This is a genomic window from Reichenbachiella sp. MSK19-1 (assembly GCF_003590315.1).
Taxonomy (GTDB): domain Bacteria; phylum Bacteroidota; class Bacteroidia; order Cytophagales; family Cyclobacteriaceae; genus Reichenbachiella; species Reichenbachiella agariperforans.
In genome coordinates this window covers 1-461,373 of sequence record NZ_MIER01000015.1, presented here as the reverse complement: position 1 = coordinate 461,373, position 461,373 = coordinate 1, and the positions used below count along the sequence as shown (strand labels likewise).

Here is a 461,373-nt window from a genome sequence, read left to right as displayed (position 1 = left end):
GATTACTTTGATACCTGCATCAGCAGCTTCCATGATAGCATCAGCAGCGAATGCTGGTGGTACGAAAATGATGGATACGTTTGCGCCAGCTTGGTCTACAGCATCTTTGACCGTATTGAATACGGGTCTGTCTAGGTGTGTTTGACCGCCTTTTCCAGGAGTTACTCCACCTACGACATTGCTACCGTATTCGATCATCTGAGAAGCGTGAAACGTGCCTTCAGTACCTGTGAAGCCTTGAACTATGATTTTAGAATCTTTATTTACTAATACACTCATTCGATTTCAATTTTGTGCAAAAATAGGATATTATATGTCTTAAACAAGCCGAATCGCCCTATAGATGGCAGCTAAATTTATTGGTTACAGTTTGACGTTAAATCCCTACCTACTTTTATAGAAAGCAGGTACTTCAGCTTGTACTGTTTGTCCAGTTAGTCGCTGATAGGCGACTGCCATGTGTTGATCGATAAACTCACGTACACAGCCGTCTCCGCCATTGGATTTGAGGATCACATCTACGAAGGAGAGCACCTCATCAGATGAGTCTGCTGGACAGGCTGAGATACCGACTTTTTCCATAGCAGGGATGTCGTTGAGGTCATCACCGATAAAAGCAACTTGATCGTAAGTCAGACCGAGTTGGGTCAGCCACTGGGAGAGAATGATGTCTTTTTCTTCTTGTCCTGCATAGACATATTGTATGCCGAGCATCTGTGCACGAGCCTCTATAGCTGCTGCCGTAGAGCTGTGACTGATGATAGCAACTTCTATCCCTTGGCGAATGAGCATCTTGATGCCAAGGCCGTCTTTGGCGTTGAATTTTTTGAATTGGCTGCCATCATCCATGACATTGATACTGCCGTCAGTGAGCGTGCCATCTACATCCAGGACGAGCATTTTGATTTTGGAGGTATCTATCATGGAGGCAATAATAGGTCAAATCAACATAAGATTAGATATGTCCAAGGTGAGAACCTTGCTTTTCGATGTTAAATGTTCAGGGTACGAAATCAATAAATGACCATTCATGTATATTCTTTGGCGATTGAATGGAGAAGTGCTTTAAATTACTATTCTAACTCAAAATATGAAATATGAATACGCGAATCAATCACGTCTTATGTCTTTTCGTAGGACTTACGACAGCCTTACTCTCTTGTCAGCCGCAGGAGGAAGAGACCTCTGAGACCAAGCCGGCATTAAATCTTTCTTTTATCGATGAAAATACGCCTGTAGGGGATGATTTTTTTAGACATGCCAACGGGGTATGGCTGGACTCTACGGAGATACCATCAGATAGATCGGGATGGGGTAGTTTCCACGAGCTATTCGAGTACAACGAGGAGGTGTTAGAGTTTGTACTAGCACAAGCCACCAAAGGAGAAGTCTATACAGCGAATAGTAACGAGATGAAAGCAGCAGGTTACTACGCCGCAGGGATGGATTCACTACAAATCGAGCAACTTGGCGCCAAGCCATTAGAAGGTATATTGGCTCAAATCAATGCGGTATCAGACCCCCAAAGCATGCAAGATGTATTAGCTGTACTACACAGAAGAGGGGTCAATCCTTTTTATGGAGAGTATGTCGGGATTGATGACAAAAAATCTGATCAGTACCTGCTGTCAGTAGTACAATCTGGACTGGGGTTGCCAGACAGAGATTATTACTTCAGAGAAGATGCGAATGGTCAAGATATTATCACAGCTTATAAAGCCTATATGGCTCGATTGCTCACGCTAGTAGGTGAAGATTCTGCGGTTGCAGTAGACAAAGCCGAAGCTGTTTTGGCTTTGGAAACCAAACTCGCAGCGGAATCCATGACCCGACTACAGCGTCGTGACTCGGAGTTGACTTACAACAAAATGACCATGGCAGAGTTTCAAGAGATGTGTGATTGGATCGATTGGGCGAGCTTTTACGAAGCGATGAAAGCACCGAATGCGACTGATATCAATGTGAACCAGGTAGACTATATGAAAGCCCTGCCTGGTATAGTATCTAACACGGAGTTAGAGACGGTGAAGGATTACATGAAGGTTCGGTTGATTAGCAGTAGTGCATCGTATCTGTCACATGATTTTGTGCAAGCAGGGTTTGATTTCTATAGCAAAAAGCTGTCAGGACAGGATGAAATGAGACCGAGATTGAAACGTGTGATCAACGAAACCAATGGTGATTTGGGAGATGCCCTGAGCAAGCTATATGTCAATGAGGTTTTTCCTCCAGAGGCGAAAGAGAAATGTTTAGAGATGGTCAATAATATCAAAGCAGCCTTGCATGTGCGTATCGATAGCCTGGACTGGATGGGCGAAGAAACCAAAAAGGAAGCGCATGAAAAACTAACGAAACTGAAAGTCAAAATAGGATATCCTGACACTTGGGATGACTATAGCAATGTAGAGATTAGCAAGGATAGCTACCTAGAGAATCACTGGAATGCGGCGATCTTTAGCAATGACAAAAATCTCGGTCGCCTGGGTCAGCCTATCGATCAGGATGAGTGGCTGATGGCAGCCTCAGTGGTCAATGCCTACTACTACCCTCCAGCGAATGAGATCGTATTTCCAGCGGGAATTTTACAACCCCCATTCTACAACTATAAGGCTGATGATGCAGTCAACTATGGCGGGATAGGTTCGGTAATAGGACACGAGATTACGCACGGGTTTGATGATGAAGGGAGAAAGTACAACTCAAAAGGAGAACTCAGTGACTGGTGGACGGCCGAAGATGCAGCGCGTTTCGAGGCAAGAGCCGCAGTGCTAAAGGAGCAGTTCGATAAGCTGACGGTGCAGGATACACTCAATGTGAACGGACAGTTGACGCTAGGAGAGAATATTGCAGATCTTGGTGGAGTGAATATCGCCTATGATGCGTTGCAGATGCAATATGCAAAGAATGGTAGACCTGATTCGATCGATGGATTGTCACCAGAACAAAGGTTCTTTTTGTCATACGGTACCATCTGGAGATCAAAATACAAGCCGCAGTTAGAGCAGAGATTGCTGATACAAGATACACATGCACCAGCCAAACATAGAGTCAATGGACCATTATCGAATATGGAGATTTTCTATCAGGCATTTGATATTAAGGATGGAGATGTCCTCTACAAAAATGTAGACGAAAGAGCGCATATCTGGTAGGGATAATGGATGTCTCAATTTGGAAGGGATGGCTAAAATAATATAGAATGGCGTTGATTGCTGAGCAGTCAACGCCATTTTTTTATATTAGACTATTCGCTACAGATCTGGGATTTTTTCTCTCAGATAAGGACCTAGGATGGATATATCCGTTTAAATTCGAAAGAAATAAAAAACCTGTTTGAAGCCCCATATCTATGAAAGACGATATTTTAGTTTCCCCATATTTCGAGAAAAATCCTTCGCTTTATGCATTCCTTCCCATGTTGTACATGGTGTGGGCGGATGCAGTACTGACCTCTACTGAGATAGCTAAGGTTAGAGAACTCATGGATGAGCAAGATTGGCTGCAGGCGGATGAGCGAGCATTTATTCTGTCTCATCTAGATCCTCAGAATCCTCCTTCACCGAGAGAGCTCAAGAGCTGGCTTGTAGAGATTCGCCGTATCTCGGATCAGTTGAGTCCCAAAATGCGTAACTCACTCGTAGACATAGGACTAAAGTTAGCCGAGTTGAATACGGCAGATGGAGACTCCGTTGCGCTTGATAAAACGCGGGAGTCATTGACACAAATCGAGCAAGCACTCGGCGTGATATCCAATGAAGCAGCCTATCACCTACGATCCGCACATAGAGAGACTGCAACCAGTAATCAAACAACTGAGCAGACTTTTGACGTGGAGACCTTAGCGGATTTACTGGATGGAAAGGACAAAGAAATTATTGCCGCCGTGAAGGCCGTTATATCGCAACCTGATTTTGCCTATCTGGAGACAGATAACCTATCGGAGTATCGGGAGAAAGTACTGGACTGGTGCAAGACTCTCGCTGAAAATGGTTTCGGAGGAATGGCCTATCCAGAAGCCTATGGTGGAGGTGGAGATATGCGATCTTATTTCAGTATCATGGAGACGCTGTCTTATCATGATCTTAGTTTGGTGATCAAGTTTGGCGTGCAGTTTGGATTGTTCGGGATGAGTATCCATTTTTTGGGTACGCAAAAGCATCATGTGAAATATCTGCCTGCTGTAGGTAGCCTAGCATTGCCAGGCTGTTTTGCGATGACAGAGACGCACCATGGATCCAATGTGAAAGGCATAGAAACGACTGCTACCTACGATCACAGCACACGAAGTTTTGTGATACATACACCTCATGAAGCAGCCTGCAAGGAGTACATCGGCAATGCAGCCGTTCATGGTGAAATGGCTACTGTCTTTGCCAAGTTGATGATAGATGGGGTAGACTATGGTGTCAATGCATTTTTGGTACCGCTGCGTGATCCACAGAAACAGACATTGCCGGGAGTCAAAATAGTGGATTGTGGTCGGAAAATGGGACTCAATGGCGTGGACAATGGTCGGATTTGGTTTGATCAAGTCTCGATTCCTTACGAAAACATGCTCGATCGTTTTGCTTCGGTCAGCGAGGATGGGCAGTTCGATAGTCCGATTACCAGTGACAACCGTCGTTTCTTTACCATGCTAGGCACTTTGGTCGGTGGACGAATCGGTATCCCAAGATCGGGGCTGAGCGCGATCAAGTCTGGATTGGCCATTGCTATCAAATATGGAGACCAACGCCGACAGTTTGGACCTGAGAACGAGGCGGAGGTACCGATTTTGAACTACCGGACGCATCAGCGGAGATTGATGCCACTACTGGCCAACACCTACGCTTTGCATTTTGGGTTGCAGTATCTGACGGAGCGGTTTTTGGCACGAACGGATGACGATATGCAGGAAATCGAGGCACTAGCTGCCGGACTGAAATCCTTCTCGACTTGGCACACGACTCAAGGTCTGCAAGAGTGTCGTGAAGCCTGTGGAGGAAAAGGTTATCTTTCCGAAAACCGCATAGATAGACTCAAGAACGACACGGATGTCTATACGACTTTTGAGGGTGATAATACTGTCCTGATGCAGCTGGTCGCAAAGAGTAGACTCTCGGAGTTCAAAAAGGAGTTTTCGGACATCAATCTCTTTGGGATCATCGGGTATATCGCCGATCAGGCGAAGACATCGGTCACTGAGCGTAACCCTATCACAGTGCGTAACACCAATAAAGAGCATTTGTTGGATTTTGAGTTTCACCTAAGTGCTTTTCGTTACCGTGAAAAGGAGATATTATCCTCTGCCGCACGACGTATCAAACATCATATAGATGAAGGAATGGATTCCTTTGATGCATTTAATCAGACACAAAACCACATGTTGACGGTCGGGTCAGCCTATGTCGAGCGGGTTGTGCTAGAGCAGTTTGTTGCGCAGATCGAAAGAACCAATGACCAAGGGGCAAAGGCTGTGTTGACGCAGTTGTGTCAGCTTTTTGCGCTGACGCAGATTGAGAAACACAAGGGTTGGTATCTAGAGAATGGATACATGGAAGGAATCAAAACCAAAGCCATCCGTAGAGAAATCAACGAGCTCTGTGCGGAAGTCAGAGAAAATGCCGTGCCTTTGGTGGAGGCGTTTAGGATTCCAGACAGTTGCCTCGCAGCACCTATCGTCGTAAATAAAGCCTGAAACATATCACGTTCAAAGTGCGCTAGATGGAATACTCAGATGGTCGGATGATTTCTTGAGTCTGCTCCTGATTATTCCATCTGATTCTATAATTTTGGCCTTCATGAAAATCAGGTTCATTTATCTTATCATCCTATTCTTAGTTGGGGTGCGTTTTGGGGCTCAGGCACAGGACGAACGAAAAACCTATCTAGGTGTCAAAGGCGGGTACAATACCTCTATGGTTAATGTGTACCATTCCTTCAATGGCTATGAAATAGATCAAGGACTGAAGCATGGCTATCAGGCGGGAATCGTGGTGATGAACTTTCTTCGAAACCATATCGGGATTCAGGCAGAGCTGAATTATACGCAGAAGGGATATATCCAGCGTTTTCCTGAAAATAAACCCGAGTTAGGTTCTACGTTGAATAGTAGTCAGTTACGCTTCGTTGCATATCCAGAAGGGGCTGTGACACAAGAGCCTGATTTCGAATCGACCTTTGACTATATAGAGTTACCTTTCTTATTCAATCTCCATACAGGCAAAAATCAGTTTCATGTATTCTTCAACGCAGGATGTTATTTTGAGTACTTGCTCAAAGTGGAGTCTTCTCCTTTGCCTACAGATACGGAGGGGGTTGATTTTCACCCTTATGACGAGTCTCGTGATCCGTCTTACGGCTATGGTTTTAGAGGAGGGATTGGGTCGTTCTATGAATCCCGATTGGGGACATTCATGCTCGAAGCGAGCTTTAGCTACGATCTGAGTAACTATATCGATCCTGTTACTTACAGTTCTGGAGAGCCGACCTTATCCAATCACATGATGCTTGGCGTGACTTTGGGGTATTTGGTGTCTTTTGGGGCGTTGTAATATTGATTTATTGTACTTTGTAGTCTCAACAGCTTTCATCTCATTTAGTATCAAGGATAGACTAAACCATTTCTAAAGAAGCCCACTTCCAAATCTACTGAATCGAAATAAAGATTAGCGGTTGTTGGAGATGCGGGCAAAGATTGAAGAACTTGCATTTTTTTAGAAAACATCCAATCTGGGTGGCTAATCGTTGAGCGTAAAATGGCAGATCATATAGGGGATTTTTATCCAGATCAAAGATGGACAAGTGAGGGAGAACCTGAGCTAGGAGTGGGTGTAGTAGTTGAGGTTAGTAAAAACCGGGTGCAATTGCATTTTCCTGCATCAGGGGAGACGAGACAGTATGCTTTGGACGGAGCGCCGCTGCGACGAGTCGTTTTCAAATCAGGAGATACTGTGGTAGATGCTAATCAGCGTCCTTTTGTGATCGAGCGGGTACAAGAAAATACCGACCTGTTACTGTACATAGGGAAAGAAGGCGTTTTGTCGGAGGCTGATTTGGGTGATGTGTCTGTGACACATGGTGTGGACGACCGTTTACTGATCGGTGACGTAGAAGCACCTAGTGTCTTTGCACTCAGAAGAAAAACATTGGCATACGATCACCAGCGTAGGATTTCTCCTATCAATGGGTTCGTAGGTGGACGTATAGACCTCATTCCGCACCAGTTGTATATCGCACATGAGGTCAGTTCTCGTTATGCGCCACGCGTATTGCTGTCGGATCAAGTAGGCTTGGGCAAAACGATAGAGGCGTGTTTGATTCTGCATCGTCTGCTGTTGAGTGGGCAAGTCTCCCGTGTACTGATATTGGTACCAGATTCTTTGGTTCATCAGTGGTTTGTGGAGATGCTGAGACGTTTCAATCTATGGTTCCATATTTTTGATGAAGAGCGATGTGCTTCATTGGACGAAAGTGCACCTGATGGCAATCCTTTCTTAGATGATCAATTGGTGATTTGTAGTACGTCATTTTTGGCTAACTCTCAGGTGCGTGCGCGCCAAGCGATCTCAGCAGACTGGGATATGCTGGTGGTGGACGAAGCGCATCACTTGGAGTGGTCTCAGACGCAAGCAAGTCCCGCCTATGCTATCGTAGAGATGCTGAGCAAGGTCGCCAAAGGGTTGTTGCTACTGACCGCCACGCCGGAGCAACTGGGTGTGGAGAGCCATTTTGCGAGGCTCAGGTTGCTAGATCCAGATAGGTATGCAGATTATGAGGAGTTCATCAACGAGTCACAAGATCACAAAATGATCGCCAACATCGTGGAAGATTTGTCTCTAGGAAATGCTATGAAGCAGAATGATAGAGCCTTGCTAGAAGCGATGTTTGGAAAAGAACGAGTGGCTAAGGTAGAAGAAGGACAAATTGTCGCAAAAAATCAACTGATAGAAGACTTGCTTGACCAACACGGTCCTGGGCGAGTGGTGTTTAGAAATACGCGTGCTGCCATGAGTGGTTTCCCGACACGTGAGGCGCACTTGATTCCTTTGACCGCCGTGGACAATCACGAGGAGTGGATACAGCGCATGACGAAAGAATATGCAGTGGATAAGCAAGTGGAGACGGGGGAAGGAACAAAGCAACGATTTTGGTTTTCGGAAGATCCACGGGTCACGTGGCTGGTTGCTTTACTTGTACAATTGAACCCTGCCAAAGTGGTCTTGATCTGTCGCAGCAAAGCGAAAGTATTGGCATTAGAAAAAGGGTTGGGAGAACTCAGTAGTGCCAAGGTCGGGGTGTTTCATGAAGACCTCACGATCGTACAGCGTGATAGGAATGCCGCGTGGTTTGCGGAGACAGATGGCGCGCAGATATTGCTGTGCTCGGAGATCGGTAGCGAGGGGCGCAACTTTCAGTTTGCGCATCACTTGGTGTTGTTCGATTTGCCAGTGCATCCAGAGTTGTTGGAGCAGCGGATTGGTCGTTTGGATCGTATCGGGCAGTCTGACGATATCCAGATCCATGTGCCGTATCTCAAAGGAAGCCCACAAGAAGTGCTGGTGCGGTGGTTTCATGAGGGGTTAAATGCCTTTGAAGAAAACATAGAAGGTGGCAATCAGATCGGGCAGCTGTTTAGCAATCGTTTGGTCTCTGCAACGTTGGCTGCTACGGATAGTAATACGCAACTAGAGTTGCTCATTGATGATACAGCGGCCTACCAGAAGGAGCTCAAGCAAACCTTGGCCAATGGTCGTGATCGACTGCTCGAAATGAACTCTTTCAGGCCAGCGGTGGCGGACCAGCTTGTGCAGCAAATCCATGAAGCGGATCAAGATCTATCGCTTGAACAATACATGACCGAAGTATTCGAGCACTTTGGAATCGAGATGGAAGACTTGGCACCTCGTACTTATTTATTGCATCCAGTACGAACGAATGCGGAGGTATTTCCATCCATTCCTGATGAGGGGATATCTGTCACTTTTGATCGAAAGCGTGCCTTGAGCAGAGAGGATTTGAGCTTCATCAGTTGGGACCACCCGATGGTAACTGGCGCGATAGATATGGTACTGAGTATGGGTACTGGAGGTACTGGTTTTGGCGTGCTGCGAGGGACAGAAGGGACTGGGATATTGCTAGAAGCTACCTTTGTACTAGAGACAGCGGGTAGATCAGGCGTACATGTTGATCGTTTTCTGCCGAGTACACCCTTGCGAGTAGTGGTCAATCACTCAGGAGATGAAGTCACGGGAGATTATTCGGTAGACATGTTTCGCCAGCAGTTGATCCCAGGACGGATAGATGATCTCCTTGATAATGAAACGCTGGTAGATGCCATTATCCCAGAGATGATCAAAACCGCTACAGAGGTAGCAGAACAGATGAAAAAGGAGGCAGTAGAAGCGGGGCTCCAGCGGATGAACCAAACACTGGATCATGAAATCGGTCGATTGGCCTCTCTGTACAAGCGAAACAAAGCCATCAGGCAGGATGAAGTTCGTACGGCGTTGGAAGAGAAAGAGGTCTTGACTACTCTGATCGGGGATTCACGCATTCGTATGGATTCGGTGCAGTTGATTAGAGAAGGAGGGAACTGATGACGAAGAACGCAAACGCCGTGGTGGTGGGTGTTCGTCCAGTAGCAGTGTAGTTATATAGAGCAAAAACAGTCGGATGATATGTGGGTAATATTTGGAGTGGTTTCATTGTTGGCATTGGGGGTATATGACTTACTCAAGAAAGTCTCGTTGAACAATAACGCCGTCTTACCCGTCTTGTTTTTCTCTACAGTAGCTTCTGCTTTACTCTTTGTGCCACCACTTGTGCTCTCTCATACCGTAGCGGAGTTCGAGCAGTATGATAATTTCTACATTCCTGCGGTTAGCCTCAAAGTCCATTTGTTGATTATCGCTAAGGCATTGATCGTCGTGTCATCGTGGATTCTATCCTTCATGGCACTCAAAAACCTCCCCATCAGCATCGTCTCACCGATACGCAGTACAGGTCCAGTGTGGACGTTGCTAGGGGCTATCGTGATCTATGGCGAAACGTTGACGACTCTCCAGTGGATCGGGATGATGGTCGCCTTGGTGTTCTTCTACTTTTTTTCCATCGCGGGCAACAAGGAAGGAGTCGATTTCAAAACCAACAAATGGGTTTGGTTCATCTTTCTAGCGACCCTCATCGGGACCTTCAGTACACTCTATGACAAGTACCTGATCGCGCACTACAACCGCTTGGCGGTGCAAGCCTACTTTTCCTTTTATCAAGTGCCGATCATGCTGCTGGTGCTGTGGCTTTTTTGGTATCCCAAACGAAAACAACTCACCCCCTTTCAGTGGCGGCATGCGATACCGCTGATAGGAATCGTACTGGTCTTGGGAGACTTTGCTTACTTCTATGCGTTGACTTATGAGGACTCATTGGTGTCGATCTTGTCTCTGCTACGCAGGAGCAGCGTGATCATTTCCTTTGGGGTAGGAGCAGTACTATTCAAAGAGAAAAACATCTTGTACAAATCGCTGATACTACTGGGGATCATTGCAGGTATCGTGCTCATCATGTTTGGGAGCTAAATAGAGGTCAAAGTATAAAGTTGAAAAGTCAGGAACTGGGAGGAGATTGAAAGCGGCGAATGTTATTGTTGAGATCGTTAGGCTAGTTTTGTTAAGTGACGTAACTTTGGCGTAGTTTAGGTGTGAAAATAGCGTTTGGAGCGTGATATGCTGACGATGAGAAAATAGTTTTAGCTATTTGAGACAGGGCAGAGGAGGTTAGTCAAGAGACTTCTTTTGTGACTGGCTAGATCCACTGACAAGCGTTTTTTTAATGCCTAAAAGAGCATTATTCAAGCAAAGCAAAGATGTATTTACTAGGGTACGAAATAGGCAGTACGACGATTAAAGTAGCTCTGATTCGCTCAGAGGACAACAAGGTCATCGGAGTAGGACAATATCCAGAGCATGATTCGACGATACTGTCGCGCCATAGCGGATGGGCAGAGCAGCATCCTGAGTCCTGGTGGCAGGATCTCTGCACCGCCACCCGAAATATCCTGTCACAAAATCAAATCAATCCACGAGATATCGGCGGGATAGGGATCGCCTATCAGATGCATGGTCTCGTTCTCATCGATGAAAACAAGAAAGTATTGCGCCCTTCCATTATCTGGAGCGACAGTCGCGCCGTGACGATAGGTAAGAAGGCTTTCAAAGACCTAGGAGAGAAAGAATGTCTAGAGAATTTCCTCAATTCACCTGGCAACTTCACCGCATCCAAACTGCGCTGGGTCAGAGACAATGAACCAGATATCTATGATCGCATCGATAAGATCATGTTGCCGGGAGACTACATCGCCATGAAATTCACTGGAGCAGTGCAGACGACTATTTCTGGTCTGTCAGAGGCCATTCTTTGGGATTTCAAAAAGAAGAAAATAGCTAAACAAGTACTGGACTACTATGAGATTAGTGAGGACTTGATCCCAGAGATCGTCCCTACTTTTGCGATGCAGGGGACAGTGACGGCCGAGGCAGCAGAGATGAGTGGACTGGTGTCTGGGATCCCTGTGACCTATCGGGCAGGAGATCAGCCCAACAACGCGCTATCACTGAATGTACTCAATCCCGGAGAGATCGCTGCGACCAGCGCTGAATCAGGGGTAGTCTATGGAATCGTCGATCGACCCAAATATGACGTGCGTTCGCGAGTCAACCCTTTTGCTCATGTCAACTACGAGGACAACTACGATCGCATCGGTGTACTGCTCTGCCTCAATGGTGCAGGGACGCAATACGGCTGGATGAAAAGTCAGATTGCGCTTAGTGGGCGCCACTATGACGACATGGAGCGAATGGCCTCTACCGTACCGATCGGGTCGGATGAGCTGTGTATTTTGCCTTTTGGGAATGGTGCCGAGCGGATGCTGGACGAGAAGAGTATCAACTCCCACATTATGAATCTGGAGTTTAGCCGACACTCTAGGGGACACCTCTACCGTGCGGCACTGGAGGGTGTTGCATTTTCGTTTGTCTATGGAGTCAACCTGCTCAAAGAACTGGGGCTGGAGGTGGATGTACTTCGGGTGACCAATGACAACATGTTTCAGTCCGAGGTATTCTCGATGACGATTGCTACGTTGCTGGACTGTCATATCGAGGTGGTAGATACCACGGGGGCTATCGGTGCAGCACGTGCTGCAGGAGTCGCCAATGGCGTGTACTCTTCCTTAGAGGATGCTTTGTCACACGTCACGCCTAGCATCATCCACGAGCCACGGCTCAACCAGTCTCGGTGCAACCAGGCCTATAGCTTGTGGCTGTCTCATCTCGACAAGGCCTTGTTTGATATCCCTTCCAAAGCCAATAGACCCGAGGTACTTCGCGCCAAGAACGATACACTCAAAGCGACGATAGAGGAAAAGAACAAAGAACTGGCAGCCTCTGCCATGCAGTTGCACAACAAGGATGAGTTTTTGATGGAGATCAAAAGTACACTCAAGGAAGTAGGGGAGGTAGCATCCTTAGACGATCAGAAGAAAGTCTTACAGCGGCTGATCACCAAGATCGAAAGCAAAACGGACAGCGACAAGGACTGGGAGAGCTTCGAAGATCAGTTTAACCTCCTGCACTCGGACTTCTTCAAAAAGCTCAAGAGCGACTTCCCAAAACTGTCGGTACCCGAAGCGAAGCTCTGCATGCTGCTAAAGATGAAGCTGTCCACCAAAGAGATCGCTAACCAACTCAATCTCTCCGTCCGAGGCGTAGAGACACGTCGCTACCGCCTGCGCAAAAAACTGCAAATCAACAAAGAACTGGATCTAGAAGAGTTTTTGGATAGGGTGTGATGATAGGAGAGAAATAAGTGTGACTGTTCCTCTTATTGAGTTGTTGTGGGTAGACAAGGGGGGCTGTATTTAGTAACCCAATGTGATTCTTTACTCTTTAGGGACATCTTTGAAATCTACGGTGTTTTCGATTTCCTTGTCAAAGGCCTCTATAAAGCCATTTTTGAACAGGTTTGTGATGATGTCTAGTACATCGGTATCTACGTTGCTGACGTCTCCTGATAGTGTTACTTTGGTGGCGGTTTGATCTTTCTTCTGGTTTTCGGTTAGTTCGGTGATGCCTCCAATGAAGGCTTGCCAGAGGGTGTTGAGCGTACCTTTGTCTTCGTTCATATCCAAGATTTTAACATGCTCTAAGACCGGTTTGATGTAGCCTTTGATTTTGCCATCCCGCATGGCGTACTCTCCGATAATCGCAAAATACCCTTTCTCAAAATCGAAAGACGCATAGGCTTTGGTGAAATCGTTGGTCTCGGTCAGGTCGATGGATTCTAGCTTGTAACTGAGATCCATGTCTGGCATCTTTTTGATGATGTTGAGATTGCCACTGATGCGAGCTTTGCCACTGTCAAAGATGTTGGCACTAGTGGTGAGTGATGAGGGGAGTTGTTCGGTGTTGTCGGTGGCATTGGTTAGGTTAGTGGCTATGAGATCCCAGTTGGTGATGGATAAGTTGACAGGAGGAGAACTGGTTTTGTTCTTGAAGTTCAGACTACCGTTTTTGATCTCAAACCGGTTGATTCGAACGGGGATCATATCGAGTATGGGCTGTGTCCAGTCGGTATCACCGGCCTGCTGCTCACTTTCTTTCTCCCCATCATTGAAGTTGAGCTTTGGGTCTTGTAAGAAGATCTCTCCTACGATGGCGCCATCGAATAGCGCTGACCACTCGATAGAGATATCGGTGAGGGGCAGGTTGACGAAAGGTTCTTCTACTTCGTTGGTGGTGATGAATACCTCCAAGCTGTCTATCATGAGCGAACCACGATAGAGTATGAGATCTATGTCAGAGATGTTGCACCGATACTGTGGGAGTTGATTGATGCCCTTTTCGAATTGATTTTTGATAATGAACGGGAGTGAAAGCCTCAATCCTATCACCAGAATGGCAAAGCAGATCAGGATGGTTTTCTTATGTTTTAGCATGTCTTGCGTTTTTGGTGGAATGATTTATGACGTACTTAGCCAAAAAGCATTCCATCCTATGAAAAAGATTTTTTTCGCAATCCGAACCGTCCTAGTAGATACGATCAAAGCCAGCGGTGAACACAATCTGATGAACTCCGCAGCAGCGATTGCTTTTTATGCGATCTTTTCTTTGCCGGGTCTTCTGATTGCAGTAGTGCTATCTGCGGGGGTGTTTTTCGGAGAGGAGGCCGTCCGTGGTGAACTCTCAGGACAGATCTCTGATTTCGTAGGGAAATCGGCAGCAGATACTATCGAGCAGATTCTCAAAAATATAGAACTGGATCCGAGCAAGGGGATACAATCTGTGGTAGGTATCGGGGTGCTGTTTTTCTCCGCGACGACCATTTTTATGTCCTTGCAATCCGCACTAAATACCCTCTGGGGTGTCAGAAGTGCAGGGAAACGCGCGTTGAAGGAATTTGCCTTGAACCGTACGCTTTCGTTTGGGATGATCATCGCATTGGGTTTTGTACTGATCTTTTCACTGCTGATGGATACACTGTTGACCGTGTTTTTGAAACCTATCAATCAATACTTGCAGGGGTTCGATACGGTGGTTTTGGAGTTGGCGAATGGGTTATTCTCTTTTGTAAGTGTGGTGTTTATTGTCACGATTTTGTTCAAATTTTTACCAGACGTACGATTGAAATGGAAGAACGTGGCGATGGGCGCATTGATCACTTCAGGGATGCTGGTATTGGGAAGGTTCCTCATCGGGATGTACATGAGCCAAAGCAATTTTGGGCAAACGTATGCAGCAGCCAGCTCTGTGGTGATATTGCTCGTTTGGGTATTTTATTCCACAGTCGTGTTGCTCTTTGGGGCAGAACTCACCCGTTCGATTTTGAATTTTCGAGGGTACACCATACGTCCCAGTAGTGGTGCTAAGAAGGTGGAACTGCGCGAAGTGGAGCTGGATTAGAGAGTCGTGTCAGCTCTTTTAGTGGGTATTACAGTGCTATGTGTTTGTTTTCAGTGTTTTAAGTGATAAAAACATGGCTTTTGCGTGGTTAATAAGAATTATTTCATATACCTTGTAAGTAGTTGATTATTATGTATTTAAGTGTATTTGTGAATGCGTGCCTGGATTAGGTCTTATTCTAACCATACTTGTTAATTAAAAATAATCATACAATGAAAAGGGTAGTTTTGTTGGTTTCTGTATTATGCATCATGTCGGGTTTATATGAGACCCTCGCTCAGACCAGTGTAGCGGATGGCAACTGGGCAGTCGGCGCTACGTGGACGGGGGGTACATCTCCTGGATATACTGTAGGGAGTAATATTACAATTAATTCTTATGTGATCTCAGATGAAACAGTAACCCTAACAGGGAATAATAAAACACTCTCCGTAAATGATACCTTGATTATCCATGGTGATTTGATTTTTACTGCCAATAGTGGTGCTGCGATCAATATCGGACCTAATAATGTATTGATTATTATGGGAAACCTTGATTTAGGTAAGAATAATGCTGGGGCAAATATTGAAGCAGGAGGAGTCTTGGTGGTCAAAGGGAATATTACTGCATCAGGTGTGAATGGTGAATTTACTGGAGATGGAAATGTATACACTGATGGCACTACTGACGGAGTTACCAATAATGGTTCTCAACCCGTAGCGATTATAGAGGACATGAGTGATGACAGTTATGATAGCATACAAAAGTATGTTGAAAATGATGGAAGAGATCCGTTGCCTGTGGACCTACTCTATTTCGATGTGGTTTGGGAGACTCAGTCTTATTCTGCTCGTTTAAAGTGGGTCACCTCTTCAGAGACGAACAATTCTCATTTTGTAGTAGAGCGATCAGACGATGGCGTTTTATTCGGAGAAATTGCTCAAATCGACGGTCAAGGAACTATCAACACCACACATGAATATGAATATGTAGATCAATCTCCACGAGGAGATGTAAGTTATTACAGATTGAAACAAGTCGATTTTGATGGAGCATATGAATACTTCGATGTGAAGCGCATTACTACTGGCGATGCTTTTTCTAAAGCCAATGTCGTGCTTTACCCTTCTACTGTGACGCGAGGTGTGGTTCAGCTGAAGTCTGGGAGTGGTTTAGACATCCATTCTATGAAGGTATATAGTATTAGCGGAGTAGCTCATGGAGAGCCTCGTTATGAGCAGGCCAGTGCGAAAAATGTGCGCGTGGATTTGAGTGATCTTCGTTCGGGTAGCTATATTCTCTTGGTTACTTCAGCAGATGCTACAGCATACTCTTTAAGGTTCGTCGTTCGCTAAAACGGTCACCGCTCTTCCACGATTCCAATAGGGCCTTTGTAGATGCCGCCATAGTAGCCAAGATCACGCACTTGTACGGATAGGACATTGGACTGGTCTTGCTTGAGTAGGCCTTTGGGGATTTTGTAGAGACGGATTTGATCATAGGATTGGCTCTCTCCGAAATTTTTCCCATCAGCAGTCACGCCGATACGGTGGCCATTGAGATAGGTGATGTCATAGTCGTCTATCTTGCCGAGGAGTAGGTAGTATGTTTTGTTCTCTTTGGGGATGAAGCTAAGCTCGAAGTGTCTACGGTACCATGCCACACCATCGAATGATCGGTAACCTTGATTGTCCCATAGTGACGGTACCCAGATGTCATCCCATCCTGAGTCATCGTAGTTAGGATCAGAGGCATTTTTTTTGTCCCATCGGGTAAACTTCCATTGTCCCATCAGGTCCTGTACTAGATTTTCGCTATTGAAATCTGCATACACGCCTATTTTCCCACTGACGATCCCTCCATCGAGGACTTCATCATAGACGCGTACCGCGATGGTGTTTTTGCCCCCAAAGTCTATGCTCTCATTGGGGATCAAATAGCGTCTGTTGGTAGTGTAGGCCGTTCGGAATTTTGGAGCAAAGCGTCCATTTTTTCCGATCATGCGACCGTTGAAGAAGCATTCGTCGGCATCATCTATATTGCCGAGGACGAGATAGTGCGTCTGTTTGGGATTGAGCAGTCGTCCATCGAAACTAGTCCTGTACCAGGCGATCCCGTCATAGCCATTGAACCCTTCGTTTTCCCATCTGGAGGGAACTTTGATGTTTTCCCAATTTTGGTCTTGATAAGTAGGGGTTGCCCAGAGAGCATTGTCACCGATATTGAATTTCCAGTCTCTGGCTAGATTTACTTTGAGCAACAGGTTGTCGGTATTGGCCGGGCTAAAGGGCTGGTCGTTGTTGTTGATTTCGAGTTCTTCGTAGAGCCATTCCATAAGCCACTGCAGGCCACTGTTGTCTTGTTCTTGTGCAGAGACAGGAGTAGTGTGTCCCGCGACAAGTAGGAGAAGTGTTCCAGTGATTTTGATGAGCCTGTCCAAGTTATTTTGTGTTTTTAGCAATGGTGAGTTCTGAATCTTGTTTCTGGCTTCTTTTGTTCTTTTTGACTTTGTATTCTATGCTGACTGTATTGGTCCCCATGTCTATGACAAAACCGTATTGTCGCATAAGGTTGGTCCCCAGTATAGCTGTTACGTGTTTTCCAGTTCTGGCTCGGATAGAGCTCACGATGTTGGTGATGTCATAGGCGTAAAAGTCAGACTTTAGTTGCATTTCTCCAAAATATAGTCGCGCATTAGTAACTTGATGTAGTTGGTTGTGCCGAGATCCAAACCCTGCGACTTTGATTTGTTGATTGAAATCCTGATGGGCATGAAAGTCATATCTGTCTTTGGATTTGAGATTAAAGACTGTGATGTCTGATCCTGTATCGAGTAGCACCCAGGTTTTTTTACCGTTGAGGGTCATTTCGACGATGGGTTTTTCATAATAGCGCGTTTTCATAGTTTGGTGATTTTGTCCATGACCTAGCGTGCATGCCGCCACCAAGATACCGAGTAGAAGGATGATAAATTTCATAGTGTTTTTGTTTATGTGAGTTTATACATCAAACTAAGACACTAGCATGTTACCGTGTGTCACGGCATAGTAAAGAGATGTCACAAGTTGTCACAGCAGGCTTGGGTATAGCACATAAAGCGTGATAAAGAGAAGGAGGTGGCTGTTATTGAACTTTTTTCTTTTCTGTTTCAAACCTTTCTTGGTACTTTTTGGGGGATAGCCCAAATTCTGATTTGAAGCATTTCGAAAAGTAGGATAAGCTAGAGAATCCCACTTGGTACATGATCTCGGTGATGTTGCCTTCCTTGTTTTGAAGCAGGAGGGAAGCCTTTTTGAGCCGGTACTTTTGGATGATCTCTTTGGCAGAGTGGTCGGTATTGGCTTTGAGTTTTCGGTAGAGGTGGGTTGAGCTCATGGCCATCTCGCTGCTGATCATGTCTACGGTGAGTTCCGAATTGGCAATGTTTGCTTCTATGATATCCATGACGCGCTTGACGAAGATGTTGTCCTCGTTGTTGGCGGCTTGAGACTCGCTAGGCAAAGGGATGAGATCATTTCTGAAGAACTCTGTTAGTTCTTTTTTGCGCTGGATCAACTGGTCTATGTGTGCTTCGAGGAGTTCAATCTCAAAGGGTTTGGTGATGTAAGCATCCGCTCCGGTTTTGATCCCTTCTATACGATGCGAAAGTAGGGCTTTGGCCGTCAAGAGAATTACTGATACGTGACTGGTTTTGGGGTTGTTCTTGATCTCCTTGCAGAGCGTGAGCCCGTCCATGATGGGCATCATGATGTCACTGATGATGACTTGGGGTAGGAAGTTGTTGGCTTTGAGCAACCCTTCTTGTCCGTTTTCTGCAGCGACGAAATTGTATTTATGGTTGAGGCTAGTACGGATGAAGTCTACCATGTCGTTGTTGTCCTCTATGATGAGCACGAGCGGCTTATCAGAGGCGAGATCCAGTTGGTAGAACTTCGAGCCGTTCTGTCTGCCATGTACCGAAGGGGTCGCCCGAATCTCGACTTGCGCATCAGCTGCCAAGGTATCCACGGGGAGGTGGGTTTTGCCTAGGGGGAGGTGGACGGTGAAGCTTGTTCCCATTCCAGGGCTACTTTTGACGGAGATGTTACCGTGGTGCAGTGCGACATATTCAGCAGCGAGCGTCAGTCCTATGCCACTGCCAGATTCTTTGCGTTTGCCGTCTTGGGCTTGATAGAATCGTTCGAAGATTCTGCCTTGGTCTTCCTCAGAGATGCCGACTCCTGAGTCACTGACCTCTATCTTGAATGCGCCTTCCTTGTACGCTGGGTATTGCGTATCGATCGATACAGTCATTTTAATGAACCCTTCTCTGGAGGTGAATTTGAAAGCATTGGAAAGAAGGTTGAATAGTACCGTCTCTACTTTTTCGGCATCTATCCAGACCTCTTGCTCGGGGATATTTTTTTCGAATAGAAAATGAATATGTCCTCTTTGCGCCTTGTCGCTAAACATAGAAAAGACTTCCTCGCAGTATGCTACGAGTGCTACGAGCCGGACTTTGAGCTGTAGGGTGTCGTTCTCCATTTTGTTGAAATCCAAAATCTGATTAACCAGACGGAGTAGTCTTTCCGCATTTTTTTCTGCTAGGGCAATCAGTGTTTTACTTTCTGTATCTAGCGTGCCTGTATGCTGTACTTGGTGAATCGGAGGGAGGATGAGGCTGATCGGTGTACGGAGTTCGTGGGAGATATTGGTGAAAAAGACTTCTTTGGTTCGCTCGATTTCTTCAGCGTGTTTTACTTCGAGTCGTGTAATCTGCAGTTGGTTCTTGAGATGTACTCTCGTCGAGTAGGTTTTGAGCGCATAGTAGATGAAGACCAAGAGCATGACGATGTACAAGGTGATGAAGTAGCCATTGAGGAATAGCGGTGGGTTGATGGTCATCTGTAGGCGTGTGACCGCCTCAGTTTCTAGACCGTAGTAGTTGATCGCACGCACGACGAAGGTATAGTCACCTGCTTTGACGTTGGAGTAGATGGCAAGGTTGTTCGCGCCTGACACCTGATGCCAGTTGTCTTCGAACCCTTCGAGGCGGTAGGTATAAAGGTTCTTGTTGGGTTGCCAAAAGTCCAATGAGGAAAATTGCAGTGCAAAAGACCGTTCGTCATAGTCTAGTTCGAGATGTTCGACAAAGGAGATGTCTTGTATCAGTAGTGTGCGACCATCCAGCTCTTCTCCTATGGAGATGTGTCGGTTGTTGATGTCTAGGTCGGTGATATACACGGAGGGGATGTAGGCATTGGGTGTGGCTTGATTCGGCACGAAACTGATAAATCCGTTGTCTCCACCGAAGAGGATTTGGCCATTTTTGTTTTTGACTACACAGCCGAAATAGAAGCTCTTGATCGGTAGGTTGTGATCCAGTGGGAAGATTTCGAAATGTTTCGTCGTTGCAGAGAGTTTTTGCAGCGAGGAGTTGGTGACGCTCCAAATGTTTCCTGCATCGTCTTCTATGATACTGGTGACGATCTCGTCATTGTCCGTCAAAAACGGATGCCATGTCACTTGGTGTGATGAGGGGTCGTATTGGATGAGGCCATTGAGAGTGCCAGCCCATATCTCTCCACTATCGGAGCAGTAGAGGGTATAGATCATGCGGTTGGCAGCTATTTTGTTGAAGGCAATCACTGGGGTGCTCTCCAGTGATTCAGTATGGACACGGTATAGTTGGTCATACTCGATCGTCCAGATGTATCCTGCGCCATAGATGTGTTTTTCTGATCCTGACGCTAGACTGGAGACCTCTTTGAATCGTAGATCGGAGTGAGCCTTTAGATCTCCTTCTATCTTGTATAATCCACCCTGCCATGCGCTGACCCAGAGTGTGCCATCATCCTGCTGGGTGAAATTGCCGATATAGTTGGATTGTAGTCCATTGCTAGGGGCAGCCTTGATGGCGGTCATGCTTTGGGATTGCTCGTCCCAGATGTTGATCCCACTGGCAGTACCTATCCATATCTGTCCAAACTGGTCTTCTTCTAGGGTAGATACATTATCGAGAAGGAGTCTTTGGTTCGCAGGGCTGGCTGTATTGAAGATTTTTTTCTTTCCCGTATGAGGGTCGAGTTGGATCACACCGTGTTGGGTTGCGAGCCAGTAGTCTCCCGTTCGGCTAATGAGGAAGGACTTAATCTGGTTGCCAATCGCACGACCACCTGCCTCGTAGGTGATGTCGTGAAAGGTGTAGAAGTTACCATACTTGTTGACCCGGCTCAGTCCGTTGGAGGTGACGAACCAGATGACACCACTTTTATCCTCGAAGATTTGAATCACGACATTGTTGGCGATGGAGTAGGGGAGTTGAGGATTGTGAAAATGTGTCGAGTTGGTCTTCGTGATAGGGTCGAAGATGTTGAGACCAAAATCAGTTCCTAGCCAGAGTTTTCCTTCGGTATCGGGATAGATCCACTTAATGACGGGGTTGCTAAACGAGGAATTATAAGCCGTGAACGAATAGCTTTCCAGTGTATTCGTGTTGATACGGTAGAGGCCGAGTTCCGTCCCTATCCAAATATTAGGGTCGTGGTTAATCGAGGGTTTGATGTCTAGGACTAGGTGATTTTGGTTGGTAGCAGGTGGATTGGTTAGTGTCACTTGTTCGAATTGTCTTCGCCCCTTTTTGAGGAGATTGAGACCATCATAGGTGCCTACCCATACCGTACCATTTTGGTCTTCATAGATACTACGCACCATATTGTGCGAGAGGCTGTGTTGTTCATTGTTTAGCCGTTCGAAATTGTCAGTGGTGAGGTCGTAGCGGATTAGTCCTTTGGCAGTCCCTACCCATAGTACATCCTGCTGCCCTACATGCAGTGTGCGAATGGTATTGGCTCCCTGTAAGTCGACTCGTGTGATTTCAAAGGTCTTGACGTTGACTTTGCAAAGGCCGTCCCAGCTACCAACCCAGATGTAGTCACCAATAGACACGACAGAGGTTAGTTCGTTGGATGGGAGCGTATTGTCTGCTTCACCTTTCTTAAATAAAGTAAATTTGTTGCCATCATATCGAGCCAAACCACTACCTGTACTCACCCAAATAAAATCATACTGATCTTGGGTGACCCCCGCCATGATGTTGGTGGGTAACCCATCCCGCATCGATAAGGTCGAGAAGTACAGCTCTTGGGCTGGAGCCAAAAAACTGTATAGAACCATGAGTCCAGTAAGAAATGAAATGGGTAGTTGTTTGTTCGTTTTCATGTACTACAAAATCTGCTTGCAATATAACCAATCGACCTGTATGCTTGGGATTCTAGTGATGCTCTTGCACGCATACAGCTTAGCTACAGTCACGTTGCTAATTTGTGTATAAACAGGCTTAATCGCGCTTTAAAACATGAAAATGGATTAAAGTTCATAGTTTGTGTATGATTTGTGCAAGTGACGAGAAAAGCTAATATCTAGTTTTGAGTAAGATTATTGAACTACTATCAAACTAATAAGCATGAGCGTATGAAAAAGCAACTACTAATAATTTGTTTCATCCTATTCGGGGCAGTCATAGCCTTCGCTCAACAGAGCGTGACAGGTACTGTGACAGCTGTCGACGAACCCGGAGGAATGCCAGGGGTCAGTGTCTTAGAAAAAGGTACAACCAACGGTACAGTAACTAATATAGACGGCCAGTTTTCGATGACTCTCAAATCCGAAGATGCCATTTTGGTATTTTCTTTTGTAGGGTATGAAACACAGGAATCCCTCGTGGCAGGTAGATCTGCTGTAGATGTGACTTTGAATCTCGATGTAGCGACTCTCTCCGAAATAGTCGTGATAGGCTATGGGGAAGTGGAAAAAGATGATGTCACAGGTGCAGTGGCTACTTTAGGAGACACAGATTTTAATCAAGGCGTGACTACTTCACCACAAGACCTATTAACAGGCCGTATGGCAGGGGTCTCAGTGACCAGCGCTGGGGGCGCACCGGGTAGTGCCTCTACCATCCGTATTAGAGGAGGATCTTCTTTAGGGGGAGCGACCAACGACCCACTGATCGTAATTGACGGTTTTCCAATCGACGATGGCGCAGTGAGTGGATTGTCCAACCCGCTCAATACTTTGAACCCAAATGATATCGAATCTTTCACAGTACTAAAGGACGCTTCTGCAGCAGCGATCTACGGTTCACGTGCATCCAATGGTGTCATCTTGATTACGACCAAAAAAGGGAAATCGGGAAAACTAAAAGTAAACCTCAATAGCCAAGTATCAGTCAGTACACCGACCAAATATGTAGATGTCCTTACAGGAGATGAATACAGAGAGTTGGTGACAGGTCTAAACGGCTCTGATTTTAGCGGGATTGATGATGCAGCATTGAGAAAGTTGGGTGATGAAAACACCGATTGGCAAAAGGAGATATTCGAAACGGCTATTTCTCAAAACCATAACGTAAGTGTTTCAGGAGCCGCAGGAGGTATTCCTTTCAGAGCGTCTTATGGATTTACGGATCAAAACGGTATACTCAAGACGACTTCTACGACACGTCATTCTTTGTCATTGAATTTGAGTCCTAGTCTACTTGACAACCATTTGAAAGTCAATGTCAACGCCAAAGGGACTTTGGCCAACTCTAATTTTGGAGACGAAGGAGCGGTAGGCTCTGCGGTTAATTTTGATCCGACACAGCCAGTCTACAATGGCAACAGCCGCTACAATGGCTATTTTGCCTATACCACCACGACACTACCTGACGGCAACATCGACCCAGAAGGTCCATCCAATACGTTCATCAGCAACCCAGTAGCGATGTTGGAGTTGAGAGAAAACACGGCAGATGTCAACCGATTCATTGGTAATGTACAGTTGGATTACAAACTTCATTTCCTTCCTGAATTGAAAGCAAATCTTAACCTTGGTATGGACAGAACAAGTACGGATGGGGTGGACAATGCGCTACCAGGGACGACATGGACTTACAGGGATTATACAGGAGACAACGGACGTTTGCTTGACTATACGAGCGAGTCGAACTCTGAGCTTTTAGAGTTTTATCTTAACTATAATAAGAAGTTTGGTCAGCATAGCGTCGACGTGATTGGTGGATATTCGTGGCAGCACTGGGAGAGAGCAGGGACGACATTTGATAGAAACACCGACGGTACACAAGTGGTACAGGATACGAAGGATTCGGATGAGAACTTCTTGGTGTCGTTCTACGGGCGATTGATCTATGACTATGACAGCCGCTATGTACTGACTGCTACAGTGAGACAAGACGGCTCATCACGATTCATTGGAGACAACCATTGGGGACTGTTCCCATCATTGGCACTAGCTTGGAATCTGCACAATGAGTCATTCTTGGAGGCCGTTCCTTCACTCTCCATGTTGAAATTGAGATTGGGATATGGGGTGACTGGACAGCAAGGCCTGTCACCTGATCTGGTAGATCCTTATTATCCTGCGATTGCAAAGTACCTCAGAAGTACAACAGGTGCATCAGTACAGTTTGGCAATGATTATTACAACACACTGAGACCGGCTGCTTATGACGCTAATCTCAAGTGGGAAGAAACGACTACTTATAACATCGGTCTGGATTTTGGGTTTTGGGATGACAAACTCTCGGGTAGCATCGAATACTATCAGAAGACGACGGATGATCTGCTCAACAATATTCCGATCGCAGATGGGAGTAACTTTAGCAACTACCTGATCACCAATGTGGGGTCTATGGAAATCAGTGGGTTAGAGGTGTCGCTGACGGGTAGATTGGTGTCTAAGGCTGACTTTACCTGGTCTGTAGGAGCGAACTTTACTTACAACACCAGAGAGATTACACAACTCAGTAAAACCAATGATCCTAACGACCCAGGCGTACAAGTAGGGGCTATTGCTGGTGGGACGGACAATAAGATTCAAATCTTGACTGTCGGACATGCACCATACGCTTTTTATACTTTTCAGCAGGTGTATGATGCCAATGGCAATGCACTCGAAGGAATCTATGTAGATAGAACAGAAGAAGGCGGTGAAGTGATCAGCAACCAGTTCAATAAGTACCACAATCAAAATCCAAATGCGGATGTCCTTGTCGGGATCAACTCTAGATTGAATTACAAAAACATCGATTTCTCTTTCTCAGGGAGATGGAGCATAGGCAATTATGTATATAACAATGGACTAGCGGATAATTCGCTATCGAGCTTGTATCAATCTTCGGCCAATGGCTACTTTGGAAACATCAGACAGTCAGCTGCTGAGATTGGTTTTTCTGTACCGCAGTACTGGTCGGATATGTACGTACAGGACGCATCGTTCTTCAAGATGGACAACATCAGTTTAGGCTATACGCTAGACGGATTGTTTGAGAACAAGCTAAAAGCAAGGTTGAGCTTTACGGTTCAAAATGCTTTTGTCATCACAGATTATGAGGGGATAGACCCTGAGGTTGATGGAGGGATAGACAACAATATCTACCCACGGCCTAGAACCTATTTGGTAGGTCTTAACCTTAATTTTTAATCCGAAAACAGCATAAAAATGAAAGCAAATAATATTTATATATCGATACTATCATTGTGCCTGCTGACCCTCGTGTCCTGTGTCAATGATTTGGATGTGAGTCCAACCGATCCAGATGTAGTAGGTTCTGACAAGGTCTATGAGACCGTGGCGGATTACAAAGAAGGCTTGGCAAAACTGTACGCGACTCTAGCACTTAGTGGACAGCAGGGACCAGATGGCTATCCAGATATTGAAGGGATAGACGAAGGGTTTGGTAACTACCTGAGACAATATTGGAATCACCAAGAGTTGACCACTGATGAGGCGGTTTTGTCTTGGAACGATGCGACGATCAAGGATTTTCACTGGCACACATGGACTGCCAATGACGGTTTTATCGCAGCGATGCACTCGCGCATCATGTACACCGTCGCACTGTGCAACGAGTATATCAGAGTGACCGAAGGCAAAGAGGAAGATGAAATCAAGACATTTCAAGCGGAGGCGAGATTCCTACGTGCTTTAGCTTATTCACATGGATTGGATCTTTTTGGCGCTATGCCATTCGTGACCGAAGAGAACTTGCCAGGAGCATTTTTTCCGGAGCGTATCACGCGTGAGGATTTGTTCGCGTATGTGGAGGGGGAGTTATCTGATATGATGCCGACATTAGGAGCGGCGGGATTCGAATATGGACGAGCGGATCAGGGTGCTGCGTCTATGTTGCTCGCTAAGTTATACCTCAACGCTGAGGTGTACATCGGTGAAGACAAGTATGACGACTGTTTGGCTGCACTACAGACTGTACTCGCAGGAGGATACACGATTCCTACGGATTATAGATACAGTTTTGTGGCGGACAACGATGATAGCCCTGAGATGATATTTGCGATCACTTATGATGGGATACAGACGCAGACTTGGGGCGGTATGACATACATTTTACACTCTCAAATCGGTGGATCTATGGACGCAGAGGGTATGTTCGGGACCAGCGATGCTTGGTCTGGGTTGAGGACGACCTCAGCTTTGGTCAATAAGTTTGACATGACCAATGACAGCAGAGCGTTGTTTTGGACGGATGGACAGAGCTTAGAGATTGATGATATCAGTCTGTTCTCTAATGGCTATGCTGTCACTAAGTTTAGAAATAGAAAGTTGAATGGTGATCTATCGGACTCCAATCAGAGTGTGCAGGTAGATACTGACTTTCCACTGTTTAGATTGGCGGATGCCTACCTGATGTACGCCGAAGCAGTGCTTCGTGGTGGAGAAGGGGGGACACGTGCACAGGCTTTGACCTACGTCAATGAACTACGCACACGCGCCTATGGTGACAATTCTGGGGAGGTAGCTGATGCCAATTTGGATTTGGATTTTATCTTGGATGAGAGAGCGAGAGAGCTTTTTTGGGAAGGGCACAGACGTACGGATTTGGTCAGATTTGGCAAGTTCACGACAGGGGATTACCAATGGCCATGGAAAGGAAAAGTGAAGGAAGGGGTAGCTACAGATAGTTACCGAAATGTTTTTCCGGTGCCTTCAGCACAGCTAGTTGCCAACCCAAATCTTACCCCAACTGACGGTTATTAAAACATAGAGACATGAAGAATATCATAAAAATATACACATTCATTCTGGCCTCATTGGTGTTGATTTCTTGTGAGGAGGAATTAGTAGAAAAAGCGGTTTTGGATTCAGAATCAGCGGTGAACGAATTGTCGGAGTTGCCTTCTAGTAGCTATATCTTGCTATATGACGAGGGAGCCGAGGCATTTGATGAGTTTGAATGGACAGAAGCTGATTATGGTTTTTCGGCATCTGTGACTTATACGCTCCAAGTAGCTGCTGCAGGTACCGAGTTTGCAGAGGCTAAGGGATTAGGTACGACGCAGGCGGACAGTTTGGTGATAGCTAATGCTTCGTTGAACACTACGATTCTAGGTATGGGTGCTACAGCTGAACAAGCTTATGCGGTTGATTTTAGAGTAGCATCCTCTATAGGAGAAGGAGTTGACCCTGTTTATTCTAATGTAATCAGCGCAACGGTGACTCCTTACGCGACGACATTCCCTCCGATCTATTTGATAGGGGATGCCCAAAATTGGGACTTGGCTGCTCCGATGGTTTTGGAGAGTACAGGTCCAGGTGAGTACATAGGTATCGGCCCATTTGTGGCTGACGGATTTTTCCGATTCTTCGAGACGCCAGCTTGGGCTGCTACCCAGTGGAATGCAGACTATTTCGAAGGTGGAACGATACCCGATGTGTTGATCAATTCGGGGGATGGTGACGCCAACTTCCAGTATACGAGCACCGATCAAGACTATCAGATCACAGTGAACCTCAACACCAAGACCATCACGATGGAAGATGCGCCGACGCTGTATATCATTGGTGATGACCAGGGATGGGATACCAACACAGCTTTCCAGTTGGGAGCGATTGCTCCGGGTGTGTTCGAAGGGACGACCACTTTCACGCAGGGGAGTATTTGGAGATTCTTTGAGCACGCCGATTGGGCTGCTACGCAGTACAATTATACCTACTTCGAAGGAGGTACGATTCCTGCTGATTTGACGGACGGCGGACCTGCAGACAACAACTTCACCAACGGTGCAGCCACGGGAGCTTATACGATCACAGTGAACCTCAATGAGAAGACGATCGAGATGGTCGCTGGAGAGTTAGAAGAAGAAGAGGAGGAAGAGGAAGAAACACCAACGGAAGTCACGACGCTGTTTTTGGTGGGAGATGACCAAGGGTGGTCTTTTGGGACAGCCTACGAACTGACTTACCTCGGGGATGGCAAGTTCGAAGGGACTACCGATTTTACCAACGGGTCTTCGTTTAGATTCTTTGGTGAAATGGACAACTGGAGTGACCCTGTGTTCGGGTACAGCTACTTCGCCGAAGGTTCGGTGACGGAAGTACTCGGAGACAACGAAGATGCAGACAGCAATTTTGTAGTAGTGGGAGAGACCGGTAGCTATACGATAGCCATTGACTTGACAGCCAAAACCATCGAGTTGACTCAATAAGCAATGACTAAACTATCTCGTGGCGTGTAGTTGCTCCGAGATAACCTTAGAACCAAACAGATAGCCGTGGGCTGTCGAAAACTGTCAGCTGAAGAGCGGCTTTTAAATATTGTACTTTTAACTTTTTATACCTCAAATATTGATCAGAGGCTGCCTTTGGTCAATATTTCAGGTTTAAATTAGATGTTTTGTAACATGAATCAGATATCCAAGATGAACCTCTTATTCGCCTTTTTGATGTTGTTGACCCTGTGGAACTGCAGTGAGGACGAAGGATCAACTCCTGATCCCGATCCAGAACCAGAGCCGGAAGTAGTTGATTTTCAGTTTGGCGCTGATTTGTCTTATGTCAATCAGATTTTGGACCAAGGAGGGATTTTTCAAGTAGAAGGACAGGAGACGAATCCTTACGAGATTTTTGCCGACAAGGGAAACCAAATCGTGAGGCTCAGACTGTGGCACACGCCGACATGGACACAAGAGGTCTACGGCGAGGACGGAACCCAGATGTACAATGATCTAGCCGATGTGGAGCGTGCGATCGTCGCGAGCAAGGCCGCAGGGATGCAGGTACTTTTGGATTTTCACTACAGTGATACCTGGGCAGACCCAGAGAAGCAGTATGTGCCTGAGGCATGGGCAGACATCACAGATATCGCGGTGCTAGAGGACTCGGTCTACAACTACACGCACAAGACACTGACCTATCTCAACGACAAAGGCCTGATGCCAGAGTACGTACAGTTAGGCAATGAGACCAACTGCGGCATGATGTACTCGGATGCCAAAGCGGCTTTCCCAAACTGCAACGTGTGCAACGACAGTTGGACGAATTTTAGAGCGGTGATCAACAAGGGCATCTTGGCCGTCAACGATGTAGAAGCCAATTCTACCGTGGATACTCAGGTCATCCTACATGTCGCTGATCCCAAGAACGTCGACTGGTGGTTTGACAACCTCGGACTATCGGGGTACGACATCATCGGGTTTTCATATTACCCACTGTGGCACACGACGATTGGTCTGTCGCAGTTGGAGGAGACGGTTGCGGGCTTCAAGGCCAAATACCGTAAGGACGTGATGATCCTAGAGACAGCCTATCCATGGACGACCGAGGGAGACGATGGGTACAACAACCTCTTCGGTGGAGAAGAGGCACTGTCAGGCTATCCATACACGCCGACTGGACAATCGGATTTGTTGCAATCCATCACGCAGAGCATGATCAATGCCGGCGGAATGGGTGTCATCTATTGGGAGCCCGCTTGGATTTCTTCGGAGATGAAAGATCTCTGGGGTACAGGCTCTGCTTGGGAGAACAACGCATTTTTTGATTATGACGGCAATGCCAACGCCGGATTTGACTACATGACCGCTACCTATGAGGGGCAGGAGTAAGGACTCCCTACGCGCCAAGTAAGCATAAACAAGGACATAGAAAAATACACCGGACAGCTATCGCGAGATAGGCTGAAGGGGAGTGTATTGCGAAAGATTTTTACGATGAAACATATATATCTGATGATAATCGCGGTGATGCTGGTGCATACATCGCAGGGACAAAACAGCACGGGTGGCCGTACTGATGTGACCGTGGATGCCAACGGAATCATGCACTGGCCAGACCAGACCGAGGTGCAGGGTTTTGGGGTCAACTATACCGTGCCGTTTGCGCATGCCTACCGCACGGCTATGCGCCAAGGGATAGACATCAAAGCGGAGATCGACAAAGACGTGTATCATTTTGCACGATTGGGGTTTGATGCCTACCGTGTACACGTCTGGGACACTGAGATCTGTGACTCGTTGGGCAATTTGATCGAAAACGAGCATTTGGAGCTGTTCGATTACATGCTCATGAAAATGAAGGAGCGCAACATGAAGTTCCTCATCACACCGATTGCGTTTTGGGACAACGGCTGGCCCGAACCAGCGGAGAAAACACCAGGCTTTGCCAACAAGTACGGCAAAGAGGATTGCTTGACCCACCCAGATGCCATAGAGGCGCAGGCCAACTATCTCTATCAGTTTCTCAATCACGTCAACCCCTACACAGGAGTTGCCTACAAGGACGATCCAGATATCGTGGCATTCGAGGTGAGCAATGAGCCGCACCACGACGAGTCGATAGAGAAAGTGACGGCATTCGTCAGCAAGATGGTGCAGGCGATGAAGAAAACAGGCTGCCAAAAGCCGATCTTCTACAACGTCAGCCACAGCATACACCTAGAGGATGCCTACTACGCAGCAGGGATCGATGGTGGGACCTTTCAGTGGTATCCTACTGGACTAGGGTCTGGCGAAGAAATCGGAGGCAATCTTTTGCCTAACGTGGACAACTATGACATCCCGTTCAAGGCACATGAGGGCTTCAAGAAAGGAGCGAAAGTGGTCTACGAATTTGATGCAGCAGACGTGGGCCGCTCGTACATTTACCCTGCCATGGCACGGAGTTTTCGTACAGCGGGGATCCAGTGGGCGACACATTTTGCCTATGACCCGACCTACATGGCTGCCAACAATACCGAGTACGATACCCACTACATGAATCTAGTTTACGCTCCGCAAAAGGCGCTGAGTTTGAAGATATGTTCGGAGGTGTTTCACCAAGTGCCCGTGTATGCGGACTATGGGGCCTATCCTGCCAATGCGTCTTTTGAAGCCTTTCGCGTCAGCTACGAGGAGGATCTAGCAGAGATGGTCACGGAGGACAAATTCTACTATACGAATCACACGAGTACCCTACCGTCCAATACGAAGAAACTGAAAGAGATCGCTGGCTTTGGCAACTCTGCAGTGGTACAGTACGAGGGGAGAGGGGCTTACTTCCTCGACCAACTGGAGAAAGGAGTCTGGAGACTAGAGGTGATGCCGGATGCCGTGTGGATCGACAACTTGTTTGGCACCAATAGCCCTGACAAGAAGCTCGCCGATATCGTATGGAATACCTGGCCGATGACGGTGCAGTTGCCCGATTTGGGAAAGGATTTTTCCATCCAAGGCATCAATACAGGAAATGCCGTGAGCGGAAAAGCAGAAGGGCAGACTGTCGCTGTATCGCCCGGCACGTACCTCATTTCCCGCAAGGGGAAAGCCGTAAAGTGGAGCGCAGCAGATACCTATAAAAACATCAGACTAGGGGAGTACACCGCCCCTGCGACCACTCTCGAAGGGACTGTCGTACTGCACAGCGCGACACAGGAAGTGACCGCTGGCACAGCACTAGAGATAGAGGCGGAGGTCGTCAGTGCATCCGCACCTGCATCGGTCAAAATCCTCCCCAATACATGGGGCGCAAAGACCTACGACATGCAACGAACGGCGGGTTATAGTTATGCAGTGACGGTCCCTGCGGAGGCGGTCAAAGCGGGGTATTTCAGTTATTATCTGCTCGTGGAGACTGAGGAGGGGACGAAGACCTATCCTGCTGGAGTGATGGGCGCACCGAAGGATTGGGATTTTTACCAAGAGGCGACCTATACCACGAGAGTCGTGGGCGAGGATTCGGATCTATATCTCTTCGATGCAGCGCGGGATTTTGAAGAGCTGAACTGGGTGTGGTCCTCAGACGTGGCATTGCTGCCGAGTGCTGAGCCTGCCAAGTCTACCTTGACCCTCGATATGGAGCAGTTGCCCACCAACGAAGACAAGAGCCTCATGACGGACTATTCGGTGCGGTCATATTTTGGAGATGTGATCGGGGCGAGAGCCGCAGCTTTGGCAGGCTATACGCAGCTGGTGCTCCGAGGAAGCTCGCAGCGCGACACGCCTGTGACAGTCACACTCATCGGTGAGGACGGGAGTAGTTTTGGGGCGACAGTGACGCTCGGTGCAGAAGCGAAGGATTACAGTTTGGCGCTGGCAGATCTGAAACCGACGCAGCTGGTGACGCTACCGAGACCCTACCCAGGCTTTTTGCCCTACTACTTCGAGCGCAGTGCCGTAGTGGAGCAGCTAGACATCTCTCGGGTCGAATCGATACAGATTTCTATCGGGGGACAGGAGACTTACCAATACAGCATCGAAAGCATACGCTTGACAAAGTAGCATAAGGTCAAATCAGGTCTATGGCGCAACCGTCCGTTGCGCCCATGATTATTTCTTTTCCACAACAACAGCATGAAAAGCAATGATTATGATCGCCTCTCAAGTGAGGGGCTACTAATTTAAATAGACTAGATTATGTTTACATTTTTAACCAAGAGGATGGGAATCATCCTCTGTGCACTCGTGCTATGCCTGATTTCTCCTTTGGCACACGCGCAATTCGTCAAAGGAGCCGACATCAGTTGGCAGAGTGAGATGATCGCCTCGGGCTATCAGTGGTACGATGATAGCGGATACAGTAGACCACTACATGACATCCTCAAGGATCACCACATGAGTGCCATCCGCCTCCGTGTGTGGGTCAACCCTGCTAGTGGATGGAACAACCAAAGTGATGTCGTCACCAAAGCGGTATGGGCCAAGAATGCCGGGATGGATGTGATGATTGATTTTCACTACAGCGACACTTGGGCAGATCCGGGCCATCAAACTCCACCAGCGGCATGGTCAGGCTACAACATGAGCCAGATGATGAATGCCGTATGGAACCATACGGTCAGTGTTTTGACAGCTGTCAAAAATGCAGGCGTAACCCCCAAATGGGTTCAGATCGGTAACGAGACCAATGATGGGATGATGTGGCCTCTGGGCAAAGCATCCACCAATGGTTTTCAGAACTACGCTTGGTTGGTCAATACGGGGAACAATGCCTCCAAATCGGTATTCCCGAATGCAAAGACTATCGTGCATCTCGCGAATGGCGAGAACCTGTCTGTGTTGCAATGGAACCTGGATGGCTTGGCGAGTTATGGAGCGACCTATGACATTATTGGGCTTTCGCTGTATCCGGGATCTTCTTGGCAATCTACGGTGAGCAACTACGCATACAACATCGGCTACCTATCCAACCGCTACGGCAAGAGTACCATGCTCTGCGAAGTAGGCATGGCTGCCTCACCGATCGCTACGTCCTACGATGCGCTCTACGAAATCATCAACCAATCAGCAGCCAACGGTAGTTTGGGGGTGTTCTATTGGGAGCCACAGGGCTACAACAACTGGGCAGGCTATGGCAAGCACTGCTGGCAGAGCAACGGCCAGCCGACTTGGGCACTGGATGCCTTCGTCTGGTCCAATGGAGGGTCGAGAGTGGCGGATATCAGTGAGGCACAGTCAGCGCAGCAGATAGATGTCCAAGTCTACCCCAACCCTGTGCAAAACCAACTGAAAATCGATATCGGGAGTCATGAGAGTGGTGAAGCGACCGTCTACAGCCTAGAAGGTCAAGCGCTGGCTCGCTTGCAGTTGTCATCGGGTGACAATGCCATCGATATGTCTGCTTGGCAAACAGGCATGTACTTGCTCACGGTTCGCTCGGGAGAGGAGGAGATCCAAACCAAAGTGATGAAGGAGTAGGCTGCTATAGAGTGGTGTCCTTCTCGTAGGCTTTAGGGAGTTTTACGCCCTAAAGCCTACGTTATCTCTCCAGCTAACCAAAAAAACTTTAGATTTGGATACTACATAGTAGATATAAAGTGCATGGTGTACTTTATATGTACGTTGTAGGGCATGACTGTATAACGTAAATATGAGATAATGAAAGAATTTAAATCTAAGGTTGGATACGAAATCTTGATTCCAGTATTGATTTTATGTTTTGGCATAACATTTTTACCGATTATTAACGGAGCTCCAATTAGGGCAACTTTAACTATAATTGGGATTATGGTACTGACAATTGCATTCATCTTGCATGTTTTCTTCCAAACAACTTATCGAATCAACGACAAAAATGAACTCTTAATAAAGTGTGGATTTCTCTATAATGCAGTTGTCAAAATTTCATCTATTAAATCTATTAACCGGACACGAAACCCAATATCTTCACCAGCAGCTTCATTGGATCGAATTGAACTTAAATACGGGAAATGGGACTCTGTAATTATCTCACCGAACGACAGAGCAGGATTTGTGAACGAACTACTCAAAATCAACCCAAACATCCAACAAAACTTGAAATGAACGCCCTACAACATGATGTATAAGGCATGTGCCTATGTGCTTTCTACAAACTGCATAAGAACCCGAAGAAATCCCCCCCCCCCCTGGTCGTAGCGTCCACTACGACCCAATACAGCCAAGGGCATCCGCTCGTTATTGGCGTTTTGTAGAATGTGTTTACCTTGTATTGATGGCTAGAAAATATGCAGTTCGTGATCAGTTATCGGTTCACAGTGTGACTTTTACTGTTGTGAATTGGGTAGATATATTTATACGAGACGATTCAAAGAAAGCATCATGTCAAGTCTGAAGCATTGTTATGATCATTTGATTATTGGTGTATCTGAGGGGGGCTGTCAGATGTGATTAGAGATTTTAAGCGTTTCAGATCTAGACAGATCAAGGATATCTTGGAGGATAAAGCAAATGCAGAAAGCCACAGAGAGTGGATTGCCAGACAGTATGCAGGAGAGGAAGGGAGCTTGGTGTTAAGCTACTTGTAATCGAGCGGACGCTACGACCAGGGGAGTCAGAGGGGCGGCATACAATACTGTTAAATTCGTTGAGCTCAAGGGGCACCTACGTATAATATGGATTTCAGACTTTTATAGTTACACCTCTTTTGATTTGTCTGCGCAGACTTTGTCCCAAACCTACTGAAGCTTTACCAAACACCTACTGATACTTTGCCACAAACCTGCTGTGACTTTATGCTAAACCTGTACAGGTTTGCTAGAAAACCCGTGCAGACTTTGCTATAAACCCGCGCAGACTTTGCTCCGAACCCGCGCAGACTTTAGATCAAACCTGCGCAGACTTTGTTCCGAATCTGCGCAGACTTTAGGTCAAACCCGTGCAGATTTTGAGTCGAACCTGCACGGGTTTTTGAAAAGACAAAAACAGCCCCTTTCTGCAGCCTGCAGGACAGTATTTAGCGTCACGGTTTCCTTCCCGATGACGTCAGGAACAAATCCGAAGGCTCGGAGACGTCAGGAGCATATCCCGACACACTTCACTGAATAGCCCCCCTGTATCTAGGTATATTTAGGCCGTACTTTTTGATATTAGAGACCCGCTTGCTTGTATCTATCAGGGGTAAGGAGTATTCTTGGGGATATCAATGACTAACATAGTGTTGATACCAATAGTATATATACGCAATTGCGTATAGCGAAATGTTACAGGCAATTAACCGAACCGAATGAAGATCAACTTTAAGAATGGCATCTTAGTTACAGCCATATTTGGAATAGTACTGCAATTCATACCCGAACTCAAGTCTATTGGCCTGCTGATGCTTTTTATAGTACTTCCCATATTACTAATCTACATAACTCTGAACAGCAGAAAAGAAATTCTACAAAGCGGTAAGAAATTAGCCTCTGCATTTCTCATATCAATATCAGTAACAACAGTATCAATTGTCATTTACACTTTGATGAAAATTCTGCGCTTACCTGGCAATTCTGAAATGATGATTATTACCGCAGCTTTATCAGTACTCTCTATCGTAGTTGGAACTATATACATTTGGCTCAACCCCAACATTATCGGAGCTGAACTGGCTTTGATATTTCTTCCAGTAATCATGATCGTGTGGGATATTATTCCATTGAACACTCCACCTCAATTAAAAGAACATTACACTGAGCTTATGACTGCTCACTATTGGAACCAAGCAACCGCCTTTAAGAATGTTGTCAGCGATTGTGAAGCCACTAAAGCAATCGAAAACCTTGAAGATCAACTTATAACATCTTCAGGTGGATTTGATGAAAACGGACGGTTAGTTGGTTTTTACAACACCAAACTCACAGACATTTATAGGCAACAAGCCTCAGAACTTGTGGCAACACTAGCTCCGTCATACTCGAACGAACAAATGATTGAAAAATCAACTTATGTGGGTGAATTGATTATCTGCCTTACTCAACTACGGAACGAAGTGATTATTAAAAACTGCCTGTAACAGTGCGTATAGCGAATGCCCATGCTGCGTGACCGAAGGTGTGCGGGGAACAGCACCGCCGCTCCGCTCAGAATCAATAGAATACCGAGGAATGGTCATTCGTGACTCAAGCACTCCCGATCAACAGGAACGGCTAAACGAACTTTTGTAGTTTGTCGCGATTCGGCTACTTTAGTACTTTATCAAACCGTGTGGGCACATCGCCATACGCGGACGTCAGGCATAATTCACTTATTCATCATCATAACTCTTTGCGGTTTTCAATCGGACAAAGATAAAGAACTATATAAGGCTTTTCTTGACCGACAATTCGGAAACAGGCATAAGAATCTCGGGGAATTTGATGAAAGCATTAAACGTCTGAACTTCTCGAAGATCTGGACAACAAAAGAATTGAAAAAAAACCGACATTTGGGGAGGAATAAGACCTGAACCTCTTGGCTACATTGGTGCCAACAAACAAAGGTTCTTCATCCATTTTACCAGTATTCAACAATCAGAAACTGCAAACACCTACGCAGTAAAAGGGAAATCTAAGGTGAAATCGAACATCTGTGATTTCGAAGGGCAGTTTGTTATCAATGCTTATCAAGAGTTTACCAGAGATTATCATGAAGGTGCTGATTATGTGCTTAATCCAAAAATATTTAGAACAGGGGTAATTACTGGAACATATGAACTCAAGGAAGACCCAGAACAGAAATTTGCAGGAACCTTCAAAGGCGTATTCACCTCAAGCTTTTACATAGACGAACAAGGCAACATTGATTATGGTGTGGCAAGAATATTTTCGGACAACTTTATCAATAACCAGTTCGAAGGAACTTGGACGCCATATAACTCCAATAGTTCTAAAGTCTGCAACTGGGGTGACTTCAGAATCCCTAAGTCTGATGGACTTGACATGGGAGCTGGAGGCTTTTCACCATCTGATAGTTACTTGAAATATGGATGGCAGACTTATCGAGATGCTTATTGGTCACCAAATGCAAATGGAGTAGCTAGGGAGCAAGAGAAAGCTGAATGGTGGAAAGAATAAAATATGCCTAATCGAGTAGACGGCCGTGAGCCATAAGCACACGGTGCGCCTCTCACACTGCCAGATCCTTTCTTCGTCAGGACGGGGCAAGCGGTTCTCAATCCATACCCTACAGGCCGGCTCCTCGCTAAAAACGTCTAACAGATATTTTCTTTACGCACCGCCTCCAGTTCATTAAATCATACTTTCATAGCCTCTTTTCTTAAGTCTAGGGATGGGAATGTTCGTTCTCAACGATAGGACTCTGGGCTACTGCCCATCCCGCTCGGCAGCATTTGTAATGCGACCGTATCTTAAGGGCATGTGTCATGCCTCAGCTGACCAATCAGTACTCTATTCTTTCTTGTTACCTTTCCTTGAGCGCACCAGAAGTACCTTCCCAAAAACAATGTTTGTGTCCTCAAATAGGTTTTGCGTAGTGCGGTTGGTTATTCATTATTGGGAGCTATTGGCTAAAGGCTAGGTTGGCGGTTTTGTTTACTTTTGTGTCCCAATAAAACAAGTCAACATGCTCAGACAAGCTTACCGAATCGATAAAGTCGGCTCTACCGCCAACCTCAAACTAGTAGAAGAAGAAATCGCCGCTCCACAACCCAATGAGGTGCAAGTGGAGGTCAAAACCATCGGGCTCAATTTTGCAGATGTATTTGCCATCCATGGGCTGTACAGTGCCACGCCTAAGGGGAGTTTCGTGCCTGGGCTAGAGTTTTGTGGTGTGGTGGATCAAGTCGGCGATCAGGTCACCACCTACAAGAAAGGGGACAAGGTCATGGGCGTGACGCGCTTTGGGGGCTATGCCTCGCGTCTCAATATCGACGATAGGCACATCGTGCCGTTGCCTGAGGGCTGGACAGAGGAGGAGGGCGCGGCGTTTCTCGTACAGGGACTGACCGCCTACTATGCGCTGGTCTATCTCGGTGGATTGAAAAAAGGGCAGAATGTCCTGATCCACAGTGGGGCAGGTGGTGTAGGGATACTGGCCAACCGCATAGCCAAGTGCTACGAGGCGTTCACAGTAGGTACAGTCGGCAGTGACCGAAAACTGGACGTGCTGGCACGCGAAGGGTTTGATGCTTCGATCGTGCGTAGCAAGGCATTCGAAGCGGATTTGAAAAAATCGCTGGGCGATCGTGAGCTCAATGTGATTATAGAGACGATCGGGGGAGAGATCTTTAAGGCGGGCTACAAGACCATGGCGCCTCAGGGCAGAATGGTCGTCGTGGGTGCCTCGCAGTTCGCCTCTCCGGGCTCTAAACCCAACTACTTCAAACTGCTCTGGAAGTTTCTCACCCGTCCCAAACTAGATCCACAGCAGATGATACAGGAGAACAAATCGGTGATGGGATTCAACCTGATCTGGTTGTATGAGAAGGTAGAGATCATGGATGAGCTATTGGTGGCGATGAACAAGCTGGATTTGGGCAAGCCCTTCGTAGGGAGTGTTTTTGCTTTCGATCAGCTACATGATGCCATCAAGCTGTTTCAGAGTGGTAAGTCTACAGGGAAAGTCGTGGTGAAACTCTAGTGTAATCTAGTTCTAGTGTAGCTGTTGCATGGTGGTTTTTCGGTTGAGTTTTCCGCTTTCGGTCGTGATAAAGGGCGTGATGGTATGCTGTTCCTTTGGACTGTGGTGTTTGGAGAACTGATCGGTGATCAGTGCCTGTATCTGACCGAAGAGCGCATCGGTGATGGCAGTTTCTGTGATCAATACGCACTTGCTGCCCAGCTGCGTGTCTGCTACGCTGCTGATGAAGTAGTGCGTCTGGGGTAGTAGCGATGCGATGGTTTTTTCCAACTGTTCCGGATGGATTTTGATGCCGCCAGAGTTGATTACGAAATCCGCCCTGCCTAGCCATAGAAATTTCTTGGGAGACAAAATCTGAACGACATCCGTCGTTTGGATGCGTTGATTGTCCGTGATGATGCCTGATATGTTGAGGCATTGTGCCTCGTCTTGACCTATTTTGACACCATCGATCACGTCATAGTATGCGTCTTCGCTCTTGCCTTGTACCTTCATGAGTGCGATGTGACTGACCGTCTCGGTCATGCCGTAGGTCAGGTAGATGTTGGTGTTGAGAGACGACAAAATATCAAAAGCTTCGCCAGAGAGTGGTGCGCCACCGATGAGTATGTTTTTGATTCCTTCCAGTTGACCAAAGCTGCGGTCTTCGATCATTTTGTAGATCTGGAAAGGGACGAAGGACGCAAAGTCTATAGGGTGATCCAGCAGGTGCAGCGGGTTAGCGCTGGGTTTTTCGATGTAGATGTCCATGTCGAGGATGAGCGCTCTGGCCATCATCATGGTGGAGGCGATGTAAGCAGGGCTCAGACAGAGCAATACCCGATCTTTGGGACTCAGGGATAGTGCTCTGGCACTGGCGAAGACACTGGTTTCTATTTGTCTACGTTTGATTTCTATTTTTTTTGGCTTTCCCGTAGAGCCAGACGACTGAAAATGGAAGGTCTTTTGATCTGATAGCCATCCCTCGATGAATGCAAACAGCGCGGCATAGGAAGGGACAGTGCTGGCGAGTTGGACAAACTCCTGCGGACTATATACAGTGTTTTCGAAGTGGATTTTCATGTGTCTTTGTATTCATTGCCAAAATTGGTCATTCGGGATGAGGAGAACAAACCTCTTTTGGATATTAGCTGCTCTACTGGCGTGTCGCAGTTGATTGACACTCCTATAATCTCCTGATGGTGGGAATCATTTCTTATGCCTTTTCCCACCTAGAAGGAAAGTTATCCTGCAAATGCTTTGTCCTCAATGTTAACGGCTGTTAATTTAGCGTTTGGTTTAACTCACTACTTTTAGCCTTAAGGTGCCCTTTGATGATATTTAGAAGTTTCGCTCTTTTACTTCTGACCATAATGTGTTTGGTCTGGAGTCCTGTCTTAGCAGATACGATCCCTGCACAATCTACAATAGCACCGGTACCTATCGATACGGTGATCAGTGCTCCACAAGATTCTATAATCGCTCAGTCTGTCATGGGGGAACAACTCCAACCGCTAGAAGAGGAAAATAGAGTGGTGTCGGTGTTGCGTGGTATGCTGGGTATGGCGGTGTTGATCCTGATAGCATGGTTGTTTAGCAGCAACCGTCGCGCGATACGCTGGAAGGTTGTCGGGATAGGGTTGGCCATTCAGGTAGCTTTGGCAATGGGCGTATTGCACTTGTCATTTGTACGCGCGATTTTCGAATTTGTAGGACGGATATTTACACAGGTTTTGGAGTTCACCAAGATAGGGAGTCAGTTCCTGTTCGGTAGTCTGATGGATATAGATTCTATGGGCTACATTTTTGCGCTACAGATTCTACCTACTGTGATATTCTTCTCAGCGATTACGAGTGTGCTTTTCTATTTAGGTGTGATTCAAAAGGTCGTATATGGGTTGGCATGGTTGCTCAGCAAGGCACTCAAGCTGAGTGGTGCGGAAAGCCTGAGTGTAGCGGGGAATATATTTTTGGGCCAGACAGAAGCGCCGCTGCTTATCAAAGGGTATCTGGATAACATGAATCGCTCCGAGATCCTACTGGTGATGACAGGCGGCATGGCTACTGTGGCTGGTGGGGTACTGGCAGCATACATTGGTTTTTTGGGAGGAGGCGATCCCGTGCAGCGATTGATTTTTGCAAAGCATCTGCTGGCGGCATCTATCATGGCTGCCCCAGGAGCAGTGATCATATCCAAGATCATCTATCCACAGACCGAGTCTATAGACTCAGAGGTTAAGATCACACGAATGAATGTAGGATCGAATTTTCTAGACGCGATGGCGAATGGCACGACCGAAGGGCTAAAATTAGCCTTGAATGTCGGTGCGATGCTGCTGGTGTTCTTTGCCTTTTTAGCCATGTTCAACTTCGTCCTATTCAAAGTCGGAGATGTGACCAACTGGAATGAGGCGATTGCGTCATTCTCTAATGGCAACTATGATTCGCTATCCTTGGAGTTTTTGCTAGGGTATCTTTTTGCACCGTTGATGTGGCTCATAGGCGTAGGGACGGAAGATATCACCTTAGTCGGTCGCTTGTTAGGGGAGAAGATCATCGCTAGCGAGTTTGTAGGATACGAAAGCTTAGCGAGACTCAAAGAGTTGGGTGCTTTCACTCAACAAAAATCCATCATCATGGCGACTTATATGCTATGTGGATTTGCCAATTTCGCCTCTATAGGGATACAAATCGGAGGGATTGGCGGTTTAGCACCGAGCCAGAAAGTGGTACTGTCAGAGTTGGGCTTCAAAGCCTTGATCGCAGGGACGCTGGCTTCACTCATGTCTGCCACGATTGTCGGGATGATCATGTAAAAAGGCGGCCTTTCGACCGCCTTTCCATTAGTTGTTTTTGTAGTTCAAATTCGGGACAGGTTGCCCTGACATGATTTCGTCATTGGCATATTCCTCGAATTTCTTAAAGTTCTCTCTAAACTTAGTCGCGAGCTCGTTGGCCTTGGCGTAGTAGCCATCATCGTCTTTCCAAGTCTCTCGTGGGCTTAGTAGCTCCGATGGTACATCTGGGCAAGTCATCGGGATTTGAACCCCATAGATCGAGTGTGTTCTGAATCCTACATTGTCCAAAGTCCCATTGAGTGCTGCAGAAATCATCGCTCGGGTATACTTGAGCTTCATTCTAGAACCCACACCATAGGGACCTCCAGTCCAACCTGTGTTGATGAGCCATACATCCACCTCATTTTCTTCCATCTTTTTACCGAGCATCTCAGCATATTTGGTGGGATGCAAAGGGAGGAAGGGCGCTCCAAAGCAGGCACTAAATACGGTCTGAGGTTCGGTGACACCAGCTTCTGTACCAGCGACTTTGGCAGTGTAGCCTGAGATGAAGTGGTACATCGCTTGTCCTTTGCTCATCTTAGAGATAGGAGGGATGACCCCAAAAGCATCACAAGTCAAGAAGAAGATGTTTCTCGGGATACCACCGATCGATGGATCAGCTGCATTGGCTATATGATCGATAGGGTAGGCTGCACGGGTGTTTTCTGTTACCGATACATTTTCGTAATCCACGAGGCGTGTTCCTTCGTGGTAGCGTGTGTTTTCAACGATTGCGCCATATTTGATGGCACGGAAGATGTCGGGCTCATTCTTTTCTTTGAGGTCAATGACCTTAGCGTAGCAGCCCCCTTCGAAGTTGAAAACGTTTTGGTCGGTCCAGCCGTGTTCATCATCTCCGATCAAGTCACGGTTCGGGTCAGCTGATAGGGTCGTTTTACCAGTGCCAGACAATCCAAAGAAGATGGCGGTGTCTTTCTTTTGTAGTCCCATGTTAGCAGAGCAGTGCATGGATAGTACATTTTCGTTGACTGGGAGTAGGTAGTTGAGTACGGAGAAAATCCCCTTTTTCATCTCGCCAGCGTAGGCTGTACCTCCTATGAGGATGACACGTTTCTTCATGTTGATCACAGCGAAATTTTTGCTGCGTGTTCCGTCTACCGATGGGTCAGCTTCAAATTCCGGAATGCATAGAATGGTGAAGTTGGGGTTAAACTCCTTGAGCTTGTAGCTGTCAGGTCTCAGGAACATGTTGTGACAAAATAGGTTGTGCCATGCGAGTGTGTTGATCACACGTAAGTTGAGCCGGTAGGTTTTGTCAGCTCCTGCATAGGCATCCCTTACATAGATTTTTTTACCCGCTAGATGCGCTAACATTTTCTCGTGTAGCTGCTGAAATTTCTCTTCTTCAAAGGGGAGGTTGATGTCATTCCACCAAATGTGTGAACTAGACTCAGGCTCATCCACGATGAATCGATCCTTTGGAGACCTGCCGGTAAACTTGCCTGTGTCACACATGAGTGCTCCAGTGCTAGTGAGCGTGCCTTCTTGGTTGATGAGCGCTTCTTCGATCAATGCAGAAGGTGTCAAGTTCCAATGAACCTCTGCCGCTTTTTGAATTCCAGATGCCGCACTGCCATGTGGGTCTGGAATAATTCCGAATTGTTGCATTTATGTATTTGGGTTTAATGTTGAGGTAAAGTTAAAAGGTTTGAGATATTCTCCTGATTATCAAGGATACAAAATCCCAATCTTACAATAATCCAAAAAAGTAGGATTATATACTGTCTATTTTGTAGGATTCTTATACTAGAGAATATTTCGCATGGTTATATCCATATCACTCTCTGTTCTGCGGTTTTATATAGGTTCTATTTCGTTTTTTTTCTTAAGTTTGAATATTGAACGAACTAGCTATACTGTACTCAACCAACTAATTAGAACTTAAACTTATCAATTAGTAGCATTCGAGTGGGAAGAGAATAAGTTTAGTATTCGAAAAGTCCAATTATATATTGGAATAGTTTTGTACATAGCTGTTCGCTTAGTTAAAGGATATTTTAAACTTTTACGCTCAAACGTGCTTCAATCATTTTTAGCCTTTCTTGGAGGGAAACCTGGCGAAGAGAAAACCATGCTTTTACTTTTGGGTAAAGGGTTTTTCATGGGAGTATTCTTAGCGACCTATTTAGTGGGTGCAGAGACTCTGTTTATCAGTACGGTGGGCAAGGAGTATCTTGATGACGCCTTCTTTATTACAGGGATTCTAGGAGTGATTACTACAGCACTCTATGTTTATATCCAGAAACGATCCAACTTTTCGACGCTCGTCGTGTCTAATGCTTTTCTGACTTTCTTGTTTATTGCGCTCTTGAGAGCCGCCTTTTGGTATTTTGATTACAACCAGACGGATAAGGGCTTTCATATTTTGCCTTTTATACTCTTTGTAATGAATGGTCCGATTTCGGCTATCACTTTACTCGGTTTCTGGGGGATATTTGGTAGGATTTTCGATCTCAAACAAGCCAAACGTACCATTGGAGGTATCGATACAGGACAATTGACTGCTACGATGTTAGCTTTTTTCTCAATTCCACTTTTGACGAGACTTCATATTGTAGATGAAACCTATGATTTGCTGATGATCTCTGCGGTATCGGCATTTGGCGTACTGTTGCTTACTATCTGGATAGTAAAGGACTATAACCTTGACAGTGCGACGAAGATTAGACAGGACGATACTTTCAAAGTGCGGGAGGTATCTTATAAAGATTTGTTTAGAGACAAGTATATGCGGATGCTATGCTTGTTTATGGTGTTTTCCATGAGTTCGGCGGTTTTTGCAAACTATCTCTACATCTCTGCGACGGAGATTATGTATCCAGTAGACAGGGAAACGGGAGATGATACCGAGTTGAGAAATTTTCTATCATTTGCGAATGCGGCGGTAATGGTACTTAGTTTCATTATCCAAAGTTTCATTAATGATATTATCATTGGGCGATTCGGGTTGAGGGTCTCACTGATGGTGATGCCGCTAGTACTGGGATTGTTTACAATAGGTGCAATATTTTCTGGGCATGTGTTCGGGTACGAAGAGAAGACGGACGAGTTCTTGTTTTTCTTTATATTTCTAGTGGTGGGGAAAGTGTTTACTTCATCTCTGAAAGACGCCCTCGAAAATCCCGCTTTTAAGCTTTTCTTCCTGCCTTTTGATGTCAAGATACGTTTTGATATTCAGTCACGTATCGAAGGGGTAGTTAATCAGATTGCCATTCTTGTAGCTGGTGGTTTGCAGATTGGACTAGGGTTATTGGCCTTCTTTGAGTTGATACACTATGCTTATTTTATTTTGGTGCTGGCAGTGTTTATTATCTATTATGCTGGTAAGCTGTATATCGAGTATAAGTCTCAGTTGCTCATTACGCTAGAAGATCAAAAGATCAAGCTCAAAGGAGCGGGTACTAAGAATGATCAGAATACGATCAACATCATCAAGAAGGAGTTGAGACGACGAGATCCTGATCGTATTTTGAATGCACTCAAGCTCATGGAGAAGATGGAGCCTATTTTGTTGGACTTCTCATTGCTGGATTTTATTCGGTCCGAGCACAAAGACTTAAGGCTATTTGCCTATAACAGGTTGGGCTTCCTTATGAGTTTCAATACATTAGATATTTTGGAGCGTGAGATTAAGAAGGAAGAAGACGCCGAGGTGAGAGGTGTAGCTGCCGAGACTATCGAGATACTTCATGAGCTAGAGGATTATGAGTTGACCGAGTTAGGAATCAAAAAACTCGTGCGATCCACAGAAACTACAGATCGGATCTATGCAGCACGTGTACTGACCAAATTGGATGATGATAAGTTTGTGCCTTTTTTGACCGAATTGCTAAGAGATATTAATCCGTCGGTTCGCCGTGCAGCCATCACCACTGCGGGTAAGTTGAAGCGTCCAGAGTTTTGGAATGTATTGATAGAGAACCTTCATATCCCTGCTTATAGTAATTATGCTGATTCGGCACTGATCGCGTCTGGTGAAACGGTTTTTTATGCCATAGATTCGGCCTTCTACAAGACAGGGCAGCATCTGGATACCATGGTTCGTATTGTTCAGATTATGGGGAAAGTAGGAGGACGGACAGCTATCGAGATGCTCTGGAAGAAAATAGAATTTCCAGATAAAAACATTATCTCAGAACTGCTTTTGTCTCTCAGTTATATTGGTTTTGAAGCGAAGGATTTTCAAGCAGCACGAATTAGACTCGCGATTGAAAGTACGATCAGTGATTTGGCATGGAACATCAAGGCACTACAAGACGTGCCAGAAGAAGATTTCTTTGATCGTATGATTCATACGGCCTTTGCAGAGGAGAATAAGAAAAATTTCGACCTGATCTTTATGTTGCTATCTATGATATACGATGCACAGAGTATCAAACTGGTTAGGGATAATATCGATTTGGGTACCACAGATAGTGTGTCTTTTGGTATAGAAATGTTGGATATTTTTGTGGATGAAAACCTAAAACCAAAACTATCTTCTGTTTTGGATGATCTGCCAGATGAGGAGAAGTTGAAGAAGTTGAATAATTACTTCCCGCCAGAAAACTTCGAGGATTATTCGGATTTACTCCTGCAGATCGTGAATCGAGATTATAATAATATCAATAAGTATACGAAGTGTTTGGCAATCTATAAGTTGTCAAAAATAAGAGGGCAACAAGTGACCAATGATTTGATTGCTAACCTGTTCAATCCAGACTATATGATGGTGCAAACGGCAGCAGCTGCGATATATAAACTGGATCATGAGACTTATCAATACCATACTAAGCGACTCAGACCTGCGTTGAAAAAGAAGCTTGATAAGGATATTGTGCCTCCAGTGTTTAAAACCAACGAAGAAGGCTATCATCAGAAGTTGTTGATCATTGAGCGTACGATTATGCTCAAGCAAATAGAGATTTTCAAAGGTATTCCTGGGGTTATTCTTTTGGAACTATCAAGTAGGTTTGATGAGATCAAAGTGGCCAATAATACCACTGTAGCGGAGATTGGAGACTCAGGCAGCATGCCTGTGTATATAGTACTAAAGGGACAATTGCGAGTAGATTATGAGGATGGTACATCTAGAATCATAGAGGAACGCGGGATTGTGGGACACAAAATGATTTTGTCAACTGATCGATATGCATATAACCTAACCACAGAGACGGAGTGTCTATTACTGACCATAGGAAAAGATGAATTATACGATGCTGTCTCTCGCAATGTAGAGATGGTGGACGGTATTTTGACTATAGTTAATGAAAGTGAAATTGAGGAAGAAGAGGAGTCAATATTCATTTGATAATCACCTGTAAACAAATAGTTAATGAAATTTGAACACGACATATTGCTTGCATACCATACCTTGGATGACGAACCTATTGGTGGAGGAAGTAAAGGGTGGGTCACTAACTTTTACCGGTTCTTGTCTACGCTCGTAGAGCAGGTGTCAGGCACAAAGTCTAAGATAAAAATGGTGAATGAAAAGGATAGTCATGTGGACTTATACAATGGCTGTTCTGTTTTAGTTCCGATTTTTTCCAAACATTTTTTGAGCAACCCGACCCTTATCAATGGGGTCAATCTATTCGCCAGTTCGGCCAAAGAAAATAACAACCTACAAATGGATGGGCTATCAAGGCTCCTCAAAGTGATCAAATTCCCCATTGATGTAGATGAATATTTACCAGACTATTCGGATATTCTATCCTATGATTTTTATCAGATTGACTCACTGACAGGTGAACCTCAGGAGTTTAGACGGTTTTTTGGTAATGAAGCTGAACGAAGCTACTGGATGAAGATGGTGGATATGGCCTATGATATTCATCAGATTCAAAAGAAAATGTCTGAAGTGACTTCTAAGGAGACCGTAGTGTCAGAAGTGACTAGAGAGAAAACCATTTATCTCGCAAACTCTGGGGTGGACATGATCATACAGAGAGACATTGTCAAGAGAGAGTTGATTCGTCATGGTTATCGTGTGTTGCCAGATCAGTCTCTCCCTAAAGAAATACATGCTTTGGAGTCAGCTGTGAAGCGTGATTTGGCAGCATGTTGTCTGTCTATTCACTTGATAGGAGAGGACTATGGTTACTCCCCTCGAGGGTCAGAGCTGTCTATTGTTGATATTCAGAATAAACTGGCTTCTATGCATACTTTCGAGATGCATGAGCAGAATAAGAGAGACCATACTTCTGAGAAATTCAGTCGATTGATTTGGCTGTCCCCAGATTTGAAAAATGTCACCGAGAGACAAAAAATATTTATTGAAGATCTGAAAACTGACGCAGCTGCCTTGGATGAGGCAGAAGTTCTTCAAATCCCGTTACAAGAGTTGAAATCTATCATCAGAGAGGAATTGGTCACAGGAGGTCGTTTCAAGGCCAAGGAAGTAAAGCGTGATGAGTCCTTGCCAGATGAGGGCAACATTATTTATTTGATCTGTGATCAACTCGATGTAGAAGCCTCTCAGCCTGTATTTCAGTACCTGAAAAAGAAAGGCTATAATGTTGTGACTACTCTTTTCGAAGGACAATTAATGGATTTAAGGTATTTGCATCAGGAGAATTTGAGACGTTGTGATGCCTCGTTGATTTATTTCGGTCGATCATCCGAAGATTGGATCAGAACGAAGCTCCAAGATCTCCTGAAGGCGCCAGGATTTGGTAGAACCAAGCCGATGAGAGCATCAGCAATATATGCAGAAGATAAGACTAAACTAATAAATCAGAATGTTCAATTGACCAGAACTATGGTGTTAGGAGATAGTGACTTCTCTCCCAATACTCTCGAACCATTCTTAGCTAAACTGGAAAATTAATATGAGCGAAAAAGAAATGATAACCGACGAATATGGGCAATCAGATGTTGCACAGTTCGTAGATCCTTTTCCTGGTCTTCGACCATTTGGGATAGAGGAGAGCCATTTGTTTTTTGGACGGGAAGGCCAAAGTGATGAGGTACTCATGAAGCTTTCGGAGAATAAGTTCGTGGGGATTTTAGGAGCATCGGGTAGTGGAAAGTCTTCACTGATGTACTGTGGTCTGATACCGACTCTCTATGGTGGTTTTATGACACAGGCTGGCTCTAACTGGCGCATTGTCGTGACCAGACCAGGAGGGGGGCCGATTGATAATCTGGCCGAGTCACTTTTGCTCAAAGATGAGCAGTACAATAGTATAGATGATGAGGATAAGCTCATCCGCAAGACAATTACTTCTACGGTATTGAGGAGTAGTTCTCTTGGTCTAATAGAAGCAGTCAAACAGCTCAAGTCTTCTGATCAGGAGAATGTCTTGATTTTAGTGGATCAATTTGAAGAGCTATTTAGATATAAAAAATTAGAAACCCTGTCTTCGGACTTGGATGAATCTTCCGCATTTGTCAACTTGTTGTTGGAGGCAGTTCATCAGTATGATGCTCCGATCTATGTGGCACTAACGATGCGTTCCGATTTTATCGGTGATTGTGCGCAGTTTCCTGAACTGACGCAAATGATTAACGATAGTCACTATCTCATCCCTCAGATGACACGTGACCAGAAGCGTCTAGCTATAGAAGGACCTGTGGCAGTAGGAGGAGGGAAGATAGCCCCACGACTCACACAGCAACTTCTCAATGACGTAGGAGATAACCCTGATCAACTACCAATTCTACAGCATGCGCTCATGCGTACATGGCAGTTTTGGAAGGAGCATCGTCGTGAAGAGGAACCCATGGACCTCAAGCATTATAATGCGGTAGGAACCTTGAGAGAGGCACTTTCTCAGCATGCTAATGAAGCGTTTGATTCTCTGTCTAAACGTGAGCAACAGATTTGTGAGTCCATGTTTAAGGCATTGACAGAGCGGGGGACGGAATCGTCAGGTATTAGGCGACCTACAAAAGTTTCTACGATTGCGTCTATTGCAGGTGTGACAGAGGACGAAGTAGGACGAGTAGTGGATAAATTCCGAGAACCTGGTAGGACATTGTTGATGCCACCACATGGGGTTAGGTTAGATTCAGATACTGTTATTGATATTTCTCACGAAAGTTTGATGAGGATATGGACACGCCTAAAGTCATGGTTGGACGAAGAGTCACGCTCGGCAGAGATGTATCTGAAACTGTCCGAGTCTGCTGAAAGGTTCCAACTCGGACGAGCTGGTTTGTGGAAGATGCCAGATTTACAACTGGCACTCAACTGGGAGGAGGAAAATAAGCCTACATTGGTCTGGGGGCAGCGCTATGAGCCTGCTTTTGAGCGAACCATGGTGTTCCTAGAGACCAGTAAGAAAGCCTACGAAACTGAACAAAGAAACAAAGAGCTTCTACAAAAGAGAGCCCTTCAGCGCTCACGTTTGGTTGCTGTCGTGCTCGGGGTAGCAATGTTGATTTGTATTTTCTTCGTGGTATTGGCACAGATACGAGCGGGAGAAGCGAACAAGCAGAAAGCACAAGCAGAAGCCAACTTGCAACTAGCAGCTATCGCGCAAAAGAAAGCTGAGGAACAAGAGCAGAAAGCAACCGAAAAGGCAACAGAAGCACGAAAGCAAACCCGACTGGCACAGGAAGCTGCAGAATTAGCCAAGATTGAACAACAAAAGGCTGAGGAACAAAAGCGCCTTGCCGATGTGCAAAGACAGCGGGCAGAAGCAGCCCAAGTACGCGCTAATGAAAACGCAGAGGAAGCCAAGCGAAGTGCTGAACAAGCAAAGATTGCTGAGCTTGCCGCTGCGAAAAGTGCGGAGGTCGCCAATGAACAGCGACTAGCCGCGCTAGCACTTCGTTATCAGGCGATTGCTAACTCCATGGCCATCAAGTCTCAAAAAATTGATGATGACGTAGAGCAGCAGGCAGTCATAGCGCGTCAAGCTTGGTTGTTTGACGATGAGTATTCTAATAAGGAGTACAATCCTGATATATACGCGGGGGTTTATTATGCTACAAAGGCACTCACCGGTGGAGATTCGTCAGTGTACAATCATTTCCCTGGTCACTCCGAAGCAGTGAGGTCTGTCAAGTTCTCTAAGGATGGCAAGCGCATGTTCTCTGCGGCCAGTGATGGGCGCATTCTTTCATGGAATCTAAAAGATAAAACGAACAAGGAGATACTCAATGATAAGCAGGTTAACCGTGTCGTAGATATTAGTCCTGACGAGAAATGGTTAGCTGTAGGTAGTGACAATGATAATGTCTTACTCTATAATCTCAAGAATCCTGAGGCACTACCCAAAGAGATTACTGATCATAACGGCGTGGTTTTCGATTTGATCTTTTTGGGAGATAATAAAGGGTTTGTTTATACAGCTAGTGACAAAGTGGTGCGTTTACATGATTTTAACAAGAGTGTAGAAGTCGCACGCGTCACCTCTAGAGTTAAATCATTGACGATCAGTCCTGATGGGAGGTATCTCGCAGGCGGTAGCGATGCAGGTAGCGTGTATCTTTGGGATTTGAAAAATGATTTTGAGGAAAGCTCGTTATACGTCCAACAGGGAGCTTCAGTAAGTGCTGTAGCTTTTAGCAATGACGGTAATGTACTGGCGTTTGGGGATGATGATGGTGATATTGTCCTATGGGATTTGGTAGCCAATAGAACGATTAAAAAATTAACTAGCCATAGTGCGTCGATTACCGAGCTTGATTTCAATGAAGACAATTCTTTGTTGGCATCATCTAGTCTAGATGGAACAGCAAAAATATGGGTGATGGAATATCTCAATGATTTACCTATCAATCTAGATGACCATGAAAGCTTGGATAATGCAGGAAATAAAGGTTGGGTTTGGACCGTTCAATTTGCTCCAGATGGTAAACACCTGATGACAGGAGCAGGTGACGGAATCATTCGATGGTGGCCGACAGAGCCAGATGAGATGGCTCAGGCGATTTGTGGGTATGAGGTGATAGATGAAAACCTTAGTGAGACCACATGGGCGGCTTATGTAGGTGAAGGTATCGATTACGAATATACCTGCGAAGGATTACCAAAGAGACAAGAGTTAGAATAGCATAAACTGTAGAGAGTTTGAAGAAAATATTAATTCCACTTGTATTGATCTTAGGATTATCTGTTCGAGCATATGCTCAGGGCGGATGTACACAGAAGTTAAGTGAGGCAGAGGATTTGTACGAAGCGGGTCGCTTGTATGAAGTGACCAAAAAGCTAAAGGAAGGTTCTTGCCTACTAGATGCGAAATCAGGCTTTACCAAAGAGGAGCGAATCAGAGCTTATCGTTTGCTGGCTTTGGTGTACTTGTTTATGGATAATGAGCCAGATGCTGAGGATGCTGTAGTCAACTTGCTTTTGGTGGATCCTGAACATCCCGAGAATGACCCGAATGATCCAGCCGAGCTCAAGTTGCTCTTTGCTAAATACCGATCAAAGCCTATTTTTAGATTAGGTGTGTATGCAGGTATGAGCTATGCTTCAGTTCATTCTATGCAGGAATACGGGACTTATAATTTCAATAATGAGGGCTTTGATCGTGATGATTCTGGAACAGACCTGTCAAAAGAGTACGGTTCACTTCTAGGGTTTAAAGGGGGGCTGAGTATCGAGTATATGGTTGTTAAGAACCTTGAAATATTATTACGCATAGAATACCTGAGGGCATCCTATGAAGTACAAGCTCAGCTTTTGAGTAACGGATCAAATGATGATTTTAATGCCAATTCTTTTGAAGTGTCTTTGTTAGAAAATCAGCAGTGGATGAATTTCCCACTAGGGTTGAGGTACAATTTTCCGTTAGGAAACGTGACTCCTTATATCACAGGAGGTGCATCTTATGGGTTCCTGCTCAAGTCTAGTATGACAGGGGATAGAGCAGGTTTGGCTACTAAATTTTTGACAGGTTTGGATCTGATGGAGTTAGATATGCGGAACAAAACGAATTGGTCTTATTTTGGAGGGTTGGGGCTGAAAATCAATATTAAGCGTACCAACTCATTGTTTTTTGAGGCGAGTTATAGTGTCGGTGCGGCCAATTTCGTCAATGGACAGAATAGGTATGCTTCTGATGACCTCACAATCAAAATGGCACATGTAGATGATGATTTGACACTAAATCACCTTGCGGTGACCGTCGGTTTTATCAAATCATTCTATAACCCGAAAAAGTATTCGGAAAAGAAACTCAAAAAATTGAATCAAAAAAAGTAGGTACGAAATGATAAATTATTGGAGACAATATCTGTTTGTATTTGTATCACTGGCTATGGTGGGGTGTATGGAAGAGGATCCGAATAGTGTCCCTCCTTCTCAAACCTATGTCAAGTATTTTGGAAGTACCGCAACCGAACAGATGGTAGACATGGTTCAGACGGTAGACAATGAGTTTTTGATGCTAGGCTATACCAATAACAAAGAGGCAGGTGATTTTGATTTTTACATCATCAAAACAGACTCAGCTGGTAATGGTATATGGCAACAGACCTATGGTTATAACCATGGCAATACATTTAGATCGGCGAGTCAAGATGTGCCTAAATCAGTTCGTCTCATCAATAATGATCAGAATTTACTGGCTATTGGGACCAGTGACGTGTCGGACACGCTCAGTATTTTGATGTTTAATATAGACGTAGCGTCTGGGGAGGTTGTGGATTCGCTGCGGTACCAGTACTACGACAATAGAACTGGTACCAACATAACAGACCGTGGATATGTATCGACATTGGGCGCAGATGTGTTGTATAACGAGTCGTCCAACGAGTATATCATACTGGGTAGTGTAGAGACATGGAGTAATAATATATACACCTCTGATCCTCAGAGTATACTATTGATGGCCATAGATGCTGGAGCAGATTGGCAAGACCCTAATTTGTCTCCCTCATGGATGGATATCGGCGGTCTACGTTTAGAAGATACGGGTATCAAGTTGATGGAGACTGATGGAGATTACTTTCTCCTATCTACGGTAACGATTCCTTTTGGTAGCAATCTAGGCTATGGCAATGAGGATGTGCTTCTTGCGGAGTTTAATCCATCAAGTGGTGCCTACATTAACAGTACACTGTATGGAACGACAGAGAATGACATTGCGGCCAATTTCATCTCCTATGGTAACTCACTCATGGTTGTAGGTACTACAGGGGACGACCAAAATGAAAAAGCATTTTACCTGAAAGTGCCTAAGGCACTGCCAGAGTCTGATTCAGAAGGGTTTGCGATAGATGTGGTAGGTAACGAGTCGCTTGGGCTCAATGCCAGCGGAACGCAGGGAAAGGATTTGATTCGCTTGCCCAATGGGAATATCTATATCGCAGGGCAGTTAAATGCCTATACGAGCCCTTCAGGAGAGTTTAAGGAAAATGAGATTGTGATTTTTAGAACAGATGGGTTTGGGAATCTGGATACCGACAATTTTAGGATATATGGGAGTGAGGACAATGATCAGGCCAATGCCATACTATTGCAGGAGGATGGAGCGTTAGTCATTGGAGCTACCATCGATTTTGGATCTACCTCCATGATGTCGTTGATGAAAACCAACGTAAGAGGGGAGTTTAAGTGAAAGTAAGAGATACGTGAAAAGGCTAAAATATTATTGGAATAAAAGAGTTTACTTTGCAATTCCTTTTCTCGGATATGTAAAAATCGAGTTGAGTAAAGCCTTTCCTACGATTAGCCTCCCTGTTGTTGAATTGAATAATACTGACCAGCGGTCATAACTGTCATAGTATATGAATACACTATTACCATTCTTTCGAATCTTAGTACTGACATTTTTTGGACTGTTTTCCATTGGCTTTACTGTATATGGGCAAACAGCTACACCTACGCTGACTACCCCGTCTGATAATAGTTTTGACAATGGGGATATTGCTATAGACTTTACTTTGCCAGAAGCCGCTAGTACTGGTACAGTCACAATGACTTTTACCCAGGCAGGAGGAAGTGCAGATGGTAATTCTCCTCATATAGTTACTTTCGATACTCCATATGAGAGTGCAGCTAATCATACAGGTTCACTTGTAGGAGCTGATTTGAGTAGTAGTACTAATGTGATTTCAGGATCTACTTCTAGTAATCCATTGGTTGATGGCGCAGAATACACTGTAGTGTTATCTTATCAAAATGCTGCAGCTGATCCTGCAGCTACTGCAACTAGTACGGTGTTTACTTATGATAATACTTTACCTGGTATCACAGGGTCGAGTTTGACACATACAGGAGAGTCAGAATTGAATTTAACATTTAACCCTGATGAGACAGGAGTCTTGTACTATGTAGCGACTACAGATTCAGATGTACCAAGTGCGGCACAAGTGCTAGCAGGTCAAGACGAAGGAGGAAATGGCTCAGGTACAGGGACCAATTTAGTAGGGTCAAGTAGTGCTGTGGGGGCAACAGGAAGCCAACAGTTTGATATAGGGTCATTGACACTGTCTGATGCTGTGGTCTATTATGTACACTACTTGGTTCAAGATGGAGCGGGTAACAATTCCACGATTGAGTCTGAGAATGTAACAGCAGACGTTTCGGTACCCGTTTTTACTTCTAGTAGTGTTACAGCCGTGTCTAATACAGGTATGTCTATGGTCTACAATGTGGATAAGACAGGAGATTTTTATTATTCCATACACAGTAGTGATCAGAGTGGGTCTATCACAGTGGCTAATATCAAAGATGGAACAGGTACAGATGATATAGGAGAAGAAGGGACATTTACGATATCAGGTACAGGTAGTGATCAAACGGAAGGGATTACATTTAGTGGAGCCATAGCAGAGGCGACTTATTATGTACATTTTATAGCAGAAGATGGTTTAGGCAATCAATCTGCAATTCAAACGCAGAGTTTTATAGCCGACGGGACGGTACCCGGTATCACAGGGTCGAGTTTGACACATACAGGAGAGTCAGAATTGAATTTAACATTTAATCCTGATGAGACAGGAGTCTTGTACTATGTAGCGACTACAGATTCAGATGTACCAAGTGCGGCACAAGTGCTAGCAGGTCAAGACGAAGGAGGAAATGGCTCAGGTACAGGGACCAATTTAGTAGGGTCAAGTAGTGCTGTGGGGGCAACAGGAAGCCAACAGTTTGATATAGGGTCATTGACACTGTCTGATGCTGTGGTCTACTATGTACACTACTTGGTTCAAGATGGGGCGGGTAACAATTCCACGATTGAGTCTGAGAATGTAACAGCAGACGTTTCGGTACCCGTTTTTACTTCTAGTAGTGTTACAGCCGTGTCTAATACAGGTATGTCTATGGTCTACAATGTGGATAAGACAGGAGATTTTTATTATTCCATACACAGTAGTGATCAGAGTGGGTCTATCACAGTGGCTAATATCAAAGATGGAACAGGTACAGATGATATAGGAGAAGAAGGGACATTTACAATATCAGGAACAGGTAGTGATCAAACGGAAGGGATTACATTTAGTGGAGCCATAGCAGAGGCGACTTATTATGTACATTTTATAGCAGAAGATGGTTTAGGCAATCAATCTGCAATTCAAACGCAGAGTTTTATGGCTGACGGGACGGTACCTGGTATCACAGGGTCGAGTTTGACACATACAGGAGACTCAGAATTGAATTTAACATTTAATCCTGATGAGACAGGAGTCTTGTACTATGTAGCGACTACAGATTCAGATGTACCAAGTGTGGCACAAGTGCTAGCAGGTCAAGACGAAGGAGGAAATGGCTCAGGTACAGGGACCAATTTAGTAGGGTCAAGTAGTGCTGTGGGGGCAACAGGAAGCCAACAGTTTGATATAGGGTCATTGACACTGTCTGATGCTGTGGTCTATTATGTACACTACTTGGTTCAAGATGGAGCGGGCAACAATTCCACGATTGAGTCTGAGAATGTAACAGCAGACGTTTCGGTACCCGTTTTTACTTCTAGTAGTGTTACAGCCGTGTCTAATACAGGTATGTCTATGGTCTACAATGTGGATAAGACAGGAGATTTTTATTATTCCATACACAGTAGTGATCAGAGTGGGTCCATCACAGTGGCTAATATCAAAGATGGAACAGGTACAGATGATATAGGAGAAGAAGGGACATTTACAATATCAGGAACAGGTAGTGATCAAACGGAAGGGATTACATTTAGTGGAGCCATAGCAGAGGCGACTTATTATGTACATTTTATAGCAGAAGATGGTTTAGGCAATCAATCTGCAATTCAAACGCAGAGTTTTATGGCTGACAATACCACCCCATCTGTTAGCTCGGTGACCACTGGTGATGACGATGGCGATGGACAGATTGATCGATTGATTGTCGTATTTGATGATCCTATTGATGGCAGTTCGATTGATGTAGACAATACAGGAGGATTTGATGATTTTACCAATTCGGGGGAGTCATACAGTATTGATGCTGTAACGGTAGATAATTCTACTCAGGTTACTCTAACGATCAGTGAGAGTGGTAGTGCTGATACGGACGCTACGCCAGATTTAGACATTGTAGCTTCCCAAATCACAGATGCTGCTGGCAATGTAGTCGCCGCTTCTACAGAAACTTCCGTAGATGGAGCTGCTCCTGTTTTTTCTGCACTATTACCGAGTGCTTCTTCAACTGTTTCGACCTCAGCAGTAGGCTACACGCTTTCGGAAACGATCACTGCAGGTACCGTAATTTTTGAAAGAACAGGAGGGACTGCAGATGGAAGTAGTCCTCATACAGCGAATCTCTCAGGGACTGAGCTTAACGGAGGGACTCGAACAATTGATTTACTGACCGATTTACCAACATTGGTAGATGGTACGACTTACCGAATAGACTTTGATGGAACTGACGGAACGAATGCAGCTACCACAGTGAGTATTACGGATGTCACTATTGATTTCCCAGATATAGAGATCAGTAGTGCTACATGGAATGATACGGATAACAATGGTGAAATTGATCAAGTAATTGTTGCCTTTAACGTAGAGGTATATATTAGTGATCCTAGTGGAGGAGGAGATGGACTACCTAGTCTTGTGATAGCTGACAATGGCACTCCAATCAACCAGACCAATGCGGACTGGGATGATACAAGTGGACCGGCATTTGATTCGCCCATTACCATTGATCTTGCTACAGAAATCGAAAGAACAGATATCACTAATCTAACGGTAACCTATGATCAAGCAGCGAGTGGATATATTCGGTCACGGTCTGGGAGTATTGAACTTGCTGACGATGATGTAGCACAGAGTTATATAGATAATGCAGCTCCAGTAGTGATTAGTGCGGCATATTTAGACGTCAATGAAGATGGTGCGGTTGATAGAGTGGATGCTACTTTCTCTGAAGATATTACAGGTTCGACGTATGAGTCTAATGATTGGAGTTTTGATACGAATGACGAGGGGTTATCTATCACTGGCGGATCTGTGTCAGGGACTGATGTGCAACTGACTGTGTCAGGAGCGACATCCAATAGCACATCCATTGCTACTACAACTATACGGTATAGTAATTTAAATACCACAGGTAGTGTGACAGATGGTACCAATGCTTCGATTACTGGGACAGCAGTCAATGTGGATGATGCTGCGGCTCCTATGATTATAGCTGCTGAGACAGCAGATGAAGATACTAACGGGTTGATTGATCATCTGTATTTGACATTTTCTGAAGCGGTGGATGGTTCAGAAATCGTACTTGCTGATTTTGGAAATATAGACGGAGGAGGCATATTTGGTATTTATACCAAGTCTGCTATCAAAATTCAAAATGTTAGTTTTGGTGATGCTAATGATGACAATGAATTAGTATCTATAGAACTCACAGAAAATCCAGATGCAAATTCTTCTGCTTGGAATGAATATGATACAGAAGTGTCACCTTCTGTTGTATTAAATGCTACTTCGGTACCTGATGTCACGGGTAACACACTTTCGTCATTACAGACATTTATAGGAACAATTGATGGTGCAGGACCTGGTTTGTTAGAAGCGCTCACTTATGATAGCGATGCGGATGGGAAATCTGATAAAATGGAGCTTAGGTTTTCTGAGTCTATTAGTGATCTCAGTATGATTGATGCGTTTGGAGGATTTTCTGTAACGGATATGCTTGGAACAGATGTAGTCACTGGTTTTGCATCTAGTGTAGCTAATATCGCTACGGATACTGATAACAACGATGAGTTTGTCACGTTGACATGGACGCCTGTCAATACAGGCAGCTCTGGTGTATTTGAGTTAGACTTTACTGCTGGGGGTGATGACGTACAGGATTTGTCAACACAGTCCAATGTATTGGAAGATGTTACAGATTTTGAAGCAATGGATGGTGCTCAACCTATCATCCTTTCTGCCACTTGGAAGGATACGGATGTCAATGGATCTATTGATCAGGTAGAATTGGTGTTTGGTGAATCAGTATCGCTGACTGATGGTAGCACGGATGATTATTTTGTAATCGAAGATGCTAGTAATGTACCACACATGATTGATGCAGCAGTATATACTTTTAGTGGGACTACACTCTCTTTGAATTTTTTATCCGACGAAATAGTGGGAACTGGAATCTCTGGACTGGAGGTTTATTATAATGATGGAGGAACTAGTTCCATTTTGGAAACCAGTGGCAGTTTGAATGAAATGTCAGATGCAGAAGCACCAAAGCAATACATAGATGGGGCTGCTCCGGTTTTTACTGCAGTAGATGACAATGGTGGGGATAATTTATATGGGATTGGAGAAACGGTAATCTTAAATGTGGTGGTCTCAGAAGATGTAACTGTAACTGCCGATCTGACTACTTTGAATTCAGGGTTTTCTAATATCGCTCCTCTGAGTGGTGGTTCTGGAGCGTATAATCTGTCTAGGCTCAGTAATAATATGGATGAAGTGAACAATGCTTCCATTGTGTTTACTGCGAATGATGGTGTCAATGGGGATGTAACTAATACTGATTTTAGTCTTCCACTTACTATCTCTGTGGACAAACAAGCGGCAATTACGGTTAGCACTGTTGAAGGTGATGATTATGTTAATGGTACAGAAGACGATGCGAATATTACGATTCAGGGTACAGCAGTTGGTGTCAATGATGGCGCTTCAGTTACTTTGGAGCTATCTGATGGGACGAATGATTACACACCAGCAGGTGTGGTGGTCGCAAGTGAGGCTTGGAGTCATGCTTTTGATATCACAGGAACTTCACTGACCGAATCAGAAATAACAGTTACAGCAGATGTAACAGATGCTGCTGGTAATGTAGCGACTACTGCGACTCGGAACTTTGTGTATGATGTAACGGCATCCATTGCAATCAATGCGACGCTCGAAGGAGATAACGGAATCAATACAGGGGAAATAGCGGATGTTTTGATTAGAGGGACGAGTACAGGTCTGCCTGTAGGGACAACGATTACGCTGACGGTGAGGGATAAAGACAATGCAAACCCAATTTTACCAGCACCAACAGCAACTGTAGGAATTGGAGGCATTTGGGTGTCAGAAGAAATCGACTTAAGTGCTTATCCAGAAGGAACAGTCAACATACAAGCCAGTGCGACTGACGATGCGGGTAACAGTGCTACCATTAGCTCTACTCAACTTACCATCGACAACCTAGCCAGTATTACGATCAACACTGTAGAATCAGATGATATTGTAAATGGTGCCGAGGATGAGGATGTTTTAGTCACAGGAACTACCTCAGATGTCAATACCGTCGCAGATGATATTACGGTAAAGATTTCTGATGGGTCTACCACAGTAACGGCGTATGCAGATGCTACAGCTGGTTCGGGAGCAGGATGGACTATTTCGGGAGAAGAGCTTAATATTACAACGTTGCTCGAAGGGTTAATTACTGTATCGGTATCGATCACCGATGATGCTGGTAATACCGCTACTGCGAGTAAGCAACTGACTTATGACAAGAGTGCTACTGTTAGTATTGCGACACCTATCGAAGGAGATGGTTACATCAATAATGCCGAATCTGATGATGTCATTGTGAGTGGCTTTACTACGGGAGTAGAAAATGGAAATACAGTAGAGGTATACTTCAATGATACTGGTACGGGCCAAGTTGGACCTATTAATGCGACTGTAGCTAGCAATGCTTGGAGTATAGCCGCTACGGATATTAGTACTTTGGCTGTTGGTACCATTACGATTACGGCAGATGTGAGTGACAATGCAGGAAATGCTGCAACTCAGGCTACTCAAAGTGCTGAACTAGATAAGAGTGTAGCTTTGGCTATTGTGACTTTCGAGGCGAATGTGAGTGCTGCAGAAAGCGGAGCTATTGATGTATCTGGAACAACAGACGCTGAAGTAGGTCAAATCGTAGAAGTGACATTTTCTGATGTAGGGGATGCTAATTCAATTACCAAGAATGCGACTGTCGTGGCTGGAACGCCAAATATTTGGGCTTTAACGGATGTAAATGTCAGTGGATTAAATGATGGGCAAATAGATATCGATGCATCAGTATCTGATGTGTCAGGAAATACGAATACGGCTAATGTTAATTTTGATCTTGATAAAACGGCGACCATTGCCATCACGACTAGTCCGTCTATAGAAGGGGATGCTGTAGTGAATGCTACCGAATCTACCGATGTGGTGGTATCAGGTACGACGACTGAGGTCGAAGATGGAAATACCGTGACGGTTACTTTTTCCGATGGGACTAATAGTTTTGATGAAACAGTCAATGTAAATGCTAATGCTTGGTCGGTTACTGCTAATTTTAGCACGTCAGCGTTGGTAGAAGGGACGATCAACATCACGGCCAATGTCAGTGACGATGCAGGTAATGCAGCATCTGAGGCGAGTACGGCGGTTAGTTATGACAAGACAGCGACTGTGTCGATTAGTACAACTATTTCTACGGACAATTATATTAATTCTTCTGAAGATGGTGCCTTGGTTATTTCAGGAACAACTGGAAATGTCGAGACTGGCCAGACTGTGAGTATTACCTATGATGATGCCAATGTGGGTACTGCTCAGGTGACTTCTAGTGCTGTAGTGATCAGCAATGCATGGACATCTACAGATGCTGATATCAGTGGACTGGACGAAGGAACGATTACCATCAATGTGTCAGTCTCTGATCAAGCAGGGAATAATGCCACTGATGCTCATTCAACTGCTGTTTTGGATCAATCAGGAGATCTCCAAATTTCATCTCCATCGACTGTCGCAGAAAAAACAATCAACAATAGTGAAGTAGTCAGCTTCATGATTAGTGGTACAGCAACAGATATCGAGAATGGTCGTACAGTGACGATTACATTGACTGATGGAACAAATACCATCACGGAGACACCTACTGTGTTATCCGAAGCATGGTCTGCAACAGGGATTGATTTGTCCACTTTGGACGAAGGAGGAGTGGATGTTTCGGTAAGTGTATCAGATGTAGCAGGCAATAGTTATTCGGCTACCACTGCCTTGACTATTGACAAATCTATAAGTCTTGCCATTACCACACCAATAGAAAGTGATGATATCGTTTCTCTATCAGAGTCTGAAACCATTGTAGTTTCAGGGACTACCTCAGATGTAGAATCAGGTCGAACCGTAACTGTTACTTTTGATGACGGTACTAACCCAGTAGTGACTGCATTGCCGAATATATCAGGTAGTGCTTGGAGCACAGGTGATGTTGATATATCGGGATTGGACGAAGGAACCATCACAGTAACAGCCTCTGTGAGTGATGTAGCAGGTAATTCTACCAGTGACAATGAGACAGTTACCCTCGATAAATCAGCAAATATAACAGTTGGGACACCTATAGAAATAGATGATGTTGTCAATGGAGCGGAAGATCAAGATGTGGTAGTATCAGGAACAGTTACGGGTATAGAAGATGGACGAACAGTTTCGCTCAGCTTTGATGATACTAATCCAGCAACTACAGCAGTGAGTGCGAGTGCTACGATAGCTTCTGGAGCATGGACGAGTTCTGCTGCGGATATTTCTTCATTGCAAGATGGTACGATTACGATAAGTATTACTGCATCAGATGCTGCGGGCAATAGTTTCACGACTAGTGTTGATGTGGAGTTGGATAATCAAAACCCTTCTGTTTCATTCTCAGATGCACTGTCTGATCCTGAAAATGGAGATCCATTTGATGTCGTTGCTACTTTTAATGAGGCATTGACAGCAGCGCCAGTTATTGGAGACTTTACAGTGACCAATGGAGTAGTTGCCAGTGTGACTGCAGGACCAGGTACGAATAAGTATACTCTATCCATTAATCCTACGGATGCTTTTGATGGCAATGTGTTGATTAGTTTAAATGCTGCTACTGTGACAGATGTAGCAGGCAATACCAATGATGCTTCGGCAGATTATAGTATTGATTTTGACAGTATAGAACCTACAATCCAAAGTGCAAATACAGTGAGTGGGGCAGTATCCATCACGTTAACTTTGAATGAGAATATTTCGATTGACACGAATGAGCCTAGTGAGTTTACTGTCACAGATGAGGCGGGTACGTCATATGCCGTTACAGGGGTTTCTGCTTCTAGTGAAAAACTAACATTGACCGTAGCGAGTTATCTCAACTCTATTGGGGATTTGACTGTTGCTTATGCTAAGTCGTCGAGTGTATATGAGGATGTAGCAAGTAATGCATTACAGTCAACAAGTGTAGTGATAGAAAGAGATATGACAGGTGAGGTTACTATAGTGGAGAATTCAACTGGAGTTGTTGGTGACAATGATGACGATGTTGCACTTTATAGATCAACGACTGATCCAAGTGCGTCAGTTCCCTTGACAATTAAGCCATCTATAGTTGGGAGTACAATCACCATTTATAGAGACGCGTCTTTGACTGATGATGTGTATCAAGCAACTGCAGTACCTTCTACAGGTATTTCACCTACGATTGGAGATTTTATGTCCGAAGACATTACAGACTGGACGGGTTCTGATGACAATGGGGTGTACACGTTCTATATCACAGAGACATCTGTCAATGGTGTTAGTTCTAGAGGTCCTTCTATTGTGTATTCATTGGCTTTTCTTGATGATGTCACTAACTCGGAAGGACAGTCGGTATTTGCTGGAGAGAATAATGTAGGAACAGAGTTATCCGTCGTGCATCCCTCTGGTCAAAACGTTTCTTTTAATGGAAATGGCTTAAGTGGTTTTGAAAGTACTGCAGGTACGGCATCCATAGATTTTATTCCGAGTGTTGCCTCAGGTGGCACACACACGATAGATATCAATTGGGAAAATGTGACATCTGGAGTTGATGCGACATTCGAAGAGGTTCTTGAGTTTACAGTCAACGAAACAATTAACGTTTTTGAGTTAGGTCAATCAACCAATCTTTGTAAAACAGATGCTGAAGCAGAATTGCAAGTGATCTTTAACCCATCGGGTATAGATGTAAATGGAACAGATACGGCTAACCCTGATTTTTATGGGCTAGAGGTGTATTATATTAAAGATGGTAGTATTGATACCAGTATAGGTGCTGTAGGGGGAGTCTCATCATCTACTGGTGGTAATATAGCGTCCACATTGTTGTCTTATGATGGGGCTTCTAGTTCAGGAGGGGATAATAGACCAAGTATTGTAGCAGGAACACCTTCATATTCGAATGGAGAATGGAGATTGAATCCTTCTTCTTTCACCAATTCAAGTACCGAGGTAGATACTTTACGGTTTGTATATATAGTATCTGCTGATGACGGTTCATCTCGATCTGTTGCGGCTGAAAAAGATATTTATTTGTATCCAGATCCTACATTGAGTATGGAAGGGGTAGATGCATACTATTGTGAGGATGATGAAAGTGAAATCACTGTTCAAGTAGATGTAGATGTTTATACAGGTAGTCCTGCCAATGGAGTTTCTACGGTAAATAATGGATTTTGGATCATTAAATATACCGATAGCGGTAGGTCGACAGAATCTGCTACCTATAATTATTCTAGTAGAGTAATTAATGGAACTACTGCTCATTCTAGTACGAACAACCAGACGTTCTTTAAGCCAGTGAATTTGGGAGGGGATGGTTATTATACGTTGTTTTACGAATCGGCAGGAATAACACCTGGAGGATGTACATCTAGTGCGTCGGCTGATTTTGAGGTGCTTTCTACACCAGAGTTGCCTGTTTTGTTGAATGACCTGTCAGGTATTGGAGGATTAGACAGTGATGATGCCTACTATCTACAATATAATGCTGGAGATACGATTTCTGATTTTAGAGCGAAGGTAACGGGAGACAAGGTCGCTTGGTACAACAACCCTGACAAGTCTGGAGAAATAAGTAGTGTCACAGGAACAGATGGGTATACACTCGATTCATTAACGCTATTCAATACCTCTACTCCGAATGGAGGTATTAGCAAGGTGTTTTACTTGACAGAGTATGACTACATTGATATCAACTCATCTGGATTCACAGGCTGTGAGTCTGATGTAAGAAAAATCACAACTGTTGTTCATAACACTACTCCTGCCCCAGCATTGAATTTGTCTGGAGCTGGATCTAGTGGGGCTGCATTGGGCAATAATCAATATGTGTTTGAGTATTGTCAAGATGGTTCATTGAGTATAGACAATATTGTTTTGACAAATGATATATCAGCGACGAGATCTTATTTCTTTCTCATGGATGAAGATCAAACTGATACGATTCGAATCACCACGAATACAATTACACCAGCCTATTTAGGTTTTGATGGTGATGTAGGTAGTGATACATTGGTCTATATTGTTCATGTACAAAATGATAGTACTTACCTCGATAGTGATGCGGAATTTGCTGGTAGCTATAGTGATACGACCAAGGTTGAGTTCTTTTCTTATATAGTTCCGAGCAAGCCAGATACTACAGAGTTTACCAATGGACGGACTGAGTACTATCTATGTAATGGAGATAATTTGGGTACTATAGCTGCTCCAGGCTTAGATGATACCAAATATAACTGGTACACAGATGATGGTACAGGTTCTGGCCCTAGTTCTACATTGATCACGGTAGGGTCATTTAATGACGTGACGGTCAAAGAATCGGAGTTAATTGCTGAAGGAGGTTTTAGTAATACAACAGCTGCTACAGATACTACAGTGTATACTTATTGGGTCACTCAAACTACTAATGTCAATCAAACTTCTGGTTATTCAGGATGTGAAAGTGAGCCAGTGAAAGTAACCATTACAGTATTCCCTGACCCAGCAGCGCCAGTGCTAGTAGCAACAGCCAATGATCAAGATGCGACGGACGATATGGAGTTGAGTGTTTGTGAGGGAGATCTCAATGCCCTCTCGATTTCATTTACCGGGAGCCCAAATGCTGAATTTTTATGGTATTTGTTAGATGGATCTATGAATAAACCTACCAACCCACGATATAGGACGAGTTCGAACACTGTGACGGGTTCACAGTTGGGTATATCAGATGCTACACAAGCCAGTGATGGTAGTATTTATTTCCTTGTTTCGCAACTAATAGATACAGTGAAGGTTGGTTCCGAATTTATCCATGATGGATGTGAGACTTTAGAAGCAGATATGGTCACCGTGAAGATTAATGTGTTTGATGTGCCCAGCAAGCCTGTAGAAGCTTCTTCTGCTATTACTGATTTTTACTATTGTACGGGGGCAACTGTATCTGACTTGAGGGTGACTGGAGAGGATATTTCGGGAGAATTATTTTTTTGGTACGAAAATTTATCAGACATAGGTGTAGCTAGTGCTCGTATAGATACCACAGACAATGACGCAACTACGGCTACAATATTAGATGCTGTACCAACGAGTGTATTAGGTTTAGATGGTAGTCCGAGTGCTGGGGATTATACCTTTTATGTCACACAGGCACAGGATATTAATAACCCGCACTTTACAGGGTGTGAGAGTGAGCCATTGACTATCTCAATACATATTCTGTCAAATCCTGCTGCTCCAGTCTTGAACTTGACATCTGTCGCTCTATGCGACAATGGAGCTAGTACTATTGTTCCTAATTTTCAGGTTCTTAATTCCGCGGGAGGAACATACAATTGGATTCAAGAGGATGTAAATAGTATCAATGATGATTTTGATGGAGCGGATGTGTATCGCTCTGAAAAGTCTTTAAGCAATGTCTTTACGCCTTTGTATGCTAATATGAGGGTTGCCAATGTTAATACTGATCAAAATCATTATTTAGTGTCTCAACTGACTAACGAGAATATCAATTCCTCTGGGTTTGCAGGATGCGAAAGCTCTTATACGTCGTTTGAAGTTGTGGTTAATGATATACCAACTACACCAGTAGTCGCGGGTACAGATGCTGATGGTAACTTTTCCTATTGTTCTGGAGAGACTATCACTACACTGGTTATTGAAAATACATCGGATTACAACGGTGCGACATATAGCTGGTATTCAAATACGGGGCTGACGGCTTTAATATCTAGTTCTCAAAGCACAGATGGCTCGGAGATTTTAGCTGATGATCATCCGTCATTCCCTACTATTGATGACAATACAGATGTAGACTTGAATTACTTCATTATAGCTACTGAAGATGGGTGTAAGAGTAGTGAGTATGATACAGACTTGAGGACTGAACTTACCTTAAGTGTCAATCCATTGCCTGCATTAAGTCTCAATATCCCTAACATAGAATCAGGATCAAGAAGTGAGGCAGGAGAGTATTGTGTGAGTACTGATGAGGTAGAGTTAATTGGTGTAATAGGTCTTAACCCTGCAAATTCTGGCGTCTTCTCACTGAGTACGGATAATACGGCTATCACGAATTATAATGATGGTACTGCAGGCTTTTTGCCCGGTGTAGCGCATTTTGCCACTGATGACAATGGTGTCATTGGAGTAGAGGAAGGGGGGAGTTCTACCACACACACTGTAACTTTTACTTATACGGATCCAGGGACAGGTTGTACTAATGATGTTAGTGAAATGGTTGTGGTCAATCCACTTACAGAACTGAGCCTGAGCAGTGTTCAAACGACAGGTTTTGACTCTTCGAGTGAATTTGCTATTTGTGATTCTTTTGGAGATTTTATTGTTGATGGTACCGCGGTAGATATTGGAGGTGATGATGGTAAGTTTTTCGTCAATGATATTATTATACCAAATTTATCAGGGAGTATTTCTAAGGCTACATTTGAACCTTCTAGATGGGGTAACCATGATACCGAAGGTATTAAAGTAACTTCGACTGATGTAAGTGCTGAATATGTTTTGAGGTATGAATATGCAGATCAGCGTGGATGTTCCAATTCTGTAGAAAAAGTAATAACACTTTATGATCAGCCAGAAGTTGAATTTATTGTAGACGGAGGGTGTGTCAATCCTAGTATTGACTTTTCGGCTTCTGTCTCTACTAATTCACGTTATGATGAAGGAGAGTTGTCTTATTATTGGGCTTGGGAGACTGAGGATGGAGCCGATGTACCCTTGTATGACGAGTATAATGAAACTGATGAGGGACAAAATGTATCAAAGAAGTTTGAGTTAGTAGGGGTTAGAAATGCACAGTTTGTTGCCAAACTATATGCTGACTATACCAATTTTGTGACGGCTAGTAGTATGGACTATTGTCGATCTGAGTTGAGCACAGCGCAAGTGGATGTTAAAATTAGCCCTACTGTAGCTTTTGTTTGGGAGTCTGTGACTGCTGGACAACCTACGACATTCGTTATTGATGAATTACTTTTAGACAATGCTGATATTGATCGAATAGGTTTGAGGTTTGAATCAGGAGCGGATACTGTTTGGACAGACGCAACATTTAGCAATGAAGCTAATTTTACACCTGTGGAGCATCAATATGATACCCCAGGCAATTATGAAGTGTCTGTTACATTGGCTACTGACGCTAACTGTGCTACGACCTTGACACGTGATGTAAATATCTTGCCAAAGATAAAGGTGACCCCAGATCAGCCATATATTGAGACTTTTGAATCTGGAAATTTTGATCCTGATGAGGATGGTTGGTATGCAGAGACATTGAAGGATAATGCTCTATTAATAAATGATTCGACAGGACTATTGGCATTGAGAGAAAAGAGTTGGGTTTGGAAGTCGGTAGACTTTGATGGGATAATTGGTTCTGATCCACAGAAACCAACTACTTCAGGTCCGTATATTTGGTCTACACTCTATACTCGTGATGACGCATCTGTTGGCTACTTTGGAGCAGAGGACTCATGGTTGTATAGCCCGTCTTTTGATATTTCTGAAATGGAGAAACCTATGGTGTCCTTCAATGTGCTGTATCAGTTTGAGGACTCTAAGGATGGTGTAGCGATACAATATAGTGTAGATGATGGTACTTCATGGAAAGTACTCGGATATAATGATGGAGGAGTCAATGGAATCAAATCTGGACTTGAGTGGTACAATTGGGATAATGTAGGTTCAGACCCTGGGCAACAACAGGAACCACAGAATAACAATACGCTGACTTCTACAGGGTGGTCAGGAGCCGCAGATCAGTTGACTTGGGCATCTGCTAGGCATAGTTTGGATGGTGTAGAAGGTGATTTGACCAATGTGCGGTTTAGGTTTGCAATCGCATCTACAGCAGTGACAGGCTCTTCTACAAAGCCTTTTGGATTTGCTTTTGATGACTTTTCGATTCAGGAACGTTCTAAAAATGTGCTTGTAGAGCAGTTTTACAGCATTTCAAATGATGAAGGAGCAGATGATTATAATACAGCAACTGCTAGTTTGGATAGTGAAATATCGGATGTACTTATTAGTGCGGGATTATCCGAAGATCAATTAGGTATTGCTTATCATTTGAGTTTTGATACAGATGTTAAAGATCCTTTTTATGTACTGAATACCTCAGATCCAGGAGCAAGGCGTAGTTGGTATAATGTAGATGCCGTAACATCTTTTCTAGACGGGAATGAAGGGTCTAATGTGTTTGAAAATGGAAATCCGAACCAAAAGAATCTATTGACATGGACTACTAATGATTTGATTTTGAGTTCGTTGGGTAATCCAGGTTTTACTATTGATATTGAAGGGGATGCTTCTGCTTCAGAGAACGAGGTACAAGGGGCTATTACTTTTACAGTGAATACACCAGAAGGAATAGCAGAAGATGAAGAATTGATCGCGTATGTTGCGATTATCGAGCAGAAAGTTGTGAAGTCCATTGGAGGAGTTGAGGAGCATAGGAATGTACTTCGAAAGCTGTTGCCAGATGCTTCCGGACAGTATATTAAGCTTTCTACGAATCTAGGTATGAATGAAGTGCTACCGATAGGGTCGCCGACTGATGCAGATGGAGATGTGTCCACACTGAATGTTCAATGGGATTTGTCAAATATCGCAGATGATGATCAATTAGCAGCGATCGTATTTATACAGAACAGACAGACGAAAGAAGTGTATCAATCTGAAATTGTTAAGGCAGGAAGTTCTGTAGCGGGTGCAGCTTTCGTGAGTGGAAAAGCCTCTGCTAGTAATGGGGTTCTCGGCACTGGAGAGGAAGTTTCTTACCTAGATTTCAATATGTATCCTAACCCTTCTGACCAAGAAATATCTGTTAAATTTACTTCTGAAATGAATGAAGGATTAGAATGGGTGGTTTTTGATCAGACAGGTAGAGTTTTTGAGAAAGGACAAGTTCAATTAGGTGCTGACACCTTTAGATTGAAAACCTCTGATTTTCCATCAGGAATATATTTTCTATCGATTAAGGGAGAGCTACATCAGTTTGATTATAAGAAGTTTATGGTACATCATTGATGATGTCTTAGTTGATTTTTAAAGAGCTCTGTTTGTACTGCGAATAGAGCTCTTTTTGGTTTTAGGCGAACACATGATAGCATTATGATTCCTTATGTTCAATGATAAGTTATGAAACCAAGCAGTTGTAATATAGTTTGGCTATGATAATTTGACTTATCTTTCTTTTATTCAGAAGGTTATGTTTGTGTTTAAGGCCGTTATTTGTTATCTTATACATTCACCTAAATCCTACTGTCATGGTAAAAAACTATCGTGGTGTGCAAATGCTGAAGCCAGTTGCCACCGACACGCAAAGAATATCAGTTAGAGATTACATGTCTACGAGACTCATTACTTTTCATCCAGAGCAATCGATTATGGAGGTTGTCGAGAAGTTACTTGCCAATCGTATTTCGGGGGCTCCAGTAGTCAATAGTATGGGAGAACTCGTAGGGGTTATTTCTGAAGGGGATTGTCTGAAAGAAGTAGTCAAAGGGAAGTATCATAATCTACCAATTTTAGGAGGGAAGGTAGAGGGTCACATGGCTACTAATGTTATGCAAATACACCCAGACACCAATGTGTTTGAGGCAGCTAAAATGTTTTTGGAAATGAAAATTAGAAGATTTCCTGTTCAGGATGATCATGGTCGACTGATTGGGCAGATCAGTCAAAAGGATGTGATGAGAGCGGTAAAGAATTTGAAAAGTGAGAACTGGCACTAAAAGCAGTTCTGATTTAATGTTTGTCCTCGTGTTGTTTGATGTTCCATATATCTTCGTGCTCGTTTTTGTGCGATCGAGTGGCTTGAAAGCCAAATATCGATAGGGCAATTAGTGCCCAGCCAAAAGCTAAAATCTCTAATGAATCCATTTCGGTGTTGTTTATAGCCTCTATGTAGACAAAACCATACCAGAAAATGAATTTGTATCTCTAACTAAGCATTTACTTATACCTAATGTCGTTCTAGGTTAGGTATAACAACACTAAATCGTGTACCCATACCTAATGTAGATTCCACACTGATACTCCCATGTAGCTTTTGAATAGCCTCTTTGACGATGTATAATCCGAGACCAGAGCCTTTTGAATCAGGACTTGCACGATAAAACATGTCAAATATTTTTTGCAGATAGGTGGCATCTATACCAATGCCATTGTCTTCTATCTGTACAGTCATCGCTTTCTCGTCTATCATGGCTTCTATGTTGATGAAGCTGTCCGAAAGGCTAGCGTTTTGGTATTTGATGGCGTTTGAAATCAGGTTGTTAAAGATGATTGTAAGTCTTCGTTCGTCGCAGTAGAATTTTTCTTTTGCGTCTATATTGACTAGTTTGAGGAGTGTAGAGCAGCCAGGTAGATAGTTGAGGTGTTTGAAGGATTCGTTGATGATCTCCCCGATATCTACTTCCTTCTTTTCGACATCCAGTCGAGAGTTTCGCGAGTAGTCTATGATATCACTGATGAACTTGTCCAGGTTAACAGTGCTGTCGCGCAGTAGTTTGAGATAGCCTTGAATATCGTATTGTTTGTTTTCCTTTTCTATGATATTGAGTAGACCAAGGATAGAGAGCAGAGGGGCACGTAGATCATGCGAAGTACTGTAGACAAATCGATCCATCTCCTCATTGATTTTTTTAAGCTCCTGATTGGCATCTAGCAGCTCTTCCGAGCTTACATTCATGACACGCTCTATAAGTTCCTGATCTCGCTCAAAATTCGTATAGGTTTGACTAATGTCATTCAATAAATTATTGAGTCCTGCTGGGATTGGGGTATCGCTGGCGTATTTATTGATCTGTTTTTGGAGTAAATGATGTAAGTGATTTGAATCCATTAATTTTCTCTAAAGGCTGTGAATACCAAACATTGGTTGTGAACTTCACTTTTTGAATTAGGTTGGTTGGGAGATATTTCTCCATGTGAATAAAATCCCATCATGGGTGTTTCGTAGCTGAGAATCGAATTTACAGATTCTATCTCTTCACAAACCCAATCCTTGAGAACATTTCTTCTCCCAGAGCAATTTACCAACAAAAGAAAATCAGCTTTTTGATCGTCTAAAGGCTTTAGACTATGATTTGCCGCTTCTTGTACCGATGAGAGTAGAGAAGAGATGTTGGTTTTCATCATCCGAATATTATCTCCAATAGAGAAGCCACTCGAAAAGGTAATAGACCCATCAGGATGTAACTCTATGGCTGATCTTACAATTCGTGGATCTGATGCTACTCGTTTGATCCCTAAAGGGAATTGAGAAATAGCTTGGTCTACATCATCAACTACGTGCTCTAAGTATTGTTGGTAGAAGTGGTAGGCACTCTTATGATCTATCTCGTATAATCGGTTGTTTTCTACCCTTGTGATGGTTTTTTCCGCTCCGAAACTCGTCCATCCTCGTGCGATACTATAACCTACTTGTAGGTTTTCTCCACTGAATCCTATGCCAATTAATTGTCCTTTTTTAGGAGGTCCATTTAGTCCGACAAGAGAAGTGTTGGTATCTTGATAGATACCGGGTAATCCTCCAGTTACAGGAACGTGTTTTGCTAAGTTGATGTGGATACCAGTCATCAAGTCACTACTTTGTAGATTTTTACTGTCTGAGAATACAAGTAGATGGGTAATGAAATCTTTATCCAGATCTGCAGACAAGTGTGTACCTGCATCAAAACTGTCTTTTACTTGATTGATATCTATTTGGACACACTGAATGTCTGTTTTCTCAAAGAAGAGAGCAGATACAATTATTTGTTGATCTACCAATTTTCCATTTAGAATCTCTCCATCACTACCGCAGGTGATGATGTCAGCATTAGGATATTTGGTTCTGAGTTCATCGTAGCGTGTTGGATCTTGGATGAGATCAAAATTACCAATAGCAAATACGAGGTTGGCTGTATCACTTAGGTTTTTGTCCGATATGGATTGCCATTTGTCTTTAGGAGACCATTTGATTTGCTCTACCTGCATGTATTCTTAATAGGTTTAAGTTGTTTGATTCTGTATCAGAATATAGCGCATCAATATAATGAATCTGAATGTTTTGAAGTCTAGAAGTTATGTGTTTTTATGTTTTAGCCGGTGTATAGAATCTTGTAAGATTGTCAAGTGATGCTCAATTTCATCTTCATTCAAGGAGGCAAACCCTAAACGACACTTATCTTCTTCGGAATAGGTGTCTACATCTAGGTGTAGATGCTGTTTTAAAGTTGTTTCTTTAAGTGTTTTGACCTTTAGATTATGAAATTTAACCCAGACCGCCATCCCTCCGTCTGGTGTTTCAAAGGAAACTTGATCAGATAATTTATGCTGGAGTGTTTTGCAAAACAGGTCTCTACGATCTCTATAGATTTTGACTGCTTTTTTGATGGAGCGCTGGATATCACCGTCTTCTATCAGTATAGATAGAGATTTTTCGATGATGGGGTCGCCTCGTCTGTCTATGAGTTTTCTGATTGTTATGCAGCGCGAAATGATGTCCGGATGAGCATACATATACCCCATTCGAATAGAAGGAGCGAGAATTTTGCTAAATGAACCAATATAGATAACCTGCTGTCCTTGATCTATACTAGCGATAGGAAGTATGGGCGAACCTGCGTAGTGATAGTCATAGTCATAATCATCCTCTAATATATAAAACCCGTGGTGCTGTGCCAGTGCGAGTAGTTTGAGTCGATGTTCGATGGGCATAGTGACAGTAGTAGGATAGTGGTGGTGTGGACTGATGTAGATGGCTTTGATTTTTTGTGTTACTATGATAGATTCTATTTGATCTATATCTAGTCCATGCCGTGTTACCTTAACTGGGACGAGTTGTCCGCCTAGATATCGAATGGTCTCGTTGGCGGATTCATAGTTGAGATGCCCGACAATGACCCGATCTCCAGGGGATAGGATGACCGAGCAAGCTAGAAATATTGACATTTGACTCCCGCGAGTGATGATTAGATCATTTGCAGTAGGAGTAAGTGCTCGTGTATCATTGAGGTATTTGGCGAGGTTTTGTCGTAGAGATACATGACCAGCAAAATGACTTCCAGTCAAGACTGATTTACTAAGCTTGCTTTCGGTCAAGAATCGAGCAGTCTTGTAAAGAGCCGTGACTGGAGCGATACGATAGTCGGGTGTGCCATCATTGATTTGGTGGGTTTTGACTGCTAGAGTTGTTGGGGATTTAGGACTGGATGGTCGTATGAACCCTAGGGCTTTAGGCTTTAGGATTGGGAGATTTTTTTTGACGAACGTTCCTTTATAGGGGATGATTTCAACCCAACCTTGAGAGAGTAGTTCGTCATAAGCGAGTTGTACTGTTTTGCGATTGAGTTGTAGTTGTTCTGCTAGTAGTCGGCTGCTGGGGAGTTTGGTGCCTAGTGTGACTCTACCACTGGAGATTTCAGCGGTGATGTCATCTGCGATTTGTAAGTAAACCGCCCGTCGAGTATCTGGTGTGAGTCGAATGATCGTTTTCCAAGGTAGCATATCTGGACCATCTTTTAGTTTGAATCTGGTATACAATGATAATCCACTGTTGTGTTAGTATTGTTCAAGAATTTAAAAATAATGAGATGACACAGTTTCCAAAAGAAGCAAAAAACAAAGTCGTAAGAGGTGCAAAGAGAGCTACTTATGACAAAGAAACTATATATGAAATACTCGACGCAGGCTTTCTATGTCATATTAGTTTTGTGATGAATGGTGAGCCTTTTATGATCCCAACGGCTTATGCTCGGTCAGGGGACAAAATATACATCCACGGTTCGGTCAAGAGCAGAGCAATCAAACAAACCAAGGCGGGAGCACCCATATGTTTTTGTGTGACTCATCTCGATGGGCTGGTGTTGGCACGCTCGGCATTTCATCACTCGGTTAACTACCGATCGGCTATTATTTATGGGCACGCCAATGAGCTAGTCGTTGATGCGGATAAGAACGAGGCACTGCATTTGATTACAGAAAATTTCCTAAAAGGACGGTGGAATGAGGTGCGTCAGCCGAACCAAAAGGAGCTAGATATCACTTCTGTACTAGAGATCAGTATCGAATCGGCATCTGCCAAAATCAGGACAGGCTCCCCAGTAGATGATGAGGAAGACTATGCACTAGATATATGGGCGGGAATTTTACCTGTAGAAACGCGCTATGCTGCACCCGTGGATGACACAAAGTTGCGTCCAGGGATTGCGACGAGTCCATCGGCCAAGCTTGCATGGGAGGAGTCAAAAGAATAGATTTGTTTCAAACATGAAACTATTATGGCATTGATCAGAGAATTGCTGGGGAAGACTCCAAAACAGGGAAAAGATTGTTGGTTTGCAGAGACTGCAGTAGTGATAGGAGACGTGACGATGGGGGACAACTGTAGTATCTGGTACAATGCTGTCCTACGTGGTGATGTAAACTCTATCACTATTGGTCATAACTCTAATGTTCAGGACAATGCCATGATACACTGCACTTATCTCAAAGCACCTACTGTCATCGGTAACCATGTCTCTATTGGTCACAATGCCATCGTGCATGGTTGTACACTGGAGGATAATGTACTGATAGGTATGGGAGCAATCGTGATGGATCATGTAGTGGTAGGTACTGGCTCTATTGTGGGAGCAGGTGCAGTGGTGTTAGAAAATACCATCATAGAACCTGGCTCTGTCTATGTGGGTAATCCCGCACGAAAGGTCAAGGATATAGGAGACAAAGGGAAGGCCGAGATACAACGCATCGCAGGCAACTACCTGAAATATTCGAGCTGGTATAAGTAGAGGAAATTCAAACCCAAGATTAACATTAAAAAACATGACAATAGCTAAGCCAACAAATGATGAATATGGAGCTTTCTATCAAGGTTATATCGATCATGTGATCGAAGAAGTAGACATTTTAGAAACACTGAAAAATCAACGTGATGAGTGGGTAAAATGTTATGAGTCCCTGGATGAGGAAAAATGGAACTATGCCTATGCTGAGGGTAAATGGACGATGAAACAGTTGTTACGCCACGTTATCGATACGGAGCGAGTGTTTGGCTATCGAGCGATGTGTATTAGTCGTGGCGATCAGACGCCTTTACCAGGTTTCGAGCAGGATGACTATATAATAGGGGCAGAGGATGATGTCAATACCTCTCAGGATTTACTCACTGAGTTTATCCAAGTTCGAAATGCCAATATGAGTATGATACAGAACCTAACGAAAAATCAGCTCCAAAAAACAGGTACAGCAAGTGGACAGAAAACTTCTAGCCGTGCTATCGTATATATCCTAGCAGGACACATGTCCCACCATATGAACATCATTAAAAATCGATACAATGTTTGAATTCGACCCCAACAAACGCTACGAGAAAACCACCAAGACAAGATCTGTTATTCGTTTTCAGGATTGCGACCCACTCAGACATTTGAATAATGCCAAGTACTTTGACTACTATTTCAATGGTCGAGAAGATCAAGTACCCAAGTTGTATGGACTCCAGAACTCTGAGATTTATCAGGCATTTGATGCGGTATGGGTGGTGTACAATCACCAAATATCATACCTGAGACCCGCAGGGATGGGTGAGTGGGTGCATTTACACTCAAGAGTCATGTGGTATGACGAACGTTCTGTAGTGGTGGAGTACTTCATGACGGATGATGACGAAACCCACCTCAAAAATATCCTATGGAGCAAACTTCGATTTGTGGATAATCATGGTAAGTCTACGCCACACCCACCTAAGTTGATGGAGTTTCTTTCTACAGTGTCATTTGATGACTATCTGGATGGTAAACCACTCGATTTTGATCAGCGTCTACAGGAGGTCAAGGAGGAAGTGAAAAACAAGCAGATTCGCTACTATTAGAAGACGAGTAGGTGGAATTAATATGCATTCAGTACGGTATGCTTCTTTAGCCGTATTTCATATATTTCTACCTAATTACTTTTACATTTCAGTTCACTTACTTGAACTTAGCGGTCATTTTGGATCAAACCCCATATACGGATGAAAATACTGGCAATAGGAAGAAACTATGTAGAGCATATTCAGGAATTAAATAATGAAAAGCCTGACGAACCCGTTGTGTTTTCCAAGCCTGATTCGGCTCTGCTCCGCAACAACGATGCTTTCTATTACCCAGATTTTACCAAGGATATACATCATGAGGTGGAGGTAGTTATTCGTATCTCCAAAGTGGGCAAAAACATCGAAGAGAAATTTGCACACAAGTATTACGATCAGTTCGCGATTGGTATTGATTTCACTGCGCGCGATTTGCAAACCAAACTCAAAAGCAAGGGACTGCCATGGGATATTGCCAAAGGGTTCAATGGCTCAGCGCCGATCTCTGAATTTCGCTCCGTAGAGGGGTATGATCTTAATAATTTGAATTTCGGATTGAAAATAGATGGTAAGAGTGTTCAGCAGGGCAATACCAGTCTGATGATGTTCGATGTAGACTTTATTATCGCTTATGTCTCGCAATTTTTTACTTTGAAAAAAGGAGACCTTATCTTCACGGGAACCCCAAAAGGTGTGGGTCCTATCCAGATAGGCAATCGTTTGGAGGCATATCTAGAGGACGAAAAAGTGATGGATTTTGAGATTAAGTAGTATTGTTACCCTTCTTTTATTAGCCAGTATTAATGTGTCTGCTCAGTCACCTAAGCGAGGTGATTTTATATTTCCAGTCAGGCCAAAACAAGAGAACTACCTGGCGGGCACTATGGGAGAGTTACGTTCGACGCATTTTCACTCTGGGATAGATATCAAAACCAGCGGAATCACGGGTCTACCGATCTATGCGGCGGCTGATGGCTATGTAGAACGTGTACGTGTGTCTACGAGTGGTTATGGTAATGCACTCTACATCGCACATCCTCATAATAACTCCGTCACGGTATACGCACATCTCGAACGTTTTAGCCCTGAGATCGCTGCCTATGTGAGGGACAAACAGTATGCACTTGAAAGTTTTGATGTCAATTTATTTCCTGACAAGGGACAGTTCGCGTTCAAGCAAGGCGATGAGGTCGCCAAGTCGGGCAACTCCGGGTCTTCCTCTGGGCCGCATCTGCATTTTGAGATCCGAGACAAAGCACACAAAATACTCGATCCATTAGATTTTGGTTTTGACGAGATCGTGGACAACATCGCTCCGACTGTCTCTAAAGTTGCTTTTGTGACCATGGACGATCATGCACGGGTCAACGGCTTATTTGGTCGCTTTGAGTTCAATGTACAGATGGATAAAGCTGGAAACCCAGTAATCAATGAACCCTTGTCACTGTTTGGGAATATCGGAGTGGAAGTCTATGTCTATGATCAACTCGATGGCGCACGCAACAAAAACGGGGTAAGACATCAGACGCTCACACTAGACAATGAGTTGATTTTTCAGCAAGACGTAGCGACCATGGAGTTTCATCTTCAAAGAAATATTTTGGTGCATACCAACTATAAGCGATCCAGTCAGGGTGGTCGACGTTTTAACAAGTACTATGTCGATGCGGGCAATGAACTCACTTTTTACGAGACTAATAATCTAGATGGAGTTATGCGTGTGATGGATTTGAATCCCCATCATCTGGATATACGGTTGGAGGATAGCTATGGCAACCTGAACCAATACCGATTTACCATTAATGGATCGAGTGATGATCTGAGAACGTATCAGTTGGCTCAGAGTGCTGATAAACCTGCTGTTGATCTACACCGTGGTTTTTTGGAGTTAAAGACGGATTTGACAGACCGTATTTACTGTGAGGCCAAAGTCTATGTGGACTCTACCATGTATCGTCAGCAGATGTCCTACGATGTGCTAGACCAGGCTTATTATATCTGGGACATGCGCTATGGTATGCCTGATTCGGTAGAGATCTGTGATCAGATGCAGTATTTCGATTTTGTAGCGAAACTTCCCAAGCATAGAGCTGCGGAGTACGAAGGAGAAACCTGTACTGTGCGTTTTAGCAACCAAGCGTTGTTTGATCAGTTGTTTTTGCGTTATCAATATGTTGATGAAGGAGGGGCGGAGTATTTCCAGTTTGGGAACGAAGATGTGCCATTGCGTAAATATGTGGAGATCCAGCTTAAGCCTAGTTTGCAGTATGATGTCGAAAAATCTGCCGTGTACAGTGTCAGTAGTCGTGGATCTCTGAGCTATATGGGAGGCGAATGGGAGCAGGGAACGGTGACTTTTAGGACTAGAGACTTGGTCAATTATACGGTCGCAACAGATAGTGTAGCTCCTTTGATCAAACCGCTTCGTTCGAAGTATAGTTTACGGTTTTTAGTGACAGACGATATGTCAGGGATAGGAGAGATACGTGCAGAACTGAATGGAAAATGGTTGCTGATGAACTATGATGCCAAACGTAACTTGATTTGGTCGGATGAGAAATCAGTGGTCATAGGAGAACTCAAACTGGTCGTCACGGACAACTCAGGGAATATCGCTACCTACGAGCGACGATATTGACTCTAGTCAGTCTGGACGCTTTCGAATTGCAAGAGCAGGCTTTGATATGTTCGGATTTGCAGCTAATTTCATGCCTCCGAAACTAAGAACTTAACATGAAAACGAAACTAGGATTGATTGTGGCCGCCATTTTGGTCGTTGCGAATGCATATGGGCAATCTCCCATCGCTAATATACCATTTGAACAATACGGTGATCATGCCTTTATACAGGTGAAGGTCAATGGATCAGATGATTTAGATTTTATTTTCGATACTGGAGATGGGTTAACTGTCCTGAATATCGAAAGAGCTAAGGAACTAGGGATGGCCTCTGGATCTACAGCGACGACTACCAGTGCCGAAGGGACGATTAGTGGTAAGCTCGTCAAACACAATGAGTTGACAATAGCCGGTGCACCGATACATAATGTACAAGTCTATGAGACAGATCTCACTCATCTTGAAATCAGCATAGGCAAGGACATAGATGGAATCATCGGGTACGATGTGCTCAAAAATTATGTAGTATCGATGGATTATGATGCGATGGAAATTAAACTTTATGATCCATCTTCATACAGCTATCAAGGGTTGGGAAAGAAGTTTAAAATCAATTTAACGTCATTCATTCCACATATTGAAGGAGAGGTGACGCTGCAGAATGGTGAAAAAGTCAAAGGAGAGTTTTTCGTAGACACGGGGGCTAAGGCGACTATAGATTTCAATACGCCATTTGTAGAAGATAATGATCTGGCATCTAAGGTAGGAGACAGTTACATCTATCTCGTAGCAGGTCTCGGAGAGAAAGAGTACGAGCACCATAGAGGAAAAGTGAAGGAATTTGCCTTTGCGGGGTATAGTTTTGAAGATATGCCAGTTGGACTTAGTCACGCCCAGAGTGGGATACAAAACCATAAAAAAGTGGCAGGTATCATGGGAAGTGGCCTATTGAGGAAATTCAACATCGTATATGATTACCATAGTAAGAGCATGTACTGGGAAAAAAATCAACACTTTGAGGAGTCTTTTCCTACCAACTGCTCTGGTATAGAGTTGCAACTGAGCAAGGATAAGTCTCAGGTGCTAGTTCACAAGGTGTTTGACAATAGCCCTGCATCAGCAGCTGATATTGATGCCAATTCGGTCATTACATCTGTGAACGGAGAAGATGCACTAGCATTAGGCTTGGCCGAACTGTCAGATGTGTTCTCTCAGCCAGGAGAGACGGTAACACTGGTGATCGATGGTGAAACCATAACACTAACACTCAAATCACTTCTGTAAAGGAAGTCACTAAGAAACTTCATCAATGGCCTGTAGTATAGCACTGCAGGCCATTTTTATTTCTCCTTTTTCTATCGTGAGTGGAGTAGCGATACGCATGGCATCATCACAGAATAGAAACCAGTCGGTGAGAAAACCTTTTTCGATGAGGTGATCGATGAGTGTTTTGAGGAAGTCAAAGGATTCAAATGCTACTGCTAGCATGAGTCCTTTGCCACGTACTTCTTTGATTTTGTCGTGAACGAGTAGTGACTTGAAAAGCTCACCTTTAGCATTGGCTTGCTCGATTAGGTTTGATTCCGTGAGGAAATTAACTGTTGCGAGTGCAGCGGCAGCACTCACTGGGTGTCCACCGAAGGTCGAGATGTGTCCCAGTATGGGGTCATGGGTGAGGCTGTGCATGATGTCCTTGGAGGAGATGAATGCACCGATAGGCATACCACCACCGAGTCCTTTGGCAGATAGCAGGATGTCTGGTGCTGCATCTAACTGCTCGAATGCCCAGAATGTGCCACTACGCCCTACACCGCATTGTACCTCGTCATAGATTAGAAGACATCCCATTTCATCACATCGTTTGCGTAGCGCTTTGAAGTAGTCTGGACTAGCGATTCGTACGCCTGCTTCTCCTTGTATAGGTTCGATGATGACCGCTGCGGTGCGCTCATCTATTGTCTCTAGGTAAGCTTCATCTCCAAATGCAATATGATAAACTTCAGGCGTGAGTGGCCTGAAAGGGGTTTTGAGGGACTCGTTACCTCCAGCAGCCAATGCGCCAGAAGTCGATCCGTGGTAGGCGTTGATGCAGGATACGATTTTGGGTCTCCCAGTATATCGCTTGGCGAGTTTGAGAGCTCCTTCCGTTGCCTCACTTCCGGAGTTGACCAGAAAAACATTGTTGAGGTGGTCAGGTAGCGTATCGCAGAGTGCCTTGGCTAGTTGAACTTGTGGCGCCTCGACGAATTCACCATAGACCATGAGATGTAGATATTTGTCAGTTTGCTCCCTAATGGCCGATAGGACAGCAGGGTGGCGATGACCAATACTACTCACGCCAATGCCTGAGATCAGATCCATATAGGACTTCCCATTTTTGTCGTACATGTAGAGACCTTCTGCCTTTTCTATCTCTAATCCTAATGGGAATTCAGAGGTTTGGCCTAGATGTTGCGAGAAGAGTTGTCTGTTGTTCATATGGGAAGGGTTATTGCTGAGGTGTTAATAAATGCCAAAATTAAACCAAATACTGAGTATTTTACGTTGTTAATTTTCATATTTACTATTTACGAAATCCAAAACTAGACAGGATGATATTGAAGGATCATAGAAAAAGTTTGTTGTTATTACTATTCGTATTCCAAGTGTTTGTCTCGCAGGCCATTACTGTGGGCGATACGTTGGCGGTTTTAGAGCCAGCACCTAAGCACTGGAAGGAGACCTATCTCATCAACAACTTACTTAGCAAGAATCACTACCGAAAGATGGAACTGAACGATTCGTTATCGTCGGTCATCTTCAATGATTTTCTAGAGTCGCTCGATTTTAATAAGTCTTATTTTCTGCAAGCAGACATAGATTACTTCAGTAAGTACGAGTATGAACTTGATGATTATATCAAAAAAGGAAATGTTGATGTAGCGTTTCAGATATTCAGAATCTTTAGAGAGCGAGCCAACACACGGATCGATTATGTGGGTGACCTCTTGGCGGCTGGATTTGATTATTCAATAGAAGAATCTCTCAATATCGACGATGAGGATGTAGAGTGGGCGTCTTCTAATGACGAAATCAATGAACGATGGAGAAAGATCATTAAGAGTCAAGCACTGAGTCTCAAACTCGCTGGCAAGACGGACGAGGAGATCGTAGAGTCGCTCACCAAAAGATACAAACGTTACCGCAAAGGGATCAATCAGTATAATTCTGACGATGTCTTTCAGTTCTATATGAATGCATATTCAGGTGCGTATGATCCCCATACCAATTATTTTTCACCAATCTCTTCAGAGAATTTCAACATCTCAATGAGTTTGTCGCTCGAAGGGATAGGAGCTAGGCTGACCCAGAGTATGGACTATACAGTAGTCAACGAAGTGGTCGCTGGGGGTCCTGCCTACAAGAGTAAGTTGCTGCACAAGGATGATAAAATCATCGGCGTGGCACAAGGGGATGAAAATGCTTTTGTAGATGTGATAGGTTGGAGATTGCAGGACGTAGTACATCTGATTAGAGGAAAGAAAGGAACCGTGGTACGTTTGCAAGTCTTGAAATTCGACGAAGCAGCAGGAGCGATTCCTAGGGAAATAAGACTGGTCCGTGACAAAATCAAGCTAGAGGAGCAGTCTGCTAAGTCGGAGATTATGCCGATCTATAATGGATCAAAAATGTATAACCTCGGCGTGATTACGCTACCGAGCTTTTACATCAATTTTGAAGAAGCCCGTCAGGGGATAGAAGATTATAAAAGTACGACACGTGATGTGAAACTGATTATCGAAGACCTCAAAGCACAAAACGTGGATGGGATATTGATCGATCTGCGTTACAATGGTGGAGGGTCGCTCAAAGAAGCCATTGACCTCACAGGGTTATTCATCGATCAAGGACCAGTGGTCCAAGTGAGGAACTCTGATGGTACAGTGGATGTCAAACGTGACGAAGATATACGTGTGCAATATGATGGGCCTTTGGCTGTCATGATCAACCGTTTCTCTGCTTCTGCTTCAGAGATTTTTAGCGGAGCGATCCAGGATTACAAAAGAGGGGTCATCGTAGGAGAGACTTCATTCGGTAAAGGAACGGTGCAGAATCTGATCGACTTAAACCGAATGTTTCCCAACGATACCGAGCAAATGGGGCAGCTGAAATTGACGCTGGCGAAGTTTTATAGAGTGAGCGGTAGTAGTACACAGAATATTGGGGTGACACCTGATATTGGATTCCCGTCTGGGTTCGAAGCGGCCAAGTTTGGGGAGAGTTCAAGACCTAATTCACTGCCTTGGGATCAGATCGCCTCATCATATTATCGTCCTACCAATAGCATATCGCCACAGTTGATTAGACACCTTGAGGATATCTATCAGACGGATTTGAAAACAGATGTGGATTTGCAATATCTCAAGGAGGATGTGAAAAGACTTAAGGAGCAGCAGGATGATGATGTCATGTCGCTCAACTATGATGAACGAAAAGCGGAAATCGACGAAGATGAAGCGCGTAAAACGAATAGAGAAGCACTGGCTGAGTCAGGTGGCTCGATCGGAAAAGAGCTAACGACTGCCGAAGAGGATCAGAAAAAATTGACCGAAGACCCTTATCTAAAAGAAGGACTCAAACTACTGGCAGAAGTAGTGAGTCAGGAAACGAAATAATCGTATACCGAAGAGATCGAAAGGCTGCATTATGAGTTTTAAACACTCATAATGCAGCCTTTCGTGTGTTAGAGCCTTCTCTTAGTGGTGTTGTTTTAGAGGGGGTAGAGTAGGGTAGAGTTGATTTTTAATCCATTATTTATCCGTGTTCATCGAAAAAAGTAAAATAATTGGAATTTATGCTGAGGTTGAGTGGATAAAATGAATAATTTTGAATTGTATTATTCACTGTTTGAAGATATACTAACCGACGCTTTGAGAAAATATAATTGTACTTTGAGGAGATTGATGTCCCCGATTAATAAAATAGTAGTGTGTTTGACGCTTTTGTTGGGTCTCTCTCATCTCTCCATGGGGCAAGATCCTACCATCTATGTCAGTCCCTTTGATGTAGAAGAGACACTTTCCAAAATTCATGTCAGCCTAGACGCGAACCATCACAAGTATATACATACCAGTATGTTTGAAGCGGATTCTCTTGGGGCGGGAGAATTTAAGGGTAGAGTGCATGTAGTGGATTTTATGATGAAGGATGTGGAGGCACTCATTGCGTGTGAACCCACAGTCGCTTTTGATTTGCCGCTTAAGATATTGGTTTGGTCTGAGGAATCGGATGTGTATTTGGCCTATGTTAATCCATTTATTATCAAACGACGCTACTTTATCAACGGGTGTGATGAGTATCTATCAGCCTACAACAAGGCGATGATCCGCATCGTCAATGATGCCATCAGGACGCAGTAGGCTGGACAGATGTTATGTCCTTAACTGACCATAGTCCTTGTCCTTAGTTGGACACAGTCTCTGTCCTTCGGGTCAGTCGGTATTTCTGGGGATAAAAATCAATATTCGACATTCATTATTCCAATCATTCAAATTAACCTCAAAGACTCGAAATTCGTGATTGTTTTATAAAAAAAAACAATCACGAATTTCGAACAATGAATCTTGAATAACGAAGTGATTCCTTTTCTTGCCCCTGTCCCAAGAAAATTGTGTAATTGTATTTAAAAAAAGCTCAGCATTTGCTGAGCTTTTTGTTTTGGTCGGGATGACAGGATTTGAACCTGCGACCCCTCGCCCCCCAGGCGAGTACTCTACCGGACTGAGCCACATCCCGAAATGTGTTGATGGGTTTGTAAATCTAAAACCGATGGAGTGAAATCTACAAACAAAATTGAAAAAGAAAAGCCACTCTCTTGAGTGGCTTTTCAAAGTCGGGATACCAGGATTCGAACCTGGGACCCCCTGGTCCCAAACCAGGTGCGCTACCGGACTGCGCCACATCCCGAATTGTTATTGTCTCCGGTAATTCGACAATTTTTTGTGATCCGCTCAGGACTCGAACCTGAAACCTACTGCTTAGAAGGCAGTTGCTCTATCCAGTTGAGCTAGCAGACCTTAGTTTCTTGCGGAGAGAGGGGGATTCGAACCCCCGGAACGGTTTAACCCGTTCGCATGTTTAGCAAACATGTGGTTTCAGCCACTCACCCACCTCTCCGGGATAAAAAATCATCCTCATTTCCTTGAGGCTTTATCTACCCCTCAAAAACGAGATGCAAATATAGCATAAGATTTAAGAGAACTGCAAAGTCGAAATGAAAAATAGACTAAAAATATTGTGATTATTTTCTAAGCCTTTGATTACGTTTGTTTTAGTGAATCAAATAATTTCAAGGACCTTTTCTGGAGGTCTACCGATCACAGCTTTTCCGTTTTTGATGATGATGGGACGCTCGATTAATTTGGGATTGGCGACCATGATATCAATCCATTCTGGATCACTATGGCGTTGTTTTTTGTACTGTTCTTTGTAGATGCTTTCTCCTTTTCTCAGCAGGTCTTCTGCTTTGATTCCTAGCATAGAGATGATCTCAGATAATTCGGCGTGCGTCGGAGGCGTTTTGAGGTATTCAATGATTTCTAAGTCTTCCTGTCTTTCTTCGAGTATGCTCAGTGTGTTTCTACTCTTTTGACATCTGGGGTTGTGGTATATTTTAGTCATGGTGATTTAGTCTATCGAGATACATTTGTTTGGCATTGTCTAGTTGGTGTGTGACACTTGTTTTCAGAAGCTTGAGGTTGCGCAGTTGCTCTTTTTTGGAACTACTTAACAGCACGCTCATATAGTGTCTCATCCTTTTGGCAAATTTATAATAATGCAGGGCATATATACCAAATAAAGGAAAAGCGATAAAGCAGAGTGTGGCTTGTTCCCAGTGGAGTGTGAGGTAGTGTCTCAGGATCCAAGTGAGTAGTGTATAGTAGAGCGGAAAGGTGATCATGCCTAGTACCATAGTGATAGAGGCATGGTATTCTCTCTCTTGAGAGATTTTGCGCGCCAACCAACTGGGGAGTTGAAAAGGGAGATAATTCCCGGCCAGACCCATGACAAAGAGTGGGCTTGCCAGTATGAGGTAAAGCGACTTGAGAACAGTCATGATCCAGAGTCCGACATAGCTTTTGTCAAAGTTGCTCTTGGATTTAACCTGAGTAGAAAGCTCGTCTAATGCTTCTACCTTTTGCTTTAGTTCTTGGTATTGGGTGGGTACGTGGAGATGAAAGAAGCGTATGGCGTGTGCGATTTCTTGATTGATGACAAAGTCTTCATGATCGTTTTTTGCATCTAGCTCTTCTTTTAGTTGTGGTTTGTAGAGCTTCTTGATTTTGTAGAATAGTGCTTCTTGCTCTGCATTTTCTGTATGGATCGTCAGGGTTTCCATCTTGATGCGCAGTTCGTTGGTGAGCTGTTGTACGGTGGCTATTTCGTTCTGCTGATATTCGCTGCGATAGTTTTGGAGGCTGATGGGTTCGCCTATATTGATATGGACTTTACTGCGAAACTGCGTGGGGTGGTTGTAGTAAATCCCGACAGGTAGGATTTTGACCCCCAGCCCAAAAGCTCTGCGTGCCTCTGCTCCGAATCCAATACGTACGCCACCAGTTTTTATTTTACGAAGTTTGAGTTCGTGTACGCTGGTACCTTCTGGGAATATGACGAGCGTATTGTTTTGCTCTAAATAGTCGTAGCATGCGCGAAAGCTGTCTTGGTTGTCTATCTCCTGACCTGCTTTGACGTCTTGCTGACGATAGACGGGGATGACATGGAAGTAGTCGAAGACTCGGTTGATTACCGCATGGACGAAGATGGAGGCATTCGCCAAAAAACCAACCTTTTGCTTGAAAATGATCGCGAGTAGCAGCGGGTCCATCAGTGTATTGGGATGGTTGGACATGATGATCAACGGGCCGTCAGAGATGGATACTGACGGCCTGCTGATGGCTACTTTCTTGTAAAATATGTGAATAGCTATCCTGAGAATGAATCGAAGGATGCGATAGATCAATCTTCTTTGGACTGAAGTTTAGTAAAGAACAGAATCAAAAGCCCAATACCGAAAAATAGTGTCATAAACAGAATAGAATTACGCATTGTACCCGTGAGACTCAGTATGGCTCCATAGGTCAGCGTACCGAGTACGATGGCGATTTTTTCAGTCACATCGTAGAAACTGAAATAGGAAGCCGTGTCTTTGGTGCCCTCAGGGATCAATTTAGAGTAGGTGGATCGGGAGATGGACTGGATACCTCCCATGACGAGTCCAAGTACGGCAGCTAGTCCATAAAAGGACGTTTTATCTTGAATCATATAGGCCATGATACATATCCCAATCCAGATAATAATGGCGAGCATGATCGATGTTTTGTTACCTTTTAGGATGGATATCCATGCAAATAAATAAGCACCACCGATAGCAACGAGTTGAATGATCAAGATCACGATGATCATCTCGACGGACTCCATACCGATCTCTTTTGCTGCAAAGAGCGGGGCAAGTAGCATGACAGACTGAACCCCCATGCTGTAAAAAAAGAACGAACTGAGATAACGCAGTGCACTGGCACGTTCTTTTAGACTGGTGAATACCTTTTGTAATTCACGAAATCCTGCACTGAGGACTTGCGAAGTTATTTTGTTTTTGGTAGGTCTGTCTTCGAGTCTCGCAAAGGCGATGTGCGCAAAACCGAACCACCAAAGCCCGACTAGTAGGAAAACAAATTGGGTGGCGCTACCTGCTCCATCGAACCCAAAAGTCTCAGGCATCTGCACCAGTACCAAACTCACGATGAGGAGCAGTACACTGCCAATATAACCCATAGAAAACCCTTTGGCGCTCACGGCATCCATTTTGGACTCAGAGGCGATCTCTGGCAAGAAGGCATTGTAGAATACGACCGATGAGGCATAGCCTATGCTCGCTGTAATGGCGAGTAGAATACCGATCTCGATATTGGCACCATCGAAGAAGAACAGTCCCATACAAGCGAGTGATCCTAAATAGGTGAAGAATCGCATGTAGGATTTTTTAGCACCGCGATAGTCAGCGATCCCAGAGAGGACTGGGTAAAGGATAACCGCAATCAAAAATGAAAAGGAAATAGCATAAGAATATAGGACTGAACTGTCTATTTCTATCCCGAAAAATGTTACCAAGTCACCACCGAAGGCTGCCTGCGTGGCATTGGTGTAGTAGATCGGAAATATGGCAGTGGTCACGATAAGGTTGTACACCGAGTTGGCCCAGTCATAGGAGCACCATGCGTTGATGGTTTTTTTGTCATCTAGAATCATGGCGACAAGATATTTAATTTTGGATTCAAACGGGAGTAGTGAATTTTAATTCTAAATTAAAACTAGCCGAATATGGATTTTCTTAATTTGTCGTTAATATTGAGCCTCAAAAACAGCAGCTACAATGAGCAGTCAAACTAGATCTACATTAAAACTCATCGCCATTATTTTGGTGATTTTCATGGTACTCATGCAACTCAACTTGGTCATCATTCCAGCGTTGGCGGTGTATAAGTTTTGGGTGATGGTAGGAGCCTTTATATTGTTATTGGTAGCTTCTTCCTAAAATAGATGTCCACTTGTTACGACTGGTAGTGTCGTTTGACGAATTCTACAATCCAGTTTTGCACACTGTCCTTTTGACTTTTTGAAGCACCTCTAAAGGCATGTCCCACCCCTTTGAGTTCGTGAAACTCATGACCGATTTCTAACGCTTCGAATTTTTGACGTAGTGCATCGGATTGGCCATAGGGTACGATCAGATCGCTATCTCCTTGGATGATCAATGTCGGAGGTACTTCTTGAGCGATTCGCCTTAGTGGAGAATAGGTGTTCATGAAGTCTTGTGCACGTATGCTGTCTTTCCGAGGATTAAATCCACAGACTTGCTCGGTCAGGTTGAGGGTTCTCACGATGGTATTCGGGACACTTTCCATGACGGAGTTGAGGCTATCCATCGTTTGGTATTCGTAGAGCAAACCTAGATCAGTAGGGCCATACACGTCGATCACGTAGTGGATCGCTGGGATGCTATCTCCCACCTCAAAATCTTCCATCTGACTATAGGCGGTCATCATGGCGATGTGTGCTCCAGCAGACTCTCCGAATAGACCTATGTTGTTGATGTCAAGCTGGTACTCGTCTGCATGTTGCTTCACCCAGTGTAGCGCATCATAGGCGTCTATAATGCATCGAGGAAAAGGGGATTGGTCTCCATCAGCGAGCGTGTACTCTGGCGTGATGATGGTGTATCCATTCTGGCGTAGATTGTTGATGGCGTCATTATAGCGGTTGACATTGATGGCTTCTTTTCGTCCTGTTACCCATGCCCCTCCGTGAAAGTAGAGGAGAACGGGGCTCTTAGTATAGCTATTTTGGGTAGGTCGGTAGATATCTAGATAGCGTCCTTCTTTGTAGAGGATCTGATATAGTACTTCTCCGTTAAGGATCGGAGGATCATTTGAAACGAAAAATGTCCCTAGCCCTACTGTAATTAGAAGTAGCAGCGCAGTGATGGAGAGGACGATACGTGTGGCTTTTTTCTTAACGATTGTCATAGGTTATGCTCTTGCGTATTCAATACGTTTTTAATCAATAAATTGATGTCTGATGCTCGGTCTATGATCATAGCATGTCCTGTGTTTTCTAGTGTGAGTACATCTGGGCGTTTAGGACAGGAGATCACTAGATCATCTGCCCCATGTATCATGACTATCTCAGGTCGGAGGGTTGTGTTTTTCCAATTAGCAATTTGATGTACTGCCCATTGTGCAAAAGACCTATCACTGTCTTTTAAGATTTCGAACAGCAACGGTTTGTTTTTTGGTAGGATTCCGAAAATTTTCGCGACATGTTCTGGTTTGGGATTGAAGAATGAAGTAGGTAGGAGCGGGAAAAGTCCAGTTCTACCAACTAGGCGAAAGATGGTATTGAGGTCACGACGTGTCTGTGCGGATGATATTAGAAAGACTTTTTGGGGTTTGAGGAAATCACAAATTTCTGTAGCGATCATCCCTCCGAAACTCACACCGATTAGTACAAAGGGTTCGGACTGATCTATCCGCTCCGCAAGGCGTTTAGCATAAGCACCTAACGTCTCTCTATTCTTTGGTTTTATCCATGATAGATGAATCGTTTCATAGCCTATGTCTAATTTTTGAAAAACGCGCTCATCAGCCCCCAGACCACTGATAGTGTATGCTTTCATGTGTTTTTGGGCTTAATGATTAGACAGTTGCTTCTTTGTAAAACCACATAGACGCAACATCTTTCCGAATATTAGCATCTGGCAGTAGCCCGTTTTCTGGTGCGGTATTGACCTGATTCAAATCCATGCTATATGGGTCTACTGGCATATCTAATGGTGTCTGATGCACATAGTGACTGACCTGTCTAAATAGTTCTGCGGCTAGATATTCTACTTGCGTGACGTTGGTGTTGATTTGATTTAGTAGCGCCTTTGTTTCATGTTGGATTTCGAGACCATGGTGAAAGCGTCTCAGGCACTGTAGATCAAAAGGATCGACGTAGATGTCTGAGAGATCTCCTTTGTCATGGGGTCTCCAAGCGATAAACAAATCTTGAACCTTCTGATTGAGAATGCCCATTTTCCTTCCCAAACTATCTTCACTCGCAAAGAGAGCTTTGAGGACTCTTAGGTTCGTATACCCTTTGTTGGTGAAGATGAGTGTGAAAAAGGACCAGTAGATGGCCCAGTCCCAGAAGATTTTGGTAATCATGATTTGGCTGTTGCCCATGAGCTGGTATTTGTCCAAGTAGGTAGGTATCCATTGTTCGAAAATACCAAAGTGTGTTTTTTCATAGACGTCTGCATGGATGAAAATGGATTCTCCAGCTAGGTCTTTGGTGACTAGGTCGGTTATCCAACTGTTGTTCATTGCGATGAAATCCGTACCAGGTGAGTAGAGCGGGTCTAGGAATACACCTGAGTCGCCTGTTACAGCCCAACGATCCTCCGAGTAGATTTTACCACTGTGGTGCGAGTAGTGCTTTAGGAATAGGAAATCCAGAACATCCTCTTGGCGTGAGCCTATTTTCTCAAATGCTTGTGGTTCATTTTTTCGTATCCACTCAAAGGCTTTTTCTTTTGTGTTGAAATCGGTGAAATCATGAAACCGTGGGTCAGCGACTATTCCTACACTGGTGTTGCCAGAGGATAATGGGATGAACCAAAGCCAGTACCCAGTATCCATGAGGTGTACCGTGCCTAGCCGTCTGAGACCAGGTTCGAGGTGATCCGTCCAGTCTGGATTCTTGGACCACTGGTGTACATCTATTTCTCCTTTGATTCTAAACCATGCAGCGTTGATGTTGTGTTCGACAGGTTTTTGGAAATCCATCTGGCGTTTGAGTACCGCACCACGACCAGTGCAATCGATGACCCAACGTGCCTGTGCTGTTTGTGATTCACCGTTGCACAGGTAGGTAACGGTATGTAACTCTTTACCAAATTCGACTTCTTTGACACGAGCACCTGTTTTGAGTTCTGTGCCTCCGAGTTTGCTGCGACGGATGAGTTCGTTTTCGAAACTACCTCTGTCCAACTGGTGACTAGGGATGGGGAGGCGTTTTCTTGGGCCTAGTTCGGCACGTCTTTCGATGTTGTCTTTGTGTTTGGGAGAAAAGAAAAACCTGAGACCGTGCTTGGGGAGTTGTTCAGCATCCAAGTAGTCTTTGAGGTTGAGAACCTCCCGTAGGTAGTAGGTACCGAGTTCTACGGTAGATTCACCGACTTTGTGGGCAGCAGTCGGCGCTTCACTTTTTCTCTGCTCTAGCATGAGGATCTTGATCTCTGGATTTTCTTTTTGTAATTGGAGCGAAAGGGTTAGTCCAGCCAACCCGCCCCCCATGAGTATCACATCGTATCTGTCGTCCATAAATGTATAAGTCGTAGGTGTTGCAATAGTCTAATGATGACTATTTGCCGATAAATTTAGATTAACTAAAATGATCTGAGGCGATAATTTTTATTTTGTCGATTATATTGCAAGAATTTGTTAGCTAGACACAACGTAGAGCTGAACAACAAAACAACCCAGATATCTAAGCTCAATGAAAATTCTACTTGTTATTTTCGCTACTTCGATGTTGATTAGTACACCAGTTCGTATTGATTCGAAGATCGTGTACAAAGCCCTGTCGGGAGATTCTATGGAGCTCGTGACCACTGCTCTGGCTAAGCTGGAAAAAGAATCTGAAAGTGCTGAGGTTCGAGCTTATACAGGTGCATTACTGACCAAAAAGGCATCTTTCGTAAAAGGAGTAGCGGATAAAGTGAAAGCTTTTAAAGAAGGAGCGACCATGCTCGAAGAAGAGATAGAAGCAGATGGAGCTAATATTGAATTTCGATTTTTGCGTCTCGCGGTTCAAGAGAAAAGTCCTGGTATTCTAGGTTATAAGGACAATATGGATGAAGATAAAAAAATGATATTGGAGAATTATTCTGATCTCTCAGCGTCTCTGCGCAAGCAAATCGCGAATTATGCACAAAGTTCAGAATTTATGCCGTCATCAGAACTTCCTAAATAGCAACTAACCTGCATGAAGAAAATTTTAGCAATCAACTACTCCCAGACGGGGCAGCTTGATGAGATTTTAGACAAAATGTTCGAGCCATTTGACGCTATATCCGTAGAGCGAGTCAAAATAGAGATGGTCGAGCCGTATGCTTTTCCATGGACGAGCGAGAGATTTTTTGACGTATTCCCTGAGTCTGTCATGGAGATTCCACTACGTGTAGCCCCTTTTGTGACTTCACAGGAGAATTATGATCTGGTGGTACTGGGGTACCAGCCTTGGTTTTTGTCTCCGTCTATCCCGACGACTTCTCTACTGATGGATGATCATTTTCGAGCGTTGGTCAAGGGTAAACCTGTAGTCACAGTGATCGGAGCGCGTAATATGTGGCTCAACTCGCAGGAAAGTGTAAAGGCCATGCTCAAAACTGCGGGGGCACGTCTCGTGGGTAACATTCCGCTGATAGATCGATCAGACAACCTAGCTAGTGTTGTGTCGATCCTACACTGGATGCTCAAAGGAAAGAAGACAAAGCCTTACGGTATATTTCCTAAACCAGGAGTCAACGACGAAGATATCATGTCTGCGGACGAGTTTGGAGAGATGATAAAGCGCACTTGGGACAAGGGAAACTACGAAGATTTGCAGTTAAATCTGCTGTCTCTAGGCAAGGTGAAAGTACCTACCAATATCCTGTTCATCGAACAGCGTGCGAAGAAGTTATTTAGAATTTGGGCTAATATCGTCCAGAAAAAAGGAACGACACCCGAGAAAAGAAGAAAGTGGTTGGTGGTATTTAAGTACTACCTGATCTTTGCTTTGTTTGTGGTTTCTCCAGTTGTATTGGTGATATTTAATTTAATTTTAAGACCACTGACCTTAGGGGCGATTAAAAAGAAAAAAGAGTATTATTGTGGGGTTAACTGACTAGAAGATGCCGGAAGTTTATATTACAAGAACGTCAAGTTTTTTGCCAAATGATCTAATCAGCAATGAGGAGATGGAAGATTATTTGGGATACGTCAATGGTGCTAAATCACGTTCTAAAGCCATTGTATTAAGGAATAATAAGATCAAAGGAAGACACTATGCGATCAAGAAGAATGGGGAAGCTACCCATACCAATTCGCAGATGGTATCACTAGCGATCAAGAAACTGTTTGATAAAAGCCCTGAAGAAATCAGGGAGGTTGATTTGTTGACCTGTGGTACATCCACGCCTGATCAGATGATGCCTTCGCATGCTGTAATGGTACACGGCTGGCTACCCGAAATGGAGTCTATCGAGGTGGTATCTCCTTCGGGTGTATGCTGCTCCGGGATGCATGCCTTCAAATACGCATATATGTCTATCAAAGTAGGCGACAAAAAGAAGGCTATTACGACTGGATCGGAGAGACTGTCACGAATATTAAGGTCGGAGCAGTTCGAGGACGAAGTACGTCATTTGGAAGCCCTGGAGCAGAACCCGATGGTGGCTTTTCAGAAGGACTTTTTGCGTTGGATGCTCTCTGATGGTGCAGCTACTTTTCTTCTAGAAGACCAGCCTACTCCTGATGGTATAAGCTTAAAGGTTGAGTGGATCGATGGTATATCCTATGCCAACAGAGAGGAGGCCTGTATGTACATGGCGTCTGAAAAAATGGAAGATGGCTCGCTCAAAAGTTACATGGACTATGCGCCAGATGATATCATGAAGGAGTCGATTTTGACTATCAAGCAAGATACTCGTCTGCTGGACAAAAATATCGTGAGTCTGGGTTTCAATCACCTGATCAAAATACTAAAAGAGAAAGGACAAAATGTGGAGGAGGTGGATTACTTTTTGCCACACCTGTCGAGTTTTTTCTTTGAGGACAAAATCGCAGATATTCTAGAGTCTAATGGTATGGGAATTCCCAAAGAGAAATGGTTTACCAACCTAGATAGCAAAGGCAATGTGGGGGCAGGTTCTATTTACCTAATGGTCGATGAGCTGATGAATAGTGGTAAGCTCAAGAAGGGGGAGAAAATTCTTTTGGCTGTCCCCGAAAGTTCAAGATTCTCTTATGTGTTCTGCTACTTGACTGTTTGCTAATACTACTATAAAACCCAACCTGATGAAGAAAAAAGACATCCCTCAAGACGAAAGTGCTCTCAAGAATGTACTGAGGGAAGTAGTCTATGCCAAAGACGAAGATGGGAAATATACTTCAGCCTTGAGCCAAGGATGGGATGTTAAGAAGGACGCTCTGGACAATGCCTGGGACGATGTAAATGAAAAGATAGAGGAAGCGAAACAGGCAGTGCTGAGCGGAGAGAAAAGTCCCGTTTATTACTTCAAAGAAAAGACGTTGATGGACATGCCGACGATAACTGGCTATACAGGTTTTTGGGCTATCACGATCAAGAGACATTTCAAACCCTCAGTATTCAAAAAACTAAGTGACCATAAGCTGGAGAAATATGCCAAGGCTTTTGACATCACTATCGAAGAATTAAAATCCCCTGACCTATCGTGATCAACGAATTTAACCACATACAATCCGCCCACTGTGAAAACGGTGTGACGACCAGTCTGCTCAAACACCATGGTGTAGATTTTATCAATGAGCCTCTTGCTTTTGGGATAGGGTCGGGATTGTTCTATATCCACATCCCTTTCATGCAAGTGAATGGTGGGCCAGCGATATCGTTTAGGACTATGCCAGGGGCGATTTTTCAGCGAACCGCCAAAGCATTGAATGTCAAAGTGAAACGAAAAAAATTCAGGTCAGAAGAGGCGGCGGATGATTACCTCCGTGCTTTGATTGATAGTGGCGTGCCAGTTGGCTGTCAGGTAGGCGTATTTCATCTGCCTTACTTTCCCAAGGAATATCGATTTCACTTCAATGCACATAACCTCATCATCTATGGTTATGAGAACGGTGAATATCTTGTGAGCGATCCAGTGATGGAGGGGACGAATAGACTGACAGTAGAGGAGCTCAACAAGGTTCGTTTTGCCAAAGGAGCATTGGCGCCTAGTGGGCATGTGTATTATCCAGAGGCGTTTGGAGAGATCAGCGAGGAAAGACTCAAAAAAGCCGTGATCAGCGGCATCAAAAGAAATGTGCGGGACATGCTCAAAATACCTGGGAGTATAGCTGGCGTGTCAGGTATTAAATACACCGCAGGAAAAGTGCGTAAGTGGCGCGATAAATTAGGCGTGCGAAAAGCAGGTTTATATCTCGGTCAGATCGTACGAATGCAGGAAGAAATAGGCACAGGAGGAGGAGGCTTTCGTTTCATCTACGGAGCATTCTTAGAGCAGGCGGCTGGGATATTGAACAATGATGAATTAATGCGAATCTCTGAAGATATCACAGCTGCTGGAGATATGTGGCGTAGCACCGCTGTGCAAATGGCAGGTGTGTACAAAGGGCGGATCACCGAGCAAAAGGACTTTGATCAGACAGCTGACATGATGATAGATATCTATCACAAAGAGAAAGCGACTTTTGAGTCGCTCAGCAAAATCAAATTAAAATAATGTCAGAAATCTCACATGTCGATATCTTAGATATGCACAAACGCTATCCAGGAGCGATGGAGGATAGCCTGAGTCAAATCAATATGAAGATTCCGGCAGGAAGGAAGTTTGGCTTGCTGGGACCAAATGGAGCTGGTAAGACAAGTTTGATTTCCATCATGTGTGGTTTTTTAGAACCTTCTTCAGGTTCTGTGACTTATTATACAAAAGATAAGCGTGAGTTGGAAGGGAGAGCATTGAAAAATGTCATTGGGTTTGTCCCTCAAGAATATGCTTTGTATGGCGAGCTATCCCCCCGACAAAATCTAGAATACTTTGGTGCGCTGTATAACATGCGCAAAGGGGAGATTAACAAAAGAAGTGAGGAGTTACTGGTTATTTTAGGACTATCAGAGGTCGCTGATAAACCATGTGGTAGCTTCTCTGGTGGGATGAAACGCCGCGTTAACTTGGCAATAGGGATTATTCATAGTCCGAAAATACTGTTTTTGGATGAACCTACTGTAGGGGTCGATGTACAAAGTAAACATGCTATCATTCGTTTTTTGAATCAACTTAATATAGAAGGGACGACCATTATCTATACTTCCCATCACATGAATGAAGCACAGGAATTTTGTGATGAATTGGCGCTGATAGATCATGGTAAAGTGATGGCGAAGGGAATGACGACTGATTTGTTAGCACAACATGGGACGGATGATTTGCATACGCTGTTTATCAACCTGACTGGAGAGGAGTATCGAAACTAATATGTTTAAATTCACTACGTCCATAAAAAAGGAATTGATCATCCTGTTCAGTGATAAACTAGGGCTGACGGTGATGTTCGTGATGCCGATGCTCTTGGTATTTATCATCACGATCATACAGGATAGTGCCTACAAGATCGTCAATGAAAGCAAGCTGAGTATGCTGGTCTCTAATCAGGACGAAGGGGGACAAGGAGACGTGTTATTCGAGTTGATGGATGCTTCTGGTTTTTTTATACTATCGCAGGACGATGGGTTGAATAGTGAGGCTCTGGAGCGAGCGCTTATCGATGACAATCAACTGGCAGCACTGTATATACCAGCTGATTTTAGTAGTGCATTGATTAGCAAGGCGAACCAGACCAGCGAGACTATGATGTCTGAATTAGGGGTAATGGAAGCTTCAAAAAAGCGGCCCATTAGCGTCCCTGAATTAGAACTTTACATCGATCCAGTACTGCAAGAGAATTTTTCTGAATCGATTTCGCGCATGTTGTCATCATACCTTAATGTGATCGAAAACAAACTGATGATCAGGTCGGTTTACAAGTTGATGGAGCAGGATTTGGATGAGGAGGCTATGATCGACCAGATGCTAGCCAATCAGGTGGAAATCGTGAAGCGTACTGCTTCAACTTCAGACAAAGCCATTATTCCTAATTCTACCCAACACAACGTGCCTGCTTGGACGCTTTTTGCTATGTTTTTTATGGTGGTCTCTCTAGGTTCTAATGTAGTGAAGGAGCGCATCAATGGTAGCTTTATGCGACTGAAGACCATGCCGTCGAGTTTTGTGATGGTGCTAGTAGGGAAAATGTTGGTCTATGTCGTGGTTGCTATGTTGCAGATCGCTGTGATATTCGGAATCAGTATGTTGATTTTCCCATCATTGGATTTGCCAGTATTGGTATTGCCTGACAATGTGAGCGCATTTGTACTGATGTCTTTGTTGTCTAGTTTAGCTGCAGTTAGTTTTTCGCTGATGATAGGGACAATCTCCCAGACGATGGAACAGTGTATTGGGATAGGAGCGGTTTCTGTGATTATCTTCGGTGCGATTGGTGGGATATGGGTTCCTACCTTTGTGATGCCAGGATATATGCAGACGCTGACAGCTATCTCTCCGCTTCATTGGTGTCTGGAGGGATTCTATATTTTATTTTTGAAAGGAGGAAGTTGGAAAGAACTATTTCCTATTATTGTATACATCGTTGCATTTGTGTTGGTATGTCAAGCGATCACATTGAGCAGGTTGCGCATCGAAAAGCTGCTCTAAAATTACTATTATGGATAAGGAAACACTGAAGATAGAGATTAAAGAAAAGATCATTCAATACCTCAATTTGATGGATCTTAAACCAGAGGATATCAAGGATGACGAACCGCTATTCGGTCCTGAGCTAGGCTTGGATTCTATTGACTCTATAGAGTTGGTCGTGTTGCTAGAGCGTGAGTATGGAATTAAAATCAACAATCCGAGTGATGGACGCAAAATCCTCGTGGATGTCAATGTCATGGCGGACTACATACTCGCCAATTCTTCTAAAATATGATCAAAGTAGTTGTTACGGGGAGGGGAGCGATCTCAGCTATCGGTAACAACGTAGCTGAAAATCGACAGCGTCTTATTACAGGTCAGACAGGACTGAGTAAGGCTTCCAAATACTTCACGTCTAAATTTACAGAGAGCCATCCTTTTGGAGAGATCAAAATGTCGGATGAAGAGATGCTGTCTAGTTTGGCTGTTCCAGAGATGAAAGGACTGACGCGTACGGATTTGATTGCTTTCAAAGCCTTCGAAGAGGCGATTCAGGAGGCTGGTTTGGATAGCGATACCCTTTCTCATCCTAGGACGGGTTTTATCTCAGGGAGTACAGTAGGAGGAATGGTACTGACCGATCAAGTGTTCGAAGATGGAAGCAATCGAGCGCAGCGTACAGCGTTTTTAGAATCCTATGACTACTGTTCGCATACGCTGAGAATCGTGGAGCAATACCGCATTCATGGATTCACCAATACCATTAACACAGCTTGCTCTTCGTCTGCCAATGCCATCATGATGGGCGCGCGCTTGATTCGATCTGGTCGAGCGGATAGGGTAATCGTGGGGGGAGCAGATAGTCTTGCTAAGTTCACGGTCAATGGGTTTAACTCTCTACAAATTCTGTCAGAGGATTTATGTAGGCCATTTGATGCAAATAGAAAAGGGTTGAATCTAGGTGAAGCAGCAGCTTATCTCGTATTGGAGTCTGAGGCATGCGCGAAAGGGAAAAAAATATACGGAACGGTCTCAGGCTATGGCAACAGTAACGACGCCTATCATGCCTCTGCATTATCTGAAGATGCTGTGGGCGTTATCGCTTGTATGCGGGCAGCGTTGGATCATGCAGGACTGGAGCCTGCTGGTATAGACTATATCAATGCTCACGGAACGGCTACTGAGAACAATGACCTGATCGAGATCACAGGATTGGGCAAATTGTTTGGTGAACATCTACCGCCATTTAGTTCTACTAAGAGTTTTACGGGGCATACTTTAGCAGCTGCCGGAGCGTTAGAGGCAGTCTACAGTTTGATGAGTATGGAGCACGGCGAGTTGTACGCTAGTCTCAACTGTGAGCAGCCGATTTCACCACTGGATGAACTACCTATCGCTGCATATCAAGAGCAACAAGAGATAAACGCGGTTCTGTCTAATTCTTTTGGGTTTGGAGGGAATTGTACATCACTCGTTTTTAAACAGCATCTCTAATGTATATCAAAGCAGCTACTGCCATATCGCCACAGCATACTGTAGACGGAAGTTTGTTTACCGAAGGAGTCACCGCTTGGACGGGAAACAAATGCTATGCAGCAGAACCAAGTTACATAGAGATGATCCCAAGAGCACTGCTCCGTCGGATGAATAAAGCCGTACGTATGGGAGTCGGTGCAGGTCTGATGACACTCCAAGGACAAGGAACACAGGACGGGATCGTTCTCGGGACTGCCAATGGTGGGATAGATGATAGTTTTAAGTTTCTCCGTCAGATATTGGAGTACGACGAAGGGACACTGACGCCTACCAATTTTGTGCAAAGTACACCAAATGCGGTTGCAGGTAGCCTTGCCATGATGACCAAGAATACGGGATATAATATCACGCATGTTAACTACGGTTTGGCATTTGAGGCAGCTTTGCTGGATGCGATGATGTTGTTCGAAGAAGGACAAGTAAAGTCTTTGTTGTTGGGAGGATTAGAAGAGATATCTGATCATAATTTCAACATGGATTTGCAGGCGGGCTGGTTCAAAACTGATGAAGTTAACGATACAGAATTGTTTGCATCCCAGACTGCTGGGACGGTCAAAGGAGAAGGCGCGACGATGTTCGTCATCGATGATGATCCAGAGCACGCGCTGGCGCAAGTACTGGCAGTGGATCAGATGAATTTTGCCACACAGTTGTCATTGCAAGATAGGGCAGCGCAGATATTGGATGGGCATGCTATCTCAAAAGAAGAGGTCGCACTGATGGTGGGCATGAACGGGGATGCACGTCATGATGGCTGGTATTATGATTTTCAGGATGCATTTAATTGTCAAGCTGTCTACAGCTTTAAAAATCTCGTGGGCGAGTACCCTACAGCCACGGCTTTTGCAGTTTGGTTGGCGACTGAGCTGTTTGCACGTGAAGAAGTGCCTCAGGAGATTGTTCTGAGAGGTAATCATACCCTCCCCAAATACCTACTTATCTACAACCACTATAAGGCCAAGCAACACAGTTTGATCCTTCTGCGTAACCCTAGGGTTTAATACGTTTTTTATATCAGCCGCCTCAGCCCAGGATAGGGGTACTCCCGATCGGGCGCGTTTGCAACGCGTTCGTCTATGTCGGTTGCAATGCCTATCTTTATTTTATTTCAGAGATGGCAATCACTCCAAACAATTGGAGTCCAATAATTTTCTTGATGAAAAGGTGGACTATATTAACCAAAACCCTGTTGTCTCGGAGATTGTGGATGAGCCGGAATATTACTGGTATAGTTCAGCTAGAGATTATGCTGGGAGGTGAGGCTTGCTAGAAGTTGAAATTATAGAATAAGAAACGCGTTGCAAACGCCCCCCATCGGGAGATTGTAATGTTTTGAATTATAGATTATGTCTAATAAGAAGAGAGTTAATAGTATCGACAACATATTTGAAGCAATATTCAATTCGATAACTAATGTCTAGAATCATCATATGGTTCTCGAAAGTCCAGAAGCAATGAGAATGTGGACTTACTTTACACAGCATATTCTTGACATTAATAATTTTCACATTCTATATAAGACAGAATTCATTCCAGCTGCTAACAAGACTGTTGCCCTTGTTAAGAATGATTTTATAAAGTCGAAGTATAAATCATTGATAAATGCCACTGATATTGACTTAAAAGAAAGTCTTTACGAAACTATAAGATTTGGATATGTTGGTCTTTTTCATAAAATAGAAGGATTTACAAAAGGAATAAAAAGAAACAACAACTTATTGATAGATGCCTATGAAATCGAAGGTGACTTTAAATTGGCTGACTATTTAGAAGATATTTTGTCGATTGATTTCTTGAACCCAATAAATATTCCGTCTCTTAACAAGATTCGAATTATTTCGAATGCAGTAAAGCATAATAATGGCTACCCTCAAATAGCAGACAAAGAAAAAGACGATATCAAAAAATATATGAGTTGGATTGATATGAATTCAAAAATTAATATTGAATCGAAGAGCTTTCTCATAGATATAAAATCGACTATTCAATATTTCGAATTTGTAAACACGTTGATTCACACTTTCTCTTTGTTATATGTCATGTTTGAAAGTGAAGATATTGTTGATGACAATTCTCGTGAAATGCGAGATGATATAATAAACAAGTTCAAAAAGGGTGTTGATTTATATACCAAATAATAGTGGAAGAACAAACCCAACCCCAACTCGTCCTCCTTTGTAACGAGGAGGGCATGGTTTAGCATTTGCAATGCGGAGACATTAAACAGTACAGCGTCTGAAGGCACTCCGCCCCATCGGGGTTGAAATCATCGAATAAGGAACGCGTTGCAAACGCGCCCCATCGGGTGCGACTGATATCTATGCGATAAATCGCCTCTTTTTCCCCACATCAGAAGGCTTCCATTTCTGCTCAAATCTCTCGTTTTCACACTTTGTTTTGTGTGCTTGAAAAAAGTGCGTTTAGAGGCAATGGAGGGGGGTGAGAAGGGCTTTTAAACCACCTGTGGTTGAGCGACCAACCACAGGTGGTCCGGGTCTTAACCACAGGTGATTGAAGCGCCAACCACAGGTGGTTGTTTTTGCCTCCTTTTTTAGGGACTTTTTGGAGTGCTTTTGGGACGGAAAAACCACCCTTCATTTTGGACAGAATTTTGACTTCTTTTACCGCCTGGTGATGGGGGAGTTTTGCTGTTTGAAATCTGGAACACCCGCCCCGATCGGGCGCGTTTGCAACGCGTTCGTCTATGTCGGTTGCAAGTCCACGCTACAGCTTCATGCACCAAACCAACCCGCTCAACAAAAAGCCATGGAGTTCTATCACCCTACAGCGTTCCTCTCATCTCCTGTTCTCGTTCTATCGCTTCAAAGAGCGCTTTGAAGTTCCCTTTACCAAATGATTGCGCACCTTTTCGCTGGATGATTTCAAAAAACAACGTGGGTCGTGGCTCAACTGGTTTGGTAAAAATCTGTAGGAGGTAGCCTTCATCATCTCGATCTACCAGTATGCCTAGTTTCTGTAGCGGAGCAATGTCTTCGTCTATTTTTCCGACGCGGTTTAGTACGGTTTCGTAGTAGCTGGCGGGTACCTGCAGGAACTCTACTCCACGGGCTTGCATCGACTGGACGGTTTCTATGATGTTGTCAGTCGCTACAGCGATGTGTTGTATGCCAGGTGATCCATAGAAATCGAGGTATTCTTCGATTTGGGATTTCTTTTTCCCCTCAGCAGGTTCATTGATCGGGAACTTGATTCGACCATTGCCATTACTCATAACCTTGCTCATTAAGGCGGTGTAGTCGGTCGAGATATCTTTATCATCGAAGGAGATCAATTGAGCAAATCCCATCACATCTGCATAGAAATCGACCCACTGGTTCATCTCGCCCCAGCCAACATTGCCGACCATGTGGTCAACATATTTCAGTCCTATTGGGCTGGGGTTATAGTTTGGGTTCCATGGTTGGTAGCCTGGCATAAAGACGCCGTTATAATTTTTTCGCTCTACGAAGTAGTGAACGGTTTCCCCATAGGTGTGGATGCCAGAGATGATTATTTCGCCATTTGAGTCTTTGTGTGTTTCGGGTGCGAGGAATGATTTTGCACCCCGACGAACGGTCTCCTGATGAGAATAGGTCGCGTCATCCACCCACAGTGCGACAGCTCTGACTCCATCACCGTGTGCATCGATGTGTTTGCCGATTTTAGTACCCGCTACTAGTGGTGAGGTCAGGATTAGTTTGATCTTGTCCTGTATGAGTACGTAGGAGTCGGTTTCTGTATTGCCAGTTTCTAGACCACTGTGCGCGAGAGGTTGAAAACCAAATGCCGTCATGTAATAATGGGCTGCTTGCTTGGCATTGCCTACATACAGTTCGATGAAGTCTGTGCCATTGAGGGGTAAGAAATCGTCTGCTTCGGCGAATATTTTTTGTATGGGTTGTGTTTTCATGGTGTTGTTATTTCTAAGGGTTGAGGGGATAATTGGGTCAATGAATTTTCGAATGCTGTCTGTGTCAATCCTGTTTTGGATGGATTTACTTGGTGGATTTTGATCAGTGCATTTTTGATAGTACGGGATGTGTCCTCGAAGATGGCCAAATCAGAGAGGTCTGCTTTTCCTTGCATGAAATAAGCAAAGGCTCGTGCCATGCCACAGTTGGCGATAAAGTCGGGGATCACAGCGACTTGGTGATCCACGTATTCGCTGATCGGGCCATAAAAAATCTCTCTGTCGGCAAATGGTACATTAGCACCAGAAGCGATCAACTCCAGCCCACTAGCGATCATGCGGTCCACGTGATAGCGATCGACCAACCGAGACGCTGCGGCAGGTACAAAAATATCAGTTTTGAGATGCCAGATTCTATTGTCTACCTCTTCGTAGCTGAGGAGTTCAGGATGCGTGAGGGTGTTCTTCTTTTTGGATACAAAGAGGGAAACGATTTCATCGTGAGAGAAACCATTTTCACGGATCAATCCTCCACTTTTGTCAATAATTCCGATGATTTTAGCTCCCTTTGCAGATAGATAAAAGGCCGCTGCTGCACCGACATTGCCCCAGCCTTGTATGGTGACACGCTTGCCTACTAGTTCGTCATTCCATAGCTCATAGTAGTGAGAGATGCTTTCTGCTACACCAAATCCTGTGATCATGTCTGCTATGGTATATTTTCGTTTTGGGTCGGGGGAGTATGTGGTGTCCTCGATGACCTTGATAACACCAAGGCGGAGCTGTCCGATGCGGTTGATTTTGTCTGCTTCGTTGGGTTGGAAGTGACCGTTAAAAACCCCTTCTTGTGGGTGCCATAGTCCGTTGGATTCTGTGATCGGGATGACCTCATGTATCTCGTCGACGTTTAGATCACCCCCTGTGCCATAGTACGATTTTAGTAGTGGGGTGACTGCTGCGTACCATCGCGCTAGGACTTCTTTTTTTCGTGGGTCTGAGGGGTCAAAATTGATTCCTGATTTGGCACCACCGATAGGAGGGCCTGATACGGTAAATTTGATCTCCATGGTCTTGGCGAGAGATTCTACCTCATTTCGGTTTAGGTCAAGACGCATTCTAGTACCGCCACCCGCAGCTCCACCACGTAGTGAATTGATTACCACCCAGCCTTCTGCACCTGTTTCGTCATCGTACCACTCGAATACCACTTCGGGTCTTTTTTGTTCAAATTTTCTTAATAACTCTTTCACTCAATACATAATTTAAAAAAGAATAAAAGTATTAATATGTTATATTTGATGTGTGTATATGCTGATAAAATATATGTAATAAGAATTAAGTGATGTTTATTTTGATTTTTGTTATTGATAGTTCTTTAAAATTATATGCGTGAGATTGTGGGATAATTAAATTCTAAAAATGGCATTATTAGACGAGGTAGATGTTAAGATTTTGAGCCTGTTGCAAGCCGAAGGGCGAATTACGAACAAGGCATTGGCAGAAAAGATGGGGCTGTCGACGACTCCTGTTTTTGATCGAGTCAAGAGGTTAGAAAAGGAAGGAGTTATTAAGCAATATGTTGCACTTTTGGATCAGCGAAAGATTGATAAGAAGCTGACGGTTTTTGTTTTTATCTCTCTCAAGAATCATACGCGATCATATTTGGATAAATTTATTGGTGAGATGAATGAGTATCCAGAGGTGCAGGAGTGTTATCACATAGCGGGTGATTTTGATTATATGCTTAAGATCGTAACGAGAGATATAGAGTCTTTTCAGTCATTTATACTGGCTAAGCTATCTGTCAACTCCAATATTGCACATGTCAAGAGTCAATTCGTCCTGTCAAAGAATAAACATACAACAGCCTTTAAAATAGATTGAAAGATGAAAACGAAAGATGTCAATGGATTCAGACATGTGAAATATGATACACAGAGCTATGCAGAAGATGAAATGCGAGAACGAAGCAAGGCATATTATGAGTGGCTAGATAAGCGTCGCAGTGTACGAGAGATTTCTGACCGTTCTTTCCCCAAAGAAGTATTAGATAATATAATACGTGCAGCGTCTACTGCGCCCTCAGGGGCACACAAACAGCCGTGGACTTTTTGTGTAGTGACAGACTCTGGCATTAAATCCAAAATCCGTGAAGCAGCTGAAAAGGAAGAATATGAGAGCTATCAGTCACGTATGAGTGAGCGTTGGCTTGATGATTTGAAACCTATTGGTACGGATTGGAAGAAACCGTTTTTAGAGACAGCTCCTTATCTGGTCGTATTGTTTAAACGAGTCTTTGAGCGTGATGCGTCAGGTGTTAAGTCTAACAACTACTATGTCAATGAGTCGGTGGGGATTGCCGCGGGGATGTTTATCTCGGCAGTGCATCATGCGGGATTGGTGACGCTGACCCATACACCTAGTCCGATGAATTTTCTCTCTGATATTCTAGAAAGACCAGATAATGAACGTGCTTTTTTGGTACTGCCTGTGGGCTACCCCGAAGATGAGGTTTATGTACCTGATTTTGATCGGAAATTGCTCAGTGAAGTGGCGGTGTATTATTGATTTGTAGCTGTTTTAGCTTCATGTCTTGATTTTAAGACTGAACTTTTTCATAACTAGGAGTATTATCAAAATCAGTATGAATTTTGAATTGAATGTAAATAGGCCTATTTTTTAGTTGTAGACCTACCTAGATTATGGAGAAAGAATTATTAGACCAGATAAATCATTCAGAAGATCGCTTATGGTCTTATGATCGTGATTTGATATGCACGGTGGTGAACCGTAACATGTCGGAGGATTTTAAAACTGCTTTTGGCTATGCACTCAAGCCAGGAGATTATATCCTCGAGAATGTCCCGGAACCTTTAAACTCAATGTGGGTTGAACGCTACGAGTTAGCACTACAGGGAGAGAAGGTAGAGTTTGAGGATCAATTTGATATCCGTGGTGTATCGTCTTATGTGAAGGTTGTACTGGTGCCCATCATAGAAGATGAGCGGGTTGTAGGCGCAGCATGTACTTCCCGAGATATAACTGAGAGAAGGTTAGCGGAACTAAAGGTGATTCAGAATGAAGCGTACCTGATCGCTCAAATAGAGAATACGAGTGATGCGATCTGGTCAGTGGATAGGAATTACAACCTGTTGACAATTAACACGGCCATGACCGTAGGTTATGAGCAAGCTATCGGTGTGAGGCTATCAGTGGGTGATAATATCGTCGAATCTACTCCCGAAGGACAGGGAGTGAAAAAGATGTGGAAAGGTTGGTATGATAGGGCACTAAGGGGTGAGCATTTTAAAGAGTTACAAACTTTTGATTATGGGGGAGAAACCGCGTACGTCGAACTTTCTTTTAATCCGATCAGAATAGCCAGTGAGGTGGCAGGTGTAGCTTGTTTTGGGAAGAGTATCACAGAACTGAAATCGTCAGAGCTAGCTTTGAAAAAGAGTTTGGAAAGTAAGGATAGGTTCTTTTCTATTGTTGCTCATGACCTAAGGGGCCCAATAGGGAACATAAGAGAGCTCATTAAAATTTTATCCGCTAAGGGAATGAAACTTTCAGCGTCTCAAGAGCAGGAACTCATCAAACACCTGCGCTCTGCTTCTGAAAATGTGTACGAACTATTGGACAACCTGCTGAGTTGGGCTATGTCGCAGCAAAAGATGGTGGCCGTTGATCAAAAAGAAATGGTAGTATTGGAGGTAGCGGAGGATAGTATCAAAAACTACAGACCAAGTGCAGAATCTAAGATGATAGCGACGCAGATAGATATTGCTCCTGATCTGATGGTTACAGCTGATCAGCGTTCGTTACAGAGTACGATTAGTAACCTCTACAACAACGCCATCAAGTTTACCGATGAGTTGGGGACGATCAAAATCACAGCCGTAAGACAGGAAGGCGAAATATTGTTTCAAATCAAGGATACGGGAGTGGGGATGAGCCCAGAAACGATGGAGGGACTATTCGACGAGTCTACTATATCAAGCCTTCCGGGTACGAAAAAGGAATTGGGTACGGGGTTAGGGTTGTTGCTCTGTCAAGAATTCGTCAAATTGAACAAGGGTAGAATATGGGTTAAAAGTATCGAAGGAAAAGGGAGTAGTTTCTTTTTTACAATCCCTGATTAGTTAGAATCTGTCTATATAGAAAGAGGCTGATTCAGAATTTTGCTATCAAGGCATGCGAGGTAGAATAAGCGGAATTTCCTTTCGGAAATGAGTATTTTATTGATGAGCATAACGCAGAGAGTGGAGGTTATGGGCAAGCTCTAGTTAATCAAAATCTTCATCGGTCAAGTCTTCGATAGCCTTTTTTTCGATTGGTTTGGCAGGGCGGTAGATTTCAAATTCTACGCGGCGATTGAGGTTTTGATCCTCTTTGGTGTGCTCCTCTACGATTGGGTTGTTACTACCAAAACCTTCAGCAATCACACGGTCTCCAGCGACTCCCCCAAAAACCACGATATAATCTCTGATGGTGTTGGCTCTTTCTACCGATAGTGTCAAATTGAAATCCTCTGTACCGTATTTGTCTGTATGACCCGAAATTTTCAAGAAGAAGTCAGGATTGTCATACATGAAGTTGACGATTTTATTGAGGTCACCGTACATCTCACTTTTGAGATGGGCGAGACCTGGGTCGAACTCTATGGATTCGAATTTGACACGGCTGGCTATATGGTCGGTGACTTCATCGAACCTTTCTGGCCCATCGAGGTAGAACATTTCTTCTATTCGAAAGAACTCATCTCCTTGGATAACCAGTAGGTAGTTGCGGTTGTTGATCAGATCGAACTCAAACGAGCCATCAGGCTTGAGGTATTTAGGAGATACCTCGACTCCTTCGTCTAGGTCGATGACGGATACGATTCCTGTGAAAGGTTTTCCAGTCAAGGAATCTGTGAGACTCCCCGCTATCTGGGTGAGAGCCTGTGGCTGTGCCTCCATCGGTAAGGGGAAAGAGTATAGATCCAGCATGTTTAGATCGTCAGTAGCAGACCGTGCGTAGTAGAGATCTTTGGATTTGGAATCTATGGTGAAATAAAACTCACTGCCACGTCCATTGACCAGTGGGCCTATGTTGATGGGTTCGCTCCAGATACCACTTTTGTGGTAGGATTTGTAGATATCAAACTCCCCAAATTTGTATAACTGTCCATTGGAACTGAAAAACAACACTTCGAATTCGGGATGATAGAATGGACTTACTTCGTTTTTTCGCGTGTTGATCACTGGGCCAAGATTTTGTGCAGGCATCCAAGCACCATTTTCGTTTTTGTAGGAGAAGTAAATGTCAGACAGACCGAATCCTCCCATACGATCCGAGGCAAAATAGAGTGTGTCCCCTGTATGAGACAGAGAGGGGTGAGAGTCCCAGGTCAGGCTATTTACATTGGTTCCGAGATTTTGTATGTCGGTCCAGACACTATCTTGGTCGAGGGTTGCTACGAAAATGTCACAGTCACCTAGTCCCATCGGAGAACCGCAGCGAGAGAAATAGAGTGTCCGACCATCTTTACTGAGACATGCAGACCCTTCATTGTAATGTGTATTGATTTGAGTCAGGTCAGTACTGAGTTCCCAGTACCCGTCTTCTTTGATGCTAATGAACAGGTCTTCATTTTTGACATAGTCCAGCCCGATTCTTCGTTCATTTCTTTGTGAGGTAAAAATCAAAACCTGATTGTTCATACCTATGGAGGGACCATAGTCAGCATGTCTCGAATTGATTTTTCGTCCCATGTTGAGCAGTACGCCACGCGGTGGACGGATGGTGTCGATGGCTTTGCGGTGTTCGACGAGCTTATAGTAGTAGTCTAGTGGTACGAAATTTTCAGTCTCTTGGGTATTGAGGGAATCGTAGTATAGTTCGAGTTCACGGATATCTATGTTTTTGTGGTGGTGACGCAGGACGAGTTTGTAGAGTGAGGTAGCTTCTTCTTCTGTGCCATAGATCTCTGTCAATTTGGCGAGTCTCCATATCCAATAGGTGTCAACGTAGAAATTTCTGATTCCAAATTTTTTGACATATTCCTGTAGTACTGGGTAGAGGTTTGACCAGTCTTTGTTGGCCTCTAGTTTTTGTATTTTTTGGAGTTCGGATTTATTGTAGTATTCGGTGATACGGTTGACGTTGGTGAAGTTGTAGATGTTGAATTCCCACTCCGAGCTCAGTGTGTCTATATCTGTAATCGCTTGACTGTCTTGCTTTTTCTTTAAGAATTGCGCCTGTGTAGCGTCAGGATAGCTGATACCGAGTAGTACTACTAAGGCGAATAGGAGTTGTATATGATTTTTGATAGTTAAGAAACTATTCACTCGTTTTTGGTTAAGACGATGCTCGATTAATAAAATGTGAAAATAGCTGATTTTTAAAACTAATACAGTAGATGCACTAAACGAATTTATAGGCTTATTAAATATAAGTACTTTGGCATACCGATTGCAACTTATGTGTATCTTTAAAATATGGCTGAAATTCTAAGTTTTATGCCATAGTGACAGGCAAGTGAAGTTATTTATGACGCAAAATAATATGTTATCAACAAGCTTTTTATCGGATTTATCAGAAGATGACAATGGAGACTTGATTCCATTGGATTTGACAGGAGATGATTCCGAAATACATCAGGATGATCTTCCTGACGAGTTACCCATACTACCACTTAAGAATGCGGTACTCTTTCCAGGAGTAGTGATCCCGATTACGGTGGGCAGACAAAAGTCCATACGTCTTGTCAAAAAAGCATATAGAACCAATAAGATCATTGGGGTGATTGCTCAGAAAAATCCATTGGCAGAGGATCCCAAAGAAAAGGAAATATACAGAACCGGTACGGTTGCTAAGATATTGAAAATGTTGGTTTTGCCTGATGGGAATACGACCATCATTATCCAAGGTAAAAAGCGGATGAATATCGAACAGATCGTTCAGGAAAATCCGTATTTGACAGCCCGTGTCAAATTGCTAGAGGAGGATTTCGAATCGGGAGAGGAGAGTTTGCGTACGGCAATCATTCATTCGCTTAAAGATGCGGCTAAAAAAATCCTAAAACTGAATCCAGATATTCCGAAGGAAGCACAAGTGGCACTGGAGAGCATAGATAGTTTTAGCTTTCTTACTCATTTTTTGTGTTCCAACATCAATACAGATGTAAAGGACAAGCAGAAGCTCCTAGATATCAATGATGGTACGAAGCGTGCTGAGTTGCTGTTGAAGTATATGCTGAAGGATATACAGGTTTTGGAACTCAAACATGAAATCCAGAACAAAGTCAATACGGATATAGATCAACAGCAGCGTGACTACTATCTCCGACAGCAGATGAAAGTCCTACAGGAGGAACTAGGTCAGGGGAGTCCAGAGCAGGAGCTGGATGACTTGAGGGAACGAGGAACTAAGAAAAATTGGCCAGTAGAGATTGCCCAACATTTTCATAAGGAGATGGATAAAATCTTGCGCATGAACCCTATGGCAGCTGAATATCCAGTTGCGATGAACTATGCGGAACTACTGGTAGAATTACCATGGAACGAGATGTCAGAAGATAATTTTGATCTCAAACGTGCCAAAAAAATCTTAGACCAAGAGCACTTCGGGTTAGAGAAAGTCAAAGATCGTATCATCGAGTATTTAGCGGTTAGAAAACTTAAGAATGATCTCAAAGGACCGATCTTATGTTTGTTTGGCCCTCCCGGTGTGGGTAAAACATCCCTCGGAAAATCAATTGCTAAAGCACTGAACCGTGAGTATGTCAGAATGTCTCTCGGTGGGGTGCACGATGAGGCAGAGATCAGAGGTCACCGCAAGACCTACATAGGTGCTATGCCTGGCAAGGTGATTCAGAATATCAATAAGTCGAAATTTTCTAACCCTGTATTTGTACTGGATGAGATCGATAAGATCGCGACCAATTTTAGAGGTGATCCTTCTTCAGCACTTCTAGAGGTACTCGATCCAGAACAGAACAACGGATTCAAGGATAATTTCTTGGAGGTAGAATATGACTTGTCCAAGGTGCTTTTCATCGCTACTGCGAACTCACTGGATACAATTCAGCCTGCACTGAGGGACAGAATGGAGATCATCGAAATCAATGGCTATACCATGGAGGAAAAGATCGAGATTGCGAAGAAACATTTGTTCCCTAAGCAACTGGAAGAGCACGGTTTGAAATCTTCTGACTTATCTATCGATAAAAAGTCACTCTCGAAAGTTATCGATGATTATACTCGAGAATCTGGTGTGAGAAACTTAGAGAGAAAATTAGGTTCACTGGTGAGAGATGCAGCCAAGTCTATTGCGATGGAGGAGGAATATGTGAAGAAGGTCGATTCAGAGCAGGTGCGTCGCATACTAGGAGCAGAAATTTTTGATAAGGAGTTGTACCAAAATAACAAAATGGCAGGTGTCGTGACGGGGCTTGCTTGGACTTCTGTCGGGGGAGAAATCCTTTTTATTGAGTCTAGTTTGAGTAGAGGTAAGGGGAAATTGACACTTTCAGGTCAGCTGGGTGACGTGATGAAAGAATCTGCCATCACGGCGCTATCCTACCTCAGATCTAATGCTGAGGAGTTAGGGATCAACTACAAGGCTTTCGATCTATACGACTTGCATGTTCACGTACCAGCGGGTGCTGTTCCTAAAGATGGGCCGTCTGCAGGTATCACAATGCTGACTTCATTGGCATCTATTTTTACGCAACGAAAGGTTAAAAATAAGCTGGCCATGACAGGCGAGATCACATTGAGAGGAAAGGTGCTGCCAGTCGGAGGGATCAAAGAAAAGATTCTTGCTGCGCGAAGAGCAGGGATCAATGAGATTATCTTGTGCAAGAAGAACCGAAGGGATATTGATGAAATCGATGAGCGATATATCAAAGGATTGATCTTCCATTTTGTGGATACAGTCGATGAGGTTTTGGAGATTGCATTGCTTCCTCAAAAGGTTCAGAATGCCATGAAATTTGAATTCCCTGAAAAGTAATAGAAGTATTTCATCACCTCTCAAGGGGAGATTCGTCTGAGAGGTGGTATTTTTTTAAGCTAGAGTTGAATAAAAACGAAATATAGAATGTTGTCAACAGATCAATATTTAACCCCAAAGGAAATAGTTGCTGAGCTGGATAAATACATCATTGGCCAAGATAGTGCCAAGAGAAATGTAGCGATCGCACTGCGAAACCGATGGAGACGGATGAATGTCAAAACTGAGATTCAAGGTGAAATAGTGCCGAATAACATTCTAATGATAGGGGCAACGGGTGTTGGTAAAACCGAAATTGCAAGGCGACTAGCTAAGATTGCTGATGCGCCTTTCGTCAAGGTGGAAGCCTCGAAGTTTACAGAAGTAGGCTATGTCGGGCGTGATGTGGAGAGCATGGTTCGTGACTTGGTTGAGCAGGCTGTTGCACTTGTCAAAACCCACAAAAAAGAGGCAGTCAAAGAAAGGGCGGAAGAAGCCGTGGAAAACATCATCCTTGACGCGCTGATCCCACCAGTAAAGAAATCTACATCTGCTATGTCGACTGTGGAGAGCAACGGAGACGCAGTGACTGATGATGAAGATTTGAACGAACGTACGCGTGAGCGTTTTAGAGAGAAAATAAAAAACCGTGAACTGGAGGATCGCAAGATTGACATCAGCGTGAGTCAAAATTCGTCACCTGGTGTAGGGATGATCGGTGGAGGGCAGATGGATGAGTCATCCATGATGAATATCCAAGAGATGATCGGCAACATGATGCCTAAGAAGAGTAAAAAGCGTAAGGTGACGATCGCTGATGCTCGAAAACTACTCATGGAAGAGGAGTCTTCTCGTTTGATAGACATGGATGAGGTCAAAGACGAAGCGATTGCCAAAGCGGAGAATACAGGGATTATTTTTATCGATGAGATAGATAAGATTGCAGTAGGGTCATCTAAAAAGGGCGGGCCAGATGTCAGCAGAGAAGGAGTCCAACGTGATCTCCTTCCTATCGTAGAGGGTAGTGCTGTCAATACCAAATATGGCGTCATCAATACGGATCATGTGCTTTTTGTAGCTGCAGGGGCTTTTCATTTTGCCAAGCCCTCGGATTTGATTCCAGAGCTGCAGGGTAGGTTCCCGATTAGAGTAGAGTTGGAGAGCTTGACCAAAGCTGATTTTGTGCGTATTCTCAGCGAACCCAAAAATGCTTTAACCAAGCAGTATATTGCTTTGATCGGTGCGGAAGATGTGAATGTCAGCTTTAGCGATGAGGCTGTCGAAGAGATAGCATCGATAGCGTTTGATATCAATGCTGAGATAGAAAATATAGGAGCGAGAAGGTTACATACGGTTATGAGTCGACTGCTCAATGATATACTTTTTGATATTCCAGATGTCATCGGAGCGAATGCTCAAATAGTGGTAGATAAGACGATGGTGCAAGAGAAACTTAGCGGAATGGTAGAAAATAGAGACCTCAGTCAGTACATTCTTTAAGTAGTCAGGTATGCTCGTTAGATATAGAATTCCTCTCAAATACTTTATTCGATTTGCCTACGTAGATGCGATCGTGGTACTGTTAGTGTCCATTGGGGTTTTCTTTACGATACGAAAAATTGATTTCCCAATCATTCCCATTAACATACCTGCCTTTATGGGTACGGCGATATCACTGTTGCTGGGTTTTAAACTGAGCCAGTCGTATGATAGATGGTGGGAAGCGCGAAAGATATGGGGTGCAATCGTCAATGACTCTAGGACATTGACGATGCAACTGCTCAACTATCATACTGATGGGAAATGTGAAATCACAGAGCGAATGGCAATGCGTCAGGCGGGGTGGTCACACAGTTTGGGACAGTCGCTGAGAGGATTGTCTCCGTTGGGTAAACTGGATGAGTTTATCAGTGCTGAGGAGCTTGCACGCATTAGTGAGCATAGTAATATTCCCCTAGCACTGCTCAACGAGCAATCAGCAGACCTGAAGCGAATATTTAGAGATGGAAAGGTTAATGAATATCAGCAGATACAAATTGATAAGACCCTAGTTAGGCTGTGTGAGAGTATGGGACGTGCCGAAAGGATCAAAAACACGGTGTTTCCTACCACTTATAGGTTGTTTCTACATTTGTTTATATACTTATTTATTACGTTGCTTGCAGTAGCGCTAGCAGAAGTGGATCGACTGTGGGAGATACCTCTCTTGGTACTGATATCTCTACCTTTTTTCTTACTTGAGAAAACAGCTCTTTACCTCCAAGACCCCTTCGAAAACCGACCTACAGATGTGTCTGTATCGGCCATTGCTAATACGATAGAACTCAATATCAAACAACTCTTAAGTAGAGATGACCTTCCCGCAAAGAAACCTGTATTAGACGACTTCTTTGTGATGTAAAGGTTCTTCTATGTGTCAAGGTTTTTAATTTCTCATCAAAAAGATCAGCTTCTACTATTCTCTTTCTAAATCAGGATTCTTATCTTGGATACTGTCATGGCTAGCAATTGTAGCTAATTGACAAGTTGATTTTTTAAAACACTATTTATGTCCGAAAGAAAGGTAATACTATATGTGAGTATGAGTGTTGATGGGTATTTGGCTACAGAGGATGATGATTTGTCTTGGTTGGATACAGTAGAGCGTGAGGGGGAGGATTATGGTTATGCTGCTGTGATGGAAAACGTGGATACCTATCTGGTGGGTAGGAAAACCTATGATAAGATAGTCGATATAGTAGGGTATCTGCCTCAGGCTGAGAAGATGGAGTGTTATGTGATCACGAGACAAGAACTGTTACCTCAGAAGAATATCATATTTTATAATGATGATATAGAGCATCTGATTGATGAATTGAGAAAAGAGAGTGGTCAGAATATCGTCTGTGATGGAGGAGCTGATTTGGTCAAATTGATGATGAAGCATCAGTTGATTGATGAGTTTATTATTTCGATTATACCAGTCTTTTTGGGAGAAGGTAAACGGCTGTTCAAAGGCGGGTTACTTCCTCAGGATATTGCACTCATCAATTCGACGAGTTACGAATCTGGTCTTGTACAACTGCACTATGTAAAGATCGCTGGCGATTAGATACTACTGCTTTTCAACGTAAACGACCTTTTTCGTTTCGAAAAAGTCTTCCTTAAAATAGTCTGTGAGATTGTATAACTTGTATCTAAGCTTGGATTCTAGCATTTCATCGCCGAGATCTCCTCCTTTTAGATAAAGTATTCCGTTTTTGAGCGGGTGTTTAGATTCCTTTTTGATCTTTCCTTTGGTCCATTGATAGAATGGTTTCATGCGAGTCACAGCTCGACTGACGATAAAGTCAAAAGAATCCTTGATTTCCTCTGCTCTGCCGTGGATACCAGTTACATTGGTAAGGCCAAGGCCTTTTGATACTTCGTTTACGACTTTTATTTTTTTTCCAATGCTGTCTACTAGTACAAAATCAGTTTCAGGATATAAAATCGCTAACGGGATGCCTGGAAATCCACCACCAGTACCAATATCAAGAACAGAGGTTTCTGGTAGGAACTCCATTACTTTAGCGATTCCTAGCGAATGCAGTACATGACGCAGGTATAGTTCGTCGATATCCTTGCGAGAGACGACATTGATTTGCGCATTCCACTCTTTGTAGAGGGGTTCGAGCTGCGCAAATTGATCCTTTTGTTTTTCCGTTAGATTCGGAAAATATTTAGTAATAAGTCGGTGCATCGGTGTAGCTAGATGTGCTGCTTTTTGTCTTTGACCAGATCGTACATGAGTTCGCGAGCACGGTGTAGCTGTGCTTTGACAGTACCTAAGGGTGCATCTAAGGTTTTGGCGATTTCGTCATATGACAATTCGTCAAAGTATCTGAGTCGAACCAAACGCTGGTATTTTGGTGGTAGTTTGGTGACGAACATTTGTACCAATTCTATTTTTTGGGTCTTGATCGTTTCGTCTTGTGGATTGAGGTTTTTGTCTTCCACATCTATCGTGACAGATTCACCTCCATCATCGGTGAAAGAGGTGTTTAGACTGAAAGTCTTCAATTTCTTTTTTCGGATGAAATCAATGGTGTTGTTGGTGGCTATTCTGAATAGCCACGTACTAAAAGTGTAGTCTTTTTTGAACTTATGGAGATTTTTGAAAGCCTTGGCAAATGCCTCGATCGTTAGGTCTTCTGCATCGTCCGTATTGCGTATCATCTTGAGGATCATGTGGTATACGGGACGCTTGTAGCGATCCATGAGCTCTGCAAATGCCTGCTCGTCTCCTTCATTGATCGCATGATCTATGAGTTTAAAATCTTTTAGTGCCTTTTCGGAAAACTGCTTCTTTACTTCCATTTAACCTTCTTAGTGAATATCGCGATCGTTCCAGTGATGGTTACGAATAGTACGTAAAACAAATCTAGAACGGGAACTAGCCAACTGTTCATACGATCTCCAATCTTTTTAGATGTGAAAAAGTTCAGATTCATCAGTATGATCCATCTAAACCCAAGCACAGCCAGTGGGATTTCGTATTGGTTGGTTTGTAAGGCTAAAATAATCAAAGACAACCAATAAAGCAGGTTAGATAGACTTTGTAATCCGAGTAGTGCCTTATCTTTCGTAGAATAGTACTTGCTCACCGAAAAGTGTCTGAGCTTTTGTTTGAAATAGGTGTTCCATCCAGTTTTGGGTATGGAGTGGGTGAGAGCGTCTGCCCCGAGTACTACCTGCGTATTTTTCTTGTTGGCGAACTGATTGATCAAAAGATCATCGTCTCCTCCTGTGATATGCTGAAACTTATTAAAACCTTTGTGTTCTAAGAAACTTGACTTTCGATAGGCGAGGTTTCGACCTACGGCCATATATGGGTTTCCAGCTAGTGCCCAGCTGCTATAGTTGATGGCAGTGAGGAGTGTTTCGTAGCGTATGTATCGGTTGAGAAAACCCTTAGTTTTGGTGTATTGGGACACGCCAATGCAAAAATCCGTTTGATCGGTAAAGCCGTTGGTCATTTCCTGTATCCACTGGTCCGAGTAAGGCATGCAGTCTGCATCGGTGAATAGGAGTACATCATGTTTGGCAGCTCGTATACCAAGAGTGATGGCGTATTTCTTTGTGTTGATGTGGTCGTGTACTTGATCTACAGTTACGTTTTTGATACGATCAGATTTGGTTTCGAGCATGAAATCATAGGTGCCGTCATCCGATCTGTCATTGACGATGATGATTTCAAAATCTGGATGGTCTTGCTGTAGTAGCTTTGGGATGAGTAGTTTAAGGTTGTGGAGTTCGTTGTGTGCACAGACGATGATAGACACAGGTTGTGCTGTGTTTTGGGCTGCTTTTCGGTAGAGTCCTATTTTGGCCCATCCCAAAATCCAATAAATGAAAAGAATACCAGTACTGCTTAGTAAAATGTATAAGTAAATATCCGTCATAGCTGTTGATCCCGAATTGCCTGCAAATATGCACCAGCACATAAACTTAATCTGAGAAATCCACATATTTTTGCATCCTCTATGGATTTTAAATTAGAAGTAACTGACGTTAAGTCAAAAGCAAGAGCAGGGGTGATAACGACAGATCACGGGCAAATCGAAACACCGATATTTATGCCTGTAGGTACTGCTGGTACAGTCAAAACTGTGCATCAACGTGAGCTCAACGAGGATGTAAAAGCTCAAATTATTTTGGGTAATACCTATCATCTCTACCTCCGTCCTGGACTGGATGTGATCGAAGCGGCAGGGGGTCTGCATAAGTTTAATGGTTTTGAAAAGCCTATGCTGACTGATAGCGGAGGGTATCAGGTGTACTCATTGAAGCATCGTCGTAAGATTACCGAAGAAGGAGTCAAGTTTCAGTCGCATATCGATGGTTCTCGGCACAACTTCACACCTGAGGCGGTAATGGATATTCAGCGAACGATAGGCGCGGATATCATCATGGCGTTTGATGAGTGTACGCCATACCCGTGTGATCGAAAGTACGCACGGGAATCTATGGAAATGACCCATCGCTGGCTCAAACGTTGTTGTGACCGTTTTGATCAGACCGAACCTAAGTATGGTTATAGCCAAACGTTGTTTCCTATCGTGCAGGGTAGCACCTATCATGACCTTCGTGAAAAATCTGCGGAGACTATCGCTTCATTTGGTCGGGAAGGAAATGCTATCGGAGGATTGTCAGTCGGTGAGCCAGCCGAGATGATGTATGAAAGTACAGATCTCGTATGTAGTATCCTTCCTGCGGATAAGCCTCGTTATCTGATGGGTGTTGGGACTCCTGAAAATATCCTTGAGTGCATTGCTTTAGGAGTGGATATGTTCGATTGCGTGATGCCTACTAGGAATGCCCGACATGGATTGATCTATACTTCTGAGGGAATTATCAATATAAAGAATAAGAAATGGGAGAAGGATTTTTCTCCACTGGATTCTAATCTCGGAGGTTATGTGGATACGGCATATTCTAAGGCCTACGTGAGACATCTGGTGCATAGCAGCGAAGCTTTGGGAGCGCAGATTGCGAGTATCCATAATTTGGCGTTTTATTTGTGGCTGGTGGGTGAGGCTAGAGCACACATCAAAGCGGGAGATTTCTCCACTTGGAAAAATCTTATATTACCCAAAATTTCATCAAGACTTTAGATAAGGCGTGAAGATCAAACTGTTAGATAAGTATATTTTTAAAAAATTCATGACCACTTTCATCTTCGTGGTGGCCATGCTGGTGGTGGTGATTGTGGTGATTGACTTTACGGAGAAAAACGAGAAGTTCATCAAGAATGAGGTACCTACTGATTTGATCTTCTATTATTACATGAGCTTCATGCCGTGGATTGCTAATCTGATTGCACCGATTACCGTTTTTATCGCAACAGTATTAGTGACGGCAGGAATGGCAGGAAAGACCGAGATAGTAGCGATTCTGGCAGGAGGGATCAGTTTTAGAAGGATGCTTGCGCCTTTTGCTGTGGGATCGATATTGATAGCACTCACGACGTTTTATGTTAATGGGTGGATGATCCCTAATTCCAATAAATACCGGATTGCATTTGAGGTGGAGTACCTCAAAAAACCCTTTTATTTCAATGAAAGAGATATCCATTTTAAAATAGGGCCAGATCAATACCTGTATCTACAGCGTTATAATAATCGGTCAGAAGTCGGTTATAAAGTGACACTGGAAGAAATCGTAGGGACAGAACTGAAACAAAAACTAACGGCTAGGAAGATGACGTGGGATGACTCTCTCAAAGTCTGGGAATTCAAAAACTGGGAGCTGCGCGAGATTGGTGAGTTTGGAGAGACCTACTCGAAAGGGGATGAAATAGATACGCTGCTGAGTATCACGCCAGAGGATTTTGATAACAAATACCAGCTCAATGAGACGATGAATCTTAATGAACTGAATGACCATATCGCGATGCTCAAGGATCGTGGAGCTGATGATGTAGCAGTCTACGAAATTGAAAAGTATATACGCTACATGTTACCCTTTACGGCGATCATCTTGACGATGATGGGCGTCTCCGTGTCTGCAGAGAAGTCTAGTAGGGGAGGTTCTGGATTTAAGATTGCTTTGGGCTTCTTGATCGCTTTTGTATTCATTATCATGTTTATTTTGGTCAAGGCGATAGCGGAGGCAGGCTCTATGAATCCACTTTTTGCAATCTGGATACCTAATATAATAGGTACGGTTATTACGCTCGTGCTATATCGATTTGTGCCGAAATGATGAATGAAGAGTCGCAGATCAAAGCTTATCTACAGCTGCATTTCATTGTGCTGATATGGGGAGCTACAGCCATTTTAGGAAAGCTGATTAGTCTATCTCCGTTAGGAGTGGTTTTTTATCGTACACTGATTTCAGCGATTGCTTTATATGCGATAGTACGGTTTAGAGGTGTGGTGTTCTTACTACCGCGCAAGGAAATTGCAAAAATAGCGGGTACGGGTATCCTGATTGGTTTGCATTGGACTACATTTTTCTTAGCTGCACGGTTATCTAATATTTCGATTTGTTTGGCAGGGATTGCTACCACTTCTTTTTGGACTAGCTTTATTGACCCGTTAGTGAATAGGAGACCGATTAAGTTTTATGAACCTTTGTTAGGTGTGTTATCAGTGGTTGGAATTGTACTTGTGTTCAATTCTTCTTTTGATGAATATCTGGGGCTTTCAGTAGCTATTTTGTCAGCGATTCTAGCAGCGACCTTTACTGTGATCAATGGTCGGTTGATTACCCACCAGAGTCATTATACAATCACGATGTATGAGATGATGGGGGCATGTATGACTACTCTTGTGATCATTCCCATTAGCATGTATTGGGTGGGTGAATCTGCATCGGATCATTTTGTGATGGAGGGGCTGGATGGTCTGTATGTAGCACTATTGAGTCTGCTGTGTACAGTATTTGCTTTTTCGTTAGGCGTCAAACTGATGAAACAGCTCTCAGCATTTTCTATCAATCTGACGATCAATTTGGAGCCAGTTTATGGGATTGTTATGGCAGTGTTGATTTTTAAAGATGATGAGCATATGGGGAATGGTTTTTACTTTGGGACTGCTCTGATCATCCTGTCAGTGTTGCTTTATCCATTGGCTAGAAAGCTGGCTAAGGATAAAAATTTGGATTCCGAAGTATTACAATGAAATATGATTAATCAGATGATAGGTTTCATTATTTGGAGAGGATAATGTCACTTATCTAAGAAATGACTCAGTTCATCGAAGAATGTGTTTGATTCTAGCCAAAAAAACGCTACTTTATAGTACAAATTCCAAAAACCAAACTGACCTAAATACTTTGGTTAAAGCCATCTCTTTTGAGATGGCTTTTTTTTTAAGAGGAAGGAAACCCCTCGTAGCAGAAGCTAAGAGGGGTTATAAGTCAGGATGGTTTGTTTATAAGATCTTGTCAAAAGTTTTGTAGTCTGTATTTTCATCCTATGGATTGACAAAAATGAATTAGAGAATATCTAAAGAAGGTATTTCGGTCATTTGTCATTTTGCAATACGCCGATCTTGATATAAGAGGGGTTAGCCCCTGATCGACCTAGATAGTGTTTGGCCTGTACAAAATCGTCTTCTTCCGCTTCGAAGATATTGTCTACATAAGTCTGCGGATTGATATCCATAAGCGGAAACCAAGAGCTTTGCACTTGTACCATGATCCGGTGTCCTTTTTTGAAGGTGTGTAGAACGTCTTGTAGTTTCAACTTCACCGTTTCGTCTTTTTTTGGTGTGAAAGGCTCTGGGTTTTCTAGGCTGTTTCTGAATCTCCCACGGATTGCTTCGCTACGGATCATTTGGTGATAGCCACCCATTATCTTGTCAGGTTGATGTGAGAAGGCTGCATGGTCATTCGGATATACGTCAATGAGTTTTACTACCCAGTCCGCAGCGGTTTGATCCGTCCGTACAACTAAATTAGCTGTGATAGGACCAGCTACAGTAAGGTTTTCTTCGAGAGGAGCTGACACATAGTACAGCACATCATCACGCGTGATGACAAAACTCTGATCCTCGACCATATACTCTTTCGGTATTCTCAGATTCGGATATTGGGTGAATGGTACTGGGGTGGCAGGGTTACTTTTGAATATATCTACACCGAATTCATTGGCCTTAGGAGGGGTAAATGATAACTCATTTTTCTTTTTGAAGTAGAGCGTATTGTAGCTCAGATTTTCGGGAGGCCACTGGTCAAACTTTCTCCATTGGTTCGTTCCTGTCTCGAACATGATCGCTTCTGCCAGTGCTGCATCAGTGTCTTCTTTGAGATGCTTGGAGAAAAAGGGAGTTAAGACTTCATTATTGAAGAATGTAGATGTTTTTTCTCCAAAATAGACATCTCCTAAAAAGTCCCCTTCGGTTCTACGCCATCCACCATGACTCCATGGTCCTATGATGAGCGTGTTGCTGATCTTGGGGTTATTTTTCTCCACCGTCTGATAAATATTGAGCGGCCCATATAGATCTTCTGCATCGTACCATCCCCCGACGGTGAGGACAGCGCAATTTACATTTTTGAGGTGAGGGAGTATACTTCTGTCTTGCCAGAACTGATCATAGTTCGGGTGACTGATGACCTCATTCCAAAACGGTATGCTGTCGTGTAGATAGTTTTTATTGGCCTTGGACAGTGGTGTCATATTCTGATAGAAACTGTATCCGTCCTCCGTACCGAAATCAAATCTTGGAGCCCAGTCTTGGGTAGGTCCCTCACGTGGGACGCCAAAGAAGGAAAAGAACCAAAAGGTGTGGGATGGAAAAAAAGCGCCGTTGTGGTGGAAGTCATCAAAAAACCAATCTGCTATAGGCGCTTGAGGGGATACTGCTTTGAGCGCTGGGTGAGAATCAATCATGCCTGCAGCAGTATAGAATCCAGGGTATGAGATACCCCACTGACCGACATTGCCGTTGTTTTTGGTGTTGGCAATGAGCCATTCGATGGTATCGAAGGTGTCTGTGCTTTCGTTGACACGGCGACCATTGACGATACCGTTGTGTGGTGTCATGTTGACGAAATCTCCTTCGGACATGAATTTTCCTCTGACATCCTGGTAGACAAAGATGTATTTATCTCTAGTGAGTGCCATGTTAGGCCCTAGATCCATGCGGTAGTCTGATTTTTCTATTCCATAAGGTGCGATAGAGTATGGTGTACGAAACAAAATGATTGGATACTCACCGCCATCATTGGGAGTGTAGACAGCAGTGAATAGCTTGGTTCCATCACGCATGGGTATTTCGACTTCTAATTTGTCATAGTTGTTGACGATAAACAGAGAGTCGGTCTCATTGCGTATAGGGTTATAGGTTTCTTTTTCGGTTTCACATGAAGAGAAAAAGATCACAGAGCTTATTAGCCAAAATAAAATGTTTTGAATTGGAGTTGTTTTCATGAGGTCAATCGTTATGCAATGAGTAGTCTGCCAATATACCATCCAGCGAATGCAGTTAATAGTCCAAAGACCAGACTGATCGCCATATATAGCAGTGCGGTATTGATGTTGTTATTAATAAGGTAATTTAAATTTTCTATCCCGAATGTAGAGAAAGTGGTGAAACCACCGCAGAAGCCTGTGGTCAGCAGTAGAAAGTATTCCTTGTCTAGTTTGGTAGCACTATGCACGAGAACCCCAAGGATAAAACATCCGATAAGGTTAACCGCCAAGGTGCCTACTGAAGAAAAGCCTGGAAACCATTTGACAAATACCTGCGCTAATAAAAAACGACCTATACTACCTAAGAATCCTCCAATACCAACAAAAAGAGCGAGTTTGATCATGCTTCTAATTTTTTCAGTTTCTTCTTCATATACCTCAGTACTTTGTCAAAGTCGGTGTTTTCCTGCTTACTTAGCCCAAATTCTTTTCCTGACTTGAGTCTCCATGTGACTTCTTCGTATTGTCCTCCATAAGTTTTGATAGAGCTATGACTCCATTTTTCGATATCCTTTGCGTCGAAACGAAGGCGACTAAACCTAAAAGGCATTTTGAGATCGAATTTTTCTTTGCCGATGCGCATGTATTTTAGACCTGTTAACACTTTGAGGAGTACGACGATACCAATTGGCCCAGAGGTATAAATGAGGATATACCAACCCGTTTTGCTATCCGATTCGGTGATATTCAATAGGCCATAGATCAATGCCCCGAACGCTAGGACAAGAAATATACTAATAGAAAATAGGGTTGTAACTTTTGGTTTAGATATGATCATTCCACTTCTAATTGAGTGGTAAAATTATGGATATGATCAATAATTTCTTTGAAAAACACATCAAATTCTTTTTCGAGTAATGTATAATCCTTCTTAAGGTTGATTGTGGCACGCTCCATACCTGATTCGAAGGGGGTACGTTGGGACATGCCCGTTAATGCAGATTGGAGCCCTTCGATATATTGATAGTTATATAACCAGTTTCCTCTTTTCATGTGATGGAGGAGGTAATTGGCCTTCTCAGGGATTAACACTTTGTTCTTTTCAAATAAGGTGTAATGTCGTGCAGCGTAGTTTTGTAAGGTCTCATTCGAATAGCGACTCCAGTTTTTGGCTAAGATATGATCGTAGTACATGTCCATAATCACTCCAGAGTAATGGCGGTATTCAGATAGCCGCCTCTTGCCCTGTCTGACCAATAGGTGTTGGTCAGTAAATGAATCTATCTCTCTGTGAATCAGTATGCCTTTTTGGATTTCAGGACTATAGTCTAGGACTTTTTTTCCTTTGACAAAATCAGCAATGACATTGCCAATAGTGATGGATTCGTCACCAAAAGAGAGGAAGATATGCGCGAGGTAATTCATTGTGGGGTTAATATAAAGCTTTTCACTTGATTGGTTATATTTGTCAGGTAGCATAAAAATCTAATCATGTCAGACATTCACCTTAATATCCTCATTCAGCTCGCTAAGATTGATGGAATCGTAGTGCAAGAAGAAATCGATCTGATCAATGAAGTGGGTAAGGCTAATGGGTTGACAGAAGAGGAGATTATGGCTTTTTATGATCAAGAGATGAAGCTAGAAAACCTGTCGGAGCTCAAAGATGATGAAAAGTATGAATTGATTTACTCAGTAGTGCAGTTGATGAAAATCGACGGCAAACTCTACAACGAAGAGATTAAATACTGTGCTAAGATGGCTGCTCGTCTTGGTTATGATGAGAACGTTTTGTTCGAACTCATGCTTAAGATATATGCAGACCCAGATCTTTGTGCTGACAAAGAATCACTGAAAAAGGAGATCCAAAAATTTCTTATTTCTTAAGCATGTAAGACTCGTCCAGCATAGAACGATAGGCAATATTGAGTTGCTTTGCTTCTTTTTCTAGTTTACGAATCAGTCCTCTACGATTCGAGTTGGATAGTATCACTTCTTTAAATTCGAAATATTTATCAACTGTTTCTAGACTGCTCAAAGCATTTTTTTCGAGAACCAAGTAGTCTGTTTCTAACTTAAAGCGAATCTTTTGGGACTGGAATTTTTCCGTTAGGAATATGAACTTCTCGTCATTTATAATTTGTGCATAAATACCCGAATCTATCATGTTCTGAGGTTGAGAGATTAAAGTATAATCTGTCAGTTCAGGTAAGCCTTTGTGCAGACGGTTGGGGTTAATCTGATAGGCAAGTAGTTCATGGTCACTGACCGAGTCTAGTGCATAGAGTTTAGTTTTAAGCCCGTCTATGTGATCAATGGTTCGGTTTTTTCGCGTATGATAGAGGAGTGTCTCTTGGGTGTGGTGTTGTTGATAGATACGCCAACTGCCTTCGCAGGCAATCAATAGTATGCAAGACATAATGAGCCATGCAAAGCGCATTTTTTTTAATTCAAAAAATGCTATTGCAAAGAGTATAGCTAGATACGTGAGTATTGTCTGAGTACTTGATAGAAATAGCCAGTTTTTTAGACTTCCAGGTAGCAGGTAGATGAAGTCAACGACCCAATTGAGCCACATGATAGTATGTGATAGTATGAAACCAGGCCAAACTGTTAGGTAAATACTATTTGCTAAAAACATAAATAAGCCCTCGGCCATGATGGCAAAAGCGGCAGGTATAACGACGAGGTTCGAGCCTAAGAAATAGTTAGGGAATTGGTTGAAATAGTAGATGCTAATCGGTGCTGTGGCTACCTGTGCAGCAATAGAAACAGCGGTCAATGACCAGACTTTATCTAAAATCCATAGTCGGGGGCTCCAGAGTTGATAGATTTTGTCATATAGGTAAATAATCCCGATGACGGCTAGATAAGACAACTGAAAACCGACCGAAAATATCTGATTGGGATTGAAAAACAGGAGTATGAAGGCAGAGACAGATATCGAGTTATAGATATTAACTGTGCGATCCATGGACTGTCCTAAGATGATAAGACTAAACATCGTAACTGCACGCAATATAGATGGAGAAAACCCAGTGAGTAAGGCGTAGGCCCATAGGACTGTGATGCTAATCACCGGGAGAACGTATTTTTTGAAAGTGGTTGATCGAATCGGTCGAAAAAAGAATAGTAGAATGAAGTGGATGACTCCTACATGAAGGCCTGACACGGCCAAGACGTGCATCGCACCTACTGCTGCATAGGCGGATTTAATGTCTGTGTCGAGCTGATCTTTGATGCCTAAGAGTAGGGCTAGCGCTATGCCTTGTTCTTTAGGGGTAGGGACTGCGGATAGGATGAGGTTTTCGAAATGTTTCCTTAGTCTATATACTGCACCCAGTAGTGGATTGGCCTGATGCTCTTTGAGCAAAATGATGTCTTCGGTTGCAATAAATTGTTGAAAGTATATCTTTCCTATTGCCATATACTCAGCATAATTGAACTCATGGGGATTGTTCGGAGGTGAAATCCGAAATGGAGAATCTTGCAGTGTGATGAGGTCTCCATATTGAAATACACTGGGGTTTAGCGTGTCCTTTTTGACGTAAAGTTGAATGTTCTCTTGCCAAGCGATGATGCTTGAGTCGGTTTTGATGTGTTGTGTTTCGACTTGGTAGATATCATATTTTGCTTTGGATATAGGGTAAGAAGTGATAACACCCGTACTTGCTTGGCATTGGCGAAAAATATCATCACTCTGCTGGACGTGGGATTGGTTATAGTTTAGGTAGCGGTAACTACCGAGTGTAGCGACCAACCCGAGTAGTATACAGCCTATTGTGAGAGTGGTCAGGTATTTTTTTTCGAACAGGAAAAAAATACTAGTAACCATAAAGGCTATAGTAATCAATAAGACGTGATACGAGAAACCCCAACTCTGAGGCAATTGAGTTGAGAGCAGTATTCCCAAAATGAATACTACAGTAATTCTAACAAATGGAAGGTGCGACCATGCAAACATTTCTATCCGAATAAAATGCTGCTGCTACCTCCAATTTAGTAAAAAAATGGAAACGGTTATTCATTTTCTGAGGCTTTATCATACGCATCTATAATGTTTTTGACAAGTTCATGTCGCATGACATCTTTTCCATCCAAGGTAACAAAACCAATTCCTTTGACATCTTTTAGAATTCTGATAGATTCTCTCAGTCCTGATTTTTGTTTGATGGGAAGGTCGATTTGAGACATGTCTCCCGTAATGATGACTTTAGAATTAGGCCCCATGCGTGTCATGAACATTTTGATCTGCATCGGCGTGGTGTTTTGCGCCTCATCGAGTAGAATAAATGCATTGTTGAGCGTACGCCCTCTCATGTAAGCTAGAGGTGCGATTTCTATCACGCCAGTTTCCATGTAGAAACGAAGCTTTTCTGAGGGGACCATGTCGTTGAGCGCGTCATAAATTGGACGTAAATAGGGGTCGATTTTTTCTTTGAGGTCACCTGGTAAAAAACCTAAATTTTCTCCCGCTTCTACTGCAGGACGGGTAATGATGATTTTTTTGACCGATCGATCTTTAAGTGCTTTGACTGCCATAGCCACTGAAATGTAGGTTTTGCCCGTTCCCGCAGGTCCTATCGCAAATACCAAGTCATTCTTTCGAGAACTCAATACGAGCTTTTGCTGGTTCTGAGATTTAGGAGCTATTTTAGAGCCTCTTGTCCCGAATACGAGTACGTCAGACTCTTCTTCTCCAAACACATCACTATCGCTATTGATGAACGAGGAGACGTGGTTTTTGCTGATTTTACCATATTTGTGATAGTGATCAACGAGACCGTTTAGAATTTCATTGATCTTTTTGATCTCAGCCGAAGCGCCTTGGATTCTGATCTCATTGCCACGCGAAATAATCTTCGACTTTGGAAATGCGGTCGCCAATACTTCGATGTTTTCATTCTCGATACCGAGGAATTCGGCCAAAGGAATGTTCTCTAGGGTTATAGTTTTTTCTACCAAATGAAATACCTAATTTGCAGTCAATTTTTACTTTTGTGTACCCAAAATAAACAATTTTTTCTCATTCACTCTCTATGGCCATCGTAACTTTTCTTTCTGATTTCGGGTTGTCGGATCATTACGTGGCTGCTGTCAAAGCAAGTGTGCTGAGAGGGCTGCCAACGGCTGTGATCGTAGATATCTCCCATCAGGTCGAGGTAGGAGATATGGGGCATGCAGCATACTTGCTCTCATCAGTATTTAGAGACTTTCCTGTGGGGACTGTTCATATCATTGGTGTGTCGAATAGCAACGAACGCAGGCCAAGGTCAGTGGTTGTGGAGGTAGAAGGCCACTATTTCATAGGAGAAGATTCAGGGGTGTTTTCGCTGCTGTCAGAACAGCCAGCTACGCGTATGATTGCTTTGAGTGGAAGTGCGGGAACGTTCGCGGCACAGGAGGTGTTTGGCCCTGTCGCGGCACGTTTGGCGAGTGGTGAGGCGTTAGAAGAGGTCGGTATTGAAATCTCAGCTATCAATAAGTACATGCCTACTAGAGCGAAAGCAACCAAGCAGCAGATTGCTGGTAATATTGTTCGAGTTGATCACTATGGTAATTTGATTACCAATATAATGAAGCATGATTTTGAAGCGATCATGCAGATCAATAAATATTGTCCTTATGAAATTAATTTCAGGAGGGAAAAAATCGGAATTATTCATGATCATTTTTTTGATGTTGGGCCAGGAGAGTGTTTCGTGGTTTTTGATTCCTCAGGACGTCTACAAATTGGAATATTGCAAGGGAATGGTTCTGAGCTATTAGGACTAATGGTCAACGATCAAGTGTTTTTAGATTTTAAGATATGATAGTAAGGTTGGTGAAACTAACGATCGCAATAGATCGAGTGGAGGATTTCAGAGCATTGTTTGCGGCATACCATGATGATATAGCGGGTTTTCCCGGCTGTCGTTCGGTGGAGTTGTTACAGGATCTACATGAACCGAATGTGTTTGTGACGCATAGTCACTGGGATTCGGAGGAGGAACTTAACGCGTATCGTCAGTCTGTTATTTTTGGTAGAATCTGGCCTGCTACCAAACTGCTATTTGCTGCCCCAGCAGAGGCTCGTTCATTTGAGGTGAAAATAAAATAGCTGGATTTTCATTTGGCTATTGTGTTAATAAAAAACTTTAAATATGTTTGCGTCCCGTTTGAAAGAGAGCGGGCCATTCCGCAAGAAAATGAAGTAGTCATTTTGAAGAATATGCCCAGGTGGCGGAATTGGTAGACGCGTTGGTCTCAAACACCAATGGCTTAGGTCGTGCCGGTTCGATTCCGGCCCTGGGTACATGTAAGCAATTAAAGCCTTGTAAATCAATGATTTGCAAGGCTTTTTTGTTTAGGTCACGTTATAGGTCATGTTGTTGAAGAAAAACTAATTAGTTATATTAAAATAATATAGATATGACACTTACTTCAAGTGTTCTTTTCTCAATTAAAAACTCAATAAATAGACAGATTTTGGGACATCAATTTCGCAATAAGCCTTTGAATGCATACAGAAAAAGTACCCTAAAATCATGAGAAGAGTAGCTATTTGGGATGAGCAGAACCAACAAACCCTTTGATCACCCGCCTAATTTACCCACCAGTTCATACAGGGGGATTTGTTCTAGTAATATCAGGGAAGGCTACAAAACTAAAGAATATTTAGTCAATAAAAAGTATGATGGTTCTGGGATTGATTAAGTGTAAGCTAGCTGTTAATCAGTTGGTTGTAAGTTTTTTGTTTTAAGTAATTTATGATAATCAAAAAAGCTCAATTCACATGTGTTTCACTGTGGAGAATCCTCATGGCCAGAGAGAAAGTGTCCTTGGTGAGGGTTTGAAAAGAGGCTAGGTTCTTATGTTCTACTAGTAGCATTCGTTTGATGCGACACTTATTGATAAGGTATTCATCGCATGCCAGAATCATTTGTGTTATGGTATTGTTGGGGTCGTCGCTATAGATACTGTCTAAAAAAGCCTGTTTGTATTGTCGGTAGTAGTATCTGTTTGTGGATAGATGGTTAATTGATTGAAAGTATTTCGTAAGTGATTTTTTATCTCCTGCATGCGTTATCAAGTCTTTTGGGTCCAGAGTTATGGGATTGATGTTGGCGTATAATGACCACAGCTTTAGGATAGAAGTATTGTTAGGAGTGGGGCTATGGTAGAAGAAGTCAGATCTGAATTTGGTAGATATAATGGTGACGTTGCCCGAGGTGAGTGCGCGCATTAGAGATTTGAAATCCGACAGGTATTGCCGATTTAGAAAGAGGCTGCTAGCACTCTGTCTCACTATAGTCATCAGTTGTATCATAGTCATGCAATGAAGCGAGAGGTTGCGTTGGCAACCTCTCGTCATGTTTTCCTATTGGAATCAATCCAAATCAAAGCGGTCTAGGTTCATAACCTTGCTCCATACTGCGACAAAGTCCTTGACGAACTTGTCTTTTGAATCCTCACAACCATAAACTTCAGCCATGGCTCGGAGTTCTGAGTTTGATCCGAAAACTAGATCTACACGGGTTCCAGTCCATTTGATACTACCAGTGGTAATGTCTCTGCCTTCGAAAATTCCTTCTTTACTACTTTCCTTCCATACAGTACGCATATTCAGTAAGTTGACGAAAAAATCATTGGTGAGTACTCCTGGTCGGTCGGTCAAGACGCCATGTTTAGACTGGTCATAGTTGGTGTCTAGTACCCGCATGCCTCCAATCAGGACGGTTAGCTCTGGAGCAGTAAGAGTCAGTAGTTGTGCTTTGTCGATTAGCAGTTCTTCGGCAGAGACAGCGTATTGTTTTTTCTGGTAGTTGCGAAAGCCGTCTGCTAAAGGTTCTAAGAATGCAAAAGACTCGACTTCTGTCTGCTCCTGTGTTGCATCCATTCTTCCTGGAGAGAACGGAACTGTCAGCGTATGTCCAGCATCTTTAGCTGCTTTTTCAACTGCAGCACATCCGCCTAGGACGATTACATCGGCTAGTGAGACTTTTTTACCAGAGTTATTAAACTCCTGCTGTACACTTTCTAGTTTGTTCAGTACTATAGATAATTCTGCTGGATTATTAGCCTCCCAGTATTTTTGTGGTGCAAGCCTGATCCGCGATCCGTTCGCACCACCACGCATGTCAGAGCCACGGTATGTGGAGGCAGAAGCCCACGCCGTGGTAACTAGTTGTGAGATCGATAGTCCTGAATCTAGAATTTTGTTTTTGAGCGTAATTATATCCTGATCACTGATCAACGGATGATCAACGGCTGGGATCGGGTCCTGCCAGATAAGTTCTTCGGCGGGTACTTCTGGCCCTAAAAAGCGAACTCTAGGCCCCATATCTCTGTGTGTCAGTTTGAACCAAGCTCTCGCAAATGCATCTGCAAATTCGTCAGGATTTTCATAGAACCGTCGAGATATTTTCTCATAGGCTGGATCATATCGAAGCGATAAATCTGTCGTGAGCATAGTGGGAGCTTGTTTCTTGGATGAGTCAAAAGCATTAGGTATGATGTCGTCAGCATTTTTGGCAATCCATTGGCTGGCTCCAGCGGGGCTTTTGGTGAGTTCCCACTCATAGCCGAATAGGTTTTCGAAGAAGTTGTTGCTCCATTGAGTAGGAGTGGTGGTCCATGTTACTTCTGGCCCTCCAGTGATTGCGTCAGCGCCTATGCCTGAACCGTGGGTACTCCTCCAGCCTAGACCTTGCTCTTCGATACCCGCTCCTTCGGGTTCTGCACCTACGAGTCCTGCATCTCCTGCACCGTGTGTCTTACCAAAACTGTGTCCACCTGCGATGAGTGCGACGGTTTCTTCATCATTCATGGCCATTCTGCCAAAAGTTTCTCGGATATCCTTAGCAGCAGCGATCGGGTCTGGATTACCGTTTGGACCTTCAGGGTTGACATAGATAAGTCCCATTTGTACTGCGGCTAGAGGATTTTCTAGGTTACGTTCTCCTGTATAGCGTTTGTCATCAAGCCACGTGGTTTCTGCACCCCAGTATATATCGTTTTCGGGTTCCCAAACATCTTCACGCCCTCCTGCAAAACCGAAAGTTTGGAATCCCATAGATTCTAGTGCGACATTACCTGTCAAAATCATGAGGTCTGCCCATGATATTTTGCGTCCATACTTTTGTTTGATAGGCCAGAGAAGCCTGCGGGCTTTGTCTAGGTTGGCATTGTCTGGCCAGCTGTTAAGCGGCGCAAAGCGCTGAGATCCACTGCCTCCTCCTCCACGACCATCTCCAGCGCGGTAGGTGCCTGCACTGTGCCATGCCATTCGGATAAATAGCGGGCCATAGTGGCCAAAATCTGCTGGCCACCAATCTTGCGAATCAGTCATCAAGTCCGTAAGGTCTTTTTTGATGGCTGTTAGATCGAGACTCTCGAATGCTTGTTTGTAATCAAACCCTGAATCCATTGGGTCGGACAGTGAGGAGTGTTGTCGGAGGAGATTTATTTTTAGTTGATTGGGCCACCAGTCTTGGTTTTTATGACCACTACCAGCTCCATGAGCTAGTGTCCCATGCATAAACGGACATTTGCCTTCCCCATCCGAGTTTGAATGATTGTTTTCCATTGTGAGGTGTTTTAATGGTTGTAGTTTAGATGTAAATAAGAACCCATAGTTTGCAATCGTGTCAGATTCAAATCTATGAGAACTCTCTTTCTGTTAATTTACAGAATATTCATTGTTTTAGAAAGGTATATGAAGGTGCTGGCACGAATTAATTTTTCATAAAGAGACCAATACTAATTATTGTGGGAGGCAATATGAAAATTGACTAATTGAAAAGTTAATGTGGTAGTGTAGTATTAATTGGTATGATTTGGCCCCTATTTACGACTGTGCATATCAATCCTGATTCCAAATTGAACGTTGGAGTAGTATTAATGTATTTTGGCTAGATGATAGGCTAGCCATCATCTAATTAAGTGTATTGTTGCGGAGTTATGATGTCAGGGTCTGTAGCGACGAGGGGGCTTTTCTCGTTTTTGAATCTTTTTGGAGCGTTTGCCTTTTTTCTTGTCTAATGAACGGGCGTGTGGGAGGTCCATCCATGCACTTTGTGGTTTGTGTGCGACGCATGCGCTTAAGGAAGAGAGCATATAAATAGCGATTATCCCAATCCATAGACGGATATTTGATTTAAAAATTCTCATAGCTGCTGTTTTAAAATATTACTTATCCAATAATATTTTGTAATATTATTATAGTATTTATGATTTACCTTTCTTAATCTGGTATTATCTCATGTTTAAGTCGGTGTTACGACGAAATAAAATCAAAATCTCCAGCCTTATCTTGATTTAGACTGTCTGAGTCATCAGTACTATTTCTTGCGTTTTAGTTCATCAAATTTCTTTTAAAATTTATAAGTGTAAAATAGACACTTTATTAAAAGTTGCTATATTTGTCTAGTAAGTGTGAATCGTACACGAATTAAAAAGCAGAGAATGAAAGGACAACAATATACCATAGGACTAGACTTTGGTTCTGACAGTGTCAGGGCGTTGGTCGTCAATGTGGAGACTGGCGAAGAAGTAGCGACTGCCGTGTGCAACTACCCAAGATGGGCAGAGGGGCAATATTGCATTCCGCATGACAACCAGTTTAGACAGCACCCGCTCGACTACATAGAAGCCATGACAGATGTAATCACTCGGTCTATGCTAGAAGCAGGATCAGCAGTGAGTCAAAATGTAATTGGTATCGGGGTAGATACTACGGGTTCTACACCCGTGCCAGTTGACGCAGCAGGGACACCTCTCGCGCTTAAGTCCGAGTTTGCAGAGAACCCTAACGCGATGTTTCACCTCTGGAAAGACCATACGGCACTACAAGAGGCTACCGAAATCAACGCTATCAATGCGCAATCCAACGAAGACTATCTTAAGTATGTCGGAGGTATCTACTCTTCTGAGTGGTACTGGGCCAAAATAGCACATACCAACCGTGTCGATCCTGTCGTCAAATCGGCTGCTTATACTTGGGTCGAGCACTGTGATTGGATACCTTTTCTTCTTACAGGAGGAAACAAGGCCGAGGATTTGAAACGTAGCGTATGCGCTGCAGGACACAAGGCTCTCTGGCACAAAGACTACAACGGCATACCGCCAAAGAGCTACTTGACACAGATCGATTCGAGCTTTGCGGAGTTCCGTACGGAGCTTCTGGAAAAAACGTATAGTTCAGACGAAACCGTTGGACAATTGACAGGCGAATGGGCGGATAAACTCGGTCTTTCTACGGATGTGGTCGTTGCAGTGGGGGCATTCGATTGTCACATGGGAGCTGTTGGTGGTGAGATCGAGCCAGGCTACCTCAGCAAAATCGTCGGGACTTCTACTTGCGATATCATGGTAGCTCCTTTGGAGGCCAAAGAGCACCTTGTCAAAGGAATATGCGGGCAAGTCAACGGGTCAGTGATCCCTAACATGCTCGGTCTGGAAGCGGGACAATCTGCTTTTGGAGATGTCTATGCGTGGTTCAAGCGACTGTTGCTCTGGCCCGTAGAGCACATGAGTACGGAGTTGAAGGAGCAATATGCTACAGAACTGGATGATAAAATCATCCCCGCCCTCGCAGAAGCTGCAGCACAATTAGAAACAACTGCCAATGACCCGGTAGCACTCGATTGGATGAATGGACGCAGAACTCCGGACGCCAATCAAGCACTCAAAGGTGTACTCTCTGGTATCAATCTCGGCACAGACGCGCCACGATTATTCAAGAGTCTGGTCGAAGCGACATGCTTTGGTGCGAAACGCATCTCGGATCGCTTTGCAGACGAGGGAGTCGAAATCAAAGGCGTCATCGCGCTCGGTGGGATCGCCAAGAAGTCCAAACTCGTGATGCAGACGCTCTCTGATGTCATGCAGATGCCCATCAAAGTGGCTAGCTCAGAGCAGACTTGTGCTCTAGGAGCGGCGATGTTTGCGGCAGTTGCAGCCGGCAAATATGAGAAAGTAGAACAGGCTATGAAGGCTATGGGGGGTGGTTTTGAGAAGACCTATCAGCCCAATGCGGACAAAGCAGAAGTCTATGCACAGCTGTACGTAAAGTACTGCCAGCTAGGAGAATCAATCGAAAAAATAACCATGCAATGAGCCCATATCAGAAAATAAAACAAGAAGCCTACGACGCTAACATGCAGTTGCCTCAACTGGGATTGGTGCTGTTCACTTTTGGCAATGCCAGTGCTGTTGACAGAGACAAAAAGGTCTTTGCGATCAAGCCTAGTGGGGTGCCTTACGAAGACTTGAAAGTCGAGGACATGGTGATTGTTGATTTTGAGAACAACATCATAGAAGGCAGCATGAGACCGTCGTCCGATACGAAAACACACGCTGTATTATATAAAAACTGGGAAAACATCGGCGGGATCGTGCATACGCACTCGACACATGCTACGGCTTGGGCGCAGACCCAACTGGACATTCCGATCTATGGGACGACCCATGCGGATCACTTGGCATTTGATATTCCTTGTGCTCCTGTGATGACTGACGAGATGATCGAAGGAGATTATGAGTATGAGACGGGGTTTCAGATCATGGATTGCTTCAAAGATAAAAATATCACACCAGAAGAAGTGCCGATGGTAATCGTTGCGAATCATGCGCCATTTACTTGGGGCAAGGATGTGAAAAAAGCCGTGTACCACTCTGCTGTATTGGAAGAAGTTGCCAAGATGGCATGGATCACCAAGACGATTAATCCCGAAGCACCACGTCTCAAGGAGTCACTCAAAAAGAAACACTACGAGCGCAAACACGGCAAAGGAGCTTATTACGGTCAGTCATAATTTGGGTGTGTTTTGAGACCTTGGTCTGTATACCACAGCCCTAGCAATAGTTATAAAAGAAACGATTAACACGATGATATCAATAGAACAAAATAAAGTATGGTTCGTCACAGGGTCTCAGCACCTCTATGGACCAGAGACGCTCAAGCAAGTAGCGACGCATTCAGAAGAGATTTCTAAGTCTCTGAATGCCCACGGTAAGATTCCTGTACAAATTGAATACAAAGGAGTAGTAACAACTCCAGAAGAGATCAAAAAAATATGTTTAGCATCTAACAATGCAGACGATTGTGTGGGTTTGATCTTTTGGATGCACACTTTCTCTCCTGCGAAAATGTGGATCGGAGGATTGAAAGTACTCAACAAGCCCTTCTTGCACCTTCATACACAGTTCAACGCAGAGATTCCATGGTCAACTATAGACATGGATTTTATGAATCTAAACCAATCCGCTCATGGTGACCGTGAATTTGGATTTATTTGTTCTCGCTTGGGTATCCAACGCAAAGTAGTCGTAGGACACTGGCAAGACGAGCGTGTCGTAGAGCAAATCAACGTATGGACGCGTGTGGCGAGCGCACATCAGGATGCTCAGTCAGGCAAAGTAGCTCGTATCGGTGACAACATGCGTCAGGTAGCTGTGACCGAAGGAGACAAAGTAGAAGCACAAATTAAGTTTGGCTATGAAGTACATGGCTATGGCGTGGGGGATGTCGTAGAACACATCGAGTCAGCTACTGATGATCAAGTGAAGGCTTTGATTCAGGAATATGAAGAGACTTACATCATGCAAGATGTATTGAAATTAGGTGGAGCACAGAGACAGTCATTAGAAGATGCAGCAAAGATCGAGATAGGTCTGAGAAGTTTCTTTAAGGAAGGAGGATTCACAGCCTTTACCGATACATTCGAAAACCTACATGGCATAAAACAACTTCCAGGTATCGCTGCACAGCGACTGATGGCTGATGGCTTTGGGTTCGCTGGTGAGGGAGACTGGAAAACAGCTGCTCTCACACGTACGATGAAGGTCATGGCTGCCGGTATGGGAGGAGGCAACTCATTCATGGAGGATTATACCTACCACTTCACTCCTGAGAAGGATTTGGTACTCGGTTCGCACATGTTGGAGATCTGTCCATCTATCAGCGCTGAGAAAGTTAAATGTGAAGTACACCCGCTCGGAATTGGCGGAAAAGAAGATCCGGTTCGTTTGGTATTCAATGCAGCTGGTGGCAAAGCCCTCAATGCATCTGTAGTAGACATGGGAGGCCGTATGCGTATGATTGTCAACAACGTGGAAGGCATCGAGCCTACACAAGACCTGCCACACTTGCCTACGGCTCGTGTACTTTGGGATGCCAAACCAAACCTTGAGATCGCTGCACAAGCATGGATTTTGGCAGGTGGCGCACACCACACCGTCTATAGTCAAAACCTAGGCAATGAATACCTAGAAGACTATGCCGACATGGTAGATCTGGAAATCGTGACCATCGATGAAAACACGAACATTCGTGATTTCAAAAGCACGCTCCAGCACAACAACGTCTACCGACAAGTAAAATAGAGTTTTAGTAATTAGTAATTCATAGTTTAAAGAGGTGCTTGTAGAGGTGCCTCTTTTTTTGATTAGGGCTATGGTTTTCAATTGTTTCAGTTTCGATGGACTCGATCTGTTTTTCTTTCAAGATGAAGTCTTTGGTGTATTGATTGACATCTTTGTTGTTCTTTGTTGGTAAAGTGGTTTTTACTTCCATGAAAACAAATAAAGCAGAGAATAATATGTGTTCAATTGCAGGAATCGGATAGTCGTCTATTTTTGTGAAAAACTAAAAACAAGACTATGATTATCATCGGAATAGGCAAAAACTATGTGAATACGCTGGAGGAAATGCCATCGCCCAAATGGGCTCCTATTATTTTTACCAAACCTGAAACTACGCTGTTGACTGACAATGCTGCTTTTGAAATTCCAGCAGTCTCTCAGAATGTAGCCTACGAGGTTGAGCTCGCTTTTAAAATCTCTAAGCAAGGTAAAAATATAACGGAAGCAGAAGCATTGTCGCACGTAGACGAAGTGGCTGTTTCGATTGATTTTACGGCAAAGGACGTGTTGTCACAGAGTCGCGAAGGAAAGGGACCATGGGCATTGGCCAAGGGGTTTGATGGTGCTACGCCGATTTCAGGCTTTTTGCCACTGTCGCAGTTTGCTGACATTGATAACATCAATTTTGCGTTAGATCTCAATGGGGAGCGTGTACAGACAGGTCATTCTTCACTTATGGTTTACAAACTGCCAGAAATTATCGCGCATGTGTCGCAGTATATGACGCTCAACCCGGGAGATATCATCTTGTCAGGAACACCCGCACATGGCGTAGGAGCGGTGAAAGCAGGTGACAAGCTCGTCGCTACTTTGGAGGGAGAGAGTCTACTAGCGTTTGACGTGAAAGGATAAAGCATCAATGACGCTAGAGGTTACGTCGAAAGTACTCTAGCGTCAGTTTTTTGTCATACCGATCTACAACACATCAGCGACGACTTGTAGGCAATATCTGTGAGGGGGGCGTTTCCAGGTTTTGTTACCGTTGATGCGGTAATAGCTGTGTCTGTTAGCCAGTGGTTTTACTTCATAGGATAGTGAGCCTACATCTGAAGATTTTCTCTCTGTTTCTAAGGCAACTACGAAATCTTCATTTATCTGCAAATCATATTTGGACAGATCTAGTGTTAGCCAACCTTCTTTGATCGATTGAGATTGCATGATCGGCTTATGGATTTGGATCAATGTAGGGCGCCCATTCTCTACTTTATAAAAGCTGATCTTGAAATCCATATTGTCCATAGCACTGTCAAAGGCATAGAGTTTTACTGATTTGACCTGGATGGATTCTTTTTTCAATTTGATCACTTGACCGATCTCGATCTGGTCAGACCCATCACGAAACATGCCGTCTGCAAAGTGAATGAGCTTGCCATGCTTTTTGGTGCCGTAAGTCTTCGCTTGCTTTTGTTCATCCTTACTGGTAGTGTCTGTTTTGGCTGCTAAGGGAGTCGTCGCGATGAGCAATAAGAGACTGAGTGGGATTGTTAGTAGTGTTTTCATGATTGATAATGAGTTAGTTGTGTGTTGTGAATCCATAATGTGAGCAAGAGGGAAAAGGTTGCTTTGTAGACATAGGGCTATGTTGACTCATTCGTTGATCTAACCATCATTCGCTGAAGCGACGAAGGGCTATCAGGGAATGATCCATTGTAAGCACCGCAGCTCCTTACAGTCTGCCCGATGTGAGGGATACCTCGATCTCATGTCGGGGTGATGAGGGTAGTTCAGTCCGGTGATTAGTCTTGCCGCTTAACCGCGTGAAAGTACATCAGCGAAACGGGAAGAATCAATAGCCCCATCAAGGCAAAGAAGAGAAAGGACACTTGCAACCCAAACGCCTCGGATATAAAACCTATCAAGGGAGGACCAAATAACATACCAACCACACTGTAGCTCGATATGATAGAGATAGCCATACCTGCAGAGTATTTTTTGGAATCCCCAGCCATCAGAAAAGTAGTCGGGATCACGACTGCAGTACCCATGCCGACTACTGAAAAACCAATCATAGCTGGTATGAGGTTTGGGAGGAGTACAGCGAGGAGTATGCCTCCGACGATGAGTAATGAACTCCCTATGTAGATTTTTTTGTTGTCTATGCGAGCGACTAGTTTGTCTAAGAGTAGTCTGGCTATCGTCATACAGATCATGAAAGTGAAATAGCCTGCGGTATAGACTTCTACGTTGACGATGTCTTTGAAATACACACCGCTCCAGTCAAACATCCCTCCCTCACAGAACGAAGCGAGTAATATCAGTACACCCAGTAGAAACAGTGGTTTGTCTGGCTTGCCCATTTTGATTTTAGAGCCTTCGGTAGCACGATCTCCTGAGGGTAACCACGGATAGCATACGATCGCAAAAATACCGATGCATACAGAGGTCCAGATGAGGTGAGTATGCATAGGGACGTCTAAGGCGATCATCAGAGACGTGAGCCCTACAGCGAGTATCCCACCAAAACTCCACATGGCGTGAAAAGAGCCATTGATCGGTTTGGCGTAGGATTTTTGTAGAATCACAGCTTGTGTATTCATGGCTATGCCTCCTACACGAAATGCCAGCGCCATGAAAAACAACGAGCTGCCTAATGCGATGAGGCTGCTACTGATGCCGATACATGCCAGCGCGATAGATTGGGCGATCATGGCGACTATCAGCGGTACTTTGTTGTCGAAGCTCCGCAGTATCCAGCTACTCGCAGCGAGCCCTAGTAGAGAACTGATGGGCATGACGAGTAGTAGTGTACCCATCTGCGCATCATTGATGTCCATGGCAGCCTTGATGTCTGGGATACGTGAGGCCCACGAGGCAAGGTTGATGCCATGGATCAAAAAGAAGATACTAACCGCAGCGCGAGAGCTGTGGGGAGATTGAGTAGATATATTATTCATTCTGTTATCGCTTTTCAAATTGGCGAGAGGACCATTTGAGTACTTTTCGCAAGAGGTCAAAGTAGAGCATCAGGTAGGTGATAAAGGTCATGATCCATATCACTGCCAAGTTGAAGTAGAAGGTGTCTATCTCCCAGTTGCCCAGTACCTTGACATGGGCGTAGAATGGAGCATCGCCCCATTTCGAATCAGGCGTGATGAAGAGCGGATCTTTTTTGCGAATCAGCTCATCTTCACCTTCATATATTTTTTGTATTTGGTCTCGGTTGAGGACGAGCGAGTGCAGCGCATCGTTGTGATGGGTTCGTTTGAGTTCTAGCAATCCATCTTGTCCGATCTCTTTGATGAGCTGACGGTAGATTGAGTCACGTTCGTTGACTGCCTGCTGCTTGATGTTTTTGTACTTCTTTCTCAGCCCTCTTAGGTAGGCTAGGGACTGTTCGTACAGTGCCGAGTCTAGGTTCTCAAAGTACAGCTGATCCATCGCTGCAAACCGTGGATTGCCTTCCTCGTTTTGGAGTTTCTCGATTTCGTGGCGGCACATCTTGAGGTTATAGATGGCTTTTTGGCTATGGTTGTCTTCTAGCACTTCCATATAGGCTTCTCGGAGTTTACCAGATAGGTCAGGAATCAAATACGCAAAAGTGTAGCTGGCGTCACTCATGCGTTTGTCATAGGCCATGAAGTGACTTCTGTAGGCATTGTTAGATGCTTGCTCTACTGCGAGAGCCTCATAAGCCCATCTGGATACCATCATGTCTCCGATAAAGGGCACATTCTTCTTGTCCCCAACGCCATGGTTGAGATCGTCGAAGCGGATCATCGCACCGCCTAGCAGCAGCTGTGGCACGAGGATCAATGGGATCAGGATGTAGATCGTGACGATAGAGTTGAACCCCGATGAGATGTTGAGCCCGACCATGTTGGCAAAACAAGCGGTAGAGAACAGTATCAGCCAGTATTGGAAAGTCAGCCCTTTGATCTCAAGCAGGTAGTTACCAAACAGGGTGAAAATCAATACTTGCACAGCGGATAACCCAAACAGATAGATAATCTTCGAGTTGAGATAACTAAACCGACTGAGGTTTAGGAAGGACTCCCGTTCTAGGATTTTCTTGTCCTTGAAAATCTCCTCTGCACTGACTGTCAGTCCTGTAAACAGCGATACGACGATGGTCATAAAGAGGTAGATCGGGATGTTTCGGTTTTCGCTAAAGTCATACACACTACTCTCCGAATACTTGGCTAGGAAACCCAATATGAGTGCCAGTAGTGGTGGTTCTAGGATGTTGAGTAGGATGTATTGCGTGTTGCTACGCTTGGAAAGCAGTACACGTTTGAGATAGATGGCAGACTGCTGTATGAGGTTAGGGATCGAAAAGTTGGACGGAGGGAGTGCCGTTTCGAATTTTATTTTTTCAGTCTTAGACTCTATGTTCTCTTTGTATTTTTCGTACCACTCTTCGGGTGATGTTTTTCGGTGTTTGGTGGAGCCACCTTTTTCGTCGATCTCTTTGGTCTCGATGATGTGGAGGATCTGCTCTGGGATGACATTGCCACAGGTACGGCATTCGCTTTCCGCAGCGTTGACCTCCGTATTCATGGTTTTGAAATAGACGATTGCATCGATGGGGTTGCCGGTGTATACGGGGTAGCCTCCTTTGTCTAGTATCCATACTTTGTCGAAGAGCTTGTAGATGGCCGACGAGGGCTGATGGATGATGATGATGACGAGTTTGCCATTTCGGGTTTGTTCCTTGAGTAGGTTGACGACCTTTTCTGAGTCCATAGAGGATAGACCGGAGGTAGGTTCGTCGATGTAAAGTACCGATGGCTCACGCAGTAGCTCCAGCGCGATGTTGAGGCGTTTTCTTTGCCCACCACTGATGGACTTGTTGAGCGGATCACCGACTTTGAGGTCTTTGATCTCCTCTATGTCTAAGTCTTCGAGCACTTTGTTGACCTCTCGACGAATGCGGTTTTCGGGCAGGTCTCCAAAGCATAGCTTGGCATTGAAGTAGAGGTTTTCGTACACGGTGAGTTCGTCGAACAGGAGGTCGTCCTGCGGGACATAGCCGATGACCCCTTCTTGTACACTGCGGGGTATGCTGTAGCCATTGATTTTGATCTCGCCAGACTTAGGCTCTAGTTTGCCATTGAGCAGGTTCATGAGGGTGGACTTACCAGTGCCACTGCCTCCCATGACGCCTATGAGCTGCCCCGACTCTTCGCTAAAGCTGAACGGCTTGATGCCATTGTCACTGTTCTTGAAGTTGTAGGTCATCTCTTCGGCCTGTAGGACGAGCTTTGTTTTTTTGACATCCAGTAGAAACCGTTTGCTGATGTCTGACTCATATATGGGTTTGATCGTACTGCCCTTGATGATGGCGCCAGAGTTGAGGATGTATATTTTTCCGTTTTGGATTTTCTTTCCCTCGACGAACAGACTCAGTGGGCCATTGTATCTAAAGATGAAAGTATTGACACTTTCTACATGGAGTATGACGATGGTGCCGAATAGGTTTTCGACCTGGATGTGTCGAAAATCCGTGATGCCGGGTTCGGTCTTTCGTTTCATCATCCAAGCGATCTCTTTTGGCCATTCGGTGACTTTGTTGTCGATGACCATGCCATTGCCCTTGTGGACATTTTTGATGTCCTGATCGAGGATGAACGAACAGATGTCGTCGGTTTCTTGTTTGGGTAGGTTAAAGTTGAGCGCGACCAATTGCATGAAATCGTTCTCGCGGGTGGAGACTTTCTTGTCCGTATTGATGAGCTCTACCAGTTCGACGAATACGAGTACACGCTCATGCTGTAGCAGTTCTTTGTTGAGTTGCTGACAGATTTTGGTGACCTGAATGATGTTTTTGGTTTCGTTTTCAATCTCAGGCGTATTGGACGAAGCTTCTTTTCTGTAGAAGTCCACATAGTCCTGAAATAGCCCCAGGTACTGGTCTGACAGCTCTTGGTTGAGCTGTCGCTGTAGGTAGGGCTTGACGATCATGTGACCCGAATCCACCACTTCATCTTTTACACTTTCAATGATGGCAAATAGCCGCATCAGGGCATTAATAATAGATTCACTCATTCGTTCGGGATCATGTTATTGTCGGGCGCAAATTAAAAAAGGCATATTGAATAATCAATATGCCTTTCCAATAAGAAATTGATATTTGGATCAATCCACGATTTCGTTTCTAGTAGACTCGACGTTGGAGGTGATGTCATCCAACTGTCCTTTGGTGATCCCCACCGCAGGATCGACTCCTTCGTAGGTCAACTTCATGAAGTTGAGCAGGGGAGCGACCGCCTGAATATCTTCATCGTCTTTGTATTTTTCGGCAGTATCTACGAGGATGCTGGCTGGTCCTTTCTGCTGTGCTACGATCGCCATGATGCGTTCGTCGTAGTTACTAGATACGGCGAGTTGTGTCGTGATATACAATCCCTCGATCCAGCTGGCTGAGATCACGAGGAAAGAAAGTTTGTCCTGACCTAGTTTGTTTAGTTGCTCGTAGGTGTTGTAAAACGACTCAGTCACGATCAGGATCAGCGAATCTCTGTTGTCCATGTTCTCTTGCACACGTGCCAACATGTCTTCGTTGAAGATACCTGGGACATCCAGTCCATCGATGAGCCTCTTCGATGCGTCTAAGAATTCCAAAGTCTGCTCGTTCATGTTGTAAGTACTGGCGTAGCTAAGGTCAGCTCCATAGATACCGAGGTTGAGCGCTTTGTCTCGTTGTGTTTCGTATTTGTCTACGTTTTCTACTGGGTTGGTTATGTCGAGTACGAACGCCGCATCTGCGTCTTGTAGAAGTGTGGTCACTTCGAACGACGTAGGGATAGGGTAGTTAAACTCTTTCTCCACGACTTGCTTGACATTGGCGGTCGTTACTTTTTCAGTATCAGTTCCTTTTTTGGTGCTACAGCTAATAATCGCAACAGATAGGAGTAGGACAATGAATAAGTTGTATGTATTTTTCATAATCTGATTTTGGTGACGATTGAATATTGATCTGGGCAATTTAATGAATGATGTACTAATAAGGAATGTCCCTACAGAATTAATCATTCGTCCCAGAGATTCTTTGCCGTATAGGGAGATCCCTCCAATGTGATATAGCTGCCTCTCTCATAGCGGTAGCCGCTATCCAAGCGCGCGAGCATGTCCATATCCTCGGTCGATAGCGATAGGTCGGCTGCTTGGTAGTTTTGTAGCAGTCGGTCGGGGTTGGTGGACTTAGGGATGACAGCCGTGCCCCGCTGGATGCCCCAGGCGAGTAGTACCTGCGCTACCGTAGCATCGTACTGATCGGCAATGCGCTGGATGATGGGACTGTCTGAGAGAAAAGGCTGGGTATGGTTGGGCATCAGGCTGGCACGCTCATAGGCACCCAAAGGAGCGTAGGCCGTCAGGGCGATGTGCTGCTGCTGGCAAAATGCCAGTAACTCCTTTTGCTGAAAATACGGGTGGGCTTCTACTTGGTTGACCGCTATTTTGATTTTAGCGGAGGCCTGAATGCCCTTGATCTTTTTCGTACTGAAATTGGACACACCGACGTGACGCGTGAGTCCAGCGAGGACGCATTCTTCCATGCCTTGCCATGTCTCTTCGAGCGGTAGCTGTTGGAGACTGATCAGGTCTTCTTTTGTCTTAGGGATTTTGACTGTTTTGAGATGGGCGGCAGGCCAGTGGATCAGGTAGAGGTCGAGATAGCCTAACTGTAGATCCGCTAGTGTCCGCTTGAGTGCCACGATCACATCCTCGGCACGGTGATGGGTGTTCCATACCTTGGAGGTGATCCACAGCTCCTTTCGTGTGACATCTCCAGCCAGCAGCGCATCGTGCAGCGCAGTGCCTATTTCTTTTTCATTGCCATAGATGGGCGCGCAATCAAAATGCCTGTACCCGATTGCTATGGCTTGTCTAATCGCCGTATAGACTTCTCCTTTTTGAGATTTCCATGTGCCTAGCCCTAGTGCAGGCATCAGTTGGTCGTTGTACAGCGAGAGTTGTTTCATACTAGGCAATATACGGATCATGTCCTGTTTCTGGTGCAGGGCAAACATATTTAAACCAGAATGATGCAATTCAGGAGATAATCAAAATGATGTCGTCTACTAATGCGACGATACGTTCCAAGGGGTGACAACAGACCCTCTTTGAGAGGGAAAGCCTAAAGGAGGTCTGTTAGAGGCTCCCTAACCTTATAGGTCTATCGGCTGTACTGAACATTAGAGCTATAAGGTTTGATAGAACGAATTAATAGTACTTGGTCTGTGTGCCACAGACCTTGGGACGGCTTTTATGTCACCCTGCGATTAGTAGGGGATTACCCGATCTGTGTCCTCGTGCCTCGTCCTTGTAGGGTAATGACGGTTATTTGACCGTCAGCTGTTTACTCGATTAGGTTTTCGTGCATTTTTCTCCGTCTAGTTTCTGCGTTCGTGTTAGTTCCTTCGTCCAGTGCTGTGGGAGCTGCCATACTCTTTGGCAGGTTTTGGTTTGAGGGTTGGTGTGTGCGACCTGACAATGTGTATGGATGCAGGGGCTGTCATTCCAGTTCAATGTTCAGTTCTTTTAAGAGTTCGAGTTGCTTTTCCGAAAGCTCATTATTCTTGAATACTCTTTTTGTTCGAGCAAGGGACTGGTAAAGATTGCTTTGCTCTTTGTCTTTTCCAGCTCTAGGATAATGTCCGTTCTTATTTATGAAGTCAGCTATTTCATGAAGTTTATTAGACCATTTTGTGAATCCATCTCGAACTGAATTATTCTCTGATTTTCCAAGTTCAATTTTCACGTTTTGAAATTGCTGGATTCTATCACTCGATAATTCACCTTTATCGAACGCAATATTTTGATTGATCCACCAAGTATAAAGAGGATTTGCTTTTCCATCAATTCGTGAAGGTAGCATTAATTTTCCATTTGGTTTAATGTGTGAACAGAAGTCTTGGAAGCGTTCTTCCCATGATTCTTCACCACCAGCACCTTCACCAACCCATTTGAAGTTGATGGAATTTAAAAGGTCAAGACGTTTTTGAGATAATGATTTTCTGTTTCTTGCATTGCCAGCATTTACTGCTCTTTGTGCAGCAACCCATAAATACAATTGTTTTTCACTTTCAGTTCTGTAGCTTGGTTCTCTATTGTTCTGGTTTACAAAATCTTTGTATTCCATGAATTGAGCTAACCATTTCTCTTCAAATCTTTCCTTTCCTCTACCTTCTAAATCAAACCCCAAGGCTCTGAGACTTGTAATTTGATCTTCTGTCAGGGTTCCTTTTTTATATCTAGAACGTTGAGAGTAAAGCCAACTATTAAATTCGCTATGAGCATGCTTTGTTGGTATCTTTCCGTTTTCCTCAACCCACTTGCTAATCTTTTCAAATCTTTCTTCCCAACCTTCAAAGAAGCGGTCAAGATTAAGAGTCTGAATTTTTTTTGTTTGATATTCGGAAAGTGTTCCTTCATCCAAATTTTTCTTGTGACGGAGAATCCATGAATACGCATTGTTTCCTATTTGGTCAGCAGAAATAGAATCTTTGTCGGAAATTAGGTCTTTGACTTCCTCGAAGTAGTTTGTCCAGTTGTCTGTTTTTCCTCCAAAATTGAAATCGATTTCGGCCATTTTTTCAAACCAATAGTCGCTTAAATCATTTTCTCGATATCTCTTTCGAATGGTTTGACAAAAAACATACAATCCATTCTCTCGACTGTCTTTATCTTCTCTGTTATACAAAGGCCAACGATCAGGATTTTCTTTTCGAAAATTCACTAGATCATTATAAGTGGGTATCCATTTTTTCCTACTTGCTGGACCTGCGAACTTTCCATCTATTGAGAGAAACTTGTTCTTTTGATAATCTGATATGATTTTACCTTCTCTTATACATGTTTGCTGATACTTGTGCCACTTGACCAGTTCATCATTATCTATGCCCTTACAGGGAGGAAACTCATTAGACTTGGCGTATTCTTCGAATATTTCAAACTGCTTATTCCATTTCCACTCGACAATACTCCAAGCAAAGCTTATAGAGTTGAGTTTTCTGATTTCTTCATTTTTGAGAGTCCCGTTTTTCTTTCGGTTTCTCTGTTGGGCAACCCATTGGTAGAGTTTACGATCAGTTTTTTGACTTGGGTATTCTGGATTCTTATCAAGAAATTCCTTGAGCTTGAGAAACCATAAATCCCAGTTATTTGAAGTTTTGTCAACTATCTGATCAAAAAGCGAAGTTTTTAATATCTCTTCAAATCCTTCTAGCAGGATGGTGTCTTGTTCCTCAATGAAGCTTCCAGAGACAATATCAATTCTTGAAGACCTTCTCCCTTTTCCGTAAGCTAAAGAGTTGATCTCATCTTGTAATCGTTCATCTTGATCACAAAGGGAACGAATAACTTGGAGTAAGTTTTTGAATGATCCTGAACTTATGGAAACTTCAACTTCCGTCTGCTTTGAATGGTAGATAGGAACCACCACTAGACCAATTTTTTTACCTTCCTTTTTTCTCAAAGCCCGACCAACGGCCTGAACAATATCAACTTTGGAATTCTTTGGATCACAGAAATACACTAAGTCAATTGTTGGTACGTCAACTCCTTCAGTCAAACAGCGTGCATTAGAAACAATTGCCTTATCTGCATTTTTAAAGTCGTTTAAGGTAATATTCCTTTGACTAGTTGGCTGTTCACCACTTACAGCGAATGTAGAAGTATCAGGAAACAGTTTGGAATGTCTGTCCGCAAATTCAGCCGCCAGTTTAACTCTTGAATGAAAAGTTAACCCGTGATTGGCTGAGTATTTCTTCATTATGTGATCGAGCGCATAATTATTGGCCAACTCATCAATTGAAATCTTGGCGTCAATAAATCGTCTATTTTCAATATATTCTTTAAGTTCTTCACTGTTAACTCCGACCGTAACGATTTTGTAATCAACCAAAATGTCTTGCTCAATAGCATCTTTGAATGTCATTCGATAGAATTCATGCCCGAATGTTTCGGGATCATTCATATCATAGGCGTACTTCAAATCATCACCAAGCTTCTTTTTCAAGGATTCTTTTACAATCCTTGGAGTTGCAGTGGCATAAAGTCGTCTTTTTGATGGGATTTTTTTGTTGTCATGGACAAGGCTGAATTTGTTCATACCAACTCCAGCAGTCTTGTGAGCTTCATCACAAAATATAAAATCAAATTCAAAGTCAATATTGGCGATTGCCTCGGCAATTGCTTCTAATGAATGGTATGTGCTGAAAATGACCTTTTCTGTATAATCCGAATCAAGAAAGCTTTTAATTTTCAATGGATCAGTTGTTACCCTTGTGTCGATTTCATAAGTATGAGCAACCACTGAATCAGTAACATCCTTGTCAATGTCTGATTCTGAGCAAACACACAAGTATTGATATATTGTTTTCCTTTGGTTGGCCCATTCATTTTTTATCTGTCGCAGCAAAGCCAATGAGGGTACTAGAACCAATGAGTTTTTGGAATCTAGCCCCTCCTTAATCCAAAGAGCTGTGTATGTTTTACCAGCCCCACAAGGTAAAATGAGTTGTCCACGTTGTTCGATTCCAAAGAAATCAATACAATCCTTAATAGCTTCCTCTTGATGAGGTTTTGGATTGTAGAAGGTTCTTTCTGCAATTTCCGCACCTATTAGACTCTCGTGGAATGCCTTGAAAACATCTGTTTGTATTTCTTGGAGATTTGTTACGGAATAGAAGGTGAAATTGTCATGCCTTGACTTGGATACCTTATCTAAATCAGCAGCGTTGGAAAATACAATGAAGTGATCAGCAGTAGGACAGAAGGCAAACAGGTTGGCGATTTTGTCGGAAGTCCAATTCAGACGTGAAGATTCATCATTTTTAAATTTGCATTGAACAACATAGAGTTTGCCTTCAATGTCTTCAAGGATCAAATCAGCACCGAAATCTTGATTCCCAAGATTGAGCTTTGTTCGTATTTCGGATGGTACTTCTTCAAATAACCATACATTTTTAAAGTTATCTTTTTCAGTCGGTGCAAATCGAAAGTATAGTTGGGTTAATACTTCGAAAATCTTTCCGGCTCTGGTGTCTTTTTCGCCTTCGTCAGTATTGTGAACGTTGTATTTGGACAGTTCAAATTTTACATCTCCCCAAGTTCGTCCAGCTTCTAATATGTTCTTGAGTATTTGTCGATATTCAGTCATTGTGCGGTGGCAAAAATTCAGGCTCTTTTGGTTTTTAAGTTAGGGTTGAGTGCAGGCAAAACCAAATGTGCCTGAATGTGCGGCTGGGTTTTTTCTACGTCACGGCATGAAACCTAACATTCGTGTAAAGTACACAGTGCACTATATGCGCACTGTATCAAACGTTTATAAAAAAATTTCTCTTCTCGAATGATGCTGCAGGAAACCGACTGCTGATCGGCTTGGTGAGGCCAAACTAGCATTTCCTATCGATATTTCCCAAGGCTACAGGCAAATCTCTTGGTATATCACAAAACGCTATGAGGTGGGTGCTATATTTTGGGTTGGGAGGGGGGTGAGACCTGACCAGTCCAACCTAAGCTTAGTTCGGCTCCCATGTTGCCTTACCTCAGGGTCGAGGTAAGCTTAGTTTCACCCTGTAGTAAGCTTAGGTTGGGGCTCTGGTAAGCTTACCTTCAGGCTCAGGTAAGCTAAGCTTTTGTTCAAAGCGCATAAAGCCTGCTCAAATGCTTTTTTAGCAATGAAAAGGTTGTGGTTTTTTAACGTTTTTTGGCAGAATAAGCCTTCCTTTTGGCATCATACTTGTCTTTAACATGACAAATCCCACACAGAGCGCTCCGTCAGGATTCTTATCACAGTTTTATTTTTTAACCCTTTAAATTTTATCAATTATGTCAGTACAGTATAAAGTCACGGAGCGTATCAACCCAAATGATGTTACCCTCCCCAAGAAGTATTATGCACGAATCATCAATGGTGATGATGTCAGTTTTGAGGAACTGGTCGGTATCATCAGCAAAGTATCCAGTTTGAACTACGGCACGGTGCTGGGTGCGATCGGAACCTTGCTGGAGGTGATCGAGATGCAGCTTTCATTTGGTAGACAAGTGAGGCTGAGCAACCTGGGCACCTTGTTTTTGACCCTGAATAGCGAAGGGGTAGAGCGCCCAGAGGAGTACCGCAGCGACAGGATCAAACAGGCTCGTATCAGGTTCAGACCCGGCGCAAGGCTGAAGCGTTTGGCCAAAACGCTAAAGTATGAGAAAGTAAGCACGGTCAGCGATGTAGCGCCAGCCTCATAAGTTCACTTAAATCAACAGTCATGTTTAGTATCAGACCATGAAACGGTCTCGCAGCAGTGAGACCGTTTTTCGTTATAGGGCTTTTAGCCTGGGTGTCTGCTTTGTGCCATCGGTCGCCCTGCTGTATGTCGATTTTGTATCCTTCTCGCAGACGACTATCAGTGGGATTTATAGCCTCGCTTTTGTCAAGGCTGGAAAACGATAAGTAGCAGTCTTTGCTTTTTGGTAGTCGCGTTACAAACGTACTCGATCGGGTAAGATAATTCGATAAGAAAATGTAGGCGGGCGGGTTTTAATGGTCTTGTTGGCTGCTGCCATTTTTCTCTGTCCAATCTATTAGAGCCCAATTTTACCGTCTGCCCAAAAGGGTTTGGTATAAATGTTTTTGCTTGACACGCCTTTCTCTTTTAATGCTCGTCTAAAAGCTTGTATTGACTTAGCATTGCCCATTAGATAGAAATATCCGTTTTGCCAGAGATCCCAAATCTTATCATCCAATTCATTTAAACTCTCAATTGCGAATTCAGCATGGTTTATTGATTTTGGGACTGTGTCCAACATCAGACCTAGGTTGTAGAGTTCGTCAATCGATACCTCGTCTACTTCCAGAACCCCCAAATAATTATTATTGTCACTATTTATTTTGTCTTTCAGGCTTTTAAAAACACTAATACACGTTTCATCACCAAAAAAGAACTGATATTGAGCTTCTTGTTTGTAAATATTAAATCCTCTTGGTAGACCCACCGTGATTTGGTCATCGGCTTTTAGATGATTAATAAAATGACTTCCTGGTCCATTGCCGTGCATATGAAAGACAACTTCGAATATCCCTAATTCACTGTCCCATTTACTGGGTGTGTAGTTTCGGTAGTTTTTATCGTTGACTCGAATGAGTATTGCTTGTCCTATTTTGAATTTAACCTTTGGGAATGACCCTTTAAATGTGATTGTTTTAATATTAGGGCTTGTTATTTCAGTTGAAACGACGCTTGCTTTACAAAATTTGTTACTAAGACGTAACTCCATAAAGTCGCCTATGAATTTTGGTGCTGTTGGCATAATTGTTTTCTATTAATTCAATGGCAAAACTGGAGCGAAAACAAAAAAATAGAAATGGATAGCTTGGAGTAATGATAGGACTATTTACGGAATTTTTTTCTAAAGGCTAATGGGGTTTCGTGGGTTAATTTTTTAAACATTCTTGAGAAATAGGAATGGTCTTTGAACCCAAGACTAAAAGCAATTTCTTTCACATCATTTTCGGTATAATACAAAAGTCTTTGCGCTTCTATTATCATAGCATTTTGAAGCCAATAAGTTGTCGGTTTTCCTGTACTGGCATTTACACAGTCTGTCAAATGTGAAGCACTAATGTTTAGTTTTTTTGCAAAAAAAGAAGGGCTTTCTAAAAAATTACTTTTGGAGATGAGTTTTTTAAAGTTTGTGGAAATGACTGTTGATTGGTTTCTTGGTTTGGGAATCGTTCTTTCTGACGATTGAAACAAATTCGCAATTTCGTAAATCAAAGCATTGAAAAGCCCATTGATGATTTGTGGTTTGCTTTGTTTCTGTTTTTCAAAAGAGTTGTGCAGTAATGAAACAAGATTCAGGAAATCATCTTGAAAAAGCGGGTCTATTTTTTTTCCTTGTTCGGAGATTTGTAAAGGTTGAAATATTTCTAAACAGGCGTCAGGGACAAGGAAAGGGGCAATGCTAATAAAGTAGCCAGTTGTATTATTAGAGATGTGCTTAGCCGCATGTACCTGAAAAGGTTTGATAAAACCAATTCCGATTTCGTTTAATTCAACCGCTATGTTGTCACATAGCACGACTACATTCCCCTTTGTCAGAACAAAAAAAACATAAAACTCGTCCCTATGCGCTCCCATTTTTTCAGGTGGGTAGTCCATGCCTTGGAGTGATGATTTCACAAATTGTATACCGCCAATTGCTTCGCTACTTTGGTTATAAATCGGGATGTCTGATTTAGCTTTCAATGTTCTGTTGTAGTTAGGGCTGTTGGATCTAACGTTCAAATAAAATGAGTACGCTTTATATCTACTATACCTTTTTTATACTGTACTGTGTTTTTCTACGCAGTTTGGACGGAGGTTGATCTTACCTGTGTTGGTCGATCAGGATATGGTTGCCGTCAGGGTCGGTCAAGGTGATGTGTGCTGGGCCAGAGGATGTTTCATCAGCTTCGGCAGTCAGTTCTATACCACGTTTTTTGAGGTGGTTTTGTATCGCGCGTACATCGTCATACTCTTCTAGTTCTTGTGCACTGCCGTCCCATCCAGGGTTGAAGGTGATGATATTGTCCTCAAACATCCCCTGAAAAAGGCCAATGACGGCATTTTCATTTTTGAGAACCACCCAGTTTTGGTCGATGTTTCCACCCTTATATACAAAGCCTAGGTTCTCATAGAATGCTTTTGATTTGTGGATGTCTTTGACAGCCAGACTGATAGAAAATGCGCCTAATTTCATGGTATTTCTGTTTTGTTCTAACCTGAGTTCGATCAATAAAGGAAATAAATTATCTTCTTAATTCAATGTTTTTGAAAATTATACTGTCTGAGCGATAGCGAGTTTATAATTTTCTAGTCTTTTTGCTTCCTTTTTTGGCAATGAAAAGGGAAGCGTTTACCTGCCGGAAGCATGGCCTGTCTGGCTTGAAGACAAAGCACAATTGATGTATTTCAGAAACGGTTTTAATGAAAGTTAAAATCGGACGCAGGTTTCTAGGTATTGCATCCCTAGAGGATGACCTAATAAATATAGGTACTGGGTTGTATTGATACACTTTTTTGGAATATTATGAGCGATTTGGATCTAAGGATCAGCATTCTCTCCACAGGTAGCATACTCACGGGGCAAGAGTTCCTGAAGCAGGAGCGTTGATTCGGGAGAGGCTACTCAGATGCATAGCAGTTTGGGATTGCCTGTAGTACAACGAACATACCGTTGCTTGATATATACCTAGATTAGGGTATTGCTTGATCTAAACGGCCTTCCTAACTTTATCATATGATGATATGGAATGAGACAAGATTCATTCTATGGCAAACAAACTCACCACACCATGAAATTATTCTATCTGCACAGGTTTCAAATAGTTTATATCCTGTTTTTCTCTGTTATATTCTCTTGTCAGGAGCCAGTCGATGCACGGTTGACGACCCGAGCGACTTCAGACATTCTGAGCGAAATAGCTAATATTCAGTCGAGTCTCAGGCCATCATCAGCTCTTTTGAAGAATCAGGAGCAAGGGCTGGTTTACCTACCATTTGCTAATCCAGAAGAAATTTCCTCCATAGATGGCAAACTTGATACTGAGATGGTAATCAAGTTTGCGACCAATCGCCTCTACAATACTATAGAAAAGAAAAATATTGAACTTTATCATCGATCATACAATGGTCGATTGGTGGGGCCTACGCTCCGAGTGAAACCTGGAGATTCGCTTCTGGTGAATTTGATTAACAAACTACCCGTCTATGAAAACCCTGGACCATGCAACCCTTACCAGCCACTACATGATGATCAGGATCCTAATATCATTGATTCGCTCCGATTTAACAACACCAACTTACATACACATGGCCTGCATGTTTCGCCTATGGCACATGGGGACAACGTCTTTGTCAACTTGGCTCCTGGCTGTGATTTTCAAAATAGAATAGCTGTTCCGTTGGATCATGCATCAGGCACTTTCTGGTACCATGCCCATGTACACGGGTCTACGGCGATTCAGGTGTCCTCAGGGATGGGAGGGACCATCCTCATCGAGGGAGGTTTGGATGACCAACCACAAATCAAAGAGATGGATGAGAAGGTTTTCGTGATGCAGCAGATACCCTATGTGCCAGATACAGGTGCAGGAGGTGATCCGAATAGGTATGCTTTAAAGTTCATTGAGGATAAAACCTTTGGCCCAGGTACTTGGGGGGATGGAATTAAGGATTCTACAGGTTGGAGAACGACCATCAATGGCATGGTACTGCCTGTGATCGAAATAGAATCAGAAGAAGCGCAAAGGTGGCGGTTTGTACATGCAGGCGTACGCGAGACACTCAACCTCAAACTGATCAAATCAAAGGAGGGCAAGGTGATTCATGAAAAATTATACGCTATTGCCGAAGACGGCATAGCCTATGGCTACCGCAGTGATATAGACAGTATGCTACTACAGCCAGGGTATAGGGCAGACCTATTGGTACAAGCCAAACTGACCGATGGACTCAGTCAAGACACCCTCTATCTGATAGATGCTAGTTCTCCCGTTTTGGACGAAACGAACACTGACGAGTATGAGTCCGAAAGAGTACTCGCTCTGGTGGTGTTGAAGGCTAAGACGACTAAGCCGGTGGCTAGGCAGCTCCCCACTTCAGCAGCATTGCGCCAATATGCACCTTATCCTTCATTGGTCAATGTGCCAGTTACAGACACGATGCAGTATGTTAATTTTGAGATTAAACCTGGTGATACGACATTGTTTCAAATCAACAATGTTTCATTCGATCATAGCAATCCACCACGCACACTTGGTCTCAATAATATACAAGAATGGACACTGACCTCATCTCTAGGAGGCCACCCATTTCATATTCATATCAATCATTTTCAGATCCAGGAGCGCTACACCAAAGGGAATAACAAGTGGATAAAGCAACAAGTGAAACCTATATGGAAAGACACTTATTTCGTACCAAGTTCAGACTCTATTGTTCTCAAAACTGTCTACAAAGACTTTGTTGGAGATTTTGTACTACACTGTCATATTTTGGATCATGAAGATCAGGGGATGATGCAGTGTGTACGTATAGATAGTGCCAATACCATTGGTAACTATCTCTTGGATCAGGGGATCGAGTTTTGTGGACCACAGTATACCAATAGCCTCACCAGTAACTAAACTTTTAAAACCATAGCGAATCATGACACGAACCAAAACAATGAATGTACATGTCTACAGACTGCTTTTAGTAGGTCTGCTCTGGGTATTGTCAGCATCACTGAGCCATGCACAGGTGATCAGAAAGAATATTGACTCCCTGAGTACCGAGGAACTAGCTGCATATCAACATGCTATACAGCTGCTAAGAGATCGTAGTGCGGACAACCCTTATCTAATGGATGGCTATGCATGGCAGGCCTGGGTGCACAACAAGAACCGTGTTTCAGTCCCTAAGGAGAATACACTAAGTCAAGGAGATCAAGACCCTACGGCATTTTATGAAATGGCTGCTACGCAAACCTATGCTGATGGATCCTATGGGTACCCCGGTATGTGCGAGCACGGCAAGGATATCTTCTTTGTCTGGCATAGAGCGCAGTTTTATTATTTCGAAAAAGTGCTTCAAAACACAGACCCTGAGGGTACGATTGTAGACAGCAGGGGGAATAAATGTCCTACTGCTACGGTAGGCGTCCCGTTCTGGAATTTTACCAACGAGCCCAGTGGTACTAAATTCCCAGCGATATTTGAAGACAGCTCCTCGGTACTATATCACGCAGGTCGAAACTTACAAGTCAATCCTGATTATAGGCGTTTTACCTCTCCGTATTTGCTAGCCAAACTAATGCAAGAAAGCAATTGGTCTACATTTGGGGGATATCCAAATGCTACCCATGGAGGTTATGGTACTTTTGAAAGCCAAATGCACAATCCGATGCATACCCCCTATATAGGGGGAGATATGACTTATCCTTCGAGAGCTGCATATGACCCGATTTTCTATTCTTTTCATGCCTACATCGATTATATCTTTGAGGCATGGATACAAAAGCATGGCTCAGGAGATATCACATCATTAGATTACTTTTTGAGGGCGGAGCAACCCAAGGACTTTAACTTGCCTGGCTATGATCCCGGGTTAGGTGATAGACCAAATATGGGGAGAGCCGAATTGTATCTTGATATCTCTGAATTGGGCTATCAGTATTTAGCCAGAGGCAAGGATGATTTTTATACTGAGCAGGAATTAGAGGGGCTTCTCAAGGATAAAAAGGGTCGTCCACTTGTCTTGGGAAAAAGCAAAGAAAGTCCCTACTATAGACTCTTTACCAGTAGAGTGTCATGGAGACCAGAGACTAAGGGGCAGTTGACATCTGAAACGATAACGATTAGAGCCGCTGACGTAGCTAATCCATACAGCTATAGCTATACCGAAAAAGACCCTTCTTCCTCCTACCAAATAGACCTCTATATGCATCCAGTAAAAGTGAAGCCTAATGTTTCTTTGAAAAAATTTAGAAAGAGATATTTTGTAGGAGCTGCCACCGCATGGCTAGATAGTAGTCATGCTCACCACATGATGGGGGAGCACAAGTTGAATGTGAACCTAACGGAAGCTATGAATGCCTTGAATCAGAATCATGCTGGAGAGGCATACCAAATAACTGTAAACTATACTAAACGATAATACCATGAGTGTCTACTTCGATCCCGATATCAAAACCATCTTTGCACCCTATGTACAGCCTATGCTCGCAGTCTCTATCGCTACCGATGAAGGTACCTTTAGTTTGGATTTGAGCAACTATGAGTCTGTATGTCGACTGAGTCAACGAATCAAAATCGCCATAGAAGGTTACAGACCTGAAACACCTACTGCACATCGTATGCCTCCAGGTGGGCCATTGCCAGATGAGTCCATTGCGATGTACAATGAATGGCTCGAAGCTGGTATGCCCGAGAAAAAAGACGCTCTGGCTTCTGATGATCTGATTGTCTAAACGGATTATACCTGAGATCTCAATGATGATTGCTATGATTAGCAGAATGTATGACTCATCATAGCAATCATCAGGGTGTAGTGGTATCTGCTCTACCTTAGTTTGTACTAAAAAATATGTTCTAAATAGTTTAGGCCTATGTTTAAATGATTAAGAGTCAAGAGGCTGTGTATGCTTTGTACTGAAGGTTCAGTTCAGATTGGGTTGGAATGTGCTCCATTCTGACTTTAGCTTCGGCAGTCAGTTCTATACCACGTTTTTTGAGGTGGTTTTGTATCGCGCGTACATCGTCATATTCTTCTAGGGATTTGGATTTATGGATCAGCATTCTCTCCACAGGTAGCATACTCACGGGTCAAGAGTTCCTGAAGCAGGAGCGTTGATTCGGGAGAGGCTGCAGCGATTCTCATGGGGTTCGGATATGCAGACGTACTTATAGGCTCGCCTGGCCTTGTCTTGGCAGTTGTATCCTGTAGCTCCTCCGGTATCTGTCTCACGGCAAAACCAGCCTCCTGTTTCCTTCATTTTGGACAGTTCGCTGTTGAACCTATCGACAGTCACTTCTACCTCATCAAGGTAATATTTGGTGACAGTATCTTGCTCCATCGCCAGGGCACTGCTGGATGTAGCACTCAGCACCATGATGAAAACCCAAAAAGCTTTAATTGCTTCAATCATCCTTATTGAAAAAGTGGTAGGTAAAATATGCTGTATCCCTGATATAGAATTCTTTTTAGGTCTGACGACAAAATAGCTTCGACCTGTGAGACCAAACTAGTACAAGCTCCTCAGATATCCCAGACCATTTTCTCATTTAGACCCAATCAGTTTAGACTTATCTTGATTTGCTTCTTGCGGTCTGCAGTTACTCCGTTTTAGAGTGTACAAACCTGTGCGATTTATGCCTTGTGCCGTGTCAATAATTGTCTACCTTTTAGGATAAGAAAAAAAGACGGGAAAAAGCGAAAAAATTCGTCTCAATATTCATTCGAAAAAAACGAATCTCCGTATGCATGCTGCCATGTATATGGTGTTAGCATAAACAGATGAAAACGGAAAAAAAACCAGACCCCAACTTCTTACAAAAAGCCATCTCATCAGAGTCCAAAAAGCTCAGTGAAATGGTCAAGGATACCTCCTTGTCGCTGCTGGATCGGATCGAGTCCTTTGAGGACATTATCAACTTAGAAGTGGGAGATACCTCTCTGTCTCGTGCCCGAAACATCGAGCGGGAGACGGGTTTTCGGCAGTTGTTTCTCAAGTTTGAGGGCGGCAATCCGACCGGCACCCAAAAGGACCGCATAGCCTTTGCGCAGTGTTTAGATGCGCTGCGCCGAGGCTATGACACGATCACCGTCGCTACTTGTGGCAACTATGGTGCTTCTGTAGCATTGGCGGCTTATTTGGCAGGTCTGCGCTGTGTGATTCACATCCCCGAAAACTACCATACCGACCGCATCAGTGAGATGGAGATGGCAGGCGGAGAAGTGCATCGTGTCGTGGGGACCTATGAAGATACCGTACAGGCATCCAGTGAAGCTGCAGCTGATGAAGGCTGGTATGATGCCAACCCGGGAGGAGCGAACACGGCACTACAGATCATGGCTTATGCCGAGATGGCCAACGAGATCTACGACCAGCTGAGAGACGCACCCAAGATCATCGCAGTGCCTGTGTCCAACGGTACGCTGCTGGCAGGGATATACCGTGGTTTTGTGAGTCTCTACAAGCGAGGCAAAACCTCGCGGGTGCCACTCATGGTGGCTGCTTCGTCTACGCACAAAAACCCCATCGTGTATTCCTTCAAAAAGGGGATGGAAAACTGTGTAGACCTGCGACCCGAAAAGATCAAGGAGACTGTGGTAAACGAGCCATTGATCAACTGGCACAGTTTCGATGGAGAGGAGGCACTGTACGCCATTCGTCAGTCCAACGGCAGTGCGCACAACATCAGCGATGAAAAAATGCTGAAAGTGTCCAAACTGCTCAAGGAAAAAGAGGGTTTGCATGTACTACCCGCCTCGGTCGCTGGCTTGGTGGCTTTGTTAGAGATAGATGATCAAAAAGAATTAGAACCTGACCGCTATGTGGCGGTCCTTACGAGTAGAAGATGACAAAAATTATAGATGGAAATGCTCTGGTCTATTGTGAAGGAGCTTTCAATACACCCAATGGTAAAACGGCACACGGCTTGGTTCGCTTTACGGAGCGCTACAAAGTCCTCGGTGTGATAGACTCACGGTACGCTGGCCAGGATGCGGGTGAAGTACTGGATGGCAAAAAGAACGGAATCCCTGTTTTTGCGAGTTTTTTAGAGGCACTGGACCAAACGGATGGTGCGAAGTATTTCGTCATGGGACTCGCACCTGATGGGGGGAGGCTGCCTGATGCAGCACGTGCAGATGTGCATGCTGCGGTGAAGAAGCGACTCAATGTAGATTCGGGCTTGCATGACTTCATGTACAAGGATGCGGAACTCGTCGCGCTGGCTAAGACCAATGGTGTCAAGCTCAGAGACATTCGCCGTACGCCTGAGCGTGAAGGGCTGCATTTTTTCTCAGGGAAGATAGAAGAGGTTAGCTGCTTGAAGCTGGCAGTGCTAGGGACGGACTCTGCGGTTGGTAAACGTACCACGGCATGGATCATCGTGCATGGCCTACGTCAGGCGGGCAAGAAAGCCGAAATGATAGGGACAGGACAGACGGGCTGGATGCAGGGGGCGAAGTACTCGATGGTGATGGATTCGTTGATCAACGATTTCGTATCGGGAGAGATCGAGCATGCTGTACATAGTGCTTGGAAAAACGAGCAGCCTGATGCGATTGTGATCGAGGGGCAGGGGAGCTTGATGAATCCAGCCTACCCTGGTGGGTTTGAGATACTCGCAGCAGGTAGACCAGACTTTGTGATCCTACAGCATGCACCACGACGACTGGAGTATGATGGCTTTCCTGGTTATCCGATTCAGCCGATTCGCGAGCAGATCGCGGCGATAGAGATGATCTCTGGCAAGAAGGTCTTGGCGATCACACTCAACCATGAGGACATGGACAAGGCCGACATAGCAAGCGAATGTGCGAAGATCACTGCCGAGACAGGACTACTGTGTACCGATGTATTACAGGATGGTCCTGAAGCGCTCGTGTCTCTAATCATGCAACAACTGTGAAAATCACAGGACTAGAATGCTGGCAGGAGAAAATGAAACTGGCAGAGCCGTATACGATTGCATACGAAACCATAGACACTACCACCAACGTGTTTATGCGCATAGATACAGATAGGTCGCCGAGCGGTTTTGGCTGTGCGGCACCTGATCTGGAGGTGACTGGCGAGACGGGGGAGACGGTGATGACTGCTTTTAGAGACATCATCGAGCCGTACCTGTTGGGCAAGGCGCCGTTTACTTACGCTTTGATTTTGGATGAACTAAAGACCCTACTTCATGGTCAGCCTGCTGCGCTGACCATGGTAGACATGGCGCTTTTTGATCTCATCGGGAAGAAAACGCAGGAACCTGTCTATCGACTGCTCGGAGGATACCGAGATGCGATCCCGACTAGCGTCACGGTCGGGATATTGCCAGTGCAAGAAACACTGGAGAGAGCCAAGGCTTTTATGCAGCAGGGTTTTTTTATCCTGAAGGTAAAAGGAGGGACGGATGTGGATGAGGATGTCGAGCGGATCATGAAACTCCGCGAGATGGTAGGGCCTGACATGGAGATTCGTTTTGATGCCAACCAAGGCTACAGTGTCAAAGAGGCGGTGTGTTTTATGCACCAAATCCGCTCTGCTAAGATCGAACTGCTAGAACAGCCTACCAAGCGCGAGGAGGATCACTTGCTAAAGCAGGTGAGTCGCCAAGTGAGTGTCCCCGTCATGGCAGATGAGAGCCTGATGGGGTTGGCGGATGTGTTTCATCTCACCGCCAACAATAGTACGGATATGATCAATATCAAGCTCATGAAAGCAGGCGGTATCATGGAGGGGATTCGGATCAATGCGGTAGCGATAGCAGCCAACGTAGAGACGATGGTGGGCTGCATGGATGAGTCAGCGATGGGGATATCAGCGGGACTGCACTTTGCACTTGCTCGCCCTAATATTCTTTATGCAGATTTGGATGGTCACTTTGACCTGATCGATGATCCTTTTGCTGCCATGGTGCGCTGCGAGAAAGGGGTGCTATATCCTAGCGATCGACCGGGATTTGGTTGGGAAGGAAAATGAGGGTTTTGTTAGACAATAGACGATAGCTGATCCAGTTGATCATCACTAAAATCTAAATGCGTCACGAGTCGGATATGGCCTTTGCCAAAGGGAACTGCCAGCAGTCCCTTGGCTTTCCAATCTTCCAGCAATGCTTTTTCATTTGTCTCCTTGTTCAGTTGTAGGATCACAATGTTGGTGCCTGCATACAAAACCCTGTCTACATAACTTTTAGATTCAAATAGTGCAGCTAATGTTGCAGCACGGTGATGGTCTTCTTTGATTCGGTCGACATGATGATCTAATGCATAGCGTCCAGCTGCTGCGAGATATCCAGCCTGCCGCATCGCACCACCGAGCATTTTTCTAACTCTTTTGGCCTGTTTTATCAGCTTTTCGCTTCCTAGCAAAACAGAACCGACGGGAGCTCCCAGTCCTTTGGAGAGACAGATCGAGAGCGTGTCAAAGAGCTGTCCTATCTCAGTAGGAGATTCGTCTGTCACAGCGAGTGCATTGAAGAGTCGTGCTCCGTCTAGATGCATATTGATTTGATGGTCAGCAGCTACTTGAGCGATGGCTTTGATTTCGTGGAGGTTCCAGATACTGCCACCGCCTTTGTTGGAGGTGTTTTCGATAGAGATGAGTGTAGATTTCGGGAAGTGAATGTCATCTGCATTGATGTTGTCACGGACTTGCTCCGCGTTGAATCTACCTTGATCCCCCTCTAGCATTCGCAGTGATACACCTGCATTGAAGGCAGCGCCACCTCCCTCGTAGTGATAGATGTGTGAGGTGCTGTCGCAGATGACCTGGTCACCAGGTTGGGTTTGGATTTTTACAGCGATTTGATTGGCCATCGTACCCGAAGCGCAGAAGATCCCAGCCTCCTTGCCGAACATGCCAGCGAGACGTTGTTCTAGTGCGCTGACAGTAGGGTCTTCTCCGAATACATCATCGCCTACTTCAGCGATCATCATGGCTTCTAGCATGGCAGGAGTAGGGCGGGTGACTGTATCGCTTCTTAGATCAATCATGTTTTACTTGACCGGGTGAGGTGTGAGATTGTTGAGTGTGTTGAGTTCGGTTTGGATGAGGTTATAGACTTCATTTTGAAAGTCTTTGAGGTTGTCCAAAGTGTATTTTCGTGGGTCGATCGGTTCGTGAATGACCACTCTGCATTTTCTCCGTCTAAAAAAGTACTTTCCATCCGTAGGGAACATGTGCCAGTTGTCAGCGAGGGTGACAGGTACGACCATGGCACCTGTCTCTACGGCCATGCGAAACGCTCCTTCTTTGAATGTATGCATCTGGGGAGGTTGACTGCTTTTGATTCCTCCTTCGGGGAAGACGGCCAGCGAAAAACCCTTGGCGAGTGCATCGATACTTTGTTGGTAGGTTGCATAGCGCTGTCTCATTTTGGACCTGTCCACAGTGATGTGAAAGGCCTTGAACATATAGCCGAAGAAAGGAACTTTAGCAATAGAAATCTTCCCAACGAACTTGAACGGGATCGGTACAAAGGGCAGAATCGCAACATCCAAGAACGAAAAATGGTTAGGGCAGAGGATGTAACTAGTCGATTTGTCAAAGTCAGTTTTTTGAGTGATCTCCATTCTGACGCCAATGAGGAAAAAGAAGATATGAGCCCAGTAATGATTGAGTATCAGTCCAAACTTTGGGCGATTAAATTTGTCAGCAAATACGAATAATGGAAACAACAAAGTGAAAGTCGCTACAAATAAAAGGATGCAATACGCTCCATAGATTCTTAAGATCAATTTCCAAAACCAAGTATTTTTAAAATGCTTCATATATTCCTAGACTTTGCTTGATTATCCTTTGTATCCGAACCTTTTCAGACTTCTGTCTTTCTTTCTCCAATCCGCTTCTACTTTGACAAAAGTCTCTATAAAAACTTTTTTGCCAAAGAACTTCTCCAATTGCAAACGAGACTCAATTCCTACCTTTTTGATGGCTTCTCCACCTTTGCCAATGATAATCCCTTTTTGTGATTTTCGTTCGACGATGATTTCTGCTCTGAGTCTTATGATATCCTCTTCTTCTTCGAACGAAGTGATCTCTACCTCCGAACTATAGGGGACCTCTTGTTTGTAGATTTTGAAAATTTGTTCTCTAACGATTTCAGATGCGAAAAAGCGCTCCGGTTTGTCTGTCAGTGTGTCTTGTGGAAAATAAGGAGGGTGTAAAGGTAGTAATTCCAGTATTCGAGCAAAGAGAACATCTACGTTAGTTTTAGTCAACGCAGATAGTGTAAGTATTTCGATATCTGGATGGATTAACTCCCAGTAGTCGATTTTGTCTTTGAGGCGCGAGCCTTTGTTGAGGTCAGTTTTATTGATGACGAATATGACTGGTGTACCGCTATTGATGACACGTTCGAGTACTTCTTCGTCTTCATCTTGTTTCTCCATCAGATCTACGACATAGAGCACTAAGTCTGCATCTTCGAGAGATGAAGAGACGAAGCTCATCATAGACTTTTGCAGTGAGTACTGTGGCTTGAGTAGACCCGGTGTGTCAGAGTACACAATCTGAAAATTGTCACCAGTCAGCACACCCATAATTCTGTGTCTGGTAGTCTGTGCCTTTGAAGTAATAATGGATAAATTATCACCTACTAGTGCGTTCATTAATGTTGATTTTCCAGCGTTTGGTTTGCCTATTATGCTTACAAAGCCAGATTTAAAATTTGTTTCCTCCATGTCAATAAAATATTAACAAAGGTACTTGCTTTTTGCGAAAGTGCTTCTTACTTTTGCAACGCGATTCACAAAAAAGGTGGTCGAAAACGGCGCGGGATGGAGCAGTTGGTAGCTCGTCGGGCTCATAACCCGAAGGTCGCTAGTTCGAGTCTAGCTCCCGCTACTAAGCAAAAAAGGTCAACAATAGTTGACCTTTTTTTATGCCCAAAATTCATAGATCACTTCGTGATTCAAGATTCATTGTTCGAAATTCATTATTGTTTTTCGTGAATAACCATCTCTTATACCTCCTTGAGGTTAGTTTGAATGATTGGAATAAAAAATATTGAACCTGACTACCTAGTTTATCCTCCCAACTTTACAGACTGGTCTGAAATCAGAAGTCTAGTTCTAAAGTTGCCTAAGCAAAAAACTCTTCCTCTTTCCAAATAGCTAAACTTTGGATTTCTTTCGGAATCTCAAACTATTAAGATAGCTCTTTAAACTTTCTCTAAATCATAATATCAATATTATAAACGCAATACTATTGCTTTTGCAATAGTGTTTCATTAAATATGCAACACTATTACAAAAGTAGAGGGCAAGCCGAAAACCTCAAAATAGAGTAGGTGTCATTCTAAATTTTATCAGTTATGAAAACCAACAAAGAAGCTTTGATTGCACAAATTTTGGTAAGCAAAGCAGCAAACCCTGTTGGAGGTACGCACTGTAGTGGCGGTGGCCACTGTACTTCTACTTTGTAATCACAATATACAGTAGTGTGAGAATCATACTACTGCTACTTAAATATTCTAATATGGGAGGTTTAGAAAAAATACGGTTAGACAGACTTCTTGATTATAAGGACGAAAATGTGATTTCTAGATTCACTGATACGTTTGATGTGAGTAATGAAGAGGCAGAGGATATTTTAAAGGAAACGCTTAAGTTTCTTTATATCTGTCATATTCCAGGTGTTTTTATTTCCGATGACATACTGATGTTGGATGAAATGTGGCACAATATGATCTTGTTTACACCAGAGTATCACAGGTTTTCACAAGAGTATTTCTCTAAATACCTTCATCACTTACCCGCAAAAAAGTCGGAAAAGGAAGAGAGAAAGTGGGTGCTTCAGCAGAAACCTGAAAATGCTAAGCAAGAGTATCTTGACAAATTGCAAGTACTTATTTCCATTACCTATGATCATTTAGGTGAAGAAACTGTAAAGAAATGGTTTCAGGAGTACCCCCAAAAATACAGTAAAGAGAAAATTAAAGCGTTAAGAAAATGAGCATTTTCCCCAAACGGACTATACAGGGTGAAACAGTGACTATTCACTGGAACTTCAATACATCTAACCTTAATGATTTTCATGTGTTACCTTGGGTAAGGATTGGCATCAAAAATCCTTTAGGAAAAGTTACAATGCTTTTTGAAGAACATGTACTAGGACTACCTGATGAACCAAAAGAACTGAAGACTGAAGAACCAAAATTAAAATATCTTAACAAAAGTGTACCCTTACTTTTATTGGCCGATTACCTCAGCGGAAAGCACAAAAAGGAAAAGCTGGTTGAGATACTTGAAAACATCCAATCTGGTCGCCATTATTATTTCACCTATAAAGTGCCCAAAAATGCTCCTTTAGGCAAATATCATCTGATCTCAGAAATTCACATCAATGGAGAGTTAAGGCTTTCCAAAACAGCGGCAGATGACTTCTTTTTTGTTGAAAAAATGTCTTCCAAAAAGATTGAAAAATTCAATGATCACCATCAAGCATTAATATTTAATCATTCTCCGGAAAAAACGCCGGTCAAAATAGTCGGTTGCATACCTACCCTAGAAGGGAAAATGCAGACCACTGTGAATGTCTTTGAAATGGGCGGTTATGAAGAGAAAAAAGTCCCATTAACTACCTCCTTGAGTTTTTTACTTTACAATGAAGAACGGCAGGTTATTCCTTTACAAGAGAGTTTTACTAATTTTTTGTTGAGAAATCAACAGATTTCCCCATTAAATAAATCCGGAGGAGATATCTATCTATTCAAAAAAGAAAATACTGAAGCTTATCACCTCAATGAAAGTCAAAGAATTTTATGGCAAAAAGCCAATGGTTTATTAAAGACAGAATCTTTGACCAAAAATGAAAGAATGCTTTTGGAAGAAATGGTAGCAGAAGACTTGATTCACTACTTATCTCTTTAGAGGGGAAACCTCTCCATTTTGCCACTTACCCATCGTTTTAATCGAATCATAAAATTTACTTTTATTTCTCAAACGCAATATGATTGCATTTGAAACGAATCGCTATATTTGCAACAATATTGCATTTTGTAAGAGTATGATCTATCGCCTTTATATATTAATTCCCCTCACCCTTCTTCAAAGCCTTTGTTTTGGACAAGATGCTATGATTTCAGGTATAGTGATAGACGCCCATGGGGAGAAACTTCCTGGTGTAACGGTTCAAATCAATGAATTAAATCGTGGCTCTGTTACTGACCATGTAGGGCACTATACTTTCCCAAATCTTAAATCAGGTAATTACACAATCACGGCCTCATTTATCGGCTTTCAGAAGTATAATCAGCGTTTTACCATAAAGGATAGAAAACCCATAAGCATCAATATCACATTGAAAGAAGCGGTAACACAATTGAATGAAGTTACTGTCATGGCAAAATCAGAAAGTCAAGAGCTGCATGAAAGTGTGGCAAGTGTCGCTGTACTTGAAACAAAAAAACTGTATGCCCAAAGCAACAACACCAGCGATGTGATCAAGCAGATTTCGGGGGTGAATGTGAGACAAACGGGAGGGTTTGGTAGTAGTGCTGATGTATACATCAACGGCATGTCCGGCAAGCAGGTAAAGTTCTTTCTCGATGGAATTCCACTTTCTTACTATGGTTCAGGACTGGGGCTTAATGTTTTACCCGTCAACCTGATGGAACAAATCGAAGTGTACAAAGGCGTAGTACCAGTTGATCTGGGAGCTGATGCATTAGGGGGAGCAATTAACATCAAATCGAGAAAGGAATATATCAATTACCTGGATGCATCCTATTCCCTTGGTTCTTTCAATACACATAAGGTCAACTTCAATGGCCAATACGTAAACACAGAAAATCATTTAATCGCAGGAGTCAATTCGTTCTACAATCATTCAGATAATAATTATAAAGTTGACATAGAGATTCCTGATCAGTATGGTAACCCTGTGCCAGCTACCGTCAGACGGTTTCATGATCAGTTTACCAACTACTTAGTCAACGCATATGCTGGAGTTTATGATAAAAAATATGCTGATAGGCTAGTTTTTAGTGTCAGATACTCAGGACTTTATGATGATATTCAGCACAATGCTGTGATGGCACAACCCTACGGTCAGGTTGCTTATGACGAATCTACATTGGGCTTTTCTGCTAATTATGAAAAGGAAGAAATCTTGCCTCGTATAGCGCTCAAGTGGTACGGGGGAGTAAATATGACTAGCGGGAACTTTGTGGACACCACATTGAATGCCTATACATGGGATGGCGAGATATATGATAGGCGAACGGATGGAGGGGAGATTACCACATCGCGCAACCTCTTGAGTCTCCATTCTAGGAATGCTGTAAGCAGGCTCAATCTTCACCACAATCCTTGGGAAAAGGGACAGTTCACGCTTAATGTTTTTTCCTCGCGGTTCAATAGATATGGGAAAGATCCGATAGCCGCCGAATTTTATGGAGAGGACTTTTATGCCAACCCCACAACTTTGATTAAAAATGCCACAGGTCTGGCATACGAACATGCTTTCTCCACTGCATTGGTAAGTTACACGGGCGTCAAGCATTTCTATATGATGGCAGATGGGTATGCCATTCAAAACATGGAATTTCAGCCCAATAAGCAAACAGTCTCCAATTTTGGGGTTTCCCAATCGTTGCGTTATCGATTTTTTAGAGATTTTCTAGCCAAAGCCTCCTACGAATATGCCACTCGCCTGCCTGACGAGACAGAGTTGTTTGGTGATTTTACCCTCGTGCGTCCCAACCCGTTTTTGAACCCTGAGCAAAGCCACAATGCCAATTTAGGCTTTCAATTCAACACCCAAAAGTTAAAAGTGGAATTGAATACATTCTACAGATTGACTGACAACATCATCTGGTTACGGACTTCTCAGTTTTTCGCACAATATCAAAACCTATTAAAGGCACTTGTCAAAGGGTTGGATGTTGAGGTTCAATACCAACCATTTGATTTTATCAGACTAAAGGCAAACGCTACCTATCAGGACATCCGAAACAGATCATCGAGAAGTGTGACTGGTTCGGTAGATAATCGCTACTATGACGCCCGACTACCAAACATTCCCTATCTGTTTGGCAATGGAGAAGTCCGATATCAAAAGTTCGATTTTCTTGGGACAAATAGCCGATTCTCTGCGTGGTGGTCTGCTAGCTATGTACATGAGTTCTATCTCTATTGGGCAGTAGATGGAAATAAAGATTTAAAAAACACCATACCGAGTCAATTCATTCAAAACATTGGGGTCTCATACGCTCTTCCAGCTGACCGCTTCTCCGTCAGCCTCGAATCCACAAATCTTTTTGACCAGAAAGCATTTGACAACTTCAGTGTGCAGCGTCCAGGCAGGGCTTTGTATGTCACTCTTAGAACTTATTTACACTAAAATTAGAATTAATGAAAAAGCAATTACTCAATCAAAAAGGTATATTGGTTATAGCCTTATTATCTGTATGGTCATTCATTGGATGTGAAAATGATGATCCCGAACCAAATACCAAACCAAGCGTGGAAGTTGATTTTGCCATTTCCACGGTAAGTGGGGCATGGCCTGATCAAACCACTTATATACAGGGCGTTGAATCTTTGGATTTTACCAGTTTGGGAAATGAAAATGCCATAGAACTGACAGGAAGTGCTCGTACAGTTTCTTACGAAGGCAGTGTGTATGCGATCCCATCAGGTGCACCTGCTAACCTGATAAAATACAGCATAAATACCAATGGCGTTCCTGAAGAAGAAGAACGAATTGTAGTACCCGGGGCGAATACCTTTTCCACACTCTATTTCGAAAGTGAAACCGTAGCATATGGCACGGTAGCTGGGGGTATTTCAAAACTTATCATATTCGATCCCTCTACGATGCGGATTACGGATGAAGTTTCCCTAACGGCTATAACTCAAAAGTTTCCAGAAGCTACACGTACTTATTACATGGATATGATAGGGAGAGACGGCAAGCTTTTTATGGGAATCCACTACGAAAATAATTTTGCGCCAGTCAACGACAATGCCTACGTAGCGGTCATTGATTTAAGCACCAATACAGTAGAAAAAGTAATATCAGACACCCGAACTGGTATGTTTTTCAACGGGCCAGCACTCAATTCGGGAATGATATTGGACGCTAATGGGAATATATATGTTCAAACCCTAGGGACCACAAATGCTGGAGGAGCAGCTCCCAGCGGGGTATTACGCATCAAAAGTGGTGAAACCGATTTTGATCCAGATTATTTCTTTGATCTCGAAGAGGCAGTAGGCAATATCTGCTATGGCATCTATCATACTTCAAGCGGACGTACTTTCACCGCCAATGTTCAGGACGAAACAGATTTTTGGGAATATGCCACGGGCGAGCCCCAATTTAAGTATGTAGAAATTGACCTTGAAGCTACAGAAAGCCTTGGCAATGTTCCAGGGTTACCTACTACCTATGGTTCAAGAACAATGATCGTTCATGAATTGGAAGATCAGAAACTGCTATTCACTATTGCCACAAATGATGAAAATGCGGTGTACGAATTTGACACGAATACCAATACCAGTAGCAAGCTTTTTGTATCCACAGGTGGTTATATCTCAGGTCTGGAAAAACTAAATTAATTATGCTACAAGCCACAGAACTCACGAAAAAGTACGGAAAATTCACAGCGCTGAATGCCCTCAATCTTTCGGTAAAAAAGGGCGATATATTTTGCCTGCTTGGGGCTAATGGGGCAGGGAAATCTACCACGATTAACCTGTTTCTTAACTTCATTGAGCCTACGGGGGGTAAAGCCACCATCAACGCACTGGACGTGACGCAGCACGGGAAAGCAACCAAAAAGCTGCTGTCCTACATCCCCGAAAATCTGATGCTATATCCTAACCTAACGGGGCTGGAAAATTTGGATTTTTTCTGTGGCTTGGGAGGCAAGAGTTATAGCAAGGATCATTTGGAAGAACTGCTCAAGCAATCAGGTTTGCAGACCAACTTCCTGCACAAGCGTGTGAGCAATTACTCCAAAGGCATGCGCCAAAAAGTGGGAATTGCTTTGGCACGAGCTCGTGAAGCCAGTGTACTACTACTGGATGAGCCAACATCAGGACTTGATCCAAAAGCCAGCAACGAGTTTTCCGAACTTTTACTAGATATGAAGGACAAAGGAGTGGCCACATTGATGGCCACTCATGACCTTTTCCGTGCCAAAGATACGGGCACGCATATCGGGATTATGAAAGAAGGGATACTGATCGAACAGTTTGCTTCGGATGATGTCAGCTTTCAGGATTTGGAAAAACTCTACCTCAAGCACATGCACAATTAAGTAGTTTATGAATCAGCTAATTTTTATAGCCAAAAAGGAAATCAAGATAGCCATTCGTGAAAGGCTCGTTATTTCTCTAGGAGCAATTATTATTTTGTTGTTGGGAGTAGCCTTGTATGGTGGATATATTTCATATCGTCAGCAGCAGCAAATCATCACCCAAACCCAGACTGAAAAGCGACAAGAGTGGTTGAATCAAGGTGACAAACATCCGCATATTGCTGCACACTACGGCACCTTTGTATTTAAACCCAAAACCATTCTGAGTCTGTTCGATTTTGGTTTAGATGCTTATACTGGCACCTCGGTCTATTTGGAAGCGCATCATCAGCATGAATTTATGTTTCGTCCAGCCCAAGATCATAGCAGTATGATCCGTTTTGGCGAACTAAGTGCTGCGTTAGTGTTGCAGGTACTCGTTCCTTTGCTCATTATTTTCTTGGCTTTTGCTTCTTTCACTCGTGAGCGGGAAAGCGGAACACTCAAACTGCTCATGAGTCAGGGGACATCTTTCAATACATTGACCTGGGGGAAAATACTGGCTTATGCTGTGATGCTGGTAGTGATCCTGCTACCATTTTTGCTCGGTTTGGTACTCCTTTCGGTAAGTCACATGAGCTATGATGTCATTCCAGATATAATAGTCAGAGTAGCCATGCTGGTGCTGATCTATGGTCTGTATTTATGTTTCTTTATCGCTTTTTCTGTGTGGGTGTCCCTACGGTCTGGCTCAGGGAGAAATGCGCTACTTACATTACTTACCTGTTGGATATTTTTTGCCATTCTCTTGCCCAAAACAGTAGCTAACCTCAGTGAGAGTTTTTATACGCTACCTTCCATGCGGGAGTTTAAAGCACAGATCGATGAAACCAAGCGAAACGGACTGGATGGGAAAACGCCCCGATCTGTTCGTATGGCCAATTTGAAAAAAGAGTATCTGGAAAAATACGGGGTAGATTCGGTGCAACAGCTGCCATTCAATTTTGAAGGCGTGAGCATGCAGGCAGGGGAAGAATTTGGTGACCAAGTCTATGATTATCATCTAAATAACCTTCGTGAGATTTTTCATAAGCAAAACCAGTTGGGCAGCATCGCTAGTCTCTTCAATCCCTATCTGGCTGTACAGCACCTTTCCATGGCTCTATCAGGGACAGATACACACACCTTTATCCACTTTGAAGAAGAGGTAGAGAGATATAGAAGAGAGCTGGTACGAAAAATGAATCAGGACATGGCCGAAAACTCTAAGTATGGAGAATTCTATGGCTACAAGGCAGGAAGCGACTTGTGGGGAGAAATCGAAGACTTTTCTTACCAAGCACCTACCACCTGGCAGCTCCTCAGCTACTACAAATTGGAACTAATCTCCCTGATGCTGTGGATGGCGCTTACAATGGTACTCTTACATGTTGCAAACCGAAAAATGAAACCAATCCATGAATAGACAGATTCAAACATTGATCCGCTACGAGTGGAAAACTTTTGTTCGCAATAAGTTTCAGCTGCTCCTGCTCGTCATTACCTTTCTTTTTGGTCTGTACGCGATATACTACGGACAGTCAGAAATCAATGCACAGCGGGAAACGATCAACGCAGTAACTGCTCTGGAGACAGAAGAGTTTTCTCAATACAAAGGCAGTTTTACTACAGAAATGGAAAACCAGACGCAGGAGCAAACACATGATATAGCTTCCCGTCCAGAGTATGCTTGGTATCGCCATGGTTATCATGCTATTTTACCTCCACACGATTATGCCCCACTGGCGATCGGCCAGCGTGATTTGTTTCGGTACTACTATCGCCTTACGGGCACGAGCTTGCATTATCAGCTGTTTGAAAATGAACTGGCCAATCCTGTGAACCTCCTAGCAGGCAATTTTGATCTCTCTTTCCTGCTGGTTTATTTGTTTCCGCTGCTGATCATCGCTTTTTGCTATGGTTTGTTTTCTTCTGAAAAGGAAAGTGGTACGCTTGCACTCTTACAGATACAGGCCGTTAGCATCCGAAAAATCATGCTGGTTCGCCTGGCATTTTATTTCGTACTGATCACGGGACTAGCTATATTCATTTCGCTCTTAGGTCTATGTTTATCAGGCAATCCTTTCACAGAGGAAAACTTCTTACCATCCATCGCATGGGTGATAGGGACCACTTTGTATTGTGCCTTTTGGTTTGGGCTGCTGTTTTTAATCATAAGCTTTAAGAAAGGTTCGGCTTTCAATGCCATTTCCGCTGCTGGTTGCTGGTTGTTATTGCTCATTGTAGTTCCAGCAGTGCTCAATGTGATTGTTACCGTCAAGTACCCTTTGAGCAGTGCAACATTGGCTGGCCTCACCCGCAGAACTGGGCTCGAAAATGAGGATGACGAAGAGGAGTCCAAAGAAGTAATTATGGAATTCCTTGCTCACAAGCCAGAGCTGGCTGGGAGTGATAGCTTAATGAAAAACAACATGCTCCCAAAAGCTTATGCGGCTTTTACCACACTAAAAGACATCAACAGCCAACAGGAAGTGGATCACTATAATGACAAGGTGGCGAAAAGGAATCAATGGACATCACAGTTTCTATGGCTCAGCCCAGCAGTAAACATGCAGGAGATTTTGGCTGAGATAACGCAAACAGACCTCAATACTTTTCTTGATTTTCAGAATGCGTTAGCGGATTTTCATGGTAAAATCACAGACTTCTACTTCACGCGCCTGTTCTGGGACCGACCAATTTTATTAGAAGATTACGAGCAATTGCCTGTTTTTGAGATGTCCGAAGATCTAAATCGCGGGAACATCATTTGGTTTGGCTTGGGCAAAATTTTGATAGCGGCAGGGCTGGTGTTTTTAGTAGGCTTTTTCAGAATGCGTAAAGGGGTCAAGCAATGAAAAAGGCATTAGTATTGCTTACTTTTATAATCCATGCCTATTACCTGATAGCACAAGAAGTTGAAAACTTTCCACCTCCTACAAAACCTCCTGAAATACGTGTCATTCGCACCAGCGAAGACATAAAAGTGGATGGGGAACTAATGGAGGATTCCTGGCAAAAAGCACCAGTAACCCATGATTTTTATCGAATAGAACCCCGTCAGGGAGTAGCCTATCAGTATCAAACCCAGGTTAGGCTACTTTATGATGAAAAAAACCTGTATGTGGGCGTTTTTTGTACCGACTCTCTTGGCAAAAAGGGTGTTCGGGTGCAAGACTTGCGAAGGGATTTTTCTTGGGGAGAAAATGATGCTTTTGGTATTCAGTTGGATCCGCAAAACCTAAAGCAATATTGTGTGTCGTTCCAAACTACTCCCTATGGCAATCAGCGGGACATGCAAAACTTCAATGACAACAATACGGATGACAATTGGAATGCGCTCTGGACGGTGCGGACACATCAGACTGACTCGGGTTACTTTGCAGAGTTTGCCATTCCTTTCAAGTCTATTCGATACGAGCGACCTGAAATAGCGGACTCTGTGACCTGGGGTATTACCTTTACACGTCTGGCTCGAAGGGAGTATGAACAAACCGTATTTCCTGCCATACCTCAGTCTTTTTCCCCCTATCGGATGACGTATGCCGCTCAACTCAAAGGGCTCACCGTTCCCGAACCGAGTGCCAATGTGAGGATAGAACCCTATTTTCTTTATCAGTATGAGGATACTGAAATTAATGGTGAAACTATTTCGGATGATAATGTGAAATTAGGTGGAGATATCAAATGGGCGATCAATCCACGCTCGGTTTTAGATCTTACTTTCAATACTGATTTTGCACAAGCTGATGTGGATCAGGCTGTCAATAATCTGGAAAGATTCAACGTCTATTTCCCTGAAAAGAGGCAATTTTTCTTAGAGAACTCAGGTATCTGGGCTGGGGCGGCTGACCGTTCGGTTATCCCTTTTTTTAGCAGAACCATTGGCTTACAGGGCAATTTTAATGCAGAACCCGCTCGGATCGATGGAGGTGCAAGATATACCATGCGAAACGATGACCGATCCACGGCAGGGCTGTACATGCACCAAGCTCAAACCGCCAACTCTCCAGCTGCAAGTTTTGCCGTAGGTCGTTATATTCAAAATTATGGAAAGGAAAACAATGTAGGTATCATGTTCACTCATCGGCTAGATGAGGCTTCCGAAGAACTGGGAGTGACACAAAGCAACAATACAACCTTGACTGTGGATGGGTTGATCCGTCCCAAAAGCGAACTGACCTTCTCCTACTTATTATCAGGATCACGTGATAATTCCAATGACACCTTAGGTCTAGCAGGAAAGCTATTTGCGGGCTATAACACCAATAAGTTTTACCTGGGCTGGCTAACTAATTTCGTCACAGAAGATTACAATCCAGATATGGGGTTTGTCTTTCAGAAAAATGTAATCTGGCATAACCCAGGTGGTTATTTCATCTGGCGGCCAAAAAGTATACCTTGGATCAGGCGTTTTGATCCTGGAGCCTTTTTCAACTATTATCAGGACGCAAGCGATCCGACTAATTTTCAGCAGGCCAGTATTTACTTATTTCCTATTTACGTGTACTTCACGGATGGCAGCTTTTTTGAATATGCCATTTACCCAACCTGGCAAAACATCAATTTCGATTTTGCCCCTTTAGGAATATTCATCGCTCAAGACGAATATTATTATACTCGTCATCAGATCAACTACAATTCGGATCAATCAAGGAAATTATCAGTATCAGGAAAACTCGGTTGGGGTGGTTTTTATAATGGCAAGCGTTTAACAGCGAATGGAGGGTTGCGTTATGCGCCTATTCCACATGTAGCATTTACAGCTGATTATGAATACAACAACTTGGATAACTTAGGTGTATTGTTGGAAGATTTGGATACACACTTAGCCACTTTTGGGGCAAGATTTGCACTTAATCCACGTTTGCAACTTTCTGCTTTTTACCAATACAATTCATTTGATGAGCAAGGCCGGTGGAACGTTCGTGGAAGTTGGGAATACCGCCCTTTGTCTTTTATCTATTTGGTGTTTAATGACACTCAAATCAATGGGCTGGAGCAATCCTTTGAGCAACAGCAGTTGATTGGGAAGGTTACTTTTTTTGAAGCAGTTTTAGGATGTTAAGAGAGCCTGATTTGCTGAAGGATAGCCCCTGGAAACTAATGCATAGGCTTTCATTGCCAGGTATTTTGGGTATGATGGTGTTGTCTATCAATTCCTTGGTGGATTCTGTGTACTTAAGTCATTTGGTAAGTGCAGACGCTTTTGCTGGAGTATCTCTACTGTTTCCACTGACACTAGTGGTTACCAGTGTAACCGGATTTATTGCAGCAGGTTCATCATCTGTGTTGAGCAGGGCGATTGGCGCTGGTAACCAACAGGTTCAACGAATGGTTATACCTAATATGATCGCCCTTGCATTGTTTTCTTCGGTAATACTTATGTTGGCAGGGTTGTTTTTTGGAGAAGAAGCTGTCTTGTTGATGGGAGTCGAAGGAGCGGTGTATCAGGCAGGTGTGGATTATCTGCAGGTTTATGTGTTGGAGATATTTTTCAGTATTTACGGGCTTTCGGCCAATGGATTGATCCGTTCAGAAGGTAAAATCAGACAGGCCATGACTTATACTGTTATTGCTGTGGTTCTTAATATTATTCTAACCCCGGTATTTATAGAATCAGTTGGTTTGGGAGTAAGGGGGGCAGCGTCGAGCAGTATTGTCAGTATGATGGTATATAGCGTACTCACTTCCTTCTATTTCACCCAGGGGAAAGCTAACTTCGATACTGGGAAGTTCCGCATTAGGATTGAAAAAGACATTATCGCAGATGTGATCAATGTAGGCTCATCGACACTGGTCATGCAATTGTCCAATGTGGTTCGTCAGTTTATTGTTTTTAGATCCGTCACATGGTACGGCAATGCCCATGATTTGGCTGTGTTTAGTGCCGTTTTTCGACTATTCTCTTTCGTTTCCATTCCAGGAATGGGCTTATTGCAATCTCTACAGCCTGTAATAGGGGTGAATTTTGGAGCTGCCAACTGGCAAAGGTGCATTCATACTATCAATACGTTCAGATGGGGCGGCATTCTTCTGATGTGTCTACTTTTACTACCAGTAGTGACATTCCCAAGAGAGTTTCTGGGGTTTATGGTTCCTAATGAATCAATTAGCAATAATGAACTGAATTACCTAAGGCTGGTTTTACTCGCTCTGCCATTTTTACCCATATCCACGAGTACAATCATTTTTTTTCAGGCAATAGGAAAAGGTAAAAAGGCCACATTGCTCCCACTTGTACGGCAGGTACTTTTATTCGTTCCTTTGATTTTTATTTTGCCTAATTTTATCTCCCTAGACGGAATTTATTATGCATTAGCCATCGAAAATGTCATTTATGCAATAATGCTCTGGATTATACTAAAAGATGAGATTCGGACATTTCAAAGCTACATCACAACATGAAAGTGTGCCTATGAAATCAAATAGTATTGTTGGCCGGTGGTCTTTATCAGACTTTACATTCCTTACAGATACCACTGAGGGTATAATTAACTCGATTAACTGAGAACTCGCTAGAGATCTTTATCTCTGGAACTTCTACATCTTCCAGACAATAGGTATGATGACATTCATCACAAACAAAGTGGGCATGCTGATCAGCATGGGTCTCATCAGGACAATCATGACCACAAAGAGCATATTTTGCCCCTTGTCCATCTTCAGAAGCTTTGTGTAAGATACCATGTTCTTCGAAAGAAGCCAGCGCTCGATATACCGTTACTCGGTCATGTCTTGCTTTCATTTTAGCTACAATATCACTTGCCGAAAGCGCAAAGTCATGGTTCATAAAAAGGTCAAGCATTTCCATACGGATGGGCGTTTTTTTAAGCCCATGAGCATGTAGCAGGTCACCTATTATTTTTTCATTATCCATGTTCGATTATACTGATTTTTTTCGCTCCTATCAATTTTAACCAAAAGAAAAAGGACGTTAAGCATATGCTTCTGTATTATTAACCTCTGCCTCATTCTAAATATAATTGCATTGATAAATATCACTTTCATTAACCTTTAATGGTTACTAGCTGGCTATCCTGAATCTTTGGGATTCCAGACCTCTATCCCCACAAATAAACAAGCTGTGTATGCGTTTCGGGATAGGATATAACATCCTTCTCTTGGTTATTCATTGTCATGAGAGGACGTTTATCAACGTAAAACCGTAACCTTGGCAGAGGCCAATAAAGTTATGCATTTTTGTTCCTCTGGTTAGGGATCTAACAATATTGATTTTTTTCTTTAGGAGATAAAACGATCGTCTCTAAAACTCTTTGTCTCCAAATTCACTTTCGGCAAATTTCGCTTTGTTTTTCAGTTTGTTGAATTTGAAACTGATATTGACCATGATCATGTCTACTTCATAGACATAGTTGGTGGTGGTGTAGAAGGTCTTTTGGATACTATCAGCCGGGTCGATATAGTTACCGGATGTGGTGATGCGCTGCTCGTTGGTGTCGAGTAGCCCCATGTCCATGTTGATCCACTGTAGGGTAGTGGTCAGTCTGTCGTCTAGGAAGGTTTTGCGCAGTGTCAGGTTAGGTGAATAGTAGCGCGAGTCCTTGCCTTGGGCTGTCACCCGTTCCGACAGATAGTTGAGCGACCACTGCAGATCCAGTGTGGAGGTGAGCTGAAATGTTGTGTTCACATTCAGGTTGTACTGCCAGGCGCTCGTATTGATATTTGCGTTGTTGAAAGTACCGTCAATATGGTAGTTGTAGATATTACCTCCTGCGTAGAGTTTCCACCACTTGTTTAGCTGTAGGTCACTGCCTATTTCGAGCCCAATGGCTTGTCCTGTACCTATGTTGGTGTAGATACGGTTGAGCACTGTGTCGCTATCTACGGTGTTTACTCGGTTGATTACATTTTGCGTATGGCGAAAATAAGCCGTAGCAAAAACAGAGTGGTCATTGAATTCTTTGATCACTCCTAACTCTACCAAATCGATAAACTCGGGCAAGAGATTGGCGTCTCCTTGCTCCAACGTTTCGGAGTGTTCCTTCTCTTTGAAAGGGTTCATTTTGAAGGTCGTCGTGCGCTCCACTCGTTTGCTGTAGGCAGCTTTTAGTTTTAAATCCTCACTCATAGCATATTGTAGACTGGCCGAAGGGAAGAGGCGGAAATAGTCGTAGTTCAGCACTTCCTTTTGTGCGCCTGCTTCACGGCCTTGGTAATCGAGCTGTCTGTCCATTAGCTCCGACCTTACGCCAATGCCATAATTCCATTTCCCTTTTTCGCCACTCAGGTTGACATAGCCGGAGTGAATGCTACGTTTTAGGTTCAGGTTGCTGGAGTATTCAGGTATCATCTCCCATTGGTCGCTATCAAAGTTGTAAGCTTCATAGTAGAAGTCACCCTGATGATCGAGATTTCTAAACTGGTAGCCAATAGTCCATTGTCCCCATTTCGAAGGTGCAAATTCATAGTCCAGATTGAAACGGGTACCGTAGAGTGGGTTGTCGTTGGTGTTGTATTCATCATCGTAGATCGTCTGGTTTTCTGGCCAGTTGCTGTCCAGGTTGCGGTTGGTTGTGGGCCCACCTAGCAGTGTATATTCATACAATGCCGAAACACTGATTTGGGAGGAGTTGGCGAAGCGGTGGCTATAGTCAAAGCTTCCCAAGGCAAAGTCACTGGTTCGAATTCTCAAATTTTCGTTGTAGTAGTCGAATGCACCTGTTTGGGTGCCATCTGGCAGGTGATAGGTCTTGTTGTCGTAGTAGATGTCGGCAGTACGGTCTTTGGATCGTTTTCCTCCATAAAAACTAACGTTGAAGTCGTTGTTTTCATCGGGACGAAAGCCAATGGCTAGACGTCCAGAGTAGTTTTCTTCATCGAAGCTCCTTTCGCCATCAGAGGGGAATTCCGTGCGTTTGTCACCGATTTCTGTCCAGACATCTCCTTCTCTGCGACCTGATTTGTCGTTTCGCAGATAGGCGGCTCCTAGCGCAAAGTCCCATTTGTTCTTGCGATAGTTGAGCGTAAAGTCTGCTCCATAGCGTTGAGCGGCTTCTTTGTTGTCGTAGGATTCGATGCTGGGGAGACCTATTTTGGTATTGACTTGCGCAAAGAGACCGTCTGTCGCATTTTGAGTGGTCACGATATTGATGATCCCAGATTTTCCTTCCGAATCGTACTTGGCAGAGGGGGCTGTGATTACTTCCACGTTTTGGATGGAGTTGGCTGGCAGCTGGCTCAACAGCATTTTGGGATTGGACTGTACGGGTTGTCCATTGAGCAGTACGACGAAGCCCGTGCTGCCACGTACAGAAATATCTCCTTCGGTATTGAGGCTGACGGAGGGCATATTGCGCAGTACATCGGTGGCAGTGCCGCCTTGGCTGCTCTGGAATTGGTCAGCTTCATAGACTTGTCGATCTATCTTATGCATAGTGGTCACTTTTTGTCCTGAAACCACCAGTTCCTGCAGTAATTGGTCGTCGGGAGTCAATTCGATGACACCCAATTCCATATCTTCTTTTCTGGAAAGTGAAAGATCGGAGACGAACCTACCCTGAAAACCCATGAACTGTATGTTGAGATAGTATTGGCCTGTTTTGATTTTGGAGAGGGTAAAGGAACCATCTGTGTTCGATACTGTTCCGGTGACTAGACTGCTGTCACTCTGCTGATATAGCGCTACACTCGCAAATTCTATGGAGGATTTTTCGGCACTGTCTACCAGTTTGCCGCTAATGGTGGATTGAGCTAGAGTAACACTTGTCAGTGCGCATAACAAGGACAGAATGGAGAGCCTTTTCATTGGTATACTTTTAATTGTTGTTGTTGATTATGATTTCGCTTCAAAAGTAGGTGGGTGGAATGACCGAGCTATGGTCTATTTGAAAATACTATGGTATCATGCTTTTTTTCTTCTTCTGTATTCCTGTGGGGTCAGCTGGCATTGTCGTTTAAAGTATTTAGAGAAGTGAGAGGGGTCTTTGAAACCTAACTCATACGCAACCTGCGCTGCAGACATGGAAGTGTAGTCTAGCAGGCGTTTGGCTTCTCCTATGATATAACTGGAGATGAGTTCGGAGGCGGATTGTTCTGCGGCCTTTCTACAGGTTTGATTGAGATTTTGAGGACTGGTATGGAGCAGGTCTGCATAGTGAGCAACCTGATTGACGAGGGGGCGCGCTGTCTCGAGTAGGTTGATAAAGGACTGGAACAGGTCAGAGTTATGCGTTGTATGGGAATCGGTACGGTCTGAGATATCAATGGCTTTAGCCAGCAAGGCTTTGAGCAGGTGGATGAGTATGGCCTTTTGGGAATTTTCTGTTCTTTCGAATTCTAGATGAAGCAACCGAAAGTGTAGTTCAATAGACTCGTCATCCACTGGCAAGCAACTGACCTGTGATAGTGCCAAGAGCTGCTTGCGAAGCGCTAGATCTTCGGATTCTTCTACAAAATCATTTTTGATGATGAGCACATAGCCTTCGGGTTCTGATTGGATGTCCCAGTGGTGAATTTGATCCCTACGCATGAAAAACAAAGTAGGCTCCAGTATAGGATAGCTGTGGTGATCTATGCTGTGACTGCCAGACCCTTGGGAGAGGAAGATGATCTCGAAATAGTTTTTGTGTCTGTGCACATCGGTCTTACGGATGTGTTTGCGAAACGGCGCGATCTTCAAGAATTGTCCCTGCTCCGTTTTGTCTTTGGTCTGTATGCTTGTCTTTGTCATTGATATAGCAATGATAAAGACAAATGTCAATCTGCATTTGCAGTATTATGTGCTATTATCTTTCTACCATCTAATTAGTGGGTAAACCACCCCTTTGGTCTGCATTATGTCAGGTGACAGGGCTAGAGAGGTGCTGTATTGCAGGGGTATTTTGTTATTTCATGTAGCCAATGGTTTCCCCCTTTATTCCCTGTCAATATAACCCCTGACCGTAGAGGTCGATTGCTATAGATTTGGTTTAGTACGAATAGAAAAACTAAATGATAATTAGAACAGCAATAAGGGGGCTCTTGGCAATAAGCTTCGCATGGCTAGTAAATCTGCCCATGACAATAGCTCAGGAGTCGAGCCTAATAGAATGGTCGTCCAGTGATTTTGAAAGTGATGGTTTTTACACAGATCAATACACTGGAGTCGAATTGCTTGCCATCCGCCCGGATGAAAAAAATGGCAAGCCTGTCAGTGCGACTGCCAGTCGTGTGTTTGATCAGTCGGAGGGATACTACGATATTAGATTTCATGGGGTAGGAGAAAATGACGGTCGCAGTAGTTTTTTTCTATTCATCAACGATCAGCCCATAGGAGGTGAAGTACAGCTCCCACTGAGTAATGAGTCCTGGGAGGTAGGTGAATCCTACAATGCTGTTTTCCGATCTGTGCGATTGAAAGAGGCTGATGTGGTATCTGTGAAGGGGATGACACATTCGGTAGATGGCAAAGAATGGAGTCGTGCCAGATGGTTGAAGTTAACCTTTTCGCCTTCTCAGCAGCTGCCAAAGCTGTTTGTCGAACGTGGAGGCGTTCTACTGATAGAAGCGGAAGAAGCGGAGTTGGTGGGGGACTGGACTGTAGAACAGTCATTTGATGAACTTGCAGCGGGTACTGGGCATCTGGAGTTTGCTGGTGAAAACAGCTATGCCAAAGCGCTGAACAAAAATACATTGTGCTATACGATTCAAATTAATACGCCAGGGCTCTATCAAGTTAAATGGAAATCAAGAAATGGTAAAGGAGCAGTCAGATTCGATGAAATGAATGACAGCTGGATGCGTGTGAATGCAAATGTTTTCATCGGTACTAAAAATGGCTTGCAAACAGATTTGACAGGAGATTTTACCAAGATATGGATTCAGGATACTAAGTCATGGTCATGGGCCAGTTTTGGTGAACACCATGGTGTCAATGGTATGCAGCTATATGCGCAGTTTGATAAAGCGGGAACTTATACTGTGGAAGTATGCGGTAGGTCACGCTTTCACCCGATAGATCAGATACTACTCTTTAAAGTGAAATAAATGAATATTATGAAAAAAACGATTGTATTGTGTTGTTTGATGGTACTAGTGGGTATTTGTCACGCAGTTCCCCCTTTGCCTCCATTGGGGTTTAGGTGGGTGTTGCAGCCTGAGTTCTCAGATGAATTTAATGGTGATGAATTAAACAGCGATAAATGGTTCGACTACTATCCTGGTTGGCAGGGACGAACGCCAGCACGGTTCGATCCACGAGCCTTGAGACTTTCGGATGGTTACCTTCAGATAGAAAGTGGTGTGTATAAAAAGCCAGTGAAAGATTATACGATGTATGGCGGGGCTGTGGTATCAAAATCGTCAGAGGCACATTTTGGCTACTACGAATGTCGGTTCAAGGCATCAAAGATCGGGATGTCCACGACCTTTTGGCTGTCCAATGATAAGGTGCCTTTCGAGGACACGGATTGTCCACGTGATAGTTATAGTCAGGAGTTGGATATTCAAGAATGCGTGGGAGGCAACCCGGCTTTTCCTAAAATGGGAAAAGGGATGAATTCTAATACGCACTATCGCTATGTGAAGTGCGAAGGAGGACGTGAAAATTTTATTTCCAAAGGAGCAGGAACAACCTTAGACTCTGAAGTATCGGAGGAGTTTCATACATATGCAGCCTGGTGGAGAGATGCTGAGGAGGTCTATTTCTATGCGGATAATGCATTTTTTCAGTCTATCAAAATCAGGAAAGATATCTCTGAGCAGCCATTCGACCGGCCTATGCATGTCAACATGGTCACGGAGACCTATGATTGGCAACCCGCACCGTCTGTCAAGGAGCTAAAGGACAAATCCATCAACACTTCTTACTATGATTGGATAAGGGCTTACAAGTTGGTGCCAGTCGATCAAAAGGATGCAGCTTCTGAAGCAATTGATTTGGGTCTATTCGAGAATAAAATTTATCTCAACGAGATGCCGAAGACTGTTTTTGAGTCGAAGAACATTTCGCTAGAGTATGTTTTTGCTAGTGATGAAAATACAAAAGTAGTGTGTAAGGTCGTAGAGCGAGTAAACAAAAAAGCCCAAACCATACAAAGCATGGAGTGGCAGGCGTACGCAGGCTATGGACATGGGCAGGCAGATTTGGAGCTTGATTTTACCCCTACACCATCCAAAACATACCAGTTGGAACTGGAACTGGTATCCTTAGTGTCTGGTGATGTATTGAAGAAGGTAAGCTACGATCTGTCGAAATAATTAAACCCACGAATGATATGAAAAGACTAATGTTGCTAATGGTTGTGTTGCAGTCCTATGCTCTAGCTGCACAACCACCAGAGCCAGCCAATGGCTATCGATGGGTACTCCAAGAGCAGTTTTCTGACGAATTTGATGGCGATGAGCTGAATCTGGATAAATGGTACAACTATCATCCCTATTGGAAAGGCCGTCCTCCTGCCATGTTTCATACTGATATGGTCAGTGTAGCAGAGGGCATGTTGCAAATAAAAAATCAGAAGTTGGAAAAGGATTCTGTGGTATACAATTCGTGGAATGATACTTATACCACTTTTAGTATCGCTGGTGGAGCAGTCGTATCTCGCACACTGGAGGCACACTATGGTTACTATGAGTGCAGGATGAAAGCTAATAAGACGCTGATGTCTTCTACTTTTTGGATGTCGAATAGAGGGAGTGAAGGTCCAAAGGGGTGTGGTGATAGTTATTCTGAAGAACTGGATATTCAAGAATGTGTAGGTAGAGCTAGTAGTGCCACGAATAGTTTTCATAAAGGAATGCATTCGAACACGCATTATTGGTATACCGACTGTGAAGGAGAGAAAGAGACTTATAGTCTAGGGTCAGAAGAGGACGTAGAGACGGACGTAACGGAGGATTTTCATGTCTACGCAGCACACTGGCATGATGCCAAAGAAGTGACTTTCTATTTTGATGATCAGCCAGGACGGAATGTCAAATTTAGGAATGACGTGACCGATAATCCTTTTGATCGACCTATGCAGATCAATATGGTGACCGAAACTTATGATTGGGTAGGAGTGCCCACAGATGAGGAATTGGCTGACAACAGCAAGAATGTCACGTACTACGACTGGATACGATCCTACGAGTTGGTAGCTAATACTCAAGGGACTAATGTGGAAATGATGACTCCTGTCTATGAAGAAGATTTATCACTGATGGCACTGGATTATGATTTTGACGAAGGAGATGATATATCTGTTCGACTCAATTATAAACTCAATAGCAACGGAAATATGCAGGTAGACTTGTTGGGGGCAGATGATGCGGTATTATCTAGTGTTAAACAGGATTTGTATTTTGGCTTTGGACAGGATCGTTTCGATTTGGCTTTGATTGGAGCATCTGAGCAAAATAGTCATGCTAAGCGGTTGCGTTTTAGGCTATACGATATTGAGAATAGTCTTGTCGATGAGCAGATAGTTGACTTGGATGAGGTGACCCTAGCAGTAGAAGGTCCCAAGCTAAATATGGAAATATACCCAAATCCAGGACAAGATCAGATGTGGGTCAAATCGCCTGAATTACTGGAGGTGAAATTAGTGTCTATGCAGGGTAGCATTGTCAGAGAAGGAGTCGTCTCTATCAATGATCCAATGGATATTTCGTTTTTACCTCGCGGGGTATATGTACTCTATATTTCTGGCTATAAAGCTACGCGATTCGTGAAATCTTAAGAGTATACAGTTATTGGTTTTTTGAGTTCATAAAGTTATAGCCTTGGCCTTATAGCTATCTAATTGCCTGTCTTAATCTACTTTATGTCAAACGGTATAATGAGTAACAATTAAAACAAACATGATGATGAAAAAACTAATTGCGATGGTAATGATCTGTGGAATAACAACTGTTTTGCCAAATGTCGCTCAGACACAGGAAGATCCTCAAGTAGTATCGATGATCAAGGAAGATTTGAAGGTCAGGCTAAATACACAGGTTATACATCAAATCGAGTATCAAGATTGGGGGGTGTACTGGGTTAAGGCTAATTCGATTTATGAATTTGATGAACCTGTGTATCATATTTCTGCCTATACTAAGGAGGGAGTTTGGATGGAAGATAAATTCGATATTAGTCATCGAATACCTGTATCGATTCAAGCTGCCATAGATAAGAGGGAAGGTGCGGTTTTGGCATTTGGACAGCTCATATACACTTCAGAGAATGCCCCATACTATAAAATGGTGCTTAAAAGTGGCGAAACTATGTTGATGGATACAGGATTTGAAAAGATGGAAGTAGGGCCACTCAGAGGCGGGTTAGTATTGACCTCTGAGGTCAAGAAGGATATAGAGGAGAGACTCGAAAATGCCTATATTATTGGAGGTTATCAGGATTTTAATCAGCAGTATACGGTCATTTTTAAAACGGACTATGTCGAGTTTCAAAATGGTCAAATACTATATTCTAAACAGGGAGAATGGGTAGAAACTAAAGCTTTTTTGCATGATTACTTCAAACTGCCTCTTGAATTGATGATGTATGTCAATGACCATGGCGGACTAGATAATTTTGGTCCGGTCAATCAGGTTTGGAACGCTACAGAATCTTACTACTTTATTAAATTTAAGGATGGGTCATCCGTCAAACTAGATTTGGAGCTTAATGAATTGTAAAAGAAAAGCTTCCAGTATCAACTGGGAGCTTTTTCTTCATTGCCTTCTTCGGTATGTTGTTTTTGATATTCGCTAGGAGTCATTTGGTACTCTTTTTTGAAGCAATCTCTAAAATATTTGGCATCATTGAACCCTACCTCATACATGATCTCGCTTATAGAGTACATGTTCCTTTTTAGCAATTGTGCAGCCCTTTGTATTCTGATGTTCCTGATGAAGGAATTAGCTGTGTCACCTACTAGAGCCTTTAATTTTTTGTTGAGATGGAGTTGTGATAATCCACATTCTCTAGCGAGCATTTCCACTGTAAACTCAGAGGACGAAAGATTCTCTTCGATATAGACCATGACTCTATTGAGGAATTTCTCATCAATACTCGTCATGCCAACTTCTGATGGAGAAATGCTTTTGTTGGATTTGAATTTCCCGATGACGGCTTGTCTAGAATCTAAAATAGCATGTATTCTTGTTTCCAATTCCTTGAGATTGAATGGTTTAGCGATATATGCGTCTGCACCTACCTCATAGCCTTTGATTTTGTCTTCAGAATCTCCCTTAGCGGTGAGTAGAATTACTGGAATATGGTTGACTCGTTCGTCTTGTTTGAGTTTTATACAAAAATCTAAACCATTGAGGCCATCCATCATGATGTCACTGATCACCAGATCAATATTATTATTTATACATAGGTCATATGCTTTTTCCCCTTCTTCAGCCATCAATATGTTAAACTCATGCTTGAAATTTTCTTCTAGGAAGTAAAGAATGTCTTTGTTGTCCTCTATCAGAAGCAGTGTCTTGTCTTTGGGTTCGCTAGTTGCAGGTATTTGACGTGGATTACTGGTAGGGATGAGCCAATCGGTCTCAGTGTGTATTTCCATACTTGTATTTCCTCCGTCTACAAGTTCATCTTTGGTATATACTTCCTTGTCCATAGGTAGAGATACACAAAACAAAGTACCTGTATCCCTCTGTCTATCGAAAGTGATTTCGCCATGATGTAGATGGATTAGGCTTTGCACAAAGGAAAGACCTATGCCTGAGCCAGTTTTTCGTTTGGACATGTTGGGCGCAAAACGCTCGAATACCTGATCGTGCATAGACTCGGGTATTCCTTCGCCATTGTCTTCGACGATGATGTCTACGTATTCACCATTTAACACTAGATGAACATCTATTTTCCCTCCGGCTGGAGTATACTTGAAGGCGTTGGATAGTAGATTGAATATGACACGCTCTAAGATTTCATGATCGAACCATGTTTCAATGACATGGTCGTAGTTTACATTGAAAGTGATGTTTTTTTGGTTGGCCAGTTCGTAAAAGTTCTCACCAAGGAGCTGGACATAGTTGGTCAGGTCGTTATAGGAAGCTTTTAGTTTCATTTTACCCTGTTCGAGCTTTCTAAACCCGAGCAGTTGGTTGATGAGATTGAGCAAGACCTTTGAGTTTCTACCTACATTCTGATAGTATTTTTGCCTTTCTTCCTCGCTGAGGCTACCAGAGTGATTTTTGAGCCGTTCAATGAAACCAATGATTAATGTCAACGGGGTTCTGAATTCATGAGAAATATTAGTGAAGAACTTTAGTTTCATTTGGTTGACTTCTTCATGTTTTTCACGTTCCATGTGTTCTAGTACTAACTCATTTTTGCTAGTGATACTAATCAGGGTGAATTTTCTAAAGAACCATAGACCTGCCAAAACTAGCAGTACATAGGTTGCGATGGCCCATGGTGTTTTCCAAAATGGTCGTAGGATAGTTAAGGGTAGTTTGATAGGTTCGCTACTCCAAAAGCCGTCATTGTTGCTACCCTTGACCAGTAGGGTATAGTCTCCTGCAGATAAGTTGGTGTACTTAGCTACTCTGTTAGAGGCAGTCGTTTTTATCCAATTGTCGTCAAAGCCTTCCAGCTTGTATGCATAGGCATTTTGATCTGGTGCAGCATAGTGTAATGCCGCAAAACTGACCGAAAAGCTATTTTCGTTATGTTTAAGGTATAGTTTTTCTAGATCGTTAATGTTCTTTTTTAACAACACTCGTTGGTTTACACTGTCGCCAATAGCTACTTCCTTGTTGAGGATTTGTAGGTTGTCTAATCTTACGGTTATTTGGGTGCTGTCTCGCGTGATGTTCTGAGGATAAAAGGCATTGAAACCATTGACTCCACCGAATATCATTTCTCCATCTTTTCGTTTGTAGGCGGCCAGTTCACTAAACTCTAAATCTTGAAGCCCGTCATTGATGCTATAGTTCTTGAACTCTAGTTTATCAGGAGAGAAGTGAGTGATTCCTTTGTTAGAAGAAAGCCAGATAGAACCATCATCTCCTTCTAGTAGGGCTTTTATGACGTTGTTAGGTAGTCCGTCTTTAGTGGTGTATGATAGGAATTGGTCATTGTCTGGCTTGTCTCCTTGTATTACCTTGTTTAGTCCACCACCTAGTGTACCTACCCAAACTTGATTGTCTTCCGTGACCATGATCGGGAGTACATAGTTGAAACTAAGTGAGTAGGGGTCATTTTGATCATGTTTATAGACGATGAACTGAGCAGACTTAGACTGGACTTGATCATAGGTTAGTTTATTTAGTCCCTTGTCAGTACCGATCCAAAGGTTTCCTTTTAAGTCTTGATTGATACTTCTTACTATGTTAGAGGATAAACTGCCTTTAACATGTGGATCATGTTTGAAAACAGTGTCTTCAATCAAGTTTCCTCGTTCGTTTAGTAAAAAACGATACAGTCCGCCATTGTATGAAGCTACCCAAACCTGTTGATCTTTATCAGTGAATATATAGAAACCTGAACCAATAATACCAGAGACATTGTCGACTGAAACAGGGAGGCTTTTTCCATTGACTATAAATGAATTTAAATTCTTAGGAAATCCGCCTCCAGCCAAGATAAAGTCTTGATTTGAATTCGATATACCACCGATGGCATAGATAGAGGTAGGGACGTCATTCATGTTGTTGTTTTTGTAGTTCACAAATCCGTCAGCGTATTGCTTAGATGTGGTTGAGTTTAGGAAGTTGATACCACCTCCTTCAGTCCCTATCCAGAGGTTGTCGTTATTGTCTTCGTAGATCGATCGTATTTTGTTGTGGGACAGGCTACCCAGATTTTCGTTGGTAGAAAAGTGTTTGAAATTTTTTCTTTTGGGATTGTATTTATTCAATCCAGATCCATTAGTACCTATCCAGATGATACCTGTATTGTCTTTCATGATTTCGGTGGTGTAATCGCTACTAATGGACTTGTTGTTGGCCCAGTAGTGTCTGAATTGTTTCATGGGAGTAAGCACAGAATCTCCATCGAATTGATACACCTTCATTCCTTGTTTTAGCAAAGCCCATATATTACCCTGATTATCGGATTCTACGCGTGACATGTAGTCATTGGAGATTCGCTTAAACTCTGGGGCGCCATTGTAAAAGCTCTCATAACTCATAAAGTACAACTGCCCTGCACATACTAAGAGGCCTTTTTCTGTTTCTTGAACATCGGTAATCCCGTGATCACTGAGGTGTTTAAAAAATAAATCCTGTCCCTGTTTGTTAGAGACATACCTATTCAGTCCTTGCTTAGTTCCTATCCATATGTTACCTAGTCGGTCTTCAAATAGACTAGTGATAAAATTCTGTGAAATGGATTCTGGTTGTGCTTCTTCATGATAGAAATTAGAAACGAGGTAAGTATCCTGATCATAGTCATAAGTTATTTTATTGAGTCCTTCGTCAGATCCCGCCCAGATTGTACCATTTTGATCAATGAGTATTTTGCCAATCCTGTTGCTAGAAAGACGTTTTCCGCGAATGTTATCATCATTATTTATTATGTGAAATAGACCTTTTTCTCTATTGTACATAGAGATTCCATTGTCATCTGTTCCGAGCCAAATATTGCCTCTGCTATCTTCCGTAATATCACTGATGAGGTTACTAGAGATAGAATTTCCCCCGTAGATGTCGGTGTTAAAGGTTTTGAAATCATACCCATCGAATCTATTGAGCCCATCGTGCGTGCCAATCCATATGTATCCATAGCTATCCTGATAGATAGACCGAACGTCGTTTTGACTAAGACCATTCCTCGTACTATAGTGTATGAAATCGTTGTATAAAGATTGGGATAGAGATGAGCTAACCCCAATAAAAATGAACAATACTGTAATAGTGGATTGAATAGTAAATCTCTTCTTCATAATTTTTCGCCTTGCCTTATCAATTTACTGCCGCTAAATATAACCAGTCCATTAGATTATTGAATCTACAGAATTAATGCGCGTTATATTTTTGTGTTATGCAATAATAAGGATTTAGCAGGGAAGGAGTTTTATTGGGTTAGGGGGCAAATTCATTCAAATTGGATGGGGTATTCTGTATGGAGGGTAAAAAAGAGAAAATACCTATCATGAGTATATAGGGTCTCTTTTAGATTGGTGATGGTTAAAAAAGTGAATCATTATTTAAACTTATTTGTATGTTGAATAATGTTCGAAAGAAGTGGATCTCACTGGGCTGTTGGTGCCTGGCTGCAGGTCTGTTTGTCTTTTCTTCATCTTGTGATGAGGAAGAAGATGGTGTAGGCGAAGAAAGTGGTGTCATTACCATTAAGGCCTCACACAAAGGAATTATGAGTGGAGGGACGGTTATGTATACAGACTCTTCTACCAAGGTTTCTCAACGAGAGTGGCTATTTGCTGGAGGAATACCGGAAACGTCTTCTGAGCCAGAGGTGACCGTACAATACGACTCAGCGGGCTTGTTTAAAGCTGCGCTTAGAGTGACTTACACGAACGGTGAGACTGAACTGGAAGAAGTAACCATAAGGGTTGTAGATGGTTTAACGGCTGGCTTTTCAGCAGACCAGAGTTCGGTCATAGAGTATAGCTACATTCAGTTTAGTGATACCACCATAGGTAAGGCCGATGAGTGGCTGTGGGAGTTCGAAGGTGGCGAACCAGCGACCTCTACGGATAGGCTACCTAACGTGCGCTACAAAAATGTAGGTATGTACGATGTGAAATTAATCGTGAAACAAAGTGGAGAGATAGCAAATGCCGACACTACTTTGGTCAGTGATTATGTGCAGGTAGTTTCTGCCCCATCCCTTGACCCTGAATATGAGGTCGACAATGAAAACCCCGTTGAGTATGAATCTGTCCAGTTTACTGACCTTACAGAAGGTGGCGCAGAGACGTATTTTTGGGAGTTTGAAGGTGGCGAACCGGCTACTTCTACAGAGGCTAACCCAACGGTGCTGTATCAGACCTCAGGAACGTTTGAGGTGAAGCTTAGAACGACAAGGACAGAACCCGAAAGGGACGAAACGTTAGTGAGTGATATTACTGTAGGGTTAGCACCAGATATTACTGCTGATTTTGTAGCCAATGCTACGTCTGTCCCTTATGGAGGTGAAATTACCTTTACCGAAGAATCTTCGGACAATGCACAAGAATGGTTCTGGGAATTTGAGGGAGGTACCCCATCTACGTCGACTGAACGTAATCCTACTGTGACATACAGTACTGTGGGAGTATATGATGTGAAATTGACTGTGGCTAGATCTGAACCTTCTAGAGAAACTGTAGTGATGAAGTCGGATCATGTAACGATCACTGATCCACAACCGCCTGTGGCTAATTTTACGTCAGATTATAACAATACGTTGGTTTTTGACGCAGGAGGTACTGTGACATTTACAGATGCTACGACCAATGATCCTACGAGTTATTTTTGGGAATTTGAAGGTGGAACACCAGCGACTTCCACTGAAATGAATCCAACAGTTACCTACAGTTCAGGAGGGACATTTGATGTAAAGCTGACTGCTACAAATTCACAAGGTAGCAATTCTAAAATGCTAGTCAATTATGTGGTGGTAGCTTCTGATGGTACTGTTTGTGATGACTCACCAGCCAATTTGATCGCGTGTGGAAACTATGCAGGTGAATCAGATGACTTGTCAGGCTGGAGAGCGGCTACTGGAAGCTCGTTTGCTACAGATGCGATTTCTTTTACGCAGATGGATCATTTAGGTGTTTCATCCGCTGTAGTGAGTAGTGGAGCAGGTAGCATTTCGTATGAGATGATCGAAGGAAATGGTCTGGTTATCTTTACAGGAAGTGAATTTACAGTAGACACAGAGGCAGATTATACATTTACCTCAGATATATATGCGGAGACACTTGGTACTACCTCAGGAAACATGGTGGTGGAAATTGCTATCATACCCAAAGGAACCAACGATTCCAACTTGTACCGTGGCTGGCAAGCTCCAGCTGATATGAAGGATCAGTGGGCGACCAAGTCTGTTACTAAGACATTGCCTGCGGGTACATATGTGGTGGGGTATCGATTGTATGGAGGTCATTCCAAATGGCATTTTGATAATCTGAATGTGGTGAAAAACTAATGATGACGGAATAATAGATTCTTATGAAAAAGAAATCAATAAATCAATATATAGGAGTAGCAACCTTAGCTACTAGTGTTTTTCTCTTTGGTTGCGAAGAAGAAACTGCAAATAATGCACCTCCCGAGAAGGGGGAGGCAAGTGCCTCAGTTAGCCAAGCTTTGCTCGTAAATGGAGAGAGTACTCAGTTTGTAGATGAATCCAAATCCGTAACAAAGCGAGTTTGGAATTTTGAAGGAGGGATACCTGAGTTATCTTCTGATCCAGACATAGAGGTGATGTATGAGACAGCTGGTGAGTTCAAGGCCAGTTTGTCTATTCAGTATGAGTCTGGACTGTCAGAGCTTGTTGAGTTCCCGATCAAAGTTTTGGACGATCTTCAGCCTGTAGTAGGAGTAGATCTTTTAGAATCAGATTCAGGATTTCATATCTCTACTGGAGATGAGGTTCAGTTCGTAGACGAGAGTATCGGAGAACCTGATCAATGGGAATGGACTTTTGAGGGAGCAACTCCTTCTACTTCTAATGAGCAAAATCCAGTGGCAATGTATTCGGTATTAGGTGATTATGATGTCACACTGAAAACGACAAGGAATAACCCTGACGGATCCGTTGAGACTGTGGTTATGAGTGAGTTGATTCATGTCAACCCAATTATTCCAGTAATTGCGGATTTTGAAGTGGATAAAGAGCTGATTTTGCCAGGTGAATCCATTTCATTTACGAGTAAGTCACTCGGGTCTCCTGATACGTACGAGTGGACATTTGAAGGAGGGGTACCCGCTACTTCTACTGAGAAGAATCCAACGATACGCTACAATGGTTCAGGTCGATTCAGTGCGGTATTGAAAACCTATAAAGCGTCTAGACCAGAGAATTTTGGCCAGCTAGACACTGTGTTGGTATATGTACGAGCAGAGGATGAATTATGTACAGCGTCTCCTAATCTATTGGCCTGTGGTAATTTTGACTTGGAAAGTAATGATATCTCAGAATGGGTGGCTGGTTCTAATGGAGCCTCTTATAATCACATGTCAAGACTCAGTTATTCACCAGATTTGGGTGAAGGTGGGTCTGGAGCTATTATATACTACCACGATGGTGGTGGAGGAACGGTTCAGTTCTTCTCTCAACAGTTTGAAGTCACGGCCGAGGGAGACCACACGTTCTCTGTTGATTTGTACGCAGAGACCATACCAGAAACTGCGGGGAATATGGTAGTGGAAGTAAACTTGGTAGCTAATCATGACGGTAATACAGAAGTCTATAAATCATGGCAGGCACCAGCTAACATGAAAGACCAATGGTATAGAGCCAATGTGACTAAGACCCTTGCTCCTGGTAAATATAACATTGCCTTCAAGGTATATGGTGGAGCTTCCAAATGGAGGTTTGATAACGTAGGAGTAGTCAAAAATTAAGTTCTTATCATGAAAATACAAAAAAGGCCTTCGAGAGATCGAAGGCCTTTTTTGTTGCTTATAGATAGGTTGGGAGAATCTTACCCCCCTTAATTCCGTATATTCCCCCCTTGAAATCTAAAATCACCCCCTTTTCCCATACCATGCCTTCGTTCATTGCGCTAGGCTCCTGCTTAAATTTGTTAAAGTTGATAGTTTCGTTTTCTGTTCGTTTGAAGATATAATCAACGATTCTCTTTTTTAACCAAAAAGCGAACGGAGTAACTGCTCATCAACCATGAATGAAAGTTAAATTTTAAACATAACTAAATGCGTGAAAAGACTATACTACTTCTCGGCTTCCCAGGACGGGTAGCTTGTTGTATGATATTGTTGCTGTTCTTTTCGGCCTTTGTTCAGGATGCCTTTGCACAAGGCGGCCAAAAGGTATCGGGAAAGGTAACAGATGAAAACGGAGAGCCATTACCGGGCGTCAACGTTGTAATAAAGGAGTCATCCACAGGTACGATTACTGATCTGGATGGAAATTTTGCAGTCAATGCGCCGAGCGGTGCTATTCTTTCTTTTTCTTTTATTGGATATGAACCTCAGGAGGTAACGGTTTCTTCTAGATCTACTATAGATGTGGGGATGAAGCTGGATATAGAATCACTTGATGAGGTGGTCGTGGTGGGCTTTGCCGAACAAAAGAAAGAAAGTGTAGTAGGCTCAATCGTAACCACTACAGGAGAAGATGTAGTGAAATCTGGTGGTGTGACGACTGTGAGTGAGGCATTGGCTGGGTTGATGCCTGGTGTGACTACCCAGCAAAATGCGGGTATACCTGGAGCATCACAGGCTGAGATTCTCATTAGAGGTAAGTCTTCATGGAACAATAACTCTCCATTAGTATTGGTAGATGGGGTAGAGCGTGATATGAACAATATCGATCCTAATGAAATCGCATCTATTACAGTCTTGAAAGATGCCTCCGCTACGGCGGTGTTTGGTGCTCGTGCAGGTAATGGTGCAATTATCGTGACTACCAAAACGGGTACTTCTGGTAAAGTCAATGTGAATTTCAGTGCAAACTTTGGTATGAAGCAGCCTACAATCGATACAGATTTCATGGCAGATATGCCTACCAATTTGAGGCATTTGAATATTGCAGCTATGAATGATAGGCAATATAGCTCTCTGATACCTGAGGAGACAATTGCCGCATGGGAAGACCCCAATAGAAACCCAGACTTATATTCATATACTGACTGGGTGAGCGAGTTGCTTCAGACAGGGTACAATCAGAGTTACAACCTCAATATTTCGGGAGGGAATGAATTTGTCAAGTACTTTACTTCGTTTGGACACAACAATGATGGGGATATTTTCGATCTAGAAAAACAATCGGATTACGACCCTCGCACTTGGCAAAAGCGATATAACTACAGAGCCAATGTCGATATCAATCTCACCAAAAGCACAACGGTCAAAATGAAATTAGCTGGTGAAATCACCAATTGGAACGGTAATTTTGTGACAGCTGCAGGTGGAGGAACAGGTTTTTCTCAAGGAGATGGTTCTGGTCGAAACCTTTATCTTCAGCAGTTCTATAACTGGCCGATGGTAAGTGCTCCGCCAGTGTTTTCTACAGGAGAGTTTGGTATAGAGCAAGGTGTTGCCGAAAATCCCAACTACCTAGTCAGGATGCAACACAATGGCTCTGTACAGCGAAAATCTAATAAGCTTTGGACTGATTTTGGGCTTGAGCAGGATTTGAGTTCTTTGGTAGAGGGGTTGAAACTACGAGGCAAAGTGGCATATAATTCTTACTTTCAGTATCGACAGGAAACCAAGCATGAGATCATTCAATATTATGCAGAGGAAGTGCCTGTACAGGGGTCAGATCAGACTGAGATAGAACTTATACAGTATGGAAGTAATACCCAAAATGTACAAAAACCACCAGTTTTGGGTGACGAAACTTTGGACAATTATAACAGGAGCCTTTATTATGAAGGTGGAATAGACTATGCCAATACCTTCGGAGCTCATTCCGTTTCAGCATTAGGACTTTTTTATCGTCAAGAAAGTCAGAATAAAGTCGAATTCAAAAGTGTACTCGAAAGCTGGATTGGGCGTGTGACTTATAACTATGACGAACGCTATTTCTTTGAGATGAATGGTGCCTATAATGGTTCTGAAAAATTTGCTCCAGGCAATCGTTTTGGTTTTTTCCCTTCTGGCGCTATTGGTTGGATGGTGTCTAACGAGAGCTTTATGCGAGGAGCTAAGCGCTGGTTAGATCACTTGAAGATTAGATATTCTTATGGGGTAGTGGGGTCAGAAAAATCTGCCGCCAGATTTGCTTATGTTTCGACATATTCTATTAACAATACCGCTGATCAAGTTCCCTACTTTGGACAAAATAAAGAATCGATAGCGACCTATAAGGAAGGGAAAGTTGCCAATCCTGGTGCTACGTGGGAAGAGAGTACTAAACAGAACCTTGGTTTTGAATTCGGGTTTTTGGATAGTCGTTTGACCTTGGATGTAGAGTTATATGATGAAAAAAGAGAGAATATCTTCCTTAACAGAAAGTCTGTAAGTGTGTTTACTGGGTTTCCAGGAGCAGTACAAGCGAACATAGGAAGCACAGAGTCTCACGGTATAGAGTTTGACCTCCAATGGAAAGAGGCAGTTTCTGCTGATTTCTCATATTTCGTCAAAGCGAACCTAAGTTTGGCTGAAAACAGAGTCATATTCAAAGATGATCAACGTTTTGCTCCAGAGTATCAAAAAGAGGCTGGAAAGCCAATTGGATCATGGAGAGGACTGATGGTTGATAGTTATCTGGATAGCTGGGACGAGGTGTACAATACGACGGAGTCTTCATGGGGTACAGAAAGTCTGATTCCAGGTGATTTTCAGTATGTGGATTATAATGCTGATGGAATCATCAATGTTCTAGACCAGGTGGTGATTAAGCAGCCTAGTTATGCCGCCAATGCGTATGCTTTTTCTGGAGGTGTTTCTTACAAAGGCTTGAGTCTTATGGCCAGGTTTACTGGGGTGTTTAATATGGCTAAGTATATGTCACCTAGTTACCTATGGGAATATGAAACTAGGAGTATTCTTGGTTTTCAGCTGAACAATAATGAGCAACGCGACTATTGGACTGAAGATAATCTGGATGCGTCTCACCCGGCTCTGCATCTGTCCAGTACGCATAATAGACAGACCAGTACGCATACGATCAGAAAGGCTGACTATCTGAAACTGCAAATGGCAGAAGTGTCCTACAAACTGCCGATGCAAAACGTGAACATGATCAATAATTTCGAAATCTATGTGAATGGAAACAACCTTTGGACGTGGAGTAGCCTACCGAGTGAATTCGATCCAGAAGCACAAAGCCTAGAGGTATATCCTATTTCGAGAAGGTACAATGTAGGGTTTAGGATGACATTCTAAAAAGCGAGAATTATGAAACTAAAAAATATCTATATATACGTGGCGATTTTGGTGACAATATTCACCATATCTGCCTGTGAAGATTATTTGGATGTGAGTCCAGATTTGGGACTTGATGATGATGAGGTTTATACGAACTACGAGTCATTCCAAGGAGTCATCGCGCATGCCTATTGGACGTTGCATAACTATGCATACGATCCACAGGATTGGGATTCAGAAATCGGAACCTTAAGTGATGAAGCACAACACCTTAACGTGAATAACAAACCAATAGCCAATGTGTTTAATCAGGGACTATGGTTAGATGAAGGGTTTCACGAGTTTGGTTTTGATTACAACTGGAGCGAAGGTAATCCAGAGCGTAGATCTAGAAAACAACCTGCAGGAGAAGCTATCGTCGGTATTAGAATGGTCAACTTGGCTTTGGAAAACTTGGATAAACTAGAGAATTTTCCAGAACTAGCTGATTTTACTCCAGAGGAGATGAAGAGGCATCTTGAAGGAGAGGCTCGTTTGATTCGCGCATGGAACTACTTTCAGGTTATTCAGCGCTATGGAGGGATATTCTATTTGAACAAGTCATTTACGAGTTCAGACATAGTTGATTCTACTCGTAGATCATATCAGGATTGTACGGATTGGTTAGTGTCTGATTTGGACAAGGCGGCAGATCTTTTGCCGAAAAAGTGGCCTGTTAACTATGAAGGGCGTGCTACTGTAGCTACAGCCAAGGCGATCAAAAGCATGGCATTGCTGTATGCAGCTAGTCCAAATATGAGCATGATCGATGGAGGAGCAAATGCCTACGTGCAATCTCGTGCTCAGGAAGCAGCTGAGGCAGCCTTAGAAGCACTGGCCGCTGCTGAAAATTCTAACTATTATAGAATGCTAACACTAGCCGAGTATAAGGAAAACTGGAATGGAATAGCTTCAGGAGTTTCCTATGAGGCACTGTGGGCACCCCCACAGTCCAATGCCAACTCTCCTGGTTTTAATGCAGGTCTTGGATGGTATATGCCACACTGGGACGGTGGATGGACTGTATGGAGTGGTCCTACCCAAAACGCTGTAGATAGATTTGAAACTGCTAATGGTTTGGATATCAAAGATGATCCTGCTTTTGATGCACAAGATCCTTTTGTGAGTAGAGATCCTCGTTTGGACATGTTCGTCTACAAAAATGGAGACAACATGTACATCTCTGCACCATCGAGTAAACCAGCAACTTTGGAAGCTTGGAATGGAGGTTATCATGAACTACAGGCCAAATCTGTAGGGTTGTGGACTGGGTATTTGCACAGAAAGCATCGCTGGGATGGTGCAAATAACATTGATGTCGTAGCGGGTGTGAAAAGGATCTTTCCTTTGATTCGATATGCGCAGGTTTACCTTGATTTTGCAGAAGCTGCTAACGAGGCAGTCGGTCCTACCACAGCAGTATCTGCTGGAGGAAAAACCATGACTGCAGTAGAAGCACTCAATGTAGTGCGAAATAGAGTTGGAATGCCTGATGTAGATCCTATGTATACTGGATCGAAAGCAGCATTGAGAGAGAGAATTCGAAACGAACGTTTTGTAGAGCTCTATCAGGAGATGCACAGATGGCATGATCTGAGAAGATGGAGAATTGCTCACGAAGAGTTAGATGAAATCTACGGAGCTGAAATTCTCAAATCAGGTAGCACACTTATCTATGATAAAAAAGAAATAGAAGGTGCACGTGTGTTTGAAGAAAAGCACTATTGGTATCCTTTTCCTTCTGGCGAAATGAGATTGGTAGAAAACTTTACTCAAAACCCAGGATGGTAATTTCTAAACCACAAAAAGAATCGAAATGAAATATATACAATATATCATAGCTCTTGCGACTGTTTTGTTTGGCTTTGCTCAGGTGCAGGCTCAGCAAGTCGAAGAAGTAGTGCTACAGGACACTCTGGGAGCTAATAAAAAACAAAAGGTGCATTTGCCCTTTGGAGATATGGACAAAAATCGTGTAGTGGGAGCCACGAGTCTCATTACTCAGGATCAGATAACGACAGCGGATTTGGACGTAGAATCTGCCATGATAGGCAAAGCTATGGGACTAAATGTGTTTAAAAACTCAGCAGGTCCTGGTAGTGACAATTCATGGTTGAATGTCAGAGGCTTACATACTATCGGTGACGATGGCCCATTGGTGGTGGTTGATGGAGTTAGTAATCGTTCCCTAGAGTCACTCAATTTCTATGAAATTGAGTCAATCACAGTACTCAAGGATATTACAGCTAAGTCTCTCTATGGTCCTCAGGCTGCCAACGGTGTGATTTTGGTAACAACCAAAAGAGGTGAAGTGGGCGTAAAAAAGGCTAGTATCAATGCAGAGTACGGTTTTAGAAAACCTACTCATTTGCCTGACTTTCTTAATTCGGCAGATTATGCTAGACTTTACAACGAAGCACAAGAGAATGATGGCTTAACTCCTCAGTATTCCGATGCTGATATCGCAGCTTATGAATCAGCAGGAATCAACGACGAGTTGCCTAACGTGGACTACTATGATCGTTACTTGAAATCGTTTACCAATTACCAGAGAATCTATGGTACCTATAGCAATGCTGATGAAAAAACGGCATTCTATTTTACTGCTGGATACGCTGGTGAGGGAGGTTTGGAGGCCATTGGCGAGCAAACCAAGTACAACAGCATGAATGTTCGTGGTAACCTGGACTATAAGATCAATGATATCTTTAGTGTACAAGTGGATGTAGCAGCTAGGTTGGAGACTACTTCGACCAATCAGATGACATATTCTAACTATGACGGTACCCCGAACAACTTGGGCGACAACAATACTGTTCAAGGTTTCTTTAGTACACTTAGTTCTCATAGACCCAATGAGTACCCGATATATCACAACGCACCGACGGCCGAATCTCCAGGAGAGTTAGGTTGGGGAGCTGCTAAGAGTACAAATATAGAAGGAGAATTGCTACGAGCTGGTTATAGAGATGAACTACTCAGACAGTCTCAGTCCAACATAGGTTTGGATATGGATTTTACCCAATGGGGGATTGAAGGTTTGTCCTGGAAAAACTACGTTTCATTTGATACTTACAACTTTCTAATTACTAGAAAGAAGGATGAGTATGCAAGATACCAGGCAGACGGGACTCAAGTCGGTGATGATGTACAAGCTTCTGGTATCAGCAAGTTTGATGATTCTGCGTATCGCAATATTGGTATGATCTCTACGATGACATATGACCGTACATTTGGCGACCATGCTTTTACTTCTCATCTCAATGCGATTGCTCAAAACCGTGAGTATCAAGGAACTGCTCAGCCATACAAGAATGTGACTTATGGATATCGTTTGAACTATGCTTTTGCCAATAAGTACATCGCAGAAGTGGATCTGACTTATATGGGATCTAATAAGTTGGAAGAAGGTAGCCGCTATGAGTTTTTTCCTTCTGTAGGACTAGGCTGGGTACTGAGTGAAGAGGGATTCTTGCAGTCGGTAGATGCCCTAGACTATTTGAAGATAAAGGCGAGTTATGGACAGATGGGCTATGACCGTTCTTTGCAGCATTTTTGGTACAGAGATGCATACGGCCCTAATGGTTGGGTGCAATTCGGCTCACAAAACAGCAATGGTTCGAGCGCTTACAATTTGATACGGGCAGGGAACCCCGCCATTGGTTTTGAAATAGCGACTGAATACAACATTGGTTTGGAAGCATTGATTATGAAAAACTTGTCTGTTGAGGCCAATTATTTCAATGAATATCGATCAGATATTCCTATGCAGGTTTCAAGTTTATATCCTGACTATTTTGGCGATTATATTCCATATATCAATTATGGGGAGGTTAGCAATCAGGGTGTAGAGTTGGGCTTGAACTACAGTGGTCAAGCAGGGGATATCAGCTACGGTGTAGGTGGATATGTAACATATTCCGAAGCGATTTACGAAAAGACCGGTGACCTTACTGCTTTTTCTCATTTGAACAGAGACGGTCAGCCGCTCGATGCGATGTGGGGATATAACTCAGAAGGGTTCTATACTGATGCATCAGAAGTAAATGTACAGAGTACATTGGGTGGTGATGTCATCGCAGGAGATCTGAAATATACAGACATCACTGAAGATGGACTGATCACTGTGGAAGATCAAAAAGTAATTGCTAATACTACACCTAGATATCAGTATTCTTTGAATTTCAATTTTGGATACAAAGGATTGGGCTTATCGGTACTAGGGCAAGGAGCTGCAGGTCATGATAGAATGATGAGTTGGAACACTGCATACAATGGAGTGGCTCAGGGTAAGTATGCCGCTAACGCCATGAATAGATGGACACCGGATAATCTAGATGCTAGCCATCCACGGTTGACTACTGTGGGAGGAGCGCACAGTTACCAAGGTTCTTCCTTCTGGTTGCAAGACGCTTCCTATTTCACGATTAGAAATATAGAGTTGAGCTATGCCTTTCCTGAGAAAATCAGGAATTCTATTCGTGCATCTGAGTTACGCGTATTTGCTAGAGGTACTGACTTGTTCAGTTTTTCAGGCAACTCCGACTTCAACTCTGATAACGCTGCTTCTGGATTGTCTAATGGCTTTTTGATGAAGACAGTGTCTCTAGGTTTTAATCTTTCTTACTAATATTTAAATAAGAAAAGAATGAAAAAAATAATATATACACTGGCCATATTGGTAGGCCTAAGTGCCTGTGATGAGAATTTCATGGAGCCAAAGTATGCCAATGAGTTAGGCCTAGAGGAGGCAGTGAGTGACCCACAAGTCGTTCAGGGATTTCTTCTCAAAGCCTATGATGCGTTGCCCAAAGGACAGGATAACTATGGAGGTTTTCTGGATTGTGCGACACAGAATGCAGTGATTAACCTGCCAAATAATCAGCTAAATAAAACAATTGCGGAAGAATGGCAGGCATTAGGGAGTCCAATTGACAATTGGTCAAGTCGTTATGCAGCGATCCAGTCAATCAATCGTTTTATCGAGTATGGGTTGAGAGGTGATGTGACTTTCTGGAAGGGAAATGAGCAAACGAATAAAGAATTGACCGAGCGTTTGGAGGGAGAGGCTTATTTTCTCAGAGCTTATTTCTATTTCGATCTACTCAAGCGTTTTGCTGGTGTGGATGGGTCTGGGGAATTAATGGGTGTGCCATTGATCACCAAGCAGCTGGATGCCGCTAGTGTTCCAGAGCTACCAAGAGCGACCTTTAGAGAGGTATTAGAGCAGATCATAGATGATTTGGACTATGCGGTCAATTTTCTTCCAGAGAATTATAGTGGTTCAAGCGAGATAACGGGACAAAACCAGTTAGGGCGTGCGTCATCAGTGGCTTGCCTTGCCTTGAAATCTAGAGTACTGCTATATGCTGGTAGTGAACTCTATGGCCTCAGTGATGCTCAGGATATGAATGTCGAGTCAGCTAGAGCAGCAGGAGAAGCTTTTGGTTTGATCGGTACCACACTACCGGATGTTTATCTCGATGCAGGTGGTAGCACTGGCTATGACAACTATTTTAACAATGGCGATTCTGATGAACTCATCATGAGAAGGCTTGGCAATAACGAAAACGTGATTGAAGGAGCTAATTTTCCTCCGAGCTACTTTGGTAATGGGCGTACTAATCCAACTCAAAACCTAGTAGATGCTTTTCCTACCGCGGATGGATATCCTATAGATCACCCGAGTAGTACGTATGACCAAGATTTTCCTTATGCTAATCGTGATCCACGTTTTTATATGACTGTGCTGTATGATGGAGCTTTCTTTAAAGGTCAGACGGTACAGACTTATGTAGGTGGTAAGGATTATTCAGGTGGAGTAGGTGGAGCGGCTAATACAGAAAACTCAACACGTACTGGTTACTATCTCAGAAAGTGGTTGAGTACTTTTGTGGATAAAAATCCAGCTAATAATACCAATGCATATCACTACTTTTCATTGTTCAGAAAGGGGGAGGTTTTTCTTAATTTTGCTGAGGCAGCCAATGAAGCTTTCGGTCCAAATGCAGATCCATATGGAGTAGGTATGACAGCTGTAGATGCGATTCGTGAGGTACGCAGAAGAGCAGGGATCGCACAGCCTGATGTCTATCTTGATATGGTTAGTGCCGATCAGGATGATTTGAGAGAGTTGATCCGCAATGAGCGAAGAATCGAGCTTTGTTTTGAGGGGCATTACTTTTATGACTTGCGTCGATGGAATGAGGATTTGAATGATGAAGTGAAGTCGGTTAAGATAGAGAAAAACCAATTTGGGGTCGCTACCTATTCAATTGAATCACTATTCACGCCGACCTATAAGGATTACATGTACTTTGGGCCAATGCCTTATTTTGAGGCGATTAAGACCCCTAGTATTACGCAAAACACTGGTTGGTAATTAAAAATTGGAGAAGATGAAAAAAGCAATATATATGATGTTGATAGCAGTGGTGGTTTTAGCCACTGCTTGCTACGAAGATTACGAAAAACCTTTTGATTACACGGCGGTATACTTTCCTCATCAGCAGCCTATGCGTACGGTTACGCTGGAGGATTCGGTGATAGAGGTAGGTATCGTATTGGGCGGAAAGCGTGACAATACAGTGAATGAGTACGCTTATTTTAGTAAAGATGACGCTTTGTTGACAGATAGTAGATTTGCAGTGTTGCCTAGTACTCACTATAAGTTGAGAGTAGATGAGGATTCCTTGATAAAAATTCCGTCAGGTTCGTTTCAAGGAGAGTTTGAATTGGTGATGACAGATGAGTTTTATAATGATGCATTGTCTTATCAGGATCACTATATTCTTCCACTTAAACTGGTTCAGTTTACGACTGATTCTGTTTTGTATGGCAAGCACTATACTTTGCTAATGGTCAAGTATATCAATGATTACCACGGTACTTACTACCGTATGGGCGCTGACTCTGTAGATGTGGATAATGTTATTAGATACAGTACGGATACTTTGGTATACAATGAGACGGTAGATCTGAGTACGCTGGGACAAAACAAACTGTTGTTGCCAGCTATTGGAAAAGCAACCGACTTTGTAGACGTATTAGAATTGACGATAGATATGGAAACAATGGAAGTAAGTGGTGATCTGTCAAAACCTAATGCTCAACTAGCCATCAATGATTTTTCAGGAGTGGTTAAGGACAATACGATCTCTTACAGTTATACCTATGAGTTTGATGAGGATAGCGACCCTAGTACAGCGAGTGATGTACATTACGTATCTGATTCTTTGGTATTCAGAGACAATGGTATACGGTTCGAAAAATGGGAATAATGATCTAGTTTTATTTTAAAGAAGGCAGCCATTGGCTGCCTTCTTTGTTTATAGGCATGGCATCATATGAACTGGTTTCGGTTGGTTATATGTTTACTGAGCTATTGATGTGATTCTCCCCCTCTTTTAGAGATGGATTTGCCCCCTGACTTTCTTTAAATCCCCCTGCTTTAGCTTTCAATTCTTTTACAACATGCCGTCTTGTAGCCTCTATCTTTGAGTAGTGAGTTTGAAGTTTTTTGAATCCAAATAGAAGGTTATATGAAGCAAACTACGGTGATAGTATATGGATCGAATGTGCTGGAAAATAAAGATAAGCATTGGTTATCTCCTCAATTTGAAGTTGTGGGGACAGGCAAAGCGTTATTTGCCATCGATGTGGTTTTGGTTCCATATTTTCTTTGGGATGAATTTAACAAAGAGTATCCTCGGTGGTTTGTTTTAGAAGAAACATCAGTTTTTGTTTTGAGTGATGATTTGGATACTGAGATACAGGTGGAACTATTGCAACAAGGGGTAATAGATATAGTATCATCACATGTAGCTCCTATTTTACTGTATACTAAGCATCAATCAGCAATGAGACTTAGGCAGCTTAGTTTTATGGGGACGGAAGAACTCTCAGGCTCATCGGTATTCATGGTTACCACATGGCTGGAACGTGTTACTGCCATCATAGAAGAGAATATTGCAGATACTGAATTTAATGTCCAGTGCCTAGTCCAAACCAGTGGAATGAGTAGAAGCGTACTCTATTGCAAACTCAAGGAATTGACGGGGTTTTCGACAAGCGAATTCATTAGAACTATTCGGCTAAAACATGCAGTGGCATTACTCAGGTCGGGTGCATGTTCGATAAAGGAGGTTCGATATAAATCAGGCTTTAATTCTGCTTCTTATTTCACCCGTTGCTTTAAGAAGCAGTATGGGTATCTACCTAGTGAATACCTGAAAAGCATGAATACCTCGATAGTAAGAACCTTAGGTACAGGTTATAGGGATGAGCCGATACCTCTTAAAAGACAATACATAAATGCATAAAATAAAATCAATGAAAAAGAAATTAGGGTTATTGACCAGGTTGAAAGTATGTTTCGTGGCTTTGGGAATAGTAGCTTGTACAACTCAGAGCAAAGAGTTGGCTGAGAAGGATTCCTCTTCGAAAGTGTTCGAGCCGAATTGGGAGTCAATCAAATCGAATTATTCAGATCCTGAATGGTTTAACGATCAGAAATTTGGAATATTCATTCACTGGGGGGCTTATAGCGTGCCAGCATTCGGGTCAGAGTGGTATCCACGTCAGATGTATATGGACACGGCTACTTTTAGTGCTCAGTTGAACCCTGGAGAAACTGGGCCAAATAAAGTCTTTTTGCATCATAAAAAGCAATGGGGGGATCAAAAGGAATTCGGGTACAAAGACTTTATCCCTATGTTCAAGGGCGAAAATTTTGATGCCAACGAGTGGATAGATGTTTTTAAAGCGGCGGGAGCACGCTATGTCATCCCGGTTGCAGATCATCACGATGGGTTCGCTATGTATAAATCCAATACCACCCGATGGAATGCCTATGATATGGGGCCTAAGAGAGATGTGCTAGGGGAGTTGTTTAAAGCGGGACGTGCCAAAGGGATGATCATGGGAACTTCTTCGCATTTTGCCTTCAACTGGTCTTTTTACAATAAAAAGGATCATTTTGATACGGTAGATCCTGAATATGCAGATTTGTATAGCTCTAAAGGTAAAGACCTAACAGAGCCTGTTTCTGATAAATTCAAACAGAGATGGTGGGAACGTACCAAAGATGTTCTGGACAACTATCAACCAGATATCTTTTGGCTTGACTTTTATGTAGACATTCCTGATTTTGAAGAGATGCGTCCAAAGCTAGCAGCTTACTATTATAACAAAGGATTAGAGTGGGGCAAAGAAGTAGTGCTGCAGGACAAAAATTTTAGCCATGAGGCATTTCCCGAAGGAACGGTGATTTATGATTTGGAGCGTGGCAAACTGCCAGGTATCCGTAAGCTGCCATGGCAGACGGATACTTCGATTGGCAAAAACTCTTGGAGTTACGTGACCAACTGGAAGTCCAAGACGACCAACGAGCTGGTAGACGATCTGGTTGATATCGTTAGCAAAAACGGAAACCTGCTGCTCAATGTAGGACCTAAATCAGATGGTACGATACCAGAAGATCAAAAGGCAATTTTGCTCGAAATAGGAGAGTGGCTTAACACCAATGGTGAAGCGATCTATGAGACCGAATATTGGAAAACCTTCGGTGAAGGGCCTACGGAGGTTGCCAAAGGCCATCACTCAGAAGGCAACAACAAGGGCATGTCAGCAGAGGATATTCGGTTTACGACTAAGGAAGGAAAACTGTATGCCATAGCCATGGATTGGCCAGAAAGCGGTGAGATCAGGATTAAAACTTTAGCAAAAGGCGCAGAGTACGCTCCTGAAAAAATTGGAGATGTTCAGTTGTTAGGAAGTGAAGAGGATTTGGTCTGGGAGCAAACAGAAGAAGGACTGATCGTAATGTTGCCAAAGGAAAAAGTAGGTGATTTTGCACACACACTGGCGATTTCAATCTAAAACGAGAATTTGAATATGTTTTGATTTAATACCGGACAGGTGATTAAGCTTGTCCGGTTGGTTTTATAGGATTATGAAGAGATATAATTTAGGAGGTTACTATTGTTTTTGGTTTTTGTCTTTCTTGATATTGTCTGCCTGTGGTCAGGAACATAAGGAGACGACAAAGCCCAATATCATTTTTATCATGTCTGATGACCATACCACACAGAGTATAGGGGTGTATGGTAGTCGACTCGCAGAGCTCAACCCCACACCGACTATCGACAAATTGGCAAGTGAAGGAGTCGTGTTTGACAATTGCTATGTGACCAATTCTATCTGTACACCCAGTCGAGCTGCAATCCTAACGGGGCAACACAGTCAGGCCAATGGTGTACTAGATTTGGAAGGAGATTTGGAAATTGCAGAGCAATACCTGCCACAGGAGATGAAAAATTTGGGCTACCAAACAGCGATTGTGGGCAAATGGCACCTTAAAAATGAACCTGCTTCATTTGATTTCTATCAGGTGCTCAAATCACAAGGCACATACTTCGATCCACTGTTTAGAGTACAGGGTGATAAGCCTTGGCCTAACAATACCATCCAAACCACAGGACACTCGTCGGACGTGATCACAGACGCTACTTTGGATTGGCTTAAGTCCAAAAGAGACAAGGACAAGCCTTTCTTCTTGATGCATCATTATAAAGCACCACACGATGATTTCGAAAATGCACCAAGATATGAGGAGTACCTAGCGGACACTTTCATCCCAGAGCCAAAGAGCCTTTATGAGATGGGTAATCATGGTTCAGAAGCAGTAAGAGGCAAGAATGATTCTCTGACGCGAATCATAGGTTCGTCGGTCTCGGAACGCAACCTAATCCGAACTCAGGCGAACAATATTTATCCAGATTCATCGATTAGCCGTGCCTATGGCAATGCAGAGGATATTGTTGCAGAAGACCTAGAAGCATGGCAGTATGATGCCGAATCTAAGGCCAATGCCAGCAAGGTCTATCAGGATTATCTCAAGAAATATCTTCGATGTGTGAAGGGAGTGGACGATAACCTGGCCAGACTTTTTGCCTATTTGGAAGAGGAAGGCTTGATGGAGAACACCATCATTGTATATACAGGTGATCAGGGTTTTATGCTCGGAGAGCACGATTATATCGACAAGCGATGGATGTATGATGAGTCTATGCGCATGCCTTTCATTGTGAAATACCCTAAGTCCATCGAGGCAGGTACGCGTTCTGATGCCATGATCAACAATACGGATTTTGCACCTACGCTCATTGAAATGGCTGGAGGTAAAACTCCTGATTACATGCAGGGACGTAGTTTCAAAACAATCCTAGAGACTGGAGATGAACCTGCTGACTGGCCACAGTCTACTTACTACCGATATTGGATGCATCTGGCACATCGTCATCAAAATCCAGCTCACTTTGGGATTCGTACCAAAACACAGAAGCTCATATTCTACTATGGTCGCTATTGGGTAGATACAGATGATCCCAATGCCGAGTGGAACAAAGCCAGCTGGGGCAATGACTTTACTAGACATACACCTGTCGCTTGGGAGTTTTATGATCTGAAGGATGATCCTAAAGAGATGAATAACCGCTACAGCGATCCTGCATATGCAGAGGAGATTGCAGACTTGAAATCACAATTGCTAACACTAAGAGGAGAGCTAAACGAAGGGGATGAAAATTACCCGCATATCCAAAAGGTAATCGATGAGCACTGGAATGATTAGAAGGTCAATATTACTGGTTTTTTTGTTTAATGCCATTTTGGTAGTAGCTGCTACAAAACCAGCGAAAATGAAAGACAGACCCAATATCTTGATCATCGTGAGCGACGATCAGGGTTGGGGGGATGTAGGTTTCAACGGTGGTACGGACATACCTACGCCTCATCTCGATGGATTGGCGGCTCAGGGAGTGAGCTTTGAGGCGGGCTATGCCTCACATCCTTACTGTAGTCCCAGTAGAGCGGGTTTGCTATCGGGTCGCTATCAGCAGCATTTTGGGCATGAGTGCAATATCCCCTACAAAACGGCTGGTTCAGAGGATGGTTTGCCCCTTGATGAGCTGTTGCTCTCTGAGCTGTTGCAGAAAAAGGGCTATCAAACTTGTGCAGTGGGTAAGTGGCACCTGGGAGATGATCAAAAATTTTGGCCACCTAACCGTGGGTTCGACGATTGGTATGGGTTCTATGGCGGAGGTTTCAACTATTGGGGGGATTTGGGCAACAAGAAAGAAATACAAGGAGTGCTCAGAGATGGGATACCTGTAGGGCAAGATTCACTCACTTATCTGACAGATGATTTTAGTAGAGAGGCCGTTCGCTACATCGACAACTATGCCCAATCAGAGGATCCCTTTTTTATGTATCTAGCCTACAACGCACCCCATGCGCCGATTCAGGCTACTGAAGAGTACATTGATCAGGTGGCTCATATCGAGGATGGAGAGCGAGCAGCCTATGCTGCGATGGTGGTAGGGATGGATCAGGGTATTGGGCGTGTGATTCAAAAACTCAAAGACACAGGAGAATATGAAAACACCTTGATTATTTTTTACAGTGACAATGGTGCTCATATACATGGCGCGAGTAGTGCTCCTTTTCGTGGACACAAGGGCATGCTCTTTGAAGGGGGGATTCGTGTTCCTTTCTTGATTTCATGGCCCAAAGTGCTACAAGGAGGAAAGCGTTTTGCTCAGCCTATTTCTGCTTTAGATGTTTTTCCTACCGTATTGGCTGCTGCAGATATTCGAACACCAAAATCCAAATCACTAGATGGCGTGGACTTGCTGCCATACCTCGGTGGACAAGAAAAAGAAGCACCTCACGATGCACTATTCTGGCGCTATTCGGGTGGGGCTGGCTATGCCCTGCGTCAGGGAGATTATAAGTTGGTCATGTCTGCTTATAAAAATGAGACCTTGTTGTTTGATCTGTCGGCGGATCCCTATGAACAAAAGGACCTCTCTACAAGGCAACCTGACAAAGTGAAAGAACTTATGGCGCTGTATGAGACTTGGGATCAACAAAATGTAGCACCCAAATGGGACGACCCCCATGCAGCGAATGTGAGCAAAGAAGAGGCGCAACGCCAGAGAATTTTAGATCGGGCGAGTGCCGGAGAAAAAAGATAAAACAACTATGAAATATTTATTAGCGATAGGTTTGCTTGTAGCAGGTTTTGTGTTGCAGGCTAGGGATTTTCATGTCTCCAAATCAGGAGATGACAGTCAGGCTGGAACCGAAGCAGAACCTTTTCTTACCATAGGGAAAGCGATTCAGGTGATGGGTGCCGGTGATCAATGTATCATTCATGCCGGAATTTATACTGAGACGATCGAGCCTACTAAAGACAACTTGAGTTTCACTGCCGCGGCGGACGAGGAGGTGATTATATCTGGATTCGATGCAGTAGATAGCTGGGAGCTGTATCAGGGAGATATTTATGTAGCTGATTTGCCAACCACCCTCGAAGATCAAAACCTGATCTACTATGATGGTCAAGGTATGATCCTAGCCCGCTGGCCCAATAAGACAGATTTTGATCATTTCAACCTGGAAGCTCCATGGACTACAGGTAATAACACGAGTGTGTCCTTCGATAATATCCCAGATCAAAACTGGGATCAGGGTGGACATATCTGGTTTTTGGGCAAAAACCGATGGACTTCTTGGAGAAGGGATATTACTGATTATTCCTCCTCTTTCGTGGCTTACGAGACTTTACCGACCTCATGGAGTTTTGGAGGTAGTCACAGTCCAGCGCAAGGAGGTGAGTTCATACTGATGAATACCCTAGCCGCTCTGGATGCTCCTGGTGAGTGGTACGTAGACAATGACAGCAAGAAGGCCTACTTCATGGCGCCAGACAAAGCCAGTCTAGTAGATGATACTGTCTATGTCAGACAGAGAGTTACAGCTATTGATCTTGACAACAGGCAAAATATAACCATCGATGGGATCAAAATATTAGGAGCAAATGTGACGCTCAATGGTGCCCAAAATTGTATCCTGAAAAATGGCGAAATCTTGTGGGGCAACTATAGTACAGGTGCCGTGGGCAGCGAGGGACAGCGCTCCTTCCGGGTCAATAAAGCCTCAGTAGAGTTTAGCAATCAATCGACGGGCAACCTGATCGAACACATGAATATCCAGTGGGGTGCGTGCTCTGGAATCATGCTTCGTGGTATAGACAATACTGTGACCAACTGTTATGTCGGCAACTTTGATTTCATTGCTAGCTATGACGCCCCGATTCGTCTGGAGGGAAAGAATACTGTCACTTACAACGAATTTTTCAATACGGGGCGTGACCTAATGAATGGAGGAGGTAATGGGGCTGAAGTAGCCTACAATGATTTTCATCATTCCAACTTACTCAACGACGACTGTGGGGCTATTTATCTCTGTTGTAATGGATACAATAATACACGCATTCATCATAACTGGATTCATGATTCTGAAAGCCGCAATGAAAATTATGAAAGCTACAAAGCCACTGGTATATATCTTGATAACACGACCAAAGATGTCATCGTAGATCACAATGTGTTTTGGGATCTCGAATGGTCTAATATCCAGATCAACTGGGCTGGAACCAATCTGCTGTTGTACAACAATACTATCTGGGCGGGTACTGGAGAAAACAGTAGTGCCATGGCGCGATGGGTCAATGGCTATGGTCTAGATAATGTGCAGCTGTTCAATAATTTGGCTAACGATGCAGAGTTAACCAAAGACACCCTTTACAATACTTCCAAAGGCACTAATCTCACTTTGCAACGCAATGCTAACCCTTTCGAGGATTTTTCGAATCAGAATTTTACACCTATAGTGGCTTCTGGAGCCATCAATACAGGTACTGTATTGGACGAGTACACGGATGGTTATACTGGAGGGAAGCCTGATATCGGAGCTTACGAAGTAGGCGCTGAATATTGGGTTCCTGGTCCTGATTGGGAGATTGATGCTTCTGTGGAGGCGATTGATTGTAATGGGGATGCAGGAGGTGAGGCTTATTACGACAGATGTGGCACCTGTGCAGGAGGAAATACGGGAGTGGAACCAGAAACTGGCTTATGTCCTGGCGAAGTGTTGGAGGTGAATGACAAGAGCAAGGGAATAATCGTCTATCCTAATCCCTCCGAAGGCCAATTTTTCTTCAATCAGGATTGCCGAGGGATGACTTGTCGACTCTTTTCGCTGACCGGGCAGCCTGTGTACAAGGGGAGTATTGCCAATAGCAATGGACTCGATGTTTCCTTCCTGTCCGATGGTTTGTACCTGATGGAAGTGAAAGATCGGGGCAAGACCATAATGACCACTCGAATCATGATTAACAAGGCGATATGAAAATATGGAGCATACTCATTGTTTTTCTCCACTTGGGCATAGCACTGCAAGCCAAGGATTATCATGTGGAAGACTATGGGGCAGTAGCAGATGGTAGCACTAGAGATACTCCTGCCGTACAGGCTGCCATAGATGCCTGCACAGCAGCGGGAGGTGGACGAGTGGTGATTCCAGGAGGCAAAACCGTAGTAATCGGCACCATCTATCTCAAAGATCATGTGACGCTCTATCTGGAAAATGGGTCGATACTGAAAGGCAGTCCTGATATAGCCGATTATGCGACTGATACACATAAGAATATGTACAAGAACGAGCCGCACATGGATCGTTGCTTGATTTTCGCTAAAAATGCGTATTCGTTTGCGATAGAAGGACATGGTACGATCGATGGCAATGGGCACACCCGGTTTTTCAATGGAAAAACAGGCAGACCAATGATGATGCGTTTCATCAACTGCCGCAACATTCATTTGAAGGATGTCAATTTGATTAATCCAGCGGCTTGGACTTCTGCATGGTTGTATTGCGACGATATAGTAGTCGAGGGTATTCGCATTTATAGCCGATCCAATCACAATGGTGATGGCTTGGACTTTGATGGCTGCACGGACGTGCGGGTGTCCAATAGTAGTTTTGATACGAGCGATGATTCGATTTGTCTACAGGCTTCTCGGCCCGACAAGCCTTGCAAAAATGTAGTAGTAACCAATTGTACCTTCACCTCCAAGTGGGCAGGTCTGCGCATTGGTTTGCTGTCACGGGGCAATTTTGAGTCAGTCACAGTCAGCAATTGCACCTTCCGAGATATTCAGGATTCGGGATTGAAAATCCAAATGAACGAAGGCGGCGAGATGAAAAATATGGTCTTTTCTAATCTCGTGATGAAAAATGTACCAAGACCTGTCTTTATGACTTTTGCTCAGCAGCGTGCCTGTGTAGATGCCCCAAAGGAGATGTATCCGATGAAGGCCATGCATAGTTTTATCTTCGATAAGATCATCGCTGACAATCGTGAGCTAGACAAAAATTCCGCCTTTTTTATTACTGGTATGCCAGAGCACCCTATTGAAAATATTTCGATTAGCAATGTGTTGTTTACTGTCTCTGGAGGAGGGACGAAGGAGGAAGCCGACCAACAAGATCTACCTGAGTACACGCTCGATGTGCTCGATGGCTGGTGGCCGGAGTTTCGTTTGGTAGGTACGCTACCTGCCTATGGTTTGTACCTGCGTCATGTCGATGGGGTGAAGATTGACAACTTCGAAGTGATCACGGTGGACACAGACCAGCGTCCACCGGTAGTACTCGAAGATGTAGAGAATGCCTTCTTGGGTACTGTTTTAGCCAATTATTCACTGATCAAACCAAAGAAAATCGTTAAACGATGAGACACAGATTTAGATTACTGACCTACTGTATTGTATTCCTTTCGATGTGGGGCTGTGCTGCACCGAGTAGCTTTCGTGTTACGGATTTTGGAGCGGTGGGTGATGGCAAGAGCATCAATACAACGGCTATTCAGTCGGCCATCGATGCTTGTCACCAAGCAGGAGGAGGACAGGTTTTGATAGCAGAGGGCACTTTTGTGACGGGCACGATTCTGCTCCAGAGCAATGTGGAACTTCATATTCAAGAAGGCGCTACCTTGCTGGGGAGTACCGATCCTAGAGACTATCAGAGCATTGATGCATTTACCGATGCTACAGGCCAGGTGAGGGGCAAATGCCTGATAGGTGCCCTTGATGTGAAGAACGTTAAAATTTCAGGAAAGGGAACGATAGATGGCCAGGGAGCTGCCTTTCATCAGGGACCACTGAAGAAAGTACTAGCAGACCAGGGATTAACCAAAGAGGAAATCAATGAGTTGATGGGCAATCGTCCTTTCCTCTTACGATTTGTTCGTTCCAGTGGTATAGAGCTACGAGATATTCACCTTAGGCAACCTGCCGCATGGACTTGCCACTTTTTCCAATCGACCGACATTCTGGTCGATGGTATTGACATCTATAGTCATGCCCATCGCAACAATGACGGTATAGATTTGGACTCTAGCCACGACGCTATCATTCGTAACTGCAATATTGATACAGGTGATGATGCAATCTGCTTCAAGACGACTAGCCCTGAGCCGACGCACAGCGCCACTGTACGCAACTGTCGGCTGAAAAGTGACTGGGGGGCGATCAAGTTTGGAACTGAATCGATGGGAGATATGCACCACATTGACATTAGCCAATGTCAAATCCACGATACGAAAGGTGGGGGCATCAAGATACTGAGTGTAGATGGTGCTAATATTCACCACATTCGAATCGATAGCATAGAGATGACAGATACGGAGATGCCCATTTTTGTCCGTTTGGGCGAAAGAAGACGAACCTATCGGGATGCACCACAGCAGCCTGTAGGAAGTATAGATTCAGTCACGATTAGCAATCTGAAGGCCAGCACTCGTAGCTTGGATTCGTCACGTGTTAATCCACCGAGTGGCATTTTGATCACCGGTACGCCAGATTATAAGATCGGCTCAGTACAACTGGACAATATTGAGATACTAGTGTCAGGAGGTGGTATGGATGAGCATAGACAGTTGATACCAGAGGAGATGCCCGCGCGTTATCCAGAGTTTAGTTTTTTTGGTGTACTGCCTGCTTATGGGATGTATGCGCGCAATGTTACGGATTTGAAATTGATCGATTATGATTTCAAACTAAAGGCAGATGACCAACGCTCAGCCATTAGAGTCCAAGATGTAGAGCAACGGCAGTTTCAACCCAAAACAAAGAATTAGATGAGGAGAAGAACGACGTTTTTATTTATCGCAGTATTATGGGCGGTGAGCCATTTGGTGATGGCAAAGGGGATGAAAAATCATATGAAGGGCAAAAAGCCCAACGTATTGGTGATCTATACCGACGACCACCGCTACTCTGGTGTACATGCACTGGGTGGTATGGCTGTACAGACACCACACATGGATCAGTTGGCGCATGAGGGAGTGATTTTCGACAAAGCCTACCTGATGGGCGCATTTAGCGGAGCGACTTGCATACCGAGTAGAGCGATGCTTTTGACGGGACGACAATTATTCACCCTCCAAGGGCAGGGACACCAAATACCTGAGTCGCATACCACCATGGGGCAGACATTTGGAGCGGCTGGATACGAAACTTATATGGTAGGTAAGTGGCATCAGGACAATGCTTCGCTGGCGCGCTCCTTCGATGGTGGAGCCACTGTGATGGGACGTGGCGTCTATCTGACCGATCACTTTCGTATGCCGCTTTGGGATTGGCAGGCTGATGGTGACTACACTCGGGACAATGCCTACCTATTGACCTATGACGAGGATGACAATGAAATCCGCCGACCCCTCAATAAGGACGATAAAAAAGGTCCAACAGGTACGGAAATCGACGGCCCACATACTTCGGAGATATTTGCTCGTGAAGCAGCACAGTACATAGAAGACTACCAGTCACGCAAGCCATGGATGATGTACTTGGCTTTTCATGCGCCGCACGATCCACGCCAAGCGACACAAGAGTACCGCGACATGTATCCGCCAGAGACGGTCGCTCTGACACCTTCGTACATGCCGCAGCATCCATTCGACAATGGGCATATTTTTTTGAGAGATGAGGCGCTGGCATCCTGGCCGAGGACGGAGCAGATCGCCCGTCAGCAGTTGGCTGACTATTATGCCATCATCAGTCATCTCGATACGCAGATTGGTAAAGTGATCCAAGCACTCAAGGAGAGCGGGCAGTATGAAAATACGCTGATTGTATTGGCAGGGGATAGTGGGCTAGGTGTGGGCAACCATGGCCTGCTGGGCAAGCAAAATATCTATGACGAAGATGGGGTACATATTCCTTTGATATTCTCGGGAGGAGCCTTACAGCAAAAAGCGCAACGCAGCGATGCACTGTGCTATACGCATGATATTTTTCCGACGATCTGTGAGTTGGCAGGAGTCACTCCACCAGAATCTGCCAATGGACAAAGTATGGCGGCTGTGATTGCAGGAGCAAATCAGCAAATCAGAGACTATACCTATCACGCCTATCGGCAGCATCAGCGTGCCTATAGAGAAGGGGACTACAAACTGATCGAATATGTGCGTGCACCAGATTGGACGAAAAAAGAGGGAGAGTTCGAAGCGGGCTCCCGGGTGACACAGTTGTTCAACGTGAGTGCAGACCCTTGGGAGACGCAGGATCTATCGCCCTTTCCCGAGCACAGGGAGCGCGTGTCCCAGATGCGTGAAAAACTGAAGCAAAAAGCGATCGAACTCGGAGACAACAAAGAGAGCGTGAATATCAAATATGATTATTGGGACTACTTCGATTAAGAAGTCCTTCTGGAAAAGACAATAGAATGAAGAAAAGCATGATACACAGCAGCAAGAACTACTTTTTATGGCTCATGGTATTAACCATGACTTTTGGGGTGAGTGCTCAGGATTTGCCTTTTGGCTTTCCCGAGACAGAAAGAACGAAAGTTAATATCAACCAAGACTGGAAGTTTCATCTCGGCGATCCTGATGCCGATTTTTACGCCAAGGATCTCGATGATAGTGATTGGGAGTCTGTCAACGTGCCCCATACGCTCAAATTGACTTCTTTGACCCTGGATGGTTTGAAGGACGAAAAGACACAGCTGGTTTTTCATCGAGAGGTCGGTTGGTATCGTCGCGAGATTGAGGTACCTGTTGGAGATCAAAAAGTGTTCCTGGAATTTGAAGGCGTGCATCAAGTGGCCGATTTGTGGGTTAACGGGCAGCATGTCGGTGAGCATGCCGTAGGAGGCTATACGCCTTTTCACTTTGATATTACAGATTATGTAGACAAAGGCCAAGTCAACCAAGTCACCGTGTTGGCTGACAATCGTCGCAACGAGCTGGTGCCCCCAGACCCTGGTCCGTTTGATTACGTGAAATTTAGCGGCTTGTATCGTGATGTATATTTGGTGCAAACAGACCCAGTGCATGTCACTTTTAATTGGGAGTCGCTCAGGTCAGGTGTCTATATCACTACGCCAACTATCGACCCAGTCAACAAGAATGCAACTATAGATATAAAAACGGCTGTGCGTAATGAGTCGTCCGATGCACAAAGTGTCCAACTCATCACGCGGGTGATCGACGAAGAGGGACTAGTTGTCATGAAACTCCAAGAAACCAAGGAACTCGCGTCAGGTGTCGAATATCAATTTGATCAGATTGGAAGCCTAGAGGACAATGTAACGCTATGGGATATCGACAACCCTTATCTCTATCGTGTCAATAGCGTGATTTTAGTTGATGGTAAAACGGTGGATTATGTGGAGAATAAAATCGGCTTGCGCAAATTCGAACTTGATCCAGTCAGGGGCTTTGTGCTCAACGGTGAGCCTATCGAACTGCTAGGGTTCAATCGCCACCAACAGTACCCTTACATCGGAGATGCTGTGCCCAATGCACTGCATTACAAGGATATGCTCCAGTTCAAAGAATATGGATTTAATATCATGCGTACGGCACACTATCCGCAGGACGATGAAATATTGAAAGCCTGTGATGAGCTGGGAATATTGGTATATGAGGAAGCACCATCATGGATATCGATTAGTACCGAAGAAGGCTGGTGGCAAAATTTTGATCAGGCGGCCAGAGATATGGTACGCAATCACCGAAACCACCCATCGGTCGTGATGTGGGGTGGTGGCATCAACCACCGTGGCTATGTGCCTCGCGTGCACAACACGATCAAGCAGGAAGATCCAGAGAGGCTTACCGCTTCGCAAGGCGCACGTTGGACAGGTTGGCAGGCCTCTGGTCTGACCGATATCAATGCCAATATGCTTTACGGACCATTCATCTGGGATCGCTCTGAGCCGATTTTTGCCATGGAGGGTCGACGAGGACCAGCAGCTGTAGCTCCTTACAAAAAGGATCTGGGTATGACTGGATTGATTGCCTGGACTGCTCACGCCTACTATACTTTTCATCCGGCGCATGATAAGGCCGATGATCCTAAAGACCGTACCCGCAGTGGTGCCATGACGATTTTTCGCTATGCGCGCCCTGAGACAGAGTGGTACAAAGCGGAGTTGAAGGACGAGCCTTTCCTTTATATCCATGAAGACTGGGTAGAAGGCACCGATGAGGTGACAGTGTATAGCAATGCCGATGAGGTAGAGCTACTACTCAATGGCCAAAGTATAGGCAGGAGCCAAGCCAGTACCGATACAATCTATGATGGCTTAGATGATGCACCGTTTCACTTTCGTGAGATTGACTATAAGTCAGGAGAACTGACAGCCAAAGCGTATTTTGCTGATGGATCGGAAATGAAAACAGTCAAAAAAACACCAGAATTCCCAAAGGCCATTCGTTTGCGAGTGGATACGGTAGGACGTGAGTTTACTGCGGATGGATCGGATATCTTGATGGTGTATGCTGCTGTGGTGGACAAAAATGGCACTGTAGTCGAGGGTACAGATGATTTGATCACATTCTCGGTCAAAGGAGACGCGACAGTGATCGGCGATGATGCCGCGATCAATGCCAACCCGATGTTTACCGAATACGGTGTGGCGCCTGGGCTGATCAAAACGGGTACGACCACTGGCAAGATCACCATTTATGCGAAAGCGAAAGGACTCAAATCTGCCAAGGCTACAGTCATACTGGTGCCCAACCAGACAGATGAAATAGCCAAAAATGCGGAGGCGATTTATGACTATGACAGTGAGCGGGTCGATATGGGAGCGCCTGATCAGTTGGTACAGTTTGGTTGGAACTATTGGTATGGCGAGGACAATACATCTTCGACGTATGCTTTCAAGACTTTTGGTGAAGCGACAGTCGAAGTGGCTACTGCTTCTAACGATGGCGTGATCCGATGGCTTGGTGAGATGAATGTGGTAGGTAAGTATGGGTATGCGTACGGAGATGGTGTGATGGGTATCGACGATCAGGGTATTAATCTAACCTTTGACGGATTGCCAGCAGGTGTCTATCGCCTCAAAACTTGGCATCATGCCCCACGTAGCAATAGTGATTCGATGGACCCGAACAAGGAGAAATTGAAATCGCTGACGATCCACAAGTTGCCTTATGAGAAAGAGATCGTAGTGGACTCAGATGCATTGATCGGGTCAGAGTTAAAGGCCACCGTGACCGAAGGCAAGTCGATGCAGTTCGATGAGCCTGGTACAGCAGTAGTTGTGTTCGAGTCGGATGGAGCGTCGAAGATCACGATCAATTACAATGGTAAAGGAAACAAAGGCGTATGGCTCAATGCCCTCGAACTGAGCGAATGGAAAAAGTAAGTCTAAACGCTGAACCTGATGCCATTTTGGGATCAGATTCAGTGTTATACGATTTCTAATGATTGTCCAGCTGAAATGACTAATCTATGACCAAATCAACTTATCCTATGAAAATCACATTTGCATTTTGCTGTCTCGTCTTGATTGGGGCACAATTATCCTGTAGCTCTAGCAGCGAGTCAGGCGATAGTATTTCTTATGAAGAAAATACTTCGACCTATGAGCAGTCTTGGGAATCACTGGCTAAGCATAGCGCGGCACCAGAGTGGTTTCAGGATGCTAAACTAGGCATCTATTTTCACTGGGGCGTTTATACTGTGCCTGCCTTCGGGAGCGAGTGGTATCCTAGTAATATGTACATCGAAGGACGCAGGGAGTACAAGTACCATTTAGAAAACTACGGATCACTTTCTGAATTCGGCTATCACCATTTCGTGCCAGCGTTTACTGGCGAGTATTTCGATGCAAACGAATGGGCTGATTTGTTTCAACAGGCAGGTGCCCGTTTTGCTGGGCCAGTAGCGCAGCATCATGATGGTTTTGCGATGTGGGACAGCGAGATCAATCCCTGGAATGCCGCAGACAAAGGACCTAAGAAAGACATCACCGGGGAGCTGGCCAAGGCGCTCAGGCAGCGTGACATGAAACTGATCACGACCTTTCACCATGCCAGAAACTTACAGCGATACAAAGGAGAAGAAAAGGGCTTTGGCAGTCACTTTACCTACGATACAGCCTATCACACCTCATCGGACGACCCAGAGTTACGTTTGCTCTATGGTAATATCGAAGAAGAGCAGTTCAGCCAGTATTGGTACGACCAGATTGTAGAGGTGCTCGATCTTTACCACCCTGATATTATCTGGTTTGATTCGTGGTTCAACTACATGCCAGAGGACAAGGTGAAAGAAATGGTAGCCTACTATTTCAATCAGGAAAAAAAGAACAATCAGGAAGTGGTGATTGCCTACAAGCAGAACGATCTACCTACGACGGTAGGCGTACACGATATCGAGCAGGGGGGGCGCCGTGACGTGTCGGAGCTACCTTGGATGACCGATATCACGATCAGCGATCGCTCATGGAGCTATGTCGAAGGGCAACAGTACAAGTCGACGGCCATCGTGCTACGCAATCTGATCGATGTGGTCAGCAAAAATGGTGTTGTGCTACTCAACCTCTCACCCAAAGCAGATGGTAGTATCCCAGAGGCGCAACGCCAAGTACTCACAGAGATGGGGAATTGGTTTGAGGCCAATGGTGAAGCCATTTTTGAGACAAGACCTTGGGTCATGTATGGGTTTGGAGATGCGAAAGCGGATCAGGGAGAGTTTGGTGGTCAGTCCGCTACTGTAGCGTACACTGCATCCGATGTCCGTTTTACACAGTCTAAGGATGGCAAGACGCTGTACATGATTTTGCTCGGAGAGCCAAAGGCGGGTCAAACGATCAACTATGGTATTCTGGCCAAACACCGCTACAGCCCGAAAGGTGAGATTGATCAAATATCAGTTTTGGGCTCTGGTACACCCGTGGATTTTGTTCACGATGACGATTATTTAACACTGACCATGCCTGATTCGGGCATGGATAGCTTGGCTACTGTATTCAAAATTGAATTAAAATAATAGCGCTATGAAACGCAACAATTGGATCTATTCACTAATCATATTTGGACTGTGTGCTTGCACGGCCAATCCAGAAAAAAAGGGAAGTCAAGTGATGGAAGAAAAGCCATACACAGCTGATTGGTCATCCCTCCAACAACATCAGACGCCGGAGTGGTTTTTGGATGCCAAATTTGGAATTTACTTTCACTGGGGGCCATACTCTGTACCTGCATATCAGACGGAGTGGTATTCTCACTGGATGTATGTAGAGGATCATCCGGTACGAAAGCATCATGAAGAGACCTACGGATCGTTAGATGAGTTTGGATACAAAGACTTTATCCCGATGTTCACTGCTTCACAGTTTGATGCGGACGAATGGGCAGAGCTGTTCAAAAAGTCCGGAGCGCAGTTTGCTGGACCTGTCGCAGAGCATGCTGATGGTTTTGCGATGTGGGATAGCCAGCTTACCGAGTGGGATGCTGTGGATATGGGACCAAAGCGAGACATCGTAGGAGAGATGGAAAAAGCCATACGCAAGCAGGGGATGAAATTTGTAGCGACCTATCACCGCCACTGGATGTATGCTTGGTATCCGACTTGGGATACTAGCGTAGAGGCTGGTGATACTCAATTCGAAGGCTTGTATGGTCCCAAAGTGCCAGAGGGCACTTTTGTGATGGCTGATAAGCCAACCAATCCCTTGCCAGACGATGCTTTCAATCAGGAATGGCTCGACCGTCTCGACGAGCTGATGGACAAGTACCAGCCGGATATGATTTGGTTTGACAACAAGATGGACATTATCGGAGAGGAGTATCGCCAACAGTTTCTAGCCAACTACTACAACAAGGCAGAGGAGTGGGGACAGGAGGTAGTTTGTACCTATAAATTTACAGACATGGCGAAGGGTTCGGCTGTACTGGATCTGGAGCGGGCACGTATGAGTGAGAAGAAGGATTTCCCTTGGCTCACTGATGACTCCATAGACTGGAAGGCCTGGTCACATATAGCCAACCCTAAGTACAAATCCACCAATCGTTTGATCGATTTTCTGGTCGATGTGGTGAGTAAAAACGGAGCTGTTTTACTTAATATTCCACCAACTGCGGATGGTGTAATCGAGCAAGAGGTGCGTGATCGTCTCCTCGAGATGGGAGAGTGGCTATCTGTCAACGGTGAAGCCATCTATGGCACGCGTCCGTGGAAAATATATGGAGAAGGACCGCAGGAAATAGTGGAAGGACACCTGAGCGAAAACAAAAACCCTGATGCAGTGGCGCAAGACATCCGTTTTACTACCAAAGGAGATACGCTCTACGCCATCGCACTGGATTGGCCGGAGAGCGGAAAACTGATGATTCGTAGTTTGGGAACGGATCAGGAGCTGCTAGACGAAACCATTAGTCAAGTGGAGCTGCTCGGCTATAAGGGTAAAATCAAATGGGTCCATTCTGCCGAAGGCTTGGAAATCACCTTGCCAGAGGAGCCGGTGGGGCAGCATGCTTTTGCATTGAAGATAGCGCAGTGATCGTTTGTTCCGATCATTGCACTGTGAGACATGTGTCAATACATCGTGTTCGGGGTTGCAGATGATTTTGGTATCCGCTGCCCGCATAAAAGGCAATTCCTTTCAACCTGAGTTCGATTTCAACTTTCATTAAACCCTTGTTGGAAATGCATCAATCACACTTTGTCTTCAAGCCAGATAGACCATATCTACGGTAGATAAATATCCCCTCTTCTTTCATTGACAATGAAAGAAGCTAAAAGGCTAGAAACCTATAAACGCGCTACCACTCAAACAGTATAATTTTCAACCCCCTTGAATAAAGTATATAGAGCATGATTCATCGAACTCAGGTTTTCAGGTTCATGTGTTTGAGCTCTTTATTGAAGACTATTGATGTGAAAACAAGGTGTTGGTTTTAGGTATCCCTCATCTCATTGAATCGAGCAAACATCTTTCGTGCTCGCTTGTTTTCTGTCTCCAGTAGATTGTTCTTTTCTCGTACGTCATTTTTGAGGTTGTATAGTGCTTTAGGTTTACGCGTCTTGTCTGTTTTGTCTTTTGGATCAAACTGTACGACGAGCTTCCAGTTTTCTTCGTAGTAGGCCATTTCTCGGCTTGTACCTCCTTGGATGATCATTTGCTTTCGTATAGGCTTGGTTTTGCCTTCTAGTAGCGGGAGCATGCTACGTGAGTCGCGAGCCTGACTGCTACCGATCTGCTGATCGAGTAGATCTGCGAGTGTGGCATGGATGTCGAGGGCTTGTACGGCAGCATCTGACCTCATATTCGTATCGATATGACCCGGCCATGAGGCAATCAGGGGGACACGATGACCACCTTCTTGTATGCTGTTTTTGTGACCACTAAAGATACCGCTCGGACGGTGCCCTGTGGCCAGCGTTTGTCGGAAGCCCAGCCCACCATTGTCGCTGGTAATGATGATCAGCGTGTTGTCATACAATCCCTTTTCTTTGAGTGTGGTGACCATTTGGCCGACCTGTTCGTCCAGCTCTTTGATCATGTCCATGTGCGGTACAGGGTAGCTACCGGCGATGGTTGTTCCATTGAGGGTAGTTGGAGGCGTATGAGGCAAGTGTACGGCCTCTGAGCAATAGTACATGAAGAATGGCTCGGCTGTCTGGCTCTGTGCAGTGATGAAACCTACTGCTTTGTTGGCCAGTAGTGGCCCCATATCATGTGGATCCCATGCAGAGTCACCCAGGCCTTCATCCTTGTCTAGTTTTACCTTCAGTTTATCCATTTTCTTCTGCGTGATCAGGGTCAGCTCTGAGCTGTCGGTGAGTGGGTACCATTCATTGTTTTCAAAAACCGCATAAGGCACGTCTTGTATGCCAGAGGGGAAGGTGAAGGCATAGTCAAAGCCATTTTGCATAGGGCCTCCCGCTAGACGTTCACTTAGGTCTATGTCCATTTCTGGCTCTACTCTGGGTGATCTATAGATTTCGTCAGGATTGCTTTTGCGTTTCCAATCACCACCCATGTGCCACTTGCCAAAAAAACCTGTATGGTAGCCAGCCTGTTGCATGAGCTCGCCTAGCGTTAGATCTTCTTCTTCTATGGGAGAGCGCTGATAGGCTCCCCATACCCCCCAGGGTTGGTAGCTGCGGTAGGTGCTATTGCCTGTGAATATCGAATACCGAGAGGGGGCACACAGTGCTGCAGGCGAATGTGCATCAGTAAAAAACATACCTTCACGCGCCAGCTTGTCGATGTGTGGGGTTTCTACGACCACATTCTGTCCATAGTGTCGCTGGTAGTGAGAGATGTCGCCTGTACCGATATCGTCGGCCAGTATCACGATGACGTTGGGGGGCTGAGCATGGCTTGATGCAAAGCCCAAATAGAAAATAACAAGTACTATCGCTATCCTAAAACTAAAGGTCATATCCACTGTGTTTGGTGTACATCTACAATGATATAAAGGTCAGAGCAGAGAGTGCTGGGGCAAATGTTGCCTAAAAGAAGGGGACATTTGATAGGTGTATGGATGGGGAATCAAACTAGAAGAGAAAAGTCACTTCTAGGTCGGTGCTTATTAGATATATGTTACATTTTTTTTGATGTAGGAGGGGAATATTATTCGATCTTGCAGGGGCATATTTGTTAGCTATTTCAGAATGTGTTTGTATTGCACAAATTTGGAATTGGAAGAGAATCGTCTTTCCTCATCAAAAAAATACTCAGCATGTTTCAGACCACTTTAAGATTACTATTTGTTGCGTTTTCTGTTTTGTTGACGGCTTGTCAACAAGACCAACCTAGGCAAGCAGCCTATCCTCGCCCTGAGATCGATCCGGATCCGGTGGTGGATTTCCTCTCTCCTGAGGAGAGCATGGAGACCTTTCATTTGCCAGAAGGCTACAAAGTAGAGTTGGTGGCCAGCGAACCGATGATCAACGAACCCGTAGCGATCACATGGGATGCCAATGGACGTTTGTATGTCGCACAGATGGATACCTATATGCAGGACATAGATGGAAATGATCAGGGTATGCCATGGAGTAAGATCATGAGACTGGAGGATGAAGACGGTGATGGAAAGATGGACAAAAGCACCGTGTTTATTGATAGTTTGGTACTGCCACGTGTCATACAAGCCGTCGGTGACGGATTGATCGTACAAGAAACCTACTATCGTCATTTTTGGCTGTATAGAGATATGGATGGTGATGGAGTCGCAGAGGATAAAAAATTGCTACTGGAGGATAACGGGATGGATAGAAGTAACCTGGAGCATCAGCCTGGTAGCATGCTTTGGAATATCGACAACTGGCTGTACCTCTCCAAAGGCAACCTACGTTACCGCTACACCTCGGGTACGTTAGAGGTGGACACCATGCGCAGCCCACCCAATGGCCAGTGGGGTCTGACACAAGACGAAACGGGTCGGATGTACTATTCATCGGCAGGTGGTGAGGTGCCCGCTTTGGGGTATCAGATCCATCCTATATATGGAGATTTAGAGATGAATGGCAAATGGGAACCGGGGTTTGAAAAGGTCTGGCCAGTCATTGGTACACCTGACGTGCAAGGTGGACCAAGGAGACTTAGAGAGGATGGTACACTCAACCACTTTACAGCGTCGTGTGGACAGACTTTGTTTTTGGGAGATCGATTGGATGCCTATGGAGATCTGTTTATCCCTGAGCCTGTGGGGCGATTGGTCAGACGAGCCAAAGTGGAGAATAGAGAGGGGAAGATCGTGCTGAGCAATGCGTATGAGAATACAGAGTTTTTGGCTGCAACAGATGCTAATTTTCGTCCAGTAGATACCAAGGTCGGACCTGATGGATGTCTCTATGTCGTGGATATGTATCGTGGGATCATTCAAGAAGGCAATTGGGTGCGCAAAGGGAGTTATCTACGTCCTGTTGTAGAACGTAAAGAACTAGACAAAAACATAGGTAAGGGGCGTATCTATCGGATTGTGCATGAAGACGCTGCTCCTACAGCCAAAGACAAGTTGTTGGATCAATCTACCACAGCACTTTTGCGTTACCTGTCACACCCGAATGGTTGGTACCGCATGCAGGCGCAAAAGTTGATTATACATAGGCAGGACAAGTCGATACTGCCCCAACTCAAAGAAATGGCTACTGAGACTAAGCCTTGGTTTGGAGGTGGAGATCAAGATTTTGGGCTGCAACGTTTGCATGTATTATGGACGCTGGAGGGACTAGGCGAGCTAGATCGGGACTTGTTGGTAGAGATGCTAGGGGATGATGATCCTAGAGTGCGTGCTGCTGCTATTCGAAATACGGAACCTTATCTGTCTCAAGGCGATCAACAAATCCTCGATGTTTTGTCGGAGAGGGTAGATGACCCTAGCAAGGATGTACAGATACAGCTGTCGCTCTCGATGCGGTCGAGCAAAGACCCTGTCGCGAAAGAGGTGATTCATCAGTTGATGAAAAATGACCGACACAACATGGTGCTGGCTTCTGTCGGAGAAGTAGGGTTGACAGAAGAACCACCGATCGTCGAACAACTCATGAATAAACATAAGCTGTTGCCAGGTGGTCGCAAGCGATCGCTGGTGAGTGGATATTATATTTACCAAGGGTTGTGTGCAGACTGCCATGGGAAAGACGGAAACGGCTTGGGCGATATCGCTCCACCTCTCGTGGGGTCTCCTAGAGTCAAAGGACATTGGATGATCCCAACCAAAATCCTGCTCAACGGGCTACAGGGGCCTATTGATGACAAGTCCTATACCGGAGCGATGATTGCCATGAAGGAGCAAGACAACAAATGGATCGCAGATGTACTGACCTATATTCGTACCGAACTAAACGGCCAATCACCAGTATCTCTGTGGCAGGTGAACAATGCCCGTAAACAATCTGAGGAGAGGGAATATCCATGGACACTAGAAGAATTGTATCCCAAAAAGTAGCGTACGGACACACGCGGCTTTTTTAGCAAACCCTCCATGGGGTTTAAACCCTTGGAGGGTTGATAGGATAGGTCACAATTTAGGTGTGTTCAGGATACTTTTATTGATTTAGAACGCCTCCCTTTGCAGTCCCGTTTGGGGTCATGTATGTGATTGGGAACAGAACTGCTGTAGCTGTGGATGATGATTGTTTGACTCGTTTATATTTCTCCCTTTAGTCGAAATGACATGGAATGTGAGGGCTGCTACAGAAGTGAGAAAATACAACAGAAGCTTGTTGTTTCGACCATAGAAGAGACCTACAATACGAAACACAGATTTCAAAGTGTCTATTCGGTGAACTGTGTCAAGAAAAGAAGCAGACGGTTACACGCTTACAAGAGTCTATTTGACTTTTCGGCGAATGGAGATGTCGGATAGATCGACTATTTTGACCTTATCAAGCTGGTTTTTTTGCCTTCTCGTTCGTGCCCTATAAAGCCAAGCCTGCAGTTAACCTCCCGAACAGAATAGGCTCCAAGCAATTTGCAACCTCCTTACAAGTCCAAACGAAAAAAGCCATCAAAAGCAGCTTGGTGAAGTGCTCTTGATGGCGATGTTGTTGCAGAGTTTTGTGTTACTCGTTGGTGGTTACGCTAATGGTCGCGCTTTTCAATCCTTTTCCGGTGGCTTTGAGTTTGATCTTGCCGGTTTGTGGGTCAGATCGGAGTATGGCCAGTGCCATTCCACTGAATGTCTTGCGATAATCGGCCTGGAAAGGCTCTGTCGTGGCGGCATTGCCATTGCCTACTGCGATTAGCTCTCCCGTCCCAGATACGCTGAAGTTGACGAGGTTGTCTGCATTGGGGCAGAGGTTGCCGTCTTTGTCTTCGATGCGTACGGTGACATAGGCCAGATCACGGCCATCTGCTGTGATCGTAGATCGATCCACCGACAAGCTGATTTTGGCAGGGGCACCTGCGGTGCGAATCTCTTTTTCCTCTACAGCTTTGCCGTCTTTGTAGCCTACTACTTTAATGCTACCCGCTTCATATGGTACCTCCCAACTGAGGCGGTAGGGGGAGTCAAATGTTTTTGGTTCATAGCGAAGAAAATCTACTAGCAGCGTGGTTTTGTCCTTGCCTTTTACTTTTCGTCCCATAGACTTGCCATTCACGAATAGTTCTGCTTCGTCGCAGTTGGTGTAGCTGTAGACTGGGATGTTTTCGCCTTCCATACCTTGCCAGTTCCAGTGGGGGAGGAGGTGGATCATCGGCTCTTCTGTCCACTGACTCTGGTAGAGGTAGAAGCGGTCTTTAGGGAATCCACTCAAATCTACTGCACCAAAATAAGAGCTACGAGAGGGCCAGTGACCATTCCAGCGGCCATTGGTCGAGTTGTCCTTTCCTCCATAGGGCGTGGGTTCGCCCAGATAGTCGAAACCAGTCCAGATAAACTCGCCCATACTGAAAGGGTTTTGCTCCTGAAAGTAAAATTCAACATCTGGAGGGTAAGCCCATGGTGGTCCGATCAGGTCGTAGCTGGTTACTTGCAGCGACTCATGCGTTTGGTACTTTTCGATCGGTAGGTGATAGACGCCACGGCTGCTGGTGCAGCTTGATGTTTCCGAACCGTAGATCGGCAGTTGTGGGTAGTTGCCACGCACTTCGCTGTATTTGGTAGGCTTATAGTTCATCCCTGCGATATCGACCTGCTGCGCCATGTTGTTGTCATAGGGAGCCGGGTACCAGTTGAATCCTGCGGAAGTAGGACGGGTAGGGTCGGTCGCTTTGCATACGTCGTTTAGCTTTTTGGCCACTGTCCAGCCTTTTTGTTTGTCGCTTTGCTCGATGATCTCATTGCCAATGCTCCACATGACGATGGAGGGATGGTTACGGTCACGCAGGATCATGTCACGCAGATCGATTTCTCCCCATTGATCAAAGAATTTATTGTAGCCGTTTTCTACTTTGGCCAATTTCCAGACGTCAAAAGCTTCGTCCTGTACGAGTAAGCCCAGCTCGTCGCAAAGCTCCAGCAGCTCACGAGAGGGAGGGTTGTGACTGGTGCGAATGGCGTTCACTCCCATGTCTTTCATGATCTGTAGCTTGCGCTCGTCGGCTCGTCGATAGACCGCTGCACCCAAGGGGCCATTGTCGTGGTGCAGGCAGACGCCGTTGAAGCGAACCTTCCGACCGTTGAGATAGAAGCCGTCCGTGTTGTAGCTGATGCTACGGATGCCAAAGCGGGTTTGATAGCTATCCAGCACCTTGTCATCATCCAATACCGTGGTAGTGGCGGAGTAGAGGTTTGGTGTGTCCAGATCCCATCTTTGTGGTTTTCCTACATTGACGTAGGAGGATGCTGTAGCTGTGGCTTGTGCAGCTATTTCGATTTTCTCCTCTATGCGCGCTACTTCATTTCCTTGTGGATCAAAATATTGTTGTCTGATACTAACCGTTTTACTTTGGTCACTTTTGTTAACCACCTTTGTTTCATTCTGTACGACTGCTTTGGTATCTGTGACTGTCGGGGTGGTGATATAGGTGCCCCACTGTGCTATATGTACGGGCTCATCGATTTTGAGCCAGACGGAGCGATAGATGCCAGCACCAGGATACCAGCGAGAGGAAAGGTCTTCGGGCGTGAGACGAACAGCGACTACATTGTCCGATCCGTCATAGTTCAGGTATGGACTGATATCAAACTCGAACCCGATGTAGCCATAGGGCCTATTGCCAACCAGCTGTCCATTGACCCAGACGTGGGCGTTGTACATAGCACCTTCAAATTCGATGCGTACGACTTTACCTTCTGTATTTTCAGGTATGGTGAAATGCTTGCGATACCAGCCCGTACCGTGAAAGGGCAGGCCGCCTGCACGTGCATTGTATTTGCTATCGAATGGCCCTTCGATAGCCCAGTCGTGAGGCAGGTCCAGCTTTCGCCATTCACTGTCATCAAAATCCGAGGATTCGGCTCCAGCTACCTGGTCGTTGTAAAAAAGCCAGGATGCGTTAAAATTTTGATCTTGAGCCTGGAGGTTGGGGCCACAGGTCAGGATTATTATCAAACAAAATAATAGATGATGTTTCTTCACTTGCTTCAATTTTTAATTGTTCTATTCTTTCAGTTTCCAAGTACGGATCCATTCGTACTGGGTGGTTCTTTGCTCCCAGTTGCCACGCTTGACCATGCCTCCGTCTTCTGGTACTGGATTCCAGCTATAGGTCTCGATGGCCATATGGAGGAAGGCTGGCATATCCCAAGCTACTTCGGGGTGGATGGAATACACATATTTTCCATCGAGGAAAAACTGGATTTCTTCTGGTGATTTCCACCATGCGGCATAGACGAAGTAGCGTTCGTGGTTTTTGACATCCGTTTTTATTGATTTTTGAAGTTGGAGTCTTTCTACACACTCTGTCGGGCGGTGGATGGCATTGGAGTGATAGATTTGATCCCACTCGCGCGCCCATTCGTCCGATAGTTCTGTGGTGTGTCCGACACACTCCTGTATGTCGAGCTCCAGCTTTTTCTCACAATCATAGCGAGACATGAGCCAAAAGGTCGAGGACATCTCCGTAGCATTGGCTTTCATTTTACATTCGTAGTACCAGCCGACCTGTGCGGGCGCAATGGATCGTACGATACCTCCTTGATAGATAAACTCTTTGTCGTTGAGGGTGACGGTGGAATCTAGTACCCCGACTGTTACAGCGAGCTTACCGTTTTGTATTTGCACATTTTCGGCACGAAATAGTCCCGGAGGTCTACCGATCCATCCCCAACCATTGGCCTTGGGCTCGATTTGCCACTTTTTGGTGTTGACTTTCTTTCCTTCAAACTCATCCGATAGGGTTTTTACTTTCACCCATTTGCTGTCTGCTGGTTTGGGGTCTTCGCCTGGTAGAAAAGTCGGCTGGGCATTAGACACGATTGCTAAGGATAGCGAGTAAATAATCGTGAAAAATGAAAGGATATGATGATTCATAGTATGCGTTAATTATAAACTCCAAAACTAAAAAGAGAGCGTCAAGAGCTAAGAGAGAGAAGGTGCCAGAAAAGGGGGGCATATCCTTATTTTTGAGTTGTGTGAAGATTTGCCCTCCTAAAAAAAACTCTGGCTAGATGCTTATATTCAACCCGGTCAATCTCCAGCTTACCATTTTGTCCTTTCTGACTTTAGATTGTAGTTGCTTGAGGTCTATCTCGAAGGTATAGTGGTGAGGTGCAGACCGCAGTAGCATGATCGAGTTGAGGATTAGCAGTGCTTCGGTGGGGTCTTGGCTTTGGTATAGACAGTCCACGAGTTGTTTTGCTGGATCAAGTGCTTTGCTTAGACCTAAAAATTCTGCCGCCTTTACCTGATTGATAAGCAGACTGTCTTTGTGCATTACCTGTGTTACTTCTTCAGTCAGTACCATGGCTTGCTGGCCAAAACTGCTACAAGTCATCAATGCCCAGTACCTTTCCCAAGGATCGGAAGAAGACAATGCTGTGATTAGTTTCGCCTTTGCATCATCAAAAGACTGTAGGGACAGGTCTGCTATTTGTGCATATTTCTTGATGTCTGATTGGTGTGTTTGACCGAATGCCACGGGATTGTCAATGGCTTGGTCGAGTAGGAAATATTCCGGATAAAAGGATAAATCGGGCATGTGGGTTACCCATGTGTTGAGCTTCTTTCTAAGCGCAACTAAGGTCGGTGCAAAGCTGGGGTCATCAGCCAGGTTGTTGGTCTCATAAGGGTCGGCTTCCACATCGAAAAGCATCTCTGGGGGACGAGATTCGAAAAATGCCGACTGTACTTCGTTGAGCTGGTGTCTATGGTGTTTGTCTTGCCAGTCCTGATAGGCCAGCTGCTTGTAGCGGTAGTTGTTGAGCAGTCCGTCGAAATTGTAGGGTTGGTAGTTTCGGATGTACTTGTAGGGACCCACGCGTATGGAACGAACCTGGTCGTATTTCTCATCGAAGCGATCTGCATAGCCGTAGGTAGTATTTCGTTGCTCTAGTTTGTTTTTGGTCAATCCCTGTCCCAGGAAAGGCTTTCCATCCATGGGCGATAGTGTAGGCAGCCCTGCAAGACGCAGTACGGTAGGTGCCAGATCGATGAAACTCACGAATGTCTCAGTGGCACTACCGGGTGCCCATGCACTCAGATGCTTGTAGGCTGGCGGAATGTAGGCCACCATAGGCACATGCAGTCCAGTTTCGTAGATGTAGCCTTTGCTGCCAGGGAGTACGCCTCCATGATCGCCATAGTAGAAAATGATCGTGCTATCGAGTAAATCGTCTTGTTTCAACTGAGCAATTACCTCGCCCACTTGCTCGTCCATTTGTTGGATTTTGTCACGGTAGTAGGCGTTGGTATAGCGAAACACACTATCGTCAGGGTGATTGGGCTGTACTTGATAGTCTTCAAGTTTAGTTTGTGTAGCATTGTTTTGCATTTCCTCTGCCGTGAAGTGCAAGCGAGACTCATGTGTCGTGCCTATGTTGTGGACATAGAAGAAGGGCTGGCCGCTTTGTCGATTTCTCCAGCTGGCCTTATTGGACGATTCGTCCCAGACACTGTCACCTTTGATGAAGTTGTAGTCTTCCTTGGCGTTGTTGGCTGTGTAGTAGCCTGCTTCTCTCAGATAGTGAGGAAACATACGCAATGAATCCGGCATGGGTGCGGCCTGTATATTGCGGTGGTAGTTGGTGAGTGTACGTGGACCGTAGCAGCCCGAAATGATCGCCGATCGTGCCACACTGCAGACAGCTCCATTCGAAAAAGCACGGTCGAAGCGTACGCCCTGACTTGCTAATTTTTCGATGTGTGGTGTTTCTATTCCGTTTTCGTCAAATAGCCGCATGTAGTGCTTGGAGTTGTCTTCGGAGACGATCCAGACGATGTTGGGGCTGGGCAGATTGCTTTGCTCTGGCTGACAGGAGCTACCAATCCCTGCAATGAGCAGGAATTGGCAAATGATCGTGAGGTTATTGAAGTTGATTTTCATTGTTTGATGACTTTAATCGAAAGAGGTTCTGACTTTGTAGTGATTTTCAAAATATAGGTGCCCTTGGGCCATTTTTGTCCAATGGTCTTAGAAGGATACTCTTGGATGGAAATATCCTCGATGTGTTGACCAGAGAGGTTCCATACTTCAATATGCTCATACTCGCTAGGGAGTGAAGATATGTCCAGCTGTTCGTGGAATGGATTAGGGTAGACATAGCTCAATTCATCTTTTTTTTTAATATCGAGTGTCACATCCTCTTCTTCATCTTTACGAATTTCTGGCTGAGTGTACACCACGCAGATGTCAGATTGTCCGTCAGGTAGCGTGGCAGTGATACCTGCGTATCCCTTGCTGAGCAATGTCACTTGACCATTTTGATCTACAGTGGCCACTTGAGGATCGCTGCTGGACCAGCTGACTGAGCCCGAACTGCCTTCAATCGTGTAGTCCAATACTTTTTGATCTTCTACGGTCATTTGGATTCGGGTAGGTACAATGTCAATTTGGGTGATATCTGGGATGATGTCGTCAGGAATGTCCAGCTTTTTGTCATCCGACCCGAGAGCAAAATCTGATCGATCATACGTGTTGATCTGCGACCAATCACATTCGATACGGCCGTCACCCAGTACGATACGGCCTAGTTTGGTACGGAACCAATCGCTGAGTGCGGCATAAGCTTCTTGATTGGCCAGGTTGTTTTGCTCGTCTGGGTCTATTCTTAGATCATATAGTGCTAGATCTACTTCACTGGCTTCTGCCTCCAGTGCCCATTGGATATCTTGGTTGGGCACTACATTTCCTCCTGGTTTGGCATTGCTAGGTCTGGTTCGCATGGAAAACGCAAAATTCTTGTTGCGCAGATAAGCGCGTGGGCCTACTACATGATTCATTTCGCCGATGATGTATTCTTTCTCCTCTTTTTCTTCTGACAAAAGTTCAGCCCAGTCGTACCCGTCTAGGTGCTGGTATTTGGGCTGAGTTAGGTCTGCTCCAGCGGCAGCCAGCATGGTAGGTACAAAATCTACGTATTCTGCAAGACCGTCGTACACAGTGCCTACGGGGTACTTGTCTGCACGGGAAGAGGCGACTATAGCCGTGCCCTGCGTCGATAGTCGCCAGGGGGTGAATTTGGCTTCTATTCCTTGCTCGCCTAAGTGCCATCCGTGGTCTCCCGATACATAAAGTATCAGGTATTCTTGTCCATTTTTTTTGCTGTAGTTTTTGAATGCATTGACAGCTTCGCCCACCAGATAGTCACCATAGGCACAAAAGGCATAGTAGTCACGGATGGCTTGCTGCTTTTCCTCTGGCCTCAGTCCGTCTATTTTCAGTTTTTCGTAGAGGGCTTTCATCTGAGGAGGAAGCTTATCTACTTCTGATTGGTCAAAGTCTGGCACCTCATAGTTTTGGTCTTTGAATTGATCTCTAAACTCCTTGGGAGGAAGTACTGGAGTGTGTGGGAAATGGAAAGACAAATTGATGAACTGTGGCGATGATGGATTAGCACCAAACATGGTCTTGTCAGCGAGTGTCTGGTACTGCTGACCTTGGTGGCTGAGATAGTTTTTAAATTCCTCTAAGATTCTTCCATCTACTGTTTTGTCTTTGGGCATGGGGCTTTGTCCCCCGATAATCAGGTCGGGATTGCTACGTGTATAGGAGTAGAGCAGGTCTAATTCTTCTTCTGCTTGCGCTTTGTTTTCCAGGTCTTCGGTTGTCAGACCACCTTTTCTATCAGTAAAATAAAATAGCTCTCTACCATCAGGGAAGTAAAACTCAGTTCGGGTACCTATATTTTCGCCTCCTTCCCAATAGGCTCGACTGTACCAGTCTGTAAAGCCAAGCGCACGAAGGTCGTTTTTGTAGTCCATTTCATAGTCGTAGAAGTTCAGACTGCTCCAGGTTACGCCAGGACCCCATTGGTAGATACGGTAGCCACCTTTGCCTAGGAGAGAGGTTTGATACCCCAGCTCTTTCATCATTTGAGGGAGGTTTTGGTTTACAAAATCTGGTTGGTCATGGGTTTGTTCAAAGCCATATATACCAGCATGGTGTGGATACTTGCCTGTGATCATACTGCCTCTTGAGGGCGCGCAAGCTGGAGAGTTGCAGTAGGTGTTGGGGAAGAATACGCCTTCGGCCGCCAACCCATCGATATTTGGAGAGGATACATGACCGAGCGGGCTGTCTTCTGTACCTGTAGTGCTCAGGTTGTAGATGCTGTTAGAGTCCATGCGCTGGTCATCGGTCATGATCCAGAGGATGTTGGGTTGCTGAGCTGGTGTCGTGCCAGAGAAGAGGATGCAAAACATCAGTGTGAGTAAAATTTGAAATAGTCTTTCTTTTTTCATGTCGTAAATAGTCGTGTATGGACGACAAGGATAGGAGGAGTTTTGAGAAAACAAGATAAAAGTATCTCTACAAAATATCTACATTGCAGTGTTGAGCGAGTCTCTAGTTTGTGTCAGTTGCCGGGTAGATGTAGATTGATAAAATGTTCTTTTTGATGCGTATGGAAGTGTTTTTTATGAAATATGTAAGCGTAGTAGGGTTGGTTATCCCCCTGCTATTAGTAGGGAAATCCCCTCTACAAGCACAACTCGAAGTAGATCGGGTCATGCAGGAAGGTGATGAAACAAATCACCAGGCCGATATCCGAAAATTTGAACAAATATATGATAGGGCATTGCGTGATGAGGATACGCTACAGATGATAGAAGGTCTATTAGGGATGGGAGAAACACACTCCCGTCTTTTACAGTTTAGTGAGGCCATCGATGAAATAAGTGAAGCAGATTATTTGGCGCAGCAGGTCGCTGATACCATACAGTGGGTGGAAGCAAAGGTACAAATGAGCCGTATCATGCGATCGTTTAGAAAGGACTCAGTAGCCTATGATTTGGTTAATCAAGCGCATGATTTAGTGGTGAGACGGGGTGGCGTATATGCTAGACACAAACTCCCGGGGATCTATTTTGAGTTGGCCGTACTCAACCGAACGATGGGGCGGGTAGAAGAAACGCAAAAATACTTGGATCGCTTTGAGGCAATAGAGAATGGTGATCCTGAGTCTTATTATTTTCGGTTGGAAAAGGCTCGACTTCTTTTGCTTCAGGGCGATGAGTATGGTGCACAAGCGTTACTGTTGGATCTGGAAATGGAGCTGACTGAGGCGCAAACCAGTGGTACTGTGTCTATGCCACAGGCGTCATCAATTATTTTTGTATACAGTCACCTTGGTCATTTGTATGATGATCAAGGTGATATGTCAAAGGCAATAAGCTATTACACCATGGCGATCCATGAGATCGATAGACTTCAGCATCATATCGGTCATCAGCAATATCTCTATAATTACCGTGGACGGTTGTATTATCAACTGGGTCAGCACCAAAAGGCCTATGATGATCTGGTAAGGTCACGTGAGATTTCAGAGACGTTTTTTGGAGCAAAGAGTGGGCTGAATCGCGGTTTTTTTGATCTGAGAAATAGGTATCAAGAGCGCTTGGAGGCACAGGAACAAGTGATGGCACAGCAGCAATTGTTATTGGCCAAACGAGAGACAACCATCTTGTGGTTTAGGGCGATAGTAGCCGTTTTAGTTTTGTTTTTTGTGGTTTTGGCTTTATGGATGCGAAATAGGAAGCAAAAAGCTAAACATAGGAAGGAAAAGGAATTACTCCTCCAAAAACGGGAAGAAGAAACTAAAAGAATAGCTCAGGTACTGGAGTACAAAAATAAGGAACTCACTACCTATACACTTAAGTTGGTAGAGAAGGAAGAGCTGATCGCTGAGGCAGTAGCTTTTGCGCAAAAGTATCGTGATAGTGAGGGTGCTCGGTATTTGATCAGAAAACTAAAGCAATCGGCGGATGATAGTTGGGAAGAGTTTCACAAAAGATTTCAGGATGTCTATAGTGGGTTCTATGATCGATTAATTGAGAAATACGGAGACTTGAGTCCGAACGAGCTCAAGCTATGTTCTCTCATTCGCCTTAATTTTTCTGTCAAAGAAACGGCACAATTGCTCGGTATCTCACCGACGAGTGTTAACATGGCACGGTACCGATTGCGAACCAAGCTCGCTCTCGATCGAGAGGTCAATCTTCATAGTTTTATGACACAAGTCTAATAGAACCGAAAGGGGGAGGTAGTCACTGTCACCATTGGATCAGCTCGTAGAAGTCTGCACCAGGAGGGAGCCAACTGAGCGATAGCGTGTCATTTTTGCCTGTTAGTTGGTGGGTGACAGCTATAGGTTGTGATCCTTTTTGTAGATCGATGACAGCTTCACGGTTTTTTGGGTCGAGAGGTAAGAGGATTTTATCTCCAATTTTGATTTGGCCTTTCCCGGTTTTGATCAATCGAATAAAGTACTTACCCGTTTTAGGGATTGGCAGTTGTCCTGTGAATTGAATGGTTGTTTTTCGATCATGGGAGGGGAAGGACTCAGAGCCTAGTAGATGAATCGAATGCGCACTACCTGTTTGTATCGGTCTGCCCTCATGTAGACTCTGCCAAGAGAGAATGGTACTGTCTACCTCAGCAAGCTGGTGCATAGAAGTAGATTGAGCGTAGCGATCCCAAAAAGTATCACGCCTATCCTCTAGAGAAAGGATCCAATCAACGAGTAAGCTGAGTTCCTTATCCTTAATTAATGGATGTCTAGACATGACTCCACCATACCACAGTCCGCCACCACCTTCTTTGATTTTGGTCATCAGCTTGGGTTTGATGCCGTACTCGCTATGGTAGCGGCGTGAGATGTCCAAATAAGGAGGGCCGACTAGTCGATCTGAGATGCTGTGGCAGTGCAGGCAGTCCATTGTCAGCAAAGTCTCCGTGGCAGACTTTTGGGGAACTTTGACTGACTGATGTCCTGGCTTGCTATTGCAGCCGAGTAGACCAATTAGTATCCATATGGACAAGGAAAGAATGATAGGTTTCATGCGCTTAGCTCCCAGAGATCAAATTAATGTTTTGATGTGTTTCTCTAAGTGAAGCTAGACTTTCTTTATCAATATTGGTTTGCCAAATGTATACAGTACTCAACTGAGGCCAGGCCGCTACGTGCTCTATCGTGAGTGTGGTGACTTGAGTCGCGTAGAGGTTTAAACTTTTCAATTGGGGTAGATGCTGTAGGGATTGAATTCCTGAATCACTAATCGTGTTTTGACTCAAGTCAAGGTGCTGCAAAACGGGCATGTCTGAGAGTATTTCTAGATCTATATCCTTTAGATCACAGTTGCGCATTTTTAAACTGAGTATGTTGTTTTTGAGGAGACCGAGCGCCTCGTGATGGTGCAACCGGTTCTCTTTCATGATTTTTGTTCCATTGAGGGTTACTTCGTAGGCATGACTCCCTGCTGCAAGTTCGCGTACTTCATAGCCCAGCGCTGTGAGTCTTTCAATTTTGTCTAATGACACAGTATCCAAGTCAAGTTGGGCTTGGCCAGCTTCAGCTCCCAGCTGTAGTTGAAGCAGCGCAATGTTTGAAATCTCCTCATCGGGATCAAGTGCTACGAGTAAAGTGTCAAAATCAGCATTGCCTGTCTCCAGCCAAAACTTTAGAATCGCAATTTCCTCTTTTGTAAGAGGGGTTTTTCCATCAGGAGGCATTATCTCTTCATGATCGCTAGGCAGCGTCACACGGTGAAACAGTTCGCTAGAGGATGGATCACCTGCTACGATGAGACTGCCATGTTTTCCACCTTTCAGATAGTCTTCGATACTAGATAGAGAAAGCCCGCCTTTTTTCTTGTCTTGGTTGTGACAGCTTTTACATTTGTTGGTGATGATGGGGTGCACTAGGTCACCAAATAACTGTGCTTGCTGGATATCTGTTACTTTGGGACGAGCCAGTGGATCGGTGGTTTTGGGCTTGAAGGGCATGTAGTAGGTCAGGTAATCTGACCCATGTGTCATGTTGCCTCCTAGGTGACCTGTAGCACTCAAAGATGTCATCACGAGAGCTAGCAGACCTAGGTAAAGTTGGGTTTGTCGTTTTGTGAAATTCTCCCAACCGACTTTGAGCACTAGTGCTACTGCGGAGACTACTGTAGTGACGATACCTGCCCACATGTGTGCATCGAGCATGTCTGGAGAATAATCGCCACTCGTACCGAGCATAAAGCCCAGTACACTGGCTGCTACGGCACTGACCACTCCCAGTAGGAGTGCAAAGACGATGGCATTTCGGACATTGGCTAGCCAACCGACTCGTTCGGCTACCTCCATCAGTACAGCGATCATCAAAAAACCAATAGGCAAGTGCACCAGAAGTGGGTGAAAACGACCAAAAAACAATATCAAGTTTGATTCTTCCATTTGTGTTATTTCGTTCTAAAACCAGATAAGTGTTGAAATATCTGCCTGATCTAAAGGTCAGGTTTCAAATACGCTCTAGCTTAAAAGGAGCCGTTCTTAAGGCATTCCATTGGCAGATATATAGGTTTTTGTCTTCATCTATACAGACGTCATGTCCGTGGAAAATGGGACGGTCAGCCAGTTGGTAAGTAGGCTGTAGGATGCCTTTTTTGTAGACAGGTGCTTCGGCTCCTGGACATGAAACTACCTGATCTCCTTCTAGTACTGTTACAAACCCTGTAGGTTGCTTCCAATCAAAAATGCCTTCACGATCTTTGCTCCAGCACACGCCTGCATAGAGGTTTTGTTCGTCTATCACCGCACGACAGACCCACATGTTGGGTAGGTGGAGGGTTTTGATGTATTTTCCCTCCAGCGAAAAGAATTTGTAGGAGTTGTCCCCTCGTGAGGAAATGATCAACATGGGGTTTTGAGGGTCGCGGGTATCTAGTGTCACGCCATGGGCATTATTTAGGTTGTAATTAGCATCTGTATTATTGTGTCCTCCCCAGTGTCGTATGTAGCGTCCGTTTTGGTCGTATTGTAGGATGATATCTTTGCCATAGCCGTCTGCTACATATATGTCCCCATTGGGTGCAACAGCTGTTTCTGTAGGACTAAAAGTTTCACCTGGCTCATATACACCGATGGTAGCGGGATGGCCAATATCAAATAGGATTTTTCCGTCAACAGTCGTCTTGGTTACTCGTCCATTGTGATGCCTGTACGAACCATCATTGTTCATCTGCCAACCACTGTCGGCGATGAACAGGAAGTCTTCTTCTCCTTCTTTAGATAGTGTGAGCCCATGTCCGCCTGGAAAAGAGCACCCCCATGAATCAATCACTTTGCCGGATTTGTCAAAGACGATCACGTTGTTGGCCTTGTGATCGCCCAGCATGATGAGTCGTCCCTTGCTGTCCATGACCATCTCATGGCAGTTGAGTATGGGTAGGTTAGAGTTCCACATTTGTGCCCAGTCTTCGATGAGGCGGTATTGATAGTCACCGTGTCCTAGTATTCGTTCTTTGGCTACCTTTTTAGAATCGATAATATTGGCTCCAAAAGCTTGGGTTGTACCCAGAGCTCCTGCAGCTAGTGTACCTTTTTTGATGAAATTTCTTCTTGCGTTCATTGGTTTGAGGTATAAAGACCTGACAGGTTTTTTTTGAAACCTGTCAGGTCTGCTGTTTTTTTGTTTGTTTTCTAGCAAGGTCTATTTCTGAAGACCTTGAGGCGATATATGATTTATTATAAATCCTCCAAGGGGTCAAAACCCTTGGAGGATTGGTGTTAGTACGGATCAACTCAAAATATCTTTTACCACATGACCATGGACATCAGTCAGTCTGAACCTACGTCCTTGCGCTTTGTAAGTGAGCTTTTCATGATCTACACCCATTAGATGGAGTAGAGTCGCATGAAAATCGTGTACATGAACGGGGTCTTTGGTAATATTGTAGCTAAAGTCATCTGTTTCTCCGTGAGTAAATCCTGGTTTGACTCCTGCGCCGGCCATCCACATCGTAAAGCACCTCGGGTGATGGTCTCTGCCATAATTATCTTGTGTGAGTTTACCTTGAGAATAGACAGTTCGACCAAATTCTCCGCCCCAGATGACAAGGGTGTCTTCCAATAGTCCGCGTTGTTTGAGGTCTTTGACCAAGGCTGCCGTGGCTTGATCCGTGTTTTTACATTGGTTTTTGATGCCTCCTGGTAGATGGGTGTGCTGATCCCATCCTCTGTGGTAGAGCTGTACGAATTTCACATCTTTCTCCAACAGCCTTCTTGCTAATAGGCAGTTGGCCGCATAGGTGCCAGGATCTCGACTATCTGGCCCGTACATATCGAATGTCTCGTCAGACTCAGAAGAGAGATCAGTGACTTCAGGTACCGAGGTTTGCATTTTGAAGGCCATTTCATATTGGGCAATGCGTGCGTTGATTTCAGGATCACCGTAGGTGCTATGTTGTACTTCATTCATCTCTTTGAGATAGTGCAACATGCGCTGACGGTCTTTTCCTTCATAGTTTTCTGGATTATTGAGGTACAAGACAGGGTCTTTGCCTGAGCGAAACTGTACGCCTTGATGTTCGGTAGGTAGGAAGCCATTGCCCCATAGACGAGAGTAGAGCGGTTGTCCACCTGCATTTTTGGAGACTAGGGTGATGAAGGTGGGTAGGTCTTGGTTGTCAGTGCCTAGACCGTAGCTCGCCCATGCACCAATCGATGGCCTACCAGGTAGTTGATGTCCTGTTTGAAAGAAAGTAATGGCAGGGTCATGATTGATTTGTTCGGTGTACATCGATTTGATGAAACAAAGGTCATCTACTACTTCGGCAGTATGTGGCATCAATTCACTCACCCATGCACGACTTTCGCCATATTGATCAAAGGTGTATTTGGAAGGAGCAATGGGAAGTGAACTTTGCTGAGCACTCATGCCAGTGAGCCGTTGTCCTCCTCGTATAGATTCGGGTAGCTCTTGCCCAAACATATCGGTGAGTTTCGGCTTGTAATCAAAAGTTTCGAACTGTGACGGCCCTCCGCTTTGGAACAGGTAGACGACACGTTTGGCTTTGGGTAGATGATGTGGGAGTCCAGGGATGCCTTTGATTCCGCTAATGGGGTTGTCGCCTCCTGTGCCAGCCAGTAGTCGGTCTGCACCGAAGAGTGACCCTAGTGCTATGGCGCCAAGCCCCATTGAGGTTTTGGTCAGAAACTGTCTTCTGTCCATTTGTTTTTCTATTTTCTTGAGATCCTCACTGTTGGATCTTAGGATGTCATGATGATGGCACATAGCAGTTTTATCTTTTGGTAAGTGTTGCGTCTGAATTGATGATGACACTGGCAGTCACAGCATTGGCGGCTATCAGTGCAGGATCCAAAGCCGGATCGATTTTGTATTCCCCTGTTTCTAACCAGCCTTTGGTTTTTTCTTTGTCGGACTGCATGATTTGATATTCTTCTTTTCTTAGCGCTGTGAGTAGGGTCAGTTCTTCTGCTTTTGGCGCTCGGCCGGTAAGGCTCCTATAGGCCCAGATGAGTCCTGTTTCCAGGTCGTCGAAAGCCGCTATTTTTACAGCCATGATACGTGCCGCTTCTATATAGGTCGGGTCATTGAGTAGTACCAGCGCTTGCAATGGCGTATTGGTCTTTTGTCTTCGCACAGTACATTCGTTTCGATCTGGCTGATCAAAGGTCGATAGTGTGGGGTGTGGGACGGTTCGTTTCCATATGGTGTAGAGCGATCTTCGATACAGTTTGTCGCCTGTGTCTTGTGGGTATGTGGCACTGTTCATCGACCACAGGCCCTCTGGCTGATAGGGGTATACGCTTTCTCCTCCTATTTTTTCATTGAGTATGTCACAGGCTTTGAGTGCATTGTCTCTCATCATTTCACTAGATAGTCTAGTCTTTGGCCCTCGGGCTAGGAGGATGTTGGTCGGATCCTGCTCTAACAGCTCTGGTGAGGCAATAGACTGCTGACGATAGGTAGCTGACATCACGATGGTTTTTTGCAATGCTTTGACATCCCATCCGCTTTCTACAAATGTGACGGCTAACCAGTCGAGCAGTTGTGGATGGCTGGGTTGACTGCCTTGGTTGCCAAAATCCTCGGTTGTTCGGACGATACCCTGACCGAAGTAGTTTTGCCAATAGCGATTGACTGCCACTCGTGCGGTCAAGGGATGTTTTGGGTGAGTGAGCCACTGCGCTAGTCCTAGTCTGTTTTTTGGCAAACTATCAGCCATGGGTAGGATACTCTCTGGGGTGTTAGGATATACCATTTCGCCGTGGGCGTCATATTGTCCGCGTTCGAGCAGGTAGGTTTGTCTAGGTTCATTCATCTCTTTCATCACCATGACCTCTTGTACTTGCTCCATACTGTCTGCTTGTGAGGTGTAGTAGTATTTTAGTTGTTTTCGATGTTCTTGATAGATTTTGGAGTGATGCTGTAGGTAGTATTCGCTGAGCAGCTGGTATTCTGTATCCGTTAGTTCTAGAGCTTTTTTTGCGAGGAGTATTTTAGCACTATCCTTGTCTGCTAATTGTAAAACCTCTAATGCTGTGATGTCATCGTTGTAGATAACTATATCGTCGACCAAAGCATTTTTGATACCTTGTCCTCGCCATCTTGCACCTATTTTAAGCCCAGGTTCGGCAGGGTTCTTGGAGATTTCGGCTTTACTGTCACTGTATAGGATGTCTTTGTAGAGATTGTCTTTGACTATATCTGTATTTTGTAATTTCCCATCCATATATAATTTGAGTCCATCGGCTTGGCTGGAGCCATCGTAGGTCATCATTACATGAAACCATTTGTCTCTGGGGATGTCCTTGTTGGTCGTGCGAATGATGGCGTTGTCTGGCCAAGTTCGGGCTAGCATCAGTTGGAGTTGATCATCTTTTAGGTAGAGTTGATAGCCTTTGAAGCCGTGAAGGCGGCTGCCGAGGTTTTTGTGAAAGATGACGCCTTCTTTGAGGTCTGTGGGGAGCTGCAGCCACATACCGATACTAAATCGGTCGCTCCGACTGTATATACCGATAGGCTTGAGATCTAGCCATGCATCTCCATCCAGTTGTAGACCCTGTCCTTGTTTGCCTTTGATGAAATTCGCTTTTTCACCTTTGCTGAATTTCCTATCCATCTTACCTATTTCTTTGCCTACTTGGTTATGTAGGTTATGATCCAGTGTGAAATGAGCTGCTAGGGAACTGACGGGGGTGGGGTTGAGAGTGTGAAATTGTCCAGATTGAACCCATTTTGCTATGTGGTCTTCCTCTGCTTTCTTGATTTTATTGAGTTGATCTTTTTGAGTACTTAGTTTTTGATCTATGAAAGCAAGGATGTCTTCTTGTTCATCTGTGGTAAGCATGAGTGTAGGAACAGGCATGTCTTCAGGGTCCCATGAGATCTGGCCTGTTTCGTTTATGTTGTTGAAAAAACTGGATAACTCAAAGAAGTTCTTTTGTGAGATGGGGTCGTATTTGTGATCATGGCATCTAGCACAGGCGAGAGTCATTGCCATCAAGCCTTGACCTAATACAGAAGTACGATCTGAAACGTACTCTACTCTAAACTCTTCATCGACGATACCACCCTCCATGTTTTGAGGATGTAGCCTGTTGAAACCAGTCGCTAGGATTTGTTCTCTGCTTGGATTAGGGAGCAGGTCACCCGCCAGCTGCCATGTAAGGAATTGATCATAGGACATGTTGCTGTTAAATGCCTCAATTACCCAATCGCGCCATGGGCTCATATCACGGTATCGATCGACCGTATACCCGTGCGTATCTGCATATCGTGCTAGATCCATCCAATCGGTAGCCATTTTTTCTCCATAGTGGGGAGAGTCCAATAGACGATCTACCTGTTTCTCGTAGGCATCACTGCTGTTGTCTGCCAAAAATCTATCCGTATCCTCTACACTTGGAGGGAGACCTGTTAGATCTAGAAATAGTCTACGTAGGAGTGTTTCTTTGTCCGCTTCTGGTAGAGGTTGTAGTCCTTCGAGACTTAGGCGATCTTGGACAAACCTATCAATTGGGTTTTGGGACGGATGTTCATTTTCTGTATCAGAAAGAGAAGGGAGAACAGGGGGAATGAAAGCCCAATGGTCTTTGTACTCGGCTCCTTGATCGATCCATTTGATCAATATAGCTTTTTCCCGTGAATTCAGTGAGAGATTGGATTTGGGAGTAGGCATGACGTAGTGAGGATCATCGGTGACAATGCGGTGAAATACCTCTGATTGATTGAGTTGTCCTGGGACTATAGCGTATTTGCCTGGAGTTTCTGGTAGTTCGGCATATGCTCCCTCTGCTAGGTCTAGACGGAGACTGGCTTTTTGTGTGGCTTTGTCAGGACCATGGCACGCAAAACACTTGTCAGAAAGGATAGGTTTGACATGGGTGTTGAAATCCAGCTGCGCAGGCAGTTGATCTAGTTTTGCCTGTATGTCTTTGGGTAGATCTGGGCTACAAGAGAAGCATACAGTGATTGAAATAAGCGCAATCCAGCGGTTTATCATATCTACTTAGTCTTTCATGGTTTTTGTAAAATCAAAAGTAGATTTTAGTTTTAATCTACTTTAGGATGAATCCGAGTAAAAGATGTACATTTCAGATTTTTTTGTTTTTATTAGTTTGTTTTATAGCTGTATAATTGTGTTTTATTTATTCATTTATGTACAAAACCTTACAGACACTTCGCTTTTCATTGCTCAATGCAGGTCATGTCAAACTCGATACACGTTGGAATTATGATAAGGTGATAAGCCCATTTAGTCGGTTGTACTATACCGAAAGTGGAGAAGGACGGGTCTATCACCATGACAGAGAGTGGGTGCTGAAGCCAGGTTATATGTACCTTATTCCCAGCTTTAGTTACAGTCGCTACAGCTGTGCAGATACGATGAGTCAATACTACATTAGTTTTTTGGAGGAAGTAGGTGAGGGGCAGTCCATTTACCAAATCAAGAAATTTGACTATGAAGTGAAAGCAACTGATCAAGACCTGCAATTGATGAAGAGGTATCTGGAGCTTAACCCTAACCGTTCGTACCTCGATGATGATCCGAGCGTGTATGATAACCAACCTGTCTTGATGAGTTTTCTGCAGAAAAACGAAAAACTGACAGCTTCTGCCATTCTGGAGTCCAGAGGGATTTTACTCACTTTATTCTCTAGGTTCGTAAGGGAAGAAAACCATGAGCCAACCAAGGGGAATCAGACCTACGAACTAGTTGCCCAGACGGCACGGTATATTGATCAGCATCTCACAGAGACACTGACGGTCGAGTCGTTGGCAGATCAGGCACATCTCAATGTCGATTACTACTCCAAGGTGTACACCGAGATATATGGTATGCGCCCTGTACAGTATATCCAGCAGCAGCGCATTCATCGTGCGCAATTGCTGCTTACCACCACGAATTATTCTTTGATCGAAATTTCACATCGCGTGGGACTTCCGAATATGTCCTACTTTTCGCGTTTGTTCAAAAAAATCAGTGGAAGTTCTCCCGGACAATACCGAAAGGATATTTGGCAGCACTAGTGAGGGGTAAATTGTTTCCCCCTGTGATAGGTGTTTTTTTACCTCCCATGAGATCAATTGGATAGAGATACATTTGTTAGGTATCAAATCCCTTCATACTCATGCAAAAAAGCCTTGTTGTTTTCTTGATTGCTTTTACGTCAGTCGTTTCGTCCTTTGCCCAACCCAATATTCTGTTTATCGAATCGGATGATCAGAGCAATCAAGCCGTGGGGGCTTTCGGACATCCCGAGATGAAAACGCCGAATATAGACCGAATCGCGGATGCAGGCGTGTCGTTTACTTCAGCTTACAACATGGGCTGTTGGTCACCTGCTGTATGTGTCCCTAGCAGGACGATGCTTTTCTACGGTAAATATCTCTGGGACTCCCAAAAAATCACCAAAGATAATGCCCCGAAAGCGATGCCTGAGCTACTCAAAGAAGCGGGCTATTCCACCTATATGACTGGCAAGTGGCACGCCTGGGGCAAGCCCGTTGCTCAGTTGTTTGACAGTCTGGGGAGTATTCAGCCTGGACAGCTCAAAACCTACAACAGTCCCGAGGGACATATCACAGATGTGACAGGCCGAGAAGCGGTTTCGTTTATTGAGAATTATCAGGATGACGCACCATATTTTCTGTATGTGGCTTTTAATGCACCGCATGTGCCTCGCCAAACGGAGCAAAAATACTACGATATGTATCCCACCGATGAGATTGGTTTGCCTCCTAGTGTGGTCGAGGGTCCCCTCAATCCCAACATCGAGTACAACTATACCAACGCTCCTCTGAGCAAGAAAACCATGCGCAACCGTGTACAGCAAAACAGTGCGATGGTCACGCATATGGACGATCGCATTGGCGACATCTTAGATGCGCTCAAGGCCAGTGGGGAGTATGAGAACACCATCATTGTCTTCATGAGTGATCACGGGATTAGCTTCGGCGAGAATGGTGTGGCAGGCAAGGTATGTCTCTACGAACCCAGTGTCACTGCACCTTTGATCATCAAGGCTCCCGGTATGACGCCTGGTAAGCAGCATGCGGAGCGAGTTTATCTACAGGATATCTATCCTACACTGCTGAGTATTCTAGGTATAGATCAGCCTGATGCTGTGGCTTTCCAAAGCTTGATACCTTTGGTTGAGCATAAACAAAAACCACGAAAATCTATCTATTTGGCGATGTTTGATAGTCAAAGAGGGATTATATCTGAAGATAGAAAAATGATTATATACCCTGAATCTGGGGATTGTGAACTCTACGATTTAGAGAATGATCCTTGGGAAACAACGAATCTTATTGGGTCGGACAAGTACCGAAAGACAGAAATGAAATTACTTAAAGAGCTGAGGAAGTGGCAAAATGAGGTTGGAGATACGCTCTCCATTCGAGACTTCAGGTAGCCTTTTTTCAATGTGATGAAATAGAAAGATTGATATGGCTAGAAGGAAAAGAGTGTTTATTAAGAGATATGTCGTCCAGATAGGAAGTGTCGGAGTGCTAGTATGTGCGATATTACAAGTGTTTTCAGTGGTAGGCCAAGACATAGGTCGTCAGCGACCCGAAGGCTGGGAGCAACTCGTAGAAGGGGGACGTTTTATGGATTTGTTTCGGCCTATCCCGTTACAAGGACCTTTGACGGTTCATACGTGGGGAGCTGACGCAGTTCGTCCTAGATCCGTGTACAATGGGCTGGAGGATGATGAATACTCCTACTGGGGCGGTAATATGATGATGGACGAGGCAGGGCGTTACCATCTCTATGTGTGCCGATGGCCAGAGGGTGACCCCAAGGGACACATGGCTTGGCCCAAAGCAGAGGTAGTACATGCGCTATCGGATCACAGCTTGGGACCATTTGAAGTTAAAGATCGTATTGGTAAGGGATATAATCCAGAGATTCAACAGTTGGCAGATGGTAGATATATGCTCTATGTTCATGCTGGCTACTACCTCTCTGATGATTTGGATGGTCCTTGGGATTACCATGATTTTGAGTACGATCAGCGCCAGCGCCCAGTAATGGATCACATGTCTAACTTGACTTTTGCACGTCGAGAGGATGGTTCTTTTTTGATGGTATGTAGAGGTGGAGGTGTGTGGTTTAGTCAATCTGGATTGCCTCCTTATCAGCAGGTCAGTATAGCGAGTATTTATCCTCCATATGATGGAAACTACGAAGATCCGGTTATATGGAGGGATCATGTCCAGTATCACCTCATCGTCAACGATTGGCTAGGAAGGGTGGCTTACTATATGCGTTCTAAAGATGGCATTTGTTGGAAAATGGACGGGGGAGAAGCTTACCAGCCGGGTATTGCGCGCTACGAAGACGGGACGTTAGTGGACTGGTACAAGTTTGAGCGGATTAAAGTGTTGCAAGATAAGTTTGGTAGGGCCATTCAGGCTAATTTTGCTGTCGGAGATACGCTCAAACATCATGATCTTGGATATGATAAATACAGCGCAAAGAATATTGGGATTCCCCTCACAGTTGGCCGTTTGATGACTATTTTGGACACAATCAAAATAGAGAAAGCAACGCGTCAAATCAGTATCTTGATCAGAGCGGAAGAAGGGTTCGATCCACACGAAGATTTGGATGTGAACAGTCTACGATTTGGTGCTGCTGAAGTGGTGAACAGAGGAGGAGGTTGTCGAGTGGTGCGCAGTAAGCGAAGTGGACAGGATTTGATTCTGACTTTCAAAGCAAATGCACATGGTTTGACGGATGATCATTTTGCAGCCAAGTTGCTGGGAAGAGACAAGGAGGGGGAGTTACTATTTGCTTATGCCCGTTTGCCATGGGTGGATTACTACGAGCCAGTACTCTCAGCCCAATACCCAGAACTGTCACTGGACGGTAACAAACTCAAAGTAGCTGTGGAAGTGCAAAATTTTGGGCAAGTTTCATCAGGTCAGGCTAGTTTAGAAGTCCTTTATAAAGTTGAAGACAAATGGAAGTCTTTGAGCAAAGCGATAGTTCCTGTACTGATGCCTTTCGAAAAACGTACAGTTACCACATTTGCTAGAAAATTCGAAGAACGAGATGTGAAGGTACAGCTCAAGGTAGCCATTCATCAGTTGGATCAAGAATATGAAGTACTGGAAGGTTCAGTGGTGATTCGTTAATAATATCTCAAACCCACATTGCCACTCTTGCTCTGTGTAGCAGTTTAGCTATGGGAACAATCCCAATAGTCAGATAGGAGGCGATTCAAAAAAGGCATGACTGTACTTGACTGGTTCTAGGGTACCAAATCAAGCGTCTATTTCTACTGAGGCGTGTACTCTCTTTGCGTGTTTAGGTGTGAAGAAAAGATCACATGGAGCGAAAGAAGTAAGGACTGATCTTAGTTGAATCCCAATGAGGTAAGATCTTAGGATAGGTCTGGAGGGTAGATTTTGATTGGCAATATGGGAGGGCAATAATATCCCCCTGTTGTGACATGTCATATACCTACCCTCCCTTGTGTGTTATTGACCTACCATTGTTTTCTCTTTCGAGAAATCTGGTCAATAGACCATCTAAGTAATTTACAAAGTCACCATGAAGCAAAGTGTTATAATATTGGCGTTGACCCTAGGCATAACGGGTTCAATAGTCGCTCAAAAGAAAAAATACAAACCGACCACCGAGTCACTGTCTACTTATCAGATACCTGAGTGGTTTTTGGATGCCAAATTTGGGATTTATGCCCACTGGGGTCCCGTATCTTCGGCTTTCGAAGGGATCGATCCCGACAAGTGGTACGGGGGATGGCATGGCAAACAGATGTATGAGGATGGGCAAAAAGTACCGACAAAAAGCGGTCAGCCTACCAACAACCATGTGCATCACAAAGAGAAATATGGTGACCCAGCTGAGTATGGTTATAAATACCTCATCGAGCAGTTCGATCCGTCGGGGTTTGATGCTGAGGTATGGGCAGATTTGTTTCAGAAGTCAGGAGCTAAATTCGCAGGACCAGTAGCCATGCATCACGACAACTTCGCGATGTGGGACAGCAAGGCTACCCGATGGAACGCTATGAACTATGGAGGGATTGACCCCTCGGCAGACCTCAAGAAAGAGATAGAAGCACGGGGGATGAAATTTATGGCCTCTTTTCATCATGCTTTTACATGGAAGTATTTTGCGCCAGCACATGCCTATGGTGGAGTAGCTCCAGAAGATTACGATCTCTATACCAACCCTCACTCGCTGGAGTCGGATACTCCAGATGCAGACTTCTACAAAAACTGGTGGGCGGTGCTCAAAGAGTATATCGATACTTATCAGCCAGACTTGCTATGGTTTGATTGGTGGTTGGAAAACATGAGCGAAGAGACTCGCTATGAGTTTTTGTCATACTACTACAACCAAGCAGAGAAGTGGGGCAAAGAAGTAGGTGTGGCTTACAAAGAGAGTACTTTTAGTGAGGACATGGCCATCAAAGACTATGAGCGTGGTAGACCCAACCAGCCTAAGAACCCGGCTTGGCTTACAGATACATCCCCAGGAGCATGGTTTTACAGACCCAATGCTAAATTTAAGACACCCAACGACTTAGTCGATATCCTAGTCGATATTGTGTCAAAAAATGGATTGATGCTTCTCAATGTTCCCCCAAATCCTGATGGGACTATTCCTCAAGTGATGGAGAATTTACTCGTCGAGATGGGAGAGTGGTTGGAGACCAATGGTGAAGCGATCTACGGTACACGGCCGTGGCTGGTCTTCGGGGAGGGACCTACTCGCTTGCCAGAAGGCGGACACAAAGTCGAAAAACTGGAAATCATCTATACAGATCGAGACATACGCTATACCAAAAAATCAGACAAGGAGTTTTATGCCATCGTGATGGACAAAACAGAAAATGATATCGTGATGAAAACGCTGAGTACGGATATTGGTGTGCTTAATTCACAAATCCTAGAAGTGTCACTACTGGGTAGTGATGAGAAGTTGAGTTGGAAACGAAACCACAAAGGACTGGTCATCACAGCACCAAAGCAATGGCCAGGGAATTATGCCTACGCGTTTAAAATCAAGCTTGAAGGATATGTTGAAAATAATATTGGGGGGGACGTAGCAGCACATGTGGATTGATATGAAATTGAGGATAAGAGGCTTCTTTGCTCTACTAATTGTTTTTTCGAGTTTGGTGGGGTGTCAAGATACTACCATACAGCGAGAACAGCGGTTGTTCAATGAGGACTGGCAGTTTCATCTCGGAGAGGTGGACGATCCTAGTGCTTCGGATGTATCATGGGCAGAGGTGGTATTGCCGCATGATTGGAGTATTCGACAGTCCTATCAACCAGAAAATACTGCGGCGAGTACGGGTTTTGTACCTGGTGGCATAGGCTGGTATCGCAAATCCTTCAAAGTGCCAGAGGACGGTCGTCAAACGACAGTTGTATTCGATGGTGTATACTGCAATGCAGAAGTATGGATCAATGGCGAGTATCTCGGGAAACGACCCAATGGCTACAGCTCTTTTGCACATGAATTGACGCCATACTTACGATATGATGTGCCCAATACCTTGCAGGTCAAAGTGGATCACTCGGCGTATGCCGATACGCGCTGGTATACAGGGTCAGGTATCTATCGGGATGTCAGTCTAGTACGTACTCATCCTGTGCATGTGGCACAATGGGGACTACAGATCACGACTCCACAGGTGTCAGAGAGCGAGGCAGAGGTGCGCGTCAATGCGCAAATAGTAGGAGTAAGCCCCGAAACAGAAGTTGTATTGGATATACTCGGTCCTGATGGTGCTCTAATAGGGACAACAAACATGACCGAAAGCAGCGTAGGCTATAGTGCCGTTTTGAAAGTAGTCAACCCACAGCGCTGGGGGCTAGAGACGCCAGCGCTCTATCAAGCTGTGGCACATGTCAAACATCAAGGACAAGAAGTAGATCAGCAAACCCAGAACTTTGGGATTCGAAGTATTCGTTTTGATGCGGATCAAGGGTTTTTTCTCAATGAAGAAAGCGTTAAAATAAAAGGAGTGAATATTCACCATGACGCAGGTGCTTTTGGCGCTGCTGTACCTAAGTCCATCTGGGAATACCGGGTAGCACAACTCAAGTCAATAGGCGTCAACGCCATTCGTATGTCACATAACCCACATTCTCCGCTACTTATGGAGGTCTGCGATGAGTTGGGCATGCTGGTGATGGATGAATTCTTCGACGAGTGGCACCAGCCCAAAGGGAAGAGCCTAGTTTACCTAGGTGACAACCAAGCGAAGGGAGACATTGCCCAAGGATATAGTGATGTTTTTATGGAATGGGCCGAGCGCGATTTGAAAGATTTGATCCGTAGAGATTTCAATCATCCATCAGTTATTATGTGGAGTATAGGCAATGAGATTGAGTGGACTTTTCCAGATTATTCCAAAGCTTTTTCTGTCATCAATCCTAATCATGCAGGCTATGGGCAAACCCCAGAGTTTGATCCTGAAAAAGTAAAAGCAACATTTGATGAGGTGACGGGAGGAGTAGATTCTCTCGCTCTGATCGCAGGGATGCTTTCTGAGTGGGTCAAGGAGATGGACACCACACGGTATGTTACCTGTGGAAGTGTGCGTCCGTCTATCGCTGCAGCGAGTGGGTATGCAGATGCTGTAGACGTACTGGGGTTTAACTATCGGGCGGAGTGCTATGATGCGGCGCACGAAACTTACCCTGAGATGAAGATTATAGGGTCGGAAAATTGGGGGGCTTATTCCGAATGGGAAAATGTCGCGAGCAGGCCATTTGTGGCTGGGATGTTTGCCTGGACAGGTTTCGCCTACATGGGTGAAGCGGGTCCTTGGCCAAGAAAAGGACTGGAGATTTCCTTCTTTGATTATGCAGGATTTAAAACGCCAAGAGGCCACTTTTTCGAATGTCTATGGGTCGAAAAACCCAAAGTGTATGCCGTCACAACTCGGGCTGAAGAGTCAGAATTTTCATATGACCCTGAGTTAGGCTGGCGATTCGATATGCAGATGACTGCACCGCCAGTATGGAGCCAGCTTCGTCGATGGGAATGGTATCAGAATATACATCCCTACTGGAACTATGAAGAAGGCGAATTAATCGTCGTGCAGGCTTATAGCAACTGTGAAGAAGTCGAATTGCTAATCAACGAAAAGAGTCTTGGAAGAAAATTGCGAAGTGATTTTGCAGAGGATAACATCGTCAAGTGGAAACTGCCCTATGAGTCTGGTCAACTGACGGTAAAGGGCTACAATGAAGGACAGTTAGTGACCGAAGATCAACTAATATCAGCTGGAAAGGCTAGTACTGTGATGGCTACTGTGGCATACGGTGCAGCCGAAGGTGATGATATCATACCTGTGGCGCTACAGCTACATGATGCTGAAGGGAATCCGGTGCGTCACGAGGAGAGTCAGATTAAAATAGCGCTGGCTGGTGCGGAGCTGGTCGCTGTAGACAATGGTTGGGAGAAAAATGTAGCAAACCATTATTTGCCGATGATTACCACCCATGAGGGACGTGCTATGCTTTTCGTGAGAGCACTTGGAGAGCAGGAGATTACTTTGAATCTAGAGACGGGTTCCTTTACAGAAAAGCTAACGTTGACTGATTAAATTAACAGAATGCAGTATTTAACGCTCCGATTTTTAGTTTGTCTTGGTTTGATCTGTCTATCTCATTTGTCGGTGAGTCAGATCGTGCTCATGGGGGAGAATCCTCCATTTTCCAATGTCAATGATGGCGATTTTAATGCAGTTAGAGGCTATTGGCGCCAAGCCAAACAATCACCATTTTGGACGACTAGAGTCATAGAGGGTGAGCAGCTTATGGGTATTCATTATGGTACACTTTTTAGCAGCAACTCTGTGGGGGTAGCCGAATCAGGCCAATTGAATAATAATCCCAAGTATCAAAAAATGAGGGTGGGAGATATCTGGCAATGGCAATTTGGAGCAGATTTGGAGTACGTGAGTGAAGGTACGATGACGGTGAGCCTTGTTTTTGGCGAACATGAGAGAATACTCTCTGATAAAGTAGAACTCGTAGGGTCAGACAAAAATGTAGAGCACTTTAGTGGTATTTATACATTAACAGATGAAGATGTCGCTGCGGGTTTTCCTTTTGTACGTGTCACATTTTATTCTGGTCAGGATATTAAAGTATATCTGCACTATGTCAATATATGTGTGACCGCACCCACATATGCCGGACCTGAATCGTTGATGACTGCTACTGCTCTCGAAGGGATTTCGTTGAGATGGAGTGATGCTTTAGCAGCAACTGAATCTAGGTTTTATGTATATAGAAATAGTGGACGAAAGAGCAAATATCAGAGAATAGCTACAGTGAAAGGGAGACAATATTTAGATCATGATATCGTCTCTGGACGAACCTACGATTATCTTGTGACCCGACAGATGGGGGAGCAAGAGTCAGGGGCTTCTCCATTGGCACAGAGCCGTAAAATAGATGATGTTTCTCCAAACCCACCACTTGGACTGACTGCAGAGGCTTTTGATACAGAGGTGAAGTTGCGATGGGATCGAAGTAGCGAGGCTGATGTTGATTTTTACACTATAGAGAGAAGAGCACAAAGTGAGAACGACTGGGAGTGTATTACAGATCATGTGTTGCAAAATCAATACGAAGACCTAAGACCGCCAAAAGGACAAAAGCTTAGCTATGTAGTCTATGCTCATGACTATAGCGGGAATAAAAGTCGTGGGTCTGAACCCGTACTTACCCAAGTCAAAGCGGTGGAGGGTGCTTCTTTTATTGATTTGATTCGACCCATGTCGATTCATACTGAGCTGCGCGAAGATCTCTGGGGAGGAGATGAGGTACTGCCTCGTGATCCCGACAATGGTATAGAGCACCCAGATTGGTCATACTGGGGAGGGCATCCAATTAAAGACCAAGATGGAAAGTATCACATGTTAGTGGTACGCTGGCCGGAAGATGGGTTGAAAGGGCATTGGGAATGGCCTAATTCTACGGTGGTACATAGTGTGTCTCATGAACCCGAGGGACCATATGTACCGACGAAGGGTGTAGCGTATGCGTACAAAGAAGGTTTGGGGCACAATGCCGATGTTATTCGCCTCAATGATGGAAGCTATTTGCTCTATGCCTTGATTGACTGGGAACCCACTTTGTTTACTTCTGAGTCTATGTCAGGCCCTTGGAAACGTGAGGGCGTGATGCAAATCGACTATGATACAGCGTACTGGGACGATGATAGAGGATATCAGGTCGAGCGAAATTTATCAGGAGTACAGCTTGAGGATGGTAGTATGCTTTTTGTGACCAAATTTGGTAGAATGATAAAGAGTACTGAAGGACTATTGGGGCCATACAAAGTACTGACTGATGTAATACAAAAGAATGAAAGTATTCCAGAGCGCTATCGTCATTCTAACTATGAAGATCCCGTCATGTGGCGTGACGAGGTGCAATTTCATCTATTAATCAATGCTTTCCTTGACAAGCGTGCAATTTACCTTCGGTCGCCAGACGGTATTCGATGGACTTTTGATCCAGGACTAGCCTATGACCCTGAAGTGACGAGGTATGTAGACGGTACAGATACCCATTGGTACAAACTGGAGCGCCCCCATGTGATTCAGGATTCATATGGTCGAGCGACTCACTTATCACTAGCGGCTCTTGATGTACCAAAGGCAGATGATCTTAGTAATGATCTCCACAATTCCAAGAACCTGATCATCCCCTTACGTACGCATTGTCGATTAGATTTGATCAGTCCAAATGTCCTTGACGCAAAAAAGATAAAAGTATTGATAAGGGATGAGTCAAGTTTTGAAGCCATGGAGTACGTCGATATTGCTTCCTTGCGGTTTGGTGCTTCATCAGAAGTTAACTACGGTCGAGGGGCAAAGGCCTTGAAATACGAGAAGGTGAAAGAAGGTTTACTTGTGACTTTTGATGGGATGAGACACGGATTAACTGTAGAGGACTTTACGGCCAAGCTTATCGGTAAGTCGAACTCTGGTGAGTTAATTTTGGGGTTTATAAGACTGCCCAGTAGTCGATAGGGTTGGCTTTCTGTTCCCAATAGAGGGGGGGAATTGTTTACCCCCAATATGCGTGATCCCTACCTTGTTATTTGCTGTCATCTGTATCTATGTTTATCCTAGAGCAGACTTCTGCTCGTGTGATTAAAAAAAAGAAAGGTTAAGAATCGATTATGAAACTGAAATTTCACTTATTTCTATTTATCCTGATGTTGGGGTATAATATAGTACAAGGTCAAGATACTGTAGATGTGAATCTTCACATCCAACATGTTGTCAATGGTGTGTCGGATTTTGATCGTGCCAAGTTTATCACGATTCACGATGACTTGACTGGCAATGAATGGGAAAGTGATGAACAAAAGCGATCCTTGTTAGAGGATTATGATGTGTATTTTGGTCGAAACAATGGAGGTATTGTCTGGGAATGGAACAATACCAAAGAAAACCCCAACAAGGCGGGCTGGCCAGATGTGGACTATATGAAGATAAGAGGACAGAATGAGAAGAGTAACTATTCGTCGCAGACTTTTGTTCATCAGTTTGAGAATCGTTATGCGAACATGGTCGTGGGGGGACAAGAGCATATGTTTCCTCATGGGCAGGCTACCAAGGATGGATTGATCTATGAAGGGTTTGATGCTACAGCTGAATTTTACGGGCAGTATTTCAAGGAGTATTTTGGTGAAGGTGGTACCACGGGTCGTCCAAAACCAGGACTTGTAGAAGTGATCAACGAACCGTTTGTAAAGACGGGGCAGTTGGGAACTACCAACCTAGAAATGAGTAAATACCACAGTGTAGTGGCTAAGCGTATCAAAGCCCTCAATCCTAACCTTTGGGTTGGAGGCTACTCAGCAGCTCATCCCGCTTTTGAATCCAATAATTTTGGTCACTGGAATGGAACTTGGAAGACATTCATAGACGAAGCGGGAGCAGATATGGATTTTTTCTCTTTTCATCTCTACGATTTTATCCAAACCACAGGTGATATGTCTCAGGAGCTGCACCGCTCTGGTAGTAATATAGAAGCGATCATGGATATGATAAGTCACTATAGTTACCTTAGATTGGGTGAGGTCAAGCCCTTTTCGGTTTCCGAATACGGTTGGCTATGCAAAACATGTGATGGAGGCTATGACCCCAAAGAAGACTGGTACAATCTTCGTTCGTTCAACACCATGATGGTTCAGCTCATGGAGCGTCCCGACCAGTTGATCAACTCCATACCATTTATGTTACTCAAGGCCAGCTGGGCCAAGCCTGTAGGTGCAGAGTACAATACTTATGGACCTAGACTACTGCGTGAAATTGGTGAAGTGGAAGGAGAAAAAGCGCATGACGGATGGGTGTATACGGATCTGCTTATGTACTACCAAATGTGGGCAGAACTTAACGGAAAGCGGGTAGATAGCTGGTCCAATGACATGGATATGATCGCTGATGCTTATGTAGATGGAAAAACGGCTTATGTGATCCTCAGTAATTTGAATGAAGAAGCAAAAACAGTGAATTTGAAAATCAAGGGTACATCAGACAATCCATTAGTTAAAATTACAGCACAGCATCTGTATGAGATAGGAGACATTCCACAATTGGACACGCTGGTGTATGATGCTGCCATTGATGCTTTCGACCTGGGGCAACAGGCAACAGTGATCATGAAGTATGAGTTTAAAAATGAAATATCACTGAGTGAAAGTCTCAACGAAAAAAAATATTATGCCACCAATTATCTCGTCCCTATCAGACCTCAGCAAAGTTTAGCTTTTTCTATACCTGGAGTTGATGTAGGTGAACATGGGGAAGCAGTCCTAAGAGTAGGTATAGGTCGTGATCATGGGATGAGCTTGAGACCTGCATTGAAGGTCAATAATCAGATAGTACCTGTACCTGTTGATTGGAGAGGCTATGATCAGTCTACTAGAGACATTTTTTTTGGTGTGTTGGAGATACCTGTCCCGCATGAGTTGTTAAAGGAGAATAATACCGTCGAGTTAGTCTTTCCAGATGAGGGAGGACATGTTAGCTCTATTGTATTGCAGGTATTTAATAGCAGTATCGATATAGCAAGGTCAGGCGTAGAGGTAGAAGAAGTCACCTTGACGGTAGACGATTTAGATTTAGGAATGGAAGTGTACCCAAACCCAACGACAGGTAGTCTCACTGTCAAGGGATTAAACATGAATAGTCCATATTCTGTTTTCGATTTGTCGGGAAAAGTCCTAACAACAGGTGCATTGTCTGCTGGAGAAGTGAATCTGTCAGGGTTGCAAGATGGAGTATATGTCTTGCAAGTAGCTGAGATGGAGCAGGTGTTTCAGGTAAGAATTATTAAAGAATAGTAATAGTAAATCTAGTTTTATTGATTGTGTTGGTTGCAATCGGGTTGTACAGTCATGGTTAATGATGTACAACCCGATATTTTGTTGAAATCAACCAAGATCATATTGGATCGAAGAGAATAGTAAGAGATAGAAATAAAAAAGATAGAACATGAATAGGGATTTTTCAATCATCTTGTTGATGATTTTTTCGATGATTATGTGGGGTTGTCAGGATAATGTAGCGCCAACTAAAGAGGAGGCAGTGGCCACACAAAAGGGTTTTCCTTTTTGGCTTCCAAAAGAAAAACCAAAGCGAACACTGAGTGCTGCGATGGAGCGAAACTATGACAATTATATGGCTCCAAGGCCAGAGGACAATGAATTGTATTCTCAATTTAAATACACGGAACTAAAGGGATTTGATTACCATGGTGGTGACGGGACTATCTCACGTCGAGACCCTTCGAAAGTAATCTATGAAAACGGTAAGTACTACGTCTGGTATACATATCGTCATACATCTACTTCACCAAAGGGTGCTGAAAAGAGCAACGATACCATCCCGTCTACAGATTGGGACTTGGCAGAGATATGGTATGCAACCAGTACGGATGGTTTTACTTGGGAGGAGCAAGGAGTAGCTGTGCCGCGTCCTCCGAAACCACGGGTAGGTTGGCGGTCGGTCACTACCACTGATATATTGAAATGGAAGGGGAAATATTACCTCTACTATCAGGGCTTCATGGAAGCCAGTGGCAAGCGAGGGGATGATTGTCCAGTAGCTGTATCCTATGCTGACTCACCGGATGGCCCATGGACACCACACAATGAAGTCGTCATTGCTAACGGGGCAGAAGGAGAGTGGGACCAATATTCGATACATGATCCGTATCCTATCGTTCGTGATGGGAAGATATGGATATACTACAAGTCTGACGCAGATGGAGATCCTCGATTGGTACGAATGCAAGGGCTGGCGATAGCAGATGACCCTTTGGGACCTTTCGAAAAACATCCACTAAACCCTGTGATAACCTCAGGTCATGAGACGACTTTGTTTCCATTCGAACAAGGAGTTGCAGCACTTGTAATCAAGGATGGTAACGAACATTTTACCATACAGTATGCTCCTGATGGAGTCAATTTCGAGATTGCAGCTATCACGTCACTCATGCCCACAGCTGCTGGGCCCTATGTGCCAGATGCATTTACCAATACGCAAAATGGACGAGGTATCACCTGGGGGGTGTCACACATCACTAACGCAACTACTTGGGCGCAAAACCATGCTGTCCTATTGCGTTTTGATTGTGATCTGAGTTTAGATGTAAATGACCCTGCCATGAAACAGCATAACAATTACTACAAACCAGAATTTTATTACAGACATGGCTTGAATAGAGAGCAAAGAGAACGGATATTAGCAGCCAATCAGGACATGAAACAAAAGACTAAATGATGAAGAAAAATTATTGGCGGGCTTATGCAGTGATTGCTATTCTACAAATTTTCGGAACGAGCCTGTTCGCGCAAAACGAAGGTGAGCTCAAAGTATTGATTTTTAGTAAAACGAATGGTTGGCGACATCCATCCATCGAAAAAGGTCAAAGCGCGTTAGGCGAATGGGCCGATGAGCAAAATTGGAATTTGACACTTTCAGAGGACTCATTAGATATCTCTGTTGACAACCTGAAAGAGGTAGATGTATTACTCTTTCTCAATACCACAGGAGATGTACTCGGAGAGCAAGAGCAGGAGGCTCTGGTGTGGTATATAAGCCAAGGGGGAGGTTTTGTCGGTGTACATTCGGCCGTAGACACGGAGATGCAGTGGCCTTGGTTTAGACAAATGATAGGTGCCCGATTTAAGAACCACCCAAAAGTACAGGAGGCTCGTAGTACAGTTAGTCATAGCCATCCAGCGGTAGAGCAGTGGGGAGACAGCCTCAGTTTTACCGACGAGTGGTACAACTATAAAGAACCAGTGGTAGCGCATGCCAATGTTATCTTGAATTTGGATGAAGAAAGCTATAATGGCGGTAATATGGGAGAGAATCATCCGCTAGCTTGGTATCATTACTTCGAAGGAGGTAGAGTCTTTTATACAGGTTTGGGTCATCGCAAAGGGACTTATGATGATTCAGGTTTTAGAACTCATCTTTCACAAGCCATCAATTGGGCAGGAGGGCGCTATGATCTAGCGTTGGATGAAGGGTGGACCGACCTGTTAGATCAGGAATTATCCCAGTGGGATAAATATTTGGGAGTCCCACATAGCTCTGTGTCAGGGTTAGGGGATGCGCCAAAGAGTAATGATGTTCGGAAGGGAACTCCGCTAGGCTTGCACAATGATCCCAAAAATGTGTTTAGTATCCAGATAGAAAATGAAGAGCCTGTATTGGCTATCAGCGGAGAGATATATGGAGGATTGACCAGTAAGCAGGAATATGGAAATTACCACTTCAAAACGGATTTTAAGTGGGGAGAGAAGAAATGGGAGCCACGATTGGATCAAAAAAGAGACAACGGTATACTCTATCACTGCAAGGGGCCTCATGGCGCTTTTTGGAATGTATGGATGAGCAGTTTGGAGTGTCAGGTCCAAGAGAGTGATATGGGAGATTTTATTGCTTTGACAGATGTATATGGCGATGTATCTGCCGACCGATTAGAGAAAGAAAACGGCAACTCATATTTTGTTTACAACCCTAAAGGTGACTTGACTCCTCTAAAGTGGGAGAAAGGATATGAAAGTGGTCAGGCTTCCAAAAATGGCTTGTATGAAAGGCCTAATGGAGAATGGAATACACTGGAGATTATTTGTGTAGGCACGACCAGTCTTCATATAGTCAATGGTCATGTAGTGAATGTGGTAAAAAATGCTCGATATGATCTGAATGGAGAGACTTTTCCAGTCAGTTCGGGTAAAATACAAATACAGTCGGAGGCAGCAGAGGCTTATTATCGCCGTATGCAAATTCGACCTGTTGAAGATTTTCCTAAGAAGTACAAGAAACAAGCTAAGTTGAAATAAGCATGAAAAGACGAACGAAGGATATATTACTTTTTTTATTGTTTGGCTTGATGGTCGGACAAGTGTATGGAGGAGAGATTGTAGGAGAGTTGAAACAGTGGCATACGCTGACCTTGACCTTTGAGGGCCCCACTACCAGTGAGTATGATACACTCAATCCCTTTTTGAGCTATCGCTTACAGGCTACTTTTAGCCATGGAGATACAAAAATCACTGTGCCGGGGTATTTTGCGGCAGATGGTCAAGCTGCCGAGACGAGTGCCCGATCGGGTAATCAATGGCACGTAAAATTTGTCCCCAATCTGCCAGGGAATTGGGAGTATAAAGTTTCGTTTCGCCAAGGGAAAAATATTGCTATTGATGATAGAGTAGATGCAGGACAACCTATCTCTTTTGATGGTGATTCAGGGAGTTTTGTAGTGGCTACTTCAGATAAAAGTGGTCGTGATTTTCGTGCCAAGGGAAGGTTGACGAAAGGTCAAGGACATTATCCCGTTTTTGAAGGAACGAGAGAAGTATTCGTCAAGGGAGGAGCCAATAGCCCTGAGGATTTGTTGGCTTATTATGAATTTGATGGCACGCCCAAGAAGCACCGTTATGATAATCATGCCGATGATTACCGTGAAGGTGACGTGACATGGCAAAATGGCAAAGGGAAAAACCTGATAGGGTCTCTTAACTATTTGTATTCCAAAGGAATAAATGCGGTGTATTTCTTGACCATGAATGTCATGGGGGATGGTAAAAACGTATGGCCATGGACGGAGGAGCATGAACGCTACCGGTTTGATGTGAGTAAACTAGCGCAGTGGGAGTTGGTATTTAGTCACATGGATCAGATCGGTCTAGCACAGCACGTGATTACCCAAGAGACCGAAAACGAAAACTTGCTTGATATAGGAAAAGTAGGGATTCAGAGAAAACTATATTACCGCGAGTTAATTGCCCGATTTGGTCATCATTTAGGACTTGTTTGGAATATGGGGGAGGAAAATGGTATCACGAACTGGAGTCCTGTAGGACAAACTGAACAAATGCGCGAGGAGATGATCAATTATTTCCGCTCGGTCGAACCTTATGGTAACTTGTTAGTGATTCATACTTTACCAAACCTCAAAGATCATGAGCGTACGATGACACCATTGTTGGGCAATAAATCACTCGATGGGGTTTCTTTTCAAATTCATCATCCGCATGATGCCTATAAGGTCACTACAGAGTGGAGACAAAAATCAGCTGATGCAGGGCAACCTTGGGTGATATGGATCGATGAAATCGGCCCAGCAAAGATAGGTGCATGGTCTGATGATAGACCAGAACAGCAAGACACGGTACGTAAGGAAGTCATCTACCCTAACCTCATCGGAGGTGGAGCAGGTATAGAACATTACTTCGGTTACAAACAAAAGCACAGTGACTTGAGCAGCGAAGATTGGAAAGTAAGGGACAGACTCTGGGAGATGACTGAGCATGCTATTAGTTATTTTGGTCAACTCCCGCTGCAGGATATGCAGCCACTGGAGTTGGTCACTAATGGCTATTGTCTAGCCAAAGAGAATGAGTTGTACGTTTGTTACCTGACAGATACTAGAGATGAGGTAGTGTTGGATTTGAGTCAGGCCAAGGGAAAATTATCAGTGTATTGGTTTGATCCAATCACGGGAAAATCGGACTTAAAAGGGAGTGTTCGTAAGGTTAAAGGCGGAGCTAAGGTAGTGCTAGGTACACCTCCGTCAGGCTATCCAGATCAGGATTGGTTGGTGAAAATAGAATGATTGATAGGCCAAAGGTATATGACAAATAAAAGTGGTGTGGTTTTTTAAAATTCCGCACCATTTTTGTTTGATCACAGTTGTGGTCTTGAATCTGATTATCAATCCATTAAGTATACAAATCAGATCATATGTGATATGAGGTGATTGATGCATTAGGTATTTTTATTTATTCAACAATTACTTGGTTAAACCTCTGTATAGGTACTAGCATGATATGATTTTCAGAAAGCGAAAAAAAGAGTTTTCTTGGGTCCGGTTTGAGGATTTTTATGATCAGTACGTAGAGACGTTGCTTCGGTATTGTTATGGATATTTAAAATCATGGACCGAAGCAGAAGAAGCCGTGCATGATATTATGCTCAAGTTTTGGAAAAATGTGAATCGCATCGAATCTCATCAAGCTGCAAAGAGTTATCTGTTCAAGTTGTGTAAGCATCATTTGTTGAACCTCCTAAGAGACAAGGCTCGGTATTCCACACTCCCCTTACTTGATGAGACGAATGAACCCATCGCTACCCAATCTGTCGAACATCAATATGTCTATATGGAGGCATTGGGTAGGGCAAATAATACGATAGCGCAACTCCCCCCAAAGAGAAAAATGGTCTATGAACTCAAAGTGAAATCAGGTCTCACTAATAATCAAATAGCATCTAAAATGGCTATTTCCACGACCATGGTAGAAAAACATTGGCAAAAGGCTGTCAACCAAATTCGTCAGGCTGTCAACGGATCAAAATAATTTCCATCTAGAAGGTTGGGTTTTGATTCTGTTTCGTGTCTTTATTATATGAGACCTGTGCGAAACACACATTTGTATACGAATGAAAAAAGCATTTTCGAATTACTTTAATAACCGAGCAGACCGAAGAGAGTTGCAGGAGTTGAGGGAGGCATTGCTAGATACACAAATAGATGATGAAGAACTCGTGTCTTCTATGTGTTCTATAGAGGATAACCATCCTCTAGTGGAGTTTCCAGAGCATATCAGTAAAGCGCGCATGAAAAAAGCCATTGCGTCGCAAATAGATCGGGATTATGCGACGAACAACTTGTCAAATATAGATTCTAGGTCCAGTTCAGTGGTGTATCTGGCAGCAGCGGTTGTAGCATTATTGATGGTTGGTTCAATAGCAGTGTACTATTCTCTGCAGCCCTCGAATGTATCTACCGGCTCAATAGCGGAAAACTGGAAGACAATAAAAACCGAAAGAGGTCAGCTAAGAACCGTAGGGCTTCCCGATGGCAGTAGAGTGAAACTAAGTGTCGAGTCTTCTCTCAAATATGCTACAGATTTTATGTCAACGAAAAAGAGAGAAGTATATCTGACTGGTGAGGCATTTTTCGAAGTAGAACGAATGCCTAAACGTCCGTTTGTGGTTCATGCCAAAGGGGTTCAGACTCAGGTTTTAGGCACATCATTTAATGTAAAGGCACTAGGAGGAGGATCACGTCTCGAAGTGGCCGTCAAAACAGGAAAGGTCAAAGTGAGCAGTGAAAGAGACAAGGATCAGTTTTACCTAGAACCCAATCAGATGGTGACATGGTCGGATGTGCGAAAAGAGAAAATGCCAGTTGACGCACTCGTTACTTTTGGCTGGATAGATGGGACTTTGTTATTCGAAAGAGAGCCTTTGTCTAAGGTCTTGGATAGGTTATCGACGTGGTATGATGTGGATTTTTTAATAAAAGGGGATTTCGGAGATGAACCCTATTCGGGTGTACATCGCAAGGAGTCATTAGAAACCTTGCTTACCGGTCTTTGCTTTGCTGGTAATCTGACCTATCAAAAACAGGGAAGACAGATTGTATTAAGAAGAAAATGAATAATAACTAAATAAACTCTAAACTAAGAAGGAGTTACATGGGACAGATTTTTCAGGCCCGTCCCATAATAACCCCTTCAGTTTAAGTTGCTTGTATAACTTAAAATGCAAATTTATGAAGCTTAAATTACTTACTGAAATAGTAAGGACAATTATTACTATGACTAAATATATGTCCTTTGGATTGCTGGTCAACTGCTTTTTGTTGACGTTTTTGTCTGCTAAGGATACTTCTGGTCAGCCGATGGCTTTGGAAGAAGTCCTGCTAGACCTAGAGCTCCGAGATGCTGATCTTGTTGATTTCTTTGAAGAAGCCAACAAGCAGTCACCCTTTACTTTTTCCTATTTCGAAAAAGAGATAGAATCTAAGAAGATCGGGAATGTCTCCTTTAAGGAAACAAGTATGGAAGAAGCACTCAGAGAAGTGTCTCGACGTGCCAATGTGCAGTTTAGGAGAGTAAATGATGCGATATACGTGTCTCGAAAAAAGTCCAGTATGTCTGCAGTGATTGATGAACAAAATAGCTCAGAGTTGCAGGACGTAACAGTCTCTGGACAAGTGTTGGACGAAATGGGGGAAGGACTACCAGGCGCATCTGTTTTGATCAAAGGCACCTCTAAGGGCACTACGACCGATATCAATGGTCAGTTTAGTTTAGTGACACCTGAAGATGCCGTTCTCATTGTTTCGTTTTTAGGATACCTGACTCAGGAGATAACCTTAGCGGGTAGATCTGAGCTCAATGTGCAGATGGAGCTCAATGCGGAGCAACTCGACGAACTCGTAGTAGTGGGGTACGGAACACAAAAGAAAGAAGATATGACGGGGTCTGTAGGGCTAGTCGAGGGTGATGATATAGCCAAATTCCCTACCGTCAACGCACAGCAAGCTATACAAGGTCGTATGGCTGGTGTACGTGTTGAAACCCAAGGAGGCTCTCCTGGAGCCAATGCCATAGTGACGATTCGAGGGTCTGGCACACTTTCAGACAATGGACCATTATATGTCATTGACGGTATGTTGACGGGGAGCATGAGTAGTTTGAATCCTAGTGATATTAAGTCAGTAACCGTTCTTAAGGATGCATCTGCCAGTGCAATATATGGTTCTCGTGCGGCGAATGGAGTCATCATTGTGACGACCAAGAAGGGTCGGTCTGGAGAGGTGGGAATCGAAATAGACGCTAGTTATGGAATTCAAAAAGCCGTGAAGACATTAGACTGGGCTAATGCAAGGCAATATGCGGATATTAGAAATACTGCCATAGACAATGACAATGCGCGTAGTGCAGACGTTCCTGGATTTGTCCCAACGCCATATTCATCAGCCAATGATAGCATGTTTGATCCATCTATCGATAGCGACATACAAGGTGAAAGCCTGAGAACAGCACCTATGTCAAACCTCAACATGAGAATTTTTGGAGGCTCTGATAATGCCACATACAGTATCTCTGGTAACCATATGAAGCAAGATGGTATCGTAAAGGAGTCATCTTATGAGCGCTTTAACATTCGTGCCAATTCTACCTTTACGAGGGGTAAATTTAAATTTGAAGAGACCATCGGTATTACCCGTACCATCAACAATCCGAACAATTATTTCAACAAGGAAAGAGACCTAATCCCTACAGTACCTATGTACGATGCGGATGGCAATTTTACAGCCGAGCGAACGGATGGAGCAGATATTGGGATCGGGAATATTACGAATTCTCTAGGACTAGCGTCATTAGAAGATCGAACAGTCACTAGAAACACGCTCATCGGAAACGTAGCAGGTAGTTATGAGTTTATAGAGGGGCTGACCTACAGATTGAATGTCGGGATAGAAGCCTATGCTGATAATAACTACACTTTTACACCTACTTTTAGGTTCAATGATACGGAGCTGGGGTTTAAGCAATTTGCAGAGCTAAAAGAGCAAAATACCAATTATCTCTCATCACTCATCGAAAATACGCTTACCTACAAAAAGAATATTGGAAAAAGTGAGTTTGAAGTTTTGGCGGGGTATAGCAACCAAAATGGAAATCAACGCATGTTAGGAGTGGTAGCAAGGGACTTTCCAAATAATGAAATCCGAGTAGCGTCGGCAGCAGCGGATAGAGCTGAGATGCCTTCTTATGACAATACGTGGGGACTGATTTCCTACTTTGGTAGATTGAACTATGTCTATGATAGTAGATATATGGTCACTGCTTCTATTCGTCGTGACGCTTCATCATTTTTCAAGAATCACCCTTGGGGTACATTTCCCTCATTTGCGGTTGGTTGGAATCTTAGCAATGAGAGATTCATGGAATCGGTCAACTTCGTATCGAATGTAAAGTTAAGAGCCAGCTACGGTGAGATAGGTTCGAACAATGCAGTGCCTTATGTTGCTGATCCAGTTTACAATGTACACAGCTCATATATCACCGGGTCAGATCAATCTCGACAGCCTGGCTATGCCAACACACAGGCTACTAACGAGTTGCTCACGTGGGAGACTTCTGTCATAACGGATGTTGGATTGGAGTTTTCTGTACTTAGAGATAAATTATCTATTACCATGGACTACTTCAATAAAGAGTCGAGAGATGTCATTGCAGATTATGAGCCATCGCCATGGACTGGAAAGTCCGGTACAGTCAAAAGAAATATGGCGACCATAGTGAATCAAGGGTTTGAATTCATGGCGAATTATGCTGAGCAAGTAGGGGATTTTAACTTTAATGTAAATGCTAATTTCACCTACTTAGACAATGAAGTTACAGCGCTAGGGTTGTCTGGGCCTATCCCGGGTGGTGGATATACGTCTAACGGGGGATCTGCAAGTCTTACGGATGTGGGACAGCCGATAGGCGCTTTCTACGGATTGAAAGTAGTGGGTATTTATCAGACTGATGAAGCGGCCGTAGCTGACAACCGACCCAATGCTGGTGCTGGGGATTTTATATTCGAAGATGTGGACGGAGTACCAGGGATCACTGATGAGGATAGACAATACTTAGGGAGTCCGATTCCGAATTTTGAATATGGAATAAATCTGTCAGCTGATTATAAAGGCTTTGATTTGACGTTGTTTTTCAATGGAGTGTCAGGGAACAAAATCCTAGATGGTACTCGATATAGAGGGTTTTTTGATACTGAAGGCAACTATCTCGCAGAGGCTACTGATGGATGGTCTCCGACCAATACTGATAGCGATCTGCCGAGAAATTCTCTTATTGATCCGGCTAACAATAGACAGATGTCCGATTTCTACTTGAGTAGTGGTGCTTATTTCAGACTTAGAAATGCACAGATTGGTTATGCATTGCCAACTGCGTGGGTAAACAAACTAGGTGTTAGCAAAGTCAGGATTTATGGTACAGCTCAAAACCTGTTTACGCTCACCAAATATACAGGCTACTACCCTGAGGTAGGACGTGGAGGTAGAGACCGAAACTCTTCGAGTCAGAAGATTTTCAACGCAGGCGTGGATGAAAGTGCCTATCCCACACCACGTACTTTTATGATGGGAGTTCAAGTCTCGTTTTAATCAACTAAGAAAAAGATAACGTTATGAAAATAAATAAGATTTTTCCGATTGCAGGGATGTTAACGATGCTATTGCTAGGGCATACTGCGTGTGACGAAAGTAAAATTTTAGAACAGACTAACCCGAATGCACCCGCAGCATCTACTTTTTGGCAGACAGCTGATGATGCTAAAAAAGGGATTATGGGAGCCTATGCTCCATTTACAGATATATGGTATTATACACGATTCGAAGTATTTGTGTCAGATTATCGTGATGATTTGGTCAATGGGTACGGCACCTCAGAACGAACCGCTGCAGGGCAGTTTGCAGGAGTCCCAGAAAGCAACGCTGCTTTTTGGGTATGGGCCGCTATGTTTAAAGGGGTTTCACGTGCCAACGACGTGTTGGCGAATGTCCCAGATATAGATATGGATCAGTCTGCAAAGGACAATATATTAGGAGAGGCATATTTTATTCGTGCTTTCAATTATTTTAACCTGGTCAATACATGGCTCAATGTACCGCTGATCATTGTTCCTGCTGGTGAGATTCTGAATACCCGTGAAGTACCTCAGGCAGATCCTGCAGTGGTGTGGGAGCAGATAGAGAAAGACTTATTAGAGGCGCAGAAGTTACTACCCAGTGATTGGTCTGAGACTGATAAGGGAAGAGTTACGAATATGGGAGCTACTGCTATGTTAGGAAAGGCTTATTTGTATCAGAAAAAATATGACGAAGCAAAAGTAGAGTTTGAAAAGATACTGGATCCTGCTTCTGGATATGGCTTGGAAGCTGACTACAGAGACAATTTCAGAGAGGCCAGTGAAAACAATAAGGAAAGTTTATTTGAAATTCAGCTTTTAGCAGATGGTAATCAGGGGTGGTGTGCAGACTGTGCTTCACATGGTACTGGTGCAGCTTTTCATCAGGATTTAGCACCGCAGAGTTATACAGGACAGGATGGGATGCGCATCAACCAATGGGCGTTAGACTTGTTTTTGGATGAAACAACGATCAACGGTGAAATAGATCCTAGGGCATTTACTACACTGTTTTGGAACACGACCGAAACGACTACCTATCAGGGAGACGTGTTGCAATCGGCTACTTATGAGGGGACTTCCTTTCAGGATGCTTATGGAGCGACAGATCAACGGATATTTGCTAGTAAGCATTTGGATTTTGAGCAAGGCTATTCGGCAGCATCTATTGGGTGGCATTTCTCTGGTAACAACCTTAGATTGATTCGATATGCTGATATTCTGTTGATGTATGCTGAAGCGGAGTTCGAGCTCAACGGCTCTACCCAAGTAGCTCTTGATGCGATCAATGAAGTTCGAGCAAGGGTGGATATGCCAGCATTTACTACACTGACGATGCAAGATATCCGTGATGAGCGAGTGAAAGAGCTAAGCTTAGAGCGATCGAGGTATTACGACTTGTTGAGATGGGGATTGGTTAAGTCTAGAATTGCTGACAACTCGTCTATCAAGAGCGAAAGTGGTGGTACAGGAGCATACCAGCCTGGTAGAGAGTATATGGCTATTCCTTCTATTGAGCTGGATAATAGTGATGTGTTTACACAAAACCCAGGTTACAATAATTAATAACTGAAAAGTGTTTGGAGATCGCCTAAGAGACTTATGTTCTTTTAGGCGATCTTATTTATTGAAACAACTATGAGAAAACTTGTCTTGATTATACTTCCCTTGGTTGGGTTATTGATGGGGTGCGAATCACCAGATAACGCGCCCTCCGAAATGATTTTTCAAAAATTGGATGCTAGTCAAACAGGGGTTCATTTTAATAATCTAATTCAAGAAAATGATACGCTCAACTATTACACTTACCCCTACCTATACATGGGTGGTGGCGTAGCTACAGGTGATCTCAACAATGACGGACTCATCGACTTGTTTTTTACAGGCAATATGACCCAAAATAAACTTTACCTCAACCGAGGCGATTTTCGATTTGAAGACATCACTACCGATGCAGGTCTATCGGGAGACGACAGGTGGTATACTGGCGTTACACTGGCGGACATCAATGCAGATGGATGGTTGGATATATACTTATGTGTGTCAGGGATATATGGTGAAACGGCTAATGAGCTTTGGATCAATAATCAAGACAATACTTTCACTGAAAGAGCAGCAGAGTATGGGGTAGATGATGAATCCACATCTATACAGTCTAGCTTTTTTGATTATGACAGAGATGGGGATTTAGATCTCTATGTAGCCAATTACCCTCAACTCGAAGTGAGTAAAGGAAATGAGTTTTACTACCGATTGATGCAGAAAAATCATCATGAATACTCTGGGCACTTATACGAAAACAAGGGAGGGGGAAGCTTCGTCGATGTGACAGATCAAAGTGGGGTGAGGAATTTTGGGTTATCGTTGGGAGTGGTCACGGTGGATTTTAACCAGGATGGTTGGCAGGATATTTATGTCTCCAATGACTTTAATGTACCAGACTATTTTTACATTAATCAACGCAATGGACAGTTCAAGGAAGTCCTCAAAGAGTCGATGGGACACACTGCCATGTTTGGAATGGGAGTGGATGCATCAGATATCAACAATGACGGCTTTATCGATTTGGGACAAGTAGATATGACACCCTCTGACCACAAAAGATCTAAAACCAACATGGCAAGTATGCAGCCTGACAAGTTTTTCGAAGGAGTTAAAATGGGGTTTCATTATCAATACATGCACAATGCTTTGCAGCTGAATCAGGGCGTGTCAGCCGATGGGATACCTCAATTTAGTGAAGTGTCACAGTTTGCCGGAATGGCGAAAACCGATTGGAGCTGGTCTATTTTATTTGCAGATTTTGACAATGACAGCAATCAAGATATCTTCATCAGTAATGGGATACTAAGAGATGTGAATAACAACGATGCGAACCTGAAATTTAAAGAAGCGGAATTTTTCGGAGCTAAGAAGGATTACAGGCAGCTGCCCAGTACACCCCTGCAGAATTATCTGTATCAAAATACAGGGAATGTGACCTTTTCCGATGTCTCCAAAGCATGGGGGATGGACGAAAAAGGGTTTTCCAATGGAGCCGCCTATGCAGACCTAAACAATGATGGTAAAGTTGATATGCTTGTTCATAATATCAATGCGCCTGCTTCGATATATCAAAATGTAGGAGAGGGTGCTAATCATTATTTGCAAGTCAGACTGAGAGGCTCGAAAGGTAACCCATCTGCTTTGGGGGCGGAGATTTCCTTGTATGCAGCTGGTACTCGTCAGACGAGGCAGTTGACGAATACCAGGGGTTTTCAATCGGCAATGGATGGTAGGTCGTATTTTGGATTGGGTCAGGTAGCTGTGGTAGATAGCTTGATCGTAAGGTGGCCGGATGGTAAGCTGAGTCAGTATGAAGATATCGCTGGAGATCAATTGCTGAGTCTTGATTATCAAGAAGCGAATTTATATACCGAACCTGAACACAAAACTAAGGGTGCATCTAGTCCGAATACCGTGAATTTTATTCACCGAGAGGATAATTATAATGATTTCTTTGTAGAACCTCTTTTGCCCCACCGTTATTCAAACTTAGGACCTACGATTGCAACAGGTATGGTTGGTGATCAACCCCGTGTGTTTATTGGCAATGGTGTTGATGCTTCTTCGTCTATGTATGAGTTGACGGCTGATGAAGTATGGAAGAAAATCTCAGGGCCTTGGGAGAAAGATAGTTTGAACGAAGACGTAGGCAGTATACTGGAGGATATAGATGGGGATGGAGACCTAGACCTATTGGTTGTGAGTGGAGGAAATGACCCGACAAAGGAGGATTCATTTTATCAAGATAGATTGTATATCAATGTGAACGGGGAGTTTCAAAAAAGTAATCTCCCTAGCTATCGGAGTAGTGGTCAAAGCGTGTTGTTATTCGATTTTGATGGAGATCAAGATCAAGACGTGCTCATAGCAGGTAGGGTGTCTCCAGGACAGTATCCACACCCTCCACCAACTGTGGTGCTAGAAAACCTAGGAGGGAAGGATCATGAATTGCAGTTTGCTTTGCTGTCGACTCAGCGCATGGGCGATTTGGCAGAACCAGGTATGGTTACCGATGCTGCTTTTGTAGATTGGGATCAAGATGGTGCCAAAGAATTGTTGTTGACGGGAGAGTGGTTAGGAGTAGGTGTTTTTAGTTATGTCGATGATCATTTTGAACATAGGTCTATGATGTTGAAAGAAGTTCCTACAGGATGGTATGGAGCTATGTCCGTCGTGGATATCGATAGAGATGGAGATATGGATATGGTGTTAGGCAACTTGGGGTTGAACTATAAGTACAAAGCGAGTAGTCAAAATCCTTTTTTAGTATTTGCGAACGATTTTGATGAAAATGGGCATTCTGATATCGTATTGGGCTACCGAAAGAAAGGAATGCTACTGCCATTAAGGGGCAGGGAATGCTCATCACAGCAGGTGCCAGCCATTAAGGGTAGGTTCAAAACGTATGAAGCTTTTGCTGATGCATCTTTGGAAGATATTTATGGAGAGTACATGCTTGAAAATTCCTTGCAGTATGCTGCCGAGAGCTTTGCTCATATATGGGTAGAGAATGATTCGGGTGTGAACCGGATTCATTTGTTGCCTGACGAAGCACAGTGGTTTTCTATACAAGATATTGAAGTAATCGATTACAATCACGATGGCTATGTCGATCTGATGATGGGAGGAAACCAGCTAGGGTCTGAAGTGGAGACTTCAAGGAATGACGCAGGGATGGGGCTGATCATAGTGGGAAGTCAATCGGGCGATCTGCTACCAGTATCTCCCAGAGAGAGTGGGTTGATGATCTCAGGTCAGACCAATGCCATTGGAATTATCAATACCGATAAGCGATCCTATGCTTTGTTTGGAGTCAATGACTCCCCTCTACAAACCTATATTTACAACGAGTAAATCATGGCGGAAAATGATCGTGGATTGAAGTTCTGCCAGACCAAGGAATTGTAGAAGGGAATCTTTTGTCAGAGCTTATTAGCCCCCCCTGAAGAGGCGTCACTTATTGTACTGGTGAAATGCTCTACTCTATTAAGAGCCAATTTAGATTGACGATCTTAGTGGAACCCCACTCTGCTTTGAAAACCACGTAGAGATCGTGTACACCGTCTATTTTTTGCTTCACTGGAGCTTCTAGAGTTGTCCAGCTGTTCCATCCCCCAGTGTGTTGAGCAGAGAAGGTCGCGACTGTAGGCCCATTGGGGCTATCCACGTGTACTTCAAATGAGCCGATTCGTTGCCCGCAGGCTACTCTGGCTTGTATGCTTTTAGCTGTGCCTGCTCCGAAGTTTACTTGATCAAATCGAACATGTGACATCATTCGAGTTTCGCAGACCATCCAGCCATTTGGCTCATTGCCACCTACGAAAGCAGTCTGAGCGCCTTTGATTTCATTGTATCTGTCGATTTGAATTGTATCACCTAAGGTTGGTTGGTTGATGCCACGTAGTGTAGGTTTTACTTTTCGGATCGTACCATCTGGTTTGAATTCCATATAGTCAGCACGCATCGAGCGAAGCTTGTTTTGTCCACTGATGTCCCACCAGTGGTAGAAGAGGATCCATCTGTCATTGTAGTTTACTACGGAGTGATGATTGGTGCCATTGTCTATGTTGTCCATGATCTTGCCTTGATAAGTGTAGGGCCCCATGGGGTTTTGACTGGTGGCATAGCCTATGGTGTATCCCTCGTCCGCAAATACATGGGCAAAAGTCAGGTAGTATGTACTATCTTTTTTGAACGGAAAGGAACCTTCCTTGTACCCAGCGGGTAGTCCTTCGATCAGGAGAGGCTTCTGGGTGATTTTTTTCATATTGTTTTCCAGTGGAGCGACGTATAGTTCGTGCCCTCCACCAAAGAAGAGGTAGCTCTGCCCGTCCTCGTCTATAAGTAAGCCTGGGTCTATTCCGCTTACCCCATCTATATAGTTTTTCTCCCATTTGAATGGCCCAGTTGGATTATCAGATACGCCAACCCCAATCCGTCTAAAAGCACTTCCGTCTTTGGGTTTGGCAGGATAGTAGTAGTAATATTTGTTGCCTTTTTTGATGCAATCGGGTGCCCACATGCCGTAAGAGTTTTTTGCTCCCCATGGTACTTCGTTTTGATCTAGTGCCACGCCGTGATCTTTCCAAGTATTGCCATTTTCCAACGAAAAGATATGGTAGTCTGGCATACAAAATCTTGGCGGGTTTTCTAAATCAGCTGGAGGTACTATGTCGTGGGAGGGGTAGATGTACAGCTGTCCATCAAATACGCGTGCCGTAGGGTCTGCAGTGTAAATATGTGTGACGAGTGGGTTTTGACTGAGTGCTCCCTGAGCGAATAGTAAAATAGTCAATAGCGTAGAGATCTGTTTCATGTTGCTTTTCCTAAACTTAATAATGATGACACGATATTAGCTTCACAGAGACTGTCTCAACTGGGGTAAATACTGACATTTCAAATTACCCCTTGTATTGTTCAGTATTTGCCTATGTTCTTTGCTGTAGGGTCTAGTTACTTTAGCACTCATATTATTTGTTTGATTTAGCGAATTAAGATGAAGAGACTGTTAAGGATATTGTTAGGAGTGTTGGTAGTAGGGAGTGTTTGGTCCTGTGAAAAGACTGGAGTCAATCCACCTAATATTGTGTTGGTTGTATCCGATGATCAGGGGTATGGAGATGTGGGAGTACATGGCAATACTGCGATCCACACACCTAATATGGATGCGCTGCATTTGCAGAGTACACGATTGACCGACTTTCATGTTAGTCCTACTTGCGCACCTACGCGTGCTGCGCTTATGACAGGTCGATATGCTAATAGAACAGGTGTGTGGCATACGATAGCAGGGCGATCACTACTCAATGACGATGAGGTGACTCTCGCAGAGGTGCTCAAGCAAAACGGCTATGCTACTGGAATGTTTGGTAAGTGGCATTTGGGAGATAATTATCCATTCAGACCAGAGGATAATGGGTTTGAAGAAGTCGTATCACACCTTGGTGGTGGAGTCGGTCAGCAACATGACTATTGGAACAATGACTACTTCGATGATGTCTATTATCATAATGGAAAACCCCAACAGTATAAAGGGTATTGCACCGATGTATGGTTTGATTTAGCGATTGAATTCATCGATGGTAAAAAGAAAAAAAACGAACCCTTTTTTACTTACATCTCGACCAATGCACCACATGGGCCTTTCTATGTGGAAGATGAATATATGGAAAGGTATAAAGGCAATCCTGACGTAGCGAATCCTGCCTTCTATGGTATGATTACGAATTTGGACGAAAACTTAGGGCGCTTGATGACTTATTTGGATGAAAATGAGTTGAGAGAAAACACCATTTTTATTTTTATGACGGACAATGGTAGCGCCGCAGGTTTTAAGTATGGCAAAGGGGGATTGGCTGCTAGTGGTTACAATGCAGGCATGCGCGGAGGCAAGGGAACGGAGTATGAGGGAGGTCATCGCGTACCATTTTTTATCCGATGGCCTAAGGGGGGTGTCAAAGCAGGAGTTGATATTCAGGACTTGACAGCTCATGTAGATATCATGCCTACACTGCTGGAAATGGCGGGTGTTGAAAGTGTCTCAGAACTGAGTTGGGATGGAGTAAGCCTGATGAAACGATTACTCAATAAGCAGGTGGGTCTAGCAGATCGAGTGATTGTTACAGATTCCCAGCGAAAGGAATTTCCAGAAAAATGGAGGAAAAGTGCCACAATGCAAGATAAGTGGCGATTGGTTAATGGGAACGCACTCTACAAAATAGATGATGACCCCGGCCAGCAAAAGGATGTGAAGAATGATTACCCTGATAAATTTAAAGAACTGACCATGGCCTACGATGCTTGGTGGAACAGTATTCAGGAAGATATCCAGCGCGTACCAAGATTCCCTCTTTGCCCAATCGAAGAACCTGTTACATTGCTACGGGCGCATGACTTACACTTGTATGAAGAACGAGGGTTCAATTCCGTTCCTTGGAATTCAAAATTGATGCGTCAGGGCTTTAAGACGGATGGTTATTATACAGTAAGTATACCCGAGCCTGGGGACTATCGCTTCGAGTTATTTCGCTGGCCACCAGAAGCGCAAGCAGCAATCGGTGCTGAGGTGCCACCAAGACCTGCGGTGACAGGTACTACGGTAGACACCTTGCCAGCAGGAGTAGCGCTCCCTGTGGAGACGGCATCTATCGAGATTGCTGGCCAGCATTTAGATAAAAAAGTAGACCCTGCGGCACAAACTGTATCTTTCGAATTGTCACTAGAGCAAGGGGATACCGAATTGAGAACTTTGTTTGCAGAAGCTGAGGGGGATCCGTATGCTGCATTTTATGTTAGAGTCACTAAAATTTAGAATACAATGAGATATCTAATAGGCATGTGTTTGGTACTCATGAATATCGTGTTATGTGCTCAAGATAGACCCAATTTTGTCTTCATATTGACTGATGATCAGCCCTATGGTATGATGGGCTGTACTGGAAACGAAATTGTGCAGACACCGAATCTAGACCAGTTGGCTGATGAGGGTGTATTGTTTACCAATGCGCACGTGACCAGTGCGATCTGTACTCCGAGTAGGGTGTCCATATTACTTAGTCAGTATGAAAGAAAGCATGGAGTTAATTTTAACTCTGGTACCAGTGTGTCTGATGAAGCGTGGAGTAAAAGTTACCCCATGGTGATGCGAAAAAATGGTTACTACACAGGCTGGGTTGGTAAAAATCATACACCTATCGGACAGGGAGGGTATGAAAGCGGAGTGATGGAAGAAAGCTTCGATTATTGGTATGCAGGACATGGACATTTGGGATTCTACCCAAAAGATCGACACAAGATATTTGAGGATGCCCAGTCCGATACGCAGATAGAAATCGTGGGAGAAGGAATTGAGGATTTTCTCGATCCGAATGCCAAAAAGATGGAGGGAGCTATCACGTTTTTGGAGCAAAGACCAAAGGATAAGCCTTTTGTGTTGTCCGTTTGTCTTAATCTCCCTCACGGTGCAGGTACACGATCCATGCAAATGAGGGATAATGATGATGAGATATACAAGAGTCTGTACCGTGATCGAGAGATTCCTTTGCCTCCGCATTATGTAGCCAAAGAGGATATTGGCGTTCCCAAGTTGCCACAGCACTTGCTGATGGCGGATAACCGGCAGACTGGCTATGATTATGTGGACTCACCAGCGGAAGTGAGAGAAATGTATCTTCGACAGATGCAGGCAATGACAGGTATAGATCGGTTAATGAGAGGCTTACGCGCAACATTGAAGGAAATGAATCTGGAGGAAAATACAATTATCATCTTCACCTCCGATCATGGGCTTTTTATGGGGGAGTTTGGCTTAGGAGGTAAGGCACTGTGTTATGAAAAAACAACGAAAGTGCCTTTGATTGTTTATAACCCAAAGGCCAAAAGAAAAAATAAAGGATTGCGATTAGATCATCTAGTACAAAGTATTGATATCGCTCCGACGATGCTATCGATGGCACATATAGAAGCGCCTGGGTCTTTTCAAGGAAAGGATTTGACAAGTACGCTTAGCGGATCGAATGATGAGGTCAGAGACTATGTGTACACAGAAAACCTATGGTCTACGCAGTTTGGAAACCCAAGGTGTGAGGCAGTACAGAGCAAGGAATGGAAGTATATACGTTATTATGCCAATCACAATTTGCCTGCTTTGAGAAAAATACAAACAGCAAAAGAGCTAGGCATGAGTGTCAATGAAATGCTGTATGCAGTACATGATCCTGACATAGCGATGTACAGGCAGTATGTAGAAGCACCTTTGGAAGGCGAAGAAGTGGTTTACGAAGAACTCTACCATTTGAGCATAGATCCGATGGAAACAACGAATCTCGTACAGGATCAGCAATACGCAGATCAACTGAACGAACTAAGAGGAGTCTGGAACTCTGAAATCAGAAAGGCAAGAGAGGAAGGGAGAGCAGCAGTCTACCGCTATACAGCTGATAGTCAACTTCAATCAGGCCAGTCAATCGAAACGAAATAAAATCAACAATGAAACGACGAATAACAGTATTTGTAACCATTACCTTATTAGGTTTTTTAGCTGCATGCAACAGTTCACAGTCCGGGGAATCCAATGTAGATAATAGCACCCCACCCAATATCGTAGTAATCTATCTCGATGATTTGGGGTACGGGGATGTGAGTGCTTATGGAGCCACTCAAATCATTACCCCCAATATCGATAAGTTGGCTAATGGAGGGGTTAGGTTTACACAGGGCTATGCCACCTCAGCTACTTGTACACCTAGTCGCTATGCTTTGCTCACTGGACAATATCCATGGCGAAAAAAAGGTGCTGAGATTCTTCCTGGTACTGCACCATTGTTGATTGATACTGCACAGGAGACTATCCCTAAGATGCTTCGAAAGCAAGGATACCATACAGGAATCGTCGGGAAATGGCACTTAGGATTAGGTAGTGGGAATGTGGATTGGAACCAAAATATTAGTCCTGGTCCAAATCAAGTGGGTTTTGACTATGCCTATATCATGGCAGCCACACAGGATAGAGTACCTACGGTATATATTGAAAATGGAAAAGTGGAAAACCTTGATCCTACTGATCCCATTCAGATCAATTATAAGGAAAACTTCGAAGGAGAGCCAACGGGCAAGGATAACCCCGAACTCTTGAAGCTGACTTGGCACCACGGTCACAACAATAGTATAGTCAACGGTATCCCACGAATCGGGTACATGACGGGTGGGGAGAGTGCAAAATGGAAAGATGAAGATATGGCGGATAATTTTTTGGCGCATGCACAGACCTATGTCAAGGGACACAAAGACGAACCCTTCTTTCTCTACTACGCGATGCAGCAACCGCATGTACCACGTACCCCACACGCGCGGTTCGTGGGTAAGTCAGGTATGGGGCCTAGAGGCGATGTAATCTTAGAGGCTGACTGGATGATCGGTGAGTTCGTCAAGACGCTCGAAGATGAGGGGATATTGGAAAACACCTTGATTATACTGACTAGCGACAATGGCCCGGTACTTAATGATGGTTACAACGACCAGTCTGTAGAGCTACTCGGTGAACATGACCCTAGAGGGGGCTTAAGAGGAGGGAAATATAGTTTGTTTGAAGCAGGTACTCGTGTGCCATTTATCTCCTACTGGAAAGGTAATATACTACCAGTAGTATCCGATGCAATAGTGAGCCAGTTGGATCTTTATTCTTCACTGGCAGAGCTGACTGGAGGTGAACCTAGTAGTTCGGATAGCCAAAATTTCTTGCCTGCGCTGTTGGGACAGTCCAAAGATGGACGTGATAACTTAGTGTTAGAGGCGACTTCTCGTACGGCATTCCGACAAGGAGACTGGGTGATGATCCCTCCGTATGAAGGTAATTCTGTCAATACTCAGGTCAACATAGAGCTAGGAAACGCGAAGGAGTTCCAACTATACAATCTGACTGAAGATCAAGCTCAACAAGTGAATCTAGCAGATCAGAACTCCGAAAAGCTGCAGCAAATGTTGACGGATTTTGAGGCCATCCGTGGCAAGGGGTATGGTAGTACAACCCCTTTAGAATTAAAATAATTTTTTAGAAGTTATGATGAAACAAGGAATGTATCTCGTGTTGCTCTCGCTGCTGGTGGTTAGTGGATGTCAACCGCCAGAAAAGATAAGTGAGAAGCCAAATATCGTTTTCATATTCACAGATGACCAGACTTACGATGCGGTCCATGCGCTAGGCAATGAGGAGATTGTTACTCCTAATATGGACAGATTGGTCAAGGAAGGAACCACCTTTACACACGCATACAATATGGGGGCTTGGAATGGAGCTGTATGTGCCGCTTCACGCGCACAGATGGTGTCTGGACGCTCAGTATGGCGAGTCAATCAGTTTAGAGAGCAATGGAAAAATGGAGATTCTCTAGATATGACATGGGGGCGTCTTATGAAACAGGCGGGGTATGATACTTACATGACTGGCAAATGGCATGTAGATGCACCAGCATCCAAAGTGTTTGATGTCTCTGTAGACGTTCGTCCAGGAATGCCAAAAGATCATTGGGATCACGCTAAGATGGTTGAGCAATTTGCGGAACTGGTGGATAAAGGACTCAAAACCTCAGAAGAGGTCATGCCGTTAGGCTACAACAGACCGCAGAATGCTGAAGATACCGCATGGCGTCCTGATGACCCTGCTATGGGAGGCTACTGGGCTGGAGGTCGTCATTGGAGTGAAGTACTGAAAGAGGATGCTTTAGGTTTTATCGATCAAGCGACCCAAAAGGATAATCCTTTTTTTATGTATTTGGCCTTCAATGCACCCCACGATCCTAGACAAGCCCCAACAGCTTATCAAGAGATGTATGAGGTAGAGGATATTACGCTTCCAGAGAGCTGGGTGCCAGTATATCCATACCAAGATTTGATAGGCAATGGCCCATCTTTGCGCGACGAAGCATTGGCTCCTTTTCCACGAACGGAGTTTGCTACCAAGACCCATATTAAAGAATACTATGCATTGATTAGTCATCTAGATGATCAAATTGGACAAATTTTGGATGCCCTCGAGGCAAGTGGAAAGATGGAGAATACCTATATCTTTTTTACCGCAGATCATGGTTTGGCCATGGGTAGGCATGGGTTGATCGGCAAGCAAAGTCTCTATGACCATAGTGTGCGGCCTCCTTTTATGGTAGTGGGGCCAGATGTCCCTCAAGGACGACAGATAGATACAGATATCTATTTGCAGGATGTGATGGCTTCCGCTCTTGATTTGGCAGGAATAGAAAAACCGAGTTATGTAGAGTTTAATAGTGTCATGCCACTGATCAGTGGGAAGCAGGTGCAGTCAAACTATGAGTCCATCTACGGGGCGTATGTCGACAAGCAACGAAGCGTTAGGAAGGATGGGTATAAGCTAGTGGCTTACCCTAAAGCAGCGAAGCTTCTGCTTTTTGATCTCAACAATGATCCAGAAGAAATGACCAACCTAGCAGACACGCCTGAGTATGAGGGGAAAGTAGCCAGTTTGTTTGATGAGCTATTGGTTTTGCAGGCTCACTACGATGATCCTTTGGATATTAGAGGAATGAGACCATAAAGTAGCGAGTAGTTGTAAAGAGCCACTGCATATAAATGTAGTGGCTCTTTTGCTTTACACAGGTGTTGAATATTGCTATAGAGAGTTGTATTAGCAGTTTTTTAGCCAATCCCCCCCCTAATTTTGAAGTAAAATACCACTCCCTTCTCAGTAGCCTAACAACTAAATTGCATGCGTACTTTGATGTACATTATACCACCTGACCTAAGGTTGTTTTAATATAATTTCAATAGCATATGAAAGAAAAATTACGGTTGTGTATTGTGGGTGTATTGTTGTGTTTGGTAGGGGTTGTAGCATCACATGTTTGCTATGGTCAGACGAAAGTTGTCGTAGATGTAAACACACTTTGGTACCTAGGAGATGAAAATGAACTGCATAGAGAAAAATACTTTGCTTATCATAACACGGGAAATGACGTAGAAGCGCAAGAGTTTAAGTCTACCTATGATGTAGTAGAGGGACGGAGGTTTTGGGGGCCATTCTCCCATGCCAAGGGGCAAACTCAGGAGGTGGGAGAATACCCTAATCCAAAATCCAATACGGACAATACTGTCAGAGCTGTCACACGTTACATATCCACGGAGCACCCATACAATGCCTATGTAGATGGCTTGGATCCTGTGTCAGCAGGTGAATGGGCTGCAGAGTACTACAAAAACTGGGTAGGTGATAGTGATCGCCCTATGTATTTTGAACCGATGAATGAGCCCTTTGTTCATGCATCCGAGTTTTATGATGGTGGATGGAATACTGCAGAAAATGTTCGAATCAAGAAAGGAATGTCTCAAATGTATGGAGAAATAGGTAAGAGTATCCATGAGACCCCTGAATTAGCCAATATGAAGGTGATCGGATATTCGGCAGCTTGGCCATCAATGGAACTAGATGGTTTTGGACATTGGGGAGAGAATATGAAATCCTTTATGGATATAGCTGGGGAACACATGGATGCACTTTCTACACATCTGTATGATGGTATCAATGTGGAAGGCCAAAATACCCGAAGGTCAGGAAGTAATTCAGAAGCAATATTGGACTTGATCGAGTCTTATAGCTTTGCTAAATGGGGGGAAGTGAAACCTCATGCTATTTCTGAGTATGGCGGTATTGAAGATGGCTATGGAGATGATTATAGTGATATAGCGTCTGTTCAAACCGTAAAATCTATTAATCAAATACTCTTTAATCTACTCAATCGTGATGACCGTATCGAGGTGTCCATTCCATTTATTACAGGAAAGGCCACATGGCATATCACAGAAGAAAACAACTATCAACCCTATGGAGCGGTACTCTGGAAACCTACCAATATAGGAGAGCCTACCGTAGAGGGGTGGGAGTATACTCCTAGGGTGACTTTTTATGAAATATGGAAAGACGTATCTGGCAAGCGTGTGGATGTTACTTCAGATAATTTTGATATTCAGACGGTGGCTTTCTTGGATGAAAATGTTCTTTATGTTGGACTGAATAATCTATCTGACGGTACCGAAGAGGTGAATTTAAATTTTTTAGCAGGCCTACCTACAACCGCAGAGGTTAGGCATCGCTCGATCAAAATATATGCTGACAAAGCACATGAATATAAGGATGAAGTATTAGCTGAATTACCTGAAAATATTTCAATGATAGGAGGGCAAACTTCTATGTTGGTCATCAAGTTAGGAGAAGCCGTAGATCAATTTGAGCATACAATAACGACACGTAGGTACTATAACAATCGAGTTGTCGAAGGGATTGCCGCCAATACGCCTATTTTTTATCAGTTCAAAGATGTGAAACTGGGAGAGGGTCGTGCGCAGCTCAATTTTGGGATTGGACGTAAGCATGATCGTTCGAAAAAGCCCGAAATTCTGATCAATGGTATCAAGGTAGATGTCCCCGACAATTGGAAAGGTTATGACCAAGCAGATAGAGAAGACTTTTTTGGATTGATAGAGGTGCCTTTTTCACGTGATCTACTTGTTGCAGGACAGAATATTGTCTCTCTCTCATTTCCTGATGGGGGCGGACAAGTGAGTTCGGTTGTGTTACAAACTACATTGGATAATGCATCGTTGGCGAGTGATGAAATTAGCTTGAGTCCTGAAGTCATGAATCTGGGGGTTGGTGATGAGGTAGAACTGAAATTAAACCTCGGTAGCAGTTCTTCAGAGGAAGTGGCCTGGAGCAGTTCAAATGAAGCAGTGGCGTCAGTCAATGGTGATGGCATGGTCACTACTCTGGGAGAAGGCAGAAGCATTATTTCTGCTAGGACTGCTAGTGGACTTATTGCTTATAGTTCGGTGTATGTCACGGCAGAAGTATTGTCGTCTCAGTCAAGTCTGGATGATGCGGATTGGGTTCTTTACCCAAACCCTACAGAGGGCGGAGATGTTACGGTAAGGTTCACTCAGGAAGTGAGAATTGATCTGGTAGAAGTACTAGATATGACGGGGCAATTGCTCTATGTACAAGAGGTAGACAGGGTTTTAAAAACAATAAACGTACCTCTGTCCCAATTATCTGGTTCTAGTACATTGCTTTTTGTACGAGTCAGAACGGACAATGGAGTGTTACGAACCAAGGTTTTTAGTAAATAGTGATTTAGTAAGTAGTTAATTTTAGTAGTAAAAGCTGGGGGAACTCAGCTTTTACTGTGTAGATGATTTAATAATAAAAGGCACAGGTAGAGAAGTGATATTTCTAAACCGGTGCCTTTTTTAGGTATTAAAGTGTATTTCCTTCTAGGACTTTAATCAGGCATCTAGATGCTTTAACTCATACACATCTATTTTCTTATCCGTATCGTTTTGGCTTGCGTGTTAGTTCCGACTCGGAGAAATGAAATTCCACTGGGAATTGAAGTGTTTGCAATGATAATTTTAGCATCCTCTTGATGGTACTTTATTGGTAGTTGTTTTCCATCCAATGCAAAGAGAGTGATTTGACTGCCTTGGTGTGACTTTGGCAGTTGCACTGTTAGATCCCCATGTTGTTGCAAGGGTACAGGATATACTTGTACTTGTGCAATGTCTTCAGACAATGTTGTCTCGACTTCACTGATCATTCGAGCAGATGGAGAAGCCCATGCAGACCAGAAGTTGAGATTCATACCTCCAGAAACTACTTCTATCCTTACGACGTGGACACCTGCTGAAATATTGACATTCGAAGTAGTGAGAGTGGTATAACTCTGCCACCCACCGGTGTTAGGGACTGATTTGGTACCCGATACATCATTTCCGTCTACTAGGATTTTGAATTTCCCATTGCCGTTGATGGAGCTGACGCGTGTGTAGAAGTGGTAGTCCATGCTGGAGTTGAATTGGGTAGTGAACTCTAACCATTCTCCAGTATTCATCCATCCGATATTGTAAGTGCCACTGCTGTCGCCGGTGTTCTCTATGTCTACCCCATCGGTTCTGTACTGGCCGCCATTGTTGCTAGCATCTGTGTCATGGTATGCGACTCCCTCTCCACCATTGTCATAGTTCTGAGCTTCTACTTTGCCAGGGATAGCCCAAGCAGTGCCTCCATAGGCTGATTGGCTGCTTCCGCCGCTAGTCACAGTTACATTGTTGATCTGGCAAAAATCGGTGTTTTGCTGCCAGTTGGTACCTACGGGACGGATACTTGTTTTGAAAATATAGTTGCTGCCTGCGGGAGGTGCACTACTCAGGTTGATGCTGATAGTGGCAGTACCACTTCCTGCACCGACAGTGGTGCTACCATTACCTAACCAGCTGCTGCTCCAGAACTCAACCACTACATCTCTTGACTGGCTGGCAGTATAGGGTACAGAGACGGTTATAGTAGAGGATGAGGCTAAGCTCGTAGGTAGTTGACTACAGTTGATGTCGTCTGCGCCACCAGTAGTAGGGGTATTGATGACATAGCGATTCCAAAATTTGCTAATGTTATCTGCGTCACTACCGATATCAAAAATCCACCAGTTTTCGGAGCAATCCGAAAAATCCACACCACCGCCAGCGATATTTGGATTTTCCCATGAAGCATTCCAGTTGTCACAGATTTGATCTGCCAGTGTCCAGTAGTTTTTAGATGCAGTGTTTGGGTTTCCAGAAGCTTTGGCTTGGTTCATCCAAGTAGTATTGGATGTGTTGTAACCAGGCGTGCCATTGTTCGAACTATTGCCATCGTCGATCTTGTTGTAGTCCGTATTGTTTTTGACCCACGTGAGTTTCCATTGTGTTGCTTGGTCTTCGTTCCATTGGCTGTGTTGTACGACGATGATCTTGGATAAAACGGTGGATGCAGTGACACCATCATTTAAAAGTGCCTGACACAAATCGTAGGTAAAGTCCGATTGACCTGCCTCTTGAACAAAGACTTTTCCTCCAGCATTGAGTATGGATTTGACCTTGTCTCTCACACGCGTCACCGAGGCGCTCCAGTTGGTGTGTGCATCCGTCCATTTTTGGTTTTGAGTTCCAAAAAGGCTGTTGTAAAACCCAGGGACTGCTGAGGTGATATAGGTCCCTCCTTGTATACCGTATGCTCCTGCGACTACATAGTACTCGATACCCGATAGATCAGGGTGCTGTAGCATACTGGCTAGAGCAGCTGCCGAATGGATGTCGTCTTCATCTGGTTTTAGATCAAAATTGGCTAACAATAGATCTTTGCTTTTGTCAAAATACTGACGGGCATGGATTTCGGTACTCCAGGTGACTACTAGGAGTACTAAGATGGATAATAGTTTAATTTTCATAACTAAATTGGTTTATGTGAAAAGTATAATTTTCGAAAAGGAAATCAACCGGCTGATTGATTCGAGCCGGTTGATAATTGTTTATTCTAGAATCAATTTTTTTGAGATCAGTCCATTCCTACTTTGGAATTGAAGCAGATAGATGCCTGACTGTGGCAATAACTGACGTTGGATACGTAGCGTCTTACCTTCCATTTTTTGATAGTAAGCTAGTCGACCATTCATATCATAGATCGATACCGTACCCTCCATGGTCTCGTTTTCTATTTTGATGTTCAAAACATCTTGATCGAGAGGGTTAGGATAAACCGAAAGCGTGTTGTCTAGATCTGATTTGTTTAACTCTTGGGCTATTCTGGCACCATTTTGTGCTTGCCATGCTGCCCAGTTGTTGAAGTTGAGGCCACCACTGATGACTTCAAAGCGAACGATATGTGTTCCGCTGGTTACATGGATATCTCTGAGGTGATGTGTCGAATAACTCTGCCAACCGCCAGTGGCGGTTAGGTTTTTGGTCCCAGTTACATCCACGCCATCTACTAGAAAACGGTATTGTGCTCCGCCATTGAGGGATGCCAAACGAGGGAAGAAGTCATAGTTTTGAGTCACAGTGAAGTTAACTGAGTATTCCAACCACTCTCCAGCATTCATCCAACCGATGTTGTATCCTCCACCAGTATCACCGCAAGCCTCTATGTCCACACCGTCACTTCTGTACTGCGAGCCATTGTTAGTAGCGTCTGTGTCGTGATATGCTACACCTTCTCCTCCATCATCATAGTTTTCGGCTTCTACTTTGCCGGGGACTGTAGGAGCGGGGCTTCCGTAGGGGGTCTGCAGCGATGGAGCTGTGACGGTAATGTTGTTGGCCTGATCTGTATCTAGAGCAGTAGTCCAGTTGCCGTTGGTAGGTCTGATACTGGTCTTGATGACATAGCCAGTGCCAGGTGTGGGAGCGGTATTTAGATTGATGGAGACACTTGATGAACCACTGCCTGCATTTACCACTGTTTTGCCTTGTCCTAGCCACCCTGTAGATGACCAGAACTCTACAATGAGGTCTCTAGTCGTGCTGGCGGAATAGTTGACCGTAAAGTTGAGCGTAGTGTTGGATTCTATTGCGCTGGGAGGAGAGGCTAGCCCAATGCCGTCTGTGACGCTCACCGCTTGGTCGTACTTGCTCACCTCTAGAATCATAGAACTCACATGCCCGTCACTGTCTGGGAACTCAACGGTAATGGTATTGTTGTTTTGCAGTAGATTCATAGGGACAGGGATGTCAATCGTCCCAAAGAAGTCATCTCTATTGGCCTGATCATAGCCCTTCCAGTTAGAGGGGACACTCACCGTCGTACCGTTGACTTTGACTTCAGGAGCTTTGGATTTGTTGTGCTTGCGCCCTATGCCCATGTGCAGCACTGCGGTACCTGTACCAGTCGTCACGTTGTTGAACGTAAAACTGATAGCGGTATTCGCAAGGATGCTTTGTAGATGCTTGCTCGTATAGTACTTTTTACTTCTTATGGTATTGTCAAAACTGATATTGCTAGCATAGCTGTACTCCAGGACGACCGTTTCTCCAGCTATCAGTGTGATGGACGAAGGGGCTGTGCTTTGCGTTGTAATGCTCATGTTAGGCATGCTTTGGTCATAGATTTTCAAACTTTTGACCTTTACATTTTGCAACCCAGATACTTGCTGGGCAAAGCTTAAGTTGACTGTTTCATTGCCTTCGTCTAGGTTGTTGATAGCCACATAGAGCTTGCTACCATCTACAAAGCCTTGCACCTGTACATCAGGGTTGTTGCTTGAGACATAAACACGCTTGCCTTTGACGTCTTTCCACAGCTCGTAGAAGTGAATACGTGGTGTATATTCCCAGCCGGCAGGGTTGGGTTGTCCGATATTGGTAGGTTTGAAGAGGACTGCCTGATAGGGCTGGTAATTGTTGGCGGCAGTGATGTGCCATTCGGCCTTGCCGGTGATGAATGGAATTGAGATGGCCATTTTGTTTTCTCTCTCCAGTAGATTAAATAGCATGTGGTTGATGGAGCGTACAGTCTGGATACTTGCTATGTCGCTGTAGTTGTCTCCATACCCTTGCTCTATCGCACCATACTCAGAGATGGCATGCGGTTTGACCGTTCCCCACTTAGTGTAGCTGTAGGTCTCGATCAGGTCGAGGATGGCTTCCGAATTGCTGCCCGATCGTTTGTTGTCCTGCCCTGAGACATTGACTCCATCATATAGATGAGTCGCAAATGCATCCATGTTGGCACCTGCTACATCCATGAACATCTTCATGTTCTCGTCCCAATGACCAAAATTGTTAAGTTCTAAGGAAGGCCATGCAGAAGAATAACCTAGGATTTTCATATTGGCTAGTTCTGGTGTTGCATGGAACTTGGCACCCACGGCACTGAACAACTCAGCCATCTGTAGTTTAATGCGATCGTTCTCGCTGCTGCTCCATGGTCCCGTGTAGAAGTCCTTGGCATGGACGAAGGGCTCATTCATCGGCTCAAAGAACTCTGGTCTACCCGATGCATCTACAAAGTCTAGGTAATACTCCGCAGCCCAGTTGGCAGCATTCTGGACATTGAGACCGTCTTTGAATGGGGCGGCAGGGTGCTCGGTACCAATGTAGCGGCTAACGCTTCGGACGCCTGTTCCTCCGGATTGAGGAGCAGGGTAGCTACCGACTGGGTTGCCTTTGCTGTTGGAGTAGGAAAAAGGACCCCAGAATCCACGTCCTTTGCCTACGTTATAGTCATTGTAGAAAGAGGTGAAGTCACTATCGTTGTTTGTTGCATGGATATTAAAGTATTTGGTTCTATCCAGCTGGGATACACTGCCTACATAGCGCTGTACCTTGGGTGAGATACTGACACTCGTCTGTGCGAATGTCAGTAGAGAGATGAGTAAAAGTGCCAGGGTTGCTAGCATTCGTTTGGACAGGAGATTTCCATCCATCTGTTTTTTGATGTAATTCTGTTTCATAATCATAGTTATTTGTTAATTACCTGATCATCAGGTCTATGTTATGAATTTAGGGTCTCTTGCTGGAGTGGATAGGGGAATAAAAGTACTTGATTTGGGGGATGGAATTTTTGAATAAGTTTATCTTTTGTACAAATGGTTTTCTGTATTGCTCAAATCGTTGTGTGGGAATATATGGATGAGTTTTTCTTGTCAATTCCTTAATATTGACTTTATGAAAAGAAAAGAAATTATTATACAAGGAATAGCCTTGGTGTGTTTGTATTTGTCTGCTTCTGTAGCATGGTCACAGGAGTGGCAGACGATAGCGTGTGAAGGTCATGCTACGAAACGTCATGAGTCAGGACTTACGATCCATGATGGGAGTCTCTACCTGATAGGGGGCAGAGGGGTCAAGCCTGTAGAAGCGTTAGATTTGGAAAAGAGCAGTTGGCAGCATCACGAGCCTACTCCATTGGAGATGCATCACATTACCCCAGTATCGATTGGAGATAGGATTTATGTCGTCGGCGGATTGACTGGGGGCTACCCTACCGAGCAGCCTTTGACGCATGTCTATAGCTATGATCCGAATACCGATCAATGGGAAACCGTACTGGAGATACCCGTAGAAAGAAGAAGGGGGGCAGGAGGTGTGGTTGTACAGGGAGATGATATCTATTTGGTCAACGGAATCACGAATGGTCATACTAGTGGAACCAATGCAATGATGGATGTATATCATACCAAGACCAATACTTGGGAGGTGCTACCAGATGTGCCACATATCCGTGATCACAGTGCAGCAGTGATAATAGGTGAGCAGCTATATGCGCTAGGGGGTAGAAACACAAGCTATCACGAAGCGGATAATTTTATGGCTTTTTTTACGGCTGTTGTGACAGAGATTGATGTGTATGATATGAATGCCAAGGAATGGATGACCCTAGATGTGAAACTGCCCATTCCGTCAGCAGGCCCAGGTGTGGTGGTCTGGGAGGAGCAATTGATCTATCTGGGAGGCGAAACAGGTGATCTGCCAGCTAGAGATGAAGTCTACTCTTTTGATACCAAATCGGAAGTTTGGAAAGCACTACCCGAATTGAATCAAGGACGTCATGGAACCAATGCAGCGCTTTGGAAAGGGAAATTGTATATCGGAGCGGGGAGTGGCAACCGTGGAGGAGGTCCGGAACTCAATAGCGTGGAAGTGCTGGAGTTGGAATAATCATTATAAAAGAGGTGGGAGTTTTAAGGATATGAAACTCCCACCTCTTTCATTGTAGTTGTGGTTTTTACTCTTGGTTCAATCCGTTATATATATCTTGAGAACGACCATTACCATCCCTAGACTTAAGAAAAGAGGCTATGAAAGTATGATGGATTACTACGCCAAAGTGAAAGTCTGATTGGATGAACTGGGGCGGAGCGTAAAGAAAATGTCTGTTAGACATTTTTAGCGAGGAGCCGGCCTGTAGGGTAGGGATTGAGAACCGCTTGGTCTGTCCTGACGAAGAAAGTACCTGGTGGTGTGAGAGGCGCACTGGCGGTCATTTGACCGTCAGCCGTCTACTCGATTAGGCACTATTTTTCAATTCGTCGATTAACCAATCCAGTCGTGATTTAGCTACACTTAAAATATCTAAATAAGTTCTGAACCTTACGTCATCACGTTCGTTGATTGAACTTATGTTCCTATCAACCTTTCCGCCAACAAGTATGATTTCAATTTTTTCATTGTGAAAGTATTGATTTAATTCATCCCTGTACTCTAAGGCTTGCCGTTCTGTATCCCTGTTAATCGTAAAATCAGGGCGTTTAAATTCAATAAGCGTTAAGGTTCTGTCAAGCTTTCGTCCTAGCAAAAGGTCTGGTCGTTTTAAAGCCTTGTCACCCTTATATTCTTTATCTAAAATCGCCTTTATAGCCGTCTTCAGATTGATGTCTGAAAGAAGGACGGAATAGTCATCCCCTAATATCCATGTGCTACCTTCTATTGCTTTATGAATAGTGCTTTCAAGAGTTTTCTTGTTTTGAATTAGAAGATGAAGTTCGTCTAAGTATTTAAGCCTGTTAACGGCTTGGCTTGTTACGATACTCATTTCTAGGATACCAAATTCAGCTAAGGCATCAGCAAATTGTTCAACATCACTATTGTGAGCTGATTCTATGTTTTTGATGATGTCCCAGTAATGATCTTGTTGCATTGCAGAGACCATAACTGAAATGATAGTGTTTATTTTCTCTTCTGATTCGCCAAAGAATTTTTCGAGTGTTTTGTATAGTGCTTTTTCGGCAAATGGTTGTTTGAACTCAGGGAGCTTTTCTAACTCTTTGTTGATTTTTCTCTGATACCTAGCTCTAGCTAGTTTCATGTCCGTTTTAAAAGTAGTGTCAATTGATGTTTTGACTTCCTTAGTAGTTTCCTCAGCAATTACTTTGTAGAGTTTACTGTTTTCGACTATTGCTCCATGGTCAGCAGTGACATCATTTTTTAAGTCATCACAGATGATTTCACCATAGATTCTATTTTGAAGTTTTTTTGGAACTAGTTCGTCATTAGCCAAAAAGTTAGTTGGTCGACCAATTATTTTGTTGTTCACTCGGGTAACAATACCAGCTTGTTTTACTGGCTTGGGAGTTATTGTGTATTTCAATACAGCACTGACTCCTTCATGTTCGATCTTTTTAGTAAAGGTTTCACCTTTCAAATCTTCAACACCAATTGTGTCATTATTAATCGTAATTGAAAAGTCATTTTCTCGTCCATAATCCCAAAGTAGTATTTGGCTTAATCTATCAGGGTTCGGGTAGTCAAAGTTTTGGTTTAATCCCTCTAGGATAATTGTTGTGCCATGTTCCTTTTCTTGATTGTTTTCTACAATTATGTCAAGAGGGATTTTTTCAATGTCATAGTTTCCTTTCGCTAATTCTGTTCGGTCAATTACCAAAGTCGTACAGATACTCTCAAAATATGTCTTAATAGTCATTCTCTCGGCTACCATAAGTCCTGAGAACTTTCCAATTCCTTTACGTCCTTTAACTTTTCGCCTTTTTGTGATTGATAATGCCCCTTTTCTATTTGTTCGGCTATTCGCAACGTTCAAGTATTCGATTCGGACTTCGTTTTCTTTCATTCCAGAGCCGTCATCATCAATAACTATGCGTGGATTTGTTTCTAAGTCTTTAGGCAGGGTTATTTCGATGTTTTCTGCATCTGCATCGTAGGCATTGTCTATTAATTCTTTGAGAGCTTCTTCTGTCGACCTGTACGTTTCTCCTAAAAGTTCAGCTAGTTTGGTATCGACTTTAAAAAATGCTTGTTTCATTTCAATGATATTAGTTTTGCGGGGTATAGTTCTTAAATTCAGGTGTTATTTCCCCTTGCTCATTTAGTATAAATCGCTCAAGCCACTTAAATTTATTACAGAAAGACTCTCCTTCGTGTTTATCAATTTTACCTCTGACAATTTTCAGAATTTTTTCCAATGTTTGTTTTTTGTCTCGCTCGCTTTCCTCTGTAAAGGTTTCATTTAGCATTCCTTCAATTTCAGGAATCATTCCAGATGTCATTATATAATCTGCCTGTGCACTATCGACTGTTTTGTAATTGAAATGATTCAAGAAACAAATTTCCTCTGGGTCAAATACTAACATTTTCTGAAGTACATTGTATTTGTCTTCTGATTTTGATAGCATCTCGACAATTTTTTGGTCAACTACTATTCTGGGGTGCTTGGCGATTTTAGATTCAATACCATAAGCATCCACTAAACCTCCAGAGAATATCATATTCTCATCAGAATAATATGACCCTGTTGTTATGCCACCTCTTGAGAAATAGCCTTTTTCCATTAAAATAAGTTGATAAGTAATCAAGTATTTATAGAAAAATTCAAACTGTTCGAGAAAGGTGTACCCTTTGTATTCTAAAGGTGCTGACATACATAGACAGTCTGAAAACAACTTGATTTCTACACATTCTTTCCAATGAAAAAGAATAGGATTCTTTTTATCTGTTTCTCTGGGTGTAATTAACCATACTGCCGAATTAACAGCCTCCTTTAAGTCCTCAACGATTGTAGAATCTCCATTTTGATCATACTCCTTGATCAGATTTGCAAAACCAAGTATATCTACAAAAGCAACAATTCTATTTTCAATCTTCATATTCCGTTGTGCCTACAACATTTCGCTATACGCAATTGCGTATATATATTATTGGTATCAAGCTAATCTAGTGGGTTTTGAATGTTTTTCATAGCGTTATGAGCAACATGTGTATAAAGCTCCCTAGTACCTACCGTGTCGGGACACTGCTTTTCGTTTCAGTGGTTTTCAGTCACTCTGCGGAAGGCCTAAAACAACAGACAGCCAAGCGGCACACTATTCATTTTACACGCTTAAAAACCACGGCTACCGACACTCGTCAATCATTGATTTCCTCAAGAATACCCTTTTCCCAGCGTAGCGACAAACAAGCGGGTCTTTAAGATCAAAGTACAGCCTATATATACCCAAATCTAGGTAGCGGGTCAAAGGCTTTCATCTTTCAGATCGCTTTGAGGAGAGTAATACAGGTTCGGGTTTGTGCTTGCGCAAGCAGAAGGCCCACCTTGGGCAAGCAGACCGTTGCGCTTGCCCAAGCACAGGCTCCCCCTTGCGCAAGGGGAAGGCCGACCTTGCGCAAGGCCAGATCGCTGCTTGGAGTGTTCCCAGTCTTAGGGTTCCCACTATTTAACTTATATGCCTTCATCGCACAGTGTCTTCAAGCCAGACAGGCCATGCTTACGGCAGGTAAACGCTTCTTTTTCATGGCCAAAAAAGGAAGCAAAAAGGCTAGAAACCAATAAACTCGCTATCGCTCAGACAGTATGATTTTCGATAACCTTGAATTAAGAAGGGGATTTTTTGTAGAAAAGCCCTCTACAGAATTGCAGAGGGCTAGTTAAGCAAAATAGGGGTTCTTATAGCGTTTGAATTGAGCTTTCTGCGGTGGTTAACTCATCTGCCTTCGCTTCAATTTTTATTTCTCCTTTCTCTCCTTTTTGAGACTGCACGATCAACATCAGTTGACCACTAAAGGCCTCCATTTTGTCTCCCTTGAAGCTTCGAAGCGAACGAGGGTTTCCATTGCCTACTGCAGCGATTGTGCCTGCTCCACTTACCTCAAACTGGATGAGGTGATCAGCATTGGGGACCAAATTACCCTCTTCATCTCTGATGCTCACCGTGACGAATGATAGGTCTTGGCCATCTGCATTGATTTGCGTTCGGTCTATGTCTAGTTGGATCTGAGTAGCTTCGCCTGCAGTAGACACTGATTTGCTAGCAACTTTTTGTCCATCGGTATAGGCGACCACCTTTAGGTCTCCTGGAGAGTAGGGCACTTCCCATGAGAGTCTGTATGGACTCATATAGGTACCCTTGTCAAAGAAATGGAACTCGGCAGGGATCGGTGTTTTGTCCACTCCCTTCACTTTCTTTCCCATAGATTTTCCATTGACGAATAGCTCTGCCTCTTCCGCATTGGTATAGGCATACACTGGGATTTTTTCTCCCTCTTTTCCTTCCCAGTTCCAGTGGGGTAGGAGATGAATCATAGGCTCTTTTGTCCATTGACTTTGGTAGAGGTAGTAGCGATCCTTTGGTAGTCCGACTAAATCTATAGGGGCGAAGTAGGATGAATGAGAAGGCCAGTCACCGTTCCAGTGGCCATTGGTAGAGTTGTCACGTCCGCCATAGGGTGTGGGCTCTCCTAGATAATCAAATCCAGTCCACATAAATTCACCCAGTGAGTGCGTATTGCGTTCTTGCTGTTCAAACTCTACATCTGGTGGGTATGCCCACGGAGGTCCCACGGTTCCGTCATAGCTGGAAACTTGACCTGTTTCTTTGACTACATCAGCTTGGATAGGTAGGTGGTAGATTCCTCGGCTACTCGTTTGGGAGGAGGTTTCTGAGCCATATAGGATCATATCAGGGTACTGTTCTCTTAACTCTTTGAGCTGTAGAGGCCAGTAGTTGAGCCCTACTACGTCGACCTGAAACGCCAACTGGTTCTTGTAGGGTGCAGGATAGTAGTTGAACCCTATGGTGGTTTTACGACTAGGGTCTTCGTCGTGGCAAATAGCTGAGAGGTGCTTGGTTAGTTTCCAACCGTCTTTTTGCGACTGCTCTAGGATTTCATTGCCAATGCTCCACATGACGACAGAGGGGTGGTTGCGGTCACGTTTGATCATATCTCTTAGATCACGTTCGTGCCATTCGTCAAAGAATAGGTTGTAGCCATTTTCTACTTTTCCTATCTTCCATTCATCAAAGGCTTCTACGATGACAAGAACGCCTTTTTTGTCACAAATCTCTAGCAATTCAGGTGAGGGAGGATTGTGACTTGTACGAATCGCATTGACCCCCATGCTTTGTAGGATTTCAACTTGACGTTCGGTAGCTCTATAGTTGACTGCTGAGCCGAGGGGACCCAAATCGTGGTGCATACATACACCATTGAGCTGTACGCGTTCACCATTGACGAGTAGCCCTTCGTTGGTGGTGATTTCTATGTTTCGAATACCGAATGGTGTTTCATATCGATCAATGATTTGGTCTTGGTCTAGGATCTCCGACACTATTGTATAGAGGTAAGGTGAGTCGGGTTGCCAGAGCGATGGGGTATTGACCTGTAGTTCTGTCTCTAGTGTTATTTGCTCTGATTTAGATTGAATGCGCTGTGTTTTTGCCTGGACCGTATTACCTTCTTGATCCAATAAGGTGGTTTTTAGTGTGACTTGTTTCGATGCTTGTGTATTTAGCTTGGTTTGAATTAGAACCACGGCTAGTGTACTTGTGATTTTGGGTGTAGTGATATAGGTTCCCCATTGTGCGATGTGAGTAGGGTCATTGTACTTGATCCTTACGTTTCGGTATAGACCGGCGCCTGGGTACCACCTTGAACTAAGATCCTTTGGGTTGAGCCGAACGGCAATGACGTTTTTTTGTCCAAAGTTGACTTGATTGGTGATGTCAAACTCGAAACCAATGTAGCCAAATGGGCGATTGCCGACTAGTTCTCCGTTGACCCAAACGTAGGCATCATTCATAGCCCCATCAAACTCGATGGAAATATTTTTTCCTTCCATACTGGGGTCGATCTCAAAGGTTTTTCTATACCAGCCCATTCCAGTCACAGGGAGTCCTCCTGTACGTGCGTTGTGTTTTCTATCGAATGGCCCAGCAATGGCCCAATCGTGCGGTAGGTTAACGACCTCCCAGTCAGTATCGTTGTAGTCGGTAGCTTGTGCTTCGAGTTCTCCTTTATGAAAGCGCCATCCGTCATTGAACGATTGGTCAGGTATGTGTGCGTTGCGCTCTTCTTTTTTACCGCAGGCCAAAAGCAAACAGACCATGCCTAAGTAGAGTAATTTTCCAGTCTTTAAATGCATATGCGTTTTATGAAATTGTTCTGTTCAAAAGTAAAACCTTCATGGATTGTAGACGGGTTAGAAACGCAAGCAATCCCAAAGGGTAGGGGAAGGGATTGTGTTGAATATAAGGGGCAAATTGTCATAAGTGTCTTCTGTCTCCATATATAGGGAACTCAATCGCTATATTTTGAGGTGATTTGAAAATGAGCATGAGCGTGAAAATTACTATTAGCATCGTATTTGGCTTGAGCCTGTGTCTGCTGTGTGATCAGTTGTGTGCACAGCGTTTTGAGAAAAGACAGTTGACTAGTCTAGAAAAGGTAGGTGGACAAAATGGAATAGCAGTGGCAGATTTTGATCAAGACGGTGATCTAGATGTGGTCATGGTCGAGCGTAGCGAACAGGCTCACCCTAGACGGGGAGGACGCACGGTTTTGCTGGCAAATCAGAACAATGGAAGTTTTTTGGATGTGACCGTGGAGAGCGGGATTAGTACGTATTACAACTATGGTAAAGAGGCAGAGTCAGACATGGGGACCAACAAAGGTGCGGCTTGGGCAGATTTTAACAATGATGGGTACCCCGACTTGTTTTTAACCATGAAGAACCGTTGTTTTTTGTACAAGAATCTGGGAGGATACTTCATTGATATGACCGAACAAGCGGGCTTGCCTAGAATCGACACTTGTAATAATGCAGGATCGGCATGGTTGGATTATGATAATGATGGATTGCTGGATGTTTTTGTGAGTAAATATGGAGGCTGTAGCAGCAACCGTCTCTTTCACAACAATGGCGATGAGACCTTTACAGAAGTGTCTGAGGCGGCTGGCGTAGGTGGTGAGCAACTGCATACTTGGATGGCACTACCAGTAGATCACAATGAGGATGGTTGGATGGATCTGTTGGTGATCAATGAGTTTTCTACACCGAATGAGTTGTTTATCAATCAACAGGATGGGAGCTTTATGGATGAAGCCACTGATGCCAATATCCTTGATATCGAAGATAGCATGGGGAGCGATTTAGGAGATGTGGATGGAGACGGAGATTTGGATGTATATGTTACCAGCAATGGCCTAAGTTCACTGTTTATAAAAGAAGGCAATGCCTACATCGATCGATCAGGAAGTTTGGGGACTGGAAACGCAGGTTGGGGGTGGGCAACTCGGTTTTTTGACTTTGACCTAGATACAGATTTAGATATTTTGGCTGTCAATGGCTACATAGATACCTATGTGGAAACCAGCCGTCTGTTTGAGAATCAGTTGGCACAGGGAGAGTTGCGATTTCAAGATGTAGCGCTCAATAACGAGATGACAAGGAAGGGAGTTTCTTTCGGGAGCGAGGTATTCGATTATGACAATGATGGAGACTTAGATCTGATAGAGGGCAATGCCTATGGTAGTCCCCAGTTTTTTGAAAACAGAACAATTGAGCAAGCTGATTTAGCCAAGCATTGGCTTCAGATCGAATTGGTAGGAGTTGTCGCTAACCGGGATGCATATGGAGCGGTGGTTTCGGTGACTCATGCATCGAATACGTGGACAGGTAGCAATCATGGCGTTGGTTTTCTGTCTCAGAGTAAAAGACCTATTCATTTTGGGTTCGGAGAATATTCTGGCGTAGTAGATGTAGTGGTTCGCTGGCCTGGGGGGGCTGAACAAAGCTTTCGATCTGTTGGTTTGGACCAATTTGTTAGGATCACAGAGGGAGACGATGACGTGGAGGTTTTGACGAGAGAGCCTAGTACCAAGCCTATGGGGTGTACAGACCCACATGCGTGCAACTACGATGACAAGGCTGTACAAAATGATGGCAGTTGCGAGTATTTGCCGCAGCCCGAAATTATTGGAGAAACTCAGTCCCGTCCTTTGTCTAGGAGCGTTTATGGCGTGCAGAATGCTGTAGGAGATTTTGATTGGCAGTGGGGGTGTACGCAGGGTAAAATAGTGAATGGTCAAGGCACACCGCAGATAGAAGTAGAGTGGGGAGTGGCTGAGCAAGCAGAGATTATGCTTACCCAAATTGGAGAATGTCATAGTGAGTCAGCAAGACTCGGTGTCTCGCTAGATGTGCAGTCTAGTATAGAAGGGAATCACTCGGTCGCCCGATTATGGAATGAACTGTTATTGGGAGCGATTAGGAAAGACTATGCTCGACCTACAGTGCATGCCCGAAATCTGTTTCATACGTCTGTCGTGATGTACGATGTATGGGCAGCTGTCACAGGGCAGGGGCAACCTTACTTTTTGGGTAATCAATGGGGGAATTATCAATTGCCTTTCGAAGGGTTTGTCACAGCGGATCAAACTCTAGATGCTCACAAGGCAATCAGCTACGCCATGTATAGGTTGCTGACACATCGTTTCAAGGATTCGCCGGGTGCCGAGCAATCTTTGGCGAGTTTTGATGAACTTATGGCTGCACTGGGTTATGATCCGGGTTTTCTGTCTACGGATTATCATTTGGGTGATGCTGGTGCCTTGGGCAACTATGTAGCGCAAGGTATGATCGCATTTGGACTTCAGGATGGATCGAATGAATTGAACAACTATGCCAATCGGTATTATCGACCAGTCAATGATCCGATGAATCCTTTTGAGTCTGAGAGTATTTTAGGAATAAACCCGAACCGTTGGCAACCCTTAGCCATTAACGGGTTCATAGACCAGAGTGGAAACAATCAAGAAGGAGGGGCAGCTAAATTTTTGAGTCCAGAGTGGGGACGTGTCCAGCCATTTGCACTCAACGAATCAGATCTTAGTGTTAAGAGTGGATCAACGAACGACTATTGGGTGTATCATGATCCCGGCAGTCCACCACTACTGACGTCTACAGAGAAACAAGAGTATCAATGGGGGTTTTCGATGGTGTCGGTATGGGGTGGTCATCTAGACCCGAGTGATGGAGTCATGTGGGATATATCACCAGGAGGAATTGGTAATGTAGCACTAGAGTCTATTCCAAGTAGTTTTGAAGAATACGATCAATTCTATGCCTATCAAGACGGAGGGGATACTGGGCTGGGGCGAGAGACTAATCCTGTCACAGGAGCAGCCTATGAAGCCAATCGGGTGCCTAGGGGAGATTATACTAGAGTGTTGGCAGAGTTTTGGGCTGATGGGCCAGACTCTGAAACTCCGCCGGGACATTGGTTTACTCTTCTCAATTATGTCCATGATCATGAGCAGTTTGAGGCGAAAATGGAAGGGGTAGGGGAAGCATTAGCCCCTTTAGAGTGGGATGTGAAAGCCTATTTTGCACTTGGAGGAGCCATGCACGATGCAGCGATTGCTGCCTGGGGGATCAAGGGATGGTACGATTATGTGAGACCTGTCACGGCCATTAGGTATATGGCCGAAAGAGGGCAGAGCAGTGATGTAGCTAAGGCCAATTATCACGAAAGGGGGATGCCGTTGGTAGCAGGGAGGATAGAACTGATAGAAGAGGGTGACCCCTTGGCTGGAGACCAAGGGGAGAATTTGGGTCAGATTAAACTTTACTCTTGGAGAGGTCATAACCGGGTATCTGACCCAGCCACAGATGTCGCTGGAGTAGGATGGATTCTAGCGAAGGAGTGGTGGCCTTATCAGAGGCCTTCTTTTGTGACACCTCCATTTGCAGGGTACATATCGGGGCATTCTACTTATTCGCGCGCAGCTGCGGAAGTACTGACACGGTTGACAGGTAGTTCTTATTTTCCAGGAGGAATGGGTGTTTTCATAGCCAAAAAAGATGAGTTCTTGGTGTTTGAGAAAGGGCCAAGTGTGGATGTCGCGTTGCAGTGGGCGACATATCAAGATGCGTCTGATCAGTGTAGTTTATCTCGGATATGGGGAGGGATTCATCCACCAGCGGATGATATACCCGGTAGAAAAATAGGCGCACTGATAGGAAATCGAAGTTTCGAGAAGGCCAAGACCTATTTTAATTCTACTTTGCTGGCATCTGAGCAGCAAGAGAAGGCTAAGTATTTTAGTCCGTTTCCTAACCCTGTTCACTCAGGAGACCAGATCACCCTGCCTAGATATGGTGGAGAATTCTTGACAGTCTATGATATGATGGGACGAAAAGTATATGACGGATATACCGAAGGTTCGAAAGAGGGACACTCGTCAGTGGATTTGACTGGAGTGGAAAAAGGACTGTATATCTTTGCAGTCGGGAAAGAAAAATATAAAATCCTGATTGAATAATCATGCACAAAGGCCGTATCAATATTAAGGACATAGCTAAGGCATTAGGAGTTGCTCCTTCTACCGTGTCGCGGGCATTGAGTAATCAAGGCAGGGTTAGCCCAAAAACCAAAGCGTCTATCATGGAACTTGCAGAAAAATGGGGGTATCGACCCAATCCATTTGCCCGAAATCTGCAAAAAAACAAATCAGGTTTGATAGGGCTCATTCTACCAGAGTTTACCCATCATTATTTTGCCAAAGTCCTTTCTGGGGTCAATAAAATCATCAATAAAAGTGACTATCGCTTGATTATCAATGTGCATGAAGGGAGTGTGGAAAAGGAAAAAGAGATCGTGAAGATGCTAAGCGAAATGCATGTAGATGGCGTGCTGGCTTCTTATGCTCGTGAAACTGACGATTTCGAACATTATTTATCATTGATAGAAGAGGAAGTGCCTTTGGTGTTTGTAGATAGAATGTGTGAAGACTTAGACGCGTCCTATGTGATCAGCGATGATTTTGATGGCAGTCGTTTGGCGATTGATCACTTGGTTCAGTCTGGTGCTCGTAGGATCGCTTATATTTCAGGGCCAGATCGTTTGTCTACGACCTTTACGCGCCTCACGGGGTATAAGGAAGTCATGAACAAACATAGACTGCCACACCCTGATCATTGGGTACTGCCTACCAATGGTTCGGACTGGACGGAACAGCTTGAGCATCTGGTGATGAATGAAAACATCGATGCACTGTTGGCTTACAGCGATTATCTGGCTTTTGATGCAGTACAAGTACTGAGAAGACTAGGGAAACGGGTGCCTGAAGATGTGGCAGTGGTAGGATTTGCTGACGAACCTATAGCCAGTTACATGACTCCTCAGCTCACTTCTGTGCACCAACCCGCATTCGAAATGGGGCAAAAGGCCGCAGGGATTTTGTTGGACGAGTTGTCCAATCCCTCACAGGCCATTTCGTCACTTGTACTACCCAATCAATTGATTGCCAGGGACTCTACCAAATCTGATCACTCTCGTCTCCACAAGACGGGTTGATAGATGCACTTTTTTAGGCTCGTTTTAGTTAACAGACTTTTTTTCTTCGCCCCAAAAGTCCAGCGTGAGCAGGTCTGCCATTAGTGGTTTGTTTTTGTCCACAACCTCCATATGGGCTGGATGTGGTAGGTATGCATCTCTAGCAGCTTCATCCTCGAATGTTAATATGTAGCAATGAGTGAAGCCTTTGCTAAAACCTTCCACACTTATGTCATCACCACCCTCAAACTTGATTAACCCTGGGATTTTGTTTTCGAGTGCTTTAAAATACTGTATGGCTTGTGTTTGATCTTGAATGGAAACACCTTCTTTGAAGGTAAATGCTACTACATGTCTGAGCACCTTTTGTGTTTCGCCCTTGTCTGAATGACAAGAGTAAAGAATTGTAGCGCTAATAAGGAGGCTGAAAATAATTGAATGTGATAAAATTGAGCTTTTCATTTGGAAGATGTTCTATGTGATTGTTTTTTAATTTATTGTTTGTCTAGGCGATACGAAACCATTGTTTTTCCATCTACGGATCCTGCAAAGAGAAAGAGTTGGCCTTCAATTTTGTAACCTGTCAAACCGTAGTATATTGGGAAACCTGTCTCTATTTTCCCTGCATCACTCAATCTACCATTTTGATTAATCATGCATAGTTGAATGCTTTGGTCGTCTCGTGTAGCTGCAGCAATCAGGTCAAAATTTTGGTTGTAGGGCAGTCGATGCAAGCGAGTTTGCCCCTGGATTAAAGTCTCATTGTTATCAATGAAAGCAGATCGTGGTACAAGTTGGCCTTGATTGTTGACCCAAAAAACGGTGATGGCATCACCATGATAGTAGTAGGAGTGGCGGTCTTTTACCCATGGTGTAGGTTGATAGTAACTGTGGTGTCGGTGTCCGACTATTACGTAGTTCCAGCCTTTTATGGTTGTAGAAATAACAGGATAGGTTCCGTTGAGAAATAGATTATTGTCGTCTGGAATATTGCTAATGTTTTCAAATTGCCCATTTTCAAAAATTCTCCAACTACTCAATCCATTGTCTTGGAAACCTCCGGTAAGTAAGTAGGTTTTGCCATCAATTACGTGCAAGGACATACCTATGATTCCATCAGTAAAGATGGAATCAGTGTCAGCCATGGATTGGATATGCTCTAAATCCCCTTCAGGAGTAATCTTAAATGAACTTAGGCCAGGTGTTTTTTCTAATCCACCGACAAAAAGATAGGCGTTGTCTTTCATGTGGACCACTTGTAGTGTGATGACTATACCGAGGTAGGTCGTGTCAGTATCTTTTGTGACGGAGAGAGACTGAAGTCGACCATTGGCTTTGATTTCGAACACTTCGACTGCATCTCCACCTTTTAGACCAGCAAAGAGCAAGTCTTTCCCATGTACTGTGTCGCTTATTAAGCCCCGGACTGTTTTTTTGCCACCAGAAACTTCATAGCTTTCTATTGCTTTCATTTCGCCCCTCTCGTTGATGGCGAATAGATCTATCTGATTGCCATCACCAGCGCTGTAAAGGAAGTGTCCTTGTTTGGTTTGGTGTATCGTGTTTGTAACTGTGTTGAATGATGTTTCAACTTTATTTACAGTTTGTATGTCGAATTTTGGCTGGCTTAAAGTCATGGAGCATATCGCCATGCTCAGAACAAATAGGATTGCAAATTTCATGTGTTATAAGATTGATTATGCGGCCCTGTGAGGGGTAGTATTGTTTTCTAGCGTTTCCGTTGATTCGCCTGAGCTTGATCAGCTGGAGATTCAAATAACAGATTGGTGAAAAGTAGGATGTGGAATAATGCTTTCATTGTCACGAGCTGTTTTTCTCCAATTCTATTTCTGCAAAACTGACTGATACCGAAAACAATTTTCTTGAACTAGTTTAAGAAATAAGCTCAGGTCTTTTCCAGTTGCCTTCTTTTTCGGATAACACTTACGAACTCCTGAGTAATGCCCAAATAGCTCGCGATGTGTTTGTTCGTCAATTGCCCACTTAGGGTTGGGTAGGTGTCGATAAAATGCAGATAGCGCTCTTCGGCAGTCATGGTGTGATTGCGGATCAGACGTCTTTGCCAGGCCGCGATAGCTTTTTGGGACATGATTCGAAATAGTCGCTCTACCTTTGGCATTTGTTCATAGAGCCTTTCTTTATCAGTCCATGATATGGTGAGTAAAGTACTGTTTTTAAGGGCTCGAATGCTTAGTTCTGATGCAGTTTGATGCAGGAAACTGTCAATTTCCATCACCCACCAATCTTTCCCGGCAAAGTATAAAATTTTCTCTTCTCCTTTCGAATTGGTTGTATAGACTTTTAAGCATCCCTCGACCACATAACCTTCGAATCTACAGATCTGTCCTGACCTTAGGAGGTATTCTCCCTTGGGTATTGTTTTTACATGGAAATACGAATTTATCGTTTCCAGTTCTTCGGGAGAAAAAGTGACAAGATGGTTAATGTATCGTGTTAATGCCTTTTTGTCCATTCCAATGTCGTAGTGATTGAATTTCACATATTCGGGCCTGTTGATTGCTATTTGGCTTCCAGTGTCCAAGTTCTGACCCAGTCGATGCGCATAGTATTGATGTTGTCGTTTTCTAGATCTGCTTTTTGGGGTAGGCCTCCTAGCCAGTCAGCCTCGTTGCTCCAGAGGTCGAAAATGATTTCTAGGTCTTTGGTAAATTCCCTATTGGGGTAGAATTGACCTGAGCGATCGTCTCCGACTTTTACATGCCCTGCAGGTTCTCCGTCCAGATAGAATTGGATGTTCTGCGCGTCTTTCCACCACAGGCCGTAGGTATGATAGGCTTCATTCCAGCCGCTGTTCTTGAGTGGGTTGGCATCCGATAGTCCTGATCTGTTGAAGTTGGCATGCTCGCGCACTTCCTGTGGAGTCAAGTCTGGATCTACATGGAAATATTGGGCATTCATCCGCTCGGGCATGTCTGGCTGACAGTCGCATGAGGGGTTAGAGTTGTTTTCTATGATGTCTATTTCATCTCTTTCATCGATGTTGCCATTGTTGAGCCAGTAGGTGTTGTAGGCAGAGATATGAGAGGTTTTGATGCTCGCTTCCGTGTACATGGGGTAGCTTATCTTTGTTCTCGAGTGGATTCTGGCGGTTTGAAACCATCGGTCTTCGGGATTGCTCTCGTTCAGCGTGGCTTTGATCCACAGATTCCCTTCACTTACGCCAGAGTTGTCCGCGTCGGTTGTCATGTAGACAGGCACTTCGTAGTTCCATGTGGATTTGAACCATTTGTCCGCGTCCCATGCTTCAAATTCGTCTGATAGGGTTTCTACTTTTATCCACTCCATGTTTGCGGGAGTAGAGTCCTGAATAGATACAAAAGAGGGGAAGTCAGGGTCTATGTTTTCGAAATTTTCTGTTGTCAATTCCGTGCTTTCGTTTTCCTCCTCTTCTTTATTTTCTTCTTTCTCCTCTACTTCTTCTTTTTCCTCTTCTTCCAGTACGCTGTCTTGACCACAGCCTGCAAGCGACAGGAAAAAAACGAGAGTAAATAGGTACAAATAGGTGTAGATTTTCTTTGAAACGATGTTGATAAACATTTGTGATTTGTTATATACTGAAACGAAAAGTAATTACTCTGCAAAGATGATACTGGATCAATAAAGTCCGTGGAACAAAAACTAACCATTGTCGGGGGCTTTTGGGTAGGGCAATTTTACTGGAAATACCGTCCGAAACCTGCATAGTTTTACAAGCCAGACAGCCTTGTCTAGCTTTTGTCGAGTTCAATTCTTCGTAGGAAGGTTTCCTTGGAGACAATGACTAGATATGTAGTGTTTTTTATGAGTTTAAAATGTGGTCTGGTTTTCTTATTATTGGGTCCAGACGCGCATATATTTAATATGGAACTCTTTGTCAGTGCGTTCGTCTGGCAATGCACCAAACCACTTGTTCGATTCATTATTGATGTTGATTTCAAGAGGCTGGTGCCAGTGCGTGTTTTCTGCTTCTCTGAACAGGATGCCGTCTATGTAGAACCGGATCACGTCTTCATTCCATTCGAGTCCCCATACATGGTAGTCTGCTTGTAGTTCAAAAGGAATGAAGTAGGTCTTTGATCGCATGAAATGCTTCTGGACATCTCCATGCTCTGGTGGTGATCTGAAGACATGTATGTTGGAGTGCAAGTCGTGTCTGTTTTCTGCCACACCGGGATCATTTTCGCAGATGTCGATTTCCGTCCACCAGTCCTTGCTCACATTGGTGACCCAAAAACCCGAAACCCAAGGTGCATCCATGAGCTTCATCTCTGCTTCCAGATAGCCATATTTTAGCTTTTGCTTCGATTTGATGAATCCTGCCGTGTGTGTATAGCCTTCTGGGATTTCTTCATCGCCATGCTGATTGATCTTCAGTACCAATTCTCCTTTTTTTAGGCTTACGTTCGAGCCGTGAAAGTAGGTAGGTTGTCGACCTTTCCATCCTGGATTGTTGGGATGCCACCTGTCGATGTTTAGCTTTTTACCCTTAAATTCATCTGAGAGTTCTTTGTTGATTTTCCAACCCCCTTCATTGTTTTGGTCAGAGAGAGGAAATTTTTGGTTGAGTCTACGCGGCGCAGCAGCTATGTCGACGGTGTCTGTATAGTAGCCCGCTGGTTTGGTTGGTGGGTTGTCTGTATCGTTTTCGTTCTGAGCAGAGACTTGGAGCAATGGAAGCCCCCATAGCAAAAGGGTGAATAGTTTTAATCGATAGTTCATGCTTATTAATGTTTTAAAAGCACAAAGGTGACTTAAGTTGGTTGTTATGAAGTATTCTATTTTTTCCAAAACTTTCTCTATTCTGTAGAGAGATTGGTTGTGGGCTATGCTACCACTTTTGCGCAACCGTTTGCTCATGATTACCTGAAGCCAAAGAACAATGTTTGTATTCAAATCGATAGAGAAAAGGATACAAATATGAAATACATCGTGTGCGAAGAACCGGGCAAATTTGAGCTCAGGGAGAAAGAAGCACCAGTGAGAAAAGCTGGAGAGGCATTACTTAAAATCAACAAAGTCGGGATATGTGGTACGGATTTGCATGCCTATGCAGGCAATCAGGCCTTCTTTACATACCCAAGGATATTAGGACACGAACTAGCATCTACTGTGTTAGAGATTGACGAAAATCCACAAGGGATCAAAGCAGGAGATGGCGTGATTGTGATGCCCTATGTGAGTTGTGGTGAGTGTGTGGCATGTAGAGCTGACAAGACCAATTGCTGTTCTAATATCACCGTACTGGGTGTACATGGAGACGGAGGTATGCAGGAGCAAATTGCTGTGCCGACCAATATTCTACTCCCTGCGGGTGATTTGTCTGATGATGAGATGGCTATCGTCGAGCCGTTAGCGATCGGTGCACATGCGATCAGAAGAGCTGCTGTGCAGCCCGGCGAAACTGTCGTGGTTATCGGGTGCGGCCCTATAGGTATAGGGATGATGAAACTGGCGCAGATAGCGGGTGCGAAAGTAATTGCCTTGGATATGAATGATGATCGGCTGAAGTATGCGAAAGAAGAGATAGGTGTAGACTACATCGTCAATGTGAAAGATAAGCCTGTGGATAAAGTGGCTGAGATCACAGGTGGTGATCTGGCTACTGCAGTATTTGATGCCTCTGGACACAAAGGAGCGTTAGAGTCAGGGCCTGATTATATGGCGCATGGTGGGAGATATGTATTGGTGGGATTATCCAAAGGAGAGTTGACGTTTGTTCATCCTAAAATACATGCCAAAGAAACCACCATCATGTGTAGTAGAAATGCTACCCTAGAAGATTTCGAACATGTTGTAGAGGTACTGAGCAGTGGTGAATTTCCCACATCTTCATTCATCACACACAATGTGGATTTTAGTACGATGATCCAACACTTTGATAGCTGGCTCAAACCAGAAACAGGAGTGATCAAAGCGACTGTCAATTTCTAAACAAGCAAAGATGTCGAATAGATATGTGCAAATCGATCCACGTGACAATCTGATTGTTGCAATTCAGGATTTGAAAAGGAACGAAGAAATATCCGTAGCAGATACGATTCTGGTACTCAAAGAGGATGTGCAGGCCAAACACAAGTTTGCGTTGCAAGATTTGGCTGAGGGAGACTTAGTATACATGTATGGTGTGCTCGTGGGTAAAGCGACCACTGCTATTGAACAAGGACGGTCGATCACGGTTCAAAACATGAAACATGCTTCTGCAGAGTACTCTGGTAAGAGAGAAAAAAAACATTGGGTAGGACCAGATGTGAGCAAGTGGCAGGGGCGAACATTCAATGGTTATCACCGTGCAGACGGGAAGGTAGGCACAGGTAACTATTGGATTGTGTTTGCATTGACCTTCTGCGAAAATAGAAACTTGGATGTACTCAAAGCTGCCTTGACAGAATCTCTTGGTTACCAGACCGAAAAGGACTATGTCGTGAATACAGAGGAGCTGGTACGTGTTATGCAGCGTGGAGGAGGACAAGAGGATATTCTCAATACCGAAATTATCAAGTCGCAAGAGGAGGTTATCAAAAACCGTGTGTTTCCAAATGTGGACGGAATCAAAATACTAAGACATGAAGGGGGGTGTGGAGGTACTCGTGCAGACTCGGAGGTACTGTGTAACCTACTCGCAGGATACTTGACCAATCCCAACGTAGCTGGCGCTACTGTCCTTAGTCTAGGTTGTCAAAATGCCCAAATTGAAGTGTTAGAAGAGGCGATTAAGAAAAAGGACTCAAACTTTTCTAAACCGCTTCATATCTTAGAACAGCAGCAGAGCAAAAGTGAACGCTCTTTTATAGAAGGTGCCGTGAAGATGACTTTCATAGGGCTACAAGAGGCCAATAAACTAGAAAGAAAACCTGCACCACTCAGCAAACTTGTGTTAGGACTGGAGTGCGGTGGATCGGATGGTTTTTCTGGTATCTCTGCCAATCCAGCATTGGGCTATACCTCAGATATATTGGCAGCATTGGGCGGTTCGCCGGTGCTAAGTGAGTTCCCAGAACTCAATGGAGTAGAGCAGGAACTGATCGATAGATGCGTAGAAGATCATGACGCAGAGAAATTTGCTTCATTGATGAAAGCCTATGGAGACAAGGCAATAGCAGTCGGTTCGGGTTTTGAAAGTAATCCATCCCCAGGTAATATCAAGGATGGTCTGATCACTGATGCTATGAAGTCTGCAGGTGCGGCTAAGAAAGGTGGTACTTCACCTATCACTGAGGTTTTGGATTATACAGAATCCGTCACTAAACCAGGTCTAAATTTGCTTTGCACGCCAGGTAATGATGTAGAAAGTACTACTGGGCTCGCTGGCTCAGGTTGCAACCTGATTGTATTCACCACAGGACTGGGTACACCTACAGGCAATCCAGTGGTGCCAGTAGTGAAGCTATCCAGCAACAACAAACTGTCAGAAAAAATGAAGGATGTAATCGACGTAAATGCTGGTACAGTTATCAGCGGAGAAGATACCATAGAGTCGAAAGGAGAGGAGCTGTTTGAGTATCTAATACAGGTAGCCAGTGGCGATAAGGTACCGCATGCGGTACGCCTTGGTCACGATGATTTTATTCCATGGAAGAGAGATATCTCACTTTAATCAACGAATGAAAACAATGAAACAATTAAATAGATCAACACATCAAACGAAGAGCTATAAAGAAAGAATTGTGCAGTTTGGAGAGGGGAATTTTCTCCGAGCATTTGCCGACTGGATGATTCATCAGATGAATCAAAAGGCTGGATTTGATGGAGGTGTAGTTGCTGTACAACCTATTGACAAGGGGCTGGTACCATTGTTAAACGAGCAAGAAGGTCTTTACACTGTATACCTCAACGGGATCAAAGACGGAGAGGCTGTCAGCGAACACGAGATAGTAGACTGTATTCAGCGTGGGTTGGATCCCTATAGGCAGTTCGAGGAGTATATGGCACTAGCAGACAATCCTGACCTTAGGTTTGTCCTGTCTAATACTACCGAAGCAGGAATTGCTTATCACGAGAATAATTCGATCCATGATACACCACCGAGTAGTTTTCCAGCCAAGGTGACTTTGTTGTTGCACAAACGTTACGAGGCTTTTGAGGGAGCAGCAGACAAAGGATTGATCTTCATCCCTTGCGAACTGATCGATAGAAATGGTGACAACCTGAAGCGTATCATCCTGCAGTATGTAGAGGAGTGGCAACTGTCTGGTGCATTTAAGGACTGGATAGAAAAACACAATGTTTTTACCAACACACTAGTAGATCGTATCGTGCCAGGATATCCCAAAGACAAAATGGACGAGATTACTCAGCAATTGGGGTACAAGGACCAGTTGGTCGTAGAAGGGGAACAGTTTCACCTTTGGGTGATAGAAGGGGCAGAGCAGTTCCGTGAGGAATTCCCAGCAGAAGCTTGTGGTTTGAATGTCGTCTTTACAGACAATATGGAGCCCTATCGTACACGAAAGGTACGTATTCTCAATGGAGCCCATACGACTATGGTACCTGTAGCTTATCTCTATGGGATCAAGTATGTGAGAGAGTCAGTGGAGGATGAGGTGTTTGGAGAGTGGATTCGTCAGGCCATCTTTGAAGAGATATGCCCTACTCTGGATCTTCCAGACGAAGAGTTGAGATCATTTGCCAACGACGTACTAGATCGTTTTAGAAATCCATATCTCAAGCACGCGCTGATGAGTATTTCGCTTAACTCAGTGTCCAAATTTAAAACAAGGGTCTTGCCATCATTGTTGGGGTATGTGGAGAGAAAAGGTTCTCTGCCTGTGAAATTGAGTATATCACTGGCAGCACTCATTGCATTTTATCGTGGAGAAGTAGCTGGTAAGTCTATTGAGCGAAACGATGACCAGGCAGTGATCAATTTTGCAGATAAAGTTTGGTCGGCATACAATGATGAAGCATCACTGACGAAGGTGTCGAGCGATTTTCTGGGCAATCAAGAGTTTTGGGGGCAGGACTTGAATAAGATCGCTAACCTGACTAATACCGTTGCGAGATATTTGAGTGAAATATTAGACGGAAACATACAAAAACTACTCAAATCATGAGAATAGATTCACACCAACATTTTTGGCAATATAATACCAAAAAACATGCTTGGATCAATGCTGAAATGGCAGTGATTCAAAAGGATTTTTTCCCTTCTGATCTTAGAGATGTTTTGATTCACAGCGGTCTCGAAGGATCAGTTGCTGTACAGGCTGATCAGACGGAGACAGAGACAGAGTTTCTGTTAGATATGGCTGTCAAATACGATTTTATCAAGGCAGTAGTGGGGTGGGTCGATTTGCGATCGCCAGACGTAGCAAGCAGACTAGCACATTATTCGAAAAATGAAAAGTTCGTAGGCGTGCGTCATGTAGTACAGGATGAGCCAGACCCTGAGTTTATGCTTCGAGAGGATTTTCAAAGGGGATTGGCGCAATTGAAGGATTATGGGCTGACCTATGATGTTTTAATCTTTCCTACTCAGATGAAGGCTGCATTGGAGACAATTGAGCGACATCCCGAGCAACCTTTCGTGATTGATCACATCGCCAAGCCTTATATCAAAGCGGGTAAGATTGATGAATGGAAGGATTATATGCAGCAGATAGCAAGTCATCACAATGTGATGTGTAAGCTATCTGGTATGGTTACCGAAGCAGATTGGACTCGCTGGACGTATGATGATTTTGTACCGTATCTAGATGTAGTGGTAGATGCCTTTGGGGTGGATAGGCTTATGTATGGTTCGGATTGGCCGGTGTGCCTGTTGGGAGGTACTTATGAGGTGATTAAGTCAGTCGTGGATCAGTATTTTGCATCCTACAGCCTTACTGATCAGAGTAAGATTTATGGGGAGAATGCCGTGAGGTTTTATGGTATCAAATGAAAGAAATAATGGATTTGAAATTGAAAGATAAAGTAGTCATGATCACTGGAGGTGCTGGTATGAAAGGTAGTATCGGGGAGACGATTGTGAGAAAATTAGCAGAAGAGGGAGCTATTCCAATCATCGTGGATCGTAACACGAGGGGAAAAGGCTATGTGGAGGAGTTAAACCAAAAAGGGGGAGATGCTATGTTCATAGCGACAGACCTAACCCAGCCAGAGCAGATAGCGTCTGCCATAGAAGCAGTGGGCGAAAAGTACGGTAGAATTGATGTGTTGATCAATAACGTCGGAGTGAATGATGGGGCAGGTTTGGAGGAATCACTTGAGGCTTTCATGGATTCACTCAAACTCAATATGGTTAGTTATTTTCTGATGACCAAATATTGTTTGCCATGGTTGAAGCAGTCGAAAGGTAATATATTGAATATTGGTTCTAAAGTAGGCTATACAGGTCAGGGAGGAACCTCAGGGTATGCCGCATCAAAGGGAGGCGTACTGGCGCTAACCCGTGAATGGGCAGTGGATCTGATCCAATATGATATACGAGTCAACTGCCTGATTATATCCGAAAGTTATACACCAGCTTATGAAGATTGGATCAAGACACTGGAGGATGGTGAGCAGAAGTTGAATTCAATCAAGGATAAGATCCCTTTTGGCAACCGAATGACTGAGCCAGTAGAGATAGCCAATCAGACTTTGTTTACGATTTCTGAACTATCCTCTCATACCACAGGACAGCACATATTTGTGGATGGAGGCTATGTGCATCTCGATAGAGCGTTGCTACCTGCTCACTAAATCAAACACTTACAGAAAGACTAAATATTATGAAAAAGATACCCGTAGTATCAAAGCAGTACCTTTTCCCTTTTATCATTATTACCTCTCTTTTTGCACTTTGGGGGATTGCCAATGATTTGACCAATCCCATGGTGTCGGCATTTAAGAAAGTGATGCCCGAACTGTCCAATACCCAGGCGTCATTGGTTCAGTTTGCCTTTTATTTTGGCTACTTTTTTATGGCTATGCCAGCGGCGTTGTTTATTCGTCGATTTAGTTACAAGGCTGGGATCATACTAGGTCTCTCTTTTTATGCAGTAGGTGCTTTTTTGTTTTACCCTGCTGCCCAATTGGAGAGTTTTGAGTTTTACTTGATTTCTCTTTGGGTAATTACTTGTGGATTGGCCTTTTTAGAAACAACCTCTAATCCTCTGGTACTGGCGTTGGGAGATCAAGAAACAGCTACACGCAGGCTCAATCTTGCCCAAGCCTTTAACCCTATAGGCTCTCTGACAGGGATGTTGATGGCGCAGGTTTTGGTGATAGGGACGCTGCGTTCGTCGGGATACTCTCCAGAAAGCTACGATCTGCTATCTGCTGCCGATAAAGCTGCCATACGAGTCAATGATCTCGGAGTGATTAGTTTGCCGTACATCGGCTTAGGAGTAGTGGTGCTTGCCATTTTAGTGGTAGTGATCGTGACCAAAATTCCAACTACTGGTGAACATCAAAAGATGAAGCTAGGAGACTCTTTTGGTCTGTTGTTTCAGAACAAGAGGTATGTACTGGGTGTAGTAGCACAGATGTTTTATGTAGGGGCTCAGATTATGTGCTGGACTTATATCTATCAGTATGTAGATCACCTGAATGCTAGTTTGCCTTCAGATGAACAGGTGACTGCTACGTGGTACAACATGGCGGCCATGATCATGTTCTTAGCAGGTAGATGGATAGGTACTGCCTTGATGAAGAGGGTTGTGCCAGCTCAGTTGCTCCATGTTTTTGGTATTGGAGGAGTGGTTTGTTTGCTCGTGACCATATTGGCAGGAGGTATGCCTGGACTTTTTGCACTCGTGATGACATCCATGTTCATGTCAATAATGTTTCCAACTATTTATGGAATAGCGCTCAAGGATATGGGAGACGAAGCGAAAATAGGATCTGCTGGCTTGGTGATGGCCATCGTAGGTGGGTCATTTGGCCCGCTGCTATTCGGTACGATTCTGGACATGGGAGGGTCTGGACTCACAGATGTCGATGTTTTGGGCTGGATACCAGAGGTGAACTTTGCGTTTATCGTGCCTTTGGTATGTTTGGCTGTAGTGGCGATGTATGGTGAAATCTCAAAAGAAAAGAATGAATCAAAATAAACAATACTGTTTGGCTCTTGATCTCAAGGATGATCAAGAGCTCATCTCAAAATATAAAGCGTATCATGCGTCAGGGAATGCTTGGCCAGAGATCACAGATAGCATCAAGTCTGCTGGGATTTTGGATATGCAGATATATTGTACGGGCAACCGTCTCTTTATGATTATGGAAGTAGATCAAACGTTTGATCCAGATCTAAAAGCTGAAATGGATGCGGGTAACCCCAAGGTGCAAGAATGGGAGTCTCTAATGGATCAGTTTCAGGTACCCTTGCCCTGGGCCGATGAGGGGCAAAAGTGGGTGCCCATGGATAAAATTTTTCAGTTGGTATAGTTCCCAGTAAAATTAACCCCCTGATGTCAAATACAATTATTGATGTCAGGGGACTAATGCAACAATTAACGTCTAGACGACTCAGTCAGTGTTGAAAAACTGACTATTCAATCCCCGCAATCATCTCCTCCAAATTATCACTTCTGTCGAGGTTCATTTTTTTTCTAAGGCGGTATCTAGTCGTATGTACACTCTCTACTGATATTCCTAGAAGCTTTGCCATGTCCTTACTACTGAAATTTAGTTTGATGAGGGCACAGATTTTCTTATCGCTTTGGGAGAGGTTAGGGTATTGGTTTTGCAGGTTTTTATAAAATCTTTTGTTGACAGATATAAAGCGTGCTTCGAATTCCTTCCAGTCATTGCTAGTAGTGGTATTGATGCTTTTTGCGAGTTTGTTGAGTTTGTTTTTGTCTGGATTTTCTTTTTGCTCATTAAGTTGTTTTTTGAGTTCTTCGAGGGTTTCTTCTCGTTGGATAACTTGTAAAGCGGAAGCTGTGAGTTCTTTGTTTTTGACCTCTAGAACTTCTCTTGATTTTTGTCTTTCAAGGGTCCTTTTTTCGTCGAGAAGTCTCTTTTTGGCTTTATACTTAGAACGGAAAAATCGGTATATCAGGAAAATGAGAATGACCATGAAACCAATCGTGCCATAGAGAATATAGGATTTTAGTCGCCATATTTTATCCTCTTGTTCAAACTGTTTTATTTTTTGTTCCTGAAGTTGTTGCAGTTGTTTCTCTTTTGCTATTCGAAACTCATCTTTGATTTCAAGAAGGAATTTGTTGTTTTCACTACGACTACCAAATTGACGCTCTGTTTGTTCTTTCGCTTTTTTAAGCATTTCGTAGGCCTTGCTGGGGTCTCCCGTTTCGAATAAGAAATCGGAGTAGGTCTCATACACATCTGGAAGTAGATCAGCATGACTCTTGTGTTTGATACCAGCTGAAATGGCACTGAGGTAGTATTCATCAGCTAACCCATATTGATGTAAGGACTGATAGCATTGCGCTAAGAAATAATGATACATGACCAAATAGTAATGGTGATACTGGGTAAGGTGTGCATTGATGGGGAGGAGTATTTTTAAGGCTTCATTTGGTTTCCCTTCTAGAAAACGAATATAGCCGAGTTCTGCAGTGATAAATGCAGATCCAAATGGCTGTGTCGGGTCATTTACTTTGATGAAGCTACAGCTGTCTAGGTAGGTTTTGGCTAGGTTATACTGCCCTCTTTTTCGATATAACGAGGCTAATGGATAGTATCCCGAGATGAGCCCTTCTTGGCTATCTCCTGTTTTTTCGATGTGTTCCTTTCGTATCTGTAGGGATTTATTGAAGTTGAGAATTGCCAATTCGTCTCTTTGGTATAGTATGTAAAGCCACCCTAGGCCAGACTCGATGGAGGCTTTGGCCATTTGATTGTCTAATGCATCGGCTAGGGTGAGTGCTTCCCAGTACCCATCGTAGGATGCACTGAAATTACCATTGTGAGCATATAGATCTGAGAGTTCTACGATACACTTGATGAGCATTACAGTATCCTTGGCTTGGATGAATTTGTTTTGACTCATCTTGAAGAGTAGAGTAGAGCTATCGGGGTTCTGAAATTTTAGTTCAAGCGCTTTGTCTAGTAGCTGGTGAGCTAGTGAATCGGTACTGTTTTTTTGAAAATCTTGACAATAGACTGTACAAAGTGTCCCCATGACAAGACAAAGTGTAAGTAATAGTTGTCTAGTTTGTTTTGGTGCTATTATGTGTATTTTGTTATTGTTAATTAGTTGTATATCAGTTACTAATGTTTTTTCTTTCATGGTATTGTCTAGTTTTTTTCTTCAAAAAAATACCCCTTGTTCAGTTTGTGTATAGTGCCAAAGTAAGGATAAAGTTATGATATATTCCATATTTGATTTGTCGATAAGGTCAAATATATCTGTCGAATACTGTTCAGAGTGTTTCGGTTTTGTCGGATTACTATTTATTATTAACTAAAGCATAATTGAATGAAAAGACTATTTACATTAATGAAATGTTGCCTCTTTTTAGTGATGTGTATGGGCATGAGCAATCTAGTCCACGCGCAATCCAAAATAGTAGGTAAAGTGACAGATGATGGGGATGGCTCGGAGATTCCGGGGGTCAACGTGATGGTAAAAGGTACGACTGTCGGTACTGTTACAGATTTGGATGGTAACTATAGTTTGGAGTTGCCAGCTGATGCGGAAGCTCTTGTGTTTAGCTATATAGGCTATTTGAAACAAGATGTACTGATAGGAGGACGATCAAGTATTGACGTAGGTCTTGTCACTGATGTGGAGCAACTGGACGAAGTGGTAGTAGTAGGCTATGGGGTTCAGAAAAAGAAAGAAGTAACTGGAGCAGTTGCCTCGATCAAATCTGAAGAGCTGTTGAAAAATGCTACTCCGGATATTGGGGATGCGATGCAGGGACAAATTGCGGGTGTAAACGTGCAAGCAGCCAGTGGCCGTCCAGGTGCAAAATCAAATGTTCAGATTAGAGGTATTGGTTCGGTTAGCGCAGGTGCATTGGGTCCACTCTATGTCGTAGATGGCGTCCCTTACCAGCGTGATCCTAACGTTGCTCCAGAGCAAATCGAATCTATCGAAGTATTGAAAGATGGAGCTGCGGCGGCTATCTATGGTGTAAGGGCTTCTAATGGAGTAGTCTTGATCACGACCAAGAGAGGACAAGCAGGTCGTATGCAAGTTGATTTTTCTGCATACGGAGGGGTTCAAAACATTACCTCAGGGACTCCTTTGATGAATACAAAGGAGCAAATGTACGTGGAGGAAGTAAGACTGGAAGCAATAGGGCAGGAACCACAGATTTTCCAGTTTACTCCAGACGCTCTGGATTATGATACGGACTTTGTAGGGGATGTACAGAATGACAATGCCAAAATGCAGAGTTATAACCTCAACGTGAGCGGAGGACAAGAAAACCTCACCTTCAGTTTAAATGCCAACTATTTTGAGCAAGATGGGGTGTTGATCAATTCTGGTTATGATCGTTTTACTACGCGCTTGAGTGGTGAATACAAACTGAATAAGTTTCGTGCTTTTGCTACTCTGGCTATGACCCAAGAGAACACAGAGCAGGAGCCTTGGGCGTTGTATGAGCTGGCCATTGTTCAAAAACCATGGCAAAGAGGGATTAATGACATAGAAAACATTGGAACCAATGAAGTTTTAGTCCCTTCTGACAATCCTATTCAGTTTGGTTATTTGGCTAGACAGCTGCAAAACGAAGACGATAGAATTGTCAATAGCAATAATATGGCAATCAACCTTGAGTATGAGTTCATCCCAGGATTGAGCTTTCAGGTGAATCTAGGACGTAATAGTTGGAATTACAGAAGAAAATTCTTCCGACCTCAGTATCTGGCTTATAGTATTGATGGAGGACTGCAGCCTGCAGGTTCTACCCTAAATGCATTGCTTAATGAAGAGTATATATTTTCTACCAAAAACACGCTTGAAAACATTTTGAAATTCAACCGTCAGTTTGGTAAACACAACGTGGGAGCCACTTTGGTATTGTCTTACGAAAACTTCGAAAATAAAAATACGGGTGTGGGTGTAGTAGGCCTATTGAGTAATGATACCAAAGTACTCGGTGCAGGAACTACAGGCACTAAACCAACAGGTACAGAATCCACTCAGAACATCGTAGGTAAAATGGCTCGTGTCCAGTATGGATACAACGAAAAGTACTTGATGTCTGCCAGCATTCGATACGATGGTTCTTCTATTTTCGGAGAGCAAAATAGATACAATACATTTTATGGAGTATCAGCAGGTTGGAATATCAGCGAAGAAAATTTCTTCAAAAACGCAGGGCTCAACTTTATCAACAATTTGAAAGTGAGAGGAAGTTATGCTGAGTTAGGAAACCAGAGCGTTGCTCCATATCAGTATGCTGCGACTATCGAAAGTGGTATCGACTACCCATTTGGCCCAGAAGGCGCAGAGACTCTCGGTATTGGTGCTATTCAAAGACGATACGCTAATCCGTTGATTCAGTGGGAAACCACTATTTCTAGAAATATCGGTTTGGATATGAACATGTTCGAAGGCAAATTGAATTTTAATGCAGATGTCTACTTGAACGATAAGCAGGATATGTTACTGTCAGAAAGGCTAGCGCCATCGTCAGGTACCTGGCAGACACGTGCGATTGGTGCGTACGATGTACGTACTATCAATGCGGGAAATATGCAAAACAAAGGTATTGAACTAGCACTGGGATACAGAGACGAAACAGAATTTGGTTTGACATGGAGTGTCAACGGTACCTTCACTAAAAATGTGAATGAAGTAACAGATTTGAATGGAGTGGAAGGGATTGCATACGGTGGTGGACGTCCAGTTACTTCACGTGGCGAAAGAACTGATTTTACTACTTTCCTTTCTGAAGGATATGAAGGTGGAGCATTCTTCCTACTGGAGCATGAAGGAGTAATCAAAAACCAAGAGCAATTGGATGAATACAAGCTATTGGATCCAGGCGCAATGATGGGAGACATGATGTACAAGGATCAGCTGACAGTGGATACAGACGGTGATGGAGTACCTGATGCTGGTAATGGCACCATAGACGATGCGGATAGAGTATATGCAGGGTCTGGTATGCCAGAGTTTGAGGCGGGGCTAATGCTTAATGCCGGGTTCAAAGGTTTTGATTTTTATGTGCAGGCTTATTACTCGTATGGTGCAGAAGTGTACAACGGAGCAAAGCTTTATGCATATGGCACAACTCGTCACAAGGACTTATACTACATGTGGTCTCCGCAAAATGCTGATTCTGATATACCTATGGCTAGAAGTAATCAGGAACACAACAACACGCGTGCTAGATCTGATTTCTTTTTAGAGGATGGTACTTACTTGAGAATCAGAAATATTACAGTGGGTTACACGATTCCAAAACGTGTGTTTAATGATAAGATCAACAAGTTGAGATTTTATCTCACTGCTCAAAACCCATTCACTTTTACCAACTATGGGGGGTATGACCCTGAGGTCGGTGGTGATGGTTTGTTCACTAGAGGTGTTGATCAAGGGAACTACCCGATTACAAGAAAATTCTTGGCGGGTCTACAACTACAGTTTTAATCCTAAATGTGTAGAAAGATGAATAAGAAACTTATATATATATTAATGATACCTGTCTTCCTGCTCAATATGAGTTGTAATGAGGACGAATTTTTGACAGAGGTGAATCCAAATGCCATCACTACAGAGGTGTTTTGGGAAACGAGCGATGATTTTGAGAAAGCGCTGAATACCGTTTATGGTGCGCTTCAATTTCCATCTGTAAGTGGTGGTAATTTGAGTTATGAGATGGTACAAGGCGACTTGGCAGGTACAGAAAATTGGTATCCTCAGAGCCCATTTGGTGAGCTTAATTTTACTGATGCGACTGAACATGTACAGAATAAATGGAACGAGCTGTATATCGGTATCTTTAGAGCCAATCAAGTGCTTCATTATATAGCAGATGCTGATATTGAAGATGAAGAGAAAGCCCTAGTCATCGGACAGGCGAGGTTTTTGAGAGCATTCTTTTACTTTCAACTTGCTCATACCTACGGAGGCGCAGTGATCCATACTGCCCTGCCAGTGACCGATGAGGATTTTGAGAAGCCATTCGAATCTATCGATGAAGTGACGACTCAGGTGATAGTACCAGACTTGGAATTCGCAAAGGCAAACCTTGAAGGAATATCTTGGACGGGAGATGATTTGGGTAGAGTCTCGTGGGGTGCCGCTACTTCGCTATTGGGTAAGGTGTACCTATACGATGAGAGTTGGTCCGAAGCTGCGGTACAGTTCAAAGAAGTCATCGATTCACAAATCTATAGTTTGACAGCTAGCTATATGGACAACTTTACACATGAAAATGAATTCAATAGTGAATCAATTTTCGAAGTGAGTTATTCTGACGTACTAAAACCAGGAGTGAATGGAAATACAATAGACGATACTCCAAGTGAGACGGGATCGGAAGCTACGGCATTGAACATTTCTATGGCTCAGCTCAATTTTGGAGGCTACAACACGGTACTTTCTTCCTATTATCTCCATGAATTGATGGTGTATGATGAAATCGATCCTTCTAAAACTGTAAACAATGGTTTTACTTTCTCTCAGCGTATGTATGCGAGCATTGTACCAATCAACGGTGATGGTGAATATTATGGCTTGCCGATTGGAGACAAACCAGGATGGGCTTTTGGGCAGAGTGCTTATGTGAAGAAATTTTCCAACTGGTATCACTTGGATATCGAGGATGGAAACCAGCGTTCAGGTATCAACTTTAGACATATCAGATATGCGGACGTACTACTGATGTATGCTGAAGCTATCTTGAATGATCAGGGAAGCGCAGCGGTGGCTGAAGCCATAAGTTATATCGATATGATAAGAAGTAGAGCTGGCGTGTTGACTATTCAGCAATACCTAGATGATAATGCCAATACCTTCCCTGCTATGCATAGAAGTGTTCAGGTGCACGGAGCCTTTGATATGGTAGCTCCGACAGCTGATAACCTACTTACGCACATCATGCTAGTCGAGCGACCTATTGAACTGTGCTTTGAAGGCCACAGATGGAAGGACTTAGTGAGATGGGATATTGTAAGCAATCAGCTCACTACGCTTCGTGCAGATGAAGTTTGGAGAGAAAATAACCTTGCTGCCATTCAGGGTCAACCTCCATTGATGATTACTGAGAGGATTCGTCCTGATTATGCGGTATCGGCAGGTAGCTATACAGCTAGTGATAACTACTTTCCAATACCGACTGGAGAGAAGCAGATCAATGCAGGCCTAGGATTGTAAGTCAAACTAAAGAGAATTTAGCAATGAAAAATTTATTGAAATATATCGCTGCAGCTTCATTCCTTTTACTAGGAATGACTGCCTGCGACAAGGAATATGAAGCTCCTAATGCTGGAGCGAAGAATAGCGTAGTTTACAGTTCTGAAACTACATTTGCTAATCAGGTACAGGTACATGGGGAGATCTCATTTGGGGATGTTTCTTCAGGTGTAGTGTCCAGAGAATGGGTGGTTCCAGAAGGTATAGGCTATATCGTGTCTGATGATAGTGTGGCCGCTTCTGATCAGTCTAACATCAAAGTGGTGTTTAGCGAGCCAGGTATGCATGAGGTGAAATTGCACCAAGAGTTTGATGGTGATTTTTTCGTAGGAGAGGATGTATTGAACTCTTCGTACGACACGACCATTATGGTAACAGTACTGGACTCAGTATCTATGGGCTTTACTGCTCACCATATCAATGATGACGGGACAGTTGGTGCAGAGTTGGTTTTGTCTGATGGAGCTAAAAACCAGGTGACGGCCAGTAAAATTGTAAGGTTTACTTACCTAGCTGAAGGTGCACCACAAGAGTTATATTGGACATTTGGTGGAGGGTCTCCCTCTGTCGTCGAATACGATGGCAATCAAATGGCTGATGGTACTGCTGATGAAACAAATGTGCAATACAAAAAGATAGGCACTTTTGATATACAGTTTATCGGGTATAGGGATAGACCTTATGGAAGTGATACAATTGCGTTTACTGATTTTATAGAGGTGATTCCATCAACTGACCCTGTGACTTTAGATGCTGTTCAGGATCGTGGAAATATGGTTGAGTTATCATTTAGTAGGGAGATAGATCCTAACTCTGTCAATGCCACAGATTTTGAAGTGAGTATCGCAAATGGCGGAGTTGTATTTTCTCCGACAGTTTCTGGCGTTTCTGTTGATCCTAATGATGGTACATTGGTTTTGTTGACATTAGAAGGGGAGCGATTTTATCGAGATGATGTAGTTACAGTCTCTTATACACCTGGAGTGATGCAAACCACAGACTTAGTGACTGCAGATGCTTTTGCTGATGTGGTGATGACTTTTAAGCCAGGTACTAATGTGTTGGCAGGCGAAAGTTCTGGTGTGCAGTATGACTTTGAGGCATCAGCTGATGGTAATACCAATTGGCCATACCAGTGGTGGGGAGCTCCTTGGGATCAGTATACACTGGCAGTAGGTTCTGTGAGAGCACACTCTGGTAACAAGAGCGCTAAAGTTACTATGCAACCAGCCGGCGGTATGATAATCTCTAACGCTGATGCTGATGGAAATAAATTCACATTTGATGTGAAGAGTGGTAAAACTTACGAAATAGGTGTTTGGATTTATGTAGAGTCCTTGGGCAATATCGATGATATGGCTGGAGAGGTGCCAAACTTAATATTCTTCTATGAACCAGCGACAAACTGGGGTGCTGGAAGGTTCAATTTCTTGTCAACTACTGCTACTGGCGAATGGATTTATGCACGAACCACCTTCGAGAGTTTTGGTGCTGATGCTACGATTAGCCCAGTTATCAGAGGAAGTAATGCAGGCAATGCTGAATCAATCACTTTCTATATGGATGATTGGACAGTTACCGAAGTAGAACTAAGACCATAAATCATATAATAGTTTATTTAAAACTGGGGCGGTTGTATGGCTTCCGCCCCGGTTTATTTTTTCAAATGGGGGCAAATCTATTTGAATAGGATAGGGATATGTGTTGTCTAGTTATTGTACAGTTTTTTGGTGTACATGCAGAAGCGCTATGTCCTAATTTCATCACACAATAAATTGAATAAATCATGGGATTGAAATATTTACATATTGCCTGTGGAATGCTATGCCTCGCGATAGGTGCCAAGGCACAGGTACGCGTAGATATCAACCTCGACCTCAAACACCAAGTCGGCCAAATTGACCAGTTTGACCGAAACAAATTCGTTGCGATTCACGCCAATACAACGGAGCGAGAATGGGACGGAGACAATTTTACAACAGACCTAAGAAACGACTTTTTGAACGGGTACGATGTGTACCTAGGGCGTGATACAGGAGGCATCTCCTGGGCGCTCAATAGCAATACCGACGAAGACCCTGCTCGTCCTGGATTCGCAGATCCTGCGGGTATCGAGAGCTACGGTACGACAGTCAAAAATAATTATGCTGCACAGACCAGTTGGCATCCATATGAGGATAGAAATGACCAAATCCTGGCGGCACAGCTACACCCCTTTTGGCCTGATGGTCAAGAGACCAACCGAGGATGGGCGTTTTCAGAAGTAGATACTGAGGAAGAGCCTTTTGGGACAGCTACTGGGGAGTACATGGGGCGCTATATTCGAGATAGCTACGGTACGGGAGGTACGACAGGCGCCAAAAAGCCACTTTATGTAGAGGTAATCAACGAACCACTTTGGCATCTTGTTGATTTTGGGACAGATGAACCAGAGAAGATCTTCAGGTTTCACAATGCAGTCGCCGACCAAATCCGAAAATACAATGACGATGTCTTGATCGGTGGTTTTTGTACTGCATTTCCTGACCATGAAAATCGAGGGTTCGCGCAATGGAATGAAAGGTGGAAGCTTTTCATGGATATGTCTGGCGATAAAATGGATTATTGGACGATCCATCTCTATGATTTTCCCTCGATCAACAATGGTAAGCAACGCTACCGAAAGGGCAGTAACATGGAGGCAACCTTCGATTTGATGGAGCAATACAGTTATATGCAATTTGGAGAAGTGAAGCCATTCATGATCTCCGAATATGGGGCTCAGATGCACGATTATTTCGGTGCTTGGTCTCCCTACAGAGATTGGTTGCATCTCAAATCCGTCAACTCCATGATGATGCAGTTCATGGAGCGTGCAAACATCATCAACAAGACCCTCAATTTTTTGCCTGTAAAGGCAGAATGGGGCACCAATGGGGTGGACGATACTTACAACCACCGGTTGATGCGAAAGGCAGACGAACCACAGGCCTATACAGGAGAGTGGGTCTATTCGGACATGGTCAAGACCTATCAGCTATGGTCTGAAGTCAAGGGGACACGTGTGGACAGCTATGCCACCTCACTAGACCTATTGGTGGATGCCTATGTTGATGGCAAGACAGCTTACGTGATTCTCAACAACCTCAAGTTCGAAGCAGTCCAAATCGAGCTGAACGCGCTAGGGCTGTCGACTGCTGTAGTGGAAGAGACAGATCTCAAGCACCTCTACCTAGAGGGACAGGTGCCTGTACTTGAGCAATCCAATCAACAAGGGCTACCTGAGGCTGTGAGCTTGGAGAGTGAAGCGACGATGATACTCAAACTGACGCTGAACGAGGCACCGAGTATTGACCAAACTTCCGTAGAGACGAAATACTATGCGACGGATTACCTCCAAGAGATCCATGCCAATGAGCCACTTACATTTACGATTTCGGGAGTGCAGCTGGCGGATTATGGTGAGGCTATGCTGCGTCTAGGCTTGGGTAGAGCACATGGAAAGTCTCTCGTGCCGACCGTTCTAGTCAACGGGTTCGCACTAGATGTGCTGGTAGATTTTCGGGGAGATGATCAGGCGGACAGAGACAGTTTTTTTGGGGTGATAGAAATCCCTGTACCCTACCAACAGCTGCAAAATAGCAACGAAGTGAAAGTGACTTTCGCAGATGAAGGTGGACATCTGAGCAGTGTCGCCATGCAGGTGTATGGGTTTAGTCGTGAGGTCGATCGCTCGAATCCTGTGCTGGGACTTGAGGACAAAATAGCCTCAACCAGCCTACAAATGAAAGTATATCCCAACCCAAGTTTTGATAGTGTCCGCTTCGAAGTGGCTCCTGATTTTGTCGGTGGACAGTGGCAAATCATGACACTATCGGGACAAGTAGCACAAGAAGCAAGGATTGATCAGGAGGTGATGCTCGTGGATGCTTCTGTACTCCCTAGCGGTGTGTACCTGATTCGGGTGAGCAACTACGGGGAAGTTTTAACAAGGAAATTAGTATTGAAATAAGGATGAAAAGGACAATAAATAGGGTACTCGGATTGGCGCTTGGTTTGGCTATATCTTGGGGAGCAAAAGCGACTGAAGCCGTTGATTTTAATTTTGATTGGCAGTTTAGACTGACACAAGACTCTGTCATGGGCGGGGATTACACGCACAATCTCCAAACGGATGATGGATGGACAGAGGTCAGACTACCGCACGATTGGGTCATTGGTGGGACTTACGATCAGGCCAATGCACAGTTTGCGCCAGCGACAGGCTACATCTATGGAGGTGGATACGGTTGGTACCAGAAAACCTTTGACCTCCATGTCAGCGAGGACAGCTTGCACCATATTTTGTTTGACGGGGTGTACAATCACTCCGAAGTATGGATCAACGGTCATTCTCTCGGAGAGCATCCCTACGGTTATTCGCCCTTCTACTATGACTTGACTCCCTATCTCAATGCAGATGGAAAAGACAACCTATTGGTCGTCAAGATCGATCATACGCGCTATGCGGATAGCAGATGGTACACGGGGGCGGGAATCTACCGCAACGTCAAGTTGGTGTCCAGTCACAAACTGCGTGTACCGATATGGGGCACCTTCGTCCAAACACCCGAAGTGACGACCGAGCAAGCGCTCGTCAGCATGGAGTTTACCTTGGACAATGGACTAGACAAGAATACCAAAGCATCCTACACCGTGGAGATTGTAGATCCTATGGGAGTTGTCGTGGCGACTCAAACCGAAAAGATCAAGCTGGCACAGTCTAGTCAGCAAAAGGTCAACGTGAATCTGACCGTGGATCACCCTCAACTATGGGGAATAGATGATCCGAAGCTTTACCAGGCAGTCACGACCGTTTATGTCAAGGATACCCCAGTGGATCAGCAGAAAACTCGTTTTGGCATTCGTACGATCCGCTTCGATGCGAACGAGGGTTTTTTCCTCAATGGAGAAAACATGAAAATCAAAGGGGTCTGCTTGCATCATGATGGTGGACTTGTGGGTACTGCAGTACCTCGTGGCGTGTGGGCGCGTAGGTTTAAGGTATTGAAAGAGGCGGGGTGCAACGCGATTCGCATTTCACACAATCCAGGTTCTGAGGAGTTTTTGCAATTGTGCGACGAGATGGGGTTTTTGGTACAGGATGAGTTTTTTGACGAGTGGGACAACCCCAAAGACAAACGCTGGAACACCAAGGAGAAAGAAGTTCACTACGAGACTCAAGGGGCGTCACAGTATTTTCAGGAGTGGGCTGAGAGTGACCTGAAGTCAGTCATGTTGGCACATAGAAACCATCCGAGTATCATCCAATGGAGCATCGGTAACGAGATCGAATGGACTTATCCACGGACTGCAGAAGCCACAGGGTTTTTCAACAACATGGATTGGAATGGCAACTATTTTTGGTCAGAGCCACCTTACAATACGGAGCAGATTGCTCAGAGATTGGACACTCTTCCTAGAGGCAAGTACGATATCGGAGAGACGGCACAGAAGCTCGCAGCATGGACCAGAGAGATGGATACGTCTCGACCTGTAGTGGCCAATTGTATCCTGCCTTCGGCCAGCCATCTGACTGGGTATGGACAGACCTTGGACATAGTTGGGTACAGCTACCGTCGTATTCTTTATGATTATGGACATGAAAACTACCCTGACAAAGTCATCATGGGGACAGAGAATCTGGCGCAATACCATGAATGGAAGGCCATCATGGAGCGACCGTTTATTTCAGGTACTTACTTGTGGACAGGGATTGATTACTTGGGAGAGATCAGGGGACCATGGCCCAAAAAGGGCACGGGAAGTGGGATAGTGGATTTTGCGGGGTTCGCCAAGCCGTCTTACTACATGATGAAGTCCCTCTGGAACGAGGAACCAAGCATCTACATCGCTACGCAGACACTCGATCGATCCATCAACGCGATAGACGAAGCTACTGGTCTCATGGTGGCCAAAGATCCAGAGGCTTGGCAGCATGCACTTTGGGAGTGGCATGATGTCAACAACTACTGGGAGTACGAAGAGGGAGAAATGATCAGTGTCGAACTGTACTCCAACTGTGATGAGATTGAGTTGTTTTTGAATGACAGCAGCTTGGGCAAACGTGGTTTGTCGGAGTTTGAAGATCATATCTACAAGTGGGCCGTGCCTTTTGCTCAAGGAGAACTCAAAGCGGTCGGTATGCTAGATGGTACTCAGATAGAGGAGGTGCTTTACAGTACCACGGCTCCATATGCAGTAGAGCTCAAGGTAGATCAGCAGCAGATCGATGCAGATGGGTACGATGTAGTACATGTCGTAGCACAGCTAGTGGATAGAAGCGGTCGCCCTGTCAAAGACCAAAACAGAAAAATCACATTCGATATCGCTGGAGAAGCGAGACTGCTGGGTGTAGACACAGGGTCGGTGTACAATGTGCAACAGCACAGTACCAATGCGCTGGTCACTGATCAGGGCAGGGCTTTGATGATTTTTCAATCCATCAAAGGCAAAACAGGAGAAGTCAAAGTGACCGTCTCGGCAGACGGATTGGAAGCTGGCGTAGCGAAGGTCACAATCAAATAAGTGGGTTTTACAACAATGAATAACAAGAGACAAAACGATGAAGGCAGCATTTTATAAAGAAAAAGGGAAGTTCGAAATTGGTGAAGGTCAACAGATCAAACCTGGAGCGGGCGAAGTAAGGTTAGATGTGGCGTACTGCGGCGTATGCGGGACAGATGTACACATCTATCACGGGGTGATGGATGCGAGAGTGAAGCCACCGATGACCGTAGGACACGAAGCATCTGCTACGGTAGCTGAATTGGGCGAAGGCGTATCTAACGTCAAAGTAGGAGACAAAGTAGCAGTTCGTCCGTTGCACTTTGGTGCACCGCACGCTTTTGACAAAGGCTTTGCGCATGTAGGCAAAAACTTGAAGTTTATCGGAATCGATAGCCAAGGAGCTTTTCAAAATAGCTGGACGGTGCCTGCCTATACTTTGCACAAGTTGCCCGAGAGCTTGTCGCTCAAGCATGGTGCATTTATCGAACCATTGGCAGTGGCGTGTCACGATGTGAAAATCGGACGTGTAGTCGCTGGTGAGCATACGCTGGTGATTGGAGGTGGCCCTATTGGGACTTTGATCGCGTATGTATTGCAAGAAAAGGGAGCGCATGTCATCATCTCAGAAGTCAACGAAAACAGACTGAAGATGCTCAATGACCTAGGGTTCACAACGATCAATCCTGCCAAAGAAAGTTTGACAGAGCGCATCAGTGAGCTCACCAACGAAAAAATGATTGACTGTGCATTTGAAGTGTCGGGTTCAGCACCTGGAGTAGAGGCGATGACGCAGGTAGTCAATGTGAGAGGTCGCATCGTGATGGTGGCCATCCATGGTGGCGAGAAGAAACCCGTCGATTTGTTCAAATTCTTCTGGTCAGAGATCGAGCTATTGGGCGCGAGATTGTACGAGGAGGAGGATTATGAGGAGGCCATCCGTATCGCAGATTCAGGGCAAGTGCCTTTCGAAAAACTCATCACACAAGTGGATACTTTGGATAATATCCAGTCGATTTTCGAAACGATCGATAACAATCCTGCAGGCATGAAATACTTGATTGACTGTCAACAGTAAACAGAACTACCAATAGAAATTCACACAACATAAGATACAATGAGCATATTAGATACATTCAAATTAGAAGGAAAAGTAGCCCTAGTGACGGGGTGCAAGAGAGGAATCGGCAAAGCCATGGCCGTAGGTTTGGCAGAAGCAGGGGCAGACATCATCGGGGTGAGTGCTTCTCTGGAAAAAAATGGATCAGAAATCGAAAAGGCTGTGACTGCTTTGGGCAGAAAGTTCAAGGCTTACACATGTGATTTTTCGGATAGAAACGCTTTGTATGAGTTCATCAAAGAAGTGAAAGGAGACTTTCCAGTGATCGATATTTTGGTCAACAATGCGGGAACCATCCTCCGAACTCCTGCAGCCGAGCATCCAGATGAAATGTGGGACAAGGTCATCGAAGTGAATCAAAATGCGCAATTCATTTTGACAAGAGAGATTGGGAAAGAAATGGTTGCTAGAGGCAGTGGCAAAGTGATTTTTACGGCTTCTCTATTGACTTTCCAAGGCGGCATCACCGTACCTGGTTATGCTGCGAGCAAGGGAGCAATCGGTCAGATGACGATGGCTTTTGCCAACGAATGGGCAGGCAAAGGGGTCAATGTCAATGCAATTGCACCTGGCTACATCAGCACTGATAATACCGAGGCATTGAGAAACGATGCGGACAGATCTGCGTCGATTCTCTCTAGAATTCCCGCAGGACGGTGGGGCGAAGCGACGGATTTTGCAGGACCTACAGTGTTCCTTGCATCTGCGGCATCCAGCTACATGCACGGCAGCATCATGCTAGTCGACGGAGGCTGGATGGGACGTTAATGAGTGCTCAGTACTTGGTGCCATAGACTAAGTACTGAATCTCTTTTACTTATAAAATATTAAGAGTCTTTGTGCTCTCTACTTAGTACTAAATACTTGAAAAAATGAAGGATTACAAATTGTTTATCAACGGAGAGTGGGTAGAATCCACGACTGGAGACAGAGATACCGTATATAGCCCGATCGACGAGAGCAGTGTAGCTACTACGGCGATGGGAGTAGAAGCAGATGCTGTTCTCGCCCTCCAAGCGGCAGAAGCAGCGCAGAAGGAATGGAAAAAATGGCCAGCCAAAAAGAGAGCAGACTTATTGAGGAAGTTTGCAGCGGAGATTCGTGCCAACCGAGATAGACTCGGTGAGTTGCTCACCAGAGAGCAAGGCAAATTGCTGTCGTTGGCCAAGTTCGAAGTAGATGTGACGGCCAGTTTCATCGAGTATGCCTGTGATGGTGCCAGAGCCATAGAAGGAGATATCGTCCAGTCGGACAACCCTGATGAGCACATTTGGATTCACAAAATCCCGAGAGGAGTGGTCGTAGCGATCACGGCATGGAACTTCCCACTGGCACTGGCTGGTCGCAAGATCGGACCAGCATTGGTGGCGGGCAATGCCATCGTGGTGAAGCCTACGCAGGAGACACCACTGGCGACTTTGGAGTTAGGTGACATTGCCAACAAAGTTGGCTTGCCAAAGGGACTATTGAATATCGTCACTGGTTCGGGTCGTGTATTGGGCGAAGCATTGGTAGCCAATCCAATCACCAAGATGGTGACCATGACGGGTAGTACGCCCGCAGGTCAGTCGATCTTCAAGACTGCTGCGCAGAATTTGACACATGTACAGTTGGAGTTGGGAGGCAAAGCACCATCAATAGTTTTCGCGGATGCGGACATAGATCAGGCGGTAGAGGCGACTTTTCACTCACGATGGGACAACTGCGGACAGGTATGCACCTGCAACGAACGCATGTATGTGCACGAGGATATCTACGACGTATTTATGGAGAAATTTCTCGTCAAGACGCGCGCAATCAAAGTGGGCAATCCGATGGACGAGGGCATAGATATGGGACCAAAAGTCAACGCCAACGAACTCAAAAACATGGAGCATCTAGTAGCGAAAAGTATCGAAGAAGGCGCGACGATCGCATTTGGAGGCAAGAAACCTACCGGCAAGGGATTTGACAAAGGGCACTGGTTCGAACCGACCGTGATCACGGATGTGACCCAAGACATGACGATCGTACACGAGGAGGCTTTTGGACCGATTTTGCCTGTTATCAAGTTCAAGGATTTTGATCAAGTGATCGCTTGGGCCAACGACTGTGCGTACGGATTGGCTGCTATGGTGTTCACGACAGACATGAAGAAAATCCTCAGACTCAACGACGAGTTGGAGTTTGGGGAGATCTATGTCAACAGAGGACATGGCGAACAGCACCAAGGATTCCACAACGGCTACAAACTCAGCGGTAGTGGAGGAGAAGACGGTAAATATGGTTTCGAACAGTACATGGAGAAGAAAACGTTTTACGTGAAATATTAAAGTAGTCGGGAGTCCATGATATATGGGCTCCTGACTATTGCCTATAGACTTTTCAAAATGAGCAAAATAAAAAATATCAAAGTACGGCTTTTTAATGTCCCACTATCTGAGGTGCTGTCAGATGCCAAGCATGGTGATCATACGCACTTCGAGTTGGTGACTACTACGATCACACTAGAGGATGGTAGTGAAGGTACGGGCTATACCTATACAGGTGGCAAAGGAGGGCACAGCATCAAGGCGATGCTAGAGCATGACATAGCACCTGCTCTGCTAGGCAAGGATGGTACTGCCATTGACGAGATTTATGATTTCATGGAGTGGCACATTCACTACGTGGGTAGAGGTGGGATTGCTTCGTTTGCGATCTCTACGGTGGACATAGCGCTATGGGACATCAAGGGCAAAAAGACAGGCCAGCCCCTCTGGAAAATGGCTGGTGGTGCGGGGCATACGTGCGAGGCATATTGCGGCGGGATCGATTTGATGTTTCCCCTCGAAAAGCTATTGAACAACATGAAGGGCTACCTCGCAGCAGGTTTCAATGCCGTCAAAATCAAGATAGGAAGAGAAAATCTCGACGAAGATATCGCGCGCATCAAGGCAGTACGCGAATACATCGGTCCAGACGTGACCTTCATGGTGGATGCCAACTACTCGATGAGTGTAGACAAGGCCATCGAGTGCTCCAAGAGGATGGAGGAGTGTGATATCACGTGGTTCGAAGAACCGACGATTCCGGATGACTATTTGGGCTTTGCCAAAATTGCAGAGGCAACCAATGTGCCTTTGGCGATGGGAGAAAACCTACATACCATCCATGAGTTCGAATATGCATTTGAGCAAGCCAAACTAGGTTTCATTCAGCCAGATGCATCCAACTGTGGAGGCATCACAGGGTGGCTCAAAGCGGCCGAACTGTCCAGAAAATACAACACACCTGTTTGTTCGCATGGGATGCAGGAACTACACGTGAGCTTGGTGTCTGCGCAGCCCAACAGTGGGTGGCTGGAAGTGCACAGCTTCCCAATAGATGAGTACACCACTCGTCCATTGATAGTAGAAAACCACAGAGCTGTAGCTTCAGATGAGCCAGGGATAGGAGTCACTTTTGAGTGGAACAAGTTGGAACCATACGAAGTGAAGAGTGCACTGGTGCCTTATTCGGGGCATGTGTAGACATTGAAACAAAGTATGATATGAAAGTAGAGAAAAGAGTATTTGGGAAATATGAAGGTGAGGACATCGAGCAATATGTCTTGTCCAACGACCAAGGAATGAAGGTAAAGATCATTACCTACGGTGCAACGATCAGTTCGATCGAGCTGCCTACAGCGGATGGTCATGTCGATGTGGTGTGTGGGTTCAATTCGATGGAAGGATACCAGTCTGAAGCCTATTTGGCGAATGCCCCTTATTTTGGGTGTACGGTGGGTCGATTTGCTTCGCGCATCAAGGATGGTAGATTCTCTGTGGATGGAATAGAGTATAGCGTCGCGACCAATGATGGCTCCAATCACTTGCATGGAGGTGTCAAGGCTTTCAACAAACGAATATGGAAAGGGGAAGTCATCGATGGAGGTGTAGCGATGAGCCTTTTTAGCCCTCACATGGAAGAGGGATTTCCTGGCAATGTGCAAGTCACCGTGCAGTTCGTGCTCAATGAGGCCAACGAGCTGTCCATTAGTTACCATGCTACGACGGACCAAAAGACACCACTTTCTCTCACCAATCATTCGTATTTCAACCTGTCGGGGTTTCAAAAAACGATTGAAGATACCCAAGCAACCATTTTGGCAGATTGCTACCTGAAACCAGACACAACCAATGTACCCAACGGGGAACTGGCGTCTGTGGTAGGGGATCCGTCGGATTTGCGTGAAGGAAAAAGGTTCAGCGAGGCACTTGCTCAGATGGAGACTGGATTCGAGCATTATTATGTGTTTGATGAAAATACGGAGCTACGTAAGGTGGCGATTTTTGACGAACCAGCCACTGACCGCAAGTTGGAGATATTGACGACCGAGCCAGGCATGTTATTTTATTCTGGTTATTTCACCTCCGATGCGCTGCATCGTGAATCGGGAGAGCAGTACGGTAGATACCGTGGCTTTTGCTGCGAGACCCACCGCTATCCCAACGGCCCGAATATAGCAGGAGCTCCAGAAGTATTTGCGACAGCAGGAGCACCATACAAGAGCCAGACGGTGTACAGATTTGATTTTTAATAAATGAGAACCATGAGCCATGACTCATAGAAGCAAGAGAGAATCTTGACTCTTGATTTTTGACTCTAAAATCTAAAGAACATGATAGAAGGAATACTATGGGCCGTATTGGCCGGACTGATGCTAGGGCTGTATGCCTTGCCAGAGAAATTTACCAAGGATTTCGAATTTGAAAACACTTGGAGTTTGTTTTTTGCCATCAACACTTTCGTGGTACCCAATGTAGCGGCATTTCTACTGATCGATGGGTTCAGTGAAGTGCTGGCAGCCATCCCTACGGGCATACTGATCGGCATGGTCGTAGCGAGTTTGCTATGGGGTATTGGCGTGATGATGTGGGGCAAGGCCATCAACCATATCGGTTTGTCACTCGGTTTCTCTCTTTTCATAGGGACGATCATATTGGTGGGGTCATTGATACCATTCGTGATCAATGGACTGCCAGAGAGGCCAGTCTTTGCGACGATCATGGGAGGGATATTCGTGGTACTCGTAGGGGTAGTGGCCAATGGCAAAGCGGGTATTATGCGCCAAGCCGATGAACAAGGAACCCAGGAGAAAAAGGGCTCGATGGCTACAGGTATTTTGATTGCTGTGGTGGGCGGGTTGCTCGCTACAGGATTCAGCTATGCCAATACCGTCGGAGGAGCTGTCATTCATGAGGCGGTCATCACGCAGGGCAATCCCGAATGGATGAGTGCTGTAGCGGTGATGTATGTGATCTACATGGCTGGAGGAGTAGCCATCGCAGTTTATTTCATCCAGCAGTTGACTGCCAAGAAGCTGTGGTCAAAATTCAACTCACCGAGTTTTGGTAGAAACGCAGGGTTGGCGACCGTGATGGGGATACTCAACTTCGCGGCATCTGCCGGATTTGCGTATGCAGCTTTCAAACTCGGTAGTACAGGGGGGACAGTAGGATACGCTATATTTAATACCGTATCGGTAGCCGTGGCGATAGTCAGTGGCTTGATCACCAAAGAGTGGATCAATGCCTCTTCCAAATCAAAAAATGCCCTGTATTTGGGATTGACCTGCATGATCTTGGGTATTGTGATCGTAGCGATTGGCAATGGTCTGTAGGCATAAGAGATGTAATTAGGGAAGATAAATTAGAACATAATGAGCAAAAAAATGGGATTACAAAAGATAGCAGTAGCGCTGATGGTAGCAGCAGGGTTGAATGCCTGTCAGCCACCGGTGGCCGAAAAAGATTGTGACAAGATTGTTATCACTCCAGAAAAGGTAGACTTCTTGGGGATCACAGACACGACACACCTGAGTGCAGCATCCAAGCGTGCACTGAGGTGGCCCGATGAGTTGACCAACGAGTGGTTTGGTGAGTTTGAGCAGTTCTATCTCCAAGGAGACTTGGCTTATGAAGAAGGAGTGGTTCGTAGAGACCCAAGTGCCTTGATTAAGGTCGATGGCAAATATTTCGTATGGTATAGCAAGAGTGTCGGTCCGACAGACGGTTTTGCCGGAGATATCGAAACCGAAAAGGTGTTTCCATGGGATAGATGTGATATCTGGTATGCAACGTCCGAAGACGGCATCACCTGGAAAGAAGAAGGAATGGCCGTCGCTCGTGGCGAAAAAGGAGCCTATGACGATCGTTCAGTATTCACCGTCGAGATCATGGAGTGGGAGGGGATGTACTACCTCAGCTACCAGACCGTCAAATCCCCCTACAACGTACGGGTAAAAAATCAAGTCGGTCTGGCATGGTCTGATTCTCCTCATGGCCCCTGGACGAAAAGCAAAGAACCAATCCTCAGCCCTGCTGACAATGGCGTCTGGGCAGGTACCGAAGACAACCGATTCAAAGTGGAGAAAAAAGGGGATTTTGATAGTCACAAAGTTCATGATCCATGTATTTTGCCATACAAGGGCAAGTTCTATCTCTACTACAAAGGAGAGCAAATGGGAGAACAAATTACTTTTGGCGGACGCCAAATCAGACATGGTGTCGCCATCGCGGACAACCCAAAAGGACCCTATGTCAAGTCGCCGTACAATCCGATCTCCAACAGTGGACACGAAATCTGCGTATGGCCGCACAAGGGAGGGATTGCTTCGCTGATCACCACTGACGGCCCAGAAAAGAACACCGTACAGTGGTCTCCTGATGGGATCAATTTTGACATCATCGCCTCCATCCCTGCTCCACCACATGCAATAGGACTGGATAGAACCAAAGATACCGAAGAGCCATTTGCAATTTTCGGTTTTGGTCTCACACACGAGTATGTGTCCTATGACTACCAGTGCATCAAAGGGTTCAGAGGCAAAAGAAAAACGACCCATGTAGGCAAAGGAGAGGCTGGCTCTACGAAAGGGAGTGACGAGAAATAAGTAGTTTGATTTAGTAATTGTTGCTGCCTCACTCGAGGTAGCAACATTTTTCCAATCCGTATAAAAGCACTCAAGTGTATTTTCATAAAACCATTTCAATACCCAAACTATTTTTGGTAGCAGCCATGCTGTGGTCATCGTGCGCTGATCAACGTATGACAAATAGTGACCGTACCAGTTTGTTGTTTGACGCACAGGGCAGCCTAGATACCTCACGCCTGCAAGTGTCGGGACTAGACTATCAGTTGATCAATACAGACGGTGGAGAAGGTTTACGCATCCGTACCAACGAAGAAGTAAAAGGGCAATTTTTGACGCTACGCAGTGCGGCAAACCAACCATGGGAGTTGGGGGATACATGGCAAGTCCAGGCCTTGGTTTCCAACATCGGCAGTGAGCCCATGCAGGCAGAGATGTTTGTAGGCAATGATCCCGATGGTCTTGTACGCTGGTACTGTTCGGACTATATCGACTTGGTGCCAGGCCAAACGGACACGATCACGGTCAACCTAGCGTGGACGCCATGGATCAACGAACCCACAGTTCCTCTTGTCGGGATGCGTGGAGCTCCAGGCATGACCAAAACCGATTTGGCTAAAATTCAATCGATACAGTTCAGGCCTAGGTATGCGACTCGTGAGACCGTATTTGTGCTGCACGATGTGTGGGCTGTAGGGTCACTACAGTCGCATTCCTCCGAATCATTTTTACCTTTCATTGATTCATTTGGTCAATACAAGCATCAAGATTGGCCAAGCAAAACGCACAGCACACAAGAGTTGAAAGACAACTACACCCAAGAGATCGAGACAATGAGTGCCTCGAAATCAGGATGGATATTTGATCCATACGGGGGCTATGCTCAAGGGCCACTACGCAAAGCTACTGGCTTTTTTAGAGTGGAAAAGTATGAAGGGAAATGGTGGATGGTAGACCCAGAGGGACGTTTGTTTTGGAGCAATGGACTCAACTGTGTCAATGCCAACATGACATTGACAGGTATAGATGGGAGAGAGGACTATTTTGAAGGGTTACCCACCGAACTTGAGCCTTTGGGGCAGTTTTACAGAGCTGGTACTTGGGCCTCCCATGGTTTTTACAAGGACAAAATACCTTTCCAAGCTTACAGTTTTTTGGAGGCCAACCTCTACCGAACATTCGGTGATACATGGAAAGAAGAGTTCCTTGATTTGACACACAGACGTATGCGATACTGGGGGATGAATACGCTCGGCAATGTGTCCGATGCACAACTCAAAGCACAACAACGAACACCCTATGTCGGTACTGTCTGGATTCGCAATACCCCCAAAATCGAAGGGTCTGAGGGGTTTTGGGGCAAGTTTCACGATGTGTTTGATCCTGCGTTTAGGCTCGCAGTGCGTGACAACATGGCTTCACAGCGACAGGGTGCAGGTGATCCATGGTGTATGGGCTTTTTCGTGGACAATGAAATGTCCTGGGGATTGAAAGGTTCTTTGGCTATCGCTGCGCTCCATAGCCCAGCTACTCAAGCTTCCAAAATTGAGTTTGTCAAGGATCTTCAAGAAAAATACATCGACATCAAAGCATTGAATGGCGCATGGAAGACGGATTATGCCTCATGGCAGGATTTGCTAATTCGCCAAGAGCATGAGGGATTGGAAAATGCACAATCCGATTTGAATGCGTTTTATGGGAAGATCGCTGAAACTTATTTTCGAATAGTGAGCGAAGAGCTTCATCGTATCGCTCCCAATCAGATGTACCTAGGCTGTCGTTTTGCCTGGGCCAACAATGACCTAACGGTGGCTGCTGCTGCGGAGTACTGCGACATAGTGAGTTTCAACAAGTACGAGTACAGCATCGCCAATTTGAGCCTGCCGACTGAGATAGATCGCCCCATCATGATCGGAGAGTATCACTTCGGAGCGACCGATCGCGGACATACGCATCCTGGCGTGAAGGTGGCCAAAAACCAAGCCGATAGAGGACACAAGTATGCCGAGTACATCCGTGGTGCGCTAGCCAATCCACAGATTGTCGGGGCACATTGGTTTCAGTACACGGATCAAGCGGTGACTGGACGTGAGGACGGAGAAAACTACAATGTAGGGTTTGTAACCATCACGAATACGCCCTACCAAGAGTTGGTGGATTCGGTGCGGATGGTCAATCATCAGATGTACCAGAGACGATTGGGTTCAACTGAGTAGGTGTCATATCAAGCAGTAGAAGAGAAATAGAATGTCAAGAAATAGCCAGATAGTAATTGTAGTTTTTTGTTTTTTAACGGCGTGTGCCGCACCGAATTCCAACCCAATCCACCTAGAGCAGGTCCTCCCTGTGGAGGGCCTGACTCTACCTGCTATGCAAGTAGAAGTAGCTGGACACTACCGTGTCGTGTGCGAAGTAGAGGCGTTGGAGCGAGAGGCAAGGTTGAGTATGTTGGAGGGAGAGACGGTGCTTTTGGATCGGGTCAGTATTCCAGGCCTAGGGCTACACCAGGTGGATGTGGTCTTGGCACGTAGACTTACAGCAGGAGAGCATAGGTATACCCTTCGGGCAAATGGTGGAACCCTTCGAATCAAGAGCCTAGCCTTGCAGCGATATGAAGGTCCGGCATTGCCTCGTTTTGTAGATATCTCTACAGCTGCGGAGTTTGATACGGAGCTGACCTGGAAATATGGGGGACCCAGTGTAGCAGATATCGATGGGGATGGAGACTATGATTTTGTCCTCAACAACCATGACAAAGTACCCGCTCAGGTGTTTTGGAACCAAGGCAATGGCACTGTCATAGAAAATGAAAAGCCGCTCATTCGTTGGGATGTACACGGTACTGCAGCGGGAGATTATGATCGAGATGGAGATTTGGATATCATCGTGGCACAGGGAGGTGGCAATGGCACAGCTCCAGCACCACCCCATTTGTTTCGAAACGATGAAGGGGAGTTTGTCGAAGTGACCCAGGAGGTAGGTATCACGCAAGGGGCACGTGGACGCTCGGTGCGATGGATTGATATGGATTTAGATGGAGATTTGGATCTCTTGATGATCAATGCAGGCCAAATCATCCACGAAACTGGACCAAGGAATTTTGTGTATGAAAACAAAGGAGATGGAAGTTTTACCTATTTCAGTAGCCCAGAGATAGAGCATGCCGATGCTGAGCGTGTCTTGGTGACTGATCTCAACGGCGATAGTTATGACGATTTAGTGTTGTTTTCACCACTGTCTCTGTGGTTGGGAGATGGAGACTTGACTTTCACGGAAGTATCAGAAAAAATGCTACCGAAAGGCTACCAAGGAATGAAGCTGATTACTGCCGCGGCACCTGTGGATTATGATCGAGACGGAGATTTGGATATTTATTTGACGCGAGGCAAGGTTTACTATGAATTAGCCAATCAATCCTTGGATTTTGATGCTATAGCGGGGACAGTGGATCTCAGGGACGATGGAAGTGAAGGTCGACGTGGATTGACTTTTGAGACGGAGGGCGATCTGATATTGGAGGAGTTCTTTCATTGGTACAGAGGATATGATGGAGCGTACCCGATCTATCTAGGGAGAGAGAAGCTGACGATGGACACACCGACGGAGGCAATTGTACTACAGCCTGAGCGAGCAACAGGCTGGCCTGATGATCGTCGTGCCAATGGATGGTATGTGGGCTACTTGGGTGAGGGGAAGTGGCAGATGGAATGGGTCAAAGACGCGAATATATTCTGGGGGATGCGGATGTCTCTGGGTGGTGTGAAGACGGTCCATACCGATTGGGCTCCACAGAATAGCAATGTACAGGATGTACTGTTGCGCAACGATGGGGAGCAGTTTGTCGAGGTAGCTACAGAGACGAATATCCCGAAGGGTGGCAATCACCAAGGCGTGACAGTGGCGGATTTTAACAACGACGGGTATGACGACCTCTTTGTCTATCGATTCGGGATGCTGCGTCAGCGGGTAGAAGATCTCCTACTGATCAATGATCAAAATGGACACTTTGTACAAGTCATGAGCCATGGGGCACAAGATTGGGAAGACCCTGGACACGGAGACATGGGCCAGGCGTTTGATTTTGACTTGGATGGTAAAATTGACATGCTCAATGGGAGTGATAACCCTGGTCGCTGGTACCTCTATGGCAATCAAACAACCAAGCTGGGTGGTTTTGCACTGATTCATGTAGGCTATAGTCCTGTCGGACAAGTAGACCCTCTCTCTGCTGTAGTGGAGATCGAGACGGCTAGCGGTACTCAAAAAAGAAGAGTGGCTTCTGCGGGAGCTATTCACTCACAGAGTTTGCTCAACATAGTTCACTTTGGTTTGGCAGAAAACCAATCAATCGATAAGCTGACTGTGACATGGCGCAATGGCGAACAAATAGTACGGACCAATCAGGTAGTCAATCAAGTCATCAAATTGGGATTGTAATAGAGAGAAATAATGAAAGGGAGTAAGGGAATATGGGCAATTGCTGTGGGACTCATGTTGTGGTCTAGTGTGCTGTATGCAGCAGATTTGAATGTGACCAGTGGTATGGATATTGAAATTTCTACGAACGAAACCTATGACAATATCACCATCAGTGGAGGGAGTTTGACTATAAAGGCTGGAGCAGCGGTCTCTGTCAATGCAGAGGTCAATGTGCAAGGAGGAGGAGGTCTTACTGTCGAAAATGGAGCATCACTGGAGTGGTTGTCATTTGGAGCGATGAACTTGTATCAAAATGTCCATCTCTATGGTACAATTGTTCTCAATGGAAACCTGCACCTCAGTGCCACTGGGCATCTGGTGGTGTACGATGGAGGGAGCCTGGTACAGACAGCTGGGACCTCAGTCAATTATGGTGGAGTGACTGTGCTCAGTAGTGGTGTCGCTAGTTTTTCTGGGAATTTCGACAACAAAGGTACAGGCAATCTAGCCTTAGATGGTGCTGCGTCTTTTGATAGTGACTTGATCAATATGGGGACGGTAGATGGCTCAGGTAGTGCACAAGTAGATGGTACGACTAGCAATTCAGGTGTTTTCTTTGGGTCGACTGACCCAAACCCAGACTGTAGTACAGCTTGTTCACAATCCTCTCTGCCAGTGGGGTTCGATTCCATGGAGCTTCGCTTTGCAGGTGGAGTGCATACACTCCTCTGGTCTGTGTATTCTGAGACCGACAATGCATTCTTTACCGTCGAAGTTTCTGAAGAAGGCACGATATACGACCGATTAGTGGTCGTTGAGGGTAGAGGAACAAGCAATGTACCCAAGACGTATCGACATGTATTGGTGTCAGGAGTGAGGGGACAATATATTCGTTTGAGTCAAACGGATTTTGACGGTACGACAACTGTCCTTCGAGTACTACAAACAGATGCGGGGCGGCAAGAACAAGAGAACGTAGCGTTGTATCCGACATGGGTGAGGAATCGAAAACCTATTCATGTCAAGGGGGCAGAAGAGACCGATAGTTGGAAACTCGTCGGTAGAGAGGGACAGGTGCTAGAGCATGGATACTTGGATCAAGATCGCGTTTGGTTAGAGACACAATGCAGTGGGGTGTACTTTTTGATTATCGGAAAGCATCTACCACAGAAAATTAAGATTGGATATTAAATTGAGAAGGATGCAATACAGATACATCAAAACATTTATTCTACTCGCCGTGGTTGGGGGCTTGGTTTCCTGTCAAGAGCAAGTGCAAAAAAGAACGATAGTGGAAAAACCCAACATCGTCATCTTCTATGTAGATGACTTGGGCTATGGAGATGTTGGCTGCTATGGAGCCAAGGGGGTGCAAACACCCGTAGTGGATCGACTGGCTGCACAGGGCTTGCGCATGACAGATGCCCATAGTGGGGCGTCTACTTGTACGCCATCGCGTTATTCGCTGTTGACGGGGCGATATGCTTTTCGCAATCAAGCTGCCGTGTTGCCCGGTGATGCGCCATTGTTGATAGATACAGTACAGATGACCTTGCCCAAGTTGCTCGGGCGTGCGGGCTATCGCAGCGCAGTAGTTGGCAAGTGGCACTTGGGCTTGGGCAATGGCAACATCGACTGGAATGGATCGGTATCGCCTGGTCCGTTGGAGATAGGTTTTGATTACAGCTATTTGTTGCCTGCCACGGGTGATCGAGTACCCACGGTGTACCTCGAAAATCATGAAGTGGTGAATTTGGATCCAAATGACCCGATCAGTGTGTCCTATGGAGCGCCCATTGGCGACCGACCGCTAGGATACGAGCATCCTGAATTACTGCGCTATGGAGCGGATCGTCAGCATGGCGAAACCATCGTCAACGGCATCAGCCGCATAGGCTACATGGCTGGTGGCGAAGAGGCACTTTGGGTAGACGAAGAGTTTCCAGAGGTGCTCAATCAAAAGGCGATCAATTTCATCCAGGAGAGCAAGGATGATCCTTTCTTTTTGTTCTATTCATTTCATGACATCCACGTGCCCCGTTTACCCAATGAGCAGTTTCAAGGTGCCTCTACCATGGGTGTGAGAGGGGATGCGATCGCGCAAATGGATTGGACAGTAGGTCAGATACTGAATGAAATCGAGCGTTTGGGATTGGCTGAGAATACCTTGGTGATTTTCACCAGCGACAATGGCCCAGTGCTCAACGATGGTTATGACGATCAGGCCGTCGAATTGCTCGGTGATCATCTACCTGGCGGCATATACAGAGGAGGCAAGTATTCTGCTTTCGAAGCGGGCACGCGTGTACCGACGATTGTTTACTGGCCGGGACAGGTGCAGCCTGCCGTGTCAGAGGCACTTTTCACGCAAGTGGATCTCATGGCTTCTTTGAGTGCGCTGGCTGGTGTACAGGCTACAGGCAGCGAACTGAGCGACAGTCAAAACCAACTGGAGGCCATGCTTGGGCGCTCGGCGCAAGGGCGAAAGTACATGCTCGAAGAGGCGTATACCATGGCAATTCGCAGCAAGGATTGGAAATACATCGCTCCGGTGCCTGCTGACAAAGCCTATCCCGCGTGGCTAAAGGATAAGGACGTGGAAGGGGGAATGGATACCATCCCACAGCTCTACCATGTAGCCAATGACCCTAGCGAACAGGTAAACGTCGCGGCACAAAACCCTGAAGTAGTAGCCGAGTTGACCAATGAATTGAATGAGATATTGAAAGACAACCTATGAAATCGCTAAGGCGAATAATGGGAGCCTATGGCCTGCTCGGGTTTTTATGTTTCACTTACCCGACGGTATATGCACAGCCCAATGTGCTGCTGATATTTTCAGACGATGCAGGCTATGCGGATTTTGGATTTCAGGGTAGCGAAGAGATCAAGACGCCAAATCTGGATCAGTTGGCCACCGAAGGTATGCGTTTTGAACAGGCATACGTGTCTGCTGCCGTTTGTGGGCCGTCTAGGGCTGGGCTGCTGACAGGGAGATACCAGCAGCGATTTGGCTATGAGGAAAATAACGTGCCGGGATATATGAGTACGTCTTGTTTGCCTGATGACATGATGGGGCTGCCCTTAGACCAAGTGACTGTTGCCAATTATCTGAAGGAACAGGGTTATCGTACTGGACTGTTTGGCAAATGGCATTTGGGCAATGACGATCAGTTTCACCCCACCAAACGTGGTTTTGATGAGTTTTATGGTTTTCGTGGAGGTGCGAGGAGCTACTTTGAATACAATGAGGAGCATCCCAATCACCGTCAAGAAGATTATTTGGAGCGTGGTTTTGGCAATTTTGAGGAGTCTGAAAAGTACTTGACGGACGCCTTGGCTGATGAGACCATCGCTTTTATGGAACGCAATCAGGATCAGCCATTCTTTGCCATGTTGTCATTCAATGCGGTGCACACACCGATGGAAGCCGACCCCAAGGACTTGAAGGAGTTCCCAGAACTTACGGGCAAACGACAGCAACTGGCAGCCATGACTTTGTCGATGGATCGTGCTTGTGGTCGCGTGCTCAAAGCGCTCAAAAAACTCGGGTTGGAAGACAATACCCTCGTGGTTTTTACCAATGACAATGGCGGCCCCTCAGACGCTAATGCTTCCAATAATGCTCCGTTGAGTGGCACGAAAGCCAACCACTTGGAGGGAGGTATTCGTGTCCCGATGCTGATGCGTTGGCCAGGTGTGATTTCAGCTCATACGACTTATCCTTTTCCGGTGAGTACCCTCGACTTATTGCCGACATTTGTATCGTTGGCAGGCGGTTCGGTGGATGAATTGAAGCAGTTGAATGGGGTTGATTTAAAGCCTTATGTCAGTGGAGAAAATCAAGAGCGCCCCCACGAGGTACTGTATTGGAAGAAGGAAAATAGAGGAGCCATACGCGTAGGCGATTGGAAAATGTTGCGCTACCCTGATCGTCCCGCCGAGCTCTATGACCTTTCTAAAGATGATAGTGAAATGAACGATTTGGCCAATCAATACCCTGACAAAGTACGCGACATGTACAAGCAGTTGTTTGCTTGGGAATGCACGCTAGATAGACCTAAATGGCAACTGAAACGCAAATATGAAAAGGATGCGATGGAAAGGATGGATGCCTATCATCAAGATCAAAAGTGATTATATGACAGTGAAACAAAGGGCTGCTCTTGTTATTGTCGCTTTTTTGAGTTTTGAGGGATGCGGTTCTATATCATACAAAGCGGAGGTGGTGCATACCAAACCCAAGGCTGTACAACTCATGCTACGAAATGACTGTTTCGCCTGTCACAGTGTAGTGGATCGTGTAGCTGGGCCTCCTTATTTGGATGTGTCGCGTCGCTATCTCAGTCCAGATGCAGCGCTGAAAAAACGTCTCGCCAATAAGATCGCCGAGGGAGGAGGAGGATTGTGGTATGGTGGATACATGTCACCACACCCACTGCTCAAACTTGAGCAAATTGACGCGATGGTGGATTGGGTTTTAGCAATCCACAGCATGGAACAGACATGGTTTCAGCAGTGTACTCCTCAGCAAGTCTCCGATTGGGATCTAATGGAGAGTGGGAGATTTCGAATGGAAGTATCGACGAATGGAAACTCCGAAGTGCTTCGCTCTGGTCATGGCGATCAAGTCTGCTTTTGGGGTGCGAGGGCTTTTGCATCCTTGGAGGGAAAGATGGTTCAGGTCAGTGGACAGGTAGAAATCAAGGTGCCTGGCAAGTACCTCTTTCGCTTGCACAAAACAGGTGTTGGATCTCTCAAAATCAACGACCAAGTCGTCATTCGAGAAGATGTCACAGATCATGAGTACATCAAGGAATTGTCAGAGGGAAGTTATTCCTTGGTGCTCAACTATCAACCAGTCAGTGCTAGCGATACTCTGATTTTGAGTTGGATGACCCCAAGTGCTGAGTACTTTACAGTGATCGGACAGTAGCAGATGGACGGTTGGTCTTTGGTCCAAACGTCACCTTTTGACAAAGGTCTCCGTGGTGCTCTGACCATCAGCAGTCCAAATTCGCAAGAGGTAGGTTCCCTGTTGTAGTCCGGACAAGGGAATGTCGGTTTTTTGGGAGTTTGGAGTGATTTGTAGTTGTACTCTACCACTTAGGTCATAGATTGTCGCCTTACGGATGACTTGACCATCAGCAGATAGGTAGAGGTTGCTGTCGGCAGGGTTTGGGTAGACTTGGTAGCCCAGTCCTTCGTCCTTGTTGGACAATACAAAATCAGGGTCTTCTATGGGTTTGTAGACTCTGATCCAATCTACTTTCATCGTGTTTTTGTCTGGATCACTGAGGTCATCATCATTCGGTGTTCGTCCAGCTTCTACGTGCCAATCTTGAGATTCGACATTGATGATGATGTCCAGTTCTTTGGTGAATCCCTGTCCATTTTGATAGTCGTAGGGGTCGATGACGCTGGTGTTGGAGAGCGCACTTGCTTCACTCAGTGTAGCAAAAGAATAGCTGCTTCCCGTGGCATATTCAGTTACTTTTTGATAGCCGTTTTCAAAATCCAATTGACCGTCCGTCATGCTAGGGTAGGTATAGTGCCAAGTACCATTGATGTTGCTAGCAAAGGCTTTGTCATACAGCACACGGACCAATACTCCGTCGATGTAGTACTCGAAATGTTTGGGTCCTATCCAGTTGACTCCTACGCGCACATAGGTACGATCCCCTTCATTCCAGCAGTATTCTCCCCAGCTGGTGACTCCATCGGTTCCCCACCAGCTGTTGCGGTCTCGGGGTTGGTAGTCTTGAAAGGGGTTGCGTATGAAAGAATGGTGACTCAGGTGAATGTATTGCGCAAAGAAGTCGTTGTTGCTCTGGGCACCTCCATAGCACTCGATGATATCGATCTCTTGCGTGTCATCTGGGCTCAATAGCCAAACATCCGAAGCGAGCGTGATGTTGGCCACACTGATACTTGATTCGACAAAGACGGGGTATTTGACGCGGTGATTGGATGTGATGCAACCTGCATTGACACCTGGCACACCCATTTTGGAGGTGCTGGGATTGCGAGACGATCGAATGACCAAATCATGTCCGTCGACTGAGACGTGGTTGTATTGCCAGTAGGTAGTGCCTGGTCCATCCCAATGGTTGTGGTAGAAGTTGTACCACTTGTCATCTCCAAAATTCGTTTGCTGGTTTGCCTCATCAAAGGTGTAATTGAAATCATCCGAAGCGTTGGACTGTAAAACCCACTTGTTGCCTAGACCCGCCTCGGCAGGAACAGGGATACTTGCCCAGTCTTGGGTTTGAGATATGAAACTCCCAAGGATAAATAGTATTGTGAAAAGTGTAGTTTTTATCATAACAATAATTTAGTCTAGTATTCAATTCAAAAAAATGCTGTGTAGGCTTGGGTGGGTTTTTCAAATTTATCCTGATCATCTTGCAATACCTACTTGACACAACTAGACAAAAACTATACGAACAGTTAGTTTTACCTATTTTGAGTAGGAATTTTTGAACAGGAGAGAATTTTTCAGGAAGGGTATTTGGGATTTTTCGTCCATGTTGATCATAGGCTATGTGGTCAAGAAGATGATTATATTTGACTCAATATCGCAGATCCTGAGTCACCTGAATAGAAGAGTCTCGGACGTTGAGATGACCGTCGAAGGTGATGGTCTGGGGGGGATTGAATCCATGGTCGATCTGGCGCAGTAGGAGTTCTGCTGCACTGGTCCCCATCTCTATGGCGGGTTGAGTGATACTGGTTAGTGGGGGGTAGACTAGAGCGGCCATGGGGGTTTCGGTGCAGCCGACGATGGCTACATCCTGCGGTATTTGTAGGCCGTGCATGCGCAGTGCTTTCATTGCGCCGAGTGCTACGGGATCATTGATGCAAAAGATCGCCTCCGGCAGGTCATCGGATTTGACGAGTTGGTTGATGGCCATCTCTCCTGCTTCGGGTGTGAGTCCAGTATGGATGACACGGTATTGGTCGGTCGTGTAGTGATGTTTGTCCATGGCTTTCAGAAAGCCCGCCATGCGCTTTTTGCTCACCGAAAAATCAGGTGCACCGGACAAGTGGTGTATTTTTCGGTAGCCCTGTCGGATCAAATGCTCTGTGGCAAACAGACTCCATTTATAATCGTCGAAGATCACTTTGGTGCCCATGAAGCCTGCGCTGATCCTACCTAGAAATACCAGAGGGATGTTTTTACTGAGAAGTTCTTTGAATAGCGAGCTGTTGTCATGTTCGTTGATAGGACATATGATAATACCGTCCACGAAATTATCGATTAGTGTTTGGATGTTGTTACGCTCTAGTTCGGAGTTTTCGTCGGATTGCATTACGAGTACCTGGTAGCCTTTGGCGATCAGTACCTGCTGCACGCCGATGATCACTCGTGCATAAAAGTCGTTGATAAACTCCGGAACGATCATGCCGATATTGAGCGATTGACGTTGACTGAGCTTTTGGGCAATGGGATTAGGACGGTAGCCCAAGTCTTTGGCAACCTGAAGAATACGTGCTTTGGTTTCGGATTTGATGTCATACTTGTCGTTAAATGCTCTTGAGACAGAGGATATGGATACGCCCAGTTGACGAGCTACATCTTTGATAGTCACGTGTTTCATGCCCCAAAAGTAGAATGGTATTATGGGTTTTCGGAAACGTTTCCGGAAATATATAGCTGTTTCGGAAACGTTTCCAGAAATAAAATGGTCGACGGAATGTCATTTTTTGTGTACACATCACATCTTGCTACACGATTAACATATGAAAAGACTATGGGTGTACTGGATTTAGGGGTTATATTGGTATTTACCATTCTGGTATTTGCTTGTGGAATGAGTTTTTTCCGTTCGGGAAAAAGTGTACAGTCTTTTTTCGCCGCAGGAGGTGCGTTGCCTTGGTGGATGAGTGGCTTGTCTCTGTTTATGAGCTTTTTCTCGGCGGGTACTTTTGTCGTTTGGGGTTCTATCGCCTATAGTAGTGGCTGGGTAGCAGTGATGATCCAGTGGACGATGTGTCTGGCTGGGGTGTTGGTCGCATTGTTTGTAGCACCTCGCTGGCAGCGTACCCGAGCATTGACAGCTGCAGCCTATATCACAGGTCGCTTTGGACAAGAGGTGCAAAAGGTCTATACCTACTTGTTTTTGCTTATTAGCATGTTCACGACTGGGGCGTTTCTGTACCCAGTGGCCAAGATCGTAGAGGTGTCTACCGGACTACCTATTTATACCAGTATCATTTTTTTGGGCGTATTGATTTTGATTTATACCGCTGTAGGCGGCTTATGGGCAGTGATCGTGACGGATGTACTACAGTTTGTGGTATTGTCGGCAGCTGTGATCATCATGGTGCCGCTATCACTGGATCGAGTAGGTGGATTGAGTGGTTTTGTGGAGCTCGCACCTGCTGATTTTTTTGCCTTGACCAGTGGTGAATATACTTGGGGCTTTTTGTTGGCTTTTGGTTTGTACAATCTTTTTTTTATCGCGGGTAACTGGGCTTATGTACAACGTTATGTAAGTGTATCTAGCCCTCGTGAAGCTAAAAAAGTTGGGTGGTTGTTTTCGGGGCTCTATCTGATCAGTCCCATCATTTGGATGCTGCCGCCTATGATTTTCAGGGTAATCAACCCAAGCCTCGACGGCTTGGCTGATGAAGGTGCCTATATGCTCATCAGTAAAGCGGTGATGCCCGCAGGTATGCTAGGCTTGATGCTGGGCGGGATGGTCTTCGCCACGTCCAGCTCGGTCAATACTACACTCAATGTATCTGCCAGCGTGATTGTCAATGACTTGTACCGCTACCTGTTTCCCCAAGCTGATAATAGCCAATTGGTAAAGGTCGGTAGAATATCTACTGTACTGCTGGGTATCATTACTATCATTGTCGCGCTGCTAGTACCTTATATGGGAGGGATTGTTCAGGTGGTGATGGGGCTGGCCGCTGTGACGGGTGGTGCCATGTTTTTGCCACCCCTTTGGTCGCTCTTTTCTAAGAGGATCATGGGCAGTAATGCCCTGCTGGTTACGGTAATCTCATTACTGATCAATGCTTTTTTGAAATTTATCATGCCGCTAATCACGGAGTTGTCGCTTAGTCTTACTCAGGAAATGGTCGTTGGTGTGGGGCTACCAGTGGTGTTGCTTTTGATCAATGAAGTCTGGAGTCGACGGGAGGCTATGCCTGCTGTAGTATTCAATGAAAATACGACTGAGGCCGGTGAGATAAACATAATTGATGAGGAAGACGAGGAAAAGACCGACGATAATAATCGCTACGGTCAACGGGTAATAGGTACAGGCGTGGCGGCCATAGGCTTGTTGATCGTTTTGTTGAGTGTGCAAACGAGTACAGCGGTGTTGCTGGTCGGAGGTACGGGACTGACGGTGATGGTATTGGGGTCAGTTGTTTTTTTAAAAAATTTGGATTGAAATGATAGTAAAGAAATTTGAGAAGAAGGAGCGATCATTACATCATGAGCTGGTGGCAAGTGATTTAGTGATCATAGGAGGTGGAATAGCAGGTGTATGTGCCGCGATCACAGCAGCCCGCAAAGGGATCAAAGTAGCGTTGGTACAGGATCGACCTGTACTTGGAGGCAATGCTTCGTCGGAGGTGAGACTGTGGATACTGGGGGCTACCTCACATATGGGTAACAACAACCGTTGGTCGCGAGAGGGAGGAGTGATGGATGAAATTTTAGTCGAAAACATGTACCGAAACAAAGAAGGCAATGCCGTCATCTTCGATACCATCTTGCTAGACAAAGTGATGATGGAAGACAATATTCAGCTGTTTCTCAATACAGCCGTGTACGAAGTTACCAAAAAGGACGAACGCAGCATTCAGTCGGTCAAAGGATTCAATGCACAAAACTCCACCTCCTATATCTTCTCAGCACCCCTGTTTTGCGATGCGTCGGGCGATGGGCTGGTGGCTTTTCAGGCGGGAGCGGCTTTTCGCATGGGGGCAGAGACTAAAGAAGAATTTGGGGAGTTGTTTGCTCCCGACGAGACTTACGGTGAACTGCTGGGACACTCGATGTATTTTTATAGTAAGAGTGCTGGTCAGCACGTGAAATACCGCCCACCGGCATACGCCCTCAAGGACATCAAAGAAATACCGCGCTACAAGCTGATCAGCAAGACTGATATGGGCTGCCGTTTTTGGTGGTTTGAGTACGGAGGACGTACAGACACCATTCACAAAACAGAAGAAATTAAATATGAGTTGTGGAAGGTAATCTATGGTGTATGGGATTACATCAAAAACTCTGGAGAATTTGATGATGTGGACGATCTGACATTAGAATGGGTCGCTACTGTGCCTGGCAAACGGGAGAGCCGTCGCTTCGAAGGGCACTACATGCTGCGGCAACAAGACGTGATCGAGCAGCGCAGCTTCCCTGATGCTGTCGCGCATGGTGGTTGGGCTCTGGATCTTCATCCTGCCGATGGCATTTACAGCGACCAGTCAGGCTGTACGCAGTGGCATGCCAAGGGAGTGTACGAAATCCCGTATCGCAGTTATGTGAGCAAGGACATTGAAAATTTGTTTTTGGCAGGGCGTATCATTAGTGCTACGCATGTGGCCTTCGGGTCCAGCCGGGTGATGGCTACATGCGGTAATGGCGGACAGGTAGTAGGTATGGCAGCTGCGCTTTGCAAAAGAGATGGTGCAAAGCCCGTACAGCTGTTGGATTCGTCGCGTATGGTTGAGTTGCAAGATGAACTCAACCTGATCGGCCAGGCGATTCCTCATGTGCCTTTGCGGAAAAATATTAATAAGTTGAACACCTCTACGGTGACTGCTTCATCGTCACTGACACTGGATCATCTGCCAGGTACTGATAGTTGGGTGACGCTATCCATTGCCGTGGCACAATTGCTGCCGTTGGTGGCTAATCAGCTTTACCAATTTGCCATCAAGGCAAGGGCCAAAGAGGCTACAAATCTGACAGTACAGTTGCGTACATCGTCCAAAATGGCCAATTATACACCTGATGTTGTAATAGAGGAGTTGGTTTTGTCACTACAGCCAGGTGAACAGCGATTGTCATTCGCTTTTGACGCTACGCTGGATACAGCGCAGTACGCATTCATTACCTTCCTGTCCAATGACCTAGTGGCTTTGCAGGAAAGCGATCACCTATATACAGGTATGATGAGGGTTTGCAATGGAGAAAACAAAGCAGTGTCCAATACAGGCAAGCAGACCCCTCCCGACGGTATAGGGATCGATGCCTTTGAGTTTTGGATACCCAAAAGAAGGCCAGATGGGAAAAATCTGGCTTTATCGGTGAGTCCGGGGATTGATTTTAGTACGCAGTATTTGGGCAATGGGCTTACGCGTCCCTGGCTTCAGGCTAATGCTTGGGTAGCAGATTTGCAAGATGTCCAACCCACGCTGCGGATCGAATGGGACTGTGTACAAATTGTCTCTGAGTTGCGCTTGTTTTGGGACACAGACTATGACCATGCGATGGAGTCCACGCTGATGGGACACCCCGATGACGTCATGCCGTTTTGCGTGCGTCAGTACAAGGTATATACTTTGGAAGGACAACTACTGACTGAGGTGACAGACAACTATCAAACGCTTAATGTGGTACAGTTGGATGCGGTTGTGCAGACCAAGGGGTTGCTTCTCGAGGTAGCACATCCCTCTCCGTATGTACCTGCAGCATTGTTTGAAATAATTGTAAAATGAATATGAAAACACATAATATCTATTGGTTTTTTCCCATTGTGATGGTACTGAGCGCATGTAGCTCTCAGACGAATGTCGATCAATCACTGTCCCTCGACGGTACCTGGCGGTTTGTTGCCGATAGTTCACTGACTGAGCAGCAGGTTTTGATCGGTGAGATCACTTGGGACACCCTCGTCGTACCAGGCAACTGGGATACTCGCTCACGCTATGCTACTTACCAAGGCAAAGCTTACTATCAGAATACGATTGATTTACCCGCAGACTGGCAGGGTAAATCCATTCGCCTGCGTTTTGGAGCTGTGTATCAAACGGCTCAGGTGTGGCTTAACGGTATGTTGCTGGGAGAACATGTGGGAGGCTATACGCCGTTTGAGTTCAATATGACCGATCATATTGATTGGGGTCAGACCAATACAATCACCGTGATGGCAGACAACAGCTACCAACGTGGTGCTTGGTGGGCCTGGGGAGGTATTAGTCGTTCGGTGGTGTTGCATGCAGATGCACCGCGCCGTATCGTACGGCAGCAGATCACGGCCTTGCCTGATTTTGAGCAGGAGAAAATTTTCTTTTCCATCCAATATACCCTCGAAAATAACAGCAACCAGGAAACCACCGTGCAGATACAACCACACATTTCTACGGTTAAATCACAGCCCACAGCAGTCAGTCTGACTGTCCCGGCTCAACAAAGAGGGCAAATCGACACACAGTGGGAGGCCAATCTAGACGACTATCAATTGTGGGAATTGGAGTCACCGACTCGCTATCAACTGACCAGCGAACTGATGGTAGATGGTCAGCTGGAGGATGTAGTGGTCGATCGTTTTGGCATCCGTCGAATAGAAGCCAAGGGTGAGCAGCTATTGTTCAACAATCGCCCCTTGCGTGCCAATGGCCTCAATCGTGTGCACGACCATCCGGTTTACGGTAATACCGAACCTGATCATTTGATTGCTGCTGATATGCGGGATATCATGATTTTGGGTGGACGATTTTCTAGGCTGATGCATGCGCCACTGGCCGAAAATTTGCTGGATCTGTGTGATAGCCTGGGTTTTTTGCTCATCGAAGAGATCCCTGTGTGGGGTGCTGACGACCAGCAGACCTTTGCTGACAATCCGCTGACCAGACAGTGGCTCAAAGAACTCGTAGACCGAGACTACAACCACCCCTCTGTGGTGGGATGGAGTGTGGGTAACGAACTGCGTGATTCGATCCCAGACTGGGGACACAAGACTCTCACACCGGGTCAATTGGCGTATGTCAATTCGATGCTCGCTTACCTCGCCACGCTCGATAGTACGCGCCTCAAGACCTATGTGTCGCTGACGGCCTATGGTAGCCAAACAAACCGAGACAACGAACCTTATGAACTACTCGATCTAATTTGCATTAATAGCTATGGCGATGCGCAAAATGCTGTACAGCAGACGCATGAGCATTTTCCGGGCAAACCGATATTTTTCTCCGAGATAGGACGCACACAGATTGGCCCAGTTCCCGATGGGGCTTTGAGTGAGGCACTCGTGACGGATTTGGAGGCATTGCGAACACTGCCTTATTTGGTAGGCGTGTCGCTGTGGAGCTACAACGACTACCGGAGCAATTATCCCGGCACGCCCGATTCAGGCTTTCGCGAATGGGGAGTAGTGGATGAAAACAGAAAGAAAAAACAAGCCTACGGGCAATTGAAAGAGATTTACGCCAAGTGGAATGACAAAAAATAACAGAATACTACAATTAATAGTCGCAGCAGGAGTGTTGGCGATTACACTTTGGGCTTGTGGGCTAAAGCAGGAAGCACCCGAAGAAGTAGGCGGATTCCCTTGGGATATCCCTCAGACGCGTCCAGATCGCCCACTGAGTGAAGCTATGGAGCGACTCTATCGTGAGTACCGCACGCCACGTCCCGAGGACAATGAACTCTACACTAGCTTTGCCTATACAAAGCTAGAGGGCTTTGACTACAACGGGGGAGATGGTACGATATCCAGAAGAGACCCCTCCAAAGTGATCAAAGAAAATGGCAAGTACTATGTGTGGTACACCAAAAGACATACGGTGGCTCCACCAGTAGGCTATGCCAATGCCGATCAGTCGACTGACGAAATTCCCTCTGCAGATTGGGACTTGGCGGAAATATGGTATGCCACCAGCGTAGATGGGGTTACCTGGCAGGAGCAGGGAGTCGCGGTGCCCAGACCACCCAAGCCGGAGGTAGGATGGAGGTCGGTTTCTACGCCAGATATCTTGAGATTCAAAGGAAAGTATTACCTCTACTATCAAGGGTTTATGGAGGCCAGTGGCAAAAAAGGAGATCATTGCCCTGTAACGGCTTCATATGCCGATTCCCCCGATGGTCCTTGGACGCCCGTGAATAAAATTGTGGTAAATAACGGTGCCACTGGTACTTGGGATCAATATTCCATTCACGATCCGTATCCATTGATTTACAAAGGGAAAATCTACCTCTACTACAAGGCGGCTTTTGGCGACAGACCCGATTACCTATGTGTGAATGGACTGGCCATAGCGGAAGATCCTCTGGGGCCTTTTGAAAAGCACCCGCTCAATCCCGTGCTCAATTCCGGTCATGAGACGGCTTACTTCCCCTTCGAGAAAGGGGTTGCAACACTGGTTATCAGAAATGGTAATGAAAGCAATACCATCCAGTATGCTCCTGATGGGGTTAATTTTAAGATCGCCTCAGTATCAGCGCTGCTGCCCATCGCAGCTGGCCCTTACATACCCGATGCTTTCGATAGCCGAGGCAATGGACGGGGCATCACTTGGGGTTTAGCACACTTTACCAATTATGGAAACGACTGGACCAAAGATTACTCACGACTGGGGCGCTTTGATTGTGATTTAAGTCTCGATATAGATGACAAAGGATTGAAAAAGACTATGACTGATTTCAGACCCGAGGTTTACTTTTCTAAAGGACTGACTGCGCAGCAAAAGGACAGAATATTCGGCAACAATAAAGACTAAGATTATTATGGTGGACTTTGGACGCGGGATGAAGTAAAGTTTTATGTAGATGGTGAGCTCGTGAGAACCATGCCACACACTGACAATCACGGTAAATCAAACATCCTGTTTAGCCTGGCAATTTTGAATTTAAATATCGGTGGCCTAGTGACTGATGCTATATATTTATCAAATCGACTATTTGGATTATCAATCTGCGGGTAAGTTGATAGTGAAATAACAGAATTCTCTCAGGTTTTAATAGATGATGTGATCTTAGGATCAACTATCTGAGACTAAGGTTACCAACATATGAAAATACATTGTGAAATGAATTTAAAGGGGCTGATTAGGGTTCATGGTTTCGATATTGGCAACATTTATACTACAGTCCATCCACAAACTCCTTCAGATTATCACCCTTTTTTAGTCTCAGTCGCTTGCGCAGGCGATAGCGGGAGGTATTGGCACTTTCTGCTGAGATTCCGAGGAGTTGTGCCATTTCCTTGCCAGAAAAATCCAGTTTGATCAAGGCACAAATTTTATGGTCGTAGGGTTTGAGTTCAGGAAACTGCGCTCGCAGCTTGTCAAAGAAGTCGTTGTTGACAGCTGCAAATTGCTTCTCGAAGGCAAGCCAACTTTGGTCTTTGTTGAGTTGGATGGTTTGGATGAGTTTACGTATTTCTGGTGAATGCCCTTCTTTTTGGAGAGTGGTGAGTTGGGTTTTGACCTCCGAAAGTAGTTCGTCTTTGGCGATGATTTGCAGGGTAGTATTGGTGAGTTCTTTGTTTTTGACTTCCAAAATGGCCTGGTTCTTTTCTTGTTCCTGCTGTTGTCGCAGGTGCAGAGCGGCGCGCTCCAGTTTGTGCTTTCTTCTGATTTTTCGGGTCCAAACGATCGCCGCAAAACCCACGAGTACGAGGGTCACTACGAGCACGACGGTTTTCAATATCCAGATATACTCTTCTTGTTCCAATTGTCGGAGGCGTTGTGCTTGTATGATTTGTGCTTGGCGCTCTTGTTCTTCGCGGTATTTGTCTTTGATTTCCAATAGGAAGTGATTGTTGGGACTTTTGGCACTGTAGAGCCATTGGTCGAGTGCATACGCTGTCTGCATGTAGGTGTTGGCTGCTGTGGGGTTTTGCAGGACGGTCATGACCTTGGACAATTTGAAATAGGTGTCGGGGACAAAATTAAGGTGTGCCAAATGGGTTTTGGCGGAGTTGAGTGCCAGCTGGTAGTGCGTCTGTGCTTTGGCGAAAGCCTCCCACGCAACGTACAAGTCGCCAAGTAGTGAGTGATAGATCACCAGATAGGAAGGAAGGAAGTCTGTGAGCTCTGCTTGGAGAGTAAGCAACAGTGCTTCTGCTTCTGGATAGTGGTGCGATTGGATCAGGAGGTAGGCCCGTTCGGCTTTGACTAGGGTATTGGCATAAGGACTTTTTAGAGGGATACTTTCACAACTGTCAAGGTAGGCATTGGCAAGAGACACTTCGTTTTGATATCTAAAATGGATCGCTAAAGCGAAATAGTTGTCTCGCAATTTGAGAGAGTCAATTTCACCCGCAGCGAGTAATCGCTTGTTGATGGTGAGGGATTGGAGGTAGCTGTCCAGAGCGGCGTCTCTTCGTTCGTAGAGACTGTAGAGGATTCCCAGTCCGTTGTAGGAGTCTGCTTGGGTACGTTTGTCACCGACCTGTTCTGCCAGCAGGAGCGCTTGCCAGTAGCAGTCATAGGCCTGACTGTAGTCTACACGGTTGCTATAGCGCATGGCGAGCTTATTGAGAGCAGGTATGGCTTGCAGGGTGTCCCCTTTTTTTAGCCATTCACGTATCTGGTTTTCTTGTTGGGTAGTGGTGCTGTCTCCCATTTGACTTTGAATGAATATGGGTGTGATCAGAAAGGGCAGATCCGAAGCAGTTGTACTGCTGCTGGACTGTGCAGACTTACATCCTATTGCTAACAAAAAAATCAAGCAGAGTCTATGTGTTATTTGTCTTGTCATTTGGTCTTTTCGAGTGAAAACCTTTTCAAAACTGCATGAAATGCATTTTTGAAGCAATATAGATAGATTAAAATTTGCTTCTGTCTATATGGAGTCTATATCGAATATTAGGCTTGGTAGGCTGATGATGTCATCTTTGGGATAGTCAAATTGTAAAAGTGAAAAGTGAATTTTCAAAGCATGAAGAGGACAAATACATTACAAAACCTATGGTGTACGATGTGTGGGTATATCTTGGTGATCATCGGGTTGTCAGCTTGTCAGCCAGACTTGCCCGAAGAAGTCGCCGTAGCTTATCAAAGCCTGCCCCAAGAGTTGGATTTTAACGTTCATGTCAAGCCTATTTTGTCGGACAAGTGTTTTGCTTGTCACGGACCAGACAAGGGAAAGATAGTAGCAGGGCTACAATTGCATGAAGCAACGACAGCCTATGCGGAACTCCCAGAGTCACCAGGCAAGTATGCCATCGTGCCAGGGAGTTTGGCCAAGAGTGAGGTGGCTCATCGTATTTTGAGTTCAGATCCAGAAGTGATCATGCCCAACCCCGAATCTAACCTGAAACTGACGGCTAATGAAAAGGCAATTTTGGTCAAATGGATAGAAGAGGGCGCAGTGTACAAACCACATTGGGCATTTGAGGCACCGAAGGAAGTAGCGTTACCCGCCACGGGACAACAGTGGGCGACAAATGCCATCGATCGTTTCATAAGTGCTAGATTGGAGCAGGAAGGCTTGACCCCTTCTCCACAAGCGGACAAGGAGTTGCTCTTGCGCAGAGTATCGCTTGATTTGACAGGTTTACCACCTACACCACAAGAGATAAAGGCATTTTTGAGCGATGAGCGACCCGATGCTTATGAAAAACAAGTCGATAGGTTGTTGGCCTCTCCGCACTATGGAGAGAAGATGGCGGTGGACTGGCTTGATTTGGCTCGCTATGCAGATACGCATGGCTACCAGATCGACCGATACCGTGACATGAGTCCGTGGCGTGATTGGGTGATTCAGTCATTCAATGCCAACATGCCTTACGATCAGTTCTTGACTTGGCAGTTGGCTGGGGACTTGCTCCCTGATGCATCGCGCGAACAGATCATCGCGACGGGTTTCAACCGTCTGCATCCTCAAAATGCCGAAGGAGGTATCGTGGATGAGGAGTTTCGAGTGGAGTATGTGGCGGATCGTACTGCCGTATTGAGTACTGGCGTGATGGGACTCACCGTGGCTTGTGCCAGGTGCCATGATCACAAGTACGATCCGATTTCCCAAAAGAACCATTACGAATTGTTTGCCTTCTTCAACAATATCAATGAAACGGGACAAATCTCGTGGGACGCTGATGATATTCCTGTACCCAACATACTTGTACCTACCAAAGAACAAGAAGAGATCATTAGTTACGTAGAGTCATTGATTGACCAATCCGAAGAGGGTTTGGCAGAGGCCAAAGAAAAGGAACTTGGAGAGGCCAATGCTTGGATAGCGGAAGGGAAATACACTCAGCTGAGCAAGAAGGAGTTGCTAAAAGGGGCTGTGGCCAAGTTTGATTTGGATCACAACCTGATGGATCAAATCAGTGGACAGTCGGGTAAGATGGGATTGATGTATCAGCAGGCAGGGCCAGCGACATTCGCAGCGGGCAAGCGAGGCAAGGCCATCGATCTGGATGGGGATGCTTGGTTGGATCTGAAACCCGTAGGCATTTACGACCGCAGCGAACCTTTTAGCATTGGGTTGTGGGTATATGTACCAGACTCTGTGGAGGAGGGCGTGATTTTTCACAAAAACATCGCCGTGATGCTGCACAGCAAGAAGGGCTATCATTTGTATCTCAAAGACAACAAACTTGAAATGGTGATGGCACATACATGGCCAGACAATGCCATCGAGGAAGTAAGTCAAATGGAGCTGCCCAAGGAGGAGTGGGTACAATTGACCATGACTTACGATGGATCGAGTCAGGCAGAGGGATTGCGTCTCTACATGAATGGGAGGGAGTTGGTCACCCAAGTGAACATTGATAATCTCTACAAGGACATCCTGTTTCATGACTATGAAGACCAAATCTATGCTGAGCCGATGGAGCCAGGTTTGATGATCGGTGCACGTTGGCGGGGGATTGGGTTGAGAAAGGGTCGTGCAGATGAAGTGACTGTATTTGACCGTACGCTTTCTGCTTTGGAAGTAGCGGCACTGGCGGAGAGCGATCAGTTGGGTCAAATACTGAGCAAGGCTCCTGCAGACTTGTTGGCGGAGGAAAAGGCCATCCTACAAGAATATTACCTTTATAGAAAATCAAAGGCATATCGAGCCAAACAGACGGAATTGATGGCTCAGCGTAGCAGACTCAACGAGGAGGTAGAACCCGTCAAGCAGGTCATGGTGATGAAGGAAATGGAAACACCTCGTCAAGCCTATGTTCTGGAGCGGGGACAGTACAGCGCGTATGGTGAGGAGGTATTTCCCAATACACCCGAGAGCATCTTGCCATTCCCAGATAGTCTGCCGCGCAACCGTCTGGGCTTAGCCAAGTGGCTTTTCTTGCCCGAGCATCCACTGACGGCACGCGTAGCTGTCAATCGTTATTGGCAGAACTACTTTGGGCGAGGAATTGTCCGTACGACGGAGGATTTTGGCAATCAAGGTGAGATGCCGAGTCACATGGAACTGCTGGATTGGTTGGCTTTGGATTTTATGCACAGTGGATGGGATGTCAAGGCGTTGCAAAAGAAAATCGTGATGTCGTCCACTTACCGCCAGAGTTCCTACTGTGATGCCCAGCTACGTGAGCGAGACCCGTCCAATGTCCTCTTGGCTCGTGGGCCTAATGCGAGGCTGACCAGCGAAATGATGCGGGACAATGCCCTACTGGCGAGTACTCTACTCAACGATACGATAGGTGGTCCGAGTGTCAAACCCTATCAGCCAGAGGGCCTCTGGCAAATGAATGCCAATACCTATGTGCCTGACAGTGGTAGTGACATGTACAGGCGAAGTTTGTACACCTTCTGGAAGCGTAGTGTGCCGCTTCCGACGCAGGGGACTTTTGATCAGCCCGATCGAAACGAATGCACGGTGAGACGACAAAAAACCAATACACCACTGCAAGCTTTGGTGCTGCTCAACGATCCGGCTTATGTAGAAATGTCTAAAAAAATAGGTGCAGAGATCTCACAAGCAGACAGTGCAGAGCAGGGGATACGATCCGCTTTTGTCTCGTTGACGGGACGAGAAATCAAGGAAGAAGAACTCGCCATTTTGCTCCGTCTCCGGGAGCACGAATTGGAGAAGTTTTCTCAGAATCCAGACAAGATGAAAGGTTGGTTGGAAGCAGGGCAATATGTCGTGCAGACCGATTTGGATCAGCCTACAGTGGTTGCCAATGCGGTGGTAGCCAGTGCGATTATTAATTCAGATGCAGCGATAACAAAAAGATAAAACCATGTGTGATCATAAACCAATACGATCCAATAACAAGGATTTACAAAAAGTAGAAAGAAAAATGGACCGTCGCAATTTCCTGACCAAGACCTCCATGGGGTTGGGAGCAGCGGCACTCGGGTCACTGTTGGGAGCTGAAAGGCTTTTTGCCAATGCTACATCTCCTACTTTTGATGGGGGATTGGGCGATTTGCCACATTTCTTTCCCAAAGCCAAGCGAGTGGTTTACCTCTTTCAGAGTGGAGGTCCCTCGCAGTTTGAGACTTTCGATTACAAGCCCAAATTGGTCGATATGTTTGGCAAAGAACTCCCTGCATCCGTACGCCAGGGCCAGCGATTGACAGCCATGAGTGCGCAACAGTCGTCTTTGCCTATTGCTCCGTCAGCCTACAAGTTTGATCAATATGGGGAGTCTCGTGCTTGGGTCAGTGAGTTGATGCCACATACCGCAGAAGTGGTCGATGATCTTTGTTTCATCAAATCGATGTACACCGAGCAGATCAATCATGATCCTGCGATTACGTTTTTTCAAACGGGCCATCAATTGCCTGGGCGACCATCGATTGGTTCGTGGATGAGTTATGGATTGGGTTCGGACAACAAGAACCTGCCTTCGTTCATCGTATTGGTGTCCAAAAATAGTGGAGGGCAGCCGCTCTACTCTCGCCTTTGGGGCAATGGGTTCCTCCCTACAGAGCATCAAGGGGTGCAGTTTCGCTCAGGCAAAGACCCTGTGCTCTACTTGACCAACCCTGAAAACTATGACCAACAGGATCGCGGGGAGATGCTCAAGTACCTCAAAGAACTCAACGAAGTGCAACATTCGGCGTATGCCGATCCAGAAATTAGCGCACGTATCGCACAGTACGAGATGGCTTTCCGCATGCAGACTTCTGTGCCCGAAGTGACGGACATGTCGGACGAACCAGATCATATCTTTGAGATGTATGGCAAAGACAGTCGTGATCCTGGAACCTATGCCGCCAATTGCCTGATGGCGCGTCGCTTGCTAGAGAAGGACGTCAAATTTGTACAACTCTATCACAGAGGGTGGGACCAGCACCTCAATCTGCCCGGTGGAATCAAACATCAGTGTCAGACCACAGATCAAGCGACAGCAGCCCTGATCAAAGACCTCAAGCAACGAGGAATGCTAGAGGATACCTTAGTGGTATGGGGAGGCGAGTTTGGTCGTACGGTTTATTCTCAGGGACAGCTGACTCCCAACAATTATGGACGTGACCACCACCCAAAGTGCTTTACCATGTGGATGGCTGGAGCAGGAGTCAAAGCAGGATATACGCATGGAGAGACGGACGATTTTAGCTACAACGTAGTGAAAGACCCAGTACATGTACACGATTTTCATGCGACGATGATGCATCTGATGGGAGTGGATCACGAGCGATTGACCTACAAGCATCAGGGTCGCCGCTTCCGCTTGACGGATGTGCACGGCCATGTGGTCAAAGATATTTTGAGTTAGATAACTAATCCTCCAAGGGTTTTGAACCCTTGGAGGGATGTTGATACATATACATGAAAACAAGACGAAACTTCATCAAGAAGACTTCACTGGTGGCTGGATTGGCAGCAGCTCTGCCGTCGATGAGCTTCAACGTGATCACCAAGCGCGCCGAACCGGAGCTGATCTTGGGGCACGGAGATTACCAATACAAACTCGTACGCGATTGGGCGCAGCTCAGTGCCGTGCGCAATCCTCTGCTCAACTGCCATGAGATGGTGATGGACAGCAAGGGCCGATTGATCATGATGGGCGATCATCCTAAGAACAACATCCTGATCTTTGACAAGTCGGGCAAACTGCTGGATTATTGGGGCACGGCCTATCCAGGAGGGCATGGACTCACTTTGTCACAGGAGGGTGAGGAGGATTTTCTCTACCTGACGGACTCAGGCTGGTTTCTCAACAAGGAGGGGCAGTGGACGCCACACAATGGTCGGGTAGCCAAGACCACTGTCGATGGCAAAGTCATCTTCGATATCGGGCATCCGCTGACGATCGGGGTTTACAAGGAAGGCGATCCATTCCGTCCCACGGAGGTGGCCGTCGCACCCAATGGCGACATCTATGTAGCGGACGGCTATGGCATGGACTACATCATCCAGTACAACAGCCGTGGCGAGTACATCCGTCACTGGGGCGGGCATGACAACAAAGACCCGAATTACAACCTGAAAAATGCCCACGGGGTGACCCTCGACCTACGCGACCCGAAGCAGCCCATGGTGGTGTGCTCATCACGCAACGAAAGCACCTACAAGTGGTACAGCCTTGACGGAAAATTCGTGAAGAAGGTCTATCTCAACAATATGTTTATGTGCCGAGCCGTGATCGATGACGACAACCTGTACGCTGGCGTTTGCTGGTCGTCACCAGAGGCCAATGGCTATTACAATTGGCTCCTACACACGGGATTTGTGACGGTACTGGAGGGCGACAAGGTAGTGTCCAATCCGGGCGGTACCGCACCGGAGTACAAAAGGGGAGAACTACAGCCTAGTTACCAGTTGCCCGAAAAGCCAATATTGCATGGCCATGACGTGTGCATCGACGAGGACAAAAACCTCTACATCTGCCAATGGAATGCAAATAAATCTGCACCGCTAAAACTAGAGCGGGTGTAGTTGGATGAAGTAAGCATAGCATAAAGAACAATGGAAGAATCAAACTTAATACTCTTTTTCGGGCGGTTTCACCCGCTGATCGTACACCTGCCGATTGGTTTTTTGATGATCGGAGCACTGATGGAGGTCGCCGAGCGACTCGGCTGGCTGACCAACGTTCGCCCCGCCATTATATTCTCATTGCTGCTCGGGGTAGCCAGTGCGGTAGCGGCCAGTGTGCTGGGCTACATGCTCGGCACGAGCGGCGACTATGCACCCGATATGCTCGACGCACACATGTGGGCGGGGATCATCACTACGGTGGTTGCTGCAGCGGCACTGTTGCTCAAGACGCGTTGGGTGGATTTTACCAAAGTGCAGACTCAGCTCTACCTCGGCCTGCTGGCGGTGATGATGATCGCCATGAGTGCCACCGGGCATCTGGGCGGAAACATGACCCACGGGTCGGACTATCTGACCAAATATGCGCCTTTCATCCCTAAGTCGGTCGATCCACTGGCCAGACCGAAGGTGACCGACATCCAACAAGCACAAATTTTTGGCGATGTAATACATCCAATCATACGGGATCGTTGCATGAGTTGCCACAGCAGCGAAAAGCAGAAGGGCAAACTTTCTTTTTCCTCCATAGAGGAATACCTGAAAGGCGGAGAAAGCGGTGACTTGATCGTAGCAGGAGATGCCTCAGCCAGCGAGCTGTTCAAGCGGATCAGCCTGCCTGCGGGGCATGACGACATCATGCCGCCAGAGGGCAAAGAGCCCTTGACCGAGGAGCAACAGCTATTGATTAAATTTTGGATCGATGGGGCAGGGGCCAACTTCGATACCCTGCTCTCGCAGGTCAAAGTACCCGAGGAAGTGATGACGGCTGCCAGTCACTACCTGGGCTTATCGGGTGATGGGGAACAAATGTTGGCGTTGGATTCCATTGCTCCCAAGGATTTAGAGCAGCTGCGCCTGATGGGGTTTGAGGTGCGCGTACTGGCGGCTGGTAGCTATGCGCTAGATGTGACTTTGCCGTCTGGCAAAGCCAACCCTTCTGATATCATGCGCTATCTCGATGCACTCGATAAGGTCAGGGAGCATGTCATTTGGCTGGCTATGGACGACAGTGGACTCAGCGATGAATATTTGGTGCACTTTGCGGGGTACCCGAATTTGCGAAGTTTAAAATTGAGTAACAATGCAATCACCGATGCAGGAATAAAACAACTCTCAGGACTCCCTGTTTTGGAGAAACTCAATCTGTATGGTACGGGAGTCACGGTGAGTAGTATGGATCACTTGCGCAGACTACCTGCACTTCAGGTCGTGTACGTATGGCAGACGGGTATAGACGAAGAGGCAATTCACGAGTGGCATTCGAAACATGAAAAACCGAGATTGGTCTCAGGATCATAAATACAGACGCGAGCAACTCACCCCAATTAGACAACTAGCCCAGTTTTAGTTTTATATATTGTTGTTTATCACCTACTGGATTTCTTGATTCTATGAATTGTTAAATCTATAGACGGAATATTTATATTTAGTAGAATGTTTCTTGTTGTCTAGTTGCCTGTCTGTCAGTGTGGTATGAATGTGCTTGCTGCAAATTGTCTTTTTTTAGCGTATAGCCATGATTTTGATCTGATTCGGAAAAGTCCAAGTAGCAAATCTGTCGTGTCATATTCTTGTTGTCTAGTTGTAGCTATTCAGTTTTTGTCTAGTGTGTTTGTTAGGAAATGGGGCAGAGATAGATCAATTTGACTTTGATTATTTTGAGAAAGACTAACATGACTGTATCCTTCATACCGTATGCCCTATGGTGTCCTTTGGACACGGGCTATCAGGAGACTTTGAATCATGCGTCTCTCTTTTCATTAATCTGTAAAAAACATAAGGTCCACCAAGTAATGACCGGAAAATCAAAATCATTGGTAGACCTATGTCTAGAAATTAACTGTAACTTCTAAACCGCGAATATCTATGATTCTATAATTACTCACGCACACTTTCTGCTTTAATCTCTTGAAGTAGTCAAAGACCATCTGTCCCCTCAAGTCCAAATAAAATGTGGGTTGGTTTGCACACATAGGAACATCCTGTTCCTAGCTATCACTGGTATGCCCTTTTGGGTAGCCTGTTGCATGAAAAATGATTATAAAAACTAAATGACTAAACATGAAATATTCATACTGGAAGAAGTGTGCGCTTCTTCTACTTATAATACCTATACTGGATCAGTTGTCTGCTCAAAACGTTGAAGTAGATGTCAACGTCAACATCAAACATGAAGTAGGTGGTGTCTCTGATTTTGGGCGAGACCGCCATATTACCTTGCACGCAGCATTGTCAGAGAGTGACTGGGCTGGAGAAGAAGAAAAAATGGAATACCTTCTCAATGACTTGGATGTCTACCTCGGTAGGGACAACGGTTCCTCTACGTGGAAGTTTCAGTATTCTGCCGAAGACCCTGACAACAGGAGTCATCATGACCCGGATAGTTTGTCGAGTTTTGCAGGTTGGTGGCTAGAAGAGTACGAAAACATCATAGAGACCAACGGTACCAAGCAGTACGAAAACCGATCTACAGGAAAGATCTGTGGAACCAACCCGCACCCGACCTATCCGACCTTGTCGTACTGGCACATGTGTGGATCTGAGTGGGGTAGAGCCAATGGATACGCTTGGCTGCCTCAGGATATCGAGACGTCTGCCGACTGGGTGACTCAGTATTTGGATGAGTTTTTTGTAGATGATTTGGCCTCAGAGGGTGAGTTGATGCCAGAGTATTGGGAAGTAATCAATGAGCCTGATATGCTCATGAACACAGGTGCTTTCATGGTGACGAGCTGGGAGGATATCTGGGAGTATCACAATCTCGTCGCAGAGGGAGTACGAAACCGACTTGGCAATCGGGCTCCTAAAATTGGGGGGATGACTTGGGGACTCCATGACTTCTTCGCCGATGATCTACACCGGTCACGTACGGTAGGGTATTCGGATGCCTACTACGGCAATACTCCGGGTGATGAAATCGCCAAGGCCTATGCTCGTGAGCAAACAGAGTCTGCTTACCTCAATCAAACGGGTCCTTGGACACAATGGGATGTCCTTTGGAAAGGCTTCATGGACAATGCGGGAGACAACATGGATTTTTACTCTGTTCATATGTACGATTGGCCGACCTATGGATCAAGCGGTGGAGCGACACGTTCTGGAGGTCATGTAGAAGCTATGCTCGAGATGATTGAGTGGTATGATGTTGCAAAAAATGGAGTGAACAACCGCAAGCCTTTGGTCATCTCCGAATATGGAGCGGTACAGGGTGCATGGACTTACCTCCCTCATGATGCGAGATATGACTGGGAGAGCTTGAAGCCCTTCAACGCCATGATGATGCAGTTTCTGGAGCGACCAGATTACATCGAAAAGACGATGCCTTTTACTCCTATCAAAGCCCAATGGGGAGATGTAGATCAAAACGGTGACGGTACGCCAGAGTATGTCTACCAGTACAAGATGATGCGAGATGATGACCATGACGGCAACTGGGAGTGGAGTGACTACATCAAGTGGTTTGAGCTATGGGCAGAAGTCAAAGGAACAAGAGTGGACACCAAGTCAAGTGATCCTGATATTCAGGTGGATTCTTATATCGATGGCAGAGACATGTACCTCATCCTCAACAACCTAGAAGGTGTAGCGAAGAGCATCAACTTGAATATGTTTGGCAACAGACCGACTCTTCAAAATGTCAACACCAAGCACTTGTATCTGCAAGGAACTAGCACGGTGAAGCTGGATGATACCAATGCCAGTTCGGCTCCTTCTGCTGTACAATTGGCGGCTGATGGTACCATGATATTGAAATACACGTATGCCAACAACGTCACAATCAACCAACAGTCTGTGGAGAAGAAGTTCTACGGAGAAGCAGTCAGCAGCAACGAGCGAGTAGATATCCAGTCGGGTATGAATACGTTCTATGTCAACGATGTAGCAGTACCTCAGGATGCCAGCAAGGCAGAAGCCATGCTACGCATCACGGTCAATTTGTTTGACGCAGAGGATGACCAAGTGGGCTTCTTATCGATCGATGAACTTAGAGTCAACGGGGTGGCAGTAGAAGCGCCACTTGATTGGAGAGGAGGGAGCCAAAACAGAAGCCGATGGTTTGGTACCTTGGAAATTCCCGTTCCAGTCAATTTGCTTCAAGCCAACAACCAAATCGATGTGGATTTTCATCATTCGGGAGAAGTGTGCGTCGTGAACCTCTCTACGTGGGAATTCACAACTGCCCCTGGTCGTACGATCGGTACAGACCCAGGTCCGTCTGTCGCTGTGACGGGAGTCAGTGTATCTCCGACTCAGGCTACCCTGACGAGTGTGGGAGCTACGCAGGCACTTAATGCCACGGTCGCACCGGCCAACGCCACCAACAAATCGGTAAATTGGTCATCTAGCAACAGCAACGTCGCTACTGTCAATACCAACGGTGTGGTCACTGCAGTAGCCAACGGGACGGCCACCATCACGGCGACTACCGTCGATGGTGCCAAGACCGCAACAAGTCAAGTGACGGTAAATACTTCTAGTCAGACGATTGCAGTCACGGGAGTATCTGTTTCGCCTACCTCACTTTCTCTCAATGTAGGGCAGAGTACGGACTTGTCCGAGACGGTGAGTCCTGCCAATGCGAGCAACAAGGCTGTTTCTTGGGCATCAAGCAATTCCAATGTCGCTACTGTCAATGCCAACGGGTTGGTGTCAGCTGTGGGAGCAGGGAATGCGACCGTTACAGTGACTACTGCGGATGGCAACAAAACAGCCGCTACTGCTGTGACGGTATCTGCGGGTACGCCATCGGGTACTACGATCGTGATCGAAGCAGAGTCGTTTGCCAGCACTGGAGGCACGTACAACGACGGTCATGTGCCCAATGGTGTGAATGTAGCACCAGGGCTGGGCATCAACTATGTGAATGCAGGCGATTGGGCAGAGTATAGCATCAATGTAGGGGAGGCCGGAGTGTACAGTATCGTGTACCAAATCTCTACTCCTATGACCAATGCGCAGATTCAGATAGCCATAGATGGCAACAATGTCTCGACTGACAATGTCGCCAACAACGAGCAGTGGGATAGCTATCAGGGACTCACTGCGTCCAACAATGCTACACTGACAGCAGGTGTACATACCGTGCGAATCACAGCCTCGGGAACCAATGCTTGGCAGTGGAACCTGGATAAAATTACTTTGACGAAAGTCGGAGAGTTGCCAGGTACTGGAGGAGGAAACCCTGTTTCCTTGACTATCCAAGCCGAGGATTTTGCAACGACAGGAGGGACATACTCTGGCTTCTTGACCTATACTGTCGGGAGCGTGATGGCCATCAACTACAACCAGACGGGTGATTGGGCAGATTACAATGTCAATATCCTCGAGACTGGAGATTACAATGTCGAGTATTTCATGGGGACGACTGTCAACGGCGCAGCGGTAGAGTTGTCAGTGGATGGGGTAGCTCAGCGTACCGATGCTGTGCCTAGCAATGGCAATTGGGATGCATTTGCCTCTGTCGTAGCAGGGGGGACGATTCATCTGAGTGCAGGATCACATACGATTCGCCTCAAAGGAGCAGGTACCCATGGCTGGGAATGGAACATGGACCGCTTCATCTTGTCTAAAGGCGGAGCAAGTGCTAGAACAGCTTCATCTTCTGACAATCTGGAAATCCCCGTGACCATGTATCCTGTACCGGCAGACAACCTGTTGCACTTTAGAGGACTTGTGAAAGATTCGTATCAGTTTGTACTCTTCGATATCCGAGGCAAGCAGGTTATGAATGCGCAACTGAATAGACAAGACGGCTATCAATTGTCTGTATCAGAGCTTCAGTCTGGCTTGTATCTGATTCGCATTCAGTCAGGAGCTGAAAGCAAAAGCCTTAAGGTCGTGATTACTCACTAAAACTAATATCCTCAGGCGGGTCGCATTTGCGGCTCGTCTTTCTTAAATTCTAAAACATGAAAATTATGAAAAGACTCATTACTTTGACGATGGCCATCGCATTGGCCATCCAACTTCGCGCCCAAGAGTGGGCAGGTATTGCCGTACCGGCTCAAGCGGGCTCGGGAAAAGAGTGGCAATTGCAATCCAATATTTCGGATGATTTTAACTACACCATGTCCGAAGGGAACCGGCCTGCTAGATTTAACGACAAGTGGTACCCAACCTATCACAACAATTGGTCTGGTCCAGGCAAAACCCAATGGAACAGTGCACAAGCCTGGGCCAATGGAGATCAGTTGGCGATTCAGGCCGTACGTGTGCCAGGGACTGATCAGGTCTACTGTGGTATCATTACTAACAAGACTCGAATCAAGTACCCGGTTTACTTCGAAATTAGTGCCAAGATCATGAATCAAAAATTGGCCAATGCATTTTGGCTCTTGAGTCCTGACGATACCCAGGAAATCGATGCGATGGAAGGGTATGGCGGTGGAGCTGGTCAAGAGTGGTTTGCCCACAGGATGCATGTTAGCCATCACGTATTTATTCGCAATCCTTTTCAAGATTATCAGCCCAAGGATGAAGGGTCTTGGGTGTACAACAGTCAGCCTTGGCGGGCAGAATATCATCGCTATGGCTGCTATTGGAGAGATCCTTGGCACCTCGAGTATTATATAGATGGACAGTTGGTCAGAACAGTATCCGGCCAAAATATCATTGACCCCAACGGCTATACCAATGGTACAGGACTCAACAAGGAGATGGATATTATTATCGATTGTGAAAATCAAACAGACTGGCGACCGGATCCTACAGACGCAGAGTTGGCCAGTGAGAACATCTTTTGGGTAGACTGGATGCGCGTGTACAAACCTGTAAATAGCTCTGGAGGCTCTAGTGGTGCTACTTTGACAATAGAAGCGGAAAATTTCAACAACACTGGTGGTAGTTATAATGACGCATCGGCTGGTGGCTCTGGTTTTGGAGTCAATGTCTCAGGATCGATCATCAACTATGTGAATGGAGGAGACTACGTAGAGTATCCCATTTCTATCCCAGAGGAAGGGGCTTATACTCTGACCTATAGATATGCCACGCCTATCAACAATACCAGTGTGGATTTTTCAGTAGCGGGGATTCTTTTTTTTACTACCACACTAGCTAATACTGGTGGATGGGGCAACTATCAGGATCAGACCGCAAGTCAAACGGCCTATTTTACTGCAGGGAATCATACGATTCGTCTCACAGCAGGTAGTGCAGATTGGCAATGGAATATGGATCGATTTACCTTGTCTAAACCGGGGAGTGCAAGACAGGGCCATGACCTCTTCAATGATAAGGAAGAAGTCGCACCACTATCAGTTTACCCATTACCCGCTAGTCAATCGGTGAATGTCAAGGGCTTGACTCAGGACCAATACCATGTGGATATTTATGATGTCAGAGGAAGTTTGGAAATGAGCTCAGAGATTTCTCGATCGGATGCATATACCCTGCCTGTGAATCATCTCCAGCAAGGAATGTATATCCTACGGGTACATACTGGAGGTGAATCGTATAGCTTAAAATTGCTGGTTAGATAGATTTGATTCCCGTTTGGCGGTCAGCCATTCGTATTGATGATCTTTCAATCCACTTAACTAGAAAAGGACTCATTTTTTGAGTCCTTTTTTTATGAATGGGAATAGGGTCCGATAAAAGCTCAAACATGCATGTTTGAGCTTTCCCGAAGTTAGCGAATGTTACCGCACGCATGTTTGGGCTTTTTCCAAATTGGAGAATGTTGCCATGTGAGGCGTCTTAAAGTCTAATTTTTTATCAGGTCAGCGGGCTTCAATGGTACATCAGTGTCGATCAATTTTCCCTTATCTACCTGCTTGTCTTCCTTGATAAACTTCGTACCGATCACATACGCTTTGGCGTTATTGACTGCATCGACGGCCAGTAGTTGATCACCACGAAAGTACCAAGCGGAGAACTTGCGTTCACCTTCTTCTTCACGGATCAAAAGCTCGTCGTACCCTTCGGACAATCCTACCATTTGTAGTTTGACATCAAACTGATCCGACCAAAACCACGGGAGACTGTTGTAACTGGCCTGCTTGCCAGCGATCACTGCAGCGGCTACTTTGGCCTGATCCACAGCATTTTGTACCGACTCCAGACGCACCCAACGCTTGTAAAGCGGATTGTGGTGAAAGCTACAATCTCCTATTGCGTAAATGGCAGTATCACTGGTCTGAGTCTGCGCATTGACTTTGATGCCGTTTTCAATCTCCAACCCCGCATCCTTGGCCAGTTCCAGATTGACACGAATGCCTACCCCTACCACGATCAGGTCTGCTGGGTATTGACTACCATCTGAGCAATGTACGATGTTGTCTGCTCCCTCCGTGGCGATGGTTACTACATTTTTATTCGTCAGTACATCCACACCCTGCTCTGTATGCAACTGCTGAAAGAAAGCAGACATCTCAGGAGCCGTCACACGTGCCAGTACGCGCGCTTCGCGCTCGAGTACGGTGACCTCAGCGCCCAGTTTCTTCATCGATGCAGCGATCTCCAGACCGATGTATCCACCGCCGATGATCACCGCACGTTTGCCCTTACCGTCGCCCAGTGCTGCTTTGATTTGCTGCACATCATGAGCCGTTCTTAACGGATACAACTGATGTGCTGTGTCCATGCCTGGGATCGGTGGGATGAGTGGTCGTGCTCCTGTCGCCAAAACCAGCTGATCGTACACCTGGGTTTCACCAGTATCCAGTGTGATGGTTTTGGTGTCACGGTTGATGGAGCTGATGCCTACACCCAGGCATAGTTCGATATGCTCTTTTTCGTAGCTTTCCGGTGACTTGAGCGAATGCTTTTCGATGGGATCGTCGCTGGTCAGGTAGGCCTTGGAGAGCGGTGGGCGGTGATAGGGCAGTACTGGGTCTTTGTCGAAGAGCACGATGCGGCCTTCCCAGCCTTCTTTGCGCAGCGCAAAGGCAAAGTTGACGCCCGCATGGCTCGCGCCGATCACGAGACAGGTTTTATCTTTTGTAGACATAGTTTGAGAGACGAACCCTCTAGGGTTTAAAACCCTTGGAGGGTTGTTATGTTAATATAAATTTTAATTCACTACATGGAGCGTCACTCCGTCGATCGCATCACTGATGTCGATCTGACAGCAGAGGCGACTGTGCTCGTTGTAGTTGTCTTCGAGTTCCAGCATGTCTGCCTCGATCTCTCCGGGAGCTCCCACTTTGTCAAAATCTCCTGCCGCCACATGTACATGACAGGTCGCACAGGAGCAAACGCCCCCACAGTCCCCGTCTATGCCGTTGACGTTGTATTCCTTGGCCAGTTCCATCACAGAGCCGCTGCTTGCTTCTGTTACGATCGTTTCGTTATCGCTGGTTATAAATGTAATTTTTGCCATTGTTGTATTTTTTAATGTTGATTGAATTTCCTCCCCCCTATCCCCCTCCTGAGGAGGATAGGATTATACCTTTGGCTAAGGAAGGTTAGTCCTTTCCATGAAATTTCACCTGAATACTGTCGTACCCTACTTTTCGTTGGAATTCGCCCCAGTCCTCGATATTGTCCTTTTGCTCCAGGATGTCGATGGATTTCACTTTTTGCGCAAGCACACCGAGTAAAACTCTCAGCACCTGACGGGCGTGGGTAGCACCTAGGCATTTGTGTATCCCAAAACCAAAGCCTACATGAGGATTCATTTTGCGATCGATGACTATTTCGTTAGGGTTTTCAAACGTCGAGGCATCTCTGTTGGCGGAAGCCCAGCAAAGCGACACTCTGGTATCTGCTTTGGCGGCATGTTCGCAGACCTGGGTGTCTTCGGTCACCACTCGACCCATATGGGTAAGTGGAGAGAAGTAGCGCACGAGTTCCTCCACGGCATGAGCAGTGATCTCAGGCTCATTGTCCAGTCGGGTGAGTGATTCGGGATGCTCTGCGAAGTAGGCAATGGAGTTGGTCACCGCATTGATGACGGTGTCTCTGCCACCCGCAAAGGTCAGGATCATCACACCTTTGACTTCCTCTTTGGTCAGCTTGCGGCCTTCAATTTCGGAATTAAGCAGCACTGAGTAGAGGTCATCTCCCGGGTGTTCGATGGCCTTGTCGATTTGCGCATCGATGTAGTCGTAGAGAATGGCCGCCTTGTCAACGTCTAGCGCGGATTCTTCACTTCTGAATACGTGCATCCCCCAACCAATCCAGGTTTCGGATTCTTCGTAGGGGATGTTGAGTAGCAGTGTGAGTGCACGTGACTGTAGCTTAAGGGCAAATTGTTCCATCACCTCGAGCCTGTCCATTTGCAGCGCTTCGTCTACCAATTCAGTGATGATCTCTTCCAAACTCTCGCGATAATCTGGCTGCTCGGGTCGCTTGAACCAGTCTTCCAACAAAGCCCGGTACTCACCGTGCATCGGTGGATCTACCTCAAAGGGAATCTGTCGGGTATCGCGTATGCTTACCTCCGACGGCACCACGATACGCCCCGGAGCAGCACCAGACTGAAATGTCTTCGTGTCCTTGGCTGTCTTGCGGACGTCTTTGAGACGGAGTAGCATGGTGACGGGATCGTTTTGATCCTCTACTGTGCCATAGCCTTTGGCTTCTCGGGCTTGTGCGAATGGATCGGGCAGTGCGCTTTTTTTCATGTCAGCTTTTGTTTACTCAGTTGTGTAGATCAGTGCCTTCTAGACACCTTCTATCTTACTAGCAAATTACGCGAGCAGCACCTGATTAATCTTCCTTTATTTTGATGTATTTATATGTTATTATGTTAGTGTGTATGATTTATTGCGTGTTTTATTGATGCAATAAGTTATTTGTATAGGTCTTTTAATAGGGGTTGTTCTAGACCAAGATATTTGATGATATGTTTATCAAGCATGTCTACATTGAGTGAATTAATTAGCAATAAATCTGATAGAAAGGTTTTAGACCTGATGATAAAATGATCCGCAATGTTATTTGTAAAGAGAGAATCATCTAAGAGAATTTTCCATTCCTTATTATTTTTCGGCGGATGCAACAAATCGTTTTCTTTTAGGTAGCTAATTAGTGACTTTTTTATCCAGTAATCAGAGTGTTCTAATTCTTGTTTTGTTTCGTAATTACCTTCATCAACAATCCAGTCATCAACCCTATTGCGTTTGTACTCAAACTTACCTCCGTGAGCGAGTATATTTCTGTATTGAAAAAGCGCGTTAATTGCTTTGTAGGTGTTGAAAGTCTTGATATTAATATGAAGGGTATCTTTAAAGAGCTGCAATTTTGATTCAAAACCTACTGACTCTATCTTCTTGATTTTTTGATCGAAAGTTCTTCTTAAATCAAAATCGTTTGTGCGAGCAGTATTTTTATATCGAGGGTCCTTTTTTAGTGTCTGAGTATAGGTTGATGCCAGTACTCCTTCTATAGTTGCAGCTAAATTTAGGGTTATAGATGCATTTATTGTACAAATGTCTCCTGGCGTTGACTTGCTTTCTCGGAGATCTTTTAGAAGAAAAATGGACTTGGCCATTAGGTACCAAGTCTTAGTATTTACAGAAAACTCGTAGATCATATGGTCTTTTTAGTATTGTTTAATAGTCAAATCCTCCGATACATCTTTCTAAACTCTAGAGGCGTGTAGCCCTTGAATTTTTTGAACTGCTTGTAGAAGAAGGGCAGGCTTTCATAGCCGCATTGGTAGGCGATCTCGGCCATCTGGAGGTCGGTCTCTAGGATGAGTCGGCTAGAGATATTCACCCGGTATTCGTTGAGGAAGACGAAGAAGGGTTTGTTCATCGTCTTGCTGAAAAAGCGCGAAAAAGACTGCTCACTCATGCTGAGCTTATCGGCAATATCGGCCAACTTGATTTTCTCCTTGAAGTGTGTTTTGACGTAGGATTGCACCACTTCGAGGCGGTTGGTGGTGGCGCTGGTACCGTCGTACGAATAGGAGGCGCCAGCGATATAGTCGTAGTGCGCATGGCGTGCGATGTAGTCCAGAAGCTCCACAAAACCAAGATATTGCTCAACCCCCGTACAGTCTGTCAAGGCATGCATACGACTAGCGATCTCAGACCGATCTTTGGGGTGAATGAACAAGCCTCTCTGCGCACGATGCATCAGTTCATGGATTTGGTCGAAAATCGGCAGATGGCTGATGATCTCCTGGCGCCACTGGATCACCAGCGATTCGCTAGGGCCGGTTTTATCATCGATGTTTTTCCAACAATGCGGCAGGTTACTGCCCAGCAACACCAAATCACCTTCGTTGAAATCTGAAATATTGTTGCCCACGTAGCGGATGCCAGCACTTCGGAGGATGAGGGTCAATTCATACTCAGGATGAAAATGCCAAGGCGCATCAAAAACCTTTTTGGAATAGCGAAAGGCACGAATACTGTCCTGTTCGGCAATGGCTACTTGCTCTAGTACGGCTTTCATTTATATTCTATTTCCTTATGTATTGAATTCATTTGAATATTTTGATTACAAAATAGCATATTTTTCAATCAAAATAAGCAACTAGAGCGGCGCTGTTTCTCGTCATATTTGTATTCTGTACTATTTAAGTCAATAAGGAAGTAAGAGATATGGCCATTCAATCCAAAGCGGCAATAGCCAAGGGAGACGGGAGTTTCGTCATCGATACGGTAACGGTCGCTGCTCCCCGAGCCGATGAAATTCTAATAAAAGTGAAAGCAGCGGGACTCTGTCACACCGATCATGATTCGCTCAACTGGGGCAAACCCATTGTCATGGGTCACGAAGGTGCAGGAATCATCGAGAAATTGGGAAGTGAAGTAGCCAATTTCCAAGTCGGAGACCAAGTCATCCTCAACTGGGCGACACCTTGTATGCGATGCTTTCAGTGCGAGGAGGGCAACCAGCACATTTGTGAAAACAACTCGCCTGTGACTGCCGGAGGCAATGGCTATACGCCTGGTCACGCCCACCTCGACGGCACGAAGTGGAATGACAAAGCCATCGAACGCTCCTTCAATATCGGGACGCTCTCAGAGTACACGTTGGTCAAAGCCTCAGCCTGTGTGAAACTGTCCAGCGACATGCCCATGCCCTCGGCGAGTATCATCAGCTGCGGCGTGATGACGGGCTACGGCTCGGTCGTCAACTCCGCCAAACTCTCGGCTGGCAGTTCGGCTGTGGTGCTCGGTACTGGTGGGGTAGGTCTCAACGTCATCCAAGGGGCTCGCATCTCGGGTGCAGCCATGATCATCGCGATCGATATCAATCCCGAGCGACTGGAAATGGCCAAAGCCTTTGGGGCAACCCATACGATACTGGCTGATAAGGAAGACAAAGGGCTGATGAAAGCCGCCGAACAAGTCAAAGCCATGACCAAGGGACGCGGGGCGGACTATGCTTTTGAGTGTACAGCCATCCCTGCTTTGGGCGCAGCTCCGCTGGCGATGATTCGCAATGCCGGTACTGCCGTGCAGGTCAGTGGGATCGAAGAAGAAATAACGATTGATATGCGGCTCTTCGAATGGGACAAGATTTACATCAATCCCCTTTACGGAAAATGCCGTCCGCAGATAGATTTTCCTAAATTGGTGAGTCTGTATGACAAGGGCGATTTGATGCTCGACCAAATGATCACCTGCACCTATCCGCTCGATGACCTGCAGCAGGCCTTCGACGACATGCTGGGCGGTCGCAATGCCAAAGGCGTAATTGTATTCGACTGATGAGTAAATTCAATACAACCGAGCTATCCGATCCGCAGTTTGAGATTGGAGGCCTACGATTCATCACCGTGAAGACACCGAACCTAAAGGGGCGCGGTGATATCTGCGTTTTTATCCCTGAGGGCGAAGACCTCCATGACCTACCCATCGTCACGCTGATGCACGGCGTGTACGGCAGTGCTTGGATCTGGGCGATGAAGGGCGGTGCAGTACGGACCGCCGAGCGACTGATCCGCGAGAACCAAATCCGCCCAATGGTACTGGCCATGCCCTCCGATGGACTGTGGGGCGACGGCTCGGCCTATATGGCGCACGATGGCTGTGATTTTGAAAAATGGATCGCGGAGGATGTGCCAGCTGCAGTGCGAGAACTGATCCCCCAGACTTCTGACCAATCACCGCTGTTCATCTCGGGGTTGTCGATGGGTGGATTTGGCGCTTTGCGAGTAGGTGCCAAGCATGCGAAGCAATACGCGGGTATCTCGGCACATAGCTCCATCACAGAGATCGGACAGATGAAACTGTTTGTCGAGGAGCCTCTGGATCACTACCAGCAGACGGCGCGCCTCGACGAGGATGCCTTTACCGCTATGGCGGAAAATCGAAATGACCTGCCCCCACTTCGCTTTGACTGTGGCAGCAGCGACTTGCTGATCGAGTACAACCGTCAGTTGCATGCTGACCTGGACAAGGCAGGCATTGCCCATACCTATGAAGAATTTGAAGGTGGTCACCAGTGGGAATATTGGCAGGAGCATTTGGTGGACACGTTGCTGTTTTTTGATCGACAGATTTAGGATAAGATTAACAAATTGTTTGGCCTTGAAGAAAAGGCGTCAAGAAACTGGATTCCTTGGAGGAAAAGAAAATTATACTGTTTGAGAAGTGAAGTACGAGCTTCGAGTTTATAATTTCCCCGACAAGGGAGTAAGTTTTAGTTATTTTCTTCACAGCCTTGATTTCTTTGCTTACTTTCTTCCTTAATGAAGAAAGTAAGGCTCTGCCGGCGAGGCAAAAACAACTTGACAAGCGGAAACAGAATATCATGACCAAAAAACAAAGCATCTCCATCATCGGCCCCAAAAACCTCAGCGACCTCCGGCTGACAGCTCCACAGCAATACGCCGCAGGCATCCCCGCCGTGAAAGTGGCCCTCGATCACGCCATGAAGGAAATGGGACTCACTCGCTCCTTTGCCACGTTATCCAAGCTAAATCAGGAGGAAGGCATTGACTGCCCGGGCTGCGCCTGGCCTGATCCCAAGAAGCGCTCTTCGCTCGGGGAGTATTGTGAAAATGGCGTCAAGGCCATTGCCGAAGAGGCTACTACCCATCGGGTGACGCCTGACTTTTTTGCACAGCATACGGTAGCCGAGATGTCATACTGGACGGACTACAAGATTGGCAAAAGCGGCCGACTCACACACCCAATGGTGCTGCGAGAAGGCAGCGAACATTATGAAAAGATCTCTTGGGAAGAGGCATTCACCCTGATTGGCAGCCAATTGCGGACGCTCGACCATCCGAACGAAGCGATCTTTTATACCTCGGGTCGGTCGAGCAACGAAGCGGCCTTTCTCTATGGACTCTTCATCCGCGCCTTTGGTACCAACAACATGCCTGACTGCTCCAACATGTGCCATGAGTCGAGTGGAATCGCTCTAGGCGAAACGCTGGGGATTGGCAAAGGATCTGTCACATTGGAGGATTTTGGGGATGCAGAAGTGGTCATGGTCATCGGTCAAAACCCGGGTACCAATCACCCGCGCATGCTCTCTGCGCTGGAGAAGTGCAAAAGCAATGGCGGCAAAGTCATTGCGATCAATCCGCTCGAAGAAGCGGGATTGATCCGTTTCAAAAATCCGCAGGAGATCAAAGGCATCATGGGCGGTACTGAGCTCACCGACATTCATCTACAAGTCAAAATCAACCAGGACGTGGCATTGCTCAAGCTCATCATGAAGCGACTCGCCGAGCGAGAAAAGCGTGAAAGTGGTGTTTTTGATTGGGAATTCATCAACCAAAAAACAAACGGAGTAGAAGCGCTATTGGCCGATTTGAAGCAACAAGACGAAGCACAGCTTTTGGCGCAATGCGGCATCTCTGAGGTGAAAATCAACGAAACCGTGGAGCTGCTCGCTCAGCGCAAACGAATCATCATCTGCTGGGCGATGGGACTCACCCAACACAAAAACGGGGTAGAAAATATCAAAGAATGCGTCAATCTACTCCTGCTCAAAGGCAGCCTCGGCATCAAAGGAGGCGGCACCTGTCCCGTCCGTGGACACAGCAACGTACAGGGAGACCGCACCGTGGGCATCATGCACCATGTATCACCCAAACTCAATGCCTCCTTGGAACGAGTATTTGGCTTTACCCCGCCTGATCAGGAAGGGTTGGATACAGTACATGCCATCCAGGCCATGCACGAGGGACGTGCCAAGGTCTTCATCGCCTTGGGGGGCAACTTCCTATCGGCGGCATCTGATACTGCCTATACAGGTGAGGCCTTGCAGCGATGCGACTTGACGGTATCCATCAGTACCAAGCTCAACCGTACCCATTTGATCACTGGCAAGACGGCGTTGATATTGCCGACTTTGGGACGTACCGAGAAGGACCACAAAGCAGGGAAAGACCGATTCGTAACGGTAGAAAACAGCATGGGAAGAGTCCATCAATCACATGGGAGATTGGCGCCAGCCTCGGATCAGCTCATGAGTGAGCCCGGGATTGTGGCGCGCATGGCGCAAGCCTATTTTGGAGTGGATGCCAAGATTCCATGGCAGCAGCTAGGTACGGATTACGACCTGGTGCGTCAAAAAATATCAGAGGTCTTTGACGGTTTAGACAACTACACCAAACGATCTCAGCAAGCAGGTTTTGATCTGCCCAATCACACACGTGTGTGGGACGAATCCAAATTGCCAGGAGGCAAGGCACAGTTCACCGTGTGTGGACTGCCACAGCACGACTTGGCCGCAGATGAGTTTCTATTGATGACGATCCGATCACATGATCAGTTCAATACCACGATCTATGGCATGGACGATCGCTACCGCGGCATCTACAACGAGCGCCGAGTGGTTCTGATCAACGCCAAGGATGCTGAAATGATGGGATTAGAAAAGTTTGACAAAGTAGACTTAGTCAGCCGCTACGATGGCATTGAGCGCAAGGCAGAAAACTTCCTCATCATCCCCTACAACATCCCTAGGGGCAATCTGGCCGCTTACTTTCCAGAAACCAATGTGCTTATCCCTCACGATCAATATGCAGACAAAAGCCACACGCCGATCAGCAAGTCGGTTCGGGTAAAGTTGATAAGGCGTTGACCTATATTAAGTTGTTGTTTTTAGAGAGATGAATATTATTATAGTTTATTGACATCCGTCTTAATTCAATTTAGGAGGTTAAGAATTGAAAGGCTTGATTCTAGTATAATTTTGTGTTTTTCTCAAACTACTCTCCCCTCTGTCTTAGCCAAAAATCTGCAGTTATACTATTATTTAGATCACGATCTGAAACAGGAGGTCTATTCACTTTTATGATACTAACCAGATCAATTAGGTAAGATCACTAGGAGAAGAAAAGAGTACAGTCTTTTGCATAGAGAAAAGCATATAGAAACATCAACCAAAATCGATATTCCAATCATTTAAATATTACCTCAAAGACCAAAAATGGGTGGTTCTTTTAAAGAAAAACAAAAACGAATTTCGAACAATGAATCTTGAATAACGAAGTGGTTTTTGATTTCTTCCCAGAATTTCGGATTGATCCTTTTTCTTGAGAATTAATGAATAATATCAGGAGGTAGGGTAATAAAAAACCCTTCCATAAAATGAAAGGGTTTTGTGCAGAGAAGGAGGGATTCGAACCCCCGGTACCTCGCGGTACGCTGGTTTTCAAGACCAGTGCATTCGACCACTCTGCCACTTCTCTAGGTCGTTTGTATTGCCATTCCGTTGAATGGGAGTGCAAATCTAGAAGAATATTTTATCTAGTCAAATGTTGAGTGAGAAAAATTTAATTTTTATTCAAACACCGAAGTAGTGACCTCTATTTTGTCCGAATGGACGGCTCTATCCACACTAGCATTGTACTCAAATCCTACAAGTAGAATGATCGAAAGGAGGTATAGCCAGATCATCAGTGCGATCAACATTCCGAGCGAACCGTAAAACTTGTTGTAGGTCGAGAAGTTGTTGATGTAGAACGAAAATGCATAAGATGCAGCTACACAAGATACTGCCGAAAAGATCGTTCCCGCAGAGAAGAATGTCCAGCGATCTTTGATGGCTGGAGCGAAGTAGTAGATCAGTGATATAGCAATGAAAAACGAAGTGCCTATGATACCGTATTTGAGAATCACGATGAGGTGGTAGACATAGTCCGCATTGAAAAAATCAATCTCCGAGAGATGGGACAGGAAGGCTTTGCCCACTACCAGCAAGAAGATGGAGAGGAAAAGCACGAATGCCATCATCAGTGTCAGGGCCGTAGCGATCAGTCGCGTCTTGATGAAACTGCGACGGTCTACTGTTTTGTAGATGCTATTGAATGCACTCATGAGACTGTGCATACCATTGGTCGCGAGTATCAGCGCAAAGAGTACCCCAAAGGAGAGGAGACCTTCGCGTTTGTTGCTGACGATATCGTGTATGGTGCCAGTTGCAGCTTTGAACATGTTGTCAGGCATCACATTGGCCATGAAGCTCATGATGCTATCGGCATCTATATGCGGAGACACGGTATGGATATAGGGGATCAGCGTGAAGATGAATATGATCGACGGGAATATCGCAAGTGTAAAACTAAATGCCACACCACTAGCCATCGTGAGTAGTCGACTGTCGAGTATACTATCGAGGAAGATGACGATAGCGTTGTAAAGCGTCGTTCTCCGTTTGTTGAGCCGGGTGGTTTTGAGTTTTTTGATGAGGCGCTCATACCTTTGGAGTCTCAGTAGTTTGTGATGCAAATAGTCTCTAGTCATGGAAGTAGGGGGCTAGTAGTTTTTCCATTACCTCCGGCATTTTGCAAGGTTTTTTGGTTTTCATATCCACAAATACCAGAGTGGTCTCACCGATGTTGATCAATCGATCTTGTTCGTTGTAGATTTCGTATTCAAAACGGATGCGTATGTTAGGTAGTTCAGGCATTTTGACTTTGATCGTCAGTAGCTCGTCATACTTGCCTGGGGCAATGTATTTGGAGCGATTCTCTAAGACAGGCATCATGACACCCATCTCTTCGAGTTCCTTGTAGGATAAGCCCAGGGAACGAAGGGACTCAACTCGGCCTACTTCATAGTACATGGCGTAGTTGCCATAGTACACATAGCCCATTTGGTCTGTTTCGGCATACCTTACACGGACTTGCGTCTCTGATACGAACATATAGTTAAATTGGTAGTCTGAATTTATTGCAATCTATACATTAATTAGTACTATTTTATAATGGGTTAAAGATTGATTTAGAATCAAATCATTCGAATAAAACCAATAGAGCCAGTTTTTGACCCTATCGAAGGACTAAATGTACGGCTTTATGGGACTTTACGCAATTGGGAGATAGCGGGGGGCAATGACTACTAAGTGAGTGAAATATCAAACAGATACGAGTATTTAGATTTTAGTATCTAGATCAAAAACTTGATGCCTTTTCTGTCTATAACTACCCTGATCGATGGGTCAGTCTAGAGGCTAATAATCTAATGTCTTGACTTGCCTGCCGTAGGCAGGTTTAAAGATGTAACGGATTTCATTCTCCCCTAAACCTATGGTACTTTCAGTCCAGAGTCGTATATTTTTGTTTCAAACAACACAATACCATGGATATAAATTTCAATAAAAATGAGGACGCTAATAAGCAGCTGCTCTATCGACTGGAGGAGAACGCCAAGCGACTGAAGCTGGGTGGAGGGGAGAAACGGATTGCAGCACAGCATGCCAAAGGCAAACTAAGTGTACGGGAACGGATCGATTACTTGATCGATGACCCAAAGGACTTTCTGGAAATTGGTTTGTTCGTCGCGGAGGGTATGTATACCGAACAAGGAGGCTGCCCTTCGGGTGGAGTCGTGACTGGGATCGCCAAGGTTCAAGGGAGACAGTGTGTGGTGGTCGCCAATGATGCTACTGTAAAGGCAGGGGCATGGTTTCCCATCACTGCTAAGAAAAACCTGCGTGCGCAGGAGGTGGCTATGGAAAACCGACTCCCCATTATCTATCTCGTTGATAGTGCTGGAGTCTACCTGCCGATGCAGGATGAGATTTTTCCTGACAAGGAACACTTCGGGCGACAGTTTCGAAACAATGCCAAGATGTCTGCCATGGGGATCGTACAGATCGCTGCGATTATGGGAAGCTGTGTCGCCGGTGGCGCATACCTACCCATCATGTCAGATGAGGCCATGATTGTGGACAAAACGGGTTCTATCTTCCTAGCAGGTAGTTATTTGGTTAAAGCAGCCATAGGAGAGAGCATAGACAATGAGACACTGGGAGGCGCTACGACACACTGTGAGATATCAGGAGTGACGGATAATAAATATGATACAGACGAAGACTGCCTCGATGCGATCAAGCGAATCTTTGATAAGATTGGTAAGCCCGAAGAGACTGGATTTGACAGAGTAGCAGCGCAGTTACCCAAGCGTACACAAGAGGACGTTTATGGTTTGTTCCCATCCGATCGGGTCAAACCCTATGACATGAAAGAAATTATCTCCTGTCTGGTGGATGATTCTGACTTTGATGAGTATAAGCCTGACTATGGTCAAACCTTGCTTTGTGGATATGCTCGTGTTGATGGTTGGGCAGTGGGGATAGTGGCCAACCAGCGTGAGATGGTCAAAACCAAAAAGGGCGAAATGCAGATGGGGGGTGTGATTTATTCGGACTCAGCAGACAAAGCAGCGCGGTTCATCATGAACTGCAATCAGCGTAAGATTCCATTGGTGTTTTTGCATGATGTGAGTGGTTTTATGGTGGGGAGCAAGGCCGAGCATGGCGGGATTATCAAAGACGGAGCAAAGATGGTCAATGCCATGGCCAACAGTGTCGTGCCCAAGTTTACTTTTATTCTTGGCAACTCCTATGGTGCGGGCAACTATGCCATGTGTGGCAAGGCCTATGATCCACGCTTGATCTATGCATGGCCTACGGCGCAGATGGCGGTGATGAGCGGAGCAGCAGCGTCTAATACCCTCCTGCAGATCAAAGTGGCTTCTCTCAAAGCAAAAGGGGAAGAAGTAGCGGAGGAAGAACAGCAACGGTTTCTCAAGGAGATTACCGATCGATACAACGAGCAATTGAGTCCGTACTACGCAGCGGCACGACTTTGGGTGGATGGAATCATCGATCCATTGGATACGAGACGTATTATCTCTACTGGGATAGAAGCTGCTAATCATGCGCCGCTTGATAAGTTCAACGTGGGCGTGATCCAGACTTGATCGTGTCAGAGGGGAAGATGTTGGTCATTTTGACACCTGTATGGTTTGATTAACTGTAATTCTAGCGGGGCTCATATTTTTGGTTGAGATAACTTTGGGGGATTTTAGGTTGCGTTTGTCGAGTGTTGGTTAGAAGCGAATATTCCAGAATATTGGTTCAATTACGTCATTTGGCTTAATTATTCCTATCTTAAACGACTACAGTAAGTGCTGATTGAATAAATTCACGGTTCGAAAAAATTGGATGGGATGACTGACGATACTTTAGATATCAATGAGAAAGAATTGACTGCACTGATTTCACTATTGGATGATGAGGATAGGGAGGTCACGGGTCATGTGGAGGAGAAACTCTTATCTTTGGGTACATCTGTTATTCCATTTTTGGAGAAGGAGTGGATGAAAAACAGTCTGATTCCCTACGTGCGTGTCAAGATCGAAGACATCATCCACGAACTGCAGTACGAGCTCCTCAAGGAGCGCTTCGTGGAGTGGAAAGAAGATGGAGCAGAAGACCTACTAGAAGGGATGATGCTAGTCGCCAATTATCAATATCCCGATCTCAATATGGGCTACCTAACCCGAAAGCTAGAGCAGTTCTACTATGAAGCATGGAAGGAGTTCAATGGGGAATATACACCGATACAGGAGGTTAAAATCCTAAACGATATCATGTACAATCGTTTGAAATTTAGACCTAATGCTAAGAATTTTCACTCCCCAGCCAATGGCATGATCAACCAGGTCATGGATAGTAAAAAGGGAAACCCTTTGAGTCTATGTGTGATCTATCTGATGTTGGCTAAAAAACTGAAGCTTCCTATCTATGGTGTGAATTTACCGAACCTATTCATCGTGACTTACAAGACAGAGTCTACTCAGTTTTACATCAATGTATTCAATAACGGGATCATTTTTACGACTGATGACATAGATAACTATATCGAACAACTACACCTGAGTAAGTTGGATATTTACTATCAGCCTTGTACGAATATAGATATCGTATCGCGTGCGCTGCGCAATTTGGTCGCGTCGTTTGACAAACTAGGAGAGTATAAGAAATCCGATGATATCAAGATTCTTCTTCAGGTATTGGAGGATTGACAGTGTTATCTGATCCTGCATCCAGCTGCTCGGTTAAATTCGTGTGGTGAGGGGCGTCCTTTGATGAGATTGTTGAGCACATCTTGTACATAGTGCGTGTGCACATCACTACTAGACTGAGGACTGTCGTCGATAGCACCGTGGTAGACTAGGCTGTGTTTGCCGTTCTGATACCAAATGATGGCGACCTCTGGACTTTTTTCAATCTGAAACAGTTTCATCGCCTCTTGGTTCAAATCCAAAAAGTAAGGCATATTATACTTAGCAGCCTGTGTTTTGGTTTGAGTCGCATTGTCTTTGTTTTGATGAGGGGTATGGGCATTGATGAGGATAAAGTCGGCTTGATCTCCGTATTGCTGTTTTAATGCGGTGATTCGTGATTTATATCGTTTGTCATAAGGACAGTCCGTCCCAGTGAATATAAGGACAGTGATGGTTTGATCGATAGGGATCGGGACGATGTTTTCCTTTTGGACATCCCAGAGCTGGATGTAGGAGAAATCTATATCTTGTCCACTGACGGTCCATGAACAAAGTAGAATGGATAACATATGCCATAGCTTTTTCATAACCCTAAATTTAATGAATCTCTATGTGAACTAGAGGTTGTAGGTGAGGATGTAGTCGTCCTCTTTTTGCATATTGAGTACAAACTCCTTGACTAACCCTTCTTTGTTGATCCGGCAGTGGATTTGCTGATCTTTGATTCGGTTGATTTCAATGTTCTGTGCGAAACTCAGGTTTTTACGCCCATGCATCTTGTAGATGGACTCTTTGGTACACCAGTAGATACAGAGTTTGTGCAGATCATCTCCGCAGGCTTTTAGTTCACTGGGATTAAGGAACTTGTGTTTGGTACGCTGGAGTTGCTCTCTGGGGCGTTCGAGATCTATACCGCAGGGTTCGTCCAGGTTGATGAGTGCCGTTATTTTCGGATAGCTGTGCGAGATGGAGATGTGATGCGTAGAGTCGATCAGGTGGGGCTTGCCATGGCTGTCTTTGCATATCCCATGAAAAGGAATATCCATGTCTCGGCACATCGACTCGATCAGTTGACGTGAGGCGATGTGTTCGGCTTTTTTGATCGGGTGATAGTGCGCAATAGCCTCCATTTCTTTCGCATCAAAACCAGCGACTAGGGTTTCAGTACTTTCGTTAATTTCCCAGATGCCGAGCATGATGTGATCGGAGATTTTGTATTGCTTTTTGATCATTCTCCTTACTTCTATTCGTTGTGGTCAGCTCGGTAGTTGGAGATGTCCAGTGCCGCATAGATGGCTGTACGCATCGAGCTTTCGTCTGCGATATCTTTGTTGGCCAGGCTGTATGCTGTGCCATGATCGGGTGATGTGCGTACGAAAGGTAGTCCAGCGGTGAAGTTGACCCCATTGGCAAAAGTCAAACTCTTGAAAGGGATCAAGCCTTGGTCGTGGTACATGGCCAGTACTGCGTCAAATTTATGCTGCTCGCCATTGCCAAAGAAGCCATCTGCAGGAAACGGCCCTAATATAATTTGTCCTTTTTCTTTGAGGCTTTCTATCGCAGGGATGATGATGTCTTGCTCTTCTGTACCGAGGAGTCCTTCTTCACCTGCATGGGGGTTTAGTCCTAGTACAGCGATTTTCGGTTTGAGGATACCAAAGTCGTTTTTTAGTGATTGTGCCATTATTTTGAGTTTCTTTTCGATCTTCTCTTTGGTGAGGCTGGCTGCTACATCTTTGAGCGGGATATGTCCCGTCACGACCCCTACGCGAATAGTATCTGATACCATAAACATCAAGCTGTCTTTGGCCTCTGCTTTCTCCGCGAGGTATTCGGTATGTCCAGGGAACTTAAAGTCGTCTCGCTGTATGTTTAGTTTGTTGATCGGAGCAGTGACGAGTGCTTGTATGCGACCTGCTTTGAGGTCTTCTGTTGCTTTTTCTAATGCGAGAAAAGCGTACTTACCACCTGTTTCGTTGCTAACACCGGGAGTGATCTCCACATCTTCTTCCCAGCAGTTGAGGACATTGGTTTTTTTGTGGGAGGCATCTTTGAGATCACTGATGGGGGTAAAATTGAAATTGTTCTGATTGAGTGACTTTCTATAAAATGAAAGTACTTTTGCCGAACCATAGATGACAGGGGTAAAGTATTTGGTCATTTTGTTATTCGCCAAAGCTTTGATGATAACTTCGGGACCTATACCATTAAAGTCACCTATAGAGATACCGATAACGGATTTTCTATTTTGGTTCTTAGTTTCATTCTCCATATTCATGTGGTTACATCACGGTAAAGCTGAGCAAAGATGTCAATATTGATAGGTGTCGGTCTCAGCCAAGTGCCTGCAATTTAAAATAAAAATCAGTAATACTATGGCGTACGTAAAACCGAAAAAAAGATTGGGTCAGCACTTTCTCACAGATCTATCGATCGCGGAGAATATCGTATCGGCATTGACTGGTGCCGAACACAACGCTAACGTTTTGGAGATCGGCCCGGGTACAGGTGTTCTTTCTGATTTTTTGATTGAAAAAGCATCTATCCAAAAGCTTGTGCTATTGGATTTGGACAAAGAATCGATCGATTTTCTGGAGAAAAAATATGAAGGAAAGGATGCGGAAATTCGTTTTGCAGATTTCCTCAGGGAGGACTTGAATACGATGTTTGACGGACAGTCTTTCAGCGTGATTGGCAACTTCCCTTACAACATATCTTCTCAGATTTTTTTTAAGGTACTGGACTACAAAGATCAAGTGGATGAAGTGGTCTGTATGCTACAAAAGGAGGTCGCCGTTCGTATTGCCTCTAGGGAGGGAAATAAGGATTACGGAATCCTGAGTGTGCTGCTACAGGCTTACTATGATATTGATTACTTGTTCACTGTACCTCCAACGGTTTTCAACCCTCCCCCTAAGGTTAACTCTGGAGTGATCAAGCTCAAACGCAATCAAGTTACAGATCTAGGGTGTGACGAAAAAATGTTCAAAAGAGTGGTCAAAGCAGGGTTCCAAATGCGCCGAAAAACCTTGCGTAATGCGATGAAACCTCTAGCTTTGCCAGAGGAAATCACCGCCCAGGAGGTGTTCAACAAACGAGCCGAGCAGCTCTCTGTCGATGACTTTATTGCACTAACCAAACTCGTCCAAGACCATGTCTGAAGCAACTGAAATAATGGATTTTGAACTCTCCAAAGAGTTTCTTGAGCGATTTATCCAAGCCGTGGAGGAACAAGAGGTGGATTTTATCCAGCAGTCGCTTGATGGGGTCAATCCAGCCGATATCACGGAGTTGCTGGAGGAGTTCGATGCGGAGGATTCGAAATACGTACTGGAACTGCTTGACCCACAGGTCGGTGCTCGTGTCATCATCGAACTAGAAGATGATTTGCAGAGCCGTTTTATGGGGAATTTTACCTCCGAAGAAACGGCCGTCTATATAGATAACCTAGACTCAGATGATGGAGTAGGCGTGCTTAACCTCCTGCCGATCTCGAAACGAGAGGAAGTCATAGCCCTCGTCGAAAACGAAGAAAAAGCGGGGCACTTACTCGATCTCTTGCGCTATGAAGATGATGTAGCTGGAGGTCTGATGGGAAAAGAGCTGATCAAAGCCAATCATAACTGGACGATACAGCGCTGTATCGAAGAGATCAGGAAACAAGCGGAGAATGTTCAAAAAATCTATTCGGTCTATGTCGTAGATGACAATACCAAGTTGATTGGTAAAGTCTCCCTTAAGAAAATTATCCTATCAGAAGACAATGCGCGCATTGCGGATATCTACGATGACGAAGTGATATCTGTAGAGACCTATGTGCAAGAAGAGGAGGTCGCACAGATTATGCGAAAGTATGATCTAGAAGCACTGCCAGTCGTCAACGTTCGTGGCAAATTGGTGGGACGTATCACCATTGATGATGTGCTGGATGTAATCACAGAGCAGGCAGAAGAAGATATCCAGATGATGTCAGGGATATCTTCTGATGTAGAGGAAGATGATAGTGTATGGATTATCTCTAAGGCTCGTTTGCCATGGTTGGTGATTGGTCTGGTGGGCGGTTTGCTCGGCGCAAAGTTTATCAGCCTTTTTGAAGCCCAGATAGCCATTATTCCTGCGATGGCATTCTTTATCCCATTGATCACGGCGACTGGAGGCAATGTGGGAATTCAATCCTCGACCATTATCGTACAGGGTTTAGCCAATTCTAGTGCCTTTAGTGACTCGGTGTTTCGCCGGCTGATCAAGATGCTCATGGTGGCACTAGTTAACGGGACGATACTGGCAATTATCGTTTTTGGGATCGTGATCTTTACTACTTCGGATCAGACGATCGCTATCACGGTGAGTTCTGCGCTATTTAGTGTGGTACTGTTGGCTTCATTCATGGGGACGATTACCCCATTGATTTTGCATCGATTTGGTGTCAATCCTGCGATAGCCTCGGGTCCTTTTATCACCACAGCTAACGATTTGCTAGGCCTTGCCGTATACTTTTTTGTGGCGAACCAACTCTATGGACTCTAGTCCTTTTTTACCTTTATGAAAAGAATATTGATTATCGATGAGATGCACTCCAGCATCTCGGATAGACTGACAGCAATCGGATACGCTTCCGATTATTTACCTCAAATCACGAGACAAGAGATCATCGAGGCAGAGGATCACTATGTAGGTATGATCGTCAGGAGCAAAACGGCTATTGATGCCGAACTGCTGTCGTCAAAGCCTAACCTGAAGTTCATTGCCAGAGCTGGTGCAGGAATTGATCAGGTGGATGTGGCGTACTTGGATGCAAATCAGATACAGCTCGTCAATGCACCTGAGGGGAATCGTGACGCCCTCGGTGAACATGTGATAGGGATGCTACTTAGTCTCTCCAATAATCTCCGTAAGTCAGACCGTGAAGTACGTTCCTATGTCTGGGATCGCGAAGGAAACCGTGGCTTTGAACTCAGTGGCAAGACCATCGGGTTACTAGGCTATGGCTATATGGCAAGTGCCGTGGCAGAGAAGCTGTCAGGTTTTGGCTGTCGTGTGATTGCTCATGACAAGTACAAAACCAACTTTGGAGACCTCTATGTGGAGGAAGTGACGATGGATGATATCTATAGTCAAGCAGATGTATTCAGTATCCATGTGCCTTTGACGGCTGATACACGTATGCTGGTGGATGCGGCTTATTTGGCTCGTTTCGACAAGAATATCGTATTTGTCAATGCGGCCCGTGGTGAGATCGTCAATACTACGGATCTATTGGCCGCCCTGAAGTCGGGCAAAGTGACGCATGCCGCGTTAGATGTGCTCGAAAATGAAAAATTTGCAAAGCTTTCTTCTGAGCAAAAAGCCACTTACGATGAGTTATTCCAATTAGACAATGTTTTATTTAGTCCTCATGTAGGAGGGTGGACTTTCGAGTCTTATGAAAACATTAACCGCGTCTTAGTCCAAAAGATCACGGCACTGGATGTGTAAACGCTCTTTGGTTTTGGTTCAATCTGAATTATGCAATTACAAGAGTTGAGCGTTAAAAGGTAAATCATCAATGTGATAAACAGCATGTTGACTAAACATAAGATTTTAACCTATATGCTAGTGCATCATTCGGGTTCAAATCCGTTATTTTTGGGACTTGACTAGTGCACTTGATATACTGAAAAAATACTGGGGCTATGACGAATTTCGCCCTATGCAACAGGAGATCATTGATTCGGTGATCGCTGGCGAGGATACGCTTGCATTGCTACCTACGGGGGGAGGTAAATCCATCTGTTTTCAAGTCCCAGGGATGATGATGGAGGGGATGTGTCTAGTGATCTCACCACTCGTTGCTCTGATGAATGATCAAGTCTACCAGCTTAAAAAACGCGGGATACCTGCAGCAGCACTGTATTCGGGACTACAACATCGGCAGATCGATGTGCTACTGGACAACTGCGTACATGGGCAGGTGAAGTTTCTCTATGTAGCACCTGAGCGACTGAGTTCTGAGTTGTTTATCGCCCGGGTTAAACAGATGAAAGTTAGTATGGTGGCGATAGATGAGGCGCATTGTATTTCACAGTGGGGCTATGATTTTCGCCCTGCCTATCAGGAGATTGCTCAGGTTTACCCATTACTGCCTGAGGTGAAACGAATCGCACTTACGGCCACAGCTACCAAGGTGGTCAAAGAAGACATTTGCGAGAAGTTAGCATTTGACAAACCTGTTGTATTCCAAAAGAGTTTTGCACGAAAGAATCTGTCTTATTCGGTATTCGAACTAGAAAACAAAGGCCCGAAGTTGTTGGAGATTTTGACGAATGTCAAAGGCAGTGCAATCGTCTATGTACGGAGTAGAAAGGAGACAGAGAATGTCGCCAAGTTCCTCTATCAGAACGGCATATCTTCGGAGTTCTATCATGCAGGTTTGGCGCAGGATGTCAGAGAACGTAAACAAGAGGAGTGGATCAAAAACCAACGTAGGGTTATGGTCTGTACCAATGCCTTTGGGATGGGGATAGACAAACCTGATGTGCGTGTCGTGGTACATCTTGACTTGCCAGACTCACTAGAGTCTTATTATCAAGAGGCTGGGAGAGCAGGGCGTGACGAGCGAAATGCCTTTGCGGTGCTGCTCTATAGTCCTACCGATATCTATAATCTGCAGCGTAGTGAGGAGATGCGTAACCCAACACTGGCCTATGTCGAGCGCATCTATCAGGCACTGGCCAACTATTACAAACTGGCGACAGGAAGTAGCGAATGGCAGAGTTTTGATTTTGATCTCAAGGAGTTTTCCTATCGATACAAACTGAGCCCCTTAGAGGCCCACCATGCGGTGAAAAAACTGCAAGAGATGGGATTGTTACTGCTTACTGAAAATGTCAGTCGTGGCAGTAGCCTCAAGATCAATGTCAGCAGTAGTGAGATCTATAAGTTTAGCATTGCACATGGAAAGTACGAACCTCTGATCAAGGCGATGCTACGCCTATATGGGGGAGGGTTGTATTCGGATTTCTTTAATGTATCGGAGTTCGAACTAGCCAAACTGAGTCATGATGCGAAGAACGAAGTGTTTAAAAAACTAGACTACTTGGCCAAAAACGGAATAGTACTCTATGATCCTTTGAAGAATAAACCTCAGCTCACCTATGTCATGCCTAGACAAGAGCAGTCGACGCTGAAACGCTATCACAAACAGACCGAGCCTCGTCAGGCAGTGGTGAAAGAAAAAGTAGGACAAATGGTCTCCTATGCAAAGAACCGTACGCTGTGTCGGACGCGTATCTTTCAAGAGTATTTTGATGAAGTGGCTTATCTCAACTGCGGTGTATGCGATGTGTGCATCAAAGCCAAGAAGGAGGATGGGTTTGGTGCCGAGATGGGAAAAATCCAACGGGCTATCTTGAAGCAGGTCGAATCGGGAGATCAGCGTCTACAGGCAGTGAAACAATCCTCTAATACCACCAATGATTTCCTGTTTACGGAGGCTGTGAGGCAGCTTATGGATGACGGGGTGATTTTCTTGACGGAGGATCAGAAGATCGCTATGGTGCCAAGGATTTAGTGTTTTAACCTGAATCTGGACTGGTGTTTTATTTGGAGCGCTCGATAGTGAACTGTACGAGCTGTTCGAGAGACTGACGTGCAGCGGACTCAGGGAAAGTATGTAGAATCTCTACGGCTTCTTGGTGAAAGCGATTCATCACACCTTCTGCATATTCCAATCCACCTTTTTGAATCACGAATTGGATCACCTCATTTACTTTTTTGGTGTTCTCGTTGTGCTTTTTGATGATGTTGATGATGCGACGTTTTTCTGACCAGCTTGATTGGGTGAGGGCATAGATCAGAGGTAGGGTCATTTTCTTTTCGCGAATGTCTATACCGAGCGGCTTGCCGATTTCCTGTGTGCCATAGTCGAATAGATCATCTTTGATCTGAAATGCCATCCCGACTTTCTCGCCGAATTCCCCCATGGCTTTGACTGTGTCGGCATCCGCTCCAGTAGAGGCAGCACCGACCTTGCAGCATGAGGTGATGAGGCTGGCAGTCTTCTGGCGGATTACTTCGTAGTAGATCTCCTCGGTGATGTCCAGCTTTTTGGCTTTCTCCATCTGGAGGATTTCTCCTTCGCTCATCTCACGGATTGCTTCAGAGACGATTTTGAGCAGATCAAAGTCGCCATTGTCGATAGAGAGTAGCATACCTCTGGATAGGAGGAAATCTCCAACTAGGACAGCTATCTTGTTTTTCCACAGGGCATTGACAGAGAAGAATCCTCGTCTGTAGGTGGACTCATCGACTACATCGTCATGTACGAGTGTAGCAGTGTGTAAGAGTTCGATGAGGGAAGCACCTCGGTATGTAGAGTCTTGGATTTGCCCTACAGTAGAAGCAGTCAGGAAGACAAACATCGGACGCATTTGCTTGCCTTTTCGTTTGACGATGTACGACATGATTTTGTCGAGTAGCATCACATTACTTTTCATGGAATGTCTGAATCGCTTTTCGAATTCAGCCATCTCATTTGCGACGGGTGTTTGTATGTCCTTTATCTTCAGAGCCATGATTTGGGCACAATATTAACACAATGTATTTAATGATCTTACCAGACGAATAATTATTTAGTTCTTAGATTGAAATGGGCAAGTTTAATTAGTTTGGCAGTCTAATGAATCTATACCCATGACCCAAGAGGAACCCATTCTGCTTCAGTGTTTTCTGTCCAAAGAAGGTGATCATCGCAACCGATTTATCTTTTATTCGAGTAGAATGCAGATCATGCACAAAGGCAAATCGACAGTTATTGATTTTGACAAAATCAAGCTGATGCAGGTGCAGACCAAGAAGCTCATCGTGGCATTGTTGGCGGGAGGCATAGGTACTTCGCTCTCCATGATGGCGCTACCGCTCGGTTGGTATAGTTATAACCTGAACCTGTTTAGTATCTTTTTCTTTTTTGGGATGATGTATTGGGGATTTATCGGACAAAAGGCATTGGTGATCGAGGAGAAGAATCACGCACATGTGTTCTTGCTCAATTTGGTCAATCCAGCCATACTAGAACTAATCCAGTACTACTACCAACTCCGTGCTACGCAGCAAAGACGTCCTGCGCAGGTGATTTTCCATTTGGTCGAAAAGGAGGCTTGGGATGCCCAGACTTTCGCAACTCATTATACGCATCCGTCTTTGGAGCAAGAAGGGTTTATTCATTGTTCGGTACTGGAAGAACTGATGAAGTCCTATCAGCGGTATTTTGACATGAACAAGGATGTAGTACTACTGGCGATAGTCCCTGATCGACTAGATCGTCGAGTGGATTGGGCATTTGTAGAGACGCGACAGGCACATTTCCCTCATGTGATGGGGCCGATTAGTAAGTCCGCCATTTGGTCGGCCTATGTTTTTAGGGGAGAAGAAAATTTGCAGGGATTGTTAGTGTAAAGCCGGTTTTTGGGATCAGGTTGCCCGATCATCAAATGAACTATTTTAAATAATTTGAAAAAAACTGTATAGTCCTGTCCAAATCGTAACGATTGGTTCGATACAGTGATATAAAACAAATGATTTATCAATCTTAAAAACTAAAATTATGAACGAGTATTTGTTGATTATCAGAGGTGGGGATGACGAAATGGAAAAACTATCTCCAGAAGAAATGGGACAGCACATGCAAAAATGGCAAGAATGGATGGGAGCGATGGCGCAAAAAGATCAGTTGATCGGTGGTCAGCCCCTTAAGGCTGAGGCTATATCTGTGGTCGATGGAGGGAAAAAGCTCATTGATCGTCCGTTAGCTGAAGGCAAGGAGATGATGGGAGGATATATTATGCTCAAAGCAGAGACACTCAAAGAGGCCGCTGAGCTAGCTAAAGGCTGCCCAGGGTTTCAGTATGGGTGTACGATCGAAGTGAGAGAGATTAGTCAAATGTAATATCGTTTGGATAAGCACCAGGCGATCGATGCAGCTTTAGACCATCTTTTCAGAGTAGAATCTGGGAAGATGGTTTCGGTATTGGTGAAAATCTTCGGAACGGAAAACTTTTCACTGGCAGAAGATGTCGTGCAAGAAGCCTTGTTGGCAGGACTGGAGGCTTGGAAATACAAAGGTATGCCAGAGAATCCGAGTGCATGGCTATACCGGGTCGCTAAGAACAAAGCCATCGATGTGTTACGGAGAAAACGCTTTGATCAAAGTTTTGACTTTTCTGATCCAGAACGTCAGCTGCTGATCTCCGAATACACCATGGGGGTTACCATGGATAATTATTTTGAAGACGATAGTATTAAGGATGACTTTTTGGGGATGATGTATGCTTGTTGCCATCCTGCTTTGTCAGAGGAGAACCAAGTGACGTTTATCCTCAAATCCCTGTGTGGGTTTAGTACCCGAGAAGTGGCCAGTGCTTTTTTGACCACCGAAGATACGATTTCCAAACGGCTGTACCGGACGAAGGAGTTTTTTAGACAAGAGAAACTAAGACCAGCCATTCCAAATAATCATGAGTTGCCTAGCAAAACTGCAGCAGTTCTAAAAGCGATTTATCTGCTGTTTAATGAAGGCTACCGTGCGACGCATATGGATGAACATATACGTCAGGATTTGATATCACAAGCCTTGCATCTGTGCAAGGCGCTCCTCAATCACCCAGAGACCCAGCTGCCATCGGTCTATGCACTGATGGCATTGATGTGTTTTCATACAGCGCGATCGGATAGTCGCATAGATGCAGAAGGCAACTTGGTACTGTTGCAAGCGCAGGATAGGAAACTGTGGAGTCAAGAGTTGATCGCAATGGGTAACTATTATATGAATCAGTCGGCTTTTGGAGACAATCTTACGACCTATCATCTGGAAGCTGCGTTGGCGTACGAACACTGCGCCTCTCCGTCCTATGAGGAGACAGACTGGGCTAGGATCGTGGCGCACTATGATGCGCTATTGGCATTGAGCTCGGATCATGTGGTGTCGCTTAATCGATGTGCAGCATTGTTGGAACTCGAGGGAGCTATTGCTGCGCAGCACGCGCTGGAATTGCTCCAGTCAGATCGACAGTTGCAGCATTACTGCCTCTACCATGCGACGTTAGGAGAGGTGCAGTTGCGACTGGGGAATCAAGCGCATGCCATACAAAGTTTTGAGAAAGCGCTTTCGCTCACGTCCTCTCGTCAGGAGAAGGCATTTTTGTCGCAGAAGATATCAGTATGTAGATCGTGAATTAGGGGAGGGTGAATGTGAAAAGAGCCACAATAGATTTTGTCTATTGTGGCTCTTTTGTATGCAACACTGAGATATCTGGCTGATTGATTAGCCTTTTTTGACGCGGACGGCATTCATTCCTTTCATGCCTCGCTCTAGTTCGAAGGATACTCTGTCTCCTTCTTGAATCTTGTCAATCAGACCATTCACATGGACAAAGAATTTTTCTTGTGTCCCGATTTCTTTGATGAAACCAAACCCTTTTGAATCGTTGAAAAACTCTACAGTACCTTTACGAATAGCATCTACTACTTCCTCTTCGCGTTTTGGTACGCCTATTTCGATACTTTTTGCATTGATTTTCTTTTTCTTAGTAGGATCTGGAGGCGTGTCTGTGAAGTTTCCATCTTCATCGATGTAGGTCAGCATCGTTTCGAGATCACCACCTTGAGAGTTCTTTTTGCGCTCTTCTCTTTTGTGCTGTTTGTCTTCTCGTTTCTTGAGTCGTTTTTTTTCTTTTTCTTTCTTGTTGTACGTTTCTTGCGGTTTCGCCATTCGTGTTTTTTGTTAATTTGTTAGCCGAGATATGCGCGTGATGCGTGCTCAGTGGGTGCATTTAGGCCGTAAAGATAAGTAATCTACCGTCTACTATTTATAGATGCTTTGGAAAATACTTTAGATCAGTTTAGAAATGAGCAAATTAGTCGATGATGGACTTTCAGAATTTACCCCTTGGTTTAGGTGTAGATATAAGCCCATCCGATGAGTACGAGCTGGAGCGGTAGCCTGAGCCACAGTAGCCACATCGGGATGCGCATGCCCGCACCATGCTGCTGTAGGTGATAGACATTGGCAGGGAAAACGGCAATGAGCAGCAGGATAATGCCCCACGCGGCATAAGACTGGTAGGGAGTCAAGAGTCCGATGGCGAGCAGAATCTCCGCAGCACCGCTTAGTTGATTGACGAGCGCTTTGTTTTTGAAAATAGGAGGGATGATCCTGAGATAAAACTTGGGCCTGACGAAATGATTGATACCAGCTAGGGTATAAAGCAGTGCCATGATGTAGAGATCTATACTGGATGTCATATCTCTAATCTACAGAAAACAAGTGAAAGATGGGTGGGTGCCACATCTGAATCATAGTCTATGTACGTATCTATCCTAATGACGAATACGATGAACAACTGGAGTATGAAAATATGGATTTTGGGATGGTTTATATTGGTAAGTGTGGCTTGCCAAGAAGAAAGCGGCGTACAGCCTGCGGGGGATACTGTAGCGCAAAATGATAAGGATGATCAATCAGACGAAACGGATGATGTGACTGATGAGGAGGAGCAAGTGGATGTTCCGCCAGCCACATCAGAGCTTAGCTATTTGGCGCTAGGGGACTCCTATACCATCGGGCAGAGTGTGGCAGAGGAAGACCGCTGGCCAGTACAGTTAGTCGCTGAGCTGAAGTCGGAAGGTCTGGAAATGAGTGCGCCTAAGATTATCGCTAGGACGGGTTGGACTACCACGAATTTGATCTATGCCATGGATCAGGAAAAGGAGCTGAGCGCGCGCTATGATCTGGTGTCCTTACTGATAGGGGTCAACAATCAGTACCAGAGGCAACCAATAGAGCGATTTACGACAGAGTATCCGATACTGCTAGACCGTGCCATCGCGTTGGCAGGAGGGGAGCCAAAGCGCGTCGTGGTGCTGTCTATTCCTGATTATGGGGTTACGCCCTTTGGGCAAAGCGCTGATCCCGAACGTATCGCGGAGGAAATAGATGAATACAACAGGCTGAAGAAGCAAATGACTGAAAATAAAGGTGTTATATTCTTTGATATTACCGAGATATCGAGAGAGGCCAAATCCAATCCCAGTCTAATCGCTGTTGATGGCCTTCATCCATCAGGGCAGATGTACGCCCGATGGGTAGAGACGGTACTACCGTGGATTACCGAAGAACTAAAACCGTGATTTGGTTGCTATTTTGGTGCGTATAGCCTGAGTGGAGGTACTTGGTTTTGCTAGCGCGCGCTTGCAAAGCATGCTTATAAACAGCATTTCATTAAGCGCAATATAATTGAGGTTCAGTTCCAAAGAAAGTCTAAACCTATTACGGAGATCGAGGCATGACGGGAGGGAGAATACTGGTGAAGTTTCTCGCACATTTGCTCTTAGACTTAGTACACAGATCTCTCTCGATAGGGTAAATATTAATATGTTTAGATCAGATGTGATTATTTTTTAAACTTGCTGATTTTCAATAGGATATAGTTCTTAATTGAACAATATTTTTTTAGATTAGAAATGCAGCATTTTTTAGAGCGAATAACCAACACCTAACTTGATTAGAACATGCCTGCTATGTATTCAACCCAGTGGTCTGCTGTCTTTTTAGTTCCATTAAAAAGATTGTAAGCCATGAAAATCGAAAATCATTTATTGGTAGCTTCCTCTGGCTCACCTGTGAGCCAGCAGTTGACCAACAAGACCAGCGGCCTATTCCAGCCCGCTTTGCCAGATACGGTGGTGATCCACTATACAGCTGGTAGGGATGCCAAGTCCTCGGTGAGAACCTTGACCGATCCCAAAATAAAAGCCAGTGCACATCTCGTCATCGGTCGGGACGACAGTATTACCCAGCTGGTGCCTTTTGATACCGTTGCTTGGCATGCGGGCAAGAGTCGCTGGAATGACCGCACCGGACTCAACACCTACAGCATCGGTATCGAGATAGACAATGCCGGCCGACTCGACCGACAAGCGGACGAATACCTCTCATGGTTCAAGAAATCCTACCCCGCCACAGAAGTGTTCAGAGGCACACACCGAAACGAAAGCGAACCTACCTACTGGCACAGATATACAGCGCAGCAGATAGAGATTGTCGAACGGGTCGTTCGTCTGCTAGTAGAGACCTATGGGATCAAACTCATCCTCGGTCATGAGGAGGTTTCTCCAGGTAGGAAGATCGATCCAGGGCCAGCCTTTCCGCTGGACAAACTCCGCAACGATATCCTGTACGCCGATAGAGAAGCCGAAGAACCAGAGACCTTCGCAGCACCAAAACAAGACAAGCCACACGCCACCGTCACCGCCTATCAGCTCAACGTCCGCAGCGAACCCTCAGCCAGTAGTGATCTCGTCATGGAGCCACTCACCAAGGGAGAGCAGGTCGAGATACTAGAAAGACAAGGCCAATGGTGCCGGGTGAAAATAGAAAAAGAAGGCTGGGTGAGTGGAAAATATTTGACTATTAAAAATGAAATAACATGACTGGAAGTGTTGCACTAGATGTAGTAATAGGCTTGGTATTTATTTACCTGCTGTATAGTTTGTTGGGGTCTCTCATTCAAGAGATCATCGCTACGAGCCTTTCTTTTAGAGGTAAGATATTAGAAAAAGCAATCGCTAGAATGCTAGATGATGCCAAGGATCGTCAGCCCTTTATGGATCGGTTAAAGACATGGGGTCGATTGATTATCCCTTTTAACTTGACCACACTGCTCAAGAAAAAGGGGCTGTCTCAGGCATTCTACGATCACCCTGAGATCAAGTACAAGTCAGAGGACGCTTGGCACAAAAGACCCTCTTCTTTTTCAGCGGATAATTTCGCCAAAGTATTGGTCGATTTACTGAGAGGATCAGATGTAAAACCAGGGGATGATATCCGATCAAAAATTGATGAGTCTATAGAGAAAGGAGCGTTTCATCCTGTCAATGTAGACGATGCGGACTCCCCTGTGAGTCGAATAGACCCGGAGACGCTCTTCTATCTCAAATCGCTATGGGTAGATGCCCAAGGGGATGTAGAGGAATTCAAAAGGCTATTGGAAAGATGGTATGATCAGATGATGGAACGAACCATCGGCTGGTACAAGAAATATTGTCAGGTGGTTCTCCTTTTTATTGGATTGGGAATCGCCATTGTATTCAATGTAGACACGGTTTTGATTGTCAAGAAGCTTTCTTCAGACCCCGAATTGCGAACAGCGATGATCAAGCAGACAGAGGTCTTTTTAGAAGCGCATCCTAATCTAGAACAAGAAATGACAGCCAGGTTGGAGTCCATCGATCAGCTGCTAGCATCAGACACGACAGGCTCTGATTCTCTCAGATCCCTCAAAAAGAGTACGCTAGCGAGGTATGATTCATTGGTGGCGCATAGAGATACGCTGATCTCCGAGACCAAACAGCTGATCGAGACGGATATCCAAAATGTCAATGACCTCATGGGGCTAGGCTGGTCATCGGGAGAGTGTCACGCAGATCATACCAGCAAGTGCTCCTGTTGGTGCATGCCGGTTAGGAATGGAGGCAATTCTATTTTCGGCAGTTTAATGGGCTGGCTGCTCACCGCACTAGCCATCTCCCTAGGTGCCCCTTTTTGGTTTGATCTCTTAAACAAACTCATGAAACTAAGGTCCTCTATACAGACCACCACCACATCACAAAAGGATAAAAGCACGTCAGGGAGCAACAATATAAAAAGAGTCGGCTAATGAAAGTAACTGTAACCAAATATCTAAATGTAAGAGTAGGCAAGCCCAGTGTCAATGCCCCCTGCTACCAATACCTCGCTCCAGGCAGTGAGATCGAAGTAGGTGAAAAACTATACTTAGGGGATTCTTATGATGGGATGGATACTTGGTACCGAGATGAGGCTGATAACTACTACTGGAGTGGGGGATTCTTACTACCAAATGCCACCATTCCAACACCTATTTATGATCATTTACACGGAAAATCACAACACCAATTAGTATCGGATTGGATTATAAATCAATCTGACGAATTTGAAAACCAATATTCGCTAACAGGAGTTACTGCGGGGCTTAAAAGTACAGCTGGTCAATTAACTAATCTATACTCGATAGTCTTTGAAGTCGCCAAAAAACGAAGCTCTTCAAATAATGTATTGCCCCAAAGTATATTCTATAAAGGATACAAAATCCCTGTTGATGTCGAAGAATCTCCTGAAACTACAAATTTGAGTACCCCGCTTTCTCTTGCATCAAGCATCTCCAGAAAAGGAATTCAAGGGTTTGGTACTTTAGGGATTAAAGTTTTACTGGAAAACCAAGAGTATGTAATGGGGTGTTATCATGTCTTGTTTCCTGAAGAACTCCGATCCAATCAAAAAAATACAGACTCTCATAACATCAGGAATAGTAGTTCAATTCTATACCCTAAAAAAGGCAATGAAATAGGGGAAGTGATAAAAGGTCAACTGGATGATTGGTTGGATATAGGTTTTATGAAGTTGAACGCTAATGTCAGTCTACTTGACGAATGGGAGACTAAAATAGGACCGTATGGTTCTAGATACCTCGACTATGATGATGAAAAAAATCAAACCTATGTTCAATACTGGGGGGCAGGATCAAATAATGTAATAGTTAGAAAAGTAAAAAACATCTTTTCGAAACAGCCAATTAATTATTTCAAAGGGAAAGTAAAACAAACAATCAAAGGGCTTGTTGTCTTAGATGGCTCAGCTAAGGGAGGTGATAGCGGAGCACCAGTTTTTGACCCAAACGGAAAATTCATAGGAGTGTTAATTGCTTCTAATAGTAAACATTCCTACTTGATTTCTTTAAAAACAATCCACTACAATTATTCTAAAACCATAAAGATAAAATAATGAAGCGATTTATACTATTAACCATCATATCCATGTTCGGGTGCTGTGATTTTGTCCTTAGCCAAGAAATTTTAATATCAAGAGATCGGTTGGAATTGAATGATACAATAACCAGAGCAAAAGATTCACAACAGCAATTTATTATCCTTGCAGATAAAACGTATTCGCTATTTCGATTTAATGGGGAGACTTATGATACTCTAACTTCCATTGCGGGAGATGATTCTAAGTATGATATTTCTAAATATGCAACACCACAATTCGAATCATACAAAATAGCCATAATAGGAAACGATACAACCGAAAAAGAATTTCAGGTGTCATTTACTCAACAGCCAGCTGATACAGAGGAGGGTGTTTCTTCAAACGACCCAACACAAACTCCTATTCCCAGTTTTAGAAATTCAAAGGGGTTTCCTCGAATAGGTGATTCGTATAAGAAAAATAGATATATAATCATTGATGCTGCACCTAATCCATGGATAAAAAGTAATACGCAGTTGCTTAAACATAAGGTGGAGGGTGGACAAGACGATGGCAAAGCTGAAACCCAGAGTGAACAAGAAGGTGGCAAAGCTGGAAACCAGAATGAAGAGTCTATTTCGTTTTCGAGAGCAAATGGGATTCCACAAAATGGAAGCGTTGCAGTGTTTATTAGAGGGTATAATTTTCATAACCTTGAAACAGTCACCGTTTCAATAAATGAATCTGACTATAGCTATGACAAAGGATTAGCAGACATATATTTTGAAGAAGGTGATAATGAAGACTCTACTCAAGCAAATAGTGGTTCTGATGACAAAGGCATTGGAGAATTAAGTAATTACCTAGACATGGCGATAGCATCACTATCAACAATTGAGTATTTGAACATCAATGATGTATATGCCTTAGAAAGTTATAAGAATAAACTAAAAGAACGAATAGATACAACTGGAATGACTCCCGAAGATGTGGTGAGATTAGGTAAAATTTTAGGTTGGTACCCTAATTATGTTTCTCTAACCCCTATTGCATTGAGCTCTGAAGATGCCGATGAACTAGAAGTCAGTTTAAGTATCAAAACTACGCAGGGGGGTACACCAAAAGAGTATGACTTAGGATCTTACCTCGTTTCAGGCGGGGTTGATTTTGACATTAATAGCACATTGTTTATGACAGATCTAGCGAATAACAAGGTCTATACCGATAGCGTGACAAATGATAGTGGTACAAAAGAATTGAGAGCCAAGCAGGGAGATACTAACGATATGACTGTAGGCATAGGTCTCAATAGCGAAATCTCATTTCGAACGGGAAGCATCATCAGACCATTAATTAGTCTTGGATTCTTCGTCCCATTTGATGAGGATATCACTCCAAATATTGCCTTTGGCGGTGGTCTTAGCTTAAACAGTAAAAAAGTGAAACTAAGTATATCGGGAGGCCCTGCGATTGGGATGGTCAATGCGATTGATGAAAAATATAAAGACAGAAATCTAGCCGACTTCAGCAACCTAACCAATGAAGAGATCAGTACTAAAGTCTGGAAGAGGGGATGGCAACTTGGGATAGGTCTTAGTTACAAACTAAGTAAATAAGCCTTTATGTCAAGTCATACATGCTAGCAACAATAGCTAAAAAATTCTATACCGATAAAATCAGAATACATGAAAACTACAATATTAATAGTACTAGCATCTATAACCTTCGCTAGTCAAAAAGGTGTTTCACCTCATTCAAACTCAGGTTCTCCTACCACCACGGTCGCTAGTTCTGCCACATCAGGGGATCTTCTGCAGGGCTGGTCATCCGAACCTAGTGCTAGCTCATCAAAAATTAAAGTGCTAACAAACCAACCAAAGGCAATGTTAGACAATGTAGTTGCAGTGGGGCTATCTGAAAAGGGGGGTGAGGTAATTGAGAATACGGGTTCCTATCTAGAAACAGATTCCTTCATCGCTGAAACGGAATCCATAAAAGTCAAAGCGTGGGTTGATGGGCAAAGTATCATCCTCACATCACAAGTGGAGCAGTTTGATGAGTCAGGTTTTGGGTTACCCGTTTCAAAAGGCTTCTCTACTTGTACAAAAGGCAGTTCTACGTATGGAAGGGAATGCTGGAGAACCATTTTAATAATAGCGAATCGTATCGGAGGAGAAAAAAGCTATCAATAAAATGTACTCTAAAATGACAATTACCACTACAAAACAACAACTACCATCGAAAAGTGGCAGCTACCGTCCCCATCGTGGTAGCTACCACTAAAAAACGGCAGCTACCATCAAAAAATGACAGCTACCATGAATAAAGTCACAGCTACGGCTCAAAAACGACAGCTACCAAGTAGCTATCCATAAAATCACGTAACAAAACCAACATCTATATGAACAATACAACGATTGATTCTAAAATCCTGTTTGCACAAGTGGCGATCACCAATGCCCTGGGCAACCCCAGTCTGTTAGAGACCTTATCAGAATACGGCTATACCGCAGAGGTACTGGCAGTAGGCAAGGCACTCTATGAGGATGCCAAGGTCAAGCAGGAAAAACAGAAAAAAGAATATGGAGAGCAGTATCAAGCCACCGATGCGCTAGATGCTGCGAAGTATGCCGCCAATAAAGCCTACATCAAACAGGTGAAACTGGCTCGGATAGTGCTCAAAGATAATCGTGGTGCGCTAGAGGCACTAGATATATCAGGACGTAGAAAACAAACCTACTCCGGATGGCTCAGTCAGGCATCGGTATTTTATACCAACGCCCTAGCTGATGCGACTGTCTTGGCGGAGCTGTCCAAACTCAGCATCACCGAGGCAGTGCTGACTGCTAGCAAAGAAGCCGTAGCAGATGTAGCTGACAAGCTGGCTGTCCAACTCAAAGAGAAAGGCGATGCACAGGCAGCCACAGAGGTGAGAGATCGTGCCGTCGAGGAGCTCGAAGACTGGATGGGAGATTTCATCGGGATCGCGCGTGTCGCACTACAAGACGAACCGCAGATGCTAGAGATGTTAGGAATTGTAGAACCCTCATAAACGGAACGCATCAAACCCCAACTTGTAATCAGTTGGGGTTTTTACACATTCAAGCCGAGTCCCTGACGGAGTTGTCATACTTCGTGCCCCACCAACCGTCATTCGCTGAAGCGACGAAGGAGCGATCAGGGAATCCCCTGCGATAAGTGGAGAAATCATCAGTCTACCAGCCAGATACTCTATGGCCGTCTAGTGATCAAGTCGCGTTATGACCGCTGGTGACGAAGTATTATAAATGTTGTTGCCCTGATGGGGCTTTAAAATTTTAAAACTATGGAACAAGAAAAAAAATCAAACTCGTTTTTTAGAATCCTCATATCAGCAGGGCTACTCAGTTTTATTTTGGGGGTGTTTAGCCTGTGGGTAAATACCAATGAAAAGCGGAAGCTGGATCAAAAACAGTTTCAGAATGGATTGATTGAGCAGGCCATGACATTGCAAGGACGGGAACGCTCTACATACATAAATACTCTGTTTAAATGTGGGGTCATTGATTCCGCATATAAGGATTCTCTGGTGAAATATACTGGATATTGGAAGGGGTACCAGGCTGCTCGTGCTGAAAATGGGTTCTTGGGCAGCATTGAAGAATTTTTCAAGCAAAAAGGTCGAATCCCCTATACAATTCAAGAACTAGATGGAACCATAACTATACAAAGCACGATCAAATTATTTGATAACAATATTTACTATTACCCATATGATAGCAATAAGCAGTTTCAACTCAGATTTCCTGGGGCGGATGAAATACTAATGACCTCAGATGATGGACATTATCGATTCAATAGAGGCGAAACATCTGTGTGGAACAAAGTGGATTTAAAATGGGAGAGATGGAAAAAACCAAAAGGGGAAAGTATGAAATAATGATCCAAAACCTAGATATGCCTAGTAACCTGAGTTCGATTTATAGAACCCTCCAAAAGTTCTGTTGTAGCGTATTTGGTCAGCATGATACAAATACTGTATCGTCAGAGGGTAACTTTTGGAGGGGTTAGGGTCTAGATTAAGGGACATTGCTGGATATTCATATTAGTACCTAAGAAATCTGGCAGTAGGATTATTTAATGCACTGTTGCCCTACAGGCAGCAGTGACCAGTACAAGATTACAATCAAAACTTAGAACCAAAACATCAAAAGAATGAGAATAATATTGACAATGATTTTACTAATGACGTTTTCAGTCGTTGGATTTTCGCAGGAGCTAAAAGCACAAGAGCAAACAGAACAGCAAAGAAAAAAGCCTAAAACGGAGTATAGAGTAGGGTCGGCTGTCATTACAGTTTGGGTCAACACACGAAAGGATGGAAAGACTTGGAAAAATTTTCAAGTGAAAAAAATCTACAAAAAGGATGACAAATGGTTGTCTTCCAATAGTTTTAGTGAGACCGAACTACTGGAGCTAAAAGCCGTGATCGACAAAGCCATTAATGAAGAAATAATAACGACCAAGGAATGATGGGTCAGAAATAGCTAAACTAATACTATGGAAAACATACAAGAATGGCTCGGCGTATTGCTCGGTATAGTGATCGTGCTAGCCCCACTCATCATCTTCGTCATTACGATATGGGTGATCAAAAAATACCTCAGCGATCAGGATGTACACTATACAGATCTACTGGCTGAGACCGAGGTAGAGATCAAAAAGCTAATCATCGCGCAAGAGGCTAAAAAGCAAGAGGCCAAAAAGAATGAGGATACGAACCAAGAGACCAAAGAATCTGAACCTGACAAGCCTGTGACGACCAAGCGTAGTGCCAGTCGATTAGTTTTGTTCCTGTCAGGGATCACTAGTCTTATCCTGGGTGTCTGCATTACCTCCTTTTACTTCTATATGAACATCTACCGTTCGATTAGGCTAGACCTCTCTGATTTTACTTATGTACTCCTTGCCTTAGGGATCGGGGTAGTTCCATACTCAGTCAACCAAATCAAGAAAATACGGCTATGAAATAGGACCGCGCCCACGTAGGGTAGATGCTAAAGGAGATAGATATTCAGCCCTACAATGATGGGGGTATAGGGGGATAATTACTGGTACAGTTATGATGATAATAAAACATAGAAAAACGGGAGAGGAAAATAAAGTGTATCGTGAAACCTGGGAGAAAGAGCCTGGCGAGTATAGCCCATCTAGAAATGAGTGGGACATAATTGATGAAGGAGAACCAGTTATTTTGATAGAGCTTTTGCCAGAGAATAAGCGTCGAGAGATAAGAATTATGGATAAAGATCTAGCTTTAAAAATAGCGAGAAAGAATCTAAAAAAATACACAACTATTGATCTTGATGAGGGTGAAACAAAACCTATTGTCCCTTTAAAAGGTATGGGGAGGATTGATACTTCAGAAGTTGAAAGGGACGTAAACGAACCAAATAGTGAGATAGACAGTAATCAAATTCCTAATGACAAAGGACTTAGTCCAGTAGCAAGCTTAAGCGATGAGATTCTCTTGTTTTTATTGAAATGGAGAAAAGAAAGAGACTCTAATTTAAAGTTTTGGTTGAGACAACAAGATAGTTCTAGATCGAAAGAAAAGAGACTAAGTGAAGGCCAATGGTTCCAAGGTTCGGGATACATTTTTGTTGGATTTACAAAAATTGGAGATGTTAACATGACCCAAGCCATAGGTTTTGTGGTGAACTTTAAGGAAGGTCAAATATCTTCTAAGTATTTAGAGCTGGCATACAGAAAAAAAGGTCATAGTGAAAAGCTCGTGAAATGCTTTGATGCTATTGCGCAAAACTTTGTCAAAATCTTAAATGATAAGAAACAATACATTATACTATATGATCAGGACTCATGGCAAAGGGCACTCACATATTTTCTCACAGTAGATAAGCCAAAAATTTATAAGGTAATTGAATCCAATGATTTAAGTAATGAATTCGAAATCCCTGACGATAAGTTCAGTCAAATGCTTTCAAATACTTTGAAGGTAAGAGAAAAGCTGGGTTATAAGCCTATTGAATGGACAGGTCAAACAACTGACAAGACGGCCTCCTTCTGGTCAGATGCAGCTGCAGCTGCAGATGAAGACGAGTTGGGCAGGAAGAGATTGGTAAAGAGTGTGACCCAAAGCGTCAATGAATTGTTTGTAGATCATAAGGAACCCTATACCATCTTACTCAATGGTGAATGGGGGTCGGGTAAGTCGTCCATGCTCAATTTCTTTGAAGAACACTTGAAAGAGAGTGGATGGGAGGTGATCCAGTACAATGCCTGGGAGAACCAGAGATTCAAAGATCCTTGGTGGATTTTGATCAATCAAATCAGCAAATACGCCTCTGACAAGTCACTATCAGGTGAGTTTTCATCCCACCGATATTGGAAGTTCAAGCTTCAGTACCGACACAAGCTTTGGGCATTTTTGCTCATTGCTGTTTTTGTTGTGAGTGCGTACTTTTTTTCAACTTCTTTCTCTGACCCTTCTAGTGATTCCAGCTATGATATAGGATTTTACACTAGCCTGATTGGTTTGGTAGGGACGTTTGTCGGTGTGATCACCGGGTTGGTGAATAATTTTTTCTTTAGGTCCGTATCACGGGAAGAACTCAAGAAGCAATTCACCGAACACCCCTTCGAGCCCATTCGCAAAAGGTTCAATCAGATCGCAGAAGACAACGACCTGGCAATCTTTATCGATGACCTAGACCGATGCGATGTGGAGGCGACTGTCTCGCTACTAGAGGGTATCCAAAATCTGTTCAAAGACAGACCTGTCCTCTATATCATCGCTGCAGACGGTCGCTGGGTGAGCAACTGCTTCAGTCAAAAGTATCGTGACTTTAAGTGTATCACAAATGATGGCTGTACGGTAGGAGACAAGTTCCTACAGAAGACCTTTCAGCTGACCCTTAACGTACCTAAACCTGACCCTGACACCTTAAAATCGTATTGGGATAATCTAATAGGTCATGTTAAGGTCAAGGAGTTAGACGAAGGTGCAGAACCACAGGAGAGGCCAACCGAAGAGGTGAAGAAAAAAGATGAAGGTAGTGGTAAGAATCAAAAAATGGACGAAAAAATGGACGCAATTCATGAAGATATTAGGGAGAATATTGAGAAGTATTTGCAAAAATTTTTAGAGTATGTAGTGCCTGATAATCCACGGCAGATGAAACGATTCATCAATCAGTATGAAGTAGCACGTAAGACACTGATAGTAGAGGGGAAAGAAGAGAAGTATGCTAAAGATGAGCAGAGTGATAAGTTAGTGAAATACTTGATTTTTAGTATTTCTTACCCATCGATTGCAGATCGGCTGAAAAAAGGCGAGATCACCAAAGAGGATATTCTTGATGCCAAGAAAGAGTCCAAGGTTGGCGCTAAGCCTGTTGTGAACCTTACACCAGCGGATCGCTCGACCATCAAAGGATTGTTGGAGGGAATTGACACAGACATGATCAAGGACGATTTCTATTCTCTGTAGAGAGTTAAAGGATTAGTCGGTATTGCTGGGGATAAAAATCAATATTCGACTTTCATTATTCCAATCATTTAAAATATTATCTCAAAGACTCATTCTTTCAAACGCAAAGGATATACTGAGATTCCCTCCCGAAACAAGAGCCGATAGTTTGTCTTCATCCTTCCAGTACTTGATCGTATTGAGAAACTCCTGATCGGATGTTTCGATGGTATTGTGACCAGCTATAGTTTGCATTGCCTCCATCAGGTCGATTTTGAAATCCATCTTGTTTAGATGCTCCAACATCACCGTTATTTCCTTCTCTCTTTTCCTTGGGAGGATTGCTCAACTGGTTATTAGTCAACCTCATATCCATGCACTGTCTATAGCATTCAGGGGAAAAAAGAGACAAATCTATGCGTATACAATTCGCTAGTACTAGCGATTGAAACTCGTGATACTTCTTTCTAATATTGCATTATTTAGAATCAATCTAATTAAGAATAGATAAAGTTGTTGATTTCTCCATGGTGCAATCTGTATCCATAGGAGGACGGGTAGAGGTTGGTTCGAAGAAATAGAAGTGCCGTGGGAGACTCATGTAGCACTTGAAAACAAGGTTTAAGAACAATAAAAATTAAGAATCACCATGTCAATATTTTTAGAAAATGAGGTCGGGCTTTTTTATGGTTCAGATAGTGGAAATACCGAAGAGGTAGTCAAAATGTTTGTTGACTCATGGAATATCTCTGAGCTGGAGGTCATCGAAGGATCTGATATGACGGTCGAGGATTACGCACGTTTTGATTTTATCATTATCGGCTTGTCCACCTGGTATGATGGCGAGTTGCAAAGTGATTTTGAGGACTTTTTCGAACAGTTTCAAACCATCGATTTTTCTGGGAAAGTAGTCGCGATGTTCGGTTTGGGAGACCAGTACGACTATGCAGAGTACTTCGTCGATGGCTTAGGCATCTTAGGTGAAGTGATTTTGGCTAACGGTGGGCATATCATAGGCATGTGGCCCAATGTCGATTATGACTTTGACGAGTCCAAAGGGTTGTTTGAGGATGGCTTGTTCTATGGATTGCCGCTGGACTCGGACAACCAGAGAGATATGAATGAGCCGAGACTGGCTGCATGGATGCAGAAGCTGGAAACCGAAATACAGCAAATGGTAGAAGCATAAAAACCACAATTGGGCAAACCATCATATCCTCAAAGTATTGGAATCAATACCTATTCAAAAATAACCTTCAAGTAAAATCCCCCATGACGAAATCAAATATTATCCTTCTGGTAGTTCTATGTCTCCTGTTTTTGCCTATTAGTGTGTTTGCTCAGACCTCTATAGTGTCAGGTGTAGTGTCAGACGAAAAGGGCGTACCAATCCCAGGAGCAACGGTGAGATTGGTAGACGCTTTCCTCGGAGACGTGACCGATGAGAAAGGAGCCTACACTATCTCTGGACTAAAACAGGGACTGACGAAAGTAAGGATTACCTGTTTGGGTTACAAACCTCATGAAATGGAAATGAACTTGAGAGCAAATGCTCAAGCGACTCATCACTTCGTATTGCAGGAGGATATTATGAGCCTAGAAGCTGTGACTGTGACGGGGAAAAGCGTAATTCAGGAGATAGAAGAAAAGGCGTTTAACGTGGCAGTGGTCGATGCTAAAGCCCTGCACGGTACATCACTGGATTTGGCGCACGCCTTGGACCGAACCTCGGGAGTGAGAGTGAGAGAAGCGGGAGGAGTAGGTTCTCAAATGAGCTTTTCGATCAATGGATTCAGAGGCAATCAGGTACGCATGTTTATCGATGGTATCCCGATGGATAACCTCGGTTCGGCTTTTCAGCTCAACAACATACCCGTGGGGATGGCAGAGCGTATCGAAGTGTACAAAGGAGTCGTGCCGATTAGTCTGGGAGCTGATGCCTTGGGCGGAGCAGTCAATATCGTGACCAACACCTACGAAAAGAGTCATTTGGATGTCTCATATTCCTACGGTTCATTCAATACCCACCGTACGATTGTCAATGCCATCTACGTAGCGCCAGAGTCTGGATTTACGGTTCAGCTCAATGCCTTTCAGAACTACTCCGACAACAACTACAAGATGATGGGAGTCGATGTGGCCGATATCAATACAGGAGCTTACAATCGCGACCAGACCGTGGAGCGTTTTCATGACACCTATCACAACGAAACGATTATAGTAAAGGCAGGGCTAGTCAATAAGCCTTTTGCTGACCAACTGCTGATCGGTGCTACGCTAGGCCAAAAATATCAGGAAATCCAGACTGGAGCTCGTGTGGAGACGGTTTTTGGCAAGTGGCACAGAAAGGGGACGATCATCATGCCGAGTTTGAAGTATGTGAAAAATGACCTGTTTACCAAAGGTCTTAATGTAAGACTCAACGCCAACTACAACGCAGGGATGGAGCAAAACATAGACACGGTAAACCGTAGGTACAATTGGTTTGGACAATACAAGGAGTATGCTGTGCCAGGCGGTGAGCGATCGTACTCACTGTACAAGTTTCGAGACAATGTGGGCATTACCATGGCCAATGTGGAGTACCGTGTCGCACATCATTCGGTGGCTCTGAGCAATACTTTCAACACTTTTAACCGGAAGGGAGAAGATGAGCTCAACCCAGAAAACGACGAGTTCGATGAACCTAGAAAGAACCAAAAGAATATACTAGGTCTGGGGTATACCTATGAGCGGGAGTCTTGGAATGCTTCGGTTTTTATGAAGGAATATTTCCAGCGAAACGAGTTCACCAAGGTCACAGAGCAGGAAGGCTATAACCAATATGAGTACAACAATACCACCAGTACCTTCAATAGTATGGGCTATGGTGCTGCCTTGAGTTGGTTCGTATATGACAACCTACAGCTGAAAGCCTCCTACGAAAAGAGTTATCGTTTGCCTGAGTCCAATGAGTTGTTTGGGGATATGATCAATCTAGATGCGAATATCGATCTGAAACCTGAACACAGTCACAATTACAATCTGGGAGCCAGCCTATGGGTTACGGTCAATCCAGACAATCGCCTCAATTTCAATGCAGGCGGTTTTTATCGATACGCCAAGGATTTTATCCGCGCAAGGTTTAGTAGCAATCAGGTGAAGATCATCATGGACAATCTGGGTAGCGTGACCAATCTAGGGGTAGATGGTGAGATGAGGTACGAATACAAAGATGTACTCAATATCGGAGCGAACATTACCTATCAAAACTTACGAAACAATACGCAGTATGAACCAGGATACATCACAGAAAGCCCAGTTTACCGAGACCGCATCCCCAATGAACCATACCTGTTTGGCAATGGCAATGCGACCTACACTTTTCATGATTTGTGGGACAAGGGACACCGTCTAAACCTCGGGTATAACCTACTCTATGTGCATGGATTTTATCTGTATTGGCCGAGTCAGGGCAGTGACAAGTTGGACATCCCAGCACAGGTTTCTCATGATCTGACACTGACCTACATCCTCAATGACAAACTGCAATTGACGGCAGAGTGTCGAAACCTGACCAACAAGAAACTGTACGACAACTTCAGTCTACAAAAGCCCGGAAGAAGTTTCACGGGCAAGATTACCTATAACATTTTCTAATTTTTTTATCATAAGACAAACATGAAAAACACTTATTTATTATTTGCATTAGGATTCGCAGCACTGCTGTTCGGGGGATGTGAAGAGGACAATGGTAGTTCTCCATCGCCTGATCCAGATGGAGGTGCCAGTTCAAAATATATTGTGACCGCAACACCTATTGCCTCGGAGGGAGTGGCTGATTACATCCTGACTGCTGATGACCTGACGACTGGTACGATTTCTACGACGGCCAATGGTATCGAGCAAGATGGAACGTACCGCTACTACGTCACGAGCAACAACAAATTCTTCAGTATGCTATACGGTCAGGGAAACGCAGGAGCTGTCACGACCTACGAGTTGAGTTCATCTGGAGAGTTGGAGGTTTTGTCTGATTTTCAGGCCGAGACTGTGAGAGCCTTTGCGCCAGTAGCTGAGGACTTACTTACGATCAAAATGACCGCCAGTGCTGATGATCCATACTTGTATTGGTACCGAATCAGTACTAATTCCCTGACTATAGTGAACGAGGGACAAATCAACTGTCAGGAAGTGGCCAACAAAGAAAATGGTGAATTGGCCTATTTCTCGTGGATCACAGCCAAGGGAGATGATTTGGTGTACCTGCCTTATTTCACCATCAAAGGAACTACTGAAGGGGGATGGAGCACGGACTATCCAGATGAGGCCAACGTAGCAGTTTATTCGTATCCAGAGATGCAATACGTGAAGACGATATCTGACGACAGGACGAGCTTTATTGGTAGATACTTTACCTCTGGACTCACCTTTGACGAACAGGGAGATGGCTATGCCTTTTCTTCGGCTGTACCTATGAATGCCAATTGGGAAGTGATAGAAACTCTGCCATCTGCCGTGACTAGAATCGCTAATGCAACGGACGACTTTGACGATTACTATTTCAATCTGGAAGAAGCCTCTGGTGGATATGTGATCGATTCTCACATCTACGCAGGGGATGGTAAGTTCATCGGTATCATGCAAAACAAAGCGGAAATGACTACCGCTTGGGGTGGAGGTAAAGCGTATGCCATCATCGATGTGTACAACAAGACTTTTGACTGGGTGACTGGCATGCCAGACCCTGCTACGATTACTCAAATCACAACGGGTGGCAACAACTTGGTATCAGAAGATGGTGGTACTGTGCATGTAGGTGTGACAACTGAGACAGGTAGCTTTGTATACAATATTGATGTAGCGACCTCTAAAGCTACACAAGGATTGGCGGTAGAAGGAGGCTTGATCACTGCCATTAATATTCTGAACTCTGCTAGCGAGGAAGAATAGGTTCAATGACTCTTAGTAGCTCATACTGGTTATGGGGAATGTAAAAAAGACGAGACTGATCTCTTTGCAGAGATCAGTCTCGTCTTTTTTTTGGTACTGATGTGATATGGATACCATCTTCTTCAGTATGTGTAGAGGATAGTGGAGTAGGTCTTAACCTAAGCTGTGTAGAGCCCTTTGGCTAAAGACTCATTCTTTCAAACGCAAAGGATATACTGAGATCTCCTCCCGAAACAAGAGCCGATAGTTTGTCTTCATCCTTCCAGTACTTGATCGTGTTGGGAAAGTCGTTTTTGGAGTTGGTACAGGTGAATTCAGTAGCACTGTGGTCCGTACCTTTGAATACCGTAGGTTCGGATTCTCCCGGGGATTGTACCATCAGATCCCAATTCTTGTCAACTTTGACGAGGCGCATATTTTCTTGCCAGATGGTGTCAGCCTCCTGCATCGTGAAGCCTAGGCCTGCATACTCCGTATCGCTGACTTTGTCCCAGTGCTCGTAGGTTTCTTTGCCTTCCTCTTCGTTTAGCCGGCTCCACTGACCGAGTAGCCAGTCGAAGTGTTCGGTGCTTTCTACCACTGCAGTTGAGTCTGCTGTTGTGTTTTGAACTTCTTTTTTGTTAGGACTACAGGATACGACGAAGATCCCTAGGAGGAGTATGGCTATTTGTTTCATGTTTTGGCGATGTAAAAAGGAAGCGTTTATTTTCCTGAGGTATGGACTGTCTGGCTTGAAGACAAGGTACGATTGATGCATTTCAGACATGGTTTTAATGAAAGTTAAAATCGAACGCAGGTTATTGTATTGATGTCCCAAGTTTGTGTTTTTTGCTGAGATTGTCAAGGGGAGGGGTACGGGAGTTAGTTTGCTGATGTATCCAACCCTTTTTGCCCCAAAGGGGTCATAGAGATATGAAAAACTGGATGATACTTATATTCTTGTCATTTTCCCTGATCGCTTGTCGGGAGGATGATAGTAGCGGATGCAACGAGACGGATGATATAGATATATCATGTGTCTGCCCATACGTGTACAGCCCTGTATGTGGCTGCAATGACAAAACCTATAGCAATGCTTGTGTGGCTAGTTGTATGGGGATTACGGATTATACAGCCGGTGCCTGTGGGGAGTAAAGACTCATAAAAGGGGGGGTAAACAAGAACGAATTTGGAAGTGATCTACTATCTCTCCCCCAGCAATACGGAGTGATCCGAGTTTATAGAAGGGGTTGGTGGTGAGGTTTCGATGTTTGAGATTCCTGGGATACTGCGCTATTATGTGCGGAAGTTTACATTGAATCTACTGTCCAAAAAATCCACGTACAAAACTTTAAAATCATTGAGTAAGACCATGAGCTGATCTTCATACTTCTAGTCTACTTTATGCGAGAGAAAGAGAATGCCGAAAGACAGAATGTCAACCATCGAAAAGGTATACTCTTGACGGATCCAATTGGACTCCTTAGTTATATGTATGATTATTTAGGGTTTTATTAGGCAGCGTACAGTATCTAATTGAATAAGTCAATAAGTAACAATTCTGTGTATATTATATTTTGTTTTTATCCAAATAGGAGAAGAAATATATAATTTTACCTTGATGAAGCTGGTGCTAAAAGAGTCTGATACACTCAACGAAAGATTAAATATTACTAAGAAGGAGGTACCTTGTTTGGATTCTTCATGGCATTATCATGCTCAGTTTGAGCTCATTTATATCTCTCGTAGTTCGGGTATTCGATTCGTAGGAGATAGTGTCTCGCAGTTTACTCCTGGTGATCTGGTGTTGGTAGGTTCTTATTTGCCACACCTCTGGAGGAACGATATCTCTTATTATGGAGAGGAGGATACAGAGAAAAAAGTCAAGACCATCGTCATTAAGTTTACCCAAGATTTTTTGGGCAAAGAGACTTTTGATCTTCCTGAATTTGCACCTGTTTCTGAATTGCTGTCCATGTCCAAGTTTGGGGTCTGTTTTGGTAAACGGATAAGTCACAAGTTGCAAAGTAGTATCATAGGGATCACCGAACTTAACCCAGCCGAACAATCCGTGCGCTTATTGGATCTGTTGTGCAAGCTGTCCTCGACTCCTGACAAGACATTGTTGTCTTCGTCGGATATGCGCCAGTATACCAGTGACAACTCGGATAGATTAGATGATGTATTGAAGTTCATCTCGGACAACTACAGCGGGAGCATCACTTTGCAGGACGTATCAGATGTGGCCTGTATGACGACCAATTCTTTCTGCCGTTTTTTCAAGCGGATGACCAACAAATCTTTTACCCAATTTCTCAATGAAGTGCGGGTTCGCAATGCTTCCCGTCTGCTCATTCAGCAGGAATTGCCCATATCGGAAATCTGCTACAAAGTTGGATATAGCTCTATCACCAACTTCAACAAGCAGTTCAAACAGGTGTTAAAACAAACACCGCAGCAGTACAGAAAGTCATTGTGATTTGTGTTCAAACTGGTCATTTATTAGCTCTTTATTCGTACTCAACCAACTTCTAGTAGTAGTTAGGGGTAATATAGGTTAGGTACGGGGTAATTTCCGTCAACAGATTTTTGTTCATTGTATGTTGTTTTGCAACAAACATGAATGACTATGGATATTACTTTGTTGCCTTTGCTGTTGGTACTGCTAGCTAGTTTTTTTCAAGGATCTTTTGGGATAGGTATGAAATACATGGCTCCTCTTAAATGGGAGGCATGGTGGCTAGTACATGCCTTCGTAGCGATGGTATTCATGCCGATAGGCTGGGCTCTGCTTGTCGTTCCCGATTTGCTTGAGGTTATCTTCACCGTTGATTCTACTGTTTTATGGATGGCTATGTTTTTTGGCTTTCTGTGGGGAATAGGAGGAATCATGTTTGGGGTCAGTGTATCCTATACTGGAGTGTCGATTACCTATGGTATCGTCATGGGGTTGGCTGCTTCGATGGGTAGTGTGATACCATTGTTTCAAATGGAGAATGCTACTGAGCAATCAGGGTTTGGTTTGATCCTAGTAGGAGTGATGATCTTGTTGGTAGGTGTAGCTATCACCGCGGTAGCGGGTGTGCAGCGAGACCGCCTTCAAAAAAGTGTCAATACAGGAGGGAAGTCGATTGCTGTGGGGCTAATGATTGCCATCGCTAGTGGTGTGTTGTCGGCGTTTTTGAATGTAGGGTTTTCGAATGCTACCCCTATCATACATGCTGCGGTGGACAACTATGGTGTCAGTACTCAAAACGCAAGTTTAGCAGCGTGGGTTGTGGTTCTGACAGGGGCCTTCGTGATGAATGGTGGGTATGCACTTTTTCAATTGATAAAAAATAAAACATGGTCTTCTTTTCGAGCAGAGCACAGTGCCAAGGCTTATCGTTGGGCGATAGTTGCTGGGGTGTTTTGGTTTGCGGCACTGGGTGTGTACGGCCAAGGAGCGGCATTGATGGGGAGTTTAGGGCCTGTGATCGGTTGGCCTATTTTGCTTGGCTTGGCATTGATCATCAGCAATATATGGGCGTACCGTGCTGGGGAGTGGAAGAATGCAAAAAAACCTTTTACCGTATTACTGATCGGTCTCGCAGTTTTGATTGTAGCGATCTGCATTTTGGGATACGCCAACTACTAAAGAAAGAAACATGAAGATAGAAAAGATAGAACCCTTTGTGGTCACTAACAAGTTGGAAGTGCCCTTCTATTTTTCACAATGGAAGTATGATACTCGAAAAATATGTATCGTCAAGGTGACTCTAGAAGATGGTACTTATGGCTGGGGTGAAGGGTACGGTCCAGCTCAGGTGGTGAAGGCGGGAGTCGAATTTTTTTCACCATTCATCATTGGGATGAAGGCCTTAGAACACGAAGTAGTATGGCAGCAGATGTATTTGCGCTCGATGGATTTCGCTCGTAGCGGTACTTTTCAGGCAGCACTGAGTGCGATTGATGTTGCGCTGTGGGATATCAAAGGTAAACTGCTGCAGGCTCCTGTATCGGTATTGTTAGGTGGGGTCAAGAATCCCTACATTGCTCCCTATGCGACGGGGTTGTATTTTGAGGAGGCCGACGATTTGCAACAAAAACTTGTAGACGAAGCGATAATGTACAAAAGACAAGGATTCCGAGCGACGAAAATGAAGGTGGGTCTGGGAATAGAACAAGATCTACAGTACATAACTGCCATTAGAGAAGGGATTGGTTCTGAAATGAAGCTGATGATTGATTCAAACCATGCTTATTCCTATCATGAGGCGGCCGAATTGGCTCGAAGAGCAGAACAATTTGATATTGCGTGGTTCGAAGAGCCTGTCTCCCCAGAAGATTATGAAGGGTACAAAAGATTGCGAAATGCAACTACAATTCCAATTGCTGGAGGGGAATGTGAATATCTTAGATTTGGCTTCAAAAGATTGTTTGAACACAATAGCGTGGATATTGCACAACCGGATATTTGTGCGGCAGGTGGGCTTACTGAAGTAAAGCGTATCGCTACTTTGGCTTCTGCCTATAACAAGGATTTGGTGCCACATACATGGGGCACGGGCATTGCAATCAGTGCTGCGACACACCTAGTAGCCAATCTCGACAAGAACCCTGGCAGGATGTTCGATGATTTGCCGACGATGGAGCTAGATAGAACTGAAAATGCACTGAGAGATGAGTTGACTGCTCATCAGGTAGTCGTCAATCAGGGGATCATCGCAGTTCCAGAGGTTCCAGGTTTGGGCGTAGAAGTGAATGAAGATAAATTAGAAGAGTTTTTGGACAAAGAATCTATAGAAAATGAGTCAATCGTTGAAATTCGGTCATAAGAAATTATACATAGATGGACAGCTGTGTGAGTCCAGTCATCAAGGGGTTTTTGAAGTAGTGTGCCCAGGGACAGAAGAATCAATAGCTAGCTTGGCATGGGCTAGTCGAGAAGATACTGAAAGAGCCTTGACAAGTGCGCAAAAGGGTTTTGAGTATTGGTCTAAATTGCCGCTTTCGGAGCGCTTGGAGTGGATTGATAAGCTACGTCACAAACTGGTTGAAAAGCAAGACTTGTTACGAGAGGCCATCATGCACGAGATGGGCAAGACTTGGGAAGGAACCGAAGAGGATGTGACAAGTATTGTCAAGTCCTTGGCATTTTATTCGGATGAAATCCAAAAACGAGACATCATTCCTATCGCCGATCAAGAAGGTACGCACACACACCATATGCTTCAACAGCCTTTAGGGGTAGTAGTAGCTTTTTTGGCATACAATTTCCCGTTGCTCAATTTGGGATTCAAGCTTGGGCCAGCTTTGGCTGCTGGATGTAGTATTGTTTTGAAGCCTTCGGAGTTTTCTCCTCTTTCAGCTTATTTGATTGGTGAGATATGTGAAGAAATAGACTTTCCTAAAGGAGTAATTACAATTCTTAGCGGAGAGCTGATGGATGTTGGAATTCCGTTGTGTGAAAGTACCATCCCGAAACTGATCACGATGATCGGATCGACAGAAACCGCTCAGAAACTCATTGGACAAAGTAGTAAGACGTCTATCAAGCGCTACAGCATGGAGTGTGGGGGCAATGCACCTTTCATCGTGCTCGAAGATGCTGATCTGGAACTTGCAGTCAATATTGGGTCGGCACTCAAATTGGGCAACAGTGGTCAGATCTGTGTGGCTCCCAATCGATTTTTCGTGCATGAGTCTGTTATGGATGCATTTGTCCATGGGATGAAAGATAAACTCTCGAAGGCCAAGGTGGGGTTTGGGAGAGAAAATCAGCCAGACATGGGACCACTGGCCAATCGGAGAGCCGTCTTTAAGGTAGACGAGTTGGTCAAAGAAGCACAAGCACAAGGCGGGAAAGTGGTTACTGGTGGACAACCTTTGTACGATGTGGGGTATTATTATGCTCCGACGGTCATTGTTTTGGATAATCCTACTGCACCTGTTTTGCAGAAGGAGGTATTTGGACCTGTGGTGCTTGTCGTACCTTTCTCAAGAGATGAAGATGCCTTAAAATATGCCAATGATACCGATGCGGGGTTGGCGTCATATGTATTCACCAGAGATTTGAAAAAGCAGGAATATTTTGAAGAGAATCTAGCATTTGGAGAGGTACAGATCAATGGAGTGAAGTATGATATCTACCTGCCACATGGTGGAGTGAAGAATAGTGGAATTGGTGTGGATTGCTCAACTTATGCTTTGGACGATTATTTGATTCGAAAACGTGTGACCAAAGCCTTGAATGTTTGATGGGGGTGCCTGATTATTTTCTTAGTTGTGATTGGGGTACTTCCAATTTTAGGTTGCGTTTGATTGATTACAATTCATTGCAGATACTCGAAGAAGTTCGAAGTGATCAAGGGGTGAAGGTGATGAGTGATAAATTTGAACGTCGAAAGGAGGGGTGTCGTAGTGAATATTTTGTTAGGTATTTAGAAAGTCAACTCCAGAAACTACCTGAGTCAAATCGGAATCATACGATTGTGACCGCAGGAATGGCATCCTCCAATATTGGCATCAAGGAGCTACCTTATGCGGAGCTGCCGATAGATTTGGATGGGGGGAACCTGGTGTGGGAACATTTGTCTCTTTCTAAGTCGATGAACATGCTACTCATCTCAGGAGCCAAGAGCAAGTTGAGTATGATGAGAGGAGAAGAAATTCAGGCAATAGGATTAGAGCGTTATATGCCAAAGAGTGATGATGCGGTCTTGTTATTGCCTGGTACTCACAGTAAACACATTCATTATAAAAAGGGGCAATACGTTAGTCTAAATACGTACATGACAGGGGAGTTGTTTGCTATGCTATGTAACAACAGCTTGCTAGCCAAGTCTGTAAAAGCATCCAAATGGTGCTCAACGTATAAGGCGGCTTATGAAGAAGGGGTGTATCGCGGGTTGGACGGAAAGATGAGCTCAGGGTTGTTTTCGACCAGAGCACGAGATATTCTAGAGCAAAATAGTCATGAGGAGAATTTTTTTTACCTAAGTGGGTTGTTGATCGGAGATGAGCTGTCCTCACTCAAATGGTGTAAGCACAAAGTGATATTAGCTGCACCTAGGTCTCTCTATATGCTTTATAGCTTGGCACTTGGATTTACTCTGCCGGCAGAGCAGTATGTTTTACTTGATGACTCTGCACAGCAACAAGCGCTCTTACTGGGGCAGCGCAAAATATTTAACCATTATCATTATGCTGATAAATAAATTTAGTTGGAGCGATTTTGAGCAAGCACCTATTGTAGGAATTGTACGAGGTATGAGTTTGGATCAGGTACGTATGATTGCTCGTGCCTACGAAAAGGCTGGCTTATATGCTTTGGAGGTGACAATGAATACTGATAGAGCTACAGGGATCATCGCTACGATAGCGGAGGAGTTTCCGACGCTGTGTATCGGGGCTGGTACGGTCTGTAGTAGCGATGACTTACAAAAGGCTCTAGACGCTGGAGCACAATTTGTTGTCACACCGGTCGTCAACGAGGAGGTGATCACAGCTTCTGTAGCAGTACAGGTACCGATTTTCTCGGGTGCCTATACTCCGAGTGAAATCTACCATGCCTGGTCATTGGGAGCTTCGGTCGTTAAGGTTTTTCCAGCCACACAGCTGGGTACTCAGTATATCAAAGACGTGCTAGCTCCTTTGAATCAGATCAAGTTATTACCAACAGGTGGAGTTACATTAGACAACATCAGAAGCTTTTTTGAGGCTGGTGCAGTAGGCGTGGGCATGGGGAGCTCACTGCTGGACAAGACACATATTCAAGCGCAAGACGAAGAAGCTTTAATCAATCATTTTAGTCAGATAAGAGGATCGGTAAATCTTACGCTATAAAGGTAAATTGAAATCTACAGGCATTATAATGTTCATTGGTGTTTACTGTAGATGGATTTGTTCTAATTCTATATGATAAAGTGTTGAATGATGTTTTGGAAATACTTGTTAAACATTGTCCTATTGTTAGGTTGTAACTTGACCAATGCTCAGATCTCCAATGGCCCAGGAGGAGTAAGTACAATACATTTAAATATGTGGTTTGATGCGGGAAGAGATGCATACAGCGATGAAGGTCTGACAATGGCCGAGGGAGGCGATTTTATAACCCGATGGGGGGACTTGTCTTCCTCATCTACTACCAGCTATGCCAGCCAGGCCAACGCAGCGATGAAGCCCCTCTATTCAGAGGCTGTTTTTAATGGACAGCCTGCGGTATCCTTTGATGGAACGAATGACTTGTTGCTATTCGATGTGGCTACCTATGGATCAGGCAGTTATTTTGTAGTGTTCTTTTCATCATACTTAGGTGGTGCATTCGAAGATCAAGTACTCAATATAAGTGGAGGGGGGCAGGCTTTTGTTTTAGAGATGGATGGGAACCTTAGCTTTTCTGCTCGCTATTTTGATGGGACTAATAATCATTTGCTTAATACTAATGTACAACCTCGCGGCGGCATAATCACTGTGGACTATCTGGGTAGTAGCCCGTCCGTACTCTACGAAGGTGGCAGAGCAGAGGATACACAAACCCTAGGGGCAGCTTCTTCATGGACAGATGGCGTAGGTGCTATAGGCGGACATTCTATTTCTGAAGGATATTTTAGAGGCGATATCTCAGAGATTCTCCATTTTTCATCTCCAGTCAATGAGGTTGAAAAACTTTTGGTGGAAAATTACCTCTCTGCTAAATATGACCTACCACTCTATGAGAATAATTTGTACACCAGGGATAATTTAGGGTATGATTTTGATGTGGCTGGTATAGGGAGGATAGGTTCGGACCAGCTACTGGACGCTATGGGTACTGGCATGGTGAGAATGTTCAATCCGTCGGATTTGAATGATGGAGAATTTTTAATCTGGGGGCACAATGGTCTGAAGGCTGAGGCAGTTAATGCGACAGATGTGCCGAGTGGTGTAGCAGCTAGGTTTGAGCGCATTTGGAGTGTGAGTGAAAAGAACACTTCCAGTACGCAAATTGATGTGGGTAGTGTAGATCTACAGTGGGATCTGTCAGGTTTAGGGCCTGTGGATCCTGACGATCTTAGGTTAATAGTGGATAGTGACAAGGATGGTCAGTTTGCAGATGAGACACCCATAGCTGGAGCAGTTTTTGATGCGATTTCTGGATATTATACCTTTTTCTCTGTTACTGCTTTGGTCAACAATTCTGAGTTTACAATTGGTACCGCTAATGCTGGAGAGACTCCCTTGCCTGTGGAGTTGTATGGGTTTGATGTGATCAAGGAAAGCAATGATGTACGGATTGTATGGCAGACTTTTTCGGAGTTAAATAATGATTATTTTGAGGTGTATAGATCCAAAGATGGTGATCGTTGGAGCAGAGTCACCCGAGTCGATGGAATGGGAACCACCAATGTGCCTCAGCAATATCAAGTATCGGACATCTCCACGGTGTCAGGTACACATTATTATAAACTAAAACAGGTTGATTTTGACGGACAAGTAAAATGGTCTGAAGTGCTAAGAGTACAATTTCGTCAGCGTATTGCTGATTTGATTGCATGGCCAAACCCTGTCACCGATCTGTTGAACCTCAAGCCTGTGATCCTATCAAGCTCTTTCTTTCTATATGACTTGACAGGTACTTTGGTTAGAGAGTGGTCTATCGATGACTATCCATCGACTATGCCAGTGGTAGATGTATCGAGTGTTCCCTCTGGTGTTTACTTGCTAAAGCACGCAGGTGAGACTCTTAAGGTTGTCAAACAATAATCACCTTACAGGGTAAGATAGTGTATGGTAGAGGTAAATGTTACCTTATGGTTTTTGTTGTATCTGTCTAATATTGAGTTAGATAAATGATTGTGCTCTGGGTTGGTTAGTACGAGGTGTACCGCTAAATTATTTCTTACCAACTTTTTAAATGATCTATTGAGAAAGGATCGAATGGTGGGATGACTCTTATTCCGAACAGGTCAGAGCCAAGACTAAATTACTATAACATGATGAAACATTACTTAAGTACACTACTTATGCTGGTGGTTGTATGGTCACAGACCTATGCCCAGCTACCAGCCAAAACCGAAAACCCCTCCGATACCTGGGAAATCAGGTGGAGCGCTTCGGATGAATTTAACGGTGGATCGCCCGATTGGGCCAAGTGGATTCGAACCGGAAACTTACCCAATACCTCGTCATGGCTTTGGGACAATACCAACAATGTAAAGGTGGAAGATGGTATCGCTGAGCTGACTATGAGTCACAATGCGGGAAACGTGCCAGCGCAGGGGACTTATTTTAAGTCTGGTATTCTCAAGTCTTACAACACTTTTACCTATGGGTATTTTGAGGCGAAAATCAAAGGTTCGCCATTGTCTGGGTCTGGTGTTTGTCCTTCTTTTTGGCTGTTTAGCAATTTTGATGACAGTGCACCAGAGGGAGAGACTATTTATTCCGAAATTGACGTAGTAGAACTGCAGCAATTCGACTGGTACGAAGGGCATCAAGATGATGTCCGAGATATGGATCTCAACCTGCACGCTGTGGTCAAAAGGAATGGCGCTCGTGAATGGCGTAGACCGAAGCAATATCCAGAAGAGCAGCTCAATAAATGGAGAGCTCCTTGGGATCCTCGCAATGACTTTCATATTTACGGTTGTGAGGTCAACGAAAACGAGATTATCTGGTATGTAGATGGTGTAGAGGTGGGCAGAAAACCCAATACCTATTGGAATCGCCCGATGAATGTGACATTGTCTTTAGGGTTGAGAAAACCATTTGTTCAGTTTTACGACAATAGAAATAACGCTATCAACCCGCTCACGGATCCAGAGGCAAATGCACTGTTGGCTGAAATGCCTACGTCGATGTATGTGGATTATGTCCGAGTTTGGGAGAAAACGGGTACGAGTAGCAACCCACAACTTCCTAAGGGAGAGCTCGGTAACCCAGGGTTTGAAACAGGAGGGCTAGATTATTGGGGAGCTGGGTCAGGAACCAATGGGGTGGTGAGTACCGGCACCCAAAATGGAGATTATAGTGCTACGGTATCCAATGCCAGTGTGGCTCAGATTGTAACACTAGAAGCCAATACAACCTACACCGTAACAGCATATGGTAAGGTAGCTGCTGCAAGTACGAGTGCTTTTATGGGTGTTTCCAAAGCCATCACTAATGAGCTTGTTGAGAACGCCGAGTTTACCAGTACTTCGTATCAGCAACGTAGTATTACATTTACGACTGGAGCAACCGAGGAATCTTACAGGTTTTGGTTTTGGAGTGCTCACGATGCGTCTTGCGACAATTTTACTTTGTCTACTGGAGGGACAACTACGCCTCCTACAGATGTGCCTGTCACAGGAATAGCTGTGAATGCTGAAACCTTGTCTTTGACTGCTGGAGAGACCGCCAATATCAGTGCGAATGTTATGCCTAGTAATGCAACGAACAAACAGGTGACATGGGCATCAAACAATAGTGGCATTGCTAGCGTCAATGCAAATGGTCAAGTGACGGCACAGTCTGATGGTAATGCTACGATTACTGTGACAACTGAAGAAGGTGGATATACGGCGAGTGTTATGATTAGCGTGACGAGTGCTAACGTAGGCTGTGGTGTAGCAGAATGGGAAGCCAAAGCCTATAGTAAAGGAGAGCAAGTCATGTATAATGATACTTTGTATGAAGTAAAGTGGACAAGTGGCATCAAGAATGGTGGATGTGTGCCTGGTGTCTGTGCAGGATGGACAAGTTTAGGAGGCTGTAGCGGTGCACGAATCACAGACCGTAATGAGCCAGTCATTGTTAATTCAGTACAAGTTTATCCTAATCCAGCAGAGGGGTATACAACTGTAAATTTTGGTGAGCATGACGGAGATAAGCAGGTGAGCTTGATGAATATACAAGGGGTAATCTTAAAACAATGGACGGTCAGTACAGCAAAATTGGAATTTTCGACTCAGGCACTACATGGGGTTTATTTGCTTCAAATCAACTATAAGCAACAATCTACTGTACAAAAATTGGTAGTGAAGTAAACAAGTATTGGCTACTTGAAATGAATGAAGGAAGGAGTGTTTGCCAAGCAAGTACTCCTTTTTTGTTACAGGATGAGTTTTGTGTGGATAGAACAAGAGATAGCTAATGCAGGGGTAAAATAGTGCAGGTTTCAGGTAAGTGGAAGGAGTCTGTGTGGATACTATTTTATTAGAATTGCGTATTTATCGTTCGGTATGGATACAGAACCATATCGACACAACTTAGTAGATTAGAATGAAAGACATGATGAAGAGCGTAGGACTATTGGTGTTTGCCCTTTTATGGACTGGGAGTTGCCTTCAGGCACAATCCAACCAACCCAATATTTTGTTAATATTTATTGACGATGGCGGTAATGCCGACTTTGGGTTTCAGGGGAGTGATCTGATGCCTACACCCGCGCTAGATAAACTGGCCAAGAGTGGTGTAATGTTTACACAAGGCTATGTATCTGCCTCGGTATGCGGTCCGTCGCGTGCAGGTCTGATCACTGGCCGGTATCAGCAGCGATTTGGTTATGAAGAAAACAACGTGCCCGGCTACATGAGCGAAAACTCTAAACTGCTCGGCGATGAGATGGGGCTACCCGTGGACGAAAAAACCATAGGGAACTATCTAAAAGGCTTGGGTTATAAGACAGGCTATTATGGCAAGTGGCACCTGGGTGATGCCGACAAGTACCACCCGACCAAGCGCGGTTTCGATGAGTTTTACGGATTTCGTGGAGGCGATAGGAGTTATTTTGCCTATGAGCAGATTCCACATGATGACAAAAAAATGGAGCGTGGCTTTGGCCAGTTCGAAGAGCCAGAAGGATACGTGACCGATGTACTGGCTGACGAGACGATCGCTTTTATTGAGAACAACAAAAACGAACCGTGGTTTGCCTTTTTGGCTTTCAATGCCGTGCATACACCGATGGAGGCCACAGAAGAAGACCTGGCGCAATTTCCGCAGCTCAGCGGTCTGCGCAAGGAAGTAGCCGCCATGACCCTGGCACTTGATCGCGCTTGCGGCAGGGTGCTCGACAAACTCGACGAGCTGGGGCTGGACAAAAACACCCTCGTGGTATTCACCAACGACAATGGCGGTCCTACCGATAAAAACGGCTCGGTCAACCTGCCCCTGAGCGGCACCAAGTCCAATCACCTCGAAGGTGGCATCCGCGTGCCTTATCTGATCAGCTGGCCTGCTCAACTTAAAAAGAAGCAAACCTACAATTACCCGGTTAGCACCCTCGATCTGTTGCCTACTTTTTATGCAGCAGCGGGTGGCGATATGAGCGACCTGCCGTCGGTGGATGGCGTAGACCTCATGCCCTACCTGCAAGGCAAGAACGAAGATAGGCCCCATGAGACGCTCTTCTGGAAAAAAGGCCCCCGAGCTGCAGTACGTCAAGGCGACTGGAAGTTGATTCGCTACTCAGATAGACCTGCGGAGTTGTACTATTTGCCAGAGGATATCTCAGAGCACAATAACCTAGCGAGTCAAAACTTAGAGAAAGTACAGGAACTTTTCACGCTGCTCTATGAATGGGAATTGACCTTAGAACCACCACTCTGGCATCTCAAGCGCAAGTTTGAAAAATACGACATTGATAGAATGGACCGATATAGATAACCGTGAAATGAAAGGGATGAGGAGATTGGTTTTTAGTCTAATAGTAGTAATAGTCGGAGGTCTGAGTGTACATGCTCAGTCTCCTGCTTCTCACACAGGCATGCTGTGGAATGTCAAGCCTGAGCACTCTGACGAGTTCGATAGTTTTGATGCCAACAAGTGGAATAGTGACCTTAATGATTGGGGTACTTGGTCTTGGGAACCTGATTTGGCCTATGTCAAAGAGGGTATGCTCAATATCAAAATGATCCAAGAAACGCATCAGCGAGGTGGAAAGGAATTCTATTACAAATCAGGCATAGTGCGTCAAGAGCAAACCATAACCTACGGTTATTTTGAGACGCGAATCAAGGGCTGTGATCGTTTTCCAGGTGCCTCACCAGCTTTTTGGTTGTATAGTGTGGGACAACCTACACCTACAGAGGAAGGCGGTGTGCAATATTCGGAGATCGATGTAGTGGAGCTGACTCAGCGCGAGTGGGATTTCGAGACCAACGACTGGGAGGGGCCTGAAGTCATCGACATGAATCTCCATACAAGGATCATCAAAGATGGCCAACTCACCTGGATACGTCCTGGTGGATACCCCGACATCACCCGCAACAAGTGGCACGCCGATTTCGATCCGCGCGATGACTACCACACCTATGGGGTGCTTAGCCGCAAAGACTCCATCTTTTGGTATGTCGATGGGATCGAGCGTGGACGAAAAGAGAACCTCTATTGGCACCTGCCCATGTACGTGACCGTATCGATGGGACTACGGTCCCCGTTTGAGAAATATGTAAGCGGAGACCGTATAACAGCACCAGAGGAGACGACTAATGAAGGCTTCCCCACCGAGATGCACTGCGACTATGTGCGCGTATGGGAGGCGCCCCCGCAGATCGTGACAGATGCATCTGTTTATCAAAATACCACCTACGGACTCAATCAAAACCTGGAGTTTGATGCCTACTACGATGCAGGCAGCGGATTCACCGTACAGTCCGAGGGCTGGAAGGGCATCACCGTGATCCTGGCTCAGAAGGACGCCAATGGTCAGACCATCCAAGAAGCTAAAACCAACGATGTATCTATCGTAGGGCAGGCCGCAGGTCGAGTGAAGGTGCAGGTGCCATTGGAGGGCTTGACTATTAGTGATGACTTACCTGACGGTCATTATTACGAACTCAATGCTTTTCTCAAATCCTCGAAAAACGGTGGAGAGGAGGTAAGCCTACAGCAGCCGATTATGGGCATTACCCTCGTCGATCAGGTTCTGTCTGCCGACGAGCCCCAGCCTGCTTCGCTGCAGCTTTACCCCAACCCGGCCCATACGATGATCACCCTCGCGGGACTCGATGGACAGGAAGATGTGCAAGTGTACAATATTCAGGGTATGGGCTACCGATTGCCGGTCATAGCTGTGCAAACAGGTAGCTTGCAGCTTGATGTGAGCAGCCTGCCTGCTGGGATATACTTGGTCAGTGTGGCGAACAAGGAAAATAAGGAAATACTCAAATTCACTAAAAAACAATAAAATAGCATGAACTACCAATTTAGCCATATCGGCATACCCACTACCGCAGACAAGGAATGGGACGGCTTTTACGAGCCAGGCAAAATTCACTTTACTGAATTTGACAAAGACGAATACAAAGTAGAATGGGTCAAGTTCGATGCAGACAGCCCCATGCCGGAGTTGGTACGCACTGTACCACATGTTGCCTACCAGGTGCCAGATATGCAGGAAGCGCTCAAGGGAAAAAAAGTGATCGTGGAGACCTTTTCACCTGGAGAGGGCGTCTACGTGGCTTTCATCGAGCACAAGGGTTCGCCGGTAGAGTTTATGCAAATCGACGAGCAATGAGAAGATTACTTATCGCAATAGCGCTGCTCATAGCCCTATCTCAGGCACAGGCTCAGATAGTAGAGACGAGAGACAACTACCGCGACTGGGGCTGGGACGATGTAATGGTCGCCGAGAATGAATTTATCAGCCTGGCTGTCGTACCGCAGGCTGCCGGTCGTATCCTGGAGTACAACCTCGGAGATGTGCCCTCGCTTTGGATCAATCCCGATCTTTTCGGGAAATCCTATTCCAACCACGACAGGGTCAAGGTCGACGAATGGAGAAACTTCGGAGGCTACCGACTGGTACCTCTGCCGATCACCGACTGCTCTATCAATCGCCAAGGGGACAAGGCGCAGCGCTGGCCTCCCCCGGTAGTTATCGGTGACGCCCCCTACTGGGCGGCTATTGAAGAAAACCCCGAAGGCCAAAAGGAGATCGTTGTGCGATCGGGCATCCAAAACCTACCAGTGCCACAGTACGACTACCAAAACAAAGCATATCTGCTCCCAGAGAGCATCGACGAACAGCTACAGTACGAGCGCTCGCTCTATATCGAGCCGGCCAGTAGCCGGGTTTTGATGACGCACAGGCTCACCAACCGAGGGATCGCGCCCGTAGAGCGCGGATTGATGTTCTCCAGTCAGCACGTATCGGAGAGCGGACCCGACCAAAAAGACGGTGAAAACTACGTGGCCTACGTACCCTTCGACGATGAGCATCTGCTGCCCGACGGCCAGCCCTACGAGATCATGGGCGATGCTGAGTCGCGGTGGCGCTATGTGCATCGCAACAGGCGACCGCTAGATAAGGAAACCCCTGCCGACGTAGAAGCATACTACAACGACGGCAACAACTGGAATGGCGAAGTAGCCCCGGGCGTATTCGAGGTGGAGTATGAGTACGATCTCATGTCGGGTTTTCATATCGTCTCCTCTCAGTCGTGGCTTTGTTATGTCAACAAGACCAACAATACGGCTTTCGTCAAATGGTTTGAACCCTACGACGATGCACTCACCTACGAGTACGGCATCAATGCCTCGATCTTTTGCAGTGGGATGGAAACCGGCTATCTGGAGACCGAAGTGCTCACGCCGATTTATACCTTGCAGCCAGGTGAATTTTTCGAATACAAAGAAAACCACGGAGCAGCCAAGATCGCCGCTACGCCCGTGCTGGAGGTCAATCCCACAGGGGTGATCACCGATCGTCTGACCTACGAGGGACAGCAGATCAGCGGTGCCTACGGTGTGTTTGTGCAGGGGATGGCCGAGCTGAGGGCATTGGATGCCAAAGGGAAAGTCAAGCAGACCATCGCCCTGGGCGCGGTGGATCCGTTGCACGCCTTCGTACTGGCGCAAGGCACAGAGATCAGCAGCAAGGCACGCACACTGCAGCTGTGGGTCGTGCAGGCCGACGGTAGCGAGTGGCTGTTGGATGATTTGACATTATGATGAAAAGAAAGGTGATGAAATACGCAGCAATACTGCTGGCGCTGTGCCTGGGCACAGGCCAGCTATCCGCCCAAAACGACTGGGAAAACGAATTGGTTTTTGAAAAAAACAAATTGCCCGCAAGGGTGGCGAGCTACTCCTACACCAGCGAGGCAGATGCCCTGGCCTCTGACAGGAGCAAAGCCCGTATGCAGTCACTCAATGGCACATGGCAGTTTCAGTTTACCCCACGATCCGAAGACCGACCGATGGACTTCATGGTGGCCGATTTTGCCGGAGCGGGTTGGGACAGCATCGAGGTACCGTCCAACTGGGAACTGCAGGGCTATGGGCAGCCCATCTATACCAACATCACCTATCCTTTCACACCCAACATTCTGGATACGACGCTGACCTACGACTGGAAAGGGCCTCAGCCTCCGATACCGCCGTACATTTATCGCGACAATCCTGTCGGGAGCTATTTTCGGGACTTTGAGGTGCCGGCGGACTGGACAGACCAGTCAGTGATTTTGCATTTTGGCGGGGTGTCTTCCGCTTTTTATGTCTGGGTCAATGGCCAGCAGGTGGGCTACAGTCAGGGGAGTAGACTGGCAGCCGAGTTTGATATCACGGATTTTCTCCGAAAGGGCAAAAACCGGGTCGCAGTGCAGGTATTTCGCTGGAGCGATGGTAGCTACCTCGAAGACCAGGATATGTGGCGACTCAGTGGTATCCACCGCGAGGTGATGCTGCTGGCACAGCCCAAAGTATCGCTCAATGACTACTATGTACGTGCCACCTTGGATGACGAATACCAGGACGGCCAGCTGGAGATCAGACCCCGAGTGTGGGTCAAGTCAGACCCTACAACGCTGGACGGCTGGCAGGTAGAAGCCACGCTCTACGATGCAGACCAGGAGGCCGTTTCTGAACCTATGTCGGCCAGTGTCAAGGCCATCTACGAAGAGCGCTGGCCGCCGCGTGACATGCCGCCTTTTGCCTTCCTCCAATCGCCCATCGCCCAGCCGCGTCAGTGGTCGGCAGAGGAGCCCTATCTCTACACGTTGGTGCTGCGCGTGACTGACCCGAGCGGTCAGTTGATGGAGGCCAGGAGCCAGAAGATCGGCTTCCGAACCGTAGCATTTGGGGTGGACAAAGCCTTGCTCATCAATGGCCAGCCTGTCAAGATCATGGGCGTTAACCGCCACGATCATCACCCCGTACGGGGAAAGGCGCTGACCCGAGACGACATGCGCAAGGAGGTGGTCCAGATGAAGCGATTCAATATCAATGCCGTGCGCACCTCGCACTATCCCAACGATCCGTACTTCTATGAGCTCTGCAATGAATATGGCCTCTATCTCATGGGAGAAGCCAATATCGAATGTCATCATCTTGGGAGCTATATACCTAACAGCCCCAGCTGGACGGGTGCCATGCTCAGTCGGGTCTATCGCATGGTCGAGCGCGACAAAAATCATCCCTGCATCATCTCCTGGTCGCTGGGCAATGAGTCGGGCACTGGCCCCACCTTCGCCGCAGCGGCCAACTGGGTGCGCGAGTACGACCCCTCGCGCTTCGTGCACTACGAGGGCGCACAGGGCGACCCCACAGACCCCGACTATGTATCGGCTGCCAATGTGGGCTATACCTCTCAAAACTGGCCGACCATGGCCAACCCCAACGATCCGGCCTATGTGGATGTGATCAGCCGCATGTATCCCGACCAGCGTCAGTTGGTCAATATGTCCGAAAACCCTAAACTGGATCGCCCCATCATCATGTGTGAATACATGCACGCCATGGGCAACTCTGTGGGAGGACTCGGGGAGTTTTGGGATGAGATCAGACAGCGCCCCAATCTGATTGGTGGTTTCATCTGGGATTTTAGAGACCAGGGATTGCGCAAGCTGGATGCTAATGGTAAGGCCTTCTACGCCTATGGGGGCGACTTTGGTGATAAGCCCAATGATAGCAATTTCTGCATCAACGGCCTGTTCGCATCGGACTTGCAACCGCACCCTCATGCTCTGGAGGCGCGCTATGTTTTTCAGCCGATAGCCATCACCGCTGAGGATTTGTCCGCTGGTAAGGTGCGCGTGAGCAACCGTCTGTCGTTTACCAACCTAGATCGATATGAGATGCGATGGACTCTTTCGGAAAACGGCAAAGAGATACAAAAAGGCAAAATCAAAGCTGTAGATGTGGCTCCTGGCCAAAGTCAGCAGCTCACGGTGCCTTTCAAAACCAATAAATGGAAAAAGGAAAATGACTACTGGCTCAAGGTGACCCTCCACGAGACAGCAGACCGACTCTGGTGTGAGGCGGGCTATGAGCTGGCCCACGAGCAAATGCTGGTACAGGCCGCACAGCCAGCTACGGCCCCTAAACCAACCGCCAAAATGAGCTGGCAAGAGACCAAAGACGCAGTGGTGATCAGCGGTGACGACTTGCAGTTGACCATAGATGCCGCGACGGGCTGGCTCAGCTCGTATCAGGTCGCTGGAGTCGAGCGATTGGCAGCCCCCTTGCGCCCTAATTTTTGGCGGCCCGCCATCGACAATGATCGACGAGGAGCTAGTGCCAAGGCCTGGCGTGCCTCACGAGAAGTCTGGCAAAACCTGCACGAGACCTTGCTAGTAGAGGACATCGCTGTGAGCGAAGGGGAGGCCGGCGCGTACGAGGTGCGTGTACAGCAATCGCACGATAGCGGCATAGCACTCACGACGCGCTATACCATAGATGCGACGGGAGTGACCGTGCGCCTAGAGCTGGTAGCGCCCGAGGACGCACACAATTTGGTACGCTTTGGGATGACGATGGGCGTGCCGGCAGCATTGCGATCGACGACCTACTACGGCAAGGGACCGTTCGAAAACTACCCCGATAGGCAGCGGGCAGCATGGGTCGACGAGTTTAGCGGCCCTACCGACGAGCTGTTTTACAGCTATGCTTTCCCTCAGGAAAATGGCAACCACACCGATACCCGATGGCTCGTGATGCAGGGAGACCAAGGCCGTCGCTGGCAGGTGCAGGCGATCGAGCAGCCTTTTGCCTTCAGCGTGTGGCCTTATGATGCCGACAATATTGAAGCCGCGGAGCACCTCTACGATCTGCAGCCGCAAGGCTACTACACGCTCAACATCGACCATGTGCAGGCAGGCCTGGGTGGTACGCTATCGCTTACCCTACCACAGTATCAGCTCAAGCCAGGCCGATATACATTGGATTTTAGAATATCAACGAGAAAAAAATGAAAAAAAATATCACTATACTGGCCATCCTGTGGGGAGTGACAGGGGCAGTGGTCGCACAGGAGTATCCCTACACCGATCCAGACAATGCAGGTGGCTGGCAGCTGCTGGAGACGGTGAGTGACGAGTTTGACGGTACGGACGTAGATCGCGACAAGTGGTACGTGCAGGGTGAAAGCGGGCATTTCGAAAACAACTTCGTCGGCCGGGCACCCTCGCAGTTTGCGCCGGGCAATGTGGAGGTCAAAGACGGTTTTTTGACGATCTATTCGCGCTGGGAGCCAGACTATGATTACAGCGACAAGATCATGAATGGCTATGCGTATGAAAACATCACCACGGCGGCCATCATCACCAAAAGCCAGTTTCACTACGGCTATATGGAGATTCGCTGCAAGGCGGCCGACGGCCCTATGTCGAGTGCTTTTTGGACGACCGGACAAGGGGGCGAATTAGATGTATTCGAACACTATGGCAACAACCCCAACAATCCCTACAGTGCCAAGCGCTATCATACTTCATTTCACGACTGGCGCGATCCGCAGTCTCCCACCTGGGGCAAGCGTATCTGGACCAATGAGCATATACTCAATTTCAGGGTGGCCGATGACTTTCATATCTATGGGCTGGAGTGGGATGCCGATTATATCAAAATATACGTGGATGGCCAGCTGATCAAGTGCAGTACGCGCGAGGAGATCGACGATGCCTGGGTGGTCAACAATCCCCAAAAGGTATGGCTGGACAGTGAGGCTTTTCCCTGGGAGGTCAATCCTGATCAGCTGTCGGCAGAGGATTTTCCCGGAGAGGGCAGACAATACTTCGTGGATTATGTGCGCATCTGGCAAAAAGAAAATGTGATATCTGGCTGTGAGGATCGGGACAATCTCATCGCCAATGGTAGCCTCGAAAGCGGGCTGACCGGATGGGATACCCAAGGGGCCGTGACCGTGGCTATGGATCAGGCGCATGAGGGCGCGCAAGCCATGCGCCTGAGTGGGCTGGGAGCCGCAGAGCAGACGATCACCGTGAAGCCGCACACCACCTACCTGCTCTCAGCGTGGGTACGTATGCCTAGCACCAACATGAGCAATGTCTGGCACAATGCCTATCTGGGAGCCAAAGACTATGGCGATGGCCAAAATGATGTGCGCTACTTTCGTCCAGACTACACCTATCAGAGTTTGCAGTTTACCACGGGTAGCACGACACAGGCCACTATCTACTTCGAAAACCGCAATGCCTCCCATCAGGCCTATGCCGATGATTTTGAGTTGGTAGAGCTAGAGGACCTGAGTGGAAATACACCTGTGCTCGCTACGCCTAAAGTAATGGATACGCTGGTGTACCCCAATCCGGTGAGGGATCAGCTGACTGTGTTTACGGAAAGGAAGTCTGTGGTTTCGGTACACAACTCGGCAGGGATAGAGATCTTCAGCACCCAGTGGGATGAGGGTGAAAGGGTATTGAATACAAGCGATTGGTCACCAGGGATATACTATTTGCGATTGAGTCCACTCGATGGAAGTCATCAGCAGGTTTACCGTATGGTGAAAAATGACAAATAAAATGGGCGGAAAAACGATGAAAAAGAAACGGATGAAAGAAGCGATAGCTGTTCTGGCCATTACACTGGTATGTATTCACCCATTGTTGAGTCAATCACAGAGGAAACCAAATGTACTCTTTATAGCTATTGACGATCTGCGGCCAGAGCTGGGAGCCTATGGGTCGGAGGTTGCAGTTACACCTCACTTGGATGTGCTTGCAAGTCAGGGGTTGTTGTTCGATAGAGCCTACTGTCAGCAGGCTATTTGCAGTCCGTCAAGGGCTAGTGTCATGACGGGCGCAAGACCAGAGAGCATCGGGGTGATAGAGAATTATACATACTTTAGGGATCTCAATCCTGATTTAGTCACGCTTCCTCAGCACTTTATTCAACATGGTTATCAGACGGTCAATGTGGGTAAGATTTATCACGGGGCGTTCAATGATGCGGAGCTCTCTTGGAGTCGTTTGCCAGCGACGGATCGTTGTGCAGTAGAGCAGCCTCATTTCCCAGGAGGCTATGTCCTGGCCGAAAATCAGGAGATATTCAGAAAAAACAAGGCAGAGATGATCGCCAAATATGGTGATGCAGCCAAGCGAGGGCTTGGTCAAGGTCCAGCGTATGAGTGCGCCGACGTGCCGGACACGTATTATGTAGATGGCTACAATACTCAACTGGCCATCGCTACGATACGGGACATGCTGGAGCAAGCACCGAATCAGCCTTTTTTCATGGGGTTGGGCTACTACAAACCCCACTTGGACTGGTTGGCACCCAAGAAGTATTGGGACTTGTATGACGAAGAAAAGCTGACTTTGGCATCTCATCAGCAGGGGCCAATCGATGGAGCAGCTATGGGGCTACATCCTTCGTTTGAGTTGAGGGTACGTGCAGGGATACCCAAAGCAGGTGACATTGGAGATAGTTTGGCGTATACGCTCAAGCATGCATATCTCGCTTGTGTGAGTTATGTCGATGCACAAATCGGTATGGTGTTGGAGGCACTAGACGAAGCTGGGGTGAGAGACAACACCATCATAGTGGTGTGGAGCGACCATGGTTGGCATTTGGGAGATATGGGGGTTTGGGGCAAAGCCACCAACTATGAGGTAGCCACACGGGTGCCGCTGATGATATGGACTCCAGCGATGAGAGATGAAAATAGAGGAGTCGTGACGGAAGCCTTGGTGGAGTTGGTAGACTTGTATCCTACCTTATGCGAGCTCGTGGATATAGCATTGCCGAGCCATTTGGAGGGCCGGAGTTTAGTTCCACTCCTTGAGGATCCGCATCAAAGTTGGAAAGAAGCGGCTTTTAGCCAATTTCCTACGCCGGCACTGCGCGAATGGGCGGCAAATCCCCTGTCGACAGGGATGAGAGAGACTTACTTTGGGCCGTTGATCGTAGCGGTGGAGGATCGGATCAGGGCACAACAAGGAGCCAATTGGGATAGGGAGTTGTTCGAAAACAACCTAATGGGCTATGCCATGCGGACCGATCGTTACCGTTTGATCTTATGGAAGGACCGCAGAGATATGGAGGCCAAGCCGCTCTTTGTGGAACTGTATGACCATGAAGTGGATTCGGACGAAACCATCAATGTAGCAGAAGAGCAACCTGAGGTGACACAGCGATTGATGGCGCTATTTGATCGTCAGTGGTCCACTCAGCATAAACGAAAATAGACACATGACTATGAGAAAAACATTACTTGTCTGGATAGGAGCACTTAGTATGGTGGGCTTTTTTGCTTGCCAACAAAATGTGAAAAGGGAAACAGCATCCAGACCCAATATCGTGATGATCCTCTGTGATGATTTGGGGTATGGCGATGTAGGATTCAATGGAGCAACGGATATTCGTACGCCTGTCTTGGATCAATTGGCTGCAGGAGGGGTGAGATTCTCATCAGCGTACGTGCCCCATCCCTTTTGTGGGCCCAGTAGAGCAGGTATGATGACGGGGCGCTATCCTCATACGATAGGCGCACAGTTCAACCTGCCTCCCAACACTGCTAGGCTGGACGAGGGTATCACTCGGGACGAGGTGTTCATCAGCAAGGTACTGCAAGTGTCGGGTTATCATACGGGTATCGTCGGCAAATGGCACCTCGGAGCTGCTGCGCCCTATCATCCCAATCAGCGTGGGTTTGATGAGTTTTACGGTTTTTTAGGTGGAGGTCACAAGTATTTTCCCGAAGAGTACCTATCCAAATATGACGAGCAACATGGTAGCGGCGATGGAGCGGTGTGGGATTATCTGAGACCGCTGGAATACAACGGGCATGAAGTCCGCGACACAGCATATCTCACGGATGCGCTTTCTCATCAGGCTGTTGATTTCATCAGTAGAGCAGCACAGCTGGACAATCCTTTTTTTCTGTATCTCGCTTACAACGCACCTCATGTCCCCTTGGAAGCCAAGGCAGAGGACTTGGCTTTGTTTGCCGAGATAGAAAATCCGGATCGCCGAACCTATGCCGCGATGGTGTATGCTGTGGATCGCGGGGTAGACGAGGTAGTCAATGCGTTGAAGGCAGCAGGAGAATACGACAACACCTTGATTGTTTTTTTGAGTGATAATGGAGGCAATACCGATCATGGAGCCAACAACGGTGCCTTGCGAGAGGGCAAAGGCAGTACCTACGAAGGAGGCTATCGTGTGCCTATGTTTTGGCATTGGCCAAATCAAATACAGGCCCATGAGGCTTGTGAATATACCGTCTCGGCACTAGATTTTTACCCCACTTTTGCTGCACTGGCTGAGGCCGAAATCCCTTCTGGAAAATTGCTGGATGGTCAGAATGTTTGGCCTGCTGTTGTGGGTCAAGAGGATTTTAGGGCCGAGGCACCCCTCTACGTCATGCGTCACCGTGATGGGTATAGCGATGTGGGCGTTCGGCAAGGCCAATGGAAAGCCGTGAAAGCTCACCAACAAAGTTGGCAGCTTTTTGATGTCAATCAAGACATAGGAGAGCGCAAGGATCTCAGGCAACAGTACCCCGCTCAACTCAGCGCTATGGTTGACAGTGCCGAAAAGTGGAGCGAAACCCATGTACAGCCTCTTTGGTTTCACAACCAAGAAACGGCCGATCGATGGCACGCGGATGGGATGCCGCGGCTTGAGGAGACTTTCCAGTCTAGTATTGGCCAGTGATTTCATAGAGTTGCTTACAATGAGCATTCGATTTAATGAATAACAGGATTGCAGAACTATGAATAGAATACTACTATTGGCTGTACTCTTTGCAGGCATATCGATTCCCAGCAAAGGACAGGGTTTGAAGGAAACAGCCATGGACAAAATGATGCTGCTGCAAACTAAAATCGACGAAGCAGAGCAAAAGGGTACCAATGTACTCAAAGAGAAAACTGCACTGCGTACGGCAGAGATATTTCTAGAATTTGCGGATTGGGATGAAAGGAATGTAGCTAAAAATACACGCTATTTTGAACTAGGATGGCACTACCGTGACAGTGCCGAAGAAACGGCCGAGTATTTGCCACGTTTTGAGCGTCTGGATGTGATTGAGATGTTGGATGCTTCTATTGCTACTTTGGTGCAGTTGACGGACTGTGAGATCAGTAGGTCAACTACTCCAAATATAGATTGGGCACAGGTCAAGCAAGACGGAGATCACATGAGTTTTGAGGGCAAACCAGTATTCTTGGCAGATTGGACTTGGAAACCCAATACCCCGAAATTGGAAGAATTCCACGGACAGTTGGACGGGGTGTTCATTACACCCAGTTATGTACTGAACGAAGCGGGTGACATCAACTCAGGTCAAATGAGCGCTTTGACTGCTAAAGGAGGAGGTACGGCAGGTTTTGTGTTTATCAATCACAGGGATGTACCCCAATGGGCCAAGGATAAATACGGCGTTGATTTTGAGTGTAAGGATGCAGGTGGAGTACGATATACCGAGTACGATATAGATCATCCAGGAGCAGAAGAAATGATAGGTGCGCTCATCCATGGGATGGTGCCCCAGATGTCTGGAAAGCGATTTACAGAGCTGGGTTATATGCTGTGCAACGAACCACATTTTATTCATTCCAAAAAGGCTGACGGCACGATCAATTGGGCGAGTAGTGGCGTATCTGAGTATACGATGGATTCGTTAGCGGTTTGGTTGAAAGAAAAGCACGAAACCATCGCAACACTCAATGCTGTTTGGCATACTGCTTACGGTTCATTTGATGAAGTGCAGTTGGAGGTTCCAATATCAGAATCTCTACAGGGATCGCCGCAGTGGTATGATTGGTCGCGGTTCAATATGGATCGCGTCACACGGTGGTATCAGTTTGTGGCGGATACGGTCAAAGGCTGTGATCCGCTTGCCAAAGTTCATCTCAAGTTGATCCCGGGTATGTGGACCAATAACGCACGCGATCATGGATTGGATTTTGAAGCGCTCACTAAACTGAGCGATATCATTGGTAATGACACAGGAGCCGAGCACCGTAGCTACCCTTGGAAAACAGATCCGTGGGAAGCTAAGTATAAATTTGATTGGCGGGAGATGGCCATGGCGCATGATTTTTTCAAGTCGGTATCTCCGGACAAATTGATGTTCAATACCGAGTCTCATTATTTGTCGACCAAAGCATCTCTCGATTTGGAACTGGACCCAATGCATGCTCGGGCGACTTATTGGCTAGCACATACCCAAGGGATGTCGGCCAGCCAAACTTGGTATTGGGCTCGTACAGAGGATGGAGATAAACGATCAGGAGATGATGCAGGCTATGGCGGTTCCAACAATCACCAACCCCGTGTAGTCAACGAATTACATGCTACACTGGCTGATCTCAATGCACATTCTGAGCGTATCATGCATTTTCAGCGTCAGCGAAAACCCGTTAGGATATTCTATTCCGAAGCATCGGCTATCAATACATCTACCTACATGGATGATGTATTCGACCTCTACGAATCCATGTATTTCGATGGAGTACCGTTGGGGTTTGTTACCAAGGATATACTGGAGCAACAGGATCACAGCAACTGGGATGTTGTACTCGTGTACAAAACGCAACATGTGACACAGCAGGGGTTGGAGGCGCTGCAGGCCTATGTTGACGCAGGAGGTAGCGTCATCATGGATGCAGAGAGCCTAACAAAGGATGAATATGGAAGGAGTCTGACAGGAATCACAGGTGCAAACCTGATGGATAATGTTGAGGATATGCGAGCATCCGCTTTGCAGATTGTCAAGAGTACAGGAGGAGCACCTAGGGTTACCTTGACCGAAAGTAGCGCTGCTGACTTTCCGATTTGTACATGGAAATCCTTTGAGAATGAGGAGGGTAATCAAGTTATATCTGTCGTCAATGTAGGTAGGGTCAATGCTGAGGTTTCACTAAAGCTCAATGACGCGAGTGAGGGTACCACCTGCCACGATATTCTGAGAGGAGTGGATGTGCCGAATACGTTGACTTTGAAACCATATGATGTAATGTTCTTAGAGCTAAGGAATGAAAAGAGTAAGGTTTTGGAGTAAAAACTAAGTCAGCATTAATCTAGCCAAGCAGAGTATTGTACAAGAGTTGTTCTTTTTGGTAAGAAGAGGTGTATTATTTCTTGAGATATGTCGTCTTGTATGAGGAAATAAAACTGTTCCTCAGAGATAGTTTCAAGTTGTTTTCAGGCGCTCTTATATAGTTGGGTTGGTTTCTTTCGAACTCAGTAATGATTGTATTCTGATAAGGAAATCACGAACAGTTTGAAACCGATGGTTCGAGAGAGAGAAGTGCACTATATATCGTGTAAACTCATCAATCAAAAAGGAAAGCGAAGATACAAGGGTAAAATAGTGCTAGAATTAGGTAATACTTGTGGGTGAGATTGGAGATGATTTTGCGTCTTTTGTTCTCCCACATGTGTGGGGATTTGATTGTGTAGAGCAGCCGAAATGATGGCGTTGCTGTTTTTGGAAACATAGAAAACTGGATAGATGAATAAGCATGTAATGAAAAACTGGCTGGCACTGGGGTCAGTGTTGGTAGGATTGGCTGCCTGTGGAGGAGCAGAGCAGACGAGTAAAAAAGAAAAGACACAACCGGTAGCACATCGTCATAGCCTCGATACCAACAAGGGCATCATCGACAATACCAACAGCCCCAACGTACAACTCAAAAGCATCGACATAGGCGATTGCCGATGGACGCAAGGCTTCTGGGCTGACAAGTTTAAACAGGCTGAGGAAGTGATGGTACCCTACATGGGCACCGTGCTCAAAGGAGACGTAGGACACGCCTACAACAACTTCAAGATCGCTGCAGGTCTCCAGGAGGGACAGCACAAAGGCTTCTGGTGGCACGATGGCGACTTCTACAAGTGGATGGAAGCCTCGATGTACATCTATGGGGTCAATCAAGACGAAAAGATCCTCCAAGAAATGGACGAGATCATCGAGGTGATCGGTCAAGCGCAGCAGCCCGATGGCTACCTTTCTACGCCAGCCATTATCAATGATAAAATTAAACCCTTTACCAACAGGAAGTACCACGAACTGTACAACAGTGGGCACCTGATGACCAGTGCCTGCATCCACTATCGGGTCACAGGGCAGACCAACTTCTTAGACATTGCTGTCAAGCATGCGGACTATCTGTATGATCTATTTAGTCCAAAGACAGATTCGGTCAAGCGTTTTGGTTTCAACCAGACACAGATCATGGGCTTGGTAGAAATGTACCGTACTACTCAAGATAAGCGCTACCTTGAGCTAGCAGAGCAGTTCATCAACATGCGGGGGCAGTCCAAAGTCATAGAAGACCCCACTACCAAGGGCTACCCGATCGGTGACATGGTACAGGAGCGCGTGCCACTTAGGGAAGAAAACGAAGCAGTAGGTCATGCTGTGCTGGCACTGTACTACTACGCAGGAGCGGCTGATGTATATGCCGAGACGGGTGAGCAGGCCCTGATCGATGCACTCGATCGGCTTTGGGACAATGTGGTCAATCAGAAAATGTACGTGACCGGAGCAGTAGGGCAGACGCACTACGGGGCATCTACCCGCAGAGACAAAATCGAAGAGGGATTCATTGATGCCTACATGATGCCCAATCTCACAGCCTACAACGAGACCTGCGCCAACATCTGCAACTCGATGTTTAGTCACCGTATGCTAGGGGTGAAGGGCGAGTCGAAGTACGCCGATATCATGGAGCTTGTACTGCACAATAGTGCGTTGTCCGGTATTAGTCTAGCAGGCACAGAGTACTACTATGGTAACCCCCTACGAAAAATAGACGGTGCACTCGACTATGAGAAAATGAATACAGAATTGCCACAGCGTGCGCCATACTTGGATTGCTTTTGCTGTCCACCTAACTTGGTGCGTACCATTGCCAAGTCTCCGGGATGGGCCTATAGCAAGTCTGCTAATGGGATTTCAGTCAACCTATATGGAGGCAATGAGCTGAATACTACTTTGCTCGACGGGTCGGTACTCAAGTTGACGCAGACTTCTGACTATCCTTGGGATGGAGCAGTCAAGATCGAAATCAAAGAATGTAAGGCTGAGCCCTTCGACATAATCCTGCGCGTGCCTAACTGGGCCAAGGGCACCAGCATCAAAGTCAATGGTCAGTCGGTAGAGGCCGTGCCTGGGCAGTTTGCTAAGATCACGCGCACCTGGCAGAGTGGAGACGTGATCGAGATGGACATGCCAATGGAGATCACCATGCTCGAAGGACACCCACGCATCGAAGAAGTGCGCAATCAGGTGGCCATCAAGCGAGGACCTGTTGTGTACTGCGTAGAGACACCAGACTTGCCCAAAGGCACGAGCATCCTCGATGTGTATGTGTCTGGCGACAGTCCGATGAAAGCCGAGTACGAAGAAGATTTGCTCGGAGGTGTCACAGCCATTAAGGCGGAGTTTATGCTCAGACAGCCCCAAAGTGGAGATGATATGTACCGTGCCGTGAGCAAACCAGTTTTTGAAAAATACCAAGGTCAATTGATCCCTTATTTTGCCTGGAGCAATCGAGGAGAGGCAGAGCTTAATGTGTTCTTGCCTGTGATTTGGGAGTAGTCTATTGGGATCGACAGTACTGCCCTCTGTCGGTTAAATTTAGTAATTAGTTGATTTAGTGTTTAGAGCACCTGGTTCTCAAGAATCAGGTGCTTTTTTATCTAAGTCTATTTTATCCTAGGTTTTTGGTGCTAAACGGACTAGTGTAAATTGATAGGGTAATTAAGTGCAAGTCTTGGGTAAATAGAGTTGATTGAAAGACTGTAAGGCTAATTATGTTTGTGTAGGTAAAAGTGGCAACCTCAAAAGATGCTGTAGAAAAGAAGATCTTGTAGAAGTTGCCCTTTCTTGAAAATTTAAAATTAAGCATATGAAACTAAAATTACTTGTGAAACACAGGTTTAAGTTTATGACGTTTGTCACCGCCGTGATGATGTCTACCCTGTGTCATTCGGTTAATGGTCAAAATTTGACTATTAAAGGCCAGGTTACTGATGGATTAGACCCTTTGCCAGGTGCGACTATCAGGATTGAGAATAGTACTGTTGGCGTAGTGGCCGATGTGGAGGGACACTACTCTATCAAGGCCAATTCAGGAGATGTTCTGGTGATCAGTTATATTGGTTATTTGACCCAAAGCATCACTATTGGCAATGCTACTACAATAGATGTGACATTGGAATCGGATGCAAAGTCTTTGGAAGAAGTGGTCATTGTAGGTTATGGATCTCAGAAAAAGAAAGAGGTCACTGGAGCAGTGAATAACGTAAGTGCCAGTCAAATCAGCAAAGTACCTACTTCGGATTTGGGAACGGCTCTGCAGGGACAGGTTGCAGGGGTCAACGTACAAGCCGCTAACGGTAGTCCTGGTGAGACGGCAAATATCCAAATAAGAGGAGTAGGTTCATTGGGGGTTGGAGATACTGCGCCGCTGTATGTGGTAGACGGTATTCCTTATCAAAACAATCCAAATATTCCACCTAGTCAAATCAAATCAATTGATATTTTGAAGGATGGTGCTTCTGCAGCAGTATATGGTGTACGAGCATCCAATGGGGTGATTTTGATTACTACCAAAACAGGTGATCGTGACAAACTGAGAGTAGATATTACTTCTTGGGCAGGTGTTCAAAACATTACCTCTGGTACCGAACTGATGAATACCAATGATCAGTTTTATTTCGATCAAATTAGAACAGCTGGCTTAGGTATCGAATCTACGGTATTGGCTGTCAATCCTCGAGCGTTGGAAAACGATACTGATTTTGTGTCTGCTATCCAGAATGACAATGCTGTCATTCAAAATTATGAAGTCAATGTGTCCGGAGGAAGAGGTGATGTGACGGTCAACGCCAATGTGAATTACTTCGATCAAGATGGCGTTTTGATCAATTCTGGTTTCGATAGATTGACTACTCGATTGACTGGACAGGTCAATAAGGAAAAGTTTAAAATGTATGCCAGTATAGGTGTGACCAATGAGGGTCGCCAAAGAGAACCGTGGGCTTTGTATGAAAATGCAATTCGTCAGATGCCTTGGAGTACACCGATTCAAGACCTCCCTACCAATGGAGATATAATCCAGATTCCTGATCAAAATGAAATCACATATAGTTATCTCTCAGGTATTCTTGAGAATACAGATGATCAACAAACCACTAGGTACAACGTGGCATTCAATGCTTCATATGAGTTCTTCAAAGGGCTAAAGTATCAAGTCAGGTTAGGGAATTCTTCGCTCAATTCTAAGAGAATACAGTTTCAACCTAAATATTTGATCTATGATGCCAAAGGGAACTATAACCCTACTGCTTCTCGTCCACAAGCTAGGCTTAATGAAGATTATAGAAACATGAGCAACAATGTGCTGGAAAATGTACTGAGCTATGACAAAGAGTTTGGAAAGCATAATCTTGGAGTTACAGGGGTGCTGTCTTACGAAGAATACAAGGACGCCGTAGTAGGTATCGGAGTAACACATGCTGAAAACGGGAACAATGACATACAAACTCTCGGAGCAGCAGTTTCTACTAGCAACCCTACCAGTTATAATTTTAATACCACGATGGTGGGGATGATGTTACGTGCACAATACTCATATGACAGTAGATACATGATATCTGCAAGTATTAGACGTGATGGTACATCAAGGTTTAATGAGCAAAATCGCTGGGATTACTTTCCAGGAGTTTCTGTTGGGTGGAATGTGAGCGAAGAGAGTTTTTGGAGTGTAAAAGCGATCAATGGATTAAAATTGAGAGCAAGTTATGCAGGAGTAGGCAACAACCGTACGTCAAACACCTACGTGGCTAACCCTACGGTCAACGGTGGGGTCAATTACTTATATGGATCATCGAAAACATTGACACCAGGCTTGATCCAACGTAGCTTGACTAATCCTGACATTCACTGGGAGACCCAGTTGTCATCCAACATTGGGCTTGATTTAGCCATGTTTGAAAACAAAGTCCAATTCACCGCTGATGTATATCAAAATGAGAAAAAGGACATGATTTTGGCTAGACAACTTCCCCCTTCGTCTGGAACCAACGTCACAGGTGCAGCTGATGCATACAATAGTGTGACGGTGAATGCAGGCAGTATGGTCAACCGAGGGATCGAGTTAGCGCTCTCTTATAGAGATGTTACCAATTTTGGGTTGAGATATAATTTCACAGGTACATTCACTAAAAACGTGAATGAGGTGACAAATTTGGATGGAATTCAGAGAGGTTATGGAAGTGGGCGTCCTGTATTGACCAACAATTGGGCGGATGACATTACTTTCCTCGCAGAAGGGTACCAAGCTGGTGGGTTTTGGTTGGTGAAAACCGATGGAATCATTAAAACAGCTGAACAATTGGAAGCATACCAAAAAATTGATGCCAATGCTCGGATGGGAGATGTGATTTACAGAGATCAACTCACAATAGATAGCAACGGAGATGGTATCATGGATTTGGGTGATAGTGTGATCAACGATTCGGATAGAGTATTTATGGGCTCAGGGCAGCCAAAGTTCGAAATGGGTTTGAGCCTTAATTTGGAGTACAAAGGATTTGACTTTTTTATCCAAGGGTATTATTCCAATGGAGCTAAAATCTACAATGGATCTAGGTTGTATGCCTATTCGGAGGGACGACATGTAGAGCAAATGGGAATGTGGAGTCCACAGAATCCTGAAGCAGAAATTCCTACTTATAGAACTCGACAACATCAAAATGTGAGAGCATATTCAGACTTGTTTTTGGAGGATGGAACGTACTTCCGTATTCGTACACTTACGCTTGGTTACAATTTCCAGATGCTTGAGAAATATGGGATAGGGAAAGCTAGAGTTTATATGTCGTCTGTCAACCCGTTTACTTTTACCAAATACAAAGGATACGATCCAGAGGTAGGCGGAGATGGACTCTTCTTTAGAGGGGTAGATAGAGGTAACTATCCAGTTGCTCGCCAGTTCTTGGTTGGAGTTCAACTAAGTTTCTAATTATAAAGACTGAAGAATTATGAAAATATTAAAATATATCATACCAACCTCATTGAGCCTGAGTATACTGTTACTATCGGGTTGTGACAATGATGAGTTTTTGACAGAGGTTAACCCAAATGCGATCACTAGTGATATCTTTTGGGAAACGGAATCTGATGCAGAAGCAGCACTGACGGCCGTATATGCAGCGCTACAGTTTCAAAGCATTAGTGGAGGAGATATGCAATACGAAATAGCCAAAAGCGACTTAGGAGGGACCAATGATTGGACGAGGCATTTTTCCTATACTGAGTTTAATGTCGCGGATAATGCGGACCCTGTTCTACAAAAATGGTCTGAATTATACATTGGAGTCTATCGTGCGAACCAGGTGATTAATAATCTCCCTGATATGAACAATCTAGATGAAGATTTAAAAAATAGAATGATAGCGGAGGCTAGGTTTTTGAGAGCGTTTTTTTACTTTGAACTTGTACATACTTTCGGAAAAGCGATTCTTACGACTTCATCTTCTGGCAAAGCTGAAGATATTAACGTGGGGCTGTCTACGATACAGCAGGTGACGGACTCTGTCATTGTACCAGATTTGACTTTCGCTCGATTGCATTTGCCCAAGAGATCAGAGATAGCTGATTCAGAACTAGGCCGAGTGGCTCTCGGAGCAGCTACGACACTTCTTGGTAAAGTACATTTGTATGGGAAGGATTGGGCAAAAGCTTCCGATTTATTTTTGGAGGTCATTAATTCGGGTGAATACCAGCTAGTGTCTGATCCAATGGATAATTTTTCCCATGATGTGGTCTACAATAGTGAGGCGATCATGGAAGTTCCTTTTGATGGTTCGATCAACCCAGGGACTGCCAATTCTCATTATGTAGATGACAATACTTATAATTCGGGAGGCGAATCTACTTCTTCTGCAAGATGGTTTGCCCCATATTCTTTAGGAGGATGGCAGGTAGTCATGCCGACATACTGGCTACATGAGCTGATGACAGCCGACTCGGTAGGAGGGTCTACGAATCATTCAAGCCGATACACATTGAGTATAGCTGGCCGTGATGCAGAAGGCTTGTACTATGGAGAGACAGCAGCAACGCGAAAATCTCTGGTGCCACGCTTGTGGACATTTGGCGAAAGTGCTTATGTCAATAAATATACGAATTGGTATCATTTGGACGTAGAAAGCAACGAATGGAGGTCTTCAATTAATTTTAAACACATGAGATTGGCAGATGTGTACCTTATGTACGCAGAAGCCGTGTTGGAGAGAGATGGAGAGGCTGGGGTTCCTACAGCGATCGAGTACATAGACTATGTGAGAGCTCGTGCCGGTGTGGTGACACTGCAACAATATATAGATGCAAATGGTACAATTCCTCAGCTGCATGTTAGTCAGGATTTGTATGGTGCTAGACCTGAGGTGAGCCCTGTAGCAGACAATGTTATGACACATATTAGAATGGTGGAAAGACCAACTGAATTGTGCTATGAAAACTTGAGATGGAAGGACCTTGTGAGATGGGGGATAGTCAAAGAGGTGTTTACTTCTCATCATGACGATGAAGAGGTCAGAAACGCTCTAAAATCAGCTGAAAATACTAATGACCCATCTACTTTGTTGGTGAATCGTCCCCCATTGTATATTGAGCAAAGAGTGAGACCAGATTTTGTAAATAACTATGCGTTTTACGACTCAGAAAGACATGATTATTATCCAGTTCCTTCTGTCGAAATACAGAACAATGAAGCACTTAAATAATTTGTGATGAAAAGAATATTAGATAAGAAATATACCATGATCAAATGGTCAGCAATGCTTGCTATGATGATCTTGGCAGCATGTGGCGAAGAACTGAACTCTCCGGAAGTAGTCATCCCTAGTCATAGGGTGATTAAAGTCTCCCAGAGTGCTAATGGAAATATTATCAATGCAGGAGGAGCAATCGATTTTGCTGATGTATCGCAAGGGGTGGTTGCCAGAGAGTGGACTTTTTCCAATGAAGATCATATTGTGATTGAAGGTGATGTGACCGAAGAACAGCTAAAAGTTACTTTCAATCAAGTAGGTGATTATGAAGTCAATCTGCATCAAGAATTCAAATCAGATGCCTATTCAGGAAAAGGTACCACACCAATTGGGCAATCTTTGGATACGGCTTTTTCGGTCACGGTCATGCCTAAGGTCGAAGTGATAGAGATGAAAGCCAATTTGTTAGATGCAACAGGAACTGTAGGGAGGGAGATAGATCTCAATCCAGATGTACCTACAGATATTCCTTTTGGGAGCGTGATTAGATACACTTATGTTGCAGAAGGGAGTCCGACCCAAATCTCAGGAGATTTAAATGGGGCTGAGTTGGTGGATGAAGACCCTGCGAATAGTACGTTTGATGTCAAGTATATCGAATTGGAGAAAGTATACAGTATGTCACCAATATTTACTCGACCTATGCCCCAGAGTTCGGACACTTTGGTTTTTACTGATTTTGTAAAGTGCGTTCGTTCTTCTGATCCTGTGACTCTGACTGAGCTTGCTTCTCAAGAAAACTTTGTCTCGATCGAATTTTCTAGAGGGTTGGACCCTACTTCAATCAAGTCTGAGGAGTTTAGCATTGCAGTGACTACAGCAGGTGGAGGCACGTTGATGCCAGTATTTGATGCAGCGATAAGCCCGAGCAATGCCAGTGTGGTCTTGTTGACTATGACAAGTGAGCAGTTTTACAGTGATGACCAAGTCACTGTGACATACAGTGGTACTTCACTTGAGACAGCAGACAAAGCCAAGGTTTCAAGTTTTGCGGATGAAGAATCGATGGTTATAGAAGTAAATATTTTAGAAGAGTCGGGGTACGATTATAGTTTTGAATCCAGTGGTATTACTTGGGTAGCTGGTACTACAGCCTGGTTAGGTGGCGATTTCACCAATACGCTAGAGAAAACTACCCTGAGAGCGACAGAGGGAGCGACGAGTCTTAAAGTGTCAGTAGATCCGTATAGTGGAACAGCCCCTTGGGGTAATGGCACAATTGTAGAGCCTTCCGAGAATGGAAGTCTTCAAACATTCCCATATTCATCTGAGGGAGACAACAAGGTGAAAATTGCCTTTGATTTGTTTTTGGAAGACAATGGAGGAGGAATAGAGCCAAGTGTGCCGAACCAGTTTGCTACCAATATGAGGATGTATATCAATTGGGGGTGTGGTGGAGCAGAAAAAGCGCACTCTTTGGGAGGGGCTGTGACGGGATCATGGCAAGAACTGACCGATGTTGTGACAATATCCGATCCACAAAATGCTCCGTTTAGTATGGCTATGAAAATTGCACAAACGGGTGAAGAGGTGTTCACAGTATATGTGGATAATATTAGGATAACGAAGTGGAATCCAAGACCTTAATTCACCATTTTACTCTAATACTGACAGGCTGCTTTCCAAGGCAGCCTGTTTTTTTTGCCCAATTGGTTTATTAATGAAACTTGTTCAGGATTCGGTCATTTATAGGGTTGGGTACTGATGTATCCAACCCTTTTTGCCCCAAAGGGGTCATAGAGGTATGAAAAACTGGATGATACTTATATTTTTGTCATTTTCCCTGATCGCTTGTCGGGAGGATGATAGTAGCGAATGCAACGAGACGGATGATATAGATATATCATGTGTCTGCCCATACGTGTATAGCCCTGTATGTGGCTGCAATGACAAAACTTATAGCAATGCTTGTGTGGCTAGTTGTATGGGGATTACGGATTATACAGCCGGTGCCTGTGGGGAGTAATTTTTTATCGTAGATTTATTTTATTAAAATCACGCACCTACCTTTTGTTTTTGAATGAATAATTTGGAGTGTCTACAAACAAAAAATGCCCTTTATTATACATAAAGGGCATTTATAAATTCTTTGATGGTATTGAAGTGGAGCCGGAGGGAATCGAACCCTCGTCCAGATAAGGTCATATTGGACCCTCTACATGCTTAGTTGTCACTTAGGATCTCGTAGGAAGGCTGGCGGACAACAACCCACTTTTCCTACCAGTTACTTTAGCTTCGCTATCGGTTAGCAACTTCGCCTCAAGCTAGTCTTACGAGATGACACCCCTGAGTCCGGCTTGTAAGACAAAAGCCTGGAGGGATGTGTCTGCCTCGAATCTTATCCGAGGTTAATAATTCTAGCTATCAGCTAAAATTAAGCAGCCATGGCGTAATTAGATTCGCCAAATATGATTTGAGTAAAGTGATTACGTGTGCTTACTCACCACCCGACATGCAAGTACAATATTCACACTTACTGTCAATACCGGTCGGCCCCATTTTTCAAAGATCTTCTTTCCCTCCGAAGAGGGCTGCAAAACTAGTCATTCTCATACTAGTATTCCGACTATATACGCAATTGATTTCTCTAGGTTAGAAGAGCTGTCGTGAGATACACATATTTAACCCAAAAGCACTACACATCTAGTGGTATAGATTCTTGGCTCTTGATTCTTAAAATCTTGACGCTAAAAATAGACAGGACATAAGCCGTCTTTCCTGCTTGTCTTGAGTTTGATTCTATAGTTGAGGAATATCTCATGTGACCCTGCCGTGTAACCATTCAGATCACTGGTGGGGATGTCATAGGCATAACCGATGCGAAAGTTTTCGTTGAGAACCAACTGGGTCATGATAGAAAATGAATCTTGATAGCGGTAGGATAGACCTGCATATACAATCTCATTGATGATGAGGTTTACATTCGCATCAAAAGAAAAAGGGACATCATCTTGCAACCTGAACAACACTGAAGGATTGATTTTAAGTGATCGGTTCAAATCCTTGACGAATCCCGCATTGATGTAGTAGTATCTAGAAGAAACGCCTGTGGTAGGGATGTCATTTTGTTCATACTTAATCTTAGGGGTCAAAATGTAAGGAATAGATGCGCCGATGAAATAATCACGGTTGGCGAAGTAAAGCCCCACACCAAAGTTAGGATTGAAGTCATTCGCATAGACTGCCAATGGATCTTCTTGGCTGAACCAATCCAGCTCGTTGAAGTTGGAAGCGCGCTGATCGAAACCTCCTTGGAGTCCCATGGACAAGATCCCTTTTTGCATCCTGATTTTGTAAGCGAAACTCCCATACACACTGTATTGTTCATGGACACCTACTTGATCGCGAACGACATTGAGTCCTGTACCGATCTGGTTGTCTTTGAAAGTGGTATGTGCTGTCAAGGACTGATATACAGGAGCCCCATCAATATTGACCCACTGGTTTCTATTGGTGAAGATCGCTGAAAATAGATTTAAACTCCCTGCATAAGCAGGGTTCAACGCTAGCCCATTGTAGGGGTAAGTCGAAAAGACAGGCCGCTGCTGTGCAGCGGCTGTCAAGCTTATCATCGTAATTAGTATTACTAAAAGTCCTTTATAGCTTTTCATCTAAATCTTATCTTAACAATTCGAGATACCCTTGTTGAACATCACCTTCAGCACCTGTTCCTTTATCAAAAATATAGAAATAAGTACCAGCTGGCAAACCTTGACCTCCACCGCCAAGTCCGACGTTGCTCTTTCCTTTGAATACACGTCCGTTGATGTTGTCTTCATAACTATCCGCTTTGTAGACCAATGTACCTGATCTATTGAAGATTTTTACATTGTTGTCAGGGAATTTGTCTGCACATGATATTCTGAAGTAGTCATTCAGATCGTCATTGTTGTCTGTGACCGCATTAAAGATCTGGATTTCAGTATCTATGGTGAAGACTTCTTCGTGTGTACATTGATCTTCATCAACTACCATGACTCTATAGTTGTCTGGTGAGATACCACTCAACCTTTCGTCTCGGCTCAAGATACTTGATACATCAGTTGTGTCTATTGGAGAACCATTGTCCTTAGTCCAGTAGATCTCTTCTGTGATCGTTGATTGATTGAATACCAAATCTGCAGTACCATTTCCAACATATTCGTTGGTACCGAAGACTACTTCATTACACTGAGAGTCGGTTCCTTCTACTACGAAGTATGGTGCTTCTCTTTCATCCAAAATCTCTGTAGAACTGGCCTCAGAGACGCAACCTGTATTGTTGTCAGTTGCTTTGACTGAGTAGCTACCGAGATCCAACCCGCCTGCGACACTAGATTCGCTGATCGTGTTCGCGCTGTTGTCTGTCCATACGAAGCTGTAGCCATCGATTTCATTGTTGATCGACGCGCTTACTGCACCGTTTGGCACTACACAGTTTGTTCTATTGTTGACGAGCGCGATAGATGGGAGAGGTACTTGTTCAGCCTCATTGTCTATCGTGATTTGATCTTCAATTTTACATCCTGTATAGCGATCTACCATCTGTACAGTGTAGGTCTCTGCTTCCATGCGGTAGAGCGTAAAGGCTGAGTCCAACAATGGATCAGAAACGCTCGATCCATCGTGCCAGTAGAACTGGTATCTAGACGGCTCGTCTGGTATAGATGTAACAGTCGCTTGTCCATCTGCTCTGGTCAAGTCACACTTGGTCAAAGCCTGGTCTTGTATGATCATCATCTCCATGTTCATGGTATTGGTAGCATCCTCTATCGTGATCATGTTAGGATCAGAAGAACACCCACCATCTATATCCAATACCATGATGGTATAATCACCATGCTCGAGGTTTCCGACAGTATTGCTATTCAAGTTGTTTGCAGCATCGGTGATGATGGTCTCATCACTAACTGTTCCTGCTACTAGGTAGTATTCGAATACTGCCGTAGCGTTGGTTGAGTTGAGTACTGAGATTACCATTTCTCCATTTGGATCGATACAGTTTTCATTGCTTTCCATCGTGATATCTAGTAGGAGAGGATCAGCAGCTTCTGAAGCCATATCATAGGTTTCTGTAGTGATACATCCTGTACTAAGGTTTTCTACTTCTACAGTGTACTGACCTACACCAAGTCCTGCATACGTAGGATCATTGGCTGGGCCACCTGTCCAAGTGAAGCGATAGTCCGTGACACTACTAGACCCATCTGCTGTGACTGTCAAGTAACCATTCGGGTTGGTTGCATCACAATTCGTTTGCAACTGGAAGTCAGCGAGTGTAACAACTGGCGGTACACTAGCATCTTCTACTTCGATTTCAAACACATCCGAAGTACATCCTGAGATGGTACTGGTGGCTTCCACAAAGTAAGTTCCTGCCATCAAGTCTTCGAACAGCGGGCTGTTGCCCATGTTGGTTCCACCACCTGCTGTATAAGTACCTGTGTGTAGCGTATAAGTATAGTCAGCCAATGCATCTGGATTGATCGAAGTAAGTTCGATACTACCATTACCTGGCGCACATGTAGTCATAGGCGTCACGATTACATCAGCGAGTAAATCTAGCTGAATATCTATCGGTACGAATGGTACATTGTATGAATCGGTTACACTACATCCTGATACGCCATCTGTGATCGTGACACTGTACACTGCATCATCCAAATCAGTAATCGTAGCTGTCGTAGCACCTGTTGTCGTAGCTGCACCTGTAAAGGTCGCAGTACTACTCCACGTAATTGTTGGGTTGGCAGCTGTAGTTGTTACCGTCAAACTACCGTTTCCACCTGTACACCACTGATTGGCTTGATCCAAAGTGAAGGCTACCGTAGGTGCTACTTCATTGTTTTCAATCGTGACGTCCATTTCATTGCTCGTACACTGTTCTGCATTAGTTATCGTGATCTGATAGACACCTGGATCCAAATCAGAGACATGACCGTTGGCTACATCTGTACCACCATGAGCAGAGCCATTGGCTTTCAGGATAGTGATCGTGTATCCCGTTAACCCAACACTCACGCTATTTTCTAAAATGCTAGTCACTTCGATCTCTCCGTTGTATGGGGATGAGCAATGTGTGTTTTCTGTAAGTGTGACATTCTCAACACTGAAATCGTTGATGATCTCAGTAAGTGTGACAGAAGCATCTACAAAACAGCTCGATCCTGGCGTAGATTCATCCGTGATTCTGATCGTATAGTCTCCACTAGCCAGTCCTGAGATCGATCCGCTAGCCAAGGCTGCAGCTGTACCAGAAGTACCTGTGATCGTGCCATTGTCTACTAGGGCTGTACCTCCAGCAACAGAACCTCCAGCATATACTTGGTAGCTGTAGTTACCACCATCGTCATTGGTGATGGCCCAGTCTAGGATACCATTTCCTTCGTTGGCATCAGGATCACAACTCGCGTCCCCAGCGTTAACAGTCAAGGTCGCCGTAGGGGCTGTAGAGTTATCTAAAATTTCCACTTCAACTTGGCCAGTATTACATCCTGTAGCAGTGTTGGTCGCACGTACATAGTATATACCAGCTGCTCGTCCTGAGAGTGTATTGCTGGTTTCGCCAGCAATGGCTGATGTACGGTCTATAGTGAACCACTCAAAAGAGTAGTCTGCGACATTGCCTGGAGTCAAATCTGTATCATTGATCGTGATAGAGCCTGTCGTGCCACCACAGTCAGTTACATGTGTGATATTACCTGCTACTGCTGCACTATCTAGTGTGTTAGTGACTGGCGTATTCACGATAGTAAAGGACTTGGTCGAGCTACAACCGTCATTGACTTCATCGTTGTTGCTGTCAGTGACTACTACAGTGTATTGACCTGGCGCCAAAGCTGTCAGGGAAGTACCATCGGCACTTACAATGGCTGATCCTTTGTTAGCGCCAGTTGCTAGATTGTTGTCTGCTAGAGCTACATCCGTACCTCTGTACCATTCGAAGCTGTAATCCGCTACTGCTGCTGTTCCTTGGAGCCCAATCGTGAGTGAACCATTACCTTCATTGACAACTGAGGTACAGTTGGTGTCTGGTGTCTTGGCACTAAAGACTGCGATAGGAGCAACCGTGACATCTTCTACTTCGAAGTAGTAGGTAGCACTGGTACAGGTAGAAGAAGTATTGGTAATGACGACCTCATATTCACCTGCGGCTAGTCCTGTGAGTGTACCACCCGTTTGTGTCCCTCCATGATCACCGGCTGTTCCATCTTTGGTCGCGAATGCGAAGGTGTAACCTGCTATTCCATCAGATACGCCATCGGCAAGAATGTCAGTGATCGTGATACTACCATTGTTGTCGTCACAGTTGGTATCATTGGTCACTGTGTATTCAGACTCAGTAATCGTGATTGCTGCATTGTCTTCATCTATAGTATAAGAGGTTTCAGATGTACAAGTATTACTTGGGTTAGTATTATCTACAACCTTCACTGTATAAGTACCAGAAGCCAGTCCTGAAATCGTTTCATTGGCTGTACCTGAAATACCTTCAGTTCCGACAACTGTTGCAGACGTGATTTGGTTAGCTGCAATCGAAGTGTCAGTACCTCTGTACCATTCTATGGTAAAGCCAGCTACTGTTGTAGATGCAGCACCATTCTCAATTCCTACTGTCAATGAGCCAGTACCTGTATTGGACGTGTCATCACAGCTCGTATCTAAAGAGGAAGCGGTCAGTACAATGTTAGGAAGTTCGAACACATCATCAATAGAGAAGAAGAATACTGAGCTAGAACAGTCACTCGTCGTGTTAGTGATGGTGACTTGGTAGTCTCCTTCACTGAGTCCTTCTAGTCTGTTGTTATCTGTACCCGCGATCGTTCCACCATGTGCTCCACCACCTCTTACTTCGAATAGGTAAGTGTAGTCAGCGGTAGTTCCTGTGGTTGCTCCATCTTCTAGTACACTGTTGATTTCAAATGATCCTGTACCGTCACAGTTTTCATTGTCTACCAGCGTAAACTCAGAAGAAGTAATAGTGATCGTAGTAGGATCTTCAACGAGTGTGTATGAAGCTTCCGAGAAACATGTGTTGTTCGGGCTGCTGTTATCAATGACTTTAACTGTATATGTACCGGCAGCTAGACCAGATATTGCGTTCTTCGTTGCATTAATGACCTCAGAGCCTAGTAGGGAAGAAGCCGTTATTTCATTTGCAGCAATCGAAGTGTCAGTACCTCTGTACCACTCGAAAGTATATCCAGTGGTGGTGGTAGTTCCTATACCATTTTCTATAGCGACACTCAAAGCACCGTCACCAGTGTTAGCAGTCGCATCACAGTATGAGTCATCTGATTTAGCAGTGAGTACAATGTTAGGAAGTTCGAACACATCATCAATAGAGAAGAAGAACACCGAACTAGAACAGTCACTCGTCGTGTTGGTGATGGTGACTTGGTAGTCTCCTTCACTGAGTCCTTCTAGTCTGTTGTTATCTGTACCCGCGATCGTACCGCCATGTGCTCCACCACCTCTTACTTCGAATAGGTAAGTGTAGTCAGCAGTAGTTCCTGTGGTCACACCGTCTTCTAGTACGCTGTTGATTTCAAATGAACCTGTACCGTCACAGTTTTCATTGTCTACCAGCGTAAACTCAGAAGAAGTAATAGTGATCGTAGTAGGATCTTCAACGAGTGTGTATGAAGATTCCGAGAAACATGTGTTGTTCGGGCTGCTGTTATCAATGACTTTAACTGTATAAGTACCAGCAGCTAGACCAGATATAGCGTTCTTCGTTGCATTAATGGCCTCAGAGCCTAGTAGGGTAGAAGCAGTGATTTCATTGGCAGCAATCGAAGTGTCAGTACCTCTGTACCACTCGAAAGTATATCCAGTGGTGGTGGTAGTTCCTATACCGTCTTCTATAGCGACACTCAAAGCACCGTCACCAGTGTTAGCAGTCGCATCACAGTATGAGTCATCTGATTTAGCAGTGAGTACAATGTTAGGAAGTTCGAACACATCATCAATAGAGAAGAAGAATACTGAGCTAGAACAGTCACTCGTCGTGTTGGTGATGGTGACTTGGTAGTCTCCTTCACTTAGTCCTTCTAGTCTGTTGTTATCTGTACCCGCGATCGTTCCACCATGTGCTCCACCACCTCTTACTTCGAATAGGTAAGTGTAGTCAGCAGTAGTACCTGTGGTCACACCGTCTTCTAGTACGCTGTTGATTTCAAATGATCCTGTACCATCACAGTTTTCATTGTCTACCAGCGTAAACTCAGAAGAAGTAATAGTGATCGTAGTAGGATCTTCAACGAGTGTGTATGAAGATTCCGAGAAACATGTGTTGTTCGGGCTGCTGTTATCAATGACTTTAACTGTATACGTACCGGCAGCTAGACCAGATATAGCGTTCTTCGTTGCATTAATGGCCTCAGAGCCTAGTAGGGTAGAAGCAGTGATTTCATTGGCAGCAATCGAAGTGTC

305 protein-coding genes, 7 tRNA genes, 1 other RNA gene and 1 pseudogene (1 of these 314 only partly in view) are annotated in these 461,373 nt (G+C 44.7%); 214 read left to right on the top strand and 100 right to left on the bottom strand.

Features of this window, described 5'->3' with window-relative positions:
* Window positions 1–279: the 5' end (the start) of a succinate--CoA ligase subunit alpha gene (sucD, locus tag BGP76_RS10095; protein WP_073124527.1), read on the bottom strand. It extends 594 nt beyond the left edge of the window; only the first 279 of its 873 coding nucleotides appear in the window; its start codon is at window positions 277–279; the stop codon falls past the left edge of the window.
* A gap of 105 nt (window positions 280–384) precedes the next feature.
* Window positions 385–924: an HAD family hydrolase gene (locus tag BGP76_RS10090; protein ID WP_119844573.1), complete on the bottom strand. Its 540-nt coding sequence runs from the start codon at window positions 922–924 to the stop codon at window positions 385–387.
* A gap of 173 nt (window positions 925–1,097) precedes the next feature.
* Between BGP76_RS10090 and BGP76_RS10085 the strand changes: the two genes are divergently transcribed.
* From BGP76_RS10085 to BGP76_RS10060, 6 genes are all read left to right on the top strand, one after another.
* Window positions 1,098–3,152: a M13 family metallopeptidase gene (locus BGP76_RS10085; protein WP_119844572.1), complete on the top strand. Its 2,055-nt coding sequence runs from the start codon at window positions 1,098–1,100 to the stop codon at window positions 3,150–3,152.
* 197 nt (window positions 3,153–3,349) lie between these two features.
* Complete coding sequence (locus BGP76_RS10080) at window positions 3,350–5,677, top strand: acyl-CoA dehydrogenase (protein WP_119844571.1); 2,328 nt, start codon at window positions 3,350–3,352, stop codon at window positions 5,675–5,677.
* 103 nt (window positions 5,678–5,780) lie between these two features.
* Complete coding sequence (locus tag BGP76_RS10075; RefSeq protein ID WP_119844570.1) at window positions 5,781–6,533, top strand: porin family protein; 753 nt, start codon at window positions 5,781–5,783, stop codon at window positions 6,531–6,533.
* A gap of 204 nt (window positions 6,534–6,737) precedes the next feature.
* Window positions 6,738–9,578, top strand: coding sequence for an RNA polymerase-associated protein RapA (gene rapA, locus BGP76_RS10070; RefSeq protein WP_255416109.1), 2,841 nt, complete (start codon window positions 6,738–6,740; stop codon window positions 9,576–9,578).
* Window positions 9,579–9,659: 81 nt separating this feature from the next.
* Window positions 9,660–10,556: a DMT family transporter gene (locus BGP76_RS10065; protein ID WP_119844569.1), complete on the top strand. Its 897-nt coding sequence runs from the start codon at window positions 9,660–9,662 to the stop codon at window positions 10,554–10,556.
* A gap of 287 nt (window positions 10,557–10,843) precedes the next feature.
* Complete coding sequence (locus BGP76_RS10060; RefSeq protein WP_119844568.1) at window positions 10,844–12,826, top strand: FGGY family carbohydrate kinase; 1,983 nt, start codon at window positions 10,844–10,846, stop codon at window positions 12,824–12,826.
* A gap of 90 nt (window positions 12,827–12,916) precedes the next feature.
* On the opposite strand, the gene BGP76_RS10055 is transcribed toward BGP76_RS10060, so the two are convergent.
* Window positions 12,917–13,972, bottom strand: a complete 1,056-nt coding sequence (locus BGP76_RS10055) for a DUF748 domain-containing protein (RefSeq protein WP_119844567.1) — start codon at window positions 13,970–13,972, stop codon at window positions 12,917–12,919.
* 58 nt (window positions 13,973–14,030) lie between these two features.
* On the opposite strand from BGP76_RS10055, the gene BGP76_RS10050 reads away from it, so the two are divergent.
* On the top strand, window positions 14,031–14,936 hold the full coding sequence (locus tag BGP76_RS10050) for a YihY/virulence factor BrkB family protein (RefSeq protein WP_158584217.1): 906 nt from the start codon (window positions 14,031–14,033) through the stop codon (window positions 14,934–14,936).
* A 212-nt stretch (window positions 14,937–15,148) separates the two neighbouring features.
* Window positions 15,149–16,273: a T9SS type A sorting domain-containing protein gene (locus tag BGP76_RS10045; protein ID WP_119844566.1), complete on the top strand. Its 1,125-nt coding sequence runs from the start codon at window positions 15,149–15,151 to the stop codon at window positions 16,271–16,273.
* Between the two features lie 5 nt (window positions 16,274–16,278).
* On the opposite strand, the gene BGP76_RS10040 is transcribed toward BGP76_RS10045, so the two are convergent.
* From BGP76_RS10040 to BGP76_RS10030, 3 genes are all read right to left on the bottom strand, one after another.
* Window positions 16,279–17,358 carry a beta galactosidase jelly roll domain-containing protein gene (locus BGP76_RS10040; RefSeq protein ID WP_119844565.1) on the bottom strand — a complete coding sequence of 360 codons (1,080 nt, stop codon included), beginning with the start codon at window positions 17,356–17,358 and terminating at the stop codon, window positions 16,279–16,281.
* A gap of 1 nt (window position 17,359) precedes the next feature.
* On the bottom strand, window positions 17,360–17,896 hold the full coding sequence (locus BGP76_RS10035) for an aspartyl protease family protein (protein ID WP_073125440.1): 537 nt from the start codon (window positions 17,894–17,896) through the stop codon (window positions 17,360–17,362).
* A 145-nt stretch (window positions 17,897–18,041) separates the two neighbouring features.
* Window positions 18,042–22,118, bottom strand: coding sequence for a two-component regulator propeller domain-containing protein (locus tag BGP76_RS10030; protein WP_119844564.1), 4,077 nt, complete (start codon window positions 22,116–22,118; stop codon window positions 18,042–18,044).
* A gap of 252 nt (window positions 22,119–22,370) precedes the next feature.
* Here BGP76_RS10030 and BGP76_RS10025 point away from each other — a divergent pair, with 252 nt between their 5' ends.
* The 10 genes from BGP76_RS10025 (at window position 22,371) to BGP76_RS09980 (ending at window position 38,986) form a co-directional block, all read left to right on the top strand.
* Window positions 22,371–25,382 (top strand): TonB-dependent receptor, encoded by a 3,012-nt coding sequence (locus BGP76_RS10025; RefSeq protein WP_119844563.1) that lies wholly within the window; start codon window positions 22,371–22,373, stop codon window positions 25,380–25,382.
* A gap of 18 nt (window positions 25,383–25,400) precedes the next feature.
* Window positions 25,401–26,957: a RagB/SusD family nutrient uptake outer membrane protein gene (locus BGP76_RS10020; protein WP_119844562.1), complete on the top strand. Its 1,557-nt coding sequence runs from the start codon at window positions 25,401–25,403 to the stop codon at window positions 26,955–26,957.
* Window positions 26,958–26,968: 11 nt separating this feature from the next.
* A complete protein-coding gene (locus BGP76_RS10015) occupies window positions 26,969–28,405 on the top strand; it encodes a SusE domain-containing protein (RefSeq protein WP_119844561.1) in 1,437 nt (478 codons plus the stop codon).
* A 195-nt stretch (window positions 28,406–28,600) separates the two neighbouring features.
* Window positions 28,601–29,803: a glycosyl hydrolase 53 family protein gene (locus BGP76_RS10010; RefSeq protein ID WP_119844560.1), complete on the top strand. Its 1,203-nt coding sequence runs from the start codon at window positions 28,601–28,603 to the stop codon at window positions 29,801–29,803.
* A gap of 105 nt (window positions 29,804–29,908) precedes the next feature.
* Window positions 29,909–32,452 carry a hypothetical protein gene (locus BGP76_RS10005; protein ID WP_147407448.1) on the top strand — a complete coding sequence of 848 codons (2,544 nt, stop codon included), beginning with the start codon at window positions 29,909–29,911 and terminating at the stop codon, window positions 32,450–32,452.
* Window positions 32,453–32,587: 135 nt separating this feature from the next.
* On the top strand, window positions 32,588–33,868 hold the full coding sequence (locus BGP76_RS10000) for a glycosyl hydrolase 53 family protein (protein ID WP_147407447.1): 1,281 nt from the start codon (window positions 32,588–32,590) through the stop codon (window positions 33,866–33,868).
* A 180-nt stretch (window positions 33,869–34,048) separates the two neighbouring features.
* Window positions 34,049–34,474 carry a PH domain-containing protein gene (locus tag BGP76_RS09995; RefSeq protein ID WP_119844557.1) on the top strand — a complete coding sequence of 142 codons (426 nt, stop codon included), beginning with the start codon at window positions 34,049–34,051 and terminating at the stop codon, window positions 34,472–34,474.
* Between the two features lie 1,180 nt (window positions 34,475–35,654).
* On the top strand, window positions 35,655–36,422 hold the full coding sequence (locus BGP76_RS09990) for a hypothetical protein (protein ID WP_073125471.1): 768 nt from the start codon (window positions 35,655–35,657) through the stop codon (window positions 36,420–36,422).
* A 538-nt stretch (window positions 36,423–36,960) separates the two neighbouring features.
* The gene (locus BGP76_RS09985) at window positions 36,961–37,461 is read left to right on the top strand and encodes a hypothetical protein (protein WP_119844556.1); all 501 of its coding nucleotides are present in this window, start codon (window positions 36,961–36,963) and stop codon (window positions 37,459–37,461) included.
* Window positions 37,462–37,969: 508 nt separating this feature from the next.
* A complete protein-coding gene (locus tag BGP76_RS09980) occupies window positions 37,970–38,986 on the top strand; it encodes a zinc-binding dehydrogenase (RefSeq protein ID WP_119844555.1) in 1,017 nt (338 codons plus the stop codon).
* Between the two features lie 12 nt (window positions 38,987–38,998).
* On the opposite strand, the gene BGP76_RS09975 is transcribed toward BGP76_RS09980, so the two are convergent.
* Window positions 38,999–40,048, bottom strand: coding sequence for an AMP-binding protein (locus BGP76_RS09975; protein WP_073125477.1), 1,050 nt, complete (start codon window positions 40,046–40,048; stop codon window positions 38,999–39,001).
* A gap of 251 nt (window positions 40,049–40,299) precedes the next feature.
* On the opposite strand from BGP76_RS09975, the gene BGP76_RS09970 reads away from it, so the two are divergent.
* Window positions 40,300–41,781: a NupC/NupG family nucleoside CNT transporter gene (locus BGP76_RS09970; protein ID WP_119844554.1), complete on the top strand. Its 1,482-nt coding sequence runs from the start codon at window positions 40,300–40,302 to the stop codon at window positions 41,779–41,781.
* Window positions 41,782–41,808: 27 nt separating this feature from the next.
* Here BGP76_RS09970 and pckA read toward each other — a convergent pair whose 3' ends face one another.
* Complete coding sequence (pckA, locus tag BGP76_RS09965; RefSeq protein ID WP_073125482.1) at window positions 41,809–43,434, bottom strand: phosphoenolpyruvate carboxykinase (ATP); 1,626 nt, start codon at window positions 43,432–43,434, stop codon at window positions 41,809–41,811.
* 409 nt (window positions 43,435–43,843) lie between these two features.
* On the opposite strand from pckA, the gene BGP76_RS09960 reads away from it, so the two are divergent.
* From BGP76_RS09960 to BGP76_RS09930, 7 genes are all read left to right on the top strand, one after another.
* Window positions 43,844–47,116 (top strand): HEAT repeat domain-containing protein, encoded by a 3,273-nt coding sequence (locus tag BGP76_RS09960; protein ID WP_119844553.1) that lies wholly within the window; start codon window positions 43,844–43,846, stop codon window positions 47,114–47,116.
* A gap of 24 nt (window positions 47,117–47,140) precedes the next feature.
* Entirely contained in the window at window positions 47,141–48,637 is a 1,497-nt protein-coding gene (locus BGP76_RS09955; RefSeq protein ID WP_073125488.1) for a hypothetical protein, read from the top strand.
* A 1-nt stretch (window position 48,638) separates the two neighbouring features.
* The gene (locus BGP76_RS09950; RefSeq protein WP_073125491.1) at window positions 48,639–51,812 is read left to right on the top strand and encodes a hypothetical protein; all 3,174 of its coding nucleotides are present in this window, start codon (window positions 48,639–48,641) and stop codon (window positions 51,810–51,812) included.
* Between the two features lie 17 nt (window positions 51,813–51,829).
* Window positions 51,830–52,963: an outer membrane beta-barrel protein gene (locus tag BGP76_RS09945; protein ID WP_147407446.1), complete on the top strand. Its 1,134-nt coding sequence runs from the start codon at window positions 51,830–51,832 to the stop codon at window positions 52,961–52,963.
* A 7-nt stretch (window positions 52,964–52,970) separates the two neighbouring features.
* Window positions 52,971–54,320, top strand: a complete 1,350-nt coding sequence (locus BGP76_RS09940; protein ID WP_147407445.1) for a hypothetical protein — start codon at window positions 52,971–52,973, stop codon at window positions 54,318–54,320.
* A gap of 169 nt (window positions 54,321–54,489) precedes the next feature.
* A complete protein-coding gene (locus tag BGP76_RS09935; RefSeq protein WP_119844551.1) occupies window positions 54,490–70,491 on the top strand; it encodes a T9SS type A sorting domain-containing protein in 16,002 nt (5,333 codons plus the stop codon).
* A gap of 239 nt (window positions 70,492–70,730) precedes the next feature.
* Window positions 70,731–71,198: a CBS domain-containing protein gene (locus tag BGP76_RS09930; RefSeq protein WP_119844550.1), complete on the top strand. Its 468-nt coding sequence runs from the start codon at window positions 70,731–70,733 to the stop codon at window positions 71,196–71,198.
* Between the two features lie 13 nt (window positions 71,199–71,211).
* Here BGP76_RS09930 and BGP76_RS20525 read toward each other — a convergent pair whose 3' ends face one another.
* From BGP76_RS20525 to BGP76_RS09915, 4 genes are all read right to left on the bottom strand, one after another.
* Window positions 71,212–71,346 (bottom strand): hypothetical protein, encoded by a 135-nt coding sequence (locus tag BGP76_RS20525; protein ID WP_255416106.1) that lies wholly within the window; start codon window positions 71,344–71,346, stop codon window positions 71,212–71,214.
* Window positions 71,347–71,428: 82 nt separating this feature from the next.
* On the bottom strand, window positions 71,429–72,310 hold the full coding sequence (locus BGP76_RS09925) for an ATP-binding protein (protein WP_073125573.1): 882 nt from the start codon (window positions 72,308–72,310) through the stop codon (window positions 71,429–71,431).
* Window positions 72,310–73,446 carry an FIST signal transduction protein gene (locus BGP76_RS09920; RefSeq protein WP_119844549.1) on the bottom strand — a complete coding sequence of 379 codons (1,137 nt, stop codon included), beginning with the start codon at window positions 73,444–73,446 and terminating at the stop codon, window positions 72,310–72,312. Before BGP76_RS09920 ends, BGP76_RS09925 begins: the two co-directional genes overlap by 1 nt.
* Before the next feature lie 87 nt (window positions 73,447–73,533).
* A complete protein-coding gene (locus tag BGP76_RS09915) occupies window positions 73,534–74,958 on the bottom strand; it encodes a PLP-dependent aminotransferase family protein (RefSeq protein WP_147407444.1) in 1,425 nt (474 codons plus the stop codon).
* An 86-nt stretch (window positions 74,959–75,044) separates the two neighbouring features.
* Here BGP76_RS09915 and BGP76_RS09910 point away from each other — a divergent pair, with 86 nt between their 5' ends.
* From BGP76_RS09910 to BGP76_RS09880, 7 genes are all read left to right on the top strand, one after another.
* Entirely contained in the window at window positions 75,045–75,707 is a 663-nt protein-coding gene (locus BGP76_RS09910) for a pyridoxamine 5'-phosphate oxidase family protein (protein ID WP_119844547.1), read from the top strand.
* Between the two features lie 24 nt (window positions 75,708–75,731).
* Complete coding sequence (locus BGP76_RS09905) at window positions 75,732–76,241, top strand: gamma carbonic anhydrase family protein (RefSeq protein WP_119844546.1); 510 nt, start codon at window positions 75,732–75,734, stop codon at window positions 76,239–76,241.
* Between the two features lie 34 nt (window positions 76,242–76,275).
* A complete protein-coding gene (locus BGP76_RS09900) occupies window positions 76,276–76,797 on the top strand; it encodes a DinB family protein (RefSeq protein ID WP_073125561.1) in 522 nt (173 codons plus the stop codon).
* On the top strand, window positions 76,790–77,323 hold the full coding sequence (locus BGP76_RS09895) for a thioesterase family protein (protein ID WP_073125559.1): 534 nt from the start codon (window positions 76,790–76,792) through the stop codon (window positions 77,321–77,323). The genes BGP76_RS09900 and BGP76_RS09895 overlap by 8 nt, the downstream gene beginning before the upstream one ends.
* A 141-nt stretch (window positions 77,324–77,464) precedes the next feature.
* Window positions 77,465–78,073: a fumarylacetoacetate hydrolase family protein gene (locus BGP76_RS09890; protein WP_119844545.1), complete on the top strand. Its 609-nt coding sequence runs from the start codon at window positions 77,465–77,467 to the stop codon at window positions 78,071–78,073.
* A complete protein-coding gene (locus BGP76_RS09885; protein WP_147407443.1) occupies window positions 78,060–79,940 on the top strand; it encodes a M23 family metallopeptidase in 1,881 nt (626 codons plus the stop codon). The genes BGP76_RS09890 and BGP76_RS09885 overlap by 14 nt, the downstream gene beginning before the upstream one ends.
* A gap of 95 nt (window positions 79,941–80,035) precedes the next feature.
* Window positions 80,036–81,205, top strand: coding sequence for an aspartyl protease family protein (locus tag BGP76_RS09880; protein WP_119844543.1), 1,170 nt, complete (start codon window positions 80,036–80,038; stop codon window positions 81,203–81,205).
* A gap of 9 nt (window positions 81,206–81,214) precedes the next feature.
* On the opposite strand, the gene BGP76_RS09875 is transcribed toward BGP76_RS09880, so the two are convergent.
* Window positions 81,215–82,399, bottom strand: a complete 1,185-nt coding sequence (locus BGP76_RS09875; RefSeq protein ID WP_119844542.1) for an aspartate aminotransferase family protein — start codon at window positions 82,397–82,399, stop codon at window positions 81,215–81,217.
* 113 nt (window positions 82,400–82,512) lie between these two features.
* Here BGP76_RS09875 and BGP76_RS09870 point away from each other — a divergent pair, with 113 nt between their 5' ends.
* Window positions 82,513–84,576, top strand: a complete 2,064-nt coding sequence (locus tag BGP76_RS09870; RefSeq protein WP_119844541.1) for a carboxy terminal-processing peptidase — start codon at window positions 82,513–82,515, stop codon at window positions 84,574–84,576.
* A gap of 318 nt (window positions 84,577–84,894) precedes the next feature.
* Complete coding sequence (locus BGP76_RS09865; RefSeq protein WP_158584215.1) at window positions 84,895–85,320, top strand: DUF302 domain-containing protein; 426 nt, start codon at window positions 84,895–84,897, stop codon at window positions 85,318–85,320.
* Between the two features lie 299 nt (window positions 85,321–85,619).
* On the opposite strand, the gene BGP76_RS09860 is transcribed toward BGP76_RS09865, so the two are convergent.
* The 7 genes from BGP76_RS09860 to BGP76_RS09830 all read right to left on the bottom strand — a co-directional run bounded on the left by BGP76_RS09860 (window position 85,620) and on the right by BGP76_RS09830 (window position 89,209).
* Window positions 85,620–85,696, bottom strand: a tRNA-Pro gene (locus BGP76_RS09860).
* Between the two features lie 97 nt (window positions 85,697–85,793).
* Window positions 85,794–85,867: transfer RNA gene (locus BGP76_RS09855), tRNA-Pro, on the bottom strand.
* Window positions 85,868–85,903: 36 nt separating this feature from the next.
* Window positions 85,904–85,977: transfer RNA gene (locus BGP76_RS09850), tRNA-Arg, on the bottom strand.
* An 11-nt stretch (window positions 85,978–85,988) separates the two neighbouring features.
* Window positions 85,989–86,077, bottom strand: a tRNA-Ser gene (locus BGP76_RS09845).
* Between the two features lie 162 nt (window positions 86,078–86,239).
* The gene (arsC, locus tag BGP76_RS09840) at window positions 86,240–86,581 is read right to left on the bottom strand and encodes an arsenate reductase (glutaredoxin) (protein WP_073125546.1); all 342 of its coding nucleotides are present in this window, start codon (window positions 86,579–86,581) and stop codon (window positions 86,240–86,242) included.
* On the bottom strand, window positions 86,574–87,923 hold the full coding sequence (locus tag BGP76_RS09835; RefSeq protein ID WP_119844539.1) for a 1-acyl-sn-glycerol-3-phosphate acyltransferase: 1,350 nt from the start codon (window positions 87,921–87,923) through the stop codon (window positions 86,574–86,576). Before BGP76_RS09835 ends, arsC begins: the two co-directional genes overlap by 8 nt.
* A complete protein-coding gene (locus tag BGP76_RS09830) occupies window positions 87,920–89,209 on the bottom strand; it encodes an MFS transporter (protein ID WP_119844538.1) in 1,290 nt (429 codons plus the stop codon). Before BGP76_RS09830 ends, BGP76_RS09835 begins: the two co-directional genes overlap by 4 nt.
* A 124-nt stretch (window positions 89,210–89,333) precedes the next feature.
* Between BGP76_RS09830 and BGP76_RS20320 the strand changes: the two genes are divergently transcribed.
* Window positions 89,334–89,495, top strand: coding sequence for a hypothetical protein (locus BGP76_RS20320; protein WP_158584213.1), 162 nt, complete (start codon window positions 89,334–89,336; stop codon window positions 89,493–89,495).
* Window positions 89,496–89,511: 16 nt separating this feature from the next.
* On the opposite strand, the gene BGP76_RS09825 is transcribed toward BGP76_RS20320, so the two are convergent.
* From BGP76_RS09825 to BGP76_RS09815, 3 genes are read right to left on the bottom strand one after another with little or no spacing between them, the layout of a single operon-like run.
* The gene (locus BGP76_RS09825) at window positions 89,512–90,486 is read right to left on the bottom strand and encodes an alpha/beta hydrolase (protein ID WP_119844537.1); all 975 of its coding nucleotides are present in this window, start codon (window positions 90,484–90,486) and stop codon (window positions 89,512–89,514) included.
* The gene (locus tag BGP76_RS09820) at window positions 90,483–91,136 is read right to left on the bottom strand and encodes an alpha/beta hydrolase (protein WP_119844536.1); all 654 of its coding nucleotides are present in this window, start codon (window positions 91,134–91,136) and stop codon (window positions 90,483–90,485) included. Before BGP76_RS09820 ends, BGP76_RS09825 begins: the two co-directional genes overlap by 4 nt.
* A 19-nt stretch (window positions 91,137–91,155) precedes the next feature.
* A complete protein-coding gene (locus BGP76_RS09815) occupies window positions 91,156–92,826 on the bottom strand; it encodes an NAD(P)/FAD-dependent oxidoreductase (protein ID WP_119844535.1) in 1,671 nt (556 codons plus the stop codon).
* A 175-nt stretch (window positions 92,827–93,001) separates the two neighbouring features.
* Between BGP76_RS09815 and BGP76_RS09810 the strand changes: the two genes are divergently transcribed.
* The 11 genes from BGP76_RS09810 to BGP76_RS09760 all read left to right on the top strand — a co-directional run bounded on the left by BGP76_RS09810 (window position 93,002) and on the right by BGP76_RS09760 (window position 102,661).
* Window positions 93,002–93,478 (top strand): hypothetical protein, encoded by a 477-nt coding sequence (locus tag BGP76_RS09810; protein WP_147407442.1) that lies wholly within the window; start codon window positions 93,002–93,004, stop codon window positions 93,476–93,478.
* A 12-nt stretch (window positions 93,479–93,490) separates the two neighbouring features.
* Entirely contained in the window at window positions 93,491–94,393 is a 903-nt protein-coding gene (locus tag BGP76_RS09805; RefSeq protein WP_119844533.1) for a hypothetical protein, read from the top strand.
* 7 nt (window positions 94,394–94,400) lie between these two features.
* Entirely contained in the window at window positions 94,401–95,543 is a 1,143-nt protein-coding gene (locus BGP76_RS09800) for a beta-ketoacyl-ACP synthase III (protein WP_073125525.1), read from the top strand.
* Window positions 95,544–95,565: 22 nt separating this feature from the next.
* Window positions 95,566–95,967, top strand: coding sequence for a hypothetical protein (locus tag BGP76_RS09795; RefSeq protein ID WP_073125522.1), 402 nt, complete (start codon window positions 95,566–95,568; stop codon window positions 95,965–95,967).
* Window positions 95,964–96,977, top strand: a complete 1,014-nt coding sequence (locus BGP76_RS09790; protein WP_185146844.1) for a BtrH N-terminal domain-containing protein — start codon at window positions 95,964–95,966, stop codon at window positions 96,975–96,977. Before BGP76_RS09795 ends, BGP76_RS09790 begins: the two co-directional genes overlap by 4 nt.
* A complete protein-coding gene (locus BGP76_RS09785; RefSeq protein WP_073125518.1) occupies window positions 96,977–97,729 on the top strand; it encodes an ABC transporter ATP-binding protein in 753 nt (250 codons plus the stop codon). Before BGP76_RS09790 ends, BGP76_RS09785 begins: the two co-directional genes overlap by 1 nt.
* Window position 97,730: 1 nt before the next feature.
* Complete coding sequence (locus BGP76_RS09780) at window positions 97,731–99,005, top strand: ABC transporter permease (protein ID WP_119844532.1); 1,275 nt, start codon at window positions 97,731–97,733, stop codon at window positions 99,003–99,005.
* Window positions 99,006–99,015: 10 nt separating this feature from the next.
* Window positions 99,016–99,282: a phosphopantetheine-binding protein gene (locus tag BGP76_RS09775; RefSeq protein ID WP_073125512.1), complete on the top strand. Its 267-nt coding sequence runs from the start codon at window positions 99,016–99,018 to the stop codon at window positions 99,280–99,282.
* The gene (locus BGP76_RS09770; RefSeq protein WP_119844531.1) at window positions 99,279–100,481 is read left to right on the top strand and encodes a beta-ketoacyl-[acyl-carrier-protein] synthase family protein; all 1,203 of its coding nucleotides are present in this window, start codon (window positions 99,279–99,281) and stop codon (window positions 100,479–100,481) included. The genes BGP76_RS09775 and BGP76_RS09770 overlap by 4 nt, the downstream gene beginning before the upstream one ends.
* Window positions 100,481–101,524 (top strand): beta-ketoacyl synthase chain length factor, encoded by a 1,044-nt coding sequence (locus BGP76_RS09765; RefSeq protein ID WP_119844530.1) that lies wholly within the window; start codon window positions 100,481–100,483, stop codon window positions 101,522–101,524. Before BGP76_RS09770 ends, BGP76_RS09765 begins: the two co-directional genes overlap by 1 nt.
* A 429-nt stretch (window positions 101,525–101,953) precedes the next feature.
* On the top strand, window positions 101,954–102,661 hold the full coding sequence (locus tag BGP76_RS09760; RefSeq protein ID WP_119844529.1) for a hypothetical protein: 708 nt from the start codon (window positions 101,954–101,956) through the stop codon (window positions 102,659–102,661).
* A 644-nt stretch (window positions 102,662–103,305) separates the two neighbouring features.
* Here BGP76_RS09760 and hppD read toward each other — a convergent pair.
* Together hppD and BGP76_RS09750 are read right to left on the bottom strand one after the other, a co-directional pair.
* Window positions 103,306–104,433, bottom strand: coding sequence for a 4-hydroxyphenylpyruvate dioxygenase (gene hppD / locus BGP76_RS09755; protein WP_119844528.1), 1,128 nt, complete (start codon window positions 104,431–104,433; stop codon window positions 103,306–103,308).
* Window positions 104,430–105,683, bottom strand: coding sequence for a Glu/Leu/Phe/Val dehydrogenase dimerization domain-containing protein (locus tag BGP76_RS09750; protein ID WP_119844527.1), 1,254 nt, complete (start codon window positions 105,681–105,683; stop codon window positions 104,430–104,432). Before BGP76_RS09750 ends, hppD begins: the two co-directional genes overlap by 4 nt.
* Before the next feature lie 169 nt (window positions 105,684–105,852).
* Here BGP76_RS09750 and BGP76_RS09745 point away from each other — a divergent pair, with 169 nt between their 5' ends.
* From BGP76_RS09745 to BGP76_RS09735, 3 genes are all read left to right on the top strand, one after another.
* On the top strand, window positions 105,853–106,317 hold the full coding sequence (locus BGP76_RS09745) for an Lrp/AsnC family transcriptional regulator (RefSeq protein WP_119844526.1): 465 nt from the start codon (window positions 105,853–105,855) through the stop codon (window positions 106,315–106,317).
* Between the two features lie 3 nt (window positions 106,318–106,320).
* Window positions 106,321–107,001, top strand: coding sequence for a nitroreductase family protein (locus BGP76_RS09740; protein ID WP_119844525.1), 681 nt, complete (start codon window positions 106,321–106,323; stop codon window positions 106,999–107,001).
* Between the two features lie 134 nt (window positions 107,002–107,135).
* Window positions 107,136–108,575 (top strand): PAS domain-containing sensor histidine kinase, encoded by a 1,440-nt coding sequence (locus BGP76_RS09735; RefSeq protein ID WP_119844524.1) that lies wholly within the window; start codon window positions 107,136–107,138, stop codon window positions 108,573–108,575.
* Window positions 108,576–108,719: 144 nt separating this feature from the next.
* On the opposite strand, the gene BGP76_RS09730 is transcribed toward BGP76_RS09735, so the two are convergent.
* Window positions 108,720–110,765, bottom strand: a complete 2,046-nt coding sequence (locus tag BGP76_RS09730; protein ID WP_255416103.1) for an OmpA family protein — start codon at window positions 110,763–110,765, stop codon at window positions 108,720–108,722.
* A gap of 217 nt (window positions 110,766–110,982) precedes the next feature.
* Here BGP76_RS09730 and lon point away from each other — a divergent pair, with 217 nt between their 5' ends.
* The 4 genes from lon to BGP76_RS09710 all read left to right on the top strand — a co-directional run bounded on the left by lon (window position 110,983) and on the right by BGP76_RS09710 (window position 116,503).
* Complete coding sequence (gene lon, locus BGP76_RS09725; protein WP_119844965.1) at window positions 110,983–113,433, top strand: endopeptidase La; 2,451 nt, start codon at window positions 110,983–110,985, stop codon at window positions 113,431–113,433.
* Window positions 113,434–113,520: 87 nt separating this feature from the next.
* The gene (gene hslU, locus BGP76_RS09720) at window positions 113,521–114,912 is read left to right on the top strand and encodes an ATP-dependent protease ATPase subunit HslU (protein ID WP_119844523.1); all 1,392 of its coding nucleotides are present in this window, start codon (window positions 113,521–113,523) and stop codon (window positions 114,910–114,912) included.
* A gap of 10 nt (window positions 114,913–114,922) precedes the next feature.
* Window positions 114,923–115,813 (top strand): bestrophin family protein, encoded by an 891-nt coding sequence (locus BGP76_RS09715; protein ID WP_119844522.1) that lies wholly within the window; start codon window positions 114,923–114,925, stop codon window positions 115,811–115,813.
* A 147-nt stretch (window positions 115,814–115,960) separates the two neighbouring features.
* Window positions 115,961–116,503 (top strand): dihydrofolate reductase family protein, encoded by a 543-nt coding sequence (locus BGP76_RS09710; RefSeq protein WP_073124108.1) that lies wholly within the window; start codon window positions 115,961–115,963, stop codon window positions 116,501–116,503.
* 3 nt (window positions 116,504–116,506) lie between these two features.
* Here the strand turns inward: BGP76_RS09710 and rsmG are convergent, their stop codons facing one another.
* From rsmG to BGP76_RS09695, 3 genes are read right to left on the bottom strand one after another with little or no spacing between them, the layout of a single operon-like run.
* Window positions 116,507–117,133, bottom strand: a complete 627-nt coding sequence (rsmG, locus tag BGP76_RS09705) for a 16S rRNA (guanine(527)-N(7))-methyltransferase RsmG (protein WP_119844521.1) — start codon at window positions 117,131–117,133, stop codon at window positions 116,507–116,509.
* Window positions 117,134–117,141: 8 nt separating this feature from the next.
* Window positions 117,142–117,750: an RNA polymerase sigma factor gene (locus BGP76_RS09700; RefSeq protein ID WP_073124112.1), complete on the bottom strand. Its 609-nt coding sequence runs from the start codon at window positions 117,748–117,750 to the stop codon at window positions 117,142–117,144.
* Window positions 117,741–118,877: a glycosyltransferase gene (locus BGP76_RS09695; protein ID WP_255416101.1), complete on the bottom strand. Its 1,137-nt coding sequence runs from the start codon at window positions 118,875–118,877 to the stop codon at window positions 117,741–117,743. The genes BGP76_RS09700 and BGP76_RS09695 overlap by 10 nt, the downstream gene beginning before the upstream one ends.
* A gap of 39 nt (window positions 118,878–118,916) precedes the next feature.
* On the opposite strand from BGP76_RS09695, the gene tgt reads away from it, so the two are divergent.
* Genes tgt through BGP76_RS09680 form a run of 3 tightly spaced genes read left to right on the top strand, consistent with a single transcriptional unit; the run spans window position 118,917 to window position 122,057 of the window.
* Window positions 118,917–120,047 carry a tRNA guanosine(34) transglycosylase Tgt gene (gene tgt, locus BGP76_RS09690; protein WP_119844520.1) on the top strand — a complete coding sequence of 377 codons (1,131 nt, stop codon included), beginning with the start codon at window positions 118,917–118,919 and terminating at the stop codon, window positions 120,045–120,047.
* A 7-nt stretch (window positions 120,048–120,054) separates the two neighbouring features.
* The gene (locus BGP76_RS09685) at window positions 120,055–121,137 is read left to right on the top strand and encodes an LptF/LptG family permease (RefSeq protein ID WP_317041718.1); all 1,083 of its coding nucleotides are present in this window, start codon (window positions 120,055–120,057) and stop codon (window positions 121,135–121,137) included.
* Window positions 121,134–122,057 (top strand): DMT family transporter, encoded by a 924-nt coding sequence (locus tag BGP76_RS09680; RefSeq protein ID WP_370453791.1) that lies wholly within the window; start codon window positions 121,134–121,136, stop codon window positions 122,055–122,057. Before BGP76_RS09685 ends, BGP76_RS09680 begins: the two co-directional genes overlap by 4 nt.
* A gap of 344 nt (window positions 122,058–122,401) precedes the next feature.
* On the opposite strand, the gene BGP76_RS09670 is transcribed toward BGP76_RS09680, so the two are convergent.
* From BGP76_RS09670 to BGP76_RS09655, 4 genes are read right to left on the bottom strand one after another with little or no spacing between them, the layout of a single operon-like run.
* Window positions 122,402–124,312 carry a CocE/NonD family hydrolase gene (locus BGP76_RS09670; RefSeq protein WP_158584210.1) on the bottom strand — a complete coding sequence of 637 codons (1,911 nt, stop codon included), beginning with the start codon at window positions 124,310–124,312 and terminating at the stop codon, window positions 122,402–122,404.
* 11 nt (window positions 124,313–124,323) lie between these two features.
* Window positions 124,324–124,698 carry a fluoride efflux transporter CrcB gene (gene crcB, locus BGP76_RS09665; protein WP_119844517.1) on the bottom strand — a complete coding sequence of 125 codons (375 nt, stop codon included), beginning with the start codon at window positions 124,696–124,698 and terminating at the stop codon, window positions 124,324–124,326.
* A complete protein-coding gene (locus tag BGP76_RS09660) occupies window positions 124,695–125,132 on the bottom strand; it encodes a hypothetical protein (protein ID WP_119844516.1) in 438 nt (145 codons plus the stop codon). Before BGP76_RS09660 ends, crcB begins: the two co-directional genes overlap by 4 nt.
* Complete coding sequence (locus BGP76_RS09655; RefSeq protein ID WP_119844515.1) at window positions 125,129–125,719, bottom strand: ACP phosphodiesterase; 591 nt, start codon at window positions 125,717–125,719, stop codon at window positions 125,129–125,131. Before BGP76_RS09655 ends, BGP76_RS09660 begins: the two co-directional genes overlap by 4 nt.
* A 66-nt stretch (window positions 125,720–125,785) precedes the next feature.
* Here BGP76_RS09655 and BGP76_RS09650 point away from each other — a divergent pair, with 66 nt between their 5' ends.
* Window positions 125,786–126,181, top strand: a complete 396-nt coding sequence (locus BGP76_RS09650) for a TerB family tellurite resistance protein (protein WP_119844514.1) — start codon at window positions 125,786–125,788, stop codon at window positions 126,179–126,181.
* Here BGP76_RS09650 and BGP76_RS09645 read toward each other — a convergent pair.
* Window positions 126,171–128,258: a ComEC/Rec2 family competence protein gene (locus BGP76_RS09645; RefSeq protein ID WP_119844513.1), complete on the bottom strand. Its 2,088-nt coding sequence runs from the start codon at window positions 128,256–128,258 to the stop codon at window positions 126,171–126,173. The two genes, BGP76_RS09650 and BGP76_RS09645, sit on opposite strands and share 11 nt — an antisense overlap.
* A 56-nt stretch (window positions 128,259–128,314) precedes the next feature.
* Window positions 128,315–129,259, bottom strand: coding sequence for a PhoH family protein (locus tag BGP76_RS09640; RefSeq protein ID WP_119844512.1), 945 nt, complete (start codon window positions 129,257–129,259; stop codon window positions 128,315–128,317).
* 74 nt (window positions 129,260–129,333) lie between these two features.
* On the opposite strand from BGP76_RS09640, the gene BGP76_RS09635 reads away from it, so the two are divergent.
* From BGP76_RS09635 to BGP76_RS09625, 3 genes are all read left to right on the top strand, one after another.
* Window positions 129,334–130,107: an S-adenosyl-l-methionine hydroxide adenosyltransferase family protein gene (locus BGP76_RS09635; RefSeq protein ID WP_119844511.1), complete on the top strand. Its 774-nt coding sequence runs from the start codon at window positions 129,334–129,336 to the stop codon at window positions 130,105–130,107.
* Complete coding sequence (locus BGP76_RS09630; protein WP_073124138.1) at window positions 130,104–130,394, top strand: putative quinol monooxygenase; 291 nt, start codon at window positions 130,104–130,106, stop codon at window positions 130,392–130,394. Before BGP76_RS09635 ends, BGP76_RS09630 begins: the two co-directional genes overlap by 4 nt.
* 113 nt (window positions 130,395–130,507) lie before the next feature.
* Window positions 130,508–130,589: transfer RNA gene (locus BGP76_RS09625), tRNA-Leu, on the top strand.
* Window positions 130,590–131,060: 471 nt separating this feature from the next.
* Here the strand turns inward: BGP76_RS09625 and BGP76_RS09620 are convergent.
* Both BGP76_RS09620 and katG read right to left on the bottom strand, forming a co-directional pair.
* On the bottom strand, window positions 131,061–131,519 hold the full coding sequence (locus BGP76_RS09620) for a hypothetical protein (protein WP_139281056.1): 459 nt from the start codon (window positions 131,517–131,519) through the stop codon (window positions 131,061–131,063).
* 144 nt (window positions 131,520–131,663) lie between these two features.
* Complete coding sequence (katG, locus tag BGP76_RS09615) at window positions 131,664–133,862, bottom strand: catalase/peroxidase HPI (protein ID WP_119844510.1); 2,199 nt, start codon at window positions 133,860–133,862, stop codon at window positions 131,664–131,666.
* An 878-nt stretch (window positions 133,863–134,740) separates the two neighbouring features.
* Between katG and BGP76_RS09610 the strand changes: the two genes are divergently transcribed.
* The 3 genes from BGP76_RS09610 to araA all read left to right on the top strand — a co-directional run bounded on the left by BGP76_RS09610 (window position 134,741) and on the right by araA (window position 138,661).
* Window positions 134,741–136,393, top strand: a complete 1,653-nt coding sequence (locus tag BGP76_RS09610) for a ribulokinase (protein WP_119844509.1) — start codon at window positions 134,741–134,743, stop codon at window positions 136,391–136,393.
* On the top strand, window positions 136,390–137,091 hold the full coding sequence (locus BGP76_RS09605; protein WP_119844508.1) for an L-ribulose-5-phosphate 4-epimerase: 702 nt from the start codon (window positions 136,390–136,392) through the stop codon (window positions 137,089–137,091). Before BGP76_RS09610 ends, BGP76_RS09605 begins: the two co-directional genes overlap by 4 nt.
* Window positions 137,092–137,164: 73 nt before the next feature.
* A complete protein-coding gene (gene araA, locus BGP76_RS09600) occupies window positions 137,165–138,661 on the top strand; it encodes an L-arabinose isomerase (RefSeq protein WP_119844507.1) in 1,497 nt (498 codons plus the stop codon).
* A 19-nt stretch (window positions 138,662–138,680) separates the two neighbouring features.
* On the opposite strand, the gene BGP76_RS20315 is transcribed toward araA, so the two are convergent.
* Entirely contained in the window at window positions 138,681–138,851 is a 171-nt protein-coding gene (locus BGP76_RS20315) for a hypothetical protein (RefSeq protein WP_158584206.1), read from the bottom strand.
* A gap of 86 nt (window positions 138,852–138,937) precedes the next feature.
* Between BGP76_RS20315 and BGP76_RS09595 the strand changes: the two genes are divergently transcribed.
* Entirely contained in the window at window positions 138,938–139,552 is a 615-nt protein-coding gene (locus BGP76_RS09595; RefSeq protein ID WP_073124151.1) for a fumarylacetoacetate hydrolase family protein, read from the top strand.
* A gap of 63 nt (window positions 139,553–139,615) precedes the next feature.
* Here BGP76_RS09595 and BGP76_RS09590 read toward each other — a convergent pair whose 3' ends face one another.
* The 6 genes from BGP76_RS09590 to BGP76_RS09565 all read right to left on the bottom strand — a co-directional run bounded on the left by BGP76_RS09590 (window position 139,616) and on the right by BGP76_RS09565 (window position 150,803).
* Complete coding sequence (locus BGP76_RS09590) at window positions 139,616–140,200, bottom strand: hypothetical protein (protein ID WP_119844506.1); 585 nt, start codon at window positions 140,198–140,200, stop codon at window positions 139,616–139,618.
* Between the two features lie 236 nt (window positions 140,201–140,436).
* Entirely contained in the window at window positions 140,437–141,594 is a 1,158-nt protein-coding gene (locus tag BGP76_RS09585; RefSeq protein ID WP_119844505.1) for an MFS transporter, read from the bottom strand.
* 4 nt (window positions 141,595–141,598) lie between these two features.
* On the bottom strand, window positions 141,599–144,685 hold the full coding sequence (locus BGP76_RS09580) for an ATP-binding cassette domain-containing protein (RefSeq protein ID WP_119844504.1): 3,087 nt from the start codon (window positions 144,683–144,685) through the stop codon (window positions 141,599–141,601).
* A 90-nt stretch (window positions 144,686–144,775) separates the two neighbouring features.
* Window positions 144,776–145,585 (bottom strand): hypothetical protein, encoded by an 810-nt coding sequence (locus tag BGP76_RS09575; RefSeq protein WP_119844503.1) that lies wholly within the window; start codon window positions 145,583–145,585, stop codon window positions 144,776–144,778.
* Between the two features lie 83 nt (window positions 145,586–145,668).
* Entirely contained in the window at window positions 145,669–146,643 is a 975-nt protein-coding gene (locus BGP76_RS09570; RefSeq protein WP_255416099.1) for an aldo/keto reductase, read from the bottom strand.
* 512 nt (window positions 146,644–147,155) lie between these two features.
* Window positions 147,156–150,803, bottom strand: a complete 3,648-nt coding sequence (locus tag BGP76_RS09565; RefSeq protein ID WP_119844502.1) for a DEAD/DEAH box helicase — start codon at window positions 150,801–150,803, stop codon at window positions 147,156–147,158.
* A gap of 671 nt (window positions 150,804–151,474) precedes the next feature.
* On the opposite strand from BGP76_RS09565, the gene BGP76_RS09560 reads away from it, so the two are divergent.
* Complete coding sequence (locus BGP76_RS09560) at window positions 151,475–151,885, top strand: HU family DNA-binding protein (protein WP_119844501.1); 411 nt, start codon at window positions 151,475–151,477, stop codon at window positions 151,883–151,885.
* A 336-nt stretch (window positions 151,886–152,221) separates the two neighbouring features.
* Here BGP76_RS09560 and BGP76_RS09555 read toward each other — a convergent pair whose 3' ends face one another.
* The 3 genes from BGP76_RS09555 to BGP76_RS09545 all read right to left on the bottom strand — a co-directional run bounded on the left by BGP76_RS09555 (window position 152,222) and on the right by BGP76_RS09545 (window position 154,378).
* Window positions 152,222–152,947: a siderophore-interacting protein gene (locus BGP76_RS09555; RefSeq protein WP_119844500.1), complete on the bottom strand. Its 726-nt coding sequence runs from the start codon at window positions 152,945–152,947 to the stop codon at window positions 152,222–152,224.
* Between the two features lie 80 nt (window positions 152,948–153,027).
* A complete protein-coding gene (locus BGP76_RS09550) occupies window positions 153,028–153,885 on the bottom strand; it encodes an AraC family transcriptional regulator (RefSeq protein ID WP_147407441.1) in 858 nt (285 codons plus the stop codon).
* Window positions 153,886–154,006: 121 nt separating this feature from the next.
* Window positions 154,007–154,378 (bottom strand): VOC family protein, encoded by a 372-nt coding sequence (locus BGP76_RS09545; protein ID WP_073124173.1) that lies wholly within the window; start codon window positions 154,376–154,378, stop codon window positions 154,007–154,009.
* 595 nt (window positions 154,379–154,973) lie between these two features.
* On the opposite strand from BGP76_RS09545, the gene BGP76_RS09540 reads away from it, so the two are divergent.
* The 3 genes from BGP76_RS09540 to BGP76_RS09530 are packed head-to-tail and all read left to right on the top strand — an operon-like array spanning window position 154,974 to window position 158,629.
* Window positions 154,974–156,806 (top strand): multicopper oxidase family protein, encoded by a 1,833-nt coding sequence (locus BGP76_RS09540; RefSeq protein ID WP_158584204.1) that lies wholly within the window; start codon window positions 154,974–154,976, stop codon window positions 156,804–156,806.
* A gap of 22 nt (window positions 156,807–156,828) precedes the next feature.
* Window positions 156,829–158,316, top strand: coding sequence for a tyrosinase family protein (locus BGP76_RS09535; RefSeq protein ID WP_119844497.1), 1,488 nt, complete (start codon window positions 156,829–156,831; stop codon window positions 158,314–158,316).
* Window positions 158,317–158,320: 4 nt separating this feature from the next.
* A complete protein-coding gene (locus tag BGP76_RS09530) occupies window positions 158,321–158,629 on the top strand; it encodes a hypothetical protein (RefSeq protein ID WP_119844496.1) in 309 nt (102 codons plus the stop codon).
* 157 nt (window positions 158,630–158,786) lie between these two features.
* Here BGP76_RS09530 and BGP76_RS20310 read toward each other — a convergent pair whose 3' ends face one another.
* Both BGP76_RS20310 and BGP76_RS09520 read right to left on the bottom strand, forming a co-directional pair.
* The gene (locus BGP76_RS20310) at window positions 158,787–158,957 is read right to left on the bottom strand and encodes a hypothetical protein (RefSeq protein ID WP_158584202.1); all 171 of its coding nucleotides are present in this window, start codon (window positions 158,955–158,957) and stop codon (window positions 158,787–158,789) included.
* Window positions 158,958–158,977: 20 nt separating this feature from the next.
* On the bottom strand, window positions 158,978–159,307 hold the full coding sequence (locus tag BGP76_RS09520; RefSeq protein WP_119844495.1) for a hypothetical protein: 330 nt from the start codon (window positions 159,305–159,307) through the stop codon (window positions 158,978–158,980).
* A gap of 368 nt (window positions 159,308–159,675) precedes the next feature.
* Between BGP76_RS09520 and BGP76_RS09515 the strand changes: the two genes are divergently transcribed.
* The 3 genes from BGP76_RS09515 to BGP76_RS09505 are packed head-to-tail and all read left to right on the top strand — an operon-like array spanning window position 159,676 to window position 162,859.
* Entirely contained in the window at window positions 159,676–160,743 is a 1,068-nt protein-coding gene (locus BGP76_RS09515; protein WP_119844494.1) for a pyridoxal-phosphate dependent enzyme, read from the top strand.
* Window positions 160,740–161,798: a DUF1611 domain-containing protein gene (locus tag BGP76_RS09510; protein ID WP_119844493.1), complete on the top strand. Its 1,059-nt coding sequence runs from the start codon at window positions 160,740–160,742 to the stop codon at window positions 161,796–161,798. Before BGP76_RS09515 ends, BGP76_RS09510 begins: the two co-directional genes overlap by 4 nt.
* The gene (locus BGP76_RS09505; protein ID WP_185146843.1) at window positions 161,795–162,859 is read left to right on the top strand and encodes a mandelate racemase/muconate lactonizing enzyme family protein; all 1,065 of its coding nucleotides are present in this window, start codon (window positions 161,795–161,797) and stop codon (window positions 162,857–162,859) included. Before BGP76_RS09510 ends, BGP76_RS09505 begins: the two co-directional genes overlap by 4 nt.
* Before the next feature lie 8 nt (window positions 162,860–162,867).
* On the opposite strand, the gene BGP76_RS09500 is transcribed toward BGP76_RS09505, so the two are convergent.
* The 3 genes from BGP76_RS09500 to era are packed head-to-tail and all read right to left on the bottom strand — an operon-like array spanning window position 162,868 to window position 165,561.
* On the bottom strand, window positions 162,868–163,872 hold the full coding sequence (locus tag BGP76_RS09500) for a low specificity L-threonine aldolase (RefSeq protein ID WP_119844492.1): 1,005 nt from the start codon (window positions 163,870–163,872) through the stop codon (window positions 162,868–162,870).
* A gap of 3 nt (window positions 163,873–163,875) precedes the next feature.
* Entirely contained in the window at window positions 163,876–164,649 is a 774-nt protein-coding gene (locus tag BGP76_RS09495) for a 1-acyl-sn-glycerol-3-phosphate acyltransferase (RefSeq protein ID WP_073124193.1), read from the bottom strand.
* Window positions 164,650–164,670: 21 nt separating this feature from the next.
* Window positions 164,671–165,561 (bottom strand): GTPase Era, encoded by an 891-nt coding sequence (gene era / locus BGP76_RS09490; RefSeq protein ID WP_073124195.1) that lies wholly within the window; start codon window positions 165,559–165,561, stop codon window positions 164,671–164,673.
* A gap of 90 nt (window positions 165,562–165,651) precedes the next feature.
* On the opposite strand from era, the gene BGP76_RS09485 reads away from it, so the two are divergent.
* The 10 genes from BGP76_RS09485 to BGP76_RS09440 all read left to right on the top strand — a co-directional run bounded on the left by BGP76_RS09485 (window position 165,652) and on the right by BGP76_RS09440 (window position 178,574).
* Window positions 165,652–165,724 (top strand) — tRNA-Met (locus BGP76_RS09485).
* 633 nt (window positions 165,725–166,357) lie between these two features.
* A complete protein-coding gene (locus BGP76_RS09480) occupies window positions 166,358–166,834 on the top strand; it encodes a hypothetical protein (protein ID WP_147407440.1) in 477 nt (158 codons plus the stop codon).
* On the top strand, window positions 166,831–167,751 hold the full coding sequence (locus BGP76_RS09475) for a hypothetical protein (RefSeq protein WP_119844490.1): 921 nt from the start codon (window positions 166,831–166,833) through the stop codon (window positions 167,749–167,751). Before BGP76_RS09480 ends, BGP76_RS09475 begins: the two co-directional genes overlap by 4 nt.
* A gap of 205 nt (window positions 167,752–167,956) precedes the next feature.
* A complete protein-coding gene (locus BGP76_RS09470) occupies window positions 167,957–170,224 on the top strand; it encodes a TonB-dependent receptor (protein ID WP_255416098.1) in 2,268 nt (755 codons plus the stop codon).
* An 11-nt stretch (window positions 170,225–170,235) separates the two neighbouring features.
* Window positions 170,236–171,444: a DUF4374 domain-containing protein gene (locus tag BGP76_RS09465; protein ID WP_119844488.1), complete on the top strand. Its 1,209-nt coding sequence runs from the start codon at window positions 170,236–170,238 to the stop codon at window positions 171,442–171,444.
* A gap of 2 nt (window positions 171,445–171,446) precedes the next feature.
* Window positions 171,447–172,148, top strand: coding sequence for an ABC transporter ATP-binding protein (locus BGP76_RS09460; RefSeq protein ID WP_073124204.1), 702 nt, complete (start codon window positions 171,447–171,449; stop codon window positions 172,146–172,148).
* A gap of 7 nt (window positions 172,149–172,155) precedes the next feature.
* The gene (locus BGP76_RS09455) at window positions 172,156–173,592 is read left to right on the top strand and encodes a DUF3526 domain-containing protein (protein ID WP_119844487.1); all 1,437 of its coding nucleotides are present in this window, start codon (window positions 172,156–172,158) and stop codon (window positions 173,590–173,592) included.
* The gene (locus BGP76_RS09450; RefSeq protein WP_119844486.1) at window positions 173,585–175,024 is read left to right on the top strand and encodes a DUF3526 domain-containing protein; all 1,440 of its coding nucleotides are present in this window, start codon (window positions 173,585–173,587) and stop codon (window positions 175,022–175,024) included. Before BGP76_RS09455 ends, BGP76_RS09450 begins: the two co-directional genes overlap by 8 nt.
* The gene (locus tag BGP76_RS09445) at window positions 175,021–177,234 is read left to right on the top strand and encodes a DUF5916 domain-containing protein (RefSeq protein WP_119844485.1); all 2,214 of its coding nucleotides are present in this window, start codon (window positions 175,021–175,023) and stop codon (window positions 177,232–177,234) included. Before BGP76_RS09450 ends, BGP76_RS09445 begins: the two co-directional genes overlap by 4 nt.
* Window positions 177,228–178,574 carry an MATE family efflux transporter gene (locus BGP76_RS09440; protein WP_119844484.1) on the top strand — a complete coding sequence of 449 codons (1,347 nt, stop codon included), beginning with the start codon at window positions 177,228–177,230 and terminating at the stop codon, window positions 178,572–178,574. The genes BGP76_RS09445 and BGP76_RS09440 overlap by 7 nt, the downstream gene beginning before the upstream one ends.
* 46 nt (window positions 178,575–178,620) lie before the next feature.
* Here the strand turns inward: BGP76_RS09440 and BGP76_RS09435 are convergent, their stop codons facing one another.
* The 3 genes from BGP76_RS09435 to BGP76_RS09425 form a co-directional block, all read right to left on the bottom strand.
* The gene (locus tag BGP76_RS09435) at window positions 178,621–179,046 is read right to left on the bottom strand and encodes a Fur family transcriptional regulator (protein WP_073124215.1); all 426 of its coding nucleotides are present in this window, start codon (window positions 179,044–179,046) and stop codon (window positions 178,621–178,623) included.
* A gap of 387 nt (window positions 179,047–179,433) precedes the next feature.
* Window positions 179,434–181,935 (bottom strand): TonB-dependent receptor domain-containing protein, encoded by a 2,502-nt coding sequence (locus BGP76_RS09430; RefSeq protein WP_119844483.1) that lies wholly within the window; start codon window positions 181,933–181,935, stop codon window positions 179,434–179,436.
* Window positions 181,936–182,031: 96 nt separating this feature from the next.
* Window positions 182,032–182,859, bottom strand: a complete 828-nt coding sequence (locus BGP76_RS09425; protein ID WP_119844482.1) for an AraC family transcriptional regulator — start codon at window positions 182,857–182,859, stop codon at window positions 182,032–182,034.
* 326 nt (window positions 182,860–183,185) lie between these two features.
* On the opposite strand from BGP76_RS09425, the gene BGP76_RS09420 reads away from it, so the two are divergent.
* The 4 genes from BGP76_RS09420 (at window position 183,186) to BGP76_RS09405 (ending at window position 187,769) form a co-directional block, all read left to right on the top strand.
* Window positions 183,186–184,154 (top strand): hypothetical protein, encoded by a 969-nt coding sequence (locus BGP76_RS09420; protein WP_119844481.1) that lies wholly within the window; start codon window positions 183,186–183,188, stop codon window positions 184,152–184,154.
* Window positions 184,155–184,163: 9 nt separating this feature from the next.
* A complete protein-coding gene (locus BGP76_RS09415; protein ID WP_158584200.1) occupies window positions 184,164–185,366 on the top strand; it encodes a family 16 glycosylhydrolase in 1,203 nt (400 codons plus the stop codon).
* Between the two features lie 17 nt (window positions 185,367–185,383).
* Window positions 185,384–186,829, top strand: a complete 1,446-nt coding sequence (locus BGP76_RS09410) for a family 16 glycosylhydrolase (RefSeq protein WP_119844479.1) — start codon at window positions 185,384–185,386, stop codon at window positions 186,827–186,829.
* A 127-nt stretch (window positions 186,830–186,956) separates the two neighbouring features.
* The gene (locus tag BGP76_RS09405; RefSeq protein WP_147407439.1) at window positions 186,957–187,769 is read left to right on the top strand and encodes a hypothetical protein; all 813 of its coding nucleotides are present in this window, start codon (window positions 186,957–186,959) and stop codon (window positions 187,767–187,769) included.
* Window positions 187,770–187,786: 17 nt separating this feature from the next.
* Here the strand turns inward: BGP76_RS09405 and BGP76_RS09400 are convergent, their stop codons facing one another.
* Entirely contained in the window at window positions 187,787–191,974 is a 4,188-nt protein-coding gene (locus BGP76_RS09400; RefSeq protein ID WP_119844477.1) for a hybrid sensor histidine kinase/response regulator transcription factor, read from the bottom strand.
* 278 nt (window positions 191,975–192,252) lie between these two features.
* Here BGP76_RS09400 and BGP76_RS09395 point away from each other — a divergent pair, with 278 nt between their 5' ends.
* The 18 genes from BGP76_RS09395 (at window position 192,253) to BGP76_RS09310 (ending at window position 224,792) form a co-directional block, all read left to right on the top strand.
* Complete coding sequence (locus tag BGP76_RS09395) at window positions 192,253–194,187, top strand: PKD domain-containing protein (RefSeq protein ID WP_119844476.1); 1,935 nt, start codon at window positions 192,253–192,255, stop codon at window positions 194,185–194,187.
* Between the two features lie 23 nt (window positions 194,188–194,210).
* Window positions 194,211–195,608, top strand: coding sequence for a PKD domain-containing protein (locus tag BGP76_RS09390; protein ID WP_119844475.1), 1,398 nt, complete (start codon window positions 194,211–194,213; stop codon window positions 195,606–195,608).
* A gap of 309 nt (window positions 195,609–195,917) precedes the next feature.
* Window positions 195,918–199,058, top strand: a complete 3,141-nt coding sequence (locus tag BGP76_RS09385) for a TonB-dependent receptor (protein ID WP_119844474.1) — start codon at window positions 195,918–195,920, stop codon at window positions 199,056–199,058.
* 12 nt (window positions 199,059–199,070) lie between these two features.
* Window positions 199,071–200,870 (top strand): RagB/SusD family nutrient uptake outer membrane protein, encoded by a 1,800-nt coding sequence (locus tag BGP76_RS09380; protein ID WP_119844473.1) that lies wholly within the window; start codon window positions 199,071–199,073, stop codon window positions 200,868–200,870.
* Window positions 200,871–200,895: 25 nt separating this feature from the next.
* Entirely contained in the window at window positions 200,896–203,709 is a 2,814-nt protein-coding gene (locus BGP76_RS09375; RefSeq protein WP_119844472.1) for a SusC/RagA family TonB-linked outer membrane protein, read from the top strand.
* 18 nt (window positions 203,710–203,727) lie between these two features.
* Window positions 203,728–205,461 carry a RagB/SusD family nutrient uptake outer membrane protein gene (locus BGP76_RS09370; protein WP_119844471.1) on the top strand — a complete coding sequence of 578 codons (1,734 nt, stop codon included), beginning with the start codon at window positions 203,728–203,730 and terminating at the stop codon, window positions 205,459–205,461.
* Between the two features lie 16 nt (window positions 205,462–205,477).
* Entirely contained in the window at window positions 205,478–206,359 is an 882-nt protein-coding gene (locus tag BGP76_RS09365; RefSeq protein ID WP_073124242.1) for a DUF1735 domain-containing protein, read from the top strand.
* A 261-nt stretch (window positions 206,360–206,620) separates the two neighbouring features.
* Window positions 206,621–207,400, top strand: a complete 780-nt coding sequence (locus tag BGP76_RS09360; protein WP_073124244.1) for an AraC family transcriptional regulator — start codon at window positions 206,621–206,623, stop codon at window positions 207,398–207,400.
* A gap of 10 nt (window positions 207,401–207,410) precedes the next feature.
* Window positions 207,411–208,958 (top strand): alpha-L-fucosidase, encoded by a 1,548-nt coding sequence (locus BGP76_RS09355; protein ID WP_119844470.1) that lies wholly within the window; start codon window positions 207,411–207,413, stop codon window positions 208,956–208,958.
* A gap of 73 nt (window positions 208,959–209,031) precedes the next feature.
* Window positions 209,032–210,711 (top strand): sulfatase, encoded by a 1,680-nt coding sequence (locus BGP76_RS09350; RefSeq protein ID WP_119844469.1) that lies wholly within the window; start codon window positions 209,032–209,034, stop codon window positions 210,709–210,711.
* A 67-nt stretch (window positions 210,712–210,778) separates the two neighbouring features.
* Window positions 210,779–212,116 (top strand): sulfatase, encoded by a 1,338-nt coding sequence (locus tag BGP76_RS09345; protein WP_252737005.1) that lies wholly within the window; start codon window positions 210,779–210,781, stop codon window positions 212,114–212,116.
* 7 nt (window positions 212,117–212,123) lie between these two features.
* A complete protein-coding gene (locus tag BGP76_RS09340) occupies window positions 212,124–214,334 on the top strand; it encodes a T9SS type A sorting domain-containing protein (RefSeq protein ID WP_147407438.1) in 2,211 nt (736 codons plus the stop codon).
* Window positions 214,331–215,722 (top strand): glycoside hydrolase family 28 protein, encoded by a 1,392-nt coding sequence (locus BGP76_RS09335; protein ID WP_119844466.1) that lies wholly within the window; start codon window positions 214,331–214,333, stop codon window positions 215,720–215,722. Before BGP76_RS09340 ends, BGP76_RS09335 begins: the two co-directional genes overlap by 4 nt.
* On the top strand, window positions 215,719–217,125 hold the full coding sequence (locus tag BGP76_RS09330; protein WP_255416097.1) for a glycoside hydrolase family 28 protein: 1,407 nt from the start codon (window positions 215,719–215,721) through the stop codon (window positions 217,123–217,125). The genes BGP76_RS09335 and BGP76_RS09330 overlap by 4 nt, the downstream gene beginning before the upstream one ends.
* On the top strand, window positions 217,126–218,688 hold the full coding sequence (locus tag BGP76_RS09325) for a sulfatase-like hydrolase/transferase (protein WP_255416096.1): 1,563 nt from the start codon (window positions 217,126–217,128) through the stop codon (window positions 218,686–218,688).
* A 26-nt stretch (window positions 218,689–218,714) separates the two neighbouring features.
* Window positions 218,715–221,651, top strand: coding sequence for a glycoside hydrolase family 2 TIM barrel-domain containing protein (locus tag BGP76_RS09320; protein WP_255416095.1), 2,937 nt, complete (start codon window positions 218,715–218,717; stop codon window positions 221,649–221,651).
* 107 nt (window positions 221,652–221,758) lie between these two features.
* Window positions 221,759–223,279: an alpha-L-fucosidase gene (locus BGP76_RS09315; RefSeq protein WP_119844960.1), complete on the top strand. Its 1,521-nt coding sequence runs from the start codon at window positions 221,759–221,761 to the stop codon at window positions 223,277–223,279.
* Window positions 223,280–223,286: 7 nt separating this feature from the next.
* Window positions 223,287–224,792 carry an alpha-L-fucosidase gene (locus BGP76_RS09310; protein ID WP_119844463.1) on the top strand — a complete coding sequence of 502 codons (1,506 nt, stop codon included), beginning with the start codon at window positions 223,287–223,289 and terminating at the stop codon, window positions 224,790–224,792.
* 397 nt (window positions 224,793–225,189) lie between these two features.
* Here BGP76_RS09310 and BGP76_RS09305 read toward each other — a convergent pair whose 3' ends face one another.
* Window positions 225,190–226,680, bottom strand: coding sequence for an arylsulfatase (locus tag BGP76_RS09305; RefSeq protein ID WP_119844462.1), 1,491 nt, complete (start codon window positions 226,678–226,680; stop codon window positions 225,190–225,192).
* Window positions 226,681–226,980: 300 nt separating this feature from the next.
* On the opposite strand from BGP76_RS09305, the gene BGP76_RS09300 reads away from it, so the two are divergent.
* The gene (locus tag BGP76_RS09300) at window positions 226,981–229,191 is read left to right on the top strand and encodes a HEAT repeat domain-containing protein (protein WP_073124470.1); all 2,211 of its coding nucleotides are present in this window, start codon (window positions 226,981–226,983) and stop codon (window positions 229,189–229,191) included.
* Window positions 229,192–229,807: 616 nt separating this feature from the next.
* Here BGP76_RS09300 and galB (BGP76_RS09295) read toward each other — a convergent pair.
* From galB (BGP76_RS09295) to BGP76_RS09280, 4 genes are all read right to left on the bottom strand, one after another.
* Window positions 229,808–232,270 carry a beta-galactosidase GalB gene (galB, locus tag BGP76_RS09295; RefSeq protein ID WP_255416094.1) on the bottom strand — a complete coding sequence of 821 codons (2,463 nt, stop codon included), beginning with the start codon at window positions 232,268–232,270 and terminating at the stop codon, window positions 229,808–229,810.
* Between the two features lie 21 nt (window positions 232,271–232,291).
* Entirely contained in the window at window positions 232,292–233,164 is an 873-nt protein-coding gene (locus tag BGP76_RS09290) for a glycosyl hydrolase (RefSeq protein WP_119844459.1), read from the bottom strand.
* 133 nt (window positions 233,165–233,297) lie between these two features.
* Window positions 233,298–235,175 (bottom strand): sulfatase, encoded by a 1,878-nt coding sequence (locus BGP76_RS09285; RefSeq protein WP_119844458.1) that lies wholly within the window; start codon window positions 235,173–235,175, stop codon window positions 233,298–233,300.
* Entirely contained in the window at window positions 235,172–237,532 is a 2,361-nt protein-coding gene (locus tag BGP76_RS09280) for a sulfatase-like hydrolase/transferase (protein WP_119844457.1), read from the bottom strand. The genes BGP76_RS09285 and BGP76_RS09280 overlap by 4 nt, the downstream gene beginning before the upstream one ends.
* Window positions 237,533–237,708: 176 nt before the next feature.
* Between BGP76_RS09280 and BGP76_RS09275 the strand changes: the two genes are divergently transcribed.
* Window positions 237,709–239,313: a tetratricopeptide repeat protein gene (locus tag BGP76_RS09275; protein WP_158584197.1), complete on the top strand. Its 1,605-nt coding sequence runs from the start codon at window positions 237,709–237,711 to the stop codon at window positions 239,311–239,313.
* Window positions 239,314–239,341: 28 nt separating this feature from the next.
* On the opposite strand, the gene BGP76_RS09270 is transcribed toward BGP76_RS09275, so the two are convergent.
* From BGP76_RS09270 to BGP76_RS09250, 5 genes are all read right to left on the bottom strand, one after another.
* A complete protein-coding gene (locus BGP76_RS09270; RefSeq protein WP_119844455.1) occupies window positions 239,342–240,130 on the bottom strand; it encodes a c-type cytochrome in 789 nt (262 codons plus the stop codon).
* Window positions 240,131–240,134: 4 nt separating this feature from the next.
* Window positions 240,135–241,508, bottom strand: coding sequence for a c-type cytochrome domain-containing protein (locus tag BGP76_RS09265; protein ID WP_119844454.1), 1,374 nt, complete (start codon window positions 241,506–241,508; stop codon window positions 240,135–240,137).
* Window positions 241,509–241,572: 64 nt separating this feature from the next.
* Entirely contained in the window at window positions 241,573–242,682 is a 1,110-nt protein-coding gene (locus tag BGP76_RS09260; RefSeq protein ID WP_119844959.1) for a 6-bladed beta-propeller, read from the bottom strand.
* Between the two features lie 168 nt (window positions 242,683–242,850).
* On the bottom strand, window positions 242,851–244,347 hold the full coding sequence (locus tag BGP76_RS09255) for a DUF1501 domain-containing protein (RefSeq protein WP_073124277.1): 1,497 nt from the start codon (window positions 244,345–244,347) through the stop codon (window positions 242,851–242,853).
* 7 nt (window positions 244,348–244,354) lie between these two features.
* On the bottom strand, window positions 244,355–247,582 hold the full coding sequence (locus BGP76_RS09250; RefSeq protein ID WP_221409870.1) for a DUF1553 domain-containing protein: 3,228 nt from the start codon (window positions 247,580–247,582) through the stop codon (window positions 244,355–244,357).
* Between the two features lie 155 nt (window positions 247,583–247,737).
* Here BGP76_RS09250 and BGP76_RS09245 point away from each other — a divergent pair, with 155 nt between their 5' ends.
* The 15 genes from BGP76_RS09245 to BGP76_RS09175 all read left to right on the top strand — a co-directional run bounded on the left by BGP76_RS09245 (window position 247,738) and on the right by BGP76_RS09175 (window position 276,017).
* A complete protein-coding gene (locus BGP76_RS09245) occupies window positions 247,738–248,610 on the top strand; it encodes a helix-turn-helix transcriptional regulator (RefSeq protein WP_119844453.1) in 873 nt (290 codons plus the stop codon).
* A 101-nt stretch (window positions 248,611–248,711) separates the two neighbouring features.
* A complete protein-coding gene (locus BGP76_RS09240) occupies window positions 248,712–249,998 on the top strand; it encodes a sulfatase-like hydrolase/transferase (protein WP_119844452.1) in 1,287 nt (428 codons plus the stop codon).
* A gap of 34 nt (window positions 249,999–250,032) precedes the next feature.
* A complete protein-coding gene (locus tag BGP76_RS09235; protein ID WP_119844451.1) occupies window positions 250,033–251,727 on the top strand; it encodes a glycoside hydrolase family protein in 1,695 nt (564 codons plus the stop codon).
* A 418-nt stretch (window positions 251,728–252,145) separates the two neighbouring features.
* The gene (locus tag BGP76_RS09230) at window positions 252,146–253,687 is read left to right on the top strand and encodes an alpha-L-fucosidase (RefSeq protein ID WP_119844450.1); all 1,542 of its coding nucleotides are present in this window, start codon (window positions 252,146–252,148) and stop codon (window positions 253,685–253,687) included.
* 1 nt (window position 253,688) lies between these two features.
* Window positions 253,689–256,187, top strand: a complete 2,499-nt coding sequence (locus BGP76_RS09225; RefSeq protein WP_158584195.1) for a glycoside hydrolase family 2 TIM barrel-domain containing protein — start codon at window positions 253,689–253,691, stop codon at window positions 256,185–256,187.
* 9 nt (window positions 256,188–256,196) lie between these two features.
* Window positions 256,197–258,629: a hypothetical protein gene (locus tag BGP76_RS09220; RefSeq protein ID WP_147407437.1), complete on the top strand. Its 2,433-nt coding sequence runs from the start codon at window positions 256,197–256,199 to the stop codon at window positions 258,627–258,629.
* A gap of 152 nt (window positions 258,630–258,781) precedes the next feature.
* Complete coding sequence (locus BGP76_RS09215; protein ID WP_119844447.1) at window positions 258,782–260,953, top strand: T9SS type A sorting domain-containing protein; 2,172 nt, start codon at window positions 258,782–258,784, stop codon at window positions 260,951–260,953.
* Window positions 260,954–261,104: 151 nt separating this feature from the next.
* Window positions 261,105–262,394 (top strand): glycoside hydrolase, encoded by a 1,290-nt coding sequence (locus BGP76_RS09210; protein ID WP_119844446.1) that lies wholly within the window; start codon window positions 261,105–261,107, stop codon window positions 262,392–262,394.
* Entirely contained in the window at window positions 262,391–263,968 is a 1,578-nt protein-coding gene (locus BGP76_RS20440) for a ThuA domain-containing protein (protein WP_221409869.1), read from the top strand. The genes BGP76_RS09210 and BGP76_RS20440 overlap by 4 nt, the downstream gene beginning before the upstream one ends.
* A 2-nt stretch (window positions 263,969–263,970) precedes the next feature.
* A complete protein-coding gene (locus tag BGP76_RS09200) occupies window positions 263,971–265,743 on the top strand; it encodes a DUF5060 domain-containing protein (protein ID WP_119844445.1) in 1,773 nt (590 codons plus the stop codon).
* Window positions 265,744–265,957: 214 nt separating this feature from the next.
* Window positions 265,958–266,485 carry an RNA polymerase sigma factor gene (locus tag BGP76_RS09195; protein WP_119844444.1) on the top strand — a complete coding sequence of 176 codons (528 nt, stop codon included), beginning with the start codon at window positions 265,958–265,960 and terminating at the stop codon, window positions 266,483–266,485.
* An 82-nt stretch (window positions 266,486–266,567) separates the two neighbouring features.
* Window positions 266,568–267,569: a FecR family protein gene (locus BGP76_RS09190; protein ID WP_119844443.1), complete on the top strand. Its 1,002-nt coding sequence runs from the start codon at window positions 266,568–266,570 to the stop codon at window positions 267,567–267,569.
* A 115-nt stretch (window positions 267,570–267,684) separates the two neighbouring features.
* Entirely contained in the window at window positions 267,685–271,095 is a 3,411-nt protein-coding gene (locus BGP76_RS09185) for a TonB-dependent receptor (protein ID WP_245816864.1), read from the top strand.
* A 23-nt stretch (window positions 271,096–271,118) separates the two neighbouring features.
* Window positions 271,119–272,684, top strand: a complete 1,566-nt coding sequence (locus tag BGP76_RS09180; RefSeq protein WP_255416093.1) for a RagB/SusD family nutrient uptake outer membrane protein — start codon at window positions 271,119–271,121, stop codon at window positions 272,682–272,684.
* 72 nt (window positions 272,685–272,756) lie between these two features.
* Window positions 272,757–276,017 carry a CRTAC1 family protein gene (locus BGP76_RS09175; RefSeq protein ID WP_119844442.1) on the top strand — a complete coding sequence of 1,087 codons (3,261 nt, stop codon included), beginning with the start codon at window positions 272,757–272,759 and terminating at the stop codon, window positions 276,015–276,017.
* A 124-nt stretch (window positions 276,018–276,141) separates the two neighbouring features.
* Here the strand turns inward: BGP76_RS09175 and BGP76_RS09170 are convergent, their stop codons facing one another.
* Complete coding sequence (locus tag BGP76_RS09170) at window positions 276,142–277,479, bottom strand: family 43 glycosylhydrolase (protein ID WP_119844441.1); 1,338 nt, start codon at window positions 277,477–277,479, stop codon at window positions 276,142–276,144.
* A 180-nt stretch (window positions 277,480–277,659) separates the two neighbouring features.
* Between BGP76_RS09170 and BGP76_RS09165 the strand changes: the two genes are divergently transcribed.
* The 5 genes from BGP76_RS09165 to BGP76_RS09145 all read left to right on the top strand — a co-directional run bounded on the left by BGP76_RS09165 (window position 277,660) and on the right by BGP76_RS09145 (window position 286,811).
* Window positions 277,660–279,474 (top strand): arylsulfatase, encoded by a 1,815-nt coding sequence (locus BGP76_RS09165; protein ID WP_119844440.1) that lies wholly within the window; start codon window positions 277,660–277,662, stop codon window positions 279,472–279,474.
* 6 nt (window positions 279,475–279,480) lie between these two features.
* A complete protein-coding gene (locus tag BGP76_RS09160; protein WP_119844439.1) occupies window positions 279,481–281,142 on the top strand; it encodes a sulfatase-like hydrolase/transferase in 1,662 nt (553 codons plus the stop codon).
* A gap of 8 nt (window positions 281,143–281,150) precedes the next feature.
* Entirely contained in the window at window positions 281,151–282,707 is a 1,557-nt protein-coding gene (locus BGP76_RS09155) for an arylsulfatase (protein WP_119844438.1), read from the top strand.
* Window positions 282,708–282,720: 13 nt separating this feature from the next.
* Window positions 282,721–284,226, top strand: a complete 1,506-nt coding sequence (locus tag BGP76_RS09150; protein ID WP_221409868.1) for a sulfatase-like hydrolase/transferase — start codon at window positions 282,721–282,723, stop codon at window positions 284,224–284,226.
* Between the two features lie 236 nt (window positions 284,227–284,462).
* The gene (locus BGP76_RS09145; RefSeq protein WP_119844437.1) at window positions 284,463–286,811 is read left to right on the top strand and encodes a T9SS type A sorting domain-containing protein; all 2,349 of its coding nucleotides are present in this window, start codon (window positions 284,463–284,465) and stop codon (window positions 286,809–286,811) included.
* Between the two features lie 188 nt (window positions 286,812–286,999).
* On the opposite strand, the gene BGP76_RS09140 is transcribed toward BGP76_RS09145, so the two are convergent.
* A complete protein-coding gene (locus BGP76_RS09140; protein ID WP_119844436.1) occupies window positions 287,000–288,943 on the bottom strand; it encodes a carbohydrate-binding protein in 1,944 nt (647 codons plus the stop codon).
* Window positions 288,944–289,024: 81 nt separating this feature from the next.
* Window positions 289,025–291,943 (bottom strand): carbohydrate-binding domain-containing protein, encoded by a 2,919-nt coding sequence (locus BGP76_RS09135; protein WP_119844435.1) that lies wholly within the window; start codon window positions 291,941–291,943, stop codon window positions 289,025–289,027.
* Between the two features lie 214 nt (window positions 291,944–292,157).
* Here BGP76_RS09135 and BGP76_RS09130 point away from each other — a divergent pair, with 214 nt between their 5' ends.
* The gene (locus BGP76_RS09130; RefSeq protein ID WP_158584193.1) at window positions 292,158–293,150 is read left to right on the top strand and encodes a kelch repeat-containing protein; all 993 of its coding nucleotides are present in this window, start codon (window positions 292,158–292,160) and stop codon (window positions 293,148–293,150) included.
* A gap of 349 nt (window positions 293,151–293,499) precedes the next feature.
* Here BGP76_RS09130 and BGP76_RS09120 read toward each other — a convergent pair whose 3' ends face one another.
* From BGP76_RS09120 to galB (BGP76_RS09105), 3 genes are all read right to left on the bottom strand, one after another.
* On the bottom strand, window positions 293,500–295,251 hold the full coding sequence (locus tag BGP76_RS09120; protein ID WP_119844433.1) for an ATP-binding protein: 1,752 nt from the start codon (window positions 295,249–295,251) through the stop codon (window positions 293,500–293,502).
* Window positions 295,252–295,261: 10 nt separating this feature from the next.
* Window positions 295,262–296,092: a hypothetical protein gene (locus tag BGP76_RS09115; protein WP_119844432.1), complete on the bottom strand. Its 831-nt coding sequence runs from the start codon at window positions 296,090–296,092 to the stop codon at window positions 295,262–295,264.
* A 797-nt stretch (window positions 296,093–296,889) separates the two neighbouring features.
* Window positions 296,890–299,364, bottom strand: a complete 2,475-nt coding sequence (gene galB / locus BGP76_RS09105) for a beta-galactosidase GalB (protein WP_119844430.1) — start codon at window positions 299,362–299,364, stop codon at window positions 296,890–296,892.
* A gap of 197 nt (window positions 299,365–299,561) precedes the next feature.
* Between galB (BGP76_RS09105) and BGP76_RS09100 the strand changes: the two genes are divergently transcribed.
* Together BGP76_RS09100 and BGP76_RS09095 are read left to right on the top strand one after the other, a co-directional pair.
* Window positions 299,562–303,545: an FG-GAP-like repeat-containing protein gene (locus BGP76_RS09100; RefSeq protein ID WP_158584191.1), complete on the top strand. Its 3,984-nt coding sequence runs from the start codon at window positions 299,562–299,564 to the stop codon at window positions 303,543–303,545.
* 2 nt (window positions 303,546–303,547) lie between these two features.
* The gene (locus BGP76_RS09095; protein ID WP_119844428.1) at window positions 303,548–304,579 is read left to right on the top strand and encodes a LacI family DNA-binding transcriptional regulator; all 1,032 of its coding nucleotides are present in this window, start codon (window positions 303,548–303,550) and stop codon (window positions 304,577–304,579) included.
* 24 nt (window positions 304,580–304,603) lie between these two features.
* Here BGP76_RS09095 and BGP76_RS09090 read toward each other — a convergent pair whose 3' ends face one another.
* The 5 genes from BGP76_RS09090 to BGP76_RS09070 all read right to left on the bottom strand — a co-directional run bounded on the left by BGP76_RS09090 (window position 304,604) and on the right by BGP76_RS09070 (window position 309,298).
* Complete coding sequence (locus BGP76_RS09090; RefSeq protein ID WP_158584189.1) at window positions 304,604–304,921, bottom strand: Dabb family protein; 318 nt, start codon at window positions 304,919–304,921, stop codon at window positions 304,604–304,606.
* A gap of 131 nt (window positions 304,922–305,052) precedes the next feature.
* Entirely contained in the window at window positions 305,053–306,240 is a 1,188-nt protein-coding gene (locus tag BGP76_RS09085; RefSeq protein ID WP_147407435.1) for a stress protein, read from the bottom strand.
* 224 nt (window positions 306,241–306,464) lie between these two features.
* A complete protein-coding gene (locus tag BGP76_RS09080) occupies window positions 306,465–307,079 on the bottom strand; it encodes a Crp/Fnr family transcriptional regulator (protein ID WP_255416092.1) in 615 nt (204 codons plus the stop codon).
* 20 nt (window positions 307,080–307,099) lie between these two features.
* A complete protein-coding gene (locus BGP76_RS09075) occupies window positions 307,100–308,137 on the bottom strand; it encodes a family 16 glycosylhydrolase (RefSeq protein WP_119844424.1) in 1,038 nt (345 codons plus the stop codon).
* 273 nt (window positions 308,138–308,410) lie between these two features.
* A complete protein-coding gene (locus tag BGP76_RS09070; protein WP_119844423.1) occupies window positions 308,411–309,298 on the bottom strand; it encodes a family 16 glycosylhydrolase in 888 nt (295 codons plus the stop codon).
* 198 nt (window positions 309,299–309,496) lie between these two features.
* On the opposite strand from BGP76_RS09070, the gene BGP76_RS09065 reads away from it, so the two are divergent.
* From BGP76_RS09065 to BGP76_RS09035, 7 genes are read left to right on the top strand one after another with little or no spacing between them, the layout of a single operon-like run.
* Window positions 309,497–310,510 carry a zinc-binding alcohol dehydrogenase family protein gene (locus BGP76_RS09065; RefSeq protein WP_119844955.1) on the top strand — a complete coding sequence of 338 codons (1,014 nt, stop codon included), beginning with the start codon at window positions 309,497–309,499 and terminating at the stop codon, window positions 310,508–310,510.
* Window positions 310,511–310,520: 10 nt separating this feature from the next.
* Window positions 310,521–312,173, top strand: a complete 1,653-nt coding sequence (locus BGP76_RS09060) for a UxaA family hydrolase (RefSeq protein WP_119844422.1) — start codon at window positions 310,521–310,523, stop codon at window positions 312,171–312,173.
* Window positions 312,174–312,189: 16 nt separating this feature from the next.
* Window positions 312,190–313,629 (top strand): tagaturonate reductase, encoded by a 1,440-nt coding sequence (locus BGP76_RS09055; RefSeq protein WP_185146842.1) that lies wholly within the window; start codon window positions 312,190–312,192, stop codon window positions 313,627–313,629.
* Window positions 313,626–314,456 carry an amidohydrolase gene (locus BGP76_RS09050; RefSeq protein WP_119844420.1) on the top strand — a complete coding sequence of 277 codons (831 nt, stop codon included), beginning with the start codon at window positions 313,626–313,628 and terminating at the stop codon, window positions 314,454–314,456. The genes BGP76_RS09055 and BGP76_RS09050 overlap by 4 nt, the downstream gene beginning before the upstream one ends.
* 8 nt (window positions 314,457–314,464) lie before the next feature.
* The gene (locus BGP76_RS09045) at window positions 314,465–315,259 is read left to right on the top strand and encodes an SDR family oxidoreductase (RefSeq protein ID WP_119844954.1); all 795 of its coding nucleotides are present in this window, start codon (window positions 314,465–314,467) and stop codon (window positions 315,257–315,259) included.
* Window positions 315,260–315,288: 29 nt separating this feature from the next.
* The gene (fucP, locus tag BGP76_RS09040) at window positions 315,289–316,611 is read left to right on the top strand and encodes an L-fucose:H+ symporter permease (protein WP_119844419.1); all 1,323 of its coding nucleotides are present in this window, start codon (window positions 315,289–315,291) and stop codon (window positions 316,609–316,611) included.
* Window positions 316,598–316,945: an L-rhamnose mutarotase gene (locus BGP76_RS09035; RefSeq protein WP_073124333.1), complete on the top strand. Its 348-nt coding sequence runs from the start codon at window positions 316,598–316,600 to the stop codon at window positions 316,943–316,945. Before fucP ends, BGP76_RS09035 begins: the two co-directional genes overlap by 14 nt.
* A 103-nt stretch (window positions 316,946–317,048) precedes the next feature.
* Here BGP76_RS09035 and BGP76_RS09030 read toward each other — a convergent pair whose 3' ends face one another.
* Window positions 317,049–318,515: a hypothetical protein gene (locus BGP76_RS09030; protein ID WP_158584187.1), complete on the bottom strand. Its 1,467-nt coding sequence runs from the start codon at window positions 318,513–318,515 to the stop codon at window positions 317,049–317,051.
* 486 nt (window positions 318,516–319,001) lie between these two features.
* Here BGP76_RS09030 and BGP76_RS09025 point away from each other — a divergent pair, with 486 nt between their 5' ends.
* The 18 genes from BGP76_RS09025 to BGP76_RS08940 all read left to right on the top strand — a co-directional run bounded on the left by BGP76_RS09025 (window position 319,002) and on the right by BGP76_RS08940 (window position 347,717).
* Window positions 319,002–322,076 (top strand): TonB-dependent receptor, encoded by a 3,075-nt coding sequence (locus BGP76_RS09025; RefSeq protein ID WP_255416091.1) that lies wholly within the window; start codon window positions 319,002–319,004, stop codon window positions 322,074–322,076.
* A gap of 18 nt (window positions 322,077–322,094) precedes the next feature.
* Window positions 322,095–323,804, top strand: a complete 1,710-nt coding sequence (locus tag BGP76_RS09020; protein WP_221409867.1) for a RagB/SusD family nutrient uptake outer membrane protein — start codon at window positions 322,095–322,097, stop codon at window positions 323,802–323,804.
* A 23-nt stretch (window positions 323,805–323,827) separates the two neighbouring features.
* Window positions 323,828–325,444: a hypothetical protein gene (locus tag BGP76_RS09015; RefSeq protein ID WP_119844415.1), complete on the top strand. Its 1,617-nt coding sequence runs from the start codon at window positions 323,828–323,830 to the stop codon at window positions 325,442–325,444.
* Between the two features lie 185 nt (window positions 325,445–325,629).
* Window positions 325,630–327,834 carry a T9SS type A sorting domain-containing protein gene (locus tag BGP76_RS09010; RefSeq protein WP_119844414.1) on the top strand — a complete coding sequence of 735 codons (2,205 nt, stop codon included), beginning with the start codon at window positions 325,630–325,632 and terminating at the stop codon, window positions 327,832–327,834.
* A gap of 2 nt (window positions 327,835–327,836) precedes the next feature.
* The gene (locus BGP76_RS09005; RefSeq protein ID WP_119844413.1) at window positions 327,837–330,389 is read left to right on the top strand and encodes a glycoside hydrolase family 2 TIM barrel-domain containing protein; all 2,553 of its coding nucleotides are present in this window, start codon (window positions 327,837–327,839) and stop codon (window positions 330,387–330,389) included.
* Window positions 330,390–330,426: 37 nt separating this feature from the next.
* Window positions 330,427–331,446 (top strand): zinc-binding dehydrogenase, encoded by a 1,020-nt coding sequence (locus BGP76_RS09000; RefSeq protein WP_073124347.1) that lies wholly within the window; start codon window positions 330,427–330,429, stop codon window positions 331,444–331,446.
* 45 nt (window positions 331,447–331,491) lie between these two features.
* On the top strand, window positions 331,492–332,256 hold the full coding sequence (locus BGP76_RS08995) for an SDR family NAD(P)-dependent oxidoreductase (protein ID WP_185146847.1): 765 nt from the start codon (window positions 331,492–331,494) through the stop codon (window positions 332,254–332,256).
* 104 nt (window positions 332,257–332,360) lie between these two features.
* Window positions 332,361–333,800 carry an aldehyde dehydrogenase gene (gene aldA / locus BGP76_RS08990; RefSeq protein WP_119844411.1) on the top strand — a complete coding sequence of 480 codons (1,440 nt, stop codon included), beginning with the start codon at window positions 332,361–332,363 and terminating at the stop codon, window positions 333,798–333,800.
* Window positions 333,801–333,857: 57 nt separating this feature from the next.
* Complete coding sequence (locus tag BGP76_RS08985; protein WP_119844953.1) at window positions 333,858–334,979, top strand: mandelate racemase/muconate lactonizing enzyme family protein; 1,122 nt, start codon at window positions 333,858–333,860, stop codon at window positions 334,977–334,979.
* Window positions 334,980–334,999: 20 nt separating this feature from the next.
* Window positions 335,000–336,028, top strand: coding sequence for an aldose epimerase family protein (locus BGP76_RS08980; protein WP_119844410.1), 1,029 nt, complete (start codon window positions 335,000–335,002; stop codon window positions 336,026–336,028).
* Window positions 336,029–336,109: 81 nt separating this feature from the next.
* On the top strand, window positions 336,110–337,111 hold the full coding sequence (locus BGP76_RS08975; protein ID WP_119844409.1) for an L-rhamnose/proton symporter RhaT: 1,002 nt from the start codon (window positions 336,110–336,112) through the stop codon (window positions 337,109–337,111).
* A 39-nt stretch (window positions 337,112–337,150) separates the two neighbouring features.
* The gene (locus tag BGP76_RS08970; RefSeq protein WP_252737015.1) at window positions 337,151–338,383 is read left to right on the top strand and encodes a glycosyl hydrolase; all 1,233 of its coding nucleotides are present in this window, start codon (window positions 337,151–337,153) and stop codon (window positions 338,381–338,383) included.
* Window positions 338,384–338,538: 155 nt separating this feature from the next.
* Window positions 338,539–340,578: a beta-galactosidase gene (locus tag BGP76_RS08965; protein WP_221409866.1), complete on the top strand. Its 2,040-nt coding sequence runs from the start codon at window positions 338,539–338,541 to the stop codon at window positions 340,576–340,578.
* Between the two features lie 154 nt (window positions 340,579–340,732).
* Window positions 340,733–342,799, top strand: a complete 2,067-nt coding sequence (locus BGP76_RS08960; protein ID WP_158584185.1) for a CRTAC1 family protein — start codon at window positions 340,733–340,735, stop codon at window positions 342,797–342,799.
* A gap of 12 nt (window positions 342,800–342,811) precedes the next feature.
* On the top strand, window positions 342,812–343,972 hold the full coding sequence (locus BGP76_RS08955) for a hypothetical protein (RefSeq protein ID WP_099598945.1): 1,161 nt from the start codon (window positions 342,812–342,814) through the stop codon (window positions 343,970–343,972).
* A gap of 10 nt (window positions 343,973–343,982) precedes the next feature.
* A complete protein-coding gene (locus BGP76_RS08950; protein ID WP_119844407.1) occupies window positions 343,983–345,521 on the top strand; it encodes an arylsulfatase in 1,539 nt (512 codons plus the stop codon).
* The gene (locus BGP76_RS08945) at window positions 345,518–346,918 is read left to right on the top strand and encodes a sulfatase (RefSeq protein ID WP_119844406.1); all 1,401 of its coding nucleotides are present in this window, start codon (window positions 345,518–345,520) and stop codon (window positions 346,916–346,918) included. The genes BGP76_RS08950 and BGP76_RS08945 overlap by 4 nt, the downstream gene beginning before the upstream one ends.
* Window positions 346,866–347,717, top strand: a complete 852-nt coding sequence (locus BGP76_RS08940) for a c-type cytochrome (protein ID WP_147407434.1) — start codon at window positions 346,866–346,868, stop codon at window positions 347,715–347,717. The genes BGP76_RS08945 and BGP76_RS08940 overlap by 53 nt, the downstream gene beginning before the upstream one ends.
* Window positions 347,718–347,747: 30 nt before the next feature.
* Here the strand turns inward: BGP76_RS08940 and BGP76_RS08935 are convergent, their stop codons facing one another.
* Window positions 347,748–349,106 carry a T9SS type A sorting domain-containing protein gene (locus BGP76_RS08935; protein ID WP_158584181.1) on the bottom strand — a complete coding sequence of 453 codons (1,359 nt, stop codon included), beginning with the start codon at window positions 349,104–349,106 and terminating at the stop codon, window positions 347,748–347,750.
* 247 nt (window positions 349,107–349,353) lie between these two features.
* On the bottom strand, window positions 349,354–350,382 hold the full coding sequence (locus BGP76_RS08930) for a LacI family DNA-binding transcriptional regulator (RefSeq protein ID WP_119844404.1): 1,029 nt from the start codon (window positions 350,380–350,382) through the stop codon (window positions 349,354–349,356).
* A 153-nt stretch (window positions 350,383–350,535) separates the two neighbouring features.
* On the opposite strand from BGP76_RS08930, the gene BGP76_RS08925 reads away from it, so the two are divergent.
* The 5 genes and pseudogenes from BGP76_RS08925 to BGP76_RS20620 form a co-directional block, all read left to right on the top strand.
* On the top strand, window positions 350,536–352,191 hold the full coding sequence (locus BGP76_RS08925) for a sodium:solute symporter family protein (RefSeq protein ID WP_119844403.1): 1,656 nt from the start codon (window positions 350,536–350,538) through the stop codon (window positions 352,189–352,191).
* 1 nt (window position 352,192) lies between these two features.
* Window positions 352,193–354,469 carry an FAD-dependent oxidoreductase gene (locus BGP76_RS08920; protein ID WP_119844402.1) on the top strand — a complete coding sequence of 759 codons (2,277 nt, stop codon included), beginning with the start codon at window positions 352,193–352,195 and terminating at the stop codon, window positions 354,467–354,469.
* A gap of 2 nt (window positions 354,470–354,471) precedes the next feature.
* Window positions 354,472–356,202: a glycoside hydrolase family 2 protein gene (locus tag BGP76_RS08915; RefSeq protein ID WP_221409865.1), complete on the top strand. Its 1,731-nt coding sequence runs from the start codon at window positions 354,472–354,474 to the stop codon at window positions 356,200–356,202.
* Window positions 356,189–357,469: a family 43 glycosylhydrolase gene (locus BGP76_RS08910; RefSeq protein WP_119844400.1), complete on the top strand. Its 1,281-nt coding sequence runs from the start codon at window positions 356,189–356,191 to the stop codon at window positions 357,467–357,469. Before BGP76_RS08915 ends, BGP76_RS08910 begins: the two co-directional genes overlap by 14 nt.
* A gap of 18 nt (window positions 357,470–357,487) precedes the next feature.
* A pseudogene (locus tag BGP76_RS20620) lies at window positions 357,488–357,673 on the top strand (hypothetical protein); the annotation flags it as partial.
* Between the two features lie 160 nt (window positions 357,674–357,833).
* Here BGP76_RS20620 and BGP76_RS08900 read toward each other — a convergent pair.
* A complete protein-coding gene (locus BGP76_RS08900; RefSeq protein ID WP_119844398.1) occupies window positions 357,834–359,453 on the bottom strand; it encodes a tetratricopeptide repeat protein in 1,620 nt (539 codons plus the stop codon).
* A gap of 180 nt (window positions 359,454–359,633) precedes the next feature.
* Here BGP76_RS08900 and BGP76_RS08895 point away from each other — a divergent pair, with 180 nt between their 5' ends.
* The 6 genes from BGP76_RS08895 to BGP76_RS08870 all read left to right on the top strand — a co-directional run bounded on the left by BGP76_RS08895 (window position 359,634) and on the right by BGP76_RS08870 (window position 373,126).
* Entirely contained in the window at window positions 359,634–362,891 is a 3,258-nt protein-coding gene (locus BGP76_RS08895; protein WP_255416090.1) for a DUF1553 domain-containing protein, read from the top strand.
* Window positions 362,892–362,895: 4 nt separating this feature from the next.
* The gene (locus BGP76_RS08890; RefSeq protein ID WP_073124369.1) at window positions 362,896–364,380 is read left to right on the top strand and encodes a DUF1501 domain-containing protein; all 1,485 of its coding nucleotides are present in this window, start codon (window positions 362,896–362,898) and stop codon (window positions 364,378–364,380) included.
* Between the two features lie 224 nt (window positions 364,381–364,604).
* The gene (locus BGP76_RS08885; protein WP_370453787.1) at window positions 364,605–365,543 is read left to right on the top strand and encodes a 6-bladed beta-propeller; all 939 of its coding nucleotides are present in this window, start codon (window positions 364,605–364,607) and stop codon (window positions 365,541–365,543) included.
* Between the two features lie 30 nt (window positions 365,544–365,573).
* On the top strand, window positions 365,574–366,944 hold the full coding sequence (locus BGP76_RS08880) for a c-type cytochrome domain-containing protein (RefSeq protein WP_119844396.1): 1,371 nt from the start codon (window positions 365,574–365,576) through the stop codon (window positions 366,942–366,944).
* A 762-nt stretch (window positions 366,945–367,706) separates the two neighbouring features.
* Entirely contained in the window at window positions 367,707–371,498 is a 3,792-nt protein-coding gene (locus BGP76_RS08875; RefSeq protein ID WP_119844395.1) for an Ig-like domain-containing protein, read from the top strand.
* Between the two features lie 65 nt (window positions 371,499–371,563).
* Window positions 371,564–373,126, top strand: a complete 1,563-nt coding sequence (locus BGP76_RS08870) for a carbohydrate-binding protein (protein WP_147407433.1) — start codon at window positions 371,564–371,566, stop codon at window positions 373,124–373,126.
* A 224-nt stretch (window positions 373,127–373,350) separates the two neighbouring features.
* Here the strand turns inward: BGP76_RS08870 and BGP76_RS08860 are convergent, their stop codons facing one another.
* From BGP76_RS08860 to BGP76_RS08840, 5 genes are all read right to left on the bottom strand, one after another.
* The gene (locus BGP76_RS08860; RefSeq protein ID WP_119844393.1) at window positions 373,351–374,595 is read right to left on the bottom strand and encodes an NAD(P)/FAD-dependent oxidoreductase; all 1,245 of its coding nucleotides are present in this window, start codon (window positions 374,593–374,595) and stop codon (window positions 373,351–373,353) included.
* Between the two features lie 63 nt (window positions 374,596–374,658).
* Window positions 374,659–374,967 (bottom strand): 2Fe-2S iron-sulfur cluster-binding protein, encoded by a 309-nt coding sequence (locus tag BGP76_RS08855; RefSeq protein ID WP_119844392.1) that lies wholly within the window; start codon window positions 374,965–374,967, stop codon window positions 374,659–374,661.
* 85 nt (window positions 374,968–375,052) lie between these two features.
* On the bottom strand, window positions 375,053–376,213 hold the full coding sequence (locus BGP76_RS08850; protein WP_119844391.1) for a cytochrome P450: 1,161 nt from the start codon (window positions 376,211–376,213) through the stop codon (window positions 375,053–375,055).
* A 167-nt stretch (window positions 376,214–376,380) separates the two neighbouring features.
* Window positions 376,381–377,082: a hypothetical protein gene (locus tag BGP76_RS08845; protein ID WP_147407432.1), complete on the bottom strand. Its 702-nt coding sequence runs from the start codon at window positions 377,080–377,082 to the stop codon at window positions 376,381–376,383.
* A gap of 68 nt (window positions 377,083–377,150) precedes the next feature.
* A complete protein-coding gene (locus BGP76_RS08840; protein ID WP_099598934.1) occupies window positions 377,151–377,993 on the bottom strand; it encodes an AraC family transcriptional regulator in 843 nt (280 codons plus the stop codon).
* 149 nt (window positions 377,994–378,142) lie between these two features.
* Here BGP76_RS08840 and BGP76_RS08835 point away from each other — a divergent pair, with 149 nt between their 5' ends.
* From BGP76_RS08835 to BGP76_RS08825, 3 genes are all read left to right on the top strand, one after another.
* The gene (locus BGP76_RS08835; protein WP_119844389.1) at window positions 378,143–379,258 is read left to right on the top strand and encodes a Zn-dependent alcohol dehydrogenase; all 1,116 of its coding nucleotides are present in this window, start codon (window positions 378,143–378,145) and stop codon (window positions 379,256–379,258) included.
* Entirely contained in the window at window positions 379,258–380,055 is a 798-nt protein-coding gene (locus BGP76_RS08830) for an alpha/beta hydrolase family protein (protein WP_119844388.1), read from the top strand. Before BGP76_RS08835 ends, BGP76_RS08830 begins: the two co-directional genes overlap by 1 nt.
* 248 nt (window positions 380,056–380,303) lie before the next feature.
* Complete coding sequence (locus BGP76_RS08825) at window positions 380,304–382,592, top strand: FdhF/YdeP family oxidoreductase (RefSeq protein ID WP_119844387.1); 2,289 nt, start codon at window positions 380,304–380,306, stop codon at window positions 382,590–382,592.
* 525 nt (window positions 382,593–383,117) lie between these two features.
* On the opposite strand, the gene BGP76_RS08820 is transcribed toward BGP76_RS08825, so the two are convergent.
* The 3 genes from BGP76_RS08820 to BGP76_RS08810 form a co-directional block, all read right to left on the bottom strand.
* Window positions 383,118–383,202, bottom strand: a tRNA-Ser gene (locus BGP76_RS08820).
* 91 nt (window positions 383,203–383,293) lie between these two features.
* Window positions 383,294–384,256 carry a YihY/virulence factor BrkB family protein gene (locus BGP76_RS08815; RefSeq protein WP_073124393.1) on the bottom strand — a complete coding sequence of 321 codons (963 nt, stop codon included), beginning with the start codon at window positions 384,254–384,256 and terminating at the stop codon, window positions 383,294–383,296.
* Window positions 384,249–384,659, bottom strand: a complete 411-nt coding sequence (locus BGP76_RS08810; RefSeq protein ID WP_073124395.1) for a thioesterase family protein — start codon at window positions 384,657–384,659, stop codon at window positions 384,249–384,251. Before BGP76_RS08810 ends, BGP76_RS08815 begins: the two co-directional genes overlap by 8 nt.
* 434 nt (window positions 384,660–385,093) lie before the next feature.
* Between BGP76_RS08810 and BGP76_RS08805 the strand changes: the two genes are divergently transcribed.
* The gene (locus BGP76_RS08805) at window positions 385,094–386,719 is read left to right on the top strand and encodes an acyl-CoA carboxylase subunit beta (protein WP_119844386.1); all 1,626 of its coding nucleotides are present in this window, start codon (window positions 385,094–385,096) and stop codon (window positions 386,717–386,719) included.
* A 249-nt stretch (window positions 386,720–386,968) separates the two neighbouring features.
* The gene (locus BGP76_RS08800) at window positions 386,969–387,826 is read left to right on the top strand and encodes a transglutaminase-like domain-containing protein (RefSeq protein ID WP_252737026.1); all 858 of its coding nucleotides are present in this window, start codon (window positions 386,969–386,971) and stop codon (window positions 387,824–387,826) included.
* 5 nt (window positions 387,827–387,831) lie between these two features.
* On the opposite strand, the gene BGP76_RS08795 is transcribed toward BGP76_RS08800, so the two are convergent.
* Genes BGP76_RS08795 through pdxA form a run of 3 tightly spaced genes read right to left on the bottom strand, consistent with a single transcriptional unit; the run spans window position 387,832 to window position 390,080 of the window.
* Complete coding sequence (locus BGP76_RS08795) at window positions 387,832–388,395, bottom strand: thioredoxin-like domain-containing protein (protein WP_073124399.1); 564 nt, start codon at window positions 388,393–388,395, stop codon at window positions 387,832–387,834.
* 30 nt (window positions 388,396–388,425) lie between these two features.
* A complete protein-coding gene (locus tag BGP76_RS08790) occupies window positions 388,426–389,040 on the bottom strand; it encodes a 4'-phosphopantetheinyl transferase superfamily protein (protein ID WP_073124401.1) in 615 nt (204 codons plus the stop codon).
* 11 nt (window positions 389,041–389,051) lie between these two features.
* Window positions 389,052–390,080 (bottom strand): 4-hydroxythreonine-4-phosphate dehydrogenase PdxA, encoded by a 1,029-nt coding sequence (gene pdxA, locus BGP76_RS08785; RefSeq protein ID WP_119844948.1) that lies wholly within the window; start codon window positions 390,078–390,080, stop codon window positions 389,052–389,054.
* 103 nt (window positions 390,081–390,183) lie between these two features.
* On the opposite strand from pdxA, the gene rsmA reads away from it, so the two are divergent.
* The 4 genes from rsmA (at window position 390,184) to BGP76_RS08765 (ending at window position 395,357) form a co-directional block, all read left to right on the top strand.
* On the top strand, window positions 390,184–390,969 hold the full coding sequence (gene rsmA / locus BGP76_RS08780) for a 16S rRNA (adenine(1518)-N(6)/adenine(1519)-N(6))-dimethyltransferase RsmA (protein WP_073124403.1): 786 nt from the start codon (window positions 390,184–390,186) through the stop codon (window positions 390,967–390,969).
* A complete protein-coding gene (gene mgtE / locus BGP76_RS08775; RefSeq protein ID WP_119844385.1) occupies window positions 390,962–392,335 on the top strand; it encodes a magnesium transporter in 1,374 nt (457 codons plus the stop codon). Before rsmA ends, mgtE begins: the two co-directional genes overlap by 8 nt.
* 15 nt (window positions 392,336–392,350) lie before the next feature.
* A complete protein-coding gene (locus tag BGP76_RS08770; RefSeq protein ID WP_073124405.1) occupies window positions 392,351–393,283 on the top strand; it encodes an NAD(P)-dependent oxidoreductase in 933 nt (310 codons plus the stop codon).
* Window positions 393,284–393,440: 157 nt separating this feature from the next.
* Complete coding sequence (locus BGP76_RS08765; protein ID WP_119844384.1) at window positions 393,441–395,357, top strand: ATP-dependent DNA helicase RecQ; 1,917 nt, start codon at window positions 393,441–393,443, stop codon at window positions 395,355–395,357.
* Window positions 395,358–395,385: 28 nt separating this feature from the next.
* Here BGP76_RS08765 and BGP76_RS08760 read toward each other — a convergent pair whose 3' ends face one another.
* Window positions 395,386–396,360, bottom strand: coding sequence for a polyprenyl synthetase family protein (locus BGP76_RS08760; RefSeq protein WP_073124409.1), 975 nt, complete (start codon window positions 396,358–396,360; stop codon window positions 395,386–395,388).
* Between the two features lie 118 nt (window positions 396,361–396,478).
* On the opposite strand from BGP76_RS08760, the gene BGP76_RS08755 reads away from it, so the two are divergent.
* From BGP76_RS08755 to BGP76_RS08745, 3 genes are all read left to right on the top strand, one after another.
* The gene (locus BGP76_RS08755; RefSeq protein WP_119844383.1) at window positions 396,479–397,240 is read left to right on the top strand and encodes a DUF952 domain-containing protein; all 762 of its coding nucleotides are present in this window, start codon (window positions 396,479–396,481) and stop codon (window positions 397,238–397,240) included.
* Between the two features lie 148 nt (window positions 397,241–397,388).
* On the top strand, window positions 397,389–397,730 hold the full coding sequence (locus BGP76_RS08750; protein WP_119844382.1) for a YciI family protein: 342 nt from the start codon (window positions 397,389–397,391) through the stop codon (window positions 397,728–397,730).
* A 6-nt stretch (window positions 397,731–397,736) separates the two neighbouring features.
* Window positions 397,737–399,014 carry an RNA polymerase sigma factor gene (locus BGP76_RS08745; RefSeq protein WP_119844381.1) on the top strand — a complete coding sequence of 426 codons (1,278 nt, stop codon included), beginning with the start codon at window positions 397,737–397,739 and terminating at the stop codon, window positions 399,012–399,014.
* 90 nt (window positions 399,015–399,104) lie between these two features.
* On the opposite strand, the gene BGP76_RS08740 is transcribed toward BGP76_RS08745, so the two are convergent.
* Entirely contained in the window at window positions 399,105–399,551 is a 447-nt protein-coding gene (locus tag BGP76_RS08740; protein ID WP_073124412.1) for a cold-shock protein, read from the bottom strand.
* 182 nt (window positions 399,552–399,733) lie between these two features.
* Window positions 399,734–400,084, bottom strand: coding sequence for a DoxX family protein (locus BGP76_RS08735; protein WP_119844380.1), 351 nt, complete (start codon window positions 400,082–400,084; stop codon window positions 399,734–399,736).
* Between the two features lie 60 nt (window positions 400,085–400,144).
* Between BGP76_RS08735 and BGP76_RS08730 the strand changes: the two genes are divergently transcribed.
* The 11 genes from BGP76_RS08730 (at window position 400,145) to BGP76_RS08680 (ending at window position 412,092) form a co-directional block, all read left to right on the top strand.
* Entirely contained in the window at window positions 400,145–400,969 is an 825-nt protein-coding gene (locus tag BGP76_RS08730) for an SGNH/GDSL hydrolase family protein (protein WP_255416089.1), read from the top strand.
* 447 nt (window positions 400,970–401,416) lie between these two features.
* The gene (locus BGP76_RS08725) at window positions 401,417–402,271 is read left to right on the top strand and encodes an N-acetylmuramoyl-L-alanine amidase (RefSeq protein WP_119844379.1); all 855 of its coding nucleotides are present in this window, start codon (window positions 401,417–401,419) and stop codon (window positions 402,269–402,271) included.
* On the top strand, window positions 402,268–403,497 hold the full coding sequence (locus BGP76_RS08720; RefSeq protein ID WP_119844378.1) for a hypothetical protein: 1,230 nt from the start codon (window positions 402,268–402,270) through the stop codon (window positions 403,495–403,497). The genes BGP76_RS08725 and BGP76_RS08720 overlap by 4 nt, the downstream gene beginning before the upstream one ends.
* Window positions 403,497–404,639 (top strand): trypsin-like peptidase domain-containing protein, encoded by a 1,143-nt coding sequence (locus BGP76_RS08715; protein ID WP_119844377.1) that lies wholly within the window; start codon window positions 403,497–403,499, stop codon window positions 404,637–404,639. Before BGP76_RS08720 ends, BGP76_RS08715 begins: the two co-directional genes overlap by 1 nt.
* Complete coding sequence (locus tag BGP76_RS08710; protein WP_119844376.1) at window positions 404,639–406,219, top strand: hypothetical protein; 1,581 nt, start codon at window positions 404,639–404,641, stop codon at window positions 406,217–406,219. Before BGP76_RS08715 ends, BGP76_RS08710 begins: the two co-directional genes overlap by 1 nt.
* Before the next feature lie 69 nt (window positions 406,220–406,288).
* Entirely contained in the window at window positions 406,289–406,795 is a 507-nt protein-coding gene (locus BGP76_RS20170) for a hypothetical protein (RefSeq protein WP_147407431.1), read from the top strand.
* A gap of 209 nt (window positions 406,796–407,004) precedes the next feature.
* Window positions 407,005–407,655 carry a hypothetical protein gene (locus tag BGP76_RS08700; protein WP_084190613.1) on the top strand — a complete coding sequence of 217 codons (651 nt, stop codon included), beginning with the start codon at window positions 407,005–407,007 and terminating at the stop codon, window positions 407,653–407,655.
* Window positions 407,656–407,928: 273 nt separating this feature from the next.
* Entirely contained in the window at window positions 407,929–408,522 is a 594-nt protein-coding gene (locus BGP76_RS08695) for a hypothetical protein (protein ID WP_073124435.1), read from the top strand.
* A gap of 275 nt (window positions 408,523–408,797) precedes the next feature.
* Window positions 408,798–409,115: a hypothetical protein gene (locus tag BGP76_RS08690; RefSeq protein ID WP_147407430.1), complete on the top strand. Its 318-nt coding sequence runs from the start codon at window positions 408,798–408,800 to the stop codon at window positions 409,113–409,115.
* Between the two features lie 27 nt (window positions 409,116–409,142).
* Window positions 409,143–409,610: a hypothetical protein gene (locus tag BGP76_RS08685; RefSeq protein WP_119844373.1), complete on the top strand. Its 468-nt coding sequence runs from the start codon at window positions 409,143–409,145 to the stop codon at window positions 409,608–409,610.
* 94 nt (window positions 409,611–409,704) lie between these two features.
* Entirely contained in the window at window positions 409,705–412,092 is a 2,388-nt protein-coding gene (locus BGP76_RS08680) for a P-loop NTPase fold protein (protein WP_119844372.1), read from the top strand.
* An 81-nt stretch (window positions 412,093–412,173) separates the two neighbouring features.
* Here BGP76_RS08680 and BGP76_RS20165 read toward each other — a convergent pair whose 3' ends face one another.
* Window positions 412,174–412,356, bottom strand: a complete 183-nt coding sequence (locus BGP76_RS20165; RefSeq protein WP_147407429.1) for a hypothetical protein — start codon at window positions 412,354–412,356, stop codon at window positions 412,174–412,176.
* A gap of 364 nt (window positions 412,357–412,720) precedes the next feature.
* Here BGP76_RS20165 and BGP76_RS08670 point away from each other — a divergent pair, with 364 nt between their 5' ends.
* The 3 genes from BGP76_RS08670 (at window position 412,721) to BGP76_RS08660 (ending at window position 417,003) form a co-directional block, all read left to right on the top strand.
* Window positions 412,721–413,260, top strand: a complete 540-nt coding sequence (locus BGP76_RS08670) for a flavodoxin (protein WP_073124443.1) — start codon at window positions 412,721–412,723, stop codon at window positions 413,258–413,260.
* An 83-nt stretch (window positions 413,261–413,343) separates the two neighbouring features.
* Window positions 413,344–415,710 carry a TonB-dependent receptor gene (locus BGP76_RS08665; protein ID WP_119844370.1) on the top strand — a complete coding sequence of 789 codons (2,367 nt, stop codon included), beginning with the start codon at window positions 413,344–413,346 and terminating at the stop codon, window positions 415,708–415,710.
* Window positions 415,711–415,731: 21 nt separating this feature from the next.
* A complete protein-coding gene (locus tag BGP76_RS08660; RefSeq protein WP_119844369.1) occupies window positions 415,732–417,003 on the top strand; it encodes a DUF4374 domain-containing protein in 1,272 nt (423 codons plus the stop codon).
* Window positions 417,004–417,184: 181 nt separating this feature from the next.
* On the opposite strand, the gene BGP76_RS08655 is transcribed toward BGP76_RS08660, so the two are convergent.
* A complete protein-coding gene (locus tag BGP76_RS08655; protein ID WP_216010096.1) occupies window positions 417,185–417,679 on the bottom strand; it encodes a DUF6265 family protein in 495 nt (164 codons plus the stop codon).
* Between the two features lie 248 nt (window positions 417,680–417,927).
* On the opposite strand from BGP76_RS08655, the gene BGP76_RS08650 reads away from it, so the two are divergent.
* From BGP76_RS08650 to BGP76_RS20160, 23 genes are all read left to right on the top strand, one after another.
* Window positions 417,928–418,137, top strand: coding sequence for a hypothetical protein (locus BGP76_RS08650; RefSeq protein WP_119844945.1), 210 nt, complete (start codon window positions 417,928–417,930; stop codon window positions 418,135–418,137).
* 466 nt (window positions 418,138–418,603) lie between these two features.
* Window positions 418,604–419,461, top strand: coding sequence for an AraC family transcriptional regulator (locus BGP76_RS08645; protein WP_119844368.1), 858 nt, complete (start codon window positions 418,604–418,606; stop codon window positions 419,459–419,461).
* 150 nt (window positions 419,462–419,611) lie between these two features.
* Window positions 419,612–420,619: an L-rhamnose/proton symporter RhaT gene (locus BGP76_RS08640; RefSeq protein WP_119844367.1), complete on the top strand. Its 1,008-nt coding sequence runs from the start codon at window positions 419,612–419,614 to the stop codon at window positions 420,617–420,619.
* Between the two features lie 10 nt (window positions 420,620–420,629).
* Window positions 420,630–421,799, top strand: coding sequence for a mandelate racemase/muconate lactonizing enzyme family protein (locus BGP76_RS08635; protein WP_119844366.1), 1,170 nt, complete (start codon window positions 420,630–420,632; stop codon window positions 421,797–421,799).
* On the top strand, window positions 421,771–423,222 hold the full coding sequence (locus BGP76_RS08630; protein WP_119844365.1) for an aldehyde dehydrogenase family protein: 1,452 nt from the start codon (window positions 421,771–421,773) through the stop codon (window positions 423,220–423,222). The genes BGP76_RS08635 and BGP76_RS08630 overlap by 29 nt, the downstream gene beginning before the upstream one ends.
* The gene (locus BGP76_RS08625) at window positions 423,222–424,181 is read left to right on the top strand and encodes a 2-dehydro-3-deoxygalactonokinase (protein ID WP_119844364.1); all 960 of its coding nucleotides are present in this window, start codon (window positions 423,222–423,224) and stop codon (window positions 424,179–424,181) included. The genes BGP76_RS08630 and BGP76_RS08625 overlap by 1 nt, the downstream gene beginning before the upstream one ends.
* Window positions 424,168–424,809 carry a bifunctional 4-hydroxy-2-oxoglutarate aldolase/2-dehydro-3-deoxy-phosphogluconate aldolase gene (locus BGP76_RS08620; RefSeq protein WP_119844363.1) on the top strand — a complete coding sequence of 214 codons (642 nt, stop codon included), beginning with the start codon at window positions 424,168–424,170 and terminating at the stop codon, window positions 424,807–424,809. Before BGP76_RS08625 ends, BGP76_RS08620 begins: the two co-directional genes overlap by 14 nt.
* Window positions 424,810–424,932: 123 nt before the next feature.
* The gene (locus BGP76_RS08615) at window positions 424,933–426,708 is read left to right on the top strand and encodes a T9SS type A sorting domain-containing protein (protein WP_147407427.1); all 1,776 of its coding nucleotides are present in this window, start codon (window positions 424,933–424,935) and stop codon (window positions 426,706–426,708) included.
* A gap of 230 nt (window positions 426,709–426,938) precedes the next feature.
* The gene (locus BGP76_RS08610; protein WP_158584175.1) at window positions 426,939–428,972 is read left to right on the top strand and encodes an Ig-like domain-containing protein; all 2,034 of its coding nucleotides are present in this window, start codon (window positions 426,939–426,941) and stop codon (window positions 428,970–428,972) included.
* Window positions 428,973–429,216: 244 nt separating this feature from the next.
* The gene (locus BGP76_RS08605; RefSeq protein ID WP_255416087.1) at window positions 429,217–430,593 is read left to right on the top strand and encodes a sulfatase; all 1,377 of its coding nucleotides are present in this window, start codon (window positions 429,217–429,219) and stop codon (window positions 430,591–430,593) included.
* Window positions 430,568–432,115, top strand: coding sequence for a kappa-carrageenase (locus BGP76_RS08600; protein WP_147407426.1), 1,548 nt, complete (start codon window positions 430,568–430,570; stop codon window positions 432,113–432,115). The genes BGP76_RS08605 and BGP76_RS08600 overlap by 26 nt, the downstream gene beginning before the upstream one ends.
* 6 nt (window positions 432,116–432,121) lie before the next feature.
* Complete coding sequence (locus tag BGP76_RS08595) at window positions 432,122–432,445, top strand: hypothetical protein (RefSeq protein WP_119844359.1); 324 nt, start codon at window positions 432,122–432,124, stop codon at window positions 432,443–432,445.
* On the top strand, window positions 432,442–433,881 hold the full coding sequence (locus BGP76_RS08590; protein ID WP_119844358.1) for a hypothetical protein: 1,440 nt from the start codon (window positions 432,442–432,444) through the stop codon (window positions 433,879–433,881). The genes BGP76_RS08595 and BGP76_RS08590 overlap by 4 nt, the downstream gene beginning before the upstream one ends.
* Window positions 433,878–437,120, top strand: a complete 3,243-nt coding sequence (locus tag BGP76_RS08585) for a glycoside hydrolase family 2 TIM barrel-domain containing protein (protein ID WP_216010098.1) — start codon at window positions 433,878–433,880, stop codon at window positions 437,118–437,120. Before BGP76_RS08590 ends, BGP76_RS08585 begins: the two co-directional genes overlap by 4 nt.
* Window positions 437,117–438,685 carry a family 16 glycosylhydrolase gene (locus BGP76_RS08580; protein ID WP_119844357.1) on the top strand — a complete coding sequence of 523 codons (1,569 nt, stop codon included), beginning with the start codon at window positions 437,117–437,119 and terminating at the stop codon, window positions 438,683–438,685. The genes BGP76_RS08585 and BGP76_RS08580 overlap by 4 nt, the downstream gene beginning before the upstream one ends.
* The gene (locus BGP76_RS08575; RefSeq protein WP_255416086.1) at window positions 438,675–440,351 is read left to right on the top strand and encodes a sulfatase; all 1,677 of its coding nucleotides are present in this window, start codon (window positions 438,675–438,677) and stop codon (window positions 440,349–440,351) included. Before BGP76_RS08580 ends, BGP76_RS08575 begins: the two co-directional genes overlap by 11 nt.
* A 10-nt stretch (window positions 440,352–440,361) precedes the next feature.
* Entirely contained in the window at window positions 440,362–441,822 is a 1,461-nt protein-coding gene (locus BGP76_RS08570) for a sulfatase (RefSeq protein WP_158584173.1), read from the top strand.
* 58 nt (window positions 441,823–441,880) lie between these two features.
* The gene (locus BGP76_RS08565) at window positions 441,881–444,172 is read left to right on the top strand and encodes an alpha-amylase family protein (protein ID WP_119844355.1); all 2,292 of its coding nucleotides are present in this window, start codon (window positions 441,881–441,883) and stop codon (window positions 444,170–444,172) included.
* Between the two features lie 453 nt (window positions 444,173–444,625).
* The gene (locus BGP76_RS08560; protein WP_255416085.1) at window positions 444,626–446,716 is read left to right on the top strand and encodes a glycoside hydrolase family 127 protein; all 2,091 of its coding nucleotides are present in this window, start codon (window positions 444,626–444,628) and stop codon (window positions 446,714–446,716) included.
* A 310-nt stretch (window positions 446,717–447,026) separates the two neighbouring features.
* The gene (locus BGP76_RS08555) at window positions 447,027–450,146 is read left to right on the top strand and encodes a TonB-dependent receptor (protein WP_119844354.1); all 3,120 of its coding nucleotides are present in this window, start codon (window positions 447,027–447,029) and stop codon (window positions 450,144–450,146) included.
* Window positions 450,147–450,165: 19 nt separating this feature from the next.
* Window positions 450,166–451,911: a RagB/SusD family nutrient uptake outer membrane protein gene (locus tag BGP76_RS08550; protein WP_119844353.1), complete on the top strand. Its 1,746-nt coding sequence runs from the start codon at window positions 450,166–450,168 to the stop codon at window positions 451,909–451,911.
* Window positions 451,912–451,917: 6 nt separating this feature from the next.
* Complete coding sequence (locus BGP76_RS08545) at window positions 451,918–453,546, top strand: hypothetical protein (protein WP_147407425.1); 1,629 nt, start codon at window positions 451,918–451,920, stop codon at window positions 453,544–453,546.
* A 169-nt stretch (window positions 453,547–453,715) separates the two neighbouring features.
* Window positions 453,716–453,925, top strand: a complete 210-nt coding sequence (locus tag BGP76_RS20160; RefSeq protein ID WP_147407424.1) for a solute carrier organic anion transporter — start codon at window positions 453,716–453,718, stop codon at window positions 453,923–453,925.
* A gap of 135 nt (window positions 453,926–454,060) precedes the next feature.
* On the opposite strand, the gene ssrA is transcribed toward BGP76_RS20160, so the two are convergent.
* The 3 genes from ssrA to BGP76_RS08530 all read right to left on the bottom strand — a co-directional run.
* Window positions 454,061–454,456, bottom strand: a transfer-messenger RNA (tmRNA) gene (gene ssrA, locus BGP76_RS08540).
* A 190-nt stretch (window positions 454,457–454,646) separates the two neighbouring features.
* Window positions 454,647–455,570: a type IX secretion system membrane protein PorP/SprF gene (locus tag BGP76_RS08535; protein WP_073124455.1), complete on the bottom strand. Its 924-nt coding sequence runs from the start codon at window positions 455,568–455,570 to the stop codon at window positions 454,647–454,649.
* 7 nt (window positions 455,571–455,577) lie between these two features.
* Window positions 455,578–461,373 (bottom strand): gliding motility-associated C-terminal domain-containing protein (locus BGP76_RS08530; protein ID WP_147407423.1); only part of this gene is annotated, 5,796 nt, incomplete at its 5' end.

Coding starts and splice junctions, on each gene's coding strand:
- arsC (WP_073125546.1), bottom strand. CDS start 86,581: ATGACTAAAATATACCACAACCCCAGATGTCAAAAGAGTAGAAACACA.
- BGP76_RS09450 (WP_119844486.1), top strand. CDS start 173,585: ATGAATAGACAGATTCAAACATTGATCCGCTACGAGTGGAAAACTTTT.
- BGP76_RS08650 (WP_119844945.1), top strand. CDS start 417,928: ATGATACTTATATTCTTGTCATTTTCCCTGATCGCTTGTCGGGAGGAT.
- katG (WP_119844510.1), bottom strand. CDS start 133,862: ATGGAAAACAATCATTCAAACTCGGATGGGGAAGGCAAATGTCCGTTT.
- BGP76_RS09635 (WP_119844511.1), top strand. CDS start 129,334: ATGGCCATCGTAACTTTTCTTTCTGATTTCGGGTTGTCGGATCATTAC.
- BGP76_RS08810 (WP_073124395.1), bottom strand. CDS start 384,659: ATGTTCGTATCAGAGACGCAAGTCCGTGTAAGGTATGCCGAAACAGAC.
- BGP76_RS09255 (WP_073124277.1), bottom strand. CDS start 244,347: ATGTGCCATCATCATGACATCCTAAGATCCAACAGTGAGGATCTCAAG.
- BGP76_RS09175 (WP_119844442.1), top strand. CDS start 272,757: ATGAGAAAACTTGTCTTGATTATACTTCCCTTGGTTGGGTTATTGATG.
- BGP76_RS10035 (WP_073125440.1), bottom strand. CDS start 17,896: ATGAAATTTATCATCCTTCTACTCGGTATCTTGGTGGCGGCATGCACG.
- BGP76_RS08965 (WP_221409866.1), top strand. CDS start 338,539: ATGACAAATAGTGACCGTACCAGTTTGTTGTTTGACGCACAGGGCAGC.
- BGP76_RS08805 (WP_119844386.1), top strand. CDS start 385,094: ATGGATATAAATTTCAATAAAAATGAGGACGCTAATAAGCAGCTGCTC.
- BGP76_RS09480 (WP_147407440.1), top strand. CDS start 166,358: ATGGGAGGTTTAGAAAAAATACGGTTAGACAGACTTCTTGATTATAAG.
- BGP76_RS09325 (WP_255416096.1), top strand. CDS start 217,126: ATGAGGAGAAGAACGACGTTTTTATTTATCGCAGTATTATGGGCGGTG.
- BGP76_RS20440 (WP_221409869.1), top strand. CDS start 262,391: ATGATGAAGAAAAATTATTGGCGGGCTTATGCAGTGATTGCTATTCTA.
- BGP76_RS09900 (WP_073125561.1), top strand. CDS start 76,276: ATGACAATAGCTAAGCCAACAAATGATGAATATGGAGCTTTCTATCAA.
- BGP76_RS08835 (WP_119844389.1), top strand. CDS start 378,143: ATGGCCATTCAATCCAAAGCGGCAATAGCCAAGGGAGACGGGAGTTTC.
- BGP76_RS09825 (WP_119844537.1), bottom strand. CDS start 90,486: ATGACAATCGTTAAGAAAAAAGCCACACGTATCGTCCTCTCCATCACT.
- BGP76_RS09130 (WP_158584193.1), top strand. CDS start 292,158: ATGAAAAGAAAAGAAATTATTATACAAGGAATAGCCTTGGTGTGTTTG.
- BGP76_RS09005 (WP_119844413.1), top strand. CDS start 327,837: ATGAAAAGGACAATAAATAGGGTACTCGGATTGGCGCTTGGTTTGGCT.
- BGP76_RS20310 (WP_158584202.1), bottom strand. CDS start 158,957: ATGCTGATCCATAAATCCAAATCCCTAGAAGAATATGACGATGTACGC.
- BGP76_RS09240 (WP_119844452.1), top strand. CDS start 248,712: ATGCAAAAAAGCCTTGTTGTTTTCTTGATTGCTTTTACGTCAGTCGTT.
- BGP76_RS08935 (WP_158584181.1), bottom strand. CDS start 349,106: ATGATAAAAACTACACTTTTCACAATACTATTTATCCTTGGGAGTTTC.
- BGP76_RS09980 (WP_119844555.1), top strand. CDS start 37,970: ATGCTCAGACAAGCTTACCGAATCGATAAAGTCGGCTCTACCGCCAAC.
- BGP76_RS09465 (WP_119844488.1), top strand. CDS start 170,236: ATGAAAAAGCAATTACTCAATCAAAAAGGTATATTGGTTATAGCCTTA.
- BGP76_RS10045 (WP_119844566.1), top strand. CDS start 15,149: ATGAAAAGGGTAGTTTTGTTGGTTTCTGTATTATGCATCATGTCGGGT.
- BGP76_RS08760 (WP_073124409.1), bottom strand. CDS start 396,360: ATGGCTCTGAAGATAAAGGACATACAAACACCCGTCGCAAATGAGATG.
- BGP76_RS09890 (WP_119844545.1), top strand. CDS start 77,465: ATGAAAATACTGGCAATAGGAAGAAACTATGTAGAGCATATTCAGGAA.
- BGP76_RS09735 (WP_119844524.1), top strand. CDS start 107,136: ATGGAGAAAGAATTATTAGACCAGATAAATCATTCAGAAGATCGCTTA.
- BGP76_RS08550 (WP_119844353.1), top strand. CDS start 450,166: ATGAAAATATTAAAATATATCATACCAACCTCATTGAGCCTGAGTATA.
- BGP76_RS08840 (WP_099598934.1), bottom strand. CDS start 377,993: ATGAAAGCCGTACTAGAGCAAGTAGCCATTGCCGAACAGGACAGTATT.
- BGP76_RS08980 (WP_119844410.1), top strand. CDS start 335,000: ATGAAAGTAGAGAAAAGAGTATTTGGGAAATATGAAGGTGAGGACATC.
- BGP76_RS09410 (WP_119844479.1), top strand. CDS start 185,384: ATGAAAAGACTAATGTTGCTAATGGTTGTGTTGCAGTCCTATGCTCTA.
- BGP76_RS08655 (WP_216010096.1), bottom strand. CDS start 417,679: ATGAAACAAATAGCCATACTCCTCCTAGGGATCTTCGTCGTATCCTGT.
- BGP76_RS09780 (WP_119844532.1), top strand. CDS start 97,731: ATGTTTAAATTCACTACGTCCATAAAAAAGGAATTGATCATCCTGTTC.
- BGP76_RS09800 (WP_073125525.1), top strand. CDS start 94,401: ATGCCGGAAGTTTATATTACAAGAACGTCAAGTTTTTTGCCAAATGAT.
- BGP76_RS08565 (WP_119844355.1), top strand. CDS start 441,881: ATGAATAGAATACTACTATTGGCTGTACTCTTTGCAGGCATATCGATT.
- BGP76_RS08610 (WP_158584175.1), top strand. CDS start 426,939: ATGATGAAACATTACTTAAGTACACTACTTATGCTGGTGGTTGTATGG.
- BGP76_RS08940 (WP_147407434.1), top strand. CDS start 346,866: ATGAAAAGGATGCGATGGAAAGGATGGATGCCTATCATCAAGATCAAA.
- BGP76_RS09340 (WP_147407438.1), top strand. CDS start 212,124: ATGAAATATTTATTAGCGATAGGTTTGCTTGTAGCAGGTTTTGTGTTG.
- BGP76_RS09955 (WP_073125488.1), top strand. CDS start 47,141: ATGAAATTTGAACACGACATATTGCTTGCATACCATACCTTGGATGAC.
- BGP76_RS09275 (WP_158584197.1), top strand. CDS start 237,709: ATGAAATATGTAAGCGTAGTAGGGTTGGTTATCCCCCTGCTATTAGTA.
- BGP76_RS09365 (WP_073124242.1), top strand. CDS start 205,478: ATGAAAAAAGCAATATATATGATGTTGATAGCAGTGGTGGTTTTAGCC.
- BGP76_RS09435 (WP_073124215.1), bottom strand. CDS start 179,046: ATGGATAATGAAAAAATAATAGGTGACCTGCTACATGCTCATGGGCTT.
- BGP76_RS09910 (WP_119844547.1), top strand. CDS start 75,045: ATGACACAGTTTCCAAAAGAAGCAAAAAACAAAGTCGTAAGAGGTGCA.
- BGP76_RS09200 (WP_119844445.1), top strand. CDS start 263,971: ATGAAAAGACGAACGAAGGATATATTACTTTTTTTATTGTTTGGCTTG.
- BGP76_RS09050 (WP_119844420.1), top strand. CDS start 313,626: ATGAGAATAGATTCACACCAACATTTTTGGCAATATAATACCAAAAAA.
- BGP76_RS09990 (WP_073125471.1), top strand. CDS start 35,655: ATGAAGATCAACTTTAAGAATGGCATCTTAGTTACAGCCATATTTGGA.
- hslU (WP_119844523.1), top strand. CDS start 113,521: ATGTTGTCAACAGATCAATATTTAACCCCAAAGGAAATAGTTGCTGAG.
- BGP76_RS09395 (WP_119844476.1), top strand. CDS start 192,253: ATGTTGAATAATGTTCGAAAGAAGTGGATCTCACTGGGCTGTTGGTGC.
- BGP76_RS09350 (WP_119844469.1), top strand. CDS start 209,032: ATGAAGAGATATAATTTAGGAGGTTACTATTGTTTTTGGTTTTTGTCT.
- BGP76_RS09230 (WP_119844450.1), top strand. CDS start 252,146: ATGAAGCAAAGTGTTATAATATTGGCGTTGACCCTAGGCATAACGGGT.
- BGP76_RS09235 (WP_119844451.1), top strand. CDS start 250,033: ATGGCTAGAAGGAAAAGAGTGTTTATTAAGAGATATGTCGTCCAGATA.
- BGP76_RS08640 (WP_119844367.1), top strand. CDS start 419,612: ATGGATATTACTTTGTTGCCTTTGCTGTTGGTACTGCTAGCTAGTTTT.
- BGP76_RS09975 (WP_073125477.1), bottom strand. CDS start 40,048: ATGAAAATCCACTTCGAAAACACTGTATATAGTCCGCAGGAGTTTGTC.
- BGP76_RS09805 (WP_119844533.1), top strand. CDS start 93,491: ATGAAGAAAATTTTAGCAATCAACTACTCCCAGACGGGGCAGCTTGAT.
- BGP76_RS09745 (WP_119844526.1), top strand. CDS start 105,853: ATGGCATTATTAGACGAGGTAGATGTTAAGATTTTGAGCCTGTTGCAA.
- BGP76_RS08800 (WP_252737026.1), top strand. CDS start 386,969: ATGACTGACGATACTTTAGATATCAATGAGAAAGAATTGACTGCACTG.
- BGP76_RS09380 (WP_119844473.1), top strand. CDS start 199,071: ATGAAACTAAAAAATATCTATATATACGTGGCGATTTTGGTGACAATA.
- BGP76_RS08825 (WP_119844387.1), top strand. CDS start 380,304: ATGACCAAAAAACAAAGCATCTCCATCATCGGCCCCAAAAACCTCAGC.
- BGP76_RS09715 (WP_119844522.1), top strand. CDS start 114,923: ATGCTCGTTAGATATAGAATTCCTCTCAAATACTTTATTCGATTTGCC.
- BGP76_RS09075 (WP_119844424.1), bottom strand. CDS start 308,137: ATGTTTATCAACATCGTTTCAAAGAAAATCTACACCTATTTGTACCTA.
- BGP76_RS09775 (WP_073125512.1), top strand. CDS start 99,016: ATGGATAAGGAAACACTGAAGATAGAGATTAAAGAAAAGATCATTCAA.
- tgt (WP_119844520.1), top strand. CDS start 118,917: ATGGATTTTAAATTAGAAGTAACTGACGTTAAGTCAAAAGCAAGAGCA.
- BGP76_RS10010 (WP_119844560.1), top strand. CDS start 28,601: ATGAATCAGATATCCAAGATGAACCTCTTATTCGCCTTTTTGATGTTG.
- BGP76_RS08730 (WP_255416089.1), top strand. CDS start 400,145: ATGTACGTATCTATCCTAATGACGAATACGATGAACAACTGGAGTATG.
- BGP76_RS09355 (WP_119844470.1), top strand. CDS start 207,411: ATGAAAAAGAAATTAGGGTTATTGACCAGGTTGAAAGTATGTTTCGTG.
- BGP76_RS09055 (WP_185146842.1), top strand. CDS start 312,190: ATGAAACAATTAAATAGATCAACACATCAAACGAAGAGCTATAAAGAA.
- BGP76_RS20320 (WP_158584213.1), top strand. CDS start 89,334: ATGAGCAGTCAAACTAGATCTACATTAAAACTCATCGCCATTATTTTG.
- BGP76_RS09320 (WP_255416095.1), top strand. CDS start 218,715: ATGAAGAAAAGCATGATACACAGCAGCAAGAACTACTTTTTATGGCTC.
- BGP76_RS09680 (WP_370453791.1), top strand. CDS start 121,134: ATGATGAATGAAGAGTCGCAGATCAAAGCTTATCTACAGCTGCATTTC.
- BGP76_RS09530 (WP_119844496.1), top strand. CDS start 158,321: ATGAGTGTCTACTTCGATCCCGATATCAAAACCATCTTTGCACCCTAT.
- BGP76_RS09660 (WP_119844516.1), bottom strand. CDS start 125,132: ATGATCATATCTAAACCAAAAGTTACAACCCTATTTTCTATTAGTATA.
- BGP76_RS09270 (WP_119844455.1), bottom strand. CDS start 240,130: ATGAAACCTATCATTCTTTCCTTGTCCATATGGATACTAATTGGTCTA.
- BGP76_RS08945 (WP_119844406.1), top strand. CDS start 345,518: ATGAAATCGCTAAGGCGAATAATGGGAGCCTATGGCCTGCTCGGGTTT.
- BGP76_RS08690 (WP_147407430.1), top strand. CDS start 408,798: ATGAGAATAATATTGACAATGATTTTACTAATGACGTTTTCAGTCGTT.
- hppD (WP_119844528.1), bottom strand. CDS start 104,433: ATGAAAACACAACCCATACAAAAAATATTCGCCGAAGCAGACGATTTC.
- BGP76_RS09095 (WP_119844428.1), top strand. CDS start 303,548: ATGCACAAAGGCCGTATCAATATTAAGGACATAGCTAAGGCATTAGGA.
- BGP76_RS09390 (WP_119844475.1), top strand. CDS start 194,211: ATGAAAAAGAAATCAATAAATCAATATATAGGAGTAGCAACCTTAGCT.
- BGP76_RS09140 (WP_119844436.1), bottom strand. CDS start 288,943: ATGAAAATTAAACTATTATCCATCTTAGTACTCCTAGTAGTCACCTGG.
- BGP76_RS09425 (WP_119844482.1), bottom strand. CDS start 182,859: ATGACAAAGACAAGCATACAGACCAAAGACAAAACGGAGCAGGGACAA.
- BGP76_RS09060 (WP_119844422.1), top strand. CDS start 310,521: ATGTCGAATAGATATGTGCAAATCGATCCACGTGACAATCTGATTGTT.
- BGP76_RS08740 (WP_073124412.1), bottom strand. CDS start 399,551: ATGGCGAAACCGCAAGAAACGTACAACAAGAAAGAAAAAGAAAAAAAA.
- BGP76_RS09555 (WP_119844500.1), bottom strand. CDS start 152,947: ATGCCAACAGCACCAAAATTCATAGGCGACTTTATGGAGTTACGTCTT.
- BGP76_RS09740 (WP_119844525.1), top strand. CDS start 106,321: ATGAAAACGAAAGATGTCAATGGATTCAGACATGTGAAATATGATACA.
- BGP76_RS08790 (WP_073124401.1), bottom strand. CDS start 389,040: ATGATCAAAAAGCAATACAAAATCTCCGATCACATCATGCTCGGCATC.
- BGP76_RS09940 (WP_147407445.1), top strand. CDS start 52,971: ATGATAAATTATTGGAGACAATATCTGTTTGTATTTGTATCACTGGCT.
- BGP76_RS09950 (WP_073125491.1), top strand. CDS start 48,639: ATGAGCGAAAAAGAAATGATAACCGACGAATATGGGCAATCAGATGTT.
- BGP76_RS09280 (WP_119844457.1), bottom strand. CDS start 237,532: ATGAAAAAAGAAAGACTATTTCAAATTTTACTCACACTGATGTTTTGC.
- BGP76_RS09415 (WP_158584200.1), top strand. CDS start 184,164: ATGAAAAAAACGATTGTATTGTGTTGTTTGATGGTACTAGTGGGTATT.
- BGP76_RS08635 (WP_119844366.1), top strand. CDS start 420,630: ATGAAGATAGAAAAGATAGAACCCTTTGTGGTCACTAACAAGTTGGAA.
- BGP76_RS08580 (WP_119844357.1), top strand. CDS start 437,117: ATGAAAAAAAATATCACTATACTGGCCATCCTGTGGGGAGTGACAGGG.
- BGP76_RS09700 (WP_073124112.1), bottom strand. CDS start 117,750: ATGGAAGTAAAGAAGCAGTTTTCCGAAAAGGCACTAAAAGATTTTAAA.
- BGP76_RS08890 (WP_073124369.1), top strand. CDS start 362,896: ATGTGTGATCATAAACCAATACGATCCAATAACAAGGATTTACAAAAA.
- era (WP_073124195.1), bottom strand. CDS start 165,561: ATGGAGGAAACAAATTTTAAATCTGGCTTTGTAAGCATAATAGGCAAA.
- BGP76_RS09030 (WP_158584187.1), bottom strand. CDS start 318,515: ATGAGTCAAAACAAATTCATCCAAGCCAAGGATACTGTAATGCTCATC.
- BGP76_RS20160 (WP_147407424.1), top strand. CDS start 453,716: ATGATACTTATATTTTTGTCATTTTCCCTGATCGCTTGTCGGGAGGAT.
- BGP76_RS08660 (WP_119844369.1), top strand. CDS start 415,732: ATGAAAAACACTTATTTATTATTTGCATTAGGATTCGCAGCACTGCTG.
- BGP76_RS08630 (WP_119844365.1), top strand. CDS start 421,771: ATGAGTCAATCGTTGAAATTCGGTCATAAGAAATTATACATAGATGGA.
- BGP76_RS09405 (WP_147407439.1), top strand. CDS start 186,957: ATGAAAAAACTAATTGCGATGGTAATGATCTGTGGAATAACAACTGTT.
- BGP76_RS09150 (WP_221409868.1), top strand. CDS start 282,721: ATGATGAAACAAGGAATGTATCTCGTGTTGCTCTCGCTGCTGGTGGTT.
- crcB (WP_119844517.1), bottom strand. CDS start 124,698: ATGATCAAACTCGCTCTTTTTGTTGGTATTGGAGGATTCTTAGGTAGT.
- BGP76_RS10055 (WP_119844567.1), bottom strand. CDS start 13,972: ATGCTAAAACATAAGAAAACCATCCTGATCTGCTTTGCCATTCTGGTG.
- BGP76_RS09905 (WP_119844546.1), top strand. CDS start 75,732: ATGGCATTGATCAGAGAATTGCTGGGGAAGACTCCAAAACAGGGAAAA.
- BGP76_RS09135 (WP_119844435.1), bottom strand. CDS start 291,943: ATGAAACAGAATTACATCAAAAAACAGATGGATGGAAATCTCCTGTCC.
- BGP76_RS08895 (WP_255416090.1), top strand. CDS start 359,634: ATGAAGAGGACAAATACATTACAAAACCTATGGTGTACGATGTGTGGG.
- BGP76_RS09870 (WP_119844541.1), top strand. CDS start 82,513: ATGATATTGAAGGATCATAGAAAAAGTTTGTTGTTATTACTATTCGTA.
- BGP76_RS10060 (WP_119844568.1), top strand. CDS start 10,844: ATGTATTTACTAGGGTACGAAATAGGCAGTACGACGATTAAAGTAGCT.
- BGP76_RS09160 (WP_119844439.1), top strand. CDS start 279,481: ATGAGATATCTAATAGGCATGTGTTTGGTACTCATGAATATCGTGTTA.
- BGP76_RS09595 (WP_073124151.1), top strand. CDS start 138,938: ATGATTATCATCGGAATAGGCAAAAACTATGTGAATACGCTGGAGGAA.
- BGP76_RS08880 (WP_119844396.1), top strand. CDS start 365,574: ATGGAAGAATCAAACTTAATACTCTTTTTCGGGCGGTTTCACCCGCTG.
- BGP76_RS09765 (WP_119844530.1), top strand. CDS start 100,481: ATGTATATCAAAGCAGCTACTGCCATATCGCCACAGCATACTGTAGAC.
- BGP76_RS09335 (WP_119844466.1), top strand. CDS start 214,331: ATGAAAATATGGAGCATACTCATTGTTTTTCTCCACTTGGGCATAGCA.
- BGP76_RS08585 (WP_216010098.1), top strand. CDS start 433,878: ATGATGAAAAGAAAGGTGATGAAATACGCAGCAATACTGCTGGCGCTG.
- BGP76_RS09180 (WP_255416093.1), top strand. CDS start 271,119: ATGAAAATAAATAAGATTTTTCCGATTGCAGGGATGTTAACGATGCTA.
- BGP76_RS09020 (WP_221409867.1), top strand. CDS start 322,095: ATGAATAAGAAACTTATATATATATTAATGATACCTGTCTTCCTGCTC.
- BGP76_RS08545 (WP_147407425.1), top strand. CDS start 451,918: ATGAAAAGAATATTAGATAAGAAATATACCATGATCAAATGGTCAGCA.
- BGP76_RS09500 (WP_119844492.1), bottom strand. CDS start 163,872: ATGATTGATCTAAGAAGCGATACAGTCACCCGCCCTACTCCTGCCATG.
- BGP76_RS08620 (WP_119844363.1), top strand. CDS start 424,168: ATGCTGATAAATAAATTTAGTTGGAGCGATTTTGAGCAAGCACCTATT.
- BGP76_RS08575 (WP_255416086.1), top strand. CDS start 438,675: ATGACAAATAAAATGGGCGGAAAAACGATGAAAAAGAAACGGATGAAA.
- BGP76_RS08985 (WP_119844953.1), top strand. CDS start 333,858: ATGAGCAAAATAAAAAATATCAAAGTACGGCTTTTTAATGTCCCACTA.
- BGP76_RS09185 (WP_245816864.1), top strand. CDS start 267,685: ATGAAGCTTAAATTACTTACTGAAATAGTAAGGACAATTATTACTATG.
- BGP76_RS10005 (WP_147407448.1), top strand. CDS start 29,909: ATGAAACATATATATCTGATGATAATCGCGGTGATGCTGGTGCATACA.
- BGP76_RS09630 (WP_073124138.1), top strand. CDS start 130,104: ATGATAGTAAGGTTGGTGAAACTAACGATCGCAATAGATCGAGTGGAG.
- BGP76_RS08715 (WP_119844377.1), top strand. CDS start 403,497: ATGAAAGTAACTGTAACCAAATATCTAAATGTAAGAGTAGGCAAGCCC.
- BGP76_RS08735 (WP_119844380.1), bottom strand. CDS start 400,084: ATGACATCCAGTATAGATCTCTACATCATGGCACTGCTTTATACCCTA.
- BGP76_RS08845 (WP_147407432.1), bottom strand. CDS start 377,082: ATGGCCAAGTCCATTTTTCTTCTAAAAGATCTCCGAGAAAGCAAGTCA.
- BGP76_RS09460 (WP_073124204.1), top strand. CDS start 171,447: ATGCTACAAGCCACAGAACTCACGAAAAAGTACGGAAAATTCACAGCG.
- BGP76_RS09820 (WP_119844536.1), bottom strand. CDS start 91,136: ATGAAAGCATACACTATCAGTGGTCTGGGGGCTGATGAGCGCGTTTTT.
- BGP76_RS09360 (WP_073124244.1), top strand. CDS start 206,621: ATGAAGCAAACTACGGTGATAGTATATGGATCGAATGTGCTGGAAAAT.
- BGP76_RS09645 (WP_119844513.1), bottom strand. CDS start 128,258: ATGTTTGCATGGTCGCACCTTCCATTTGTTAGAATTACTGTAGTATTC.
- BGP76_RS08645 (WP_119844368.1), top strand. CDS start 418,604: ATGAAGCTGGTGCTAAAAGAGTCTGATACACTCAACGAAAGATTAAAT.
- BGP76_RS09375 (WP_119844472.1), top strand. CDS start 200,896: ATGAAATATATACAATATATCATAGCTCTTGCGACTGTTTTGTTTGGC.
- BGP76_RS09165 (WP_119844440.1), top strand. CDS start 277,660: ATGAAGAGACTGTTAAGGATATTGTTAGGAGTGTTGGTAGTAGGGAGT.
- BGP76_RS09570 (WP_255416099.1), bottom strand. CDS start 146,643: ATGATCCGTATATTGCCTAGTATGAAACAACTCTCGCTGTACAACGAC.
- BGP76_RS10075 (WP_119844570.1), top strand. CDS start 5,781: ATGAAAATCAGGTTCATTTATCTTATCATCCTATTCTTAGTTGGGGTG.
- BGP76_RS20170 (WP_147407431.1), top strand. CDS start 406,289: ATGAAAACTACAATATTAATAGTACTAGCATCTATAACCTTCGCTAGT.
- BGP76_RS09710 (WP_073124108.1), top strand. CDS start 115,961: ATGTCCGAAAGAAAGGTAATACTATATGTGAGTATGAGTGTTGATGGG.
- BGP76_RS09545 (WP_073124173.1), bottom strand. CDS start 154,378: ATGAAATTAGGCGCATTTTCTATCAGTCTGGCTGTCAAAGACATCCAC.
- BGP76_RS09015 (WP_119844415.1), top strand. CDS start 323,828: ATGAAAAATTTATTGAAATATATCGCTGCAGCTTCATTCCTTTTACTA.
- BGP76_RS08665 (WP_119844370.1), top strand. CDS start 413,344: ATGACGAAATCAAATATTATCCTTCTGGTAGTTCTATGTCTCCTGTTT.
- BGP76_RS09300 (WP_073124470.1), top strand. CDS start 226,981: ATGTTTCAGACCACTTTAAGATTACTATTTGTTGCGTTTTCTGTTTTG.
- BGP76_RS08950 (WP_119844407.1), top strand. CDS start 343,983: ATGCAATACAGATACATCAAAACATTTATTCTACTCGCCGTGGTTGGG.
- BGP76_RS08750 (WP_119844382.1), top strand. CDS start 397,389: ATGAACGAGTATTTGTTGATTATCAGAGGTGGGGATGACGAAATGGAA.
- BGP76_RS10030 (WP_119844564.1), bottom strand. CDS start 22,118: ATGAAAACGAACAAACAACTACCCATTTCATTTCTTACTGGACTCATG.
- BGP76_RS09470 (WP_255416098.1), top strand. CDS start 167,957: ATGATTTCAGGTATAGTGATAGACGCCCATGGGGAGAAACTTCCTGGT.
- BGP76_RS09785 (WP_073125518.1), top strand. CDS start 96,977: ATGTCAGAAATCTCACATGTCGATATCTTAGATATGCACAAACGCTAT.
- fucP (WP_119844419.1), top strand. CDS start 315,289: ATGAAAAAGATACCCGTAGTATCAAAGCAGTACCTTTTCCCTTTTATC.
- rapA (WP_255416109.1), top strand. CDS start 6,738: ATGGCAGATCATATAGGGGATTTTTATCCAGATCAAAGATGGACAAGT.
- BGP76_RS09810 (WP_147407442.1), top strand. CDS start 93,002: ATGAAAATTCTACTTGTTATTTTCGCTACTTCGATGTTGATTAGTACA.
- BGP76_RS09025 (WP_255416091.1), top strand. CDS start 319,002: ATGAGCAATCTAGTCCACGCGCAATCCAAAATAGTAGGTAAAGTGACA.
- BGP76_RS09155 (WP_119844438.1), top strand. CDS start 281,151: ATGAAACGACGAATAACAGTATTTGTAACCATTACCTTATTAGGTTTT.
- BGP76_RS09655 (WP_119844515.1), bottom strand. CDS start 125,719: ATGAATTACCTCGCGCATATCTTCCTCTCTTTTGGTGACGAATCCATC.
- BGP76_RS20525 (WP_255416106.1), bottom strand. CDS start 71,346: ATGGATTCATTAGAGATTTTAGCTTTTGGCTGGGCACTAATTGCCCTA.
- BGP76_RS08700 (WP_084190613.1), top strand. CDS start 407,005: ATGAACAATACAACGATTGATTCTAAAATCCTGTTTGCACAAGTGGCG.
- BGP76_RS08975 (WP_119844409.1), top strand. CDS start 336,110: ATGATAGAAGGAATACTATGGGCCGTATTGGCCGGACTGATGCTAGGG.
- mgtE (WP_119844385.1), top strand. CDS start 390,962: ATGTCTGAAGCAACTGAAATAATGGATTTTGAACTCTCCAAAGAGTTT.
- BGP76_RS09670 (WP_158584210.1), bottom strand. CDS start 124,312: ATGAAAACAACTCCAATTCAAAACATTTTATTTTGGCTAATAAGCTCT.
- BGP76_RS09585 (WP_119844505.1), bottom strand. CDS start 141,594: ATGAATAATATATCTACTCAATCTCCCCACAGCTCTCGCGCTGCGGTT.
- BGP76_RS08720 (WP_119844378.1), top strand. CDS start 402,268: ATGACTGGAAGTGTTGCACTAGATGTAGTAATAGGCTTGGTATTTATT.
- BGP76_RS09070 (WP_119844423.1), bottom strand. CDS start 309,298: ATGAACTATCGATTAAAACTATTCACCCTTTTGCTATGGGGGCTTCCA.
- pckA (WP_073125482.1), bottom strand. CDS start 43,434: ATGCAACAATTCGGAATTATTCCAGACCCACATGGCAGTGCGGCATCT.
- BGP76_RS09145 (WP_119844437.1), top strand. CDS start 284,463: ATGAAAGAAAAATTACGGTTGTGTATTGTGGGTGTATTGTTGTGTTTG.
- BGP76_RS09225 (WP_158584195.1), top strand. CDS start 253,689: ATGAAATTGAGGATAAGAGGCTTCTTTGCTCTACTAATTGTTTTTTCG.
- BGP76_RS09215 (WP_119844447.1), top strand. CDS start 258,782: ATGAAACTGAAATTTCACTTATTTCTATTTATCCTGATGTTGGGGTAT.
- BGP76_RS09440 (WP_119844484.1), top strand. CDS start 177,228: ATGTTAAGAGAGCCTGATTTGCTGAAGGATAGCCCCTGGAAACTAATG.
- BGP76_RS08570 (WP_158584173.1), top strand. CDS start 440,362: ATGAGAAAAACATTACTTGTCTGGATAGGAGCACTTAGTATGGTGGGC.
- rsmA (WP_073124403.1), top strand. CDS start 390,184: ATGGCGTACGTAAAACCGAAAAAAAGATTGGGTCAGCACTTTCTCACA.
- BGP76_RS09420 (WP_119844481.1), top strand. CDS start 183,186: ATGACAATAGCTCAGGAGTCGAGCCTAATAGAATGGTCGTCCAGTGAT.
- BGP76_RS09610 (WP_119844509.1), top strand. CDS start 134,741: ATGAAAGGACAACAATATACCATAGGACTAGACTTTGGTTCTGACAGT.
- BGP76_RS09535 (WP_119844497.1), top strand. CDS start 156,829: ATGACACGAACCAAAACAATGAATGTACATGTCTACAGACTGCTTTTA.
- BGP76_RS09760 (WP_119844529.1), top strand. CDS start 101,954: ATGGTTCTCGAAAGTCCAGAAGCAATGAGAATGTGGACTTACTTTACA.
- BGP76_RS20165 (WP_147407429.1), bottom strand. CDS start 412,356: ATGGATTTCAAAATCGACCTGATGGAGGCAATGCAAACTATAGCTGGT.
- BGP76_RS09915 (WP_147407444.1), bottom strand. CDS start 74,958: ATGCTACCTTGGAAAACGATCATTCGACTCACACCAGATACTCGACGG.
- BGP76_RS08815 (WP_073124393.1), bottom strand. CDS start 384,256: ATGACTAGAGACTATTTGCATCACAAACTACTGAGACTCCAAAGGTAT.
- BGP76_RS08850 (WP_119844391.1), bottom strand. CDS start 376,213: ATGAAAAAAAGCGCACTGCCCGATCCATTCGCACAAGCCCGAGAAGCC.
- BGP76_RS09880 (WP_119844543.1), top strand. CDS start 80,036: ATGAAAACGAAACTAGGATTGATTGTGGCCGCCATTTTGGTCGTTGCG.
- BGP76_RS08925 (WP_119844403.1), top strand. CDS start 350,536: ATGGGTGTACTGGATTTAGGGGTTATATTGGTATTTACCATTCTGGTA.
- BGP76_RS09520 (WP_119844495.1), bottom strand. CDS start 159,307: ATGATTGAAGCAATTAAAGCTTTTTGGGTTTTCATCATGGTGCTGAGT.
- BGP76_RS09815 (WP_119844535.1), bottom strand. CDS start 92,826: ATGGACGACAGATACGATGTGATACTCATGGGGGGCGGGTTGGCTGGA.
- BGP76_RS09935 (WP_119844551.1), top strand. CDS start 54,490: ATGAATACACTATTACCATTCTTTCGAATCTTAGTACTGACATTTTTT.
- BGP76_RS09190 (WP_119844443.1), top strand. CDS start 266,568: ATGAAAAAAGCATTTTCGAATTACTTTAATAACCGAGCAGACCGAAGA.
- BGP76_RS08770 (WP_073124405.1), top strand. CDS start 392,351: ATGAAAAGAATATTGATTATCGATGAGATGCACTCCAGCATCTCGGAT.
- BGP76_RS09650 (WP_119844514.1), top strand. CDS start 125,786: ATGTCAGACATTCACCTTAATATCCTCATTCAGCTCGCTAAGATTGAT.
- BGP76_RS10050 (WP_158584217.1), top strand. CDS start 14,031: ATGAAAAAGATTTTTTTCGCAATCCGAACCGTCCTAGTAGATACGATC.
- araA (WP_119844507.1), top strand. CDS start 137,165: ATGATATCAATAGAACAAAATAAAGTATGGTTCGTCACAGGGTCTCAG.
- BGP76_RS09265 (WP_119844454.1), bottom strand. CDS start 241,508: ATGGAAGAATCAAACTTGATATTGTTTTTTGGTCGTTTTCACCCACTT.
- BGP76_RS10065 (WP_119844569.1), top strand. CDS start 9,660: ATGTGGGTAATATTTGGAGTGGTTTCATTGTTGGCATTGGGGGTATAT.
- BGP76_RS08830 (WP_119844388.1), top strand. CDS start 379,258: ATGAGTAAATTCAATACAACCGAGCTATCCGATCCGCAGTTTGAGATT.
- BGP76_RS09310 (WP_119844463.1), top strand. CDS start 223,287: ATGAAACGCAACAATTGGATCTATTCACTAATCATATTTGGACTGTGT.
- BGP76_RS09895 (WP_073125559.1), top strand. CDS start 76,790: ATGTTTGAATTCGACCCCAACAAACGCTACGAGAAAACCACCAAGACA.
- BGP76_RS09045 (WP_119844954.1), top strand. CDS start 314,465: ATGGATTTGAAATTGAAAGATAAAGTAGTCATGATCACTGGAGGTGCT.
- BGP76_RS09925 (WP_073125573.1), bottom strand. CDS start 72,310: ATGGATTCAAATCACTTACATCATTTACTCCAAAAACAGATCAATAAA.
- BGP76_RS08680 (WP_119844372.1), top strand. CDS start 409,705: ATGATGATAATAAAACATAGAAAAACGGGAGAGGAAAATAAAGTGTAT.
- BGP76_RS08910 (WP_119844400.1), top strand. CDS start 356,189: ATGACAAAAAATAACAGAATACTACAATTAATAGTCGCAGCAGGAGTG.
- BGP76_RS10020 (WP_119844562.1), top strand. CDS start 25,401: ATGAAAGCAAATAATATTTATATATCGATACTATCATTGTGCCTGCTG.
- BGP76_RS09830 (WP_119844538.1), bottom strand. CDS start 89,209: ATGATTCTAGATGACAAAAAAACCATCAACGCATGGTGCTCCTATGAC.
- BGP76_RS09580 (WP_119844504.1), bottom strand. CDS start 144,685: ATGAGTGAATCTATTATTAATGCCCTGATGCGGCTATTTGCCATCATT.
- BGP76_RS08960 (WP_158584185.1), top strand. CDS start 340,733: ATGCAAGTAGAAGTAGCTGGACACTACCGTGTCGTGTGCGAAGTAGAG.
- BGP76_RS08555 (WP_119844354.1), top strand. CDS start 447,027: ATGAAACTAAAATTACTTGTGAAACACAGGTTTAAGTTTATGACGTTT.
- BGP76_RS09370 (WP_119844471.1), top strand. CDS start 203,728: ATGAAAAAAATAATATATACACTGGCCATATTGGTAGGCCTAAGTGCC.
- BGP76_RS08595 (WP_119844359.1), top strand. CDS start 432,122: ATGAACTACCAATTTAGCCATATCGGCATACCCACTACCGCAGACAAG.
- BGP76_RS08855 (WP_119844392.1), bottom strand. CDS start 374,967: ATGGCAAAAATTACATTTATAACCAGCGATAACGAAACGATCGTAACA.
- BGP76_RS10000 (WP_147407447.1), top strand. CDS start 32,588: ATGTTTACATTTTTAACCAAGAGGATGGGAATCATCCTCTGTGCACTC.
- BGP76_RS09170 (WP_119844441.1), bottom strand. CDS start 277,479: ATGAAACAGATCTCTACGCTATTGACTATTTTACTATTCGCTCAGGGA.
- BGP76_RS09565 (WP_119844502.1), bottom strand. CDS start 150,803: ATGACTGAATATCGACAAATACTCAAGAACATATTAGAAGCTGGACGA.
- BGP76_RS09330 (WP_255416097.1), top strand. CDS start 215,719: ATGAGACACAGATTTAGATTACTGACCTACTGTATTGTATTCCTTTCG.
- BGP76_RS09290 (WP_119844459.1), bottom strand. CDS start 233,164: ATGAATCATCATATCCTTTCATTTTTCACGATTATTTACTCGCTATCC.
- BGP76_RS09250 (WP_221409870.1), bottom strand. CDS start 247,582: ATGATAAACCGCTGGATTGCGCTTATTTCAATCACTGTATGCTTCTCT.
- BGP76_RS08915 (WP_221409865.1), top strand. CDS start 354,472: ATGAAAACACATAATATCTATTGGTTTTTTCCCATTGTGATGGTACTG.
- BGP76_RS09515 (WP_119844494.1), top strand. CDS start 159,676: ATGAAAACGGAAAAAAAACCAGACCCCAACTTCTTACAAAAAGCCATC.
- rsmG (WP_119844521.1), bottom strand. CDS start 117,133: ATGCACCGACTTATTACTAAATATTTTCCGAATCTAACGGAAAAACAA.
- BGP76_RS09510 (WP_119844493.1), top strand. CDS start 160,740: ATGACAAAAATTATAGATGGAAATGCTCTGGTCTATTGTGAAGGAGCT.
- BGP76_RS20315 (WP_158584206.1), bottom strand. CDS start 138,851: ATGGAAGTAAAAACCACTTTACCAACAAAGAACAACAAAGATGTCAAT.
- BGP76_RS09445 (WP_119844485.1), top strand. CDS start 175,021: ATGAAAAAGGCATTAGTATTGCTTACTTTTATAATCCATGCCTATTAC.
- BGP76_RS10080 (WP_119844571.1), top strand. CDS start 3,350: ATGAAAGACGATATTTTAGTTTCCCCATATTTCGAGAAAAATCCTTCG.
- BGP76_RS09245 (WP_119844453.1), top strand. CDS start 247,738: ATGTACAAAACCTTACAGACACTTCGCTTTTCATTGCTCAATGCAGGT.
- BGP76_RS09120 (WP_119844433.1), bottom strand. CDS start 295,251: ATGAAACAAGCATTTTTTAAAGTCGATACCAAACTAGCTGAACTTTTA.
- BGP76_RS09010 (WP_119844414.1), top strand. CDS start 325,630: ATGGGATTGAAATATTTACATATTGCCTGTGGAATGCTATGCCTCGCG.
- BGP76_RS09210 (WP_119844446.1), top strand. CDS start 261,105: ATGAATAGGGATTTTTCAATCATCTTGTTGATGATTTTTTCGATGATT.
- BGP76_RS09620 (WP_139281056.1), bottom strand. CDS start 131,519: ATGCGCGCACTCACCTCGGGCAACGTCACCATTATATCTACCAAATTC.
- BGP76_RS09920 (WP_119844549.1), bottom strand. CDS start 73,446: ATGCAGGTAGAGCAAATCAAATGGTCTCCTAAAGACAAATGGCAATCC.
- BGP76_RS08670 (WP_073124443.1), top strand. CDS start 412,721: ATGTCAATATTTTTAGAAAATGAGGTCGGGCTTTTTTATGGTTCAGAT.
- BGP76_RS09575 (WP_119844503.1), bottom strand. CDS start 145,585: ATGAAAAATACATACAACTTATTCATTGTCCTACTCCTATCTGTTGCG.
- aldA (WP_119844411.1), top strand. CDS start 332,361: ATGAAGGATTACAAATTGTTTATCAACGGAGAGTGGGTAGAATCCACG.
- BGP76_RS08930 (WP_119844404.1), bottom strand. CDS start 350,382: ATGAAACACGTGACTATCAAAGATGTAGCTCGTCAACTGGGCGTATCC.
- BGP76_RS09970 (WP_119844554.1), top strand. CDS start 40,300: ATGATATTTAGAAGTTTCGCTCTTTTACTTCTGACCATAATGTGTTTG.
- BGP76_RS09540 (WP_158584204.1), top strand. CDS start 154,974: ATGAAATTATTCTATCTGCACAGGTTTCAAATAGTTTATATCCTGTTT.
- BGP76_RS09770 (WP_119844531.1), top strand. CDS start 99,279: ATGATCAAAGTAGTTGTTACGGGGAGGGGAGCGATCTCAGCTATCGGT.
- pdxA (WP_119844948.1), bottom strand. CDS start 390,080: ATGGAGAATGAAACTAAGAACCAAAATAGAAAATCCGTTATCGGTATC.
- BGP76_RS09475 (WP_119844490.1), top strand. CDS start 166,831: ATGAGCATTTTCCCCAAACGGACTATACAGGGTGAAACAGTGACTATT.
- BGP76_RS09195 (WP_119844444.1), top strand. CDS start 265,958: ATGATTTTCAGAAAGCGAAAAAAAGAGTTTTCTTGGGTCCGGTTTGAG.
- BGP76_RS10015 (WP_119844561.1), top strand. CDS start 26,969: ATGAAGAATATCATAAAAATATACACATTCATTCTGGCCTCATTGGTG.
- BGP76_RS09875 (WP_119844542.1), bottom strand. CDS start 82,399: ATGAACAACAGACAACTCTTCTCGCAACATCTAGGCCAAACCTCTGAA.
- BGP76_RS09065 (WP_119844955.1), top strand. CDS start 309,497: ATGAAATACATCGTGTGCGAAGAACCGGGCAAATTTGAGCTCAGGGAG.
- BGP76_RS09315 (WP_119844960.1), top strand. CDS start 221,759: ATGAAAATCACATTTGCATTTTGCTGTCTCGTCTTGATTGGGGCACAA.
- galB (WP_119844430.1), bottom strand. CDS start 299,364: ATGCATTTAAAGACTGGAAAATTACTCTACTTAGGCATGGTCTGTTTG.
- BGP76_RS09345 (WP_252737005.1), top strand. CDS start 210,779: ATGAAAGACAGACCCAATATCTTGATCATCGTGAGCGACGATCAGGGT.
- BGP76_RS09385 (WP_119844474.1), top strand. CDS start 195,918: ATGCGTGAAAAGACTATACTACTTCTCGGCTTCCCAGGACGGGTAGCT.
- BGP76_RS09930 (WP_119844550.1), top strand. CDS start 70,731: ATGGTAAAAAACTATCGTGGTGTGCAAATGCTGAAGCCAGTTGCCACC.
- BGP76_RS08535 (WP_073124455.1), bottom strand. CDS start 455,570: ATGAAAAGCTATAAAGGACTTTTAGTAATACTAATTACGATGATAAGC.
- BGP76_RS08795 (WP_073124399.1), bottom strand. CDS start 388,395: ATGAAAAAGCTATGGCATATGTTATCCATTCTACTTTGTTCATGGACC.
- BGP76_RS10090 (WP_119844573.1), bottom strand. CDS start 924: ATGATAGATACCTCCAAAATCAAAATGCTCGTCCTGGATGTAGATGGC.
- lon (WP_119844965.1), top strand. CDS start 110,983: ATGTTATCAACAAGCTTTTTATCGGATTTATCAGAAGATGACAATGGA.
- BGP76_RS09260 (WP_119844959.1), bottom strand. CDS start 242,682: ATGAACGCAAGAAGAAATTTCATCAAAAAAGGTACACTAGCTGCAGGA.
- BGP76_RS08625 (WP_119844364.1), top strand. CDS start 423,222: ATGGGGGTGCCTGATTATTTTCTTAGTTGTGATTGGGGTACTTCCAAT.
- BGP76_RS09000 (WP_073124347.1), top strand. CDS start 330,427: ATGAAGGCAGCATTTTATAAAGAAAAAGGGAAGTTCGAAATTGGTGAA.
- BGP76_RS09400 (WP_119844477.1), bottom strand. CDS start 191,974: ATGAAGAAGAGATTTACTATTCAATCCACTATTACAGTATTGTTCATT.
- BGP76_RS09605 (WP_119844508.1), top strand. CDS start 136,390: ATGAGCCCATATCAGAAAATAAAACAAGAAGCCTACGACGCTAACATG.
- BGP76_RS08970 (WP_252737015.1), top strand. CDS start 337,151: ATGAGCAAAAAAATGGGATTACAAAAGATAGCAGTAGCGCTGATGGTA.
- BGP76_RS09430 (WP_119844483.1), bottom strand. CDS start 181,935: ATGAAAAGGCTCTCCATTCTGTCCTTGTTATGCGCACTGACAAGTGTT.
- BGP76_RS08860 (WP_119844393.1), bottom strand. CDS start 374,595: ATGTCTACAAAAGATAAAACCTGTCTCGTGATCGGCGCGAGCCATGCG.
- BGP76_RS09795 (WP_073125522.1), top strand. CDS start 95,566: ATGAAGAAAAAAGACATCCCTCAAGACGAAAGTGCTCTCAAGAATGTA.
- BGP76_RS08710 (WP_119844376.1), top strand. CDS start 404,639: ATGAAGCGATTTATACTATTAACCATCATATCCATGTTCGGGTGCTGT.
- BGP76_RS09220 (WP_147407437.1), top strand. CDS start 256,197: ATGCAGTATTTAACGCTCCGATTTTTAGTTTGTCTTGGTTTGATCTGT.
- BGP76_RS09995 (WP_119844557.1), top strand. CDS start 34,049: ATGAAAGAATTTAAATCTAAGGTTGGATACGAAATCTTGATTCCAGTA.
- BGP76_RS08605 (WP_255416087.1), top strand. CDS start 429,217: ATGATGAAGAGCGTAGGACTATTGGTGTTTGCCCTTTTATGGACTGGG.
- BGP76_RS09455 (WP_119844487.1), top strand. CDS start 172,156: ATGAATCAGCTAATTTTTATAGCCAAAAAGGAAATCAAGATAGCCATT.
- BGP76_RS09590 (WP_119844506.1), bottom strand. CDS start 140,200: ATGAAAACACTACTAACAATCCCACTCAGTCTCTTATTGCTCATCGCG.
- BGP76_RS10025 (WP_119844563.1), top strand. CDS start 22,371: ATGAAAAAGCAACTACTAATAATTTGTTTCATCCTATTCGGGGCAGTC.
- BGP76_RS08900 (WP_119844398.1), bottom strand. CDS start 359,453: ATGACAAGACAAATAACACATAGACTCTGCTTGATTTTTTTGTTAGCA.
- BGP76_RS09285 (WP_119844458.1), bottom strand. CDS start 235,175: ATGAAAATCAACTTCAATAACCTCACGATCATTTGCCAATTCCTGCTC.
- BGP76_RS08755 (WP_119844383.1), top strand. CDS start 396,479: ATGACCCAAGAGGAACCCATTCTGCTTCAGTGTTTTCTGTCCAAAGAA.
- BGP76_RS08725 (WP_119844379.1), top strand. CDS start 401,417: ATGAAAATCGAAAATCATTTATTGGTAGCTTCCTCTGGCTCACCTGTG.
- BGP76_RS09115 (WP_119844432.1), bottom strand. CDS start 296,092: ATGAAGATTGAAAATAGAATTGTTGCTTTTGTAGATATACTTGGTTTT.
- BGP76_RS08875 (WP_119844395.1), top strand. CDS start 367,707: ATGAAATATTCATACTGGAAGAAGTGTGCGCTTCTTCTACTTATAATA.
- BGP76_RS09035 (WP_073124333.1), top strand. CDS start 316,598: ATGAATCAAAATAAACAATACTGTTTGGCTCTTGATCTCAAGGATGAT.
- BGP76_RS10085 (WP_119844572.1), top strand. CDS start 1,098: ATGAATACGCGAATCAATCACGTCTTATGTCTTTTCGTAGGACTTACG.
- BGP76_RS09560 (WP_119844501.1), top strand. CDS start 151,475: ATGTCAGTACAGTATAAAGTCACGGAGCGTATCAACCCAAATGATGTT.
- BGP76_RS08695 (WP_073124435.1), top strand. CDS start 407,929: ATGGAACAAGAAAAAAAATCAAACTCGTTTTTTAGAATCCTCATATCA.
- BGP76_RS08685 (WP_119844373.1), top strand. CDS start 409,143: ATGGAAAACATACAAGAATGGCTCGGCGTATTGCTCGGTATAGTGATC.
- BGP76_RS09085 (WP_147407435.1), bottom strand. CDS start 306,240: ATGAAATTTGCAATCCTATTTGTTCTGAGCATGGCGATATGCTCCATG.
- BGP76_RS09305 (WP_119844462.1), bottom strand. CDS start 226,680: ATGACCTTTAGTTTTAGGATAGCGATAGTACTTGTTATTTTCTATTTG.
- BGP76_RS08920 (WP_119844402.1), top strand. CDS start 352,193: ATGATAGTAAAGAAATTTGAGAAGAAGGAGCGATCATTACATCATGAG.
- BGP76_RS08560 (WP_255416085.1), top strand. CDS start 444,626: ATGAATAAGCATGTAATGAAAAACTGGCTGGCACTGGGGTCAGTGTTG.
- BGP76_RS09695 (WP_255416101.1), bottom strand. CDS start 118,877: ATGTGCTGGTGCATATTTGCAGGCAATTCGGGATCAACAGCTATGACG.
- BGP76_RS08955 (WP_099598945.1), top strand. CDS start 342,812: ATGAAAGGGAGTAAGGGAATATGGGCAATTGCTGTGGGACTCATGTTG.
- BGP76_RS08590 (WP_119844358.1), top strand. CDS start 432,442: ATGAGAAGATTACTTATCGCAATAGCGCTGCTCATAGCCCTATCTCAG.
- BGP76_RS09495 (WP_073124193.1), bottom strand. CDS start 164,649: ATGAAGCATTTTAAAAATACTTGGTTTTGGAAATTGATCTTAAGAATC.
- BGP76_RS08870 (WP_147407433.1), top strand. CDS start 371,564: ATGAAAAGACTCATTACTTTGACGATGGCCATCGCATTGGCCATCCAA.